Annotated in this window: 433 protein-coding genes, 7 tRNA genes and 8 pseudogenes (2 of these 448 running past the window's edge); 271 read left to right on the forward strand and 177 right to left on the reverse strand. The window is 63.0% G+C overall.

Going from position 1 to position 448,589, the window contains the following annotated elements; translation table 11 throughout:
- The 4 genes from BLR13_RS33275 to BLR13_RS33290 form a co-directional block, all read left to right on the forward strand.
- Positions 1-136 carry the final stretch of an NUDIX hydrolase gene (locus BLR13_RS33275; RefSeq protein ID WP_074814689.1) on the forward strand. The gene continues 665 nt to the left of window position 1, outside the view, so the window shows 136 of its 801 coding nt (coding positions 666-801); the start codon falls outside the window, past its left edge; it ends in the stop codon at positions 134-136.
- A gap of 55 nt (positions 137-191) precedes the next feature.
- Positions 192-1,112, forward strand: a complete 921-nt coding sequence (locus BLR13_RS33280) for a DMT family transporter (protein ID WP_074814687.1) — start codon at positions 192-194, stop codon at positions 1,110-1,112.
- Between the two features lie 176 nt (positions 1,113-1,288).
- Positions 1,289-2,266, forward strand: coding sequence for a Bug family tripartite tricarboxylate transporter substrate binding protein (locus BLR13_RS33285; protein ID WP_157793750.1), 978 nt, complete (start codon positions 1,289-1,291; stop codon positions 2,264-2,266).
- A gap of 220 nt (positions 2,267-2,486) precedes the next feature.
- A complete protein-coding gene (locus BLR13_RS33290; RefSeq protein ID WP_074830799.1) occupies positions 2,487-5,168 on the forward strand; it encodes a PAS domain S-box protein in 2,682 nt (893 codons plus the stop codon).
- A 76-nt stretch (positions 5,169-5,244) separates the two neighbouring features.
- On the opposite strand, the gene BLR13_RS33295 is transcribed toward BLR13_RS33290, so the two are convergent.
- Positions 5,245-5,595, reverse strand: a complete 351-nt coding sequence (locus tag BLR13_RS33295) for a GrlR family regulatory protein (RefSeq protein WP_074814682.1) — start codon at positions 5,593-5,595, stop codon at positions 5,245-5,247.
- 237 nt (positions 5,596-5,832) lie between these two features.
- On the opposite strand from BLR13_RS33295, the gene BLR13_RS33300 reads away from it, so the two are divergent.
- Complete coding sequence (locus BLR13_RS33300; RefSeq protein WP_433994241.1) at positions 5,833-6,282, forward strand: hypothetical protein; 450 nt, start codon at positions 5,833-5,835, stop codon at positions 6,280-6,282.
- Between the two features lie 96 nt (positions 6,283-6,378).
- Here the strand turns inward: BLR13_RS33300 and BLR13_RS33305 are convergent, their stop codons facing one another.
- Positions 6,379-6,774, reverse strand: a complete 396-nt coding sequence (locus BLR13_RS33305) for a VOC family protein (RefSeq protein WP_074814680.1) — start codon at positions 6,772-6,774, stop codon at positions 6,379-6,381.
- A gap of 318 nt (positions 6,775-7,092) precedes the next feature.
- Here BLR13_RS33305 and BLR13_RS42035 point away from each other — a divergent pair, with 318 nt between their 5' ends.
- Together BLR13_RS42035 and BLR13_RS33315 are read left to right on the forward strand one after the other, a co-directional pair.
- The gene (locus BLR13_RS42035) at positions 7,093-7,662 is read left to right on the forward strand and encodes a hypothetical protein (protein ID WP_244524985.1); all 570 of its coding nucleotides are present in this window, start codon (positions 7,093-7,095) and stop codon (positions 7,660-7,662) included.
- Between the two features lie 118 nt (positions 7,663-7,780).
- Complete coding sequence (locus BLR13_RS33315) at positions 7,781-8,230, forward strand: hypothetical protein (RefSeq protein WP_074814679.1); 450 nt, start codon at positions 7,781-7,783, stop codon at positions 8,228-8,230.
- 15 nt (positions 8,231-8,245) lie between these two features.
- On the opposite strand, the gene BLR13_RS33320 is transcribed toward BLR13_RS33315, so the two are convergent.
- The 3 genes from BLR13_RS33320 to BLR13_RS33330 form a co-directional block, all read right to left on the reverse strand.
- Positions 8,246-8,641, reverse strand: a complete 396-nt coding sequence (locus BLR13_RS33320; protein ID WP_074814677.1) for a hypothetical protein — start codon at positions 8,639-8,641, stop codon at positions 8,246-8,248.
- A gap of 49 nt (positions 8,642-8,690) precedes the next feature.
- A tRNA-Arg gene (locus tag BLR13_RS33325) sits at positions 8,691-8,767 on the reverse strand.
- A gap of 336 nt (positions 8,768-9,103) precedes the next feature.
- Entirely contained in the window at positions 9,104-9,838 is a 735-nt protein-coding gene (locus tag BLR13_RS33330) for a TetR/AcrR family transcriptional regulator (protein WP_079587410.1), read from the reverse strand.
- Between the two features lie 171 nt (positions 9,839-10,009).
- Between BLR13_RS33330 and BLR13_RS33335 the strand changes: the two genes are divergently transcribed.
- Both BLR13_RS33335 and BLR13_RS33340 read left to right on the forward strand, forming a co-directional pair.
- The gene (locus BLR13_RS33335) at positions 10,010-10,954 is read left to right on the forward strand and encodes an alpha/beta hydrolase (RefSeq protein ID WP_074814672.1); all 945 of its coding nucleotides are present in this window, start codon (positions 10,010-10,012) and stop codon (positions 10,952-10,954) included.
- A gap of 101 nt (positions 10,955-11,055) precedes the next feature.
- Positions 11,056-11,778 (forward strand): hypothetical protein, encoded by a 723-nt coding sequence (locus tag BLR13_RS33340; protein WP_143039575.1) that lies wholly within the window; start codon positions 11,056-11,058, stop codon positions 11,776-11,778.
- 106 nt (positions 11,779-11,884) lie between these two features.
- Here the strand turns inward: BLR13_RS33340 and BLR13_RS33345 are convergent, their stop codons facing one another.
- On the reverse strand, positions 11,885-12,808 hold the full coding sequence (locus tag BLR13_RS33345; protein WP_074814664.1) for a LysR family transcriptional regulator: 924 nt from the start codon (positions 12,806-12,808) through the stop codon (positions 11,885-11,887).
- A gap of 106 nt (positions 12,809-12,914) precedes the next feature.
- Here BLR13_RS33345 and BLR13_RS33350 point away from each other — a divergent pair, with 106 nt between their 5' ends.
- From BLR13_RS33350 to BLR13_RS33415, 14 genes are all read left to right on the forward strand, one after another.
- Positions 12,915-13,238, forward strand: coding sequence for a Dabb family protein (locus tag BLR13_RS33350; RefSeq protein WP_074814661.1), 324 nt, complete (start codon positions 12,915-12,917; stop codon positions 13,236-13,238).
- On the forward strand, positions 13,235-14,314 hold the full coding sequence (locus tag BLR13_RS33355; RefSeq protein WP_074814658.1) for a maleylacetate reductase: 1,080 nt from the start codon (positions 13,235-13,237) through the stop codon (positions 14,312-14,314). The genes BLR13_RS33350 and BLR13_RS33355 overlap by 4 nt, the downstream gene beginning before the upstream one ends.
- Before the next feature lie 5 nt (positions 14,315-14,319).
- Positions 14,320-15,693 carry an amidohydrolase family protein gene (locus BLR13_RS33360; protein WP_074830790.1) on the forward strand — a complete coding sequence of 458 codons (1,374 nt, stop codon included), beginning with the start codon at positions 14,320-14,322 and terminating at the stop codon, positions 15,691-15,693.
- A 20-nt stretch (positions 15,694-15,713) separates the two neighbouring features.
- Positions 15,714-16,616 (forward strand): NAD(P)-dependent oxidoreductase, encoded by a 903-nt coding sequence (locus BLR13_RS33365; RefSeq protein ID WP_074814654.1) that lies wholly within the window; start codon positions 15,714-15,716, stop codon positions 16,614-16,616.
- A 15-nt stretch (positions 16,617-16,631) separates the two neighbouring features.
- On the forward strand, positions 16,632-17,507 hold the full coding sequence (locus tag BLR13_RS33370) for an intradiol ring-cleavage dioxygenase (RefSeq protein WP_074814651.1): 876 nt from the start codon (positions 16,632-16,634) through the stop codon (positions 17,505-17,507).
- A 69-nt stretch (positions 17,508-17,576) separates the two neighbouring features.
- A complete protein-coding gene (locus tag BLR13_RS33375; RefSeq protein WP_074814648.1) occupies positions 17,577-18,968 on the forward strand; it encodes an FAD-linked oxidase C-terminal domain-containing protein in 1,392 nt (463 codons plus the stop codon).
- On the forward strand, positions 18,965-20,503 hold the full coding sequence (locus tag BLR13_RS33380; protein ID WP_074814644.1) for a sugar ABC transporter ATP-binding protein: 1,539 nt from the start codon (positions 18,965-18,967) through the stop codon (positions 20,501-20,503). Before BLR13_RS33375 ends, BLR13_RS33380 begins: the two co-directional genes overlap by 4 nt.
- Positions 20,496-21,446, forward strand: a complete 951-nt coding sequence (locus tag BLR13_RS33385; protein ID WP_074814642.1) for an ABC transporter permease — start codon at positions 20,496-20,498, stop codon at positions 21,444-21,446. The genes BLR13_RS33380 and BLR13_RS33385 overlap by 8 nt, the downstream gene beginning before the upstream one ends.
- Positions 21,443-22,420, forward strand: a complete 978-nt coding sequence (locus BLR13_RS33390) for an ABC transporter permease (protein ID WP_074814639.1) — start codon at positions 21,443-21,445, stop codon at positions 22,418-22,420. The genes BLR13_RS33385 and BLR13_RS33390 overlap by 4 nt, the downstream gene beginning before the upstream one ends.
- Before the next feature lie 43 nt (positions 22,421-22,463).
- Positions 22,464-23,438 carry a sugar ABC transporter substrate-binding protein gene (locus BLR13_RS33395; protein WP_074814636.1) on the forward strand — a complete coding sequence of 325 codons (975 nt, stop codon included), beginning with the start codon at positions 22,464-22,466 and terminating at the stop codon, positions 23,436-23,438.
- Positions 23,439-23,507: 69 nt separating this feature from the next.
- On the forward strand, positions 23,508-23,795 hold the full coding sequence (locus tag BLR13_RS33400; protein WP_074814633.1) for a YciI family protein: 288 nt from the start codon (positions 23,508-23,510) through the stop codon (positions 23,793-23,795).
- A 228-nt stretch (positions 23,796-24,023) separates the two neighbouring features.
- Positions 24,024-24,938, forward strand: coding sequence for a LysR family transcriptional regulator (locus tag BLR13_RS33405; RefSeq protein WP_074814628.1), 915 nt, complete (start codon positions 24,024-24,026; stop codon positions 24,936-24,938).
- Between the two features lie 374 nt (positions 24,939-25,312).
- Positions 25,313-27,064 (forward strand): CocE/NonD family hydrolase, encoded by a 1,752-nt coding sequence (locus BLR13_RS33410; RefSeq protein ID WP_244524986.1) that lies wholly within the window; start codon positions 25,313-25,315, stop codon positions 27,062-27,064.
- A gap of 138 nt (positions 27,065-27,202) precedes the next feature.
- Positions 27,203-28,426, forward strand: coding sequence for an ABC transporter substrate-binding protein (locus BLR13_RS33415; protein ID WP_074814626.1), 1,224 nt, complete (start codon positions 27,203-27,205; stop codon positions 28,424-28,426).
- Positions 28,427-28,817: 391 nt separating this feature from the next.
- Here BLR13_RS33415 and BLR13_RS33420 read toward each other — a convergent pair whose 3' ends face one another.
- From BLR13_RS33420 to BLR13_RS33435, 4 genes are all read right to left on the reverse strand, one after another.
- Positions 28,818-30,179, reverse strand: a complete 1,362-nt coding sequence (locus BLR13_RS33420; RefSeq protein ID WP_074814622.1) for an IS1182 family transposase — start codon at positions 30,177-30,179, stop codon at positions 28,818-28,820.
- 127 nt (positions 30,180-30,306) lie between these two features.
- Positions 30,307-33,414 (reverse strand): efflux RND transporter permease subunit, encoded by a 3,108-nt coding sequence (locus BLR13_RS33425; protein WP_074814619.1) that lies wholly within the window; start codon positions 33,412-33,414, stop codon positions 30,307-30,309.
- A 33-nt stretch (positions 33,415-33,447) separates the two neighbouring features.
- Positions 33,448-34,692: an efflux RND transporter periplasmic adaptor subunit gene (locus BLR13_RS33430; RefSeq protein ID WP_079587406.1), complete on the reverse strand. Its 1,245-nt coding sequence runs from the start codon at positions 34,690-34,692 to the stop codon at positions 33,448-33,450.
- A gap of 117 nt (positions 34,693-34,809) precedes the next feature.
- Entirely contained in the window at positions 34,810-35,520 is a 711-nt protein-coding gene (locus tag BLR13_RS33435) for a response regulator transcription factor (protein WP_074814616.1), read from the reverse strand.
- A gap of 93 nt (positions 35,521-35,613) precedes the next feature.
- Here BLR13_RS33435 and BLR13_RS33440 point away from each other — a divergent pair, with 93 nt between their 5' ends.
- On the forward strand, positions 35,614-36,297 hold the full coding sequence (locus BLR13_RS33440) for a response regulator transcription factor (protein ID WP_074814613.1): 684 nt from the start codon (positions 35,614-35,616) through the stop codon (positions 36,295-36,297).
- Positions 36,275-37,681 carry a sensor histidine kinase gene (locus tag BLR13_RS33445; protein ID WP_074814610.1) on the forward strand — a complete coding sequence of 469 codons (1,407 nt, stop codon included), beginning with the start codon at positions 36,275-36,277 and terminating at the stop codon, positions 37,679-37,681. The genes BLR13_RS33440 and BLR13_RS33445 overlap by 23 nt, the downstream gene beginning before the upstream one ends.
- A 512-nt stretch (positions 37,682-38,193) precedes the next feature.
- Here BLR13_RS33445 and BLR13_RS33450 read toward each other — a convergent pair.
- From BLR13_RS33450 to BLR13_RS33460, 4 genes are all read right to left on the reverse strand, one after another.
- The gene (locus BLR13_RS33450) at positions 38,194-39,411 is read right to left on the reverse strand and encodes an IS91 family transposase (protein ID WP_074814607.1); all 1,218 of its coding nucleotides are present in this window, start codon (positions 39,409-39,411) and stop codon (positions 38,194-38,196) included.
- Between the two features lie 10 nt (positions 39,412-39,421).
- Positions 39,422-40,006 carry a tyrosine-type recombinase/integrase gene (locus BLR13_RS33455; protein ID WP_433994242.1) on the reverse strand — a complete coding sequence of 195 codons (585 nt, stop codon included), beginning with the start codon at positions 40,004-40,006 and terminating at the stop codon, positions 39,422-39,424.
- Positions 39,979-40,212, reverse strand: a complete 234-nt coding sequence (locus BLR13_RS42765) for a hypothetical protein (RefSeq protein ID WP_433994243.1) — start codon at positions 40,210-40,212, stop codon at positions 39,979-39,981. Before BLR13_RS42765 ends, BLR13_RS33455 begins: the two co-directional genes overlap by 28 nt.
- A gap of 170 nt (positions 40,213-40,382) precedes the next feature.
- The gene (locus BLR13_RS33460; protein WP_074814602.1) at positions 40,383-40,982 is read right to left on the reverse strand and encodes a PepSY domain-containing protein; all 600 of its coding nucleotides are present in this window, start codon (positions 40,980-40,982) and stop codon (positions 40,383-40,385) included.
- A 1,329-nt stretch (positions 40,983-42,311) separates the two neighbouring features.
- On the opposite strand from BLR13_RS33460, the gene BLR13_RS33475 reads away from it, so the two are divergent.
- From BLR13_RS33475 to BLR13_RS33485, 3 genes are read left to right on the forward strand one after another with little or no spacing between them, the layout of a single operon-like run.
- Entirely contained in the window at positions 42,312-42,599 is a 288-nt protein-coding gene (locus BLR13_RS33475) for a hypothetical protein (RefSeq protein ID WP_074814594.1), read from the forward strand.
- A gap of 4 nt (positions 42,600-42,603) precedes the next feature.
- Positions 42,604-43,041 carry a hypothetical protein gene (locus BLR13_RS33480; protein WP_074814591.1) on the forward strand — a complete coding sequence of 146 codons (438 nt, stop codon included), beginning with the start codon at positions 42,604-42,606 and terminating at the stop codon, positions 43,039-43,041.
- An 11-nt stretch (positions 43,042-43,052) separates the two neighbouring features.
- Positions 43,053-43,706 (forward strand): TetR/AcrR family transcriptional regulator, encoded by a 654-nt coding sequence (locus BLR13_RS33485; RefSeq protein WP_074814587.1) that lies wholly within the window; start codon positions 43,053-43,055, stop codon positions 43,704-43,706.
- A 17-nt stretch (positions 43,707-43,723) separates the two neighbouring features.
- On the opposite strand, the gene BLR13_RS33490 is transcribed toward BLR13_RS33485, so the two are convergent.
- The gene (locus BLR13_RS33490; protein ID WP_074814584.1) at positions 43,724-44,386 is read right to left on the reverse strand and encodes a TetR/AcrR family transcriptional regulator; all 663 of its coding nucleotides are present in this window, start codon (positions 44,384-44,386) and stop codon (positions 43,724-43,726) included.
- Between the two features lie 170 nt (positions 44,387-44,556).
- Between BLR13_RS33490 and BLR13_RS33495 the strand changes: the two genes are divergently transcribed.
- The 8 genes from BLR13_RS33495 (at position 44,557) to BLR13_RS33530 (ending at position 54,419) form a co-directional block, all read left to right on the forward strand.
- A complete protein-coding gene (locus tag BLR13_RS33495) occupies positions 44,557-45,474 on the forward strand; it encodes a sensor histidine kinase (RefSeq protein WP_244524988.1) in 918 nt (305 codons plus the stop codon).
- On the forward strand, positions 45,471-46,604 hold the full coding sequence (locus BLR13_RS33500; protein ID WP_079587401.1) for an efflux RND transporter periplasmic adaptor subunit: 1,134 nt from the start codon (positions 45,471-45,473) through the stop codon (positions 46,602-46,604). Before BLR13_RS33495 ends, BLR13_RS33500 begins: the two co-directional genes overlap by 4 nt.
- A complete protein-coding gene (locus BLR13_RS33505) occupies positions 46,601-47,677 on the forward strand; it encodes an efflux RND transporter periplasmic adaptor subunit (protein WP_074814580.1) in 1,077 nt (358 codons plus the stop codon). The genes BLR13_RS33500 and BLR13_RS33505 overlap by 4 nt, the downstream gene beginning before the upstream one ends.
- Positions 47,674-50,826 carry an efflux RND transporter permease subunit gene (locus tag BLR13_RS33510; RefSeq protein ID WP_074814577.1) on the forward strand — a complete coding sequence of 1,051 codons (3,153 nt, stop codon included), beginning with the start codon at positions 47,674-47,676 and terminating at the stop codon, positions 50,824-50,826. The genes BLR13_RS33505 and BLR13_RS33510 overlap by 4 nt, the downstream gene beginning before the upstream one ends.
- Positions 50,827-50,839: 13 nt before the next feature.
- Positions 50,840-51,346 (forward strand): hypothetical protein, encoded by a 507-nt coding sequence (locus BLR13_RS33515; protein WP_074830778.1) that lies wholly within the window; start codon positions 50,840-50,842, stop codon positions 51,344-51,346.
- Between the two features lie 221 nt (positions 51,347-51,567).
- On the forward strand, positions 51,568-52,719 hold the full coding sequence (locus tag BLR13_RS33520) for a DUF3734 domain-containing protein (protein WP_074814574.1): 1,152 nt from the start codon (positions 51,568-51,570) through the stop codon (positions 52,717-52,719).
- A 34-nt stretch (positions 52,720-52,753) separates the two neighbouring features.
- Entirely contained in the window at positions 52,754-53,545 is a 792-nt protein-coding gene (locus tag BLR13_RS33525) for an acetoacetate decarboxylase (RefSeq protein WP_074814571.1), read from the forward strand.
- An 85-nt stretch (positions 53,546-53,630) separates the two neighbouring features.
- Positions 53,631-54,419, forward strand: coding sequence for a 3-hydroxybutyrate dehydrogenase (locus BLR13_RS33530; RefSeq protein WP_074814569.1), 789 nt, complete (start codon positions 53,631-53,633; stop codon positions 54,417-54,419).
- A gap of 613 nt (positions 54,420-55,032) precedes the next feature.
- On the opposite strand, the gene BLR13_RS33540 is transcribed toward BLR13_RS33530, so the two are convergent.
- Positions 55,033-55,335, reverse strand: a complete 303-nt coding sequence (locus tag BLR13_RS33540) for a hypothetical protein (protein ID WP_074814565.1) — start codon at positions 55,333-55,335, stop codon at positions 55,033-55,035.
- A gap of 695 nt (positions 55,336-56,030) precedes the next feature.
- Positions 56,031-57,151, reverse strand: a pseudogene (locus tag BLR13_RS33545) (MFS transporter).
- 461 nt (positions 57,152-57,612) lie between these two features.
- On the opposite strand from BLR13_RS33545, the gene BLR13_RS33550 reads away from it, so the two are divergent.
- Positions 57,613-58,248 carry a hypothetical protein gene (locus BLR13_RS33550; protein ID WP_074814557.1) on the forward strand — a complete coding sequence of 212 codons (636 nt, stop codon included), beginning with the start codon at positions 57,613-57,615 and terminating at the stop codon, positions 58,246-58,248.
- Positions 58,249-58,293: 45 nt separating this feature from the next.
- Here the strand turns inward: BLR13_RS33550 and BLR13_RS33555 are convergent, their stop codons facing one another.
- The 3 genes from BLR13_RS33555 to BLR13_RS33560 form a co-directional block, all read right to left on the reverse strand.
- The gene (locus BLR13_RS33555; protein WP_074814554.1) at positions 58,294-58,668 is read right to left on the reverse strand and encodes a hypothetical protein; all 375 of its coding nucleotides are present in this window, start codon (positions 58,666-58,668) and stop codon (positions 58,294-58,296) included.
- A 163-nt stretch (positions 58,669-58,831) separates the two neighbouring features.
- Positions 58,832-59,188 (reverse strand): hypothetical protein, encoded by a 357-nt coding sequence (locus tag BLR13_RS40760; RefSeq protein ID WP_143039574.1) that lies wholly within the window; start codon positions 59,186-59,188, stop codon positions 58,832-58,834.
- Complete coding sequence (locus BLR13_RS33560) at positions 59,178-59,405, reverse strand: hypothetical protein (protein ID WP_074814552.1); 228 nt, start codon at positions 59,403-59,405, stop codon at positions 59,178-59,180. Before BLR13_RS33560 ends, BLR13_RS40760 begins: the two co-directional genes overlap by 11 nt.
- Before the next feature lie 291 nt (positions 59,406-59,696).
- On the opposite strand from BLR13_RS33560, the gene BLR13_RS33565 reads away from it, so the two are divergent.
- Complete coding sequence (locus tag BLR13_RS33565; protein WP_143039573.1) at positions 59,697-60,056, forward strand: hypothetical protein; 360 nt, start codon at positions 59,697-59,699, stop codon at positions 60,054-60,056.
- A 38-nt stretch (positions 60,057-60,094) separates the two neighbouring features.
- Here the strand turns inward: BLR13_RS33565 and BLR13_RS33570 are convergent, their stop codons facing one another.
- The gene (locus tag BLR13_RS33570) at positions 60,095-60,550 is read right to left on the reverse strand and encodes a hypothetical protein (protein WP_074814543.1); all 456 of its coding nucleotides are present in this window, start codon (positions 60,548-60,550) and stop codon (positions 60,095-60,097) included.
- Between the two features lie 230 nt (positions 60,551-60,780).
- Between BLR13_RS33570 and BLR13_RS33575 the strand changes: the two genes are divergently transcribed.
- Positions 60,781-61,362, forward strand: coding sequence for a methylated-DNA--[protein]-cysteine S-methyltransferase (locus BLR13_RS33575; protein WP_074814540.1), 582 nt, complete (start codon positions 60,781-60,783; stop codon positions 61,360-61,362).
- A gap of 45 nt (positions 61,363-61,407) precedes the next feature.
- Here BLR13_RS33575 and BLR13_RS33580 read toward each other — a convergent pair whose 3' ends face one another.
- The 6 genes and pseudogenes from BLR13_RS33580 to ada all read right to left on the reverse strand — a co-directional run bounded on the left by BLR13_RS33580 (position 61,408) and on the right by ada (position 65,565).
- Positions 61,408-61,743 (reverse strand): VOC family protein, encoded by a 336-nt coding sequence (locus BLR13_RS33580; protein WP_074814537.1) that lies wholly within the window; start codon positions 61,741-61,743, stop codon positions 61,408-61,410.
- 204 nt (positions 61,744-61,947) lie between these two features.
- Positions 61,948-62,535, reverse strand: coding sequence for a hypothetical protein (locus BLR13_RS33585; RefSeq protein ID WP_074814534.1), 588 nt, complete (start codon positions 62,533-62,535; stop codon positions 61,948-61,950).
- Positions 62,536-62,639: 104 nt separating this feature from the next.
- Positions 62,640-62,891 (reverse strand): hypothetical protein, encoded by a 252-nt coding sequence (locus BLR13_RS33590; RefSeq protein ID WP_079587398.1) that lies wholly within the window; start codon positions 62,889-62,891, stop codon positions 62,640-62,642.
- Positions 62,892-63,032: 141 nt separating this feature from the next.
- Positions 63,033-63,706 (reverse strand): annotated as a pseudogene (gene alkB, locus BLR13_RS33595) (DNA oxidative demethylase AlkB).
- Between the two features lie 6 nt (positions 63,707-63,712).
- Positions 63,713-64,462, reverse strand: coding sequence for a DNA-3-methyladenine glycosylase family protein (locus BLR13_RS33600; RefSeq protein WP_197679498.1), 750 nt, complete (start codon positions 64,460-64,462; stop codon positions 63,713-63,715).
- Between the two features lie 8 nt (positions 64,463-64,470).
- A complete protein-coding gene (gene ada / locus BLR13_RS33605; RefSeq protein ID WP_074830772.1) occupies positions 64,471-65,565 on the reverse strand; it encodes a bifunctional DNA-binding transcriptional regulator/O6-methylguanine-DNA methyltransferase Ada in 1,095 nt (364 codons plus the stop codon).
- Between the two features lie 448 nt (positions 65,566-66,013).
- On the opposite strand from ada, the gene BLR13_RS33610 reads away from it, so the two are divergent.
- A complete protein-coding gene (locus BLR13_RS33610) occupies positions 66,014-66,646 on the forward strand; it encodes a gamma-glutamylcyclotransferase (protein WP_074830768.1) in 633 nt (210 codons plus the stop codon).
- A 203-nt stretch (positions 66,647-66,849) separates the two neighbouring features.
- Complete coding sequence (locus BLR13_RS33615; RefSeq protein ID WP_074814528.1) at positions 66,850-67,398, forward strand: methylated-DNA--[protein]-cysteine S-methyltransferase; 549 nt, start codon at positions 66,850-66,852, stop codon at positions 67,396-67,398.
- A gap of 23 nt (positions 67,399-67,421) precedes the next feature.
- Here BLR13_RS33615 and BLR13_RS33620 read toward each other — a convergent pair whose 3' ends face one another.
- Positions 67,422-67,790 carry a hypothetical protein gene (locus tag BLR13_RS33620; RefSeq protein WP_172805577.1) on the reverse strand — a complete coding sequence of 123 codons (369 nt, stop codon included), beginning with the start codon at positions 67,788-67,790 and terminating at the stop codon, positions 67,422-67,424.
- Between the two features lie 308 nt (positions 67,791-68,098).
- On the reverse strand, positions 68,099-68,569 hold the full coding sequence (locus BLR13_RS33625; RefSeq protein ID WP_074814523.1) for an adenylyltransferase/cytidyltransferase family protein: 471 nt from the start codon (positions 68,567-68,569) through the stop codon (positions 68,099-68,101).
- 239 nt (positions 68,570-68,808) lie between these two features.
- On the opposite strand from BLR13_RS33625, the gene BLR13_RS33630 reads away from it, so the two are divergent.
- The 4 genes from BLR13_RS33630 (at position 68,809) to BLR13_RS33645 (ending at position 71,915) form a co-directional block, all read left to right on the forward strand.
- Positions 68,809-69,258 (forward strand): ester cyclase, encoded by a 450-nt coding sequence (locus tag BLR13_RS33630; protein ID WP_074830762.1) that lies wholly within the window; start codon positions 68,809-68,811, stop codon positions 69,256-69,258.
- A gap of 281 nt (positions 69,259-69,539) precedes the next feature.
- Complete coding sequence (locus tag BLR13_RS33635; protein WP_074814520.1) at positions 69,540-70,073, forward strand: methylated-DNA--[protein]-cysteine S-methyltransferase; 534 nt, start codon at positions 69,540-69,542, stop codon at positions 70,071-70,073.
- A gap of 17 nt (positions 70,074-70,090) precedes the next feature.
- Positions 70,091-70,849: a 2OG-Fe(II) oxygenase gene (locus tag BLR13_RS33640; RefSeq protein WP_091977675.1), complete on the forward strand. Its 759-nt coding sequence runs from the start codon at positions 70,091-70,093 to the stop codon at positions 70,847-70,849.
- A 262-nt stretch (positions 70,850-71,111) separates the two neighbouring features.
- A complete protein-coding gene (locus tag BLR13_RS33645) occupies positions 71,112-71,915 on the forward strand; it encodes a tyrosine-type recombinase/integrase (RefSeq protein WP_074814518.1) in 804 nt (267 codons plus the stop codon).
- 157 nt (positions 71,916-72,072) lie between these two features.
- Here BLR13_RS33645 and BLR13_RS33650 read toward each other — a convergent pair whose 3' ends face one another.
- Complete coding sequence (locus tag BLR13_RS33650) at positions 72,073-72,336, reverse strand: hypothetical protein (protein WP_074814515.1); 264 nt, start codon at positions 72,334-72,336, stop codon at positions 72,073-72,075.
- A 231-nt stretch (positions 72,337-72,567) separates the two neighbouring features.
- Here BLR13_RS33650 and BLR13_RS33655 point away from each other — a divergent pair, with 231 nt between their 5' ends.
- Positions 72,568-73,014 (forward strand): hypothetical protein, encoded by a 447-nt coding sequence (locus BLR13_RS33655; RefSeq protein WP_074814513.1) that lies wholly within the window; start codon positions 72,568-72,570, stop codon positions 73,012-73,014.
- A gap of 175 nt (positions 73,015-73,189) precedes the next feature.
- Complete coding sequence (locus tag BLR13_RS33660; RefSeq protein ID WP_074814511.1) at positions 73,190-75,244, forward strand: NF038122 family metalloprotease; 2,055 nt, start codon at positions 73,190-73,192, stop codon at positions 75,242-75,244.
- Positions 75,245-75,259: 15 nt separating this feature from the next.
- Here the strand turns inward: BLR13_RS33660 and BLR13_RS33665 are convergent, their stop codons facing one another.
- Positions 75,260-76,387 carry an S-(hydroxymethyl)glutathione dehydrogenase/class III alcohol dehydrogenase gene (locus BLR13_RS33665; protein ID WP_074814508.1) on the reverse strand — a complete coding sequence of 376 codons (1,128 nt, stop codon included), beginning with the start codon at positions 76,385-76,387 and terminating at the stop codon, positions 75,260-75,262.
- A gap of 161 nt (positions 76,388-76,548) precedes the next feature.
- On the opposite strand from BLR13_RS33665, the gene BLR13_RS33670 reads away from it, so the two are divergent.
- Entirely contained in the window at positions 76,549-77,424 is an 876-nt protein-coding gene (locus tag BLR13_RS33670; protein ID WP_074814505.1) for a DMT family transporter, read from the forward strand.
- 131 nt (positions 77,425-77,555) lie between these two features.
- On the opposite strand, the gene BLR13_RS33675 is transcribed toward BLR13_RS33670, so the two are convergent.
- Complete coding sequence (locus BLR13_RS33675) at positions 77,556-79,031, reverse strand: cryptochrome/photolyase family protein (RefSeq protein ID WP_074814502.1); 1,476 nt, start codon at positions 79,029-79,031, stop codon at positions 77,556-77,558.
- A gap of 157 nt (positions 79,032-79,188) precedes the next feature.
- Positions 79,189-79,848, reverse strand: a complete 660-nt coding sequence (locus BLR13_RS33680; protein ID WP_074814498.1) for a peroxiredoxin — start codon at positions 79,846-79,848, stop codon at positions 79,189-79,191.
- 375 nt (positions 79,849-80,223) lie between these two features.
- Here BLR13_RS33680 and BLR13_RS33685 point away from each other — a divergent pair, with 375 nt between their 5' ends.
- Positions 80,224-80,811: a hypothetical protein gene (locus tag BLR13_RS33685; protein WP_074814495.1), complete on the forward strand. Its 588-nt coding sequence runs from the start codon at positions 80,224-80,226 to the stop codon at positions 80,809-80,811.
- Positions 80,812-81,669: 858 nt separating this feature from the next.
- Here the strand turns inward: BLR13_RS33685 and BLR13_RS33690 are convergent.
- From BLR13_RS33690 to BLR13_RS33710, 5 genes are all read right to left on the reverse strand, one after another.
- Complete coding sequence (locus tag BLR13_RS33690; protein ID WP_197679499.1) at positions 81,670-84,822, reverse strand: PAS domain S-box protein; 3,153 nt, start codon at positions 84,820-84,822, stop codon at positions 81,670-81,672.
- 477 nt (positions 84,823-85,299) lie between these two features.
- The gene (locus BLR13_RS33695; protein WP_074814492.1) at positions 85,300-87,135 is read right to left on the reverse strand and encodes an alkaline phosphatase family protein; all 1,836 of its coding nucleotides are present in this window, start codon (positions 87,133-87,135) and stop codon (positions 85,300-85,302) included.
- Positions 87,136-87,307: 172 nt separating this feature from the next.
- Positions 87,308-90,541 (reverse strand): efflux RND transporter permease subunit, encoded by a 3,234-nt coding sequence (locus BLR13_RS33700; RefSeq protein WP_074830756.1) that lies wholly within the window; start codon positions 90,539-90,541, stop codon positions 87,308-87,310.
- A complete protein-coding gene (locus tag BLR13_RS33705; protein ID WP_074814487.1) occupies positions 90,534-91,757 on the reverse strand; it encodes an efflux RND transporter periplasmic adaptor subunit in 1,224 nt (407 codons plus the stop codon). The genes BLR13_RS33700 and BLR13_RS33705 overlap by 8 nt, the downstream gene beginning before the upstream one ends.
- Positions 91,758-91,870: 113 nt before the next feature.
- Positions 91,871-92,236: a hypothetical protein gene (locus tag BLR13_RS33710; protein WP_074814482.1), complete on the reverse strand. Its 366-nt coding sequence runs from the start codon at positions 92,234-92,236 to the stop codon at positions 91,871-91,873.
- A gap of 100 nt (positions 92,237-92,336) precedes the next feature.
- On the opposite strand from BLR13_RS33710, the gene BLR13_RS33715 reads away from it, so the two are divergent.
- Positions 92,337-93,146, forward strand: coding sequence for a substrate-binding domain-containing protein (locus tag BLR13_RS33715; protein WP_074814480.1), 810 nt, complete (start codon positions 92,337-92,339; stop codon positions 93,144-93,146).
- On the opposite strand, the gene BLR13_RS33720 is transcribed toward BLR13_RS33715, so the two are convergent.
- Entirely contained in the window at positions 93,120-93,818 is a 699-nt protein-coding gene (locus tag BLR13_RS33720; RefSeq protein WP_074814477.1) for an ABC transporter permease, read from the reverse strand. The genes BLR13_RS33715 and BLR13_RS33720 overlap by 27 nt on opposite strands.
- A gap of 98 nt (positions 93,819-93,916) precedes the next feature.
- Complete coding sequence (locus BLR13_RS33725; protein WP_074814474.1) at positions 93,917-94,153, reverse strand: hypothetical protein; 237 nt, start codon at positions 94,151-94,153, stop codon at positions 93,917-93,919.
- A gap of 272 nt (positions 94,154-94,425) precedes the next feature.
- Here BLR13_RS33725 and BLR13_RS33730 point away from each other — a divergent pair, with 272 nt between their 5' ends.
- From BLR13_RS33730 to BLR13_RS33750, 4 genes are all read left to right on the forward strand, one after another.
- Positions 94,426-94,974, forward strand: coding sequence for a hypothetical protein (locus BLR13_RS33730; RefSeq protein ID WP_074814471.1), 549 nt, complete (start codon positions 94,426-94,428; stop codon positions 94,972-94,974).
- Between the two features lie 196 nt (positions 94,975-95,170).
- Positions 95,171-97,885: a bifunctional diguanylate cyclase/phosphodiesterase gene (locus BLR13_RS33735; RefSeq protein WP_244524989.1), complete on the forward strand. Its 2,715-nt coding sequence runs from the start codon at positions 95,171-95,173 to the stop codon at positions 97,883-97,885.
- A 213-nt stretch (positions 97,886-98,098) separates the two neighbouring features.
- A complete protein-coding gene (locus tag BLR13_RS33740; RefSeq protein ID WP_074830750.1) occupies positions 98,099-98,341 on the forward strand; it encodes a hypothetical protein in 243 nt (80 codons plus the stop codon).
- Positions 98,342-99,689: 1,348 nt separating this feature from the next.
- A complete protein-coding gene (locus BLR13_RS33750) occupies positions 99,690-99,986 on the forward strand; it encodes a septal ring lytic transglycosylase RlpA family protein (protein ID WP_074814468.1) in 297 nt (98 codons plus the stop codon).
- 24 nt (positions 99,987-100,010) lie between these two features.
- Here the strand turns inward: BLR13_RS33750 and BLR13_RS33755 are convergent, their stop codons facing one another.
- The 3 genes from BLR13_RS33755 to BLR13_RS33765 all read right to left on the reverse strand — a co-directional run bounded on the left by BLR13_RS33755 (position 100,011) and on the right by BLR13_RS33765 (position 103,554).
- On the reverse strand, positions 100,011-102,473 hold the full coding sequence (locus BLR13_RS33755) for a hybrid sensor histidine kinase/response regulator (RefSeq protein WP_074830744.1): 2,463 nt from the start codon (positions 102,471-102,473) through the stop codon (positions 100,011-100,013).
- A gap of 56 nt (positions 102,474-102,529) precedes the next feature.
- A complete protein-coding gene (locus BLR13_RS33760) occupies positions 102,530-103,294 on the reverse strand; it encodes a thermonuclease family protein (RefSeq protein ID WP_074830741.1) in 765 nt (254 codons plus the stop codon).
- An 80-nt stretch (positions 103,295-103,374) separates the two neighbouring features.
- On the reverse strand, positions 103,375-103,554 hold the full coding sequence (locus BLR13_RS33765) for an RNA polymerase sigma factor region1.1 domain-containing protein (RefSeq protein WP_074814465.1): 180 nt from the start codon (positions 103,552-103,554) through the stop codon (positions 103,375-103,377).
- 113 nt (positions 103,555-103,667) lie between these two features.
- On the opposite strand from BLR13_RS33765, the gene BLR13_RS33770 reads away from it, so the two are divergent.
- From BLR13_RS33770 to BLR13_RS41220, 5 genes are all read left to right on the forward strand, one after another.
- Complete coding sequence (locus BLR13_RS33770) at positions 103,668-103,877, forward strand: hypothetical protein (protein ID WP_074814458.1); 210 nt, start codon at positions 103,668-103,670, stop codon at positions 103,875-103,877.
- Positions 103,878-104,047: 170 nt separating this feature from the next.
- Complete coding sequence (locus BLR13_RS33775; RefSeq protein ID WP_074814452.1) at positions 104,048-106,063, forward strand: acetyl-CoA carboxylase biotin carboxylase subunit; 2,016 nt, start codon at positions 104,048-104,050, stop codon at positions 106,061-106,063.
- Between the two features lie 104 nt (positions 106,064-106,167).
- Entirely contained in the window at positions 106,168-107,031 is an 864-nt protein-coding gene (locus tag BLR13_RS33780; RefSeq protein WP_074814449.1) for an isocitrate lyase/PEP mutase family protein, read from the forward strand.
- A 1-nt stretch (position 107,032) separates the two neighbouring features.
- Positions 107,033-107,332 (forward strand): acylphosphatase, encoded by a 300-nt coding sequence (locus BLR13_RS33785; protein ID WP_074814447.1) that lies wholly within the window; start codon positions 107,033-107,035, stop codon positions 107,330-107,332.
- Between the two features lie 25 nt (positions 107,333-107,357).
- Entirely contained in the window at positions 107,358-107,498 is a 141-nt protein-coding gene (locus BLR13_RS41220) for a hypothetical protein (RefSeq protein WP_171944907.1), read from the forward strand.
- 63 nt (positions 107,499-107,561) lie between these two features.
- On the opposite strand, the gene BLR13_RS41225 is transcribed toward BLR13_RS41220, so the two are convergent.
- The 4 genes from BLR13_RS41225 to BLR13_RS33800 form a co-directional block, all read right to left on the reverse strand.
- Entirely contained in the window at positions 107,562-107,714 is a 153-nt protein-coding gene (locus BLR13_RS41225) for a hypothetical protein (protein ID WP_171944906.1), read from the reverse strand.
- A 114-nt stretch (positions 107,715-107,828) separates the two neighbouring features.
- Positions 107,829-109,805, reverse strand: a complete 1,977-nt coding sequence (locus tag BLR13_RS33790; protein ID WP_074814445.1) for a diguanylate cyclase — start codon at positions 109,803-109,805, stop codon at positions 107,829-107,831.
- A gap of 232 nt (positions 109,806-110,037) precedes the next feature.
- Positions 110,038-111,561: a PAS domain-containing sensor histidine kinase gene (locus BLR13_RS33795; protein ID WP_074814442.1), complete on the reverse strand. Its 1,524-nt coding sequence runs from the start codon at positions 111,559-111,561 to the stop codon at positions 110,038-110,040.
- A 79-nt stretch (positions 111,562-111,640) separates the two neighbouring features.
- A complete protein-coding gene (locus tag BLR13_RS33800; protein ID WP_074814437.1) occupies positions 111,641-112,495 on the reverse strand; it encodes a LysR family transcriptional regulator in 855 nt (284 codons plus the stop codon).
- Positions 112,496-112,616: 121 nt separating this feature from the next.
- Here BLR13_RS33800 and BLR13_RS33805 point away from each other — a divergent pair, with 121 nt between their 5' ends.
- The gene (locus tag BLR13_RS33805; protein WP_074814436.1) at positions 112,617-113,045 is read left to right on the forward strand and encodes a tautomerase family protein; all 429 of its coding nucleotides are present in this window, start codon (positions 112,617-112,619) and stop codon (positions 113,043-113,045) included.
- Between the two features lie 63 nt (positions 113,046-113,108).
- Positions 113,109-114,077 (forward strand): alpha/beta fold hydrolase, encoded by a 969-nt coding sequence (locus BLR13_RS33810; protein ID WP_074814433.1) that lies wholly within the window; start codon positions 113,109-113,111, stop codon positions 114,075-114,077.
- Here the strand turns inward: BLR13_RS33810 and lipB are convergent.
- Complete coding sequence (gene lipB / locus BLR13_RS33815; RefSeq protein ID WP_074814430.1) at positions 114,074-114,802, reverse strand: lipoyl(octanoyl) transferase LipB; 729 nt, start codon at positions 114,800-114,802, stop codon at positions 114,074-114,076. The two genes, BLR13_RS33810 and lipB, sit on opposite strands and share 4 nt — an antisense overlap.
- Before the next feature lie 64 nt (positions 114,803-114,866).
- Here lipB and BLR13_RS33820 point away from each other — a divergent pair, with 64 nt between their 5' ends.
- Both BLR13_RS33820 and BLR13_RS33825 read left to right on the forward strand, forming a co-directional pair.
- Entirely contained in the window at positions 114,867-115,109 is a 243-nt protein-coding gene (locus BLR13_RS33820; RefSeq protein ID WP_074814426.1) for a FliM/FliN family flagellar motor switch protein, read from the forward strand.
- Between the two features lie 97 nt (positions 115,110-115,206).
- Positions 115,207-115,291 (forward strand) — tRNA-Leu (locus BLR13_RS33825).
- Positions 115,292-115,633: 342 nt separating this feature from the next.
- Here the strand turns inward: BLR13_RS33825 and BLR13_RS33830 are convergent.
- The 3 genes from BLR13_RS33830 to BLR13_RS33840 all read right to left on the reverse strand — a co-directional run bounded on the left by BLR13_RS33830 (position 115,634) and on the right by BLR13_RS33840 (position 118,994).
- The gene (locus BLR13_RS33830) at positions 115,634-116,059 is read right to left on the reverse strand and encodes a hypothetical protein (RefSeq protein ID WP_074814423.1); all 426 of its coding nucleotides are present in this window, start codon (positions 116,057-116,059) and stop codon (positions 115,634-115,636) included.
- A gap of 53 nt (positions 116,060-116,112) precedes the next feature.
- The gene (locus BLR13_RS33835; protein ID WP_074830738.1) at positions 116,113-117,639 is read right to left on the reverse strand and encodes a DHA2 family efflux MFS transporter permease subunit; all 1,527 of its coding nucleotides are present in this window, start codon (positions 117,637-117,639) and stop codon (positions 116,113-116,115) included.
- 71 nt (positions 117,640-117,710) lie between these two features.
- Positions 117,711-118,994, reverse strand: a complete 1,284-nt coding sequence (locus BLR13_RS33840; RefSeq protein WP_079587389.1) for an HlyD family secretion protein — start codon at positions 118,992-118,994, stop codon at positions 117,711-117,713.
- Between the two features lie 207 nt (positions 118,995-119,201).
- On the opposite strand from BLR13_RS33840, the gene BLR13_RS33845 reads away from it, so the two are divergent.
- Positions 119,202-119,906 carry a TetR/AcrR family transcriptional regulator gene (locus BLR13_RS33845; RefSeq protein WP_074814419.1) on the forward strand — a complete coding sequence of 235 codons (705 nt, stop codon included), beginning with the start codon at positions 119,202-119,204 and terminating at the stop codon, positions 119,904-119,906.
- A gap of 798 nt (positions 119,907-120,704) precedes the next feature.
- Here the strand turns inward: BLR13_RS33845 and BLR13_RS33850 are convergent.
- Together BLR13_RS33850 and BLR13_RS33855 are read right to left on the reverse strand one after the other, a co-directional pair.
- Positions 120,705-123,743 (reverse strand): efflux RND transporter permease subunit, encoded by a 3,039-nt coding sequence (locus tag BLR13_RS33850; RefSeq protein WP_074814417.1) that lies wholly within the window; start codon positions 123,741-123,743, stop codon positions 120,705-120,707.
- Between the two features lie 5 nt (positions 123,744-123,748).
- Positions 123,749-124,855, reverse strand: coding sequence for an efflux RND transporter periplasmic adaptor subunit (locus tag BLR13_RS33855; RefSeq protein ID WP_157793752.1), 1,107 nt, complete (start codon positions 124,853-124,855; stop codon positions 123,749-123,751).
- A 358-nt stretch (positions 124,856-125,213) separates the two neighbouring features.
- On the opposite strand from BLR13_RS33855, the gene BLR13_RS33860 reads away from it, so the two are divergent.
- From BLR13_RS33860 to BLR13_RS33870, 3 genes are all read left to right on the forward strand, one after another.
- Positions 125,214-125,699, forward strand: coding sequence for a hypothetical protein (locus BLR13_RS33860; RefSeq protein WP_074814411.1), 486 nt, complete (start codon positions 125,214-125,216; stop codon positions 125,697-125,699).
- A 70-nt stretch (positions 125,700-125,769) separates the two neighbouring features.
- Positions 125,770-127,434: a SulP family inorganic anion transporter gene (locus BLR13_RS33865; protein ID WP_074814408.1), complete on the forward strand. Its 1,665-nt coding sequence runs from the start codon at positions 125,770-125,772 to the stop codon at positions 127,432-127,434.
- Between the two features lie 390 nt (positions 127,435-127,824).
- On the forward strand, positions 127,825-128,199 hold the full coding sequence (locus tag BLR13_RS33870; RefSeq protein WP_074814405.1) for a hypothetical protein: 375 nt from the start codon (positions 127,825-127,827) through the stop codon (positions 128,197-128,199).
- An 11-nt stretch (positions 128,200-128,210) separates the two neighbouring features.
- On the opposite strand, the gene BLR13_RS33875 is transcribed toward BLR13_RS33870, so the two are convergent.
- Entirely contained in the window at positions 128,211-129,566 is a 1,356-nt protein-coding gene (locus BLR13_RS33875; protein ID WP_433994244.1) for a polysaccharide deacetylase family protein, read from the reverse strand.
- 228 nt (positions 129,567-129,794) lie between these two features.
- Positions 129,795-130,589, reverse strand: coding sequence for a polysaccharide deacetylase family protein (locus BLR13_RS33880; RefSeq protein WP_074814400.1), 795 nt, complete (start codon positions 130,587-130,589; stop codon positions 129,795-129,797).
- Between the two features lie 107 nt (positions 130,590-130,696).
- On the opposite strand from BLR13_RS33880, the gene mgtE reads away from it, so the two are divergent.
- The 4 genes from mgtE to BLR13_RS33900 all read left to right on the forward strand — a co-directional run bounded on the left by mgtE (position 130,697) and on the right by BLR13_RS33900 (position 134,496).
- The gene (mgtE, locus tag BLR13_RS33885) at positions 130,697-132,133 is read left to right on the forward strand and encodes a magnesium transporter (RefSeq protein WP_074814397.1); all 1,437 of its coding nucleotides are present in this window, start codon (positions 130,697-130,699) and stop codon (positions 132,131-132,133) included.
- A 114-nt stretch (positions 132,134-132,247) separates the two neighbouring features.
- On the forward strand, positions 132,248-132,640 hold the full coding sequence (locus BLR13_RS33890) for a helix-turn-helix domain-containing protein (RefSeq protein WP_074814394.1): 393 nt from the start codon (positions 132,248-132,250) through the stop codon (positions 132,638-132,640).
- Between the two features lie 85 nt (positions 132,641-132,725).
- A complete protein-coding gene (locus tag BLR13_RS33895; RefSeq protein WP_074814390.1) occupies positions 132,726-133,544 on the forward strand; it encodes an aldo/keto reductase in 819 nt (272 codons plus the stop codon).
- Between the two features lie 94 nt (positions 133,545-133,638).
- Positions 133,639-134,496: a hypothetical protein gene (locus tag BLR13_RS33900; protein ID WP_074814388.1), complete on the forward strand. Its 858-nt coding sequence runs from the start codon at positions 133,639-133,641 to the stop codon at positions 134,494-134,496.
- Between the two features lie 17 nt (positions 134,497-134,513).
- Here the strand turns inward: BLR13_RS33900 and BLR13_RS33905 are convergent, their stop codons facing one another.
- The gene (locus BLR13_RS33905; protein WP_074814384.1) at positions 134,514-135,563 is read right to left on the reverse strand and encodes a malate/lactate/ureidoglycolate dehydrogenase; all 1,050 of its coding nucleotides are present in this window, start codon (positions 135,561-135,563) and stop codon (positions 134,514-134,516) included.
- Between the two features lie 45 nt (positions 135,564-135,608).
- Positions 135,609-136,286, reverse strand: coding sequence for a DUF599 domain-containing protein (locus tag BLR13_RS33910; protein ID WP_074830732.1), 678 nt, complete (start codon positions 136,284-136,286; stop codon positions 135,609-135,611).
- A 148-nt stretch (positions 136,287-136,434) separates the two neighbouring features.
- On the opposite strand from BLR13_RS33910, the gene BLR13_RS33915 reads away from it, so the two are divergent.
- From BLR13_RS33915 to BLR13_RS33935, 5 genes are all read left to right on the forward strand, one after another.
- The gene (locus BLR13_RS33915; RefSeq protein WP_074814381.1) at positions 136,435-137,088 is read left to right on the forward strand and encodes a glutathione S-transferase family protein; all 654 of its coding nucleotides are present in this window, start codon (positions 136,435-136,437) and stop codon (positions 137,086-137,088) included.
- Positions 137,089-137,138: 50 nt separating this feature from the next.
- Entirely contained in the window at positions 137,139-137,555 is a 417-nt protein-coding gene (locus BLR13_RS33920; protein ID WP_433994290.1) for a YidB family protein, read from the forward strand.
- Positions 137,556-137,764: 209 nt separating this feature from the next.
- The gene (locus BLR13_RS33925) at positions 137,765-137,968 is read left to right on the forward strand and encodes a hypothetical protein (protein WP_091976901.1); all 204 of its coding nucleotides are present in this window, start codon (positions 137,765-137,767) and stop codon (positions 137,966-137,968) included.
- Between the two features lie 152 nt (positions 137,969-138,120).
- Positions 138,121-139,074, forward strand: coding sequence for a hypothetical protein (locus BLR13_RS33930; protein ID WP_074814373.1), 954 nt, complete (start codon positions 138,121-138,123; stop codon positions 139,072-139,074).
- Between the two features lie 41 nt (positions 139,075-139,115).
- Positions 139,116-139,556 (forward strand): DUF1489 family protein, encoded by a 441-nt coding sequence (locus BLR13_RS33935; protein WP_074814370.1) that lies wholly within the window; start codon positions 139,116-139,118, stop codon positions 139,554-139,556.
- 13 nt (positions 139,557-139,569) lie between these two features.
- Here BLR13_RS33935 and BLR13_RS33940 read toward each other — a convergent pair whose 3' ends face one another.
- Both BLR13_RS33940 and panC read right to left on the reverse strand, forming a co-directional pair.
- Positions 139,570-140,331, reverse strand: a complete 762-nt coding sequence (locus tag BLR13_RS33940; RefSeq protein ID WP_074814367.1) for a hypothetical protein — start codon at positions 140,329-140,331, stop codon at positions 139,570-139,572.
- An 84-nt stretch (positions 140,332-140,415) separates the two neighbouring features.
- Positions 140,416-141,267, reverse strand: a complete 852-nt coding sequence (panC, locus tag BLR13_RS33945) for a pantoate--beta-alanine ligase (protein ID WP_074814364.1) — start codon at positions 141,265-141,267, stop codon at positions 140,416-140,418.
- Positions 141,268-141,615: 348 nt separating this feature from the next.
- On the opposite strand from panC, the gene BLR13_RS33950 reads away from it, so the two are divergent.
- Positions 141,616-142,539: a division plane positioning ATPase MipZ gene (locus tag BLR13_RS33950; protein ID WP_074814361.1), complete on the forward strand. Its 924-nt coding sequence runs from the start codon at positions 141,616-141,618 to the stop codon at positions 142,537-142,539.
- A 31-nt stretch (positions 142,540-142,570) separates the two neighbouring features.
- Here BLR13_RS33950 and BLR13_RS33955 read toward each other — a convergent pair whose 3' ends face one another.
- Positions 142,571-143,650 (reverse strand): alcohol dehydrogenase catalytic domain-containing protein, encoded by a 1,080-nt coding sequence (locus BLR13_RS33955; protein WP_074814359.1) that lies wholly within the window; start codon positions 143,648-143,650, stop codon positions 142,571-142,573.
- Between the two features lie 124 nt (positions 143,651-143,774).
- Between BLR13_RS33955 and BLR13_RS33960 the strand changes: the two genes are divergently transcribed.
- From BLR13_RS33960 to BLR13_RS33970, 3 genes are all read left to right on the forward strand, one after another.
- Entirely contained in the window at positions 143,775-144,548 is a 774-nt protein-coding gene (locus tag BLR13_RS33960) for a helix-turn-helix transcriptional regulator (RefSeq protein ID WP_074830726.1), read from the forward strand.
- Positions 144,549-144,852: 304 nt separating this feature from the next.
- Positions 144,853-145,737 carry an alpha/beta fold hydrolase gene (locus BLR13_RS33965; protein WP_074814356.1) on the forward strand — a complete coding sequence of 295 codons (885 nt, stop codon included), beginning with the start codon at positions 144,853-144,855 and terminating at the stop codon, positions 145,735-145,737.
- 111 nt (positions 145,738-145,848) lie between these two features.
- On the forward strand, positions 145,849-146,616 hold the full coding sequence (locus BLR13_RS33970; protein WP_074814352.1) for a hypothetical protein: 768 nt from the start codon (positions 145,849-145,851) through the stop codon (positions 146,614-146,616).
- Between the two features lie 17 nt (positions 146,617-146,633).
- On the opposite strand, the gene BLR13_RS33975 is transcribed toward BLR13_RS33970, so the two are convergent.
- Positions 146,634-147,035, reverse strand: a complete 402-nt coding sequence (locus BLR13_RS33975) for a DUF302 domain-containing protein (protein ID WP_074814349.1) — start codon at positions 147,033-147,035, stop codon at positions 146,634-146,636.
- Between the two features lie 134 nt (positions 147,036-147,169).
- Between BLR13_RS33975 and BLR13_RS33980 the strand changes: the two genes are divergently transcribed.
- Complete coding sequence (locus BLR13_RS33980; protein WP_074830723.1) at positions 147,170-147,898, forward strand: DnaJ domain-containing protein; 729 nt, start codon at positions 147,170-147,172, stop codon at positions 147,896-147,898.
- A gap of 251 nt (positions 147,899-148,149) precedes the next feature.
- Here BLR13_RS33980 and BLR13_RS33985 read toward each other — a convergent pair whose 3' ends face one another.
- Entirely contained in the window at positions 148,150-150,003 is a 1,854-nt protein-coding gene (locus tag BLR13_RS33985; protein ID WP_074814347.1) for a D-alanyl-D-alanine carboxypeptidase, read from the reverse strand.
- 395 nt (positions 150,004-150,398) lie between these two features.
- On the opposite strand from BLR13_RS33985, the gene BLR13_RS33990 reads away from it, so the two are divergent.
- A complete protein-coding gene (locus tag BLR13_RS33990) occupies positions 150,399-150,737 on the forward strand; it encodes a phasin family protein (RefSeq protein WP_074814344.1) in 339 nt (112 codons plus the stop codon).
- A gap of 87 nt (positions 150,738-150,824) precedes the next feature.
- On the opposite strand, the gene BLR13_RS33995 is transcribed toward BLR13_RS33990, so the two are convergent.
- Positions 150,825-152,234, reverse strand: a complete 1,410-nt coding sequence (locus BLR13_RS33995; RefSeq protein ID WP_074814342.1) for a TadE/TadG family type IV pilus assembly protein — start codon at positions 152,232-152,234, stop codon at positions 150,825-150,827.
- 518 nt (positions 152,235-152,752) lie between these two features.
- Here BLR13_RS33995 and clpS point away from each other — a divergent pair.
- On the forward strand, positions 152,753-153,085 hold the full coding sequence (gene clpS, locus BLR13_RS34000) for an ATP-dependent Clp protease adapter ClpS (protein ID WP_074814338.1): 333 nt from the start codon (positions 152,753-152,755) through the stop codon (positions 153,083-153,085).
- Between the two features lie 257 nt (positions 153,086-153,342).
- Positions 153,343-155,751: an ATP-dependent Clp protease ATP-binding subunit ClpA gene (clpA, locus tag BLR13_RS34005; RefSeq protein WP_074814335.1), complete on the forward strand. Its 2,409-nt coding sequence runs from the start codon at positions 153,343-153,345 to the stop codon at positions 155,749-155,751.
- A 92-nt stretch (positions 155,752-155,843) separates the two neighbouring features.
- Here clpA and BLR13_RS34010 read toward each other — a convergent pair whose 3' ends face one another.
- Both BLR13_RS34010 and BLR13_RS34015 read right to left on the reverse strand, forming a co-directional pair.
- Complete coding sequence (locus tag BLR13_RS34010) at positions 155,844-156,200, reverse strand: PilZ domain-containing protein (protein ID WP_074814333.1); 357 nt, start codon at positions 156,198-156,200, stop codon at positions 155,844-155,846.
- A 153-nt stretch (positions 156,201-156,353) separates the two neighbouring features.
- Positions 156,354-157,256, reverse strand: coding sequence for a dioxygenase (locus tag BLR13_RS34015; protein ID WP_074814330.1), 903 nt, complete (start codon positions 157,254-157,256; stop codon positions 156,354-156,356).
- A gap of 151 nt (positions 157,257-157,407) precedes the next feature.
- Between BLR13_RS34015 and BLR13_RS34020 the strand changes: the two genes are divergently transcribed.
- From BLR13_RS34020 to tsaA, 6 genes are all read left to right on the forward strand, one after another.
- On the forward strand, positions 157,408-158,331 hold the full coding sequence (locus BLR13_RS34020; protein WP_433994291.1) for a lytic transglycosylase domain-containing protein: 924 nt from the start codon (positions 157,408-157,410) through the stop codon (positions 158,329-158,331).
- Between the two features lie 157 nt (positions 158,332-158,488).
- Complete coding sequence (locus tag BLR13_RS34025; protein ID WP_157793753.1) at positions 158,489-159,373, forward strand: phosphotransferase; 885 nt, start codon at positions 158,489-158,491, stop codon at positions 159,371-159,373.
- Between the two features lie 103 nt (positions 159,374-159,476).
- Positions 159,477-160,214 carry an AzlC family ABC transporter permease gene (locus BLR13_RS34030; protein ID WP_074814323.1) on the forward strand — a complete coding sequence of 246 codons (738 nt, stop codon included), beginning with the start codon at positions 159,477-159,479 and terminating at the stop codon, positions 160,212-160,214.
- Complete coding sequence (locus tag BLR13_RS34035) at positions 160,211-160,555, forward strand: AzlD domain-containing protein (protein WP_074830720.1); 345 nt, start codon at positions 160,211-160,213, stop codon at positions 160,553-160,555. The genes BLR13_RS34030 and BLR13_RS34035 overlap by 4 nt, the downstream gene beginning before the upstream one ends.
- Positions 160,556-160,612: 57 nt before the next feature.
- Positions 160,613-161,584, forward strand: coding sequence for a Bug family tripartite tricarboxylate transporter substrate binding protein (locus BLR13_RS34040; RefSeq protein ID WP_074814320.1), 972 nt, complete (start codon positions 160,613-160,615; stop codon positions 161,582-161,584).
- A 60-nt stretch (positions 161,585-161,644) separates the two neighbouring features.
- Positions 161,645-162,136 carry a tRNA (N6-threonylcarbamoyladenosine(37)-N6)-methyltransferase TrmO gene (gene tsaA / locus BLR13_RS34045; RefSeq protein WP_074814317.1) on the forward strand — a complete coding sequence of 164 codons (492 nt, stop codon included), beginning with the start codon at positions 161,645-161,647 and terminating at the stop codon, positions 162,134-162,136.
- A gap of 97 nt (positions 162,137-162,233) precedes the next feature.
- On the opposite strand, the gene BLR13_RS34050 is transcribed toward tsaA, so the two are convergent.
- The 4 genes from BLR13_RS34050 to BLR13_RS34065 form a co-directional block, all read right to left on the reverse strand.
- Positions 162,234-162,656, reverse strand: coding sequence for an HIT domain-containing protein (locus BLR13_RS34050; protein ID WP_074814315.1), 423 nt, complete (start codon positions 162,654-162,656; stop codon positions 162,234-162,236).
- Positions 162,657-162,723: 67 nt separating this feature from the next.
- On the reverse strand, positions 162,724-163,971 hold the full coding sequence (locus BLR13_RS34055; RefSeq protein ID WP_074814310.1) for a GNAT family N-acetyltransferase: 1,248 nt from the start codon (positions 163,969-163,971) through the stop codon (positions 162,724-162,726).
- Between the two features lie 106 nt (positions 163,972-164,077).
- On the reverse strand, positions 164,078-164,830 hold the full coding sequence (locus tag BLR13_RS34060) for a glycerophosphodiester phosphodiesterase family protein (RefSeq protein ID WP_074814307.1): 753 nt from the start codon (positions 164,828-164,830) through the stop codon (positions 164,078-164,080).
- A 14-nt stretch (positions 164,831-164,844) separates the two neighbouring features.
- Positions 164,845-165,312: a RidA family protein gene (locus tag BLR13_RS34065; RefSeq protein WP_074814304.1), complete on the reverse strand. Its 468-nt coding sequence runs from the start codon at positions 165,310-165,312 to the stop codon at positions 164,845-164,847.
- A gap of 240 nt (positions 165,313-165,552) precedes the next feature.
- Here BLR13_RS34065 and BLR13_RS34070 point away from each other — a divergent pair, with 240 nt between their 5' ends.
- Positions 165,553-166,419 (forward strand): cell envelope integrity EipB family protein, encoded by an 867-nt coding sequence (locus tag BLR13_RS34070; protein WP_074814301.1) that lies wholly within the window; start codon positions 165,553-165,555, stop codon positions 166,417-166,419.
- A 127-nt stretch (positions 166,420-166,546) separates the two neighbouring features.
- On the opposite strand, the gene BLR13_RS34075 is transcribed toward BLR13_RS34070, so the two are convergent.
- Together BLR13_RS34075 and BLR13_RS34080 are read right to left on the reverse strand one after the other, a co-directional pair.
- A complete protein-coding gene (locus tag BLR13_RS34075; RefSeq protein ID WP_074814298.1) occupies positions 166,547-167,860 on the reverse strand; it encodes a DNA polymerase IV in 1,314 nt (437 codons plus the stop codon).
- Positions 167,857-168,156 carry a DUF3572 domain-containing protein gene (locus tag BLR13_RS34080; RefSeq protein ID WP_074814296.1) on the reverse strand — a complete coding sequence of 100 codons (300 nt, stop codon included), beginning with the start codon at positions 168,154-168,156 and terminating at the stop codon, positions 167,857-167,859. Before BLR13_RS34080 ends, BLR13_RS34075 begins: the two co-directional genes overlap by 4 nt.
- Positions 168,157-168,386: 230 nt before the next feature.
- Between BLR13_RS34080 and BLR13_RS34085 the strand changes: the two genes are divergently transcribed.
- The 3 genes from BLR13_RS34085 to BLR13_RS34095 are packed head-to-tail and all read left to right on the forward strand — an operon-like array spanning position 168,387 to position 170,448.
- Positions 168,387-168,752: a response regulator gene (locus tag BLR13_RS34085; protein ID WP_027538546.1), complete on the forward strand. Its 366-nt coding sequence runs from the start codon at positions 168,387-168,389 to the stop codon at positions 168,750-168,752.
- 12 nt (positions 168,753-168,764) lie between these two features.
- Positions 168,765-170,138 carry a PleD family two-component system response regulator gene (locus tag BLR13_RS34090; RefSeq protein WP_074814293.1) on the forward strand — a complete coding sequence of 458 codons (1,374 nt, stop codon included), beginning with the start codon at positions 168,765-168,767 and terminating at the stop codon, positions 170,136-170,138.
- Positions 170,139-170,157: 19 nt separating this feature from the next.
- A complete protein-coding gene (locus BLR13_RS34095; RefSeq protein WP_172805579.1) occupies positions 170,158-170,448 on the forward strand; it encodes a hypothetical protein in 291 nt (96 codons plus the stop codon).
- On the opposite strand, the gene BLR13_RS34100 is transcribed toward BLR13_RS34095, so the two are convergent.
- Complete coding sequence (locus BLR13_RS34100) at positions 170,426-171,673, reverse strand: serine hydrolase domain-containing protein (protein WP_091976904.1); 1,248 nt, start codon at positions 171,671-171,673, stop codon at positions 170,426-170,428. The genes BLR13_RS34095 and BLR13_RS34100 overlap by 23 nt on opposite strands.
- Before the next feature lie 172 nt (positions 171,674-171,845).
- On the reverse strand, positions 171,846-172,427 hold the full coding sequence (locus tag BLR13_RS34105; RefSeq protein ID WP_074814286.1) for a TetR/AcrR family transcriptional regulator: 582 nt from the start codon (positions 172,425-172,427) through the stop codon (positions 171,846-171,848).
- A 191-nt stretch (positions 172,428-172,618) separates the two neighbouring features.
- Here BLR13_RS34105 and BLR13_RS34110 point away from each other — a divergent pair, with 191 nt between their 5' ends.
- The 3 genes from BLR13_RS34110 (at position 172,619) to BLR13_RS42340 (ending at position 176,173) form a co-directional block, all read left to right on the forward strand.
- Positions 172,619-173,851: an MFS transporter gene (locus BLR13_RS34110; protein ID WP_074814279.1), complete on the forward strand. Its 1,233-nt coding sequence runs from the start codon at positions 172,619-172,621 to the stop codon at positions 173,849-173,851.
- Between the two features lie 626 nt (positions 173,852-174,477).
- Positions 174,478-175,869 (forward strand): ammonium transporter, encoded by a 1,392-nt coding sequence (locus BLR13_RS34120; protein WP_074814276.1) that lies wholly within the window; start codon positions 174,478-174,480, stop codon positions 175,867-175,869.
- A gap of 175 nt (positions 175,870-176,044) precedes the next feature.
- The gene (locus tag BLR13_RS42340; protein ID WP_256379186.1) at positions 176,045-176,173 is read left to right on the forward strand and encodes a hypothetical protein; all 129 of its coding nucleotides are present in this window, start codon (positions 176,045-176,047) and stop codon (positions 176,171-176,173) included.
- Between the two features lie 98 nt (positions 176,174-176,271).
- On the opposite strand, the gene BLR13_RS34125 is transcribed toward BLR13_RS42340, so the two are convergent.
- From BLR13_RS34125 to topA, 8 genes are all read right to left on the reverse strand, one after another.
- Positions 176,272-176,802, reverse strand: coding sequence for a hypothetical protein (locus BLR13_RS34125; RefSeq protein WP_074814273.1), 531 nt, complete (start codon positions 176,800-176,802; stop codon positions 176,272-176,274).
- Positions 176,803-176,997: 195 nt separating this feature from the next.
- Positions 176,998-177,165: a 50S ribosomal protein L33 gene (rpmG, locus tag BLR13_RS34130; RefSeq protein WP_027537094.1), complete on the reverse strand. Its 168-nt coding sequence runs from the start codon at positions 177,163-177,165 to the stop codon at positions 176,998-177,000.
- A gap of 124 nt (positions 177,166-177,289) precedes the next feature.
- On the reverse strand, positions 177,290-178,615 hold the full coding sequence (locus BLR13_RS34135; protein ID WP_074814270.1) for an LLM class flavin-dependent oxidoreductase: 1,326 nt from the start codon (positions 178,613-178,615) through the stop codon (positions 177,290-177,292).
- Between the two features lie 133 nt (positions 178,616-178,748).
- Positions 178,749-180,086 (reverse strand): amidohydrolase, encoded by a 1,338-nt coding sequence (locus BLR13_RS34140; protein WP_079587375.1) that lies wholly within the window; start codon positions 180,084-180,086, stop codon positions 178,749-178,751.
- A gap of 51 nt (positions 180,087-180,137) precedes the next feature.
- A complete protein-coding gene (locus BLR13_RS34145) occupies positions 180,138-180,875 on the reverse strand; it encodes an NUDIX hydrolase (RefSeq protein WP_074814264.1) in 738 nt (245 codons plus the stop codon).
- Positions 180,876-181,014: 139 nt separating this feature from the next.
- Positions 181,015-181,455 (reverse strand): DUF983 domain-containing protein, encoded by a 441-nt coding sequence (locus tag BLR13_RS34155; protein WP_074814259.1) that lies wholly within the window; start codon positions 181,453-181,455, stop codon positions 181,015-181,017.
- Positions 181,449-183,830, reverse strand: a complete 2,382-nt coding sequence (rnr, locus tag BLR13_RS34160) for a ribonuclease R (RefSeq protein WP_074814256.1) — start codon at positions 183,828-183,830, stop codon at positions 181,449-181,451. The genes BLR13_RS34155 and rnr overlap by 7 nt, the downstream gene beginning before the upstream one ends.
- Positions 183,831-186,596 carry a type I DNA topoisomerase gene (gene topA, locus BLR13_RS34165; protein WP_074814253.1) on the reverse strand — a complete coding sequence of 922 codons (2,766 nt, stop codon included), beginning with the start codon at positions 186,594-186,596 and terminating at the stop codon, positions 183,831-183,833.
- A gap of 230 nt (positions 186,597-186,826) precedes the next feature.
- On the opposite strand from topA, the gene BLR13_RS34170 reads away from it, so the two are divergent.
- The gene (locus BLR13_RS34170; protein ID WP_074830714.1) at positions 186,827-187,069 is read left to right on the forward strand and encodes a hypothetical protein; all 243 of its coding nucleotides are present in this window, start codon (positions 186,827-186,829) and stop codon (positions 187,067-187,069) included.
- Between the two features lie 6 nt (positions 187,070-187,075).
- Here the strand turns inward: BLR13_RS34170 and BLR13_RS34175 are convergent, their stop codons facing one another.
- On the reverse strand, positions 187,076-187,549 hold the full coding sequence (locus BLR13_RS34175; RefSeq protein ID WP_074830711.1) for a winged helix-turn-helix transcriptional regulator: 474 nt from the start codon (positions 187,547-187,549) through the stop codon (positions 187,076-187,078).
- 111 nt (positions 187,550-187,660) lie between these two features.
- Here BLR13_RS34175 and BLR13_RS34180 point away from each other — a divergent pair, with 111 nt between their 5' ends.
- Positions 187,661-188,434 (forward strand): SDR family NAD(P)-dependent oxidoreductase, encoded by a 774-nt coding sequence (locus BLR13_RS34180; RefSeq protein ID WP_074830708.1) that lies wholly within the window; start codon positions 187,661-187,663, stop codon positions 188,432-188,434.
- Positions 188,435-188,622: 188 nt separating this feature from the next.
- Positions 188,623-188,781 carry a hypothetical protein gene (locus BLR13_RS41230; RefSeq protein WP_091976912.1) on the forward strand — a complete coding sequence of 53 codons (159 nt, stop codon included), beginning with the start codon at positions 188,623-188,625 and terminating at the stop codon, positions 188,779-188,781.
- Positions 188,782-188,854: 73 nt separating this feature from the next.
- Here BLR13_RS41230 and BLR13_RS34190 read toward each other — a convergent pair whose 3' ends face one another.
- Positions 188,855-189,463 carry an FMN-dependent NADH-azoreductase gene (locus BLR13_RS34190; RefSeq protein ID WP_074814250.1) on the reverse strand — a complete coding sequence of 203 codons (609 nt, stop codon included), beginning with the start codon at positions 189,461-189,463 and terminating at the stop codon, positions 188,855-188,857.
- A 96-nt stretch (positions 189,464-189,559) separates the two neighbouring features.
- On the opposite strand from BLR13_RS34190, the gene BLR13_RS34195 reads away from it, so the two are divergent.
- The gene (locus tag BLR13_RS34195) at positions 189,560-189,961 is read left to right on the forward strand and encodes a winged helix-turn-helix transcriptional regulator (RefSeq protein WP_074814247.1); all 402 of its coding nucleotides are present in this window, start codon (positions 189,560-189,562) and stop codon (positions 189,959-189,961) included.
- A 2-nt stretch (positions 189,962-189,963) separates the two neighbouring features.
- Here BLR13_RS34195 and BLR13_RS42480 read toward each other — a convergent pair whose 3' ends face one another.
- Positions 189,964-190,221, reverse strand: a complete 258-nt coding sequence (locus tag BLR13_RS42480) for a hypothetical protein (RefSeq protein ID WP_197679500.1) — start codon at positions 190,219-190,221, stop codon at positions 189,964-189,966.
- A gap of 116 nt (positions 190,222-190,337) precedes the next feature.
- Between BLR13_RS42480 and BLR13_RS40770 the strand changes: the two genes are divergently transcribed.
- On the forward strand, positions 190,338-190,661 hold the full coding sequence (locus BLR13_RS40770; protein ID WP_083387517.1) for a hypothetical protein: 324 nt from the start codon (positions 190,338-190,340) through the stop codon (positions 190,659-190,661).
- A 495-nt stretch (positions 190,662-191,156) separates the two neighbouring features.
- Positions 191,157-192,488 (forward strand): group II intron reverse transcriptase/maturase, encoded by a 1,332-nt coding sequence (gene ltrA / locus BLR13_RS34205; RefSeq protein WP_143039567.1) that lies wholly within the window; start codon positions 191,157-191,159, stop codon positions 192,486-192,488.
- A gap of 202 nt (positions 192,489-192,690) precedes the next feature.
- On the opposite strand, the pseudogene dprA reads toward ltrA (BLR13_RS34205), so the two are convergent.
- A pseudogene (gene dprA, locus BLR13_RS34210) lies at positions 192,691-193,835 on the reverse strand (DNA-processing protein DprA).
- Between the two features lie 65 nt (positions 193,836-193,900).
- Positions 193,901-194,110, reverse strand: a complete 210-nt coding sequence (locus BLR13_RS42045) for a GDCCVxC domain-containing (seleno)protein (protein ID WP_079587372.1) — start codon at positions 194,108-194,110, stop codon at positions 193,901-193,903.
- A gap of 87 nt (positions 194,111-194,197) precedes the next feature.
- Between BLR13_RS42045 and BLR13_RS34220 the strand changes: the two genes are divergently transcribed.
- Entirely contained in the window at positions 194,198-195,433 is a 1,236-nt protein-coding gene (locus BLR13_RS34220) for an amidase (protein ID WP_074814240.1), read from the forward strand.
- 81 nt (positions 195,434-195,514) lie between these two features.
- Here the strand turns inward: BLR13_RS34220 and plsY are convergent, their stop codons facing one another.
- The 3 genes from plsY to BLR13_RS34235 all read right to left on the reverse strand — a co-directional run bounded on the left by plsY (position 195,515) and on the right by BLR13_RS34235 (position 198,469).
- Complete coding sequence (plsY, locus tag BLR13_RS34225; RefSeq protein ID WP_074814238.1) at positions 195,515-196,108, reverse strand: glycerol-3-phosphate 1-O-acyltransferase PlsY; 594 nt, start codon at positions 196,106-196,108, stop codon at positions 195,515-195,517.
- A gap of 101 nt (positions 196,109-196,209) precedes the next feature.
- Positions 196,210-197,511 (reverse strand): dihydroorotase, encoded by a 1,302-nt coding sequence (locus tag BLR13_RS34230; RefSeq protein WP_074814235.1) that lies wholly within the window; start codon positions 197,509-197,511, stop codon positions 196,210-196,212.
- 4 nt (positions 197,512-197,515) lie between these two features.
- Positions 197,516-198,469 carry an aspartate carbamoyltransferase catalytic subunit gene (locus BLR13_RS34235; protein WP_074814232.1) on the reverse strand — a complete coding sequence of 318 codons (954 nt, stop codon included), beginning with the start codon at positions 198,467-198,469 and terminating at the stop codon, positions 197,516-197,518.
- Between the two features lie 227 nt (positions 198,470-198,696).
- Here BLR13_RS34235 and BLR13_RS34240 point away from each other — a divergent pair, with 227 nt between their 5' ends.
- The 4 genes from BLR13_RS34240 (at position 198,697) to BLR13_RS34255 (ending at position 202,487) form a co-directional block, all read left to right on the forward strand.
- Positions 198,697-199,443: a M15 family metallopeptidase gene (locus BLR13_RS34240; RefSeq protein ID WP_074830705.1), complete on the forward strand. Its 747-nt coding sequence runs from the start codon at positions 198,697-198,699 to the stop codon at positions 199,441-199,443.
- Positions 199,444-199,463: 20 nt separating this feature from the next.
- Positions 199,464-201,107 carry an acyl-CoA dehydrogenase family protein gene (locus BLR13_RS34245; protein WP_074814229.1) on the forward strand — a complete coding sequence of 548 codons (1,644 nt, stop codon included), beginning with the start codon at positions 199,464-199,466 and terminating at the stop codon, positions 201,105-201,107.
- 28 nt (positions 201,108-201,135) lie between these two features.
- The gene (locus BLR13_RS34250) at positions 201,136-201,909 is read left to right on the forward strand and encodes a CPBP family intramembrane glutamic endopeptidase (RefSeq protein WP_074814226.1); all 774 of its coding nucleotides are present in this window, start codon (positions 201,136-201,138) and stop codon (positions 201,907-201,909) included.
- A 122-nt stretch (positions 201,910-202,031) separates the two neighbouring features.
- Positions 202,032-202,487, forward strand: coding sequence for a hypothetical protein (locus tag BLR13_RS34255; RefSeq protein ID WP_074814223.1), 456 nt, complete (start codon positions 202,032-202,034; stop codon positions 202,485-202,487).
- Between the two features lie 134 nt (positions 202,488-202,621).
- Here the strand turns inward: BLR13_RS34255 and BLR13_RS34260 are convergent, their stop codons facing one another.
- Entirely contained in the window at positions 202,622-203,551 is a 930-nt protein-coding gene (locus BLR13_RS34260) for an AEC family transporter (protein WP_074814219.1), read from the reverse strand.
- Between the two features lie 2 nt (positions 203,552-203,553).
- Positions 203,554-204,036 carry a Holliday junction resolvase RuvX gene (gene ruvX / locus BLR13_RS34265; RefSeq protein WP_074814216.1) on the reverse strand — a complete coding sequence of 161 codons (483 nt, stop codon included), beginning with the start codon at positions 204,034-204,036 and terminating at the stop codon, positions 203,554-203,556.
- Between the two features lie 58 nt (positions 204,037-204,094).
- Between ruvX and BLR13_RS34270 the strand changes: the two genes are divergently transcribed.
- A complete protein-coding gene (locus BLR13_RS34270) occupies positions 204,095-204,310 on the forward strand; it encodes a hypothetical protein (RefSeq protein ID WP_074814214.1) in 216 nt (71 codons plus the stop codon).
- Here the strand turns inward: BLR13_RS34270 and BLR13_RS34275 are convergent.
- A complete protein-coding gene (locus BLR13_RS34275) occupies positions 204,297-205,178 on the reverse strand; it encodes a LysR family transcriptional regulator (protein WP_074814211.1) in 882 nt (293 codons plus the stop codon). The two genes, BLR13_RS34270 and BLR13_RS34275, sit on opposite strands and share 14 nt — an antisense overlap.
- Positions 205,179-205,281: 103 nt before the next feature.
- On the opposite strand from BLR13_RS34275, the gene BLR13_RS34280 reads away from it, so the two are divergent.
- From BLR13_RS34280 to BLR13_RS34295, 4 genes and pseudogenes are all read left to right on the forward strand, one after another.
- Positions 205,282-206,256 (forward strand): NAD(P)H-dependent flavin oxidoreductase, encoded by a 975-nt coding sequence (locus BLR13_RS34280; protein WP_074814210.1) that lies wholly within the window; start codon positions 205,282-205,284, stop codon positions 206,254-206,256.
- 36 nt (positions 206,257-206,292) lie between these two features.
- Positions 206,293-207,369: an NAD(P)H-dependent flavin oxidoreductase gene (locus BLR13_RS34285; RefSeq protein WP_074814207.1), complete on the forward strand. Its 1,077-nt coding sequence runs from the start codon at positions 206,293-206,295 to the stop codon at positions 207,367-207,369.
- A gap of 130 nt (positions 207,370-207,499) precedes the next feature.
- Complete coding sequence (locus BLR13_RS34290) at positions 207,500-207,967, forward strand: DMT family transporter (protein ID WP_074814204.1); 468 nt, start codon at positions 207,500-207,502, stop codon at positions 207,965-207,967.
- Between the two features lie 97 nt (positions 207,968-208,064).
- Positions 208,065-209,371, forward strand: a pseudogene (locus BLR13_RS34295) (IS701 family transposase).
- Between the two features lie 320 nt (positions 209,372-209,691).
- Here the strand turns inward: BLR13_RS34295 and BLR13_RS34300 are convergent.
- The 3 genes from BLR13_RS34300 to BLR13_RS34310 form a co-directional block, all read right to left on the reverse strand.
- Positions 209,692-210,726: an IS110 family transposase gene (locus BLR13_RS34300; protein WP_074814200.1), complete on the reverse strand. Its 1,035-nt coding sequence runs from the start codon at positions 210,724-210,726 to the stop codon at positions 209,692-209,694.
- A gap of 199 nt (positions 210,727-210,925) precedes the next feature.
- Entirely contained in the window at positions 210,926-211,786 is an 861-nt protein-coding gene (locus BLR13_RS34305; protein ID WP_074814197.1) for a DMT family transporter, read from the reverse strand.
- Positions 211,787-211,857: 71 nt separating this feature from the next.
- Positions 211,858-212,472 (reverse strand): TetR/AcrR family transcriptional regulator, encoded by a 615-nt coding sequence (locus BLR13_RS34310; RefSeq protein WP_074814195.1) that lies wholly within the window; start codon positions 212,470-212,472, stop codon positions 211,858-211,860.
- A 568-nt stretch (positions 212,473-213,040) separates the two neighbouring features.
- Here BLR13_RS34310 and BLR13_RS34320 point away from each other — a divergent pair.
- Entirely contained in the window at positions 213,041-213,364 is a 324-nt protein-coding gene (locus BLR13_RS34320; RefSeq protein ID WP_074814190.1) for a DUF1127 domain-containing protein, read from the forward strand.
- A 422-nt stretch (positions 213,365-213,786) separates the two neighbouring features.
- Positions 213,787-214,569, forward strand: a complete 783-nt coding sequence (locus tag BLR13_RS34325) for a hypothetical protein (RefSeq protein ID WP_074814187.1) — start codon at positions 213,787-213,789, stop codon at positions 214,567-214,569.
- 131 nt (positions 214,570-214,700) lie between these two features.
- On the opposite strand, the gene BLR13_RS34330 is transcribed toward BLR13_RS34325, so the two are convergent.
- The 3 genes from BLR13_RS34330 to BLR13_RS34345 form a co-directional block, all read right to left on the reverse strand.
- On the reverse strand, positions 214,701-214,970 hold the full coding sequence (locus BLR13_RS34330; RefSeq protein ID WP_074814185.1) for a hypothetical protein: 270 nt from the start codon (positions 214,968-214,970) through the stop codon (positions 214,701-214,703).
- A gap of 677 nt (positions 214,971-215,647) precedes the next feature.
- Positions 215,648-216,547, reverse strand: coding sequence for an MBL fold metallo-hydrolase (locus tag BLR13_RS34340; RefSeq protein WP_074814179.1), 900 nt, complete (start codon positions 216,545-216,547; stop codon positions 215,648-215,650).
- Between the two features lie 749 nt (positions 216,548-217,296).
- A complete protein-coding gene (locus BLR13_RS34345; RefSeq protein WP_143039570.1) occupies positions 217,297-218,088 on the reverse strand; it encodes an alpha/beta fold hydrolase in 792 nt (263 codons plus the stop codon).
- A 224-nt stretch (positions 218,089-218,312) separates the two neighbouring features.
- On the opposite strand from BLR13_RS34345, the gene BLR13_RS34350 reads away from it, so the two are divergent.
- A complete protein-coding gene (locus BLR13_RS34350; RefSeq protein WP_157793754.1) occupies positions 218,313-219,209 on the forward strand; it encodes an ABC transporter substrate-binding protein in 897 nt (298 codons plus the stop codon).
- A 39-nt stretch (positions 219,210-219,248) separates the two neighbouring features.
- On the opposite strand, the gene BLR13_RS40775 is transcribed toward BLR13_RS34350, so the two are convergent.
- Positions 219,249-219,413, reverse strand: coding sequence for a hypothetical protein (locus BLR13_RS40775; protein ID WP_157793755.1), 165 nt, complete (start codon positions 219,411-219,413; stop codon positions 219,249-219,251).
- 411 nt (positions 219,414-219,824) lie between these two features.
- Between BLR13_RS40775 and gatC the strand changes: the two genes are divergently transcribed.
- The 8 genes from gatC to BLR13_RS34390 all read left to right on the forward strand — a co-directional run bounded on the left by gatC (position 219,825) and on the right by BLR13_RS34390 (position 229,428).
- Positions 219,825-220,112: an Asp-tRNA(Asn)/Glu-tRNA(Gln) amidotransferase subunit GatC gene (gatC, locus tag BLR13_RS34355; protein WP_074814172.1), complete on the forward strand. Its 288-nt coding sequence runs from the start codon at positions 219,825-219,827 to the stop codon at positions 220,110-220,112.
- Between the two features lie 50 nt (positions 220,113-220,162).
- Entirely contained in the window at positions 220,163-220,378 is a 216-nt protein-coding gene (locus tag BLR13_RS34360; RefSeq protein ID WP_074814169.1) for a hypothetical protein, read from the forward strand.
- Positions 220,375-221,850: an Asp-tRNA(Asn)/Glu-tRNA(Gln) amidotransferase subunit GatA gene (gene gatA, locus BLR13_RS34365; protein WP_074814166.1), complete on the forward strand. Its 1,476-nt coding sequence runs from the start codon at positions 220,375-220,377 to the stop codon at positions 221,848-221,850. Before BLR13_RS34360 ends, gatA begins: the two co-directional genes overlap by 4 nt.
- Before the next feature lie 2 nt (positions 221,851-221,852).
- Entirely contained in the window at positions 221,853-222,149 is a 297-nt protein-coding gene (locus tag BLR13_RS34370) for a hypothetical protein (RefSeq protein WP_074814165.1), read from the forward strand.
- Between the two features lie 102 nt (positions 222,150-222,251).
- On the forward strand, positions 222,252-223,640 hold the full coding sequence (locus tag BLR13_RS34375) for a patatin-like phospholipase family protein (RefSeq protein ID WP_244525305.1): 1,389 nt from the start codon (positions 222,252-222,254) through the stop codon (positions 223,638-223,640).
- Positions 223,641-223,728: 88 nt separating this feature from the next.
- Positions 223,729-225,213 (forward strand): Asp-tRNA(Asn)/Glu-tRNA(Gln) amidotransferase subunit GatB, encoded by a 1,485-nt coding sequence (gene gatB, locus BLR13_RS34380; protein ID WP_074814162.1) that lies wholly within the window; start codon positions 223,729-223,731, stop codon positions 225,211-225,213.
- 1,584 nt (positions 225,214-226,797) lie between these two features.
- Positions 226,798-227,064 (forward strand): hypothetical protein, encoded by a 267-nt coding sequence (locus BLR13_RS34385; RefSeq protein WP_074814160.1) that lies wholly within the window; start codon positions 226,798-226,800, stop codon positions 227,062-227,064.
- Between the two features lie 378 nt (positions 227,065-227,442).
- Complete coding sequence (locus BLR13_RS34390; protein WP_074814158.1) at positions 227,443-229,428, forward strand: tetratricopeptide repeat protein; 1,986 nt, start codon at positions 227,443-227,445, stop codon at positions 229,426-229,428.
- A 49-nt stretch (positions 229,429-229,477) separates the two neighbouring features.
- On the opposite strand, the gene BLR13_RS34395 is transcribed toward BLR13_RS34390, so the two are convergent.
- Positions 229,478-230,374, reverse strand: coding sequence for an FkbM family methyltransferase (locus tag BLR13_RS34395; protein WP_074814155.1), 897 nt, complete (start codon positions 230,372-230,374; stop codon positions 229,478-229,480).
- Between the two features lie 112 nt (positions 230,375-230,486).
- Between BLR13_RS34395 and BLR13_RS34400 the strand changes: the two genes are divergently transcribed.
- The 4 genes from BLR13_RS34400 (at position 230,487) to vapC (ending at position 232,900) form a co-directional block, all read left to right on the forward strand.
- Positions 230,487-230,726, forward strand: coding sequence for a hypothetical protein (locus BLR13_RS34400; RefSeq protein ID WP_074814152.1), 240 nt, complete (start codon positions 230,487-230,489; stop codon positions 230,724-230,726).
- Between the two features lie 76 nt (positions 230,727-230,802).
- Entirely contained in the window at positions 230,803-232,023 is a 1,221-nt protein-coding gene (locus BLR13_RS34405) for a class I SAM-dependent methyltransferase (RefSeq protein WP_074814149.1), read from the forward strand.
- A gap of 281 nt (positions 232,024-232,304) precedes the next feature.
- Positions 232,305-232,514 carry a type II toxin-antitoxin system VapB family antitoxin gene (locus BLR13_RS34410; protein WP_074814147.1) on the forward strand — a complete coding sequence of 70 codons (210 nt, stop codon included), beginning with the start codon at positions 232,305-232,307 and terminating at the stop codon, positions 232,512-232,514.
- On the forward strand, positions 232,511-232,900 hold the full coding sequence (vapC, locus tag BLR13_RS34415) for a type II toxin-antitoxin system VapC family toxin (protein WP_074814145.1): 390 nt from the start codon (positions 232,511-232,513) through the stop codon (positions 232,898-232,900). Before BLR13_RS34410 ends, vapC begins: the two co-directional genes overlap by 4 nt.
- Before the next feature lie 127 nt (positions 232,901-233,027).
- Here the strand turns inward: vapC and BLR13_RS34420 are convergent.
- Positions 233,028-233,121: transfer RNA gene (locus tag BLR13_RS34420), tRNA-Ser, on the reverse strand.
- A 1,032-nt stretch (positions 233,122-234,153) separates the two neighbouring features.
- Between BLR13_RS34420 and BLR13_RS34425 the strand changes: the two genes are divergently transcribed.
- Together BLR13_RS34425 and BLR13_RS34430 are read left to right on the forward strand one after the other, a co-directional pair.
- Positions 234,154-235,725, forward strand: coding sequence for a porin (locus tag BLR13_RS34425; RefSeq protein WP_074814142.1), 1,572 nt, complete (start codon positions 234,154-234,156; stop codon positions 235,723-235,725).
- Positions 235,726-235,944: 219 nt separating this feature from the next.
- On the forward strand, positions 235,945-236,481 hold the full coding sequence (locus BLR13_RS34430) for a tetratricopeptide repeat protein (RefSeq protein WP_074814139.1): 537 nt from the start codon (positions 235,945-235,947) through the stop codon (positions 236,479-236,481).
- Between the two features lie 238 nt (positions 236,482-236,719).
- Here BLR13_RS34430 and BLR13_RS34435 read toward each other — a convergent pair whose 3' ends face one another.
- Positions 236,720-238,972 carry a lytic transglycosylase domain-containing protein gene (locus BLR13_RS34435; RefSeq protein ID WP_433994245.1) on the reverse strand — a complete coding sequence of 751 codons (2,253 nt, stop codon included), beginning with the start codon at positions 238,970-238,972 and terminating at the stop codon, positions 236,720-236,722.
- Positions 238,973-239,266: 294 nt separating this feature from the next.
- Between BLR13_RS34435 and dapA the strand changes: the two genes are divergently transcribed.
- The 5 genes from dapA to BLR13_RS34460 are packed head-to-tail and all read left to right on the forward strand — an operon-like array spanning position 239,267 to position 242,343.
- Positions 239,267-240,157 (forward strand): 4-hydroxy-tetrahydrodipicolinate synthase, encoded by an 891-nt coding sequence (dapA, locus tag BLR13_RS34440; RefSeq protein WP_074814136.1) that lies wholly within the window; start codon positions 239,267-239,269, stop codon positions 240,155-240,157.
- A gap of 44 nt (positions 240,158-240,201) precedes the next feature.
- The gene (gene mscL, locus BLR13_RS34445; protein ID WP_074814133.1) at positions 240,202-240,618 is read left to right on the forward strand and encodes a large conductance mechanosensitive channel protein MscL; all 417 of its coding nucleotides are present in this window, start codon (positions 240,202-240,204) and stop codon (positions 240,616-240,618) included.
- A 1-nt stretch (position 240,619) separates the two neighbouring features.
- On the forward strand, positions 240,620-241,093 hold the full coding sequence (gene smpB / locus BLR13_RS34450; RefSeq protein WP_074814130.1) for an SsrA-binding protein SmpB: 474 nt from the start codon (positions 240,620-240,622) through the stop codon (positions 241,091-241,093).
- 44 nt (positions 241,094-241,137) lie between these two features.
- A complete protein-coding gene (locus BLR13_RS34455; protein WP_074814127.1) occupies positions 241,138-241,719 on the forward strand; it encodes a peroxiredoxin in 582 nt (193 codons plus the stop codon).
- 12 nt (positions 241,720-241,731) lie between these two features.
- A complete protein-coding gene (locus BLR13_RS34460; RefSeq protein ID WP_244524991.1) occupies positions 241,732-242,343 on the forward strand; it encodes an LpxA family transferase in 612 nt (203 codons plus the stop codon).
- A gap of 3 nt (positions 242,344-242,346) precedes the next feature.
- Here BLR13_RS34460 and BLR13_RS34465 read toward each other — a convergent pair whose 3' ends face one another.
- Both BLR13_RS34465 and BLR13_RS34470 read right to left on the reverse strand, forming a co-directional pair.
- A complete protein-coding gene (locus BLR13_RS34465; RefSeq protein ID WP_074814121.1) occupies positions 242,347-242,994 on the reverse strand; it encodes a uracil-DNA glycosylase in 648 nt (215 codons plus the stop codon).
- 57 nt (positions 242,995-243,051) lie between these two features.
- A complete protein-coding gene (locus BLR13_RS34470) occupies positions 243,052-243,684 on the reverse strand; it encodes an NYN domain-containing protein (protein ID WP_074814118.1) in 633 nt (210 codons plus the stop codon).
- A gap of 350 nt (positions 243,685-244,034) precedes the next feature.
- Here BLR13_RS34470 and rpoZ point away from each other — a divergent pair, with 350 nt between their 5' ends.
- From rpoZ to acpS, 4 genes are all read left to right on the forward strand, one after another.
- Positions 244,035-244,427, forward strand: a complete 393-nt coding sequence (gene rpoZ / locus BLR13_RS34475) for a DNA-directed RNA polymerase subunit omega (protein ID WP_024512695.1) — start codon at positions 244,035-244,037, stop codon at positions 244,425-244,427.
- Positions 244,428-244,717: 290 nt separating this feature from the next.
- Positions 244,718-247,009: a RelA/SpoT family protein gene (locus BLR13_RS34480; protein ID WP_074814115.1), complete on the forward strand. Its 2,292-nt coding sequence runs from the start codon at positions 244,718-244,720 to the stop codon at positions 247,007-247,009.
- A 104-nt stretch (positions 247,010-247,113) separates the two neighbouring features.
- On the forward strand, positions 247,114-247,893 hold the full coding sequence (locus BLR13_RS34485) for a pyridoxine 5'-phosphate synthase (RefSeq protein ID WP_074814112.1): 780 nt from the start codon (positions 247,114-247,116) through the stop codon (positions 247,891-247,893).
- Positions 247,890-248,309: a holo-ACP synthase gene (acpS, locus tag BLR13_RS34490; RefSeq protein WP_074814109.1), complete on the forward strand. Its 420-nt coding sequence runs from the start codon at positions 247,890-247,892 to the stop codon at positions 248,307-248,309. The genes BLR13_RS34485 and acpS overlap by 4 nt, the downstream gene beginning before the upstream one ends.
- A 150-nt stretch (positions 248,310-248,459) precedes the next feature.
- On the opposite strand, the gene BLR13_RS41235 is transcribed toward acpS, so the two are convergent.
- Positions 248,460-248,651, reverse strand: coding sequence for a hypothetical protein (locus BLR13_RS41235; RefSeq protein ID WP_171944898.1), 192 nt, complete (start codon positions 248,649-248,651; stop codon positions 248,460-248,462).
- Here BLR13_RS41235 and lepB point away from each other — a divergent pair.
- From lepB to parC, 6 genes are all read left to right on the forward strand, one after another.
- On the forward strand, positions 248,590-249,348 hold the full coding sequence (gene lepB, locus BLR13_RS34495; protein WP_074814106.1) for a signal peptidase I: 759 nt from the start codon (positions 248,590-248,592) through the stop codon (positions 249,346-249,348). The two genes, BLR13_RS41235 and lepB, sit on opposite strands and share 62 nt — an antisense overlap.
- Entirely contained in the window at positions 249,345-250,163 is an 819-nt protein-coding gene (rnc, locus tag BLR13_RS34500; RefSeq protein ID WP_074814104.1) for a ribonuclease III, read from the forward strand. The genes lepB and rnc overlap by 4 nt, the downstream gene beginning before the upstream one ends.
- A complete protein-coding gene (era, locus tag BLR13_RS34505; protein ID WP_074814101.1) occupies positions 250,153-251,082 on the forward strand; it encodes a GTPase Era in 930 nt (309 codons plus the stop codon). The genes rnc and era overlap by 11 nt, the downstream gene beginning before the upstream one ends.
- A gap of 41 nt (positions 251,083-251,123) precedes the next feature.
- Complete coding sequence (locus BLR13_RS34510; RefSeq protein ID WP_074814098.1) at positions 251,124-251,504, forward strand: hypothetical protein; 381 nt, start codon at positions 251,124-251,126, stop codon at positions 251,502-251,504.
- Positions 251,505-251,674: 170 nt separating this feature from the next.
- Positions 251,675-252,427 carry a DNA repair protein RecO gene (recO, locus tag BLR13_RS34515; RefSeq protein WP_074814096.1) on the forward strand — a complete coding sequence of 251 codons (753 nt, stop codon included), beginning with the start codon at positions 251,675-251,677 and terminating at the stop codon, positions 252,425-252,427.
- A gap of 188 nt (positions 252,428-252,615) precedes the next feature.
- The gene (gene parC, locus BLR13_RS34520; RefSeq protein ID WP_074814093.1) at positions 252,616-254,871 is read left to right on the forward strand and encodes a DNA topoisomerase IV subunit A; all 2,256 of its coding nucleotides are present in this window, start codon (positions 252,616-252,618) and stop codon (positions 254,869-254,871) included.
- 8 nt (positions 254,872-254,879) lie between these two features.
- Here the strand turns inward: parC and BLR13_RS42050 are convergent, their stop codons facing one another.
- Genes BLR13_RS42050 through BLR13_RS34530 form a run of 3 tightly spaced genes read right to left on the reverse strand, consistent with a single transcriptional unit; the run spans position 254,880 to position 255,927 of the window.
- Entirely contained in the window at positions 254,880-255,152 is a 273-nt protein-coding gene (locus tag BLR13_RS42050; protein ID WP_244524992.1) for a hypothetical protein, read from the reverse strand.
- Positions 255,149-255,541: an SPFH domain-containing protein gene (locus BLR13_RS42055; RefSeq protein WP_244524993.1), complete on the reverse strand. Its 393-nt coding sequence runs from the start codon at positions 255,539-255,541 to the stop codon at positions 255,149-255,151. Before BLR13_RS42055 ends, BLR13_RS42050 begins: the two co-directional genes overlap by 4 nt.
- Positions 255,542-255,546: 5 nt before the next feature.
- Positions 255,547-255,927: a GntR family transcriptional regulator gene (locus tag BLR13_RS34530; protein WP_157793756.1), complete on the reverse strand. Its 381-nt coding sequence runs from the start codon at positions 255,925-255,927 to the stop codon at positions 255,547-255,549.
- A gap of 89 nt (positions 255,928-256,016) precedes the next feature.
- On the opposite strand from BLR13_RS34530, the gene BLR13_RS34535 reads away from it, so the two are divergent.
- Both BLR13_RS34535 and BLR13_RS34540 read left to right on the forward strand, forming a co-directional pair.
- Positions 256,017-258,002, forward strand: a complete 1,986-nt coding sequence (locus BLR13_RS34535; protein WP_074814087.1) for a PQQ-binding-like beta-propeller repeat protein — start codon at positions 256,017-256,019, stop codon at positions 258,000-258,002.
- A gap of 34 nt (positions 258,003-258,036) precedes the next feature.
- Positions 258,037-258,996 carry a cation diffusion facilitator family transporter gene (locus BLR13_RS34540; protein ID WP_074814084.1) on the forward strand — a complete coding sequence of 320 codons (960 nt, stop codon included), beginning with the start codon at positions 258,037-258,039 and terminating at the stop codon, positions 258,994-258,996.
- Between the two features lie 48 nt (positions 258,997-259,044).
- Here BLR13_RS34540 and chrA read toward each other — a convergent pair whose 3' ends face one another.
- Both chrA and BLR13_RS34550 read right to left on the reverse strand, forming a co-directional pair.
- Complete coding sequence (gene chrA / locus BLR13_RS34545) at positions 259,045-260,436, reverse strand: chromate efflux transporter (protein ID WP_433994246.1); 1,392 nt, start codon at positions 260,434-260,436, stop codon at positions 259,045-259,047.
- 11 nt (positions 260,437-260,447) lie between these two features.
- Positions 260,448-261,266 carry a chromate resistance protein ChrB domain-containing protein gene (locus tag BLR13_RS34550; RefSeq protein ID WP_074814077.1) on the reverse strand — a complete coding sequence of 273 codons (819 nt, stop codon included), beginning with the start codon at positions 261,264-261,266 and terminating at the stop codon, positions 260,448-260,450.
- A 403-nt stretch (positions 261,267-261,669) separates the two neighbouring features.
- Here BLR13_RS34550 and BLR13_RS34555 point away from each other — a divergent pair, with 403 nt between their 5' ends.
- From BLR13_RS34555 to BLR13_RS34570, 4 genes are read left to right on the forward strand one after another with little or no spacing between them, the layout of a single operon-like run.
- Positions 261,670-262,242, forward strand: coding sequence for a hypothetical protein (locus BLR13_RS34555; RefSeq protein ID WP_244524994.1), 573 nt, complete (start codon positions 261,670-261,672; stop codon positions 262,240-262,242).
- A 13-nt stretch (positions 262,243-262,255) separates the two neighbouring features.
- Complete coding sequence (locus BLR13_RS34560; protein WP_074814074.1) at positions 262,256-263,482, forward strand: MFS transporter; 1,227 nt, start codon at positions 262,256-262,258, stop codon at positions 263,480-263,482.
- Positions 263,483-263,535: 53 nt separating this feature from the next.
- A complete protein-coding gene (locus BLR13_RS34565; RefSeq protein ID WP_197679501.1) occupies positions 263,536-264,042 on the forward strand; it encodes a hypothetical protein in 507 nt (168 codons plus the stop codon).
- A 29-nt stretch (positions 264,043-264,071) separates the two neighbouring features.
- The gene (locus BLR13_RS34570; RefSeq protein WP_244524995.1) at positions 264,072-264,647 is read left to right on the forward strand and encodes a DMT family transporter; all 576 of its coding nucleotides are present in this window, start codon (positions 264,072-264,074) and stop codon (positions 264,645-264,647) included.
- Positions 264,648-264,649: 2 nt separating this feature from the next.
- On the opposite strand, the gene BLR13_RS34575 is transcribed toward BLR13_RS34570, so the two are convergent.
- From BLR13_RS34575 to BLR13_RS34585, 3 genes are all read right to left on the reverse strand, one after another.
- On the reverse strand, positions 264,650-265,066 hold the full coding sequence (locus BLR13_RS34575; RefSeq protein WP_074814068.1) for a RidA family protein: 417 nt from the start codon (positions 265,064-265,066) through the stop codon (positions 264,650-264,652).
- A 16-nt stretch (positions 265,067-265,082) separates the two neighbouring features.
- Positions 265,083-265,274: a hypothetical protein gene (locus BLR13_RS34580; protein WP_074814066.1), complete on the reverse strand. Its 192-nt coding sequence runs from the start codon at positions 265,272-265,274 to the stop codon at positions 265,083-265,085.
- Positions 265,275-265,386: 112 nt separating this feature from the next.
- Entirely contained in the window at positions 265,387-266,550 is a 1,164-nt protein-coding gene (locus BLR13_RS34585) for an MFS transporter (protein ID WP_074814063.1), read from the reverse strand.
- Between the two features lie 142 nt (positions 266,551-266,692).
- On the opposite strand from BLR13_RS34585, the gene BLR13_RS34590 reads away from it, so the two are divergent.
- The 5 genes from BLR13_RS34590 to BLR13_RS34610 all read left to right on the forward strand — a co-directional run bounded on the left by BLR13_RS34590 (position 266,693) and on the right by BLR13_RS34610 (position 270,069).
- Complete coding sequence (locus BLR13_RS34590; protein WP_074830690.1) at positions 266,693-267,046, forward strand: ArsR/SmtB family transcription factor; 354 nt, start codon at positions 266,693-266,695, stop codon at positions 267,044-267,046.
- Positions 267,047-267,057: 11 nt separating this feature from the next.
- Entirely contained in the window at positions 267,058-267,537 is a 480-nt protein-coding gene (locus BLR13_RS34595) for an ArsI/CadI family heavy metal resistance metalloenzyme (RefSeq protein WP_074814061.1), read from the forward strand.
- A gap of 1 nt (position 267,538) precedes the next feature.
- Positions 267,539-268,231: an aquaporin gene (locus BLR13_RS34600; protein ID WP_074814059.1), complete on the forward strand. Its 693-nt coding sequence runs from the start codon at positions 267,539-267,541 to the stop codon at positions 268,229-268,231.
- Entirely contained in the window at positions 268,228-268,635 is a 408-nt protein-coding gene (gene arsC, locus BLR13_RS34605) for an arsenate reductase (glutaredoxin) (protein ID WP_074814057.1), read from the forward strand. The genes BLR13_RS34600 and arsC overlap by 4 nt, the downstream gene beginning before the upstream one ends.
- 174 nt (positions 268,636-268,809) lie before the next feature.
- Positions 268,810-270,069: an adenylate/guanylate cyclase domain-containing protein gene (locus tag BLR13_RS34610; RefSeq protein WP_074814054.1), complete on the forward strand. Its 1,260-nt coding sequence runs from the start codon at positions 268,810-268,812 to the stop codon at positions 270,067-270,069.
- Between the two features lie 4 nt (positions 270,070-270,073).
- Here the strand turns inward: BLR13_RS34610 and BLR13_RS34615 are convergent, their stop codons facing one another.
- Complete coding sequence (locus tag BLR13_RS34615) at positions 270,074-271,159, reverse strand: zinc-binding metallopeptidase family protein (RefSeq protein WP_433994292.1); 1,086 nt, start codon at positions 271,157-271,159, stop codon at positions 270,074-270,076.
- Between the two features lie 181 nt (positions 271,160-271,340).
- Positions 271,341-272,927: a winged helix-turn-helix domain-containing tetratricopeptide repeat protein gene (locus tag BLR13_RS34620; RefSeq protein ID WP_433994247.1), complete on the reverse strand. Its 1,587-nt coding sequence runs from the start codon at positions 272,925-272,927 to the stop codon at positions 271,341-271,343.
- Positions 272,928-273,153: 226 nt separating this feature from the next.
- Here BLR13_RS34620 and BLR13_RS34625 point away from each other — a divergent pair, with 226 nt between their 5' ends.
- The 3 genes from BLR13_RS34625 (at position 273,154) to BLR13_RS34635 (ending at position 276,461) form a co-directional block, all read left to right on the forward strand.
- Positions 273,154-274,008, forward strand: coding sequence for a class I SAM-dependent methyltransferase (locus BLR13_RS34625; protein ID WP_074814051.1), 855 nt, complete (start codon positions 273,154-273,156; stop codon positions 274,006-274,008).
- 127 nt (positions 274,009-274,135) lie between these two features.
- Positions 274,136-275,059 carry an alpha/beta fold hydrolase gene (locus BLR13_RS34630; protein ID WP_074814048.1) on the forward strand — a complete coding sequence of 308 codons (924 nt, stop codon included), beginning with the start codon at positions 274,136-274,138 and terminating at the stop codon, positions 275,057-275,059.
- An 88-nt stretch (positions 275,060-275,147) separates the two neighbouring features.
- Entirely contained in the window at positions 275,148-276,461 is a 1,314-nt protein-coding gene (locus BLR13_RS34635) for an O-acetylhomoserine aminocarboxypropyltransferase/cysteine synthase family protein (RefSeq protein ID WP_074814046.1), read from the forward strand.
- 119 nt (positions 276,462-276,580) lie between these two features.
- Here the strand turns inward: BLR13_RS34635 and BLR13_RS34640 are convergent, their stop codons facing one another.
- A complete protein-coding gene (locus tag BLR13_RS34640; protein WP_074814043.1) occupies positions 276,581-276,814 on the reverse strand; it encodes a DUF1127 domain-containing protein in 234 nt (77 codons plus the stop codon).
- A gap of 434 nt (positions 276,815-277,248) precedes the next feature.
- Here BLR13_RS34640 and BLR13_RS34645 point away from each other — a divergent pair, with 434 nt between their 5' ends.
- Genes BLR13_RS34645 through BLR13_RS34655 form a run of 3 tightly spaced genes read left to right on the forward strand, consistent with a single transcriptional unit; the run spans position 277,249 to position 279,861 of the window.
- Entirely contained in the window at positions 277,249-278,658 is a 1,410-nt protein-coding gene (locus BLR13_RS34645) for a serine hydrolase domain-containing protein (protein WP_244524996.1), read from the forward strand.
- 50 nt (positions 278,659-278,708) lie between these two features.
- Complete coding sequence (locus tag BLR13_RS34650; protein WP_074814038.1) at positions 278,709-279,173, forward strand: Rrf2 family transcriptional regulator; 465 nt, start codon at positions 278,709-278,711, stop codon at positions 279,171-279,173.
- A complete protein-coding gene (locus tag BLR13_RS34655) occupies positions 279,163-279,861 on the forward strand; it encodes a class I SAM-dependent methyltransferase (protein ID WP_244524997.1) in 699 nt (232 codons plus the stop codon). Before BLR13_RS34650 ends, BLR13_RS34655 begins: the two co-directional genes overlap by 11 nt.
- Positions 279,862-279,878: 17 nt before the next feature.
- Here the strand turns inward: BLR13_RS34655 and BLR13_RS34660 are convergent, their stop codons facing one another.
- Together BLR13_RS34660 and BLR13_RS34665 are read right to left on the reverse strand one after the other, a co-directional pair.
- A complete protein-coding gene (locus tag BLR13_RS34660) occupies positions 279,879-281,093 on the reverse strand; it encodes a multidrug effflux MFS transporter (RefSeq protein ID WP_074814033.1) in 1,215 nt (404 codons plus the stop codon).
- Positions 281,094-281,306: 213 nt separating this feature from the next.
- Complete coding sequence (locus BLR13_RS34665; protein WP_244524998.1) at positions 281,307-282,575, reverse strand: MFS transporter; 1,269 nt, start codon at positions 282,573-282,575, stop codon at positions 281,307-281,309.
- 187 nt (positions 282,576-282,762) lie between these two features.
- Between BLR13_RS34665 and BLR13_RS34670 the strand changes: the two genes are divergently transcribed.
- Entirely contained in the window at positions 282,763-284,139 is a 1,377-nt protein-coding gene (locus BLR13_RS34670; protein WP_074814026.1) for an Nramp family divalent metal transporter, read from the forward strand.
- A 165-nt stretch (positions 284,140-284,304) separates the two neighbouring features.
- Here BLR13_RS34670 and BLR13_RS34675 read toward each other — a convergent pair whose 3' ends face one another.
- Positions 284,305-285,084 (reverse strand): arginyltransferase, encoded by a 780-nt coding sequence (locus BLR13_RS34675; protein WP_074814023.1) that lies wholly within the window; start codon positions 285,082-285,084, stop codon positions 284,305-284,307.
- A 79-nt stretch (positions 285,085-285,163) separates the two neighbouring features.
- A complete protein-coding gene (locus BLR13_RS34680; RefSeq protein WP_074814022.1) occupies positions 285,164-285,709 on the reverse strand; it encodes an RDD family protein in 546 nt (181 codons plus the stop codon).
- A gap of 162 nt (positions 285,710-285,871) precedes the next feature.
- Between BLR13_RS34680 and BLR13_RS34685 the strand changes: the two genes are divergently transcribed.
- On the forward strand, positions 285,872-286,534 hold the full coding sequence (locus tag BLR13_RS34685; RefSeq protein ID WP_197679502.1) for a DUF6151 family protein: 663 nt from the start codon (positions 285,872-285,874) through the stop codon (positions 286,532-286,534).
- A gap of 6 nt (positions 286,535-286,540) precedes the next feature.
- Here the strand turns inward: BLR13_RS34685 and hemB are convergent, their stop codons facing one another.
- A complete protein-coding gene (gene hemB, locus BLR13_RS34690; RefSeq protein WP_074814016.1) occupies positions 286,541-287,602 on the reverse strand; it encodes a porphobilinogen synthase in 1,062 nt (353 codons plus the stop codon).
- 217 nt (positions 287,603-287,819) lie between these two features.
- Here hemB and BLR13_RS34695 point away from each other — a divergent pair, with 217 nt between their 5' ends.
- Positions 287,820-288,311, forward strand: a complete 492-nt coding sequence (locus tag BLR13_RS34695; protein ID WP_074814013.1) for a DUF6163 family protein — start codon at positions 287,820-287,822, stop codon at positions 288,309-288,311.
- Positions 288,312-288,522: 211 nt separating this feature from the next.
- On the opposite strand, the gene BLR13_RS34700 is transcribed toward BLR13_RS34695, so the two are convergent.
- On the reverse strand, positions 288,523-288,786 hold the full coding sequence (locus BLR13_RS34700; protein ID WP_074814011.1) for a hypothetical protein: 264 nt from the start codon (positions 288,784-288,786) through the stop codon (positions 288,523-288,525).
- A gap of 303 nt (positions 288,787-289,089) precedes the next feature.
- Between BLR13_RS34700 and BLR13_RS34705 the strand changes: the two genes are divergently transcribed.
- The 6 genes from BLR13_RS34705 to ldtR all read left to right on the forward strand — a co-directional run bounded on the left by BLR13_RS34705 (position 289,090) and on the right by ldtR (position 295,377).
- Positions 289,090-289,404, forward strand: a complete 315-nt coding sequence (locus BLR13_RS34705) for a hypothetical protein (RefSeq protein ID WP_074814008.1) — start codon at positions 289,090-289,092, stop codon at positions 289,402-289,404.
- Positions 289,405-289,578: 174 nt separating this feature from the next.
- Positions 289,579-289,911, forward strand: coding sequence for a GlsB/YeaQ/YmgE family stress response membrane protein (locus BLR13_RS34710; RefSeq protein WP_074814005.1), 333 nt, complete (start codon positions 289,579-289,581; stop codon positions 289,909-289,911).
- A 411-nt stretch (positions 289,912-290,322) separates the two neighbouring features.
- Positions 290,323-290,526, forward strand: a complete 204-nt coding sequence (locus tag BLR13_RS34715; RefSeq protein ID WP_143039568.1) for a hypothetical protein — start codon at positions 290,323-290,325, stop codon at positions 290,524-290,526.
- Positions 290,527-290,812: 286 nt separating this feature from the next.
- Entirely contained in the window at positions 290,813-291,490 is a 678-nt protein-coding gene (locus tag BLR13_RS34720; RefSeq protein ID WP_074830682.1) for a Crp/Fnr family transcriptional regulator, read from the forward strand.
- 1,460 nt (positions 291,491-292,950) lie between these two features.
- Positions 292,951-294,282: a group II intron reverse transcriptase/maturase gene (gene ltrA / locus BLR13_RS34725; protein ID WP_143039567.1), complete on the forward strand. Its 1,332-nt coding sequence runs from the start codon at positions 292,951-292,953 to the stop codon at positions 294,280-294,282.
- A 579-nt stretch (positions 294,283-294,861) separates the two neighbouring features.
- Positions 294,862-295,377 (forward strand): transcriptional regulator LdtR, encoded by a 516-nt coding sequence (ldtR, locus tag BLR13_RS34730; RefSeq protein WP_027537165.1) that lies wholly within the window; start codon positions 294,862-294,864, stop codon positions 295,375-295,377.
- A 173-nt stretch (positions 295,378-295,550) separates the two neighbouring features.
- Here the strand turns inward: ldtR and BLR13_RS34735 are convergent, their stop codons facing one another.
- A complete protein-coding gene (locus BLR13_RS34735; protein ID WP_074830680.1) occupies positions 295,551-295,925 on the reverse strand; it encodes a hypothetical protein in 375 nt (124 codons plus the stop codon).
- A 176-nt stretch (positions 295,926-296,101) separates the two neighbouring features.
- Between BLR13_RS34735 and BLR13_RS34740 the strand changes: the two genes are divergently transcribed.
- The 5 genes from BLR13_RS34740 (at position 296,102) to BLR13_RS34760 (ending at position 299,737) form a co-directional block, all read left to right on the forward strand.
- Positions 296,102-296,356: a hypothetical protein gene (locus BLR13_RS34740; protein ID WP_074813996.1), complete on the forward strand. Its 255-nt coding sequence runs from the start codon at positions 296,102-296,104 to the stop codon at positions 296,354-296,356.
- A gap of 24 nt (positions 296,357-296,380) precedes the next feature.
- Positions 296,381-296,602, forward strand: coding sequence for a hypothetical protein (locus BLR13_RS34745; protein ID WP_074813993.1), 222 nt, complete (start codon positions 296,381-296,383; stop codon positions 296,600-296,602).
- 311 nt (positions 296,603-296,913) lie between these two features.
- Positions 296,914-297,546, forward strand: a complete 633-nt coding sequence (locus tag BLR13_RS34750) for a DUF1326 domain-containing protein (protein WP_074813990.1) — start codon at positions 296,914-296,916, stop codon at positions 297,544-297,546.
- A 40-nt stretch (positions 297,547-297,586) separates the two neighbouring features.
- The gene (locus BLR13_RS34755; RefSeq protein WP_074813988.1) at positions 297,587-298,369 is read left to right on the forward strand and encodes a DUF2182 domain-containing protein; all 783 of its coding nucleotides are present in this window, start codon (positions 297,587-297,589) and stop codon (positions 298,367-298,369) included.
- 735 nt (positions 298,370-299,104) lie between these two features.
- On the forward strand, positions 299,105-299,737 hold the full coding sequence (locus BLR13_RS34760; RefSeq protein ID WP_074813982.1) for a glutathione S-transferase family protein: 633 nt from the start codon (positions 299,105-299,107) through the stop codon (positions 299,735-299,737).
- 13 nt (positions 299,738-299,750) lie between these two features.
- On the opposite strand, the gene BLR13_RS34765 is transcribed toward BLR13_RS34760, so the two are convergent.
- A complete protein-coding gene (locus tag BLR13_RS34765) occupies positions 299,751-301,424 on the reverse strand; it encodes an amidohydrolase (protein WP_283808274.1) in 1,674 nt (557 codons plus the stop codon).
- 119 nt (positions 301,425-301,543) lie between these two features.
- Here BLR13_RS34765 and BLR13_RS34770 point away from each other — a divergent pair, with 119 nt between their 5' ends.
- The 11 genes from BLR13_RS34770 to BLR13_RS41240 all read left to right on the forward strand — a co-directional run bounded on the left by BLR13_RS34770 (position 301,544) and on the right by BLR13_RS41240 (position 311,144).
- On the forward strand, positions 301,544-301,936 hold the full coding sequence (locus BLR13_RS34770) for a winged helix-turn-helix transcriptional regulator (protein ID WP_079588065.1): 393 nt from the start codon (positions 301,544-301,546) through the stop codon (positions 301,934-301,936).
- A gap of 290 nt (positions 301,937-302,226) precedes the next feature.
- Positions 302,227-303,537, forward strand: coding sequence for a serine hydroxymethyltransferase (gene glyA / locus BLR13_RS34775; RefSeq protein WP_079587323.1), 1,311 nt, complete (start codon positions 302,227-302,229; stop codon positions 303,535-303,537).
- A gap of 25 nt (positions 303,538-303,562) precedes the next feature.
- Complete coding sequence (gene nrdR, locus BLR13_RS34780; protein WP_074832415.1) at positions 303,563-304,045, forward strand: transcriptional regulator NrdR; 483 nt, start codon at positions 303,563-303,565, stop codon at positions 304,043-304,045.
- Positions 304,042-305,193 carry a bifunctional diaminohydroxyphosphoribosylaminopyrimidine deaminase/5-amino-6-(5-phosphoribosylamino)uracil reductase RibD gene (gene ribD, locus BLR13_RS34785; RefSeq protein WP_074832418.1) on the forward strand — a complete coding sequence of 384 codons (1,152 nt, stop codon included), beginning with the start codon at positions 304,042-304,044 and terminating at the stop codon, positions 305,191-305,193. The genes nrdR and ribD overlap by 4 nt, the downstream gene beginning before the upstream one ends.
- 57 nt (positions 305,194-305,250) lie before the next feature.
- Entirely contained in the window at positions 305,251-305,859 is a 609-nt protein-coding gene (locus tag BLR13_RS34790; protein WP_074832421.1) for a riboflavin synthase, read from the forward strand.
- 85 nt (positions 305,860-305,944) lie between these two features.
- The gene (ribH, locus tag BLR13_RS34795) at positions 305,945-306,436 is read left to right on the forward strand and encodes a 6,7-dimethyl-8-ribityllumazine synthase (protein WP_074832423.1); all 492 of its coding nucleotides are present in this window, start codon (positions 305,945-305,947) and stop codon (positions 306,434-306,436) included.
- 2 nt (positions 306,437-306,438) lie between these two features.
- A complete protein-coding gene (nusB, locus tag BLR13_RS34800) occupies positions 306,439-306,933 on the forward strand; it encodes a transcription antitermination factor NusB (RefSeq protein ID WP_074832793.1) in 495 nt (164 codons plus the stop codon).
- On the forward strand, positions 306,926-307,921 hold the full coding sequence (gene thiL, locus BLR13_RS34805; RefSeq protein ID WP_074832425.1) for a thiamine-phosphate kinase: 996 nt from the start codon (positions 306,926-306,928) through the stop codon (positions 307,919-307,921). The genes nusB and thiL overlap by 8 nt, the downstream gene beginning before the upstream one ends.
- Before the next feature lie 223 nt (positions 307,922-308,144).
- Positions 308,145-308,354, forward strand: a complete 210-nt coding sequence (locus BLR13_RS34810; RefSeq protein ID WP_074832427.1) for a cold-shock protein — start codon at positions 308,145-308,147, stop codon at positions 308,352-308,354.
- 322 nt (positions 308,355-308,676) lie between these two features.
- A complete protein-coding gene (locus BLR13_RS34815) occupies positions 308,677-310,797 on the forward strand; it encodes a sodium-translocating pyrophosphatase (protein WP_074832429.1) in 2,121 nt (706 codons plus the stop codon).
- Positions 310,798-310,988: 191 nt separating this feature from the next.
- On the forward strand, positions 310,989-311,144 hold the full coding sequence (locus BLR13_RS41240) for a hypothetical protein (RefSeq protein WP_008129438.1): 156 nt from the start codon (positions 310,989-310,991) through the stop codon (positions 311,142-311,144).
- 112 nt (positions 311,145-311,256) lie between these two features.
- Here the strand turns inward: BLR13_RS41240 and BLR13_RS34820 are convergent, their stop codons facing one another.
- Complete coding sequence (locus tag BLR13_RS34820; RefSeq protein ID WP_074832432.1) at positions 311,257-312,261, reverse strand: Bug family tripartite tricarboxylate transporter substrate binding protein; 1,005 nt, start codon at positions 312,259-312,261, stop codon at positions 311,257-311,259.
- Between the two features lie 251 nt (positions 312,262-312,512).
- Entirely contained in the window at positions 312,513-312,998 is a 486-nt protein-coding gene (locus BLR13_RS34825) for an outer membrane protein assembly factor BamE (RefSeq protein ID WP_074832434.1), read from the reverse strand.
- Positions 312,999-313,119: 121 nt separating this feature from the next.
- On the opposite strand from BLR13_RS34825, the gene BLR13_RS34830 reads away from it, so the two are divergent.
- The 8 genes and pseudogenes from BLR13_RS34830 to BLR13_RS34870 form a co-directional block, all read left to right on the forward strand.
- Positions 313,120-313,671 (forward strand): ubiquinol-cytochrome C chaperone family protein, encoded by a 552-nt coding sequence (locus BLR13_RS34830; protein ID WP_074832438.1) that lies wholly within the window; start codon positions 313,120-313,122, stop codon positions 313,669-313,671.
- Positions 313,668-314,285 carry a YceD family protein gene (locus BLR13_RS34835; RefSeq protein WP_079587319.1) on the forward strand — a complete coding sequence of 206 codons (618 nt, stop codon included), beginning with the start codon at positions 313,668-313,670 and terminating at the stop codon, positions 314,283-314,285. Before BLR13_RS34830 ends, BLR13_RS34835 begins: the two co-directional genes overlap by 4 nt.
- 302 nt (positions 314,286-314,587) lie before the next feature.
- Positions 314,588-315,649, forward strand: a complete 1,062-nt coding sequence (gene plsX, locus BLR13_RS34840; protein ID WP_074832443.1) for a phosphate acyltransferase PlsX — start codon at positions 314,588-314,590, stop codon at positions 315,647-315,649.
- Positions 315,646-316,635 (forward strand): beta-ketoacyl-ACP synthase III, encoded by a 990-nt coding sequence (locus BLR13_RS34845; RefSeq protein WP_091976925.1) that lies wholly within the window; start codon positions 315,646-315,648, stop codon positions 316,633-316,635. Before plsX ends, BLR13_RS34845 begins: the two co-directional genes overlap by 4 nt.
- A 129-nt stretch (positions 316,636-316,764) precedes the next feature.
- Positions 316,765-317,094 (forward strand): integration host factor subunit alpha, encoded by a 330-nt coding sequence (locus BLR13_RS34850; RefSeq protein WP_074832801.1) that lies wholly within the window; start codon positions 316,765-316,767, stop codon positions 317,092-317,094.
- A 40-nt stretch (positions 317,095-317,134) separates the two neighbouring features.
- Entirely contained in the window at positions 317,135-317,704 is a 570-nt protein-coding gene (locus BLR13_RS34855; RefSeq protein WP_074832446.1) for a MerR family transcriptional regulator, read from the forward strand.
- 88 nt (positions 317,705-317,792) lie between these two features.
- Positions 317,793-317,870 (forward strand) — tRNA-Pro (locus tag BLR13_RS34860).
- Positions 317,871-318,131: 261 nt separating this feature from the next.
- Positions 318,132-318,410: pseudogene (locus BLR13_RS34870) on the forward strand (SOS response-associated peptidase); the annotation flags it as partial.
- 157 nt (positions 318,411-318,567) lie between these two features.
- On the opposite strand, the gene BLR13_RS34875 reads toward BLR13_RS34870, so the two are convergent.
- Entirely contained in the window at positions 318,568-320,517 is a 1,950-nt protein-coding gene (locus BLR13_RS34875; protein WP_074832449.1) for an ice-binding family protein, read from the reverse strand.
- 578 nt (positions 320,518-321,095) lie between these two features.
- On the opposite strand from BLR13_RS34875, the gene BLR13_RS34880 reads away from it, so the two are divergent.
- A complete protein-coding gene (locus tag BLR13_RS34880; protein WP_074832452.1) occupies positions 321,096-321,413 on the forward strand; it encodes a hypothetical protein in 318 nt (105 codons plus the stop codon).
- A 138-nt stretch (positions 321,414-321,551) separates the two neighbouring features.
- Here the strand turns inward: BLR13_RS34880 and BLR13_RS42345 are convergent, their stop codons facing one another.
- The gene (locus tag BLR13_RS42345) at positions 321,552-321,680 is read right to left on the reverse strand and encodes a hypothetical protein (protein ID WP_256379189.1); all 129 of its coding nucleotides are present in this window, start codon (positions 321,678-321,680) and stop codon (positions 321,552-321,554) included.
- A 232-nt stretch (positions 321,681-321,912) separates the two neighbouring features.
- Between BLR13_RS42345 and BLR13_RS34885 the strand changes: the two genes are divergently transcribed.
- A complete protein-coding gene (locus BLR13_RS34885) occupies positions 321,913-322,881 on the forward strand; it encodes an SDR family oxidoreductase (protein ID WP_074832455.1) in 969 nt (322 codons plus the stop codon).
- A 134-nt stretch (positions 322,882-323,015) separates the two neighbouring features.
- Here BLR13_RS34885 and BLR13_RS34890 read toward each other — a convergent pair whose 3' ends face one another.
- Both BLR13_RS34890 and BLR13_RS34895 read right to left on the reverse strand, forming a co-directional pair.
- Complete coding sequence (locus BLR13_RS34890) at positions 323,016-323,480, reverse strand: GcrA family cell cycle regulator (protein ID WP_074832804.1); 465 nt, start codon at positions 323,478-323,480, stop codon at positions 323,016-323,018.
- A 48-nt stretch (positions 323,481-323,528) separates the two neighbouring features.
- Positions 323,529-323,729 (reverse strand): hypothetical protein, encoded by a 201-nt coding sequence (locus BLR13_RS34895; protein WP_027537191.1) that lies wholly within the window; start codon positions 323,727-323,729, stop codon positions 323,529-323,531.
- Between the two features lie 263 nt (positions 323,730-323,992).
- Between BLR13_RS34895 and BLR13_RS34900 the strand changes: the two genes are divergently transcribed.
- Positions 323,993-324,373 carry a hypothetical protein gene (locus tag BLR13_RS34900; RefSeq protein WP_074832806.1) on the forward strand — a complete coding sequence of 127 codons (381 nt, stop codon included), beginning with the start codon at positions 323,993-323,995 and terminating at the stop codon, positions 324,371-324,373.
- Between the two features lie 65 nt (positions 324,374-324,438).
- Here the strand turns inward: BLR13_RS34900 and BLR13_RS34905 are convergent, their stop codons facing one another.
- The gene (locus BLR13_RS34905) at positions 324,439-326,265 is read right to left on the reverse strand and encodes an AMP-binding protein (protein ID WP_074832457.1); all 1,827 of its coding nucleotides are present in this window, start codon (positions 326,263-326,265) and stop codon (positions 324,439-324,441) included.
- Positions 326,266-326,381: 116 nt separating this feature from the next.
- The gene (locus BLR13_RS34910) at positions 326,382-327,323 is read right to left on the reverse strand and encodes an acetamidase/formamidase family protein (RefSeq protein WP_074832460.1); all 942 of its coding nucleotides are present in this window, start codon (positions 327,321-327,323) and stop codon (positions 326,382-326,384) included.
- A gap of 225 nt (positions 327,324-327,548) precedes the next feature.
- On the opposite strand from BLR13_RS34910, the gene BLR13_RS34915 reads away from it, so the two are divergent.
- From BLR13_RS34915 to BLR13_RS34925, 3 genes are all read left to right on the forward strand, one after another.
- Positions 327,549-328,352 (forward strand): YdcF family protein, encoded by an 804-nt coding sequence (locus BLR13_RS34915; protein ID WP_091976930.1) that lies wholly within the window; start codon positions 327,549-327,551, stop codon positions 328,350-328,352.
- Between the two features lie 57 nt (positions 328,353-328,409).
- Entirely contained in the window at positions 328,410-329,195 is a 786-nt protein-coding gene (locus BLR13_RS34920) for a DUF169 domain-containing protein (protein WP_074832463.1), read from the forward strand.
- 160 nt (positions 329,196-329,355) lie between these two features.
- Positions 329,356-330,534 carry a saccharopine dehydrogenase family protein gene (locus BLR13_RS34925; protein ID WP_074832467.1) on the forward strand — a complete coding sequence of 393 codons (1,179 nt, stop codon included), beginning with the start codon at positions 329,356-329,358 and terminating at the stop codon, positions 330,532-330,534.
- A 64-nt stretch (positions 330,535-330,598) separates the two neighbouring features.
- Here BLR13_RS34925 and BLR13_RS34930 read toward each other — a convergent pair whose 3' ends face one another.
- The 3 genes from BLR13_RS34930 to BLR13_RS34940 form a co-directional block, all read right to left on the reverse strand.
- Positions 330,599-331,867 carry an O-antigen ligase family protein gene (locus BLR13_RS34930; RefSeq protein WP_074832470.1) on the reverse strand — a complete coding sequence of 423 codons (1,269 nt, stop codon included), beginning with the start codon at positions 331,865-331,867 and terminating at the stop codon, positions 330,599-330,601.
- A 171-nt stretch (positions 331,868-332,038) separates the two neighbouring features.
- A complete protein-coding gene (locus BLR13_RS34935) occupies positions 332,039-333,589 on the reverse strand; it encodes an undecaprenyl-phosphate glucose phosphotransferase (RefSeq protein WP_074832473.1) in 1,551 nt (516 codons plus the stop codon).
- Positions 333,590-333,703: 114 nt separating this feature from the next.
- Positions 333,704-334,837 carry a glycosyltransferase family 4 protein gene (locus tag BLR13_RS34940; protein ID WP_074832477.1) on the reverse strand — a complete coding sequence of 378 codons (1,134 nt, stop codon included), beginning with the start codon at positions 334,835-334,837 and terminating at the stop codon, positions 333,704-333,706.
- 260 nt (positions 334,838-335,097) lie between these two features.
- On the opposite strand from BLR13_RS34940, the gene BLR13_RS34945 reads away from it, so the two are divergent.
- Positions 335,098-337,317, forward strand: coding sequence for a GumC family protein (locus BLR13_RS34945; protein ID WP_074832479.1), 2,220 nt, complete (start codon positions 335,098-335,100; stop codon positions 337,315-337,317).
- A gap of 230 nt (positions 337,318-337,547) precedes the next feature.
- Here the strand turns inward: BLR13_RS34945 and BLR13_RS34950 are convergent, their stop codons facing one another.
- Positions 337,548-338,732 carry a GNAT family N-acetyltransferase gene (locus tag BLR13_RS34950; protein WP_074832482.1) on the reverse strand — a complete coding sequence of 395 codons (1,185 nt, stop codon included), beginning with the start codon at positions 338,730-338,732 and terminating at the stop codon, positions 337,548-337,550.
- A gap of 129 nt (positions 338,733-338,861) precedes the next feature.
- Here BLR13_RS34950 and BLR13_RS34955 point away from each other — a divergent pair, with 129 nt between their 5' ends.
- Positions 338,862-339,914, forward strand: a complete 1,053-nt coding sequence (locus tag BLR13_RS34955; RefSeq protein WP_171945063.1) for a polysaccharide deacetylase family protein — start codon at positions 338,862-338,864, stop codon at positions 339,912-339,914.
- 9 nt (positions 339,915-339,923) lie between these two features.
- Here the strand turns inward: BLR13_RS34955 and BLR13_RS34960 are convergent, their stop codons facing one another.
- Positions 339,924-340,136: a DUF2842 domain-containing protein gene (locus BLR13_RS34960; protein ID WP_074832488.1), complete on the reverse strand. Its 213-nt coding sequence runs from the start codon at positions 340,134-340,136 to the stop codon at positions 339,924-339,926.
- Positions 340,137-340,238: 102 nt separating this feature from the next.
- Between BLR13_RS34960 and BLR13_RS34965 the strand changes: the two genes are divergently transcribed.
- Positions 340,239-341,330 carry a COX15/CtaA family protein gene (locus BLR13_RS34965; protein WP_074832490.1) on the forward strand — a complete coding sequence of 364 codons (1,092 nt, stop codon included), beginning with the start codon at positions 340,239-340,241 and terminating at the stop codon, positions 341,328-341,330.
- Between the two features lie 2 nt (positions 341,331-341,332).
- Here BLR13_RS34965 and nadC read toward each other — a convergent pair whose 3' ends face one another.
- The 8 genes from nadC to BLR13_RS35005 form a co-directional block, all read right to left on the reverse strand.
- Positions 341,333-342,220: a carboxylating nicotinate-nucleotide diphosphorylase gene (gene nadC / locus BLR13_RS34970; RefSeq protein WP_074832494.1), complete on the reverse strand. Its 888-nt coding sequence runs from the start codon at positions 342,218-342,220 to the stop codon at positions 341,333-341,335.
- Positions 342,217-343,770: an L-aspartate oxidase gene (locus BLR13_RS34975; protein ID WP_074832495.1), complete on the reverse strand. Its 1,554-nt coding sequence runs from the start codon at positions 343,768-343,770 to the stop codon at positions 342,217-342,219. Before BLR13_RS34975 ends, nadC begins: the two co-directional genes overlap by 4 nt.
- Positions 343,767-344,753, reverse strand: coding sequence for a quinolinate synthase NadA (gene nadA, locus BLR13_RS34980; protein WP_074832497.1), 987 nt, complete (start codon positions 344,751-344,753; stop codon positions 343,767-343,769). The genes BLR13_RS34975 and nadA overlap by 4 nt, the downstream gene beginning before the upstream one ends.
- Before the next feature lie 54 nt (positions 344,754-344,807).
- Positions 344,808-345,764 (reverse strand): NUDIX hydrolase, encoded by a 957-nt coding sequence (locus BLR13_RS34985; protein WP_074832500.1) that lies wholly within the window; start codon positions 345,762-345,764, stop codon positions 344,808-344,810.
- Positions 345,765-345,793: 29 nt separating this feature from the next.
- Entirely contained in the window at positions 345,794-346,294 is a 501-nt protein-coding gene (locus tag BLR13_RS34990; RefSeq protein WP_143039878.1) for a hypothetical protein, read from the reverse strand.
- A 230-nt stretch (positions 346,295-346,524) separates the two neighbouring features.
- Positions 346,525-347,805, reverse strand: coding sequence for an O-acetylhomoserine aminocarboxypropyltransferase (locus BLR13_RS34995; protein WP_074832507.1), 1,281 nt, complete (start codon positions 347,803-347,805; stop codon positions 346,525-346,527).
- A 150-nt stretch (positions 347,806-347,955) separates the two neighbouring features.
- Positions 347,956-348,540: a CoA-binding protein gene (locus BLR13_RS35000; protein WP_074832509.1), complete on the reverse strand. Its 585-nt coding sequence runs from the start codon at positions 348,538-348,540 to the stop codon at positions 347,956-347,958.
- Positions 348,541-348,652: 112 nt separating this feature from the next.
- On the reverse strand, positions 348,653-349,477 hold the full coding sequence (locus BLR13_RS35005; protein WP_091976934.1) for an enoyl-CoA hydratase: 825 nt from the start codon (positions 349,475-349,477) through the stop codon (positions 348,653-348,655).
- 82 nt (positions 349,478-349,559) lie between these two features.
- On the opposite strand from BLR13_RS35005, the gene BLR13_RS35010 reads away from it, so the two are divergent.
- Positions 349,560-349,988, forward strand: coding sequence for a PaaI family thioesterase (locus BLR13_RS35010; protein ID WP_074832514.1), 429 nt, complete (start codon positions 349,560-349,562; stop codon positions 349,986-349,988).
- Here BLR13_RS35010 and BLR13_RS40785 read toward each other — a convergent pair.
- Complete coding sequence (locus BLR13_RS40785) at positions 349,967-350,125, reverse strand: hypothetical protein (RefSeq protein WP_154070941.1); 159 nt, start codon at positions 350,123-350,125, stop codon at positions 349,967-349,969. The two genes, BLR13_RS35010 and BLR13_RS40785, sit on opposite strands and share 22 nt — an antisense overlap.
- A gap of 18 nt (positions 350,126-350,143) precedes the next feature.
- Between BLR13_RS40785 and rplM the strand changes: the two genes are divergently transcribed.
- From rplM to BLR13_RS35030, 4 genes are all read left to right on the forward strand, one after another.
- Positions 350,144-350,608 carry a 50S ribosomal protein L13 gene (gene rplM, locus BLR13_RS35015; RefSeq protein ID WP_027537213.1) on the forward strand — a complete coding sequence of 155 codons (465 nt, stop codon included), beginning with the start codon at positions 350,144-350,146 and terminating at the stop codon, positions 350,606-350,608.
- 1 nt (position 350,609) lies between these two features.
- On the forward strand, positions 350,610-351,086 hold the full coding sequence (gene rpsI, locus BLR13_RS35020; protein WP_074832517.1) for a 30S ribosomal protein S9: 477 nt from the start codon (positions 350,610-350,612) through the stop codon (positions 351,084-351,086).
- Positions 351,087-351,321: 235 nt separating this feature from the next.
- Positions 351,322-352,539 carry a GGDEF domain-containing protein gene (locus tag BLR13_RS35025; RefSeq protein ID WP_074832520.1) on the forward strand — a complete coding sequence of 406 codons (1,218 nt, stop codon included), beginning with the start codon at positions 351,322-351,324 and terminating at the stop codon, positions 352,537-352,539.
- Positions 352,540-352,588: 49 nt separating this feature from the next.
- On the forward strand, positions 352,589-352,825 hold the full coding sequence (locus tag BLR13_RS35030) for a hypothetical protein (RefSeq protein WP_074832522.1): 237 nt from the start codon (positions 352,589-352,591) through the stop codon (positions 352,823-352,825).
- 54 nt (positions 352,826-352,879) lie between these two features.
- Here the strand turns inward: BLR13_RS35030 and BLR13_RS41425 are convergent, their stop codons facing one another.
- Positions 352,880-353,443 (reverse strand): MoaF-related domain-containing protein, encoded by a 564-nt coding sequence (locus BLR13_RS41425; RefSeq protein ID WP_197679503.1) that lies wholly within the window; start codon positions 353,441-353,443, stop codon positions 352,880-352,882.
- Positions 353,444-353,733: 290 nt separating this feature from the next.
- On the opposite strand from BLR13_RS41425, the gene BLR13_RS35040 reads away from it, so the two are divergent.
- Positions 353,734-354,036: an antibiotic biosynthesis monooxygenase family protein gene (locus BLR13_RS35040; RefSeq protein WP_074832528.1), complete on the forward strand. Its 303-nt coding sequence runs from the start codon at positions 353,734-353,736 to the stop codon at positions 354,034-354,036.
- A 6-nt stretch (positions 354,037-354,042) separates the two neighbouring features.
- On the opposite strand, the gene BLR13_RS35045 is transcribed toward BLR13_RS35040, so the two are convergent.
- Positions 354,043-355,176, reverse strand: a complete 1,134-nt coding sequence (locus tag BLR13_RS35045; protein WP_074832531.1) for an AI-2E family transporter — start codon at positions 355,174-355,176, stop codon at positions 354,043-354,045.
- A gap of 99 nt (positions 355,177-355,275) precedes the next feature.
- Between BLR13_RS35045 and BLR13_RS35050 the strand changes: the two genes are divergently transcribed.
- From BLR13_RS35050 to BLR13_RS35075, 6 genes are all read left to right on the forward strand, one after another.
- Positions 355,276-356,016, forward strand: a complete 741-nt coding sequence (locus tag BLR13_RS35050; RefSeq protein ID WP_244524999.1) for a hypothetical protein — start codon at positions 355,276-355,278, stop codon at positions 356,014-356,016.
- 159 nt (positions 356,017-356,175) lie between these two features.
- A complete protein-coding gene (locus BLR13_RS35055) occupies positions 356,176-356,946 on the forward strand; it encodes a gamma-glutamyl-gamma-aminobutyrate hydrolase family protein (protein WP_074832533.1) in 771 nt (256 codons plus the stop codon).
- 40 nt (positions 356,947-356,986) lie between these two features.
- Entirely contained in the window at positions 356,987-358,054 is a 1,068-nt protein-coding gene (locus BLR13_RS35060) for an extracellular solute-binding protein (protein ID WP_074832538.1), read from the forward strand.
- A 174-nt stretch (positions 358,055-358,228) separates the two neighbouring features.
- Complete coding sequence (locus BLR13_RS35065) at positions 358,229-360,547, forward strand: hybrid sensor histidine kinase/response regulator (RefSeq protein ID WP_074832541.1); 2,319 nt, start codon at positions 358,229-358,231, stop codon at positions 360,545-360,547.
- 153 nt (positions 360,548-360,700) lie between these two features.
- Complete coding sequence (locus BLR13_RS35070; protein ID WP_074832544.1) at positions 360,701-361,084, forward strand: hypothetical protein; 384 nt, start codon at positions 360,701-360,703, stop codon at positions 361,082-361,084.
- A 133-nt stretch (positions 361,085-361,217) separates the two neighbouring features.
- Positions 361,218-362,267: a DUF2066 domain-containing protein gene (locus tag BLR13_RS35075; RefSeq protein WP_244525000.1), complete on the forward strand. Its 1,050-nt coding sequence runs from the start codon at positions 361,218-361,220 to the stop codon at positions 362,265-362,267.
- Positions 362,268-362,532: 265 nt separating this feature from the next.
- Here the strand turns inward: BLR13_RS35075 and glnA are convergent, their stop codons facing one another.
- Positions 362,533-363,942: a type I glutamate--ammonia ligase gene (gene glnA / locus BLR13_RS35080; RefSeq protein ID WP_074832546.1), complete on the reverse strand. Its 1,410-nt coding sequence runs from the start codon at positions 363,940-363,942 to the stop codon at positions 362,533-362,535.
- Positions 363,943-364,101: 159 nt separating this feature from the next.
- A complete protein-coding gene (locus tag BLR13_RS35085; protein ID WP_074832548.1) occupies positions 364,102-364,440 on the reverse strand; it encodes a P-II family nitrogen regulator in 339 nt (112 codons plus the stop codon).
- A gap of 357 nt (positions 364,441-364,797) precedes the next feature.
- Here BLR13_RS35085 and BLR13_RS35090 point away from each other — a divergent pair, with 357 nt between their 5' ends.
- On the forward strand, positions 364,798-366,297 hold the full coding sequence (locus BLR13_RS35090) for an NAD(P)H-hydrate dehydratase (RefSeq protein ID WP_074832550.1): 1,500 nt from the start codon (positions 364,798-364,800) through the stop codon (positions 366,295-366,297).
- Positions 366,298-366,300: 3 nt separating this feature from the next.
- Here BLR13_RS35090 and BLR13_RS35095 read toward each other — a convergent pair whose 3' ends face one another.
- A complete protein-coding gene (locus BLR13_RS35095; protein WP_244525001.1) occupies positions 366,301-367,584 on the reverse strand; it encodes a multicopper oxidase family protein in 1,284 nt (427 codons plus the stop codon).
- A 204-nt stretch (positions 367,585-367,788) separates the two neighbouring features.
- Between BLR13_RS35095 and BLR13_RS35100 the strand changes: the two genes are divergently transcribed.
- The 7 genes from BLR13_RS35100 (at position 367,789) to BLR13_RS35130 (ending at position 375,994) form a co-directional block, all read left to right on the forward strand.
- Positions 367,789-367,873 (forward strand) — tRNA-Leu (locus BLR13_RS35100).
- A 162-nt stretch (positions 367,874-368,035) separates the two neighbouring features.
- Entirely contained in the window at positions 368,036-369,400 is a 1,365-nt protein-coding gene (gene tig, locus BLR13_RS35105) for a trigger factor (protein ID WP_074832553.1), read from the forward strand.
- Between the two features lie 313 nt (positions 369,401-369,713).
- Positions 369,714-370,349, forward strand: a complete 636-nt coding sequence (locus BLR13_RS35110) for an ATP-dependent Clp protease proteolytic subunit (protein WP_074832555.1) — start codon at positions 369,714-369,716, stop codon at positions 370,347-370,349.
- 427 nt (positions 370,350-370,776) lie between these two features.
- The gene (gene clpX, locus BLR13_RS35115) at positions 370,777-372,051 is read left to right on the forward strand and encodes an ATP-dependent Clp protease ATP-binding subunit ClpX (RefSeq protein ID WP_044542438.1); all 1,275 of its coding nucleotides are present in this window, start codon (positions 370,777-370,779) and stop codon (positions 372,049-372,051) included.
- A 327-nt stretch (positions 372,052-372,378) separates the two neighbouring features.
- On the forward strand, positions 372,379-374,805 hold the full coding sequence (gene lon / locus BLR13_RS35120) for an endopeptidase La (RefSeq protein WP_074832817.1): 2,427 nt from the start codon (positions 372,379-372,381) through the stop codon (positions 374,803-374,805).
- A gap of 105 nt (positions 374,806-374,910) precedes the next feature.
- Positions 374,911-374,987, forward strand: a tRNA-Val gene (locus tag BLR13_RS35125).
- A gap of 146 nt (positions 374,988-375,133) precedes the next feature.
- Positions 375,134-375,994 carry a class I SAM-dependent methyltransferase gene (locus BLR13_RS35130; protein WP_074832558.1) on the forward strand — a complete coding sequence of 287 codons (861 nt, stop codon included), beginning with the start codon at positions 375,134-375,136 and terminating at the stop codon, positions 375,992-375,994.
- A gap of 212 nt (positions 375,995-376,206) precedes the next feature.
- On the opposite strand, the gene pepT is transcribed toward BLR13_RS35130, so the two are convergent.
- Together pepT and BLR13_RS35140 are read right to left on the reverse strand one after the other, a co-directional pair.
- Complete coding sequence (gene pepT, locus BLR13_RS35135) at positions 376,207-377,463, reverse strand: peptidase T (protein WP_074832559.1); 1,257 nt, start codon at positions 377,461-377,463, stop codon at positions 376,207-376,209.
- A gap of 144 nt (positions 377,464-377,607) precedes the next feature.
- A complete protein-coding gene (locus tag BLR13_RS35140) occupies positions 377,608-377,907 on the reverse strand; it encodes an HU family DNA-binding protein (protein WP_074832562.1) in 300 nt (99 codons plus the stop codon).
- 356 nt (positions 377,908-378,263) lie between these two features.
- Here BLR13_RS35140 and BLR13_RS35145 point away from each other — a divergent pair.
- A tRNA-Asp gene (locus BLR13_RS35145) sits at positions 378,264-378,340 on the forward strand.
- An 80-nt stretch (positions 378,341-378,420) separates the two neighbouring features.
- On the opposite strand, the gene BLR13_RS35150 is transcribed toward BLR13_RS35145, so the two are convergent.
- The gene (locus BLR13_RS35150; protein ID WP_074832565.1) at positions 378,421-378,615 is read right to left on the reverse strand and encodes a hypothetical protein; all 195 of its coding nucleotides are present in this window, start codon (positions 378,613-378,615) and stop codon (positions 378,421-378,423) included.
- 211 nt (positions 378,616-378,826) lie between these two features.
- On the opposite strand from BLR13_RS35150, the gene BLR13_RS35155 reads away from it, so the two are divergent.
- Positions 378,827-379,852 carry a TRAP transporter substrate-binding protein gene (locus BLR13_RS35155; RefSeq protein ID WP_074832568.1) on the forward strand — a complete coding sequence of 342 codons (1,026 nt, stop codon included), beginning with the start codon at positions 378,827-378,829 and terminating at the stop codon, positions 379,850-379,852.
- A gap of 6 nt (positions 379,853-379,858) precedes the next feature.
- Entirely contained in the window at positions 379,859-380,953 is a 1,095-nt protein-coding gene (locus BLR13_RS35160) for a TRAP transporter substrate-binding protein (RefSeq protein WP_079587305.1), read from the forward strand.
- A gap of 24 nt (positions 380,954-380,977) precedes the next feature.
- Here the strand turns inward: BLR13_RS35160 and BLR13_RS35165 are convergent, their stop codons facing one another.
- A complete protein-coding gene (locus BLR13_RS35165) occupies positions 380,978-382,270 on the reverse strand; it encodes a spinster family MFS transporter (RefSeq protein WP_074832571.1) in 1,293 nt (430 codons plus the stop codon).
- Positions 382,271-382,309: 39 nt separating this feature from the next.
- Complete coding sequence (locus tag BLR13_RS35170) at positions 382,310-383,500, reverse strand: aromatic ring-hydroxylating dioxygenase subunit alpha (RefSeq protein WP_074832822.1); 1,191 nt, start codon at positions 383,498-383,500, stop codon at positions 382,310-382,312.
- Between the two features lie 160 nt (positions 383,501-383,660).
- Between BLR13_RS35170 and BLR13_RS35175 the strand changes: the two genes are divergently transcribed.
- The 22 genes from BLR13_RS35175 to BLR13_RS35280 all read left to right on the forward strand — a co-directional run bounded on the left by BLR13_RS35175 (position 383,661) and on the right by BLR13_RS35280 (position 403,645).
- Positions 383,661-384,173, forward strand: a complete 513-nt coding sequence (locus BLR13_RS35175; RefSeq protein ID WP_074832574.1) for a MarR family winged helix-turn-helix transcriptional regulator — start codon at positions 383,661-383,663, stop codon at positions 384,171-384,173.
- Positions 384,174-384,389: 216 nt separating this feature from the next.
- On the forward strand, positions 384,390-384,755 hold the full coding sequence (locus tag BLR13_RS35180) for an NADH-quinone oxidoreductase subunit A (protein ID WP_074832577.1): 366 nt from the start codon (positions 384,390-384,392) through the stop codon (positions 384,753-384,755).
- Positions 384,746-385,339 carry a NuoB/complex I 20 kDa subunit family protein gene (locus BLR13_RS35185; protein ID WP_074832581.1) on the forward strand — a complete coding sequence of 198 codons (594 nt, stop codon included), beginning with the start codon at positions 384,746-384,748 and terminating at the stop codon, positions 385,337-385,339. The genes BLR13_RS35180 and BLR13_RS35185 overlap by 10 nt, the downstream gene beginning before the upstream one ends.
- A gap of 12 nt (positions 385,340-385,351) precedes the next feature.
- On the forward strand, positions 385,352-385,963 hold the full coding sequence (locus tag BLR13_RS35190; protein WP_074832584.1) for an NADH-quinone oxidoreductase subunit C: 612 nt from the start codon (positions 385,352-385,354) through the stop codon (positions 385,961-385,963).
- 2 nt (positions 385,964-385,965) lie between these two features.
- Complete coding sequence (locus tag BLR13_RS35195; RefSeq protein WP_074832587.1) at positions 385,966-387,156, forward strand: NADH-quinone oxidoreductase subunit D; 1,191 nt, start codon at positions 385,966-385,968, stop codon at positions 387,154-387,156.
- Complete coding sequence (locus BLR13_RS35200; protein ID WP_074832590.1) at positions 387,153-388,115, forward strand: FkbM family methyltransferase; 963 nt, start codon at positions 387,153-387,155, stop codon at positions 388,113-388,115. Before BLR13_RS35195 ends, BLR13_RS35200 begins: the two co-directional genes overlap by 4 nt.
- Positions 388,116-388,126: 11 nt before the next feature.
- Positions 388,127-388,738, forward strand: coding sequence for an NADH-quinone oxidoreductase subunit NuoE (gene nuoE / locus BLR13_RS35205; RefSeq protein ID WP_074832593.1), 612 nt, complete (start codon positions 388,127-388,129; stop codon positions 388,736-388,738).
- A complete protein-coding gene (locus tag BLR13_RS35210) occupies positions 388,735-388,950 on the forward strand; it encodes a hypothetical protein (RefSeq protein ID WP_074832595.1) in 216 nt (71 codons plus the stop codon). Before nuoE ends, BLR13_RS35210 begins: the two co-directional genes overlap by 4 nt.
- A gap of 19 nt (positions 388,951-388,969) precedes the next feature.
- Positions 388,970-390,295 (forward strand): NADH-quinone oxidoreductase subunit NuoF, encoded by a 1,326-nt coding sequence (nuoF, locus tag BLR13_RS35215; RefSeq protein WP_074832598.1) that lies wholly within the window; start codon positions 388,970-388,972, stop codon positions 390,293-390,295.
- 5 nt (positions 390,296-390,300) lie between these two features.
- Entirely contained in the window at positions 390,301-390,789 is a 489-nt protein-coding gene (locus BLR13_RS35220) for a hypothetical protein (protein WP_143039880.1), read from the forward strand.
- Positions 390,790-390,796: 7 nt separating this feature from the next.
- Complete coding sequence (gene nuoG / locus BLR13_RS35225; RefSeq protein WP_074832606.1) at positions 390,797-392,872, forward strand: NADH-quinone oxidoreductase subunit NuoG; 2,076 nt, start codon at positions 390,797-390,799, stop codon at positions 392,870-392,872.
- 10 nt (positions 392,873-392,882) lie between these two features.
- The gene (gene nuoH, locus BLR13_RS35230) at positions 392,883-393,953 is read left to right on the forward strand and encodes an NADH-quinone oxidoreductase subunit NuoH (RefSeq protein WP_074832609.1); all 1,071 of its coding nucleotides are present in this window, start codon (positions 392,883-392,885) and stop codon (positions 393,951-393,953) included.
- Positions 393,954-393,960: 7 nt separating this feature from the next.
- Complete coding sequence (gene nuoI / locus BLR13_RS35235) at positions 393,961-394,455, forward strand: NADH-quinone oxidoreductase subunit NuoI (protein WP_074832611.1); 495 nt, start codon at positions 393,961-393,963, stop codon at positions 394,453-394,455.
- A 9-nt stretch (positions 394,456-394,464) separates the two neighbouring features.
- Entirely contained in the window at positions 394,465-395,106 is a 642-nt protein-coding gene (locus BLR13_RS35240; RefSeq protein ID WP_074832614.1) for an NADH-quinone oxidoreductase subunit J, read from the forward strand.
- On the forward strand, positions 395,103-395,411 hold the full coding sequence (nuoK, locus tag BLR13_RS35245; RefSeq protein ID WP_074832616.1) for an NADH-quinone oxidoreductase subunit NuoK: 309 nt from the start codon (positions 395,103-395,105) through the stop codon (positions 395,409-395,411). The genes BLR13_RS35240 and nuoK overlap by 4 nt, the downstream gene beginning before the upstream one ends.
- Positions 395,412-395,419: 8 nt before the next feature.
- Positions 395,420-397,492 (forward strand): NADH-quinone oxidoreductase subunit L, encoded by a 2,073-nt coding sequence (gene nuoL, locus BLR13_RS35250; RefSeq protein ID WP_074832619.1) that lies wholly within the window; start codon positions 395,420-395,422, stop codon positions 397,490-397,492.
- A complete protein-coding gene (locus BLR13_RS35255) occupies positions 397,492-399,003 on the forward strand; it encodes an NADH-quinone oxidoreductase subunit M (protein WP_074832622.1) in 1,512 nt (503 codons plus the stop codon). The genes nuoL and BLR13_RS35255 overlap by 1 nt, the downstream gene beginning before the upstream one ends.
- A gap of 12 nt (positions 399,004-399,015) precedes the next feature.
- Positions 399,016-400,452, forward strand: a complete 1,437-nt coding sequence (nuoN, locus tag BLR13_RS35260) for an NADH-quinone oxidoreductase subunit NuoN (protein ID WP_074832623.1) — start codon at positions 399,016-399,018, stop codon at positions 400,450-400,452.
- A complete protein-coding gene (locus BLR13_RS35265) occupies positions 400,452-401,264 on the forward strand; it encodes a biotin--[acetyl-CoA-carboxylase] ligase (RefSeq protein WP_074832626.1) in 813 nt (270 codons plus the stop codon). Before nuoN ends, BLR13_RS35265 begins: the two co-directional genes overlap by 1 nt.
- On the forward strand, positions 401,264-402,934 hold the full coding sequence (locus BLR13_RS35270) for a ribonuclease J (RefSeq protein ID WP_074832628.1): 1,671 nt from the start codon (positions 401,264-401,266) through the stop codon (positions 402,932-402,934). The genes BLR13_RS35265 and BLR13_RS35270 overlap by 1 nt, the downstream gene beginning before the upstream one ends.
- Before the next feature lie 25 nt (positions 402,935-402,959).
- Positions 402,960-403,364, forward strand: coding sequence for a methylmalonyl-CoA epimerase (mce, locus tag BLR13_RS35275; RefSeq protein ID WP_074832629.1), 405 nt, complete (start codon positions 402,960-402,962; stop codon positions 403,362-403,364).
- A gap of 5 nt (positions 403,365-403,369) precedes the next feature.
- Complete coding sequence (locus BLR13_RS35280; protein ID WP_074832632.1) at positions 403,370-403,645, forward strand: DUF1467 family protein; 276 nt, start codon at positions 403,370-403,372, stop codon at positions 403,643-403,645.
- A 12-nt stretch (positions 403,646-403,657) separates the two neighbouring features.
- Here the strand turns inward: BLR13_RS35280 and BLR13_RS35285 are convergent.
- A protein-coding gene (locus tag BLR13_RS35285) for an IS630 family transposase (RefSeq protein ID WP_143039769.1) occupies positions 403,658-404,603 on the reverse strand; the annotation gives its coding sequence in 2 pieces (ribosomal slippage) (positions 403,658-404,267 and positions 404,266-404,603; 948 coding nt in all).
- 143 nt (positions 404,604-404,746) lie between these two features.
- Between BLR13_RS35285 and BLR13_RS35290 the strand changes: the two genes are divergently transcribed.
- Positions 404,747-404,995 carry a hypothetical protein gene (locus tag BLR13_RS35290; protein WP_074832635.1) on the forward strand — a complete coding sequence of 83 codons (249 nt, stop codon included), beginning with the start codon at positions 404,747-404,749 and terminating at the stop codon, positions 404,993-404,995.
- A 188-nt stretch (positions 404,996-405,183) separates the two neighbouring features.
- Here the strand turns inward: BLR13_RS35290 and BLR13_RS35295 are convergent, their stop codons facing one another.
- The 5 genes and pseudogenes from BLR13_RS35295 to BLR13_RS42770 all read right to left on the reverse strand — a co-directional run bounded on the left by BLR13_RS35295 (position 405,184) and on the right by BLR13_RS42770 (position 410,151).
- Positions 405,184-406,005, reverse strand: coding sequence for a DUF4239 domain-containing protein (locus BLR13_RS35295; protein ID WP_143039881.1), 822 nt, complete (start codon positions 406,003-406,005; stop codon positions 405,184-405,186).
- 252 nt (positions 406,006-406,257) lie between these two features.
- On the reverse strand, positions 406,258-407,691 hold the full coding sequence (locus BLR13_RS35305; protein WP_074832644.1) for a DUF1254 domain-containing protein: 1,434 nt from the start codon (positions 407,689-407,691) through the stop codon (positions 406,258-406,260).
- 55 nt (positions 407,692-407,746) lie between these two features.
- On the reverse strand, positions 407,747-409,069 hold the full coding sequence (locus tag BLR13_RS35310) for a TAXI family TRAP transporter solute-binding subunit (protein WP_091976940.1): 1,323 nt from the start codon (positions 409,067-409,069) through the stop codon (positions 407,747-407,749).
- 99 nt (positions 409,070-409,168) lie between these two features.
- A pseudogene (locus BLR13_RS42060) lies at positions 409,169-409,264 on the reverse strand (SUMF1/EgtB/PvdO family nonheme iron enzyme); the annotation flags it as partial.
- A 293-nt stretch (positions 409,265-409,557) separates the two neighbouring features.
- Positions 409,558-410,151, reverse strand: a complete 594-nt coding sequence (locus tag BLR13_RS42770; protein ID WP_433994248.1) for a PilZ domain-containing protein — start codon at positions 410,149-410,151, stop codon at positions 409,558-409,560.
- Between the two features lie 424 nt (positions 410,152-410,575).
- Between BLR13_RS42770 and BLR13_RS42065 the strand changes: the two genes are divergently transcribed.
- The gene (locus BLR13_RS42065) at positions 410,576-410,716 is read left to right on the forward strand and encodes a hypothetical protein (protein ID WP_244525002.1); all 141 of its coding nucleotides are present in this window, start codon (positions 410,576-410,578) and stop codon (positions 410,714-410,716) included.
- A gap of 2 nt (positions 410,717-410,718) precedes the next feature.
- Here the strand turns inward: BLR13_RS42065 and BLR13_RS35330 are convergent, their stop codons facing one another.
- Together BLR13_RS35330 and BLR13_RS35335 are read right to left on the reverse strand one after the other, a co-directional pair.
- Positions 410,719-413,883 carry an efflux RND transporter permease subunit gene (locus BLR13_RS35330; protein WP_074832650.1) on the reverse strand — a complete coding sequence of 1,055 codons (3,165 nt, stop codon included), beginning with the start codon at positions 413,881-413,883 and terminating at the stop codon, positions 410,719-410,721.
- Between the two features lie 110 nt (positions 413,884-413,993).
- Complete coding sequence (locus BLR13_RS35335) at positions 413,994-415,241, reverse strand: efflux RND transporter periplasmic adaptor subunit (protein ID WP_074832652.1); 1,248 nt, start codon at positions 415,239-415,241, stop codon at positions 413,994-413,996.
- A gap of 226 nt (positions 415,242-415,467) precedes the next feature.
- Here BLR13_RS35335 and BLR13_RS35340 point away from each other — a divergent pair, with 226 nt between their 5' ends.
- On the forward strand, positions 415,468-416,088 hold the full coding sequence (locus BLR13_RS35340) for a TetR/AcrR family transcriptional regulator (protein WP_079588060.1): 621 nt from the start codon (positions 415,468-415,470) through the stop codon (positions 416,086-416,088).
- A 53-nt stretch (positions 416,089-416,141) separates the two neighbouring features.
- A complete protein-coding gene (locus BLR13_RS35345; RefSeq protein WP_074832658.1) occupies positions 416,142-416,750 on the forward strand; it encodes a class I SAM-dependent methyltransferase in 609 nt (202 codons plus the stop codon).
- 45 nt (positions 416,751-416,795) lie between these two features.
- Here the strand turns inward: BLR13_RS35345 and BLR13_RS35350 are convergent, their stop codons facing one another.
- Together BLR13_RS35350 and BLR13_RS35355 are read right to left on the reverse strand one after the other, a co-directional pair.
- Positions 416,796-417,986: a DUF1501 domain-containing protein gene (locus BLR13_RS35350; protein WP_074832829.1), complete on the reverse strand. Its 1,191-nt coding sequence runs from the start codon at positions 417,984-417,986 to the stop codon at positions 416,796-416,798.
- Positions 417,987-418,020: 34 nt separating this feature from the next.
- Positions 418,021-419,556 (reverse strand): DUF1800 domain-containing protein, encoded by a 1,536-nt coding sequence (locus tag BLR13_RS35355; RefSeq protein ID WP_074832661.1) that lies wholly within the window; start codon positions 419,554-419,556, stop codon positions 418,021-418,023.
- Positions 419,557-419,744: 188 nt separating this feature from the next.
- Here BLR13_RS35355 and BLR13_RS35360 point away from each other — a divergent pair, with 188 nt between their 5' ends.
- On the forward strand, positions 419,745-420,092 hold the full coding sequence (locus tag BLR13_RS35360; protein WP_074832664.1) for a hypothetical protein: 348 nt from the start codon (positions 419,745-419,747) through the stop codon (positions 420,090-420,092).
- Position 420,093: 1 nt separating this feature from the next.
- Here BLR13_RS35360 and BLR13_RS35365 read toward each other — a convergent pair whose 3' ends face one another.
- Positions 420,094-420,504 carry a globin gene (locus BLR13_RS35365; protein WP_074832666.1) on the reverse strand — a complete coding sequence of 137 codons (411 nt, stop codon included), beginning with the start codon at positions 420,502-420,504 and terminating at the stop codon, positions 420,094-420,096.
- Positions 420,505-421,003: 499 nt separating this feature from the next.
- Between BLR13_RS35365 and BLR13_RS35370 the strand changes: the two genes are divergently transcribed.
- From BLR13_RS35370 to BLR13_RS35415, 10 genes are all read left to right on the forward strand, one after another.
- Positions 421,004-421,378 (forward strand): DUF2946 family protein, encoded by a 375-nt coding sequence (locus BLR13_RS35370; protein ID WP_074832669.1) that lies wholly within the window; start codon positions 421,004-421,006, stop codon positions 421,376-421,378.
- A gap of 93 nt (positions 421,379-421,471) precedes the next feature.
- Positions 421,472-423,862 carry a TonB-dependent receptor family protein gene (locus tag BLR13_RS35375; RefSeq protein WP_091976942.1) on the forward strand — a complete coding sequence of 797 codons (2,391 nt, stop codon included), beginning with the start codon at positions 421,472-421,474 and terminating at the stop codon, positions 423,860-423,862.
- Positions 423,863-423,888: 26 nt separating this feature from the next.
- Positions 423,889-425,100 (forward strand): sialidase family protein, encoded by a 1,212-nt coding sequence (locus BLR13_RS35380; protein WP_074832832.1) that lies wholly within the window; start codon positions 423,889-423,891, stop codon positions 425,098-425,100.
- Complete coding sequence (locus tag BLR13_RS35385) at positions 425,097-425,624, forward strand: TlpA family protein disulfide reductase (RefSeq protein ID WP_074832676.1); 528 nt, start codon at positions 425,097-425,099, stop codon at positions 425,622-425,624. The genes BLR13_RS35380 and BLR13_RS35385 overlap by 4 nt, the downstream gene beginning before the upstream one ends.
- Positions 425,621-426,130, forward strand: a complete 510-nt coding sequence (locus BLR13_RS35390) for a copper chaperone PCu(A)C (protein ID WP_074832678.1) — start codon at positions 425,621-425,623, stop codon at positions 426,128-426,130. Before BLR13_RS35385 ends, BLR13_RS35390 begins: the two co-directional genes overlap by 4 nt.
- A 2-nt stretch (positions 426,131-426,132) precedes the next feature.
- Positions 426,133-426,648 (forward strand): YcnI family copper-binding membrane protein, encoded by a 516-nt coding sequence (locus BLR13_RS35395; protein ID WP_074832681.1) that lies wholly within the window; start codon positions 426,133-426,135, stop codon positions 426,646-426,648.
- Positions 426,649-426,656: 8 nt separating this feature from the next.
- Entirely contained in the window at positions 426,657-428,234 is a 1,578-nt protein-coding gene (locus tag BLR13_RS35400) for a copper resistance CopC/CopD family protein (protein ID WP_074832683.1), read from the forward strand.
- 304 nt (positions 428,235-428,538) lie between these two features.
- Positions 428,539-429,858, forward strand: a complete 1,320-nt coding sequence (gene proS, locus BLR13_RS35405; RefSeq protein ID WP_074832685.1) for a proline--tRNA ligase — start codon at positions 428,539-428,541, stop codon at positions 429,856-429,858.
- 74 nt (positions 429,859-429,932) lie between these two features.
- Positions 429,933-431,213, forward strand: a complete 1,281-nt coding sequence (locus tag BLR13_RS35410) for a lipoprotein-releasing ABC transporter permease subunit (RefSeq protein WP_074832688.1) — start codon at positions 429,933-429,935, stop codon at positions 431,211-431,213.
- A 7-nt stretch (positions 431,214-431,220) separates the two neighbouring features.
- Complete coding sequence (locus tag BLR13_RS35415; RefSeq protein ID WP_074832834.1) at positions 431,221-431,919, forward strand: ABC transporter ATP-binding protein; 699 nt, start codon at positions 431,221-431,223, stop codon at positions 431,917-431,919.
- Positions 431,920-431,921: 2 nt separating this feature from the next.
- Here BLR13_RS35415 and BLR13_RS35420 read toward each other — a convergent pair whose 3' ends face one another.
- The 3 genes from BLR13_RS35420 to BLR13_RS35430 form a co-directional block, all read right to left on the reverse strand.
- Positions 431,922-432,182, reverse strand: a complete 261-nt coding sequence (locus BLR13_RS35420; RefSeq protein WP_074832691.1) for a DUF3551 domain-containing protein — start codon at positions 432,180-432,182, stop codon at positions 431,922-431,924.
- A complete protein-coding gene (locus BLR13_RS35425; protein ID WP_074832694.1) occupies positions 432,182-432,457 on the reverse strand; it encodes a DUF3551 domain-containing protein in 276 nt (91 codons plus the stop codon). The genes BLR13_RS35420 and BLR13_RS35425 overlap by 1 nt, the downstream gene beginning before the upstream one ends.
- A 143-nt stretch (positions 432,458-432,600) precedes the next feature.
- Positions 432,601-432,894 (reverse strand): DUF3551 domain-containing protein, encoded by a 294-nt coding sequence (locus BLR13_RS35430; protein WP_074832697.1) that lies wholly within the window; start codon positions 432,892-432,894, stop codon positions 432,601-432,603.
- Positions 432,895-433,198: 304 nt separating this feature from the next.
- Between BLR13_RS35430 and BLR13_RS35435 the strand changes: the two genes are divergently transcribed.
- Positions 433,199-433,945, forward strand: a complete 747-nt coding sequence (locus BLR13_RS35435) for an outer membrane protein (RefSeq protein ID WP_074832700.1) — start codon at positions 433,199-433,201, stop codon at positions 433,943-433,945.
- Positions 433,946-434,418: 473 nt separating this feature from the next.
- A complete protein-coding gene (ltrA, locus tag BLR13_RS35440) occupies positions 434,419-435,804 on the forward strand; it encodes a group II intron reverse transcriptase/maturase (RefSeq protein WP_244525003.1) in 1,386 nt (461 codons plus the stop codon).
- Positions 435,805-435,977: 173 nt separating this feature from the next.
- Here the strand turns inward: ltrA (BLR13_RS35440) and BLR13_RS41245 are convergent, their stop codons facing one another.
- Complete coding sequence (locus BLR13_RS41245; RefSeq protein ID WP_172805581.1) at positions 435,978-436,286, reverse strand: hypothetical protein; 309 nt, start codon at positions 436,284-436,286, stop codon at positions 435,978-435,980.
- A gap of 28 nt (positions 436,287-436,314) precedes the next feature.
- Between BLR13_RS41245 and dnaE the strand changes: the two genes are divergently transcribed.
- Positions 436,315-439,824, forward strand: coding sequence for a DNA polymerase III subunit alpha (gene dnaE / locus BLR13_RS35445; RefSeq protein ID WP_074832703.1), 3,510 nt, complete (start codon positions 436,315-436,317; stop codon positions 439,822-439,824).
- A 126-nt stretch (positions 439,825-439,950) separates the two neighbouring features.
- The gene (locus tag BLR13_RS35450) at positions 439,951-442,311 is read left to right on the forward strand and encodes a caspase family protein (protein ID WP_074832707.1); all 2,361 of its coding nucleotides are present in this window, start codon (positions 439,951-439,953) and stop codon (positions 442,309-442,311) included.
- A gap of 233 nt (positions 442,312-442,544) precedes the next feature.
- Here BLR13_RS35450 and BLR13_RS35455 read toward each other — a convergent pair.
- Positions 442,545-442,892 (reverse strand): annotated as a pseudogene (locus tag BLR13_RS35455) (acyl-CoA dehydrogenase family protein); the annotation flags it as partial.
- 15 nt (positions 442,893-442,907) lie between these two features.
- Here BLR13_RS35455 and BLR13_RS35460 point away from each other — a divergent pair.
- Positions 442,908-443,853, forward strand: a protein-coding gene (locus BLR13_RS35460; protein WP_143039769.1) for an IS630 family transposase whose coding sequence is annotated in 2 segments (ribosomal slippage) — positions 442,908-443,245 and positions 443,244-443,853 — 948 coding nt in all. Because the reading frame shifts where the segments join, the coding sequence is not laid out codon by codon here.
- Between the two features lie 13 nt (positions 443,854-443,866).
- Here BLR13_RS35460 and BLR13_RS35465 read toward each other — a convergent pair.
- From BLR13_RS35465 to BLR13_RS35485, 5 genes and pseudogenes are all read right to left on the reverse strand, one after another.
- Positions 443,867-444,733: pseudogene (locus tag BLR13_RS35465) on the reverse strand (acyl-CoA dehydrogenase family protein); the annotation flags it as partial.
- A gap of 11 nt (positions 444,734-444,744) precedes the next feature.
- The gene (locus BLR13_RS35470; protein ID WP_074832709.1) at positions 444,745-445,572 is read right to left on the reverse strand and encodes an SDR family NAD(P)-dependent oxidoreductase; all 828 of its coding nucleotides are present in this window, start codon (positions 445,570-445,572) and stop codon (positions 444,745-444,747) included.
- A 10-nt stretch (positions 445,573-445,582) separates the two neighbouring features.
- Positions 445,583-445,999 carry a MaoC family dehydratase gene (locus BLR13_RS35475; protein ID WP_074832712.1) on the reverse strand — a complete coding sequence of 139 codons (417 nt, stop codon included), beginning with the start codon at positions 445,997-445,999 and terminating at the stop codon, positions 445,583-445,585.
- 9 nt (positions 446,000-446,008) lie between these two features.
- Positions 446,009-446,452 (reverse strand): MaoC family dehydratase N-terminal domain-containing protein, encoded by a 444-nt coding sequence (locus BLR13_RS35480; protein ID WP_074832714.1) that lies wholly within the window; start codon positions 446,450-446,452, stop codon positions 446,009-446,011.
- A gap of 9 nt (positions 446,453-446,461) precedes the next feature.
- On the reverse strand, positions 446,462-447,646 hold the full coding sequence (locus BLR13_RS35485; RefSeq protein WP_074832717.1) for a lipid-transfer protein: 1,185 nt from the start codon (positions 447,644-447,646) through the stop codon (positions 446,462-446,464).
- Between the two features lie 110 nt (positions 447,647-447,756).
- Here BLR13_RS35485 and BLR13_RS35490 point away from each other — a divergent pair, with 110 nt between their 5' ends.
- Together BLR13_RS35490 and BLR13_RS35495 are read left to right on the forward strand one after the other, a co-directional pair.
- Positions 447,757-448,449 carry a TetR/AcrR family transcriptional regulator gene (locus BLR13_RS35490; protein WP_074832720.1) on the forward strand — a complete coding sequence of 231 codons (693 nt, stop codon included), beginning with the start codon at positions 447,757-447,759 and terminating at the stop codon, positions 448,447-448,449.
- Positions 448,446-448,589, forward strand: the beginning of a protein-coding gene (locus BLR13_RS35495) for an acyl-CoA synthetase (protein WP_074832723.1). It continues 1,413 nt past the right edge of the window; 144 of the gene's 1,557 nt are visible here — the first part of the coding sequence; its start codon is at positions 448,446-448,448; its stop codon lies beyond the right edge, outside the window. The genes BLR13_RS35490 and BLR13_RS35495 overlap by 4 nt, the downstream gene beginning before the upstream one ends.

Below are 448,589 nucleotides of genomic sequence, written 5' to 3' on the forward strand. Positions count from 1 at the left end.
GCTGGATGACAGTCGCGGGAAGCCGGTCGTCACCGTGATGCCGGTCATGACCAGGAACGACGGCGGCCGCCAGCTCAGGATTCCGCTCGAGGCCGGCTACGACGGCGACGTGTTCGAGGTCGGCGCGCTGGGCTGACACACTTCGACACGCGGCGAAGTATTTTATCGTCTCGCCGTGTAAGTTCGAAAGCATGACAGAGACCCATCCCAAAACGCCCAACCTCGCCACCGAGCTCACGTTGCTCGTGGCGCTGGCGACGCTGTGGGGCGCGTCCTACACCTTTATCCGGATCGGGGTGGCGACGATCCCGCCGATCACCTTCATCGCGGGCCGCACCGCGATTGCCGGATTGCTGTTGCTTATCATCATGCGCGCACCTGGCGTGACGATGCCGACCGATTTGGCGACCTGGCGGCGTTTCCTGTTTCAGGCCTGCATGAACAGCGTCATCCCCTGGACCATGGTCGCCTGGGGCGAGCGCGCGCTGGATGCGGGGCTTGCCACCATCCTGAATTCGACGGCGCCGATCTTCACGTTTTTCCTGACGCTCGTCGTCACGCGCCACGAGGCGCTGACGTCGCGAAAGCTGATCGGCGTTCTCGCCGGGATGGCCGGCATCTGCCTGATCGTCGGCGTCCAGGCGCTGTCCGGATTCGGTGAGCAACTGACCGCGCAGATCGTCACGCTGCTGGCCGCGGTCTGCTACGCGGGCGCCGCGATCTTCGGCCGCGGCTTCAAGGGTCTCGACCCGATGGCGCCGGCGGCAGGCTCGCTGATCTCGGGTGCTGCGATCCTGATTCCGTTGAGCCTTGTGTTCGAGCAGCCCTGGACGCTGACGCCGTCGACCCATTCGTTGCTGGCGCTGCTGGCTCTCGCCGTGTTTTCGACCGCGCTCGCCTTCGTGATCTATTTCCGCCTGATCCAGACGCTGGGCTCGGTCGGGACCACGGCGCAGGCCTATTTGCGGGTGCCGATCGGCGTCGGGCTCGGCGTCGTGTTCCTCGGCGAGCGGCCGAGCGCGACTGCATGGATCGGGCTTGCCTGCGTCGTCGTCGGCGTTGCCGCGATGACGATCCCGCCACGGAAGGTGCCGGCCCGCGTTTCGCCTTGATGCGAATTAAGTCGCCTTCGCCGCCGTAGTTCTGCCTCCGAGCGCGCGGGCCGTGTCACGGTCGTTTCGCGTGACGAAAAACCCCTGGCCTTGCTGTGACAGGCGATTACCGGCATCTTGCCGGCAAATCCGGGCGCGCCTTTAGCGCCGCACAAGAGATGGGCAGGGAACTTGCGATGAGATTTCGACGTATCGGCGCCACGACGGCCGCGTTGCTCGGGTTGTTTGCCACCTCGGGCGTAGGACATGCGCAGGAGAATTTCCCGACCCGGCCGATCCGTATCGTCATTCCCTATTCGCCGGGCAGCGTCACCGACGTGTTCGCGCGGATCATCGCGCAGAACATGCAGGAGCAGTGGAAGGGCACGATCGTCGTCGAATCCAAGTCCGGGGCCAACGGCTCGATTGCGGCCGAGGAAGTCGCGCGCTCGGCGCCCGATGGCTATACGTGGCTATTGGTGACGACCTTCTTCACCGCGAGCCCGTCCTTGAATGCGACGCTGCGCTGGGATCCGGTGCGCGATTTCATTCCGGTCGGACAGGTGTGCGTTGCGCCCAACTTCTTCATCGTGCCGACGAGTTTGCCGGTGAAGACGGTCGCCGAATATGTCGCGCTTGCCAAGGAAAAGCCGGGTACGCTGAACTACAGCCATCCCGGCAAGGGTTCTACCGGACATCTCGGGTTTGAGCTGTTCAAGCGGCTGGCCGCGATCGACGTCACCGGGATCGGCTATCGCGGCTATCCGCAGATGGTACCGGATATTGCAAGCGGGCTGATCTCCTCGACCTTCCTGTCCGCCAACCAGGCGCTGGCGCAGGTGCAGTCCGGCTCGATTCGGATCATCGGCACCATCAATGACGGCCGCACCAAGTATTTCCCTGATGTCCCGACCATGGCCGAGCAGGGCTTTGCCGAGGCGCAGGTGACGCCGTGGTTCGGCATTGTGCTGCCGAAGGCAACGCCCGAGCCGATCGTGGAACGCATCAGCAAGGCACTGGAGGCCGCCCTGGCTGCGGCGGACGTGCGGCAGAGGCTGGATGTGGCCGGCTGCGAGGCCAAAAGCGCGCCGCGGCAGGCCTTTGCCGATATCATCAAGGCTGACGTCGCGGTATGGGCCAAAGTGGTCAAGGAGGCCGGCATCACCGTCGATTGAGCCGCTGTCCCGGCAGGCACGGCTGCCCTTTACGGGCAAGAATCCCCGGATTGAGGCAGCCGGCATCGACAATATGACGCCAGGGGTGATGACCTCACCCTTGGGGTGATGACCTCACACAACCCGGTGAATTTGGCAGGCACCCCACCTGTTCGGGCATGTTCCCCACAGCCCGAAATACATCGTATATTACGACCGATTGGAGCCCGGCCTCAATAACATGACTAATGAATCGCCGCCGAATTCGCCAACGACGCGATCGTTCTCGCTTTCGATCGGCCAGCTGACATTCGGCAGTTTCATGCTGGTGTTGGCCGTGATCATCATCACCTCCGCCGCCAGCGTCATCGCGATCCGCCACATCGATGCGACGTTTGCCGAGCTGCAGCGGCTGCAGAGCGTCGGCGATCTCGCCGAAGACATCGATCGGCGCATGAACGAATTGCGGCTCGCGGCGCGCGATTTCGTCACCGACCCCGGTACCCAGTCGGTCCAGGTTGGCGAAGCCGCGACCTCGCTGAGCGAGGTCCTGAAGAAAACCCGGCTGGAGCTTGCGCCCGAGCAGCAGGACATGATCGATGGCGTCACCGAGCGGCTTTCGACCTACCGCAGCGGGATCGAGCGTATTTCCGCGCTGATCAATCGCCGGGCCGAAATGATCGTGGCGCTGCCGCCCTTGCGCGACGCGTTCGATGCGGCGATCGCCGCGAGTCCGGACCCGGTGATCGCCTCGACGCTGTCGCAGACCCAGAGCCGGATCGCCTCGGCACTGCTGGCGCATAATCCGTCCGCCGCTGAAGCGGCGGCCCAGACCATGCGCACGATGACGATTCCGGATCCGAAGCTGCGCATGGCCGTCGCAGGCTATGCCGAGGCCATCATCGGCATATCGATCCGCGAACGGCAGATATCCGATATCGACAAGGAGGTGTTAGGCACGGAGGGGCGCCTGATCCAGCGCGTCACCGAACTGCTGCGCGAGGTCAGCGCGCGCCGCGGCCACATTCTCTCTCGCGATTTTGCCAGGACGCTGACGGAAGCGAAGTGGCAGAGCATCGTGCTCGGCACCGCCGGCGTGCTGATCGGATTGTTCGCGGCACTCTTGGTCGTTCGCCGCACCGTGCGCCCGCTGGCATCGATCGCAACCTCGATCCGCGCGGTGGCCGGCGGCGGGCAGAACACCGCGATCCCGGCGACCGACCTGGACAACGAGATCGGCGACATTGCCCGTGCCGCCGAGGTATTCCGGCAGACGCTGGTCGACGCCGATGCCGCGCGCGAGGCCGCGGTGCGGGCGCTTGCCGAACAGCGGCTTGCCGAGGAAAGCTACCGCAAGCTGTTCGAGGCGTCGGTGGACGGAATCTATGTCACCACGCCGGGCGGCGCGCTGCTCAACGCCAACCCGGCGCTGGCACGGATGATGGGTTACGCCACGCCACAGGATCTGATCGGCGGCATCGGTGACATTGCGGAAACGATCTACGTGCACCGCGAAGCGCGGGCGAAATATGAGCGGCTGATGCAACGCTACGGCATCGTCCGCGAGTTCGAATACCAGGTGCGCGCGCGCGACGGCACGGTGCTCTGGCTCTCCGACAGCGCCACCGCCGTGCGCAACGAGGCCGGCGAGATCGTTCGCTACGAAGGTACGGTGCGCGACATCACCGACCAGAAGCGCGCCGAAGACGCGATTGCCGAAGGCCGCCGTCTGCTGCAGATGGTGATCGACACCGTGCCCGCGGTGATCAACGTCAAGGACAAGCGGCTGCAATATGTCCTGATGAACCGCTATATGGCCGGCATTTTCGGCATCGAGCCCCAGGATGCGATCGGCCGCACCACGCAGGACCTGATGTCGCGCTACGGGGCGGCGAAGACCGACGAGAACGACAAGCGGGTGCTGGCAGGCGGCAGGGAGCTCGGCTTCTACGAGGAGGAATACAAGGATTCGTCCGGCAACATGCGGCAATGGCTGGTCAACAAGCTGCCGATCCTGGATACCTCGGGCGAAATCGAAAACATCGTCACCGTCGCGCTCGATATCGGCGATCGCAAGCGCGTCGAATTCGAGATGAGCAAGGCCAAGGACTCCGCCGAAGCGGCATTGCGCAATTTGCGGGAAACGCAGAATTCGCTGATCGAGGCTGAAAAGCTCGCCGCCCTCGGCCGGCTGGTAGCGGGCGTCGCCCACGAGGTCAACAATCCCGTCGGCATCAGCCTGACGGTGGCCTCCGCGCTGGAGCGCAAGACCGCGATGTTCACCGCCGAGGTCGCGCGCGGCGAATTGCGGCGCTCCAGCCTGACCGATTTTCTGGAAACCAGCCGCGATGCGTCGTCGCAGCTCGTGGCCAATCTCAACCGCGCCGCCGAACTGATCCAGTCGTTCAAGCAGGTCGCCGCCGATCGCAACTACTCCGACCAGCGCAGCTTCGACCTTGGCGATCTCACTGAGCAGGTGGTGATGTCGCTGCGGCCCGGCCTGCGCAAGCACAATCTCACGCTCAACGTCGATTGCCAGCCCAACCTGACGATGAACAGCTATCCCGGCCCCTACGGACAGGTGCTTACCAACCTGTTCCTCAACGCGGTGGCGCATGCGTTTCCGGACGGCAAGCCAGGCACGGTCGACATCCAGGTACGCGAGTCCGGCACGGACAATGTCGAGATCCTGTTTTCCGACAACGGCATCGGCATGAGCCTCGACGTCCGCCGCCGCGCGTTCGATCCGTTCTTCACCACGAGGCGCGATCAGGGCGGCACCGGGCTCGGGCTTCACATCGTCTACAGCATCGTCACCAACCGCCTCGGCGGCCGCCTCGATCTCGATTCCGAGCCGGGTGGCGGCACGCGGATCCGGATGATCCTGCCGCGCACAGCGCCGCTCGAACAGGCGGCGGAATAGACGATCGTGCCCGACGCGTGAATCGGGCAATCCGATCCGTCATCACGAATAGCACAACAGGCAATCGCGGCCGCGCCTAGTTGGTATCCGCCAGCCGGTGCAGCGTCGCGCCGAAGATCTGGCTGTTCTTGCCGACCAGCGCCGTCCCGTTCATGGTGCCGCGCGTGTCGGTGAAGGTGCCGGAGACGCCGATACCCACGGGAGCCGGTCCGCCGAACAGCGGGTTGTCGTTGTCGCGCGGAGAGGTGTGCCGTTGCACCAGCACCTCGCCCTTGAAGGTGTCACCCTTCACGGTGTAGGTGCCGGTGTAAAACAGATAGGCATCGCCGCCGAGGATCTGGCCGTCGCGGAACACAATCACGCCGCTGCCCTTGCCGGAGCGTCCATCCAGCAGGTTGACGTGGATCGAATACAGCCCGTTCTTCATGACGTCCCAATGCCGGCCGCCGCGCCACGGAAACCGGTAATCAGTTATGCCAAAGCGTAGCCCTCAACGTCAACGCGGCCGGTTACCTGGCGAGGCCCGATTCGCAGGCAAAGGGCCAGCGCGCCGCCGCCGTCGTGTGACACTGACATGACAGGCGATCGAGGCCGACTCAAGTTGGCCCGTGAAATGCATAGCTTTTCGCGGCACCGGCCGGTGGGTGCTGGAGCAAGAGAACAGGTGACCAACTGGATGAAATCCGGCGGCCACATGGCGCGCCGATGCACTGAAAACAACTTCCGTGAAACTACGGGCCGCGATCGCGCGGGCCGTTTCAAAAAGCCGCTGCTGATCGGTTTTGCGGTACTGATGTTGCCTCTGGCCACGTATCCCGGCCATGCCCGCGATCCCGACGGCCGCTACGCCAACTCGCCGCTGAAAGAATGGTTCGACAGTCTGAGAAGCGGGAAGGGGCCGTGTTGCTCCGACGCCGACGGCACAGCGGTCAGCGATGTCGATTGGGAGTCCGGCAACGGGCATTACCGCGTACGGCTCGAAGGCGTTTGGGTCGACGTGCCCGATGAAGCTGTCATCACCGAGCCCAACCGGGTCGGCCGCACGATGGTCTGGCCGATCCGCGGCTATGGCGGCCTGACGATCCGCTGCTTCATGCCGGGCAGCATGACGTAGCGGCGGCGATCACGGGAGCTGTCATGCTCCGCCACCGGCGGCACGTTGTGTTGACCGGTGGCGGCTGTAACGCGACACGGGCGGGCGCGTCACGCGTCACGCATACTTCTTGTCGCGCTCCAGCAGCTCGATCGAAATGCCCTGCGGCCCGCGGATGAAGCAGATGCGTACGCCCGGCCGGATCGTGGTCGGTTCACGCGTGAACTCGACGCCCTTGGCCTTGATCTCGGCGGCGACGGCGTCGATGTCCTTTACCGCCAGGCCGAAGTGGTCGAGCCCCTGATAGGGCGTTACCGGCGGTGAGTTGACGCCGTCGCCGGCGCCGACCGGAGCGATGAATATGTTGGCGCCGCCGAGCTTGACGTCGATGCGACCGGGGCCGCGAATGATTTCGCCGCCGAGAATATCGTGCAGCCAGGCCGCGGTCGCTTCGGGATCGGGACTGCGCAAATGGACATGGTCCCAGGTAACTATTGGCCCGACGGTCGGCATCTCAGTCTCCCCCCCTCGATGATTATTGTTGCCGTGCTGGAGCCCGGCCTTCGGCGTCAATCTAGCGGCGGGGCATCTGCAATTCCATCCCCAGAACCGCTGCATGGCCGCCGCAATATTGTCGGGGTGGCGTGGAACCTTCGTCACCCTGAGTGGTTAAAGAACGAGCGGCGGAACCGTATAGCGGCAGTCGTGAAAGAAGCCGTACGGTGTAACGCCCGTAGGGCTTTTTTTTCATGTGCGGCGCGGCAATCGCCGTCGCCGCCGGATGAGGGCGCGGCAATGCGAATCGCCAGACGGTCATTCGGAAGTGCCGAGGTGCGGCTCATTGTGCTGCCGGCGATTGCGATTGCCGGATGCGCTACCTGGATGATGCTTCCCTGGCCAAGCGATGCCGAGAGCCAATCCGAGGCGGCACCCACCGCGGTCTTCCGGCTCGCCCAGGATACCTCCGGGCCGAACGACGCAGTGACGCCGACCAACGCCACCCTTGCGGGCCCGGCGACATCCACCGTTCCCACCGACGCCGACCCCGCGGCAACGACCGAGGCAGCCCCGGAGATCACCGCTGCGGAAACGGTCGTGCCGGAGAAGCCGCCGGTCGATGGCCTGAAGATCTCCTCGCAGTCGTGGCGAAGGGGCGGGCTCGGCTCGAAGGCGCTGATGACGTTCACGCTCCGCAACGGCAATGACTATGCGGTGAAGGATATCGAGATCGCCTGCGCTTTTGCCCGCCACGATGGCAGCCACCTGACCGACCGCAAGCGGGTTATCCCCGATACCGTGAACATGAAGAGCCGGAAGCGGTATTCCGGCATGCTGGTCGGGTTCGTTAATGTTTACGCAAACAAGGCGAAATGTTCGCTGGTGACGGCGAGCCGAACCTGACCCTCCGCACCCGAAAATGTGATCGCTGCCGTTGAACCTTGCCGTTCCCTTCGGAACTAATCGCTATGTCGTCTGTTAAGCGACTGAACCGCGTAGTTGCGTGGGGGAGCGAGTAAAAATGCCCGTGGCGCGATATTTCATGTATGTCGGCGGCGCGCTGCTGGCGCTGCTGTTTCTGATCGACGTCTATGTGCCTTCGCAGGCGGTCGTCGCCAGCCATGCCGCCCCCTCGATCGACCGGAACGTGGTTCGCATTCATTCCGACCAGAAATTGCCGGAACGGGTGGTCTACGACACCAGCCTTCCGACCATCGTTCCGCCCGCCTCGAAAGTCCGGACTGCCGTCGCGCCGCAGCCGCCCGTTGCCGTTGACGTCACGGCGCAGGCCCGCGTCCGTAACACCTTTGCCCAGTTCGTACCGGCGGACGTGAAAAAGCCCGAGCCGCAGGCCCAGCGCAAGCGCAAGGTAGCCAGAACCCACGCCAACCCGCCGATCCGGCTGGCGCAGCAGTCGCATTTCGGCTTCTTCGGCGGCCCGAGCAGCACCTGGCCGAGCAGCACCTGGTAAGGTACGCCGCCTGAGCTAGCGCGGCAGCTTCGGGACCTTGTCGGCAAAACCATTATAGCAGGTCAGCCGCTCGTCTTCCTCTTTCTGGAAACGGCACTCATTGACGCCCTTGGCGGCCGGCGCCTTCGGCTTGGGCTGCGGCGTAAAGATGGCGTCGTAGCACTGCAGGCGTTCCTTGGTGGCGTCGTCGATATCCTGACAGGCCTGCAGCTTCTGGGCGATGGATTTGGGCGCCTCTTTCCTGCCGGCGGCCTCTTTCTTGGCAGCCGAAGGCTTCTTCGCCCCCACCTGTACCAGCGGCTTGTCGCCGACCGTCGGAGGCGGGCCGGCCGTTGTGGCCGGGGCGGTGGTGCCTTGGGCAAACGCCGCGGCCGGATACAGGATCGCCAGCGCCAGGATCATCTTTCTCATGTCAGTTCGCTCTCGAATGCGTGGTTCGCCGGATCGGTCCCCACCGAAATGGCGCGCTCGGAGAGATTCGAACTCCCGACCCTCGGAATCGAAATCCGATGCTCTATCCAGCTGAGCTACGAGCGCTTTTGTTTTAACTATTTGATATAGTTCAGTTTTTATCACAGTAAGGTCGGTGGATTGTGGTTTTCCATGTTGCGTGTGTTGCAAAGAATTCCCCTTTAGTTTCAAGGGCTGTCCCCGACTGCCGGTAACTCCACGCGACATGAACGCGACATTTCGGTGTGGGTGTTAGCATTCACTTGGCATGGGGAAAAGAGCACCGAACATCTTAGGCCTGCCGCCCGTAGATTGGATTGCAGGTGATTCGCGATGATCGACAAACGCCCCAGACCAGACAACCCATTTCCGACGCGCCCTGAAGACGTGCTCAATAAGGGCATCCGGGCCAGTGTCGGCGCGCTACCCGAGCGGTGGCGAGCCAATGTGTCGACCATCGGCAATTGCTAGGAAGCCGCCCTTCAGAAACGGGAGCATGTCATCGAACATCCGCTCCAGATCGCGGGAGCGCACGCTTCCCTTTGAAAGGCGTTCAATGCGTCCGCTTTCCGCACATGCGACCAGCATCGTCCCCACCGTGAAGTGGAAGCAGTTGTAGATGGCTACCGCGCTAGCATGGGGCAGGGTTCTGATCAGTTCGTTGATGTACTCTTCGGCTACGCTGTCGTAATTCTTGCTGATGATGGGGCCCCATCGCAAAGAGTTCGCCAGGCGCGCGACAAGTTGGGCATAGTTCTTCCAACCTTCGCCGTGCCGGCTCGATCTCTCGATGAACGGCCAAACGTATCCTTCGATCAAGAGTTCCAGCGGGATCGGTCCGCCGCGGGCGTCGTTCCGATAGCGCTCTAAAGCGTTGAGGCGCAGTTCGCCCATCACCGCCGCACGCCGTTCGATAACCTTCTCGAACAAGCTCTCTTTCGGTCCGAAATGATGCGCAATGTTGGCGAGCTGAACGTCGGCCTCGGCGGCGACGTCGCGGAGCGCGGTGCCATCATAGCCTTTGTAGGCGAACACCCGCTCGGCCGCGTCGAGTATCCGTTCCCGGGTCCCGTCGGCGCTTGGCCGCTGGATTGCGCCCGAAAGCGCGGGCTCCGGCGTGGATCGCTTGCGGGACGCGGCGCCGCCTGGCTTCTTCACGGCCTATTCCATTGAAATAATTGAACGATCGATCAAGTCGATTGCGGGTTCGATTTCTGCAGGTTGCTCCGGATAATACCCAAGCAGATTTGGATGTCCATCAGTCTTGACTCACTTATCAAGAAGAAATAATTGATCATATGTTCAAATAAATCCTAGGGAGGATCAGCCGTGAAAAGGGAAGTCGAGTTTCGAAGTGAAGGAACGCTGGTACGCGCAACGCTCGTTCTCCCGGATGCAGCGAGGGGCCCCGTACCGGCCGTGGTGATGGGTGGTGGCTGGTGTTACGTCAAAGAGATCGTGATGCCGCACTACGCCAAGGCGATCGTCGCCGCCGGCGCCGCCGTCTTGATGTTCGACTACCGGCACTCGGGCGCGAGCGAGGGTGAACCCCGTCAGTTGATCGACCCGGCCAGACAGATCGAAGATTTCAAGAACGCGGTCACGTTCGTGTCCGGCCTTCCCGAGATTGATGCAGACCGCATCGGCGTCTGGGGTATTTCGTACGCTGGCGGTCACGTGCTGGCGGTCGGTGCCACCGACCCTCGCGTCAAATGCGTCATCTCGAATATTCCGGTCGTCGACGGATATGAGAACATGCGTCGCGTCCATGGGTCGACGCGCTTCAACGACCTTCAGAAGCTGATCATGGAGGACCGGGTTGCTCGCGCGCGAGACGGCAACGCCGGAGGGCGCATGCCGATGTCGTCGCTCAAGCCGTCCGATGAGCTTTCGACTTGGCCGTTCGCGCTGATTCACGAAATCTTCCACGATATCAAGGAGCGGGAAGCGCCCCTCCATGAGCATTGGAGCACGATCTCGTCGACCGAGATGCTGATGTCCTACAACGTCTTCCCGTTCGCCGAACGGATCTACAACACACCGGTGATGATGGTCGTGGCAGAGGGCGACGAAATCACGCTGTGGGATCTGGAGATCAAGGCGTTCAATTCGATTCCGTCGTCGCAGAAAGAACTGGTCGTGATCCCGCATGTCTCGCACATGAGCCTTTACTCGCAACAGACTGATCTGCAGATCGCCGGTGCCGCGGCCGCCAGGTTCGTCCGCAAACACCTGGTCGAGAAATCGAAGGCCACAGCGGCGCGTGCCGCCTGACAGCGGACGGAGGAGCGCGCGCGTTCCGAAGGCAGCGCGGCGGTAATGCATGCTGAGTTCCAGGTCTGGTCGGGCAGTTGCGAAAGATGTCGGAGACGAACTTGGTTCCAAAGATCGACGCAATCATCGCCGGCAAGTCGCGCGCGCGCCAGGAAGTTCAGACTTGGGAAGATCGCCGCGCATCAGCGGTGATGCGTAAGCTTTCCGTAGACGGCTCCAATATGTCCCGTTTGGAGAGACGACGCGCGCTGCTCGCACGCAAGCTGGCGTTGGGCCATAGCGGCATTCGAGAAACCTTGCGACGGGAGCTGAGTTGGTCGGCGCGAATTGCGCGATTGACGGCTACACTGTCCGGCGGGCGGCGAAAACTCAGCGCTTGCGACCTCGTCGTTGGACGCGGTTCGGCCGACGCATTTTGCGAGTGGTTTCGAGAGCGAACGCGACAAGGCGATGAACCGCCGATGCTTGATGCCTGTCCGGATCACTACATCATCGCAACTGGTTCCGACGGGAAGCAGGTTGTCGTGGAGACGACGGGAGGCGCGCCCTTCGCCTCAGAATTCGTCATTGACTATTCCGATAGCCGCGGCATCCAAACTGCACTCGACCCGACGTGTCCTTTTCGAATCGTCGGCACGGCGAGACTCAAGGATGGCGTCAGTGTCGGTGGTGTTTGCCATCAGTTCAGACAAGAAGGAGAGGGATTCCGAGCGAAATTGAGCGTCGAATTCCCCGTGATGGTCCTCCCATATATGATTGCGGAACATCGCTGGCATTTGGCAGCTGAGTTTTCCAATTGGATCGAAACGGCTAGTGCCTCATGAGCGATGCAGTGCGAGGCCGGAGGCGTTGGAAAGCAAGCGCACGTCGCCGGCGCGCAATGGCAAAGGGATTTCCTCGTGGCCAATCGGCTCACTTCGTTTGCGCTATCTACTCCTTTGCCGCAATCCAAATTCCTGGATCCGAGTTCTTGCGAATATGATTGAACAAGAAATCCGTGAAGACCCTGATTTTGGCCGGCAGCCGGACGCGGTTCTGGTAGGCGATGTTCATCGCGAGCAGCGGCAGCTCCCAGTCCATCAGTACGGGCACGAGGTTGCCGGCCGAAATGTCGTTATGCACGATGTAGAGCGGCTGAATCAGGATGCCGAGGCCCCCGAGAGCGGCGCCGCGGATCACTTGGCCGTCATTGCTGTCGAGCGTCGGCGCGATACGGACAATCTGCGTCGCGCTGCCCTTGCTGAGCCGCAGCGAGTAGGGATCGTTTGCGAGGTTGTAGATAAGCATGTCGTGGCGCGCGAGGTCGGCTGGATGTTCCGGCCGGCCGTGGCTCGCAAGATAGGACGGGGCTGCCGCCAGCACGCGTCGCATCTGGCCGATGCGTCGGACGATGATGTTGGAGTCCGGCTCCTGCTCCCTCGTACGGATGGCGACGTCGATGCCAGCCTCGATGAAATCGGGATAGCGGTTGGCGGCGATGATCTGAACGCCGAGGTTTGGATAGAGCGCGCGAAACGCGGGCAGCATCGGCGCTATGTAGATCATCGCGAACGACAGCGAACTCGTGACGCGCAGCATACCCTTCGGCGACAGCGCGCGGTCGCTCACCGCGTCCTCGGCTTCCGCGAGTTCGTTCAGCAGCGTGCTGCAACGCTGCAGAAACTCCTGCCCTGCTTCCGTCAGCCATTGCCGGCGCGTGTTGCGCTCGATCAGGCGGACCGCAAGCCGCTCCTCCAAGGCACTGAGGTGACGGCTCGCTGCCGCGTTCGACATTCGCAATGTCTCGGCGGCCCTGGAGAGACTGCCGAGTTCGGCCGTCTTGGAGAAAACCTCAAGCTGCAGCAGTCGGTCCATTGTTGCTCAAATCGGAAAAGAGACTTACAAAGTTTGTTCTTTATTTCCGCGTGGCGCAAGACAAAATACGCCCAACAAGTAAGCGACAGGCGAGGAAATCAAGGAAATGTCGGGTCCGATCAAGCACATCGTGATGTGGAGGCTGCGCGGAGAAACGCCCGCAGAGCAAGCTGCGGCCCGGACAAAGGTCAAGACCCTCTTCGAGGGCCTCAGGGGGCGGATCGACGGTCTCACTTGCATGGAAGTCGGCGTCGACGTCAGCGATGTCGATTACGCCTGCGACGTGGTTCTGGTCTCGGAATTTACCGACAGCGCTGCCCTAAAGGCCTATGCGACCCATCCGGAACATCTGCGCGTGCGGGAGGAGCTTGGCGACTTGCGGATTGGCCGTTTTCAGGTCGATTATCCCATCAAAGAGACCGGCGCATGATCGGTTCGTTCACCTTTGAAAATCTGCCTTGCCGTGTCGTGTTCGGCAGCGGGACGCTTAGTGTGGCCAAGGCGGAAATCGAACGGTTCGGCGGTAAGCGCGCGCTGGTGCTGACGACGCCGCAGCAGGAGGCGCAAGGTAAGCACCTCGGCGCGGCACTCGGCCCGCTCTATGCGGGAATCTTCTCCGGAGCCACTATGCATACGCCGGTCGAGGTGACCGAGCAGGCGCTTACGGCGATGAAGTCATACGAGGCTGACTGCGTCGTATCGCTTGGCGGCGGATCCACAACGGGTCTCGGCAAGGCGTTGGCCTTACGCACTGGCATCAATCAGCTCTGCATTCCCACCACCTATGCCGGCTCGGAGATGACGCCGATCCTCGGCGAAACAAAGGCCGGGCTCAAGACCACGGTACGCGACCCGGCGGTGCTACCGGAGACGGTGATCTACGACGTCGACCTGACGCTGACGCTGCCCGCGGGATTAGCCGCCACCTCCGGCATCAACGCGATCGCGCATGCGGTGGAGGCGCTCTACGCCCGCGACACCAATCCCGTAATCTCGCTCATGGCCGAGGAAGGCATCCGGGCACTCGCCGGCGCACTGCCCGCGATTGCCGCCAAGCCTGAGGATCGGGCGGCCCGCAGCGAAGCGCTCTACGGCGCTTGGCTGTGCGGCGTGTGCCTTGGGACCGTCGGCATGGCGCTGCATCACAAGCTCTGCCACACGCTCGGCGGCACGTTTGATCTCCCGCATGCCGAGACGCACACCATCGTGCTGCCGCATGCGCTGACCTACAACGCGCCAACGGTGCCTGAAGCGATGGCGCGGATCTCGCGCGCGACCGGCACCGCGGATGCGGCGCAAGGTCTCTATGATCTCGCCAAGCGGCTCGGCGCAAAACTGGCGCTGCGCGACATCGGCATGCCCGAAGCAGGCATTGACAAGGCGGCCGACCTCGCCGTGACCAATGCCTACTGGAATCCGCGTCCGCTCGAGCGCAACGCCATCCGCGACCTGATCGCCCGCGCATGGGCCGGCGATCCGCCGGTCACGACAAAAGCGGCGGCCTGATCGACATGCGGCGAACCCTCATCAAATCCGCGACGATCATCAGCATGGATGATGGGCTCGGCGATTTCGTTGCCGGTGATCTGCTGGTGGAGGGTAATCGTATCGTCGATCTGCGCCCGGAAATTGACCTTGGCAGCGGCGCGATTGAGACCGAGATCCTGGACGGTGAGGGACGCATCGTCATACCCGGCTTGATCAACGCCCATATGCACACCTGGCAGACGGCGTTACGGGGCTTTGCCGCCAATTGGACGCTCCCGGAATATTTCCGCCGCATGCATGCGGGGCTCGCGACCGTTTTCCGGCCCGACGACATCTACATCGCGACGCTGGTCGGCGCGCTGAACCAGATCAATAGCGGCGTCACCACGCTGGTCGACTGGTGCCACAACAATCCGACACCTGATCATACCGACGCCGCGGTGCGCGGCCTGATCGAGAGCGGCATCCGCGCCGCCTTCTTCCACGGTTCGCCGAAGCCTGAGCCCAAGCCGGGCGAGCCGCACTTCTCAGAGATGCCGCACCCGCGCCGCGAGGTGGAGCGGTTGCTGGCAGGCCCCTTTGCCGACCAGAACGGTCTCGTCACGCTTGGGCTTGCCATTCTCGGCCCGCATTACTCGACGCTGGATGTCGCGATGCATGATTTCCGCCTGGCGCGGGAATTCAACCTGATCGCATCGATGCATCAGGGCGGCGGCCCCGCAAAGACACTCGGCGGTTGGGAGAAGCTGATCGAGGCCGGCCTCGTCGGCCCGGGCGTCAACATTGTCCATGGCAATGACCTGCCAGACGATCTCCTGCAGCGCCTCGTCGATCTCGGCGTGTCGTTCTCGGTGACGCCGGAGAACGAGATGATCCAGGGCCACGGCTTTCCGATCACCGGGCGGCTGCTCCAGCGCGGCGTTCGTCCCACGATCGGCATCGATCTCGAATCCGTGCTGGCCGGCGACCTCTTCTCGGCCGGACGCGTCGCGCTGTCGATGCAGCGCGCGCTCGACAATGCGGAGGCGCGCAAGACCGGCGGAACCATTCCGGCGACGACCACAATCCCCGTACGCGAGGCGCTGCGCTGGGTGACGACCGAGGGCGCGCGCATGCTCGGCCGCGAGGATCAGATCGGCTCGCTCACGCCGGGGAAGCTGGCCGATCTCGTCATCATCAATGCGTCCGACCTCAATCTCTTTCCGGTGCACGATCCCGTCGCCACCGTCGTGATGCAGACCAGCCTCGCCAATATCGAGGCTGTCATGATCGGCGGCAGCTGGAAGAAGCGGAACGGCCGGCTGCTGGTTGACGGGCTGGATCACAAGAAGGAGCTGCTGGCGCAATCCGGCCGGCGGCTGGTGCAGGACATCGAACGACAGGAACGCGCCGCCTGAGGCGCCAATGGACAACTTGAATGACAGAAGCTTCCAAAAACGTCGCCTTTATCGGAATCGGCAAGATGGGCCTGCCGATGGCAGTACTGGTTGCCAAGGCCGGCTTCGCCGTCACCGCCTTCGACCAGAGCGCCACGCGACTTGCTGAAGCGCGCGCGCAAGGCATTTCTAGTGCGGCCTCGCCTTTCGAAGCCGTGAGCGGCAAGGCCGCCGTGATGACGTCCTTGCCGGATGATGCGGCCTTGCGCGCAGTCATGCTGGGCCCGACCGGCCTAATTGATGCGATGGCGCCGAAGGCCGTCCTGATCGAGACCAGCACCGTCAGCGCGGAGGCCTCTGCCGAGGTCGCCACGGCCGCACAGGCGCGCGGTCTCGCTTACCTGCGTGCGCCAGTGTCCGGAAATGCCAGCATCGTCCATACGGGCGCGCTGTCCTGCTTCGTCTCCGGCCCGAAGGACGCCTTCGACAGCGCCAAGCCGCTATTCTCTGCCTTCACGCGCGCGCAGACCTATCTCGGGCCGAGCGAGGAAGCGCGCTACGCAAAACTCGCGGTCAATCTGATGATCGCGGTCTCGGCCGCGATGATGGCCGAAAGCCTCGCTCTGGCACGCAAGGGCGGCATCGGCTGGCAGGACATTTTGAAGGTGCTGGACGACAGCGCGATCGCTTCGCCCATGGTGAAGTACAAGACCGCGCCGCTTCGAACCCGCGATTTCGAGTCGTCGTTCTCCTGCAAACAGATGGCAAAGGACCTCGACCTCATCCTCGGTGCAGGCCATGCCGTCGGCGTGCCGCTGCAGCTTGCCGCGCAGGTGCGCGAAACCTACGGCGCGCTGGTCGCGCAGGGCGACGGCGAGACTGACTTCATCGCAACCGTCAAGCATCTTGAACGGCTGTCCGGCCTTGGCGAGCCCAAACTGTGATCGAGGGAGGCACAATTGCGTAACTTCAACGAAAACACGATTACCGATGCAGCGCTCGAACGCATCGCCGGCACAACCGATCCGCGCGTCAAGCAAGTCAGCGAGGCGCTGGTCCGGCACCTCCACGCCTTCGTGCGCGAGATCCGCCCGACCCAGACGGAATGGGAATACGGCATCGACTTCCTGACCCGCACCGGACACATGTGCGACGACAAGCGCCAGGAGTTCATCCTGCTGTCGGATACGCTCGGCGTGTCCATGCTGGTCGACGCGATCAATCATCCGGTGCCGGAAGGCGCGACCGAAACGACTGTGCTCGGTCCGTTTTTCGTCCAGGCCGCTCCCGAGAAACAGAACGGCGACGACATCTCCGGCTCGATGGAGGGCGATCCCATGATCGTCACCGGCTCGGTTTCGACCGTCGATGGGCGACCGCTCGCGGGCGCCGTGGTCGACGTCTGGCATTCCGACAATGATGGCTATTACGACGTGCAGCAGCTCGACGACATCGGCGATCTGGCGATGCGCGCGCGGTTTCGCACCGACACCAATGGCCGTTTCCATTTCTGGTCGATTAAGCCGGCGGCCTACCCGATTCCGCATGACGGGCCGGTCGGCGACATGCTGGAAGCGCAGGGGCGTCATCCCTGGCGACCTGCACACGTGCACTTCATGATCTCGGCTCCCGGTTTCGAGCAGCTCGTGACGCACGTGTTCGTAGCCGGCGATGAATATCTCGACTCCGACGTGGTTTTCGGCGTCAAGGACAGCCTGATCCGAGATTTCGCGCGCTGCCCGCCCGGTCGCGCGCCGGATGGACGCGTGATGGACGCAAAGTATTTCCATCTCAACTATGATTTTGGTCTGAAGCAAGTAGCGAGCAGCGCGTAGGCAGCCTGAGCCGAAGATGGCGAAACGGACCGACAAGAGTCCGCACAAGAACATAGACGGAGAGAAACCATGGGACCGCGGGTCAGCACAGCCGAATTGGCTGAACGCCTTGCAAACTTGATCGGCCCGCGCGCGAGCGTGGCGCGGGGCGTGCTGGATCAGCACGGCCAGAGCGAATCCTATTACCGCGCGCTGCCGCCGGACATCGTTGTCTTTCCGGAGACGACGCAGGAGGTCGCAGAGATCGTCAAGCTCTGCGCCAACGCGGGCATGCCGATCGTGCCGTTCGGCGCCGGTACCTCGCTGGAAGGCAATGCGGCCTCGGTCGAGGGCGGCGTCTGCTTCGACTTCGCACGCATGAACAAGGTTCTGGCGGTGCATGACAGCGACATGAATGTCGTAGTTCAGCCCGGCATTACACGAAAACAGCTCAACGCAGAGCTCCGCGGCACCGGCCTGTTCTTCCCGATCGATCCCGGTGCGGATGCGTCGATCGGCGGCATGAGCTCGACGCGAGCGTCCGGCACCATGGCAGTACGCTACGGCACGATGAAGGATAACGTCATGGCGCTTGAAGTGGTGTTGGCGGACGGGCGGGTGATCCGCACCGGCAAGCGCGCCCGCAAATCCTCCGCCGGCTATGACCTGACGCGGCTGTTCGTCGGCGCGGAAGGCACGCTCGGCCTCATCACCGAAATCACCCTGAAACTGCATCCACTGCCCCAGGCGATCTCGGCCGCGGTCTGCAGCTTCGACACCTTGCACAACGCGGTGGATACGGCTATCGCCGTGATCCAGGCGGCCATTCCTGTGGCACGCGTCGAGCTCCTCGACGACGTCATGATGCGCGGCATCAATGCCTACTCCAAGCTCGGTTATCGCGAGGCGCCGACGCTGTTCTTTGAATTCCACGGCTCGGAGACGTCTGTTGCGGAACAGGCCGAGCTGGCACAGGCGATTGCCACCGAATTTGGCGGCCGCGGCTTTGAGTGGGCCAAGGCGCCGGAAGACCGCAGCCGGCTCTGGCATGCCCGTGATAACACGCTCTATGCGGGTCTCGGCCTGCGGCCCGGCGCGCGCGCCGTCATCACCGATATCTGCGTCCCGATCTCGCGGCTCGCCAAATGCCTGACGGACACGCGCCGCGATGCGGATGAACACGGTTTTACAGCGCCAATTGTAGGCCATGTCGGCGACGGTAATTTTCATATGTTGATCCTTGTCGATCCGGCAAAGCCCGGGGAGATCGACAGCGCCAAAGCGCTCCAGGCCCGCATGGTTGCCCGCGCCATCGCGATGGACGGTACCTGCACCGGCGAGCATGGCATCGGGCTCGGCAAGATCGACTTTCTCGCCGACGAACTGGGTGAGGCTGTCGACGTGATGCGGTCGATCAAGACGGCGCTCGATCCGAACGGATTGATGAATCCCGGCAAGATCTTTGCGGGGGTACGCCCATGAGCACGGCATTGAAGATGGCCGTTCAGAGTTCCGACGAGCAATCCGCAACGCCGCTGCTCGAGCTACGCGGCATCAGCAAGGAGTTTCCAGGCGTCAAGGCGCTGGATGACGTGTCCTTTGCCCTCTACCCCGGCGAAGTGCACATGCTCCTAGGCGAGAATGGCGCGGGCAAGTCGAGCCTTATGAAGGTTCTGTGCGGCGCCTACAGGGCTGACGACGGCGAGTTCTTCTACAAGGGCGAGAAGGTCGCGATCGCCTCGACTGCGGATGCGCAGAAGCTCGGCATCGCCGTGATCTTCCAGGAATTCTCGTTAGTTCCGTATCTGGATATTGCGCAGAACATTTTCCTAGGCCGCGAGCCGAAAGGCCTCATTCCCGGTACCATCGACCGCCGCAAGATCCTGGCCGACGCGAAGCGCGTACTGGATTCGATCGGCTTCGCCATCGATCCCTCCGTCACGGTAAATACCCTCGGAGTGGCGCAGCAACAGATGGTCGAGATCGCGAAAGCGATCAGCCAGAACGCGCGCATCCTGGTCATGGATGAACCCACCGCAGCGCTCTCCGATCGCGAGACCGAGCTGCTGTTTGCGCTGATCACGCGGCTGAAGGCCGATGGCGTGTCCATCGTCTATATCTCGCACCGCATGGCCGAGGTGTTCGCGCTCGGCGACCGCATCACGGTTCTGCGCGACGGCCGCCGCATCGATGGCGTTCGCCCGGCCGACGTCACGCCAGACCAGCTGGTCCGCATGATGGTCGGCCGCACCGTCGATATGACCTATCCGCGCAATTTTGCCGAACGGCCTGGCGAGGTGCTGCTCCAGGTGAAGGGCGTAACCTCGCCGACCGGAATTTTCGACATCAACATCGAGGTGCGTCGGGGCGAGATCGTCGGCCTCTGCGGCCTGGTCGGGTCGGGCCGCAGCGAGGTCGCACGCGCCATCTTCGGCGCTGATCCGACGACATCTGGCGAGATCATCTTTGACGGTAAGCCGATCTCCGGCGAGCCCGACGTCGCCGCCCGGCACGGCATTGCCTTGATCCCTGAAAGCCGAAAGAGCGAGGGCCTCGCGCTGCTTCGCTCCGTCGGCGACAATCTCGTGGTCTCGGCGCTTCGAAAGCTGTTTCCGAGAGGTCTATTCGATCCGCGAAGCAGCCAGCGCACGGCCGACGGTTTGATCCGGCAGCTCCGCATCGCGACCCCAAGTGCGCGTCAAGCCGTCGGTCTGCTGTCCGGCGGCAACCAGCAGAAGGTTGTGATCGGCAAGTGGCTTGCGGCCGGGGCAAAGCTCTTCATCTTCGACGAACCGACACGCGGCGTTGACGTCGGTGCCAAATCGGAAATCTTCGCGCTGATCGACCGCCTTGTCGGCGAAGGTGCTGCCGCGCTGATGATCTCATCGGAGCAAGTAGAGATCTGCCACGTCTGCGACCGCGCCTATGTGATGCGTGAAGGTCGAATCGCCGGCCACCTGTCACGAACCGAATTGACCGAGGAGAACATCGTGCGAATGGGGATGCATCATGCGTGAAGCCGCGGTCGTTTCACAATCCAATCCGTTACAGCGCATTCCTGGTGTCGCTTTCGTGCTGGTCGCGCTGATTGCCGTGTTCGGTGCTGTCGCGCCGGGCTTCCTCTCGGTCGCCAATCTTTCCAACGTGCTGGTGCAGTCGACCATCCTGACCATGCTCGCGCTGCCGATGACGCTGATCATCATGACCGAAGGACTCGACCTCTCAATGGGCGCAGTCCTGACGCTCACCTCGCTCTGCGTCGCCATCGTATCAGTGGCGACCAAGTCAATGCTGCTCGGCCTTGGCGCCGGCGTCCTCGTGGGCGTCGCCTTCGGCGCGGTCAATGGCTCGCTGGTCGCGATCCTCGGCATTCCGCCGTTCGTGGCAACGCTGGGCACCCTCGGCGTGGCACAAGGCCTGTCACTCATTGTCTCCGACGGCCAAAGCGTGGTCGGCATCCCCCACAGTGTGCGTGATATCTACTCGTCGAAACTCCTTAGCGTGCCAGTACCGATCGTGATGGCGCTGGTAACCTACGCTGCATTTCACGCTCTGCTCTACCACACACGCTTTGGTACCTACATTTTCGCGCTCGGCGGAAATCGTGAAGCGCTGAGATTTGCCGGCCTTTCGCCCAACAAGCTTCTGATCGCGGTCTATGCGCTCGGCGGCATGATGGCCGGTATCGCAGGGCTTCTCATGACCGCGCGCATGAACTCGGGGCACCCGACCGCAGGCCTTGGGCTGGAATTCGACGCGATCGCGGCAGTCGCGGTCGGCGGCACCTCGTTCGAGCGCGGCAATGGCTGGCTGCTCGGCACCGTGCTTGGCGTTATCGCCGTCGGGGTACTGCGCAACGGGCTCAACCTCATCTCGCTGCCGTCCTCGGTGCAGGTCGCGAGTGTCGGCATCCTCGTCATTGTCGCGCTGTTCCTGGATGGTCTACGGAGCCGGTCATGACCAACATCACCAAAGAGGCCATTGCGCCGCCGCGATCTTTCCTGTCGCAGGACGCAATCCAGCTGTTCTATCGACTCCTCGCGGCACTCCTGATCTGCGCCGTGCTCGCCGCCGTCAGCGACTCCTTCCTGAGCCTTGGCAACATCCTCAACGTCCTCAGGCAGGCGAGTTTGACCTTTTTCATCGCCTCGGGCCTGACGCTGGTCGTGCTCACCGCCGGCCTCGACCTCTCGGTAGGCGCCAATGTCGCGCTCTCCGCCTGCATTGCCGGCACGGTGATCCACAAGACCGGCTCACCGGCCCTCGGCATTCTCACCGGACTTGCCTGCGGCGGCATCGTCGGGCTCCTCAATGGCGTCATGGTCACGGCGCTGCGTATCCCCTCGTTCATCGCCACCTACGGCATGCTCTGGGTGCTGAACGGACTAACGTACTGGTACATGGCCGGCGAAACCATCCATGGCTTCCCCGCAGGATTCCGCCAGATCGGCAGCGGCTACCTATTCGGCCTACCCATTCCGGTCTATCTGCTGCTGGTGTTCCTTGCGATCGGCACGCTATTCGCACAGCGGACGATATGGGGACAGCAAATTTACGCGATCGGCGCCAATCCCGTCGCCGCGCGTCTCTCTGGCATTCCGGTCGCACGGCGGCTGCTGCTTGTCTATGCTGTCTCCGGCACGATGGCGGGACTCGCCTCGATCATCTTCCTGTCGCGGTTGAATTCGGCCGAGGCCGATATCGGTGAGAGCCTGACTCTGCCGGCGATTGCGGCCGTGCTGATCGGCGGCACCTCGCTGTTTGGCGGCGTCGGCACCATGTTCGGCACCTTCATCGGCGCGCTGATCCTGACGCTGGTGCTGAACGGCATGAACCTCCTGTCGGTGAGTGCCAATTGGCAGCCGCTCGTTACAGGTATCATCGTCGTTGTCGCCGTTTGGCTGGACATGAAGACCGGCCGCCGGACGCAATGAGTTCTCGAGCAATCCAACAAACCAGACGAGGGATGGAGATAACATGAAACAGAAACTGAGCTACCTGGCACTGCCGCTGATCTTGGCGGCTGCATTCACGACGCAGGCGCGCGCCGACGGCGAGACCATCGCCGTCTTCACCAAGAACCAAACCAACCCGTTTTTCCAGACTGTACGCGTTGGCGCCGACAACATGGCGAAATCACTGAACGCCAAGACGCTGCAATACATCCCCACCAAGCCGGACTCGATCCCCGAGCAGCTCAGCCAGATCGAGGACGTCGTGGTGAAGAAACCGAGCGCCATCGTCTTCACGCCGGTCGACTACAAGGCGATGGTTCCTGGGGTCGAGAAGATCAACGACGCCAAGATCCCGGTCGTCAACATCACCGACCGTTCGGCCGGCGGCAACTTCGTCTCGTTCGTCGGCGCTGATGACTACAGCCTCGGGTTGGAGACGGCGCGCTATCTACTGAAGACGCTCGGCGGCAAGGGCAACATCGTTATCATTGAAGGCGTCAAGGGCTCGCTGACCAATATCGATCGCGTGCGCGGCTTCAACGACGCGCTGAAGGAAAATCCGGGCGCAAAGCTCTTGGCGTCACAGCCTGGCAATTACCAGCGGCTGCAGGCGCTCCAGGTGATGGAGAACCTGACGCAGTCCAATTCACAGATCGACGGCGTGCTTGCCGCCAACGACGCCATGGCAATCGGTGCGATCGAGGCGCTCGATGGCGCCAATCGCAAGGCGCAGGTGATTGGTATCAACGGTACAAAGGAAGCGATCGACGCCATCAAGACCGGCAAGCTGCTCGCAAGCGGTGACTATAATGGCTTCACGCAAGGTTGCCTCGGCACGATGATGGCAATCCGAAACCTGCGCGACCAGCCCGTCGTCAAGGAGATCGTGTTGAAACCGACCGTCATCACCAAGGACAATTTCCAGCCCTTCGATGTGCCGCTGGAACAGCGGTCCTGCCCGACCTTCGAGGAAGCCGGCAAGCTCGGCAGCAACTAAGCCCCACATGCTCATCAAACCCCGGACGGCCGTTCGCGGCGGCCGTCTCATTTTCAGATTGGAGTTCTCATGCTGTTTGCCATTCACGCCCTCGATCGCGAGGGCGCGCTCCCGACTAGGCTCGCCAACTACGACGCGCATAAGGCCTTCCTCGGCGACACTTCGCGCTTCGGCGTCAAGATCGTAATGTCCGGTCCGCTCGTCTCCGACGACGGCGAGGGGATGATCGGCAGCCTGTTCCTGATCGAGGCTCCCGGCCGTGCCGAAGTTGAAACGTTCAACCGCGCGGATCCCTTTGCCGCTGCAGGAATCTGGGAGAAGGTAACGATAACTGGGTTTATACGTCGGCAGGGCTGAGGAGCTTTGAATGCACGGGCGAGGGTACTCAGGATCGTCAGGGCGCCGAGTCGGCGTGGCACGCAGACAAGGTTACGCTGAACTCTGACCGTGCTGATTGACCGCATGTCGATACCACGGCTGACAGCCGGCAAGTCCCACCAATCATGCCTTGGCGATTAGCGGCCATCTTGAATGACTGTGTCGTGGGGGCCTCGCCGGGGGTGTTGTCCTAGGAATAGGGACGCAATGAATCAGAAGCAGCTCGATTATTTCATTCGCATCGCCGAGCTTGGCAGCTTTCGCAGGGCCTCTGAGGCGCTGAGGATCGCCCAGCCCGCGCTGACGCGCCAAATCCAGCGGCTTGAGCAAGATCTGGGCGTGCAGCTCTTCTTCCGGGGAGGGCGCGGGATCATCCTTACCAACGCCGGTGAGCTGTTGCTGGAGCGTGCCCAATTTATCCAGCGACAGACAGAGCAGGCCATGGCTGATGTCCGCTCCGAGGGCAGCGTTCCGCGTGGCTCGGTATCGCTGGGTGTTCCCGGATCGATCGCGAACGTTTTGTTCAAGCCGCTCGTTGAGACGTATCTGCGACTTTATCCTGGTGTGCGTCTGCGGCTTTACGATGGTGTCGCCCACCTTCGTGACCAACTCTTGTCCGGGGTGCTTGATCTCGCAATTCTGCCGACAGGCCGCGTGCTGACCGAGGCGGGCATCGGCAGCGTCACACTGGTGCGCGAGCAGGTCTATCTTGCGGGTCCCCCTGGTGAGTTCGCCGTTGGGTCGAATTGCATGCTGGCTGACGTGGTGCGGCTGCCACTGGTTGCGGCGGGCGGTGCAAGTTCGATGACCGCCAGGCTTGAGGCTAGTGCGCTCAGCGTTGGACAGGAGCTCGAGTTCAGAGTTGAAACTGAGAATCTCCCCGTCCTAAAAGAATTGATCCGCGCAGGCATCGGCTATTCGGTGTTACCCTATTGCGCCGTTTGCGGAGACGACGAGCGGGGTTACCTCTCTTTGTGCCGAGTCGAGGACTGTAGTCTGGATCGTGTACTCGGATGGCGAACCGACCGTCCGTTAACGCCGGCTGTTCGAGCCATGGTGACGCTGATCCGTGAGCAAGTCGAGAAGCTGAAGCAACAGGGCGCCTTCGGCCGGTGCGACTGAGCACTCTTGGCGATGCTCGCCATCAGCCTCTGATCCAAGGCGATGCCAAAGAGGCATCGGTCAAATAGTCATTAAGTATTGGATTACGACATCAGACACCCATAGCGTCTCCTCGACAAGGCAAAGGGACTGCCTGGACCTTCTGAGGCAAGTCTAGAGCTGAAACCGCCAGAAATCTCCGTGCATGTAGATGGGAAATGGCGAGCACAGGGCAGGAAAATGCTTGAAATCGCCGCGTCCAATGGCGTAGCCGGACTGCTTCACTAAAACTCTGATCCTGCGTCGGTACGCTGACAAAGCCAACTCCAACAAATCGAGATCATCATCGTGCTTCCGCGGGAGTGCGACCGTAGAGATGCGGATGGGAGGCTGAAATGACGACGAAGAGCGAAGTCCGCGACGGCATGCGGGTCGAATGGGATGTCGAAATTGAGATGCCCGACGGCGTCATCCTGCGTTGCGACATCTTCAGGCCGCTCGGTGAGGAGCTTGTTCCGGCGCTAATGACCTATGGTCCATATGGCAAGGGTCTTGCCTGGCAGGACGGTTACCAGACGGCGTGGGAAATCCTCGAGAGAGACAATCCTGACGCGGTCGCTAATACGTCGAACGTTTATCAGTGTTGGGAGGTACCCGATCCGGAGAAATGGGTTCCCGATGGTTACGCGCTCGTCCGTGTCGATTCCCGCGGAGCGGGGCGATCTGAAGGTTTCCTCGCTGTCAGCAGTCCGCAGGAGACGCAAGACATGTACGACTGCGTCGGGTGGCTCGCGCGCCAGCCCTGGTGCAGCGGCAAGATTGGAATGAACGGCATCTCGTACTACGGCGCTAACCAGTGGAGGGTTGCCGCCAAGCGCCCACCCCATCTTGCGGCAATCTGCATCTGGGAAGGTTATTCCGACAGCTATCGAGAAGCATCCCGTCACGGCGGTATATTCTGCACGTTCGGAAAGAACTGGTTCAATATCCAGGTTCTGACGCTCCAGCACGGGCTGGGCGATCGCGGCCGGCGCAGCCGCGTGACGGGTGAAACGGTTTGCGGGCCTGAAACTTTCACCGACGAAGAATTGGCACGCAATCGCGTTGTCAGTCGCGGCCTCCTCGCTCATCCACTAGAGGATGCCTCTCATCGCGCGGCAAACGGGGATCTATCGGCTGTAGAAGTTCCGCTGCTTTCAGCTGCGAACTGGGGAGGTCAGGGCCTGCATCTGCGCGGCAATGTCGAAGGTTATCTCGGGGCAGCCTCAAAGAAGAAGTGGCTTGCGTTTCACGGCGGCGCGCATTGGGCAGAGTTCTATACCGACTATGGCGTCGCCATGCAGAAGCGTTTTTTCGGCCACTTCCTCAAAGGGGAACGCACAGGCTGGGAGGATCAGCCTCCGATCCAGATGCAGATCAGGCGCCCCGGTGAAACAAAATTCGCCGTGCGGCATGAAAACGAGTGGCCGCTGGGCCGTACCCAATGGACGAAGTTTTACCTCGATTTCGAACGCATGGCGCTGACGATCGAACCGTCAAAAGTGGCGAGCAAGCTCGACTACCAGGCGATGGGCGAAGGATTGACTTTCAAGACGGCGCCATTCGAGACCGAAACCGAGATCACGGGACCGGTTGCGAACCGCCTGCTGCTCTCCTCGAAAACCGTCGACGCCGATGTCTTCCTTGTCCTGCGGCTGTTCGATACCGACGATCGCGAGGTCACGTTCTTCGGCGCGGTCGAGCCGCATGCACCGATAGGACAGGGCTGGCTGCGCGCGTCGCATCGGAAACTCGATCAAGCGAAGACGACGCCTTATCGTCCATACCATAGCCATGACGAGCTGCAGCCGCTCATACCTGACGTTCCGGTTCAACTCGATGTCGAAATTTGGCCAACCTGCATCGTAGTTCCGAAAGGCTATCGCATCGGCCTGACTGTTTTGGGGCGCGACTATGAATGGGACGGGGCTGCCGCGTTCCTGTCAACCGCGAAAAACATGCTGAAAGGCTCGGGCCCCTTCCTTCACGATGATCCGGAAGATCGTCCGTCAGACATTTTTGGAGGAACCAATACGCTTCACTTCGATCCCGGAAATCCGGCATTCGTGCTGCTGCCGGTTATTCCTTCGTCCGATGCCGCTCGCTGATCTTGTTGGCGGTCTCCGGACGAGGATTCACTGAAAACTCTGAAGCAAACGCGTGATCGACGATCCGAACAAGACATCTAGTCAGACGACGTATGGTCGCTCCGCCGCGCCACCCGTATTGAATGGGAGAATAATTCGATGATCCGTTTTACGTCCAAACTCGCCGCAATTGCGGCCGCCATCGTGTTGCTTGCGGAAAGTAGTGCGCTTGCCCAGACAAAGTACGATACCGGTGCGAACGACACCGAGATTAAGATTGGCAATACCGGCCCATACAGCGGCCCGGCTTCGGCTTATGGCATCGTCGGCAAGACCGAGGAAGCCTATTTCAGGATGATCAATGATCGGGGTGGCGTCAAAGGCCGCAAGATCAACTTCATTTCTTATGACGACACTTACAGCCCGCCCAAGACGGTGGAGCAGACCCGCAAGCTCGTAGAGAGCGATGAGGTGCTGTTGATCTTCAATCCGCTCGGCACGCCGACCCAGTCGGCGGTGCAGAAGTACATGAACGCGAAGAAGGTCCCGCAACTTTTCATCGCGTCCGGCGCCAGCAAGTGGGACGATGCCGGGCAATTTCCTTGGACTATGGGCTTTCAGCCGAGCTATCGCGCGGAGGCGCGAATTTTTGCCAAGTATATCCTGGCCAACAAGCCTGATGGCAAGGTCGCGGTGTTCTACGCGAATGACGATTTCGGCAAGGATTATGTCGCCGGGCTGAAGGATATCCTCGGCGACAACTCCTCAAGGATTATCATCGCCGAGGAAAGTTACGAGAACAGCGAGCCCAGCATCGACTCTCACATCGTCAAGCTGAAGGGCACCGGCGCCGACGTACTGGTCAACATCTCCACGCCGAAGTTCGCCGCGCAGGCCATCAAGAAGATGCATGAGATCGGCTGGAGGCCAATCCATTTGATGACCGACGCGTCAATTTCGATCGGTACGGTGATGCAGCCGGCCGGCCTCGATGCCTCTGAGGGTATCCTCTCGGCAGGCTTCCTGAAGGATGCGTCTGACCCGCAATGGAAAGATGATGCCGGCATGAAGAAGTTCATGTCTTTCGTTGAAAAGTACATGCCGGGCGCCAATGTCGCCGACTCAAATCTGGCTTACGGTTACACTGCCGCACAGACCATGGTGTATGTGCTCGAACAGTGCGGAGACGACCTTACCCGAGTCAACATCATGAAACAGGCGACCAGCATCAAGAACTTTGTTCCGGATATGCTGATCACAGGCATTCACGTCAAGACTAGTGCGGCGGACTTCGCGCCAATCGAACAACTCAAGATTATGAAGTTTTCGAACGGAAAATGGGATCTTTTCGGGGACGTGATCAGCGTCGAGACGGAACGCTAGAGGACGATCGAACAGGAGAACCTTCGCTACGCCAATATTACGTCGCATATACTGCCGCTCTGGGGTCTCTGATGATGGCGGGTTGAATGGATCGGATATGCCCGACGAACCTCTGCTTATGTAGCCCTCGGTGAAATGCGGGTGGCCTTCAGGCATGCTTTCGATGCTCAATTCGCGGTATCACCCCCGCATCGACCGGCCGATTAGGGCCGCCCCAAGGTCACACCGCCTATGCGCTATTGAGAACCCATGATCAGTTTGAAGACGTTGGCCGCTTTAGGTCAAAGACTTCGTGCCAATGACCGCTCTTGGCGGATTGTGTTGAGGAAGTCGGCGAACTAATCGTTCGGGATAGATCGAAGAGACAGGCGCGCGCGGGTTCTCTGGTGCTTTAAGCGGGTTTCAAAGCGGGCGGCAGGATCAGCTTTGCCAGCTTTCGGAGGTTCTGGGCGGTGGCCGCCAGGAGGAACTCGTCCCGAGCACCAAAGGGGCCTCTCAGCCTGAGGCGATCGAGGCGCAGGATACGCTTCAGGTGGGCGAACAGCATCTCGATCTTCTTCCGTTCACGCCGCGACGTCACGTAGGCCTCAGTCTTGGCGATATCGCGCGCGACGTCTCGGGCGTTCTCGTAAATTGAACGCGGGACCTTGCGAGCAGGCATTTTCGGACAACACCGTGGCTTCAGCTCGCAGCCGTCGCAGTCATACTTGCTGGCGCGATAGAGCAGTGTTGCTCCGTCGTTCACCAGAGTGCCGGTAGAGGTCAGCACCGTGCCGGCTGGACAGAGGTAGATATCGGCTTGCTGATCATAGTTGAAGTCTCCGCGCGAGAACGTCCCATCGTCGCGGGCCGACTTGTCGAACACTGGAATGTGCGGCTCGATCGCGCGCTCGTTGACCAGCCATCCCAGCATCTCGGCTGACCCGTAGGCACTGTCGGCGGCCAGGCGCTCGGGACAGAGCCCGAGGCGCTCTTCGGTGCGCTCAATCATTGTGCGTGCCGCACCGGCCTCGGCCTGCCGGATAGCTCGCGTCGCCTCGACATCGACGATGATCGCCGCCTTCAGGTCGATCAGATAGTTGTCGGCGTAGGCAAAGAAGGCATGTCCTTTGTGAGCGCCGGTCCATTGTGCGGCCGGATCCGACCTGGAGATGAACTTCGGTACCGTCTCGCTGGCTGCGCCCCAGGCAGCCTCATCCAGGGTATCGAGATATTCCCGGACGGATCGGCGCGTCCTGGCGATGGCCTTCCAGTCGACATCATCAGACCCGGCGGCAGAGCGCTGCTTGTTGGCATCGGCAGCAATCAGGCTGGCATCGACCGCAAAGGCAGCCCCGTCGACCAGCCCCTCGGCCATGCAGCGCCGGACCACGGTCTCGAACAGCTTTCGCAGCAGATCGCAATCGCGGAAGCGGCCATGCCTATTCTTGGAGAAGGTCGAGTGGTCCGGCACCTCGCCATCGAGCCCGAGCCGGCAGAACCAGCGGTAGGCGAGGTTCAGGTGCACCTCTTCGCACAGCCGCCGTTCGGAGCGAATGCCGTAGCAGTAGCCAACCAGCAACATCCGGACGAGCAGTTCGGGATCAATCGAAGGCCGGCCGGTCGAGCTATAAAATGGCGCCAGATGGCCTCGAACCTCTGACAAATCGACAAAGCGATCAATCGACCTCAGCAAATGGCCGGCCGGAACATGTCGCTCAAGTGAGAACTCGTAAAACAGTGCCGCCTGATCGACCTGCCGAGGACCCATCATCGACTCAAATCTCCACCCACTAAGGGGAAATGAATCAGCGATCTTCTTCGACTTCAACAGTCGAGTTTTTCAACACAATCGGCGCAAAGCGGACATCGGCCAAAGCTAATGTTAAGCGCTGTCATTCTTACGGCATTTGTCGAGTTGCAGCTTTCATCTGGAACGCCTTGGCCCTGATCGTAGTCATGAAGCTGACGAGCCGTTCCATGTAGAGATAGATCACCGGCGTTGTGTACAGCGTCAACAATTGTGAGACGCAGAGACCGCCGACGATCGCGATGCCGAGTGGACGCCGCAGTTCCGATCCGACACCGGTGCCGAGTGCCAGAGGCAGCGCGCCGAGCAACGCACAGAGCGTTGTCATGGTGATGGGCCTGAACCGCAGGATGCAGGCCTGGATGATGGCTTGCCTCGGCGACACCCCACCTCGCTCCGCCGTGAGCGCGAAATCGATCATCATGATGGCATTCTTCTTGACGATGCCGATCAGGAGAATGATGCCGACCAGGCCCATGACATCGAGCTGCCCACCCGCCAGCATGAGCGCTGCGAGGGCGCCGACGCCGGCCGACGGGAGCGTCGACAAGATCGTGAGTGGGTGCACCACGCTCTCGTAGAGAACGCCGAGCACGATGTAGACTGCTACCAAGGCGGCTAAGATCAGCAGGGGCTGAGTGGCCAACGAGGCTTGAAACGCCTGGGCTGTGCCCTGGAAGCCGGTTTTAATGGTAGGGGGCATGCCGATCCTTGTCTTCATCGTGTTCACGGCCGTTACCGCCTCTCCAAGCGCTACATTGGGCGCGAGATTGAAGCTGAGCGTGACCGAGGGGAACAGGCTCTGATGATTGATCGCCAGCGGCGCAACGGACGTGCCGACCTTTGCGAATGTGCTGAGCGGGATCTGCTTGCCGGCGTTGTTTCCGACATAGATGTTATCAAGCGCGCCGGTATCGACCCTGAACCTGGGATCGACCTCCATCACGATCTTGTGCTGGTCGAGCTGGGTGAAGATGGTCGCGACTTGCCGCTGACCAAATGCATCGTACAGCGTATCGTCGATCGCCTGGGGGGTGACGCCGAGACGGCTGGCCGTGTCGCGGTCGATCACGATGCTGGCGTGGGGGGCGGCTGACTGAAGATCGCTCGCGACATCGCGGATCTCAGGCAGCTTGCGCAGTTCGCCAGCCATGGTGTCGGCCCATTGATACAATTCGGGAAGATTGGGATCCTGCAGCGTGTACTGAAACTGAGTCTGCGTCATCCGTCCGCCCACGTTGATGCCCTGCACGGCCTGCATGGCGAGACTCACCCCGGTCATTCCGGACATCTGCTTGCGGATCCGCGCGATCACCTGGTCGGCCGTTGCCGAACGGTCCGACTGTGGCTTCAGGACGATCTGCAGATTGCCGGTGTTCATGAGCCCCGAGCCGCCGAGGTTGGAACGGACGGTGGCGACCGCCGGGTCTTTCATGATGAGGTCGACCACGCCCTCCTGTTTGGCGGCCATGGCCTCGAACGAGATATCCTGCGCAGCCTGTGTGGAGCCCGAGATCAGCCCGAGATCCTGCTGCGGGAAAAAACCTTTCGGGATGACGACAAAGAGATAGGCCGTCAACGTCAGCGTCGCCGCGAAGGACAGCATCACCAGGACCGGACGGGCGATGATGCTGAGCAAGGACCGCTTGTATCCGGCTTCGAACAGAGCGAACCCCCGTTCCAGAGCACGAGATACCAGGCCGCGGCGGGCTTCGGGCAGGTGGCCTCGAATCATCAGAGCGCACATCATGGGCGTCAGGGTCAGCGAGACGATGGCCGAGATGATCAGCGCCACCGACACCGTGATCGAGAACTCCCGGAAAAGCCGACCAACCATTCCGCTCATCAAGAGAAGCGGGATGAATACTGCGATGAGCGACACCGTCATGGACACGACCGTGAAGCCGATTTCGCTTGCACCCTTGAGTGTCGCCGCCATGGGTGAAGCGCCCTCCTCGACATGGCGCATAATGTTCTCGATCACGACGATGGCGTCGTCGACCACGAAGCCAACGGCGATGGTCAGCCCCATGAGCGAGATGTTGTCGAGGCTGTAGCCAAGCACATACATAATTCCGAACGTGCCGATCAGGGACACCGGAATGGTCACGGCTGGGATAATCGTCGCGCTGAGGCTCTTCAGGAACAGATAGATGGTCAGCACCACGAGGCCGATCGTGATCAACAGCGTTCTCTGCACGTCGTTGACCGCGGCCTGCACCGCGACGGTCGAATCACCTACCGTGGTCACCTGGACGGAGGGTGGAAGCCGTAGCCGCAGCGCTGGCAGCGCCGCTCTCACGCCCTTGACCACATCGACCGCGTTGGCGCCGGGTTGGAGGTGCACGTCGATCGTGACGGCCTTCCGGCTATTGTACCAGGCGCCCATCGTGATGTTCTCGACGCTGTCGATAGCGCGTCCGATGTCGCTGATCCGCACCGGCGAGCCGTTGCGGTAAGCGATGATGGCTGTGTTTGCATTCGTCGAGGTGAGGAGTTGATCGTTGGCGTCCAGCGTGACGGAACGCTGGCTGCCATTAAGGGTGCCTTTCGGGCCGTTGGTGGTGGCGACCCCGAGAGCCGCGCGGATGTCTTCAAGGCTCAGGCCCATGGATGCGATCTTCATCGGATCAAGTTGGATCCGAATCGCCGATTTCGATGATCCGGGCATGTCCACAAAACCGGCGCCCGGGATCTGGGACAGGGTTTGCGCCACGAGATTGGTGGCGTCATCCATCACTTTCGGCAGCGGGATGGTGTCCGACTGCATCACGATGGAGATTGCGGTGAACTGGGCAGGATTGACTTTATGATAGGTCGGCGGATTGGGCATCGTCTTCGGCAAAAGCCCGCTTGCCGCATTGATGGCGGTCTGGACATCCTGAGCAGCGCCATCGATATTCCGGTTGAGGTCGAACTGCAGCGTCAGGTTCGACGTGCCGAGCGTGCTCGTGGACGTCATCTGCGCAACGCCCGGGATGTTGGCGAACTGCTGCTCGAGCGGACTCGCAACCGTGGCCGCCATGGTTTCGGCATCGGCACCTGGCAGGGTCGCCTGAATCGCGATGGTCGGAAAATCGACCTGCGGCAGCGAAGATACCGGTAACAGCAGATAGGCGACAGCGCCCACCAGAATTACGCCGAGGGTCAGAAGCGCAGTGGCAACGGGACGCTCGACGAATCGCTTCGAGATGTTCACAGGAGCTTACCTTCAATAGGCGGGATGTCGGATCTACTGTGCCGCGCTGGTCCGATCGGCGATCTTCTGGGGACCGGCATCGTTCGGCAAAATGGACACTTTCAGGCCCGGCTTCAGGCTGTATTGGCCATCTGTGACCACCGTCTCGCCTGCACTCAACCCGGAAGCGATGATTGTCGTGTCTCCGGCCACGCGCGCAACCGTGACCGGGCGTTGGGCCAAAGTCATGTCCGGCTGCACGAGGTAGACGTATGAACCGCTCGTCGACTGCTGCACGGTGCTGGACGGGACGGTGACGACGTCCGACAGCAGCAAGCTCTGGATCGACGCGTTGACGAATTGACCGGGCTTGAGCACGTGGTCGTTGTTCGGAAACGTCGCCTTGAGTTTAATGGTCGCGGTAGTCGGATCGATGTGATTGTCAACGAGGCTCAGATCACCGGTGGCGAGCAGCCGAACATTGTCGGGCGATCGCGCCGTTACCGGGACGATAGATGTCGGCCGGCCCACTGCCCAATGACCGATGGCTTCGGAGGGCACCGTAAAAACCACCGAAATCGGCTCGAGCTGATTGATGACCACCAGGCCGGGATCGGACGGAGTGATCATGTTGCCCGCATCGATCATCCGGATTCCGGCGATGCCGCTGATCGGCGAGGTGATCGTGGCAAAGTCGAACTGGGTCCTGGCGGTTTCGATCGCTGCCTGATCGGCCAGGATCGTGGCCTGCAATCCAGCGAGCTGGAATTTTTGCGTGTCGAGAGACTGGCCCGTCGCAAAGCCCTTTTGCGCGAGGCTGGTGATGCGCTGGAGATCGGCGTTCGTGTTGTTGAGTTGCGCCTGGTCCTTGGCCAGGTTGGCCTCGGCCTGATGCAGCGGCGACAGGAATGGCCGGGGGTCGATGTGCGCCAGCTCGTCGCCGGCGTGGACAAGCTGCCCCTCCGTGAAGACGATGTCGCTGATCTGGCCGCTCACGCGCGGTTTGACAGTCACGCTGTTGAAAGGCTGAACCGTGCCGAGCCCGGTCACATAGATCGGTACGTTCTGCGTTTTGGCTTGTGCGGCCTTTACGCCGAGAATTGTAGCGGAGATCGAAGGCGGCGGCGCGCCGGTGGCAGTTGCCTTGTTATGGATGGTGGCGTAAGCGCCATAGCCGGTGCCGCCAAGAAGCGCCAGGATCACGATGGTCCGCAACCGATGACGTTGTGGTCGCGGCAACGCGATGGCGGGGCTGCCTGCCTCGTCGCCAATGTCCTTTGCAAAAGATCGGTCGGTCATCGTTCTCCAATCCACCGGATGGGTCTGATAGCGTCGCTCTCAGGCAAAGTAGGCCGGAGCAAGTCCAACCTGACGGATCGGGGGTAGAACGCGCGTCGCCCAAGGATGAAATCGGTTTTAATCAGCCCCCTGGTCCGGTTGTTCCGCGGTGTCGTCAGGCTCCCGGATCATGTAGCCGGCGCCTGGGACCGTTCGGATCAACGGATAAGAGAAACCCTCATCGATTTTTTTTCGCAGCCGGTGGATATGCATGTCGACGATGTTGCCACGTGCCTCGAAATCATAATCCCAGGCGGCTTCCAGCAGCATGGAGCGCGTAACGACCTGGCCGGCGTGGCGGACCAACTGTTCCAGCAGCAGGAATTCGCGACGTTGGAGCGTTACCGGCCGTCCCGCCCGTAATACGGTCCGGCTGACTGTGTCGAGTTCCAGGTCGCCAACCCGCAGCACCGCAAGGCGTCGCGAGCGATCGGCCCGGCGGCCAAGCGCCTCGAGGCGCGCCAGGAGTTCCACGAAGACGTAGGGCTTGGTGAGATAGTCGTCGCACCCGGCGCGCATTCCCTCCACGCGATCGGCCGTGCTCGCGACGGCGCTCAGCATCAGTACCGGAAGGCGGGGGTCATGCTCGCGCAGGCGCCGGACCAGGGTCAGGCCATCCATCGCCGGCAGCATGCGGTCGAGGACGAGTGCTTCGTAGATGCCTTCGAGCGCCATCGCCAGCGCGGTTTCGCCATCGGCGACGCGATCCACGATATGACCACTCTCGATGAGGCCCCGCACCAGGTAATTCGCGGTGCGATCATCGTCTTCGGCAACCAGGATCCGCACCCGCGTGCCTTTCTTAAACTGGATTTCATGTGTGGTAGATGGGCGCTTTGCTCTCTATATGGCAAACAGGTCCAGGTCCTTTGGAGAAGAAGCATGGCCAGGGTGCTGGTAGTTGAAGATGATGTCCAGACCGCCGCGGAGATTGCGGCGGCACTGGGCGATTCCGGCTTCGACGTCGATTGCGCCCATACCGGCCGCGAGGGATTGCTCAAAGCGGGCGCGGACACGTATGAGGCCATCGTGCTGGACCGCATGCTGCCCGGCGGCGTGGACGGCCTTGCGGTTCTCTCGACGCTTCGCACGGTCGGGATCGAGGCGCCGGTTCTCATCCTCAGCGCTTTGTCTGCGGTGGACGAGCGGGTGCGAGGACTCCGCGCCGGTGGCGACGACTACCTGACCAAGCCCTTCGAATTTCTAGAGCTGACTGCCCGGATCGAGGTTCTGGTACGGCGCCAGGCGATCCCGCAGCGGGAGACGATGCTCCGGGTCGGCGACCTGGAGCTCGACCTTCTGAGCCGCGAAGTGCGCCGCGCCGGTCGGCCCGTCGAGCTGTTGCCGCGAGAGTACCATCTGCTCGAGTATCTCATGCGGCAACCGAAACAGGTTGTGACGCGGACGATGCTGTTCGAAGAGGTCTGGGGATATCATTACGACGAGCGCACGAACGTCATCGACGTGCATATTGGCAAGCTCCGCCGGAAGCTCGACGAAGGCGGGTTGCCGTCCCTGATCCATACCGTGCGCAGCTCCGGGTATGTTCTCCGTGCGGCTGAATGATCTCCGGCGCACGACGAGCTTTCGGCTCGCGCTGCTGTTTCTTGCGCTGTTCGGAGCGGCGTCCCTGACTCTGTTCGGTTTCCTCTACTGGCAAACCGCCGGTTACTTGAAAAGCGGGACGGACGAATGGCTCGCCAGGGAGATCAGGAGCCTGGTCGCAGCAAGCCCCTCGCAGCTCATCGAACATCTGCAGGAGCACGCCGCGCACGATCCCGGGGCGAACCGTCCGTTCGCTTTGTTCGATGCCGCCGGGAACAAGGTCGAGGGCAATCTGGCAAACCTGCCGACATCCTCGCTGCCGTCGGACCGTCCCTTCGAGTTCAGCCTGAACCGAGGCGGCGAGGCGGTGCCGTTCCGGGGCCTGGCGCGCCGGCTGCCGTCGGGGAACATTGTCCTCGTCAGTCAGAATGTGTGGGAGATGCACGAATTCCGTGAACTGCTGCTCGGTGCCATGACTTGGGGCGGCCTGCTGGTTCTCATCATGGGGCTGGCGGGCGCGGCTGCGATCGGCGCCGGGTCGGTGCGCCGCATCGATGAGGTCACCGGTGCCATCGAGCGCATCGTCAAGGGCAATTTAGCCGGGCGCCTCCCGACCCGGGGGACCGCCGGCGATCTCGACCGGCTGGTCGAAGTCGTCAATGGAATGCTGGACGACATCGAGCGGCTGATGCACGAAGTGAAGGGCGTGAGCGATGCAGTCGCGCACGATTTGCGCACGCCGCTGACGCGGCTGCTCGCCGGCCTTGAGCGGGCGGGCCGGCGCGCCGCCTCGGTCGACGAATACGCGGCCGCCGTCGATGAGGCGATTGGCGAGACCAAGGCCGTTCTTTCGACATTTGGCGCAATGCTGCGCATCTCCGAAGTCGAGGACGGCGCGCGGCGCGCTGGCTTCAAGACGTTGGATCTTGCCGCCATCGCGGCCGATGTAACGGAGTTCTATCAGCCGCTGGCTGAGGCCAAGCGCGTGTCGTTCTCGCTGAAAGACGAGAACACCGGGTCGGGTAGGATCGCTGGCGATCCAAGTCTGCTGTTCGAGGCAATCGGCAACCTGGTGGACAATGCGATCAAGTTTACGCCTTCGGGGGGCCGAGTTACGGTGCGCGTCTTTTGCGAGAATGAAAGGCTCGGCATCATCGTGGCCGATACCGGACCCGGCATCCCCGCAGAGGAACGCGAGGCTGTGCTGCGGCGCTTCTATCGCGCAGAGAGGAGCCGCCACACCCCTGGGAGTGGACTGGGGCTCAGCCTCGTGGCGGCCGTGGCCAGGCTGCACGGCCTCGATCTCGTCATCGAAGATGCCAAGCCGGGCTGCCGCGTGACACTGCGGCGAGAGAGTAACTCGACTTGGCCGAGCCTCGCTGTGGCAGCAACGCAGTGGGACTAGCGGCAGCGGCAGGTGAGCGTGCTTTCCGGCGCGGCTCACCGGTGGGCCGTGGACCGTGATCTAGTCGAGATGGCGGCCGGCTTCTGATCGAAGCGTTATCAATCCAGGCCGTGTCTATTTATGCCCGTGCTAGTGAAGTTGTGAACGGCTGCTTTTGTGAAGGTTTGCGGATGGCGGCCCATGAAGGTGGCGCGGTGGTCACGGGGGCCGGCGTACGCAAACCTCCAGGGGAGGAAACCGCGGGAGGCGTGGCGAGGTGGTGCGTCAGGCGCTATGGGGATTTAGCTGCTGCCGGTCTTTTGCCGAGGTGGGTTGGGAGCTTTCTCGGCAGGCGATCGCGGGCGCTACGAAGCGGGTCGGCCGGTTGCAAGGAGCAGAATCGGAGTTGCGCGGCGGTGATGGAATGAGACGGCGACTATCGTGAGCAGCGCGACGGCGAGCATGGTCATTGCCGACCGATAGCCGGCGCAGCGGAACTGCAGCACTGGGATGTTGCATCGAACGTGATCTGATCATGATGTGTCGATTCTGATCGTGGCAGGGGCTGCGGCGGGACGGGTGCGCGGTGAGCATCCGCGCTGGAACCTCTCGATGATAATCATGCGACCGCCGCAGCACGGGCACGGCTGCGATAGCGGCTTGGGTTCCTCAGTCTCGGCGCGCCTTGTATCCGCGGCCTCGGGCTGTGCCGTTGATGGGTCGAGCAATCGGCGCGCTCGGACGATGTTACCGGCGCGGGTGCCGCTGGCGAGCAGGCCGTAGTGGCGGATGCGGTGGAAGCCGTGCGGCAGGACGTGGGTCAGGAATCTGCGGATGAACTCGGCGGTACCGAGTGTCATGACCTTCTGGCGATCACGACCTTCGGTGCGATAGTCCTTCCATCGGAAGGTGACGCCGTTGCGGTCGCAGGCAATCAATCTGCTGTTGGCGATGGCGACACGGTGGGTATAGCGCGACAGATAGGCCAAAACGGCCTGTGGCCCGCCGAACGGGCGCTTGGCATAGACCACCCATTCGACACGGCGCAATGGGGCGAGATACGCGACGAACGCCTGTGCGTCAGCGAGGGCGGCGTGGCCGCCGAAGAACTTCAGGTGGCCGGCTTTGTGGGCCGCGATCAGCTTCTCCAGGAACAGTCGGCGGAACAGGCGAGAGAGCACGCGCACCGGCAGGAAAAAGCCGGGCCGGCACGCCACCCAGCGCTCGCCGTCGAATGAGATTCCGCCGCCCGGCACGATCATGTGCACGTGCGGATGATGGGTCATGGCGGAGCCCCAGGTATGGAGGACCGAGGTGATGCCGACGCGGGCGCCGAGGTGCTTGGGGTCGGCTGCGATGGTGATCAGGGTCTCGGCGGATGCCTTGAACAGCAAATCATAAATGACAGCCTTGTTCTGGTAGGCGATGTCGGCGACGGCCGCCGGCAGTGTGAACACGACATGATAGTACGGCACCGGCAGCAGGTCGGTCTCGCGCGCGGCCAGCCAGTCCTTTGCTGCCGCGCCCTGGCACTTCGGGCAGTGCCGGTTGCGGCAACTATTGTACGAGATCTGGCTGTGCGCGCACTGCTCGCAGCGCGCGACATGCCCACCGAGGGCCGCCGTGCGGCAGTTCTCGATCGCCGACATCACCTTGAGTTGGCCGAGGCTCACATGGCCGGCATTGGCCCGGCGCCATGCCGGGCCGTGGCCGCGGAAGATATCCGCGACCTCCAGCGATGGACGCGACACGCGCCGCGCTTCAGGCGGGCGGTTCGGCGCCCTCCCTGAGCTTGGTTGTAATGCGATCGAACGGGCTCACGATCTCCCGGATGGTCTTGGTGGCGACACGCGTATAGAGCGCGGTGGTGTCGAGCTTGGCATGTCCCAACAAGACCTGGATGACCCTGATATCGGTGTTCTGCTCCAGAAGATGCGTCGCAAAGCTGTGTCGCAGGGTGTGCGGGGACACCTGCTTGCCGATCTCGGCCATCTGGGCCGCGGTATCGCAGGCGCGCCTGAGCTGGCGCGCTGACATCGGGTTGACCGGGTTCATTCCGGGAAACAGCCACCCCTGTGGACGTGCCGCGTTGTACCAGGCGCGCAACAGCTCGAGCAGATGCGGCGAAAGCATAACGTAGCGGTCTTTGTGGCCCTTGCCCTGTTCGATCCGGATCACCATGCGCTTGCTGTCGATGTCGGATACCTTCAGCGCGACCACCTCGGACACGCGCAATCCGGCTCCATAGGCTACACTCAATGCCGCCTTGTATTTGAGCTCCGGTGCCGCATCGAGAAAGCGGGCGACTTCTTCCGGGCTCAGGACCACCGGCAGCTTGCGGGGCAACGTGGATAAACTGGGTGTGGTTCACGATGTCGGCGCGCCCGAGCGTGATCTTGAAAAAGAACCGCAGTGTCGAGACGCTTTGGTTTGAGGGTCGGAACGCCGGCACCGCTCGTCGCCAGATGGAGCTGATAGCGGCGTACGTCTTCGAAGCTCGCCGTGTCGGGCGAGCGGCCGAGGAAGGCAGCGAAGTGCTTGACCCTCTGCACGTAGTCATGTTGGGTCTTCGGCGCGAACAGGACGCCCCGCCGCGCTATCGTGTTGGCTGTGCTGCCAGCCGCAGGCGCCCTACCGCGCGAGCGGTTTAGTCCTGTGGCGCAAAGCGGACGTTCGCCAAATCAGAATCTGGTGCGATTTGTCGGAAGACTCGGTCGAACGTTCAGTTGCGATTTGCCCCTTGCCTACCGACGGGCGGTTCGAGCGTGACCTCCTTCAAGCGATCGCCACTGGCGATGACGACCACGAAGTTTAGTTTGCCATCCTGGCTCATTAGACCTCCGGCAAGAGCGCTTCCCGCCGCAGCTTTCTCGGCGATGCGTACGGCGTCAGACAGCTCTTGTTCAACTGACCTCAGGGCAATGATGTTGCCCAGATCCTCTAGGTCGAGCTCCGTCAGCGATGACGAAATTTCCTTTTCCGTAACGCCTCCCGTGTTCGCATCTATGACATTCTCCCAGATTCGCTCATTTTTTACCGTCCGCACTCGATAAACCGGCGGACCGGATATCTCCAAGCTAATGTCGGCGGCCCTTGAACCGTCATGTAAATGCTCGGCGATCGCTACCGCCTGACTCAGTGGAATTTTTATGGTGCGAAGTTGCTTGAGCAAGCGACGGTTCATTGCCTCCTCGGCCTCGCGTTGAGCGGCTACGCCCGAATTTGCGGCGTTCAAAATTGCATGGGTGACATCGGCTATCGCGCCCGTAGGAGCAAGCGTGGCGAACCAGATGATAATCGCTAATAATCGCTTCTTGGACATGAGGTAGATCCTGAGACGCTTGGTCAAGATTGACCGGTGGCTTTACTGGTGTGTGTCGAAACTCCGATGCCGATCAGATCGCCGCCGCTTCTCGGACCGAGTCTGAGCGAAATTGCGCTGTGATTCCAACGCGAGGCCTAACCGCCTCCTGCTTGAGCCCGCTGGATCGGAAGCTCCCGGACCTAATTGCGCCAACGTTTCACGGACACGGGGCGAGATTGCGGAGTTCCCGTCACTCGCATCGGCTTGCTCGGACAATGACGTGGGCGGCTGTCGTACAGCATCGGCGACATCAGAGCTGAGCGGCGGCGAGGGGGCAGTGGCAATCTCCTTGCCCGGAAGCATAGACGGGAATGTGGGCTGGCTGGTATCGATGATAACTGTTTCCGGTCGCTTCAGGTCGGAGGTGATCCGGATCGGCGGTCGCGTAAAATGCGATTCGATGAGCTTGCTTGGCGGCGGCGGGGATAGCAGGGAATCAGCTGCAAAAAGCAGCACGAGCAACGTCCCGCCGACCCAGAGAAAATAATCCCGCAGCGGAATTTGAGAATCGACTGTGCCGCGCGCACGCGTCGATAAGACGGATCTCGTGCTCACGGCGCCCGGCTCCCGCGCTGAAGTTTCTTCGGCGCGATCCAGGATCGCTCGTCGGCTGTTCGGCCTGATGTAGATGGCATGTGTTGTTTCCGTTTTGATTTCGGATGGTTCATGGCCGCGGTTGCAGGTGCGTAAGTTTGGCTTCGAGATGGCCACGCGTGCCGTGCCAGTCGTTCCTGGATCCGGGTCAATCATGAGGGGTCCACACCGCGCGCTCCTCGGCCGGGTAAAGCTGGGCACCTCTGCGCACGAGCTCCGCCTCAATTATGTTGAATGCGAATTCAACGGGTACGAGCCAGACGTTGACCGAATAGATGATGCAATCGCGAGCGAGGAGGAGGGCTGACGTCACGAAGCGACCCTCCGCCACCGGGCTTGCCGCTTGATAGGCGCCGCCTTTCGATCGACGAACGCGTGCAGCCCGGCCAGCAACGATATAGTAACGCCCAGCAGCAAGCTCAGGCCTACGAGAGCCAGAGCCACGATCAGGTTCAGGGATGCGACTGCAAGCCCCGGCCACGGATTTTCCTTTGCGAGCGACCACAAAAGTGTTGACATTCTTCGCCTCCGAAATAAACTAAACCGTATAGTTCATATAAATCCCGAGCCGCCGGATGTGTCAAGAGCGAAGACTCACAAGCTCGTGTTCAGGCAGGTCGACGGGCGGGAAATCGGAGCGAGACGCTGCGTTCGCGTTCGAACGCGCGATGCCCAGCAGAAGAAAGGATTCTAATGTTCAAGTACACCTTAGTCGTCATGCTGGCGGCGTTGTTTGGCAATGGGACTGCCATTGCGCAGGAGAACCGCGGCACGGCCGAGCAGAGGGCCGCCTGCGCGCCTGACGCCTTCCGGCTGTGCCTTAGCTACATCCCCGACGCCACCAATGTGGAGGCCTGTCTCAGGCAAAGAAAGTCAGACCTGAGTGATGCTTGCAGAGCCGTCTTCGATCGCGCTGCGGAAGCGGCTTCAGTCAGGACAATAGGATCGCCCCGCTATCGCGGCGCGAGAGATGAGGAATGATCGCATGAACACGATCTATGCTCCCGCATTCGCCGCGTTCGGAGGCTCGGCCTTCGGAGCGATCTCCACGATTCTAACTGGATGGGTGACTCGGCGCCGCAGGCTTCGCGAGCGTCACTATGCCCGGTCGATTTCCAAGCGCGAGCGGCTCTATCGAAGCTTCATCGAGGAGGCCTCCCGGGTCTACGCCGACGCGCTCGTCAGCGACAAATCCGAGATTCCGCAGCTGGTCAATCTGTATGCGCTCATAGGGCGGATGAGGGTTCTGTCCAGCGATCAAGTGGTTCGAGCCGCGGAGCGGGCAGGTCGCCTGATCATCGAAACCTACCTGTCACCGAATCGCGAATTTGGCGATCTGCCTGAGTTTCTGGAGGAAATGGATCCCTTGCGTGGCTTCGGGGAAGCCTGCCGACGCGAATTGCATTCGATCCCATCTCATTGAGGTCCCAAGCGATGCAGGAACGCATATCTCAGGCCGGATCGCTGTGCATTCGTCAGCGAATCGTACAAGCAGCGATCCGATTGCACCGTCAAATCGGGTTCAAGAAGACTACCGTCGCCGATATCGCTCGCGGTGCGGCGATGTCGCCCGCCAACGTCTACCGCTTCTTCCCTTCGAAGCAGGCGATCGAAGAGGCGGTCGTGACGGATTTGTTCGAACAGGTCACCGCGGCCGCAACGCTTGCGGCTCTCTTGAGCGGTTCGGCTCTGGAGCGTCTAACGGCCACTTTGAGCGCAATCTCGCAGCTGCACGAACATCGGCTGGAGAACGACAGCAAACTACACGAATTGGTCGCTACGGCGGCACGCGAGAACTGGGCAGTCGCGCTGTCTTACGCAGACCGGATCCGGGGGCTTGTGCGCACGATCATTACTGGCGGACAGGCGAGCGGCGAACTGCGACCGGGAAGTCCGATGGCGATGACGTGTTGCCTGCTTGAAGCAATGGACGGATATCTCAATCCGTCGCGGATCAACAAGGCTACCGTTCGGCCCACGTTTGACGAGATGATGGATTTCTGCGCAAGCGCCCTGCATCACGTACCGTGGGTTCAGTCGATCGACCTGGCCGCCGACTTAAGTCCCCAAGCCGTGGCGCAAGGATAGCGAGCGGGGTGGCTGATTCACGGCCTCCAGTCTGCCTCGCAAGCCGCAAGAAAGAAATTGACCCGTTCGTGCAGGAACGTCGGCAGCTCTTTTTTGAGATCCTTCAGGTCCTCACCCATCAGAGATCTCATAAGCATCGGAAGCAGGATGAGATCCATGAACATCTGAGCGGTCGCTACGCTCCGCTTTGCGCTGAACGGTCCTTTAGGTGAGCGCGCGACCTTCTGCGTTGCGTCGTTCAAGAGCTGCGATACTGCCCCAGCCGCACGGTCGCGCGCCGCGTCGTGAACATTTCGGCTCAATTCGGGAAATCGCCGCGCCTCGGCGATCGTCGCGCGCGTGAGGTCCAACGTGTCCTCGACGAATCTCCCCACGATCTCGATGCCGAGATTGGTGAGCTTTTCCTGGATGGTGCGGCCTGCCGGCGTGAACCCCTCGAAATCTGTCAATCCGCTGATGGTCCGGGCCACCACAGCCACGAACAGCGCCTCCTTACCCGGGAAATGCGCATAGATGGTCGGTTTGCTCGCGGGGGCCAATTCGGAGATGTCGTCGATGCTGGCGCTCCGAAAACCTTTCTCGAGAAAAAGCTGCTGGGCCGCATCGAGAATCCGCGCCTGGACGTCGCCGGCCAGGTCCTTGGGCGGTCTGCCGCGTTTCGGGCTTTTGTTCTTTGCCATCACCGTTTCCTAATCACGAGTTTGTGCGCGTCTAGATCCCACTTGACACGCCTGGGAGAGAAATGCAATGAAAAGAAAATATACGGTATAGTTTAATTTGACTTCGACGCAGACGGGCCCTGTTCGCTCGGTCTGCGCCAGCTCATCCGGATAACCGGCTGACCGCCAACATGCGGGTTCGGCCGGCCACCCATCCGGCTCAACCTGAGGAGATTGTCGTGACTGTGTGCAGCCCGGATTCGCCAATTGTGGAGCAGGGCCTTCTGCTGCGCGAATTGAATCACCGGATCAATAGCGGGCTCGCCTCGGCGATCAACCTTGTTGCGGCCGCGGCGGTCCGGGTCGACGGGGCCGAGGCCAAGCACGCCCTAAGCGACGTGGTCGAACTGTTGCATGGTTATGCCGATGTGCAACAGGCGCTCGCAATGCCCAAGGGCAAGGCGCTGATCGACGCCGCGATATATGTCCGCATGATGGGCTCCGCCCTGCGCCGTTCGTTGCTGGACCCGATGAATATCCGGCTTTCGGTCGCAACCGAATCGCTTCCGCTCGAACCGGAGCGATGCCGGCGGCTCGGATTGATCGTCCACGGGCTGGTAACCGAGGCCGCGAAGCATGCGTGTTTCGAGGCGCGGACCGGAGAAATCAGGGTCAAGCTGACACGAATCGGGGCGGTGGCAAATTGCGTCGTCCTGGACAACGGGTCGCGGCCGGCATGGGGCGCCACGGGGCGGGGACTGAGGATCAGCAAGGATCTTGCCAAGGGCCTCGGCGGCCGCGTCGAGCACGGCTCCGGCAATGAATTCACGTCCGTCGTTCTCTCGTTTCCGCTGTCAGAGCGTGAGCGACCGGTGAACGGTGCGATGGCGAAGCGTCGCATCATACGGTCGCCTCGCCGGCCGCGTGTCAGCCCATCCGATGCCGCGGCACGCTTCACAGGTGCAAGCTCCCCGGATCGGGACAGCCGCCCCGTTGCAACACGATCGGATCCGATTCCGGCTCGCGGGGCCCAGCCGGTCTCTGCCCGTCCAGCGGCGGACGCGCTGCGCGAGTTGTTGTCACCTGCTAACCCGATGGACTTGCTATGAAACATCATGCTGCGTACCACACCGAAATCGATCAAGCGGCCCGCAAACGCAGGCTGAGGGGTGCTGGTGGCCTGGCGGCCGCGTTTGTCGCAATCGCGCTGAGTGGCTGTAATGATCATGCCGCTGCTCCCGTCACGCGCGCTGCGATCGTGCACACGGAGATCGTGCAGCCCCGTGACCGACAAGCCTCCGTCACCCTGACCGGCGAAATCCAGGCCCGTTTTCGCGCAGAGCTCTCGTTCCGCGTCAGCGGACGTGTGCTCGCACGCTATGTCGATGTCGGCGCGCACGTCGAGGCCGGCGAAGTCCTGGCTCTGCTCGATCCAGCAGAGCAGCAGGCCGACGTTGATGCCGCGTCCGCGGCGGTGCTGGCCGCAGAATCCCAGCTGCGCGTGGCCAAGGTAACCTTCGAACGGCAGAAGGCGCTGATCGCCAGCGGTTTTACCACGCGGACGGTCTACGATCAGGCGCAGGAAGGTTTGCGAACCGCAGAAGGTGCGCTTGAGGCAGCAAAAGCGGAGCTCGGAACGTCGAAAGACGCTCTCGGCCATACCGCGCTGCGCGCCGAAGCGGCAGGCGTGGTCACCGCGCGCAATCTGGAAGTCGGCCAGGTCGTACAGGCCGCGCAGCCCGTTTTCTCCCTGGCGCAGGACGGGGAACGCGATGCCGTGTTTGACATCTACGAATCCCTCTTGTTTGGCGATCTCGATGACAGCCGCGTATCGCTGGCGCTTGTCTCCGACACAGGCGTGACGGCGAGGGGGCATGTCAGGGAAGTCTCGCCCGCGATTGACGCGAAGAGCGCGACCATCCGCGTCAAGGTTGCCATCCATGATCCATCGGCGGCGATGACGCTTGGAAGCGCCGTTGCAGGAACCGTCAAAGCGAAAGCCCAGCAGCAGATCGCATTGCCCTGGAGTGCATTGGCGGCGGCGGGATCGAAGCCTGCGGTTTGGATCGTCGATCCGGCGACCAAAACGGCTGCGCTCAAGCCGGTGACGATCGGCGGTTATGAAGCCCGTGAAGTGCTGATCAAGGCGGGCCTCGAGCCAGGTGAGCGCGTCGTTATCGATGGCGGCAAGCTGCTGAGCGTTGGCCAGGCTGTGACAGATGAGGGAGACCCGTCATGAAGAGACGCGCCATGATTGCAACCGGCACGTTCGTATCCGCGCTGGTGCTGGCTGGATGTCAGCAGGACGCGAAAGCGCCCGAGCCTGTGCGACCCGTGCTGTCGATGGTCCTTGAGCCGAGCCGCACGGACGGCATCGTCGCCGTTGGCGTGGTTGAGCCGCAGTACAGGACCAATCTCGCATTCCGCGTCTTGGGACGTCTGACCGGGCGTCCTGTCTCCGTTGGTGACCTCGTCAGCGAAGGACAAACTGTCGGTGTGATCGATTCCACGGCCCTGGAGCTTGCGGTACGCTCGGCTAAGGCTGAGCTCTCGAAGGCGGAAGCGCTGCTGGCGACTGCGAGGGCGACGGAGGATCGGCAGCGAGCCCTGATCACAACCGACGCCACCACAAAGCAGACACTGGACAATGCCGAGCAGGCGCGGGCCGGTGCCGCCGCGTCGGTGGCGCACGCACAGGCGAACTTGATCAAGGCCACGGAGCAACGGGGCTATGCCCAGCTCAAGGCCGATTTCGCCGGCGTCGTCACTGCGGTGGGCGCAGAAGTCGGACAGGTAGTCTCCCCTGGCCAAAATGTCGTAACTGTCGCAAGGCCCGACATCAGGGAGGCGGTGGTCGATATCGGGGAAGATTTCCCGGTGCCGCTTGAAATTGGCTTGCCATTCACAGTCGGCTTGCAGCTGCTCCCCGCCGTGCAGGTCGACGGCAAGGTTCGCGAGATCGCCCCCCAGGCAGACCCCGTGACGCGCCTGCGGCGAGTCCGCATCGCCCTGAACAATCCCCCTGAAAGCTTCCGCCTCGGCACGACCGTTACGGCGCAGCTCGGCGAAGCGAAAAGTCCGACATTGCGCGTCCCCGCCTCGGCGGTGCTCGCCAAGGATGGCGCGAATTTCGTCTGGGTCGTCGAACAGCCCGCGAACACCGTCTCGCTGCGCAAGGTCGATCTCGCCGGCGACCCCGCAGGTGCCCGCGTCGCCGGCGGGCTCGCCCCCGGCGCGCGCATCGTGACCGCCGGAATCCATAGCCTCAAGCCAGGACAACAAGTCCGTATCGAACAGGATCAGAAGCCATGAAGTCGTTCAACCTTTCCGACTGGGCGCTCCGCCATCGTTCGCTCGTCTGGTATTTCATGTTCGCCTTCATGGCGGCCGGCCTCTTTGCCTATCTTCAGCTGGGCCGTCAGGAGGATCCCGACTTCACCATCAAGACCATGGTGATCCAGGCACAGTGGCCGGGCGCATCGCCCGAAGAGATGACGCGCCAGGTCACCGACAGGATCGAAAAGAAGCTCGAGGAACTGGAATCGCTGTACTACACCAAGAGCGTGACGGTCGCGGGCCAGACCACCGTATTCGTCTATCTGCGAGACACCACAAAGGCTGCTGACGTCAAGCCGACCTGGGTCCGCGTCCGCAACATGATTGCGGATATCAAGGGCGAATTCCCGCAAGGGGTGATCGGGCCGGGCTTCAACGATCGCTTCGGCGACGTGTTCGGCAACATCTATGCCTTCACCAGCGACGGCTTGACCCAGCGTCAGCTGCGCGACGAGGTCGAAGGTATCCGCGCCAAGGTCTTGACCGTGCCTGACGTGGGCAAGGTCGACATTCTCGGCGCGCAGGACGAAGTGATCTATCTCGAATTCTCCACCCGGAAGATCGCGGCCCTTGGCCTCGACGTCCACTCGATCATGGCCTCCCTGCAGGGACAAAACGCGGTCGCGCCGTCCGGCGTGTTCCAGGAGGGGCTCGAGCGGATCAGCGTGCGGGTGAACGGCCGGTTCACGTCGGAGGCAAGCCTGAACGCGGTCAATCTCCGGATCAACGACCGCTTCTTTCCGCTGACTGACGTCGCGACTATCACGCGCGGTTATGCCGACCCGGCCAAGACCTTGTTCAGGTACAACGGACAGCCCGCGATCGGGCTTGCCATCGGCATGAAGTCCGGCGCAAACCTGCTTCACTTCGGCGAGGCGCTGAAGGAGGAAATGTCAAAGGTCATTGCCGACCTGCCGATCGGCGTCGGCGTTCATCTGGTCGCCGATCAGCCGGTCGTCGTCGAGCATGCCGTCTCGAGCTTCACCGAAGCGCTGTTCGAGGCCGTGGTCATCGTTCTCGCTATCAGCTTTCTCAGCTTGGGCATGCGCGCCGGGCTCGTCGTCGCAATTGCAATCCCGCTGGTTCTCGCCATTACCTTCGTGGTGATGAACTATGCCGGCATTTCATTGCAGAGAATTTCGCTGGGCGCATTGATCATCGCGCTCGGCCTTCTGGTCGATGACGCCATGATTGCCGTCGAAATGATGGTGGCCCGGCTGGAGGTCGGCGATCCCCTCGAAAAGGCGGCGACTCACGTCTATGCGTCGACCGCATTTCCGATGCTTACGGGCACGCTCGTCACCGTCGCGGGCTTCATCCCGATTGGGCTGAACAGCAGTAATGCCGGCGAATTTACCTTCACCCTGTTCGTGGTGATTGCGGTCTCCCTGATCGTGTCGTGGATCGTCGCGGTGCTGTTCACGCCGCTGCTCGGCGTCACCATCCTGCCCGCAAAGATGAAGGGCCGCCATGAGGAGAAGGGCCGGCTGGCGCAGATGTTCGCTCGCCTGCTGCTCGTCTGCATGCATCACCGTTGGATCACCGTCGGCGTGACGGTTGCAGCCTTCTTCGTCGCGTTGTTCGGCATGACTTTCGTGCAGCAGCAGTTCTTTCCCTCGTCGGACCGTGACGAGCTGGTGATCGACTGGAATCTCCCACAGAACGCTTCAATTGCGGAAACCAATGCGCAGATGGCGCGCTTCGAGCGCGAACAGCTGCAGGGCAATGGCTCCGTGGAGCATTGGTCGACTTATGTCGGCACCGGCGCGCCGCGGTTTGTGCTGTCGTTCGACGTGCAGACGGCCAATGCATGGTTTGGCCAGCAAGTGGTTGTGACCAAGGGCGGCATAAAGGCGCGCGACCTCGTCAAGGCGCAATTCGAGGAATATCTGCGTAAGACGTTTCCAGGCACCGACACCTACGTCAAGTTGCTCGAGGTCGGCCCGCCCGTGGGGCGTCCCGTGCAGTATCGCGTCAGCGGGCCAGACATCGCGAAGGTAAGGGATCTCTCGCAGGCACTCGCCGGCATCGTCCGGAGCAATCCCGATCTCGGCAACGTCGTGTTCGACTGGATGGAGCCTGCGCGCGTCGTCAAGGTCGACGTTCTCCAGGACAAGGCCCGCCAGCTCGGCGTGACGTCGGAAGACATCGCCACGGCTGTGAACTCGGTGCTCGAGGGTACCCCGATCACACAGGTTCGCGACAGCATCTATCTCGTCAATGTCACGGGACGGGCGACCGCGGTCGAGCGCGACTCGATCGATACGCTCCGGGATCTGCAGTTGGCCGGGCAGGGCGGGCAGTCGGTGCCCCTCGGGGCCGTGGCCAATCTGCGCTATGAGATCGAGCAGCCGACGATCTGGCGCCGCGCCCGCATTCCCACGATCACGCTGAAGGCTGGCATCGTCACCAACGTCCAGCCGAAGACAATCATGGATCAGTTGGCGCCGAGGGTGGCGGAGTTCGGCAAAGCACTGCCGGCGGGTTATTCGGTGGCGATCGGCGGCGCCGTGGAGGAAAGCGCCAAGAGCCAGTCGCCGATCGTGGCCGTCGTTCCGCTGATGCTGTTCGTCATGGCCACGGTCCTGATGATTCAGCTGCAGAGCTTCCATCGCCTGTTCCTGGTGTTTGCGGTCGCGCCGCTTGCCGTGATCGGCGTCGTCATGGCCATGCTGCCGAGCGGCGCGCCGCTTGGGTTCGTCGCCATCCTCGGCGTGTTGGCACTGATCGGCATCCTGGTCCGAAACTCGGTGATCCTCATCGTGCAAATCGAGGATCTGAGGAAGGACGGGCGCCCGGCCTGGGATGCCGTTGCGGAAGCGACCGAGCATCGCATGCGGCCAATCCTGCTGACGGCGGCCGCCGCAAGTCTCGCGCTGATTCCGATCGCGCGCGAGATCTTCTGGGGCCCGATGGCCTACGCGATGATGGGCGGCATCATTGTCGGCACGCTGCTGACGCTGTTGTTCCTGCCGGCGCTCTATGTGGCGTGGTTCCGGATCCACCCTGTTCACGACGATTGCGGGCCAGTGCAAGAGGCCGTTGAACCGACGCACGACACCCATTCGTCGAACCCGACTCTCGCGCCGGCCGCGCCGGTGCCAGTCCTTGAAACGCAAATCTAAAACGGAGACTATGATGTCCAGGAAGACACTCTTGACGCTGTCCGTCAGCGTGACGCTCGCAACGATTTCGTTGGCGCCGACCGCGGTGTTTGCGCAATTTCCCGGTCCGCCTCCAATGGGGCCGGGCGGTCCTCCGCCGATCGCGGCCGGCGGTCCTCCCGCATTCGCAAGTCCACCTCCCATGGGGCCCGGCGGTGCGGGCCATGCCGGCCTTGGCGGTCCGGCTCCTCGGTTGGGTCCTCGCGGCGATCTAAGGGCGCTTGGCGGCGTCCGCGCCGGCGGTCGTGACGGACCCACGGTTGCACGCTCGGTCCAGGCTCGCTCTGCATTGGTCAGCGACAGCCGTTCCGGAAGCTTCAGCCATGGCTATGGCGGGCGGCGTTACGGCTATGGTGCAGCAGCCTATGCCGCTGGAGCGTATGCCGGCTATGCCTATGGCAACTCGAGCGGTGACAATTATTCCGATAGCGACTGCTACTACGCCTACCGCCACCACCAACGCGTTCTGGTTTGCAACTAACAATCACGGACCTTGGCGTTGCGTCTGTCCAGTTGGTTGGGACAACAACGTCTGGCGAACGTAGGACTTAATCAGTTCCAGCACGAGCTTGTGAACGCGCTCGTTTGACAAAGTCATTTATAAACTATACCGTATAGTTTATTAAATCAAAGACCGCTACGACCGCGCTCTGGACAGAACGAGTGCGGGTTTGAGCAATCGCAAATCAAGGGCACCGAACCATGAACTTTCAGCCTCGACCCCACCTCACGACCGCCGACCGGCGCCCGCCGTTCGATTGCATAGCGCTGCTGTTACAGGGCGGCGGCGCTCTGGGGGCTTACCAGGGAGGCGTCTACGAGGCCCTGGCCGAAGCCAACATCCATCCCGATTGGATTGCCGGCATTTCGATTGGAGCGATTAACGCTGCAATTATCGCTGGCAATCCTCCCAATTCCCGAGTTGACCGGCTTCGCGAGTTTTGGACGCAGGTGACGTTGGACGCGCCGTTCACCGATTTGATGAATAGCGATCACACCCGCAATTTTCTCAATCAGGTGAATGCGAGCTTTGCGGCGGTGTTTGGCGCAAACGGATTTTTTTCTGCGCGGCCACTGGCGCCGTGGCTGCAAGCGGGTGGAACGCTTGCCGCCACGAGCATCTACGACACGAGGGCGTTGAAGACGACACTGGAGCGCCTCGTCGATTTCGATCGTATCAACGCCGGTATGACGCGGTTCAGCGCAGGTGCCGTCAATGTGAGGACCGGCAATCTGGTCTATTTCGACACGGCCACGCACACGATTCGGCCCGAGCACATCCTGGCGAGTGGGGCGCTGCCGCCGGGCTTTCCGGCGGTCGAAATCGATGGCGAACATTATTGGGATGGCGGCCTCGTATCCAACACTCCATTGCAGTGGGTGATCGAGTGTGGCGCCCGTCAGGACACGCTTGTGTTTCAGGTCGATCTCTGGAGCGCGCGCGGCCAGATTCCGCGCAATATGGCCGACGTCGTCACGCGTCAAAAGGAGATTCAATACTCGAGCCGCACGCGAGCGAGCACAGACCAGTTCAAAAGCCTGCACCGGTTACAGCGAGAGTTGGCGGCTCTCTTGAGCAGGCTGCCAGAAGATCTGCGCGAGCAAGAGGACGTCAGGCTGCTCAGGACGGCTGCCTCTCACAACGTGCACAGCCTCGTCCACCTGATCTATCGCGCGCGGGACTACGAAGGCCACTCCAAGGACTACGAGTTCTCCCGCCTCTCGATGCAGGATCATTGGCGCGCCGGTTATCACGATGCGTTGCGCACCCTTCGTCATCCCGAGGTGCTGGCCCGCCCGACCAGCGCGGACGGCGTCTCCACATTCGATCTTGAGCAGGATGGGCGCGAGTAGGCCAGGCCGGTCATTCCAGTCACAGGAGAATTCAATGCACGAGAATGAAGTGGTGAGGCGGGCGTTCGCGATGCCGCTCACCAATCCGGCCTATCCGCCGGGACCGTATCGCTTCGTCAACCGTGAATACCTGATCATCACCTATCGCACCGACCCGGCGAAGCTGCGATCGGTTGTTCCGGCTCCGCTCGAACTTGATGAACGCGAAGCGCTGGTCAAATACGAATTCATCCGCATGCCGGATTCCAATGGTTTTGGCGACTACACCGAGAGCGGCCAAGTCATCCCGGTGTCGTTCCGCGGTCGCAGGGGCGGCTATACCCACTGCATGTTCCTGAACGATGAGGGACCGATCGCGGGCGGCCGGGAACTCTGGGGCTTTCCGAAAAAGCTCGGCCAGCCGACGTTGCGGACCGAGATCGATACGCTCATCGGCACTCTGGATTACGGTCCGTTGCGGGTAGCAACCGGCACGATGGGATACAAGCACCGCGAAGCCGACCTGGCGCAAGTCAAGGCCGCTCTCGAGGAGCCGAACTTCCTTCTCAAAATTATTCCGCACGTCGACGGCACTCCGCGGATCTGCGAGCTTGTCGAATATCACCTTGAGCAGCTTGTCTTGAAAGGGGCGTGGACCGGACCCGCGGCTCTCGCCTTGACGCCTCACGCCCTGGCGTCCGTGGCCGATTTGCCGGTTCTCGAGATCGTGTCCGCGATCCACATCCGCGCAGACCTTACCTTGGGGCTGGGCAAGGTCGTTCACGACTACCTGCAACAGCCGGTTCGACGCCCGGTCCGGAGCTACGAGAGAAGTCTGGTCACATGATGGGCGACCTCGATCGGCTGCGCGAGCCAGGAAGCAGCTCGGCGTCGAGCCGCAAGACCGTCACAGATCAACAAGGAAAGGCGAAATGGATATTTTGAAAGGTAAAGTCGCAGTTGTGACCGGCTCGACCAGCGGCATCGGTCTCGCGTATGCGCGGGCGTTCGCGGGTGCTGGCGCCAACATCGTGCTCAACGGGATTGGAGCACCGGCCGATGTCGAAAAAACGCGGACTACAATCGAGAACGATTTCGGGGTGAAGGCCATCTATTCGCCCGCGAATATGGCTGAGCCAGTGGAAATCGCCAACATGATCTCGTTTGCCGAGAGGACGTTTGGTCGCGTGGACGTGCTCGTCAACAATGCCGGCATCCAGCATGTCTCGCCAATCGAGGATTTTCCGGTCGAAAAGTGGGACGCGGTCATCGCAATCAACCTTTCCTCCGCGTTCCATGCGATCCATGCCGTCACTCCTGGCATGAAGCATCGAGGGTGGGGCCGTATCATCACCACGGCCTCGGCGCATTCGCTGGTCGCGTCTCCCTTCAAGTCGGCTTACGTCGCCGCGAAGCATGGCATCGTGGGACTCACCAAGACGGTGGCGCTGGAGCTCGCCCGGTCGAAGATCACCTGCAACTGCATCAGCCCCGGCTACGTCTGGACGCCGCTGGTAGAGAAGCAGATCCCGAACACGATGAGGGCGCGCAACATGGATAGGGATCAGGTGATCAACGACGTCCTGCTCGCGGCGCAGCCAACGAGGGAATTCGTCACGGTCGAGCAGGTAGCGTCGCTCGCGCTTTTTCTGTGTGGCGAAAGCGCCGCGCAAATCACCGGCGCCAACCTCTCTATCGACGGCGGCTGGACGGCCGCGTAGGGCCCGCCGAAATGCACACTGGCTCTCAAAACGCACGGTGAAAGAAGATGGCCGACGAACAGCTGCGATAGACCAAGAGAAGACAACAATACCCAACACCTGCGACTGCCTTACTGAACATCAACCAATTCCTCTGGAGAGAAGATCATGAACAAGCGACTGATCGCGTATGTCATTGGCTGTACCTGCCTTACCCTGGCGACTGCTGCCGAAGCCCGAACCTCTTACGACGGTCCCTGGAATCTCGTCTTCGTTACGCAACGCGGAAGCTGCGATCCGACCTATAATTTCTCAGTGAACATAAGCGACGGCGTTGTGACGCATCCCAATCTGGTGAAGTTTAGCGGGTATGTCGGAAGATCGGGCGCGGTTCGCGCGTCGGTGACGGTCCACGACAAATACGCATCAGGGGCGGGGAGGCTGGCGCGAGACGCCGGCCGCGGGACCTGGAGCGGCCACGCAGGAGGTGGGCGCTGCTCGGGATATTGGACCGCGCAACGAAACAACTAGCACGCAATCACCCCGAAGCCTCAAGGGCAGGCCGGGCCGAACGTGCTGTTCGAGGCTGGGCTGGCGATGGGCCGGCGTCCCGCTAAGACGGTGCCGGTCAGGCCTATCGGCCATATCTCTCGGTTATCGCAGCCGCGACGAACTTTCTGCGTCCGGCACTGCCCGGTCTTGTGCCATGGGCGGCGCACCAGTCTGGGAATGTGGCGGGGTCGATATAAACACGCAGCACGACGTGTCCATAGGCCTTGAGCCCCTGCTCCATTTCCTCGGCCATCTTCAGCCATTCTTTCCAGCTCGGTGGCATCTTGTCACCATCGTCGAAAAGTTGCAGCAACGCTGGATAATCTTCCTCCTTGATCCAATAGGCCCCGACTGCGGGAGGCAGATTATCCTCGGAATTCGTCATACGTGTTCTCCCTGCAGATGCTGCCTGTCACTGACACGATCGAGGCGGGTCGTCCGCCTCGAACTGCCGTAATCAGTGATTCGATCATTGATGAAAGTATCTCCGAATTGAAACGCTTCCCCTTGCAAAGTCGAGACCGCTGAACTTCCGCCGCATTCCCGGGATGCCGATGGCGGCGTAGGCATGTCAGTTCCTCCGCCATCCCACCCTCCGCGTCGCTCCATAACGAGCCGAAGACCATCGCGTCAAAACTTGACCTTTGTTCTCGCCCAAGCGGCCGTTTCTGATCGGCCGCTTATGGCGCAAAGCTGCCGCCCGGTGAATGTTGGATTTGGAATGCCGATCTGCCGACAGATGCAGTCGTCCTCATAGTCCTTCGATCAGCGCCTAACTTTGGGCGTCGTTTGCGCGAAACACCGCCCCGCACCTGGGGGGATTCAATGAGACGTGTGTCCCGATCGGCCGCTTACGGCGGCGGGTTCAACCGATCGCTGCAACACATTCTGTAAGGTTTTCAGCTGGGGTCTGATAGAGCAAGGAAGCACTATCTCCTAACCGAGCGGCCCGGGGTCTCGGAGATAGTTGCTTTGCCAGTGCCTTAAACCAGGGATCGGTCAGCGGGGTATAGGTCGGCTCTGGCACAATACCGTTAGGCCGCGCGCCGGCCAGTGCCGGTCCCCGAATAGCGGACAGCCTCAGGCTTTGATGTCATTTGCGCTTTCGGCGGCAATAAGATGCGTGACTATCACCTCGGCCTTGAGGAAACGCCGCACGTGTTCCTGCAGCACGCGATCTGCATTTGTCACCCGCTTGTGCTGACGGAGGTGCTCCAGCCACGAATCGAGCAAGAAGGTTTCTAAAAACCGGCCCTCGTCGGCGGTATCTTGGAAGATGGCCCACGCATAGGCGCCATCACGTTTGCGCTCGCGCGAAAGCGCTTCGAGCGCTGTAAGAAAAGCTTCGCGGCTGGCAGGGTCGATACGGTACTCGACGGTTACCATGACTGGGCCTGCGTCGTTTTCGACTGCGTTCGTTACGATAGGTTCTGGCCAGTGCATGGACGGCGATAGATCGATGCCCGCGCCGGTCTGCAATTTCCAGCGTCGCGTCAGCGGTATCGCCAGAAGTGCGCCTGCGGCTGCGATGAAATGCGTAGGGGGTAGTCCCGTCAGGCCGGCCAGTTCCCCCCACAGCAAACTGCCCGCGGTCATCGTTCCGAAAAAGGCCGTCACATACGTTGCAAGTCCACGACCGCGAACCCAGTCCGGCAGACCTGGGCCGACATATTAAGATTTGCGACAACCACAATCCATGACATCCCCGCGATCAGGCTTGCGCAAACGGCCACGACTGGTTCACGGGCAACTCCAAGCAGAACCAGCGTGATTGCGGTGCCAACTTCGCCCAACGTCACCAGCCCGTTGGTACCGATTTTTGTCTTCAGACGCGGCAACATGAATGCGCAACCGACCGCGCCACACCCGATTGCGGCCAACAGGCCGCCGTAAAGTTCGGGACCGCCGCCGATCTGGTTGCGCGCCACGAGTGGAAGCAGCGCCCAGTACGCGCTGGCGAACAGGAAAAAGCTCACGGCACGCGGGAGAGTGGCCCGCAGACGCTGGTTGTTCAGGGAATAACGGATGCCAGTCCGGATGGCACTCTTGAAGCGTTCCACAGGAAGCGTGCGTAGATGCCCATGAGAAGTCCGCCACCACAGAAACACGACGATCACACCGACGTTGCTGAATGCATCGACCCAGAACGGCGCGGCGATACCAAATCCTGCGATGATTACGCCCGCCAGCGCCGGACCCACGGCACGGCTAATATTAACGCCTACGCTATTGGCAGCCTGGAGCGTTGCAGCGATCGAGACGCCTAAGAATCAACTTTCGCGAGATTTTCGGTGCGGTTCGAGTTTCGACTTTTTCAACAGTATCGGCGCAAAGCGGACATTCAACCAACCCGCGAGGTCGGCTAAGTGCCCCATTTGCAGACTTTCAGCGTCGCGGGCGATAAGGCCGATGGGGGAGGCATCCGAACTGGATTTCAGTTCTGAGATCAACGTGCGATCGGCGGCATCCAGTACAGTCCCCGATCCTCTGGAATTCAAGCCGCTCCGACGGCTGCGCTCGGCAAACCGATTTGGAAGGCAAGAACCGGAGTGCGACGAGCCACGATTTCAGACCAAGTCGCTTCGCCCGCAGCGGCTCTTCTGGTCTGACGCCATCCGGCGCAGCCAAGGTGCCAGGCTGATGATGCCGGAGAACAGGAGAGATGGCGCCCAACCGATCCGAAGATTTCCCATCGTTGCTGTTCGTGCACAACGACCATGAATTCATCATCACCGCGGTGCCCGATGGTGCCGACGTCTTGCTCCACATCGCCGATCAATATGGCCGGATGCTGTTACCTGTTTCGACGAGAGTGCCGGGCACAAATGCGTGGCCAAGTGGCCGCCCGAACCATCGACTCATCGGTGTCGCAATGGCTGAACTGCGGAGATCGGTCGAGCGCCTCGCCGGTGAGAAATTCCTGAATTTCCTGGAGACGCCGCGAGCGGCGAGCGACTTTCGATGGACCTCGGCCGAACTGGAAGCAGCAAAAACAATTGACTGGTCGAAACCCGCTGCGACGCTTGTTCACCAAGGATATTATTTCCTCATCGGCGCCTTCGTCACGCCGGAGCGGATGGTGATTCTGCTGAGAGATCCGGATGGGCCTTTCGATGCGCCGATGTCCATTCCGAAGGAGTCGATGATGCGCTCGGAAGCGAAGGGCGGGGATCCGCTCGACTTCGGCGTCAATATCATGGTCGACCGAATCCGCGGTTGGAATGCGCCGCGTACCGAAGCGTTCGTCAGGGACACGCCTCGGCTCGTCGTGGACACGCCTTTCCACCGGCAAAATTGATTCTACGTCAAGCGGACTGTTCTGAACCGATCGCCGATACTGCGATCAATGCCTTCGAGGGCGTTGACCGAAGCCTGACAGGTGGGCCTCACCGAGTTCGTAGGACAATTCCTCGGTGAGAGAGAAGGATACGTTGAACCCCTCCGGCGTGCCGATCGTTAGGATGCGGAGGTTGTCCGGCCCTTCCTCGATCTGAAACTCTTCCGCCGGATAGGTGATGCGCGTCCGCGGGTCGCCGTGCGCCCGTTTCACGGCCGACGACGCTATCGTCGGCATCGTCATCAACAGCGATGACAGCGTGTCGATGTTCATTATGGTGCCCACGGTCTGACCGGCGGAATCCTTGATGATCAATCTGACCGCCGTACCGTCGGCCGCCGTCTCGAAATTGATCAATCTGTCGATCTGAATGTCGGTCATTGTGACGTCTTCTCTTTAAGCTACGGGGCGCCGTTCCGGCCATTGGCGCCAGCGTCGCCTGGCGCACTTGTGCGACCGATCTGCATTACGGCCTCGCAGCCTGCGCGCGCCCGGCCGATCTCGGCGCTGCGGATGTCAGTTTCGACCGCGCACCTCCCACAGTTCAGCGCGACCGCCGACATGGGCGTTTCACTTCGCGCTCGCACAAGCGGCCTTGCAGGCGGATGCTGTCGCATTGCATTGCGCCACGCAGGCGCCGGACAATCCGCAGTTCTGTGAACATGAGAAATTCGCGGAATCGCAGTTCGTCACGCATTCCTTCGGAGCCTGAGCCTGCGCCAGGTTGAAGCGCGTCGCCCCATTCCCGGCATGGCAAGCAGTGACCGTCAAGAAGATCGTGCAGATGAGAGCGACGTACTTCATCGAGCTTTTCCATGGCTAAACGCACGTTCGAGTACCCAGAGTGGCGCGAAACTTTATTCGGAACCGACTTGTGCTGCTGGTCTTTCCTATTTTTCATCGTCGCTCGCCGGCAGCGGTCCGCGCTGCGGCAACGCCGCGTTTCGCGCGTGCTCGAACCCCTTGGGATGGGGGCCGGACTGAATCATGCCGTCAATTCGCGTCACCGTATCGCATTGCGGTGCGGATGCCGTTCCCTCGCACAGCGCGAGCAGCTTGGGATGTAGTCCGTCACCGCGCGCAGCGGCGATCTCGAGCAGATCGAGGAATGACGTCATGTTCCGATGTCTCCAATGCGGGCCACGATTCTCGGCGCGGCGTTCGCGGACCGCACTCCGATTCGTGACGTCGAACTCGGAAGAGCCGCACAGGGCGATCGGTTGTCGACACTTGTCGCGCTGTGGCATGCTCCCGCGATTTGAAAGCAAGAAACGGAGCGTGGCGCGGGAATCCCGGCCTGTATTCTGACCATGAACAACGAGCGGTGGCCGCGAGCGCATCATCTGGGCTGCCTAAGGCCCGACTGCGGCCGGCCGTGCTGCCAGGCTCGCAACATCGGAATAATCGTCATGCGAGGAAATGTGGAGGTTCGCAGGTTGGTGGGCTTCGAAACCGCCAACGACGGGACAGCCGTCAAGTTGTTCGCCGAGGACGTCGCCGGCCGCGAGATGGCCATCAACATGAAGATCGAGACGTTGACCGCGTTGCTCGTCACGTTACCGAAGATGGCGTCCAAGGTCATCAAGCGATGGCAGGGCGATCCCAGAACGCGGATAGCCTATCCGCTGACCGACTTCCGCATGGAGCTGAGCCAGGACGGCCGCCGAATCCTCACGTTCGGGACGCAGGAAGGCTTCACGATCTCGTTCAGCCTTGGCGAACAGTTGTCGGAAAAAATGGGCCACGCCCATCTGAAGAGTGACGGCTAGGGAGCGAAAACCGACCAGCCGGCGATCGCTTTCCCGTCTTAGGATTTGGTAGTCTTGTAGGCATCGAGCGCAACGACCCGATCATCGACGGCGGGCGATGCGACGGAGAACTGGTGGGCCATTGCCTCGCGACCCGTAGGATCGAGCCTAGTTCTGTTCGAGACCGTGATGTCGATCGCAACGATGGCATTCGGGTCTTCCGCCGGATCCGCGATCCGGGCCTCATCGGCGCTACGGATGACCAGCCGCTCACCCTTAGGATCGGCTAGAGCCAGCAGACTGAGGCGCCGAAGCCCGACGCGCGCCAACGGCCAGTGTTCGATCAGAGCGGACCACTTTCCGTTGTCCTTCAAGATGCCGTTAAGAACGCCTTGGGAAATCGGATCGTCGGGAGCCAGGGCTCCGAGGCTGCCGATCACGTCCAACACATGTGGTCCGGACGGCAGCTCGACCATCAGACCCGTCTTGCCCCCATCGAATCGCACCAGCTTCATGTTTCCCTCCGCAACGGACCGTGACGGTCAGACCATAGTCGGCGGCGGGAGATCAGAACTTCGGTTCTTATCTTCAAACCGAAATCGGCGCGACCGCATGTCGCCGCCGGACGGTTTGAGGACATCAAACGGAGTGCGTATCGGGGCCGCGAGTCTAGCTTGCGCGACCATGTGTCTACCGTTTCCGACAGTGGGACCGGAGGATGTTTCGAAATGCGAGGAACAGGGTCATGGACAGCCGGATCGGTCTCGAAGCGAGCTCGAGCTACGAAAACGAATATTTCCAGTTCATTTCGATGAAGGGAAAGCTCGGCATGGTTCTCGCCGCTGTCAGTCCGCGCGGCCTCTCGGCGTTGCTGCTCGGTGACGATCGAGAAGAGCTCGAGCGGGATCTTCGGCGCGAGTTCCCCGATGAGCAGCCGGTCAGCGGCGGTTACGGGCTTGAAGGCATCGGTTCGAGCATCGTCAGCTTTACCGAAGATCCCCGCATCGGCGTTAGTCTGCCGCTGGACATGAGGGGCACGGCCTTTCAGAAGCGCGTCTGGGAAGAACTTCGATCCATCCCTCCCGGCGAACAGCGCACCTATTCCGAAGTCGCGGGGCGGATAGGCATACCCGGCGATTCGTTCGCCATCGCTCAGACGTGCCTCGCCAATCGAATTGCGATTGCAATTCCATGTCATCGGGTCATCGCGGACGACGGCGAAATCGGCGTCTACCGGTGGGGGCGCGAGCGCAAGCGCGCCCTTCTACGCGCCGAGGCCAACGCGCAGTTCGGCTCGAAATGCCCTCACTACGCGTTTCGGGACTGAACGCGCGACGAGCGCGCGCACCGAGTTGAAGTTTCGGCGTGACCGCTAGTTGACGCGCGAAGCTGGAAACGACGGCAGCTCGATCGACGTTCCGTCAGGATCGGTCAGGAAGAGTGGCGGCGAGCCGGACGACGGCGCTGGCGGACCTTCGAACACGAAACATACCCGCTGCGGATCGGGCAGCTTTATGGGTCGTCCGGAGGCGAGCAACATCACTCCGATCCCATTTCGACCCATCACGACGACCTGGCTGTCCGATCTTGCGACGGCATTCCAATTCTCTTCGACGGCAAGGCCGATATTCCTGTGGTACCAATGAATGGATTTCTCCATGTCGGATACGAACACCACCACGTTGGGTGTCGTTGGAGCAGCCGTCATGCACGGACCCAATTCGGCCTCGACACTTTGGACCGATAGGCACCCGAGCACGACGATCACAGCGCCCCAGATAGGCCGCAACGCACGTCGGCTCATGTTTCATTCTCTTTCATATGGATCGGTGCGCCAGCGTCGATCCGATGTCCGACGGGATCACTCCGTTTTTTGCCTTTGAATTGATCGTCGGCGCAGCGCGCCCTCCATTCACCATCCGGGATAGAGCAGCAGCCGCCCCCAACTCGCGAGCGCGCCTCGTCGACGCATTTCCTCGATCGCGTCGGCCGCATGCCACGTGCATGGAACGCGGCGAAGCCAGCAGTTGTCCTTCTTCCCCCGATAGAGCCAGATTATCGAAGCCGCGAGCATCTGCTGGGCCGGCGTCATCGCGCGGTAGTCGGCTCGCCAGCGTTCCATGCCGGTCGGATCGACCGCGTCGGCGTAGTAGTCGTACCCGCGAGGGCGAATGGTGTGATGATGTCTTCCGGGGCCATCGCTTGCGAACAGCGGCGCAAGCGCAAACCGCTCTATCGAAGCGCGAAGATGATCGTAGAACGGTGCCAGGCCGAAGAAGTTGGGCCTCCACGGCATCGCGTCCGTAAAGTCCGCGAAAACCGCAGCTTCCGCGTCGGTCATATCGAGCCGGGCTAGAACCAGTTGCGTCAGCCGATAGTCGGGGAATCGCTCCTTGGCGCGAGCGCTATCGAACGCGGAAAGTGCGAGCAGTGGCAGAACGATGCGATCGTTCGGTCGGTTGAAATTGTCCAGCTCCATCGAGCTCGGCTTGTCGCACATCGGTTCGTCTTGTCGTTCGTGGAGAGACTAGGTGGGGTCCGGACTAGACGGGCTGCCCGACGCCCTCACTCCGATTTCTGCCGTCGAATCGCGAAATCGTCGCATCAGGCGAGGCGCGTCATCGTGGTGTCGGCCATAAGAAAGACTTCGCCGGTAACGAACCGCAGCTCGAGGTCGCCGTCATCGCGCGCGTGCCATTCCGCGTATCCGTCGTTCACGAACTGGCTCAAGTACATCATGACCAGCGATTTCGCCGGATCGTCGCTGAAGCGCGCCACGACATCATCCACGCTCGCCAGGGTGCCGCAGGCCTCATTTCGCCCTATCTTGCCGTTGACCCCGCCGATACGGAACATCGTCTGGAACTTCCTTGAGATGGGCCCCTGATGTGGGGATTACCCGGCAATTTGTGCGAGAGCATCCATTATGCGGCCGAATTGCCGACTTCACCCTATGTCAAGCATGCATACCTGTTTGCGGCACTCCGGATATCATCTTCAAATTCCTGAAGTCGCAACCGGATTATAAAGCTTGCGGAAGGTTAGATTGATGCGCATTCGGCCCAAGGTCGGATGCAAGCTCTCCTTCAGTTCCACTACGCCATGGTAGCAAAGACGCGCGGGCCCGCCCCACACCGCGACGTCGCCATGGCGCAGTGCATACCTTCGGACGGGATCTTTTCGCCTCAGGCCACCGAACTGGAACGTCGCTGGAAGCCGAGGGAAACGGATACGATCGGTCTTTCGAAGTCCCTCTCGTTCTTGTCCTGGTGCAACGACAGGCGGGCGCCCGGTTCGTATCGGTTGATCAAACAGGCGTCGGGCATAAAGCCACGGTAGCCCGCGGCTTCCGCCGCTGCGGTGGCCAGCCTACGGAAGCTTTCGGGCATGGGCGGCCACCGCTCGCCGCTTTCGGGATCCAGAGCGTCGTAACGATATCCGCTGCGGTCGGTGACCCAACCGGCCGCGCCGCAGTTGGTCATCGCAACTGACATCACGAACCCGCCGGGCGTCACCATATGCCGAAACGGCGAGCGGGCCGTGATGGCATCGAGGCCGATCAGAACGTTGCGTTCGAAAGCAAGGGCGGCGCCGCGCAACAGATACGCTCCCTCGGCGATGGTTGCCTGCGGCCGCTCTGAAGGGTCTATGGCATCGAACGGGTCATTCATCGGGTGTCATCGACGCTTTGGTCCGACTTGCTTCGATTCTGCCGGCCGTTTCGAATCCGCGTCTCGATCGCGTGGGATGCGCCAGAGATACCAGGCCGCAACGGTGCGGTGCGGCGCCCACTCCTTGCCGATTTCGCGGAGCTTGTTGGGTTTCGGAAGTTCGGCCAGGTTCTTGAGTTTGCGGTAGCCGTCGCGTACGCCGAAATCGTCGACAGGCAGGATGTCCATGCGCTCCAGCGAGTACATGAGCAGCATTTCGACGGTCCACCTCCCGATTCCCTTGATCTTCGTGATGCGCTCGACGAGCTCCTCGTCCTCCATTCCGACGGCGTCGCCTCGCGTCGGCACCAGTCCCGACAGCGCGCCGTGGGCGATCGCCTTGATCGTGGCGATCTTGGCCGCCGAGAAGCCGCAGGCGCGCAGCGCGTCGAAGTCGCTACGGAGGATGTTCTCCGGGGTCGGGAACGCGACGTCCGGATGCAGCGCCTTGAGCCGACCGATCATCGCGTCGCCCGCTTTGGCGGTGAGTTGCTGATATCCGATCGCCCGGACCAGCGCCTCATAGGGTTCGCGCGCGGCCTTGGGATCGTGGCGACACGGGCCGACCCGGGCGACCAGGTCGGCCCAGTCGGGATCGATCTTCCGGAGAAAGGCGACCGATTTGCTGTAGCGCGCGAAGGTGGCCATTGGTGCAGGGACGAGTGCTTTCGGGCGGTAGATAGTATTCTCGCCGATTTCGACGAGGTAGCGGGCCATCGAAACGATCAGCCCGCTGCGGCCGCGGTCTTGCGGGATTCTCGATCAAGCAGGACGCGCTTCCGCTCGACCCCCCAAGCGTATCCGGAGAGCGAGCCGTCGTCCCTTACGACCCGATGGCAGGGAATCGCCACGGCAAGCTTGTTGGCCGCGCATGCGCTGGCGATGGCACGGGCCGCTTTGGGTGCCCCGATCCGCCTGGCGACTTCCGCATAGGACACGGTCTGGCCAACGGGAATCTCCTGCAATGCCTGCCACACACGCTGCTGAAAGGCCGTTCCCCGGATATCCAAAGGAAGGCCGAGCCCGATCGCCGGCGCTTCGATGAAACCCACGACGCGCGCCACCAGCGCCTCATAGTTGGGATCGGCGCCGGCCAGCTCAGCCTTCGGGAAGCGATCTTGGAGATCGTGAACGAGTTTGTTCGGATCGTCGCCCAACAGGATGGCAGCGACGCCTTTTTCGCTCGAGGCGACCAGGATCGAGCCGAGCGACGTCTCGCCGACCGCGAAGCGAATTCTCTCGTTGACGCCACCCTCGCGATAACGGCTCGGCGTCATTCCCAGCATGTCGGTCGACTTGGCGTAGAAGCGGCCACTCGAATTGAAGCCGGCGTCGTACATGGCCCCGGTCACGCTGCTTCCCGTCTCAAGACACTGACGCACTTTTGCGGCCTGATGCGCCGCCGCGTAGTCCTTCGGCGTTAGTCCGGTGACGGCCTTGAAAACGCGGTGGAAATAGCTGGAGCTTCGCCCGACCTTGCCCGCAAGCTCGTCGAGCGAGGGTGGCTCCTCGTTCTCCTCGATGAGACGGCAGGCCTTGGCGACGAGCTTCGCGTTTTCGTCGTCGAGCGAAAGTCCGTCGGGATGGCACCGCTTGCATGAACGGAAGCCAGTGGCCTTGGCCGACGCCAGCGTGTCGTGTAGCGCGACGTTCTTGGGATTTGCGGTGCGAGAGGGGCACGACGGGCGGCAATAGACCCCCGTCGTCGTCACGGAATACCAGAATTGACCGTCGGCGGTCTTGTCTCGCGCCAAGACGCGCGCCCAGCGCGGGTCGTCGGCAACGCCAATCAATTTCAATTTGCTTTTGTCTGCGGTCATCACGGTTTCTCTCGGCTTCATCGGGTCGGTGGTGTGGGTCAATTTGCGGAATGGCGCCGAGATCGCTCTCCGATCCTTGCTTTCAAATCCGGACCCGCCGCCAGCTCCGGGACATTGGCGCTCAACGAGAGCGCCTAGCCACCCGATTTCCGAACAATCGAAGACAGGCCCGCCAAGGGTCGTCGCCCTGCATTTCCGGAGCGAGCTCATGCGATCTCAGTTTCCCAAAATCTGGAAGCAGGAATCGGAGTGTGCGCGGCCGACCTCGAATGTAGGTCGACGCTGTCTCCGTCACGGGCGGTCGGAGCGGATTTAATGGGGACGCCCGACGAGCATCGATATGAAAGCGGCAACCGCGGACACGACCACGGCGAATCGGAGATCGTTCGCATTCTCAACCGACGTCAAGCCTCCGGTAGTTACCCGGTCTCTGCTGCAGGTCGGCGGCATGGCGGAGATCTACCTGAGGGACGCGCCGTACCTGCGGCTTCTGAGCGAGGAAGAACGCGAAGCCTCCCTCGACGCGATGTTGAGGGCGAAGCCCGAAGGCAGCGTATGGATCTTCGGCTACGGTTCGTTGATCTGGAATCCGGCGGTCAAATTCGTCGAACGACGCCTCGCAAAGGTCGAGGGATGGCATCGCTCGTTCTGCATGTCGATCGTCGCGGGTCGAGCTTCCCCCGCCTCACCGGGATTGATGTTGGGCCTGGACGGCGGCGGGGAATGCCTTGGAAGTGCTTTCCGGCTCGACGACGCCGACGTCCGTTCGGAATTGAGCCTGCTTTGGCGACGAGAAATGTTGTGTCGCGGAGCTTATGTCCCAAGGTGGTTGGAGCTCCGTGATGAAGACGGGGTGGGCTTCGGCCATGCCGTCGCCTTCACGATCGATCCGGAGGGCGAAAAGTACGCCGGCAACGTGCCCGCTGAGGTCGCGGTGCGACGCCTGGCCTCTGCGTCGGGCGGGTTGGGATCTTGTGCGGACTATCTCTTTCAGACGCGAGACGGACTGCGCGCCCACGGCATTCCCGATCTTGCCCTCGAACACCTTGCCAACCGCGTCGAGATCGCCCTCGCGGCGTAAGGAGGCGCGGGCCGCTGCGGCAGCGGCAGGTCGGGCCCAGAGCCGCAGCTCGAGTACGTCGTATCCAGACGGACAGCGGACGTGGTTGTGGGGCAGTCGTTTTCCGCGATGCGAGCTTCCATGATTTGAGAACAAGGACCGGAGTGTCCGTGGATCCGGAACGTCTAGCGTGAACGTCATGCTCAGCTAACGGGAGAAGGGCCATGAACTTCGCGACACGCCTCGCCGACGGGGAAACGGCCAACGCGGCCGACATGATCGAATACGGAATCGACGGTTGCGATCTCGGAAATGTGCTGGTCGCACGCAGCAAGATTGGTGTCTGCGCGATCTTGCTGGGGGCGAACCAGGACGAGATGGAGCGGAGCCTCGCTGCGATCTTTCCGATGAGCCTATTGGTCCCGAACAAGCCTCACGTTCGTGACGAGTTGGCTAAGGCGGTGCAGTTCATCGCGTCGCCGAAGGACGATCTTGATCTCGAGCTCGACGTGCGCGGGACACCTTTTCAGCATCGCGTCTGGGACGCATTGCGCACCGTGAAATCCGGCCGGCCGGTTACTTACGCGCAGCTTGCCTGTCGGGTACACGGACCGAAGTCTTTGCGCGCTATCGCGCAAGCCTGCTCGGAGAACCCAATCGCCCTCGCAATACCGTGCCATCGTGTCATGGGAAACAGCGGATCTACCTCTGGCTATCGCTGGGGCGTCGAGCGGAAGCGGGCGCTGGTGAATCGCGAAGTCGCCGCGGCGTAGTCGCTAGGCAGTCCCACGGCGCCCTAGTTTTTGACGACCATGCACAGCCGATTCCAGCCGGTGAGCGCGGCTCCGATGCAGAGAGCGAGCGAGGCCGGCCAGGTCGGGTTTGGTAAAAACCCCAGGAAGGCGGCGGCGCCGCCGATCGAAAGCACGAACGAGCGATCGGCCTTACCCAAGGGACCTTCAACGCGGCGCCGGTCGCCGAACGCGAGGCCGGCCAGGCCGGCGAATTCGCTCAGCACAACGAGCGCGATCACGATCGAGCCTTTTGCGACGGTGCAAGACGAGATGAACATCAATGGAAGAAATAAAGCGATCTCGGAAAGGATGTCGCCAGTCTCGTTCAGCACGCCACCCAAGCGGCTCTTTTGTCCGAACTCGACCGCCAACGTGCCGTCGAGCGAGGCGCAGGCGGTCCGGACGAGGACCCACGTCGGAAGAATCCCGAAAAGCGCGGGCCTGTCGGGAAACGCACAGAGGACGGAGCCGACCGCGATCGATCCGGCCAACGACGCCAACGTCACTTGATTCGCTGTGACCCCGGTCCGCGCCAGCAGCGCCGCGACAGGATACAGCAGTCTTTTCAGCCTGGGTTTGAGGAAAGTCAGCGTCGTTCCCGTCAGAAACGTAGGTAGTTCGCGATCTCGGCGCCCGCGACGAGAATCGTCGTTGCCGCAGGATTGTCCCATCGCTGAAATCAGGCGGCGATCGCGGCTTCGAGCGCCGCGACGTTGCGGGTCCGGGTCGCGATAGCGTCGATATTCTGCAAAGTCCGGCGGAGAGCGCTGCTCGAGGTGGCTTGTGTGTAGTGAAAATAGATCACGTCGACACCTACTCTGGCGAAATCGCGCTCCAGCCTGTTGCCGTTTTCAGTTCCACGCCAGTCGTCGCCCTTGAACAACAGGTTGAAACGCAATTCCTTCCAGATCTCTATCTTGTCGTTCGTCATCGCGGCGTGCGCCATGTTCACGTACCGGACATTGCGAACGATCTCGAGTCGCTCGAGCAGCGGTATCACGGGCGTCACGCCTTTGTGTCGGATCAGCACGTCGTCCGCGACCACGCCGGCGATGAGATAGTCGCAGTTCTCCTTCGCCTGCCGTAGAATATTCAGGTGCCCGATATGGAAAAGATCGAAGGCGCCCGGCACGTACCCGATACGGATCATTGTAGTCGTCTCCCGATTTTCGCGTGATCTTGATGATGTCGGTCGACGGGCGTCGCAGCGCTCCGCTTCCTGCTCCCCAATTGAATTACTCCAATCGATCTGCGCCTCGTCGAAGCGGCGACGAGTCGGCGACATCGATATGGGGGCAAGAAACGGAGTTCGGGCGCACCCGCGCACGAATAGGCACGGGCGGCGTGATCACCTCTTCGGTGATCGCGGACAACCCGAAAGGCATTTACATGAGCTTGCAAGATGACAACAAGGCGATCGTCGGTCAGTGGTTCGATCGATTCTGGGGAAAGACCTTCGATGCGAGCGTGATCGAGCAGATCGCAGCGCCGGACATGCTGCTGAAGTATTCTCTGCACGAACCTCGCCGAGGGCGGGCGGATATCAAGAACTTCATCACCGATTTCCGCGCCGCATTCCCCGACCTGAACTTCTGGGGTACGGCCGATCTTCTCGCCGAGGGCGACTACGTCATCGGACAATGGGAAGGCGGCGGCACCCACACCGGACCGGCGTTCAAGGATTTCCTGGCTGGCAGCCTGTCTGCCAACACGGGCAAGACGATGCGCTTCACCGGCGTGACCATTCTCAAGCTGAAGGATGGCAAGATCGTCGAGGAAATCGGCCTCGATGACGGCGTCGCGTGTTTGACCCAGCTCGGCATCCTGAAGGCTGCCTAACTGCGTGAGGCCGTCGTTCGAAAGAACGGCGGCCTTTTGGCAAGCGTACGCTTGCCGACGATGAAATTCCGACCGAAATAGCTCGCCCCCTCGGATCCTGGTCGTTCGCTTCGGCGCCCGCGTCGCGCGCCTGGAGGTGAGATCGCGCTCAGCGTCGCGAAGCGACGGATATCCGGAGTGACCGTCGGGGCCATCGCAAAAAGCCAATTTGAAAGCAAGGCACGGAGTGGGGACGGGAGCAAAAGGGCAGATGCTCCGGATTGATACGGAGGAATACTGTCATGAATACGCCGGCCCCCAACACGACCGAGCCCGAGATCCTTCTTTTCGGCTATGGAGAAACCGAGCTCGGGCAGATCGTCGTGGCCGAAACCAGGCGCGGCGTTGCGGCGCTGTTCCTCGGCGAGGATCGAGCCAAGCTGTTCCGCGACCTGGAGCAGGCGTTTCCGTGCACGCGGCTCGTTCTCGATCAGGCCGCCCTTGAGACTACGATCAGCCGTGCCATCTCGATGATCGATACGCCGCGCGCCGCAGTCGAGTTGCCGCTCGATCTGCGTGGATCGCCCATCGAAATGGCGGTCTGGAAGGCGTTGATGTCCATCCCGATCGGGGAAACACGGACATATGGCCAAATCGCAAAGAATTTGCCGATCGCGGCGACGGCTCAAGAGGTCGGTGCGGCTTGCGCCGCAAATCGCATTGCCGTCGCCGTGCCGTGCCACCGCGTCGTGAAGGCCGACGGATCGGTTGCCGGTTATCGTTGGGGCGTGAAGCGCAAGCTTCGATTGATCAATAGAGAGGGTATCGACCTATGACCGCGAATGTGAGCCAAATGAAAAACGGGACTGAGAAGACCACCAAGGGAAACGGAGCCACGGTGACGGCGGCGATTCAGGCGCGCGTGGAGCGCGTCGACTGGGAACGGATCTACGCCGATCTCGACGCCCAAGGTTGGGCCATCGCGCCGAAGCTTCTGACCCACGCGGAAGCCGATGCGGTCGTCGGCCTCTACCATCGGGGTGACGGCTTCCGGAGCCACGTCATCATGGGCCGGCACGGTTTCGGTCGCGGTGAGTACAAATACTTCAGCTATCCGCTGCCGCCGATCATCCAGGCGCTGCGGGCGGCGGCCTATCCCCATCTGGTGCCGGTCGCAAACAAATGGCACGAGCGCATGAGCAAGGACGTGCGGTTCCCCGCGAATCATGCCGCATTCCTCGATCGCTGCCACAAGGCGGGCCAGGTCCGTCCTACGCCCCTTCTGCTGGAGTACGCGCCTGAAGACTACAACTGTCTTCACCGTGATCTGTATGGCGAGCACGTCTTTCCGATTCAGATCGCGATTCTGCTGGACCAGCCGGGCGAGGACTTTGAAGGGGGCGAGTTCGTCATGACCGAGCAACGCCCTCGGATGCAAACGCGCGCAATGGTCTTGCCCCTCAAGAAGGGGGACGCTGCCATCTTTGCCGTGAACAGTCGACCGATGAAGGGTGTTCGTGGCGACTACCAGGTGAAGCTCAATCACGGCGTCAGCAAACTCTACTCGGGGAAACGCCATACGGTCGGCGTGATCTTCCACGACGCGACCTGAGTCGCATCAGAACGCCCGAATTATGATCGGGCTAAAATTCGATCTTAATGACGTGCGCTGATCGAAGGTATCCGGACTAGCCATCTTGGGTTTGGGTCAACGCTGACCTGGTCGGAGCGTCCGCTTCTGGCGCGCAAAGCGGTCGTTGAGGTGTGGATAGATCTCGCATTAGCCGAAAGACCGAGGTCAGCTATGTGCCACACGGAAACTGCACCGACGGTACTCCTAGGCCCACAACTGAAATCGGAAATTGTCCCGGCCGATGGCTCGCAAGGTGCTGACCAGCCTGAAATCGATTCTGAAGGATGCCCAGCGTCGCGGCAATGTTGCGCAGAACGTCGCCCGCGCTGTGGTGATCAAGAAGCGGACGGAGAACGTCAAGCTGAAGGTCGGCGTCGATATTCCGACGACGCAAGAGGTCGGGGTCATCATCGGCGCCGCGAAGGGACGCTGGAGGCCGGTCCTGATGACGGCGGCATTCGTCGGGCTCCGCGCTAGTGAGCTACGCGGGTTGCGCTGGAAAGATGTAGACTTGAAAGGGGAGAAGATTCACGTCCGGCAGCGCGCCGATCGTCTCAATCAGATCGGCCGACCAAAGTCGGCCGCCGGCGATCGAGAGATCCCGCTGCGGCCCATCGTGCTCCAGACGTTGCGGGAATGGAAATTGGTCTGCCCCAAAGGTGACCTCGGTCTAGTTTTCCCCAATGGCGATGGTGGGATTGAGAACCTGTCGAACATCCTGCAGCGAGGTTTTCAGCCGGCGCAGGTTACCGCGGGCGTCATGGTCCCGGCCAAGGATGAGCACGGCAAGCCGCTTCGCGACGGGAATGGCAAGCCGGTCTTCGTGGCGAAATATTACGGAATACACTCGCTGAGGCACTTCCACGCCAGCTGGCTAATCAACCGAAAGGCCGACGGGGGGCTGGAGCTTCCGCCGAAGGAGGTTCAGACGCGACTGGGTCACAGCAGCATAACCATGACGTTGGACGTTTACGGTCATCTGTTTCCACGGGGCCGCGAGGATGTGGAAATTACCGACCTAGAGCGATCGCTGTCGCTTGCTTGAGTATAGGCGCGACATGAGTGCGACATAACGGCAAAAAATATAGCAAAATCAATGTAGTGCATCGGAATCGAAATCCGATGCTCTATCCAGCTGAGCTACGAGCGCTTGTGGTTCGGTCGATTATCAGACTTGGCCGGACAGGGCCAGCAGCGGGCGGTCAAAAGCAGGGGTGCCGCCGGCGGTCCTGACCGATATAGGCGGCCGCGCCCCGGTCGCAGTGGTTGGTCGAGGGGCCGTCATAATAGGCAAATGTGCCGGGCTGCGGGCCGGGACCGTAATTATGGAGGTAGCTGATCGGGTAAGGCAGCGGCCAGTAGTGGCGGTAATGATGGTGCCGGTAATGCCGCGCCTCGGCGAGGCTGGGCGCCAGGGCCGACACGGAAAGCAGGGCGGCGGCAATCAGAAACTTGGCTTTTGTCATCGCGATTCTCCGGAAGTCCTGCTGGAAACTACATTTTCGGCCGGTCTGGGTTCCATTTAGCGCGGAATGGGACGAAAAGCTGCGGGAAAACCGCCACAGCGCGTCAATTTTTAGCCGCAACGGATGCTTAACGAATTACCAACACAGTCCGGCCAGAGTCCTGCGGTCAGGTCCGTTCCTTGAGGCCTGACCGCCCCGCGTCCGACAAGGCACCCCGGTTCCGATCGATCCATGCGCATCACGTCCCTCATCCTTCTGGTCCTGACTGTCCTGGTCGCTGCGCCCGCGCGCGCCGAGCTGCACATCACACGCGACCACGGCGGCTACGTCGAGGAATACAAGGCCAAATATGCGCGCATCCGCGACCGCAAGGAACGCGTCATCATCGATGGCATCTGCAATTCGGCCTGCACGCTGGTGTTCGGCATCGTGCCGATGAACAAGATCTGCGTGACGCCGAAGGCCAGCCTCGGCTTCCACCAGGCCTATTACGACAAGGCCTTCACCTTCGGCATCAAGGTCACGAGCTTGGACGGGACGTCGGACCTGATGTCCTATTATCCCGACACCGTGAAGGACTGGATCCGCCGCAACGGCGGGCTCACCACCGAGATGAAGAAGATCAAGAACGGCAACGACCTCTGGAAGATCGTCGATCCCTGCCCGGAAGAGTGGTAGCCGGGATTCACCGGCGCGATCCCGTGACATGGTCTGGTGCCTCGCGTGGTTAAGCGAACCTGCCTGATCTCGGGAACATTGTGACCTGATCTTAACCCTTTCCCGCTAGTTTCGGGTCTCGTGGCGCGACCGCACAGCTTCGCGGTGGTCGCGCGCGGCGTAGCAAGGGCGTTTCATGACTTCGACTGTCAATGGTTTCACGGCAAGCCAGATCGCCGTGCTGCCGACCTCCACTGTGTCGCAATGGACCAGTGCCGACGTCGCGTCATTGAGCACGGCGCAGGTTGCGGGCATCACGGGCGATCAACTGAATTCGCTGTCGTCGTCCGCGGTCGCGGCGTTCAGCCCGTCGCAGATCAGCGCCATTTCCTACGACACCTTCCTCGCGCTGTCGGGCGGGCAGACCGCAAATCTCACCGCCACGGAAGTAGGCGCGCTCTCTAATGTCCAGGTCAAGGCGCTGACGCCAACGCAGCTCAACAGCCTGACGAGCGCGGATCTGAATGCCTTGAACGTCGTCAGCCTGACCGCGGTGCAGGTCCGCAGCCTGAACACCACTGCGATCGGCAACCTCTCCACCGCCCAGGCCGATGCGCTGATATCAGCGCATCCGGGTGCGCTGTCGCCGACCCAGATCGGCGCGCTGACGACGGGCCAGCTCAACGGCATCTCGCAGTCGTCGCTGCAGTCCCTCGACATCAGCGCGCTGTCGACCGCGCAGCTTCAAAGCCTGACGACCGCGACCGTCGGCAACCTCGCATTCTATCAGCCGAGGTGGCTGTCCACGACTCAGGTCGCGGGTTTGACCGCGACGCAAACCAGCGGCCTGTCGCGCGCCGCGGTCGCGCAGATGACCGATGAGCAGGTTGGGAAGCTTTCAGCGGCCGCCGTCGCCGGCCTGTCGCAGGCGGGGATCGCAGGGCTGGGCAAAGGCCAGATCCGCGCGCTTTCGGTCGCCGCGCTCAACAGCCTGTCGGCGACGCAGATCGGCGGCTTCTCGTCGGAGCAGACAAAGGCGCTGACGGCGAGCCAGCTCAACGGCCTCAACCAGGCGAACCTCAACGCGCTCGATGTCGGCGATTTCACCACCGCCCAGTTGCAGGGACTGAGCGGACTGACCAACCTGAGCACCGCGCAGGTGAGCCATCTGTCGCAGGTCCAGCTCGTCGCCCTCGATCCATCGCAGCTCGGCAGTCTCGGCGGCGGCAGCGTCAGCGCGCTGTCCACGCAACACCTTGCGCAATTGTCGGCGCAGCAGACCGCGTCGCTGCTTGCCAATCAGGCCGACAGCCTGTCGGTCGCCCAGATTTCCTCCTTCACGGACAAGCAGCTCTCGACCACGACGGTGGTCGGCGCCACGAACGGCCTGCAGTTCAACCTGTCCTGGGGCTCGAGCACGGCGAATGCGCCGGCCGGCTTCCGCAATGCGGTTGTCGCCGCCGCGGCCGGCCTTTCGAACCAATTCGGCAACAACACGGTGGTGAACATCCAGGTCGGGTATGGCGAAGTGGCCGGCTCGCCGGTTTCGCCGGGCGCCGCCGCGCAGAGCGTCAGCTATGCGCGCGGTGTCAGCTATTCCGCGCTGGCGACTGCGATCCAGGGATATGCCGGCAATTCGGCGGTGCAGGGCACCGCGGCCGCGAGCCTCGGCGGCAGCGACCCGACCAGCGGCGGCAGTTTCGCGATCACGACGGCGGAAGCCAAGGCGCTTGGCATCAGCGGCGCAAGCGCCAACCTCGACGGCTATATCGGCCTTTCGAGCGCGATCCCCTTCGAGTTCAACCAGAACGCGGTCGCGGGCAAGTATGACGCGATCGGCGCCATCCAGCACGAATTCAGCGAGATCATGGGCCGGCTCTCTTCGGTCGGCGCCGGCCTCGGCCCGAACGTCTATACCCCGCTCGACCTGTTCCGCTACACCTCGACCAACAACGCCGATCCCTCGGCCGGAACGCCGATCCGCGCCTTGACGCAGCAGAGCGGCAACGTCCAGTACTTCTCGATCAACAACGGCAATCCGAATCTGGGCGGCTTCAATTCCTCGACCGGCGCCGCCGACTATGGCGACTGGAACGCCACGATGGGCACCGATCCGTTCGGCTTCAGCTTCTCCGGCGTCACGGAGCCCTTGAGCGGCAACGACGTCGTGGTCATGGCCGCGCTCGGCTGGAATCCGACGGCGCTGGGCGTGACCCACGCCCAGGCCGCCGCGACTTACGCGCTGGTCTGATTTCTCACCGGTTGTCTAGAACGTCACCACGCCGCGGATCGATTCGCCGCGCTTCATCAGTTCGAACGCGTTGTTGATGTCGGCAAGCGGCATCACATGCGTGATCATCGGGTCGATCTGGATCTTGCCCTGCATGTACCAGTCGACGATCTTCGGGACGTCGGTGCGACCCCTGGCGCCGCCGAACGCCGATCCTTTCCAGACCCGGCCGGTGACCAGCTGAAATGGCCGCGTTGCAATCTCAGCGCCCGCGGGCGCGACGCCGATCACGATCGACTGGCCCCAGCCGCGGTGACAGGCTTCCAGCGCCTGACGCATCACGGTGACGTTGCCGGTGCAGTCGAACGTGTAGTCGGCGCCGCCGATCTGGTCCGCTCCCGATTTCGTCATGTCGACGAGGTGAGGGACGAGGTCCTTGCCGAGCTCCTTCGGATTGACGAAATGCGTCATGCCGAAACGCTCGCCCCACGCCTTGCGGTCGTTGTTGATGTCGACACCGATGATCATGTCGGCGCCGGCCAGCCGCAGGCCCTGCAGCACGTTGAGGCCGATGCCGCCGAGCCCGAACACGATCGCCTTGGCGCCTTGCTCGACCTTGGCGGTGTTGATCACGGCGCCGATGCCGGTGGTGACGCCGCAGCCGATGTAGCAGACCTTGTCGAACGGCGCGTCCTCGCGGATTTTCGCCACCGCGATCTCCGGCAGCACGGTGTAGTTCGCGAACGTCGAGGTGCCCATGTAATGATGGACGGATTTGCCGTGAAGCGAGAAGCGCGAGGTGCCGTCGGGCATCAGGCCCTGGCCCTGCGTGGCGCGGATCGCGGTGCAGAGGTTGGTCTTGCGCGACAGGCAGGACGGGCATTGCCGGCATTCCGGCGTGTACAGGGGAATGACGTGGTCGCCCTTTTTGACGCCGGTGACGCCCTTGCCGATGTCAACCACGACGCCCGCGCCTTCATGGCCGAGAATGGCGGGAAACAGCCCCTCCGGGTCGGCGCCTGACAGCGTGAACTCGTCGGTATGACAGACGCCGGTGGCCTTGATCTCGACCAGCACTTCGCCCTCGCGCGGCCCGTCAAGCTGGACGGTGGTGACTTCCAGCGGTTTTCCGGCAGCGACGGCAACGGCGGCGCGAACGTCCATGGCATTTCCTCATTGCAGATGATTGGATTGCAGGTCTTTGAATTTCAGGTCTTTGAATTTCAGGTCTCTGAATTTCAGGCTTCGGTATGTGCCGGCGCGCGGGCGGCCCCGCATGCTTCGGCCTTGCCGCATAGCATATGATCGGGCAACACGGGCCGTAAATGAATCAGCAATTTGAGCAATTCGCCGCACGCACGGCGCCGGCGATCTTCGTGGTGCTCTGGAGCACCGGCTTCGTCGCGACCAAGTACGTGCTCAACAGCGCCGAGCCGTTGACCTACCTCTCGATCCGCATGGCGTGCGTGGTCGGATTGATGGCGATCATTGCTGCCATCGCGCGGCCGAAATGGCCGGATCGCGCCGGCATCGGGCACAGCATCGTCGCCGGCCTGCTGGTGCACGGATTTTATCTCGGCGGCACGGCGGTAGCGATCTCGCATTCGATTCCGGCCGGGCTCTCGGCGCTGATTCCGGGCCTGCAGCCGATCCTGACCTCGACGCTCGCCAACCGCTGGCTCGGCGAACGCGTCACGCCGCTGCAATGGACCGGGTTGCTGCTGGGCCTCGCCGGCGTCGTGCTGATCCTGCACAACCGGCCGATGAGCGGGGAAGCCGGCTGGGGCTGGTTCGCCTCCGGTGTCTCGCTGGTCAGCATCACGCTCGGCACGCTCTATCAGCGACGCTACTGCAACGCGATCGACTGGCGCGCCGGCAATCTCGTGCAGTACATCGCGGTGACGATTTTCTTCGGCCTCGGCGCGTGGCTGTTCGAGAACAACGAGGTGCACTGGACCGCCGAATTCGTCCTGGCGCTGAGCTGGCTCGCGGTGGTGCTGTCGATCGGATCGATCGGGCTGTTGTACTGGTTGATCCGCCGCTCGGCCGCGACCTCGGTGGCAAGCCTGTTCTATCTGGTGCCGGCGGTGACCTCGCTGATGGCCTATGTGCTGTTCGGCGAAAAGCTCGATGCCGTCGCGATAACCGGCATGACGGCCTGCGCAGCGGCCGTGTTTCTGGTCAACCGGCGGTCGGCTTGACGCTTCTCTCTCGTCATTGCGAGCCAACGGGTCGGGCGAACGCCCGCCCGATGACAGGCTCCGCGAAGCAATCCAGTCTTTTTTCCATCGAAGCATGGATTGCTTCGTCGCTTCGCTCCTCGCAATGACGGCTATGTTGTCGATGCATTGCGCACCTTCGCGTAAGCCGCCAGCGCGCGTTCGCGGCCGACCTTGTGATCGACGATCGGCTCGGGATAGTTGTTGCCGAGTTCAACGCCGGCGCTTGCGAGTTCGAGCGGCGTCGCGGTCCAGGGTTGATGGATCAGATTGTCGGGAAGCGCCTTCAGCTCCGGTACCCAGTGCCTGACATAGACGCCATCGGGATCGAATTTCTCGCCCTGCAGGATCGGATTGAACACCCGGAAGTAGGGCGCGGCGTCGGCGCCGGAGCCCGCCACCCATTGCCAGTTGGCGGGATTGCTGGCGGCATCGGCATCGACCAGCGTATCCCAGAACCATTGCTCGCCATGACGCCAGTCGATCAGGAGATGTTTTACCAGGAACGACGCCACCACCATCCGCACCCGGTTGTGCATCACGCCGGTGTGCCAGAGCTCGCGCATGCCGGCATCGACGATCGGATAACCGGTCCGGCCGCGCTGCCACGCGCGCAACGCCTTGGCATCACTCTTCCACGGGAACGCATCGAACGACGGCTGCAGGTTGCGCATCGCCAGATCGGGCACGTCGAACAACAGGTGACGGCAGAACTCGCGCCAGCCGAGTTCGCTCAGGAGTTTCTCGATATCGCCTGCCAGGCGAGGGTGCTCGGCCGCGGCAAAGCGCGCGGCGTGCCAGAGCTGGCGCGGGCTGATCTCGCCGAAACGAAGATGCGGCGAAAGCCGTGAAGTGCCGTCGCGGTCGGGCCGGTCGCGTTCGCCGGTGTAGCCGGCGACGCCGCTTTTAAGGAATGACTTGAGTTGCGCCTGGGCCTGCGCCTCGCCCGGCTTCCAGCTTTCGCGCAAGCCGCCGGCCCAATCGGGTTTGGCAGGTTCGAGCTTCCAGTCTTCCAGCCGGTCGCTGGCAAGATCTTTCACGCCGCTCAGCTTCTTCGGCGCCGGCAGCGGCGTTGGCGGATTGCCCAGCGATTGCACGCGCCGCCAGAACGGCGTGAACACGCGCAGGCCCCGGTTCTCCTTGTTGCGGATCGCGCGCGGCTCGACCAAGAGATCGCCGGCGAAGCTTTGGCGGCCGACGCCGATCTCGTCGAGCGCTTTTGCCACCTGACCGGCGACCGCAAGGTGCGGCGCTTGCGCGATCTCGTTCCAGAACACGGTCCCGGCGTCGATCTCGCGCGCCAGATCGGCGATCACCTTGGCGGCTGGTCCCTTGCGCAGCACCAGCGTGGCGCCGAGCCCGGTCAGGCTCGCCTGCAAGGCGCGCAGCGACTGCGCCAGCCACCAGCGCGCGGCGCCGCCGAGCGGTCGCGCTTCCGGCGTCTTCAGCGTGGGGCTGTGCTCGTCGAGCACGTAAAGGCAGACCACCGGCGCGCCGGTTCTGGATGCGGCATGCAACGCGGGGTGATCGGAGAGACGCAGGTCGTCGCGGAACCAGACGATGCAGGGACGGGTGGTTTGGCTCGGCATTAGTTGTTCAACTCGGCAGGCAGGGCTTGGGTCCCTGCTTCAGCCTTCGTAGGGTGGGCAAAGCGCAGCGTGCCCACCATCCCAGTCCAGCATTTCGAAGTATTGGTGGGCACGGCGCAAGTGCGCCTTTGCCCACCCTACGAGCGCGCGGCTGCCGTCACTTCGGCTGCGGGACAATCCGCAAATACGGCTTCGGCGATTTCCAGCCGGCCGGATAGATCGTCTTGGCCTCGTCGTCGCTGACGGAGCCGGCGATGATGACGTCCTCGCCCTGTTTCCAGTCGGCGGGCGTCGCCACGCGATGCTTGGCGGTCATCTGCAGGGAATCGATCACGCGCAGGATTTCCTGGAAATTGCGGCCGGTCGTCATCGGATAGACCAGCACCAGCTTGATCTTCTTGTCGGGCCCGATGATGAAGACGTTGCGGACGGTCATGTTGTCGGCGGCGGTGCGCGTCGCCGGGTCGCCCGAGGTGGAGGCGGGCAGCATGTCGTAGAGCTTCGACACGTTGTAATCGGTATCGCCGATCATCGGATAGTTCGGCGCAGCACCCTGCGTCTCCTTGATGTCCTCGGACCATTTCGAGTGCTTGTCGACGGGATCGACGCTCAATCCCATCAGCTTGACGCCGCGCTTGTCGAATTCCGGCTTCAACTTCGCGAGAGCGCCGAGTTCGGTGGTGCAGACCGGGGTGAAGTCCTTCGGATGCGAGAACAACAGCGCCCAGCTATTGCCGATCCAGTCGTGGAATTTGATTTTGCCCTCGGTGGTCTGGGCTTCGAAATCAGGGGCGGTGGCGCCAATTTGGAGTGCCATGGTTTGACCTCATCTCATTCAGTTTACAGGGGAATTCGTCCTGGAAAGTATACGGGCTAGTAGAGGTTATGGGAACCCGTTCACGTAAAAGGTGAAATCCTTCTCCGTGGGTGGGAACTCTTAGCATCTTCTTGTCGTCGGCGCCCCTGCGACGAAAACAACACATCGGGAATAAAAGCACTGTCCGCCCCGATATTGCCTTTTATAACCCGCATCACGGCCCGGCCGGATTGCCGGCTCGAACCGTGACCGAGTTCAAAGCGACTAATTGGCAACCATCTAAAAATCTCGGAATGCAAGTTTCGAATCGTTAACCACTCGTTTACGCCCGCATGGAAATGCTGGGTCTGAAAATGAAATTGAGAAGTGCAAACTATGTCCGCCTTTAGTGCCAAGGCCACCGAAAAGTCCGCTGAAGCGTCCGGTGTGCTTCAACCGTCCTGCCGCAAGACCGCTGCCCACGCTCTGACCATCGTGCGCGATGGCGTGATCACCGGCGAGGGGCCCACCACCAGGGGCCGCATCCATTTTTCCCGCACGCTCGATGCCGACGACGCCGCCTGGTGCGCGCGCATCCTGACCGTGACCGAGGTCGAGCATCAGCCGGTGAGCCGCGCCGAAGTCGAGGCGCTGTTTGAAATTTCCGACGCTGCCGCCGAGCGCAACGACGACGGCCGTTTCGACGATCTGCTCGCCAAGGCGGTCGCCCATCACACGGCGTCCGAGTCCGGCCTGCCGGTGCCGCCGCGCACGGTCGCGCTGTCGCCCGACACTGACATCGAGAGCTGGGCGCCCGCACAGGCCAACAAGATCGATACCAAGGTGCTGGAATGGCTCGCCGGCCAGATGCGCGGCAAGCGCCGCAGCCACCACACGCTGGCCGCGATGGTCGCGACCGTGGTCGGCGCCGCGGCCCTGCCGCTGGCGCAGTTGCCGCGCGTGCTCGATATGGGATTGATGTAAGTCTGGCATCCCCATTTTCCGGATTTCGAAACGGCGGGGCATTCCCCGCCGTTTTTGTTTTTGGTCTCAACTGTCTTCCCCCGCGCATGCGGGGGATCCAGTACGCCTCGGCCTATCGTTCAAATTATCAGCGTCTCTGGAATACTGGATCATCCGCTTTCGCGGATGATGACAACTGAGCGTGTGTTCGCGTTCTCGCGGCGCTGATCGCCCGGAGTTTTGCATTTCGTTTGCCCTCTGGAAGAGAAGAGGGCGCAGGGAAGACCGGATGCGCGCTGCACCCGCGGTCTCGCGTGCGATTTGCATCAAAAAGTTTGCACACGAGCATACAGGTTCAGCGGAGAACACCCGGCCTTCCCTGCGCAATGGCTTTACGGCTTATACGTAATCGTCCTGGTGACCGGCTTTCTTGCCACCATCGTCCGCTTCAGCTTTCGCTTCCGCCAACTTGACGCCAGCACCGGGGCGTCGGACCCAAACGATTTCACCGTACGCAAGGCCGCGCTCGTCAGTCGCGACCCTGCGTCCACCGCATCCCACCGCACGTCGTGACGATCGCGATCGCCCCTCTCGTCGGGTGAGACGGGCGGAGTTAGACGTCTGATTTGCCCGACGGGGCAACGGAAATATTTTTACGCGAGGGGCTGGACAGACTTTTGGTGATTTGCCCGTCGGGTTGATTTGTCGCAGGTGCCGCGCGAAATTTTTCTTGCGCGGGAAGCGAAGCAGGGCGCCGTGCAAGTGGTCAGAGATCGTTTCCTATATCAGCTGAGCGATAGGTGGGCCGCTTCAGTCCAGGCCGTCGGTATCTCTCAATTTTTTGGATAGGCCAGATTGAGCTTTGGGATTGAGTGCAGGTTAGTTGGAAATGGTCTCGACACCATCGAGATAGATGGACAATGCACCCACCCACTTGCGCGACGCATCCGAATCGGCGCTCTCGGCTGCCTGTTCAATGGATCTGCCGATGTCGGTAATGGTCTGGAATCCAAACATGCCCCCGGAACCCATCATCTGGTGTCCCAGACTCGTCACTGTCTCGAAGTCAACGCGATCCAGGGCATCCAGCATCACGATGACATTCTGCTTGCAGTTCCGCAGATAGGCGGGGATCCGGATTGCGGATCGGGATTTGGCGCTCAACCGGATCAGGTCCATCGGGTTGCTGTCCTCGTTCGCTAACGAAGGAGCGACCAGTGAGTTCTCCCTGATCGCCTGCAGCAGCACTTCCTGTTTGATGGGCTTGGTCAGGAAAGCCGTGCATCCCGCCGCCAAACACATTTCCCGGTCGCCCTTCAGGGCAGAGGCCGTCAGTGCAATGATCGGCGTGGGCGGCCGATGGTTCGCCTGCTCCCACGCTCGAATCGTTCGCGTCGCGGTCAGGCCATCCATGACAGGCATTTGACGGTCCATCAGGACGAGGTCGTAGCGTCCGGCTTCAAACATTTTACAGGCGATGGCCCCGGTCTCGGCGATTTGCACCTGGTACGGCGTGCCCTCCAGATAGGCGATCGTGATGATGCAATTGTCGGGAGAATCTTCCGCCAGCAGAATTCGTAGCGCCGGCAGCGGCAGTTCGGGATCCGCTCCGACCGGATCGGCCGCCGGACGATTGACCGAAGTGGATATTTCGAAGGGCGCCGCGAACGCAAAGACGCTGCCTTTCCCGACTTCGCTTTCGACCCAAATGCGCCCGCCCATCAGTTCCACCAGGCGCCGCGAAATCGTCAGCCCCAGTCCCGAGCCACCGAACCTGCGCGTGGTGGATGAGTCGGCCTGTGTGAAGCGTTCAAACACCTGGCCCAATTTCTCGCGGGCGATGCCGATGCCGGTGTCCGAGACCGTGAACCGCAATGCGGTCGGGACGGAAGGATCCGCATCCGGTGTAACCCGCAGGGTTACCTCGCCCGCTTGGGTGAACTTGATCGCGTTGCCGAGCAAATTAAGCAGCACCTGGCGCAGCCGTGTCGGGTCGCCGACCAGGTCGTTGGGCACGCCAGGCGCTATCTCGTACACCATGGCCAATCCCTTTTCGCTGGCCCGGAGCGCCACCATCTCCGTCACCTTCTCCAGGAGATCGTTCAGGGAGAAGCCGGTCCGCTCCAGCTCGAGCTGGGAGGATTCGACCTTGGAGAGATCGAGGATGTCGTTGATGAGATTGAGCAGGTTGTCGCCGGCGCGGCGAAAGATTTGTACATATTTGTCCTGCTCCGGCGAGAGCGGGGTCTTCGCCAGCAGGTCCGCGATACCCATGATCGCATTCATCGGCGTCCGGATCTCATGACTCATGCTCGCCAGGAAATCCGATTTGGTCCGGCTCGCGCTCTCGGCGGCGGCCTTGGCCTGCTGCAATTCCGCCTCCACCCGCTTGCGTTCGGTGACGTCGCGCGCCGCGGCGAAGACGCCCTGCAGGGTACGGTTCCGGTCGTAAAAGGTGGTCGCATTGTAGGACACCACCGTCTGCTTGCCGTCGCGGGCGCGCGCCGTCAACTCGTAGTCGGTGACCGACTTTTCGCTCAGCACGCGCTTGATCGCGGCCTCGGCGCGTTCCGGATCGGTGAAATAGCCCTTGAACGGCGCACCGATCAACTCGTCGCGCGTACAGCCGGTCAGCGCCTCCATCTGCTTGTTGACGTCGGTGATAATGCCGGACGGATCGGTGGTCATGATCGCGTCGATGTTGGATTCGATCAGCGAGCGGGTGTAAAATTGCTGATCGCGCAGCCGTTGATCGGACTTCTTTTGCTCTTCTTCGACCAGCTTGCGCGCGGTGTTGTCGGTGCCAATGAGCAGGTAGCCGATGATCACGTCCTGCGCGTCGCGCAGCGCCGTGACCGACACCACGGCCGGGAATCGGCTGCCGTCCTTGCGGATATAGGTCAATTCGTAGATGTCCTCGATCCCGCGCGAGGCCTTGAACACCAGGGCCTCGAAGCCCGGCGTGATCGGGGTTGCCAGCTCGACGCTGAGCGCCTTGGCGCGCGCGATCAGTTCCTGCGGATCGGAAATGTCGGCCGGCGTGATCCTGTTCATCACGTCGGCTGCCGCGAAGCCCAGCATCCGCTCGGCGCCGACGTTGAAGATCTGAATGACGCCCTTGGCGTCGGTGGCGATGCTGGAGAAGTTGGCGCTGTTGAAGATGGCGCTCTGCAGGGCTCCCGCCTTGAGTTCGGTGCCGATCAGGAGGTAACCGATGATGACGTCCTTGGCGTCGCGCAGCGCTGTGACGGACACCACCGCCGGGAACCGACTGCCATCCTTGCGGATGTAGGTCAGTTCGTAGATGTCCTCGATCCCGCGCGAGGCCTTGAACACCAGGGCCTCGAAGCCCGGCGTGATCGGGGTTCCGAGTTCGACGCTGAGCGCCTTGGCGCGGGCGATCAGTTCCCGCGGATCGGAAATGTCGGCGGGCGTGATCTTGTTCATCACCTCGGCGGCGGCATAGCCGAGCATCCGCTCGGCGCCGACGTTGAAGATCTGAATGACGCCCTTGGCGTCGGTGGCGATGCTGGAGAAGTTGGCGCTGTTGAAAATCGCGCTCTGCAGGGCCCCCGCCTGGAGCAGGGCTTCTTCCGCAAGTTTGCGCGCGGTGTTGTCGGTGCCGATCAGGAGATAGCCGATGATGACGTCCTGCGCATCGCGCAGCGCCGTGACCGACACCACCGCCGGAAACCGGCTGCCATCCTTGCGGATGTAGGTCAGTTCGTAGATGTCCTCGATCCCGCGCGAGGCCTTGAACACCAGAGCTTCGAAGCCTGGCGTGATCGGGGTTCCGAGTTCCACGCTCAGCGCCTCGGCGCGCGCGATCATCTCCTGCGGATCGGATATATCGGCCGGCGTGATCTTGTTCATGACCTCGACGGCGGCATAGCCGAGCATGCGCTCGGCGCCGACGTTGAAGATCTGGATGACGCCTTTGGCGTCGGTGGCAATGCTGGAGAAGTTGGCACTGTTGAAGATCGCGCTCTGCAGCGCGCCAATCCGCGCCGTCTCGTCGTTTTTATTGAACACGGCGTCTCCCCAGTGCTCCCGCACTTAGCTGATCGATTGCGCGAGGACCGCGGCTATCGAAGCTCTTCTTCCCGAGCATTACGGCCAAGGGAGCCGCTCCGAGTACTATCCGGGCTGATGCAAATTCGCGCCGGGGCGAAAAGTTCCGGCAGTTTTGCAATTTAGAAATAGGGTCAATCGCGACCGGGGGCTAACCGGAGGCAAATCCCGCCATATCGGTTGTTCCGCCGAAAGCGGAAGCGAGTTCAACGGGTTCGCGGCATCCCGGCCAGCCTTCGCGGCGCAATGGTATCGCCGCCGCGCGGCCTGTTTGGCGCAGATGGCGCAAATACGGTGCGTAGGGTGAGCAAAACGCGCGCTTGCACCGTGCCGACCATCTATCGATCAATGTCTTCGAATGGTGGGCACGCTACGCTTTGCCCACCCTACGATGTGTTGGTGAAGCCGAGCCGCGTCGCGGCCTGATCGCGACCGCGGTTACTTCCCCGCGGTTTTCTTGTTTTCTTCCGCTTCTAGCCCGAGGGTGCGGCCCGGGAATCCTGCGGTGTCGAAATAGCGCTGGGTGCCGACGCGCTGGAAATTCAGCACGGTACGCAGCCCGTTCGCCGCGGGCTTCGACTTCACGGTGCCGGCATAGGCCTGCGGCGTCGCGCCGTTCGGCATCGCTTCGGTCATGACGCGGCCGACCAGCGGGCCCTTCGGCTTTTGCGTCAGGCCCATGACTTTTGCGGCGGTGGCGCCGACATCCGCATTGCTGACGGGGAGGGCATCGACATAACCCGACTTGAAGTCGGGCCCGATCGCGGCGGTGAAGTTCAGCGTGTCGCCGCGGCTGAAGCTGCCATGCATGCCCTGGCCCTGGCGCAGCACGGTATCCGCCACCTGCACCGAGCAGTTGGTCGGCTCCTCGCAGCCCGACGACCACGAGCGGAAATTGACCACGATCGACGGCTGCGGCGTCACCGCCTTGCCGATCAGGCCGAGTTGCGACATCGGCAACGTGCCGGGGAAACGCCCGAGATCGTCGTTGACGAAAATGCCGCTGACATAGTCCTGCTCCAGCAGCGCCTTGATGGTGCGGTCCACCAGCTTGCGGTCCTTGCCGGGAATGTAGACGAGGTCCGATCCGCCGTTGGTGGCGATCACGACCTCGGGCTTTGTCGGATCCTTGCCGAGCACGCCGTTGCCGGCCTTGGGGTGGGCGTCAGCGGCGACCGCCGCATTCTTGTCGTTGGGGTCGAACAGCGGAAGGTTCAGCGCCTTCGCCAGATCGATGGCGAGGAAGCCCATGGGCAGGAAATCCTTTGGCGTATCGGCGTAGGAAATCTTCGCCGACGGGCTGGTCTTGCTCTCCTTCGAAATCGTCGAGAAGCCGTGATCGGAGGAGATCATGATATTGGTCGAGGCACTGAGCCCGAGTTCGTCCAGCGCCTTGCGCAATTGCGCGAGGTTGTCGTCGGCATTCTTGATGCCGGCCATCGAGGTCGGGCCGTTGATCCCGGGCGTCGTACTGTTGAGGCTGTCGCCGGTATTGTGCTGGCTGCCGTCGGGATCGCGCGACCAGAACACCAGCACGAACGGCTTGCTGCGCGCCTTGAACATCGGCAGCACGACCTTGGCCGCGACGTCGGCCATGTAGGCCTGCTGCGCGACATTGGCTGACGTGGTGCCCGGCGTCTTGGCGTCGCCGGCCTTGCCGTTGTCGCCGCGCCCGGGCGTCGCCACCGGCAGGTTGGCCTTGGTCAGGGCGTCCTTCATTTCGTCGGACAGCGGCACGCCGTTCTTGCCGCCGGTGGAATCGTCGATCACGATGGTGGTCTTGCCACGGTCAGCGTGGTCGAACTGCAGGGTAGGGCCGAGCTTGCCGATCGCGGCGGTGGAGAAGCCTTGCGCCCGCGCCATCTTCAGCAGGGTTTCCTCGTTCAGATAGTCGCCGCTGAAATGCTCGTCGATGTCGCCGAGCACGGCGTCATTCTCGATGAAGGGAACGACGGTGTCGCCGGCGGGCACCGACGTGTAGCCGGTAAAGATGGTGTTTGAGAACACGCCGGTATCGCCGAGGTAATGGCCGGTCGCCATCGCCGAGCCGTTCGCCATGGTGAAGGTCGGAAACAGCGAGTGCGAATTCTTGAAGTGGACGCCCTTGTCGCGAACCTCGGCCATCGCGGGTGCGGTCTGCGGCGTCACGATCCGTCCGCGCAAGCCGTCCGGCACGAACAGGATCAGGTTACGCGGTGCGGCATTTTGCGCCGACGCGGCAGTTGCGGTGAGCGCGATCAGGCTGGCGGACAGCAACACGGTTGTGCGGCGCATCAGGTTCTCCCCATCAGAAGCAATTGCGGCGATCTGCCGTTGCCTCCGTTTAGTTTTGCTCTGCGACAGATTTGTTACAGGTAAGCCGTCGCGGTCAACGGGCTTTTGACGTCCAGATGCGTTTCGGCGCAGGACCGCCGGTTTAGAGCCATTTCGTCGCCAGTCTTCGCGTTCACGGCGAAGGCTGGGGCGATACCGTCGGCGTCGCGCGGGATGACGGCTGGACGGCCGCACGGCCGTAGCGCGCGTAGAGTGCAGGAAGGATGGCCAGCGTCAGCAGCGTCGCGCTGATCAGGCCGCCGATCACGACGGTGGCGAGCGGCTTTTGCACCTCGGCCCCCGTTCCCGTGGCAAATGCCATCGGCACGAAGCCCAACGCGGCGACCAGCGCGGTCATCACGACCGGACGAAACCGGGTGAGGGCGCCATTCTCGATCGCCAAGGCAAGCGGCATCCCGCTCTGGCGGAGCTGTCGGATGTAGCTCAGCATCACCAGCCCGTTCAGGACGGCGACGCCTGACAGCGCGATGAAGCCGACCGCCGCCGAAATCGAAAACGGCATGCCACGAAGCCAAAGCGCAAAAATGCCGCCCGTGAGTGCCAGCGGCACCACGCTGAACACCAGGAGCGCGTCGCGCGCCGAACCCATCGCTGCCAGCAACAGCAGAAAAATCATCGCAAAGCAGGCGGGAACGACGATCGCCAGTTTTTGCGGGGCGGCCGCCAGGTTCTCGGACTGTCCGCCCCAGGTCATCCAGTATCCAGGCGGCAGGCGAACGCCCTGTTTGACGCGCGTTTGCGCCTCCTCGACCACCGAGCCGAGGTCGCGCCCGCGCACATTGGCGGATACGACGATGCGGCGCTTGCCGTTCTCGCGGCTGATCTGGTTCGGGCCTTCGCTGAACGAAAACCGGGCGACGCGGTTGAGCGAAAGGCTTTGCACCGGCGAATTCGGCGTTGCCCGGGGAAGCGCCACGGGCAGGTTGCCGAGCGCCTCGAGGTCGGAGCGCACGCTTTCCGGCAACCGCACGACAATGTCGAAGCTGCGGTCGCCCTCGAACACCACGCCGGCCTCCTCGCCGCCGACCGCGGCGCCGATCACCTCCTGCACCGTCGATACGCTGAGGCCGCGCCGCGCAATCGCCGACTTGTCGACCTTGATCTCCAGCACCGGGAGGCCGCCCGCCTGTTCGACCTTGACGTCGGTGGCTCCGCGCACGTCGCGAAGCGCCGCCGCGACCTCGTTAGCTGCTTTCAGCATCGGCTCGAATTCGTCGCCAAACACCTTGACGGCGATGTCGCCGCGCACCCCGGCCAGCAGCTCGTTGAAGCGCATCTGGATCGGCTGGGTGAATTCATAGACATTGCCGGGGAGCCGGTTGACGGCCGCGGCGATCCGCTCGATCAGCGCGTCCTTGGTGAGCGATGGATCGGGCCACTGATCGCGCGGCCTTGGGATAATGAAGGTGTCGGACGCGTTCGGCGGCATCGGATCGCTTGCCATCTCCGCCGTGCCGGTCTTGGAGAACACGAAGGCGACCTCGGGAAAGCGACTGACGGTTTTCTCGACGGCGAGTTGCATGGCCTGCGACTGCGACAGCGCGGTGCTCGGAATCCGCAGCGCGTGCATCGCGATGTTCTTCTCGTCGAGCGTCGGGATGAATTCCTGGCCGAGGCGCGTGAAGCCGAACAGGGCGGTGGCAAACAACACGACCGCGGTGGCAAGGACCGGCGCGGGCGAGACGATCGCATGATGCAGCAGCGGCCGGTACAGCCCCTTCAGCCGCGCAACGATCCGGTTCTCGCCTTCCTGGACGCGGCCGCCGATGGCGAGCGCGATCAGCGCGGGAACGTAGGTCAGCGACAGCACGAACGCCGAGGCCAGCGCCAGGATCACGGTCAGCGCCATCGGTTCGAACATTTTTCCTTCGACGCCGGTAAAGGTCAGGAGCGGCACGTAGACCAGCAGGATGATGGCTTGCCCGTAAAGGCTCGGCCGGATCATCTCGACGGTCGAAGCCCGCACCGTGGCGAGGCGTTCCTCGCGCGTCAGGATACGGCCGAGCTCGTGCTGCCGTTCGGCGAGATGGCGCAGGCTGTTTTCGGTGATGATCACGGCGCCGTCGACGATCAGGCCGAAATCGAGCGCGCCGAGGCTCATCAGATTGGCGCTGATGTGACCGCGCCACATCCCGATCGCGGTCATCAGCATCGCGAGCGGAATCACCAGGGCCGTGATCAGCGCTGCGCGGAAATTTCCGAGCAAAGCGAACAGCACGGCGATCACCAGCAGGGCGCCTTCGGCCAGATTGCGCGTCACCGTGCCGATGGTGGCGTCGACCAGCTGGGTGCGGTCGAGGACCGGCTTGACCTCGATCCCCGGCGGCAATGACGGCGCGATCGCGCGCAGGCGGGCGTCGACATCAGAGGAAACCGTACGGCTGTTGGCGCCGATCAGCATCAGCGCGGTGCCGACGACGACCTCGCGCCCGTTCTCGCTGGCGCTGCCGGTGCGGGTCTCGCCGCCGATCGAAACGGTGGCGAGGTCCCGGATCCGGACCGGTACGCCGCCGCGGGTGGAGACGACGACGGCGCCGAGTTCCTCGATGCTCTCGATGCGGCCGCCGGAGCGCACCACGATGCCTTCGCCGTTGCGCTCGATATAGCGCGCGCCGCGGCTGACATTGTTGCCTTCGATGGCTTTTGCCACGTCCGCAAAGGTCAAGCCCAGCGCAATCAGCTTCGCCGCATCGGGATTGACCTGGTACTGCTTGAGATAGCCGCCGATCGAATCGACGCCGGCAACGCCCGGCACCATCCTGATTTGCGGTTTCAGGATCCAGTCCTGCACGGTGCGCAGATAGGCGTTCTTTTCGATGTCGCTTGCGAGCAGCGCGCCCTCGGGCGTCAGAAAACGGCCGTCGCCTTGCAGGCCCGGCGCACCGTCCGATGCGGCCCCGGTGCCGGAGAAATGCACCGTCCACATGTAGATTTCGCCAAGACCGGTCGAGGTCGGGCCGACGCGCGGCTCGATGCCCTGCGGCAGACGGCCGCGAACCTCGGTCAGCCGCTCGGCAACCTGCTGGCGCGCGAAATAGATGTCGGTGGCTTCGCTGAACACCGCCGTAACCTGCGAAAATCCGTTGCGCGACAGCGAGCGGGTGCTTTCCAGACCGGGGGCGCCGGCCAGCGCCGTTTCGATCGGAAAGGTGATCTGCTTCTCGATCTCCGCAGGCGACAGGGCGGGCGCGGTGGTGTTGATCTGCACCTGCTTGTTGGTGATGTCGGGCACCGCGTCGATCGGCAGCATGGTGAGCGCCCAGCCGCCGAGCATCATGACGACGGCGCCGAGGGCTATGACGGCCCAGCGGCGCCGGATCGAAAGGTCGACGATCCATTCAATCATGACCGTGCTCCGCATCGGCTTTTTCAAGCTCGGCCTTCAGCGTGAAACTGTTGGCGACTGCGATGGTCTCGCCGGCCGCGAGGCCGCCAAGGATTTCGACGTCATCGTCGTCCTCGCGGCCGGTCCGCACCGATCGGGCCTCGAAGCCGGCGGCGTCGCGCACGAACAGCGTGGGCTTTCCCTTGACGATCTGCAGCGCGGTCCGGGGAACCAGCAGTTTCGAAGGTTCGCTTGCGAGCGGGACTTCGGCGGTAATGAAAGTGCCCGGCTTCCAGCGATGGTCGGTGTTGGGCATGGTCGCGATGACGCGGGCGTTGCGGGTTTCGCGGTCGAGCAGGGGGCTGACAAAGATCACCTGCGCACGCGCCTCATCGCCGGTGCCGATGGCGCGCACCGTGATCGGCCCGCCTTCGCGCACCGCGGCGATGTCCTCGGGCGAAACCGCAAGATCGACCCAGACGTCGTCGAGATTGACAATGACGAACAGCTCGCTCTCCTGGCCTTCGCGCCCAATCAGCCCGCCGAGATCGACCCGGCGCTCCGAGACGCGGCCCGAGATCGGCGCGCGCAGGAATTGCTTGTGCAGGGTTTCCTGCGGCTGGTTCGGCAGGTCGGCGATTTCGCTTTCCGACAGGCCGAGTGCGAACAGCTTCTGCCTGGAGCCGTCGAGCTTGATCTGCGCGTCATTGGCGGTGAGACGGGTGCGGAGAAAGTCGTTTTCCGAAACCGTCCGGGTTTCGGCAAGCGTCTTCTGCCGGCCATAGAGGGTTTGCTGCAGGTCGTTGGTCAGCCGTGCGGCGAGATACTCGCTCTTGGCATCGGCGACTTCGCGGCTCTCGATCACGGCGACGATCTCGCCTTTCTCGACGCTGTCGCCGAGGCGCTTGCGCAACTCGGCCACCGTTGCCAGCACGCGCACCGATACCCGGCCGATATGGTCGGCATCGGGAACCAGCGAACCCGGCGCCAGGAAGTGACGCTTGAGCGCCCCGCCGGCGACGCGCGCCAGCGCAATGCCAGCATCCCGGATCTGGTCGTCGCCAAGATCGACCCGCTCGGGGCCGTGATGCGCGCTCTCGGCTTTTGACGGAGCCGCGATTGCGGCGTCCGGTGGCTTGAGTTCGAACGACAACGGCCATCCGCTCCAAAAGGCGGCGGCGACAATGAGGGTGATGCCGACAAAAATGCCGGCGAGGAAGACGATAATCCGTTTCATGTGCGCTTTCCCGCAAGCCGCCGGCAAACGCCCGCGACTGCTGCGACATCGATATGTGCGAGGGAGGTCCGCCGCCCGCGGGCAGCGTGACCGAGGCGGTCAGTTCGACCGGATCAGGCGCGGGGCGGTTCGAACGGAGAGCGCGGACAGGCGCCGTCCGGCGACGGCAGGCTGACGATGCGGTAGCCATGCGCGACATATTCGATCGCGATGGCGGTTTCCTGCGGGGTCACCGATGACAGATGCGTCAGGCAATGATCGCCATGGAGCGGGGCAGGATGGGCCGGAGTCTTGCCGGTCGTATCGCCCGAGCCTTGCGCGATCGAGATCGCCGGCGCGCCGTCGTCGTGATCGAAGCTCAGGCCGTGGAAGAACGACAGCGCGAACGCAACCGAGACCAGCGCGGCGAACAGCCGGCGCCAATGGCGCGGCGTCGGCTGACGCTGAACGGAATGCGTTGCGGTGAATCGGACTTCCATGCTGCGCTAGTTAGCGCCCGCGGCCTTCAGGTTCAAGGCGTGGCTTTCGACCAGGTGGCGAATGTTATAATGTTCGCGGTCGCCAAGCAGGGAAAATGCAATGAAACGCCTTATCGCCGCGGTCGCCAGCCTCGCACTCGTCTGCGGCGCATCCGCGCAGGAACGAACGATCACCGTCGCCTCGACGACGTCGACGGAGCAATCGGGATTGTTCGACTATCTGCTGCCGCGCTTTACGTCGGTGAGCGGTATCGGCGTCAAGGTGGTTGCCGTCGGTACCGGGCAGGCGCTCGACATCGGCCGCCGCGGCGACGCCGACGTGGTGTTCGTCCACGACAAGGTGGCGGAGGCCAAGTTCCTCGCGGACGGGTTCGGCGTGAAGCGCTACGAGGTCATGTACAATGACTTCGTGGTGATCGGGCCAAAGGCCGATCCGGCGCACATTGAAGGCGGCAAGGACGTCGCCGAGGCCCTGCGAAAGATTGCCGCGGCAAAATCCGTGTTCGTCTCGCGCGGCGACCGTTCCGGCACCCATGAAGCGGAGCTGCGGCTCTGGAAGGAAGCGGGCGTCGATCTCGCCGCGGTCAAGGGCGACTGGTATCGCGAAATCGGGCAGGGCATGGGCGCGGCGCTGAACATGGCGTCGTCGTCGAACGCCTATCTGCTGGCGGATCGCGGCACCTGGCTGTCCTTCAAGAACCGTGGCGAACTTGCGGTCCTGACCGAAGGCGACCGGCGGTTGTTCAACCAGTATGGCGTGATGCTGGTCAATCCGGTCAAACATGCCGGCGTCAAAGCCCGGGATGGCCAGGCCTTCATCGACTGGCTGGTCTCTGCCGAGGGACAAAAAAACATCGCCGACTACAAGGTCGGCGGTGAACAGCTATTTTTCCCCAACGCGTCCGAGTAGCAGGAACGCCACCGTACTCACCGTTACGCTCAGCGACACCAGGACGAGCCCGAGCCCGAGCGCGAGCGACAATTCGCCCTTGCTGGTTTCCAGCGCAATCGCCGTCGTCATGGTGCGGGTGTAGCCGCGAATATTGCCGCCGACGATGAGGATGGCGCCGACCTCGGCGATCGCGCGCCCGAAGGCGGCGAGAAAGGCGGTGAGCAGGGAAACCCGTCCTAGCGACATCATCAACGCGATGCTGCGCAGATGCGACAGGCCATCGGTGCGGGCGAGGTCGGCATATTCGGCCCACAGCAGCGACACCGGGCGGTGCACCAGCGAAACGACGATCGGCGTCGCCAGCATCACCTGCGCGATGATCATGGCCGGTGGCGTGAACAGCAACCCGGCAAAGCCGAAGACACCCGTCCGGGAGAGCAGCAGATAGAGCACGAGCCCGGCCACGACCGGCGGCAGGCCGAGCAGGGCGTTGGCAAGCACGATCAGGACCTGTCGCCCGCGAAACCGGCTGATCGCAAGCCAGATGCCGAGCGGCGCGCCGATCGCCAGCGCGATCAGGCTGGCCGAAAGGCTGACGCGCAGCGACAGCCAGACGATCGTGACCAGTTCGGAATCGAGGCGGCCGATCAGCGCCAGCGCCGCGGCGACGGATTGGGTGAAATCGTTCATCCGGCTCAATGAAGCAGAGATTCGGGCCTGAAGCGTTAAGTTTTGACGCGTCTTCTTGACGCGAACCGGTATCCACTTCGCTTGAAAACGCTATGCAGCTATTTCCCCGCGTCGGATTCAAGGCACTGAATCAGGAAGGCGGTGCGTTCGCGCGGTGCCACCTTTTCCGCATCCGCCCTGTGCGCGCATTCCTGCTGCCTGATCTGTTCGGCGCGGCGCTTCTCCGCCGCCTCCCGGTATTCCGGAGCCACCTTGGTCGGATCAACCAATTTCTGCGCCGATAGTGGCGAGGCGATCGCGATCGAAACCAGCACTGCTGCCACAATATGCTTCATGAAAAATCTCCAACGATGAAATATGGAAAATCGGATTGCTAAAGCGCAAAGCATAGCAAAAAGCCGGTCTCCCCGATACCGCGCCGGCCGCATCCGGGTGGTTGTTTTACCGACGACACCGTCAGGGTGTGATGTGGGTTGAAATATCGCGCAGATAGAAAACGTGCCTGTCCGCACAAATACCGGCTTCTCCCGGTACCCGCGTAAGCAAACGTTTAGGGGCAGCCTGTAGGATACCTGTCGTCACCTCCTGCATTAACCCCCGGTTAGTCATGCGCTTGCTGCCGATGAAAGAGCCCGATAAGGCCTGGCGCGCGATCAAAAGCCAGTGGAAGAAGGACGCCGAAGCCGTCGGGGAGGACTATTCCACCCTCGCGATGGGCAGCTACGCCGTCATCGACGGCCTGGCCAAGGACGACAAAAACCCGAGCCTGTTCTGCCTTTCCGAAGGTGACCGGTCGCATGCGGTGTGTCAGGTCAGCCGCATCATGATGAGCAAGTATCCCGCGCCGACCCTGCGCGCGCGCTTCACCACCCTGTCGCCGGTCTACGAACTCGGGATTGCCGACCTCGCTCAATACGCCCAGATCATGGTCGCGCTGTTCTCCGGCATCGTATGGCTGTCTCGGGATACGCTTTCGGGGAGCCACATCCGGTTCTTCCTGAAGAGCCCGGGCGACGCCCAGTTTTTTGCAGCCCTGCGGGTCGAATCACTGCTGTCGCCGTTCTCGAAGTTCACGATCGACGGGTCCCTGATCGAATGCAGCATGAGGGAAACGGAGACCGCCGAAGCGGACGAGATGGCGAAGGCGATGGCCTGATTGCGCAAAGCCTTGTTTTTCGACGCGTTTTCTACCGCAGATAAGTCTACGCAATCTGCGTAAACTTGATTGCTATGCGAACCGGTGCCCACTTCGCTCGAAGACGCTATAGTCTCTTTAACCTCGCAATAACTCACTTTGCTAACGCCCCCTTGGGTAGTGCTCCCCTAAAAAAACATCTGTGGGGGCAGCGATAATGCTGGACAGTTCATCTCGGGGCGTCATGACGGAGAGCTTGCGCGGATCGATCGGCGGCATGCTGTTCCGGTCCAGATTCGGCGCGATTCAATGGCTCGTCGTGTGCGGCGCAGCCCTCGTGATCGCGATCGCGCTCGGCACCGCCTACTTCGCCATGCAATTCCGCCAGCGCGCCCTCGAGGTCGCCGAGCGCGAGCAGAACAACACGGCGCTGCTGCTGTCGCGCCATTTCGACCAGCAGCTCGGCGATCTCCAGCACGTCCACAACGAGGTCATCGCCTACATGCAGGCGAGCGCCGGCGAGACCGCTGCCGACTTCGAGAACTCGATGTCGACGTTATCAGCGCATGAAATGCTGCGCACAAAGCTGGAGGCGCTGCCGCAACCCAACGGCCTGCATCTCTACAATGCGGCGGGAAAACTGATCAACGCGACCGAGGTCTGGCCGGTGCCCGATGTTTCGATCGCGGACCGGCGCTACTTCAAGGACTTTGCGTCCGGGAAACCAACGCCGGATGTGCTCGTCGAGCCCGTCAAGAGCAAGGTGACGGGGCTTTGGACCACGGTGTTCGCGCGCAAGATCGTCAACCGCCGCGGCGAGATCGTCGGTTTCGCCAGCCGGGCCCTGCGGCCTTCGCACTTTGAGAACTTCGTCGCGTCACTGGCGCTGGGCCGCGACACCGGAATTTCGGTGATCCACCACGACGGCACCATCATCGCGCGCTATCCGCAGAACGACAAATATGTCGGCCGCAACGTGTCGGGGATGGCGCAGTTTCGCCGCGCTATGGAGCTCGACGGCAACATTTCGGGGCGGTTCAGGAGCAGCCTCGGCGAAGACCTGATCGGCTCCGTCAGGCCGCTGATCCATTTCCCGATCGTCGTCGTCGCAACAGCCGACACGTCGGTCGCGCTGGCCGATTGGCGGGCGCAGACCAAGCTGCAGTTTTTCGCCGCGGTACTGGCCGTCGTCGTCGTCGTCTTCATGATCTTCCTGATCGTGCGCCAGATGCAGCGCCAGCATGCGGCCGCGCAGCACAAGCTGTCGGAAAAGAGCCAGCATCTCGACATCGCCATCAACAACATGACGCAGGGGTTGCTGCTGTTCGACAACACGGGTTGTCTCGTGTTCTGCAACCAGCAATATATCGACATGTTCGGCGTCTCGCCGGACGTCGTCAAACCCGGCTGCCACCTACGCGAGCTCATCCTGCACCGCCAGCAGCTCGGTTCATTTGTCGGCGATGTCGACAGCTATTGCGCCAAGTTCCTCGATCCCAAGGGCGGCATCAACGAAACCGTGATCTCGACGCCCGACGGGCGCACGATCCGGCTGATCTACAAGCGGTCGGCGGACGGCGGCTGGGCCACGACGCTGGAAGACGTCACCGAAAACCGGCGCGTCCAGGCCCAGATCGAGCATCTCGCCCACTACGATCCCCTGACCAACCTGCCGAACCGGACGCTGTTCCAGCGCCACGCGGAAGGATTGCTGCTGCAGACCGCAAGCGTCCAGTTCGCGATCCTCTATATCGACATCGACGAGTTCAAGGCGATCAACGACTCACTGGGCCATTTGATCGGCGACGAATTCCTCAAGGGCGTCGCGGAACGGCTGCGCCAGTCGGTCGGGCCGAGCGACTTCATCGCTCGCCTCGGCGGGGACGAGTTCGCGATCCTTCAGCACGATGTGGAAAACGACGACGATGTCAGCGCCCTGGTCGAGCGGATCTATCGGGCGTTGCGGACGTCGTTCGACTGCAACGGCCACCAGCTCGCCAGCGATGCCTCGATCGGCATCGCGATTGCCCCGCGCCACGGCACCGACCTGTTCGATCTGCTGAAGAGCGCCGACCTGGCGATGTATGCCGCGAAAGCGGCCGGCCGAAGGACCTATCGTTTCTTCGACCCGGCGATGGAAGCCGAAGCCAACCATCGCCGCGAGATCGAATGCGATTTGCGCAACGCGCCGGCGGAAGGCCAATTCGAGATCCACTACCAGCCGCTGGTCGATCTGCTGAGCGACGAGGTCACCGGCTGCGAGGCGCTGTTGCGCTGGCGGCATCCGGTGCGCGGCATGGTCTCGCCCGCCGACTTCATTCCGGTCGCCGAGGAGACCGGCCTGATCGAGGAGATCGGGCAGTGGGTGTTGCGTACCGCCTGCGCCGAAGCGGCCACCTGGCCGGCCCATGTCCGGATCGCCGTCAACGTCTCGCCGATCCAGTTCAAGTCGGAAACGCTGTCGCTGAAAGTCGCCGCCGCACTCGCCGAGACCGGGCTCGACCCGCGCCGGCTCGAACTCGAGATCACCGAAGCCGTGCTGATCGCTGACGACGACGCGGCGCTGGCCGCGCTGAATCAGCTTCGCGTGCTCGGGGTCAGGATTGCGCTCGACGATTTCGGAACCGGCTATTCCTCGCTGCAATATCTGCAGCGTTTCCCGTTCGACAAGATCAAGATCGACCGCAGCTTCGTCAAGGAAGTGGTCCGCAATTCCTCGTCGGCCTCGATCATTCGGGCGGTGGTCTCAATCGCCGCCGACCGCGACATGGTCACGACGGCCGAAGGCGTCGAAACCTTGCAGCAGCGCGAAACCGTACAAAATCTCGGCTGCACGCAGATGCAGGGATACCTGTTCAGCGCCGCGCGTCCGGCGCATGAAATCCGCGGGCTGCTGGCGGCGAGCGCTGCGGCGGTCGAAAACCCGGCTTAGATCTCGATCGGTTCTGATCAGGGCGTGAACCGCAAATTGTGAGGGTCAGCGGGCGTCGGCCTTGGCGCGCATGGCAGACCCACGTCGGACATCGCTCCATGTCCGAAAAGTGCCAAAGGTGGAAGTAACAATTGACCTGACATCGCCGATCCCTGGTTGCCATCTCAGCCCGGCGGGAGGATGCTGTCGCTTGCGACCACCAGGGAGAGCAGCATGAGCAAGGCAGGTCTGGACAATCGTCATCGCAACCACGACGGCGAAATCAGCCACAAGCACGGCAACACCCTCGTCGGCACGTTGCGCAAGATTTACGGACGGGGCTTCGCGGCCGGCTATCCTGAAACCGAGAAGCTGAGCGAGGTCCTGGTTCAGCTAAACGAGACGTCGCTGAGCCAGCTCCGCCGCGATCATGAAACCGGCCACCTGGAGCACAAGATCGCCAACGCTTCGAAGTAAGGCCGCCAATCGCGAAGACTCTATTTTCGATACACGCTTTGCGGTCACGGGGGCATTAGAATTCGGAGCTCGACCTCCGCAACCGCAAAGTCCGCTTTATCCCGCATTGCAGGCATCGCGCACCACAAACGCTCTGTCCGAAAGTGCCAAAACCGGAAAAGCTCAATACGAGCAAATGTTTTCCGCTCTGCTCCCAGAAGCACACATCGCAACGGCTTCAAGCGAGCGGTCAGCGTTCTCTCCGGGTTGACATGTCGACGGCGGGACGCCGGGCAAATATTGCGAGCCTCAGTGGCCCAATTCGGAAATTCGGGCTAGTTTGAGTGGTGTCGTGCACACATGGGCAAGGGAAAGTCCGACTTCTCGGGAGGATATGATCATGAGATTGTCATCCCGCTTTGTCGCGCCCTCGGCCGTCGCTATCCTGTCAACCGCATTGCTGTGCGCCCTCGGCGGCCCGGCAGCGCCGCAAACCGCCAGCACGCTTCCCAGCATCACGGTCGACGCGCCGAGGCAAGTGGCAAGGCCGCAACGGCCGGAGGTAACGCCACAAGGGTCCGGTCGGGTGGCACACCGAGCGGGCCGCACATCGCGATCCACTCAAACGGCGACTGGGACGCCGACGACTGGGACGCCGTCGGCTGCGCGGGGTCCTATCATGGCAAAGCTTGCACGGCTCGAGAGAGAGGCCAGCAGTTGCAACGATGGTTGCGAATCAAGCTTCAAACGCGGCAAGGACCCTTGGGTTGGATGCAGCGAATCGGCGGGTTATTACTCAGTTTTCTCAGCAACCTGCAAAGACACCCTCACTCACAGGGACTACGCGCAATGCGTAGAAACCAAAATGTTCCTGGGCTGGGACCGACAACGATCCTGGTGGTATTGCACCGGCATGCTGGCTGGGGGAAAATTTCGGGTCACCGCAGAGAATCGAAACAGGTAGCGCATGCGTATCGAGGCTCGATAGCGGACAGCTGAACCTCGGGTGTCATTTGTCTTCGGACAGCTCGATCGAAATGTAGTCGCTGCAAATACAATATCGATTCCAGGGTTCCATCCCCCTGACCAGAGCTCAACCTAAGTCCGTTCCGGGTCAAAACGGAAGTTGAGCTGGCCGACACCGACTTCCGCTTTACCTCTCAAGGCGGACATTCGGCGGGCAGGCTGACATCACGTAGAACGTCTAAGTTGGGCCATCCATGTCGATTTTGGCATGTCTGCGGCATGTCCGGTCAGCGGGAGCTCTCCGAAATGCCGGTTCTCCGGTTTGTTGAAGCCATTGGCCTGGACTGGAACTCTCGCCATGGCAACGCGTTCTCCTGCCGGGGCCGACCGGTGCAGGATTTAAATGCGAATTTCGATCGTCTTGGCGGCCCTGCTGCTGCTTGGCAGTTCGGTCGCGCGTGCGGAGACCGGGAAGGCCTCCTACTATCCCGGTGTCGGCAGAAGCGGTGAAATGACCTGCGCGCATCGCAGCCGGCCGTTCGGCAGCATGGTCCGGGTCTCCTTCGGCAATCACAGCATTCAATGCCGCGTCAACGATCGCGGGCCGTTCATTCGCGGCCGCATTATCGATGTCTCGACTGCCGCGGCGCGGGCGCTGGGGATGATGAAGGCCGGCGTCGTCAGGGTCTCGATCGAATAGCGTGCAATGGTCGCCGGCCGGTCGCTACGCGCTTTCCGGCTTTTGCGCCGAAATCGCTTTCCGCAGAATCCGCGACAGCACCTCCACCGAATAGGGCTTTTGGATCAGCTCGAAGCCGCGATGGGCATTTTCCGCCAGCACGTTGCTGTAGCCAGAGGTCAGCACCACCGGCAGGCCGGGGTACCGTTCGCGGATGATGCCGGCGAGTTCGACGCCGTTCATGCCGGGCATGATGACGTCGGAGAACACCAGATCGGCGGAGAACTCGTCCGCGGCCAGCATGGCGAGCGCAGCGCTGGCGTTGGCGACGCGGCGGACCGTATAACCGAGATCCTCCAATAGCTCGGTGGAGAAGCGCCCGACGTCGTCATTGTCTTCGACGACAAGCACGCGATAGCCGCGTCCGCGAATGGCGGGCTCGCTGCCGGTGGCCGCGGCTTCGGCCGCATCCGCCGGCATCTCGGCCTGCGGCAGATAGATGGTGAAGGTCGCGCCCTGGCCGGGCGGGCTCGTCACCTCGATGTCGCCGCCGGATTGTTTGGCGAAGCCGAAGGCCTGGCTGAGGCCGAGACCCGTACCTTTACCGACTTCCTTGGTGGTGAAGAACGGCTCGAAGATCGCTTCGAGCTGGTCGGCGGCGATGCCGGTGCCGGTGTCGGCCATCGCGATGGCGACGAAGTCGCCGCGGCGCGTGGACTGGGCGCGGAGCGGCGGGATGGCGCGCACCTTCCGGACGCAGATGGTGAGCTGACCTTCGCCGTCCATGGCGTCGCGGCCGTTGACGGCGAGGTTGATCAGGGCGGTCTCGAACTGCGCGATGTCGGCGATCGCAAAACAGTTGCAGTCGGATAGCTCGACGTCGATCCTGATCCGGCTGCCGACGAGGGGACGAATGAGCTGCGCCACGGCGTCGACCTGGTTGCCGACATTGAAGACCTGCGGCTTCAGCGGCTGGCGGCGGGCGAACGCCAGCAGCTGCGCGGTCAGCTTGGAAGCCCGTTCCACGGTCTCGGAAATCGCGTCGACGTAGCGGCGGCGGCGCTCCTCCGGCAATTCGCGGCGGCGCAGGAAGTCGGTCGCCGAGCGAATAATGGTCAGCAGATTGTTGAAATCGTGCGCCACGCCGCCGGTCAACTGGCCGACCGCTTCCATCTTCTGCGACTGACGCAGCACTTCCTCGGCCTTGCGGCGCTCGGTAATATCAACGGCCTCCGGCACCGCGCCGATGATGGCGCCGTGCCGGTCGCGCATCGGGCGCATCGCGAAATCGAAATAGCGCTCGCCGATCGGCAGCTGAAGCCGCATCTCGGTCCGGATCTCTTCACCCTTCATCACGGCGAAGAAGGCATCGCGGACAATGTCGCGCATGCCTTCGGTCGCTGAAAACCAGGGGGTCGTCCAGTACGGCGTACCGATCACGTCGATGGGCTTGGCGCCGATGCCGTTGAGCGACGTCCGGTTGGCGTAAAGCAGGTCGCCATCCGGATTGAGCAGCCCCTGATACTGATGGCTGGTCTCGAAGATCGCGCGCATTTGCGCTTCGTTGGATTCGAGCTGTGCGGTTCGCTCGGTGATCCGCTGCTCGAGGGTCTCATTGAGCCGGCGCAGGTCGCTTTCGGCCTGTTTCGACGCGGTGATGTCGTGGGCGACACCGATGAAGCCGATATGGTTGCCGGTCGGATCCCAACGCGGCTGCGATTCCGATCGCAGCCAGCGCCATTCGCCGTCGGCGCGCCGGTAGCGGGCTTCGAGGACGAATGGCTTGAGCGAGGCCTCGCCCGCAACCGATTCCTGCAGGACGCGCTGCAAATCGTCCGGATGCAGTACCTTGCGCCAGTCGAACGCGATGGCTTCCTCGAACGGCAATCCAAGGAAATCGACGTAGGCCTGGTTGGCAAAAGACCGCGTGCGATCGAGCTTGGTGACCCAGATCGGCACCGGCGCGCTGTCGGCGATCAGGCGGAAGCGTTGTTCGCTTTCGCGCAGCTTTTCCTGCGCCAGCATCCGCTCGGTGACGTCGATATGGGCGCCGACCAGCCGCAGCGCGCGGCCGCCGGCGTCGCGCTCGATCTTCGCGATGACATCGATCCACCGCGTCTCGCCGTCGTTCGGCCGCACGATCCGGTAGGTCGCGAAATAATCCTCGTCGCGGCCTTTGAGGGCATCGAGGAATTGCTTGACGGTGCGCTCGCGGTCGTCGGGATGAATCCGGTTGACCCAATCCTCATGGGTCTCGTTGGCCGCGTCCGGCGGCAGCCCGTGAATGATGAGATATTCCGGCGAGCGGCGGTTCTTGAAACCGTCGTGGAAGTCGACCTCGACGCCGCCGACGCGGCCGATGCGCTGGATCCGCGCCAGTTCCGCTTCGCGTTCCTGCAGCGCGCGATGCGCCCGGTCGCGTTCGCGCGCGATCTCCTCCAGATGCTGCCGCAACCGTTCGGCGGCTTCAACTTCGGGCAGGACGTTCGATGGTTCGGAAGGGGGCATACGCGACGGCAACCTCTGCCGGCACTCTCACACACCAGGCGGTAATTTTGCCAGCGTCATTTGCCCTTGCTGGGCGACCGGCAATTGTAGGCCTTGCGGAACCCGGCGCCCTGCGCGTCCTCCTCTGAACAAAACCAGCGGTCCGGCCGGGTGGTGCCGGGATAACTCCGGCAGGCCTGCAGGTGATAGATGCCGAGATTGCCGGTCACGCGGGCGCGCACGGCGTATTTGCCCTTGATGTTGCAGCCGGACGGCTGGACCAGTTCGTCGGGGAACAAGGCTTCGCGGATTTCGCGGTCGCGGTCGGCGCGGCATGAACCGCCGAGCAGGGCGCCATCCTTGCGTCCAAGGCGGAACTCGCGCGGCGCGATGAAGCAGCCTTTCCACAGGCCTTGCTTGTCGTCTTTGGCGCGGGCCTCGTCGTCCTTGAAACGTCCCTTGACCGATGGTTCCAGGTTCAGGGCCAGGCCCAGTCTGACCATCGCCTGGTTGAGGCTGGTCTTCTCGCCATCGACCGAGCAGATGCCGATGTGCCGTTTCTTGTAGAGGGGATCTGCGCCCAGATCGTCGCAGTGCACCGATCGGCCGCCGATCAGTTTGGACAGTTGATCGCGGGCCTCGACGCCGCAGGTCCAGCTATCGGCATGGTCGTCGATGCAGAGCTGGTCGAAGGCGGGGGCTTCGACGCCGTCGAGGCGGTAGGTCACGCTGCCGAGTTGCAGCGTGCTGCCGTCGCGGACGGTGGGGGAGGCGGCCCAAGTCGAGTTCGAGGAGAGGGCTGCTAAAAAGAGAGCCGCAACCAGGGAAACGCGCAACTGCATTTGTTTCATTTCAAAATGTCTTGTGTACCTGCGCGACCGTTCTAGCACATGCCGCCATCGGGGAAACCAAGCGCAGGGGTCTATGTATCCGTCACGTTTATGCCGTGGGCATTTAAAGCTTCAAGGAGAGCTTCGATAAGCTCGGGTTCAACAAGCCTGTGGGCAGATGGCGGTATGAGCTCGTTGATCTGGTCAAATGTCATGAAGCCGTTTTGGCTACCGATTTCGACGGCTCGTCGCACGATCGCTTGCCAGTCCATTCATCCGCTCCCGAAATTTGCACCTCTATAAGAGGCAAGACGAAGCGAGCCATTGACTTCACAAGAACAAAAGAAGAACTTATCTTCCCTCAGCGCACCATGGAAATTCCGCCATGCCCTCATCGTCGCAGCCGTCGCCCGAGCCAGATGACGGGCTGGAAGCCGCTGCGGATCAGGCCATTTCGGCCTGCGGCGGCAATGTGCGGGCGACCATCCGGGCGCTGATCGTGGCCAACGACTATCTGGAGACCGAGGTCGGCGAACTGATGAAGGCGGTCAGCCACGCCTATGCGCGCGGCCGGTTCAACAGCTATTCCGGCTGAAATGGCGCCTTGACGCGAGCGGGCGGCCCTGAGTCCCGTTGGCCCGGCCCGGCGGGTCGGCAGGAGAGAGTTGCCTCGGTCGATTTTTGCTGTACGACGGGTTTGTTACCCGCATCCCCGCATGCCACAGTGCGGGTGAGGATCCTGCCCAAAGCTCAAGCAAGAAGAACATGTTCAAACGAATTCTGATCGCAAATCGCGGCGAGATCGCCTGCCGGGTCATCAAGACTGCGCGCCGTATGGGGATCGAGACGGTAGCCGTGTATTCCGAGGCCGACCGCGACGCGCTCCATGTCGAAATGGCCGATGAGGCCGTGCTGATCGGCCCGCCGGCGGCGTCCGAGAGCTATCTGGTGATCGACAAGATCGTCGAGGCCTGCCGCAAGACCGGCGCCCAGGCGGTGCATCCCGGCTACGGCTTCCTGTCCGAGCGCGAAGCCTTTCCGCGCGCGCTGGAAGCGGCCGGCGTCGTCTTCATCGGTCCCAATCCCGGCGCCATCGCCGCGATGGGCGACAAGATCGAATCCAAGAAGGCCGCCGCCAAAGCCAACGTCTCGACCGTGCCCGGGCATCTCGGGGTGATCGAGGACGAAAAGCATGCGGTGAAGATCGCCGACGAGATCGGCTATCCCGTGATGATCAAGGCTTCCGCCGGCGGCGGCGGCAAGGGCATGCGGATCGCGCATTCGACCTCCGAAGTCGCCGAAGGCTTCAACCTCGCCAAGGCCGAGGCCAAGTCGTCGTTCGGCGACGACCGCGTCTTCATCGAAAAGTTCATCGTCGATCCCCGTCACATCGAAATCCAGGTGCTCGGCGACAAGCATGGCAACGTGATCTATCTCGGCGAGCGCGAATGTTCGATCCAGCGCCGCAACCAGAAGGTCATCGAGGAAGCGCCGTCGCCGCTGCTGGACGAGACCACCCGCCGCAAGATGGGCGAGCAGGCGGTGTCGCTGGCGAAAGCCGTCAATTACGATTCCGCCGGCACCGTCGAATTCGTCGCCGGGCAAGACAAGAGCTTCTACTTCCTGGAGATGAACACCCGCCTGCAGGTCGAGCATCCCGTCACCGAACTGATCACCGGCATCGACCTCGTCGAGCAGATGATCCGTTCCGCCGCCGGCGAGAAGCTGCAGCTTTCGCAGAAGGACGTCACGCTGACCGGCTGGGCGGTGGAATCCCGCGTCTATGCCGAGGATCCGTTCCGCAACTTCCTGCCCTCGATCGGGCGCCTCGTGAAATACCGTCCGCCCGCCGAATCGCGCCACGACGGCATCACCGTCCGCAACGACACCGGCGTGCAGGAGGGCGGCGAAATCTCGATCCATTACGATCCGATGATTGCCAAGCTGGTGACGCATGCGCCGTCGCGGGCGGCGGCGATCGAGGCGCAGTCGACCGCGCTGGATTCCTTTTATATCGACGGCATCCGCCACAACATTCCGTTCCTGTCGGCGCTGATGAGCCATCCGCGCTGGCGCGAGGGCAAGCTCTCGACCGGATTCATCGCGGAAGAATTCCCGAAGGGATTTGCCGCGCGTGCGCCGGAGGGCGAGATTGCGCGGCGGCTGGCCGCCGTCGGTGCGGCGATCGATCATGTGCTCGGCGAGCGCAAGCGGCAGATTTCCGGTCAGCTGACCGGCCGGCTGGTGCAGCGCGAGCGCCGTCGCGCGGTGTGGCTCGGCCGCGAGGAAATCGCGCTCGACGTCGCGCGCGAGGCCGACGGCATCGCGGTGCGCTTCATTGGCGCCGATGGTCTGCCCGGCAACCCGCATCAACTGGTCTCGACCTGGACGCCGGGCGAGCCGGTCTGGCAGGGCCGGATCGACGGCAACCTGATCGCGATGCAGGTGCGCGCGATTCCGAACGGCATCCGGCTCGCGCATCAGGGGTTTGAAGTCCCGGTCAACGTCTTCACCGAAAGCGAGGCGGCAGCCGCCCGGCTGATGCCGGTGACGTCGGCGGCCGATACCGGCAAGAAGCTGTTGTGTCCGATGCCGGGCCTCGTGGTTTCGATCGCCGTCAACGAAGGCCAGGAGGTCAAGGCCGGCGAGACGCTTGCCGTGGTCGAGGCCATGAAGATGCAGAACGTGCTGCGCGCCGAACGCGACGGCACGGTCAAGAAGATTCACGCCGCCGCCGGCGCCACGCTGGCGGTCGACGCGCTGATCCTGGAATTCGCGTAGAACATCATCCCGTCATTGCGAGCGAAGCAATCCATAGCCAAAAAGAAGAAAGCTGGATTGCTTCGTCGCTTCGCTTCTCGCAATGACGAACAGGGAGTTTCGCCATGGCCTTCCGGAAACGCCGCGAGGCGCTGCGTTCGATCCTCAACGGTTCCGGCTGCATCCGGCCGGGCTCGGTCTATGACGCCACCTCGATCCGCATTGCCGAAGACCTCGGCTTCGAGGTCGGCATGTTCGGCGGCTCGGTGGCCTCCTTGGCGGTGCTTGGCGATCCCGACATTGCGCTGATCACGCTGACCGAACTTTGCGAGCAGATGCGCCGGATGTCGCGCGCAGCAGCCCTGCCGGTGCTGGTCGATGCCGACCACGGCTATGGCAACGCGCTCAATGTCCGTCGGACCGTGCAGGAACTCGAGGCCGCGGGTGCTGCCGGGCTGACCATCGAGGATACGCTGCTGCCGCAGCCGTTTGGGCAGGCGAAGACGCAGTTGATTTCGCGCGAGGAAGGCGTCGGTAAGATGAAGGCCGGGCTCGACGGGCGCGGCGATCCCTCGCTTGTGATCATCGGGCGTACCGGCGCGGTATCGATCACCGGCCTTGACGACGCGATCGCGCGGGCAAAGGCCTATGAGGCGGTCGGCGTCGATGCGCTGTTCTTCACCGGCATCAAGGATCGCGGCGAGTTGGAGGCGATCTCGGCGGCAACGAAGCTGCCGATCGTGCTCGGCGGCGCGCCCGAGGAGATGACCGGGCTCGATTATCTCGCAAACCTGCGGGTGCGGATCGCGCTGCAGGGCCACGCGCCGTTCGCCGCAGCCACGCAGGCCGTCTACGAAACGCTGAAAGCGCTGCGCGACGGCGCCTCGCCGAAGAATTTGAAGGGTTTGGCGTCGGCGGAATTGACCGCAAACGCGATGCGCGAAGCCGACACCAAGGCGCGCGCGAACGAATTTCTCGGTCTGAAGTGACATGAGTGCCGTGGTTCGCCACGTCACGGTTCGCGGCCGCGTGCAGGGCGTCGGTTACCGCGCATGGGTCGACCATGAGGCGAGGGCACGCGGTCTCGAAGGCTGGGTGCGTAACCTCAGGGACGGCAGCGTCGAGGCGGTGTTCGCAGGCGCAGAGGACGTGGTTGCGGCCATGATCGCTGCGTGCCGGCGCGGGCCGTCGCTGGCGCGGGTCGAGGCGGTGCAGGAAGAGGCCGGCCATTCCGACGCGCTAAACCTGCGACGGCCGGGAGAGCGCTTTTCGGTGTTACCGACAATCTAGACTTCAAAACAGACAGGGTGATTCCATGAAGCCGACGGCCCCTCGACGCGACTGGAGGCGAATCCATCACTCACCGATCTTCTGGGTCGGGGTGGTGATGTGCCTGGCGGCGATCACGATCTACGTGCTGTCGGATGACCTGTCGTGGCGGCCGGGCGCGCGCTAGCCGCTATAGCGTTTTCGAGCACAGTGGACGCCGGTTCGCGTAAAGAAAACGCGTCAAAAGGCGCTAGAAAAATCCCGGGCTGAGATCGACACCGTAGGTCATCAGCAGTACGGAGACGAACAGCCCCGCGAGGCAAAACAGCAGCAGCTGCTTGAGGGTGTCGGCTTCGTTGACGCTGACAAAAGCGCGTGACAGCGCGCGTGCGATAGCAGTCATTTGCGACCTCCATGCTCCTGCTACCCGGCAGTGCTGGATTCGAAGCTAGCGCAGATCGCGGCGGCCGAATGTGAGCTGGCTCACCTGTCGAAAAAATTCAGGCGGTTGAAGCGGTTACTTTGCCGTGAGGTCGATCGGTTGGCGCATCGGCTCCTGCTGGCCGGCCGGGCCTGGCGGATCGGGCTGGATCGATGCGGCATCGACATAGCGCAGGTCGATCGCGGAATAGACCACGCTGCGGTTGCGGCCGAGCCGCTTGGCCTCGTAGAGCGCAGTGTCAGCTTCCCCGACCAGCGCGGTTTCGTCGAGCGTAGCGGGGGTTCTCGCGGCAACGCCGGCGCTGATGGTGACATAGCCGCGGCTGGCGGCGACGTTGAGAATTCCCAGCGCCCGGACGGTCAGCCGGATCGATTCGGCGGCCTTCAACGCGGCGTCTTCCGAGGTGTTCGGCAGCACCACCGCGAATTCCTCGCCGCCGTAACGTGCCGACAGGCCCGAAATGTCCGAGGTCGCGTCGCCGATCACCCGGGCGACGGCCTGCAGGCAGCGGTCGCCGGCCTGGTGTCCGTAGCTGTCGTTGTAGCCCTTGAAATTATCGATATCGAACAACAGCACCGAAATCCGCTCGCAGGCCTCGTATTCCCGGCGCAGGAAGCTGTCGAAGGATCGCCGGTTGGTCAGTCCGGTCAGTCCGTCGGTCGCGGCGAGCTGGGTGAGGCGGCGGTTGAGCAGGTTGAGCTTATCCTCCATGCGCTTGCGTTCGGTGACGTCGCGCAGCACGCCGACGAATTCCGTCCGGGCGGCGTCATCGTTATCGGACGCCCGCTTGAAGTTGACTTCGACCCACGCCAGCGAGCCGTCGACGCGGGGGATCCTGAACGCGACGGTGCTGACGGCCCCGGGGTCGCCGAGCCGCGCGCTTGCCGCCTGGACAGCTGCCACGTCGTCGGGGTGAACGAGGTTGAAGCACGATGTGCCGATCAGATCCTGCGCGCGCAGTCCGAGCACGGGTTCGACCGAATGCGAGACGAAGCGAAGGATGCCGCGGGCATCGATCAGGATGATGATGTCGGCGATGTTGTTGGCGAGCAGGCGATAGCGGGACTCGCTGTCCCGAAGCCTGCGCTCGGTCCGGATGCGAAAGCGGAACTGCGACGACAACACCGCGGCGAGCAGGACGATGACGCACAACAGCACGCCGGCGACCAGCGCGTCGGTGCGCAATGTCGTCATCCAGCCGGCCAGCAGCCAGTCCTCGGACATCGCTACCGTGACGACCACGGGATATTTCGGCGTTTCCTCGTAGCCGAAATATTTCGCGATGCCGTCGAACGGCGAGACGATCTTGTAGGCGCCGACGGAGCTCAGCTTGAGGTGTTTTGTGAACAGGTCGGTTTTTGACAGATCGGCGGTCGCATCCGAGAGCGGCCAGCGGATCAGAACGGTGCCGTCGCTCCGGATCAGGGTGATGCCGCCGTCGGGCCCGAGCTGGAACATCCGGTAGAAGCCGTTGAAATAGTCGCTGTCAACAGCGGCGACGAGCACGCCGGCAAAGTTGCCGTCCTGATGCTCGATGCGTTTGGTAAGCAGGATCGTCGGCCGTCCGGTCAGGCGCGACTGAAACGACTCGCTGATGCGCAGCGCCTTGCCGGGCGTGTCGCGATGGAAGATGAAGTATTTGCGGTCGGCATTGTTGTGATGCGGCGTCTCTGGCAGCGATGAATATTGCCACTCGCCATCGACGTCGAGCACGCCGATCTCGCGCAGTTGCGGCAGCGTGGCGACCGCCTCCGCCAGATATTTGTTGAACCGTTCCGGCAACGGGTCCCGATATGCGAGCAGGCTGACCATGCCTGTTAACGTGATGTCGGCCGCCTGAATGGTGTGCGCGGCGTGCTCGGCCAGCGAGTGGGCGAGGTTCTGAATGTCGGTATTGCCGCGTGCCAGCGTCGACGTCTTGGCTTCGAGCGCCTTCCAGACCACGATGCCGACGATGCAAGCCGTCATGACCAACGCGAAAATGATGACGACGGCGCCCGGTGTAAACAGCCGCAACGGCCCGCCGGAACTGGACTGCCTTCGATCGCTCATTTCTCGCCTTGTCGGGCCGCAGCCGGCCACTGCCACCGGCGGGTAAATGCGAGCCGGAATCTAGCGGCCGATAGGTGCCGATGAGGTTAACAAACTGGTCGAAAACCAACCGGGGAGGGCCTTTGTCGTGGTTCCCCGGAGAGATCCGGATGCATCGAGACGACCATTTTTTCAGCCATCAGCCGTCATCGACCGCGCCGGACTGTCATCAGGCCGGGCGTCCTTGCTCGCGCTACTTCGGCAATTTCGCGATCGCCTGGCTGAGCTGGTGGATTTCATACGGCTTGCGGAGAATCGGAAAATCCCCGCGCACGTTTGCGGCGGCATCGCTGTAGCCGGTCGCCAGCAGGATCGGCAATCCGGGCCGATGGGCCTTCAGATGACGGGCGAGGGCGAGACCGTCCATCTTGCCGGGCATCACGATGTCGGAGAACACAAGGTCGATCCCGTCGCGTTCGATTTCGGTCAACGCAGCTTCGGCATCCGCCACCCGGCGGACGGTATAGCCGAGTTGCTCGAGCAGGCTGGCGCTGACAGTCGCGACATCCGGATTGTCGTCGACCAGCAGCACCGTGCCACTGCCGCCAGTTGCGGCAGCCCGAGTTTCTTCAGCCGGTAGTGTGACATCCTTGCGCGGCAGCAGGATCGTGATCTTGGTGCCCTTGCCGATTTCGCTGGCGACCCTGATCGTTCCGCCGGCCTGGTGCGCAAAGCCATGGACCTGCGAAAGCCCCAATCCGGTACCCTTGCCGACCGGCTTGGTCGTAAAGAAGGGGTCGAATATCCGGCTCATCAGATCGGGCGCGATGCCGACGCCGGTATCCTCGACCGAGATCGCGACGCAGTCGCCGGCATGGACAGCCTCGTTCAGCGTATCGTTCCGCACCGATACCGTAATGACGCCGCCGCTCGGCATCGCGTCACGCGCGTTGATGACGAGATTGACCAGCGCGGTTTCGAACTCCGTGACATCGACGATAATCGGCCACGCGCCGCGGTCGATGTCGAATTGCAGCGTCACCGCGCCGCCGACGCCGGTGCCGAGCACCTCGCGTATTGCATCGATCCGTTCGGCGACACTGATCGGCTCCGGATTGACGCTTTGACGCCGCGCAAACGTCAGCAACTGGCTGGTGAGGGCTGCGCCACGTTTGGCGGCCACTTCGATCGCCGCCAGCGCGCGCAGGCGCCTCGGATCGTTGTCGAGGCCCTTCCTCAGCGTGTGAAGACTGCCGCTGATGATCATGAGAAGATTATTGAAATCATGCGCTACGCCGCCGGTGAGCTGGCCCAGCGCGTCGAGCTTCTGCGATTCCGCCAGTTGCGCCTGCATGTGCTCGAATTTGAGCTGGGCCTCGCGCCGCTCGGTGATGTCGCGGGTGATCTTGGCGAAGCCGACAATCCTGTCGCCTTCCCGGATCGGATCGATGACGACGCTGGCCCAGAAGAACGTTCCGTTCTTGCGGACGCGCCAGCCTTCCTCCTCATAGCGGCCCTGTTCCTCGGCCGTGCGCAGGGCTCGGGCCGGCTTGCCGTTGGCGCGGTCGGCTTCTGTGTAGAAGCAGGAGAAGTGCCGGCCGATGATCTCCTCGGGCGAATAGCCCTTGATGCGCTGGCCGCCAATGTTCCAACTGGTGACGATGCCAGACGGGTCCAGCATGTACAACGCGTAGTCGACAACACCCTCGACCAGAAGCCGGAAACTACGTTCGCTCTCGAACAGATCCCGCTGTTGTTGCTTGTCTTTTCCGAACATCCGCGTCCTGCCTAATGGGCCCAAACGCACGACGGGTACATTCGTTCCATGGCGCCGGAATGTTTCCTCAAACGGACCGTTACACCGCGGCCGCGACGCTTCGAAACGTCGCCGCCAGTGTCCGCAGCGCCGCCCGTTTGGCGGGGTCGCTGACCCTGGAATGCAGCATCACTTTCGACGTGCCGAGGCCAGGCAGTTTCTCGGACGGTCCGATATCGATCAGGCCCACAGGCGCGATCCGGCGGGCGAGCGGGGCGACCGCCAGCCCCGCCAGGGCCGCGGCGGCGACGGCCGTGACGCCGCCGCCGACAAATGTCTCGTTCCAGCCGATACCGGCCTTGTCGAGCGCGCGGACCGCGATCGCGCGCACGCCGCAGGGCGGCGCCAGCGTCGCCAGCCGCAACGGCTCGCCCCGGCGCCAGGCGAAGCGTTTGGCGGCAAACCAGCCGAATTCATCCACCGTCAGTTTCTCGCCGCCGCGTCGGCTGCCTTCCTGCCGCACCACGATCGCATCGAGTTCGCCGCCATCGTAGGCATCGGCGATCTCGCGGGAAAAGCCGATCGTGACGTTGAGCGCCAGTTGCGATGACATCGCGTGCAGCCGCTCCAGCAGCGGCACCAGTTCCGGCCCGCCGGCGTGATCGCTGATCCCGAGCGACAGGGTCTGCCGCACCGGCAGCCCGCCGGACAGCGCGCGGTCATGCGCCTCCATCAGCGTCCGCGCGTGATGCAGGAATGCCGCGCCGTCGGCAGTCAGTCCCACCGACCGCGGCGAACGTTCGACCAGCCGCTCGCCGACCACGGCCTCCAGCCGCTGCAGCTTCAGGCTGACCGAGGCCTGCGTCGTGCCGAGGGCTTCGGCGGTGCGGGTAAAGCTCTGCAGTTCGGCGACCAGCAGGAAGGCCTGCACGGTATCGATGTCGAGGGTACTCATTTCATCATCAACAATCATTATCACTGTTATGAACATAGATAAGATACCAAAATGATGCGGGCAGGTCTAGTTACAGGTGGCGCGGTCGATACGCGCAAAGCGAACCCAAAGGAGAACGATCATGCCGCTCATCACCGTCACCTATTCGAGCTTTCGCAAGGCGCCGTCGCTGAAGGCTGAGATTGCGTCCGCCGTCAGCGGTCTGACCGCTGAAATCCTGCACAAGGATCCCCGGGTCACGGCTGTCATCGTCAAGTCGGTCGACGCCGCCGACTGGTTCGCCGGCGGCAGGTCGCTCGGGGAACAGAGCCTCGCCAGCTTCTGGCTCGACGTCCATGTCAGCGAAGGCACCAACACCAAGGACGAGAAGGCGGCCTATCTTGCCGCGGTCTTCAAGCGCATGGGCGAACTGCTCGGGCCGCTGCATGAAGAGAGCTACGCGCATGTCGACGAGGTCAGGGGCGATGCCTACGGCTTCGGCGGGCTGACGCAGGAGCGCCGCTACATCGCCGGCAAGCTCGAAGTCGCGCCGCAGCGGGCTGCGGCGTGACGCGCGCGCTGGACACGGCGAAGGGGCAACTTATAGTTGGACCATTCGCCGGGAGCCGTGTGCATGCCAATCGACTTGCAGATGATTGACACCGGCGCCGCGCGGCTTCGCGTGGCGGTCGCCGGCGAGGGGCCCTTGATCGTTCTGATCCATGGCTTTCCCGAGAGCTGGTACTCCTGGCGCCATCAGATTCCGGTGCTGGCGGAGGCCGGGTTCCGCGTGGCGGCGCCGGATGTGCGTGGCTATGGCGGCAGCGACAAGCCGCACGCGATCGAAGCCTACGCGATCAAGGAGCTGTGCGGCGACATCGCCGGCCTGATTGCCGCGCTTGGTGCACAGCAGGCCGTCGTTGTCGGCCATGACTGGGGCGCCCCGATCGCCTATGCGACCGCGCTACTTCATCCCGCGCGCGTTCGCGCGGTAGCCGGATTGAGCGCGCCTTATGCCGGCCGCGGGCCGGCGCCGAGCATCGAGTTGTTTCGCAAGATCTATCAGGACCGCTTCTTCTATCAGCTCTATTTTCAGGAACCCGGCGTTGCCGAAGCCGAACTGGAAACCTCGATCCGCGCCAGCCTGCGCAAGTTCTATTACGGGAGCAGCGGAGAAGCGCGAAAGGCAAACGACAGGGTCGCAAATCCGACAGGGCCGGGATTGCTGGATCGCCTGGTCGATCCCGCGCAGTTTCCATCCTGGCTGACCGATGCCGATCTCGATTATTACGCGAGTCAATTCCGTGACAGCGGATTTCGCGGCCCGCTCAATCGCTATCGCAACTCCGAGCGCGATTTTTCCGACATGGCCGGGTTCGACGGCCGGCAAATAACGCAACCGGCGGCATTTCTGGCCGGCAGCCTTGAACCGATCCTGGGCATGATCCCCGGCGTCGACATGGTCGAGCGGATGCGGGCCCAATGCGCCGACCTTCGCCAGGTCAAGATCATGGAAGGCGCCGGCCACTGGCTGCAACAGGAGCGGCCCGCCGAGGTCAACGCGGCGTTGCTCGAGTTTCTGGGCACGCTGCCGGGAGTCTAGCTCGCCACTTCCGGCAGGCGCATGGCAGTGGCGCCGAACACCTCGCCAAAAGCCTGCCGGAGCGCGACGTCGACATCTTCCATGGTCACGGGAAGGCCGAGATCGACCAGCGAGGTGACGCCGTAGCGCGGGTCGACGACGCCGCAGGGCACGATCGCCTGGAAATGCGACAGTTCCGGCTCGACATTGATGGCGATGCCGTGGAACGACACCCAGCGCCGCAGGCGCACGCCGATCGCTGCGATCTTGTCTTCGTGTCCGGCGCCCTTGTCGGGCCGCTTCACCCAGACGCCGACGCGATCCTCGCGGCGTTCGCCACGAACGTTGAAGGCATCGAGCGTACGGATGATCCATTCTTCCAGGCCTGCCACATAGGCGCGCACGTCCGGCCGCCGCCGCTTCAGGTCGAGCATCACATAGGCCACCCGCTGGCCGGGGCCGTGATAGGTGAGCTGGCCGCCGCGTCCGGTGGTGAACAGGGGGAATCGCGGATCGAGCAGGTCGTCCTGCCTGCCGCTGGTTCCGGAGGTGTAGAGCGGCGGATGCTCCAGCAGCCACACCAGTTCGGACGCCTTTTGATCGGCGACACCGGCCGCGCGCGCTTCCATGGCGGCGACGGCCTCGGGGTAGGGCACGGGGGCGGCCGCAATCCGCCATTCGACGTCCGCGCCGCCCTGGGGCCGCGCGAAGGTCGTCAAGTCAAGGCTTTGGCGGTCATTAACCATTGGCTAACCATAACGTGGTCAGTTGGGACCCAACAGATTTAGTTCTCAGTTTGGTGGTTCAGAAGTGGCGACCCTCGATAAAGTCAGCGTCGATCTCATGGTGGTGCTCGGTACCACCACAATGCCGGTCCACCAGGTCATGCGGCTCTCCCGAGGCGCCATCATCGAGCTGGATGCCACCGAGGCGGACGAGGTCAAGATCCTCGCCAACAACCTGCCGGTGGCTTCCGGCGTGGTGTTGGTGGATCGCAACCGGATCGCGGTCGAAGTCAAGCAAATGCTGCCGAAATTGCCGGGTGTTAGGTAGTTAATTCGGTCGCAAAACTGCCTTGTCCCCCCATCTCTGATTTGTTACATCGGCGCCGTTGATCCGGCAGGCCGCATCCATCCAGCCGGTATCCCAAGCGCTCGTGGCGGAATTGGTAGACGCGCTGCCTTGAGGTGGCAGTGAGTAAAATCGTGGGGGTTCGAGTCCCTCCGAGCGCACCACAGGCAATAAGACATTGATACGAAAGATATTTTCGCGGTTTCTCCGCATTGATACTCACAGCGAGCGCTAGTTTTTGTTCCGCGTAATCTTCCCAGTTTGATCTCGCGCGTCTTGGTGCAGTGCTCGCTCTTGCGGTCGTCGCATCTTTTTTCTTGAACCAACGCCGCGCAAAGGAAAACCACCATTTGCTCACGAGTGGGCACTGGCGTAGCCCCGCGCAGAAGTCGGCCGGTTCGTACTCTCATCCGTGGGCGCTACGCGGTATCCCGGACTGCGTGTCCATCAAAAAAATGCGGGCAGGGTGCGGTCCGCAGATTTCCTGTCAACGTCCTTGAGCAGGCCTACCGCCTCATGCCGATGATCTGCCAGGCGCTGGCGCCGCTCGCCTTCGCTGAGGCGTTTCGCTCGCCGCGACGTGAGGGCCGCGTCGACCGTGACCCAGACTTCGCACGCAGGTTTTCGGGATCAGCGCTCGCGCCGACAACGTCGCGTGCCATTTCCAGGCAGGTTAGCAGCTCGACATAGCTTGCGAAGCCGCCGATCTGCGTCGTCGCCATGCAGGACCGCTTGTCGGCACCGACAAACTGCACCCATTCCGTCTTGAGCTGTCCCAGTGCCGCCGTTTCGTCTTGCGAACACCACTCGACATTAGCGGCCGACCCGCCCTCATAGCGGCACTCTCTCACAATGTCGTACGTCGGTACCGTGTCGGAGACGTGGATTGGCGAAAGCGTTGCCAGGATTGCGATTGGTAGGTGAAGCAACATGTCAAACTCCCTTGGTTGGAGGTTAGGCAGAGAATGAAGCGATGCGTTCGATCTCAATGGCCCATGTGGGCAGGACCGCCGAGCTTGACCTTGCGCAGGCTTAGGGCGAGCGGCACGGCTGAAAGCGAGATCAACATCAGGACCCAGAACGCATCCATGTAAGCAAGGAATGACGCCTGCGCCTGCACCTGCGCGCCAATCCATTGAATGGCCTGGTCATGCGCCTGCATCAGCGAGCTCCCATGGGCCGTGAAGTAGTTCGTGATCTGTTGCAGTGTGTCCTGGTACGTTGTGCTTGACGGGATCACCTGCTCGACCAACCGGCTCTGGTGAAACTGCGCGCGATGCGTCAACACGTTGGAGACGATGGAGACGCCGATCGAACTTCCGGTGTTGCGGGCTGCGTTGATTAAGGCAGAGGCCTGGTCGGTCTTGGACGGCTCAATGCCGTCGTAGGATGCGGCCATGATCGGCACAAAGATCAGCGGCAGTCCAACGCCGAGCAGGATGCGCGAGCGGGCCATGAACCAGAAGTCGAGATCGGCGTACACGTTGGTCATGCCGTACATGGAAAGCGCGATGAGCACCGCGCCCGCGACGATGAGATATTTGGGCTGCACCTTGGCCGCCACACGGCCCACCACGAACATCATCGCCATGGTGACCACGCCGCCCGGCGAGAGCAGGAGACCGGCCAAGGTGGCGGTATAGCCGAAATCCTGTTGCACCAGTTGCGGCAGGAATTGTGTGGTCGCGAGCAGGATTGCGCCGGTCGTCAGCATCACCAGGAAGCAGGCGCCGAACTGGCGCGTCGCCACCATGCGCAGATCGATGATCGGATTGCCGCGGGTCAATCCCCACGGAATCATCAGCACGAACGCCAGACCCGAGATGACCGCGAACGTGACGATGAAAGGTGAACCAAACCAATCGTCCTCCAGACCGCGGTCCAGTACGACCTCCAGCGCGCCGAGGAACGTCGCAATCAGGATGAAGCCGAGGACGTCGAATCCGTTGCCTTGCTGCGAGTGGCTTTCCGCATGCGCGGTTCGGGGCTCACGCAGGACCAGCGAGATCAGCGCCATTGCGATCACGCCGACCGGCACGTTGATCAGAAAGCACCACTGCCAGGAGACATTGTCGGACAACCAGCCGCCAAGCGTCGGGCCCACTACCGGCGCTACGACAACGGCGACGCCGAACAGCGCAAAGGCCTGGCCGCGCTTTGCCGGTGGGAACAAATCCGCCAGGATCGACTGGGCGACCGGTACCATGCCGCCGCCACCAACGCCCTGCATAATACGGAACAGCAACAGCGCGTTCAGATTCGGGGCAAAGCCGCTCAGCAGCGAGCTTAAGGTGAACAATCCAAGACAGATCAGGAAGAAGGTCTTGCGGCCAAGCATTCGCGCCAGATAGCTGCTGGCCGTCAGGATGATGGCATTGGCGACCAGATAGGTGGTGACCACCCAGGAGGCTTCGTCCTCGCTCACCCCCATGCCGCCCGCAATGTAGGGCAACGCCACGTTGGCGATCGTGGTGTCGAGCACCTCCATAAAGCTCGCGAGCGCGACCAGCATGGCGATCAGCCAGGGATTGACGCCGGTGCCGCCTGCCGCGGCGGGAGCATCGGTTTCGATGACGGCAGTGCTCACAGGTCCCTCCTCAACTTCTCAATCAGCGACGAGGTGGATTCGACGCGCACCGTCGGGACGACCGACAGGCCTGGGCCCAGCGCGACATCGACTGGCGGATTGTCCATGATGATCTTCACGGGCACGCGCTGGACGATCTTGACGTAGTTGCCAGTGGCATTCTGAGCCGGGAGCAGCGAGAACGCGGTGCCGGACCCAGGCTGCACGCTCTCAACATGACCGTGGATTTTGCGGTCCGGATAGGCGTCGATCGCGAGCGTTGCCGGATCGCCGGGCCGCATGTGGTCGAGTTGAATCTCCTTGAAGTTTGCCGTGACCCAGATCTGATCCGGCACAAACATCGTCAGGCTCGTGCCTGGTTGGGCGAATTGACCGACCGCGGCGGTCAGATTAACGACGCGTCCCGGCTGCGCCGCCGTCACCGTCGTGTAGGACAGATTGAGTTCAGCCTGGTCACGCTGCGCTTCGGCTTGCCGCAGACTTGCAACAGCGCTGTTGCGCTGAGCCTTGAGCGCCTCGACCTGCCGCTGCGCCAGCTTCAGGGTCGCCTGCGCACTCGCGAGCGCGGCCTGCTGCTGGTGGAGCTGCGAGGTATATTGCTGTTCGTTCTGAACGGTGCCGTAGCCGGTTTGCCCGAGGTGCTCGTACCGCGCTGCCTGCTGCTCGGCAAACACCAGTGCGGCCTGCGCCTGATCCACCTGTGCCTGGTTGGCGCTGATCTGTGCCTGCTGCACATCGAGCTGCGCGTCGATGTTCTCAATGCTGGCGTGCGCGGCCGCGACTTGCGCCTCCGCTTGATCGAGTGCCGTGCGATAGTCACGGTCATCGATACGGGCGATCACGTCGCCAGCCTTGACATGTTGGTTGTCGGTGACGGGGACGGCGGTCAGGTAGCCGGACACTTTGGGGGCGAGCGAGGATTGCCGCGCGGCGATGAATGCATCATCGGTGGACTGAAAGTGTCTGGCGTAGTCCAGGTAAAGATAGCCGCCGCCCAACGCAGAGGCGAGGAGCATCGCACCGATGGCGGAGACAATAGGGCGGCGACGCAGGAAGCCGGCTCTGTGCCCTTTGCCGGTGGCCTGCGTCTGAGCTGGTTCCGCCTGAACGGGTGAGGCTGGCGCTTTGGCAACCGGGCTTTCGTGCGGGGAGGGAGCCCGCGCCGTGACGACGAGTTTTTCGGACGCAGCGCTGGGCTCGTGGGAGGCCGTGACAGATTGGGGGATTTCGACGCCCTCGAGCACCCGTCCGTCCCGTTCCAAAAAATTGTCTTCGAACATGATTGCCGCTCCTGCTGTCAGGCGAGGTCCGCGAAAGGCTATCGCCAAAAGAAACGAAACCGTTCCGTTTCTATAAGCCAAATAGTTCGCCCAGATCGGCTCGTCAATAGGAACGAAACGGTTTCGTTCTATTTACAAGCAGACGTGATCTGCATAAATTGAGCTGCGCCGCCGACCATCAGCGGTGCGGAACCCGGATCAATCGCGATGAAAACCAGCAGTTTGAAGAAGACACCGGCGGCGAAGGCAAAGCGCGCCGCGGTGCGCTTTGGTCGCCCGCCGAAGGAACTTGCCGGGGAGGTTGACACACGCATCCTCGATGCGGCGCGCAAGGTCTTTCTGGAGCGCGGCTTTGAAGGCGCGAGTATCGACGAGATCGCCGAGGTAGCGCGCTCGGGAAAGCCGACGATCTACGCCCGCTTCCGCGACAAGCGGGCGCTGTTCACCGAAGTGGTGACACGGGACATCCTTTCTCGCATTACAGAGTTCAAGAGTGAGGCGCCGACCGGCGCAACAATCGAGGAGCGCCTCACGAGTGCCGCGATCACCCTGGTGCACTGGGGTTTCGACAGCGACAGGATCGCACTGATGCGGCTGGCGGTTGCGGAAGCGCGCCGATTCCCCGATCTGGCAAGCACCGTCAGCCGGACCGCGCGTGATCTCAGCACTGAACTCGGGGTCCGGCTGCTGGGCGAACTGGCGCAATCGGACGAGCTTTCGTCGCTGCCGGCCTTCGCCCCGGAGCGCCTCGCGACGACGGCCCGGCTCTTGCTCGATCTCGTTGCCGTGCCCATGCTGCTTCGGGCGCTGTTCGAGGTAAACCTCAAGGTGCTGGATGCAGAGATCGACGCGCACGTGGCGCGCAGCGTTGCGTTCTTCCTTGCAGCGTGCAAAAACGGCGGCGTGAGTTGAATCTCGAAAAGTCATGCGAGCTCTAGCTCGGCACCTTTAAGCGGTACGCGACCGCTCCAGCGACTCGCCCCACGCCTCGATCTGCCAGCGGTGACGCGCGCTCATAGTTGGACTTGTCGCTGTAAGCCGTTGATGTCCAATGCTCGGATTCTGGCGCAGTTGGAAAAAATCGCTCGAGATATCAATCTGAGACCATGTCTCTTAATCAGCGGCCCTGTCCGAATCCGTTCACGCAATAACCTCGGGAATCTCCCGTTCAACACTTCAGATAAGTGCTACACCGTCCGCTCCTCGCTCAAAGCAAGGCGCTCCCCACAACGCCCGCGCGCGGGGAGGCAGCTCTTCGAGTGATCTCAAGACAACGACCGGCCGCGACACTAATCGCGCCGTGGGAACGGGGCGCTCCGTGGAAAAGGCGACTGGACGAGCCGCTCCTTGGGCGCTGCTTTTGAAAGGTACTTTGGGTTTGAAATGCACCTTATGGTTTGATAGATCTTTCTAACCTATTGATACCGCAACAAATGCGACCGCCCTCCGAGCGGACCAAGGGCGTAAATCATTGATGCGAAAAGTGTTTTCGCGATTTATACTCCAACATTGTTACTCACAGCGAGCGCTGGTTTTTGTTCCGCGCTATCTTCCCTGTTTGATCTCGCGCATCTTGGTGCAGTGCTTGCTCTTTCGGTCGTCGCATCTTTATTTGAACCAACGCCCCGCGAAACCACCATCTCCACGCGAGAGTGTAGTGGCGTAGCCCAGCGTAGAAATCGGCGGGCCTCCTGCTTCATGATGGTGTCCCTAAAGCTTCTTGTCGAACCGGAAGAGCAGCAAATATCCGGCCGGCACAAAGAACAGTGTCAACAGCGAAGCGATGGCAAGCCCGGACATCATGAGCACGGCCATGGGCTGCCATAATGCGCCGCCGGCGATCGCCATCGGCGCCAGTCCGAGAACGGTCGTTGCCGATGTCAGCAGGATCGGTCGCAATCGCTTTTCAGAGGCGACAACAATCGCGTCGCGCAGGTCAAGCTCCCTTCGCTCGATGTCGATCTGATCGATCAGCACGATGGCGTTGTTGATGATGATTCCCGACAGGCTGATGATGCCGAGCGTTCCAAAGAACGAAAGCGGCTGTCCGGTCAGCAGCAGGCCGAATGGGATGCCGATCACGATCAGCGGAATGGTGATGAATGTCAGCAGTGTGCGCCGAAAGGAGTTGAATTGCAGAATGATCGCCAGCACCATGATGCCAAGGGCGACAGGAAATCCTGCGGCAAGCTTCTGGTTGGTCTCCGCACTCTTCTCGATCTCGCCCCCGATCGTGTAGTGATAGCCGCCGGCCAGGTCGAGCGCCTGCAGGCCGGGGCGAATGGACTCCAGGAGCTGCCCGGCCGTCAGCGAAGCGCTCCGGGCGGTGACGGTGATCGTTCGTTCCTGGTTTTTCCGCCTGATGCGAGCAAAATCGAACCGCGGCCTTAGCCTGGCCACCTGTGCGAGTGAGATCAATCCGCCGTTCTTCGCGAAGGTCGCGCTGGTGAGCGCTTCCAGATTCTCGAAGGTGTATGCTCCCGCGCGGAGCACGATGGGAATGAGATTGTCGCCTTCGCGGTAGATCGACACGGCGGCGCCGCTGAAATAGGTATTTAGGAGCTGCGTAATCTCTTCGGATGTTATTCCAAGCTGCCGCGCGCGATCCTGATCGATCTCGACAACCACCTTGATGAGCTTGTTGCCCCAATCGTCTTCGTTGTCGTGAACGTCCGGCGCCGCCCGAAACAGCGCTTGTACGCTTTCGCTGAGCGCCAGCAGCCGGTCGGCGTCGGGGCCGGAGATTTCTACGTCGACGATGCCGGATTCCACCGCGCCCATCGCCAGGCGCTTGATCTTGAACCTCGCTTCCGGGTGATTCGCGTAAAGATATTTCCAGGCGCGATCCGCAGCCCGCACTGCACCGGTGTAGTCGTTGGTGTTGATCAGGAAGAAGGCCGACGCGGGATCGGACGCCACGGGAGTCAGCGTCAGATAGAATCTCGGGCCGCCATCCCCGATGTAGCCGATGTTGCTCGCGATCTCGGGGTTTTGGGTCTTGTCGCCGAGCCATCCGGAGATTTCGAGCGCTTTGGTCTCGGTGCGGGAGACGTCGGTTCCATCAGGCATGTTCATGTAAATGAGGAACTGGTTGCGCTCGCTCAGCGGGAACATCTGTTTTGGCACGCGGCCGAACAGCGAGAGCGACAGCACGACCAGGACGATGCAGGCGGCCAGCACGATCGGCGAAAAGCGGAGCGCGGCCCGCAAGGCGATCGCGTAGAACCCTTGCAACCGTGAAGGAGAGGCAGCCTGGTTTTCCGCAACCTGGCCGCGGTCGAACAACCAGACCGTCAACGCCGGAAGGATGTAGACGGCCGAGATCCACGAGCCGGTCAGCGTCAAGGCGACGACCGCGGCGAGCGAGTAGCCATATTCGCCCGACGATCCCGGAAGCAGAAACAGCGGCAGAAAAGCCGCAACCGTCGTGACCGACGATATCAGCAGGGGAAGCGCGTATTGCTCGCCGGAGGCGAGACCCGCAGCCTGGGCCGGCACGCCGCGGCCCATCCGGCTGACAATATCCTCGACGATCACCACGCCGTTGTCGACCAGGAGACCCAGGGCTATGATGATGGCAGCAATCGATACCTGCTCGAGCGCAATGCCGAGCCAACGCATGCCGATGAGCGAAAACATCACGGCGAAGGGAACAATCATCGCCGCGACCAATCCCGCGCGCAGGCCCAGAAACAGCACGACCAGAGCGGCCACGACGACAAAGGTCTGCGCCACGTTTGACAGCGCAGAGTTGACGGAGGCACGGACCTGTTCCGCCTGGTAAGTCGCGAAATGGATCGCATATCCGATCGGGAGCTGCTGCTCATAGGCGCGTGCCGTCGCGCGCAGCTTTTGCCCGAGCTGAGTTACATCCTGATCGGGCTGCATGATCACGCTGAGCACGACTGCGGATCGCCTGTCGAAGTAAACCGGCTTGATTTTGGGGGAGACGTAACCGCGGTGAACGGTGACGAGATCGGCAAGTCTTACCAGGTTGTCCGTCGCACCCACGCGGGTCAGCATGGTTTCGACGGCACGCACATCCGGAAAGTCACCTGATGTTTCCAGCAGCAGGCGCGTGCCCTCGACATTGATGGATCCCGACGGCAGCACGACGTTCTGCGCCTGAAGGTCCTTGACCAGGGCGTTGAGCTGGACGCCGACGGCCGCGAGTTTTCGCGTGTCCAGTTCCAGCCAAACCCGTTCGTCCTGAACCCCGAAGAGATCAATCTTGGAGATTCCCGTCAGCTGGTAGAGTTTCTTGCGGAAATCGTCCGCGACATCCTTCAGTTCGCGCGGTGAAAAACCTTCGCCGGTTATCGCGATCGTTGCAATGGCGACATCGCCGAAGTCGCTGTTGACGAACGGGCCGACGACGCCGTCGGGCAGTTCGATCTTGACGTCGCCAACCTTGTCGCGCAGCCGTTGCCAGGTCGCGTTGACATTGCCGACCTCATCGTTGAGGTCGACGTAGATCGTCAGCGATCCTTCGCTCGCAAGCGTCCTGATATCCTTGACTTCGGCAAGCTCGCGGATTTTCCGTTCGATCGGAACTGCAATCAGGTTTTCGACGCGCTCGGGCGCCATTCCCGGGAACAGCGCCGATACCACCGCCGTGCGAATGACGATGATCGGGTCCTCGCGCTTGGGAAAATTCGGATAGAGGACCACGCCGGCAACAAGCAGCCCAATCATGGCCGCAATGGTGAATCGCGATCGCACGAGACCAAATCGCGTGAGGAGATTCACGATACCTACTCCACGACGGGTAGAAGCTTGACTTTTTGTCCGTCAAGCAAATAGGAGACGCCGGCCGCGGCAACGATGTCGCCCGCGGCAAGGCCTTCCGTGACGATCAGGCGATTGTCACGGACTCCTCCAACTGTGACCTTGCGCTTGTTCACCGTCGAGCTGGCGCCATTATAGACAAAGACGGTCGCAACGCCCTCCAGTTCCCTGCCGGCCTCGGGCGCAATGACACTGAGCGGAAGCAGAAAACCGCTGGCTACACCGATCAGTGGCTCCTGGATCGCGACTTCGACCGACATCCCGGCATTCAGCCCCGCAACCCTGTCTTCCAGCCGCACAACGACCGGGAACGCGGAGACCTGCTCTGCCTTGGACCCGAGCTCCTTGATCTCTCCCTTGAGCGAGAGATCAGGCATGTCGGCGACCTTGACGGTGACCGGTTGCCCGACCCTCAGGGTTTGAAAGGTCGGGGAGGGAATGAGGAAAGACATCTCGAAACGGTCGTCACTGTACAAGGTGACAATCGGTTGCCCGGCTGAAACCTGTGCGAACGACTTGACCTCGACGCGGGCGATGGTGCCGGAGAACGGCGCGACGAGCTTGCTGCGGTCCATGTTGTGTTCTGCCAGTTCGAGCTGGCGCTTCGCCTGGTCTAATTGCGCTCTCGCAGTGAGCAAGGTCGCTTTCGACTGATCGAATATTGCTTGGGTTGTGACCCCTTTTCCGAGCAGGTCTTCCTTGCGCCGGAAATCGCTTTCTGCGTTATCGAGCTGGGCCTGCGCCTGCTGCACGCCGGCACTGGCCTGGTCGACCTGCGATTGCAGCGAGCGCGAGTCGATTTCCGCCAGAAGGTCTCCCAACTGCACCTTTTGGCCGACAGCAAGCGATACTGCTTTCAATTGTCCGGCAATTTCGAAGGATAAGCTGCTGACGTCTGCCGGCTGCAGGACTGTGGGAAAGCGGCGAACCCGGCTCTCGGCTTTTGCGTTTACCTTGAAGGCGCGAAGCCCCCGCACGGGTTGCTCGGTGACTTCCTGATCCTTTCTGCTGCAGGATTGCAAGCCGAACACGACTATCGCGCAGATCACAAACCGCAACGGTCGTCGACTCATTGTCGGCTCCATCTGAGGCAATTTGAGGCTGCGTCAGCGTGTTGCATTCTTCCCCAAACAATGCCGCCTGCCAAGAGCGACCGATCTCATGAATGCGATCTTTGCGCGATAGCGTCCGGCGGGAAGCTTCCCTTCCGGCGTTGTTCCCGCCATTCTCTGGTTGCATCGCAATGCGAACACCGTGCACGCCACCAAACCCATGATGTCGCTCTTCCAGGTCATAAGATCGTTACCCGGCGAAGCACGGTAAGCGGGGCTTTCCACTTCCGCTTCAACGCAATCTAAACTTGAAAACATCCGACTTAAAGCGCAAACATGCTTGCGCTGCTTCTCGTGCCGCCCTCACTGGAGTGATCGTATGACTATCACCGAGAGGCAAGTGAATGCGGCTCAACAGGCATGGTGCGATGGTTTAGTGAGGATCGGAACGGTCTATAAGGCGTCTGGAGATTTTCGGGCGGCTGCAACGGTCGTGATCGATGAACTCTACGATTACCAGGACGGAGTGGTGTTTTTCAAACCCACGCAGGCTCACGGCCGTCAGACGTTTCGCAATACGGCGCGAGGAGCACTGTCATACTTTGTCGGTGGCGATCCCGAATTTCCCGATGACAAGGGCTTTGCCTTAAAGCCCTGGGCGCGCGTCTGGTACGACAACAATGCCGCTGAAAATGGAATTCAGATTCACGGAATAATTGCCATTACCATGGGCAACGTATATCTCGCCGATTATGAGGGGAACGAAATCATGGTCGACAAGACCTTCGTCTTTCGCCTCTGCAAGGATGGCAAGCTTCGGCTTTGCGCCCACAAATCGGCGCTCCCTTACGTTCCAGATGCCTGATTGTTTCCATACCGTTCACGAGGGTGAACTTGCCGGTTCTGTCCGGGGAGTTGGAAAAAGGGGGGGAATTTTGTCAGGGTTCGCGATCACGCGTGGCGACATTTTTGGCGGCATAACTGCCGGCATCGTAGCGTTGCCGCTTTGCCTCGCGTTCGGCGTTGCGTCGGGATTGGGGCCGGGCGCCGGATTGTACGGTGGAATTGTCCTGGGCATCGTTGCCGCACTGTTGGGAGGCACGCCAGTCCAGATCTCCGGTCCGACGGCACCCATGACGCTCATTGCGGCCAGCGTCGTTGCGGCAAACACATCATCCAGCGGAGAAGTGCAGCTCGCGCCGGTTGTTGGAATTTTTTGCCTCGCGGGTGCCTTGCAGGTGCTCTTCGGGATCGCAAGGCTTGGAAACTATATTCGGTTCCTGCCATATCCGGCGATCTCGGGCCTGATGACAGGCATCGGGATTATCATCATCATTCAGCAGATTTTCCCAATAGTCGGTCTGCCTTCGCCATCATCCAATCCGGTCGAAATCCTGAAGTCTTTCGGCGCCCTCGCGCAGGGCGCCCGCCTTGATGCGTTCCTGCTTGCGGCGGCGACCGTCGCGATATCATTTCTGCTCCCGCGCTTTCTTTCGGCCGTGCCTCCGTCTCTCGTCGCATTGATCCTGCTGACGGGCATAGCCGTAGCTTTCGGGCTTTCGGCGCCGACCATCGGCGACATTCCCAGGGGGCTGCCGGACTTTGTCCTGCCCGGGCTCAACATTGCCGACTTCAAGTTTTCCTTCATTGCTGCATTTCAACTGGCATTCTTGGGCGCGATCGACGCTTTAACGACATCGCTCGTCACGGATAACATGACGAAGACGCATCACGACAGCAATCGAGAGCTGATCGGCCAGGGTACCGGCAATATAGGTGCGGCGCTGTTCGGCGGTATCCCGGGCGCCGGCGCGTTCGTGCGAACCGCCATCAATGTTCGGGCCGGTGGACGGCATCGCTCCTCGGGAGTGATACATGGTCTCTTCCTGCTGGCGGTTCTTCTCGGTCTATCCAGCGTAGTGCGGTACATTCCTCATGCCGTCTTGTCAGGAATTCTGGTCAGCGCCGGGTTGAGCATCATCGACTATCGCAGCCTTGCTCATCTGTTTCGTGCGCCGCGCGGCGACACGTGGGTGATGCTGATCGTTGTTGTATTGACGATATTCACTGATCTGATCACCGCGGTGGGCACCGGCGCCGTGCTTGCTTCCCTGATTTTCATGACCAAGATTGCGCGCACGATGGAACAGAACACGACTCTGACGCTGGTCGAAGATGAGTTGTGGCAGGATGAACTCGAGCTTCCGGACGAACTAAAGCAGCGGCTTCTGATCAAGCATGTCAACGGGCCGCTGTTCTTTGGATTTGTTTATGCTTTCCGCCGAATTGCGGAGCGAGCGATGGATGGAAAAATGCTCGTGCTGCGGATGGAGCGCGTCACCTATATGGATCAATCCGGAATTTATGCACTGCAGGACGTATTGGTCGATCTGGAAGGCGCTGGACTAAAGGTATTTGTTATCGGACTTCCTCAAGACCAGATCGATCAGCTTGAGGCAATGCATATTGTTCCGACGGTTTTGTCTGAAGAGGACTTCTTCCAGAATTTCGATGAGTTCAAGCAACGGCTCCCCGAAATCGTTGAAGAGCTCAGCCGCACGAGCGGCGCGGGCCGGCCAATCAAGACGATCGAGAGTTAACCAACGTCTTTTCAATGTTCCGCAGGGTCGGCCGCGGAGCTACTGAAACGGCGCCGCGCCCCCGACTTGGTGCAGCCTGGGTATTCCGCTCGAAGGGCACTTATAGGAGGGAAATGCACCGTACGGCTTGACAAGTCTTGGCAACCCATTGATATCGCGGCAAACGCGACCGCTCTCCGAGCGCACCACAAAATCATGCAGTTTGGGTTCAACCCAATCGATTCGGCGAGCTCACGCGCTTGTCCGCGGCATCGCGATTCCTTGAGGGCAAGGGAATGTCGATACCTTACTGTAACGCCGTTGGCGTAAGCTGACCGGACCCGCCTGCTGGCGATCTCAGCCCGCTCGCCGCAGTTCGGCGCTTCCAAGATCACTCCCCGGAGCACTGTCATGCTGTTTCTGAGCTACGCCTACCGATTCCTGTCCAATTTCGTGTTCCTGGCGCTGGTTTATTTCGCTCTGAATTTTCTGGAAAAGTACCAGCACCGCGTGGTCGTCGCGGTTCTGGTGCTGGTCTATGCCGGCATGCATGCGGCATCGGCGCTGCGTTCGTTCCATTTCTTTCAACGCATCGAGCGGCTGGAGATCGAGGCGCGCCGGCTGGTGGCTGCATTGGGCGAGGGGCCCAATTCGAGCTCTGCGCGCAAGCAGATCGTCACGGACGTCAGCGCGCTCCGCCATGCCGGCGAGATGAAGTCGTATATCGACCTGCTGTTTCTCGCCCTCGTCATCCTGCTCTGCGTCACCAAGATCCTGACGAACTGAGCCGGGATCTTTTAGCGCTTCTTGAGGCCGGCAACCCGGACCGAGCGCGGCTTCTTCTTTCCCTGCACCGCCTGCTGCGGCACGCCGCGGCCGGCATGTGCGGCGTGCCGGCTCTGGTGCGCGGCAGGCTTGGCGGTGGTTTGCCCGCCATGCGCCTGCTGGGTCAGAGCGCCGCGCGCCGGTCGCCGGGATTTGCCGGGCTGTACCGGGGCCAGCCTGGCTGAGGCCTCTGCTTCAAGCGCCGCCTGGGCTGCTTGTTCGGTGCGGCGCAGGGTGCCCAGCATCGTGACCCCGGTCGATTCCGGCATATTGAAGAGGCTCGCGGCCGGAACCGGCAATACGGTCGCGGCGCCGTTCTCCGCCACGACCAGTTCGCGGGGCCACTGAGTCCGCTGCGCCAGCGGCACGCCACGCATGCGGCGCGTCAATATGCCGAGCTCGGCGTCGCGCCAGTCGAAATCGAACCAGGCCGGCGCAGGAAGCGCGGACGTGGCGGCATACGCGAAATTCGGAACTTTCGGCCAGCGCGAAATCGCCACCGTCTCCGAGGTCGGATGCAACTGCCATTGCTGCGGCTCGGTCGGCGTCGCCGGCCGTTCCGGCGTCGCCGGCACCACATGCACGATGCGATAGCCGCGCGCTTTCAGGGTTTGCAGGATCTTCGGCAGGGCAGCCACCGTGCGCGCCTGAATGTCGTGCAGCAGCAGAATGCCTTTTCCCTTGGCCTCCAGCCGCTGGATCGCAAGATCGTAGACGCGCTGCGGGGAGACACGGCGCCAATCGTCGGCCGGAAAATCCGCGCTCCAGACCTGGATGCCCTTGGATTCCGCATAGGTCTCGATGGCGTCGTTGCGGCCGAGGCCGGGAATGCGGAAGAATGGCGCAGGTCCCGTGCCGTCGGCGAGTGCTGCCGTTACCGAGGCGATGCCGTCGTCGATCTCCTTTTGCGCGCGGTCGATCGGCATGCGCTGCATGTTCGACGGATGGTTTTGGGTGTGGGTGGCGACGGTGTGGCCGGCATCGCGGACCTTGCGCACGCCTCCCGGATTGGCCCTGGCCTGCGCTCCGACCAGGAAGAAGGTCGCCTTCACGCATTGGTCGGCGAGGATTTGCAGGACTTGATAGCTGTTCTTCGGGATCGGGCCGTCGTCGAACGTCAGAACTACCTCATGGTCCTGAAGCGGCAGCGTCTTGGCGTATTGCATGGTGCCGATGATGGGATATTCGCGCGGATCGACCACCAGCGTGCGCGACGTGCCGAGCGCGTCGGGATGGCCGGGGCAATCGGCAGCCGAAGCACGTTGTGCCGGGATCAGAGCCAGCACGCTCAGGCAGAGCGCGGCCGATATCCGGCCCCGGTGCCTCACACCTACGCTCGCAATCATAACACCCCGGCTTCATTCCAAAGAGGACGCAACTATCTACCTGTGGCGCCATGAATGACGCCTTAATCGTCCGAATTCCACCCCTAATTTGGCCGCAGGCGACGATCCGGACCGGAACGGGCGCGGCGGCAACAGGAGCCATTCGAATCATCGAAAAGATGGTGCCCAAACAATGAGATCAGATCATGATCCGATCCATTGCCTGATGATCTACCGCGCCTTGTCGGCGACGGTTTTCGGCGGGGGTGGGACCACATGGACCACGCGATAGTGATTGTCGCGGAGGTAGCGCAGGAAGGCCGGCAGCATCGCCGCGGTCTGCGCCTTGGGATCGTGCAGCAGGATGATGCCCTTGCGGGCGATCGTGAGCCGTTCGGTGAGCAGTTTCAGCTCCTGCTGCGGCGTCATCTTGTTCCAGTCGCTGGCCCACAGGTCGGCGCCGAACACCGCAATGCCGCGCTTTTCCAGATCGTCGAGCGTCCGGGGCGTCGTGTCGAAGTAGGGAAAGCGAAAGAACGGCGTCGTCGGGTTCGTGGTCGCGGCGCTGTGAAGGGCCGTCTCCACCGCCGCGATGCCCTTGTCGATCTCGACGGCGGCATTTTCAGGCTTGGAGTATTTGAGATTGCGATGGGTCCAGGTGTGGTGGGCGATGGTATGGCCTTGGGCGGCCATCGTCCGCACCAGTTCGGGGTGTTCCGAGGCCGATTTTCCAATCAGGAAGAACGTCGCACGCACGCATTCGTCCGCCAGCGCCTTTAAAACCTTCGAGGTCGTGGCCGGCCACGGCCCGTCGTCGAAGGTCAGCACCACCTCGTGATCTCCAAGCGGCAACGTCTGCGGAAAGCTCTTCAGGCCGACGCGCGGAGAGGTTGTGGGGTCGACGACGAGAACGCGTGACGTGCCGAGCGCGTCCTTGCGGGCGCATTCGGTTGCCTGTGCTGCCATGTTCGTGGCGAACAGGGCGACGGCGGCCGCGCACAGCGTCTTGATCGGGTTTCCGGTCATTCCAAGTTCTACATATTTGTCATTGCGCTGGGCATTGCCGATTGGGTAATGCGTGCTGCGATAGCTCAGACGAGTTCTCTCATTCTGTCAAACCGGCGAGGCGCGGCATGGCCGAGAAAATCGACGTGGCCCAACCCGCCGAAGCGCACGCCGGCGACAGCGCCGTGCTCGATCATCTCCAGATGCGGGATGAAGACGGCCAAATCCGCCAGGAATTTGTCGAAGAGATCACGCGCGCCATCCGGGCCGCCGAAGCGCCGCGGCTTCGCGAAGTCGTAGCGGAACTGCACGAGGCCGATCTCGGCGATTTGATCGGCGCGCTTGAACCCGATGACCGCGTCAGCCTGGTTGAATTGACCGGCACGGATTTCGACTTCTCGGCGCTGAACGAGGTCGATGACGCCGTCCGCGAGGAAATCCTCGAGGAACTCGAGCCGGCAACGGTCGCCGAAGGCGTTCGCGAACTGGAATCCGACGATGCCGTCGAACTGCTCGAAGGCCTCGACGAGGAGGACCAGGAAGAGATCCTGGAAAAGCTGCCGCCGTCCGAGCGCGACGCGCTGGAGCGCAGCCTGCTGTATCCGGAAAACTCCGCCGGCCGCCGCATGCAGTCCGAATTCATCGCGGTGCCGCCGGACTGGACCGTGGGGCAGGCGATCGACTACATGCGCGACACGCCCGATCTGCCCGCGCGCTTTTATGAGATCTACGTGGTCGATTCCGAAAAGCACTGGCAGGGCGCGGTGTCGCTTGACGCATTGTTGCGCGCGCGCCGCCCGGTCAAGATGAGCGATCTCATTGACGAGGACCGCCGCCGCGTTTCCGTGCTGGACGACCAGGAAGAGGTCGCGCGGATGTTCGGCAAATACAATCTTGTCGCAGCCCCCGTGGTCGATACCACCAACCGTCTGGTCGGCGTCATCACCATCGACGACGTCGTCGACGTCATCGAGGAAGAAGCCGACGAGGACCTGAAGGCGCTCGGCGGCGTCACCAGCGACGAAGAACTGTCCGACAGCGTCTGGACCATCGCGCGGGCACGGTTCAACTGGCTGCTGGTCAATCTTGCGACCGCCTTTCTGGCATCCTCCGTGCTCGGCCTGTTCGAGGGCCAGCTCGAGAAGATGGTGGCGCTCGCGGTGCTGGCGCCGATCGTGGCGAGCCAGGGCGGCAACGCCGCGACCCAGACCATGACGGTGGCGGTGCGGGCGCTGGCGACCCGCGAACTCGGTTCCAAGAACGCCATGCGGGTGGTGATGCGCGAGGCGATGGTCGGCCTCGTCAACGGGCTCGCCTTTGCGGTCATCACGGGCGTTGCCGCGGTGGCCTGGTTCAAGATCCCCGGCCTTGGTATCGTGATCGGCCTTGCCATCATCTGCAACCTGGTCGCCGGCGCGCTCGGCGGCATCCTGATCCCGATGGTGCTGGAGCGGGTCCGCGCCGACCCGGCGGTGGCATCGGGTACCTTCGTCACGACCATCACCGACGTGGTCGGCTTCTTCTCGTTTCTCGGCATCGCCACGCTGTGGTTCGGGCTGCAATAGTTCGAGCGACAGCCTGCCCCGATCCGGGGTGGATCCCGGTTCGCTTGCAGCCTCATCATCGTTAAGCGGACCTTAACGCGCATCGCCGATCATGTTGGGCCTACGAGGTCGAACATGCAGCGCCTGCGATTGAAAGCGGACGGACGGATCGTTGAATTGCGGGACGGGCAGGAATTTCCGCTTGCGCCCGGAGTCGCACTTGCGATCCCGGCGATGCCCGGACTCGCTTCAGCGATGCCCGGGCTTGCGTCAGCGATGCCCGCTGAGGCTTTGACCGCCGGGCCCTGCGAGGCCGCGGCGTTGCCTGCGGTGCGCGACTTGCGCCGCCGCGCGCGTTTGACCCAAACCGAATTTGCCAGCCGGCTCGGCGTCCCCGTCGAAACCATCCGGAACTGGGAGCAGGGCAAGCGCGCCCCGCGTGGACCGGCTCGGGCGTTGCTCGCCGTGATCGCCCATTCGCCCGACACCGTATTTGCCGCCCTGGCCTCGGAGCCGACGCCCGCCTAATTCTTCCGCTGCGTTCGAAGACGCCGTGAGTTGGCACCGCTGCCGCGGCGGCTCATAATGGGCGCTCGATGTGAGAGTACCCGTAATGCATTTTGTCGAGGCCAATGGCGCGAAAATCCCGGCGATCGGGCTGGGCACCTGGGAATTGCGCGACCGGACCTGCGCGCGCATCGTCGAGCAGGCGCTGCGGCTCGGCTATCGCCACATCGATACCGCGCAGGTCTACGACAACGAGCGCGAGGTGGGCGAGGGCGTGCGCGCCTCCGGCGTGAAACGCGACGAGATATTTCTCACCACCAAGATCTGGACCACCCATTTCAAGCCGAACGATCTCGAGCGATCCGCCAAGGAGAGCCTGGCGCGCCTGCGCATGACCGAGGTCGACCTGCTGCTGCTGCATTGGCCGAACCCGCAGGTGCCGCTCGCGGACACACTGGGTGCGCTGGCACGGGTCAAGAGCCAGGGGCTGGCCCGCCATATCGGCGTGTCCAATTTCACCGTGGCCCTGATCGACGAAGCCGTGGCGGCATGCCCGGAGCCTCTGGTGTGCGACCAGGTCGAGTACCATCCTTATCTCGACCAGACCAAGGTTCGCGAGGCCTGCGCACGGCACGGTATGGCGGTCGTGGCCTACAGCCCGGTCGCCAAGGGCCGCATCAAGAACGACCGCGCGCTGCTGCGGATCGGCGATCGCTACCGCAAGACGGCGGCGCAGGTTTGCCTGCGCTGGCTGGTGCAGCAGAATGTCGTGGCGATCCCGCGCACCTCGAAGCTGGAACGGCTGTCGGAGAACATCGAGATCTTCGATTTCGAATTGTTCGAGGACGACATGAAGGCGATTTCCGCCATGGGCAGTGCCGGCGGCCGGCTCACCAATTATGGTTTCGCGCCGAATTGGGATTGAGCCAAAAGGGCAAAAAGGCAAAAAAGATTGAGGAACGGCTGCGTCGGGCGTTATGCTGGCCGTCAGGGGAAACTTCGAAACTTGTTCGGGTACGATGAACCTGCGGCGGATCATACCCACCGACATCACGGTATCGGCGATCGTTCATCTGTCGCTGCTGACCTTGCTGTTGCTGTTTTCCGAGGTCCATCAATTCGGTTCGGTGACGGCCGAGACGATGGCGGTCGAGATCGTCGCGCCGCAGGATATTCCGCAAGAGCCGACGACAGAGAAACAGCCGGAGCCGGTTCCAACGCCAACGCCAACGCCGCTGCCGGATTTTTCGCTGTTCGACAACAAGTCCGCGCCGCCGAGTGCGGCTCAGCCGGCGGCGAAGTCACAGCCGGCCGCGCGGCAGCAGAAGCAGGCAGCACTTGCTGCGCCACCCGCCGCCCAGCCACAGCCGGCGGCTCCACTGCAACCGGCGGCCCCGCCGCAGCAACCGGCCGCGCCGGCTTACAAGCAGCCCGAGCCTGATCTGACGCTCAAATATCAGGTGATGCTGGGCTTGCCGCCGGATCTCTCGCCGACCCTGCCTGCGGCGCCACAAGGTCTTGCCAAGAGCGATGACAATTTCGACGCGCCGGCGACGCAGGACGCCGACGTCGCTTCCAGCGTCGTCACCGCCTTCCGGCGTCATCTCAGGACCTGCCTGAAATTGCCGCCCTCGCTGGCGGCGTCCGACGACGTCAGGGTCAAGCTGCGCGTGATGATGACGCAGCGGGGAACGCTGGCCGGCGATCCGATCCTGATCGAGGCCAGCGCTTCGATGAAAGGGCCGCTCCTGATGCAGGGCGCGGTCCAAGCGCTGCAGGCCTGCCAGCCTTATGCGATGCTGCCGGCGGACCGTTACGGCGAATGGAAAGTGCTCGATCTCAGCTTCACGCCGCGGGATTTCGGCGGCGCGTCATAGAGCAAGATGCCACTTCTCTATCGATCAAGCGAAATCTGGTAGCGTTCGGCGATCGCCGTTAGCTGGTTCCAGGTCTCTTCCTCAACGTCGATGCCGTTTTTGATGCGCTCGGCCCGCGCGATCTGCTCGGGCTCGCCCGCCACCAGGACCGGGAGATCAGGGTCGGAAGGTTTGGCCGATTTCACCCAGCCGATCATGGCATCGATTTCGGCCAGCATGCTGTCGCGGGTGGACAGCCGGCCAGGGTCGATGACAATGCTCAGCATGCCGTTGATAATGCCGCGCTCCGGCGGCGTGTTGGTCGACACGCTTGCCGAGCCCACGATCGCGCCGGCCAGCAGTTCGCATACCAGCGCCAGGCCGGAGCCCTTGTGATCGCCGAACGGCAACACCACGCCGCGTGGCTCGGTGTACATGACGGATGGATCGGTCGTCGGCTGTCCGGCATGGTCGAGCAATGCGCCGTCAAGCATCGGCTTGCCGGCATTGTGCGCCACGCGCACCTTTCCCAGCGCAACACGGCTGGTGGCGAAATCGAGCAGGATCGGCTCGTTGCTGGCTGTTCCGGGAATAGCGATACAGACCGGATTGGTCAGGAAACGCCCCTCACGTCCGCGAAAGGGTGCCACCGGTGGCGGGCCTGAAGCGACGTTGACGAAGTGCAGCGCCACCATGCCCGCGCGCGCGGCAATCTCGCCATAGGTGCCGACGCGACCGATGTGGTGCGCGTTGCGCAATCCATTGACCGCGACGCCATGTTTCTTGGCTGCTTCGATCGCCCATTCGACCGCCTGACGGGCGACCACCTGGCCATAGCCGGCATGCGCATCCCACACCGAGATCGTACCGGTGTCCGAAATGATTTCCGGCTTCTGGTTGACCTTGAGCGTACCGGCCTCGAAGTCTCTGACATAGGCGACCAGCATCCCGACGCCATGGCTGTCATGGCCGCGCAGGTTTGCCTCGACCAAATGTTCGGCAACGATGGCGGCTTCCGCAGGTGTACTGCCGCCGGCGGCGACGATGCGGTTGGCAAACGTGCGCAGCCGGGCGTGGTCGATAATCATGTTCTCTCCCTTTTTCTTCTTGATTGGGTCAGTCTGGGTGATTGGTTAGCGTTCCATCGCCTTCCAGGCGTTCGACGCAAACTGCCTGCGCCAGGTCACGATGACAACCATCGCCGTGGTCACGAACAGCACCCACGGACTGACGAACCAGCCGAGATAACCGAGCGCGAAGAAGAATGAGCGCTGGCCGCGGTTGAAGTGCTGGCCCGCGGATTCGAACATCCGGGTGGTGCGCATCACATGCGCTTCCGCCTCCGGCGTGTCGCGTTGCGAGGCCGGCGGCATCGCGCCGAGCAGGATCGCGACATAGTTGAACAGGCGATAGGCCCAGGAGAATTTGAAGAAGGCGTAGGTGAAGATCAGGATCAACCCGATGCATTTGACTTCCCACAGCGCAGGCGAGGGGCTGAGATCGATCGGCAGCGCGCCGAACACGGCCAGGGCGTCGTTGGTGGCGCGCAGCAGCGCCAATCCGCCGCCGATCGCGATCAGGCTCGAGGACGCGAAGAAGGCGGTGCCGTTCTGCAGCGAGGCCATGATCTGCATGTCGACCATGCGCGTTTCGCGGTCGAGCAGGTTCCGGATCCAGACCTCGCGATAGATGTGCATGCGGGCGGACAGGCTGTCGCGCCCGTAGGCGGTCCGCTCCAGCGTGAAGGCATACACCGTCCACTCCAGGGCGAAGAATCCAACAGCGGCGATATCGACCCAGTATCCGCGCATGATGCCTTCCTTATCGATCGCCAAGTCTTATGGATCACCAAGTCTTATCGGTCACCAAGTCTTGCCGATTTCAAGCCATGCCGATGTACAGGTTGAACGTCGGCAGCGCACTATGGCAAGATGGCGTCCCAACAGGATTTCCCTTGAAATGTTGAAACTCGTCATCGGCAACAAGAACTATTCGTCATGGTCGATGCGGCCATGGCTGGCGCTGCGCGCCAATAACATCCCGTTCGAGGAAATTTTCATCCCGCTTTACACCGATCAGGCCGACAAGGACCGGATCCTGAACGTTTCGCGTGCGGGCAAGGTGCCGGCGCTGATCGACGGCGACGTCACGGTGTGGGATTCGCTGGCGATCATCGAGTACCTCGCCGAGAAATTCCCGCAAGCGAAACTGTGGCCGGAAGACCGCGCCCGGCGTGCGCACGCGCGGTCGATCTCGGCGGAGATGCATTCGGGCTTCATGCCGCTGCGCAACGAATGCGGCATGAACCTGCACCGGCCGGTCGGCGCCATCAAGCTGTCGGAAGATGCGCTGGCCAATGTGGCGCGGGTTCAGGAGATCTGGGCGGATTGCCATCGGCGTTACGGCAACGAAGGCCCGTTCCTGTTTGGCGCCTTCGGCGGCGCGGACGCCATGTTCGCCCCCGTCGTGCACCGGTTTCGCACCTATGCGATCGAGGTGAAGGGTGATGCGCGACACTATTTCGAGGCGATGACTGATAACGCGGCCTTTCAGCAATGGACCCGCGAGGGGCTGGCCGAGACGATCCGGATCGAGCGATTCGAGACGGTCTGACGCCCTGTTCGTGATGTCATCGCCGCTTGACGGATCGCCGGTAAAGCAGTCTGAATCCGCCACCGGCGGTTGCCGCCGAACGAAAGGACGCGACCATGGGAATTCTCGATTCACTGGAAAATTCGGATGCGTTCAAGGGCGTGCTCGGTCAGCTCGAATCTGCCGTAATTCCGGTGGTGCTGAGCGAGGTGCTCGGCAATGGCGGTCAGGGCGGCGGATTGTCGGCGATCGTGGCCAAGCTCCAGCAGGCCGGCCTTGGCGATCAGGTCAAATCCTGGATCGGCAACGGCCAGAACCTGCCGATTACCGCCGAGCAACTGCAGCAGGTGCTCGGCAGCGACACCGTCAAGCAGCTCGCGGCGCGCTTCAACATCCCGGTCGACCAGCTCTCCAAGGTGCTGGCGCAGCAGCTCCCGGCCGTCGTCGATCATGCCAGCCCGGACGGCAGGCTGCCGCACACCGCCTGACCGCGAATTCGCGGTTTGGATGGGGGCCATGCGGATTCCTGCGAAACCCCGGGATTGCCTTCTATCATACTGAGAACACTTGGAAATCCATGTGGTTCCCATGCCCCGATGTTGCTGGCTTTTGGCGCCTTCGGTGTGCTAGGTTGACACAGGGTTCTCAAGTCGGCCGAAAGCTAGTGGGACCATGAGCGCGGCCGACGTTCTTGCGTATGGAGAGGGCGTTGAAGCACAAGTACTCCGTTGGAGAGACTGTCTATTTTACTGCCAGCAACGTTGCCCGTCCGGCCGCCACCGGCACCTATGAGGTGATCCGGCTGCTTCCGACCGACGGCGACGATTGTCAGTATCGCATCAAGAGTTCGGCTGAAACGTTCGAACGGGTCGCCAAGGAAAGCCAGCTCGCGGTTTCCTGAATTTGTTGTGCGCTGACAGCCGGCTGACGGTTCCGGTTTCGACCGCCGTCAAAAGGCCCCGTTCGCAGAACAATTCTGGCGAAGGTTGAATGCCGCCAATGCGCATTCGCCTTCGACGATCGTGTTTTATGCAGCGTTGAGGGACACCGCGCATGAACTGGGCCTGGGCTTCGTCGCTGGATGACATCTGGCGCTCTCCGACCTTTCCGATGTGGCTGACGCTGGCCGCGGCGGGATTTTTCGGCATTATCGTTCTGATCACGCTGTTGCGCGCAGAGAAATCCGTGGCCAACGGGGCGCTCACCGTCATCACGCTGCTGGCGATCGCCGTTGCGGTGGCCGCGACCATCCGTGGCTTCGGGCCGGTCGGGCAGCCCGCTTCCGCCCAGGCCCGCAACGTGCAGCCGGTGCGCGCGGGGTTGCCACAGCTTTCCTGCATCGACGACCTCGCCGGCGATGCCGTGCTGAACGCCTGCGAGAAGGCATTGTTCGGTTCCGCCGAGTCCTCCGCCGCGGCGGTTGCCTATGCGGCCTCCCTGATTACGCAACTGGCCGAGGCCGGCGATACCGCCACCGTCGGCAAGAATCCCAGTTCCGAATTTCTGGCGCTGCGCCGCGCGATCGAGCGCGACCGGTACGGGTTGATGGCCTATGTGCTGATGGCGCGCGACCATTGCACGCCGCAGGCCTGTCCGGTGTTTCGCTCGCTGGCCGATAGCCGTCAGCTCGCGGGTAACATGGACGATCGCGTCTATGAAAACCTGATCACGCGTTACGCGCCGTCGTGGAACGCGCCGATCCAGGCGGGTGCGGGGGTCGTCGCGGCGCTGCCGCCGTCGATGCCCACGGGCAAGCCTACCAACGCAGAATTTCCGACCGCAGCCTCGACCCCGGCGGTCAGCATCATGGCGCCGGAGCCCGGGCCCGGCGCGGCCAAGCCAGCAGCGGCGGCTGCCACGGGAGCGACCGCCCCGCGTCCGGCGGCGTCTCCCGCGCCCGCAGCTCCCAAGAAGCAGGCGGCGGCAAAGCGAGTGCCGCCCGCGGCACCACCGGTCCAGATCGCACCGGCCGCGCCAGCGCCTGCCGCGGCGCCCGCGAATGAATGATCGTTTGCAAAGTTAACGCAGGCCGCTAAACCGTTAGCGAAATGGCGCTTCATATTCTCAAGCTTGCGGTCGGGTGCGAGTCGGTCAAGGAACTCCGCGGCTGGGTCGCCGAACGTATGGCGACGGCCAAGAAAAAGGGCCTGCCGCTTCGGCACGTCCACGTCACGCGGATGACGCCGAAGCGCGACGGGGAAATCCTGGCCGGAGGCTCGCTCTACTGGGTGATCAAGGGCGAAATCGCCGCGCGCGAAAAGATCATCGCGATCGAACCTTTCCGCGACAAGGACGGCATCGGGCGCTGCCGCCTCGTGATGCAGCCGAAGGTGATCGCGGTCTCGCCGCGGCCGATGCGGCCGTTCCAGGGCTGGCGCTATCTGACCGAGGACGCCGCACCTGCCGACCTGACCAAATCCTCCGCCGCCAGCGTCGCTGCGATGCCGGAACCGATGCGACGGGAATTGCGCGATCTCGGACTGCTGTAGCCAGGTTTACGCGCTACAGCGACGCCGACGTGACGATCCGCAGCCGAAGCCAATCGGGCGCCGGCAGTTCGGTCTGGCGGTGGGATTCCGAGTTCCGGTCGACGATGTCGAGCAGCCCGGTGTCGACGCCCATGTCGCGCAGGTAGGTGCGATAGAGTTCGCCAAATCGCACGGTCAGGCCCTGTCGCCGTTCCTCGCTGACATTGGGCGCCAGCCGGTTGCGAATCGACATGCCGCTCAGGATCACCCTTGCGCCGGGCGGCAGGCTGCGATGGACCCCGCCGACCAGTGTCAGCACGCAGGCGAGGTCGCAGGGCGCGTCCGACGCCTTCAGTTTTGCGTCGAGCGGTCCGCCCGGACGCTTCAGCGCAAAGCAATCCTCCTCGTTTTTTCCATGGCAGTCGTCGACATCGGTTGTACCCGCCGTGGTGTCGATGCCGCGGGCGCGCAAAATGCGGCCAAGGCTGGTCGCGACGTTGAGATTGGACTCGCCCCAGCTATGGATGATCACTGGAAGCTTGCGCCCGGCCTGCCGGTCGAGGATCGCGATCAGCCGCTTGTGGGTATCCCACTGAACCGTGCCTTCAGCGGCGATCCATTCAGAGCAGCCCGGCCCGCAGGCGCCCTCAGCTCCATGCGCGACATAAAAGATCATCGCATCAAGCGGCGAACCGATACCGCCGACCGCGGGCCGGTGCGGGTCCTGTGCCTGGGCGATGCCGGCGAAGCCCAACAATCCGCCGAAGACGATCGCAGTTAAGGACCACGCGCCCATGCTCGCCGCTCCACCCCTGACAAATCCTTATCCGGGGATATTCCACCCAAGGGTTGCGCCAGGCAAGCCGAGCACCCGCAAATTCTAGATCCCGATATTGTCGATCAGCCGGGTCTTGCCGAGCTTGGCCGCGACCAGGATCCGCACCGGTCCATCCTTCACCGAGGCGATCGGCGCCAGCGTCGCGGCATGCCGGGCCTCGAAATAATCCAGCACGAAGCCCGCACCCGTGATCAGTTCCCGGCCGGCGGCGACAGCGCTTTCAAATCCCTCGCCGGACTTCAGCCGCTTGGCGGTTTCCTTCATGGCGCGATGGAGCACAGGCGCGGTCTGCCGTTCCTCCGGCGACAGGTAGACGTTGCGCGACGACATCGCGAGCCCGTCGCATTCTCGCACGGTGCGCGAGCCGACCACCCGGACGCCGAGGTCGAGATCCCCGGCCATTTGCGTCACGACCCGCAATTGCTGAAAGTCCTTCTCGCCGAAGATCGCCACATCCGGCCGGCATTGGGTGAACAGCTTGCCGACCACGGTGGCGACGCCGCCGAAGAAATGCGGCCGGAAACGGTCCTCGAGGCCGGCGATGGCCGGCCCCTCCGGTACGACCCGGGTCGCGAAGCCCTCCGGATACATCGCCTTGACGTCCGGGTTCCAGATCAGGTCGACCTTCTCGGCGGCGAGTTTTGCAACATCGGCCTTCCAGGTGCGTGGGTAGGAACCGAAATCCTCTGTCGGCGCGAACTGGGTCGGGTTCACGAAGATCGAGACGACGACTTTCTGGGCACGACGTTTGGCGAGGCGCACCAGCGACACATGGCCTTCATGGAGCGCTCCCATGGTTGGCACCAGCGCGACTGTGGCCTTTCTGGCGCGCAAGGCTTCGAGCGCGCGGCGCAATGCGGGAACGGTGCGGACGACCATGGGACTTCGCGGCATCTGGGCTCGATCTCTTTGGAGTGTTCTTTGGAACGTTCTTGGTGTTTCAGACGGGGCGGGGCCCTCGGCGGGCCGGCCGACCATATAAGGCAAGGCCATTGCCGCCAAGATAACTCGCAACATAACTCGAATGGCGTTCAGGGGTGGCAGGTCTGAGGCCGGTTGCCGCCCCTGCGGCTGGCCGTCTCGGTCGGCGTGCGCCAACAGTTCCGTTGCGAGCGGATGCGCGACCTGCACGCCTCGCGGATTCATCATTAAGGCGTGCCGAGCGCGATTTAGAAGCGTCACCGCGCATTTCACTTGACCGCAGCCGCCCGTGATTTGAAGATATCGGACGGGGGACGGGTGATGTTGGTACAGGCGAGTCAGAGTCAATCCGGTTCGGCACACGTTGTGGTGCTGGGCAACGAGAAGGGCGGTTCGGGGAAGTCAACCACCGCCCTGCACATTGCTGTCGCGCTGATGAAGGCCGGACAACGCGTCGCCACCATCGATCTCGACTGCCGCCAGCAGAGTTTCACCCGCTATATCGGCAACCGCAGCGCCTGGGCGCGTCGCACCGGCCTCGATCTCGAAATTCCCGTGCACTATTGCATCAAGCTCGGCGAGACGATGCAGATCGCCGACAATGAAAATTCCGAGTTCCAGCAATTCATGGAAGCGGTGAGCACGGTCGAGCGCTCCTTCGATTTCATCGTCATCGATACGCCGGGATCGGACTCCTACCTGATGCGGCTCGCGCATTCGATGGCCGACACACTGGTGACGCCGATCAACGACAGCTTTCTCGACTTCGATGTGCTCGGCACCGTCGATCCCGCCACCTATTCCGTGACCGGCGAGAGCCATTACGCCGAGATGGTGCGCGACGTCAGGCGCAAGCGTCGTCAGCTGGACGGCGCCACGACGGACTGGATCGTGGTGCGCAACCGTCTCTCGATGATCGGCTCGCGCAACAAGCAGCTCGTCGCCGACAGTCTGAAGGATCTTTCGCTGCGGCTCGGCTTCCGTTCGATCGACGGCTTCGCCGAACGTGTGGTCTACCGCGAATTCTTTCCGCGCGGGCTCACCGCCCTCGACGACATCGACGAGGCGACGCTCGGCACGCGGCCGAGCCTCGGCCACGTCACGGCGCGCGAGGAAGTCACGAGCCTCTTGCGCCAGCTCAAGCTGCCGCTTGACGAGCGTGGCCGCCGCCGCGCCGCCAACCGCGCCGAATGGTTCACCCAGGTCGACAAGCCGCTCGAAATGCACGACATCATCAGCGCGTAGCGTTTTCTCGGAAAACGCGTCTCTCACGCGGTCACGGTTCGATGACCGTCATGCTGAACGGTCCGCTCTTGGCTGCGGCATGCGCCACCGCTTCGTTGGCGTGGTCCAGATCGAACGCGGTGACCTCAAAATGATCCAGCGTCACCTGGCCTGAACGAATCAGGCCGGCCATCAGCGTCACCGCAAGCGGCGGATACATCCATTGCCCGTGCAGCGTGATGCAGTTTCGCATCATCCAGGGGTAGGGCAGTTCGAGGCCAGCGCCGCCCTGCATGCCGACGCCGCCCATCAGCACCACGCGCCCGTAAGGGCGCACCGCCAGGACCGCGGTCCGTACCTGCACGGCAGAGGCTGCGGGCGGCAGGATGTCGAGCACGCAGTCGATCGGGCCGGGCGCGGCCTGAACGATCCGCGCGCGATCGTCGGCCTCGCTGCCCAGCATTTTGACGGTTCGAACGCGGGCGCCGAAACGTTGTGCGAGATCGGCAAGCGCCGTCTCATTACGGCCGGTGGCGATGACGCACTGCGCGCCCATCCCGAGCGCGACGGCCACAGCCCCCGAGCCGAAACTTCCGGTGGCGCCGTTGACGAGCACGATCTCTCCCGCTTGCAGTTTGGCGGCGAGGAAGCCCCCAAAGGGCACCAGAAATTTGCCGAGCGCACACCAGCGGCCGGCATCCTTGGCATCGATGGCGCCGATCGGAATCGCGTTCTCCGTCGGCAGCCGCAGCCGTTCTGCCCAGGAGCCGTCGTGGAAGTATTTCTGCAGCTTGAGCCCGCCTTCGCTGCCGCCGGTCAATCCCTGCAACATGACATCGGGCGCCAGCGCATTGTCGCGCGAGCGCACGGTCGGATCGCAAAAGACCCAGTCGCCGGGACGAAGCCGCGTCGCATCGGGGCCGGTGGCGCGGACGCGGCCGACACAGCCGGCGCCGAACACGATGGGCAGTTCCAGCAGATAGTTCCTGGCGCCGCTGAGAACTTCGTTGGCGTAAGCCAGAACCCCGCTCGCCACGACGTCGACGATCACTTCGCCGGTGCCGAGCACGGGGGCGGGCACGGTTTCGATGGCGAGCGGCGATCCGAATGATTTCAAGACGGCAGCTTTCATGGGGCGCTCCTGCTTTGCGTTTTCCGACAGAAGCCCATTTTCGCAGGCTTCACCCGGACAACAAGACCTGGTATTATCCTAGGATTACGAGACCCTGCCGGAGAGGCCACCCATGACGGACCTGCTGACGAATTCCAGGCAAGGCGAACTCGGCGACTTCCTGCGGTCGCGGCGGGACAAGCTGACGCCGAAGGCGGTCGGCCTGCCGGACGGGCGGCGGCGGCGGACGCCGGGCCTGCGTCGGGAGGAGGTGGCCGAACTCGCCGGCATCGGCGTCGACTGGTACATCCGGCTCGAGCAGGGACGGTCCGTCAGTCCTTCCACAGCGACGATCGATGCGCTGGCCCGCGCGCTGCGGCTTTCCAGGGCCGAGCACCGGCACCTGAAGGAGTTGACTGCCAATACCGACCGGCGCGCCTTCGTCCGCGAAACCGTTCCGCCGGCGGTGCGGCGCACCGTCGAGCGGCTGAACCTGCCGGCCTACATCACCGGCCGGCGCTGGGACGTGCTGGCCTGGAACGAGGCCGCCGACGAGATCTTCGGCTTCAGCCAGATCGCCGATGCCGACCGCAACAGTCTGGTGACCGTGCTGACCAAGCCTGCGTCACGGCGGCTGTTCGGCACGTCATGGAACGACGTGGCAAGGCGCATGGTCGCCCAGTTCCGGGCTACCCATGATCTGTGGGCCGGCGATCCGGCGTTTCGCGACCTGCTGGCGCGCCTGCGGGACGGCTGCCCGGAATTTGCGGGCTGGTGGGAGGCGCACGACATCAGCGGTGTGGCGGCCGGCCACAAATCCATCAGCCATCCCAAGAAGGGGCGGCTCAAGCTGGAATATGTCAGTTTTCAGGCCAACGACGATCCGGCGTTGAAACTGGTGATCTACACCCCGGTCTGAATCTCCGTATTCTTACGGGGCTGACGGCAACGGACCGCGAACAGCGGCGGAACATGCCGCCCGGAATCCCGTTATCATTAAAGTTTTATGGAAGGACCGAACCGGGCATTGGTTGGGGCCGTCATAAGAGAGAGACGTTGGGAACTGAGCAGATGCACAATGGATAGGTGCATCGCACAACGATCAGGCGGTTAAGTCACAACATTTGGACTTTATGTCACGCGGCTGTGACATATATCATCTCCAAGAGACCGAAGAGTTTCAAAGGTAAAGTGGCCCTTTTGGTGGAACACCGAGGACGAATATGAAACGTGGAATTACCGTTCTGCTTTCACTCTCCGTGCTGCTCACGCTCGCGTATTTTACCGCGAGCAAGTGGGCTATCCGGCACGAGACGATTTCGTTCCATGACCCGGCGCGCGACAACCGGCTGGTCGCGGTCGATATCGCCGTCCGCTGGGACAAGGAAATGCAGGCCGATGCCGGCATGATCACCTTGCCGGTGACGATCATCAACCATGGCAACACGGTCAAGCACACCGAGTACTCGTTCCTGGCCAACGTCTTTGCGGCACGCGGTTACCTCGTGATCAGCCCGCAGCATGACCTGCCGACCGATCCGCCGATGGTGACCAAGGTCGGTGAAATCTATGTCGGCCGCCTGCCGCAGATTCAGCGCGGCGTCGCCAACATCCATTTCGCCATCTCGGAAATGAAGAAGATCCAGCCCAACGCCGACTACAACAGGGTGACGATGGTCGGACATTCGATGGGCGGCGACATCACGATGTATTTCGCCAAGCAGTATCCCGACGAAATCAAGAAGGTCGTGACGCTGGATAACCTCCGCGTGCCGTTCCTGACCGAGGGCAAGTTCAAGATCCTCTCGTTCCGCTCGCACGATACCGAGTTCAAGCCGGATCCGGGCGTCGTTCCCGACGAGGATGAGTGCGAGAAGGCCGGCATCACCGTCGTGAATACCGGCTTCCAGCACAACGATATGCGCGACACCGGACCGGACGCGGCCAAGACCTCGATCCAGAGCATGCTCGACAAGTTCCTGGAAGATACCGACTCCAGTTCGCTGAAACCGGTGCCGACCAAAGTGCCTGATCTGCTGACCAGCAGCCCGGGACCGGTGCCGCTGGCAAGCAATCCGACGCCGGCCAACAGACCGGTCGCCAACTAAGGTCCGGAACCAACGTCCGGAGCTGGTTGATCCCTTCTGGATCCTGGCCGGATGCATTGACCGCTGTCTGGCGCCGTCCCACATAATGGGGGACTGCGATAGCGAGAGTCCATGGCGGGCGAACCCATCAAACCGAAATCGGCAGGCGACGTCGCGTCGGCGAAGACCGAGCACGCGCGCAAAGCCAATCCGCTGCCGGAGGCGAGGCCGTCGGCGGCCGAGGATATCGCCGCCTTCGTCGCCAAGGCGCGCGCGATGTCGCCGCACCGACCCGGCGCCAGGGGACGGCTGGTGTTTGCGCTCGACGCCACCATGAGCCGGCAGCCGACCTGGGACATGGCCTGCGCGCTGCAGGCCGACATGTTCCGCGAGGCGGCTTCGCTCGGCAGCCTCGACATCCGCCTCGTCTATTACCGCGGCCTCAACGAATGCCGCGCCACGGGGTGGATTTCCGATTCCGCGCAGCTTGCGAAATTGATGAGCAAGATCGATTGCCAGGGCGGCAATACCCAGATCGGCAAGGTGCTGTCGGAAGCGCGGCGTGAGGCGGTCGCATCCGCCGTGCGCGCGGTGGTGTTTGTCGGCGACGCCATGGAGGAACAGGTCGACGATCTCTGTACCAAGGCCGGCGAGCTCGGCCTGCTCAAGGTGCCGGTATTCATGTTCCAGGAAGGTCACGACACCGCCGCCGAACATGCGTTCCGCGAGATCGCGCGGCTCACCGGTGGTGCGTGGTGCAGGTTCGATCCCGGCGCCGCGGCGCAATTGCGCGAATTGTTGCGCGCGGCCGCAGCCTACGCCGCCGGCGGGCGCGAGGCGCTGCTGGCGTTGTCGAAAACCGCAAGCGGTGCGGCAAAGCTGATCGGCCAGATCAAGTAGCGCGGCCGCCAGCCCACCTAAGCCGAAGCGGCCTCGTTCGCGACCGCCTCAAGCGCCGTCGCCATATTGCCGATGACGGCCGCGATGTCGCTCGCCAGTGCGTGGCGGTTCGCAAGCCAAGACGGATCGTTATACGAAATCCAGGTGTCGCCGGACGCATCCAGCCAGACCAGGGCTCTCAGCGGCAGGTCGATGCCGATGCTCTGGGCCGCCTGCATCAGCGGCGTGCCCGCTTTGGCGTTGCCGAAGATCAGGAGTTCGGTCGGCCGTAGTGAAAGTCCGGCGCTGCTCGCGCCGGCCGCGTGGTCGATCCGGGCAAATATCGTCATGCCGCGCGTCTTCACCGCGGCCTCCAACCGGTCCACGGTGTCTTTCGGCCCGTGGTTGCTCCGAAGGGTCGTCAGTCCGTCGATGGCCATCGCGCGCTCGTGGTTGCAGGCGGACGGAGACTATAAATCCGTCCGGCCGACGCCAAGGGCGGTTTCGCCGTGTCACGCTGCGTTGAATGGCGGGCGGTTATGCATTTTGCCGCCAATGCGACTATATTGCGTGGATGCCAACCCTGATTGCCGGCGTCGTCGCCGTTGTCGTTATTTATTCGCTGCTGCAGATGTTTCGTGCGGCCAATCCGGTCGTGCTTGCGCGCGTCATCAAGATCGTGGGCGGCGTCGTGGCGCTGGCCGTCGCGGCCTTCACCGGGCTGCGAGGCGAACTGGCGGTGGCGATCCCGCTCGGCATTTTCGGCGCCGGGCTGCTCGGCTGGTCGCCGTTCGGTCCCGGCGGGTTCCGCAGTATCGCCGGCATGTTCGGCGGTGGAGCGCAGCGTTCGTCGGGGCAGGCCTCGCGCGTGCGCTCGCAATTTCTCGACATGAGCCTCGATCACGACAGCGGCGAACTGTCGGGCCGGATCGTGGACGGGCCGGATGCCGGCCGCGCGCTCGACGAGTTCGACCTCGCCGGCCTGATCGCGATGATGCCGGGCTTCGACGCCGAGAGCGTCGCCTTACTTGAAAGCTATCTGGACCGCCGGTTTCCCGCCTGGCGTCAGAACGCGCAGGGCGACGCGGCAGGGGGGCAGCGCCGCGCGGCGTCGAGCGGCAAAATGACGGACGAGGAGGCTTATCAGATCCTTGGCCTGCAGCCGGGGGCGGGGCGTGACGACATCAGCCGCGCGCATCGCGCCCTGATGAAGAAACTGCATCCCGACCAGGGGGGCTCTACGTACCTCGCCGCCCGTGTAAACGAGGCCAAGGATACTCTGTTTCGCACGCATCTCAGCTAACTCCGGCTTACGCTATCAACGCAACAAACCGAGAATTGCTTCCGTCTTGTTCTCTGATCGAGGCCCCATATCGCCCGCCTTGCCCGGCGTGGTCGATCGCTGTTCTTCAAAACTTAACCGTAAAGTCTTGACGAGAAGTTTTCGCGGAGCCGAATTGCCGTCGCAAATTGATTGGGCCTCAGACCGTGCCCGGAAAACAACAAAGCCGGCGCTTGCGGCGCCGGCTTTGCAATTTCAAACGAAGCTACCGGTCAGTTGCGGACGGTGATGCAGGAGATGTCGGCGCGCTTCAGCGTCTTGCAGACCGCTTCCGCCTGATCGCGCTCGAGGCCGGCGAAACGGGCGCGGTACAGTTTGCGGTTGTCCTTGGCGACGACAGGCTCTGTGAACGGATCGGCCTTGCTCAACAGGCTTGACGCCTTGCTGCGGGCGAGGTCGATGCGCTGCTTGGCTTCGCCTTCGCTTTCGAGTGCGCCGACCTGGATGATCCAGCCGCTACGGGCTACGGCCGGCTTGATTGCGCCGTTTTCCTGCACCGTGCGCGGCGCCGGATCGGCATAGGCCAGAGCTTGGGAAGAACTGGCCTGCGAAGAACCGGCCTTCGAAGAAGCGGCCTGCGATGGGGCGGCGGCCATGCTGGAGGCGGGCAGGACGCCGAGCAAGCCTTGTCCGGTGCCGTGATTGGCGGGCTGCGGCGGCATCTCGACCCGGGCCATGTCGGTCTTGTTGGTCTCCGTCGCCTTCGCCACCACCGCGCTGGAGGTCTCGGCGACTTCGGGGCGGGTCGGAATGGTGCTGGTGATCGGCGTCGGCTGCGACGAGCCGGCGGATGCGAGCCGCATCGATCCTGCCTTGACCTGGACCGTCTTGACCTTGACCGGCTTCATCGGCTCGGCCGAGCCGGGGATCGCCGCGATCTGCTGGGTCTGGATCACGCCGCTGGTAAACTGGGCGGGCTCGGGCTTGGCTTGCGGCTCGGCCCTGGCCGGCGGCGGGGGCAGGGCAGCGGCGGCGGCCGCCATCAGCGAGGGCTTTGCGGGAGCAACCGGGCGCATCGCGGCTTGCGCGGCCATTCCGGGCTCGGCGGCAGCGACGGCGCTGTTGACCTGAACCGTCTCGGTCGACCGGGACGCGGATTCGGCTTCGGCCACATCGGCATTGGCGTCGGCGGGGTTGCGCTCGGTGATCGCGGCAACGGTCCGCCTGGTCGCACCCTTTTCGAGGTTTTCAGCGAGCAGATTGCGCATGATGGCGTCGCGCGAACCGCCGCTGCGGCCGCCCAGCACCACGCCGACCAGATGGCGGTTGCCGCGGCGCATCGAGGTCACGAGATTGAAGCCGGAAGCGCGGGTGTAACCGGTCTTGATGCCGTCGACGCCTTCGACGTTGCCAAGCAGGTGATTGTGGTTGCGAATGGACTGGCCGCGATAGTTGAACACCGACGTCGAGAAGTAACGGTAGTATGTCGGGAAGCGATCCTGGATCGCACGGCCGAGGGTGGCCTGGTCGCGCGCCGTCGTCACCTGTTCGTCGTTGGGAAGGCCCGAGGCGTTGCGATAGGTCGTTTTGGTCATGCCAAGCGCGCGCGCCTTGCGCGTCATCATCTTGGCGAAGTCGTCCTCGTCGCCGCCGATGGCCTCGGCGATTACGACAGCGGCGTCGTTGGCCGAACGCGTGACGAGGCCCTTGATGGCGTCCTCGACCCTGATGGTCTGGCCCGGGCGCAGGCCGAGCTTGGTCGGCGCCTGGTCGGAAGCGTGCTCGGACACGTCCATTTCGGTGTCGAGGTTCATCTTTTTGGATTCGAGACGCTCGAACAGCAAATAGAGCGTCATGATCTTGGTCAGCGAGGCGGGGTGGCGGCTGCCGTCGGGGTTGTTCGAGGTCAGCACCGCACCGGAATTGCCGTCGACGATGATCGACGAAAATTGCGGGCTGTAGCTCTCGCTCGCAACATGGGTCCGGTGATGGCTGGCGACGTGGCGATGCCGGTAGCGGCGCGCTTCGGCGCTGTCGCTGGTGATGAGGATCGCTGTCGTGAAGGTAGCCAGCCCCAGAACGCAAACTCGCAACGTGCGCGAGGAAGCCAAGGTTGTACGAAGCATTTACTTCCCCGTCCCAATTTCTATCTTGATCACCGGTTCGTGAGGCAAAATTGTGCCCAAAGACCCCCGGCGTTTTCCTGCTCGCAGCGCCAATCCGGACAAAACGCGCGGCCCGGTTGGCCGATCAGGTCGCTGTTCTAGCTAAGGTGCTGTTCACAAACAGCTTTCGGGCTGTCTGTCGGAAGGCGAACAAGTCCAGGAATCAGGTTAGGCGGAGCGAGTTTCCAAAACATTAACGAACCGTTGCGTAACACCCCGGGGTTCTCTGCAAATGCCACTCATTTGTGCGTCGCACAAGATTCCTTGACTTAATTGTGCAGTGCACTATATTGGCAGTGTGTCTAGGGAGCCGGGACCTCCCGGTTGCACGTTCAATCTGGGAAAAGGATTCCATCATGGTCAAAGTTGAAGACATTCAGAGCTACGGAAAAGAACATCTCGAATCGGTTGCTGCTTCCGCGAGCAACCTGCAGAGCGGCGTTCAGGCGATCGCGACCGCCTACGGCGATTACGCCAAGAAGTCGTTCGAAGACACCAAGTCGTATGTGGAAAAGCTCTCCGGCGTGAAGTCGGTGGAGAAGGTGCTCGAAGTGCAGACCGAGTTCGCACGCTCGGCCTATGAGACCTTCGTCGCCGAGTCGCAGAAGATTGCCGGCCTCTACACCGATCTCGCCAAGCAGACCTTCAAGCCCTACGAGGGCCTGGTCGCGAAGTTCGTTCCGGCTTCGCACTAATCGCGCCACGCACTTTCTTCGACGCCCAATCAAAAAGCCCGGCCGCAATGGCCGGGCTTTTTTCTTGGTCGATATTGTCCCTGGCGGTTATTTCGCGACGCGCAGCTTGGCGAGCGACGTGCCGATCGAGTTGAACACCGAAAGCGTCTGGCTCGCGCTCTTGACGAGGTAGAACTTGTCCGGACTGCTGGCGCAATTTTGCAGGGCGGTCGAGGTCGGATCGCCGGGGGTGCCGGTGTTGAGCTGGATCGAGTAGATGACGACGCCCGAATCCCTGATGGCTTTGCACAGAGTCCCCTGAATGGTGTCGATCGCACCGCCAAACTGTGTACTGCCGTCGCCGTGAGCCGGCCAGCGGTCTTCGGTATTAAGACCGTCTGACAGCACGATCAGCGCCTTCTTGTAGGTGTAGTTGGGGTCCTCGGCCGGCGCGCTCAGCGGCAAGGTCTGCTGCAGCGACTGCCAGGCCCAGGAGATGCCGATCGGCTGGTTGGTGCCGCCGGTCGGCTGCATCGCGTTGATGGTCGCCTTGATCGCGGTCCAGTCGTAGCTCAGCGGCATCAGCTGCTGCAACGGCGGGTTGTTGCCCGGTTTGCAGTAATATTGGCTGTTCTCATAATACTCGTCGGCGGGGAACAGCGTCGGTGCGTTGCCCGCCGTCGGCGCGGTATTCTGGGTGTTGTAAGGGGGAGTACGGTCGGTGACGCAACCGGTCCACTTGGTGCGATCAGGGGTCCATACCTTGCCGGCACTCTGGCAGGAGCTTCTGGTCGTCTTGCTTGCCTGGCTGCAGGTTCCCCAGCCATTGGTGAGGGAGTTGCTGTCCCAGAGGCTCCAGTCGATCCAGCTCTGGGTGTGGTAGCTGCTGCCGACGTTGACTTCCTTGGCGAAGGGAACCACGGAAATGTAGACGTCGCCGGGATTCTTGGCGAGCGCGCTGAGCTGGTCGACGAGGCTGGCTGCGGACGTCCGCAGCGCGGCAATCTTGCCGTTCTGAGACATCGATCCCGTGTTGTCGAGCGCCATCGCCACGCGCATGCGCACGTTGCCCCAGGCCGCGGTCGAATTGGTATTGAAGTTGAGGTTCGGGAAGCCCGCCACCTTCATGAAGTCCGTAGTCACGGTGCCGGAGCCGCTCAACAGGATGGTCGAACCGTTACCGGCCGCGGCCGTATAGGTCGCGGTGACCGTGGCCGACGACTTGGCGTCGGCGTTGGTGTAGAGCGCGTTGAAATAGGCCGTCGCCTTCGCGCTGATCTGCGAGGTCGTGATGGTGCCGTCGGTCAGGTCCTTACCCAGCATCAGGGCGGTGGAGTCGAGCGCCGCCTGCATCGCCGAGCGGGCGGCGTTGGCGCGGGTATAGTCGATCGCTGCGCCGACGAAGCTGATGATCGGCACCGCGGCGATCGCAAACAGCACCGCGATATTACCCTGGTTGGCACCTGCGAACCGGCAGGCGGCAGCGCGAACGCGACTGAAAATGGTAGTATCGAGCATAGCTTTCACCGCAATGTGGTTTCTGCGGTCATTTCCGCCTGGGCGGCTAAACAGCTGGTAAACCGGTTCCGATAAAAGCGGGTCAAAGCCCGCGTATGGGCGAATCGGCTGCCGATAGCGCCGGCTATCCTCAATGGAGGCTAAACGGACAGCTGCCTTCCTTTGTCAAACCCGACAGAAACGATTAACCTTGGGCAGATCGCCGGACCGGGAATCGGGCCGGTCGCGGGTCGCGCCAGGGCTGTCGTTTAGGCGCTTGCGGGGACCCGGTGCCGGACCCATATTCCAGAAGCCGATCCGGTCGCCGATCCGGTCAACGGGTCGGACCGGGAGCGGCGATCCGGAACGCTGCCGGGTACCTCGCGATGGCTGTTTGGGCCTGTGGCGGGGTGCCGGGATACGCTGACTGGTTTCCCGACTCGTTTCTCCTGGGGATTTCGAACGCCTGAGCCATGTTGAAGTTAACTTTCAAAGCCCGTTCGTCCGCGCCGGCGATGCCAACCGCTTTTGCTCCGCGAATGAGCAATGACGAGAACCGCAATCCCGGCACCAATGGGCCGTCGACGTCGGTTATCACCAAGGTCAAGCCGAAGACCAAGCGTCCGAACCTGTATCGCGTGCTGATTCTGAACGACGACTACACGCCGATGGAGTTCGTGGTTCACGTGCTGGAGAAATTCTTCCAGAAGGACGCCGAAGCGGCCACCAAGATCATGCTGCACGTCCATCACCACGGTATCGGCGAGTGCGGCGTGTTTACCTACGAGATTGCCGAGACCAAGGTCACGCAGGTGATGGATTTCGCGCGCAAGCACCAGCATCCCCTGCAATGCGTGATGGAAAAGAAATAGCCGCGCGTGCCCGCCGACCCGGCCGAAAAAAGGAACGGGTCTTGCATTGCTTTTGCCGACGGAAGCCGATCGTATTCCCGATAGCTTTTCGGGGGGTGGTTGCGTCTGCGTGGTGCGTGAATTTAGAGGAAAACCACGTTTTCGGAACCGGCCTTTCGCCACGATCGTGTGTAACTATATGACAGGGGATGACGAAGGTTGTTGTTGCCCAACCGGGTAATGGCGATCATGATGACCGGGGGCCATAGAGGACGCGAATGCCAACTTTTTCCCAAAGCCTTGAACAATCCCTGCATCGTGCGCTGGCGATTGCAAACGAGCGTCATCATCAATATGCGACGCTCGAACACCTTCTGCTGTCGCTGATCGATGACTCGGATGCGGCGGCGGTGATGCGCGCCTGCAGCGTCGATCTCGACAAGCTGCGCACCAGTCTCGTCAACTATCTCGAGACCGAATTCGAAAATCTGGTGACTGACGGAGCCGACGACGCCAAGCCAACCGCCGGCTTCCAGCGCGTGATCCAGCGCGCCGTGATTCACGTTCAGTCCTCCGGTCGCGAAGAAGTGACCGGCGCCAACGTGCTGATCGCAATCTTCGCGGAGCGCGAAAGTCATGCCGCCTATTTCCTGCAGGAGCAGGACATGACGCGGTACGACGCGGTCAACTACATCAGCCACGGCATTGCCAAGCGGCCCGGCGTCTCCGAGGCGCGGCCGGTGCGCGGCGTCGACGAAGAGACCGAAACCAAGGGCAACGACGACTCCAAGAAAAAGGGCGAGGCGCTCGATACCTATTGCGTCAACCTCAACAAGAAGGCGCGCGACGGCAAGATCGATCCGGTGATCGGGCGCAATGCCGAGATCAACCGCGCCATCCAGGTGCTGTGCCGGCGGCAGAAGAACAATCCGTTGTTCGTGGGTGAGGCCGGCGTCGGCAAGACCGCGATCGCGGAAGGGCTTGCCAAGCGCATCGTCGATTCCGAAGTGCCGGAAGTGCTGGCGGCGGCCACCGTGTTCTCGCTCGACATGGGCACGCTGCTCGCGGGCACGCGCTATCGCGGCGACTTCGAGGAACGGCTGAAACAGGTTTTGAAGGAACTGGAGGCGCATCCGAACGCCATCCTGTTCATCGACGAGATCCACACCGTGATCGGCGCCGGCGCCACGTCCGGCGGCGCGATGGACGCATCGAACCTGCTGAAGCCGGCGCTGGCTTCGGGCACGATCCGCTGCATGGGCTCGACCACCTACAAGGAATACCGTCAGCACTTCGAGAAGGATCGCGCGCTGGTGCGCCGGTTCCAGAAGATCGACGTCAACGAACCGACGGTGGAAGACGCGATCGCGATCCTCAAGGGCCTGAAACCCTATTTCGAGGATTACCACCGGCTGAAATACACCAACGAGGCGATCGAAGCCGCGGTGCAACTGTCGTCGCGCTACATCCATGACCGCAAGCTGCCCGACAAGGCGATCGATGTGATCGACGAGTCCGGCGCGGCGCAGATGCTGGTGGCCGAGAACAAGCGCAAGAAGACCATCGGCATCAAGGAAATCGAGACCACGATCGCGACCATGGCGCGGATTCCGCCCAAGAGCGTGTCGAAGGACGATGCCGAGGTGCTGAAGCACCTGGAAACGACCCTGAAGCGTGTGGTGTTCGGCCAAGACAAGGCGATCGAAGCGCTCTCGGCATCGATCAAGCTGTCGCGGGCCGGCCTGCGCGAACCGGAAAAGCCGATCGGCTCCTATCTGTTCTCGGGCCCGACCGGCGTCGGCAAGACCGAGGTGGCCAAGCAGCTCGCGGCGTCGCTCGGCGTCGAGCTGATCCGCTTCGATATGTCCGAATATATGGAGCGGCACACCGTATCGCGCCTGATCGGCGCGCCGCCCGGCTATGTCGGCTTCGATCAGGGCGGCCTGTTGACCGACGGCGTGGATCAGCATCCACATTGCGTGGTGCTGCTCGACGAGATCGAGAAGGCGCATCCGGATCTCTACAACGTGCTGCTGCAGATCATGGATCACGGCCGGCTCACCGATCACAACGGCAAGCAGGTCAATTTCCGCAACGTGATCCTGATCATGACCACGAACGCCGGCGCGGCCGACCTCGCGCGTCAGGCCTTCGGCTTCACGCGCAGCAGGCGGGAAGGCGACGACCACGAGGCGATCAACCGGCAGTTCGCGCCGGAGTTCCGCAACCGTCTGGATGCGGTCGTGTCGTTCGCCCATCTCAATGTCGATGTCATCGGCATGGTGGTCGAGAAGTTCGTCCTCCAGCTCGAGGCCCAACTGGCCGACCGCGACGTCACCATCGAACTGTCGGAGCCTGCCAAGGCCTGGCTGATCGAGCGCGGCTATGACGAGCAGATGGGCGCACGGCCGATGGCCCGTGTGATCCAGGAGCACATCAAGAAGCCGCTGGCGGATGAAGTGCTGTTCGGTCATCTCAAGGGCGGCGGCCATGTCCGGGTCATCCTGGTCAAGGACGAGGCGAGCGCCGAGGGCAAGGACAAGATCGGCTTCGAGTTCGTCGAGGGCCCGGTCACGCCGAAGCCGGAAAAGCTGCCCGGTGCGCGCAAGCGCAAGCCGAAGTCGGGCGGACCGAATGGCGGCGGCTCCAAGGGCCCGGCCTCCCGAGGCCCGCTGGTCAAGGTCTGAGAACGTTCAAGTCTGATGCGAAAAGGCCGGCTCATGAGAGCCGGCCTTTTTGTTTTTGGCGATGATTTGCCGTCGAAGGTTCGGGCAGGGCCCTAGCGATCGCCCAGCAGTTCCTGGATGCGGCGCTGCAACTGGCGCTTCTTGATTTCGCTTTTGCGCAGCCGCTCCTCGAGATCGGAGATCGGCTCGGCAGGGCTTTCCGCCCGGAACGCAACGCCGACGAAATTGTCTCGCCACCAGACCACTTTGGCGAGGAACGAGCGGCCCTTGCGCGCGATGCGCAGCGACATCTGCTCCTTCGGCAGCGTGACGGCACTGCTGAATTCGATGGTCGCGCCGCGGTCGGAGATGTTGCGGACGATGCAGTCGCGCGTTGCGCCGCGCTCGCCGATCTCGGCGACGCCGCCATACATCACTTTGTCGCGCACGCTCTCGCGTCGGTCCAGCATTGATCGATCTCCCAGCAGTAGGGGAGACTTTTACGCGGCTTTGTTCGCCGCGTAAGGCCAGGCTGGGCAAAATGCGCCGTTAACGTAAATTAACGGCAGATGCGACCCGGCGGATTTCGGGACGTGGGGCGCTTGCACCCCGGTCGGACCGGCTTATACGGCTGCCTTGGCGCGAATCGGCGCCACCGGACGCCGCGCCTCGCCGGGTTCCAGGACAAAGCGCTGGTCGAGCGAATACCAGGGGGCCGCGAAGCCTTCCGCCGACGGCGCGTCGTGACGCCGATAGTCGCCGATCAGCGCGCGGGTGACGCCGAACTGCACGTCGGAATCGAGATGCTCGTCGTCAGGCGAATAGACTTGCGAGATCATCGTCTTGAATCCGGGCTTGTAGATCATGAAGTGCAGGTGGGCCGGCCGGTAATGGTGGCGGCGGGTGGCGCGGACCAGATCGCCGACCGGTCCGTCGATCGGGATCGGATATCCGGCCGGCTTCACGCTCCGGAAATGAAAGCGACCGGCCGCGTCGGTCGTGAAGCGTCCGCGCAGGTTCATCTCGGCCTGCGCCGGGTCCTGGTTCTCGTACAGCCCTTCCGGCGACGAATGCCAGACGTCGACCTTGGCGCCCGCCACCGGACGGCCATCCCGGTCAGTGACGGCGACATTCACGGCGAGCCCGGGTCCCGGTGTTGGTGAACGCACCAGTGTATCGCCGCTGGCGCACATCGGCTGGTCGTCGCGCCAGAATGGCCCCAGCAGGTTCGCCTGGGTCTCGGTCTGGCCGTTATCGCCGTTGTTGAGCAGGCAAACCAGCGCGGACACCCCGAGCGAGCCCGCCATCAGCACGACCTCGTTGTGCGAAGGGGGCGTCTTCTGGCCCATCGCCGCGACGATCCGCACCGCCTCCTGAAACTCGCGTTCGCTGAGACGGACCTCGCGCACGAAGCCGTGCAAGTGCCGCACCAGCGCCAGCAGGATTTCGCGCAGGCGCGGATCCTCGGTGCGGCCAAACGCTTCAACGACGGCGTCGGTGACGGCGGCCTGATTTTCGATGATCATGGTTCCAACCCGTGGCCTCGCCCCTCATCTGTGCGCCATTATTGACGTCAATAGTTGGGCGGTGCCTTCTGGTGTCAAGCAAAGCCCGGTACCCTAGATAAATTGCATGCGATCAGTCCATCCCATCCGCGTCATCCTGTGCCTCGCCGCGATGGTGTTGTGGCAGTCGCCGGCGACGGCGGAGGATACGCCTGCCGCAATGACCGGCTTCGCCCGGCCGAGCGTCGAGGAACTGGCGATCCCCCTGCAAAAGCCGACGGAGGCGGCGCGCGAAAGCGATGCGCGCGAGGCGATGTGCCTGATGATCGAATCGGCGACGAGGGCGGCCAGCCTGCCGCTGGAATTTTTCGCGCGGGTGATCTGGCAGGAGAGCCGCTTTCAGCCTGATGCGGTAGGCCCGGTGACGCGAAGTGGCGCGCGCGCCCAGGGCATCGCGCAGTTCATGCCGGGAACCGCCAGCGAGCGGCGGCTGCTCGATCCCTTCGATCCCGTGCAGGCGCTGCCGAAATCGGCCGAATTTCTCGGCGAGTTGCGCGACCAGTTCGGCAATCTCGGACTGGCGGCGGCGGCCTACAATGCCGGACCCCGGCGGGTGCAGGAATGGCTCGCAGGTTCTGGCCCGATGCCGCAGGAAACCCGCAACTACGTCTCAGCCATCACCGGCTCCACGGTCGAGGACTGGAGGGATGCAGGCCGCAACGGCAAGATGCCCGCGCGCGCGGGGACCTCGAGCTGCCGCGAATTGATGGCCTTGCTCAGGCGTGCGCCCAATCCGTTCGTAGCCGAGCTCGAACAGCATATCACGCTTGCCGCCGCCAAGCTGTGGGGCGTGCAGCTCGCAGCCGGCTTCAGCCGCGACAAGGCGCTGGCGATGTATGCGCGTGCGATGAAGCGGCTGAGTGCCGTGATCGGCGATCAGGACCCGAGCCTGCTGAGTTCCGTGATGCGTAACCGCGGCACGCGCGCCTTCTATCAGGTCAGGATCGGCGCCGACACGCGGCCGGCTGCGGACGATCTCTGCAACCGTATCCGTCGCGCGGGCGGGGCATGCTTCGTGCTGCGCAACAGGGCGTGACGGGTGACCGGTCGCCTCAACCTGTAGTAGGGGAGGTGGCATGATCGCAGATCGATTCGATGCGTTTCCCGCCGCCCATCGTGATATCGCGCGCGAAGCGCTGATCGCAGCTTTTGGAGCGGCGCCGATCGGTGCAATCGCAACGATGACGGGTGGAATGACGACGGCCTCGGTCTATCGTGTCGAGGTCGGCGCACGAAACTATCTGTTGCGCGTTGAGGGAGAACCAAGCCCGCTTCGCAATCCACATCAATACAGGTCCATGGCGATTGCCGCAGAGGCGCGGATCGCTCCGGCGATCCACTATGTGGACGAGGCGGCCCGTGTCGTGGTGATGGATTTCGTCGAGCAGGTGCCGCTGAAGGCCTATTCGGGTGGGCCGACAGCTCTGGCACGGGCGCTGGGCGACTTGTTTTCGCGCGTTCAGGCGACGCCGGTCTTTCCTTATTACGTCAACTATCCCGATATCGTTACCCGCTTGTTTGCGCATGTCCGCCGGACGGGCCTTTTCGCCGACGGCGTGCTTGATCCGCATGTGGCGCGGCTCGAACTGCTCAGCAAGGCATACGAGGCAGGTGCGACAAAGCCTGTCTCCAGCCACAACGATCCCACGCCCGGCAATATCCTGTTCGATGGCGAGCGACTTTGGCTGATCGATTGGGAGTCGGCTTGCCGCAACGATCCTCTGATCGATGTCGCCATTGTGCTGGATGGTCTCGTGCGTACGCCGGTACTCGAAGAAGTCTTTCTGAATGCCTGGCTCGGTCGCGCTCCGGACGATGACATTCGTGTTCGTCTCGAGGTGACACGGGCCCTGACGCGGCTCTATTACGCGGGTTTTTTCTTCAGCTCTTGCGCCGCAGCCCCGTGGAAGGGCGATACCGATCTGTCGGTTCCTTCTCTCGCTGATTTTCAGCAGGCGATTCAGGCGGGCCGGTTGAAGCCCGGTACGCCGGAAATTCGCTATATGCGGGGCAAGATGTTTCTTGCGTCATTTCTATCTGGAGCCTCCACGCCGGGATTTGGCGGCGCCGTCTTGTAAAGAGGGCTTCGTTGCTGGATGGCAGGTCTGACTGATGTCGGCTTGACGCAGCCTGCTTTCGCCAGCCCTATGCCATCGACGACTCACATTTCATTCGGTCCCCGTGACGCTACCTCCGCTCGATTCTCAGAGATGGCAAAGTTCGCTCCGCGCGTTCGGCTGGGGCGTGCGATGCACCGGTTCGACGGTGCTCGCGCTGGTGCTGTTCGTCACCTATATCGGCATCGGCGCGCTGTCCCATGATACCCATTTCAGTCTGGCCTGGGCGCTGACCGCCACGCTTCTGGTATGGGCAGGGCCCGCGCAGATCATTCTGATCTCGACGCTCGGATCGGGTGCCACCATCGTGCAGGCCGCCATCGCGGTGACCGTCACCGCGATCCGGCTGTTTCCGATGGTGGTGTCGGTGCTGCCGATGACGCGGACGCCCACCACCAAGCGGCGCCATCTTATTCTGGTCGCGCATTTCATCGCCGTCACGATGTGGGTCGAGTGTTATCGTTTCCTGCCGCAGGTGCCGCGCGAACGGCGAATTGCTTTCGTGCATGGGCTTGGCAGCGGCCTGGTGTGCATCGGCCTGACGGCGACGACGATCGGCTATCTCCTGGCCGCCAACCTGTCGCAACTGTTCGCCGCCGCGATCCTGTTGCTGACGCCGCTGGCATTTCTGTTTTCCACCGCGCGCAACTCCCGGGAAGTGGCCGACGTCGTCGCATTGGTGCTCGGACTGGTGCTGTATCCGGTGGCGTCGATGATGCACAGCGGCGTCGATATCCTCGTCAGCGGCGTGGTGGCGGGCACCATCGCCTACGGCGTTCACCGATGGAAGGCGCGGGCATGAGCGACTTCATCGGTGATTGGCACGCGCTGCTGGTCCTGCTGGTCGCAGGCGTACTTCCCAACCAGATCTGGCGGATGCTCGGGCTCTGGTTCGGTGGCGGAATCGACGAGGGGTCGGAACTGCTGGTGTGGGTGAGGGCGGTCGCGACCGCCGTACTGGCCGGTGTCATCGCGCAGATCGTGGTGCAGCCGCCCGGCGCGCTGGCGAGCGTTCCCGACTGGCTGCGCTATAGCGCGGTCGTGGCGGGTTTTGCGGCGTTCATGCTGTCGCGAAAATCGATCTTTGCCGGCGTGGTTGCCGGCGAGATCGTCATGCTGGCGGGCAAATACTGGCTCGGTTGATTGCAGCCGGGGCATAATGCGGTACTCTCGGATATAAGAAAAATCAGGGGGAACGGCATGAATTGGCGCACTTTATCGGCTCTGGCTTGCGGCCTCGTTCTGGCCGTGCCGCAAGGCCACGCGGCGGAATATCCGACGCGCGCAATCAAGCTGATCGTGCCCTATGCCGCGGGCGGACCGACCGACGTGCTCGGCCGCATGGTCGGCGATTATCTCGGCCGCGACCTCAAGCAGACCGTGGTGGTCGAGAACAAGGCCGGCGCGCAGGGCGCGATCGGCGCCGAGGCCGCGGCGCGCTCCGAACCCGACGGCTACACGCTGTTCTTCACGGCGGCCTCGCTGTTCGTGCTCAACCCGCAGCTCTACAAGAAGCTGCCCTATGATCCCGACAAGGATTTCCGGATGCTGGCCGTCATCACCGACCTGCCGGTTCTGATGGAGGTTCACCCTTCCGTGCCGGCCAAGACGGTTGCGGAGTTCGTGGCCTATGCCAGGCAAAATCCCGGCAAACTCAATTTCGGGTCGGCCGGCACCGGCGGCACCACCCATCTCGCCGGCGAGATGTTCAAGCAGATGGCCGGCGTCGACATGGTTCATGTCGCCTATAAGGGCGCGGGTCCCGCGCTGACCGATTTGCTGTCCGGCAATATCCAGTTGATGTTCGACACGCTCGGCACCGCGCTGCCGCCGGTCAAGGGTGGATTGCTGCGGCCGCTGGCGGTCAGTTCGGCGCAGCGCATCGCCGAACTGCCCGACGTGCCGACCATGGCCGAGAGCGGCTATCCCGACTATGCCGTCAGCGTCTGGTACGGCGTCGCCGCGCCGTCTAAAGTGCCCGATGACGTCGTGCAAAAACTGAAAGCCAGTCTCGACCGCGCCTTGAGCGATGACACGTTCCGCGCCTCGCTCGACAAGGTCGGGTTCACGCCGCTGCGCCCGAAGAGCCAGGCCGAGATCGACAAATTCGTCACGACCGATCGCGCGCGGTGGGCCGCCGTGATCAAGGCCCTCAACATCTCACTGGATTAGTATTTTCAGGCGAAGTAGGCACTGGTTCGAAGAAAACGCGTCAAAACGCAAGAGCAGGCAATGGTACGTCAAAGTGAAGTCCGCGACGGTGAACTCACCGTCGATATGCCGCCGGCGCGCGATGCCGGCCTCGTCTTCATCGGCCGGATCCGCACGCCGTGGACCTCGCGCCTGGAGACCCCGCGGCAGGGCCGCCACGACGGTCCGGTCTGTCGCCTCGAGATTTTCGAGCCCTGGGTGCCCGCGATCAAGGGCGTCGATTTCTATTCGAATCTCGAAGTGATCTACTGGCTGCATCTGTCGCGGCGCGACCTAGTGCTGCAGAGCCCGAAGAACAACGGCAAAACGCGCGGCGCGTTCTCGCTGCGCTCGCCGGTGCGGCCCAATCCGATCGCCACCTCGATCGTCAAGCTGGTCGGGATCGAGGGCAATGTGATCCTGGTGCGCGGCCTCGATTGCCTCGACGAGACGCCGCTGCTGGACGTCAAGCCCGACCGCTGTGAGTTCACGCCGCTGGCGCCGCCGCAGGCCGGAGATTTCGAGACGGAGTAGTTAGCTTGTAGCCCGGATGAGCGAAGCGAAATCCGGGGACCACTGTGAGACGGGTCCCGGATTTCGCTCCGCTCATCCGGGCTACGAAGTCTCGAATTTAACCCAGCGCCGCGATCAGCTTGGTCGCGTTGTCTTCCAGCACCTTGACGTCTTCCTTGCGGCTGGCCGGCGGCAACAGCGCGACGCCGTCATGGCGCGGCATCACGTGCATGTGCAGGTGGAACACGACCTGTCCGCCGGCAACTTCGTTGAACTGCTGCACGGTGATGCCGTCGGCCTTGAAGGCTTTCATCGCGGCGGCAGCGATCTTGTGGGCGCCGCGCGCGACATGGGCATAGTCGTCCGGCTTGATGTCGAGGATGTTGCGGGCAGGGGCCTTGGGGATCACCAGCGTGTGGCCGGGCGCGCGCGGCATGATGTCGAGGAAGGCCAGCACGTGCTCGTCCTCATAGACCTTGTGGCAGGGAAACTCGCCGCGCAGGATTTTTGCGAAGATGTTGTTGGTGTCATAGGCGGGCATGGCGTCTTCCCTTCACGTTTCGTCTCGTTATCGTTTCGTCTTGGTGTCGTTTCGGTAGCAGAGCAGGTCAGGCCTCGTCGACAGCCTTGCGGAACGGCCCGGCCTCGCTCAGTTCGCGTCCGACCTCGGCCACATAGGCGCGTTCGCGCTTCAGGTAATCCGCGATCGCCCGCCGCAGGCCGGGGTCGGCGATGTAATGCGCGGAGTAGGTGGTTTGCGGCAGGTAGCCGCGCGCCAGCTTGTGCTCGCCTTGCGCGCCGGCTTCCACCGTTTTCAGGCCGCGTTCAATCGCGAACTCGATGGCCTGGTAATAGCAGACCTCGAAATGCAGGAACGGGTGGTGCTCGACCGCGCCCCAGTTGCGGCCGAACAGCGTATCCGAGCCGATGAAGTTGATGGCGCCGGCGATCCAGCGGCCGTTTCGCTTGGCCATCACCAGCAGCACGTCCCGGCTCATGCTCTCGCCGATCAGCGAGAAGAAGTTTCGGGTGAGATACGGCCGGCCCCATTTGCGCGAACCGGTCTCCATATAGAATTCGAAGAACGCGTCCCACGCATCCTCCGTGATATCGGCCCCGGTCAGCCGGTGGATCGTGATGTCGGAGGCCAGCGCCTCGCGCCGTTCGCGCTTGATTGCCTTGCGGTGGCGTGAATTCAACGAGCCCAGGAAATCGTCGAACGTCTTGTAGCCTTCGTTGCGCCAGTGGAACTGCTGGTCGTGGCGCCGCAGGAAACCGTGCTCGCCCAAAAACTTCGCTTCGGCTTCGGGCGCAAAGGTCACGTGGACAGAGGAGGCGTTGGTCGCGTTGCACAGCGCCATCAATCCGCTCGCCAGCGCCGTGCCGATCCGCTCGCGGTCGACGTCGCCGCGGATCAGCAGTCGCGGCCCGGTGGCGGGCGTGAACGGCACCGAAGCCTGCAGTTTCGGGTAATAGCGGCCGCCGGCGCGCTCATAGGCATCGGCCCAGCCGCGGTCGAAGACATATTCGCCCTGGGAGTGCGATTTCAGATAGCAGGGCACGACACCGACGATGGCGCCATCAAGCCTTGCCAGAAGATGCCGCGGACCCCAGCCGGTGCGCGCGCAGGCCGAACCGGACGCCTCGGCGGCCGCGAAAAAAGCATGGGAAACAAATGGGTTATAGCCAGGCTTTGAGTCGGCGGACGAGCAGCCTAGCGCGCCGGGTGAGGCCAGGGTGTCGAGATTTTCGATTCTGTCGGGATCGGGCCGCGGGTTGGCGCAGGCGTCCCAATCCGCAGCCTTGATGTCGCTGACGGCGGGGACGGCTTCGAGGGTGATTTCGGATGACGCCATCAAGAATTCAGACCGGTCCCATCGTGCAATCAGCCGGCGCGTATGACGACCAACCCTCTGAAAGATCGTGCATTGCAGCGACGACTTCAAGCCCGCCGCCAGCGCATCAGGTTCCCGGCAGAAAGCCTTCAAAAATCATCTGGTCGGCGTAACGCGCGGCGCGGGCGCGCTGTTCCGGCGTACGGACCGTCCAGCTCAACAGCGGCAGGCCGAAGACGTTGCGGGCGATCCAGGGGGCTACCGACGGCAGTTCGTTGACCCAATAGGCCACGAAATGCGGCCGGGTGCGGAACGCATGGCGCAAATGCGTCATGCCCAGGCGCTGTTCGGCTGACGCTTCCGGCCAGTCGGTTTCGGTATATTCGCGCTCGGCGACGATTCCGCGGACAAGGTTTGGCATGAGCTCTCGAAGCGCCAGCACCTGGTCGGGATCAAAGGACATTCCGGCCGCGGGTCCCGCATAGCCGGCGAGCACCTCGGCCATTCGCTTCACCAGTTTGCGGTCGCCGTCAAAATGGCTCTTCACCTCGATCACCAGCGGCACGCGGCCGGCGACCAGCGCGCAGAGATCGCCGAGCGTCATCATCCGCTCGTCGGTATTCTTGAACCTGACTGCCTTGAGTTCGGCCGCGGTCTTGCCGAGCAACGCGCCGGAACCTTCGGTGAGGCGTCCGAGCGCGTCGTCGTGATGCACCATCGCTTCGCCATCCGCGGTGAGCTGGATGTCGCATTCGATGGCGAAATGCGCTTGCGCTGCGGCCTCGGCCGCCGCCGGCATGTTCTCGATGATGCCGCGCGCGAAATCATGCAGGCCGCGGTGAGCGACCGGCCGCGCCGTCAGCCAATCCGGGGCGCGCACCGCTACGGCTCCGCTCAGGACACCTCGAAGACGGCCTCGACCTCGACGGCGGCATCCGAGGGCAGGGAGGCTACGCCGACGGTGGTGCGGGCGTGGCGGCCCTTGTCGCCGAACGCTGCGACCATCAGGTCGGAGGCGCCGTTGAGCACCTTCGGCCCATCGAGGAAATCCGGGGCCGAGTTGACGAAGCCGCCGAGCCGGACCACGCGCACCACCTTGTCGAGATCGCCCATCGCCGCCTTGACCTGCGCCAGCAGGTTGACGCCGCAACCCTTTGCCGCTTCGTACCCTTGTTCGACGGTGACGCCGGCGCCGAGCTTGCCCTTGGCGATCAGCTTGCCCTCGGCATTGGCGCAGACCTGGCCCGAGACGAACAGCAGATTGCCGGTGCGGACGAAGCCGACATAGTTGGCCATGGCGGCGCGGGGCTCCGGCAAGGTGATGCCTTGTGCCGTCAGCTTCTGTTCGACCGTACCCGCCATGTTTCCGTCCCCGCTTGATTTGCCTGTTTCTGAATTCAGATCAGGCGCATTGTTTCGCGCATCGCGCCTTCTGTTGCAAGCGAGGGTGAAAGCTCGTGATGTGCCGAAAATCGCGCCAGAATCGCCGAAAAACGTGGCAGGGCGGCGTCAAAATACTACGTTTTCGTGAAGCCGCCCTAGTTGCGACGCAATAGAGCCGTCACTAATGTGACGAATCTCCCATCGAGGAAAAAACAGAACATGGCCAGCTCGCTCCCGATTCCGGTCCGCGCTTTGATGTTCTCGGTTGCGGCCAGCTTCGGAGCCGCGCTCACCCATGTGCCGGCGGTGGCCGCCGCCAGCGGGCCGTTTCTCTCGCACCAGGCGCTATACGAATTGAGCCTCATCAAGTCGCGCGGCTCCAATGCCATCAGCAACGCGCGCGGGCGGATCCTCTACAATTTCTCCGGTAGTTCCTGCGAGGGCTATACCTCAGAATTCCGCCAGGTGTCGGAACTCGACAGCGGCGAGGGCAAGCTGACGCTGAGCGATCTGCGCTCGTCCTCCTGGGAGGACGCCGCCGGCAAGAGCTATCGCTTCAAGATCGATACAAGGATGAACGACAGCGATTCCGCGCCGGTCGATGGCATGGCCGAGCGCGTTGGCGATCATATCACGGTCAAGCTGAAGCAGCCGGTGGCGAAGACGTTCAACCTCGACGGCAATGTCGTGTTCCCGACGGAGCAGATCCAGCACATCATCGCTGCGGCCCGCGCAGGCAAATCGGTGCTGGAACTGACGGTCTATGACGGCTCCGACAACGGCGAGAAGGTCTACAACACGCTGTCGGTCATCGGACAGCCGATTCCGGGCACCCGCAACATCGCATCGCCCGATCCTTCCACCGCCAACGACCAGATGAAGACGCTGACGCGCTGGCCGGTCACCGTCAGCTATTACGACCGCGAAGCCAAGTCCAAGGACGGCGAGCAGACGCCGGTGTACGCGATGTCGTTCGAGCTGTTCGAAAACGGCGTCTCCCGCGCGCTGGTGCTCGACTACAACGATTTTGTGATTTCGGGCGCGATGGGCAAGTTCGACGTCAAGGATTCCAAGCCGTGTAAGTGACGCGCGAAAGCCCGTCATCCCCCGATGCGCAATTGCGCATCTGAGGGCGCGCATTAGCGCGAACCCGGGATCTCGAGATTCCGGGTTCGATGCTTCGCATCGCCCCGGAATGACGGGAGTAGGGGAGTCACTCCTCCTCCTCTTCCTCATCTTCTTCCTTCTCCGGTCCCTCATACGCAATGCCCCGGATCACGGCGGCATTGCCGAACTTCTTGCGCAGATTGTCGATCGCGCGTTCGGCGTGGGCCGAGCGGCGGTCGAGCATGTCGGAATCCTCGGCCTGGTCGCCGGGGCGCAGCGCGCTGACGCCGGTGCCGATCAGGCGAAACGCCGTGCCGTCGATTTCCTTGGCCAGCAGCTCGCGCGACACCGCGAATATCCGAGCTGCGAGCTGCGTCGGGGTCTGGATCGATTGCGAACGGGTGCGCTGCCGGAAATCGGCGGTCTTCAGTTTCAACGTGATGGTGAGGCCTGAAAGTTCGCTATTTTTCAGCCGCGACGACACTTTTTCCGACAGCCGCCACAGCACCTTTTCGAGAGTCGCAAAATCCTTGATGTCGTTCTCGAAGGTGGTCTCATTCGAAATCGTCTTGGCGCCGCGATCGGCCACGACCAGGCGGTCGTCGATGCCGCGCGCCAGCCGCCACAGCCGTCGGCCTTCGGTGCCGAACTGTTTCATCAGTTCGACCTCGTCGGCGCGCTGCAGGTCGGCGATGGTGCGAAAACCCCGTTGCAGCAGTTTTTCCTGGGTGGCGGGTCCGACGCCGTAGATGAAGCCGACCGGTCGGTCGGCCAGCATCTCGCGCGCCTCGTCCTGATCGAGCGCCGCAAAGCCTCTGGGCTTGTCGAGGTCGGAGGCAATCTTGGCGAGAAATTTGTTGCAGGACAGGCCGACCGATACCGTGATGCCGATGTCGCGCTCGACGTCGCGGGCGAAGCGCGCCAGCACCTTCGCCGGAATCATGCCGTGGACGCGCTGGGTGCCGGAAAGGTCGAGAAACGCCTCGTCGATCGACAACGGCTCGACCAGCGGCGTCAGCGTCTGCATGGCGTGGCGCACCTCGCGGCCAACCCGGACGTATTTTGCCATGTCGGGCCGGATCACGACCGCCTGGGGGCAGAGCGCCAGCGCCTTGAACATCGGCATCGCCGAGCGCACGCCAAAGGTCCGCGAGATGTAGCAGGCCGCCGACACCACGCCACGCTTGCCGCCGCCGATGATGACGGGCTTGTCGGCGATCTCGGGGTTGTCGCGCTTTTCGACCGTGGCGTAGAATGCGTCGCAATCGATATGGGCCAGCGTCAGCGAGGGCAGGGCCCGGTGGCGGACCAGCCGGGGCGAGCCGCATTTGCCGCATCTCGTGGCCTTGATGTCGAGGTCACCGAGGCAATCCCGGCAAAAGCAGCGCGGACCGTCAAGCGCCGGCGCCGACGCGCTCACGGCACGTCGCGCTCCCAGTCCGGGTCATCAAGCGCCTGGCGGGCGGCGGCGACGTTGGTCGGGTGGAGTTGCGAGGCGTCGGCAAAGGCCTTCACGGTTGCGTCATCGCGCAGGACGAAATCGAGCACGGACGCCAGAAATTGCGGATTGGCCGCCGCCGTCCGCAGCGTCTCCGGGCCCAAACCGCTTTCGGCCAGGAACAGCCCTAACCGCTCAGGGTCGCCGGCGACGAAGGTCAGCGCCTGAATCGCAACGATTTCAGCTACTTCGCGGGGGTTGTGAACAGGCTTTTTCAACAGGCGGTTTGCCTTTCCGTTAACTTATGGGCTCTACTTTGAAACCATCATGCCCGAGTCTGCGGAACGTGTTCAAGCAAGTGGAAACCGCTTCGCAAAAAGTTGGCACATGGATTTAACGGCTTAGAGCGAATCTGTCGCTAGTTTGAATTCACTTTTCGACAAGGGGCGGCGGCGGTGCGGGACGCACCGCAAGGCCGGATGGGTTTCTGGGACAAGGGAGGGACGGGATGGCCAAAACCGTCCTGATCGTCGAAGACAACGAGCTCAACATGAAGCTCTTTCGCGATCTGTTGGAAGCGCACGGCTATCAGACCTCGGGCACCAGCAACGGTTTCGAGGCGCTCGATCTCGTCCGCAAGCTTCGCCCTGACCTGATCCTGATGGATATCCAGCTTCCGCAGGTATCCGGCCTCGAAGTGACGCGCTGGATCAAGGACGATCCGGAACTGCGCGCCATTCCGGTGGTCGCAGTCACCGCGTTTGCGATGAAGGGCGACGAGGAACGCATCCGCGAGGGCGGCTGCGAGGCGTATTTGTCCAAACCAATTTCAGTCGGCAAGTTTATTGAAACGGTACGGCGTTTTATCGGGTAGGAGTGAGTTTCGATGTCTGCGCGTATCCTGGTCGTCGATGATGTTCCCGCCAACGTCAAGCTGCTGGAAGCCCGTCTGTCCGCCGAATATTTCGACGTGCTGACCGCGTCCAACGGCGCCCAGGCGCTGGACATCTGCTCGCGCGCCGAATGCGACATCATCCTGCTCGACGTCATGATGCCCGACATGGACGGTTTCGAGGTCTGCCGCCGGCTGAAGTCCAATCCGGCGACGCATTACATTCCGGTGGTGATCATCACGGCGCTGGACAGCGCGGCCGATCGCGTCCGCGGGCTCGAGGCCGGGGCCGACGACTTTCTGACCAAGCCGGTGTCCGACGTCGTGCTGATCGCGCGCGTCCGCTCGTTGACGCGACTGAAGATGATGACCGACGAGCTGCGCATGCGCGCCATCACCTCGCTGGAAATCGGCATGGAGGCGCCGGAGCGCAGCGCCGTCGCCGACAAGGGCGTCGGCGGACGCATCCTCTTGGTCGACGACCGGCCGTCGTCCTACGAGCGGCTGGCGCCGATCCTTGCTACCGAGCATACCGTCGATGTCGAGACCAATCCGGCGGAAGCCCTGTTTCACGCCGCCGACGGCAACTACGACCTGCTGATCGTCTCGCTCAGCCTGGAGAACTATGACGGCCTGCGGCTGTGCAGCCAGGCGCGTTCGCTGGAGCGCACCCGCCAGATGCCGATCCTGGCGATTTCCGACGCCGACAACAATGCGCGGCTGCTGCGCGGGCTTGAAATCGGCGTCAACGATTACCTGCTGCGCCCGGTCGACAAGAACGAGTTGCTGGCGCGGGCGCGCACCCAGATCCGCAAGCGGCGCTACACCGACCATCTGCGCGACAATGTGCAGAACTCGATCGAAATGGCGATCACCGACGCGCTGACCGGGCTGCACAATCGCCGCTACATGGAAAGCCATCTGCAGACGCTGGCCGAGCAGGCCTCGAGCCGCGGCAAGCCTCTGGCGCTGATGATCATCGACATCGATTTCTTCAAGGCCATTAACGACAATTACGGTCACGACGCCGGCGACGACGTGCTGCGCGAATTTGCGGTGCGGATCCGCAAGTCGATTCGCGGCATCGATCTGGCTTGCCGCTACGGCGGCGAGGAATTCGTCATCGTGATGCCGGAAACCGACCTTCACGTCGCCGGCATGGTGGCGGAACGGCTGCGCCGCTCGATCGCCGGCGAAACCTTCGCGGTCAACAAGGGCATCAGGCGCATCGAGGTCACGATCTCGATCGGGCTGACGACGCTGGAGCGCAAGGGCGAACCGGTCGCCGACGTACTGAAGCGCGCCGACACCGCGCTGTACCGCGCCAAGCACGACGGCCGCAACCGTGTGGTTTCCGCGGCGGCGTGAAATGATACGTCGGGCGAACGTGCTGCTCCACTGGCTGGTAGTCGACCAGTCGGATCCGTTACCTCGTGGTCCGCATTTCTCGATGCCAGCTCGCTTCGATCATCAAGGCGAAGACTGGATAGACAATGCGTGGAGCCTTGTCGTGGACCTCGACGGAATTCCCGACCCCGATCGCAATCAGATCGGGACGGTGAGATTCCTGATGCCTGATGCGCCCAACGATTGGCTGCGCGAAGGCAAGCGGTTCATCTTGATGGAAGGACCGCTCGCGCTCGCCGAGGGCGAGATTAGGCTAGTGCGGACGGACTAGTTGATCGCTCGGATTGCCCTTCGCGCCCTTGCTTGATGGCCTCATACGCCAGCCGCTTGAACTCGAACGAGAACGGGTGGACGAACGCCATCTGGCGCTGCGCCATCATCACGCCAGCCATGTTGCGCTTCGGCGAGATCCACCATTGCGTGCCGGCCACGCCACCCCAATAGAATTCGCCCGACGCATCGGGATGATCGAATGCCGAGGGCTTCAGGATCAGCCCGCCGGCCAGGCCGTGCGCCTTGCCGGGCTGTTCGCCCATCATGGCAAAGCGGATCCACTGGCCATCCGGCAACTGGTTGGTCATCATCTGGGCGATCGTCTCCGGCTTGAGCAGGGTTTTGCCGCCGGGCAGCAGGCTGCGGATCAACGCGACCATGTCGGGCATCGTCGAAACCAGACCGCCGCCGCCATTGAGGCGCGCGACAGGGCGCAGATAGGCGCCGGGGAAGGGCGCGTTGTCGGTGCGGGTCAGGCCCGGCTTCATCGGATCCATCAGGTCGGCGCCGGCGTAATACGCCACCAGCCGTCCCTGATCCTTTTCCGGCACGACGAAGCCGGTATCGACCATGCCGAGCGGATCGAGAATCCGCGCCTTGATGAACGTGTCGAAGCTCTGGCCGCTGATGACTTCGACCAACCGTGCCACCACGTCGATCGCGAGCGAGTATTCCCAGGACGTCCCCGGCTGATAGATCAGCGGCAGGTCGGCCAGCACGTCGACCATCTGCGCCAGCGTGGTCATGGGATTGTGGACGCCGCGCTCGTTGAGCGCCTTGAAGATGACGGTGCCGGGATCGAAGAAGCCGTAGCTCAGACCGGAGCTGTGGCTCAGGAGCTGACGGATCGTGATCGAGCTCTTGGCCGGCTCGGTATCGTCAAGCGAGGTCGCGCCTGATCGTAACACCTTCCGATTTCCGAGCTGCGGAATAAACTTCTCAATGGGATCGTCGAGCCCAAGTTTGCCCTCCTCGAACAGCAGCAGCGCGGCGCAGGAGGTGATCAGCTTGGTGTTGGAAAAAACCCGGAAAATATGATCGGTGCGGAGAGCCGTCTGCGCTTCCTTGTCGGCCCATCCGACGCAGTTCACGTCCACCAGATCCCGGCCGACCATGACAGCCCAGGAAATGCCGGACAGCAGGTTGCCGTCGATATAGCGCTGCATGGCCGCGCGGGCCGGCTTGAAATCGTAGCCGCTGGCGGTCACTTTCAGGTCTTCCATTTTCGCTCCTCTTTGCCGCCAATTCTGGCGTCGTCCCTGCGAAAGCAGGGACCCATAACCACCGGTTCTGATTTTTGCAGAAGGTAACTACCACATCGCCATACCGATACGCCACGGCGTATGGGTCCCTGCTTTCGCAGGGACGACCGGGGATTCAATCGATCGATGCAGGCTAGTGCTTCTTGGCGGGGGATTGCGGCTTCGGCGCGGCCGCACCGCTGCCAACCTTCACCCCCGCATTCCTGAGCAACACCGTTGCGGCCTGCCTGGCTGCGCGCGCCATCGCGGGGTCGTTGCGGACCAGATCCTGGGCGATCGAGCCGTCGACCAGCAGCGTCAGCTGCGTCGCCAGTCCCTCGGCATCGGCGATGCCAAGCTGCAGCAGCAGATCGCGAAACCAGAGTCTTCGGCTTTCCTTGAAGGCGATCGCGATCTTGCGCACCGGCTGGTCCTCGCTGCCGAGTTCGGCAACCGCGTTGACGAAGGGGCAGCCGCGAAAATCCTTGGCCGAGAACCGCCGTTCCAGCGAATCGAAGGTGCCGAGAATCTGTTCGGCGGGTGGTTTCTCCGATGGCCGCGGCGCCACGAAGCGGCGCTCGAGATAGGCCGAGATCAGCGCGTCCTTTGACGGAAAATGATTATAGAGCGTGCGCTTGCTGATGCCGATTTCGGCCGCGATGGTGTCGACGCCAACCGCGCGAATCCCCTGCAAATAGAACAGCCTGTCCGCGGTTTCGAGGATGCGGTCCTTCATTGCAGGCTTCTGCATTGATGGCTCTGACGCGGAAGCTTTGGCGGGCTGGGGTGGCATGCGATTGCGTGGGGTCCATTCGCCTTGACAGCAGGACCACTCTATAGCCTAGTTACACAGGTCTGTGTACCTAAATCAGGCGCCAAACGCAGGACACGGATTTCGTGCCGCGGCCCCGAGGGAGAATAAGAACAATGCCCCTGCTGCAAGTCCTGCGCCCCACGCTGCCCATCCTGATCGGCGCTTCGCTGATGCTGACGCTCAGCATGGGCCTGCGGCAGTCGCTCGGCATCTTCATGCAGCCGCTGACGCATGACATCGGCATATCGGTCTCCGACTTCACGCTGGCGATTGCCGTGCAAAACCTCGCCTGGGGTTTCTTGCAACCGCTCGCCGGCGCGCTGACGGTGCGTTACGGCTTTCGCAGCATCATGGTGATCGGCTCGTTGTTCTACATTGCGGGCCTGACGTTGATGGCGAGCGCGCACGGCTTTCTCAGCGTCATGATCGGTGGCGGCGTGCTGATCGGCATGTCGCTGGCCTGCACCGCGGCGGCGATTGCGATGTCGGTCGCGGCGCGCGCGGTGCCGGCGACGGTGCGCAGCACGGTCATGGGCCTGGTGTCGGGGGCGGGATCGCTCGGCGCCCTGCTGTCGGCGCCGCTCGGGCAGATTCTCAACGAAGGCTATGGCTGGCGCGTCGGTCTCGCCGGATTCGTGGTGCTGGCGCTGGCGATGATTCCCGCGGCCTGGTTTGCCGGCGGCGTCGACAGGATTGCGCTGCCGAAGCCGGCGTCGGACGAGATCGGCAACACCTCGGCCAGCGTCGCGGTCAAGGTGGCGTTCTCCAACCCGTCCTTCGTGGTGATGACCTGCGCCTATTTCGTCTGCGGCATGCAGCTCGTATTCCTCACCACCCATCTGCCGTCCTATCTGGCGATCTGCGGCCTGGATCCGATGCTGAGCGCGCAGACGCTCGGCATGATCGGCGGCTTCAACGTGATCGGCAGCATCTTCTTCGGCTGGGCAGGCCAGCGCTGGAACAAGCTGGTGCTGCTCGGCGGCATCTACATCGTCCGCTCCATCGCGCTCGCCTGGTACTTCACCCTGCCGGCGACGCCGGCGACCACGCTATTGTTCGGCGCCATCATGGGTTTCCTGTGGATGGGCGTTGGGCCGCTGGTGGCCGGTGCGGTCGCCGAAATGTTCGGCCTGAAATGGCAGGCGATGATCCAGGGGCTCGCCTTCATGAGCCATCAGCTCGGCAGCTTCCTCGGCGCCTTCGGCGGCGGGGTGCTGTACGACCAGCTCGGCTCCTACACCATGGCGTGGCGAATCGGCGTTGCGCTGGGTCTCGCCGGAGGCATCATCCAGGTCGCCTTCGCGCTGATCCGGCCGAGCGGGCCGCCGGTGTTGCGAACGGCGTAAGGCTGACCGGGAGGTGGCTTAAAACGAGGCAGTGGAAAGTGCCGCCTGCGTTTTAAGCGCTTGTGCCCTTAAAAGCGGCAGAAAACTAGAATGCCTTCGCACGGGAAGCCAGAAATCGATGACAATTCATTAGGTTAACCGAATGCCTTCGATGGCATGAATCTTGTCTGAGGTTAAGCATCGGTTTTGGGAAACGTCATCGACATCGTCCGCCCTTGGTTGAACGTCAGGGGAAGGCAGGTAGTTCATGAGGCTGGCAGCCGCCAATCCCCAGCCATTTCAACTCGACGTTGCCGCGACGTCGAGCATCCCGAGTTTTTTGCCCAAAATCGGCGTTGATCCTGCCGTCGCCGCTCGAGAGCGTTTTCGAGCGAAGTGGATGCCGGTTCGCGTAAAGAAAACGCGTCAAAACAAAAGACTAGAGCCCGGTTCTGATTCAATCAGAACCGAACGGGCTCTAGGCACGGGACGGTTCATGCGCGCCATTCAAGACAGTCTCAGAAACAAACTAAAGGGCACACCAATTTTCGCATCGTGCTGATGGCGCGCCGTTCGCATTCGCATGGGAGAGATCGACAAAGTGGCTGGGTAAACCTTCACCGACATCTGCGACGAGGAGAAAGACGATGGGACTCTGGAAATACGCGCGCCAAAGACTCGGGCCTTTCGTGGTTGCACTCTTGGGGATCGCGCTTCTCTGCATGCTGTTCGGTGACATCGCGCTCGCGGAAGACGCGGGGCCGCCGGCCTGCGGTGGCAAGATTCTCGAGAAGTGCACACCCAACTCCGGCGATACCGCATGGATGCTGACGTCGGTCGCGCTCGTCTTGATGATGACCGTTCCGGGTCTCGGCCTGTTCTATGGTGGCATGGTGCGCAAGAAGAACGTGGGCGACACGGTGATGACCAGCTTTGCCGTCACCTGCCTCGTCACCATTCTGTTCGCGCTCTTTACCTACAGCATGGCGTTTCGCGCCGGCTCGCCGTTCATCGGGGGCCTGGATCGGATGTTCCTGAAGGACATCCTGAGCGACATCGGCAAGGGAGGCATCGGCAATCCCAATCCGCTCGCCGCGACCATTCCTGAGAGCGTGTATATCTGCTTTCAGATGACGTTCGCTATCATTACGCCAGCGTTGATCGCTGGCGCGTTTGCCGAGCGGATGAAGTTCTCGGCCATGCTCTTGTTCATCGGCCTGTGGGCGATTTTCGTCTATGCGCCGATTGCGCACTGGGTCTGGGGACCCGACGGCATCTTCTCCGCCGGCAACGACGCCGCGTGGGTGAAAGTGCTGGATTTCGCCGGCGGCACCGTCGTGCATATCAACGCCGGTGTTGCTGGGCTGATGTGCGCGATCATGCTTGGCAAACGGAAAGAAACCGGGCCGGCGCACAACATGGTGCTCACCTTCATCGGCGCCTCCCTGCTGTGGGTTGGCTGGTTCGGATTCAACGCCGGCTCCGCCGTGACCGCGGGCATGCAGGCCGGAATGGCGATGCTGGTAACCCAGATTGCTACCGCAGTTGCCGGCTTTACCTGGATGCTGGTGGAATGGGCGCTGAAGGGCAAGCCGACCGTCGTCGGCATCTGCTCGGGCGCGGTCGCCGGCCTTGTCGCGATTACGCCGGCTTCCGGCTTCGTCGGACCGGTCGGCGCCTTCGCCATCGGAATCGCGGCAGGCGTCTTCTGCTACTGGGGGTGCACCGGCTTGAAGCGCTTGTTCAGCTATGACGACGCGCTGGATTGTTTCGGCGTTCATGCGATCGGCGGCATCGTCGGGGCGCTTTTGACCGGGGTGTTCGCGGTCGAGCAATACGGTGGAACCCCAGGCGCTCTGGAGGGCAACGTTGGACAGTTCTTCAACCAATGCATCGGCGTGGCCACCGTTTTCGTTTATGACGCCGTCGTCAGCCTGATCATCCTTTTCGTGGTCAAGATGTTCGTCGGTCTTCGCGTGACGCAAGACATCGAGCGGGAAGGGTTGGACCTCGCGCTGCACGGAGAAATCGTGCAATAATGTAGAGTAAAGGCAGCGTCCTGCAGCGCCGGCGTTCATCGCCGGCCGTTGCGGAAAAAAGCTGCCCCTGAACAGGGCTGGAAACGATCGAGGCGGCCAAACCTCGATGGGGGTGTTGGGTCCAGCCAGTTCTAACTACTTTACTGCTCGCGGTGATCCTCGGTGAGGAGATCACATGAACTGGTTCTATTGGAACACAGCGTGGTCGCTGTTCTTCAGCCTCGTTTGGTTCATGACCATCACGCATAATCCCGAAGCGCGGATCTCGGATGCGCATTTGCGCGATGAGGCCTTCGGCGGCTGAATGAAGACCTACGTTACAAAGCGGATCGGGCCGATACCACGGACGCCCGAGCGCTCTTCGTCGTGCCAACCTGTCCCGAGACCTCGCGACGGGCTAGTCTAGCTCCGATAGAAGCGCCACATCCTGAGGAATGTTCGGTGGATCACATCCGGCGGCTGATCGAACGGCTCCAGACTGATCCGCAAGGTGCCATTGTGGTCCATGCGCCAAGGTAGGCGCATCAGCAGGCGATAGATCGGCTGCTTGCGCCAATCGACGACGAGAGCGCTGCGGAGCGGTGCGTTGAGCACAATCTGCAGCTCATGGACCGTCATCGCCCGCTCGGCGATCTGAACGACATCGATGCGCTCGATGGCCCGCCAGCGTATCAATCCGAAGGCCTGGATGAAGATGCCATATTGATTGGCGCCGATGGTCGGCCGCCCGGTCTCCAGCAGGGGGATGTTGTAGTAGGTGAAGCTGGCCGCTGCCACGGCAGGGAACGACCAATAGATGGCGCCGGTGATCCAGGCGGCCGTGCAGAATATCGCAGCCAGCGCAGCACTGATGTAGACGGGAAAGTAGATGTCTTCGCGCACATAGGCGACCGAGTAGCCACCGGCATTTCGCTCGTCCAGGGTTGCGCTCATGTGAACCCGATGCCCAGGGCCTACCAGAGAGGCACAAGTCGGCGCGGCGGAATCGCTTAACTCAACACGGTGTTCGGAAACTGGTTCCCGAGCGAGGATAACAGTGCGCGGGTCCTGGTGCCACCTTGCGGGTGGCGGGCCGCAAAATGAAAACGGGGCCGCAAGGCCCCGTTGAACTCAGTACCATCCCAGGTCTTACTTGATCTTCGATTCCTTGAACTCGACGTGCTTGCGCGCGACCGGGTCGTACTTCTTCTTGACCAGCTTGTCGGTCATGGTGCGCGAATTCTTCTTGGCGACGTAATAGAAGCCGGTATCCGCCGTGGAAACGAGCTTGACCTTGATGGTGACCGCTTTGGCCATGTTCGGAACCTCAAAAATGGGGGTGTAGGGGCCGGCCAAATCGGCCTGCATTTGCCGCGCAACCTAGCTTCGATCCGCCCAAAGTCAAGGTTTGCAGGGCAGAATTGGACGGGAATCGGGGAGATTAACCCTCAAAGAACCGGTTTTTCGGCCGCGGTAGCCCCAGATTCTCCCGCAACGTGCTGCCTTCATACTCGGTCCGGAAAATCCCGCGCTTCTGCAGTTCCGGGACGACCTTGTCGACGAAATCGTCGAGACCCGCGGGCAGGAACGGGAACATGATGTTGAATCCGTCGCTGCCGCGGCTGGTCAGCCATTCCTCCATCTGGTCGGCGATCGTCACGGGCGTGCCGACAAACGAGAGCCCGCCATAACCGCCGACGCGCTGGGCTAGCTGGCGCACCGTGAGCTTGTCGCGGGCGGCGACGTCGACGAGGCGCTGGCGACCGCTTTTGGACGCATTGGTCTCGGGGATCGGCGGCAACTGGCCATCGGGATCGAAGCCGGAGGCGTCGGTGCCGAGCTGGACCGACAGCGAGGCGATGGCGCTGTCGTAATGCACCATGCTGTCGAGCTTTGCGCGCTTCTCCTTGGCCTCTTCGACGCTGTCGCCGACCACGACGAAGGCGCCGGGCAGGATCTTCAGATGCTCGGGGTCACGGCCGATCTTTTCCATCCGGCCCTTGATGTCGGCATAGAGTTTTTGGCTGTCGGCAAGGCTGCCGCCGCCGGTGAACACGGCCTCGGCGGTCTCGGCCGCAAGCTGTTTGCCGTCCTCGGACGCGCCGGCCTGCACAATCAACGGCCAGCCCTGGACGGGGCGGGCGATGTTGAGCGGTCCGCGCACGCTCAGATATTTTCCCTTGTGGTTGAGCACGTGCATCTTGGCGGGATCGAAATACAGCCCTTGCTCGACGTCGCGCACGAACGCGTCGTCGGCAAAGGAATCCCACAGGCCCGTGACGACGTCATAGAACTCACGCGCCCGCTTGTAGCGCTCGGCGTGCTCCATATGGTCGTCGAGCCCGAAATTCAGCGCGGCGTCCGGATTGGAGGTGGTGACGATATTCCACCCCGCACGGCCGCCGGAGATGTGATCGAGCGAAGCAAAGCGGCGGGCGACATGATAGGGCTCGTCGAACGTGGTCGACCCCGTCGCGATCAGGCCGATATGTTCGGTGGCGCCGGCCAGCGCCGACAGCAGCGTGAACGGTTCGAACGAGGTCACGGTGTGGCTGCGCTTGAGCGCATTGACCGGCATGTTCAGCACGGCCAGATGGTCGGCCATGAAGAAGGCGTCGAACTTTCCGGCCTCCAGCTTCTGGATCAGTTTCTTGATATGCGGGAAATTGAAATTGGCATCGGGCCAGGCGCCCGGATAGCGCCACGCGCCGGTGTGGATAGAGACCGGCCGCATGAATGCGCCGAGCTTGAGTTGCCGCTTCGCCATTTGCCCCATTCCGTACGGTTATTGTTGGGGAACAGATAGGGACGGCAGGCGGCTGCGCCATCGGGAGACGTGAGAAGAATTTTGCAATTTCGCCGCCGTCTGGAGGATGGGACCGTTCGGCGGCACCGCTTTCTCATTGGCTGCGGGCGCGCTCGTCGAAGGCGCTGAGAACGGCCAGCGTCATGGCCTGGATGCCGAGGGTGATCGTTGGCTGGGGCACCGGCGCAAACAGGGGCGAATGGTTGGGCGGCAATTGCGGGCCGGTGCCGTTGCGTGCGGCGGCGACCCGTTCCGGCTCGTAGACGCCGATGTTGAACATCATCGACGGCACGCCGGCGGCGGCGTATTCCGAAAAATCCTCGCTGGCGCTGACCGGCGGCGTTGCCCGCACCTTGTCGCCGAACGCCGTTTGCAGCACTTTTACGGCCGATGCGACTACGCCGGGATCGTTCATCACAGGCTTGGTGCCCGCCGTGATCTTGAAGTCGGGCGGCGGCGCATCCGCCATCGCGGCCACAGCCTTGGCTGTTCGTTCGATCCCCGCATGTAATTTGGCGCGGACTTCCGGCTTGTAGGATCGGATGGTGCCGGCGATGTACACGCCATCCGGAATGATGTTGGCGGCGGTGCCGCCATGGATCGCGCCGATGCTGAGCACGCCGAATTCGTTGGGGTCCTTTTCGCGGCTGATCACGCTTTGCACGTCGGTGACGAAGCGCGCCGCGATCGTGACCGGATCGATGGTCCGGTGCGGTTCGGCGCCATGCCCGCCGCGGCCGGAGAACCTGATCTCGAGAAGGTCGGCATAGGACGAGCCGATGCCGCTGCGATAGGCGACAGTGTCGTAGCCGTTGGGGCCGTCGTGCAAGGCAAACGCGACGTCGGGCTTTGGAAAGCGCGTGAACAGGCCGTCGGCCAGCATGGCCAGGGCGCCCGTCACTTCTTCTTCGGCCGGCTGGGCGATGAACATCAACGTGCCGTGCCATCGGTCTTTCATGCCAAGCAGCGTCTTCGCCGTTCCGACCCAGCTCGCCATATGGATGTCGTGACCGCAGCTATGGGCGACGAAAACCTCGCGACCGTTCCAGCTGGCCTTTTCATGGCTTGCGTAGGGCAGGCCGGTTTTCTCTTCCATCGGCAGCGCGTCGAGTTCGGTTCGCACCAGGACGGTAGGGCCGTCGCCGTTCTTGTAGATCGCGACGAGGCCAGTCTTGCCCACCTTTTCGGTGACGTCGAAGCCGAGCGCGCGCATTTCGGCGGCGAGCCGGGCTGCGGTCTTCACCTCCTGAAACGCAAGCTCGGGATGGGCGTGAATGTCTTTGTAGAGCGCATCGAGCGCGGCATAGTTGCCGGCGACCGTGGTTTGGATCGCAGCTTTTAGGTCGATGACGTCAAGCTCGGCACGGGCTTGCATCGGCAGCATGGCGCACAAGGCGACGGATGCGAGCAGGGGTTTGACAAACCGCATCATGGAAGGCGCTCCCGCATACAACTCGGTCGATCGGGCCGCAATCTAGCACGCCTACGCGCCCAACACATCCTTCTGCATCTTGCCGCCGTAGAAATGGAAGAACGGCACCGGGGCGTCGTGGTGCAACGGGCCGGTGGCGAGGCGGCGGTCGAGTTCGTTGAGGACGTTCTTGGTCATGGGATGCAGGTCGGCCAGCGGCTTGGAGCCGATCTCGACCCAGACCAACTCCACCAGTTCGGCATCGGGATGGATCACGCCCTCGACGCGATGGGCGATCGCGGAGGCATCCGCGGTGAAGAAGCGGGTGTCGAAACGGCGGACGCGGCCCGGCGGGGTAATCGCGCGCGCAATCAGGAACAGGCTCGACGGATCGGGCAGCAGGCCGGCGTCGCTGAACGGCGCCCAGGGACCCTCGAGCTTCACCGGCTTGTCGACCTTGCGGCCGAGGCAGAGGCCGGTTTCCTCGCAAGCTTCGCGGATCGCGGCGACCGCAAGCGCGCGCGCGCGCGAAGCCGCGATCTTGGGGCTACCCTTGAGCAGGTTGGCTTCAAGTTCCTTGGTGATGGAAGCGGCGACGGGAACGCGATTGTCGGATTTGTCGACGCGGCCGCCGGGAAACACGAATTTGCCCGGCATGAACACCACATTGTCGTGGCGCTTGCCGACCAGCACCTTGGGCTTTTCGCCGGAGCGATCGATCAGGATCAGCGTCGCCGCGTCTTTCGGCCGGAAATAAGGATGGTGATCGGCTTCTTTTTCTTCCTTGGGCGCGGTCGCAGCTTCGGTCATTCCATCCCCATTCATGCTTTTATTATTGTTGGTTTAGCCAGAGCGGTTTCCAGCGAAGTGGAAACCGGTTCGCGTCAAGAAAACGCGTCAACTCAAAAATCTGGAGCCCCGTTCCGATTCCATCGGAACGGAAAAGGCTCTAGACGGGCGGAACGTCGCTAGGGGCGTTTTCGTCAAACCCGTGCATGCGCAGCGCCCATTGGAAGCCGACCACGGCGCCCTTGACCGGTTGCAGCAACGCCAGCGATGCAATCAAGGTGACCGGCAGGTAGATCGAAAGCTGCAGCCAGACCGGCGGCGCATAATCGGTTTCGATCCACAGAATGACCGGTACCAGGATGTGGCCGACGATGATGATCACGAGATAGGCCGGCAGATCGTCGGCGCGGTGTGGCGTGTAGTCGAGCCCGCATACCGAACAGTTGTTGTCGACCTTCAGGAAAGCGCGAAACAGCTTGCCTTCGCCGCAGCGCGGGCAGCGGCAGCGAAAGCCGCGCTTCATGGCGGTCCAAAGGTCGCGCTTTTCGCCCTTCACGGAATCCTGGCTCCAGACGGCCGTTGCGGTGCTCACTGTTACCATGATTTGCCTTTCTTGGATTTGCCGGATTTCGATTTACCCGGCTTGAACTTTGCGGACTTTCCTTTGCCAGACTTGCCCTTGCCGAACTTACTCTGGCCGGGCGCGCCGGCCTTGTCGTTCGGGCTGCGGCCTGGACGCGCTTTCGACGGCTTTGTCGACGCTCGCGATCCGTCACGTTTTCTGCCGCGCGGAATGGACTGGCCTTCCGACAACAGCTCGAACCGCAACGCGCCTGCTACCGGTGCTGCTTCTACCAGACGCACGTCAACAACGTCACCCAGCCGGTGCATGGCACCGCTGCGTGTGCCGATGAGCGCATGGCGCGCCTCGTCGTAGTTGAAATATTCCGTGCCGAGCGTGCGGATCGGGATCAGCCCGTCGGCGCCGGTTTCGCTGAGTTTGACGAACAGGCCGGCGCGGGTGACGCCGGAAATACGGCCCTGGAAACTGGCGCCGATGCGATCGGCAAGGAAATGCGCGATCAGGCGGTCGGCCGTCTCGCGTTCCGCCTTCATGGCGCGGCGTTCTGTCACGGAGATCTGGGCTGCGACTTCGCCAAGCGTTTCCAGCGTCTCGGTTTCCGGCAGCGCGCCTTCGCCGAGACCGAGCGCCCGGATCAACGCGCGATGCACGATCAGATCCGCGTATCGCCTGATAGGCGAAGTGAAATGCGCGTAGCGGCGCAGGTTGAGGCCGAAATGGCCGTAATTCTCCGACGAATATTCCGCCTGCGCCTGCGAGCGCAACACTACTTCGTTCACCAGCGGTTCGTAGTCCTCGCCGCGGACCTGGCCCAGCACGCGATTGAACAGCGCCGGGCGCAGCGCGCCGGCTTTCGCGAACGGCAGATCGAGCGTCTTGAGGAATTCCGCGAGGTTGTGAACCTTCTCCTGCGAAGGTTCGTCGTGCACGCGGTAGATCAGCGGCAGCGCCTTCTTCTCGAGCATCTCCGCCGCGGCGACGTTGGCGAGGATCATGAATTCCTCGATCAACTTGTGCGCATCCAGCCGCTCCGGCACGACGACGCGATCGACGGTGCCGTCGGATTTCAGCAGGATCTTGCGCTCGGGCAGATCGAGATCAAGTGGGTCGCGTTCGTCGCGTGCCAGTTTGACCAGCGCATAGGCCGCATACAGCGGCTGCAGGATCGGCTCGACCAGGGGACCGGTGGTGTCGTCGGGCCGGCCGTCGATCGCGGCCTGCGCCTGCGCGTAGTTGAGTTTTGCCGCCGAGCGCATCAGCACGCGATGAAAACTGTGCGAGCGCTTGCGGCCGTCATGGCCGATCACCATCCGCACCGCGAGCGCGCCGCGCGGCTCGCCCGGCACGAGCGAACAGAGATCGTTGGAGATGCGCTCGGGCAGCATCGGCACCACGCGATCGGGGAAATACACCGAATTGCCGCGCATCAGCGCATCGCGATCCAGCGCCGAACCCGGCCGCACACAAAAGGCAACGTCGGCAATGGCGACGTGAACGATAAAGCCGCCCTTGTTGTTCGGATCGGGATCGGGCGCGGCATGCACCGCGTCGTCGTGATCCTTGGCGTCGGGCGGATCGATCGTCACAAGCGGCAGCTCGCGCCAGTCCTCGCGGCCCTTCAGGGTCGCGGTCTGCGCATCCTCGGCCTCGCGCAACGCGGCCGGCGAAAACACCTGCGGAATGTCATGGGCGTGGATCGCGATCAGGCTGACCGCTTTCTCGGTCGCGAGCGAGCCGAGCCGCTCCTTCACCTTGCCCGACGCCAGGCCGTAGCCGCGCGTGCGCACGAGATCGACGCTGACGAGGTCGTCATCCTCGGCGCCGCCGGTGTCGTCTTTGGCGATGTTCAGTTCGCGGCCGGCCTGTTTCTTGTCGACCGGAATGAGGCGGCCGCCGCCTGCGGGCAAAGCGCGGAAGATACCAAGCAGGCGGGTGCGGGCGTGATCGACGACCTTGATGACCCGCCCGCGATACGGCGTGCCGTCGCCGTCGGGGCTCTTTTCGACGCGCAGCAGCGCGCGGTCGCCGACGCCGGCTGCGGTGCCGGGCTGCGGGCGGCGCGGAACGTGAATGCGGATTTTCGGCGCGGGTCCGTCCTGCTCGGTGTCCCACTCGGTGGGTGCCGCGAGCAGTTCGCCGTCGGTATCGCGCCCGGTGATGTCGGCCATCACGGTCGGGGGCAGGGCGGCCGGCTCCAGAATCTTGCGGCCGCGTTTGGCGACCGTGCCGTCGTCTGCGAGCTCGCGCAGGATCTGCTTCAGCTCGACGCGGTCGGCGTTCTTCAGGCCGAACTCGCGCGCGATCTCGCGCGTGCCGATATTGCCGGGATTCGCGCGGATAAAGGCGACGATGGCGTCCCGGCTCGGAAAACCACTGTCGTGCTTCTTGTTCACTTATCCCCGGGCCTTGCCCGCGCTCTTCTTCGCAGGCGGTTTGGATGCGGCCGGCTTTGCCGCCGATGTCTTGGCGGCCGAGGCGACCGGCGCGCGCGCCTTGCTCACGGCATCCGCCTTCGGTTTCGCCGCCGCCTTCTTCACCGCGGCCTTCTTGGCAGGCTTTGGCGCATCGGGATCGACGACCTTGTCGGTAGTCTTGGCGGCTGCCTTCTTCGGTGCGGCTTTCTTGGCGCCGCGCTTGGGCTTGCCGCCGCCCTTGGCGGCGCGTTCATCGATCAGGGCGATGGCTTCCGCGAGCGTGATCGTCTCCGGCGTCTTGTCGCTCGGGATCGTGGCGTTGACGCCACCGGACGTGACATACGCCCCATAGCGGCCGTTCTTGACCGCCACGCCGCCGAGGCTCGGATGCTCGCCGAGCGGCTTGCCGGGATCGGCGCCGAAACGACGTCCGCTCGGGCCTTTTGCAATTTTTTCGGCGATCAGTGTCACCGCGCGGTTGAGGCCGATGTCGAACACCTCGTCGCCGGCTTCCAGGCTGGCGTAGGTTTTTTCGTGACGCACGAATGGACCGAAGCGGCCGATACCGGCGGTGATCGGCTCGCCGGTTTCCGGATGCTTGCCGATCTCGCGCGGCAGCGACAGCAGTTTCAACGCCAGTTCGAGTTCCATGTCGCCGGGCGACGTGTTCTTCGGAATGCCGGCGCGCCGCGGCTTCTCGCCCTCGGCATAATCTTTCTGCTCGCCGAGCTGAATGTAGGGGCCGAAGCGTCCGGCCTTCACCGTGACGTCGAGGTCGGTCTCCGGGTCCTTGCCGAGCACGCGGTCGGCGCTGGCTTCGCCGTCGGCAGCCAACGGACGCGTGTGCCGGCATTCCGGATAGTTCGAGCAGCCGACAAAGGCGCCGAACTTGCCGGCTTTCAGGTTGAGCTTGCCGGTGCCGCAGGTCGGGCACTGCCTGACGTCGCCGCCATCGGCGCGCGGCGGATAAATATGCGGCCCCAGCATGACGTCGAGCACGTCGAGCACTTCGGAGACGCGAATGTCCTTGATGTCGGCGACCGCGCCGGCAAAGCCGACCCAGAACTCCTTCAGCACCTGCTGCCAGGAGATCTCGTTGTTGGAAATGCGGTCAAGCTGCTCTTCCAGATTGGCGGTGAAATCGTATTCGACATAACGCGCGAAGAAGTTTTCCAGGAACGCGACCACGACGCGGCCCTTGTCCTCGCCGTGCAGCCGCTTCTTCTCGAGCTTGACGTAACCGCGGTCCTTCAGCACCTGCAGGATCGAGGCATAGGTCGAGGGACGGCCGATGCCGAGTTCTTCCATCCGCTTCACCAGCGAGGCTTCCGAGAAGCGCGGCGGCGGTTCGGTGAAATGTTGCGTGACGGCGAGGTCCTGCCGCTTCAGCGCCTCGCCCTCGCTCATGGCGGGGAGGCGGCGGCTGTCGTCATCCTCGGCGTCGTCGTCGCGGCCTTCCTGGTAGAGCGCGAGGAAACCGTCGAACTTCACGACCTGACCGCTGGCGCGCAGGTCCAGCACGCGGGAGCCGGCCTTCGCCGCGATATCCACCGTGGTGCGTTCGAGTTCGGCCGATTCCATCTGGCTCGCGATGGTGCGGATCCAGATCAGCTCATAGAGCTTGGCCTGGTCGGTATCGAGGCGGCGGCGCATTTCGGCGGGGCGGCGCGACAGGTCGGTCGGGCGGATCGCTTCATGCGCTTCCTGCGCGTTCTTGGCCTTGGTCTGGTACTGGCGCGGCGCGTCCGGCACGTAGGCGTTGCCGTAGTCCTCGCCGATCACCTTGCGGGCCTGCGTGATCGCCGAGCCGTCGATCTGCACGCCGTCGGTTCGCATATAGGTAATGAGACCGGTGGTCTCGCCGCCGATGTCGATGCCCTCATAGAGCCGCTGCGCGACCCGCATGGTATGGGCGGGCGCAAAGCCGAGCTTGCGGCTGGCTTCCTGCTGCAGCGTCGAGGTGGTGAAGGGCGCCTGCGGATTGCGGCGCGCCGGTTTCGCTTCCACGGTCGAGACCGTGAAGTTGGCGGCCTCGATCGCCTTCTTGAGTTCTTCGGCTTCCGCGCCGGAGCCGATGTCGAGCCGCTGGATCTTCTTGCCGTCGGCGCCGACGAGGCGGGCCTCGAAGGCGTCGCCGCGCGGCGTCGTCAGGGTGGCCACCAGCGACCAGTATTCGCGGGCGACGAATTTTTCGATCTCGAGCTCGCGGTCGCACACCAGCCGCAGCGCCACCGACTGCACGCGGCCGGCCGAGCGTGCGCCCGGCAACTTGCGCCACAACACCGGCGAGAGCGTGAAGCCGACCAGATAGTCGAGCGCGCGGCGCGCCATATAGGCGTCGACCAGCGCGCCGTCGATCTGGCGCGGCGACTTCATGGCATCCGTCACCGCCTGTTTGGTGATGGCGTTGAAAACCACGCGTTCGATCTTGTGGTCCTTGATCGCGCGCTTCTCTTTCAGCACTTCGAGCACGTGCCAGGAGATCGCCTCGCCCTCGCGGTCAGGGTCGGTTGCGAGGATCAGGCGGTCGGCGCCCTTCAGGGCCTTGGCGATGTCGTTGAGCCGGCCGGCCGCCTTGGGGTCGATCTCCCAGATCATCTGGAAATTGGCTTCCGGATCGACCGATCCGTTCTTGGCCGGCAAGTCGCGGACATGGCCGAACGAGGCCAGAACCTCGTAGGAGGCGCCCAAATATTTGTTGATCGTCTTGGCTTTCGCCGGCGACTCCACAATGACGATATTCATGTCATTCCAATAGCTTACGGGAAAAGATAAAGGCCGGTATCGCGAGACTCGCGCCAGCCGTTTCGTCCCGAACATGGGGTGGTGAGGCCCCCCTGTCAAATCGACAGATATTGAGCAGGCAGGTCCGGGATGCGACTTTGTGGGTATGGTGTTGCAGAATACGTCCTAGAGTTGTGGGAATAAACCGGCTATTTCTGGACCATATTGTGTTGGATTGGGATGCCGGTTTTTTGAACAAGGCACGGGGCGGCCGGAAGCGCACGACTTCGGGTGGATCGAGGCGATCTTCAACGGACGACCGCGACGGCGAGGGCGGCCCTGACGAGGCCGTGGCCTTCATCGCCGAAACCGTTGCCGAATTGGTCAAGCTGGCGAAGAACCATCGGCTTGAGGTTCTCAGCCATCTGCTCGGCATGGCACAACTCGAGGCGGAAGAGCGGATGCGGACCCGCAGCAAGCACAAGCTGTCGTGAGCGACGCTACGCCGTAACCTGCCTGGCTTGCTTCCCCGGCCGTGGCTTCAGCGTCGTATCCGCCTGTGTCAGCAGCCTTCCGTCCTCGGCATGGAGTTCGAGCCTGCGCACCGCCCGGCCGTTTTCCCTGTCGACCAGGATGGTGGCGATTTCCTCTGGCCGCTCGTCGAATTCCTCGCTCCATTGCCGTAGCGCCACCAGAACCGGAAACACGCCGCGGCCCTTCGGTGTCAGCAGATATTCCTGATAGGCGCTGCCGTCGGAGGCGGGCGCCGTTTTCAGGATGCCCTGATCGACCAGTGCGCGCAGCCGAACGGTCAGAATGTTCTTGGCGAGCCCCAGCTTCTTCTGGAATTCGCCGAAGCGGCGGCTGCCAAACAATGCCTCGCGAATGATCAGGATCGACCACCAGTCGCCGATCGCATCCAGCGATCGTGCGATCGGGCAGTCGTCGCGCTCAAAGCTCGTCCGTTTCACCATGGCCATCTCCGAGGGATCGCAGGACCGATCACGGCCTTGTGTGGTTGCATTATAGAACCAGATGCCCTAGGTAGGCAATCTAGTTTAATAATGCAACCGATGGAGGCTATCATGAGGCTGGCAAACAAGACGGCGTGGATTACCGGGGGCAACGCCGGCATCGGCCTTGCCACCGCGCGGTTGTTCGTGGCGGAGGGCGCGAAAGTGCTGATCACGGGACGAAACAAGGCGACGCTGGAGGCCGCGGCAAAAGAGCTCGGACCCAGCGCGCTCGCGATCGTCGCGGACGCGACTGATATTGCCGCGAACGACGCCGCGCTGAAGCAGGCAGTGGCCAAGTTCGGCAAGCTGGATGTCGTGTTTGCCAATGCAGGCATCGCCGGACCGTCGCCGGTTGGCGGCACCACGCTTGAGGCGTTCGAGAATGTCATTCGGACCAATCTCACCTCGGTGTTCTTCACCGTGCAGTCGGCGCTGCCGCATCTCAACGACAACGCCTCCATCATTCTCAATGGTTCTGTGATTTCCGTGCTCGGCATTCCCGGCCAATCGGCCTATGCCGCGGCCAAGGCCGGCGTGCGCGCGATGGCGCGATCCATGGCGTCGGAACTGTCGCCGCGCGGCATTCGCATCAACGTCGTATCGCCTGGCGCGATCCGCACCGCGATCTGGGGTCCTGCGGTCGCGACACCGGAAGCTGAAAAGGCGTTTGAAAAGAGGATTGCATTGTCGACGCCGCTCGGACGGCTCGGCGAGCCCGATCAGGTAGCCAGGACGGTGCTGTTCCTTGCTTCCGACGACGCCTCGCACGTCCAGGCCCAGGAACTGTTCGTCGATGGAGGTGCTACGGCATCACCGAGCGGCGCGCCGATCTACCGCGGATAAGTCCCTGCCAAATTATTGAAACCGGTCGGTGCCATCGGTGAAAAATCTTTCACCGGTTGCGCTGTCCGGTTCCCTCGTCTTGTGGACGTATTTTTGCGGTGCGCTCAAAAACATTGAACCTTCGTAGCCGGTGCCGAGACCTTCCGAAGTGCCGGGATTTTTGACTACGAAATCATTGGAGTGCAACCATGCCGAAAGCCGCCCGCATTTCTAAACCGATCGCCGCTTCGTCGGCATCAGCGAATTCAGATAGCGCTCAATTCGTTTCAATCGCATTGTTTTCAGGTATCGGTCTTTTGATCTCGCTGGTTGCCGTCATCTTCGGTGTACAGGGTGCATGGCTCTGAGAATCCCCTTGTGACACCCGCCTGCCGCTGTCGTCAGGCAGCAGCAGGCGGTGACGACACGATGCGCGTCCTGCTACGCGGCGTTGAGGCTGCCCGCAGCCCTCAAGGCATCCGCCACCGCTTTCTCGCGATGCTCGGGACCGACCCCAATTCCGTCGGCGGAAATGAATTCGGGATTGGTCACGCCGATAAAGCCGAACACCCAGCGCAGGTAGGTTTCCAGATGTTCGCCGACGGCGGCCGGCGTACCCGCGCCATAAAATCCGCCGCGCGAGATCGCAACGATCACGCGCTTGTTGCCGGCGAGACCTTCAACGCCCTGGGCGCCGTATTTGAATGTCTTGCCCGCTACCAGAATGCGGTCGATCCAGGCCTTGAGTTGGCTCGGAATCGTAAAGTTGTACATCGGCGCGCCGAGCACGACGATGTCGGCGGCCAGAAATTCTTCCAGCACAGCATGGCCGGCGGCAAGGTCCTGCTGCAGCGCGGCTTCGGGCTCAGCGCCCTGACCGGCGGCCAGATGAGATCCTGAGAGATGCGCCAGTGGCGTCAGCGTCAGATCGCGGTAGCTGACGTCGAGGTGAGGGGTCGCCTTGCGCAGGCGATCGACGATGGCGGCGGAAACCTGGCGGCTGACGGAGTGGGGGCCCAGCACGCTGGAGTCGATGTGGAGTAGTTTCATAAGTGTCACCCTTGGTATATGTTTGTAACTGGCGCTATATGAGTGACCACCTATATTTCCCGCAAGAACGCACATTTTTGAAACCCGAGCACAGTCTTGAAACCCGAGCACACCCATGTGCCTGTCCCGCCGCCCAGTCCGCACCAGGACAGCGACTGCCGCGGCGTCGCTTCGATCCTGGGCAGGGTCGGCGACAAATGGAGCGTGTTCGTCATCATGAGGCTCGGCGACGGTCCAAGGCGCTTCAACGAGATCAAGCGCATGATCAGCGGCATCTCGCAGCGGATGCTGACGCTGACGCTGCGCGGCCTCGAACGGGATGGGCTGGTGACGCGAACGGTATTCCCGACCATTCCACCCCGCGTCGATTACGAACTCACCGATCTCGGCCGCGGTCTGTCGAAGCCGGTCGAGGCACTCGGCAAATGGGCCTTTGATCACCGGGTCGAGATCGAAAGCGCGCGGACGAAATTCGACGGGCGTAACGACGATCACTGACTTCAGCGCTTTCGAGCGAAGTTGGTAATGCGGGCAGTTTTCAATGCCTGATTAAACATGGCGTTCAACGCGCTCGTAATGTCTGCGGGCGCGTTCGCCGTAAAAAAGAAACTTGGCGAGGTGCAGTTCTGCAAAACTGGCGGGATATACGGGATATTGGCGTTCGCGTCGAAATCTTCGGAATTGGCAAAGGTCGTTGGATTTTGGATCGGTTGGTAAGGGATATAGAGCACCGAAATGATGATACCACGGTTCTTCAACGTCGTGCACAGCGAGGGGGCTAAGGTCGTCGGGCTGTTGCTTCCCGACCAGCCGAGTTTCCACTGGGGTCTGATAGTTTTGTGCGCCGTCGGTCACGAGGAAAACGTACGGCAGAGTGTTGTTCCAGCTGCTGCCGTTGCCGACGCTGCTGATCAGCCTGGAAAGTTTCAGATTCAGCTTACACGAAACTTACAGGTGCCTTCCTGCTGCAAAGCTTGAGCCAAGCAATAATTCTGAATGGGCGATTCGTCGGCTACCTAGTAATGAAATCTTGATTATTCTGCCTCAGACGATGGCCATCATCGTCATGGCTGGCGATGACCTCAGTTGGAAAAACCGCCCTTTTCTCGGAGGGGCGGTTTTTCTTTTTGCCGCCGCAGTTAGCTGCCGTCATGTCGCGTGTTGGCACTTTTCGGACATGGAGCGATGTCCGACTTGAGTGTGCGCCGTGGAAAGGCGGCGCTTTCCAGTGGGTGTAAGTCCCACCCGGCAACCGCTCCAGCCGGAAGCAACCGGAGCAGTCATGGAGGTAACAAAGTGGCTGAAGCCTTCGGTATGCGTGTCACGAATTGGTGACAGCGCGAGTGTGCAGGCCGTAACGCGAGTAAACGCCGAGCAAACCTCGAAAAGGACGATGCGCAGGCCGACCCGACCACTCTTTCGGGGAAGGCTGATACGGTTGGGTGCAAGAGCGAATTAATACTCCCAGCCGCTGCGCCGGGGTAGTGGCGACGGCATGTACACAAGGAAAGCGTACGCAACACGGGAAGCCCCATGGCGTGGCCAGCGATGACCAACCGAACGCCCGCGAGGGACAGGTCGGGCGCCTTGGGGTGGCGGAGAGGTTCGCAGTACCGCTGAAGCCGGGTAACGCCGGTGGAGGGAAGGGACCTCAGTTCAAGACAGACGCAACAAGTAGTGAGGGATTTGGAGATTGGGTAACCTATCAACTCCGAAAACTGTTCAGAAACTGCAGAAGGCGTTGCACGCGAAAGCGAAGGCAGAAGCCGGCTATCGGTTCTATGCCCTGTACGACAAGATCAGCCGCGAGGACATTCTGGCCCATGCCTATGCCCAGTGCCGCTCCAACAAGGGCGCACCGGGTGTGGACGGTCAAGACTTTGCGGATATCGATGCGTATGGCGTAGGGCGATGGCTTGGCGAACTGGCGCTTGCGCTCCGGGAGGAAAGCTACCGACCGGATCCTATCAGAAGAGTGTTCATCCCGAAGGCCAACGGCAAGCTCAGGCCGCTGGGCATCTCGACCGTGCGGGATCGGGTCTGCATGACGGCAGCGATGCTGGTGCTGGAACCGATCTTCGAAGCCGACCTTCCACCCGAACAGTACGCGTACCGTCCTGGGCGAAATGCCCAGCAGGCGGTAATTGAGGTGGACCGGCTGCTGTTCCGAGGCCATCCGGAAGTCGTTGACGCCGACCTCGCGGACTACTTCGGGAGCATCCCCCATGCCGAACTACTAAAGTCGGTAGCGCGCCGGATTGTTGATCGGCGCGTGCTGCATCTGATCAAGATGTGGCTGGAATGCCCCGTAGAAGAAACCGATGATCGAGGAAGGAAGACACGCACGACCGAAGCCCGGGACAACCGGCGAGGCATCCCGCAAGGGTCACCCATCTCCCCACTACTGGCGAATATTTACATGCGCCGGTTTGTGCTGGGATGGAATATGCTCGGGTTGGAGCAAAGCCTCGGCTCTCGTATCGTGACCTACGCCGACGATCTCGTGATCCTGTGTCGGAGAGGCAAAGCCGAAGAAGCCTTGCAGCAACTGCGCAAGATCATGAGCAAGCTGAAGCTCACGGTCAACGAGGAGAAGACACGAATCTGCAGGGTTCCGGAAGGTGAGTTCGACTTCTTGGGCTACACGTTCGGACGGATGTTCTCAGAGAGAACCGGCCAGGCGCGCCTGGGATACCGGCCATCGAAGAAGAGCATCAAGCGCATGGTTGAGAAAATCCACGCACTGACAGACCGAACGGGGACATGGCAAGAAACCACAAAGCTGGTGGGCAAGGTGAACCGCACGCTGCGCGGATGGTCGAACTACTTCCAAGTAGGCACTGTCAGCAAGGCGTATCGGGCACTCGATAGCTACACCGCGATGCGGTTGCGCCGGTGGTTGCGCATCAAGCACAAGGTCAGGCGACGCAAGGGCGGGACCTATCCACTCCCGCATCTCTACGGGCACTTCGGGCTCGTACGGCTGAGCATGCTTGGGCACGACGTGCCGTGGGTGAAGGCGTGACGTTTTGTCCGAGAGCCGGATGCGGGAAATCCGCCTGTCCGGTTCGATGAGCGGAGTGTGAAAACGGGGCCATGGTCGAACCAGTAAGGCACCGCCAAACGAAAGGGGCGGAAACAGATATGTTCGAACCTAAAACTACCGCGTCACACTTCGACTCTACCCGTTGTGTGCACCAAAGCGGGCTCCGCCGATCACTGCAGATTTATGATGAGTCCACGCCCTGGATCAGCGACACCATCCCGCCGCCGTGACGCTCCAGCCGACCGGCCAGCTCGAGTTCGAGCAGCACGGTGCGCACGATCGTGGGCGAGGCGCCCGACATCCGGATCAGATCGTCGAGGCTGACCGGGCTCGGCCCGAGCAGATCGGTGATGCGTGCGCGTTCGCCGGCGCCGGCGTCGAAATCGAGCGGCTCGTTGTCCGGTTCGTTTGCGCCAAACGTGATCGGCCGCTCCATGATCGGCGCTACCGCGTTGATGACGTCGGCGGCTTCCGTGGTCAGCGTCGCACCCTGCTTGATCAGGTCGTTGGTGCCGGCGGCGCGCGGATCGAGCGGCGAGCCCGGTACGGCAAAAACCTCGCGGCCCTGTTCGGCAGCCATCCGCGCCGTGATCAGCGAACCCGAGCGATGGGCAGCCTCGACCACGACGACGCCGAGGGCGGCGCCCGAAATCAGCCGGTTGCGGCGTGGAAAATCGCGGGCGCGCGGTACGTGGCCGAGCGGCATTTCGGAGAGATTGCGCCGCCGTGATCGAGCAGTGCGGCCAGCAGATCCTCGTGCTCGGGCGGATAGATCCGGTCATGGCCGCCGGCCAGTACCGCAACCGTGCCGCACTGGATTGTTGAGCGATGCGCGGCCTGATCGATGCCGCGCGCCAGTCCGGAAATGACGACAAAGCCGGCGTCGCCGAGATCGTGCGCCAGTTGGCTGGCGAATTTCAGTCCGGCGCCGGAGGCGTTGCGGGAGCCGACGATCGCGATCATCGGCCTTATGAGGACGTCGGGCGAACCGCGCACGCGCACGCCGAGCAGGGGAGGCGCGTCGTCGAGTGTCGCCAGCCGTGGCGGATAGGCGGCTTCGCCGGGGGCGACCAGCGAGACGCCAATTCTCTTCGCCGCCGCAAGTTCAGCGCGCGCATCCTCTTCGCTGCAGATGCGCCCGCTACGCGCTGCCCCTCCGCGTCGCGCCAGATCGGGCAGGCGTTCCAGCGCGGTACGCGCGTCGCCGAAATGGTTCAGCAGCGAGCGAAATGTCCGCGGGCCGACATTGTCGGACCGGATCAGCCGCAGCCGGTCGATCCGGTCGGCTTCGGTGAGGTAGCAGGGGCCTAGTGTGCGGTCGTGCATGCAGGTCCAGCTTTGCCCAACCGGAGATTGCGATCAACCTGTTTGAGGCGAAGCGTCTCGGCGTCTCAGCTGCAACAGGCGCTTTTTCCGCTTTCCTGGACAGGGGGACACGGCACGGAGCCGAATGAACAGAACACGCAGCAATCACCCGCGAGTGGCTTCAGTTTCTCGCCGCAGCCCTTGCAGACATAGAAGAACTGGCAGGCGTTTGTTGGCATTTGCTCAACGGCCTGATGGCTGCATTGCGGACAGGTCAGGGTGGATTCAAGCTGCATCACGGGCTCGCGCGGACGATTTTGACAGCGGCGAGGCAATCATATTGCATCCAGCCGCTGCGATCAAAAGTAAAAGGAACGCCATCCATGATCTCGCTCGCCGATCTTCAACGCCGCATCGCCGCCGGCGAACTCTCCGCCGACGCGGCGATTGCTCAATCTCTGGCAGCGATCGGCGCGCAGGACAAGACCATCGGCGCCTTCGTCTGCCGTGCCGATAGCGTGCGCGCGGCGAGCGCCGGCCCGCTGCGCGGCATCGCGGTCGGCATCAAGGACATCATGGACACCGCGGATTTCCCGACCGAGATGGGCTCGCCGATCTACCGCGGACACCGGCCGCGCGGCGATGCGGCCGTGGTGATGATGCTGAAGCAGGCCGGCGCCAGCATCGTCGGCAAGACCACGACCACGGCATTCGCCTCAACCGATCCGACCGCGACGCTCAATCCGCATAACCACGGCCACACGCCCGGAGGATCCTCATCGGGCTCGGCGGCGGCGGTTGCGGCCGGCATGATCCCGCTGGCGCTGGGAACGCAGACCGGCGGCTCGGTGATCCGCCCGGCGTCGTTCTGCGGCGTGGCTGCGATCAAGCCATCCTATCGCCTGCTGCCGACGGTCGGCGTCAAATGCTATTCGTGGACGCTGGATACGGTTGGCCTGTTTGCCGCCGGTGTGAGCGACGTCGCGCACGGGCTTGCCGCCATGACCGGGCGGCCCGAATTGCTACCGCAGGCGTCCGTGCCGACGCCGCGCATCGGCATCGTGACGCAGGATTTCGCCGGCGCGCCGGAAGCATCCGGCGGCGAGGCGCTGCGGATCGCAACCAGGGCCACTGAGCGCGCCGGAGCGACGGCGCGTGCGCTGGAACTGCCCGAGATCGTTGCCGAAGCGTGGCGCGTGCACCCGGTGCTACAGGAATTCGAGGCGCATCAGGCGCTGGCCTGGGAGTACCGCGAAAATTACGACGCGATGGCGCCGCTCATTCGCGGGCGGCTCGACGAAAGCAAGGGCACGCTGCCGGCTGCCTATGACGAGGCCTTGCGAATTGCGCGCCGCGCGCGACACGCGCTGGCACAGGTGTTCGAGGACGTCGACGTGCTGCTGACCCTGTCCGCGCCGGGTGCTGCACCAAAGGGATTGGGCTCGACGGGCGACGCCCGCTACAACCGGCTGTGGACGCTGATGGGCGTGCCCTGCGTCAACATTCCCGCGCATGTTGCGGATGGCGGACTGCCGGTCGGCGTGCAGGTCATCGCACGATACAGCGCAGATGCCGAAGCATTGGCGGCGGCGCGGTTTGTCGAGCAGGCGCTGAAGTAGCCCGGATGAGCGAAGCGACATCCGGGACTAATTTGACGGCGGCCCCGGATATCGCTGCGCTCATCCGGGCTACGAAAACTTCTACTTCGCCCCGATCTTGCTTTCCGTGCCCGCCTGCAACCGCTTGATGTTTTCGCGGTGCTTGTAGAACAACAGCAAGGTCATCACGACACACAGGGACGCCAGCACCGGTTGACCAAACCACCACAGGAACAGCGGCGTCACGAAGGCCGCAACCAGCCCTGCCAGCGACGAGTAGCGGGCGGCGAAAGCGACGGCGAGCCACATCAGGCAGAACACGACGGCGGCCGGCCAGAACAGCCCGATCAGCACGCCGATATAGGTCGCGACACCTTTGCCGCCGTTGAATTTGAGCCAGACCGGAAACAGATGGCCGAGAAAGGCGCCGAGCGCTGCCAGTATCGCGGCATCGGGGCCGGCGTAATAGCCCATGATGACCACCGCGATCGTACCCTTCAGCGCATCGCCGATCAGGGTTGCGGCGGCGAGGCCCTTGCTGCCGGTGCGCAGCACGTTGGTGGCGCCGATACTGCCGGAGCCGATCGAGCGCAGATCCTGCGTGCCGGCGAGTTTGGTCAGCACCAGCCCGAACGGGATCGAGCCGAGCAGATAGCCGAACCCGAACGCGACGACGAGAAACGCGTCAGACGTCATTGCCGTTGCTCCCGTCGCTACAAATTTCCCGCGCATCGAAGACTCTGTTTGACGCGTTTTCTTGACGCGAACCGGTGCCCACTTCGCTTGAAAACGCTTTGCTAGACATGCTCATAGACCGTCCGTCCGCCCACGATAGTACGCACGACGCGGCCGGAGAAGCGGGCTTCGTCGAATGGGGTATTTTTGCATTGCGATTTGAGGTCGGCGGGATCGAGCACCCAGGGCGTATCGGGGTCGATCACGATGAGGTCGGCCGGCGATCCCGCGCGCAGCGTGCCGCCGGGCAGGCCGAGCAGTTCGGCCGGCCGGGTCGACATCGCCCGGATCAGCGTCTTGAAATCCATCTCGCCGTTGTGAATGAGCCGCAACGCTGCCGGCAGCATGGTCTGCAGGCCGACCGCGCCGCTGGCTGCTTCCGCGAACGGCAGCCGCTTCACCTCGACGTCCTGCGGGTTGTGATCGGACATCACGACGTCGATCAGTCCGGAGGCAACCGCTGCGACCAGCGCCAGGCGGTCGTCCTCGCTGCGCAGCGGCGGCGACAGTTTCAGGAACGTCCGGTAGGGGCCGATGTCGTTTTCGTTCAGCGTCACATGGTTGATCGACGCCGACGCGCTGACGTCGAGGCCGGCATCGCGGGCCCGTTTGAGGATTTCCAGCGACTCGACGCAGCTCAGCGAGGCCGCATGATAGCGCCCGCCGGTCAGTGCCACGAGCCGCATGTCGCGCTCCAGCATGACGGCTTCGGCGGCATTGGGAATGCCGACCAGTCCCAGTCGCGTGGCGAATTCGCCCTCGTTCATCACGCCTTCGCCGACCAGGTCAGGGTCTTCGGTGTGGTGCACGATCAGCGCGTCGAAATCGCGCGCATAGGTCAGCGCCCGGCGCATCACCTGCGCGTTGGTGACGCTGCGGTCGCCATCGGTGAAGGCCACGGCGCCGGCGGCCTTCAGCAGGCCGATCTCGGTCATTTCCTCGCCGCGCATGCCCTTGGTGAGTGCCGCCATCGGGTGAATGTTGACGATCGCGGTGTCGCGGGCGCGGCGCAGCACGAAATCGACGGTGGCCGAATTGTCGATGACGGGCGAGGTGTCGGGCTGGCAGATGATGGTGGTGATGCCGCCCGCGGCCGCCGCCAGGCTCGCCGAAGCAAAGGTCTCACGGTGGCTGGCGCCGGGCTCGCCGACAAAGGCGCGCATGTCGACCAGGCCGGGGGCCACGATCTTACCGGCGCAATTGATGATGTCGGTACCCTCAGGCACCCCGGCGGCGCCGATGCCGCGCCTGGAGTCGCGGATGATGCCATCGGCAATGAGGACGTCGCCGGGACCGTCGAAATCCCTGGAGGGATCGACGACGCGGGCATTGGCGAGCAGGATCGGGCGGCGGTCTGTCAGCATGATCTTAAGCGTTCGGCAGGTTGCGGGCGAGCGCTTCGAGCACCGCCATCCGCACCGCCACTCCCATTTCCACCTGTTCGCGGATCAGCGATTGCGCGCCGTCCGCCACGATCGAGTCGATCTCCACGCCGCGGTTCATCGGCCCGGGGTGCATCACCAGCGCATCGGGCTTGGCGTAAGCGAGCTTCTTCTGGTCGAGACCGAAATAATGGAAATACTCGCCGGTGGAGGGCACGAACGAGCCGTTCATGCGTTCGCGCTGCAGCCGCAGCATCATGACGATGTCGGCGCCGTTGAGGCCCTCGCGCATGTCGCGCGCCACCTCGACGCCCATCCGCTCGATGCCGCGCGGCAGCAGCGTGGAGGGCGCCACAACGCGGACGCGGGCGCCCATGGTGTTGAGCAGCAGGATATTGGAGCGGGCGACGCGGGAATGCATCACGTCGCCGCAGATCGCGATGACAAGGCCTTCCAGCCGGCCCTTGTTGCGGCGGATGGTCAGCGCGTCCAGCAGCGCCTGGGTCGGATGCTCGTGGCTGCCGTCGCCGGCGTTGATCACGGAACCGTCAACCTTGCGCGCCAGCAGTTCCACCGCGCCGGAGGCGTGGTGACGCACCACCAGGATGTCGGGGTGCATGGCGTTGAGCGTCACCGCCGTGTCCATCAGCGTCTCGCCCTTGCGGATCGAGGACGATGACACCGACATGTTCATGACGTCGGCGCCGAGCCGTTTGCCGGCCAGCTCGAACGAGGACTGGGTACGGGTCGAGGCCTCGAAGAACAGGTTCACCTGGGTGCGACCGCGCAGGGATGTGCGCTTTTTGTCCACCTGGCGGTTGAGCTCGACATATTCCTCGGAAAGGTCGAGCAGGCCGGTAATATCGGCAGCGGAAAGCCCCTCGATTCCCAGCAGATGCCGGTGACCGAGGACGAAGGTCGATTTCGATACAGGGGTCATTAAAGCGAGAGCTATAGGCAGAGATGCCATGCGGGGCAAGCGCGAATAAAGCGGTTCCGAGTTATCCCCCGGTCTGTCCAACCCTCGTCATGCCCGCGCTTGTCGCGGGCATCCACGTCTTCGCTACAATTAACCTCAAAAAAGACGTGGATGGCCGGGACATAGGCGAGCGGAAGCGACGCCGTCCTTCGGACGGCTATGCCGGCCATGACGGCGGGGGACGTATCTTGAAGGCAATTGTTTTCGCGCTTGTGGTCGTTGCCTCGGTCTCTCAGGCCGCCGCGCAAAGCCTGCCGGGCGGCTTCTTGTACCTCCGGGATATCGATCCGACCATCATCCAGGACATCCGCTACGCCGGCGCGAACAATTTCATGGGCCGGCCGCTGGCGGGCTACGGGGCCGGCGAATGCGTGGTGAAGCGCGAGGTCGGACTGGCCCTCAAGGCGATCCAGCAGGACCTTGCCAGGCAGAAGCTGTCGCTAAAAATGTTCGACTGCTACCGGCCGGCGCGCGCCTCCCACGACATGGTGCTGTGGGCGCAGAACGGCCGGGAGACGCCGGCCGAGCGGCGCTATAACCCCGCCTTCAGCAAGCAGGAACTGTTCCGGCTCGGCTATATCGCCGAGCGTTCCGGTCATTCCACCGGCGCCGCGCTGGATCTCACGCTGGTCGACCTTGCCGCCGACAATTCGGCCCGGCTCGATCCAGCCAGAGCCTATGCCGACTGCACGGCGCCTGCAGAGGCGCGCGCCCCCGAGGGCAGCGTCGACATGGGCACCGGCTACGACTGTTCCGACGCGAAGGCGCACACGTCGGCATCGCAAATCACGCCGGCGCAGCGCAAATGGCGCAACCTGCTGGTCGCTGCGATGATGAAGCAAGGCTTTGTGAACTATTCGAAAGAGTGGTGGCACTTTTCGCTGCCGGGGGCGGGCGGGCAGGCCTATGATTTCCCGATTCCGCGACACAATTGATTCCGGATCGTCAGGACCCCATGAGCCAGGCATCTTTCGCGACCCACGAGGTCTTCAACCAGTCGCCGCCGTTCGAAGACGTCGACCTGTATGCCGTGGACCGGCCGCTGGTGGACGCGGTAGCCGCCAATGGCGGCGCGTCGGCGCGGGACGAACTGTCCGATTTCGGCCGGCATTGGGGTTCGGCCGCGATGGCCGAGCGGGGCCGCATCGCCAACGAGAACACGCCGAAACTGCGGACCTTCGATGCCAGGGGCAACCGTCGCGACGAGGTCGAGTTTCATCCGGCCTATCACGAGTTGATGGCGCATTCGGCGCATGCCGGCGTGCACAATTCAACCTGGAACGCGGAGGGCCAGCCCGCCGGTGGTGCGTCGGAAGTGATCCGCGCCGCCAGGTTCTACATGGCCGCCCAGGTCGAGACCGGGCATCTCTGTCCGATCACGATGACGCGCGCCGCGGTCGCGGCGCTGGCGGAGCAGCCGGATCTGCTCGCGAGGGTGATGCCGGTATTGGCAACGCGGGCCTACGATCCTGCTTTCGCACCGTGGTGGACCAAGCGCGGCATGACGCTCGGCATGGGCATGACCGAGAAGCAGGGCGGCACCGACGTTCGTTCCAACATGACGCGGGCGGTGCGCGACGGCAGCGCCTACCGGATCACCGGGCACAAATGGTTCATGTCGGCGCCGATGTGCGACGCCTTTCTGGTGCTGGCGCAGGCCGACGATGGACTGAGCTGTTTCCTGATGCCGCGCTTTGCGCCTGACGGGTCGATCAACGCGATCCGGTTTCAGCGGTTGAAGGACAAGCTCGGCAACCGCTCCAATGCCTCCTCCGAAGTCGAATTCACCGGCGCCTATGCCGAGCGCGTCGGCGCCGAGGGCAAGGGCATCCGCACCATCATCCAGATGGTGCAGCTGACGCGGCAGGATTGCGCGATCGCCTCCGCCGGCCTGATGCGGTCCGGACTGGCGCATGCGCTGCATCATGCGCGCCACCGCAGCGTGTTCCAGAAGCATCTGGCCGATCAGCCGTTGATGCAGGCGGTGCTGTCGGACATGGCGCTGCATGTCGAGGCCTCGATTGCGCTCGTGATGCGGCTGTGCCGCGCCTTCGACCGGGCGCCCGCTGACGCCGCGGAGGCCGCCTATATGCGGCTGCTGACGCCGGCGATCAAATACTGGGTCTGCAAGAGCGCGCCGGGCTTTCTCTACGAGGCGATGGAGTGCCTCGGCGGCAATGGCTATGTCGAGGAGGGCATTCTGGCGCGGCATTACCGGGAGTCACCGGTCAACGCGATCTGGGAAGGCTCGGGCAATGTGATGTGCCTCGACGTGCTCCGCGCGCTGTCGCGCGAGGCCGACGCGGCGCTGACGGTGCTGCGCGATCTGGCCGAACAAACGCAGGGTCTGTCCGGTGCGGCCGAAGCGGTCGCCTTCATCGGCAAGGCGTTTCGTCGCGCCGACGGCGAGCGCGTGGCGCGGCTCGCCGTCGAGAAGCTGGCGCTGCTTGCCGCCTGCGCCGCGCTCAACGCCGTGTCGCCTCGTCAAGCGGAACTGTTTGCGGTGACGCGTCTTGCCGGGAATCACGCCAGCATGTACGGCGCCGTCGACCTGGCAGGCGGCGATGTCAGCGCCTTGCTGGAACGGGCGTTGCCGTGACGCCACCGACTGAAATGGAAGTCATTTGATGGATTCCCTCAATCCCGAAAGCCCGCCCCTCATCGTTATATCCGCCGAGCGCCCGCCGCGGATCTGGAAATTCTGGGGAACGGCGCTGTGGGGCCTGTTCATCTTTGCCGGGATGTTCGTCGGCCAGCTCGCTGTGATCGTGTATTTCTGGGCGCGGCAGGGTGGCACGATGGATGTTGCGTCCGCGATCCATGTGGTCGGCGGGGGACTGACGATCTCGCTGTCGGTCATCATGGGATTGCCGGCGGTGATGATCGCGGCCTGGATCGCGATCCGTCCGAGCCGCACGCCGTTTGCCGATTATCTCGGGTTGCGCTGGACCTCGTGGGGCAATTTCCTGCTCGGCGTTATCGCGCTCGCCGTGCTGGTCGGCGGCTGGGATATGGTGTCGCGCGCGCTCGGTCGCGAGGTAACGCCGGGCTTCATGGGCGACGTACTGAAATCGGCGCAAGCCGACGGCGCGCTATGGCTGCTCGCGATCGCGTTCTGCGTCGCGGCGCCGATGTCGGAGGAGATTTTCGCGCGCGGCTTTCTCTATCGCGGCTGGGCGGAATCGCGGCTCGGCGTTCCCGGCGCCATCGTGCTGTCGTCGCTGGCCTGGACGTCGCTGCATCTGCAGTACGACTGGTTCTTCTTCGGCGAGGTGTTTTGCATCGGCCTGCTGCTCGGCTACCTGCGCTACCGCAGCGGATCGACCTGGCTGACCATCGTCATTCACGGCCTCAACAACTTTGCGGCGACCGTGCAGACGTTCTGGCTTGCCGGCAACTAGGGCGCGGACTCGCTGGCACGCGGCCAAATGCAAGTTGGACTGTGTCAGATGATTCGCTGCGAGCGTGTCATAACGGGTCGCGAGCCGCTTGAAGATCGCGATGAGGTTGCTACGATGACGCCATGCCACCATTGCTGATTTCAATTTTCCTGCGGACGCTTATGGGGTTCTTGCAAAATGAAATTTCCGAGTCCCTGTCGCGGAGATCATCGTATCTCAGCACCTTCAAAAAAATCGACTTGGCGCAAGGAGTATACTTCCTTGTGTCAGTCCCAGAGGCGGAAGTGAAGTTGATGTCTGTGGGGGCCGGGGGCTCCGAAGTCATGATGTCGATGACGCTCTCAATCGATGATACCAAGCAAATCTTCCGATCAATCGAGCGCGCGTATGATCATCGAGAATTGGTAGAAATTAAGCTCGACGATTTATCGTGGAAGACGGACTGTCGTGCTCGATCAAATCCGGACAAAGTGACGATCTCCTTCAAACGACTGTGGGAACGAACGCGCATAGATGTCAGGCGGCAAGACATAGCGACGGCAACAGCCAGCTTTAGCAGTCTGTTCGAAACCAAATAGACGTCGTAGCCGGTAGGTCAGCTTGTGGCGCATCGCCTCATTCCGCTGCGGTACGGACTGTGGTCGCTACCGGGTCATAGCGGAAATTGACCGACACCAATCAACTCGGCCTATGCGCCTTGGTGCATCGGCCCCTAGAACCATGCCGCCAGCGCAATCGCGACCGGCATGGTGATCGCCGCCAAAATGGTCTGCAGCGTGATGATCTGCGCCAGCAGCGGCGCATCGCCGCCCATCTGGCGGGCCAGCACATAGGCGCTCGACGAGGCCGGCACGGCCGAACAGGCGGTCACGATCGCGAGGTTGGACCCGGTCAACCCAAATTGCAGCGCCAGCGCCACCCCGATCACGGGCATCAGCACCAGTTTCAGGAACACCGCGACGGAAGCGGCAAGGCTCGGGCGAAACATGCCTTCGAGATGCAGCCCGGCGCCGGTGACGAGGAGGCCGATGGCGAGCGACGAGCGGCCGAGCGCGTCGGCGACCTCATGCCAGAGTTTGGGCAGCGGGATGTGGGTGACGTTGAGCACGAGGCCGATCACGCAGGCCCAGATCAGGGGATTGCGCACCACGGTCATTGCGATCGAGCCAACCGAGCGTTTTTCGGGCGAGGCGTAATGCGCCAGCACCGCGACGCTGAACACGTTGACCAGCGGAATGATCGCCACCATCGCCACCGACGCCAGCGCCAGTCCGACATCGCCGAACAGATTGCCGGAGACGGCCAGCGCCACATAGGTCTGCCAGCGCGTGGCACCCTGGAAGATCGAGGTGAAGGCCGGGCCGTCAACGGCGAAACGCGCGAGCAGGGGCCGCAGCGCCAGGCACAACAGCGACATCGCGAGCGCCGACAGCAACAGCGCGCCGCCGACACCGGCGACCGGCACCTTGGTCAGGTCGGCCTTCACCAGCGTCTGCACCAGCAGCACCGGAAACAGCACGTAATAGGTCAGCCGTTCCAGCCCGTGCCACTGCGTCTCCAGCCGCATCAGGCTGCGCTTCAGGATGAAGCCGAGTACGATCAGCAAGAATACCGGCAGCAGCGCCGCGATCACCACCGCCATCGTCAGCGATCCCCGCGCAACGTGGCCAGCCGGTCCAGCGCGCCCTGCAGGATGAAGATCGCGGCGTGCTCGTCGATCACCTCGGCGCGGCGGGCGCGGCTCATGTCCATGCCGATCAGTTCGCGCTCGACCGCGACGGTGGAAAGCCGCTCGTCCCACAGCGCCAGCGCAAGGTCGGTGAGTTTGGAAAAATTCCGCGCAAAGGCGCGGGTCGATTGCGCGCGCGGCCCTTCGCTGCCGTCCATATTGATGGGCAGGCCGAGCACGAAGCCGACCGCATTGCGCTCGCCGGCGATGGCGAGTAACCGCGCCGCATCGGCCTTGAAGGCCTTGCGCTGGATGGTCTCGACGCCGGTGGCGAGCCTGCGGTCAGGATTGGACACCGCAACGCCGATGGTCTTGGTGCCGAGATCGAGACCGACAAGCGCGCCGCGCTCGGGCCAGTGCGTCGCGGCTTCGATCAGGGGTAGGATGAGGGCAGGCATGGCCCCGCTTAACACGCGGCGCCGAGTCTACAAAAGAGCAAGGCTAAGAAAGAGTGCAATGGATGCGCTGACACTATTTGGATTGTTCGCGGTCACGGCGATGCTGGTGGCCTACGCGCTGGAGGACCGCAGCCACTGGTTTATCCTCGGCTTTGCGGTTTCGTGCGGGCTTGGCTCGATTTACGGATTTTGGCAGGGCGCCTGGCCGTTCGGGCTGGTCGAGGCGATCTGGGCCGGTGTCGCGTTGCGGCGCTGGTTCATCAGGCGGCGATGACGGCGCCGTTGTTGTCCAGGCAGGCGACAAAACCCTGCAACGCGCTGTACTGGTGCGCGGCGCGGCGCGTGATGAACAGCGTATCGACCCGCGATTGAACCGGGCTCAGCGTGTGGACGGTGACGGTTTCGTTTCGCCCGACCACGGCGCGCGGTAGCATGGTGACGCCCATGTCGGCGGCGACGCAGCCGATCATGCCGTCGAGGGTGCCGAGCTCGAAGCGCGCCGCCGACGGCCAGCCGAATTCCGTAAACACCTGCTCGAGCCGTTGCCGGTAGGTGCAGCCGGTGCGGAACACCAATGCGGTGGGGCCGGATTCCGGCGTGCCGGCGCGCAGCGCCTTGAGATTTTGCCAACGCCGCGCCGAAACCAGCACCAGTTCTTCCCGGAACGCGATCTGGGAAGTGAGTTCGGCATGCTCGATCGGACCGGCGACGAAGGCGCCGTCGAGGCTGCCGTCGAGCACACCGGCGACGAGGTCTGCGGTCGTCGACGTCCGCAGGCTCAGGCGAACCGCCGGGAAGCGGCGGTGGAATTCGGCCAGCAGGGCAGGCAGCCGCACGGCCGCCGTCGTCTCCATCGAGCCGATCGAGAGCGGCCCCTTCGGTTCGCCATCGTCGCGCGCGGCCAGCATCGCTTCGCGCGAGAGTGCGGCCATCCGCTGCGCATAGGGCAGCAAGCGGCGGCCGGCGCCGGTCAAGGTCATGCCGCGGCTGTGCCGCTCGAACAGAGCGGTGCCGATCTCGGCTTCCAGCGCTTTCACCCGTTGCGTGACGTTGGATTGCACCGTGTTGAGTTCGTTGGCGGCGCGGGTGATGCCACCGAGCCGCGCCACGACTGAGAAGGTCAGGAGATCGCTCAGTTCCATGGCGAGTTCCGTTTCATTTTAGAGATGGCAGCATTCGCTAGTATTCACTATTCCAGAATGTTAGTTCGGTCTACGGTCGGTGTCCAGACGAGGGCGCGAACGCATGCCGATCACCAATGATTTGACGGCACTTCTGGGCATCCGGCATCCGCTGATGCTGGCGCCGATGGACACGATTTCCGGCAGCCGGCTGACTCGGGCGGTAGGTGAAGCCGGTGGCTTTGGCATCCTTGGCGGCGGCTATGGGGATCGCGCCCGGCTCGAAGCGGAGACCGCGAAGCTGAAAGATTTCGCCGGGCCGTTCGGCGTCGGCTTCATCACCTGGAGTCTGGCGAAGAAACCCGAACTTCTCGACATCGCGCTCAAGGCCAATCCGCGCGCCATCATGTTATCGTTCGGCGATCCCAAACCGTTTGCGCCGCGCATCAAGTCATCGGGCGCGCTCTTGATCTGCCAGGTCCAGGACGAGGCAATGGCGCGGCAAGCGCTGGAGGCCGGCGCCGACGTCTTGATTGCGCAGGGAACCGAAGCGGGTGGACACGGCGCCTCGCGGACCACCATCGACATCGTGCCCGCGATCGTGGATCTGGCGGCCGGGCGCGTGCCGGTTGTCGCGGCCGGCGGCCTCGCCGACGGGCGCGGGTTGGCTGCGATGCTGATGCTGGGGGCGTCCGGCGTGCTGATGGGCACGCGCTTCTATGCCAGCATCGAGGCAGACGGCGCTGACGAAGCGAAGCGGTTGATATGCGCAGCCAACAGCGGTGAGACTGTACGCGGCGTGGTGTTCGACTGGTCGCGAAAACTGCTGTGGCCGGCACCATTCACCGCGCGCTCGCTGATCAACGCGCATGTGCGGACCTGGACGGGCCGCGAGATTGAGTTGATGCAGCGGGCGGATCAGGTTGCAGTGGACTATGCTGCGGCGAAAGCCGCTGGCAATTTCGATGTCGCAGCCGTCTTTGCCGGTGAGTCCGCAGGGCTGATCCACGATATTCCACCGGCGGCTGAAATCGTTGACAGGATCGTCACCGAGGCCGACCAGATCCTGAGCGGAAAGCGTAATTCGTCGGCGGCGTAAACCGCATCAACTTCATTCCATCAAGCGAGCAGAACCATGTGGCCAGATCGCCGGATTATCGACCTCTTCAAGACCGAGTTTCCGATCCTGTTGGCGCCGATGGCCGGTATCATGGACCATGAGTTGGCTATCGCGGTGGCGCAAGGCGGGGGATTGGCTTCGCTTCCGTGTGCAATGATCACGGCCGAGAAGGCGCGCGAACAGTTGAGCATTCTGCGCCAGCGTGTCTCGGCGCCGGTCAACCTGAACTTCTTCTGCCACACGCCTGTTGACGCCGATCCCGCGCGCGAAGCCGGATGGAAGCGGCGGCTCGCGTCTTATTATGCTGAACTGGGCCTCGATCCCGCAGCACCCATCAATGCCGCCAACCGCGCGCCATTCGACGAGGCGATGTGCGCACTGGTGGAGGAGTTGAAGCCGGAGGTCGTCAGTTTCCATTTCGGTCTGCCTGATGCTGCCATGGTGAAGCGCGTCAAGGCGGCCGGCGCTCTCGTAGTGGCGTCGGCGACCATCGTGAAGGAAGCGATCTGGCTGGAAGCGCATGGCGCCGACGTCATCATTGCGCAGGGCGCCGAAGCCGGCGGTCATCGCGGCATGTTCCTGACCGAAAACATCCACGAGCAGCCCGGGACGTTCGCACTGGTGCCGCAGGTGGTCGACGCCGTGAAGGTGCCTGTCATCGCTGCCGGCGGCATCGCCGACGGGCGCGGCATCGCGGCGGCGTTTGCGCTCGGTGCATCCGGCGTGCAGATCGGCAGCGCCTATCTCCGCTGCCCGGAATCCAAAGTGAGTGCGCCGGCGCGCGCGCTGTTTGCGCAGTCGGGCGACGATTCCACTGTTATCACCAACGTGATGACCGGGCGGCCCGCGCGCGGCGTCGCCAACCGCGTCATGCGCGAAGTCGGCCCGATCTCGGCGGATGCGCCGGCGTTTCCGCACGCAGCGACCGCGCTCGGACCGCTCAAGGCCGCCGCGGAAAAGCTCGGCAAGGTCGATTTCACCAATGTCTGGGCGGGCCAGGCGATCGGGATGGGCACCGACATGCCGGCGGCCGAACTCACGCGTTCGCTGGCGAAGAGCGCGCTGGCGCGGCTGAGCGCGCTCGGCGGCTAGGGCGTGAATTCATAAGCGCATGGCAGGTCCGGGATGGGCCGGGTTGCGGACGTGACAGCGGACGCGTTGGTTCACGCTGGATCGTCGATTGTAGTGACGCGATTGAAATTCGCGAGCAGGAGAAACCCCAATGCGTTCATATCTGATCTTTGCAGCATGGTCTCTCCTGGCAGGCGCAGGCATCCCATTGATCGGGGTGTTAAATAGCGGTGTTGCTCGCAGCGTCGGTAACCCGTACGCGGCAACGGCAATCATGTTCGCTATTGCAGCGTTAGTTGCCCTTGGACTCGCTCTCCCGGTCTACGGTCATCCGACGATTGCGCAATTGGGATCAGCACCTCCAATAAGTTATGGCGCGGGCTTGCTCATCGGGTTTTATGGATTGTCCGCCACAATCATTATCCCGCGTCTTGGCGCGGCCAGTTTCATCGCATTCATTTTGGTTGCGCAGCTTCTAACCTCTGCCGCGGTTGACCAGTTCGGTCTGTTCGGCATGGCAAGAAGACCAACCGATATCACCAAGATGGTCGGTTTGATCGTGATCGTGGCTGGCATCACGGTCATGGAAATCGGAAATTTGATAAAGGCGCGTCCCTAGCACTACTTTGGCAGATTATTGCAATTGATCGGCGAAACTGGATTCCCGAATCAGATTTTCAATGATTCATGGGTGGTCGGCTTTTGGAGGGCCGACCATGGTGAACACGACACCGAAGTGGGAAGACGAGCTTGGACGCTGGCTCAAGCCATTCCTGGATCGCTTGGGTCACAAGGCCCGGCGACGGATGTGTCCGCTTTATATCTCGGGACTGATTGGACCAGGCGATCGCAAGAGCGTCCAGCCGATGGCGGCGCGGCTGGCACCGGGCGACTATGACCAGTTGCATCATTTCATCGCTGATGGTGTCTGGGATGCGGCGCCATTGGAGTCGGAATTGCTGGTTCAGGCCGATCGCCTCGTTGGCGGCAGTGATGCGGTGCTGGTCATTGACGACACCGCGATGCCGAAGAAGGGCGATCGTTCGGTTGGTGTGGCTCCTCAATATGCCTCATCTCTCGGCAAGACGGCCAATTGCCAAACGTTGGTGTCGCTGACGCTTGCGCGGGGTGAAGTGCCGGTCATGGTGGCGTTACGTCTCTTCGTTCCCGAGAGTTGGACGAGCAATCCGGTGCGTTTGAAGCGTGCGGGCGTTCCAGTCGAGCACCGCGCAGCGCGGACCAAGCCAGAGATCTCCTTGGCGGAGATTGACCGCGTCATCGCCTCCGGTGTGCGCTTTGGCTGTGTGCTGGCGGATGCCGGTTACGGCCTCAGCGCGCCGTTCCGTCAGGGGCTCACGACACGCGGCCTGGTTTGGGCCGTCGGTATCCCTCGTCACCAGAAGGTTTATCCGGTGGAGGTTAAATTGATCTGGCCGGTCGCCGGTCGAGGTCGTCCCCGCAAGCGGCACATTCCCGATGTATTGTCGACGGCGGCCGAAGACATGCTGGCCAATGCCAAGTGGCAAAATGTGAGTTGGCGAAACGGGACCAAGGGCCGGCTGGAAGCTCGCTTCGCCGCGGTTCGCGTGCGGACCGCCGATGGACCTCCGCAGCGGATCAAGGACATGGGCCAGCAGCATCTTCCGGGGGACGAAGCCTGGCTTATCGGCGAACACAGGACGTCGGGAGAGAAGAAATATTATCTCGCCAATCTGCCGGCCAAGACGAAGCTGCGCACGTTAGCTGCCACGATCAAAGCACGATGGATTTGCGAACAGGCCCACCAGCAGTTGAAGAGGAGCTCGGGCTTGATCACTTCGAGGGACGATCCTGGCAGGGCCTTCATCGTCATGCGCTCATGACCATGATCGCTTACGCATTCCTCCAGCATCGCCGTCTCGCACAAGCGGGGCGGAAAAAAAAGAATCAACGGTCCACCGCCTCAGCCGAGCCTGCCGGCCGTACGCCAAGCCATCGTCGATCTCATCGTTCAACCACGACCTCTGCGATGCCCGTACTGTAGAAGACAAATCGGCGGAAAGCAGCAGCGTGAATAAATCTGCCAAAGTAGTGCTAGGCCGTGAACCCATCTGTGGACGCCCCGCGAGATGCAAGCGGTTTTTGAAGAATATCGCCACGTAGTCGGATGCTGCCATCTGTCCGGCCTCTGATGCAGCGATGGAGCTGCGGGCCCGTATGGGAGTTCGCGGACCGGAACCAAATCATAAATGCGTGCTCCAGGCACGATGGGTTCATCTGGTTCTTCCGACCCCGTCTCGCCGACAGTTGCGCCATACCCTCCTTCGACCGACTACATCTGCGACGACCTCAGGTCTGCCAGGCTCACGCCTTGGCTGCGACCGGAGCTTTGTAGTTTTCCTGCTTTACGAGTAGCGCCCAGATGATCCGCGCCATCTTGTTGGCGAGCGCGACGGTTACCAGCATGCGCGGCTTGCGAGCCAGCATCTGCTCGAGCCGCGAGCCCTTTGGTGCGCCGCGCTTGCTCGCCTGACGCACGACGGCGCTGCTGCCGATGATGAGGAGACGCCTGAGCGTGCGTTCGCCCATTTTGGATGTCACGCCGAGCTTTTGCTTGCCACCTGTGGATTTTTGAAGCGGCGTGAGACCGAGCCAAGCGGCGAAGTCGCGGCCCTTGGCAAAGATCTCGGCTGACGGCGCCAGGGCAGCGATCGCGGTGGCAGAGATCGGGCCGACGCCTGGAACGGTCATCAGCCTGCGCGATACTTCATCCTCGCGAGCACGGCGCGCGATCTCCTTGTCGAGGTCCGCTATCTTTCCCTCGAGACCGGCGAGCAGGTCCAACATCAATCGGAACATGGCGCGGGCCGCCTTGGGAAGCGAGCTGGCCATCTCATCTTCCTCGATCAGGTCGGCAAGCATCGCCACATGCGACGGCCCCTTGGGTGCGATCCAACCATATTCAGTGAGGTGTCCCCGGATCGCGTTGATGAGCTGGGTTCGCTGCCGCACCAACAGGTCACGGGTCCGGAACACCAGACCCGCCGCCTGTTGCTGTTCGCTCTTCACGGCCACGAACCGCATGCTCGGCCGCTGCGCTGCTTCGCATATCGCTTCGGCATCGATCGCGTCGTTTTTTTGCCGCTTCACAAATGGTTTTACATAGGCGGGCGGGATCAGCCGGACTTCATGGCCAAGCTGGGTGAGCTGACGGGCCCAGTGATGGGCTCCGCCACATGCCTCCAGCGCTACCGTGCAACTCGGCTGGGCTGCGAAGAAATCCAGCAGTTTTCCTCGGCTGATCCTCTTGCTGAATACTGCTCGACCCCGCTCATCCGCTCCGTGAGCGTGGAAAACATGCTTCGCGATATCGAGACCGACTGTGATAATCTCTGACACGGACGCCTCCCTTAAGTGGTGCTCAACACCTCCACTTTGGCACATTGATGCCGTCGGCGGGGCGTCCACCCCATCATAAATCTGCCGGTCGGTCGGCTTGCTAGAGTCCGCTATGCCCCGATAGCGACCAAATTCCGCAGCACAGCGAAATGACGCGAAGGGGCCAAACTTAGAAGTCGCCCCGACGCGACTTCTAAGTTCAAATTGGTCGAGCGCTCGGTCTTACCTGTGTAATGGCGACGCCGGAGATCGCGAGCAGCCCACCGACAATCAACTTTGGGGTCATGCGGTCGCCAAGGAACAACACGCTCGAAATCAAGGCGAATACCGGAAGCAGGAGACCGAAGGGGGCGACGCGGCCCATGGAGCAACGGGCGATCAGCCAGAACCAAAGGCCAAACCCGATGATTCCTCCGATGAAAATTGTGTAGGCGAGTGCCAGCCAACCACGTTCATCCGCCGTGACAAGGCTCGCCAGTTGTCCATATTCAAGGAGCAACGACATCAACATGACCTGCGGCACCGTGAGCAGCGACGACCACCCCATCAACATCAAAGGATCAAAAGGGCCGTAGCGTTTCGTCAAGACGTTGGATACCGCGAATGCGAAGGCTGCCCCGACGACAAGCAGCAGCGGAAGCGCGTTTGCCGACAGGCCAGGCTCCGCTGCCAACACCACCACGCCGACGAATGCAAGCACCACTCCAGCGGACGTGGTGAGAGACGGCCTCTCCGCGAGCAGCGGCCACGCTAACAAGACGGTGAAGGGCGTGGCGAGTTGATATGCGACGGCCGACATGCTTCCCGAGCCGAGCCCAAGGCCAACATAGAAGAGCCCGAAGTTCAGTCCACCAAGGAAAAGCGAAATAGCTGCGATAGGGCCGAACTGCTGGCGCGTGGGCTTTTTGACGAACGGAACAAGCAGCAGCGCGATGGCCAGGAAGCGAAGTGCGAGGAAGAAGAGAGGCGGAAACTCCGTAACGCCCACTTTGATGGCCACGAACTGATAACCCCAGAGCAAGGGGACGGCCACCGCGCAGACGATCTGGATCGCAGACATGGCATCTTTCCTTTCAAGACCGTTTGGTCCAGATATAGGCGCGCGAACAGCGGAGGCGTCCATGGGTTTGTCTACCGAATGAAGCGGTCGAGAAGAGCGTCAACGGTGGCTTGCGACGTGATCCGTGTCGGTGCCGTTTTACCGACCACTCGCAGCCCCTCGACGAAGCAGACGAGAATTCGAGCGGCACTTGAAGGCTCGACGCCATCGGCCAACTTGCCCGCCGCCTTCGCACGGGAAAGTGCATCAGCCACCCTGGCCTCCATGGCTTTGAAAAAGCTCCCGATGCGACGATCAACTTCAGCATCATGGCCAGCCAGTTCCATGGCTGTGGCCACCAGCAGGCATCCGCGCCGACCATTAGCACCGCTCGTTCGGTCAACGTAGCCGGCAAGGTAGGCCCGCAGGCCGTCAACCGGCTCTCTGCGGGGGTCGAGTTCTGTATCCATCCGTGTCAGGGCATTGGCAACGTAGCGATCAAGCGCACGCAAGAAGAGCGAGTGCTTGTCACCGAAAGCGGCGTAAAGGCTGCCACGCGAGAGCTTCGTCGCACGAAGAAGGTCCGGTAGCGCCGTGGCGTGATAGCCACGCGACCAGAACACACCCATCGCGCGTTCGACAGCGGCTTCCGTGTCGAAACTTCGGGGACGGCCACGGGACAACTGCGCCGGGATTTGATGGCTCATTCCTGGTATATAGACCAAATGGTCGCGAATTCCAAGTGGCCGCCTCGGGTCATTCGCGACTGGGTCGAACCAGTTGCAAGTCCGGCCATGTCCGCTATGCCGCCGAAAGCAGAAGTGGATTCAGAGCATTAGCGGCCCCTCAAAGCGCCAATGCAGCTTGAGGGTATTGCCGCGGACGTGATTCAAGCTCCGAAACTGGAGCCTCGAATCATGCGCTACGAACTCAGCGACTATGAATGGACCGCCATCAAGCCGATGCTGCCCAACAAGCCGCGCAGCGCGCCACGGGTGAATGACCGTCGCGTCCTCGAGCCGACGTGCTTGCCTTCAGGATGCCGCCGACCTCCGCACATTCCTTGATTTTGCACGATTGCTGTGGTATTCGCCGCCTATGAAGAAATCAGTGCGCATCGTCAACCGCAAACACATGACCCGCTTCGGCTGGGCCGTGGAAGGAGTCGCGCGCTAGAAATTCGACGACGACATCTTTTCGCAAGGCCCCGCCGGCATCGGACGGGGCCTTTTTGTTTGGCCACGCTCCCTGCCGGCACGACAGCAGGAGCATCCGATGCCACCCCAACAGACGGACCCCGGATTCGAGGTCGAGGGCGATGCCGCAGTGCGCGGCCTCGACCTCACCATCGGTTTGATGAAAGAGGCCGCGGACGACACGCGCAACGTCTTGAGCTTGCTCAAGCGGTATTGGCGTGCGTTTGGGGAGTGGCGGCAACGCCAGCGCTCACGAACCACCTTGCACGAGCTGAGTGACAGGGAGCTGATGGACATCGGCGTGACGCGCGATGCGATCGACTACATCGCCCGTCACCGAGCTGTCGATAACCTTAGAGATGGCACAGCGTATTTTTGGATCCAGTCCCGCGGAGTAATGTAACGGATGGCGAGTCACCGCCAATCTTGCACGGCAATCCGACCACACGCCCTGGAGCATTTCAGCGGCGGGATCGTATCCCGCGCGCTGGCGCAGCTCAGCGCGCTCGGCGGCTAGGGCGTGAATTCATAAGCGCATAGCAGGTCCGAGATGGGCCGGATTGCGGACGTGCCTGGCTGTCGGGCCGAGGTCTCAGTTTGACTCAAAACAGACAAGCCTCAAATGTCCGCTATTCGGGGGCAAAGGGGGTATGCGCCGGACGTCGCGGTGCCGAATTCCCGACGGCCTGTCGCCGCAAGCAGCCCGTAATTTCCATCGTACGGCCATGCTTTGGTCAAAACTGCAAGGAGTGTTTAGCGGATCGCCGAGCTGGTGGAAATCCGACCGCCTCCTTTGCGTGACATTGGATGGGAAAGGGCACACCAATGAGTTCCACGCCGAACCCGAAAGCAATTGAACCCGACGGTGTCTTGATCGCGCGCGCGGATGAGCGGCTCGCGCACGCTTATGGACAGATCGCGCGCGCGGATGAACAGCTCGCGCGTGTAACTGAACAGCTCTCGAAGCTGGAGCATGACGCCGCGCGCCATCCTTCAGCTGTCCTGGGCGGCAAGCATTCGCGCGGCTGGCCGGCGCTGCGTGGCCTCATCGGCTCGCTGTTGGCCGCGAGCATATTTATCGCGGCTTTCGTTTCGCAGTCCTCTTACGGCGATGCGGCCAAGCTGACTGTCGCCCGGTGGGTGCCGCAGCTCAATCCGGCTTCATTGCTGCCGCTGGAAAAAGGGCTTCCCGCGCAGCCGAGCCCATCTACCGTTCTGGCGGCCGCGGCGGAGCCAGTACTTCCGGCTCAGACCGCACGGCAAGACGTCGTGCCGACAGCCGGCCCGGTGTCTCCTGAACTGGCGCAGTTGCTCGAGACGATGGCACGCGATCTGACAAACGTGAAGCAAGGGATCGAGCAACTCAAGACGAGCCAGGAACAAATGGCCATCGACAATACAAAAGCTGTTGAGCAGCTCAAAGCGGGCCAGGAACAAATGACACGCCTTATGGCCAAGGCTTCCGAGCAGAACCTGTCGCCCAAGACATCGGCAGCTCTGCCTCGGCCCACTGCCACCCCGGCGCGCAAGCCAATGCCGACACTCCCGTCGCCGCAAGCCAGAGCGCGGGCGCAGGCCCCAAAGCAGTTGCAGCCCGAAGAACAGTAGTTGTCATCGGCGGCGGTGCCCGCTCGCTTGGCATCGTTCACAGAACTGGGAAAATTCGTTCGCGTCCATGCAGCACACGGTCATTTAATCCTCATGACTCCAGGCGCGCCGCAAAGGGAATTGTGCCCGTATCAGAGAAATTCCCGAAGCCGCGCGAGTTCGACAGCGACCTCTCCAGACAAGACGGCACTTACCAACGGCGGCTGTGGTGAAGTGTGAATCTCATACAAATGCCGCATGGAGGCAGGCTTGGCCATGAACTCCCGTATGCACCCATCGAGCGTGCCATCCACGAGCAGATAGGGGCCAGTGCCGTTAGCGTAACGTTGGTTGTTGCGCGAAGGCCACTTGCGAAGAATCGCCGGTGCATCGAAATTGACGTGAGCCTTGGTTGCGCCCATCCGTGCGCCTCCAGCGAGGGCGGACCCTTGGTGGTGTCCAAAACTGACGCGATTGACCTGATGCGGAAATCCGACCCATCGCGACAGTTCGGCATGCTTTGATGCGGTAGTCTGAATTTCCGGCCTTTTTTTGACTGGAGAATGACGGCTGTCGGGCGTCGGTATGAGCCTGATGGAGCGCCTCGGGGTCGACGGCGTATTCTACCTTATGGGCACCACGGCGTTCCTCTTGGCTCTCCTCGCTGGCGGAAGGAGCTTGATCTCAGCGCCCCCAATGCACCTTGAACGGCCTTTCGAGATGCTCGCTGCGCAAGCGGCACTCCTCGCGCACGACCAGTTCCACTCTTCCGACGAGCTTTCACCGCCGGACCCGAGTACGCATTTCCCCTTGACGGCCAGTGTCGAAGCTCCGGATGAGTCGATCCGGCGTGGCGCGCCCCGCGCTTAGGGTTAGCGCGCCGACAGAAATGGTATTGCGTTTATTGGGTCTCAAGCAACGGGCTGATAAGTTCCGCCGAAGGCAAGCGCTGATGCGATGCAACGACTTCCGAGTTTGGCACGAAACGGATCAACCGAGTCGGTCGGCTGATGTCCGTTGATCGGGGTGGACCGGAACTGGCAGTTCCGGGCCGTCGGAACCGTTGCGTTGGCGCAGCTAAGTGGGCTCGGCGGCTAGATCATTTCACCGGCGGGACCGCGTCGATGTTGTGAATCCACTGCTCGGGGTAGAGCGCATAGGCGTCGCCGCGCCGGGCGAGCCGCGCGAAAGCCGGGAAATGCAGGTGCATCCCGGCGATCAACACACCATCGGCGGAAACGCGATCGAACATGCGCTTGCGCGAGGCCGCCGCTGCCGCCAGATCGGTATCGAAGGCCATGCCGGCCTCGGGATACGCGGTTTGCACTTCCGGCACATGCACGGTGTCGCCCCAGATCATCAGCTGATCGTCGCCCGACGCGATCAGATAGGCCGTGTGGCCCGGCGTGTGCCCGTGGCTCGGCACCGCGGTGACGCCGGGGAAGACTTCGCCCTGCTTGAACAGCCGCGTTTGCTTCTTGTAGGGCTCGACCTGTTCGCGGCCGGCCTGGAAGAAGAGCTTCTTGTCGCGCTCGTTTGCCTTTGCCATCGCGCCGTCGTCGAACCAATGCGGCAATTCGTTCTGGTGCATCACGAGTTCGGCGTTCGGAAACAGCAGTTTGCCGCTCGTCATGTCGGTCAGTCCGGCGGAATGATCCGGATGCATATGCGTCAGCAGCACCGTGTCGATCGACTTCGGATCGATCCCGGCGCCGGCGAGGTTCTGCTGCACCAGACCGGCGCTGGGCTGCATATAGTTCCCCGAGCCGGTATCGACGATCGCGGTGCGGCCTTTCGAATGGATCACGAAGGTGTTGACGCTGGTTCGCCGCGCCGGCCGGAAGGCGTCGTTGAGGATCTGCCGCGCTCTGTCGAGATCGACGTTGCGCATCACCTCTAACGTGCTGTCGAGATAGCCGTCGCTGATCGCGGTGACGACGATGTCGCCGATCTTGCGATGATAGACGCCGGGAATTTGCTGGACCGGTTGGGCGTTCATGCGGGGGGACCTCGGTTGGCGGGGGAGGGCAATCGGATACGGTGTCCACGAGGCTCATCGGCGGGCTCGCTTCGCCTCTCCCGCTTGCGGGGGAGGCCGACGCGCCCGAAGGGCGGGGCGGGTGGGGGCTCTCTCCACGCGGGGAATCCCGATGTGGAAGCACCCCCACCCCAACCCTCCCCCGCAAGCGGGAGAGGGAGCGCAGTGCCGATGTCGCTGTACCTTGGACCTTATAGGCGATTGCTCTCGGTTGGCGGGGAGGGGGACGATAGCCGCCGCCCGCGCCCTCCGCTACCGCTCCCCGCGATCACTGGTTCTGCGCAAAACGCGCAGCACCCGCGATCGGCGCCAGCCATTCCATTGCATGATCGGTGTAGATCTCGGCTTTGGGTTGTAGCTCCGCGGGATTGTCGAGGGTGCCGGCCTTCAGCAGCTCATCAGCAAGGCGATCGGCGCGGCTGCCGGCAAGGCCCTTGCGATCGATGCCAATCGTCTGGCGCGTGTCGTCGTGACATTCACGCGCGGATTGGCTGTCATGGAGCGCGCTGGATACAGCCGCAAGCAGTTGAAAGAATCAGCCGCGACCTTCGTCGATGCGCTGTTCGGCCCGGCGATCCCTGTATCCAGATGAAGCAGAACATGCCGTGGCTGGCGCGGCGGTAAAGCACCCATGCCAGCGGCGGTCGGCTACTTTGGGCTACTTTGCATGGGGTTGTTTTCGATATTTTAGTCGGGAGCGCGGGGCGGCCTCAGGCCGCGACCGATCGCAGGAAGTCGTCGATGCAGTCGAAGACCAGGTCCGGCGTCTGCACCGACATGTAATGCCCGGTGCGGAGTTCGATGTAGCGCGCGCCGGGAATGCTCTTGGCCGTGCCTTCGGCCATCGCCGCTGGTCGGACGCGGTCGAGGCTGCCGCCGATCACGAGCACCGGCACGCTCAGCCTGGCCAGTTCGCTCTGCATCTCGGCCGCCGCCAGCATGCGCCAGATCGTGGCGTAGCTCGAGGGATCGTTGCCGAGCCAGCGCGTCCGGAACCGCTCGAATCGCTTGAGGTCGGAGCGTAGCTCCGGGGCGTAGCCGTTCTGCATGGAATCCTCGACCGCGAAGGCCATGCCGGCGGCTTCGATTTTCGCGAGGCGCTCGAGGGCAGGGACGCGGCGTTCCGCAGCGATCCCGGTGGCGGGGCTGCCGACCACGACCGCGCTGGTGCGCTTGGGGTGCCGGGCCGCAAAATGCAGCGCGATCGCGCCGCCGACGGCGATCCCCGCCAGCGCCACTTTGCCGGCAATGCCGTAGGCATCCAGCAGCGCCGCGATATCGTCGACCATGGCGTCGAGCGTGAGCTCGCCACGCACTTTCTGCGACAGGCCGGCGCCGCGGGTGTCATAGCGCAGGACGCGGCGGGATTTGGCGAACCGCGGCGTGACATCGTCCCAGCTTTCGAGCGAGCCGCCCATCTCGTGAACCAGCACCAGCGTGCGCTCACCCGCGCCGGTCAATTCGCAGCGCAGCCCGACGCCATTGGCCTCAACGAAATCCATCTTGCGCTCCCCGGTTTCTTCCCGTTTGATCTTGTTGTTGTGCGTGACATGCCGGTCGGCGAGGTAGTCGGCGGCCCACGATAGCGGAGACGATCGGAATCGCAAATTCCGGAAGTCCGGGAGATGAGGTCTGGTCGTTGCCACCGATAAAACGGCGTGAATTCATAACGATTGTCGGCGGCAGTCTGGCATGGCCGCTCGCGGCTTATGGCCAGAAGAAGCCGATGCCGGTGGTCGGCTATCTTCACTTCGCCGAACCGAATTACGTTCCAACGGCGGCAGATTTCCTCCAGGGGTTGAATGAGGCCGGTTTTGTTGCCGGACAGAACGTCGCGGTCGAGTACCGCTGGGCTGAGGGGCGCTACGATCGTTTGTCGGCGATGGCGGCTGACCTCGTCGGACTTAAAGTCGATTTGATCGCCGCTTTCGGTCCGCCGCCTGCAAAAGCGGCGAAAACTGCGACTTCAGCCATCCCGATCGTTTTCGAGGTCGGCAATGACGCTGTGGAAGCGGGGCTTGTGGACAGTCTGGCCCGGCCCGGAGGTAACGCCACCGGCTTGAGCATCCTGTTCGTCCAACTCACCCCAAAGCGGCTCGAATTGCTTTGCGAGTTGATTCCCGGGGCGAGGACGATTGCGCTGCTGGTGAATCCGAATAGTCCGACCGCCGAACCCTCGCTTCGCGGGGCCCCTGAAGCGGCGCAAGCCAAGGGGGCGCAGCTTTTGGTCCTCAAGGCGGTCAACGAAAAAGAGATCGACGCGGCGTTTGACACCGCCGTCGCGTCAAAGGCCGACGGATTGATCGTGGCCGCCGATCCATTCTTTGACACACGTCGCGTGCAACTGGTCGCGGCGGCGGCTCGTGCCAAAGTACCCACCGTCTATTTTGAGCATGAGTTTTCCAACGCTGGAGGGCTGATGAGCTATGGGCCCAGCCTCGCCAGCGTCTATCGCCGAATGGGCATTTATGCGGGGAAGATTCTGAGAGGTGAAAGGCCGGCCGAATTGCCCGTGGAACAGCCGACTACCTTCCAAATGGTCATCAACCTCAAGACTGCCAGAGAATTGGGAATCACCGTGCCGCCGAAGCTGCTGTTCACCGCCGATGTGGTGATCGAATAGGGCTCTGGCATCGAGCTAGCCCAACGTCAGCCTTCGGGACTAGTGCGCCGGTTCGTCGCGTTTGACGTCGAGATGCTCGACCGCAAGCGATCGATAATGCGCGGCCATCTCTTTGTAATGATGCTTCGAGATCGGATCGGCCGCGGCTTCGGCGCGACGCTCGAACATCTCGGCCTTTTCCTGGAGCAATTTGGCTTGCGTCATGATGCTCTCCCGTCAGGCCAGGCAGGCGACGTAGAGGATGGCGGCGCCGATCACGGTGCCGATGGTCCAGAGGGCGGGATCCCAGCCTTCTGAATGGGCGCTGTCGTTTTCGAGGGGCGACATGACATGGCCTCCAATTTGGTTGGGGCGAGTACAGTCTGACTCTGTTTCCGAACGACTACGCCCGGGGGCCAAAATGGTTTCGTCCGCCGGCTATCGCTCGACATCTTGTGATCGGCCTTTGGGGGGCCAATTGAACGCCCCGGGGGCGGGCGGTGGCACCTCCGAATGGCCTTGTTTGCAAAAAGCCTTGTTCGGAAAAGGCCTTGGACGGCATTCCCAGGCTGTTGCGGCGCAAAAGCGGCGTCTGCTATACGGCGGGTGCGATTTCCCCGTTTGAGGCCTATATTTATGTCCGTAGATGCCGCCACCGTTCGCCGCATCGCGCATCTGGCGCGGATTGCGGTCACCGAGGCCGAAGTTCCCCATCTGCAGGGCGAGCTGAACGCGATGCTCGCCTTCGTGGAGCAGCTTTCCGAGGTGAATGTCGACGGCGTCGAACCGATGACCTCGGTGACGCCGATGGAAATGAAAAAGCGCCCCGACGTGGTCAATGACGGCGAGATTGCCGACGCCGTGGTGGGAAATGCGCCTGATACCGTGAACCACTTCTTCGTGGTGCCGAAGGTCGTTGAGTAAGTTCCATAGCGTTTTCAAGCGAAGTCTTCTGTTTCGAGATCGGAAATCCGATGTGTATGCTCTGCGACGATGAAAAGGCCTATCAAGCCTACATGAATTATGTCGACGCGATGGAGCGGCAGGGAAAGGTCGCGGATCCCGACAAGGCGATGGACGCCGTGCTCGATCAGCTCGAAGCCGCCGACAAGGCCCGCGCCCAGGAATCGAATAATCCCGCCAACGACAAGACGCTTTCCCCGTTCTTCTGCAGCCCGATCAATAAATGACCGATTTAACGTCGATGACGATCGCCGAGGCCAGGTCTGGCCTCGCGAGCAAGTCTTTCACCGCGCTTGAACTGACCGACGCCCATCTGGCCGCGATCGAGGCGGCGCGGGTGCTCAATGCCTACATATTGGAGACGCCGGATCAGGCCCGCGCCATGGCGCGCGCGGTCGACGCCAGGATCGCCAAAGGCGAGGGCGGTCCGCTGGCCGGTATTCCGCTCGGCATCAAGGACCTGTTTGCGACCAAGGACGTGCGAACCACCGCCTGCTCGAAAATCCTTGGCAATTTCGTGCCGCCCTACGAGTCGACCGTGACCTCGCAACTCTGGCGCGATGGCGCCGTCATGTTGGGCAAGCTCAACAATGACGAATTCGCCATGGGCTCATCGAACGAGACCTCGTGCTTCGGCCCGGTGGTCAATCCGTGGCGGCGCGACGGCTCCAACACCATGCTGGTGCCGGGCGGCTCGTCCGGCGGATCGGCGTCCGCGGTGGCAGCCCAGCTGTGCATGGGTGCGACCGCGACCGACACCGGCGGCTCGATCCGCCAGCCGGCGGCGTTTACGGCGACTGTCGGCGTCAAGCCGACCTACGGCCGCTGTTCGCGCTGGGGCATCGTGGCGTTCGCGTCCTCGCTCGACCAGGCCGGTCCGATCGCCCGCACCACGCGTGACGCCGCGATCCTGATGCGCTCGATGGCCGGCCACGATCCCAAGGACACCACCTCGGTCGATCGCGCGGTGCCGGACTACGAGGCCGCGATCGGCAAATCCGTGAAGGGCATGAAGATCGGCATCCCCAAGGAATATCGCCTCGACGGCATGCCGGCCGAAATCGAAAAGCTCTGGAGCGAAGGCGCAGCCTGGCTGAAGGCGGCCGGCGCCGAACTGGTCGAGGTGTCGCTGCCGCACACCAAATACGCACTGCCGGCCTATTACATCGTGGCGCCGGCGGAAGCCTCGTCGAATCTCGCGCGCTACGACGGCGTGCGTTACGGGCTTCGCGTACCCGGCCGCTCGATCGGCGAAATGTACGAGGACACAAGGGCCGACGGTTTTGGGGCGGAAGTGCGCCGCCGCGTCATGATCGGCACCTATGTGCTGTCGGCCGGCTATTACGACGCCTATTATTTGCGCGCGCAAAAAGTCCGCACGCTGATCAAGAAGGATTTTGAGGATTGCTTCGCCAAGGGCGTCAACGCGATCCTGACGCCGGCGACGCCGTCGGCGGCTTTCGGCATCGGCGAGAAGGGCGGCGCCGATCCGGTCGAAATGTATCTCAACGACATTTTTACGGTGACCGTGAACATGGCCGGATTGCCGGGCATCGCCGTTCCCGCGGGCAAGGACGCACAGGGCCTGCCGCTAGGCCTGCAACTGATCGGGCGTCCGTTCGACGAGGAGACGCTGTTCTCGCTCGGCGAGGTGATCGAAAAGGAAGCCGGCCGGTTCACGCCGGAGCGTTGGTGGTAGGCATGGCGGCGAACGCAGCGGATTTCAGTGCCAGCCTGTCGGCCTCTGTGCCGGCATCTGGGCTGGAGCCCCCGCTGACGGCGCTGTGGTGGGCCGCCAAGGGCCAATGGGACCAGGCGCACAAGATCGTGCAGGACGAAACGACCGCGGATGCTGCCTGGGTGCATGCCTATCTGCATCGGGTCGAGGGCGATCTCGGCAATGCCGGCTACTGGTATCGCCAGGCCGGCCAGCCGGTGGCCAAGGATTCGCTGGAAGCCGAATGGCAGCGGATCGTATCCGCAATGCTGGCGCATTAACCCTGTTTCAGCGGGGTCCGCCGGGCCACGCCGCCGCCACCTTTGATCATGATAGGTTAGTCGACGGGCGGGGGCCTGGGGCGGGAAGTCTGCGTGCGAGCGTTGAATTTACGGGCGTGGGTTCTGGGTGGTGTGGCCGTAGCGTTCGCTGCCTTCGCCGCAGGATGCGCGTCGGTCTACAATCTGCCCGGCAATGCGCCGCTGGGTACGGCGCTGGCGGACAACAATTTCGGCCGGGAACTTCCAGTCTACGACGATGACGTGCTGCTCGCGCTGTCGTTCTCCGGCGGCGGAACGCGGGCCGCGGCTTTCTCGTTCGGGGTGCTGAGCGAACTCGACCGCTCTCGGGCCGGCTCCGGCCAGTCCAAATCGCTGCTCGATCGGGTCGACTTCGTCTCCGGCGTGTCCGGCGGATCGGTGACGGCGGCGTATTTCGGCCTGAAGAAACGCGCGGCACTCGATGACTTCCGCGAACGTTTCCTGCTGCGAAACGCCGAAGAGGCACTCAATACCCAGTTGTCGCTCGGCAATATCGGCCGTGCGCTCGGCGGCGGCGTCAATGACAGCCAGTTCACCAACTGGCTCGATCGCAACCTGTTCGATGGCGCGCGGTTCGAAAGCTTCCGCGAGGACCGCCGGCCGCGGGTCTGGATCAACGCGTCCGATATCTACAACCGCACGCCATTCGTGTTCGGAAAGACCGCGTTCGACGCGCTGTGCAGCGACATCAGGCCCTATCGGGTTGCCGAGGCGGTTGCGGCGTCCGCCGCGGTGCCGCTGGCCTTCGCACCGATCGTGCTGGAAACCTATCCGGGCGGCTGCGCAGCGCCGTTGCCGGCCTGGCTCGAACGCGCCCGCAGCGATCCGAACGGGCAGCCATTGCTGAAATCATACGCGGAAGCCCATGCGCGTTACCGCGATGGCTCGATGCGTTATGTAAAGCTGCTCGATGGCGGCCTGGTCGACAATTACGGCCTGTCCGGTTTCAGCATCGGGCTCCTGGCGGCACAGCGCCCGTTCGAGCCGATTACCGAGCAGCAGGCCGTGAAGGTGCGGCGGATCATGTTCCTTGTCGTCGATGCGGGTCGCGGGATCTCCGGCGATTTCGCCCAGCGCATCGAAGGACCGAACGGCGTCGAACTGGTCGCGGCCGCCGCCGATACCGCTATCGATGCCAGCGTTCGGGCGAGCTATGCGGCGTTCTCGGCCCTGGCCACCGACTGGTCCGGCAAGGTGAGGCGCTGGCGCTGCGGTCTGTCGGCGGCCGAGCGCTCGCGCCTGGGCGTCGGCAAGAACTGGCGTTGCGGCGATATCAGCTTTGCCATCGACCGGGTGAGTTTCGACCAGCTTGGCCCGGCGCGCGCCGGTATTCTCAACGCCATCCCGACGCGGTTTGCGCTGCCGGCGGAGCAGGTCGATCTCCTGATCGAAAGCGGTGCCGACGCGCTGCGCCAGAGCAAGTCCTATCAGGCGTTTCGCCGCGGGCTTTGATCATCGGAATGCCAATTTCTCCGGCTTGACTGGCGCGGTCCATTGCGCGAAGCCCAAGCTAGGGAACCAGGTTCGGAAGCAGAATCCCATGAACGTATCGGTCAAACCGGCAAAGCTGATCAAGGGCGCCACGGGCGATTGGGAAATGGTGATCGGGCTGGAAGTCCATGCCCAGGTCACTTCCAATTCAAAGCTGTTCTCCGGCGCCTCGACCGAATTCGGCGGCGAGCCGAACACGCACGTCTCGCTGGTCGATGCGGCGATGCCGGGCATGCTGCCCGTGATCAACGAGGAATGCGTCCGCCAGGCCGTGCTCACCGGGCTCGGCCTCAACGCGCAGATCAACCTGCGCTCGGTGTTCGACCGCAAGAACTACTTCTATCCGGATTCGCCGCAGGGCTATCAGATCAGCCAGTACAAGTCGCCAGTCGTTGGCGAGGGCGTGGTCGAGGTCGAACTCGACGGCGGCCGCACCGTCAATATCGGCATCGAGCGGCTGCATTTGGAACAGGATGCCGGCAAATTGCTGCACGACCAGTCGCCGACCATGTCCTATGTCGACCTCAACCGGTGCGGCGTGGCGCTGATGGAAATCGTCTCCAAGCCGGACATCCGCGATGCCGAGCAGGCCAAGGCCTATGTGACCAAGCTGCGCTCGATCCTGCGCTATCTCGGCACCTGCGACGGCGACATGGAGAAGGGCAGTCTGCGCGCCGACGTCAACGTCTCCGTGCGCAAGCCCGGCGGGCCGCTCGGCACCCGCTGCGAGATCAAGAACATGAACTCGATCACCTTCATCGGCCAGGCGATCGAGTCTGAAGCGCGGCGCCAGATCGAAATCATCGAGGACGGCGGCACGATCGACCAGGAAACCCGGCTGTACGACCCCAACAAGAACGAAACCCGGTCGATGCGCTCCAAGGAAGAGGCGCACGACTACCGCTATTTCCCCGATCCCGACCTGCTGCCGCTCGAATTCAGCCAGGCCTATGTCGACGAACTCAAGGCCGGCCTGCCGGAATTGCCGGACCAGAAGAAGGCGCGCTTCATCGAAGCCTTCGGACTGTCGCCCTATGACGCCGGCGTGCTGGTGGCCGAGCGCGAGAGCGCCGACTTCTATGAAACCGTGCTGGCCGCGCTCGCCGACAAGGCCCGCGACGGCAAGCTCGCCGCCAACTGGGTGATCAACGAACTGTTCGGGCGTCTCAACAAGGAAGGCCGGGATATTACGGGCTCGCCGGTCTCCGCGGAGCAGCTCGGGGCGATCGTCGACCTGATCGGCGAAGGCACGATCTCCGGGAAGATCGCAAAAGACCTGTTCGAGATCGTCTGGCAGGAAGGCGGCGACCCGCGCGAGCTGGTCGCGACGCGCGGCATGAAGCAGGTCACCGACCTCGGCGCGATCGAAAAGGTGGTCGACGACATCATCGCGGCCAATCCGGACAAGGTCGCCCAGGCGAAAGCCAAGCCGCAGCTCGCCGGCTGGTTCGTCGGCCAGGTGATGAAGTCGTCCGGCGGCAAGGCCAATCCGCAGGCCGTGAACGATCTTCTGAAAGCGAAGCTCGGCATCTGAGCGTCCCGTAACGGGACGACTTCGTCGTCATTCGGTGCTACCGTGTCGTCACCTCGGGTGCGACGGCGTCATCACCCGGGATGAATTCGTCGTCGCAGCGGGACGAGCTTGTCGTCGCCGTATGTCGCGATCGATACGCGCGAGCATGCGCCGATGGTCCGTCACGATCCAAAACCCGGCGTCGCGACCGCCAGCGCCCGTCCGAATCGGTTGTCGCGATTCGTCCAAAAATTCGATTTTGGCGAGCGCCGATGAGACGCCAACGCTGTGACCATGAAAATTTTTTTATTGCCAAATAGTGCGACTCAGAGTCCGTGCCGGCGGCTTTTTCGCGGCATCAACGAGTCGCGATGACACCCAATACGCATCGATCGCTGTCGGTGCGAATTAAAGAAACATCTGCGGCACAGGCGCTTCCTTCAATATTGACAAATGCCGATGTCGGCGGCTGCGGCACTTTTTGCATCGACATGCGAACGTGTTGTGGTGTCGCCGGTGGTGATGCTTCGCACGCTCCCACATTGCTGCGTCAACACTTCCTTAAGCGGGACGCTGTTTTTTTGAATGTGTTGGTGTATTCGGGAGGTAGTGCATTTCGATTCCCGAGTGCACGCAGCGATTAAGCCATCTCACTAACATCAGGAGGGCAACATGGCCAAGAAAGCTAAGAAGGCGAAGAAGGCGAAGAAGGCGAAGAGCGCAGTGAAGAAGACTGCGAAGAAGACCAAGAAGGTCTCCAAGAAGAAGTAACTTCGCTTCTGACAAAATTGCCGGCGGCTTGATGCCGGCACGTCACACGAGCTCCAGGGCGAAATCGCAAGATTGAAATCCGGAAGCTCTGGTCGACGAAAGAGGGTGTCGGCGAGACATCAGGTCAAACGGCTGGATCGTATTTCGAAAGAGTTCGCTCTCTCAAAGACGGTCCGGCAGAAGAAACAGGTTTTCTTCGTTCGGTGCGGATCGGACGATCCGCAATTTCGCCGGGCCCAAAGCCCGGACTGAAATCTGGTCCTGACGTGTTCGCCGACGCCCTCGTTCCCCGGAATGTCCCGTTCCCGGGAACGCTTCGCTTCCGAGGCAGGCCTCGTTTCCCGGAACGGCTCGTTTCCCGGAACGCCTCCCGCGCTGCTGGCGCCAGGCTTCATCCCTTCCAGACTCGCTCCCGATCATTCGCAACACGCAGCCCGTTGGCTCCGCCGGTCAGTGGCGGCGCGCCCGTCACGGCCCGATTGTGTTGCCTTTCAACTTGCGGCCCGTGCCGGCAGGTAACCGCAGGACGTTGGCGCAATGGTTATCGTTGTGCCAAGCGGCAGGGTAAACCGAACTTCACGATCTCTGACTTATCGCTGCGAGACAGGCACTTCTACGATTTCGCGATCGGCCGCGCGGCACGCGCGTTTACATCCCGTTCATCGCGATACTTAAACTGCCCTTCAAATTTGATCGGTCATGATCCATCCCAACAAGCCGGCAAACGGCAAGCGCACGACGACAAGATCATGCGCCGGAATAACGGGACGTTTTGACAGTGGACAGGGGCCGCGCTCGGGGGAGGGCGGCCAACAACAAAAACAGGAGACAGGGATGTTTCAGGGGCACTTTGATCTGGATACCGCAACGCCGGTGGAAGCCACCGCTATTCCGGACGTGCTGTTCGAGCGCGGCCTTTACTGGGCGAGCGGCCGTTCCGGTGTCGTCAATCTGGTCGCCGCTCATAAATGGTTCAATCTCGCAGCCTTGAAGGGGCGCCCTGACGCGATCTCCATGCGCCGCGAGGTCGCCGAGATGATGTCGGACGCCGAGATCGCCGCCGCCCAGCGCGAAGCGCGGGCCTGGATGACCGCGCACTAGGGTCTTCAGTGCTGCGGTGAATATTCCGCCGTTCCGATTTGTCGATCGCCGTTCGAGGGCAAGAGTGCACGGGCTGCCTCGTCTTCGGGAAGCTGGCTCGCTTAACGCGGGGTTAATGTGCGACGCTGATCGGCCCGGGCGGATCACGATCACCTTCAAGGGGCCCACCTCGACACCGTCGCCTCTGCGCGGTCCAATTTTTTAGATGACCCTGAACCTGGACGGCGATAGGTTGTTGGCGGCCTGAAGACGCCGATCGATACCGAGCGCAGGCTGGCCGCGGTTTAGGCGGGCTGGTCGTCGCCATCGCCACCGCCGTGAACGGCATCGTCCGGTGCAAATCGTCAGCGGTCACGCGCATTTGGTAGGAAGTCGAATTTGACGGCTGCGAGCGAAAAGGCCTTCCGACGCGGATTGGCGGCTTTTCAGTCCGGTAGTCTGGACGAGGCGGAGAAAGTCTTCAGGAGACTGCTGCGCGAGCATCCGGGACATCCGCACATCGTCGGGATTCTGGGAACAGTTCTGGCCGCCGCGAAGAAGTATGGCGACGCGGAGCCGCTCCTCCGCGCTGCGCTCGCCATCAACCCGAATTCGCATACGATCCTGTACAATTATGGCCTCGTCCTGAAAGGCCTGCAACGGCCGAACGACGCGCTCGGCTGCTTTAGCCGATGCATCGCCATCAGCCCCAACGATGCCGAAACGTTCAATAATCGCGGAACGGTTCGCAACGACCTGCGAGATTACGCCGGCGCAATCGTCGATTTCGACCGGGCCATTGCCTTGCAGCCGGGCTATTCAGCCGCCCTCGGCAACAAGGGCAAATCGCTGATGGAACTCGGCCGCCATGAAGATGCGCTGGCGGCCTATGACGCGGCCATCAAGCTCAAGCCGGACGTCCTCGAAAGCTGGCTTGGCCGCGGCGATGTGCTGCACAAGCTCAAGCTTCACCGGGAGGCCGCCAATGCCTTCGCACGCGCCATGGAGTTGCAGCCGCGATATCCCTTTATAAAAGGAATTCTGCTGCATCAAAAATTGCTCGGTTGCGACTGGAAAGACGTCGGCGAATCCATCGCAGATATCGAACGTGACATGCTGGCGGGCAGGCTGGCCGCCGAGCCGTTCGGATGGCAAGGGATCGCGAGCACGGCACGCAGCAATCTGCTGTGTGCCAGGCTTTACAACAGGGAAAAATATCCCGCCAAACCGGGGCGCGCTCCCGTTGCCGCCGCAAGCGCCGATGGAAAGATACGCGTCGGCTATCTGGCGGGAGAATTCCGCGATCAGGCGACCTCACACCTTCTCGCGGGAGTCCTGGAGCATCACGACCGGTCGCGCTTCGAGATTCACGCGTTCGACAATGGCTGGGATGATTCCAGTGAGACCCGAAGACGGATCGAAGCTGCGGTTCACGCCATCGTCGGCATCCGGCAGCTTGATGATGAGCGGGCGGCCGCCGCCGTCCGCGAGCGGCAGATCGATATTCTCGTCAATCTGAACGGTTATTTCGGCGAAGACCGGACCAATGTCTTTGCGCAACGCCCGGCGCCGATCCAGGTCAACTATCTCGGATTTCCAGGCACCATGGGCGCAAGCTACATGGACTACATCGTCGCCGACCGTCGGGTGATCCCGGAAGCAGACAGATCCTGCTACGAGGAGAAGGTGGTCTATCTGCCGAATTGCTACCAGGCCAATGACCGCAAGCGGCGTATCGCCGACACCGTGTTCAGCCGGGAGGCGCTCGGACTGCCAAAGGACGGTTTCGTCTTTTGCTGCTTCAACAACAACTACAAGATCATGCCGGCTATGTTCGATTGCTGGATGCGAATCCTCAAGCGCGTTCCCGACAGCGTGCTCTGGCTGCTCGCCGACAATGCGGAGGCCAAGGCCAACCTCTGCAAGGAGGCCGCCGCGCGCGGTCTCGATCAGGCGCGGATCGTGTTTGCGGACCGCATGCAAGTCGCCGACCACCTGGCGCGGCACAGTTGCGCCGACCTTTTCCTGGATACGCTGCCTTACAACGCCCACACGACGGGTAGCGACGCGCTCTGGGCCGGGCTGCCGATTCTGACATGCGTCGGCGAAAGTTTCGCCGGCCGGGTCGCGGCCAGCCTGCTCGACAACGTCGGCCTGCCGGAACTCATCACGACTTCCTACCTCGATTACGAAGAGCGCGCGGTCGAGTTTGCCACGCATCCGGAACGGCTGGCCGGCTTGCGGCAGCGATTGATCGCCAATCGTCTAACGGCAACGCTGTTCGATACCGAGCTCTTCACGAAGCATCTCGAACAGGCCTACGTCATGATGCACGCGCGCCGTCAGGCAGCCCAGGCGCCGGACCATATTGCTGTCCCCGGGTGACACGGGCAGGGAGCCAGCTGCGCGCTTGCCGCATGCAACCGGTCGGGCGTCAGTTCGGGCGATCCATGATGTTGAGGAACTTCACGGGCGACATTCGCGATCTCAGCGCCTCGATATACGACTGACGCAATTTGGTCTGACGCCGCCGGTCATACTCGCCCAGCAACAGCACCGGCAAATCGTAGGACGCGTAAACGAGATCCAGGATCGCGACAGCCCGCAGCAAGGCGTCGTCGCTGTAGCTGTCCAGACGGGTGAAATCCCGGACAAAGATCGCGTCAGCCCACAACAACTGGCTCATGGGCAAGAATGGATTGGTCGGAGCGAAAGGCCTGAACGGCCGGCCGCCGACATCGATCATTTTATGGAGCACGAAACCCTGGTCGCGGAGAAAGCACTGGACGTCGCCGAACAGCGGCTGTTCCCGATACATCGGCAGGAATTCGACCTCGCACTCGATGACGACGGTGTCGGCGAGAGTCTTGGTGCCGTGACGCATGATTTCGAGTTCATAGCCCTGAACATCGATCTTGAGAAAATCCACGCCAGGGCGGGGCTCGAGGTCATCCAGGCGGACGGTTTCGACGCTTTCGGTGGCCTGGACATGAAAATTTCCGGCGGGATCCGCGCATCCGATAGTCGTGAACAGGTCGATGACACCGGGGTCGGGGGCCAGCAGCGACGAACATCCGGGATAGCGGGTGCGGTGGAATGTTGCCGGCTTGCCGTCTCCGAGGAAGACGGGAAGGTAACGGTAGGGGCCTTTCCGGTCTTTCAGGCGGGCGTATTCCGCTGGATTCGGCTCGAACCCGGTGACTTCAGCGAGCCCCGCCTTCAACAGCGCGTGGTATCGCTCCTGGCCGACATCCATGGCCCCGACATCCAGTATGCGTATGGTCGGAATCGCACGCTTGAAAATTGTATCGAGGCCCAAATTCGCTGTCATTTTCGTCATCTCTCCGGGCGGTAAGGGTAGGTGGCCTGTCGACTTTAGACAAGCTTGCGTTCGGCGCTCGGCAAACCGGTCCGCGAACAATTCCAATGTTCCGGCGGCTGCGTTGCGCGGTGAATTTTATATCCATCGCGTGCGCGATCAGGGAACGGGGAAGTTGACGTTGCTGGGGGCGATGGGGACGGACAGAAACCACGCATCAACAGTCAGTCAAGAGGACGTTCAGTCACCGAACGAGCTTATTCTCTTCGACGAGTTGCTCGGCATGCTCAAAAAGGACGATGTGTTCCCCAAGAAATTTCTCGGCGACCTGTTCCGCTCGGCCGGGCAGCAGGTGAACGTTTGAAAATGACGGCCATCTGATCTTGCTTTCGTCGATTTGGGATATTGCTGGGCTGATCGGTCCGATCTAGAGTTTTGTCATGGAAGACACAGTTACAGAGGCGGTCAGGAAGCAGTACGAGGCGTATAGCTATCCACCCCCGATTGAGGACGCCGAGAAATTCCTGAGGAAATGGGGACCGCTTACTTGTGATCCCAAATTTGCGGGCATTCAGTTGTGGCCCGAGGGCCGACCTCGGCAAGACCTGCGCATATTGTGCGCCGGTTGCGGCTCCTCCCAGGCGCCTCTGATCGCCCTTAATAACCCGGACTGTTCTGTCCTTGGTATCGATCTTTCCGAGACCAGCCTCGCTCATTCGAACCGTCTTCGCGATCGACACGGCCTCGCCAACCTTGAACTTCGGCAAATGAGCCTGCTCGATGTCGGCGAGTTGAATCGCTCCTTTGACCTGATCATTTGCACCGGCGTTCTTCATCACCTTCCCAATCCGGACGCCGGATTGAAGGCTCTCGCAGAGGTACTCGATCCATCGGGAAGCATGGCAATCATGCTTTACGGGAAGACCGGGCGCGCTGGAGTATATCTACTCCAGGATATCTTGCGGCGACTTGGGGCCGGTCAAAATGCCGAGGGCCTCGCGATGGCCCGTGAACTTTTGAAGTTTGTCCCATCGCACCATTATCTGATCTCGACGACCGGCAAACTACCCAATGACCTCGCAGAGGATGCGGGGATCGTAGACATGCTGCTTCACCCGCAGGACAGAGCGTACTCGGTGCCGGAGATCATGGAGTTTGTTGAAACGGCTGGGCTGATTTTCTTCGGTTGGAGCGACAATGCCCTCTACTGCGCCGATCGGTTTCTGAGCGGAGAGATGCTGGAAAGGGTTTTGGCGCTCCCGGCCGCGGAGCAGTGGGCCGTCATCGATAATCTTACCGTGCTGAACTCAAGGCACGATTTTTTCGTCAGGAAGCCCCACAACATGCGCTTCCTTACCCGTTTTGATACCGATGATTTTCTGTCGTATGTCCCGCTCGTTCGATCCGGCGTTAGACTTGCCGGTGACGTCAACTCATTGATCTTGACGCGCGCTTCGCTTGAAGGGGAAGTTGTTACCCCAATATCGAAATCGGATGCCCTCCTGCTGGAGCAGGCAGACGGAAAGAAGAGCATAGCGCAAATTCTGTCCCACTCCTTGTCCACGGGGGGTGAGCCCGAACAAAGGACGAATTTCGCCCGCGCCGTCTTCGAGCGCATGTGGCGATCGGGGCATCTCCTGTTTGGCAGATCCAACTCCTAGCCCAGGTCGAGGAACCGGACGGCGCGGCGGTGTTGAACGCGCTGGCGCCGCCGTAGCAGGGGAATCTGTCGACTATGATCGTCCGAAGGACTGGCTGACGAATTGGGGTGGCGGGCCACGCCCGATGAAGATGGGTCCTATGTCTACGCCATAGCCCTCCATTGATCCGCAGGCTGGCCGGAGTCTCTCATCCCTGAGCTAGACTAGTCTAGCGTTGCACTGGGGCTCGAGTGTGTATATAGTGATGAATCTATACACAATGATCGATCGGGCGAGCTGCGATGCGGACCAACATCGAAATCGATGATGAGTTGTTATCCCAGGCCATGACGGCGACGGGCTTGGCGACCAAACGCGCCACGGTTGAGGAGGGTTTGCGTCTGCTTGTCCGGCTACGCAAGCAGACGAAGGCGCTGACGGAACTCAAGGGATTGGGTTGGGAGGGCGATCTCGGGGAGATGCGTCAGGGCCGCCCTCCACGTCGGTCATGATTCTCGTCGACAGCTCCGTCTGGATTGCGCACCTGCGCGGGCATCGCACGTCGGCGACCGACAAACTGGAGGAAGCCGTTGCACGGGAACCGCTCCTGGTTGGTGATCTCATCCTGCTCGAAATTCTTCAGGGCGCTCGGAACGACGCCCATGCCATGCGCATTGAACGCGGATTGCGCCAGTACGCGATTGTGCCTCTCCTGGATGCCTATCTAGCCCCTCGTGCCGCCCGAAATTACCGCAAGCTGAGAGAACTGGGCATCACGATCCGGAAAACAGCCGACATTATCATCGGCACCTTTTGCATCGAACATCGCCACGCGTTGCTGCACGATGACCGCGATTTTGCGCCTATGGAGGAGCATCTTGGTCTCAAGGTCGTGTAAAACGCCTCCTCCCGCTTCTCGTCGTTCCGAGTAACGGCGAGCATGGGACCGGGGCTCGTCGGTTAGTAATCGTGGCCTGGCTGGACAGACCTGTTACCTATGTCTCCGGGCTGGACAGACATTGGGGTGGCGGAGCCGGAGGGATTCGAACCCTCGATAGGCCTTTACAAGCCTATAACGGTTTAGCAAACCGCCGCCTTCAGCCACTCGGCCACAGCTCCATGATGGCGGATATGCCTGACACGAGGGCAAGCCGCAAGCGGCAGATTTGGGTTAGGCCGTGTCCATTTGGTGGCGCCGCCGCCTCGGGCGCGGCTTGCGCGCCGGGGCCATGGCAGCGGAGCTGCTTTTGGCTGCCTCTTTCGGGGTTTTGGCTTTGCGCGCGCTTGGCCAGCGAAACACGCCTGATGCGAGCACGATTCGAACGTGACTCTCGAACGTGTCTTGGGATGCTGGCAATATCTGGCTTCGAGGCCGTTGGCAGAACAACGTCGCCTTCGAAGCGTTCTGCTCGATCGTTCGGACTTGCGAGCACGCCTCGATTCCGCGACCGCATGGTCCATGACGCAAGTACATCGCGTCAGCAGGATTGCGCCGCAGGTTTCATTTCGAGCCCGAAAAATAAGAGCTTTTGCGATTTCACAAGCGGTGGCGTCGGCGAACCGTCGTCGCCGCCACGGTCGCAAGCAGCCGTTTTGGGGCCGCTAGCCCTTCATCTTGGCCATGCTTTGTCGTGCATTCCGCGTCCGAAGCGCTGCTGCTCGCTCATCAGCCGTCTTTTACAGTGATCGTGTGACGCGCGTGTAGGGATTCGGCGGTCTCAGCCGTTCGATTCGATCGGAAAGGTGGTTTGGAGGGGAGGAGGAGGGCGCGGGCTGCTTGCGGCAACCTTTCAGGCGGCAAATGGAACAAGTATAAAATATTGAACAAAAACAATAGTTTGCATGGAGGCCTCGATCGCGGATGCGTGTTATTTGTGCAACACCGTTTGGAAAAGGCGCGGAGTCGGGCTGTTCGAAGCGGTTCCTTTGTTGCGTGTGCAGAAGTCCTCGGTAATTGTGATCGGGCGACGGAGGGGGGCATCCCGAGGTCGTCCCGTTAGGTGGTTCGCTTAAGTCCCTCGCGTTCATGCGGGAGTGTCCGAAGGCGCGAAGCGACTAAGCGGGTTTCAAGGGATTAAGGGAACCAACCTGAGGGTGTCTGACACCCGGCGGATCCGGAACCTTCCCTACAGAGCAACTTGGAGGTTTAACATGAAGATGGTTAAGAGCCTTATTCTCGGCTCAGCGGCGGGTCTCATCGCCATGAGTGGAGCTCAGGCTGCCGATCTTCCCGTCAAGGCCAAAGCGGTCGAGTACGTGAGGATCTGCTCCCTGTACGGTGCTGGTTTCTTCTACATTCCCGGCACTGACACCTGCATCAAGCTGGGTGGTTACGTCCGTATCGACACCACGTTCAACGGTTCGACCTACGGTCAGGCCGCGTGGAACGGCGATCTCGGTCAGCAGAACCGCTACCGCGATTACTTCGCTTCCCGTTCGCGTATGGCGCTCACGGTCGATACCCGCACCGCCACCGAATACGGCGTTGTCCGTACCTTCGGTCAGGCCGACTTCCAGTTCAACAACCTCGGCGGCAGCACTGCCAATCCGGCCGTGTTGGGCGCTCCTGGCGTCAACTCGAACCTGCTCAGCACCCCCGGCGGCGGCTACGTCGCGGTTGAAATGGTGTTCATCCAGTTCGCTGGTTTCACCTTCGGTAAGTCGGCTTCGGCCTACGCGACCCCGTGGCATGGTTATCCAGGCAACAACAATTCGTACCTGCTGGGCGGTCATGACACCGTCACGGGTGTGAACAACATCCAGTACACCGCGCAGTTCGGCAACGGCGTGTCGGCCACCATCGGTCTCGATGATCCGACCGTGTTCAACCGCACTGTTGTCGGCAATCTTTCGGTTGGCCTCCCGGTCGCCGGATCTGGCGTACCCGTCAACGCCTACGGCGGCACGCATGCTCCGGACATCGTCGGTAACATCCGCGTTGACCAGGCTTGGGGTCTGTTCCAGGTTTCGGGTGCGGCTCATCTCGTGAACGCTTCCTACAACGTGCTGGGCGCTGGTGCCGCTCCGACCGCCCTGTCGGAAATCAACGGACATCCCGACGACAAGTGGGGCGGTTCGGTGATGGCTGCGTTGCAGATCAAGAACATCCCGACCGGTGCTGGCGACGATCTGAAGATCGACGTGAGCTATGCCAAGGGTGACACGAAGAACGTGATCTCCACCTCCGCTGGTTCGCCGCAGTTTGCGATGTTCGGCGGCACTGGTGTTGCCGGCGCATACCAGAGCGTCGGCTACGGTGTAACAACCGACGCGATCTACTCGGGCGGCGTCGGAGGCGGTGCCACGCAGGGTCTGAAGCTGACCACGGCTTGGGGCATCCGTGGTGCGTTCAACCACAACTGGGATCCCTACTGGTCGAGCAGCCTTTTTGGTAGCTACTCTCAGGTTATGTATGATGGCAACGTCCTCGATCCGACCTCGGCCAAGGGCGCTTTTTGCAACGCCTATAACGCTGCAACCGGGGTAAAATCGGCCGACTACAGCTGCAATCCGAACTTCAACGTGGCTCAGATCGGCGTGGTCACCCGCTGGACTCCCGTCAAGAACCTGACGTTCTCGGCTGAAGTCGGCGCGTTCTTCCTCGACCAGAAGTTTACCGGTACGAACACTTTGGTTGCTGCGCCTCCGAAGCCGATCGCGGTCTACGAGTACAAGGACCAGAGCACGGTTTACCTGAACGTTCGCGCTCAGCGTAACTTCTGATCCCGAAAGACTTGAAACACTCGGAGAACCCCCGGCAGGCAACTGCCGGGGGTTTTCCTTTGTCCGGACGAGGAGAGGTCGCCGCCGCGCCGGCCTGATGCCAGCAACGGCATCACGTTTCCGGGAAGGGATGCCCGCAGCCTGAATAAACCCGAAGCGATGGTGTTAGCTTCTCGAGTTCCGGCGGGAGCTTTTCGTGATCAAAATCGGGAGAAAAGCATGAGCAAATACGCAATCCGGCTGACGGTATTCGCGCTCTTTTCGGTCTTGCTGGCGACGACGCCGGCGGTTCGCCAGGCTTATGCGGGTGGCGATCCGCCAGCGTCCGATCCGCCGTCATCGTCCAAGAAAAAGAACGGCGGGACGTCCTATAGGGAAGAGCCGGCGTTCGTGAACGGCTACCGCGCAGCCTACACCACGATCTACGACCGCAACGACTACACGGCGGCGATCGGCCAGCTCAGGGCGCTCGATCACGACGACAACGCCGCCGTCGCCAACCTGATCGGCTACTCCTATCGCAAGCTCGGCGACTACAAGGTGTCGCAGGTCTGGTACGAGCGCGCGCTCAAGGCCGACCCCAACCACGTCAAGACCTGGCAGTATTATGGTCTCTGGCAAGTCGAGCAGGGCAACCGCGACCAGGCGCAGTATCACCTCAACCGCCTGGCCCAGCTCACCGGCACTTCAAGCGAGGAATATCGCTCGTTGGCGGCAGCGCTCGACAAGCAGCCGGGGACCGGTCTGGTCTACTAATACGGATATGAAAGATAAATGGGTCGCTTGCTGCCCATGCTTCGAGACGCTCGCTTCGCTCGCTCCTCAGCATGAGGTTGTGGTGTTTCAACACAGGTTGGACCTCATCCTGAGGAGGCGCGAAGCGAGCGTCTCGAAGGATGGGCTGCAGTCCCGATTAGCGATTCCAGGTACTAGCTAGGTCGTTTCGATCGGCCGCGTCGCGCAACCTGATGCGGGGCGGGTAGAAGCGGACGCGCTATTCGACGCTGCCGCGGTGCAGGTCGGCTTCGATCTGGAGCCGCGAGCCGCCGCCGAACCGCGCACGGTAGACCTGCAGGTTCTCCATGATCCGCTGCACGTAGTTCCGCGTCTCGGAGAACGGGATCTGCTCGACCCAGTCGACCGCGTCGACCTTGGGATCGCGCGGATCGCCATAGCGCTCGACCCATTTTCTAACGCTGCCACGGCCGGCATTGTAGCCGGCGAAGGTCATGATGTAGGAGCCGCGATAGTCCTCGAGCAGGCCGCCGAGTTCGGCGGCACCGAGCGTGGCATTATAGACCGGATCGGTCTTCATCCGGCTGAGGTCGAAGCTGACACCGGCCCGCTTGCAGACGTAGCGTCCGGCGTCGGGTGTCACCTGCATCAGTCCGTAGGCCTGGGCCGGCGATACCACTGCCTGATTGAAGGCGCTTTCCTGCCGGGCGATCGAGTAGACGACGCTTGGCTCGACTTCCGGACCGATCTGCCGGAACGCCGGGATGCCGTTGACGGGATAGGCGTAGTGGTCGAACGGCAGCCCGCGATTGAGCGCGGCCTTGCCGAGCAGCAGCATCCCGCGCGCGTCGTTGTTGCGTGCGGTGAGTTCGGCTAGGCCGACCAGGGCGTCGGGATCGCCGTTCTCGCCCATGTCGGCGAAAATCGGAATCGCGATTTCGCGCTCGTCGAGCTCATAGAGCAGTTGCACGGCGCGGACGATCTCCAGCCGTTCGACACCGCGGCCGCGGCCGGTCGGGGCGCCGTTCAATTCGAGCTGCGGCAGGCCGAGCTTGGCGCGCGCCAACTGGCCATAATAGCTGGTCGACTGTTCGGCGGCGCGGGCATAGGCGGCGCGGGCTTCCTGCGCGCGGCCTGCGGCTTCCGCCGCGCGGCCTTGCCAGTAGCCGGCGCGCGCCAGCGCCGTCGGGTTGACGCTGCCGACGCCGATGCGGGCGAAATGCTGCGCGGCCAACGCCGGATCGTTCAGGAAGCGCAGTGCGATCCAGCCGGCGGTGAATTCCTGCTCGGTCTTGTAGATATCGCGCGACGGCAGCGCCGCGTCCCGCGCGATCAGGTAGGCGGTGCGGTGTTCGCCGACATCGAGCATCTTGCGCGACAGCAGCCGTCGTTCGATCCACCATTCGTCGAGATTGTGCAGGCGGCTCGGGTCCTTCGGCGCGCTTAGCATCAGTTGCGCGGCCTCGGCGAATTTCTCCTCGCGGCGCAGCAGCTGGATTTTCGCGAACAGATAGCCGGCATCGCCGCGCAGTTCGCTCGGCACCGCCTCGAGCAGTGCCCTGGCGTTGGAGGCCTTCCGGTTCGAGGCGATGCGGGCCTTGGCAAGCGCGACATGGCCGGAGCCCAGCCGCTTCGCGGCACGCATGCCGCCGGCTTCCTGCTCGGTGCCGTAGAGCAGGTTGTCCATCCGTGCCTTGTGATCGCCCGCCGTCAGCAGCGCGCCGAACAGGTCGAGCGCCGTGGTCTCGGTATCTTCCGACATGCCGTCGCCGCGCCAGGCCTCGCGCACCAGGCGTTCGGCATTGCCGCGATCGCCGCGCCCGATCATCACCCGCGCCAGCGCGAAGCGGCCCTTGGCCGAGATCGGGGATTCGTTTTCAAACGAGGACCAGACCGTGGCGTCGTCGCGATGGTCGTCCCAAAGCGCGGCCTCGATGCGCCGTCGCAGGAGTGTCTGTGACGGCCAGCTCGGATTGGCCGAAACGAAGGCGCGATAGCGCTCGACGGAAGCGCCGTTGTCGTCGCTGCGCAGGATCAGCCATTCCGCGAGCTTGCGGGCGACCGGATCGGAGATCACGGCTTGCGACTGCGTGGCATCGGAAGGTTTGTGCTTGCGCACGAGCTCGATGACGTTCTCCAGCGCATCCTTGTCGGATTGCGGCGTCGACGACGTCGTGGCGACCGCTGCCGGCGTCACCTGTCTGCGCGGCGGCGGCAGGGCGGCATGCTGCCGCGTCGCGGGTGCCAAAGAAGGCGTGGCTGCAAGAGAGGCTGAAGGTGCGGCCAGCCGCGCGGGTGCCGTCGCGGCAGGGCCGGCGGCGGTATTGGTGGCGGCCGGCTGCCTGGGAACGGCACTGCGCGCGATCGGCCGCGGCTTCGGCAATGGAACTTTCGGCTTGGCCCACGCCTCGACCGAGAGCGCGGACAGGCCCAACGTCAACCCAAGGACCAGCGCCAGACTTGTCGCCAGTGCGGTCGATCGCAATGCGGCTGCGCGGGCGGAAGGGATCACGGCTTTCCTTTGCGGCGGCGAATCATTCAATCGCTCAAGCGTTAGGTCTATTTGATTGAATATGTGGACAGAATGAGAAAAAAGTCGCAGCGGCGCCTGTTTGCGCCATCACCACGGCAAAATCGCGGCTATAGCTTTGGGGCCTGAAGCGGGTCCCGGGTTGACGGCGAGAACGACGTGAAAACAAGGCGCTAGACGACTATACCGAACGGCCTTTCGCCTGATGGCCAGACCCGGTATGAATTGAAATCCCACGATCGGTCGCGCCGTATCTGAAGCGTTTGGAGGAAGTCCATGGCAGCCAAGACAAATTTACAGGGGTCTTTCACTGCCTTGGTTACGCCATTCAAGAACGGCTCGCTCGACGAAGCGGCCTTCCGCGGCCTCGTGAGCTGGCAGATCGAGCAGGGGTCGCATGGTCTCGTTCCCGTTGGCACCACCGGAGAGAGCCCGACGCTCAGCCATGATGAGCATCACCGGGTGGTCGAGTTGTGCATCGAAGAGGCGAAGGGTCGCGTGCCGGTCATCGCCGGTGCCGGCTCGAACTCTACGCGCGAAGCCGTCGATCTGGCGGTCCATGCGGAGAAAGCCGGCGCCGATGCCGTGCTGGTGGTGACGCCGTATTACAACAAGCCGACCCAGGAAGGGATGTATCAGCACTTCAAGGCGGTAAATGACGCGATCGGAATCCCGATCATCATCTACAACATCCCGCCGCGCTCCGTTGTCGACATGTCCGTGGAAACCATGACCCGGCTGTTCGAACTGAAGAACATCGCCGGCGTCAAGGACGCCACCGCCAATCTGGCCCGCGTCTCGCAGCAGCGCCACGCGATGGGACCGGATTTCATCCAGCTTTCCGGCGAGGACATGACGGCGCTGGCCTATATGGCCGCGGGCGGACATGGTTGCATCTCGGTTGTCGCCAATGTGGCGCCAAAGCTGTGCGCCGATCTGATGTCCGCGGTCCTCAAGGGCGATTATGCCACCGGACTGAAAATTCAGGACCGGCTGATCCCGCTGCATGACGCCATCTTCAAAGAGCCGGGCCTCGCCGGAGCCAAGCATGGGCTGAAGCTGCTGGGGCGGCTGGACGAAGAAGTGCGTCTGCCGCTGATGACGGTGACGCCGCCAACCGGCGCGGTGATCCGCGACGCCATGGTGCATGCCGGCCTGATCAATTAAGCTGGCCGCTCGCTTCGCCTGTTGAACGAAGAAGGGAATCTATCATGCTGAAGGAATTCCGCGACTTCGCCATGAAGGGCAACGTGGTTGACCTCGCGGTCGGCGTCATCATCGGCGTGGCCTTCGGCGCGATCGTGACCTCGCTGGTCGGCGATATCATCATGCCGGTGATCGGTGCGATCACCGGCGGGCTCGATTTCTCGAACTATTTCACCGGGCTTTCGAAGGCGGTTTCAGCGACCAATCTTGCTGACGCCAAGAAGCAGGGCGCCGTGCTGGCCTGGGGCAATTTCCTCACGCTGACGATCAATTTTCTGATCATCGCCTTCGTGCTGTTCATGGTCATTCGCGCCATGAACAAGCTGAAGCGCAAGGATGAAGCCGCTCCCGCCGCGCCGCCGAAGCCGACGGCCGAGGTGGTGCTGCTGACCGAGATCCGCGATCTCCTCAAGAAGGCTTGATGTGGCCGAGAAGAACGAACGCCCGATCAAGATCGTCGCCGAAAACCGCAAGGCGCGGTTCAACTACGCGATCGAGGACACGATCGAGACCGGCATTGCGCTGACCGGCACCGAAGTGAAGTCGATCCGCAACGGCAAGACCACGATTGCGGAGTCCTATGCCGATACCAAGGACGGCGAGATCTGGCTGATCAACGCCAATATTCCCGAATATCTGCAGGCCAACCGCTTCAACCACGAGCCGAAGCGGCCGCGCAAACTGCTGTTGCATCGAAAGCAGATCAACAAGCTGATGGGCGCGGTCGATCGCGACGGCATGACGCTGATTCCGCTAAAGCTCTATTTCAACGAGCGCGGGCGCGCCAAGCTGTTGCTGGCGGTCGCGAAGGGCAAGAAGCTGCACGACAAGCGCGAGAGCGAAAAGAAGCGCGACTGGGGCCGGGAAAAGGGCCGCTTGTTGCGGGCGCGCGGATAACCGGCGCGGGGAAGCATCGCAACATCGATAGGGCCAACGCAGCCATGAACCAGAAGAACCTGCTCGAAGTCGACTGGAGCAAGATCCCGGCGCCAACAGACGATGGCGCGGCGAAGCATCTGGTCGGGATGGTGATCCCGCCGCTCGGCCTGCTGGCCACCGACGATACGTCGGTGATGTTGTCGGAATTGCCCGGCCGTACCGTCGTGTTCGCCTATCCCCGAACCGGCGAGCCCGGCAAGATCAGCCTGGTCGATGACTGGGACATGATCCCGGGCGCGCGAGGCTGTACCCCGCAGACCTGTTCGTTCCGCGATCTGTTCGCGGAGCTCAAGGCCGCCGGCGCCGGACAGGTGTTCGGCCTGTCGACGCAGGACAACGTTTATCAGACCGAGATGGCGTCCCGGCTGCATCTGCCGTTTCCAGTGCTGTCGGATGAAAAACTGGCGCTGACCCGCGCCTTGAACCTGCCGACGATGGAAGTGGCGGGACTGACGCTGATCAAGCGGCTGGCGCTTATTTTCGACGACGGCGTCATCACCCACGTGTTCTACCCGGTGTTTCCGCCGGATCGAAATGCCGGCGACGTGCTGGCGTGGCTGAAGAAAAACCGGGTCCAGTCGTAATCAGGAGTGCCCGTGATCGAGGCGCACATCGCCGGATTTCGTTCATCCGCGCTGGGAGAGTTCTCTGGCAGCATGCCATGGGAGCTGACGCTCGGCTCGATCGGAATCGTCGAGCGGCTTCTGAGCGGATTGCGTGAGGGGTACGACGTCAGGGATAGCGTTGCCACACACCGCACGTCAGCCATAGAGAACGGGGCGATCATCAAGGGCCCGGCCGTCATTGGACCGGATTGCTTCATCGCGGCAGGCGCTTACGTACGTGGCGGCTGCTGGTTGGAGGCTAACTGCATTCTGGGACCCGGAGTCGAGCTGAAGTCTTCGTTTGTATTTAATGGGTCAAAGCTTGCTCATTTCAATTTCGTCGGAGACAGTCTTCTCGGTTGCGGCGTCAATCTTGAGGCAGGGTCGATCATCGCAAATTACCGAAACGAACGGGCCGGTCCGGCGATTTCGTTCTTCTACAATGGCAAACGGTTTGACACCGGCGTGGAAAAATTTGGCGCCTTGGTTGGCGACCATACAAGGATCGGCGCTAACGCGGTCGTCGCCCCAGGCGCAGTTCTGGCACCGGCAACGATCGTGAAACGCCTGTCGCTGATCGATCAGGGAATCGCTGAGGCCTGATTCTCACCCCAGGTCCGCGCGCACTTTCGCAAACACGTTGCGAAACATCTCCGGCGTCAGCACCCGCGTGTTGGTGTTGTAGCGCGAGCAATGATAGGTGTCGTAGAGCCGGAGACGACCGGCCTCGTGCACCGCGCCGTGCGCGAACGGCGCCGCTGCATTGCGCAGGCCCAGCGCCTTCAACGTCGAGTCATGGGCGATCCGGCCGAGTGCGACGATGGCCTGAAGTTTCGGCATCTCGGCCATCCTGGCGATCAGGAATTGCCGGCAGGTGTTGATCTCGATCGGCATCGGCTTGTTCTGTGGCGGCACGCAGTGCACGGCGTTGCCGATCCGGCAGTCGACCAGCTTGAGCCCGTCGTCAGGCCGCGCCTGATAGACGCCCTTGGCAAAGCCATATTCCAGCAAGGTTGCATAGAGCAGGTCGCCGGCGTAGTCGCCGGTGAAGGGTCGTCCGGTGCGATTGGCGCCCTGCATGCCCGGCGCAAGGCCGACGATCAGCAGCCGGGCTTTGGCGTCGCCGAATGCCGGCACCGGGGAATTGAACCAGTCGGGATGGAGCGCCCTGGCTTGCGCGCGAAAGTCGACGAGCCGCGGACACAGCGGGCAATTGCGGTCCGGTTGTGCGGGAGTGTTGATCGCGTTAGCCAAAACAAAAAGGCCTCGGTTCTAAGGAGAACCGAGGCCTAGCAGTTGATGGCGTGACGCTCAATCGTCGAATTCTTCGTCCTCGGTGCCGCGGGGCGCCATGGTGGTCGCACGCTGCAGGAATTGCGGGGCGTGATGACGCGGCTCGCGCGGGGCGGGGCGTTCGGAAGGATCGCGGCCGAGCTTGGACTGCAGTTCGACGAGATCGGTGAAGACGTCGGCCTGGCGCCGCAGTTCGTCGGCGATCATCGGCGGCTGGCTTGAAATCGTCGAAACCACGGTGACGCGAACGCCGCGCCGCTGCACGGCTTCGACCAGCGAGCGGAAATCGCCGTCACCCGAGAACAGCACGATCTGGTCGACATGTTCGGCGAGCTCCATGGCATCGACCGCGAGTTCGATGTCCATATTGCCCTTCACCTTGCGGCGGCCGCTTGCGTCGATGAATTCCTTGGTCGCCTTGGTGACGACGGTGTAGCCGTTGTAGTCGAGCCAGTCGATCAGGGGACGGATCGACGAATATTCCTGATCCTCGATGATCGCGGTGTAGTAGAATGCGCGCACCAGCGTGCCGCGGCTCTGGAATTCCTTGAGAAGGCGCTTGTAATCGATGTCGAAGCCGAGCGTCTTGGCGGTTGCATAGAGGTTGGCGCCATCGATGAAGAGCGCGATCTTGTTGGAAACTGATGACATCAAGTGGTTCTCGCGTGGTTGTTACGTTTTTAGCGCAGCGGCAATCAACCGCGCGCACTTTTCCGTTCTGCTGCCTAAAGTTCGGTGAATCGTGCCCACCACAGTCACCACTGCAATTATGGTGAGGGGAGGGCGAAAAACCTAGTCTTTTGACGCTGCAATGAAGAGATTTACTTGTCCTGTACGGCAACCCCGCCGCGTCTGGACGCTCCGGCCTTCTGGCCCCGGGGTGGGTTAGCAGAGCCCATTAGGAACGCAAATCACAAATTTAGTCTTGCGAAACCCCACCTATCGCTATAACTAGCCCCCATAACCAACATATTGGGCCCCATTTAACGGAGCGACAGTCTATGGCGCGCGTCACCGTGGAAGATTGCATTGATAAGGTCGACAACCGGTTCGACCTCGTGCTGCTGGCAGCTCACCGTGCCCGCATGATTTCGTCGGGTTCGCAACTCACGGTTGATCGCGACAATGATAAGAACCCCGTGGTTTCGCTGCGGGAAATCGCCGATTCCACCATCTCGCCGGAAGACCTGCGGGAAGAACTGGTTCATTCCCTGCAGAAGTTCGTTGAGGTCGACGAGCCGGAGCCCGACACCGTGCCCTTGATCGGCTCGGCCGGCGCCAGCGTCGATGCCGACGACACCGAAGTCGCGGTCGAGCGGATGACCGAGGAAGAGCTCCTGAAGGGTCTCGAGGGCCTGGCTCCGCCGGAAGAGCAGCCCGAAGAGGACGAATAATCCCGCCAAGCGGACGTCCCGAACTCCCCGATCTGCCAAAAGGCCCGGACCTCTGTCCGGGCCTTTGCTTTTGTTGACATTTTCGCGGTTACCGTGCGTCCTTGGCGGAGCAGCCGAAATCGCCGGAATCGATTTTTCGCCGCATGCTGGCCACGGGTTGGGCGTTGGATGACCCGAAGCCATGCGAAAGTGAACGTTTCTGGGCCCGGAACGGGTGCAGCTTCGTTCGAAAGCGCATTAGATATCCAAAAGCGGGCCAATCCGGCCCGCGGAAAAAAGGCAGTGATTCGATGGCGTTTTGGCGCCGCAGCCCCCGGCAGATGCAGGCCGCGACCGAGCAGGTTGCGGTGGCGCCGACGTCGCCTGTGGCGGAGAAGCCGAAGACGCCCCGCGCACGCATGATGCGGCAATACGATCTCGTCGATCGCGTCAGGTCGTATAATCCCGACACCAATGAAGACCTGCTGAACCGCGCCTATGTCTACGCCATGAAGGCGCATGGCACGCAAACGCGCGCGTCCGGCGATCCCTATTTCTCGCATCCGCTCGAGGTCGCGGCGATCCTGACCGGGCTGAAGCTCGATGACGCCACCATCGTGGCCGCGCTGCTGCACGACACCATCGAGGATACCGAGGCGACGCGGGCCGAGATCGACCATATCTTTGGCCATGAGATCGGCAAGCTGGTGGAGGGGCTCACCAAGCTGAAGCGGCTGGAGCTGGTTTCGCGCGAGGCCAAGCAGGCCGAGAACCTGCGCAAGCTTCTGCTCGCCATCGCCGACGACGTTCGCGTGCTGCTGGTCAAGCTTGCCGATCGCCTGCACAACATGCGCACGCTGGAATTTGTGCCGCACGCCTCGCGCCGCCGCATCGCCGAGGAAACGCTCGATATCTATGCCCCGCTCGCCGGCCGCATGGGTATGCAGGAGATGCGGGAAGAACTCGAGGATCTCTCGTTCCACACGCTGGATCCGGAAGCCTATGCCGTGGTGATGCAGCGGCTCGACGCGCTGGCCGACCGCAACCGCAACCTGATCGGCGAGATCGAAAGCAGCCTGTCCAAGAACCTGCAGAAGAACGGCGTCGCCGCAAGGGTCTATGGCCGCCGCAAGCAGCCGTTTTCGATCTGGACCAAGATGGAGCGCAAGTCGGTCGGCTTCGAACAGTTGTCCGATATCTATGGCTTCCGCGTCGTGATGCCGGATGTCGAGGCCTGCTATCGCGCGCTCGGCGTCGTGCACACCACCTGGCCGGTGGTGCCAGGCCGCTTCAAGGACTACATCTCGACGCCGAAGCAGAACGACTACCGCTCGATCCACACCACCGTGATCGGTCCGGGCAACCAACGCGTCGAACTGCAGATCCGCACCGAGGAAATGAACCAGATCGCGGAATTCGGCATCGCGGCGCACGCGTTCTACAAGGAAGGCATGGGGTCGCCGACCGAGCGGCTCAAGCACGAATCCTCGGCCTTTGCCTGGCTGCGCCACACCGTCGGCATCCTCTCGGAAAGCTCCAATCCGGAAGAGTTTCTCGAACATACCAAGCTCGAGCTGTTCCACGACCAGGTGTTCTGCTTCACGCCGAAGGGCAAGCTGATCGCGCTGCCGCGTCAGGCGAACGTGATCGACTTCGCCTATGCCGTGCACACCGATGTCGGCAACAGCGCGGTCGGCTGCAAGATCAACGGCAAGTTCGCGCCGCTGTCGTCGGAATTGCAGAACGGCGACGAGGTCGAGGTTTTGACCTCGCAGGCGCAGGCGGCGCCGCCGTCGGCCTGGGAATCGCTGGCGGTCACCGGCAAGGCGCGGGCGGCGATCCGACGCGCGACGCGCACCGCGGTGCGCGATCAATATGCCGGCCTCGGCCGCCGCATCGTCGACCGCCTGTTTGCCCGCGCCAAGATCGAATATGCCGACGACAAGCTGAAGGGGGCCTTACCCCGGCTGGCGCGGACCTCGATCGAGGACGTGATGGCGTCCGTCGGCCGCGGTGAACTGAAGGCCTCTGACGTCGCCCGGGCGATGTATCCCGACTACAAGGAAGAACGGCTGGTGCGCTACGGGGCCAAGAAAGGCCTCGCCGCCAAGCTGAAGCTGCAATCGACGCCGCATCCGGCGCGCAGCGCCTCGGTGATCCCGGTGCGCGGCCTCAATTCCGACCTGCCGGTCAAGTTCGCGCCGAACGGCGGCGCGGTGCCGGGCGACCGCATCGTCGGCATCGTTTCGCCGGGCGAGGGCATCACGATCTATCCGATCCAGTCGCCCGACCTGAAGGATTTCGAGGAAGAGCCGGAGCGCTGGCTCGACGTGCGCTGGGACATCGACGAAACCATGCCGCAGCGTTTTCCGGCGCGCATCCGCGTCGACAACGTCAACGAGCCCGGCAGCCTCGCCCAGGTCGCCACCGTGATCGCCGAGCACGACGGCAATATCGACAATATCAGCATGTCGCGCCGCTCGCCCGACTTCACCGAACTGACCATCGATCTCGAGGTCTATGACCTGAAGCATCTCAGCGCTATCATCGCCCAGTTGCGCGCCAAGGCCGTCGTCGCACGGGTCGATCGCGTCAATGGGTAACTAATGCTTGTCATTGCCGGGCTTGACCCGGCAATCCATCCTTTCCAGTAAGATGGATGCGCGGGTCAAGCCCGCGCATGACGGCTCGGAACAATGAGTGCAATATGCCTGCTCCTCCGCTGCGCCTTGGAGTCAATGTCGACCACGTCGCCACCTTGCGCAATGCGCGGGGCGGCGCGCGGCCGGATCCGGTGCGCGCCGCACTTGCCGCCATCGAGGCCGGCGCCGACGGCATCACCGCGCATCTGCGCGAGGACCGCCGCCATATCCGCGACAGCGACATGGCGCGCCTCAAGGCCGAAATCTCCAAGCCGCTGAATTTCGAGATGGCGGCGACCGATGACATGCTGCGGATATCGCTGGCGACCAAGCCGCATGCGGTATGCCTGGTGCCCGAGCGCCGCGAGGAGCTGACCACCGAAGGCGGGCTCGACGTTGTCGGCCAGCACAATGCGCTGGCGCCCTTCATCGCAAAACTCAACGATGCCGGCATCCGGGTGTCGCTGTTCATCTCGGCCGATCCCGCCCAGATCGAAATGGCGGCGAAGCTGCGCGCGCCCGTGATCGAGATCCACACCGGCGGCTGGTGCGACGCCGTGGTCGACGGCCACGCTGCGAAGGCCGAGGCGGAGTGGCAGCGCATCGTCACGGGGGCCGCGCTGGCGCGCGCCGAGGGGCTGGAGGTTCATGCCGGCCACGGCCTCGACTACGACACCGCCGAAACGATTTCGGCGCTGCCCGAGATCGCCGAACTCAACATCGGCTACTTCATGATGGGGGAGGCGCTGTTCATCGGCCTCGGCGAAACCGTCCGCGCGATGCGGGCCGCGATGGACCGCGGGCGTGCCAAGATCTTAAGCGCCAAGATCGGAAGCCGCGCATGATCCTCGGCATCGGCTCCGACCTGATCGACATTACCCGCGTCGCCAAGGTGATCGAGCGCCACGGCGACCGCTTTCTCGATCGCATCTTCACCGACGCCGAGCGCGCCCGGGCGGCGCGCCGGTCCAAGAGCGAGAAAATGGTGGTGGCGACCTATGCCAAGCGATTCGCCGCCAAGGAGGCCTGTTCCAAGGCGCTCGGCACCGGCATCCGGCAGGGCGTCTGGTGGAAGGACATGGGGGTGGTCAACCTGCCCGGGGGCCGTCCAACCATGAAACTGACCGGGGGCGCGCTGACCCGGCTGCAGGCGCTGACCCCTGAAGGGTTCGAGGCGCGGATCGATCTGTCGATTACCGACGACTGGCCGCTGGCGCAGGCTTTCGTCATAATTTCGGCGGTCGTTCCCGGCAAACCGTGAGGGCTGCAGGCGTTCACGCCGGAGAATCGGGTTAAAACTAAAAATCGTTGACTTATCAATGGATTGGCAAGTTTTTATCAGGCGCTTGATTGCGCCGCCACGAACAACCGTCTAAAACGCCGCTAGCTTCACTATCGAACCAGGGCCGATTCAGGTTTTGCCGGAAATGGCCCTCAACATCAGTATCGAGACCATTTTCTTGACGCGAACGGACTTGCGATTCGCGTGAGGAAAACGTTCTGCCACCGTGCGGGCAAGGCCTGCTGGAATTGGGAAAGCGATGAGCGTGACATCCGGCACAAAAACTGAAAGCGGCTTGGGTGAAACCATCCGCGTCGTCATCCATGCTCTCCTGATCGCGCTCGTGATCCGCACCTTCCTGTTCCAGCCGTTCAATATCCCCTCGGGATCGATGAAGGCGACGCTGCTGGTCGGCGACTACCTGTTCGTGTCGAAATATTCCTACGGCTATAGCCACTATTCGATCCCGCTGTCGCCGCCGCTGTTTTCGGGCCGCATCTTCGGTTCGGAGCCTGCCCGCGGCGATATCGTCGTGTTCCGCCTGCCGAAGGACGATACCACCGACTACATCAAACGCGTGATCGGCCTGCCGGGCGACCGCATCCAGATGAAGGAGGGGCTGCTCCACATCAACGACGTCCCGGTCAAGCGCGAGCGTCTCTCCGACTTCATCGGCGAGGATCCCTGCGGCTCCGACGCCACCGCCCGGGTCAAGCGCTGGAAGGAAACGCTGCCGAACGGCGTGACCTATGAATCACTCGATTGCGTCGACAACGGTTTCTACGACAACACCAACGTCTACACCGTGCCGGCCGGCCACTTCTTCATGATGGGAGACAACCGGGACAATTCGACCGACAGCCGGGTGCTGTCGGCGGTGGGTTATGTGCCGTTCGAGAACATCGTCGGCCGTGCCCAGATGATCTTCTTCTCGATTGCCGAGGGCGAACATGCCTGGATGTTCTGGCGCTGGCCGACCGCCGTGCGCTGGAATCGCATATTCTCAATCGTGCGATGAACGACGAAACATCAGTCATCCAGGATTCCGACACCTCAGGCGAGCCGAGCCCAAAGCCCGCTGCCGGCGGCGAAGCCGTGCTCAAGAAGAAGCGCGGCAAGGCCGGCGCCAAGGCGGCGGCCGCGGCGATCGAGGCGCGGATCGGCTACAAGTTCACCGATAGCGCGCTGCTGACCACCGCCTTCACGCATGTCTCCGCGCTGAAGCCCGCGACCCGCCACCGCGCCGACAGCTATCAGCGCCTCGAATTCCTCGGCGACCACGTGTTGGGGCTGATCATCTCCGACATGCTGTATCGCGCCTATCCGCGGGCCGACGAGGGCGAATTGTCCAAGCGTCTCGCCGATCTCGTGCGCAAGGAGAGCTGCGCCGACGTCGCCAAATCGCTCGGCCTGCTCGAGGACATCAAGCTCGGCGCGGTCGGCGCCGGTGCGGGCGCGCGCTTACGCAAATCCGTGCTCGGCGACATCTGCGAAGCGGTGATCGGCGCGATCTATCTCGACGGCGGTTATGCGGCGGCGTCGCAATTCGTCGAGCGCAACTGGCTGGAGCGGATGCGCAAGCCGCGGCGGCCGCTGCGCGACCCGAAGACGGTGCTGCAGGAGTGGGCCCAGAGCAAGGGACTGCCGACACCGGTCTATCGCGAGATCGAGCGCACCGGACCGCATCACGATCCGCAATTCCGCGTCGCCGTCGACCTGCCGGGCCTTGAGCCCGCCGAAGGTCTCGGCGGCTCCAAGCGCGCGGCCGAAAAGGTCGCGGCATCCGTGATGATCGAACGAGAAGGCGTCAGCGGCGCAAGCAATGACAACTGAATCTTCAACCGAACCCGCGCCCGCCGCCACCCGCTGCGGCTTCGTCGCGCTGATCGGTGCGCCGAATGTCGGCAAATCCACGCTGGTCAACGCGCTGGTCGGCTCCAAGGTCACGATCGTCTCGCGCAAGGTGCAGACCACGCGGGCGCTGATCCGCGGCATCGTAATCGAGGACAACGCCCAGATCATCCTGGTCGACACGCCCGGTATCTTCTCGCCCAAGCGGCGCCTCGACCGCGCCATGGTGTCGACGGCCTGGAGCGGGGCGCATGACGCCGACCTGGTCTGCGTGCTGCTCGATGCCAAGGCCGGCATCGACGAAGAGGCCGAGGCGATCCTGAGCAAGCTCGCCACGGTCAAGCATCCCAAAATCCTGGTGCTGAACAAGATCGATCTGATCCCGCGCGAGAAGTTGCTGGCGCTGGCGCAGGCCGCCAACGATCGAATGAAATTCGAAAGCACCTTCATGATCTCGGCGCTGTCGGGCGACGGCGTCGAAGACTTGCGCAAGACGCTGGCGATGATGGTGCCGGCGGGGCCGTTCCATTATCCCGAAGACCAGATGTCGGACGCGCCGATGCGGCATCTGGCGGCGGAAATCACCCGCGAAAAGATCTTTCGCCAGTTGCATCAGGAGCTGCCGTACCAATCCACCGTCGAGACCGATAGCTGGACCGAGCGCAAGGACAAGTCGATCCGCATCGAGCAGACGATCTTTGTCGAGCGCGAAAGCCAACGCAAGATCGTGCTCGGCAAGGGTGGCGCCACCATCAAGTCGATCGGCGCGGATTCGCGCAAGGAGATCGCGGAGATCGTCGGCGTCCCCGTGCATCTATTCCTGTTCGTCAAGGTGCGCGAGAACTGGGGCGACGACCCCGACCGCTACAGGGAAATGGGCCTGGATTTTCCCAAAGAATGATCCGGGAATCATCAGGAAAAGAAAGAAAAACCGGCGCCCCGATGAACGTACCCAGGAACGTGCTGTGGTTTGAGGTTCTGCTGTATCTGTCGCTGACTCTGGATGCGGTGTCGGTGGCGTTCCAGGACCGTACGCCGACCGCTGCCATGACCGAGCAGATGATCAATGTGGCGACGGTGATGGCGGCCGGCCTGATTATACTGCTGGTTTATTTCGTCTGGCTCGCCGCGCAGCATCGCAAGAACTGGCCGCGCTGGGCGCTGGCCGCGGCATTGGTGCTGTCGGTGATCTCGCTGATCCAGGTGATCGGCGAAAGCGGCGTGCAGCTCGACAGCGCCATCGAGGTCATCTCCTGCGCGCTGACGGCGGCCGGGCTTTACTTCTCCTTCACCGGCGATGCCGTGGGCTGGTTCAACACGTGAGGCGCCCTCGTGTCCCGGACGCGGTGCAGCGCGCTTGCGATGCACCGCAGAGCCGGGACCCAGTAGATGGACCCCGGACCAGCAGCGCACCGCTGACGCGCTGCGCAGCATCCGGGGAACGCGGACTGCGATAGCTGCGCCTCCCACCGGAATCCTGTAAGCTCCGCCCCATGGAATGGACCGACGAGGGCATCGTGCTGGGGGTGCGCAGGCATGGCGAATCCTCGGCCATTGTCGAGCTCCTAACGCGCAGCCACGGCCGGCACCTCGGCCTCGTCCGCGGCGGCGCGGGCAAGCGGATGCGGCCGTTGCTGCAACCCGGCAACAGCGTCACGACAGTGTGGCGGGCGCGGCTCGATGAGCATCTCGGCTATTACGTCGTTGAAGGCACGCGGTTGCGCGCGGCGACCTTGCTGGCGTCGGCGCACGCGACCTATGGCGTCACCCATCTGGCCTCGCTGGTGCGGTTGTTGCCGGAGCGCGATCCGCACGAGGACATTTACGAGATGCTCGAGCGCACGCTGGACGATTTCGACGACGTCGGCGAAGCCGCGGTGCATCTGGTCCGGTTCGAGCTCGCGATGCTCGCCGAGCTCGGCTTCGGGCTCGATCTGGAAAATTGCGCCGCCACCGGCGCTACCGCCGACCTGATCTACGTCTCGCCGAAATCCGGCGGCGCGGTGTCGCGGGGCGCCGGCGAGCCGTACCGTGATCGCCTGCTGCGGCTGCCGCCGTTCCTGCGCGAAGGCGAAGCCGGGTCGAACGGCTGGTCCGACCAGGACCTTCAGGACGGCTTTCGGCTGACCGGGATGTTTCTGCTCCGCCACGTGCTGGAGCCGCGCGGGCAGGGCCATTCGGATGCACGGGACGGGTTCATCAACGCCGTGACCCGGCACAGGCTACGAATCAGTTCGGCGGGGTGACCCCGCTATCCCGACATGTCGCCGCTGCGAACGCGGGGACCCCTGCCACGGCACCGTTCAATCGGGGCTGTGGCGCCAGCCATTTTTCGCCACAAACACCTGTGGTTATGGGTTCCCACGAACGCAGGGGCTGCGGATGCCCCGATTCGCGTCTTGCCCGATTCACCGCAAAAGTTTAACGCCTGCCCATGGGAAAACGACAGCTACCGCCGGAAGAGCCGGCGGAAATCCACGAGGTCATGCTGCGCGATGCGCTGGAAGAGCGCTATCTCGCTTATGCGCTCTCGACCATCATGCATCGCGCGCTGCCGGACGCGCGCGACGGGTTGAAGCCGGTGCACCGGCGCATCCTCTATGGCATGCGCCTGCTGCGGCTCGACCCCGGCACGCCGTTCAAGAAATCCGCAAAAATCGTCGGCGACGTGATGGGCTCGTTCCATCCGCATGGCGACCAGGCGATCTACGACGCCATGGTGCGCCTCGCCCAGGATTTCGCCTCGCGTTATCCGCTGGTCGACGGCCAGGGCAATTTCGGCAATATCGACGGCGATAATCCCGCCGCCTACCGCTACACCGAAGCGCGCATGACCGCGGTCGCGCAGCTCTTGATCGAGGGCATCGACGAGGACGGCGTCGAATTCCGTCCCAACTACGACGGCCAGAGCAAAGAGCCGGTGGTGATGCCCGGCGGGTTTCCGAACCTGCTCGCCAACGGCGCGCAGGGCATCGCCGTCGGCATGGCGACCTCGATCCCGCCGCACAACGTGGCCGAGCTGTGCGACGCCGCGCTGCATCTGATCGACAAGCCCGAGGCGAAGTCGAAAGCGCTGCTGAAATGGGTCAAGGGTCCGGATTTTCCGACCGGCGGCATCATCGTCGATTCCAAGGAAAGCATCGCCGAAGCCTATGTCACCGGGCGCGGCTCGTTCCGCACCCGCGCCAAATGGGAACAGGAAGAAGGCGCGCGCGGCACCTGGGTCGTGGTCATCACCGAGATCCCGTGGCTGGTGCAGAAGTCGCGGCTGGTCGAGAAGATCGCCGAACTGCTCAACGAGAAGAAATTGCCGCTGGTCGGCGATGTCCGCGACGAGTCCGCCGAAGACGTGCGCCTGGTGATCGAGCCGAAATCCCGCGCGGTCGATCCCGCGCTGATGATGGAATCGCTGTTCCGGCTCACCGAGCTCGAGAGCAAGATTTCGCTGAACCTCAACGTGCTGGTGAAGGGCCGTATCCCCCGGGTGATCGGCCTGGCCGAGTGCCTGCGCGAATGGCTCGACCATCTGCGCGACGTGCTGCTGCGCCGCTCGAACTACCGCAAGACCCAGATCGAGAACCGGCTCGAAGTGCTCGCTGGCTATCTGATCGCCTATCTGAACATCGACAAGGTGATCAAGATCATCCGCACCGAGGACGAGCCGAAGCCGGCGCTGATCAAGGCGTTCAAGCTGACGGAAGTCCAGGCCGACGCCATCCTCAACATGCGGCTGCGTTCGTTGCGCAAGCTCGAGGAATTCGAGATCCGCACCGAGGACAAGAACCTCCGCAACGAGTTGAAGGGCATCAAGTCGCTGCTCGGCTCCGAGGCCGAGCAATGGTCCAGGGTCGCCGATCAGGTCCGCAAGGTCCGCGACATGTTCGGGCCGAAGACGCCGCTCGGCAAGCGCCGCACCGTGTTCGCCGACGCGCCCGAGCACGATCTTGCCGCGATCGAGGAAGCCTTTGTCGAGCGCGAGCCGTGCACGGTGGTGATTTCCGAGAAGGGCTGGGTCCGCACGTTGAAGGGCCACGTTGCCGACCTGTCGTCGCTCACCTTCAAGACCGACGACAAGCTCGACCACGCCTTCTTCGCCGAGACGACGTCGAAGCTCTTGGTGTTCGCCACCAACGGGCGGTTCTATTCGCTCGATGTGGCAAAGCTGCCGGGCGGGCGCGGCCATGGCGAGCCGATCCGCATGTTCATCGACATGGAGCAGGACGCGGCGATCGTTTCGCTGTTCGTCAACACCGGCGGCCGCAAATTCCTGATCGCAAGCCTTGAAGGGCAGGGCTTTGTGGTCAACGAGGACGATTGCGTCGGCAACACCCGCAAGGGCAAGCAGGTGCTCAATGTCGAGATGCCGAACGAGGCCTGTGCGATTTGTACGGTCTCGGGCGACACGGTCGCCGTGATCGGCACCAACCACAAGATGGTGCTGTTCCCGCTCGACCAGGTGCCGGAGATGGCGCGCGGTCGCGGCGTGCGCTTGCAGAAATACTCCGGCGCCAAACTGTCCGACGTCGCCGTGTTCGAATCCAAGGCGGGATTGACCTGGAAGGATTCGGCCGGACGCGACCAGAGCATGAGCTGGAAGGACCTCGCCGACTGGCGCGGCAACCGCGCCGACGCCGGCCGCCTTGCGGGCGGCCTGCCGAAGTCGAACAAGTTCCTCCGCGGCGTGGAGTAGGGCGCCGGTCAGGCGCCCTTCGGCAACACGCCAGCGGCGGCGACCAGGCCAAGCGCGCCGGCCGGATTCATGCTGTCGACCATGCTGGTCGGGATCAGGATCGTGGCGCCGCGCTCCTTGGTGGTCTCATAGATGATGTTCATGGCGCGGAGCTGCAGCGCGGCCGGGCTGCGGGCATAGAGATCAGCGGCTTCCACGAATTTCTGCGCGATCTCCTGTTCGGCCTGGCCGAGCAGCACACGGGCCAGTTTTTCGCGCTCGGCCTGCGCCTGCCGGCTCATGGCGTCCTGCAGAGCCGGCGGCACGCCGATTTCACCGGCACCGTGTCCTTGCTCAGCGCCTTCTCGGCATTGATTTCGGTGGTCTGGATGCGCTGGTCGAGCCAGGAGGCGACACTGTCGATGAATGGCAGAATCGCGAACACGCCCGGGCCGCGAATGGCCGTGAGCTTGCCGAGCCGCAGCACCACGGCGCGTTCCCATTGATCCGCGACCATGAGGGATTGCGGGATCAGCGCCGCGATCACGGCGAGGATTCCGGTCGCCCAGTAGTAGCTGCGCACGCCCGTGCTTTCACCAAACCACGCGCAGAGCGCGGCGGCAGCCGCGAACAAGGCAGCCAGTACGATCGCCGGCTGGTTGGCGCCGTTAGCCTTAAAATAGTTGTTCATGACGACTATTCCTTCTGCTTCGCGAGGGCCTTTATTCGGTCGGCCAGTGCGAGGGGGTCGATCCCCATCGTGGCCGCCGTAGCGAGAACCTGCTTTGCCAGACCATCGGTCTGTGCCTGCTGCGCGCGCGCGCCCATGGCGGGCGGCGGCTTGGCGACGAAGCTGCCGCGGCCGCGCACCAGCGTGATGGCGCCGATCCGCTCCAGCTCGTCATAGGTGTGCCGCACCGTATTGAGGTCGATCTTCAGCGCGACTGCCACCTCGCGCATGGTCGGCATCTGGTCGCCGGCCGTTAGCACGCCGGCGCCAAGCTGCCGCAAAATCTGCTCCCTGAGCTGGACGTAGATCGGGACGCCCGAGCTTTCGAGCCGGAGGGTTTTCAGCAAGTCTGTATGCATTAACTAGTACACTAGACAATACCGGCTTTATGGTCAATACTTTTCGTGTAGGGTAGGCTGGAAGCAGGGAGGAAAACATGATCCCTCGCACTCTGACGATCTGCATCGCCGCCGCGTTGCTGGGCGTTTCTTGCGCGGCCAATGCGCAAACCATTCCCGGAGCGCTTCCCGAATCCGCGCACGCGCTCACGCAGGGCGAATGGCCGGCCTATGCCGGGACCTATGCGGCTTCGCGCTATTCGCCGTTGATGCAGATCGATGCGAGCAACGCCAAGAGCCTTCATGTTGCCTGGCGCTGGAAATCGCCCGACATGTCGGTCAGGGCCGCCAATCCCACGATCGGGCCAAGCTTCGCCAATGAATCGACGCCGCTGATGGTGGGCGGGGTGCTCTATACCCCGACCTCGCTGTCGCAGGTCGCGGCGATCGATGCCGTGACCGGCGAGACCAAATGGGTGTACGACCCCAAGATCTACGAAAACGGTCTCGGTATGCCCGCCAATCTCGGCTGGCTGCACCGTGGCGTGGCTTATTGGCGCAATGGCGACGACGAACGCATCGTGATGCTGACCGCGTTCGCGCAGTTGATCGTGCTCGATGCCAAGACCGGAAAACCGGCGGCGTCATTCGGCAGGGACGGCCGGATCGATCTTGTCGAGGGGCTGGGCCGCCCTGTCGACCGCAACTACTACACCATGACCTCGCCGCCGGTGATCGTGCGCGGTGTCATCGTGGTCGGCTCCTCGGTGTTCGACTGGTGGGCCAAGCGGCCGTCACCGCCCGGCGACGTCAGGGGCTTTGATATCAACAGCGGGCGGCTGCTCTGGACTTTCCATACGGTCGCCCAGGGTGAGGAGGCGGGCACCGAGACCTGGGAGAACGATTCCTGGAAAGAGATGGGCAACGCCAATGTCTGGGCGCCGATGAGCGCCGACGAAGAGCTCGGCTATGTCTATCTGCCGGTGAGCACGCCGACCAACGACTATTTTGGCGGGCAGCGTCCCGGCGACGGGCTGTTCGGCGAAAGCCTGGTCTGTCTGGACGTCGCGACCGGCAAGAAAGTCTGGCACTACCAGCTCGTCCATCACGGCCTCTGGGATTACGACCCGCCGGCGGCGCCGAACCTGATCGACATCACGGTCGACGGCAAGCGCATCAAGGCGGTCGCGCAGGTCACCAAGCAGGCCTACGTCTACGCCTTCGATCGCGTCACCGGCAAGCCGATCTGGCCAATCGAGGAGCAGGCGGTGCCGGCCTCCAGTGTTCCCGGCGAGCGCGCCTCGAAGACGCAGCCGGTGCCGAGCAAGCCGGCGCCGTTCGACCTGCAGGGAGCACGCGACGAGGATCTGATCGCGCTGACGCCGCAGATCCACAAGGAAGCCATCGAGATCGCCTCGGCCTACGATCGCGGCGGGCTGTTCACGCCGCCATCGGAGCGTGGCACCATTCAGGTGCCCGGCAATGCCGGCGGCGCCAGTTGGTCCGGCGCTGCGATCGATCCGGAAACGAGTACGCTCTATGTCGGCACCTATCGCCTCCCGACGGTCGTGAAGATCCAGAAGCCGGAGTCATGGCAGGGAACCTACGATTTCATCGGGCTGCCGAGTTATCCGGCCGGGCCGCGCGGGTTGCCGCTGCTCAAGCCGCCGTTCGGCAGCATCGTCGCCATCGACATGAACACCGGCGAGCATCGCTGGCGGATTCCGGTGGGACGCAGCATCGCGATACCCCCGGTTCTGGCGCTGGGTATTCGCGAACAACTGGGATTGCCGTTCCGGAATTGGGCGCTGCTGACCAAGACGGTCATGATCGTCGTGCAGACGGGCTACTATAGCGCGCCGCGCTTTGTGCCGGGCCTGAACCTGCCGGTCAGGGTTCTGCACGATCTCGATCCGCATCTGTGGGTCTACGACAAGGCGAGCGGCGAAATGCTTGCCGAGATGGAATTGCCGGCCAACGCGACCGGCGCGCCGATGACTTACCTGGCCGGCGGCCGGCAGTTCATCGTGTTTCCGGTCGGTGGCGGTACGCTGGCGGAGGAGTTGATCGCGGTTTCGCTGTAATAGTATTCGAATTTTCGCGCGCTATAACCGCGGAATGGCGCACGATCACGACCATCACGATTCCTTGCACGATCATTCCCACACGCATGGCCACGCTCACGGCCATGCCGGGCACAGCCACGCGCCGGACAGTTTTGGCGCGGCATTTGCGATCGGCGCCGCGCTCAATACCGCGTTCGTCATCGCCGAGCTGAACTTTGGCTATGCCGCCAATTCGCTGGCGCTGATCTCGGACGCCGTCCACAATCTCTCCGACGTGGTGGCGCTGTTGCTGGCGTGGGGCGCGGCCTGGCTGGCCGCGAGGAAGCCGACCGAGCGCCACACCTACGGTTATCGGCGAGCCTCGATCCTGGCGGCGCTGTTCAATGCCGGGTTGTTGCTGGTGGCAGTCGGCGGCATCGTCGTCGAGGCGGTCAATCGCCTGTACGCGCCCGCGCCCGTGGCCGGCTGGACGGTCGTGGCCGTCGCGGCACTGGGCGTCGCCATCAATGGTGGCACGGCTCTGCTGTTCATGCGCGGCCGTCACGGCGACCTCAATGTTCGCGGCGCCTATCTGCACATGGCGGCCGATGCCGGCGTCTCGCTCGGGGTCGTGGTCGCAGCGCTCGTGATCATGTGGACGGGATGGCTGTGGCTCGATCCCGCGACCAGCCTCGTCATATCAGCCGTGGTGTTCTGGAGCGGGTGGGGACTCGCGCGCGACAGCGTCAACCTCGCGCTCGACGGCGTGCCGCGCGGCATCGAGCTGGCGGACGTCAGGATCTATCTCGGCGGGCTCGAAGGCGTCACGGAAGTGCACGATCTGCACATCTGGGCCATGAGCACCAACGAGACCGCGTTGACCGCGCATCTGGTGCGGCCGGGCGGGCACGATGATTCATTCCTGCATCACGTCTGCGAGGAACTCGCGCATCGTTTCAGCATCCACCACGCCACGCTGCAGGTGGAGATCAGCGCCGAGGTCTGCCGGCTGGCGCCGGAACACGTGGTGTAAATTGTAGGGTGGGTTACGCTGCGCTAACCCACCCTACGATTCCCGCGTTCATGCCATACCCACCAACCGCAATGCCACGCCGGCCGCGCAGGAGCCCGCCAGCACCCAGAGCATGCCGATATTGAGCCGGAAGATCGCGGTCGCCGCGGCTGCCGCCAGCACGAACGCTGCAAGGTCGAGGCTCGACCAGTCGGGCATGTCGAACGACAGCCCGAACGAGCGAAACGGCGTCGTCTTACGGAACAGCGTGTGCAGCGCGAACCAGATCGACAGGTTGAGGATCACACCGACCACGGCAGCGGTGATCGCGGTTAGTGCGCCTGCCAGCCCCTTGTTGCCGCGCAGCGTCTCGATGTAGGGCGCGCCGAGGAAGATCCAGAGGAAGCAGGGGATGAAGGTGACCCAGGTCGCGAGCAATCCGCCGAGCGTGGCGGCGAGCATTGGCGACAGCGTGCCGGGATCGCGGAAGGCGGCCATGAAGCCCACGAACTGCAGCACCATGATCAGCGGGCCCGGCGTGGTCTCGGCCATGCCGAGTCCGTCAAGCATCTCGCGCGGCCCGAGCCAGTGATAATGCTCGACCGCCTGCTGGGCGACATAGGCCAGCACCGCATAGGCGCCGCCGAACGTCACCAGCGCCATCTTGCTGAAGAACAGCGCGATCTGGCTGAACACATTGGCCTGACCAAGCCCGATCAATAGGGCTGCCACCGGAACCACCCATAGCACTAGCCATACCGTGCTTACTCTTAGCGACCGCCCGACATTGGGCCGAACATGGTCAGGCAATTCCTCGCCGAGCATGCTGTCGACCGCCGCGGTCTCTTTCCCCCCGCCACCATGCTCGACCGCGGCGAATTCCGGCCGACCGCTGCGCGCGCCGAAATAGCCGATCACGCCGGCCGCGATGATGATGATCGGGAAGGGGATGTTGAAGAAGAAGATCCCGACAAAGGCGATCGCGGCGAGCGCGATCATCACCCGGTTACGCAGCGCGCGCTTGCCGACCCGCACCACCGCCTGCACCACGATCGCGAGCACCGCGGCCTTCAGCCCGAAGAACACCGCCTCGACGAACCCGACATTGCCATAGGCCGCATAAATATAGCTCAACCCCATGATGGAGATGATGCCGGGCAGGATGAACAGGCCGCCGGCCATGATGCCGCCGGCGGTTCGGTGCAGCAGCCAGCCGATATAGGTCGCGAGCTGCTGCGCCTCCGGCCCCGGCAGCAGCATGCAGTAGTTCAGCGCATGCAGGAACCGGCTCTCCGAGATCCAGTTCTTCTCCTCGACCAGGATGCGATGCATCACCGCGATCTGGCCGGCCGGGCCGCCGAAACTCAGCACGGCGACCCGCAGCCAGACCCGGAAGGCTTCACCGAAGCTGATGCCGTGATCGTACGGCTTGCCGGCATCGGCTTCGGCGGTCGTTTTCATCGTCGAGTCCATTACGTTTTTGCCTTGTTCGTCGGCCAGTTGTGCGTTTCACCCGTCGCGTCGCGACACCAGCGATAGAACGCATCATAGAGCGTCATGCCGGCCTCGAGCTGCTCGAGATCGTCGTCGTACATCCGCGACAGGCCGAGCGAGGCCGCCATCAGCCCCGGTGCCTCCGGCGACAGATCGAGGCGCCCGGTGTCGGCGGCGCGCACCATGGTCGCGAGCCGCAGCAGAGGCGGTGTCGCGAGGCCGAATTCCTCGATCATGACGTCGAAGGTGCAGCGTTCGCCGCGGTGGCTCCAGAATACGTTCTCGATATCGAACGGCGTGGCGTTGAAGCGTTCGCCGACCGCGATCACTTCGGAGGGCGCCACGAACAGAAACACCGCGTTCGGATCGACGAACCGGCGGATCAGCCAGGGGCAGGCGATGCGGTCGATCTTTGGCCGTGCGCGCGTGACCCAGACCGTGCGCCCCTTGGCGTCGCGGGGCGGCAGTCTGGACGCGTTTACCAGCGGCAGGTTGGCCTCCTTCCAGCCCTCAAACCCGCCTTCCAGCGTTTCTGTCGATACATCGGCGTTACGCAGCCAGGCCGCCGTGCCCTGCGCCAGTTTCTCGCCGCGCAGGCAGACGACGATCGCTGAGTTGCCGGCAAATTCGCCGCCCCAGTCGGCGGCGTCCTGATGGCTGCGCCTGACCGCGCCGGGAATCAGCCGCGGGTCGGCGGCAAAATCTTCTTCGGTCCGGACATCGATCAGGACGGGAGTCTTCGCCGTCCCGACCAGGCGGGAAAGCTTATCCAGGGATATCGAAGTGTGGGATGACATAGCTGCGCCCTCGTAAGAAATAACGGGACGCGATGCTTGGGCTTGTCGCCTCGTGGGGAGATCGCAAAGTCCCCATGGCGCGAATTAACCGCTCGGCGGTTCGGCTGTCAACTGGCGAGCGGAACTTGTTGGCCGGCGAACGCCGGGCCTCGAACGGACCACTTGCAGAACGCGACGTTCGGACCTAGCTTTGCAACATTCGGGGATAAAGCAGGCTCCCCGTCAGGCGGGCCGCCGTCCAAGCTCTGCGCACCACTCGACGTGTCGAGGATTGCGCATGGACGGGAACCGGCCGGTGTCTCCCTATCTCATTGGAAGTCGAATTAGGCCAAATCTCCGCGCCGCTCTCGTCGCGTGCACGCTCGCGTTCGCGCCAGCCGCGTCCGCACAGACAGGAGCCGCCATGATTGCCATCGATCGTATGACGCTCGGATCGCCTCCGGCCGGATTTTCGTTTGCGCGGACCGGCCGGGGCAAGGAGGGCGAATGGTCCGTCACTGCCGATCGCACGGCCGCCGCCGGACATGCGATCGAGCAAACCAGCACCGATCGCACCGATTACCGATTTCCGCTCGCGATCCACGAGAGCCTGTCGGCGGCCAATGTCGACGTTGAGATCCGTTTCAAGGCGGTGGCCGGCAAGACCGATCAGGCTGCAGGCATTGCGGTGCGACTGATGAACGCCGACAATTATTACGTCGCCCGCGCCAATGCGCTGGAGGATAACGTCCGCTTCTATCGCGTCGTCGATGGCCGCCGCGAACAACTCGAGGGCGTTAATCTCAAGGTCACCGCGAATGAGTGGCATCGGCTCGGCCTGCGCGCAGAAGGAAAACGCTTCACGGTCTCCTATGATGGCAAGCCGTTGTTCACGGCGGCGGACGCTACTTTTGCGGAGGCTGGCGGCATCGCGCTGTGGACCAAGTCCGACAGCGTGACGCGCTTCGATCAGATCTCCATCAGCGTGCTACCTTAGGGAAATGGCTGGGATGACCGATCTCCTGACTGAACCCAGAACATCATCTGCAAGCACGCTGATCCCACTGCTCTATACGGCGAGGGGGCTGCGCGGATTTGGCGACGGCTTCGCCATCATCATCCTCCCAGCTTATATGACGGCGCTGGGTTACGACGCCGTCGCTGTCGGCATTGTTGCAACCGCCTCGCTGCTTGGAACCGCGCTGTTGACGCTGATCGTGGGCTGGATCGCGCCACGCCATGATTTGCGCCCGCTCCTGATGTTCGGTGCAGGTCTAATGGCGACGACCGGGATCGCCTTTCCCGGCGTCGAGCATTTTGTGCTGATTGTACTGGTCGCCTTTGTCGGTACCATCAACCCCTCCGGCGGCGATCTCGGCGTGCTGGTGCCGCTGGAACACGCGGTGCTGGCGCACAGCACCACGGACGCGCGCCGCACCCAGGTGTTTGCGCGCTACAGCCTGATCGGCGCGCTCTGCACCGCGGCAGGCTCGCTGGCGGCGGCGTTGCCCGACGTGCTGATGGCAAACGGAAGCACGAAGCTCGGCGCGTTCCGCCTGATGTTCTTCGCCTATGCGGCGCTCGGCGTCGCCTGCGCGGCGCTCTATCGCTACGTCCCGCATGAGCGCGGCGAGGCAAAGGCCCCGCAGGCGCCGCTCGGGCCTTCGCGCGGCACCGTCTACAGACTGGCGGCGCTGTTCAGCATCGATGCCTTCGCCGGCGGCTTCGTCGCCCAGTCCCTGCTGGTGCTCTGGCTGTTCGAACGCTTTGACCTGTCGCTGTCCGCGGCCGGATTGTTTTTCTTCTGGTCGAGCACGCTGAGCGCCTTTTCCTATCCGGTCGCGGCCTGGATCGCCAAACGTGTCGGCCTCGTCAACACCATGGTGTTCACGCATATACCCTCCAGCCTGTTCCTGATCGGGGCTGCGTTTTCGCCCAACCTCTATTTGGCGCTCGGGCTATTGCTGCTGCGCTCGGCGCTGTCGCAAATGGACGTGCCGACCCGCACCTCTTATGTCATGGCCGTGGTCACTCCCGCCGAACGTCCCGCCGCCGCCAGCGTCACCGCGGTACCGCGAAGCCTTGCATCCGCGATCAGCCCGGCGATCTCGGGCGTGCTGTTGATGACGGCGTTTTCCGGCCTGCCGCTGGTGGTCTGCGGCACGCTCAAGATCGCCTACGACATCGCCCTGCTGTTCTCGTTCCGCCACATCAAGCCGCCGGAGGAGCAGGGCTGAAGGCCCGTGGGCCGGGGGATCGCGCCCTTGGCGCCGATGCCCGGGACATCGCCATGTCCGATCGCGCCCGCAATGGTTTAGACTGGCGCGCAAACCAAGGGGGGATCGTCATGCATAGCTTCGCAGCCGCGGGGGCGGGATTTCTGCTCGCAGTGTTGTGGTTCGACCTGATGTTCGACGTACAAACGCGCAAGCACACCGGCGACGTGCTGCCGCCGGAAATATTGACCTCGATCTCGAACTATTACCGGCGCGTCACCACGGACGCCTATCCGATGAACCGCCTGATTGCCTTGGTCATGCTGCTGACACTTGCCGCCATCTGCGCAGAGGTCGTGCAAGGCGAATACGCATGGTGGATCGGCTGGGGCTCGCTGCTCTTGGCGGGCTTTGGTTTCGTGCCTACGATGACCCGCACCGTCCCGAACGCCCGCCGGTTGGGAAGCGCTCAGGACCCGGCGGAAGAGCAATCGCGGCTGGCGCGCGCGATCTGCCGAGATCACATGTTCAGCTTCGCGCGGATGAGCTGCGTTCTGGTTCTGCAACTGATCGCACGGTAGTTGCGCGGCGCGACAGAGGGGGAGCGGCCTTGGGCGAGTGGGTCGGGGTCGCGATCGCGCTGCTCGGCATCGAGCCGCTGACGAAACGGAAATCGATCGGCGTCGGTGTCGCCGTGCTCGGCGTCATCGCAGCACTCGCCGCGGGACTGTCGAGCGCGCCCGATGGCGCGTGGCGCGGCGAACTGATCATGACCGGCGCCGTGCTGTGCATGGCCTTCTACAATGTCTGGTCCCGGCCGTTCATCAGGCGCTCCAGCGCGCTCGGCTTCCTTGCCGTCGGAATGGGGACGGGCGCCGCGGCCCTGATCGTGGTCGGATCGCTCACCGGCAGCTTTGCGGCACTGAGCCACTTCACGACGCCGCAATGGATCGCCGGTCTCTATCTCGGTATTGCCGGCGGTGCGCTGGCATTCATCCTCTGGGTGCTGGCGCTGGAGCGGGCGTCGCCGACCCGCGTCGCGGCCACCATGACCGTCAACCCGCTCGCAGCGGGACTGCTGGCGACCCAGTTGGTCGGTGAGCCGATCACGCCCAATCTCGTGCTCGGCCTGGTCGCGGTCTTTGCGGGGATATGGATCGCGACCACCGACGCCAAAAAGCCGTAAGCTCACGCCGCCGCGATGGCCTCGATCTCGATCAGGAAGTCGGGGCCGTACAATTTCGATACCTCGACCAGCGTGACCGCGGGCGCGGCCGGCGGTGTCGCCGAGTTGAAGAAGCGGTTTCGCGCCTCGCGATAGCGGGCGAGGTTGTCCATGTCGGTGAGAAACACCGTAAGCTTCACCAGATTGGCGGCCGTGCATCCGCTGGCCCGCAGCGCGACCGCGAGATTTTCAAACACTTGGCCGGCTTGTGCGGTGAAATCGTTCTTGCCGATCAGATGGCCGTCGGCATCGAGCGCGGTCTGGCCGGCGATGAAGATCATGCGGCGTGCGGTAACCTCGACGATCTGCGAATAGCCGGGTGGCGTACCGAGCTCGGGCTTGTTGAGGCGGGTGATCGCAGGCGTCGTATCGCCGGTCATGCTGTTTGTGCCCGGCTCAATTGCGCGGTACGAAGACCGGCGGCGGCGTCAGGCCGACGGCGTTCTTCGGTTTCATGGTGCCGATGTAGAACGACGACACGAAGATCAGGATCAGGGCGGCAAGGTAGAGCGCATAGGATTGCGGCGGCGTGATCGCCCATTGCAGGAAGTTTTTGTCGTCGGATGGCTTTTTGCTGTCGTTGTTCATGAGGTGTTTTTGCGCGAAACTGTCGCGAATGGAAGCGCAATTTCGAGCCATAGCGCTTTCGAGCGAAGTGGGCACCGGTTCGCGTAAAGAAAGCGCGTCAAACAAAGCCTATTCACGCTTCCGGGCGGGGCGGGGTGGTAGGCACCAGGAACAGGGCCAGCAGTGCTGCGAGACTGAGTGCGGACGACACCATCAGGACGCGGCTGCCCATCGTGTCGATCAAAAGACCGAACAGCAGGGGTGCTGCCGCCTGCGCCATCCGTGCCGGCGCGCCGATGATGCCGAGGCGATAGCCGTAATCCTTCGGCCCGAAGATCGCGAGCGGCAGCGTGCCGCGCGCAATGGTCAGGATGCCGTTGCCGGTGCCGTGAAAGATCGCAAACAGGCTGGCCGCGCCGCCGCCGGCCAGCGCCAGCACGGCGGCGCCGATCGGATGCGTGATGCAGGCAATACGGGTCGAGACCAGCGGATGAAAACGGCTGAGAAAGCTCGCCTCGAAAATACGCGCCAGAACCTGCGCCGGGCCGATCAGGGCGCCAGCGAACACCGCCTGGCTCGCGGTCGCGCCCGCGGCTTCCAGAATGCGTGGCAGGTGTGCGGCCATGGCGCCGGTGACGGTCCAGGCCGCCGCAAACACGAACGCCAGCACGACCATGGTGCGATCGATCGCGATCTGCGGCTTGACGGCTATGGCTGCCGCCGCCTTCGCGCCCGTCACCGCCGGCAGCATCAGCCAGTTGAGCGGCAGGCCGATCAGGATATGTGCGGCGGCCCAGGCAAAGCAGGTATTGCGCCAGCCGATGGTCTCCAGCCCCCAGGCGGACAGCGGCCACCCGACCGTCGAGGCAAACCCCGCGATCAGGGTGATGCCGGTGATCGAGCGCCGCGCCGCGTCGCCATAGATGCGCCCCAGCGCGGCGAACGCCGCATCGTACAGGCCGGCGCCCATGCCGACGCCGAGCACCAGCCAGGCCATCACGAGCACGGAGACCGACGTCGCGAAGCCGAGCAGCACCAGTCCTGCCGCCAGCACCAGATTGGAGATCGACAGCACGGAGCGGCCGCCGACCAGATCAATCTGACGCCCGATGCGCGGGCCGAGCAGGGCCGACAGCACCAGCGACGCCGAGAAGGCGGCGAATACCCAGTTCGGGGACACCCCGAGATCGCGTGCAATCGGATCGGCCAGGATCGCCGGCAGGTACATGCTCGAGGCCCAGGCCAGCGTCTGCGTGGTGCCGAGTGCGAGAATGATGGGAACGGGGCGCGTGCTCATGGCTTAGTCGCCATCTTGATTCCTTGCCGGCGTCGATCGCATCCGGATGGGTGCTCGTGTTTCCAGTGATATCGAATAGGGGGGATTCGGACATCGAGCAATTTGCTTGACCGGAGGCCTATATATCGATATATCCGGATATATGGAATCAGAGCAAGCCATTCTTGCACTCGCCGCCCTCGCTCAATCCACGCGGATGAGCGTGTTCAAGCTGCTGGTGAAATACGAGCCGGAAGGACTGGCGGCCGGCGACATCGCGCGGCTGCTCGCGGTGCCGCAGAATACCATGTCGGCGCACCTTGCGGTGCTGGCGCGTGCGGAACTTGTCATGAGCGAGCGGAAGAGCCGTTCCATCATTTACCGGGCCAATCTGGCGGCGTTTCAGCGCCTGACATCGTTCATGGTGGAGGATTGTTGTGGCGGTCGCGCCGATCTCTGCGCGCCCGTCGCGTCGTGCAAGCCCGCGCGCGGCAAGCGCGCCAAGGCTGCGGCCTGAGGGAGAATGTCATGAAGCGCCTTCACATTCACATGGCGGTCGAAGACCTGCCGCGATCGATCGGATTCTATTCGGCGCTGTTCGCAGCCGAGCCTGCCGTGGTCAAAGCCGATTACGCCAAGTGGATGCTCGAAGATCCCCGGGTCAATTTCGCCATCTCGACGCGAGGCCGGCAGCCGGGCCTCGATCATCTCGGCATTCAGGTCGAGAATTCCGGCGAACTGCAGGAAGTCTATGCGCGCCTTCACAAGGCCGGCGGCGAGGTCATCGAGCAGGGCGCCACCGCTTGCTGCTATGCCAAATCCGAGAAGTCCTGGATCGACGATCCGGCGGGGATCGCGTGGGAGACCTTTCTGACGACCGGCGAAAGCGTCGATTACGGCGATGGCACCGGCGAGCGCGCGGTGCGGGTGGCCCACGAAAAGCAGAGCGCATGTTGCGTTCCGCAAGCCGCACCCGTCGCGACCGCGTCAGCCTGCTGCGATTCTTGAGGTGCCGAATTTCGATCTACCACGCCGCCTCGCGGCCGAAGCGCTCGGAACGGCACTCCTGGTGGCGACCGTGGTCGGCTCCGGCATCATGGCCGAAAGCCTGACCAAGGATGTCGCGCTGGCGCTGCTCGGCAATACCTTGCCGACCGGTGCGATCCTGGTGGTGCTGATCACCATTCTCGGTCCGATTTCGGGGGCGCATTTCAATCCGGTCGTGTCGCTGGTATTTGCGCTGAGGCGGGAGCTGGCGCCGCGGGACGCACTGCTTTATGTCGCAGCGCAAGTCGCCGGCGGCATCGCGGGAACGGTGATGGCGCACGCGATGTTCGCGCTGCCGCTGGTCGATGCTTCGCTGAAGGTGCGGACTGGCGGCGCGCAATGGCTGGCGGAAGCCGTCGCTGCGTTCGGGCTGGTGGCGACCATCCTGGCCGGCATCCGATTCAACCGGTCAGCGGTACCGTGGCTGGTGGGCCTTTACATCACGGCGGCCTATTGGTTTACCGCGTCGACCTCGTTTGCCAATCCGGCCGTTGCCATCGCGCGATCGATGACCAATACGTTTTCCGGCATTCGGCCTGCGGATCTGCCCGGCTTCATCGCAGCCGAGACCTGCGGCGCCATCGTCGCCATGATCTTCATGGGCTGGCTGCTGCATGGAGGCGGCAAGGCAATCACGAAGGAGGCTCACCCATGAGCGTCACGATCTATCACAATCCTGCCTGCGGCACCTCGCGCAATACGCTGGCGATGATCCGGCAGAGCGGCGAGGAGCCCGAGATCATCGAGTACCTGAAGACCCCGCCGAGCCGCGCCCGGCTGGTGGAATTGATCCAGGCGATGGGCATCTCGCCCCGCGAGCTGTTGCGCGAAAAGGGCACGCCCTATACGGAGCTCGGGCTTTCCGATCCGAAATGGAGCGACGACGAGCTGATCGATTTCATGCTCGCGCATCCGATCCTGATCAACCGGCCCGTTGTCGTGACCGCGAAGGGCGTGCGGCTTTGCCGGCCGTCGGAACGGGTGCTCGATCTGCTCGACCGGCCTGTGGCGAACTTCGTCAAGGAGGACGGCGAGGCCGTCGTGCGCGCGAAACCCTAGCGTGTCCCGGACGCGGTGCAGCGCTGCTTCAGCGGTGCACCGCAGAGCCGGGACCCATGGTGGACCCCGGATCAGCAGCGCATCACGCCGCCAACGCGGCGTGATGCGCTGCGTCCGGGGAAGGCGGAACAGTGGCAGACTTCCGTCCGCAGCGATTGCGCGGCATAATGGCGTATGGAACTCACGCCCCGCCTGCAACTGATGAACTGGCTGGTCAGCCAGGGCCTTGAAGGTCTGCCCGAAAACGATCTGATCCGCGGCTTTTGCGAGCGCTGTCGCACCGAGGGGCTCGACCTGTCGCGCGCGATGGTCTTCATCGACACGCTGCACCCGATCTTCGAAGGCCGCGGCTTTCGCTGGAACGACACCGCGACCAACGAGAGCGACGTGTTCGAATACGGATCGACCGAGCAGGGCGTCAATGCACAGAACTGGCGGCGCTCGGTGTTCTACCACATGCTCGAAAGCGGCCAGCAGGAAATGGCGCTCGATCTCGCCAAAGGTGCTGCGCAGGATTTCGGCATGATCGACGATCTCGCCGCCAAGGGACACAAGCATTTCGTGTCCTATGTGCACCAGTTCGGCGAGGCCGGCGCCATGGGGCAGATGGACTGCGTCTATTCCTACTGGACGACGCGGCGCGACGACGGTTTTGGCGAGCTGGGCATGGCGGCGCTGCGCGACCTGGTGCCGGTACTGGGGCTGGCGATCAAATCCGCCGCCCAGGCCGACATCGCCAAGACGCTGGGCCGGGTCTATCTCGGCCGCGACGCCTCCGAACAGGTGCTGGGCGGGCGGATCATGCGCGGCGTCACCGAGCGCATCAATGCGGTGTTGTGGTTTTCCGACCTCCGCGGCTCGACCGCGATCAGCGAGGGCATGGAGCCGTCCGAGATCATCCCGTTCCTCAACGATTACGCGCAGGCCTCGATCGACGCCATTCACGAGGCCGGCGGCGAGGTGCTGAAGCTGATCGGCGACGGCGTGCTCGGAATGTTCACCCATGACAATTCAGCGGTCGCCAAACGCGCGGCGCTGCGCGCCGAACATCGCTTTCGCCGCAACATGCACACCCTCAACACCCGCCGCGCGGCGGACCAGCGGCCGGTGACGACAGCCCATGTCGGCCTGCATGTCGGCGAGGTGTTTTACGGCAATATCGGCAGCGAGGACCGGCTCGACTTCACCGTGGTCGGCCCCGCCGTCAACGAGGTCAGCCGCATCGCCTCGATGTGCCGTTCGGTCGAGCGGGAATTGCTGATGTCGTCGGCCTTCCGCAGCGGGCTCGATGCCGCGGGGCGCAACTACCTGGTTTCGACCGGCCGCTTTGCACTGCGCGGTATCAGCCGCGCCCAAGAGCTTTACACGCTCGATCCGGATATTGCCGCCGACGAGGTCGTGGCCGGGAAATACGAGCGCTACCTGGCGGGCTAGATCGTCATTCTTCTGCGGTCTGCGGCGCTTCGGTTGCATCTGGACCGGGCTCCGTCGGCTGCCTGAAATGCAGAATCGCCATATGGACGAAGTGAAGCTTGCCCCTGACGGCCGGGGTCAACCGGAACGGATAGGCGTCGTTCAGGCCCATGGAGCGGTTGAGTTCATTGATGCTGTAGGCAACCGGACTCCATGACGCCAGCAACGCCTCGAAATCGGCTTCCATGTAGGGATCTTCCAGCGTCCGGCGGGAACGTTCGTCGAGCGACAAAGGAAGCGCGGCGGCGGAATCCAGCGTCGCCACGATGTGCAGAAAATGCGCGAACGTCTCCGCCCAGTCTTCCCAGGGATGGGATGTGGCGTATTCGCTGATGAACGCCTCCCGGTCGTAGGATCGTTCGGTTCGCTGGTGATAGTCGTTCAAGGCGGCTTCGTAGCTGCGCGATTCATAACCGAAAATCAGCTGAAAGGCGCTTTTGAGGCTGGTCTGGCCGACCAGTACCTCCCAATAGAAATGTCCGACCTCGTGGCGAAAATGGCCGAGCAGTGTTCGATAGGGTTCTCGAAACGCGACACGACGGGATTCACGTTCAGCGTCGTCGGCCTCCGCCAAGTTGAGCGTGATGAGGCCGGCGAGATGTCCGGTCATGATCGGAAATCCCGCGGTCTCGTCCGACAGGATGTCGAAAGAAATCTGCGGACCGGAAGGGATAGCAAGGGGAAGATCGAGCCGGGTCAGGTCATAGACCAGGCGCCGCTTCGCCGTCTCGACGCGCTTCCACAGCATCACGTTGCGGTTCGATCCCAGATTGGGAATCGTTCGCGTCAGACGGCAGGAATGGCAGAACGGATGGCCGTCATCGACCGACCAGTTGCAGCCGATCAACGTGCGGTTTGCGCACGGCACCGCAGATTTCAGCGCTTCGAATGCGAACAGCTTCCAATTGAAGGCCAGCAGGGTCTCGCAAGTCGAGCACTGCCCAAGTTCAAAGAACGTTGCGGTTCGACATTTGGGGCAATGGAGCTGCCTCATGCTCATCCTTGTCTTGCGATCGACAACGACCATAGACGCTTTTGTCCGGGCCTTCATGAAATATGGAAGAGGCATCGCCTTGCCTGGCAAAGTGGCATGGCGAGGAGAGCCGTAGGGTGGGCAACGGCGCACTTGCGCCGTGTCCACCATCGATCTCCGCGTCTTCCCGGATGGTGGGCACGCTGCGCTTCGCCCACCCTACGCTTTTTATCGACTGCGCCGGGGCAGCGGACGCCGGCTAAGTGAGGCCGGCGCGCCGAAACCCCTCGATATAATGCTTGCGTTCGGCGTCGTGTTCGAACGGCATCTGGCTTGCGAGCCAGGCCAGCGAAATATTGGGCTGCGCGCGGCGAAGTTCCTGCAACGCCGCTGTCGCGACGTCGCGCTGACCCGCCATTCCCGCCGCCGCGGTCAGCACCCGGTGAGCGCCGGAGAAATCGCTTCGCTGCCGCATCGCTTCGCGCGCCAGCCGGATCGCCTCCGCGTAATTGCGGCCGACATACTGGCAGTAGGCGGCGACGCCGCAATAAATCGCGGCGAACGGATCGCGCGGGCTGAATCTGAGCGCCTCGCGCGCGGCGCGATCGCCGTCCTCCCAGCGCCCGCGATAGGACAGCGCGACGCCGTAAAGGCCGCGGGCGGGCGAGAAATTGGGATTGAGCCGCAGCGCCAGTTCGAACTCGGCGATGGAGTCGTCGAAGCGTCGCGTGAACAGATAGACGCTGGCCAGCGCATAATGCGCCCAGGCGTCCTCGCTGTCGGCGCGGATCGCCGCCAGTGCCGCGCGTTCCGCCACCGGGACCGCATTCGGCATCTCTTCCCAGCCCATATGGGCCGAGAACGTGTGGCAGGACGCCAGCAGGCTGAGCGCCTGGCCGTAGCCGGGATCGACCGTGATGGCCTTTTCGAGCAGCGCCTGCGCCACCAGATTGTCCTGCCGCGTCACGCGCCAGTAATGCGACAGCGCGCGCATCACCAGATCCCAGGCGTCCATGTTGTCGGGCGTCTTGCGGCGGGCGTGAAATTCCTCGGCGGCATAGAGTTGCGGTTCGATCGCCGCCACCACGGCCTGGGTGATTTCGTCCTGCACGGCGAAGACGTCGGCGAGATCGCGGTCGTAGCGTTCCGCCCACAGGTGGCTGCCGGTGACGACGTCGACGAGTTGGGCGGTGATACGCACCTGGTCGCCGTCCTTGCGCACGCTGCCTTCCACGACGTAACCGACGCCGAGTTCCTCGCCGATCTGCCGGTGATGGACCGACTTGCCCTTGTAGATGAAGGACGAGTTGCGGGCGATCACGTAGAACCAGCGCAGCTTCGACAGCGCGGTGATGATGTCCTCGGAGATGCCTTCCGAGAAATATTCCTGTTCGGGTTCGCCGCTGATGTTGACGAACGGCAGCACGGCAATGGCGGTCCGGTCCAGCGCCGGGACTTGATGGCGCGGCGGTTCGCTCGCCTGCTCGGGCGGCTGCAGCCGGTCGACCGAGGCTTCCGCACCGCCCTGTTGCACCTGGACGTCGCCGACGAAGCGAAAGCCCTTGCGCGCGATGGTGCGGATCACGGCCTGGTCCTTGCCGCTGTCGCCGACCGCCTTGCGGGCGGCGTTGATCCGGCTGGTCAGGGTGGATTCGGAGACGATACGGCCGTCCCAGATCCGCTCGATCAGATCGTCCTTGCTGACGACCCGCTCGCGGTTCTCGACCAGATAGATCAGCAGGTCGAACACCTGCGGCTCGACAGCTATCCCTTCGCCGGCGCGGGTCAATTCGCGCAGGTCGACATCAAGCACATGTTCGGCAAAGCAGAATCGCACGTGTTTCATCCTGAATCCCGGTGTGACGGGTCCTCGGAGGCCTCCATCGGCATTTACGCCGCCTGTTAAGCCCGGCCAGTGCGAAATCTCACACAAGGCGGCATCTCATTGAAAAATCACGGTGCCCTCAAGGCAAAATCAGCCCGCCGTCAGAGTCTTTAGGTCTGCGGAAGGCCATGTTCGGTTCATCGCGGTTGCCTGCGTAGCCGCTGTGCGATCTCGAAAGGAGACCCCGATGGCCCGCCCGGCGTCCGCAGCAACCAATTCGCCCCAATCTTCCGGTCTTGCCCCCGATCTGGTCGCGCTCAAGACGCGACAACAGGCCGCATGGTCGTCGGGCAATTACGCCGTCGTCGGCTCGACCCTGCAGATCGTCGGCGAGCAGCTCTGCGAAGCCCTCGATCTCAAGTCCGGCTCGAAGGTGCTCGATGTCGCCGCCGGCAACGGCATGATGAGTCTGGCTGCGGCGCGGCGCTGGTGCGACGTCACCTCGACCGACTACGTGCCGGCCTTGCTCGATCGCGGCCGCGCGCGTGCCGCGGCGGAAGGCATGACGATTGCCTTCGAGGAAGCCGACGCCGAGAACCTGCCGTTCGACGACAACAGCTTCGATACGGTGGTCTCCACCTTCGGCGTCATATTCACGCCGAACCAGGACCGGGCCGCCGCCGAGCTGATGCGCGTGTGCAGGCCGAAAGGGCAGATCGGCCTCGCAAACTGGACGCCTGAAGGTTTCATCGGGCAGGTCTTCAAGATACTGGGCAAATATTTGCCGCCGCCAGCCGGCGCCAGGTCGCCGGCCCTGTGGGGCACGCACGCACGCATGACCGAAATGTTCGACGCCGGCGCGCGCTCGATCAAGGTGGAATCACGTTTGTACAATTTTCGCTACCGTTCGCCGACGCACTTCCTCGACATATTCAAGACCTTTTATGGCCCGGTGCTGAAAGCGTTCGCCGCCCTCGAACCGGCAAGACAGGAAGAACTGCACAACGACCTGCACGCGCTGATCGTGCGCATGAACCGGTCCGGCGACGCCACCATGGTGGTGCCGAGCGAATATCTCGAGGTCGTCATCACCAAACGTTGAGCCTGGGAATAGCGACCAACGTTTCCCGATCCAGACCGTGATGCGGTCCGGGTCGGGAACCGCGTCGTGCCGCAAAGCCCAACCGCAAAGCTCAAGTCAACGCCGATCTACAATCAGGAACACTTCGATGACATCAGTGATTCACGCCTCATTCGCCAAGCCCGCCAAAACCACCGTGCTGGCGCTGCATTGCTCGCTCGGTTCGGGACGGCAGTGGACCAAGCTTGCCGACGAACTCGGGCGCAGCCACCATTTCGTCGCCCCGGATATTTCCGGTTACGGCACCAACACCTGCGCGCTGGACCTGCCGCTGACGCTGGCGGAAGAGGTCAGATGCATGAGCGGTCATCTCAATGATGCGACCGGGCCGATCCATCTCGTGGGCCATTCCTATGGCGGCGCCATCGCCTTCAAGATCGCGACCGACTCAGCCTTCGCGCACCGGGTGCGCAGCCTGACCCTGATCGAGCCGGTGCTGCCGACGCTGCTGCTCGAGACTGATTCCGACCGGCGGCTTCATGCGCGTTTCGCGCAGCTCGCGCGGGACGTTTCCGAAGATCTCTGGAACGGATCGGTGCTGGAAGCGATCGACCAGTTCATCGAGTTCTGGAACGGGTCCGGGCCGCAGGACCCGCTGCCGGCGACCACGCGCCTGCGCATGATCGAACGCGCCGACAAGCTGGCCTTCGATTTCACGGCGGCGCTGGCGGAAGAAAACGTCACCATCGCGGCGGCCTCGCTTCGGGTCCCGACGCTGCTGTTTTCGGGTGGGACGTCGCCGTATTTCACCCAGCGCATCGTCCGGCGTCTGGCCGCGGTCGTCGAGGGCGCCGAGAGCAGGCATTTGCCCGACGCGGGCCACATGCTGGCGCTATCCCATGCATCCACGATCAATCCGGAGATTGCGAAGCATATTGCACGGGCGGATGCACTTGCCGGGCTCTCGCTTGGACGCAATCAGATTGACGATCCGCAGATCGACGTCCCGGAACCGCCGCTTCGGCTTGCGCGACGCGCGGTATCCGGCCGGGTCGGGGAAGAAAAGTCCTGACGCGCCAACGGGTGCCGGCCTCCCTGGCGATGGCCTGCGGCACCCGCAACGACATTGGATGAAGTTCGTAACAACGGAGAGAACAAACATGCCGGCCAACAGCAAGCATCCGGAAACGCTCGTCCTGCATTCCGGCTACCGCAGCGATCCCACGACGACGGCGGTGGCGGTTCCGATCTACCAGACCTCCAGCTTCGAATTCCGGGATACCACGCATGCCTCCAACCTGTTCGCCTTGGCGGAACTCGGCAATATCTACAGTCGGATCGGCAATCCGACCTGCGACGCGCTGGAGACGCGGCTGGCCGCGCTCGAAGGCGGCGTCGCGGGCCTGGCGCTTGGATCCGGGCAGGCCGCCTCGCTATTTGCGGTGCAGAACATCTGCCATGCCGGAGACAATTTCGTCGCTTCCACCGACCTTTATGGCGGCACCTGGAACCTGTTCGCCAACACGCTGAAGACGATGGGGATCGAATGCCGCTTTGTCGATCCCGCCGACCCCGAGAATTTCCGCCGGGCGACCGACGCGCGCACGCGTTGCTACTACGCCGAGACGCTTCCCAATCCCAAACTCATGGTGTTTCCGATCGCCGAAGTGGCGAAGATCGGCCGCGAGCTCGGCGTGCCCCTGATCATGGACAACACGGCTGCGCCGGTGCTGTGCCGGCCGCTCGATCATGGCGCGGCGATCGTCGTGCACTCGACCACGAAATATATCGGCGGCCACGGCACCTCGATCGGGGGCGTCATTATCGACGGCGGCAATTTCGACTGGGAGAGGCACAAGGATCGTTTCCCGATGCTGAATACGCCTGATGCGAGCTATCACGGCGCGGTGTGGACCGAGGCCGTGAAACCGATGGGGCCGATTGCCTACATCATCAAGGCCCGCGTCACCCTGCTGCGCGATGTCGGCGCGCCGATGTCGCCGTTCAACGCCTTCATGTTCATCCAGGGACTGGAGACGCTGCCGCTGCGGATGCGGGTTCATTGCGCGAATGCCAATGCCGTGGCGAAGCATCTCGCCAAGCACCCGGGAATCACCAAGGTCATTCATCCCTCGCTGGTGACCGGGGAGGCGAGGCGGCGCGCCGATGCGGTGTTGTCGCGCGGTTATGGCGCGCTGCTCGGCTTTGAACTGAAGGGCGGCATGGAAGCCGGCCGCCGGTTCATCGACGGGCTGAAGATGTTCTATCATGTCGCCAATATCGGCGACGCCCGCAGCCTCGCGATCCACCCGGCCTCGACGACGCATTCCCAGCTCTCGCCCGAGGAGCAGGCCATGACCGGGGTGACGCCGGGCTATGTCCGGCTCTCGATCGGCATCGAACATATCGACGACATCCTGGCCGACCTCGACCAGGCGCTGGCGGATGTGGAGGGGCTTTCAAAGGCCGCCTGACAGCGCGGCAACAGACGGCGCGGAAATGTTACCCTGAACGCGAAGGGCCTGCCTTGCGGCAGGCCCTTTTGCTTCTGATTCAATCAGAACCGAAAAGGCTCTGACCGGCGGGCATGCGCTCAGTCGCGCTTCTGCGGGTTGTTCAGGATGTACTCGATCTGCGAACGGAAAATTCCGATGTCACGGAGTTGCCGGTCGCTGAAGCTGAGCAGCACCTTGCGCGCCGCCTCGCGCTCCTGACGGGCGATCCACGCCGCCAGCCAGTTGTTGATGCAGTCGCCGAGATAGGCTGCGATCTTTCGGCCTATGGGGACGGTATCCGCGGAGTTGGGGATATTGGTAGTCATGGTCATGGCTGTCATCCTGTTTAAAGACTCGCCGGAGCGAGAATGCTGACAACATGACCGCAGTGCGGGAAAAAGACTTTCAGGAAGCTTTGATTTGTCGTCCACCCGGGTTTGAGATACCCCCGATATTGTTGCGGACTTGTAATTTTACTTCCCCTCGGCCCTACGATGTACTGGGTGGATTGCGCCAAATACCTTGACTGAGCATCACTTGCGGACCGGCCGGTGGTCCATCGGACCGTGTACGTAACCTCTCGACGAGGCCGTCAATGAAAAGTCCACGCGTTTCCGGTTTGAGGATGGTCCTCGCCATGGTCATGCTGACAGCGTCGATTTGTGGCGCTGCCGCTCAGGAAAATTCTCAAGCCAAATCGCAAGGCGGCACAGAGCCGGTCTGGCCGACCAGGGGATGGCAGACATCCTCGCCGGAAGAGCAGGGCATGGATTCGGCTGATCTGGCCAAGCTGGTCGCCTACGGGACCGGCCGCAGTTTTGACAGCCTGCTGATCGCACGGCGCGGCAAGATCGTGCTGGATACGTATTATGCGCCGTACAGCGCCGAGATCCCGCACATCATCAATTCGTCCACCAAGGCCGTCATCGGCACCCTGGCGGCGATGGCGATGAAAGACGGGCTGCTCGACAGCACGGACCACCCGATGCTCGACTTCTTTGCGGACCGCAGTCTCGCCAACGTCGATGATCGCAGGCAGGCGATCACGGTGCAGCACCTCTTGGACATGACGTCGGGAATAGATTGGCGCGAACCGACGGACGGGCGGCCGGTCACGTTTTTCGAAATGGAGCGCAGTCGGGACTGGACCAGGTTCATTCTCGATCGACCGATGTCGAACACACCAGGGGATATCTTCAACTACAACAGCGGCAATCCGCAGCTTCTGTCAGCCATTCTCACCAAGCTGACGGGAATGAGCGCCGAGGATTACGCCAAGGCCAAGCTGTTCGGTCCGCTCGGGATCACCAACTGGAAATGGCGGAAAGACCCGCAAGGCATCTCGACCGGCGGCAACGGCCTGGCGCTGCTGCCGCGCGACATGGCCAAGATCGGCTACCTCTACCTGCGCAACGGCCAATGGGAAGGCAAGACGCTGGTGCCGCCGGCTTTTGTCGAAAGATCGAGCCGCGCCACGATCAACATGAACCTGAAGTTCGAGCCGGCGTTCAGGTATTCCAACTACTTCTGGGCGCTTCCGAACCGGAACGTCTATATGGCGGTCGGATATCACTGCCAGGTCATCATGGTGTTTCCGGCGCTGGACATTGTGGCGGTGACGACGACCAGGGACTTTTATCCGTTCGGCGTCGTGACCGACTATATTGCCGGCGCTGTGAAATCGGACACCGCATTGCCGCCGTCGCCGGAAGGCGCAACGCTGCTGGCCAGCGCGGTCCGCGAAGTCTCTACGGAAAAGCCCAGCGACGTCGGTGTCGCGCCAGAGACCGCGGCGGCGATCTCGGGAAAGGTCTACACATTTCCCGGCAACGGCCTCGGTCTGAAATCGCTTTCGCTGACGCTGACCGGTTCGCAGCCGCGCATCGATGTGGAATTTTTTGATCGCGACCCAACGGCGCCGTCGCGCAAGGTGGGCGGTCCGATCGGACTCGATGGGCGATATCAAAAGGGCGATACGACCCCCGCCGGCGTTTCGGCGGCGAAGGGAAGCTGGTCGAACGACCACACCTTCGTGCTCAACCGCATGATCTTGGGTGCGGGATTCTCCGAGCAAAAGTACACGTTGTCGTTCGACGACGAGAAGCTGAACGTCCGCGGGCTCGACTGGAATGGCCGCGAGGTTTCGGTCGACGGCGGATCGTGGCGCAAGTCCTGACCGGCGCCAACGTCTTGACTTCGTCCGTATCATGTAACATATGCAGTGACATGAGACGAGACAGCAGATTGTCGGGTGTGCTCCACGTCCTGCTGCACATGGCAGAGCAGAGCGGCCCCGTGACTTCCGAAATTCTGGCGAAGGCGATTGACACCAATCCGGTGGTGATACGCCGGATCATGGCCGGCCTGCGCGACCAGGGATATGTCCGGTCGGAAAAAGGCCATGGTGGCGGATGGACGCTGGCCTGCGACCTGTCGAAAGTGACCATGCGCGACATCTATACCGCGCTCGGCAGCCCGGCGCTTCTCGCCATGAGCAACCGGGCGGAGGCGCCCGGCTGCCTCGTCGAACAGGCGGTCAATGCCGCCCTCAATCAGGCATTTTGGGATGCGGAGGCGCACCTGCTCGCGCGTCTTGGGCAAGTGACGCTGGCCATGCTGAGCACCGATCTTCACCAGCGCGTCATCGCCCGTGGCGGATCTCATCGTCTGGAGAATGGCCATGCGTCGTGACGCAGTCGCAGCGCGGATCACCGCATTCTCCGATCCCGAGGCGGTGGCTCGCTACGCCGATGGACCACCGCGTTTCGTGCCCGGCTACAGCGTCATGCAAAGCATGACGACGCTGCTGCTGGCCGAGCGCGTCCCGGAAGATGCCCGCGTGCTGGTTGTTGGCGCCGGAGGCGGGCTGGAGTTGAAGGTATTTGCGCAGGCCCATGCGCGCTGGACTTTTGATGGTATCGACCCTTCTGCCGAGATGCTGAAGCTGGCCGAACAGACTCTAGGGCCGCTCGCGACGCGCGCGCGTCTGCACCAGGGTTATATCGATGGTGCGCCGCAGGGACCGTTCGATGCCGCCACCTGTCTGTTGACGTTGCACTTCATGGATATCGAGGAGCGGCGGCGTACGGCTATCGAAGTCCGCCGCCGCCTCAAGCGAGGCTCGCCCTTCGTGGTTGCCCACCTCAGCTTCCCGCAGGGGGAAGACGAGCGCGCGCTGTGGCTGTCGCGACACGCCGCATTCCTGATCGCCTCCGGCCTCGAGCCCGAGAAGGCGGCGAACGCCCGTGTGGCGATCGACACGCAAACGCACATTCTTGACCCGGAGCAGGACGAAGCGATCCTCCGTGAGGCCGGCTTCTCGAATGTCAGTCTGTTCTACGCCGCCTTCAGCTTCCGCGGTTGGGTGGCCTACGCCTGAAGCGTGCGGTCTGCTTTTTAGCCAGTCTTGGCCCGCAGCGTGTACAGGCCGAACGCGACCAATGAAAACACCGTCAGCACCACGCCGAGCGCAAACAGCGCCTGATGCGAAATCGTCGCCGCCAGCCAGACGCCGATCGCCGCCGACATCATCTGGAAGAAGCCGACCAGCGCCGAGGCCGCGCCGGCCCGGTCGCCGAACGGCGAGAGCGCCTGCGCGGTCCCTAACGGATTGACGATGCCCATGCCGAGCAGGAACACGCACATTGCGCCGAGGAACGGTAGGAACGAGGGCCAGTACAGCGACACCAGCAGGATCGCGATGCCGCCGGCGGCGGCGGCCCACAATCCGCCGCGGATCGAGCGGTCGAGCCCATAGCGCGGGGCGAGCTTGGTCGCGAGCATGCCGGCGGCGAACACGATCATCACGGTGCCGGCGAAAAACAAACCAAGCTGGATCGGCGTGAACTGCATCGCCTCGATCAGCACCCGGGGTGCTGCCGAGAACATTGCGAACAGGCCGCCCATGATCAGGCTGACGGTGGTGGCTGGCACCACGAAGCGCCGGTCGGTGATCAGGCCAAGATAGTTTTTCGCGATCGCCAGCGGATCGAGCGGGGTTCGCGTCGCATGATGCGTTTCGCCGAACACGCTGCCATAGGCCAGCGCCCCGAGGCCGGCAAAGCCGGCCACCAATGCGAATTCGGAACGCCACCCAAAATAATGATCGAGCGCGCCGCCGAGCAGCGGCGAGAAGCCGGGCGCTGCCGCCATCGCGATCATGATCAGCGCCATCGCGCGCGCCAGCGCCGCGCCCGAAAACATGTCGCGCGCAATGGCGCGCGACAGCACCGAGGTGGCGCAGGCGCCGGCCGCCTGGATGATGCGGCCGGTCAAGAGGCCCGGCAGGTCGGTGGCGAGCCCGCACCAGACGCTGCCGGCAAAGAAGACGGCAAATCCGATCAGCACCGGCCAGCGCCGGCCGTAACGGTCCGAGATCGGCCCGACCACGAGTTGGCCCAGCGCGAATACCGCCAGGAAGATGGTGATGGCCGAGGTGACCGCCGCACTCGTCACATTCAGCGATGCCGCCATCTGCGGCAGCGACGGCAGCAGGATGTTGGTGGCGAGCGTCCCGGTCGCGGCAAGGCCTGCCAGCACCGCGATCTGCACGAACGTCGAGGAAGTCTCCGGGCGAGGGCCGGCGTCGATTGCGATGGTCTGGTCGGCCATTCAGGGTTCCCGCTTTCTGATATTAAATTATGTGTATCATATAAAGCGGGTGAGGGAAGCGGCAAAGACCTCTAATTTGTCATGGCCGGGCTTGACCCGGCCATCCACGTCTTTCGTTGTCGATAGCAAGAACGTGGATGCCCGGGTCAAGCCCGGGCATGACGGAGAGCTATTTCGCGACAGGGTCGGAAAGCAGGCGGAATCTTCTCCTGCTCAACACGCCCGCAGGGCGGCCGGGCCGTCGCCGACCATGTCCGGCTGCCGCGCCAGCGACACCGCCGGCGAGGCGAGGATCACCAGCGCCTGGACGGCGAAGATGGCAGCGGCCAGATAGAGGCAGGCCTCGGCGCCGTAAAAGCCACCGACGACGGCGCCAAGCATGGAGCCGAGCGGGCGGGCGCCGTAGCTCATGATGTTGATCGCGGAGACGCGCCCGAGCAGCGACGGCGGCGTCACCGATTGCCGCAGGGTCGTGGTCGAGATCACCCACAGGATCGGGCCGACGCCGAGCAGGAAGAAGCTCACGCCCGCCAGCAGCGCCATCGGCGCGACCGTGGTCAGCGCCATCACGCAGGCCGCAACGAAGCCGGTGACCGGTCCGAGGCCAATCACGGTGCCGAAGGCCAAACGCTTCATCACCCGCGTCGCGGAGAGCGCGCCGACCACCATGCCGACGCCGTACATGGCAAGCGTGGTGCCGACGCCGGTCGCCGAAAGCCCAAGATGGCGCACTGCATAGGGCACGAATACGGCGAGCAACAGGAACGAGGCGGTGTTGAAGATGAACTGGGTGATGAACACCGGCCGCAGCAGCGGGTGATGCAGCACGAAGGCCGCGCCCTCCTTGATATCCTGCAGCGGATGACGCCGCGGCGCCGGAGAACGCGCGGGCTCGTAGATGCCGGACAGCAGCACGACGGCGATCACGGACAGAGCCGTCGCAAAACCGAACGCGGGCGCAGCCCCGACCCATCCGACCAGTACGCCGCCAAGCGCGGGACCGCTGGCAAAAGCGACAGTACGCGCCAGCTCGATCCGCGCATTCGCCGCTGGCAATTGTTGCGCATTCACCAGAGACGGCACCAGCGCGGGTGCAGCGACACTGTAGGCAACCGTGCCGCAAACTGCGACGAAGCCGAGCAGGGCCAGCAGCGGCAGCGTCATCAGGTTGAGCCAGAGCAGCAGAAGAATTCCGGCAAGCGCGGCCGCGCGCAACGCTTCCGAACCCGCCATCACGGCACGTCGCGAAATGCGGTCGGCGAGCAGGCCGGCCGGGATCGCGAACAGGATGAAGGGCAGCGTCAGCGCGGTCTGCAGCAGTCCGGTCTGGCCTTCGCCGACCCCGAGCAGCAGCACCGCGACGATGGGGGCCGCGGCCAGCGCGATCTGCTCGGCCGATTGGGCGGCGAGGTTGGACCAGGCCAGGCGGTTGAAGGTCGGGGGCAGGCGGGGTGTCTCGGCGGCGGACATAGTGAGGTTCATTGGGCGTGATTCCCTGAAAATTCGATCTGTCCCCATTGTCCGGGCTCAGCTCCGCCAAACCCACCCGCTTCCCGACAAGGGGGCCCGATGATTAAGAGTCATCCGGTCCGGCAACCCGGCTATGCGGGGGGCTAGATGCAGTTGCAAATGAGTTGCAATAAAATCGAAGTTCGGTCATCCTGTTGAAATGGATGCACGAACCCCCGAATTGCACCCTCTGACCGTGCCTGCGAGCGCCGCCGGCTGGCGCGCGGATGCGGCGGCGGATGTCCAGCGCAGCCTGCCGGAGGTCAATGCGACCGTCCCGGTCCCCATCTTTGGCGGCCATTGGGTGCGGCGGCTGCTGGCCTTCGTCGGCCCCGGCTATCTGGTCTCGGTCGGCTACATGGACCCCGGCAACTGGGCGACCGATCTCGCGGGCGGCTCGAAGTTTGGCTACACGCTGCTGTCGGTGATCCTGCTGTCGAACCTGATGGCGATCCTGCTGCAGGCGCTGGCGGCCCGGCTCGGCATCGCCACCGACCGCGACCTGGCGCAGGCCTGCCGCGCCAGCTTTTCGAAGCCGGTGAACCTGCTGCTGTGGTTCGCCTGCGAAGCCGCCATCATTGCCTGCGACCTCGCCGAGGTGATCGGCACGGCGATCGCGCTGAAACTGCTGTTCGGCATTCCCCTGATCGGCGGCGCGCTGATCACAGCCCTCGACGCCTTCCTGCTGCTGCTGTTGATGAACAAGGGCTTTCGTTTTCTCGAAGCCTTCGTCATTGCGCTGCTGGTCGTGATCGCGGTCTGCTTCGGTATTCAGATTGCCGCTGCCGCACCACCAGTCGCTGCGATGCTGCGCGGCTTTGTGCCGTCGCCGGAGATCGTCACCAATCCCGAGATGCTCTACATCGCGATCGGCATCATCGGCGCCACCGTGATGCCGCATAATCTCTATCTGCATTCCTCGATCGTGCAGACCCGCGCCTATGAACGATCAGAGGAAGGCCGCCGCGACGCCATCAAATGGGCGACGACGGACTCCACCATCGCGCTGATGCTGGCGCTGTTCATCAACGCCGCGATCCTGATCGTCGCCGCCGCGACCTTCCATTCCAGCGGCCATTCCGATGTCGCCGAAATCGGTCAGGCGTTCGAGCTGCTGTCGCCGCTGCTCGGCCTCGGCATCGCCTCGACGCTGTTTGCCGTCGCGCTCTTGGCCTCGGGCCTCAACTCGACCGTGACCGCGACGCTGGCGGGCCAGATCGTGATGGAAGGCTTTCTGCACCTGCGGCTGCCGAACTGGGCGCGACGGCTGGTCACCCGCGGCATCGCCATCGTGCCGGTGGTGATCATCACCGCGCTCTATGGCGAGCGCGGCACCGCAGATCTTCTGGTGTTCAGCCAGGTCGTGCTGTCGATGCAATTGCCGTTCGCCGTGATCCCGCTGGTGCGGTTCGTGTCCGATCCGAACAAGATGGGGCAATTCGCGATCTCGCGCTCCGTCGCGATACTGGCCTGGATCGTCGCAGGCATTATCGTCGCGCTCAACCTGAAGCTGCTGTTCGATGCGCTCTTTGGCTGAGCCCAACTGTCATCGCCCGGCAAAAGCGCGAAGCGCGTCTTCAAAAGAGATGACCGGGCGACCCAGTATTCCAGAGACGTTTGTGATTGATCGATAAGCCGCGGCGTACTGGGGCACCCGCCTTCGCGGGTGATGACAAGCGGTGATTGTCGCTAGTACAGAGAACTAATCCTGCGGCTCGGCCAACCCTTCGCCGCCGGTCGCATCGACGCGCAGCCAGCCGGAGGGCGCCAGCCGCTGCTGCGGCAGGAAGCGGCCCTTGTAGTCCATCTTCTTGGAGCCTTCGATCCAGTAGCCGAGATAGACGTAAGGCAGACCGAGCCTTCGGGCGCGGGTGATGTGGTCGAGGATCATGAAGGTGCCGAGCGAGCGGTTCTGCTCCGACGGCTCGAAGAACGAATACACCATCGACAGCCCGTCGCTGAGCACGTCGGTCAGCGCCACCGCGACCAGCTCGTCGCCGCGGCCGGTAATGCCGGAGTCGATGCCGCGCTTGCGGTATTCGATGATGCGGGTTTCGACATGGCTGTCTTCCACCATCATCGCGTAGTCGAGCACGGTCATGTCGGCCATGCCGCCATGGCGATGGCGCCTGTCGAGATAGGCGCGGAACACCGAATACTGCTCCGACGTCGGCACCGCGCTGCGCTGCTCGCCGATGACGTCGGCATTGCGCGCCAGGATCTTGCGGAAATTGCGCGACGGGCGGAACTCGTTGGCGATGACCCGGATCGACACGCAGGCGCGGCACTGGTCGCAGGCCGGGCGGTAGGCGATCGACTGGCTGCGGCGGAAGCCGCCATGGGTCAAGAGGTCGTTGAGGTCGCCGGCCTTGTCGCCGACCAGATGCGTGAACACCTTGCGCTCGTGCCGGCCCGGCAAATATGGGCACGGCGAGGGCGCCGTCAGGTAGAATTGCGGGGTGTCACGGGAGTGCTGGGTCACGTCAGGTTGTCAGACCTCCGAAGCAGATCAAGATAACATCGCGCTCCGGAGGCTAACGGTCAATTAATTTGCATCTTAATCAATAAGAGCGCGCGGCAGGTGCGACCTGGGTGCGGATCGAACTGTTGATAACCACGGTTCCCAGGATGATGTCGTGCAGCAGCCGGCGGCGGCCGTTGAACAGGCCGACCAGCAGCACCAGCGGCGACAGGAACGAGACCGAGACCCAGAACAGCACGGCGTGGGTGGCTCCGAGCACGAAATAGCCGGGCTGCCCGTACCAGGTGCGCAGCTCCAGATCCATCACGCGCATGCCCATGGTGGCCGAATGCGGCCCGCCGATCGAGGCGCCGTAATAGACGATGGCCCAGACCACGGTAGCCGGCCACGCCAGCCAGAACAGCGCCCAGCCGAGCCCGAGCGTGATCAGGCCGAACACGGCGATGAAGAGGTAGCCGAGGATGACCGGGATCGACAGCACCACGAGGTCGATCAGGAACGCAAACACCCGCCGCGTTAGCACGCCGCGAAACAGTTCCGGCTGCAAATAAGGATCGAACGCATGCGCAGGGGCGCCGCCAGCATTTGAGGCGCCGCCGTCGTTACCCGAACCGCCATAAGACATCGTCAGTCCTCCAGACCGCATATTCCCGCAACGTCACATGGGAACCGGCCGGGCGCGTGCCAAGGGCCGTCGAACATTAACACGCCGCAATATTCGGGCGATTTGGCGGCCGGCCGGACTTGCGCGGCGGGTGATTTAAACCATGCTGGCGCGCGATATCGGTTGAGTACTTACCGAAAGGGCAGTTCGATGGGCGATCAGGTGGAATTGCGTTGCCGCTGCGGCGAAGTCCGGGCGCTGGTCTCGGGTGCCTCGCCACGGACGGTCAGTCGCGTGGTTTGCTATTGCGACGACTGCCAGGCCTTTGCCCACCAGCTCGACCGCGCCGATCTGCTCAATTCGCAAGGCGGCAGCGACATTGTCCAGCTCGCGCCGGCTTCCCTCGCGTTCCTGCAGGGGCAGCACCGCATCGTCGGACTGCGGCTGGCGCCGAAGGGCCTGTTCCGGTGGTACGCAAGCTGCTGCAATACCCCCGTCGGCAACACGCTCACGCCGGCTATTCCCTTCGTCGGAATCGTCGCGCAGGCTTTCGACCATGCGACGCACCGGGCCGACGACGTCTTCGGGCCGCCGACCGGCGCAATTCTCGGGAAGTACGCGATCGGCACGCCGCCGCCGGGCTCGACCGGCCTCAACCTTCCGCTGCTGTTGCGTGCCATCGGCAAGGTGCTCGGCTGGCGCCTGCGCGGAAAAGCCTGGCCGCACCCGTTCTTCAAGAAAGGCAAGGGCGAGCCGGCCTATCCCGTCACCGTGTTGTCGCGGGAAGAGCGCGAGGCGCTCCGCCCGTTATGCGGACCGAATCCCGCCGCCGGGGCGGCACGTTGAACGGGGTTACCTCTCCGCCTTGAGCTTCTCCGCCGCGACAGGCGCAAAATACGTCAAGATCCCGTCGGCGCCGGCGCGCTTGAAGCCGACGAGGCTTTCCATCATCGCGCGCTCGCCGTCAATCCAGCCGTTGTTGGCGGCGCCCGCGATCATCGCGTATTCGCCGGACACCTGGTAGACGAAGGTCGGCACCGCGAACGTGTCCTTCACGCGGCGGACGATGTCGAGATAGGGCATCCCCGGCTTCACCATCACCATGTCGGCGCCCTCGGCGAGGTCGAGCTCGACCTCGCGCAGCGCTTCGTCGGAATTGGCGCTGTCCATCTGATAGGTGCGCTTGTCGCCGGTCAGCGTTTTCGCAGAACCGATGGCGTCGCGGAACGGCCCGTAGAAGGCTGACGCGTATTTGGCCGCATAGGCCATGATCTGCACGTCGAGGAAGCCGGCCTCGTCCAGCGCGTCGCGGATGGCGCCGACGCGGCCGTCCATCATGTCTGACGGAGCGATGATGTCGCAGCCGGCCTCGGCCTGCACCAGCGCCTGCCGCACCAGCACCGCGACCGTCTCGTCGTTGAGGATCCTGCCGTCCTCGATCAGCCCGTCATGGCCGTGGCTGGTGAAGGGATCCAGCGCCACGTCGCAGAGTATGCCGATGTCGGGGAATTCCTTCTTGATCGCGCGCACCGACTGGCAGACCAGATTGTCGGGGTTGAGCGCCTCGGAGCCGTGCTCGTCGCGCAAGGACGCTTCGGTATAGGGAAACAGCGCGATGCAGGGGATGTTGAGCTTCGCCGCGCGCTCGGCATCGCGCACCGCCTGGTCGACGGTGATGCGGTCGACGCCGGGCATGGAAGCGACGGGGGTACGGGTATTGTGGCCGTCGACCACGAACAGCGGCCAGATCAGGTCGTCGGTGGTCAGCACGTTTTCGCGCACCAGCCGCCTGGCCCATTCGGCCTTGCGGTTGCGGCGGGGACGCGTGACCAGGTCGAGCGGCTGCGAGGAGAGGGCGGTCGGCCGCCGGGGCGTGTCGCGCATTTCGATCGGACGCCCGAATTTGATCGCCATCTCTGAGGTACTCCCGCACGGCTGATTTGGAGGCTGATTTGGACTTGTTCCGGTTCTAGCATCTTGCGGCTGCCCCGTCACCGCGGCCTTGATCCCGATCATAAGCAATTGATTTTGCCGCCCCGGCGGGCCAAGACTCGCCTTATGAGATCATTCCTGCCGCCCATGCGCCCTGATTCCGACACCAGCTCGCCAAGGCGCCGCCGGACAAACCGTCATGTCTGACACGTCAGCACGCGACACCCTGCGCGACCAGGCCCGCGACAATGCCAGGGACCGCGACAACGCGATGTCGGTGGCGGCGATCTCCTCCGAGCGGATCGAGCCCGACGACAACGGATGGACGCGCCGGCTGGTGCTGTTCCTGCGCGTGATGGCGATCATCTCGATCGTCAAGGGCCTCTACCACTGGGCGCAGGTCACCGGCTTCATCGGCGGCGAGGAAGAGGCGTTCGAAAACCAGTCGATGGCCTGGCAGACCGCGACGATCTATTTCGCGGTGATCGAACTGGTCGCCGCCGTCGGCCTTTGGCTGGCGACGCCGTGGGGCGCGGTGGTGTGGCTCACGACCGTGGTGTCGATGGCGGTGATCGAACTGATGTTCCCCGGCATCTATGGCGGCAGCCTCACGGTGGTGGCGTTCGAAGCCGTGATGCTCGCCGCTTATCTCGCGCTCGCCTGGATGGCCGCGCGCGAACGGCCGCCATAGGCTAGGCGAGGTGGACCACTTCTCTCTCGCCCCGCAAGCGCGGCGAGGTGAACCAGTGCCGGCGCCGATTCAACGTAAAGCCATTGCGCACCAGTGAGCCCGCGTACTCACGCCAGATCGCCTCGTCATGGTCGGCAACAGGGCTGGGCGGGGCGGGTCTCAGTTTCTTCAGACCAATTGACCCACCCGCCGTACTCACGCCGTTACTTCCTTACCTGGCGCAAGTCTTATCAGCTGCCAAAGCCGTCTGTGCCGATGCCTGTGTCGGATGAGCCGCACCGACAACTTTCATGCTGCCACCAGCGGCCGGCTGGGCATTGACGATCTGACACTTCATCGTCGCGGTATCTTGAGCCAGGTAGAACGAGGAAGCAGCAGCTGGCGGTGCTTGACCGACAGTTTTTTCCGGCTCAGCCGCAAATGATGCTGTAGCGAATGCGAGAATGGCGACGGTCGCTAAAAGAATTGTCTTCATGGTGTCTACCGGTTGTCGTGCGTCCAGTATTGAACACGGAGCAAATGGAGCCAGCTGACAAAGGTTCCGGCGATAATGGATTTGTTTTTCTACCTCAACCGAAGATTGCAGCCCCTCCTCCGAGTGGATTATTTCTCGTACCGCTGCGATCCAATCCGCGCTCGCCGCGAGATCGCGGATGAGCTCTTTTGCTCGGTCAGCTGTGCTTCCGTATCAAGCGAGCCAGCGGAATTCGCGTGTCGGCCGGAACCATTGGCTCGCGAGTCTATTGGCTTCCTGACAAATCACTTTTGGAGAAATGCCATGAACAAGCTCGTGATCTCTCTGGCAGTCGGCGCAAGTGCGCTTTTCGTGACTGCTGCGTCCGCTGCGCCGCTTTCCGCCGATGTGTCAGTCACACCGGAGAGCAACATTCAAAACGTTCGCATGGTCTGCGACGAAAGCGGCCGTTGCTGGCGCCAACGCAGTGAACGCCGCGTCATCATCCGTGACCCCGACGATTCATACGGATACGCTCCTCGTGAGCGTTATATCGAGCGCCGTGGTTATGAAGAACGTGGCGGTATCGGCTTCAGTGCTCCCGGCGTGAGCGTGGGCATCGGCACCGGCCGCTACTGAAGGTCATATCCAAAAGGCCGCGGAGAAATTCGCGGCCTCTCTCAATGACGTAGATTGATTGCGTCAGCCGCACTTGGCGCCGAACGCGAACCGCAGCAAACCGATCGAATTTGGACAGACGGCAGCGGATCAGGTGGCGACGCTGCGTCTGAACCAAAATGTTGAGGTGGCACCATGAATATGTCGAGCGAAAGCCTTTTAGTCATATTGTTTGTGGGTCTCGTTGCAGGCTGGTTGGCCGGCCAAATCGTGCGAGGGACCGGTTTTGGGATCATTGGTGACCTCATCGTCGGGATTTTGGGCGCCTTTGTCGGAAGCTGGCTACTGCCTCAGCTAGGCGTCCATCTCGGCACGGGAGTGATCAGTGCAATCGTCAACGCTACCGTTGGTGCGATATTGCTGCTCCTCGTCGTGCGACTCGTTCGAGGTGGCGGCGGTTGGGGAAGTAGGTGGGGCGGCGGCTGGGGAAGTAGGTGGAGCGGCGGCTGGGGTCGGCGCTGGTGGTAACGCATTCTACGCGCGGCAAACGACCCAGCGGCTGGAATCGGTTCGGCAGGGACGAGTGCTGACCAATCCATTAATTTTTTTTGAAGTGAGCGATATTGCGACTCCGGAGCTCGGAAGAGCATCCCGATTCCATCACCGCACCCATCGGTGATGCTCCGCTTGATGCGGGAGGGCCACCATGCTTGATCCGCAGACGCCCACCCTATCGCCGCGTGCGGCGGCGAAACGCTGTCCCAGATGCCGGTCGGGCATGGAGGTTCAGCGCATTGCCGCAGCCCCGTACCGGATTCGCGCACTGGACCCTGCGGTGCACTGAGTGCGGCCCTATTCAGATAAGCGCTGACCCGCCGAAGTCCGATGCTGTCGGCTGGGAGCACAGCGACCTGTGAGGGTCGCAGCAAGGACGATGACATGACAGAATTGACGCGCAACGATCTCAACATTCACGATTGGGCTGCCCGGGCATCCGAGGCTCTGATCCAGGCAAAAAAGCTGCCGCCCGGATCGCGGCGATCCCAGGCCATCAGAAAAGCCGAGCTACTTCGCGTGGCTGCAGACATGAAAACTTTGCTGATGTCGAAAGAGCCCAACGGCGTGCCGAAAGTAACTGGCTGACGGCAACCCAAGACCACGCGTCCCAAACTCGGAAATCGCCCCCATGCCGATCTCACGCCGGCATTAGATCAGCGATGTCGCCCGGCGCGCAGCGAAACGACGCGCTGAAAAAAGCAGGCCTTTCCCGTAGAACTGCCGACAATCAGGGGGTAATCTCTGCGAAACGGCGCAGACCCGTAAGTGATGACCTGGTTGGAGCAGTAGCCCGCCGCTCAGCGCGAAAGTTGGCTTGGCGTCTGCCAGCCAACCAAAGTCGAGCAGTTCGTTGCGCCAAAAGGAGGCTCCGGTGGATAAGGCAACCAAGGACATATTTGACCCCAAAATATTTCTCGCCAAGGTAGGCGCGGGGAAAACAATCCTCGAATTTCGCAAGAACGAGCACGTGTTCGAGCAAGGCGATGTCGCGGACACGATCTTTTACATTCAAAGGGGCAAGGTCAAACTTACTGTCGTGTCTGAGCAGGGCAAGGAAGCGGTCGTCGCAATCCTCGAGCCCGGCCAGTTCTTTGGCGAAGGATGCATGAACGGCCATCCGTTGCGCATCGCGACGACAACAGCGATGGATGATTGCGTCATCACGTCGATCACCAAGGACGCGATGATCGTGGCTATTCATGATGAGCCGAAATTTTCGGAGCTATTCATGGCGTATCTCCTGACCCGGAACAGCCGGATTGAGGAAGATCTGATCGACCAGCTATTCAATTCGAGTGAGCGGCGGCTTGCGCGGCTGCTGTTGTTGCTTGCGAATTTCGGCAAGGAAGGCAACCCGCAGGCGATCAGTCCGAATATCAGTCAGGAAACATTGGCGGAGATGATTGGCACTACCCGATCCCGCGTCAGCCATTTCATGAACAAATTTCGCAAGCTGGGCTTCATCAGCTACAACGGGCATATCGAGGTTCACAATTCGCTGTTGAGCGCGGTTTTGCATGAGAAGCCGCAGCTAACAGAGGATGACTAGAAGCAATCCCGTCCCCCGAAAAAACGGCCCCGGCTTTGGGGGGACATGCCAGGGCCGTCATTTCATCGGATGCCTCGGGGGCGCATTGGCATCCGGTAGCTCGTCACTAAGTTACCCCGGCGGCATTGGTTCCCGGGCGTGTCCTAATTAGGGAGCCGCATCCGAACGTGTTCGGAACGAAACGATGTCAGCTCCGAAAAAAGTGCAGCCCGACGACAGAGAGCAATCTAAACGGAAACTCCGGGGCTGTCCGAATTCAAAGCGTGTCCTAATTTGGATCCGGCGTTGTCCTAACTATCAATTTTTGAATGTGAGCAATACTGACCAGTAAATGGCAGCGCGTTCCAGCATGATAGTTCCATCGCCGTCCCGCCATCGGTATCCATCGGCGACAGAGAGCCGGCAATGCTCTCGCCCAACGCAGGGAAGCATCGTGCCTTCATCCCGACAATTCTTGACCGCTATTGAGCGCCCTCGCTGTTTTCGTTGCCAAACGCGGATGATGCTGGAACGCGTTTCATCGGGGCCAATTGGTTTCGAGCACCGGTTGTTCGAATGCGCCAGGTGCAATCACGTTGAGACAAGCGTCATTGCATCGGACCCACTCGAATCGAATGCGGCCGGCTGGCTCGCTGGCGAACTCAGGACGCCGAACTGAGGGCTGACCTCAGAGGAGCAAGCATGCTCGACACACAAAACCAGGGTCCCGAGTGCACGGCTTGCGATTCTCCAATGAAGTTGACGGCGATTGAGCCGAGCACGTTGGGCCAGGACTTGCGAACGTTTACTTGCCCTCAATGCCAACAAGTTCAGCGGCACATCATCGAAAGCAATGTGACTGAGATTTGGTTGGCACCAAAGAGGTAGCCGCCTCAGTTGGCGGCCTCTTTGCATCCAGCTAACCAGCTAATGGCTCCATGTCCGGCTGTTGGCGCTTTTCGGACCTCGCCAGATGTCCGACTTGAGTGTGCGCCGTGGAAAGGCGGCGCTTTCCAGTGGGTGTAAGTCCCACCCGGCAACCGCTCCAGCCGGAAGCAACCGGAGCAGTCATGGAGGTAACAAAGTGGCTGAAGCCTTCGGTATGCGTGTCACGAATTGGTGACAGCGCGAGTGTGCAGGCCGTAACGCGAGTAAACGCCGAGCAAACCTCGAAAAGGACGATGCGCAGGCCGACCCGACCACTCTTTCGGGGAAGGCTGATACGGTTGGGTGCAAGAGCGAATTAATACTCCCAGCCGCTGCGCCGGGGTAGTGGCGACGGCATGTACACAAGGAAAGCGTACGCAACACGGGAAGCCCCATGGCGTGGCCAGCGATGACCAACCGAACGCCCGCGAGGGACAGGTCGGGCGCCTTGGGGTGGCGGAGAGGTTCGCAGTACCGCTGAAGCCGGGTAACGCCGGTGGAGGGAAGGGACCTCAGTTCAAGACAGACGCAACAAGTAGTGAGGGATTTGGAGATTGGGTAACCTATCAACTCCGAAAACTGTTCAGAAACTGCAGAAGGCGTTGCACGCGAAAGCGAAGGCAGAAGCCGGCTATCGGTTCTATGCCCTGTACGACAAGATCAGCCGCGAGGACATTCTGGCCCATGCCTATGCCCAGTGCCGCTCCAACAAGGGCGCACCGGGTGTGGACGGTCAAGACTTTGCGGATATCGATGCGTATGGCGTAGGGCGATGGCTTGGCGAACTGGCGCTTGCGCTCCGGGAGGAAAGCTACCGACCGGATCCTATCAGAAGAGTGTTCATCCCGAAGGCCAACGGCAAGCTCAGGCCGCTGGGCATCTCGACCGTGCGGGATCGGGTCTGCATGACGGCAGCGATGCTGGTGCTGGAACCGATCTTCGAAGCCGACCTTCCACCCGAACAGTACGCGTACCGTCCTGGGCGAAATGCCCAGCAGGCGGTAATTGAGGTGGACCGGCTGCTGTTCCGAGGCCATCCGGAAGTCGTTGACGCCGACCTCGCGGACTACTTCGGGAGCATCCCCCATGCCGAACTACTAAAGTCGGTAGCGCGCCGGATTGTTGATCGGCGCGTGCTGCATCTGATCAAGATGTGGCTGGAATGCCCCGTAGAAGAAACCGATGATCGAGGAAGGAAGACACGCACGACCGAAGCCCGGGACAACCGGCGAGGCATCCCGCAAGGGTCACCCATCTCCCCACTACTGGCGAATATTTACATGCGCCGGTTTGTGCTGGGATGGAATATGCTCGGGTTGGAGCAAAGCCTCGGCTCTCGTATCGTGACCTACGCCGACGATCTCGTGATCCTGTGTCGGAGAGGCAAAGCCGAAGAAGCCTTGCAGCAACTGCGCAAGATCATGAGCAAGCTGAAGCTCACGGTCAACGAGGAGAAGACACGAATCTGCAGGGTTCCGGAAGGTGAGTTCGACTTCTTGGGCTACACGTTCGGACGGATGTTCTCAGAGAGAACCGGCCAGGCGCGCCTGGGATACCGGCCATCGAAGAAGAGCATCAAGCGCATGGTTGAGAAAATCCACGCACTGACAGACCGAACGGGGACATGGCAAGAAACCACAAAGCTGGTGGGCAAGGTGAACCGCACGCTGCGCGGATGGTCGAACTACTTCCAAGTAGGCACTGTCAGCAAGGCGTATCGGGCACTCGATAGCTACACCGCGATGCGGTTGCGCCGGTGGTTGCGCATCAAGCACAAGGTCAGGCGACGCAAGGGCGGGACCTATCCACTCCCGCATCTCTACGGGCACTTCGGGCTCGTACGGCTGAGCATGCTTGGGCACGACGTGCCGTGGGTGAAGGCGTGACGTTTTGTCCGAGAGCCGGATGCGGGAAATCCGCCTGTCCGGTTCGATGAGCGGAGTGTGAAAACGGGGCCATGGTCGAACCAGTAAGGCACCGCCAAACGAAAGGGGCGGAAACAGATATGTTCGAACCTAAAACTACCGCGTCACACTTCGACTCTACCCGTAATGCCCACCAAAACGAACGTCTGCCAATGCCCCATGGATTTATGAGTTCACCCCCAATTTACGCGCGTGCCTCGCCGTTCCGAACAATTTTCGATAATTTTCGCGGTAACCTTTCAGTCACCGTAAAGGGTTCCATCACACTTGTTACGCGGGCGTTTCGAATTCAGACGCACCTGTTTTGGAATGCGACAGGGGGTGCAGACGAAGCGTGAACAGCGGTCGTTCACCGTCAATGAAAGATTGCGAAAAGCCCTTTATCCGTGGGCTTAATGCACGATTCACTGTCTTAAATTCATGATCTCTTTATTGTCTTATTTAAGCGGATCTTCAAACGCTCCCCTTAAGTTGTGGCTATCAGGCGGGACAAAAGTTTCGTCGAAATAAGTCGATAAAAACGACAACAGGGGAAGTGTCATGATCAAAGCCGTTGCAACGGCGGTGGAAACCGCTGAACGCTCTGCCGGTCAAGCTCCGGTGCAGCCGCTCTACCTCGAAGCATTGACTCTGGTGGAGCGTCTGCATCGCCGCCTGCTCGACGTCATCAAGGACGAGTTCGATCGCCGCGGTCGCGCCGACATCAATTCGGTGCAGGCGCTGCTGCTCTATAACATCGGTGACAAGGAGCTGACCGCGGGCGAACTGCGCACGCGCGGTTACTACCTCGGCTCCAACGTCTCCTACAACCTCAAGAAGCTCGTCGAGCTCGGCTTCCTCGATCATCAGCGCAGCCGCGTTGATCGTCGCTCGGTCCGCATCCGCCTCACCGCGCAGGGCCAGGAAATCCGCAAGATCGTCGACGCGCTGTATCAGAAGCACGTCAAGACCGTTGAACAGGTCGGCGGCATCTCGAACGACGAGTTTGCGACCCTGAACAAGTCGCTGCATCGGCTCGAGCGCTTCTGGACCGACCAGATCCTGTATCGGCTCTGAGAATACACAGAGCTCGACAAGAAACTTTCGACCGCCTCACGGCCAAGCCGGCCGCTTAGAAGACCGGCAGCCAACAGAAGCGGTCAAACAAACTGGCAAGGCAGCAAGCCCTGCCCAGGGCGCATCGGCTCCGGTTCTTCCGGGACCGGTGCGTTTTTGTATTTTAGGGGGCCTTAATTCCGCGGCGTCAGGCGGTCGGTGCCATTGCCGCTCTCGCCGCGGATCGACCAGTTGCCGGTCAGGACGCCACCTTCGCCGACCGTGTAGATGATCAATCCGGGCTGGCCGTTGACCTGGTAGGTCGCCGCCAGCGTGTCGCCGCGGCGCATGCCGAACCCGCTGTAGAGCGTGCTGCCGATCTTCCATTTGATCGAGAACGTCGTGTCCGAGATGACATCGACGGTCGCGGTGCCGGTGTATTTGGAGCCGTCGGCATTGGTGCCGACCTCGTCGTAGGTCGAGGCCAGCTTGAGCGTATCGGCAAATGCCGGCGTCAAGGCCGGCGTCGCCAGGCCCAGAACGAGGACGGCGCAGATGGTCCGGATCATGATATTGCCCCTCAAGTTGATCTTGGAAATTGATTTCAGCCCGCAATAATCCGCCATAAACCGCTTCCATGACCGGCGCAACTGGCCGCGCTTCGGCACTGCAAAATAAGTTGCCCCCGACATGGAACCGGTTGCGGGGTCTGCGCTTTATCAGTCCGTGCTGGAGGACTGAAGCGATGCTGGTCGAGCGCGGATTGCAGGTCATGAATGTCGAAGTGGTCGGCGATGCCTATGCCATCGCGTCGAACTATCTCCGCAAGGCCGGCACCATTTCGGACACCTTCGCCACCGACGAGCAATTGCTCGAAATCATCGTCAATCTGTTCCAGCGCGGCGAGTTCAACCGGATCCGGCTCGCCAACAAGGCGATCGCCAAATTCGAAGCCGACAGATTCTATGAGACCCGACCCATCACCATCCTTTCAGCCTGATCGCATCACCTTCAGGAGAACACCATGGAAGCCGCCATCGACCGCATCATGCAGACCTACGATCTGCTGTTGAATCGCACGACCGCGGCCAGCGAAGAGGCGCGCGCCAAGGTAACGGACTATGTGAAGACGCTGTTCGAGGCGGGCGAAAAGGACACGCACCGCCTGACGGTGTGCGGGCTGACCTACCTGCGTCAGCTCGACGGCTCGACCGATCCGGTGAAGGCCGGATTTACCGGGCTGTAGGCACAGCCCGAGCCTCTCGCATCGCGGGCAGCGGTCCGGGCAGAGCATCGCAACACCTGTACGCCCGGGTGTACCACCTGTACGCCCGGGTGTACCACCTGTACGCCCGGGACGCCGGCTGATATGCTTGCCTGATTGGGATAGCAGGTCGCCGGTCCGCTTAGCCGTCGCACGGCTTCCCGGAACGATGCAGGTCGTTCACATCAAGTCCCGATCCGCATCGATCCGGATTTTTCGACGCCGGATTTTTCGACGCAAGGCATTTTCAGGCGGCTGCATGGTCCCGCGGGCAACGCGATGGGAGGTGCGTCATGGCTGCATCCGACTGGCGTCTCGAAGGCGAATGGATCAAGAACTGCAATTGCGCATTCGGCTGTCCCTGCGATTTCAATGCACTGCCGACTCACGGCTCCTGCAAGGGCATGGTGGCCATGAGGATCACCAAGGGGCACTTCAAAGGCACCAGGCTCGATGGCCTGGTTTTCGCGGCCACCGTTGATTTTCCCGGAGCGCTGCACGAGGGCAATGGGCAGATGCAGCCGATCATCGATGAGCGCGCCACGCCGGAACAGCGCCAGGCCCTTTTCGAGATCATGTCGGGCAAGAATTCGGCCGAAGGCACCCTGTTCCAGATCTTCAGCCTGATCGTCAGCAAGATCCATGATCCACTGTTCGTGCCCTTTGAGTTCTCGTTCGACAGGAACGGACGCGTCGCGCGGCTCGTCGCCAAGGGCGTGCTGGAGACCGATGTCGAGCCGATCAAGAACCCGGTGACCGGCGCGCCGCATCGAATCCAGGTTGTGATGCCCGAAGGCTTCGAGCACAGGTCCGCCGAGGTTGCCTCTTCCAACATCCACTCGACCGGGGCGATCAAATTCGACACCAAGGGCAGGCACAGCTCGCTCGCCAACGTCGTCCAGACGCCTGACGGGGTTGCGGCGTGATGCGGTGCAGAGGCTGTCCTTGACGCTAGGGTGAAGCCTGATGGCTGAGCTGTTGGCGCTTGAATACCTGTTGCGGCGCGACCGCCTGGTCGTTGCCGCGGGGCTCGCCGTCGTGGTGGCGCTGGCGTGGGTCTATCTGGCCGCCGGGGCAGGCATGGACACCGACATGGCCGACATGGCGATGGACATGCCGATGCCGTGGTCGCCGTTCTACGCCGCGCTCGTGTTCGTCATGTGGTGGGTCATGATGATCGCGATGATGGTGCCGAGCGCCGCCCCGACGATCCTGCTGTTTGCGGCCATCCGGCGCAAGCAGGGGCCGGCGGATCATCCCTCCGCGCAAGCCTGGATCTTTTGCGGCGGCTATCTGCTGATGTGGGCGGGGTTCAGCCTTCTCGCGGTGCTGGCGCAGTGGGCGCTGGGACATGCCGGGCTGTTGTCCATGGCCATGGCAAGCACCAGCGCCGTGCTCGGCGGTGTCGTTCTGCTTGCCGCAGGGCTTTATCAGCTCACGCCGCTCAAGACCGCCTGCCTGCACTATTGCCAGAACCCGGTCCTGTTCTTGAGCCGGTACTGGCAACCCGGTGCGGCGGGTGCGTTGCGCATGGGCCTCCGGCATGGAGGTTACTGCCTCGGCTGTTGCTGGTTCCTGATGGCGCTGTTGTTCGTCGGCGGGGTCATGAACCTTGCCTGGATTGCTGGCATCGCTCTCTATGTCGCCGTCGAGAAGTTGCTGCCGATCGGCCGTGCGCTCAGCCGCCTCGCCGGCGTGGCGTTGTGCGCGGCGGGTGGGTTTTTGCTGGTGCGGGCACTCGTTTCGTAGCGCCTGATTTCTCTACTGCGCCAGCGGCCCGGGTCCGCAGTGCAAGCGGAATCTTCAGCAGCAACTGCGACAAATCAACCCGACGGGCAAATCACCAAAAGTCTGTCCAGCCCCTCGGATAAAAATATTCCGCTAGGGCCGTCGGGCAAATCAGATTTACGACTCCCGCCATCCTGTCCCGCCAGAGGGGCGTAGGCCATCGTCGCAAACGAGGGGCAGGGAGCGGTGGACGCGAAGGCTGCGACTGACGAGCGCGGCAGATGCGTACGGCGAAATCGTTTGGGTCCGACGCCCCGGTGCTGGCGTCAAGTTGGCGGAAGCGAAAGCCTACGTTGATGATGGTGGCAAGAAAGCCGGTCACCAGGACGAAATCGTATAAGCCGTAAAGCCATTGCGCAGGGAAGGCCGGGTGTTCTCCGCTGAACCTGTATGCTCATGTGCAGCATTTTTTGATGCACATCGCACATGAGACCGCGGGTGCAGCGCGCACCCGGTCTTCCCTGCGCCCTCTGTTTTTCGAGGGTGAGGTTTCCAGCAAAACTCCGGGCGCATCGCGCCGCGAGAATGCGAAGTCGTATTCGGGATTCGTAGGATGGGTGGAGCGAAGCGACACCCATCGCCTCACGGGCAGTGTTGATGGGTATCGCTTCGCTCCACCCATCCTACAGACTACAAACTGGATTGTGTCGCTTCGCTCGCAATGACAGTCTCACACAACAATAACCCCCCGAGGAAATTCCCACGCTCACGCTTCATCATCTCAACGACTCCCGTTCGCAGCGGATTCTGTGGCTGCTGGAAGAGCTGGGCACCCCCTATGAGATGAAGCGCTATCAGCGTGACGCCACGACGCGGCTGGCGCCGCCGGAGCTTTCGAAAATTCATCCGCTCGGCAAGTCGCCCGTCATCACCGACGGCGATGTCAGAATCGCGGAATCGGCCGCGATCGTCGATTACATCATTCGCCGTTATGGAAAGGGCGCGATGATGCCGGCCACCGGCAGTGCCGACTATGAGGCCTATAACGAGTGGCTGCATTATTCCGAAGGTTCGGCGATGCTGCCGCTGATGCTGAACCTCTATGTCGGCCGGTTGAAGGAAGCCGGCGCGCCATTGCATCCGCGCATCGACAGCGAGATGGCCAACCATCTCGGCTATGTCGACGCCGCGCTGAAGGGCCGTGACTTCTTCGTCGGCCCGTCGCTGACGGGCGCCGATATCCAGATGAGCTTTGTCGGCGAGATGGCAAAAGTGTTCGACAAGCTCGGACCGTATCCGAACCTCGCGGCCTGGCTGACGCGGATGCACGCGCGACCGGCCTTCAAACGTTCGGTCGAGAAGGGCGGGGCGTACCGGTTTGCGACCTGACGTAGCCGCCGCCTCAGCGCGCGTGCACCTGGCGGCCTTCGAACCAGGTCTCCAGCACCTTGGTGTCGGCGAGATCGAAGGAATCGCATTCGAACAGATTGCGATCCAGCACGATCAGGTCGGCCGACTTGCCGCGCTCGATCGATCCCGTGATCGCGCCGAGCCCCATCGCCTGCGCCGGATTGCGGGTGTAGATCTCGAACACGGTCGCCAGATCCAGCGCCTGTTCGGGCCACAGCGCGCCGTCATAGGTCCCCTTGGGATTGCGGCGGGTCACCATGCCCTCGAGGCCGAACCAGGGATCGGGCAGGCCGACCACGGGCCAGTCCGAGCCCGCCGCCAGCAACGCCCCGGACTCCTGCAGATCGCGGTTCGGCCAATAGCGGTTGGCGCGCGCTTCGGGCATCACGGCGTTGTTGGCGACCGTGATCGCGCAGGGAAACCAGATCGCGGGACAGAGGTCGGCCACGACATTGAGCTGCTTGAACCGAGGGATATCCGCCGGATCGACATAGCTGGCATGGGCGATGTGGTGCGCCGGCCCGGGCCCGCGAAAGTCGCGCACGATCTCGACCGCGTCGAGGATGTCGCGGACGGCGGCATCGCCCGCGCAATGCACCTTGACCGCCATTCCCAGTTCCTCGGCCCGCGCAATCCAGCGCACGACTTCCGGCACCGGGAGCAGCGAATGGCAGACCACGGCATGTCCCGACGCATCCGCCTTGTAGGCATCGAGCATCGCCGCCGCTCGTGTCATCGGCACGCCGTCCATGAACAGCTTGACGAAATCCGGCCGCAGATGGGCGGTGCGGTACTGCTTGCGGCGCGCGATCAGCGCTTCGCCAAAGACTTCGGTTCCCGTCAGCGTGTCGAACGCCGGCAGCGAGCCGACGCACCAGGCGTTGAGCTGGCCCTTGCTGTCGAGTGCCTTCAACGCCTTGAGCATCGGCAGCGTCGTATTGGCGTCCTGATAGGCGGTGACGCCGTAGGAGTTCAGCATCTCCACCGCGCGGCGGGTCGAGGCGATGTCGCGCTTGGCCGTATTGCCGAGGGATTTGAGCAGCGCGCGTTCGGCGAGCGCGGACGCCTTCTCGACCAGCAGGCCGACCGCTTCGCCGCCGGCGCCGTCGCGCACAATCTCGCCGTCGGCCGGATCGGGTGTCGCCTTGGTGACGCCCATGATCCTGAGGGCCTCGCTGTTGACCCAGCGGTTGTGCAGGCTGTCGTCCCTGAGCATCACGGCGTGGCCAAGGCTGGCGGCGTCCAGTTCGGCCTTCGCGGCTGGTGTGGCGAGGCGGCCGATCAGTTCGCTGCTCCAGATGCCGCCGGAAATCCATTCGCCCGGTGCGATGGTTTCGGCCCGCGCCCGGACCCGCGTGAGAATGTCGTCGAACGACAGGCTGGCGGGAAACGACACCTCGAAGAGGTCGAGCTGGCCGCCGCGGGTGTGATGGTTGTGGACGTCCACGAGGCCCGGCATCGCCATGCGGCCGGCGAGATCGACAACATGGGTGCGGCTGCCGCGCAGCCGCTGGATGGACCGGTCGCTGCCGACCGCAACGATCTTGCCGCCTTTGACCGCCACCGCCTCCGCCCAGCGCCGCTGCCTGTCGACCGTGTAGATCTTGCCGGAATGAAAGATCAGGTCGGCTCCGGCGTCGCGCGCGCTGCGCCGGTCGATCTTCACGGACTTGCGGACCGGTTTGCGCGGCACGATGCACTCCCTGATACTTGTCTGGCGTCGGCATTCTACAAATCGGGCCCGGCCCGGCCAGCCACATAAATTTCTGACTGAGAGCCGGCAACATGACCTATCAGCGCAAGAAGCCTCCGCTCGATCCATGTCCGGTCGAAACCGTGGTCGCGATGATCTCCGGCAAATGGAAGGTGCGCGTGCTCTATCTGCTGTCGCGGCAGGACCTTGCCTTCAGCGAGATCAAGGCTGCGACCGGCGCCGTCAGCCAACAGGTGCTGTCGAGCCTGTTACGCGAACTGGAGACGGATGCACTCATCGCGCGCGCTGGCGCGGCAGCGTTGCGCGTTTCGCGCTACCGGCTGACGCCGAAGGGGCACGCGCTGGTTCGTCTGCTGGCGCCTGTCGCGGCGTGGGGCACCGATTTGCTGTCCGAGCAGGGCCTGACCTGGCAACCGCCGCCGACGGTGCAGGGGGCAGAGAAGGGCGGGGGCCGGTTTGTGTAATTCTCCGTCGTTCCGGCGAAAGCCGGAACCCATACGCCGCGGCCGTCGGAAGGCGCACCTTGGCAGACGCCGCCCAATTCCCGACGGTGGTTATGGCCCCCGGGCTCAAGGCCGGGGCGACGGGCTTGGAACCCGCCCCATCCACCATATCTTGCATAAATATCAGGCCCATACCGCAAGTGCTTGGCCAATTCCGGGCGATGTGGTATCTCGCAAATGCTTCTTTCGACCGCCACACGTGACCGACCGCTTTGCCCCTAAGGGCTTGCGGCGGTGGAGATATTTGGCCCATGACCTCCTCATCCTCCAGCGCAAAAACCGCTTCCGCGCCCGACTCGTTCTTCCAGGCCACGCTGGCCGAGGCTGACCCGGAAATCGCCGCCGCCATCAAGGGCGAACTCGGCCGCCAGCGCCACGAGATCGAGCTGATCGCCTCCGAGAACATCGTCAGCCGCGCGGTCCTGGAAGCCCAGGGCTCGGTGATGACGAACAAGTACGCGGAAGGGTATCCGGGCGCGCGCTATTACGGCGGCTGTGAGTGGGTCGACGTCGCCGAGACGCTGGCGATCGAGCGCGCCAAAAAACTGTTCGGCGCCGGCTTTGCCAACGTCCAGCCCAATTCGGGCAGCCAGATGAACCAGGCGGTGTTCCTGGCGCTGCTGCAGCCCGGCGACACCTTTATGGGCCTCGATCTCGCCGCCGGCGGCCATCTCACCCACGGTTCGCCCGTCAACATGTCCGGCAAGTGGTTCAAGGCCGCGCACTACACGGTGCGCCGCGAGGACCAGATCATCGACATGGACGAGGTCGCCAAGCTGGCCGAGCAGGTGCGGCCGAAACTGATCATCGCCGGCGGTTCGGCCTATTCGCGTGCCTGGGACTTCAAGCGCTTTCGCGAGATCGCCGATAGCGTCGGCGCCTATCTGCTGGTCGACATGGCGCATTTCGCCGGCCTCGTCGCCGGCGGCGTCCACGCTTCGCCGGTGCCGCATGCGCATGTCACCACCACCACCACGCACAAGTCGCTGCGTGGTCCGCGCGGCGGCCTGATCCTGACCAATGACGAGGCGCTCGCCAAGAAGCTGAACTCGGCGATCTTCCCCGGCCTGCAGGGCGGCCCGCTGATGCATGTGATCGCCGCGAAGGCGGTCGCGTTCGGCGAGGCGCTGCGTCCGGACTTCAAGATCTACGCCAAGAACGTGGTCGAGAACGCCAAGGCGCTGGCGGAGACGCTGCGGGGCCACGGCCTCGATATCGTGTCCGGCGGCACCGACAATCATCTGATGCTGGTTGACCTCAGGCCGAAGGGCCTCAAGGGCAACGTCTCGGAAAAGGCGCTGGTGCGCGCCGCGATCACCTGCAACAAGAACGGCATTCCCTACGATCCGGAAAAGCCGTTCGTCACCTCGGGGCTTCGTCTCGGCACCCCGGCCGCGACCACGCGCGGTTTCGGCGTCGCCGAATTCAAGCAGGTCGGCGGCATGATCGCCGAAGTGCTCACTGCGCTGGCGCAATCGCCGGATGGCAAGGCGCCGCTGGTCGAAGCCGCCATCAAGGAACGGGTCAAGGCGCTCACCGACAAGTTTCCGATCTATCAATAAGGTCTCGCGGTAAAGGTCGTTTGGAATGCGCTGTCCGAGTTGCAACAGTCTCGATACCCAGGTGAAGGACTCGCGTCCGACCGAGGATTCGGCTGTGATCCGGCGGCGGCGGGTGTGCATCGCCTGCAATTTCCGCTTCACCACCTTCGAGCGCGTGCAGTTGCGCGAACTCACCGTGATCAAGCGCAACGGCCGAAGGGTGCCGTTCGACCGCGACAAGCTGGTCCGCTCGCTGCAGATCAGCCTGCGCAAGCGGCCGGTCGACCCTGAACGGGTCGAGAAGATGGTCTCGGCGATCGTGCGCGAACTCGAAAGCGGCGGCGAGGCGGAAGTCTCCTCAGAGGCGATCGGCGAGATCGTGATGGAGCATCTGCGCGGGCTCGACGACGTCGCCTATGTCCGCTTCGCCTCGGTCTATCGCAATTTTCGCGAGGCCAAGGACTTTGAAGCCGTGCTGGGCGAACTCTCCGCCGAAGACGACGCGCGGGTCGCCATGTTGCGCAAATGATCTTCCGCATTCTGGAAGACCAGTACGCCCAGAAATCCAAGGAAGCGAAAGCCGCCGACCAGCGCTTCATGCAGCTGGCGCTGGCGCTCGGCCGCCGCGGGCAGGGCCGCACCTGGCCCAATCCTGCCGTCGGCGCCGTCGTGGTGAAGGACGGCGTCATCGTCGGCCGCGGCTGGACCCAACCCGGCGGACGGCCGCATGCCGAACCCGAGGCCTTGAAGCGCGCCGGTGAAGCTGCGCGCGGCGCCACGCTCTACGTGACGCTGGAGCCCTGTTCGCATTTCGGCAAATCGCCGCCCTGCGTCGATGCCGTGATCGCGTCAGGCATTGCGCGGGTGGTGTCGGCGATCGAGGATCCCAACCCGGAAGTGGCGGGGCAAGGCCATGCCAAATTGCGCGCCGCCGGCATCGTGGTCGATGTCGGGCTTGGCGCTGCCGAAGCCGCGCGCGACCATGCCGGGCACTTCCGGCGCATCCGCAACAAACGTCCGCATGTGATCCTGAAGCTCGCGGTCTCCGCCGACGATAAAATCGCCGCCGCCGGCCACAAGCCGGTAGCGATCACCGGCGAGGTAGCCAGGACCCGCGTGCACCTGCTGCGCGCGCAATGCGATGCCATCCTGGTCGGCATCGGTACCGTGCGGGCCGACGATCCCTTGCTGAACTGCCGGCTGCCGGGCATGGAAGCGCGCTCGCCGGTGCGGGTGGTGCTGGACCGCGCCTTGCGCATACCCGGCACCAGCAAGCTCGTTCATTCCGCGCGCCAGACGCCGCTGTGGGTGATGGCGTTAGACCTTGCCGAAGCTCCGGCCGCCGCCAAACTCGGCGCGGCGGGCGCGCAGGTGATCCACGTCGCCGCCACGGCCAACCCGCCGGAACTCGATCTGGCGGCCGTGTTGCATGCGTTGTCGGAGAAGGGCATTTCGCGGCTGCTGGTTGAAGGCGGCGCGCGGGTAGCGTCGTCCTTCGTTGCCGCTGACCTCGTTGACGAAATCTGGCTGCTGCGCGGACCGGGGAGCATCGGCGCCGACGGCATTCCCGCGCTGGACGCATTGCCCCTGTCGGCCATTACCGGGTCGCCCGCGTTCAAGACACGTGCTAGCGAAATGCTGCAAAACGACACTCTGACCATCTACGAGAGACCATGATCCGGAAAAGTGGGAACCGGTTTTCCGATAAGATCATGGTCCAATAAAGAGACTCTAATGTTCACTGGAATTGTCACCGATATCGGCGAGATCGCCAAGCTCACGCCAACCGCGCAGGGGCAGTTGCACCGCATGCGGATCGCCTGCGTCTACGATCAGAAGACGATTGCCGATGGCGCCTCGATCGCCTGCAACGGCGTCTGCCTGACGGTGGTCGGTTCCGGCGTCGATGGGGATAAGACCTGGTTCGAGGTCGATGCCGCCGCCGAGACGCTCGGCATGACCACGGCAAAATATTGGTCCAAGGGTACAAAACTCAATCTCGAGCGGGCGCTGAAGATCGGCGACGAACTCGGCGGCCACATCGTGGCGGGACATGCCGATGGGATCGCCACCATCGTCAAGCGGGACGATCTGCCCGATATGGCGCGGTTCGAACTGCGCACCACCCGCGAACTCGCGCGTTTCATCGCCACCAAAGGCTCGATCACGCTGGATGGGGTGTCGCTCACCGTGAATACGGTCGAGGACGTCGTGTTTTCGGTGCTGATCATCCCGCATACGCTCAGCGTCACCACGCTGGGCGGCTGGCGCGAGGGCAGCGAGGTCAATATCGAGGTCGACCTGATGGCCCGCTACGCGGCGCGGCTGTCGGAAATGAAGTGACATGCGGTCATACGGCGCTTAAAACGCGCCGATGTTGACAATCAGCACCGACATAAATTGTCAACGCACGGAGATGGATTGAACTATGGCAGACGCACGGCGCGCACCGCTGAAAGACCAGACCGACATCAAAGGCGCGCGCGCGCTGATCGTCGAGGCGCGGTTCTATGACGATATTCAGGACGCGTTGCTGGAAGGCGCCGTCGCCGAGCTGAAGGCGGCCGGCGTGACGCATGACGTCATCACCGTTCCCGGCGCGCTGGAGGTTCCGGCCGCGATCGCAATTGCGATCGACGCTGCCGAAAATAACGGCAAGCCTTATGATGCGGCGATCGCGCTCGGCTGCGTGGTGCGCGGCGATACCATCCATTTCGAGATCGTCTCGATGGAATCCTCGCGCGCGCTGATGGACCTTGCGGTGTTGCGAAAATTCCCGCTCGGCAACGGCATCATCACCGTCAACACCGAGGCGCAGGCCTGGGCGCGGGCGCGGGCCAGCGAACTCAACAAGGGCGGCGACGCCGCGCGTGCGGCGCTGGCGATGCTGCGTATCAAGCGACGGCTGGCAAGGGCCTGATGATGGCAGACAACAAAAAGCCGGCCAAGAACCCCGACAAGAAAGCCAACCGCCGTGGCGCGGCGCGGCTCGCTGCCGTGCAGGCGCTGTACCAGATGGATATCGGCGGCGCCGGCATCAACGACATCTTTGCCGAATTCGAAAGCCATTGGCTCGGCAACGAGGTCGAGGGCGACACCTATCTGCCGGCGGAAGCCGCGTTCTTCCGCGACGTCGTATCCGGCGTGGTCCGCGATCAGGCCAAGCTCGATCCCCTGATCGACGACGCCTTGTCGAGGGGCTGGCCCTTGAAGCGGATCGACGCGATTCTGCGCGCGGTGCTGCGGGCAGGCTCTTACGAACTGGAGCACCGCAAGGACGTACCCGGCCGCGTTGTCGTTTCCGAGTATGTCGACGTCGCGCACGCCTTTGTCGATCCCGAAGAGACCGGCATGGTCAACGCGGTGCTCGACCAGATCGCGCGGCAATTCCGCGCCGACGAGTTCGCGCGTGGCTAGCGGCAAGCCCGCGTCCGGCGAGGATTCGCTGATCGCGCGCTATTTCAGGCCGATCGCGACCGACCCGGGCGCATTTCAGTTGGACGACGATGCCGCGGCGTTGAGGGCCAACGGCGACGACATCGTGGTGACGACCGATGCCATCGTCGAGGGCGTGCATTTTCTGCCCGACGATCCGCCCGACACCATCGCGCGCAAGGCGCTGCGGGTGAACCTCAGCGATCTCGCGGCCAAGGGCGCAACGCCGGCCGGTTTCGTGCTGACGCTGGCGCTGCGCAGCGCCGACGAAGGCTGGCTGCAGCCATTTGCCACCGCGCTCGGCGAGGACGCTGTGCAGTTCGGCTGTCCGCTGCTCGGCGGCGACACGGTTTCGACGCCGGGGCCGGCGATGATTTCGGTGACGGCCTTCGGTCGCGTGCCGGCGGGCAAAATGGTTCGCCGCAGCGGGGCCAGGCCCGGCGAGCGTGTGATGGTGACGGGCACCATCGGCGATGCCGCGCTGGGGCTTGCCGTACTGAAGGGCGGCAAGGTTCACGCTGCCGCGAGTGACGCAGCCGCGCGCGCGATGCTGGTCGGGCGCTACCGCGTGCCGCAGCCGCGCGTGAGGCTCGCCGAAATCGTCCGCGCGCATGCCAGTGCCGCGATGGACGTGTCCGACGGGTTGGCGGGTGATCTCGCCAAGCTCTGTGGCGTGTCCGGTGTTTCCGCCGTGATCGATCTGGCGTCGATTCCGCTGTCCGATGCCGCGCGGGATCTGGTATCGCGCGGCGTTGCCGGGGTGGAAGCGCTGATCGCCGGTGGCGACGATTACGAGATTCTGTGCACGATCCCGGAGGATCGCGTTGAGGCGTTTGCTGTCGCCGCGGAAAGCGTCGGCATCGCGGTGAGTTCGATCGGAACGGTGGTCGGGGGAACCTCGGCGCCGAAATTCATCGACCAGCAGGGCAGGGAAGTCGCGCTGGAACGGCTGTCCTACAGTCATTTCTGATGTTTGTGGCGGTAACCACCCTGGCGCGTGCGCGCCCTTTATTTTCCCGCAGCCATTGCAAATTTCGGCTGAAACCTTTAGCTATGCGGGCATTCGATTACCGCCGAGCTTTTTTGAACGCGCCTGTTAGGGCATCTTCCAGAGACATCGTCGTGAGATTGGATTTTGAATCCGTGCGATCGCCGTGCGGAATAAAAAGCCTATGTGCTTTGGAGAAGAGAAAATGGCTACGGGAACAGTGAAGTGGTTCAACGGTCAAAAGGGTTTCGGTTTCATTGAGCCGAGCGATGGCAGCAAGGATGTGTTCGTTCACATCTCCGCCGTCGAGCGCGCCGGTCTCGGCGGTCTGGCCGAAGGCCAGAAGGTTCAGTTCGAACTGAAGACCGACAAGATGCGTGGCAAGGTAAGCGCGGAAAACCTGTCGCTGGCCTAACGCCAACGGTCGTTTCACGGATGTACTGAAACGGCCAGTGAGCCCGCCCGTCCCGAGAAGGGGTTGGGCGGGTTTTTGCGTTTTGCAGCTATCGAAGCGCCCGGCCTCGGTCAGCGCGGCAATTCGACGGGGTTTTACCCCTGATTCCTTTCGAAAATCGACGTTTTTTGCGGCTCCCGGCGTTGCGCCGGGGAGACGATTTTGGCATGGTCCCGCCAAATTTGAGGCCGCCCTTTTGGGCAGGGTGGGCCTCCTTTTTATGCGCCTGCCGCGTTCGCGGAGAAGGCGTGGGGGTAGTTCAAGAAAATCTGAGGCAACGTCAATGACAGCATTATGGGTGATTGTGCTCTGCGGAGCGCTTTCGATCGTTTACGCCATCTGGGCGACGGCTTCCGTGTTGAAAGCGGACGCCGGCAATCCGCGCATGCAGGAGATCGCAGCCGCGGTCGCCGAAGGCGCGCAGGCTTATCTGAAGCGCCAGTACATGACGATCGCCTTGGTCGGCGTCGTGATCTTCGCGCTGCTCGCCTACTTCCTCGGCATGCTCGTCGCGGTCGGCTTCCTGATCGGCGCGGTGCTGTCGGGCGCTGCCGGCTTCATCGGCATGAACGTCTCGGTTCGCGCCAACGTGCGCACCGCGCAGGCGGCGACGATCTCGCTGGCCGGCGGACTTGAACTGGCCTTCAAGGCGGGTGCGATCACCGGCATGCTGGTGGCTGGTCTGGCGCTGCTCGGCGTCACCATCTATTTCGCCTATCTGACGCAGATGCTGGGCCTTGCTGCCAACAGCCGCACCGTGATCGACGCGATGGTCGCGCTCGGCTTCGGCGCTTCCCTGATTTCGATCTTCGCCCGTCTCGGCGGCGGTATCTTCACCAAGGGCGCTGACGTCGGCGGCGATCTCGTCGGCAAGGTCGAAGCCGGCATTCCCGAGGATGATCCGCGCAACCCGGCCACCATCGCCGACAACGTCGGCGACAACGTCGGCGATTGCGCCGGCATGGCCGCCGACCTGTTCGAGACCTATGCGGTGACTGCGGTCGCCACCATGGTGCTCGCCGCGATCTTCTTCGCGACCTCGCCGCTGCTGGTGAACATGATGACGCTGCCGCTCGCCATCGGCGGCGCCTGCATCATCACCTCGATCATCGGCACCTTCTTCGTCAAGCTCGGCGCCAGCCAGTCCATCATGGGCGCGCTGTACAAGGGCCTGATCGTGACCGGCGTCCTGTCGCTGCTGGCCGTTGGCGGCGTCATCAACTGGCTGATCGGTTTCGGTCCGCTGGCGGGCGTGAAATACACCGGCATGGCGCTGTTTGAATGCGGCATCGTCGGTCTCGTCGTCACCGGCCTGATCATCTGGATCACCGAATACTACACCGGCACCGACTATCGTCCGGTGAAGTCGATCGCGGCGTCGTCGGTCACCGGTCACGGCACCAACGTGATCCAGGGTCTGGCGATCTCGATGGAATCGACCGCCGGTCCGGCCATCGTCATCATCGCCGGCATCCTCGTCACCTACAGCCTTGCCGGCCTGTTCGGCATCGCGATTGCGACCACGACGATGCTGGCGCTGGCCGGCATGATCGTCGCCCTCGACGCCTTCGGCCCGGTCACGGACAACGCCGGCGGCATTGCCGAAATGGCCGGTCTGCCGAAGGAGGTCCGCAAGGCCACCGACGCGCTCGACGCTGTCGGCAACACCACCAAGGCGGTCACCAAGGGCTACGCGATCGGTTCCGCCGGTCTCGGCGCGCTGGTGCTGTTCGCGGCCTACAATGAAGACCTCAAGTTCTTCATCGCCAACGCGGCGAAGTATCCCTACTTCCAGGGCGTGCTGCCCGACTTCTCGCTGAACAATCCCTACGTCGTGGTCGGCCTGCTGTTCGGAGGCCTGCTGCCGTATCTGTTCGGCGCGATGGGTATGACCGCGGTCGGCCGTGCGGCCGGCGCGATCGTCGAGGAAGTGCGGCGTCAGTTCCGTGAGAAGCCCGGCATCATGCAGGGTACCGACAAGCCCGATTACGGCCGGGCCGTCGACATCCTGACCAAGGCGGCGATCAAGGAAATGATCATCCCGTCGCTGTTGCCAGTGTTGTCGCCGATCTTCGTCTACTTCGTGATCTTCGCGATCGCGGGCGGCGGTGCGGCCGGCAAGTCGGCGGCGTTCTCGGCCGTCGGCGCCATGCTGCTCGGCGTGATCGTGACCGGTCTGTTCGTCGCGATCTCGATGACCTCGGGCGGCGGCGCCTGGGACAACGCCAAGAAGTACATCGAGGACGGTCACTACGGCGGCAAGGGCTCCGACGCCCACAAGGCAGCCGTGACCGGCGACACCGTCGGCGATCCCTACAAGGATACGGCGGGCCCCGCCGTCAACCCGATGATCAAGATCACCAACATCGTGGCACTGCTGCTGCTGGCGATCCTGGCGCACTAAGCTTCGGACGGTCGATCAAAATGAAAACCCCGCGGTGCAAGCCGCGGGGTTTTTGCTTTTCCTGCGTAGGGTGAATTAGCCGAAGGCGTAACCCACCAAAGTGTTCAAGAGGTGGGTTACGGCTTCGCCTAACCCACCCTACAAATCAGCACTCGCTGCGAACCCGACACTGACAACACGGAGATCAACCGATGTCGCTCTCATCCGCCCGGAATTACGCGCTCCGCGCCGCCAAGTCGCAGGATCAGAAGGAAGCCGCCGAACTGCTGTCGAAGGCGATCCTGGAACTGGCGTTGGCGATCGAAGCCACCGACGCCAAGGTCAAGAAGATCAACAAGTCGTCGTAGCCATAGCGTTTTCGAGCGAAGTGGACGCCGGTTCGCGTCAAGAAAACGCGTCAAAAAAAGACCAGAGACCGGTTCTGATTCAATCAGAACCGAACAGGCTCAAGCCGCGACCTCAGTTGACGTCCATCTGCAAGCCTTCGCGCTTGATGATCTCGGCGAATTTCACCGTCTCCGCCTGGACGAAATCAGAATACTGCTGCGGCGTGCCCCAGTCCGGGCGCGCGCCCATAGCCGCGATGGTCTTCTTGACATCCTCTCGCTCGAGCATCGTCTTGATTTCCTTGTTGAGGGCATCGACGACAGGGGCAGACGCGGCCTTCGGCAGGAAGACGCCGAACCACGACGAGACATCGAATTTCGCCAGCTCGGGCCCACCCTCGCGCATGGTCGGAATGTTCGGCGCCGCGGCGCTGCGCTCGGGCGTGGTGACGGCGAGTGCGGTGAGCTTGCCTTCCTGCGTCTGCGGAAGCGACGGGAACAGGTTGTCGAACAGGATCTGGATGTCGCCGGCAAGGGCTGCCTGCAGCGCCGGACCCGCGCCGCGGAACGGCACGTGCACCATCTTGAGGCCGGTCAGTTGCAGGAACCAGGCGCCGGTGAGGTGAGGGCTCTGGCCTACGCCCGAGGAAGCGTAGTTCAGCTTGTCCGGGTTGGCCTTGATGTAGGCGATCAGTTCGGCGATCGACTTGATGCCGGTCGAGGGATGCGCCGACACGATGTTCGGTGTCCGGATCAGGTTGGACACGGCCTGCAACTGGTCCGCCTTGTAGTTCAGGTTGCGGAAGATGCTGTAGGCGATGGCGTTGGGGCCGGGATTGCCGATCAGGATGGTGTGACCGTCGCCCTTTTGGCGGATCACCTCGACGGTGCCGATGGTGCCGCCGCCGCCCGAGCGGTTTTCCACCACCGCGGACTGGCCCCACGCGGTCTGCAGATGCGCCGCCAGCAGCCGTCCCATCACGTCGGTGGTGCCGCCGGCCGCGGCCGGTACGATGACGCGGACGGTTTCGGTCGGCCGCCAGTCGGCGCCAAGGCTCGTGCGCGGCAAGATCGCCGCGGCCGAAATGGCCGTAGCCCCGGTCAAGACGCGGCGGCGAGAAAAAACTTTGCTGGTCACCCGTTCGCTCCCTGCTGAATCGTTATTTTGCAGGGAGCGTAGGGACCTCACGCCAACGGGGCAAGCGGACGACTTGGCGCAGGTCCGGCGCCTACGGCATGGAAGATGCGGTCAGGCGCTTCGTTCGATGGGCGTCAGCGGAGCGGGCGCCTATAGCGTTTTCGAGCGAAGTGGGACCGGTTCGCGTAAAGAAAACGCGTCAGAACAAAAGACTAGAGCGCGGTTCTGATGCAATCAGAACCGATAAGGCTCTAGTTGAAGCTGAGCAGCTTGAACAGCGGCGTCAGATAGCTGAGCTCCTGGCCGGAAGTCGGCGTGGTGCGGCTGATGAAGTCGAAGATCCTGCCGTCCTGCAGCCCGTAATTGGCGAGCCGCTGCACCTGACGATTCTTGTCGAAATAGATCGCGATCACCCGCTGGTCGACGACCTGCTGGTTCATGAAGGCGACTTTGCGCTCGGAGCGTTGCGAGATGTAATAGAACACCTCGCCGTTCAGGGTGGCGACGGTGGAGGGCGTTCCCATCACGATCAGCACCTGATCCTGGCTGGCGCCCATCGGAATCTGCTCGAGCGCGCCGGGCGGCAGGATGTAGCCCTTCTGGAACTGTTCGCCGGTGCAGGCGCCGAGCGCCGCGCACATCAGGGCGACAGCGGCGACCGCGCGGAAACCGCGCCAGCGCGCGGTCAGGCGGCGCGGCGAGGGCGCGCATCGGCTTCTGTGGCTCGTTTCAGTCATATCAGGAACTTGCCCGTCCTCTTGCATCGCGCGAGGCGTTGACGTACCGGGCAGCACGCAGGATTGCAACATGCGCGGCTCTCAACAAGGAAACCTTGGGGGTTCGCGTCCGGAACCCACAATGCTTTGGCCGTTCAATCACTTCAGGAAACCCCGCTCGCCCCTGCGCGGCACCATTGAAGCCATCTATGGCATGATCGTGACGCAGGCGCGAGAACCGTCGTTTTATCGGGCAATGGCGGTGCCGGATACGGTTAACGGCCGTTTTGACCTGCTGCTGCTGCATTTGTGGCTGGTTCTGCGGCGGTTGAAGTCGGCTGCCGGTGGCGCGGCCCTGTCGCAGGCGCTGTTCGACCATTTTTGCAACGATATGGACGATAATCTGCGCGAAATGGGGGTCGGCGACCTCACCGTACCGAAGAAGATGCAGGCCTTCGGGGAAGCCTTTTACGGCCGGACCGCGGCCTATGATCTCGCTTTGACCGGAGGCCGTGAGGCGCTGGCGCAGGCGCTGTGCAAGAATATCCTGAACGGCGAACACATCGAGAAGGCCGGCCGCCTCGCAGCCTATGCCGAGGCGGCCATCGCCGCCCTGGACGGCCTCGACGATGCGGCGCTGTTGGGCGGTTCGGCGAAGTTTCCTGTGCCCGACCGCGTGGACTCGGGGCAATGAGCAAGAGTGACATGACAGAGAAGCCTGATCCTCGGAAACCAGACCCTCAGAAACCAGACCCCTGGCGCGTCCCTTTGGCGGTCGCGCAAATCCCGGACACGGGACTGCATCGCGACCTCCGGGCCGACGAGGCCGTCCGCCATGCGATCGCCGATATCGGCGATTTGCGCGAGGTGCTGTCGGCGCAGGCCTCCTTCGATGTGACGCCGAAGAGCGGCGGCCGCTACCACGTCGCCGGCCGCGTGCGGGCGCGGATCGGACAGACCTGCGTGGTGACGCTCGAACCGATGGAAAGCGACATCGACGAGCCGATCGATCTGACCTTCGCGCCGCCGGACCAGATCCCGGAAATGGCCGCGCTGATCGACGAGGCGGAGCATAGCGATGGGGATACGCCGGACCCGCTGGAGGCGATCGAGAACGGCATCATCGATCTCGGCAGGATCGCCACCGATGCGCTGTATCTCGCGGTGAATCCGTATCCGCGCAAACCCGACGCGGTTTTCGAACCTCTGGTTGAGGCCCCCGATCCCGAGGATCATCCGTTTGCGGCCCTGAAGGCGCTGAAGGTCGAGCCGAAAAAAACCGGCAAAAAGAAGCCCAAAGGAAACTGACTGGCTGTTTCAGCCGGCGGTTGGGCCACATTCCGGTTGAGGTGGTTGCCTTATTTGACGAGGAATGGCACATAAACTATTGAATTATATTGGTTTAAGTGCCAATTTCGGGTCCGGGTCGCGCCGGTTCCGACTGCCAAAAGACGGTGGTCAAGAGGTTGTGTCGGGACGGGGACACGCTATTGTCGCGGCCCGGCGGAGGCGCTGTGTAGCGCCTTGCCGAGCATCGCTGCGGCGGTGCCTCTTCCAGTTCGCGGCCGGGCTCGACGAGGGCCGCAAGAGATCAGGTTTCCGGGACGTTCATGCCTCAAAAGGTTCGAATCGCGCTTGACGCCATGGGTGGCGATGTCGGCGCATCGGTCGTCATTCCCGGCGCCGCGATCGCATTGAGGCGGCATCCCGACGCCGAATTTCTGCTTTATGGCAACAGCAAGCTGATCGACGAGCAACTCGCGAAATATCCGGCGCTCAAAGCCGCCTCGCGCGTGGTCCATACCGACGTGACCGTCGCCATGCACGACAAGCCGAGCCAGGCGCTGCGCCGCGGGCGCAAGAGTTCGTCGATGTGGCTTGCGATCGACGCAGTGAAGAAAGGCGAAGCCCATGTCGCGGTTTCCGCGGGCAATACCGGCGCGCTGATGGCGATGGCGCGCTTCCACCTGCACACCATGCCGGGGATCGATCGTCCGGCCATTGCCGGCGTGTGGCCTACGGCACGCGGCGAATCCGTCGTGCTTGATCTCGGCGCCAGCATCGGTGGCGACCATCATCACCTGGTGGCGCTGGCTGTCATGGGCGGCGCGATGGCGAGCGTGCTGTTCGGTAAGCCGCGCCCAACCGTCGGCCTGCTCAATATCGGGGTCGAGGAGGTCAAGGGCGGCGAGGAGATTCGCAAGGCTTCCGAACAGTTGCGCGCGATGAACCTGCCGGAGCTTGAATATATCGGCTTCGTCGAGGGCGACGGGATCGGCATGGGCGCCGCCGACGTGATCGTGTCGGAAGGTTTTAGCGGCAACATCGCGCTGAAGGCCGCCGAAGGCACCGCACGTCAGATGGCGGATTTCTTGCGTCAGGCGATGGCGGCGAGCTGGATGTCCCGGATCGGCTATCTGTTCGCCCGCAAGGCCTTCAAGGCACTGCGCGATAAGCTCGACCCCAACAAGTCCAATGGCGGCGTGCTGCTCGGCCTCAAGGGCGTCGTGGTCAAAAGCCACGGCGGAACCAACGCCGAAGGCTTTGCCTACGCCGTCGATGTTGGCTATGAGATGGTGCGCTGCGATCTCCTCACCAAGATCAATCAGATGCTTAATCGCGACGGCAGTGCGCTGGCTCAAGCGCAGACCGCGCAGGAGGCTGTCTCGTGATTTCCAAACGTTCGGTCGTGCTGGGCTGCGGCTCTTACCTGCCGCAGAAAGTACTGACCAATGCCGAGCTGGCGGCTCGCGTCGATACCTCCGACGAGTGGATCGTACAGCGTACCGGCATCCATCAGCGCCACATCGCCGCCGACGGCGAGTTCACCTCGCATCTGGCGATCAACGCGGCGCGCGCCGCGCTCGAGCATGCCGGGATCGATGCGCAGGCGATCGACCTGATCGTGCTGGCGACCTCGACGCCTGACAACACCTTTCCGGCCACCGCGGTCGCGGTGCAGCACGGGCTCGGCATCAACCATGGCGCGGCCTTCGACCTGCAGGCGGTGTGCTCCGGCTTCGTGTTTGCGCTCGCCACCGCCGACAACTTCCTGCGCTGCGGCGCCTACAAGCGTGCGCTGGTGATCGGCGCCGAGACGTTTTCGCGCATCCTCGACTGGAGCGATCGCGGCACCTGCGTGCTGTTCGGCGACGGCGCCGGAGCGGTCGTGCTCGAGGCCCAAGATCTGCCTCAAGGCCAGCCGGGCCTGACCTCCGACCGCGGCATATTGACCACGCATCTGCGCTCCGACGGCCGGCACAAGGCGAAGCTGTTTGTCGATGGCGGTCCGTCCTCGACCCAGACCGTGGGTCACCTTCGGATGGAAGGCCGCGAGGTGTTCAAGCACGCCGTCGGCATGATTACCGACGTGATTGTGGACGCCTTCAAGGCCACCGGCGTCACCGCCGACGACATCGACTGGTTCGTGCCGCACCAGGCCAACAAGCGAATCATCGATGCTTCAGCGCACAAGCTTCATATTGCGCCGCAGAAGGTGGTGCTGACGGTCGACCTGCACGGCAACACGTCGGCGGCCTCGATCCCGCTCGCGCTGTCGGTTGCCGTGAAGGACGGACGCGTAAAGAAAGGCGATCTGGTGCTGTTCGAAGCGATGGGCGGCGGCTTCACCTGGGGTTCGGCGCTCGTCCGCTGGTGAGTCAGCGCAAGATATCGATCAAATTTGCTGCGTGTTTTCATGCGCAAGCATGATGGTCGCTGTTGACCATTGCGTGCTAACCTCATAATTTCAGGGAATAAATTGTTCGCCGAGAGTGCGGGGCAGGCGATGACCGGGACCGGAAAAACAGTCACACGCGTCGATTTGTGCGAGGCGGTCTACCAGAAGGTAGGCTTGTCGCGAACGGAATCCTCTGCGTTTGTCGAGCTTGTTTTGAAAGAGATCACCGATTGCCTCGAGAAGGGCGAGACGGTGAAGCTGTCGTCCTTCGGCTCCTTCATGGTGCGCAAGAAGGGTCAGCGTATCGGACGTAACCCGAAGACCGGCACGGAAGTGCCGATCTCGCCACGTCGCGTGATGGTGTTCAAGCCGTCGGCAATACTGAAGCAGCGGATCAATGGTCACGCGGTCGCCAATGGCGACGGCAAGGACGACTAGAACTTCACCCTGAAAAAAGTGAGCTGAGAGGAGCGAGCATTTGGACAAGGCGCCGGATGCGTTCCGTACCATCAGCGAGGTCGCTGAAGAGCTCGACATTCCCCAGCATGTGCTGCGGTTTTGGGAGACGCGGTTCGCCCAGATCAAGCCGATGAAGCGCAGCGGCGGCCGGCGTTATTACCGGCCCGACGATGTCGATCTGCTCAAGGGCATCCGTCGCCTGCTCTACGGCGAGGGCTATACGATCCGCGGCGTGCAGCGGATCCTGAAAGAGCACGGCATCAAATCGGTGCAGGGCCTCGCCGACCAGACCTCCGCGGTTTCGTTCGGCGCGGTCGAGGAGGCGATCGGCCTCAGCCTGCAGGAGCCCGACGAAAACGAGATCCCGCTCGTCGGTACCGACGACGACGATTACGAGACCGAAGAATCCAAGGAGATCGACTATCGCTTCGCCGACACCGACGAGGACGGCATCCTGGTGCCGTCGTTCGTCAAGAGCAAACCCGTCCCCCGGCCGGTTGAGGGCATCGACCGCGAGCGCCTCGAACGCGTGCTGCAGGACCTGCTGGCCTGCCGGCAATTGCTGGATAACGCGCTGAAGGACGGCTGAGGGGCCGGGGAACTGGCCTGCCGTGGGGCCGAAAGAGGCCGTTCGCGCGCCTTGCGCCGGACCCTGATCGCAGCTAATGGAACGGCATCGGAGCGTGGCGCAGCCCGGTTAGCGCACTAGTCTGGGAGACTAGGGGTCGGAGGTTCAAATCCTCTCGCTCCGACCAATAAAAGCCCCGGTAATACGGGGCTTTTTGCATTCTTGGCACTCGGGCTTGGGGTACGAAATCAGAACGATTTTGGGAAAATACCGGGTGATGCCGGCAAATAGTCCCCGCCAAAGTCCCTCCATTTCCAAGCAGTTCACCCTCCCAGGCAGCGCACCGGCGCCTGTCATGTGGGATCGCGGCGAGCGTCTGCCGTCGCAACAGGTGATCCGATGAAATACTCGACCGAGCGACCATATGCCGATCCCGAGAAGGCAGCGCTCCGGTATCTGGACCGAGTTCAAGGGCGACCGGGGCACCAAGTCCAAGCCGATCCCAGGCCCGCATCTGGTCTATGGATTCCTTACAACGGTCCCGAACGCTGTCGTTGAGCCGATCCACCCCAAGGCGATGCCGGTGATCCTCACGACAGAAGAAGAACGCGACGTTTGGATGCGCGCGCCGTGGGACGAAGCGAAGGCTCTACAGCGGCCGTTGCCAGACGATGCGCTCAAGATTGTCTCGCGCGGGCCGGACAAGGAAGATCGTGTCGCCGCGTGACTCGCTCTTTTTATCGACAGTGTGTTTAAAGCGCGAACCTATAAATTTGGAGCGGTCAACCGACATCCGCTCTAGCACGAGTAACGGACGTGGGGCGGACATCGCGGCATGTCCGAAAAGTGCCCCAGCAACGGACTCATGCACCGCAGAGATTGATTCACCAAGTATAACGCAGCCGGCCCATACCGGAGTATTTCGTTGAGTTCTCGGCGAATTCACCGTCGAACCGCGCGCCGAGCGAAAATCCGTTCCTGAACCCGATCTCCACGCCAGCCGACACAAGTGCCAAGTCGGTGGCCGGCGCTGCGCCCGTCACGACGAAGATTGATCCGGGCAGCGCCTGGAACCCGGCGGTGATGTTCGGCGCGGACCAATTGTCGTGAGCCCAGGCGGCACGGCCAAGCAGGGTCAGTCTGGTGCCGTAGTCAATCGGAATGCTCCAGTCGAGCCAGGTGCCAAGCTCCGTGCGGGTGGTGGTGATCGTCCTGGCGTCGTAGGAAAGTGCGAAAACCGACGCGCCGGAGAGCGCAGTTTCGCTGTAGGACGGCGTTCGGAAGGCCTGCACCTGCACGGCGGCGTAGGGAGTGAGCCCGGACTGACCCGGCCAACCCACGTTCGGAATAGCGAAGCGATATCCGCCTTCGAGCCGACCAGCAATGTCATTGGCGGAAAAATCGGCGGCGAGATGGTCGGCACCCGCCACGGTCACGAACCGGTCGGTGTTAAACTGATGAAAGCCGTAGGCGATTGCGGCGGAGACATAGGCCGCATCTACACGCGTCGTGCTGTAGATGGCCGCCTGAAACATGTCGCTGCGGCCGCTGCCTAGACCTTCCGACAAGCCATAGCGGGTAGCCCCACCCGAAAGCGCGAAGCCGGCCACGGTGTAGGGCGTGACCCGATAGTCGAGGCCAGTGGCAAAGCCGACGTCGCTCACTGACCGGTCGTGGCTTCCAACACCCAACGCGTCACCGTTTGCATTGGTTTGCCCACCATAGGCCGCAGCCCAAACGCCCCAAGGGCGCGGATCAGGGGTCGACGCGACAGCGCCCGGAACAGCCTTGACGTACATCGGAGATACGGGGCGGGTCGGGGCGAACGGGCGGTTTTCGGCGAACGGGTTGGTCACCAGCGACAGGAATGAGTTCATCGCCTGGGTTCCTGCCTGCGCCGGGCCGGTACCGGCTTCTCCCGAAAGCTGCGTGAATGAGCTTTGCAGTTGGCTGGGTGACAGGAACGAGAGCAGGCTGGCGAATGCCGGCGGCAGCGTGCCGCCGTTTCTGACAAAGGTATCAATGGAATTTGCGACCGCGCGTTGATTGCCGGTGGCCGAGGATGGCAGCACAGACGAAGCCGAGGCCGTGGTGGTGGTGCATGTTGTGATGGTGTTGGTATCCAACGTGACCGCACCGTTTTGTGCCAAAGCATCACCGCATTTGATGGTGGCGTTGGTATTCAGCGTGATGCTCGTCAGTGCGAGAATGTCCCCAACGAACGATGTGCTCGTGCCAAGCGTCGCCGAACTGCCAACCCTGAAAAATACATTGCCACCCTGAGCACCGTTGATCAGCGAAATGCTCGAACCGCTGGCAGTGGTCAGCGTGCTTCCGGTGTTGATGATGAAGACTGAGTTCGGGTTGCCTTGCCCATTAAGTGTGAGAGTGCCAGTCAATTGAGCTGACGTATTGAAACCGTAGACGCCCGCTATCAGCGTTTTGCCTCCCAGGTCCTGACCTGTCAGATTAGTCGTAATAGGCCTGCCTGCCAAAACGTTGTAGGCGGTAATGTTATCAATTTGAGCTTGAGCGGCAACGGCATCGGCCGCACTTATCACGCCGTTTACAATGCCCGGGGGAAACCCAGTGACCGCGGAGCCGGGGCTGACGCCGACGTTTCCATTGATCACAGTCGAGCCTGTGTTGGTAACCGTTGAGCCGGCCAGAACTGCGAAGCTCGCGGCCGTCCCCAGGGACGGCGCCTGCGCATGGCTGGGAGAAGTTAGGGTCGTTGCTCCCATCAGGCCCAGCACCGCCGCAGCGCCCCGAACTCCGGCCCGCTTTTGCGACGATGTCCGCACCGACGCGGGGGCGAACGAAAACCTGCTCATATGACCGTTGCCACCTGGATCGGCCTCGGCACGGTCAGACTCGGTGCATCGCGAATGCGACCTTAATCGACGGAGCATCTTCATCAGTGCCTCACTCAACGCGGCTTATGACTCACCAACCGGGTGCTCAGAGACAGCGTAGTCGAAGGCATGGAAGCCAATGAATAAAAACGCCTGTTCCAATCGAGGAACAAAAAAAATGTTGCGGGTCAGATACAGAAATGCACGTCAGACCACTTATAATCGTCAACGCAGCGCTTGCCGCCGATCACGGGGACGAGGAGAGCGATGGTTTCGTCGTGGTCATCGGCCCTATTAAACTCCGGTCGCTGAGCAATATTGCTTCTGCCCCGGAACTCGAAAGCGCAAGCTGGTTCCATCACCGCCCGTAACAGGCATCCATCGGTGACAGAGAGTGGTGCACGCTCCCGCCCGTTAATTGTTAATCAGGAGAGCCAGCCATGTTGCGCGTCTGAGTGGCCTGTTTTGAAAACGCGAGTCGGGGGCGGGGCCACCGGTGGAACCCCTAGCGTTCGTTCCCGTTACACTTCTAACTCAAGAGCAAGGAGGACTCTCACATGATGAAGATCACTCTTGCCGTGGCGGCAGCGGCAGTTGTGCTGACAACTGCCCCGCTCGCCACTCCGGCCATGGCCCAAGGCGTCAAGATGGCCCAAGGCGTCGATGTCCAGGTCGGGCGGGACCGCGACGACCGCTACAACCGCGACGATCGCTACGATAGGGACCGTCGCCGGGGGTACGACTCCGACACCACCGTCGGCGTCGGCCCAGGTGGTGTCACCATCAGCCCACGACAGCGCTGCCACATGGAGACAACGACGATTGAACGGGAAGACGGCCGCAGGATCACGCGCAGGGAGCGTCGCTGCGACTAAACAGCGTGCAACAAAGAAATGATTTCTTTAGGTCGTCAATGATTGGGGCGGCGGAATAGGTCGTGCGCCGGATACCGGACGCGTGACTGCGACGCCGTTACGCTCGCTTTTCAGTGGCGTGACGCGCCGAGGGGAAGGCTAGATTCCGAGAACCCAGATGCCGAGGATGACGCCGAGTACCGCCAGTCCGCTGATGGTCCAGCCAGCGGCATAGGCCGGGCCGGCGGTCTCGGGTTGATCGACCATCGAGTCATGCCAGTGGGTCATTCCAACCTCCTGGAAGAGAGTGCTCCCTGTGGATTAGGTCTCGGTCGCACCGATTAGGTTCAAACAACGGCGCGCGATGAAAGTTCCCCGGTTCGGGGCTAATGGCTGGCCGCGTTGAACTCCCTGAGGATCGATCGTAGATTGCCCGCGTTCCCGCCCCGGGAATGGGGCTGCGGGACGGTTGCGCCACTCGCGGCTCCCCAAAAATCTCAAGAAAATTGTAGGAAACTCCATGAAGGATTTTGCCGGAAAATTCGCCGTGATCACCGGAGGCGGCACGGGCATGGGCCGCGAGCTGGCGCGCCAGCTCGTTGCCGAGGGCTGCAACGTCGCGATGTGCGACATCTCCCTGGAGGCGATGGCCGAGACCAAGCGGCTGTGCGAGGCGGAAAAGCTGCCGCAGGGGCTGCGCGTCACCACCCATGTCGCCGACGTCTCGATCGAGGACCATCTGACGCGTTTTCGCGACGAACTGATCGAGCAGCAGGCGACCGACAAGATCCATTTGCTGTTCAACAATGCCGGCATCGGCGGCGGCGGCAGCCTGTTCACCAACACCCGCGAACAATGGGAACGCACCTTCAACATCTGCTGGGGCGGCGTCTATCTCGGCGTCCGCACCTTCCTGCCGCTGATGCTGAAGGCCGACGAGGGCCACATCGTCAACACGTCAAGCGTCAACGGCTTCTGGGCCTCGGTCGGCCAGGGCGTGTCGCACACCGCCTACAGCTCCGCCAAGTTTGCGGTGAAGGGATTCACCGAATCGCTGATGAACGACCTGCGGCTCAACGCCCCGCACATCAAATGCTCGGTGGTGATGCCCGGCCATATCGGCACCTCGATCGTTTCCAACTCGCGCAAGATCATCAGCGGGACCGAGTCCGATCAATTGAGCCCGAACGAGCTCCTGTCGGCGCGCCAGCGCCTGAAGGGCATGGGCCTCGATACCGCTGCGATGTCGGACGATGATATCCAGAAGATCGCGCTCGACCGCGCCCGCAGCTTCCGCGACGAGGCGCCGACCACGGCGGCGGCCGCGGCAAAAATCATTCTCGACGGGGTCAAGACCGGGCAATGGCGCATCCTGGTCGGCGACGACGCCCACAAGCTCGACGAGCGCGTGCGCCAGACGCCGGAGAAGGCCTACACGCCGGAGTTTTATCAGAGCTTTGCCGAGGAAGTCGGCTGGCGGCTGGGCTAAACCTTTATGTTTTGACGCGTTTTCTACCGTCTACGCAATCTGCGCAAGCTTGATTGCTACGCGAACCGGCGTCCACCCTCGGATCAAGTCCGAGGGCATGCTTCGCTCGAAAACGCTATCGCCAGCCGCGCGCGTTATCCCCGCGCGACGCGCTGGCGTGAGCCGGAGCGGTAGGCGAGGCGGGTGTGTCCTGGGCAATAGGGCGCGCCTTCGAGCGGCGTGTTGCCGCAGAAGCAGAAATCCTCGGCGCCGGGCGTGCTGATAGGCCAGCGGCAGCGTTGCTTGTTAAGTTCGAGCAGCGAGCAACGCTGCTCGCTGATGACGGGCGCAGCGAGGACGGGCTCGCCGTCCTCGTAGACCGTGCGCAGCATCTGATACTGCAGCCGGGGAATGGATCTGGAGGCGCGCTCCTTTTTGGCCGGGCGCGCTTCGGCGTTGAACTCGCCGCGCGTCAGTCCGAGGCGGGAGAGTTTGCCGATCACGGCGTTGCGGCTGACGCCGATATGGACGGCAATCTCGCGGCAGGAGAGGCCGGCTTCAAAATGGCTTTTCAGAAGTTCGATGCGCTCGGTGGTCCAGGTAGGTCCAATGGCAAACATGTTGGCGATTCCAAATTGCGTTGAACCGCCGCTTTCCAATGTTCCTCGTCAGGAAGGCCTGCCGTTGTCGCGGATCGCAAGCAGCCCGTCCTTGATGGCGAGCCGAATGCCTTCCTCGATCAGGGTCTTCGCGACGCCGGGAACGCTGGTACCGTGGGTGCCCTGTCTCACCAGTTTTTCGAGATAGGTGATGGTCGAGAGCGCCAAGGTGACTGGAACGCGGTCGGTTTCGGCTTTTTCCGTAGCCATGGGGAACGCTAACTTTTAATCGGTGTACTGAAAAGTATCTATTTAGACTCTATTAAGTTATGGCCGGTCGAGTCAATCGGGTTGTGATTGTCTTTCTATCCAATTGGACGGATTGGAGAATCCAGTAGAGCGCGGTATCGCATCGGCGCGGGGCGGGCGGAGATCGGCCGGCAGGACCATGCGCGCACGCGGCGAAACGCTGCAGCTGCGGCTCGATTTCCCGATTGCCTCGCGTCGTTGGCAACGACGATGATGCCTTGACGATGAATGCCTTGGCGAAGGCGGTGCAGGGCGCGATGACGGTAACGAACGGTCTCTACTCAATTCAAATCGACATGCGCGACGGCGGGCATGGCCATGCCACCGGCATCCTCGTCTTGATCGACGGCAAGATCGCCGGCGGCGACTCGCATTTTTATTACACCGGCACCTACACCGCCGATGGCGGCAAATGGCGCGGCGAATTGACCACCAACGAGCACACCAGGTCCGTTGGCGTGCTGCCGCTGTTTGGCGGGCGCGAAGTCACTTGCGGCTTTACCGGTGGCTACACCGGTGATGGCGCCGAAGTGGAGGGAACCGCGCTGGTCGGCAAGACCAGCGTGTCGTTTCACGCCAAGCTCGCGCTGCATTCGGTGCTGTGAGGAGCTTTATTTTTTGAGCGTTTTCTTTACGCGAACCGGCTTCCACTTCGCTTGAAAACGCTATGCTAAGCTTCCAGCTCGATCTTGACCGGAAACTTTTGCAGCAGCCGTTGCGCGGCGACCGCCTTGTCCGGCGGCGCCTTGATGCGCAGGAACAGTCCGCGTGAGGGATCGGTGATCGCCTCGACACTGACGTCGTTCGCCAGGCCTTCCGCGGCCAGCAATTCGCGGGCGGCTTCGCCGGCCGCGATCTCGCGCAGTTTCGGCTTGAAGATCTTGCCGATCGGCGTGACCGGCATTTCGGCGATCACCGATACCGCGCGTGGCCGTGCCGGCGGCTCGAGAATCTTCTCCAGCACGAAGGCGGAAAGCGCCTGCGGATCGACATGGACGCCGGGCTGCGTCGAGACGAACAGCATCGGCACCTCGCCGGCATAGGCATCTGGCCGTCCGACGGCGGCCGCAAGCGCGACGCCGGGGAATCCAAGGGCGGCGTCCTCGATCGCGCGCGGATCGATATTGTGTCCGCCGCGGATGATGACGTCCTTGGCGCGGCCCATGATGTAGACAAAGCCGTCGGCGTCGATGCGGCAGATATCGCCGGTGCGCAGCCAGCCCTGATGGAAGGCGTCTTCGGTCTGCTTCTTGTCGGCATAGCCCGGAAACACCTGCGGTCCCCGCGTCAGCAGTTCGCCGACCGGTGACGGCCACGGTCCGGTATGCAGTTGGCTGCCGGTGAGGATCGCGAGTTCGACCAGCGGGTTCTTGGTGCCGACGCTTTCCGGCCGCGGCTTTAAGCCGGCGAAGTCGTGCGTGATGGCGCCGGAGAGTTCGGTCATGCCATAGACCTGCTGCACGCAGGGGCCGCCCCACGTCGCCAGATAGCGCCGCTCGATTTCCGGCGGGCAGATCGAGGCGCCGGTCGGCGTGACGCGCAGGCTGGAAATGTCGCAATCGCCGACCGGAATGTCGGCCAGCGCGCCGAGCGTGGTCGGCACGTTGCCGGCATGGGTCAGGCGATACTTTTCAATAATGCGCCAGAAGTTGGTGATCAGCGCCGGGTCGCGCGCACCGGCGGGGCCCGGAATGACGATCGTGGTGCCGGCGGACAGGCAGGCGCCGACGCCGACAAAGAGACCGCCGACATGAAACAGCGGCAGCGAGATCATGGCGCGATCGCCCTTGCGGTAGTCCAGCGCCATCCGTGACGAAACCGCGGAGGCGACCATCGCCCGGTTGGTCAGGCGCGCGACCTTGGGGTGCCCGGTGGTGCCGCCGGTCGGCAGCATCACGGCCACCCGATCGGCCTCCGACGCATCGGTGGATTTGCCGTAATCGTCGCGCCAGGCCGGATCGGGCTTCAGCACCTCGCCGTCAAATGAAATCGACCCATCGAGCGGAACGATCACGATCCGCTTGAGTGAGGGGACTTGCTTCTGCAGCCCCTCGATCTTCTCGGAGAGCCCGCCCGGCATGCCCGGTGGCGGCGCCAGCAGCAGTTTTGCCTTGACGGCGTTGAGCTGGGCGATGATCGCCGCGCGCGTGAACAGCAGGTTGAGCGGCTCGGCAATGCCACAGGCGGCAGCCCCCCAGATCGCGGCAATCGCCGCGGGGCAGATTGGCAGCAGGATCGCAACGGCGTCATCCTTGCCGACACCCTGCGCGCGGAAGAACGTCTCGGCCGCCTTGATGCAGCCCATCAGGTGATCGTTGGAGACGACAACGGGACTGGGATCGAGCGGGCTGCGCAGATAGACCACGGCATCCGCGGCGGGATCGGCGAGCGGTCCGCGCGCCACCAGATCGAGAATGCGCGGGCAGGCCGCAAGCTGCTCCCGCATATCCTTTTCGCGCGCCGCCTCGTCGGCCGGCGACAGCCTGTCCTTGAGCATATTTCGTCCCCGATTTTTTGTTCGTTGGCAGGCTTATTGTATCGATGGCAGGTCGGGCAGCACAAGGGTGCGCCCGGGCAGCACAAGGGCGCGCCGGGGCAGCACAAGGGCGCGCTTCACCCGTGCACGACCGCTTTCGCGATCATGCAGTGAATGCCCTTGGAGCCGTTGACGGTTTGCGTCACGCGCAAGTCTGCCGCGAGGCTGCAGAGCGTGTAGGCGTCCTCGCGCGACAGATTGCGCTTTTCGCCCAGCAGCACGATCATGTCGCGCAGCGCGCGCACCACGCATTGATCGAGATCCGGATCCATCGCCATCGTCATGTAATGCGTTGGCGTCTCGGCGCGGGGATAGTCCAGCCGCAGATCCTTGCGCAGCGTCAGCCGGAAGCGCCCCTGCAACGCGGTCTCGATCGCGGTGACGCAGACTTCGCCGTCGCCCTGCACGCCATGGCCGTCGCCGCAGGAAAACAGCGCGCCCGGCACGAACACCGGCAAGAAGAGTTTGGCGCCGGCGCCGAGCTCCTTGTTGTCGAGATTGCCGCCCATCGCGCGCGGGATCAGCGAGGTGATGCGGCCCCAGGCCGGCGGCGGCGATACGCCCATCACGCCGAAGAACGGCGCCAGCGGCAGATCGAGCCCCCATGGCATGCGGCCGACCATTTTCTCGCGGTCGAGCGGAATGTTGAGCAGGCGCGTCTCGTGGAAATCGTCGGGCAGCGTGCCGGCCAGCGGGCGGATCAAATTGTAGCCCCAGTCCTGCCGGAGCTGGACGTCGAGAATGTCGACTTCCAGAACGTCGCCGGGCGCGGCGCCCTCGACCGCGATCGGGCCGGTCAGGATATGGCCCGGCACCATCCGCTCATTGTGGGCGTGAATATCGGCAAGCTCCGGGGGAACGTGGAATTTGCCGCGGTCCGGCACCACGTCGGGGCCGCCGGTGACGGTGTCGACGGTCACTTCGTCGCCGCTGGCGATGGTCAGCACCGGCTTCAACTTCGCTTCGAAAAAACCCCAATGGCAGGTTTTGGGGCTGGACTGCAGATGATGATGGGGCATGAGAAGGCTTTAGGTTGCGGCGGGGCACGCGAGTGTGCCTCGTACCGGGTGATATGTCGATGTTGTCTCGGTCCTGTCATTGCCGGGCATAGGCGTCCGGAGGACGGCGTCGCTTCCGCTCGCCGATGCCCGGCAATCCATCTTCCTGAGAAAATTTTCGCTAAGAAAGGTGGATACGCGGGGCAAGCCCGCGTATGACGAGTTCGATCATATGCGAGGCTTCCCTTGTTTTTTGTGCTCTCCAAGACGATCGGCTCCCTGCTGACGCCGACGAATTTCCTGATCGGCCTCGGTTTCATCGGCGCCACTCTGCTGCTGACGCGCTTTGCGTCACTCGGCCGCAGGCTCGTCATGACGACGGTGTTGCTGCTTGTGATCTGCGGGCTGTCGCCGCTCGGCAACATGTTGCTCTATCCCCTGGAATCGCGCTTTCCGTCGTGGGATCCCGCGCGCGGCGCACCTGACGGCATCATCGTGCTCGGGGCATCGATCGAGGCAGATATTTCCGCCGCCCACGGCACGCCGGTGGTGCGCACCGCGCCTGATCGCATCATTGCCGCGGCGGCGTTGGCCCTCCGCTATCCGAATGCACGCGTGGTGTTCACGGGTGGCAGCGCAAATCTGCTGTCGAACGATGCGAGAGAGGCCGATTTTGCCGGTGAAGTGTTCGAGGGTCTCGGCATCGCCAAATCGCGGCTGACCATGGAACGGCGTTCGCGCAACACGCAGGAAAATGCCGAGTTCTCGAAAGCGCTGGTCAACCCCAAGCCCGGCGAGCGATGGCTGCTGGTGACCTCGGGGTATCACATGCCGCGATCGGTCGGCCTGTTTAGAAAGGCCGGATTTCCGATCGAGGCCTATCCGGTCGACTGGCGCGTCGGCGGGCGCGACGGCCTGTTCGCGTTTTCGAACCGGGCGCTCGAAGGATTGTGGCGAACCGACGCCGGGGTGCGCGAATGGATGGGCCTGATCGCGTACCGGGCCACTGGCAAGATCGACGAGTTGCTTCCCGGGCCGGTCCCGAACTAAAAGCACCTGTATAACCGCGACAAGCGCGCGTTCAGCGCCGATTTGGGAGTCTACGCCATGCAACAGCAATCGCAGCCGGAAGCGCTGGATTTGGCCGCCATGGTCGCCGATCTCAACAGCCTGCTTCGGCTGAAGACGACTGTGATCGGCATCAAGATGTTCGCCACCAAAGAGGAAATGGAAGCGATCCCGAAGATCCGGCGGCCGTTGGCGGTGCACACCACCGATCAGATCGTCAGCATGGCCTCGCGGCTCGGCTGGACTGTCGGCATCACCGGCGAAGATCTGGTTGGCGCGCAGTGCCGCGCCGTCATCGGCCTCGCGCCGCAGGACGACAAATGGCTCGCCGGGGAAAATTATGTCGGCGTCTGGCATGGTACCGCCGAAGACGCGCGCAAGCGCCAGGAAGCGCTCGATGTGGTGCCATACGGGAAGTATCAGGCCATGGCGGTGAGCCCGCTCACCAGCGGCCGGCTCGATCCGCCGGATATCTGCCTAGTCTATGCCACGCCTGGCCAGATGATCATCCTGATCAACGGGCTGCAATATACCGGCTACAAGAAGTTCGAATGGGGCGTGGTCGGCGAGACCGCCTGCGCCGATTCATGGGGCAGGGCGCTGAAGACCGGCGAGCCCTCGCTGTCGCTGCCGTGCTTTGCCGAACGCCGCTACGGCGGCGTGCCTGACGAGGAGATGCTGATGGCGCTGTCGCCTTCGCATCTCAATAAAGCCATCGTCGGCATGAAACAGCTTGCCAAGAACGGCCTGCGCTATCCGATCGCGCCCTATGGCATTCAGGCCGACGTGCGCGCCGGGATGGGCGTTTCCTACGCGAAGAAATAGCTCCGGCCGTCATTGCGAGGAGCCAACGGGTCGCGCGAATGCGCGCCCGATGATAAACTCCGCGACGAAGCAATCCATTCTTTCTTTTTGTGGTGAGATGGATTGCTTCGCTTCGCTCGCAATGACAGAAGAATTAGCGGTGACTTCAGGGAACTAGCTTATGTCTTCGTCGAAATTCGACATCGTCGTCTATGGCGCTACCGGGTTCACCGGACAGCTCGTCGCCGAATATCTGGCCGCGCGGTACAAGGGTGATGCCGGTCTGACATGGGCGATGGCCGGGCGCAGCAAGGAGAAGCTCGTCGCCGTCCGCGATGCGATCGGCGCGCCGGCTAACACACCGCTGATCGTGGCCGACGCCAGCGATCCGGCGTCGTTGAAGGCGATGGTGGCGCAGACGAAATCCGTGATCACGACCGTCGGCCCGTATCAGTTTTATGGCAACGATGTGCTGGCGGCCTGCGTCGAAGCCGGGGTCGATTATTTCGATCTCTGCGGCGAGCCGCTGTGGATGCGGCAGATGATCGACAAGCATGAGGCCGCGGCCAAGGCCAGCGGCGCGCGCATCGTATTCTCCTGCGGCTTCGACTCGGTCCCGTTCGAGCTTGGGGCCTTCTTCGTGCAGGAGGAGGCGAAGCGGGCGTTCGGCGCACCGGCTTTGCGCGTCAAGGGCCGTGTGCGCGACATGCGCGGCACGCTGTCCGGCGGCACGGCGGCGAGCGCCAAGGCGACGTTTGACGCGGTCGCCAAGGATCTCAGCCTCGTAGCCTTGCTGAAGAGCCCGTTTGCGTTGACCCCGGGATTTGAAGGCCCGAAGCAGCCCGCCGGCAGCAAGCCCTTTCTGGAGGACGACCTGCAATCCTGGGCCGCACCCTTCATGATGGCGCTCATCAATACCCGCAACGTGCACCGCTCCAACATGCTGATGGGCTTTCCGTACGGCAAGGACTTCGTCTACGACGAAATGGTCCTGACCGGGCCCGGCGAAAAAGGTGAGGCCAATGCCAGGCTGGTGATGGCCGCCAACGCCGGAAAGACCGGTCCCGCCGCACCGAAGCCCGGCGAGGGGCCGTCGAAGGAGGAGCGGGAGAACGGCGGATATGACCTCCTGTACATTGCGATTGCGCCTGACGGCCGCCAGGTGCGCGCCGCCGTGAAGGGCGACCGCGATCCCGGCTATGGCTCGACGTCGAAGATGATCTCGGAATGCGCGATCTGTCTGCTGCGCGACACGCCGGACGTTGCCGCAGGCATCTGGACGCCGGGTGCTGCGATGGGGCATCCCCTGATCAAGCGCCTGGTCGATCACGCCGGCCTGACGTTCACGGTCGAGAAATAGCGCGCGCCATGGAGCCGAGTTGCCGCGGCGTACTGGATGCCCCGCCTAAAGCGCATCACAGGGGCTAGGAGGCCTTCGCGGTCGCCGTGGAGGCAGGATCGAGGTTGGCCTTCCAGCGCTCGGCGGCGACATACATGCCCCACATCGTGCCCAGCATCATCCAGAAATGCCGCCAGTGGTCGGTATCGATGATGAAGCTCTCGCCAACCGTGCCGAGATAGGCCGAGAAGATCGCGAGATAAGTCCGCTGCCAGGGCGCAGCCACGAAGACGTAGCGGAAACCGGTGAGCGCCGTCACGAACACCAGCGCCGGATAGCAGATGCCGGAGATCCAGCCACCCGACATGAAGGCGTTCAGGTAGGAATTGTGGGTGTCTTCGGGGAAGTATTTGTGGAACTGCAGCGGCCCGATGCCGAACGGCAGATCGAGCGCCATGTCGGCGCCGAGGATATGGCGGCCGAACCGGCCGAAGCGGCCCTCGTCATAGCTCTGGTCGAAGCTGGCGCGCTGCTTGAACATCTCGGCGATCGAATCGAACGACAGCAGCACCGCGACCAGCGCCGCCGCCAGAATGACAGCTACCAGGGCCATCACGATGATGCGCGAGCGCTGCGCCTGCGAGCGGCTGGTCAGCACCATCAGCGCCAGCATGAAGGCGGAGGTGAGAATCAGCCCGCCCCAGGCCGCGCGCGAAAACGCCAGCAGGATCGCCAGCGACATGATGCCGAAGGCGATGGTGTTGCGGAATGATTTTCCCAGTTTGTCCGAGACGACGCTTTGCAGGCAGAACAGCGCCGGCAGGATCAGGAACGCGCCGAGCACGTTGGGGTCCTTGAAGGTGCCGCGGGCGCGTTCGTACAGCGTCAGCAGGTCATGCCCGCCGGGGACGAGATTGAAATAGCCGCCGAGTGCTGCCACTGCGGCGATCATCGCGCCCACGACCAGGCCACGCCTGAGCATGTTGAGCCGGGCTTCGGTGTCCTCGGAGATGACCATCGCGAAAAACATCACGGTGACGGCCATGTACCAGGACGTCGCGATCCAATTCGCCACTTCGCTCTTGTCGAGGAAAGGGATGGCGCCGATGGTGTAGCCGACATTGAGCAGGAACAGGGCCAGCAGCAGCGGGATGAACACCAGCCGCATCCGCAAGCCGGTTGCAAAGAAGATCAGCAAAGCAGCGAGGGTGGCGAGTTCATAGGGGCTTGGTTCAATGAAGACAATGGCGCCGGACGCACCGACCAGCCACACCAGCGCGCGCTGAAGGGCGAGCACGCCGGGCGCCGCCGTCATCGCTGGTAGGGAGCCCCCGGCCGTCGCCGCATACGCCATTACACACCCACAAACACACGCAACTCAACGCCACAACAAACCACTACTCATCATTGCGAGGAGCGATAGCGACGACCTGTCCGCCGTAGCTTCTTGAGCGAAGGCGGAAGCAATCCATTCTTTCTTTATGCGTCGAGATGGATTGCTTCGCTTCCGCTCGCAATGACGGCTTCAGTACGCGTTCTCGTTCTTCGTCATCAGCGCCAGCGGCGTCTTGAGCAGAATGAAGAGGTCGAACAGCACCGACCAGTTCTCGATGTAATAGAGATCGAACTCGACGCGCTTCTGGATCTTCTCGTCGGTATCGACTTCCCCGCGCCAGCCGTTGATCTGCGCCCAGCCGGTGATGCCGGGCTTGACGCGGTGGCGCGCAAAGTAGCCGTCGACGGCCTCGTCGAACAGCCGGCTCTGCAACTTGCCCTGCACCGCGTGCGGGCGCGGGCCGACCAGCGAGAGGTTGCTCTTGAACACCACGTTGAACAGTTGCGGCAATTCGTCGAGGCTGGTCTTGCGGATGAAGCGTCCGACGCGGGTGACGCGCGGGTCGTTCTTGGTCACGACCTTGGTGGCGGTCGGATCGGCCTGATGGTGATAGAGCGAGCGGAACTTGAAGACATCGATGCGCTCGTTGTTGAAACCGAACCGCTTCTGACGGAACAGCACCGGGCCCGGGCTGTCGAGCTTGATCGCGAGCGCGACCAGTCCCATGACAGGCAGTGCCGCGAGCAGGATCAGGAAGCCGACGACGTGGTCGAACAGCCACTTCATCACCAGGTCCCAGTCGGTGATCGGCGCCTCGAACACGTCGAGCGTCGGCACCTCGCCGAGGTAGGAATAGGAGCGGGGACGGAAGCGCAGCTTGTTGGTATGGACCGAAAGGCGGATGTCGACCGGCAGCACCCACAGCTTCTTCAGCATCTCCAGGATCCGCGTCTCCGCCGAGATCGGCAGCGCGAACAGCACGAGATCGACGCGGGTGCGGCGGGCGAATTCGACGATGTCGTCGACCTTGCCGAGCTTCGGGCTGCCGCCGCAGGTGTCCATCGCGCGGTCGTCGTTGCGGTCATCGAACACGCCGAGCATGTGGATGTCGGAATCTTCCTGGATATTCAGCGCCTCGACGAGCTTTGCACCGTTCTCGTCGGCGCCCACCACGATGGTGCGGCGATCGAGCCGGCCCTGGCGCGCCCAGTTGCGCACCAGCGAGCGCAGGACCAGCCGCTCGGTCACCAGCGCCGCGAGGCCGACGAAGAAAAACGTCGTCAGCCAGAGTCGCGAAATCTCGCTGCCGAGCTTGACGAGGAAGGAGGCACCGATGAACAGCAGGAATACGAACGCCCAGGATGAAACCATCCGGGTCATCTGCCGGAGCTGGCCGCGGAACACGTCGACGTCGTAGATGTCGGCGGCCTGGAAGCAGATCACGGCGGTTGCCGTCATGGCGACGATCGCGGAGGCATATTCCCAGTGGAAGCCGCCGAGGCGGACGACATAGCCGAAATAGAGTGCGATGCCGATCAGGCTCAGCATGACGAAATCGACCAGGCGTACTGCGCCCGCGATCACGATCGGCGAGTAGGCGCCTCCGACCTTTTGATTGGCGACGGCAAGGGCTGCCGGAGTCAGTCTTCGGCGCCGCTCGACCGGTGGGCGATCGGCAGTGCCGTCCATCGCGGCCGTCGCCGCGGCATTGATCATCGAGCGAGCGTTAATCGGTTCCACTGGTCCACGTCCGTTCTTGAGCAGGCAGATCGGAATGCGCCTGCCGATGCGGAATTCCCCGCATCACGGCATAAGGGACAAATCGGAAGAAACAGTTACGTTGGTAAATAACAGTTAACGTTTGGCAAACGCGTCGCGGTAGCCGGCCAGCACGCCCTCGACCATTGCCTTTTGCGAGAAGTGCACGAAGATTCGTTCGCGCAGCGACCTGGCGCGCTCCCGCGCCGCATCCAGATTATCGAGTGCGCTCTCGACGGCATCGGCCATCGCCGAAGCGAGCCCGGGCGCAAACAATGCGTCGGCATGGTCGGGTCCGAAGATCTCGGGAATGCCGCCGACATTTGAGGCCACCATCGGAATGCCGGCCGCCGCAGCCTCGATCACCACATAGGGCATGGAATCGCCGCGGGAGGGAACCACCAGCAGCGAGCCCTTGGAAAAGCCGTAGCGCGCCTTGACGTGACCGATGAACCGCACGGCCTCGCCGAGACCGAGCTGCTGCACCTGCGCCTTCAGGTTTGCCGTTTCCTCGCCATCGCCGGCAAGCGTCAGCGTCACTGGCCGGCCGTCGGCGCGCAGTCGCGCCACCGCATCGATCAGCAGGTCGGCGCCCTTGATGTGCCGGAACTCGCCGACATAGACCAGGTCGCTGGCATCCTCCGCCTTGACGACCGGATCGAACTCATTGGCGGTGACGCCGTTGAACACGCAGCGTACCAGCCCCTTCGGGGTGCCGATGGTGCGCTGATAGGTGTCGCGGGCGAACGCGCTTTCGAACAGGAACAGGTCGGTCTTGTCCATCAGCGCGCGTTCGACGCGGGCGTACAGATTTCCCTTCAGCGTCGTCAACGGAAAATGCAGCGAGCCGCCATGCGGCGTGTAGACCCTGATGGTATGGTTCGAACCGGTCCAGCGAATAAAGGCGCCGGCCTTGGCGCCGTGGCCATGCAGGATGTCCGGCTTCAATTGCCGGATCAGGCGCTGGAAGCGTAGCCATACCAGGAAGTCGGTCGGGAGCGGTTCGCGGCGAATGGGGAGGCGGTGAACACCGAGCTTGAGGCGAGGGGCGATTTCCGCGAACGCCTGCTCGGCGCGCTCGCCGCCGGTCAGGTTGTCGGCGACGATGCCGACGTGATGACCGCGGTCGGCCTGGCCGTTGGCCAGATCCAGGATATGGCGAAAAATCCCTCCCACCGGGGCACGCGTTGCGTGCAGGATACGAAGCGGCTGGCCTTCGACGACAGCCATGATCAGAGCCAGCGTTCCATGCGGCCCGTGAGAGCGGGCGCAGCAACCGGGAATGGGTTTGGGGCGAGCGCGCCGCGCATCACGAGAATCCTGAAAAAGCGATATGCCCGATTAAGGGCGTCCATGGTTAACAAAACATGACCGGGCGCCCGCGGCCAGCCCTTATCTGGCCCGCAAACGAGCGGATTAACCCCGCAGCAACCTTAATGGAGTGTAATCGGCCCCGTTCAAGTGAGCAGTTGCGTTCGCGGGAGTGTGCGATGCGTTTAGCGTTCTGGCGTGCGGGCAAGGACAAGACGGTGGTGCAGCGAGTGGTCTCGAAGCCCGCACCGGCGGTCCCGATGCCGGTCGCAGCCTCCGAAACCGGCGATCTCGACCTGCATGCGCTGGGGCAGGCGCTGGTGCGCAAGCGGGGCTGGATCGTCGTGCCGACCGTGCTGGCCGCGATCCTGTCGATCACCGCCGTCAACATGATCACGCCGCGGTACAAATCCGAAGCCCGCATCCTGGTGGACGGACGCGAGAATGTCTTCCTGCGGCCGAATGGCGAGCGCAACGATGATCAACGTAACGGACTCGACGCCGAGGCCGTGACCAGCCAGGTCCAGTTGCTGCAATCGCGCGATCTGGCCCGCGAGATCATCCGCAAGAACAAGCTTGCCGAGCGCCCGGAATTCGATCCGGTGCTGCAGGGATTTTCGCCGCTGAAATCGGTGCTGGCCCTGTTCGGCATCGGCCGCGATCCGTTCTCGTTGGGCCCGGAAGAGCGCGTGCTCGACGCCTATTACGAGCGCTTCACCGCCTATGCGGTCGACAAGTCTCGCGTCATCGTCGTCGAATTCCAGTCGCGCGATCCGGAGCTTGCGGCGCGCGTCGCCAACTCCATCGCCGAAGGCTATCTGGTGCTGCAGCAGAACGCACGGCAGGAGCAGGCGAAGTCCGCCGGCCAGTGGCTGTCGGGTGAAATCGAAAATCTGCGCAAGAAGGTGGCCGACGCCGAATCTCGCGTCGAGGATTTTCGCTCGAAGTCGAGCCTGTTCGTCGGCACCAACAACACCACGCTGTCTAACCAGCAGATGGGCGAGATCAATACGCAGTTGAACAACGCCCGCGCGCTGAAGTCGGACGCCGAGTCCAAGGCGCGGCTGATCAAGGAGATGCTGCAGAGCGGCAAGCCGATCGAGGCTTCCGAGGTGCTCAATTCCGAACTGATCCGTCGGCTGTCCGAACAGCGGGTGACGCTGCGTGCGCAGCTCGCCGAACAGTCTTCGACGCTGCTCGATCAGCATCCGCGCATCAAGGAATTGAAGGCGCAGCTCGCCGATCTCGACCGGCAGTTGCGCGAGGAGGCCGGCAAGGTCTCCCGCTCGCTGGAAAATGACTCCCGGATCGCCAATGGCAGGGTCGAGGGCCTGATCGCCAGCCTCGATCAATTGAAGAAGCAGGCCTCCTCGAACAACGGCCAGGATGTCCAGCTCCGCGCGTTGGAGCGTGAAGCCAAGGCCCAGCGCGATCTTCTCGAATCCTATCTCGCCAAATATCGGGAGGCGACCACCCGGGAGAACATCGAGGCGGCGCCTGCCGACGGCCGCATCATTTCCCGCGCCAGCGTTTCCAACGTTCCGGCCTATCCGAAGAAGCTGCCGATCGTGCTGATCGCGACCCTGGCGACGCTGCTGCTCACCAGTGGTGCGATCGTGACCGGCGAATTGCTGCGCACGACCGCGCCGCGGGCTTCCGCTGCGTTCGCCGCCTGGCCGGCATCGATACGCGCGCCTTCGCTGGTTCCGGATTTGCCTGTCGAAGACCTCGAGGTTCCTGCGGCGATGCCGATCGCCCCCAATGCGGATGCCTCCCTTACGGATGCCGCGGCGGGCCGCGGCGAAATCGAACAGTTGGCCGACGATCTCGCCGGAAAGGCCGGTACGGCGCGAAAGCTGACCGTGCTCGGCACGGCGCCGGGCGAGAGCATCACGCTGACCACACTGACGCTCGCACGGTTGATGGCGCGGCAGGCGAAAGTCGTCGTCGTCGATCTCGCAGGCGCAATGCCGACGATAGCTGCGGCATCGACAGACCCGGCAGCGGCCGGGCTCGCGGAGTTGATGCAGGGTCAGACATCGTTTGCGCAGATCATCACCAAGGACCGGCAGTCGCGGGTCCATCTGGTCAGTGCCGGGCGTCCGGGCTTCGACCGCGCGCAGCTTCAGTCGCCGCGGCTGACCTTGACGATCGATGCGCTGCTGCGGGTTTACGATCACGTGCTGCTGGACGTCGGCGCGGGCTCCGATCTGCCGGCGGAACTCCTGACGTCGCAGGCGCGTGCGGTGGTGGTGCCTGAGCCCTCGATGGCGCCGGATGCCCGTGCCGCGATGTGCGACCAGCTCCGGGCGGTCGGTTTCGCCGAGGTGACGATGCTGAACGAGCCGTATCGGTCCTCGGACGCCATCGAACCCGGCCCGCGCATGGTGGCGGCGTAAGGTTTGCTTCGTAGGTGGGTTAGCGAAGCGTAACCCACCGATGTCCGCAAAGATGGTGGGTAACGGCTTCGCCTAACCCACCCGGTTCCCTGTCAGACCTCATCCTGAGGAGTCGCGCAGCGGCGTCTCGAAGGATGAATGGCACCAGTTTGGCCGCATGGTTCGAGGCGGCGCCAACGGGGCGCGCGTTCGCGCGACCCGTTGGCGCCTCCTCACCATGAGGGTTATGATTAGCTGAACGCGTTGCGCAGCTTTTGCGCCATCCCGAGCAGCGCCGGATTGTGCTTCACCAGACGCTTGGTGCGGTTGAGGCCCGACATGACGCCGGCCGCGAGCTTGCCGCGCTGGCTGAGCGCAATGAAGCTGTCGAAGATCGGTTCGTCGTCCTTGCAGAACAGCCGCTTGTAATCGTCCGATCCGATCCCGAGATCGAGGGCGCGATAATCCTGTGCGGCATAGTGGTCGATGATGTCGCGCATCAGGATCAGGCCAGGGCTGTATTTCGCGCTGGCCGACATCGTGTAGGTGTTGAACATCATCGAAAACCGATAATCGTCGGCCACTCCGGCGAAGATCGCGATCACTTCCTCGTCGCATTCCAGCGCGTGAATATCGATGACGTGGTGGCCGTTGGGAAGCGGCGTCGTGCAGGCCAGGCGAATGAAATCCTCGATGCCGGGATCGGCAAAGACGTTCGGCAGTTTCTGTTCGGCCATCCGCAGCGGCTTGACGCGGAAGAACCAGTCGAGCAGCCGGGTGGCGTCGGCCTCGGTCGACGCGACATGGTAGCGGTAGCCGGGCAGGGACTGCAGCTTGCGCTCCTTGCCCTTGAGGCGGCGCCGGAATGAATTGCTGACCAGCGTCGCGGGAGCCGCACCCGGCTCCATCGTCAGCACTGGACAGTCATTGGCCGACGGCTGATGCGGCAACAGCGCCAGCGGATTGGGTAGATCGCGCCAGCGCAGCGGCTGCTGGTGCAGCGCGAACACGTCGGCTTCGGCGCGCTGCGCTATCGCCGATATCAGGCCTTCGAGATCGGCCTGCGTCGCGCTCGCGGCAAAATCCCGGTCCCACAGCGCCATGTTGAAGGTCGAATGCTTGCCGCCCATGAAGCCTGCGCAGCGCGCGCCGTAAGCGTGCCTGAGTGCGAGCGGCAGCAGCAACAGCGGGCGGCGTTCCGCATCGTGGCCAATGACGATGAAGGGAACGAGGCCTTCGCGCTCGCCGACCTGCCGCTGCCAGGCGGCAACGAAATCGAAGCGCTGATAGGGCGTGAAGGAGGCTTGCTGGTTTTCGAGGCCGCGCCAGACCGCTTCAGCAGACGCGAGGTCGTGAACGATATCGATGCCGGCGATGCGGCCGGACTTCGGCCATGTATCCGCCGTACCGTTGTCAATCGCGGCAGCCATGGTCATCGCGGAACCCGTGTTATATGAAATTGTTTACAATTTGCGGCTTTGCCCGACCTTCGCAGGGAAATGTCAACAAAGCGTAATAACATTGCGGTCGCGGCGCGCACGCTCGGCCGTGGTTGGGGGCGGACGTTGGCGTCGGACACAGGGATTTTGCAGCGGGCCCGGATGGAGCTCGCTTATTTCAGCGGCTACGCGCGATGGAAGCAGCGGCAGACCGGCGGCGCCGGCGTCATCCTGCGGTTCGAGCGCGTGCGTCCGCGGCAGTCCCAGCGATTTCAGCCGCATCGGGCAGGCGAGATCACGCCGCAATTTCTCGACCGGACGATCCGGGCGCTGAAGCGCTGGAAATTCGACCTGGTGACGATCGACGAGGTGTGCCGGCGGGCGGTCACGCTGCCGAAGCCAAGGCCGTTTGTCTGCCTGACCTTCGACGGCGGCTACAAGGACGTCATCACCGCGGCCTATCCGGTGCTGGCGAGGCACGGCGTTCCCTTCGTCGTCTACCTGCCGACCGCCTTTCCCGACGGGCTCGGCGAAATGTGGTGGCTGGCGCTGGAAGAGCTGATCGCGCGCGAAAGCCGCATCAGCCTGGTGATCGACCGCAAGGAGCGGCACTTCGCCACCCGCCATGTTTCGGAGAAGCATGACGCGTTCGAATTTCTCGTGAGCTGGATGCGGACGCTGCCGCCATCGGATCTGTCATTCGCCATCAACGACCTCTGCAAACGCTATTCGCTCGATCTCGCAGCGCTGTCGCGCAGTGCGTCGATGGACTGGGACGATCTGGCAAGGCTCGCGGCCGATCCGCTGGTGACGATCGGCAGTGCGACGGTGAATTGCCCCGTGCTGTCGAATCTCCGGGATGCCGACGCCAGGCGCGAAATCGCGATGGGCAAGGCGGTTGCGGAGACCGCCTTTCGCCGCGACGTCAGGCATTTCGCCTATCCGTTCGGCGACCGCGAATCCTGGCGGCGGCAGCATCTGGAGATGGCGCAGGAGATAGGCTTTGCCAGCGCGGTGTCGGCCATTCCCGGTGTCGTCGAGCCGAAGGGATACACCAACCTCCACGCGCTGCCGCGCGTCGGCTGGGACGGGCGACAGCGCTCGCTGCGCATGATGCGCGTCATCCTGTCCGGAATGATGTTCCCACCGGTCAAACCGACCAGGGACAATCTGGCTTAGAAAGACAACTTAGACTTGGCGATCCGGCCGCGACATCCAGCTAATGATCGGCATGGCCGGCAATACCCATCCAAGCCCGGCTACGACGTAGAAGATCGCCTGCAGCAGCCCGGAATTGGCCAGCCACGGCGTCTGCGCGATCGTCATTCCCATCAGCGACCACACCACGACCAGCACCAGCAAGGCGATGGTTCCGAACAGTTTGCGGGTGCGTATCGTCATGGCGGATATGTGAAGCTCGCTGCTGTTGGCGCGGCTTGCGCGCCGGAAGGGGCGGACTATAAGGGGCGCGGCAATTCAATCAAGCACGGTTCTTCGAATTCCATGACCGGTAATTCCGCACAGCAGGCCCCGCAACTTGGCGCCGTCAAATGGTGGCTGATTTCGGTCGCCGCCCTGATCGCGATCATGGTGCTGGTCGGCGGCGCCACGCGGCTCACGGAATCCGGATTGTCGATCGTGGAGTGGAAACCGGTCACCGGCACGCTGCCGCCGCTCGACGACGCGCAATGGGCGCAGGCCTTCGAGGGCTACAAGGCGATCCCGCAATACCGCGAGCTCAATGCCGGCATGAATCTCTCCGAGTTCAAGACCATCTTCTGGTGGGAATGGAGCCATCGGCTGCTCGGCCGCGTCATCGGCGCGGTCTACCTGCTGCCGTTCCTGTTCTTTCTCTGGCGCGGCGTTCTCGGCGCCGAATTGAAGCGGCGGTTGTGGCTGATCTTCGGGCTTGGCGCGCTGCAGGGCGCGGTTGGCTGGTGGATGGTGGCCTCGGGGCTGTCGCAGCGGGTCGAGGTCTCGCAATATCGCCTGGCGACGCATCTGGTGCTGGCGCTGCTGATCTTTGCCGCTGTCGTCTGGACGCTGCGGCGATTGTCGGATCGGCCGCGGCCCGTCGCACCGGCGCGGCTGAAGATCACGGCGATGGCGCTGCTGGCGCTGACCTTCGTGCAGCTCTATTTCGGGGCGCTGGTCGCCGGTCTCCGCGCCGGCAGGGTCTACAACACCTGGCCCGACATCGACGGCAGCTTCATCCCATCCGCCGCGCGGCTGTGGTTCGAGGAGCCGTGGTGGCGCAACCTGTTCGACAATACGCTGACCGTGCAGTTCGAGCATCGCATGACCGCCTATGCGCTGCTGGCGCTGGCGATCCTGCACGCGATCGATGCCGTGCGGTCGCGGGCGGGGGCTGCCGTTGTCGGCGGCGCCGGGTGGCTGGTCGCGGCGATCCTGCTGCAGGCCACGCTCGGCATCCTCACGCTGCTGCGCCAGGTCCCGATCGATCTGGCTTTGACGCACCAGGCAGTCGCGATCGTAGTGTTGACGCTGGCGGTCGTTCAGGCAGAGCGGCTGGCTGCGCGCGGCGTCGCGCAGGGCAGCGGGAATCTGACCTTGCCGGTCGGGCAGCCCGGCTGATCCTACGCCGCCGCGCTGCGCGCGTTCCCCGCTGAACCGGCTTCCAGGTAATCCAGCCCGATATCGAGCGCGGCGGAACTGTGCGTCAGCCAGCCCGCGGAAATCAGGTCGACGCCGGTGGCGGCGATGGCGCCGGCGGTGGCTGCCGTGATGCGGCCGGAGGCTTCGGTGATCGCCCGGCCATCGGTCATGGCGACCGCCTGTCGCAGCTCGTCGGTCGTCATGTTGTCGAGCAGGACCGCGTCGACGCCGAGCGCCAGTACCTGTTCAAGTTGCGCGAGCGTATCGACCTCGACCTCGATCTTGACGAGGTGGCCGGCGTGCGCTTTGGCGCGCTCGATCGCGGTGCGGATGCTGCCGGCGAGCGCAATATGGTTGTCCTTGATCAGCATGGCGTCGTCGAGGCCGAAGCGGTGATTGCTGCCGCCGCCGGCGCGGACCGCGTATTTTTCCAGCGCGCGTAGTCCGGGCGTGGTCTTGCGGGTGCAAACGATGCGCGCCTTGGTGCCCTGTGCGGCCGATACCAGCGAAGCCGTCGCGGTGGCGACGCCGCTCAGATGGCAGAGAAAATTCAGCGCCGTCCGTTCGCCGGTCAGGAGGCCGCGCGCGGGCCCGTCGATTTCAGCGATGACATCTCCGGGCGTGACGACGCTGCCGTCCGGCCGCGCGGCGGTGAGCCTGATCTCGGGGGAAGCGAGTTGAAACGCCGTGCGGGCGATGTCGAGCCCGGCCACGATGCCGGGCTGGCGCGCGCGCAGCACCAATGAGGCCCGCCGGTCGGCCGGCACGATCGCATCCGCGGTGATGTCGCCGGCGCGGCCGAGATCTTCGAGCAGCGCGGTCCGAACCAGCGGTTCGTACATGAGGGGCAGAAGAGGCGTAAGCGTCATGGCTGGGCACTCCCGACAGACAGAGATGGCGTTTCGACGATCTCGCGGGCCGCGGCGAACGCGTCCGAAAGGGTGAGGGATGACGGCAGGGCCGAAGGCAGGGTGTCCGGAAAATCGGTGCGAAAATGCCCGCCGCGGCTTTCCTCGCGCCGGAACGCCGCCACCGCCATCATCAATCCGACCAGCGCCGGATCGGAAGCCGCGCCGGTGCCGCTGGCGATCGGATAGAGACCGCGGATGGTGCGTTCGATACCATGCCGGTCGCGCAGCACGCCAAGGCCTAGCGACAGGATCGGCCGCACCCCCGAGGCGTCGGATGAGGGCAGGGCCGCAAGGGTTGCGCGCGTCTTCAATGGTCCACGGCCCGCGCCATTGACGCTTTCCGCAACCCACGACGCACACACGATGGCTTCCATCAGCGAATTGCTGGCGAGCCGGTTGGCGCCGTGCAATCCAGTGCGGCTGACTTCGCCGCAGGCCCAGAGGCCATCCACGGTGCTGCGGCCTTCGGCGTCCACGGCGATGCCGCCCATGTGATAGTGCACCGCCGGCCGCACCGGAATCGGATCGGTCGCGGGATCGATCCCGGCCATTTTGCAGAACGCCGAAATGACCGGATAGCGTTTGGCGAAATCCGCACCCGGATGCGTTCGCGCGTCGAGGAAGACGCGGTGTCCCTGAGCGCGGCGGTGCCAGACCGCGCGCGCGACGATGTCGCGGGGCGCCAGTTCGGCGCCGGGCTGGTCCGCCATGAAGCGCAATCCAGTGTCGTCGATCAGGGTAGCGCCATCGCCGCGCACGGCCTCGGTCACCAGCGGCATCGGCCGCGACGGTCCGTCGAACGCGGTCGGATGGAACTGGACGAATTCGAGATCGGAAAGTCTTGCGCCGGCGCGCGCCGCCAGTGCGAGACCCTGCCCGAAACAGCCGGCCGGGTTGGTGCTGTCGAGAAACAGCCCACCGATACCGCCGGTCGCGAGCACGACGCGGCCGCTGTCGATCACCAGGGGCCCCTCCGCGTTGGCGGCGAGCACGCCCTTGATGGCGTTGTCCTCGACGATCAGGCGTCGGGCTTCGACGCCCTCCAGCAAACTGATCGACGGACAACGGCGGACGGCTGCGATCAGCGCGCGCATGATCTCGCGGCCGGTGCCGTCGCCGGTGGCATGCACGATCCGGTTGCGGCCGTGTGCGGCCTCCAGCCCAAGCCGCCAGCCGCCATCGCCCCGGCGGTCGAAGGCGACGCCAAGCCTGGCGAGATGTTCGACGGCCGCAGGCGCCGCATCGACGATCCGCCGCGCGACGGCTTCGTCGCAAAGGCCTGCGCCCGCGGCCAGAGTGTCGGCCAGATGGAGGGCAGGCGCGTCGTCGTCGCCCATCGCCGCCGCCAGTCCGCCTTGCGCCCAAAGGCTGGAGGCTTCCGCTCCGAGCGGCGCTTTCGAAAGCAGCAGCACCGGCTCAGGCGCAAGCTGCAGCGCCGTCATCAATCCGGCGGCGCCGCCGCCGATGATCACCGGCCGGTTGTTGAGGGCTGAAGTGTCGGTGCTCATAGCGCCAGCATCCTCTCGACGGCGCGCCGGGCGGGCGCAGCGATGGCAGGATCGATCGTCACCGCGTGCTGACCGGTCTCCAGCGCGTGCCGGATGTTCTTCAGCGTGATCCGCTTCATGTGCGGGCACAGATTGCAGGGCCGGATGAACTCGATATCGGGGTGCGCTACCGCGACGTTGTCGCTCATCGAGCACTCCGTCAGCAGCACGACGCGAGGCGGTCGCCGTTGGGCGACAAAATCGGACATCGCTGCCGTCGAGCCGGAGAAGTCGGCCTCCGCCACCACTTCGGGCGGGCATTCCGGATGGGCGAGAATGGTGACGCCGGGATGGTTCTCGCGCAGTTGCCTGACGTCGTCAGGCGTAAACAGCTCGTGCACCTCGCAATGGCCCTTCCACGCGATGATCTTCACGCTGGTTTGGGCCGCAATATTCTGTGCCAGATACTCGTCCGGCAGCATGATGACGCGCTCGGCGCCGAACGACTCCACGACCCTGAGCGCATTGCCGGACGTGCAGCAGATGTCGGATTCCGCCTTCACCGCGGCCGAGGTGTTGACATAGGTGACGATGGGCACGCCGGGATAGCGCTGACGCATCAGCCGCACATCCTGCGCCGTGATTGAATCCGCGAGCGAACAACCGGCGGCCAGGTCCGGAACCAGCACGGTCTTTTTGGGGTTCAGCAGCTTGGCCGTCTCGGCCATGAAGTGCACGCCGGCGAGCACGATGACGTCGGCGTCGACCTTGGTGGCCTCGCGGGCGAGCAACAGGCTGTCGCCGACGATATCGGCGACGCCGTGGAAGATTTCCGGCGTCTGGTAGTTGTGCGCCAGGATGACGGCGTTGTGCTTTTTCTTGAGTTCGAGGATGGCATCGACATCCTCGGCAAAGGTCGCCCATTCGGGCGGCGGGATCACCCGTTTGACCCGCTCATAGAGCTGATCGGTGCGGGCTAACGCTGCGGCGTGAAGATCGGCCATTTATACTCTCCATGAGCATATTCTGACTTATACTTAGCCTGAGCATAATCGAAGTCAAGTGCGCGAAAGAGGAAGTTTGGTGCCGGCGACGGCGCGTTCGGCCAGTACGGCGTGGCGGAACCGGAACAGCTTGGCCGGCCGTCCAACCGTCTCAGTGGCGATTGCGCCAGTTTCCTCAACGAGTTGCTGCTGCTCCATCAGGCGGCGGAAGTTCTGCTTGTGCACCAGCCGACCTGCAAGCGCTTCAACACTGCGTTGCAGTTGCAGCAGGGTGAATTCAGCCGGCATCAGCTCGAATACGACGGGGCGGTATTTGATCTTGGCGCGCAGCCTCGCGATTCCGGTCGCGAGAATCCGGCGGTGATCGCCGGTCATGGCCCGGCCGGGGACGACCGCTGCCGCGCTGCCGCCGTCGCGTACGGCTTCCGGGATCAGCGAGGCCTCGTACAGCAGCTCATAGCGCTGCAGCACCAGTTCCTCGTTCCATTCGCGGTCGTCGAGGCCGAAGGTGATGGCGACGCGCTGCCAGCGGTCGCGCTGCAGGTTGGCGGATGGCGCCGACTTCGCCCATGCCCGCAGCCGGGGTGTCAGTAGTTTCGCGATCAAAGCGGGGGCGCCGGCCCGGTGGTCTTCCCAGGGGAAATAATCGTACCAGCCGGACCAGTGGGCCTCAAAGCCCGCGCCGACCTGGTCTTCGCGGGTCAGGCCGAGATAGCTGATCGAGATCGTATGCGGCGACTTGGCGTCGCCGGTCCGCCCGCGATCGGCGAAAGTATAGAGCTGTTCGACATAGCCGAGCGGATGGCCGGTCTGCGCCTCGACCCATGCCCGCAAACCCGATTGCAGCGAGCGGTGCGCAAACTCAAACGGACCGCTCGGCAGCGCGTCCGCCTTGGCGATCGTCATGATCTTCGGCTCGCCCTCGGTCACGGCGGCGAGAACGGCGACGAGATCGGCGGTGATGACGTTCGCTGTCACCGATCCCCTGGGTTTTCGCAGTGCCGTTGCCACGTCCGTCTCCGTTGTTGGCGGTTACGCGACTAGCAATATCCGAACACGCCGCAGGCGTAAGGCAGCCGGGCCCAATACGGACCGTATTGCGGGCCGCCGTAATAGGCGCCGTCATAGCTGTAGGAATGCCCGGTGCCGTAGTAGCCGGGCAGGGTCGACGAGCCCGGCAGAACCGGCGTCCCGAAGACGCGCGGCGCATAGGGCACCACGCCGACCGGCGTGAACAGCACGTCGGGATCCTCTTCCTCGACGACCACCAGCTGGCGGCCGCGCCGCACATACTGGGGCGAGGCCACCGTGGTCCGGCGGGTGTAATGGGCGCGGGGAAGTCCCGGCGGCAAGTTGCTGGCGGCGCGAACGGCGGCGCGCTTGGTGGCGACGGGACCGTCAGGGTGCTTGGTGGCGACGGGCGAGTTGGCCGGCTTGGTCGCGACGGGCACGTCAGCCGGCTTGGTGGTGGCAGGCTCGTCGGCGGCAGCGGTTCCGACCGCGAACACCGCGACGAGAAGTGGCATTATCCAGCGCAGCATCATTCACCTCCCGAATCATACGGAGCTATTCCATGTCACTGTATGCTGGAATGACCGTTAACGAGAGGCTTGTGGTGTCGGGCCAGATGGCCGCCTGGGTCGCTAATATTAATATTCGCTGTCATGGCCGGGCTTCCCGGCCATCCACGTCCCCCTTCAGCACGTTCCAAAGACGTGGATGCCCGGCACGAGGCCGGGCATGACGACATTGGGGACGTGGGTCGTAACGTTTACGCCGTCAGCGCCTGCTCCAGATCCGCGATCAGATCTTCCTTGTCCTCGATGCCGATCGACAGGCGGACCACGTCGGGGGCGGCGCCCGACTTCACCTTGGCGGCATCGTCGAGCTGGCTGTGCGTGGTGGAAGCCGGGTGGATCACCAGCGAACGGGTGTCGCCGACATTGGCCAGATGCGAGAACAGCTTCAGGTTCGACACCAGGTTGACGCCGGCGTCGTAGCCGCCCTTGAGGCTGAAGGTGAACACCGCGCCGGCACCCTTGGGCGCGTATTTGCGCGCGAGGTTGTTGTACTTGTCGGTGGCGAGGCCGGAGTAGTTGACCGCCGCCACCGCCGGGTGGCCGGTGAGAAACTCCGCGACCGCCCTGGCGTTCTCGCAATGCTTCTGCATCCGCAGCGGCAGCGTCTCGATGCCGGTCAGGATCATGAAGGCGTTGAACGGCGAAATCGCCGGTCCAAGGTCGCGCAGCCCGAGCACGCGGCAGGCGATGGCGAAGGCAAAATTGCCGAACGTCTCATGGATCTTGATGCCGTGATATTCCGGGCGCGGCTCGCTCAGCATCGGATATTTGTTGTCCTTCGACCAGTCGAAGGTGCCGGCATCGACGATGATGCCGCCGAGCGAGTTGCCGTGGCCGCCGAGAAACTTCGTCAGCGAATGCACGACGACGTCGGCGCCGTGATCGATCGGGCGGATCAGGTAGGGCGTCGCCAGCGTGTTGTCGACGATCAGCGGCACGCCGGCCTTGCGGGCGACTTCGGCGATCGCCTCGATATCGGTGATGCTGCCGGCCGGATTGGCGATCGACTCGATGAAGATCGCCTTGGTGTGCGGCGTGACCGCGCGCTCGAAGCTCGCGATGTCATCCGGATCGGCCCATGCCACGTTCCAGCCGAAACTCTTGAACGCATGGGTGAACTGGTTGATCGAGCCGCCATAGAGCTTTCGCGCGGCGATGAACTCGTCGCCGGGCCGCAGCAATTGCTGCAGCACCACCACCTGGGCGGCGTGTCCGGACGCCACCGCGAGCGCCGCAGTGCCGCCCTCCAGTGCCGCGACGCGCTCTTCCAGCACGGCGGTGGTCGGATTGCCGATCCGCGTATAGATGTTGCCGAACGCCTGCAACCCGAACAGCGACGCGGCATGGTCGGCGTCGTTGAATACGAACGACGTGGTCTGATAGATCGGCGTCACCCGCGCGCCGGTGGTGGGATCGGGCTGCGCGCCGGCATGCACGGCGAGGGTCGAAAATCCCGGGAGACGATCGGTCATTCTTGGTATCCTGTTTTGGCCAGTTCGAAAACGCGCGGCATGCTGATCGCAGCCGGGTCCGCCGTCAAGGCGAGGCGTTCACATATCGCCGATTAGAAACGGGCCTGCTTCGTCATGGCGCGTTCTCGAAACGATTATGTCGCCTTCGCGTCAGGTCAGGTCGTTCCTGTTCTTCGCGGCGCGGTCGGAGGCCGCGGTCGCGCCGCCACCGACGCTCGTCCGGTTCAGCGACAGCCGCATGCCCTGCGTCGGGACCGGCGCGCGCTTCGAGCTCAGCGTGCGCGAATTGACGCCCATCCACGAGATCTCCGACGACAGCCTGCCGTATTCGATCTTCGGGCAGCGGTTCATCACGACCTTGAGGCCGGCGGCTTCGGCTTTCGCCGCCGCCGCATCGTCGCGCGCGCCGAGTTGCATCCAGATCACCTTCGGCAACGGCGACAGTTTCAGCGCTTCCTCGACCACCGGCATGATGTGGCTGGAGTTGCGGAAGATGTCGATCATGTCGATGGGGCGGCCGATATCGGCCAACGAAGCGACGAAGGGCTTGTCGAGCAGGCTCTTGCCGACATGGCCGGGATTGACGGGGATCATGTCGTAGCCGCGCTGCGCCAGATACTTGAAGGCGAAATAGCTCGGCCGCACATTGACCGGCGACGCGCCGACCATCGCGATCGACTTCACGCCGTTGAGGATGCCGCGAATGTAATTGTCGTCATAGGCGTCGTGGTTCATTTCGTTCTTTCACCGTCATTCCGGGGCGATGCGAAGCATCGAACCCGGAATCTCGAGATTCCGGGTCTGGTCCTTCGGACCATCCCGGAATGACGACGCTGAGGTAGCGTCGTCACTTATCCTGCCATTTCGGCTCGCGCTTCTCGATGAAGGCGCCGATGCCTTCCTCGGCGTCGCGCGCCATCATGTTTTCCGTCATCACCTCTGCCGCATAGCGATAGGCGTTGGCAAGGCTCATTTCGGCCTGGCGGTAGAACGCCTCCTTGCCGAGCTTGACGGTGTAGGCGGATTTCAGCGCGACTTGTTGCGCCAGCGCGATCGCGGCATCGCGCTCGGTGCCGGCTTTGACAACGCGATTGACGAGGCCGATGTCTTTTGCGGTTGCCGCCGAAACCGGCTCGCCGGTCAGCAGCATCTCCATCGCCTGCTTGCGCGGAATGTTGCGCGACAGCGCCACCATCGGCGTCGAACAGAACAGGCCGATGTCGACGCCGGGTGTGGCGAAGCCTGCCGTCTCAGAAGCAATAGCCAGATCGCAGCTTGCCACCAACTGGCAGCCGGCCGCCGTCGCAATGCCCTGGACCGCGGCGACCACGGGCTTTGGCAGATGCACGACCGCCTGCATCATCGCGCTGCAGGCGTTCATGATCTCGGCGAAGTAGGCCCGGCCACGGTCGGCATCGCTGCGGCGCGCGGTCAATTCCTTCATGTCGTGGCCGGCGGAAAACGCAGGCCCATTGGCCGCGATGACGACCGCGCGCACGCTGGTGTCGTCGTGAATATCCCTGAGCGCGCCATGCAGCGCCGCGATCAGGCCTTCCGACAGGCTGTTGCGCGCCGCTGGCCGATTGAGAGTCAGCACCGCGATGCTGCCGACCTTCTCACGCAGGAGGATCGGCGGTTGCGGCGCGACTGCGCGGGCGGGCTGGGCGGTCATCTCGGAGTTTCCAAAGGTTTTCAATTGGGCTTTTGTGACAACCTAATGTAACAGGCGATCTGAAGCGAGGGCAGGGGACGGCATGGCGGCAGCTAAAATGAGCGTGGCTGAACTGGAGAAGTTCCTCCGCGAGGAATTCCCCCAGGCCTTCAGCGACGGCGATATCACCATCGAGAGCGCCGACGGCGAGACCTGCCTGCTGCGCCGGCGCTTCAATGACCGCATGCTGCGGCCGGGCGGCACGGTATCGGGGCCGACGCTGATGGCGATGGCCGATTTTGCGATGTATGTGGTGCTGTTGTCGGCGATAGGCCCGGTCGGCCTCGCGGTGACGACCAATCTCAACATCAATTTCCTGCGCAAGGGCCAGCCCGGCCAGGACGTGCTGGCGGCGGCGAAGCTGTTGAAACTGGGCAAGCGGCTCGCGGTCGGTGAGGTCAATCTGCTGTCGGGGTCATCGCCCGATCCGATCGCGCACGTAACGGCGACCTATTCCATTCCAACTACATAGGCTTTTGTACGGTAATATAACACCATATTTATAAGCCGCTGTTTTTGCTGGTCTAATTTGTACGTTTCGACATTGACGCGCGCTGCCTGGTTCTCTAGAAATCCGCGCAGTTCGGCGCGCTTGGCGCCGATTTCCATTTTTACGGATTCCCTCACATGAAAACCTTTTCGGCAAAGCCGGCCGAGGTGACGAAGAAGTGGGTGCTGATCGACGCCAAGGGTTTGGTCGTCGGTCGTCTCGCCACGCTCGTCGCGATGCGCCTGCGCGGTAAACATCTCCCGACCTACACGCCCCACGTCGATTGCGGCGACCACGTCGTCATCATCAACGCGGCGCATGTCGTGCTGACCGGTCGCAAGCGCGACAACAAGGTCTACTACAAGCACACCGGTTTCATCGGTGGCATCAAGGAACGCACCGCGAAGTCGATCCTCGAGGGTCGTTTCCCCGAGCGCGTGGTCGAGAAAGCCATCGAGCGCATGATCCCGCGCGGTCCGCTCGGCCGCGTGCAGATGGGCAATCTGCGCGTTTACCCCGGCGCCGAACATCCGCATGAAGCCCAGCAGCCCGAGACGGTTGATATCGCTTCGATGAATCGCAAGAACATGAGGGCCGCATAAGATGTCCGATACCATGCAGTCTCTCGAACAGCTCGGTTCGCTGAAGGTCGCCGCACCCGACGCGCCGAAGTACATCAAGAAGGTCGACAAGTACGGCCGCGCCTATGCCACCGGCAAGCGCAAGGACGCGGTCGCCCGCGTCTGGATCAAGCCGGGCGCCGGCAAGATCGTGGTCAACACCCGTGAAGTCGAAGTCTATTTCGCCCGTCCGGTGCTGCGGATGCTGATCCAGCAGCCGCTGGTCGCAGCGGCCCGCGCCGGCCAGTACGACGTCATCTGCACGGTCGCCGGCGGCGGTCTGTCGGGCCAGGCGGGTGCCGTGCGTCACGGCATCTCCAAGGCTCTGACGAACTTCGAGCCCGATCTGCGCGGCGTGTTGAAGAAGGGCGGCTTCCTGACCCGCGACTCCCGTACCGTCGAGCGCAAGAAGTACGGCCGCGCCAAAGCGCGCAAGTCGTTCCAGTTCTCGAAGCGCTAATCGCGTCGCTAAAATTTGCAGCGAATACTGCATTCATGAAACGAAGAAAAGGGCGCCGTTCGGCGCCCTTTTTGCTTTCGATTTACTTATCAATTACCGCGGTTTTTCGTGAAAACTTGGTCACCCGCGCAAACCGGATTCGAACCCGGCACGCCGTAGGGTGCGCGAGACGATGGCGCAAAACCGCATTTTTTCGTGCGCCGGACAAGTTGCATCACAAGCGTTCGGAGTGCCCATGTCGCTCGATACCTCCACGCTCTATCTCGTCGCCACGATGATCGCGGCCATGCTGGGTGGCATGTTGCTGATTTTCGGCAAGCAGGAGAATATTTCGGCGCTGGAATGGTGGGGCGCCGCCTATCTGCTCGGGGCTGCGTCGGTTGGTTTATGTACGATCGCCGGCGATTCGCTCGGTGTGACACTTTCGCTGGCGCTCAATGCCGTCGGGTTCATCGCCTGCGGCATGGTCTGGAACGCTTCGCGGCTGTTCCATGGCCGCAAACCCAATCTTCCGGGAATGGTTTTCGGCGCGATCGCCTGGATCCCCATCGCCCTGGCGTTTCCGCCCGGGGCCCTCGCCATCCGCATCACCATCGGTGCCGGCATCGTCGCGTTTTATGCGGCGCTGACCGCGGGCGAATTGTGGACTGAGCGCCGCAAGCCGTTGCAGAAGCGCTGGGTGGCGATCCTGGTGCCGGTGATGCACGGTTTCGTGCTGATGCTGCCGATTCTGCTGGGCCACCTGATGCGGCCGTATAACGCGAAGCTGTCCGGGAACATCTGGATCACCGGTTTTGCGATCGAGCTCGTGCTCTATGCGGTCGGCACCGTCTTCATCATCTTCATGCTGGTCTCCGAACGCGCGGTGACCCTGCACAAGACCGCGGCTTCGATGGACCCGCTGACCCGCTTGTTGAACCGGCGTGGATTCGTCGAGGCGACGTCGCGTGTGATCGAACGCGAGGCCCGTGCCGGCCGGCCCGTGGCCGTGCTGATCTTCGACATAGACCATTTCAAGTCGATCAACGATCGCTTCGGGCATCCTGCGGGCGACGAGGTCTTGATATTGTTCGCGACCGTCGTGGTCAGCACGCTTCGGATCAGCGACCTGTCGGGGCGAATCGGCGGCGAGGAGTTCGCGGCTTTGTTGCCCTGCTCGCTGGAGGAGGCCGTGGTCGTGGCCGAGCGCGTGCGCTCGGCGTTTGCGGCTTCGGGAATCGTGATCGAGAGCGGTCCGGTCGATACTACCGTCAGCGTCGGTGTGGCCGGCGGACCGGCGGGCACCGAACTTGAAGTGCTGCTGGCGTCGGCTGACACCGCGCTCTATCAGGCCAAGCGCAGCGGCCGCAATCGCGTCGAGGCCGCGGAGGAATTGCCGCTGTCGCTGGAGAGCTGGCGGCGCAAGACCGCCGGGCTTTCGGCACCGGTACGGCAGGCGCCGGCAACCACCTGATGGAACCGCGGTAACCCCGCGTTTACCATTCCGTCCTTATTATTCCGATATGGACTCACGACGCACACGAAACCCGCAGGCTGCCCTGATGTCGCTCGAAGCGGCGGCGGTGATTGCCCGGGGCGGATTCGCTTGCATGTTCTCGACCTCGGAAGAATACGAGATGGCGCTGATCACCGAGCGCCGTGCGCAGGGGCGTTACGATCAGCGCAGAACGCGCTGGCCTGCCATCATGTTCGCCGGCTGTGCGATGATGGTCGTGGGTACGGTGCTGCTGTTTCGCTAGCACGTACGGGCGTGCCGAACGCACCTTTTCCATCTTCATCGGGGTGACGCGACATCAGGGCTTCAAGCCCTGATCCATCCATTGCTTGAAAAGCGCTATTCGTTCCGGCGGCCATGCGGTGTCCGGGGGTATTCGATGGGCCGACACGGCGTCGAACAGGCTCTGGGCGTTGGCGGGTGTGCACATCCACGCCACGTCATCGAGGTGCTTGCCTCGGAGGCCCATGCACGTGACGTCCATATCGCGGAACAGCGGCCGAATGTCATGGCTGTACGTCAAAGTCGCCGGTGCGTCGCCTTCGGCTGGCGGGAAGGTGCCGTGAAACTGGTCGAACCCGAAATTCGGCGGCGACGAAGTGATGTTGGCGATGATCGTGTTGCGGCGGGAGTTCTCGATATGCACCTCGGTCGCGTTGTCGCTCTCCACCCAGGTCACCAAATAGACGTCGGGCGCGATGTTCTCCGTTTTGATGACGACGGTTTCGGTCTCGCCTGCCGAGCCGTCAGAATTCAAGACGACGTAGGTCAGTGATGTGTCCGAGGTAAGGGCCGGGGTGACCTTGAACGCCCGGAAGTCGACCAAGTACCTGTGTCCGGTTCCGGGAAACGCATTGGGCATTTTGCAACTCCCAATCAGGACGCCACTCGGTCAAGCCGACCATCGAGGCGCACCAGCGGTGCGCGCGTCGAAATCGCAAGACACTGGCGTGATGCTCAGGGGGGATCGGACCATATTTGAAATTTAAGGTTGCTAAGGAGTATAGCTATCACCGCAGAGCGTCAATATCATTCGTCGAACCTCCCAAGGTGATGCCGTTCACGAGGCCATGGCCGCGTGGTTTCGCCGCGCTTTTTCTTTTTGGCCGGCCGGGTTAGACACGCCCATTGTCAAAACAAGGCGTAACCCAGATGATCCTCGAAATCGCACAAATCGACGTCAAGCCCGGCACCGAAAAGGACTTCGAAGCCGCCGTCGCCAAGGCGCGCCCGCTGTTCCTGCGCGCCAAGGGCGGCAAGGGGTTTGAACTGCACAAGTCGATCGAGAAACCGTCGCGCTACCGGCTGATGGCGAAGTGGGAAACGCTGGAAAACCACACGGTGGACTTTCGCGGTTCGGAAGATTTCACCGCCTGGCGTGGCCTGGTCGGGCAGTATTTCGCCGCGCCGCCCGAAGTCGAACACACCGAAATCGCGCTGACCAGCGCCGGCTAAGGTCAGTCAGGCCGCCGCTGCCTGCGGCGCGGCGCCTTCCGCCTTGAAATGGTCGATCATGACCTTGGCGATCGCCATCAGGGGCAGGGCCAGCGCCAGCCCCCAGATGCCGAACACGACGCCGAGCAGGATCTGGAACGCAAACAGCGTGGCCGGCGGAATATCGAGCGCCTGGCGCTGGATGATCGGCGTCAACACGTAGCTTTCCATGGCATGCACGCCAAGGAACAGGATGAAGGCGCTCAACGCGGCGACCCATCCCGAGGCGAGGCTCGCGAGCACCACGATCAGCCCGGCCATGATGGCGCCGACGGTCGGAATGAACGCGAGCAGGCCGGCCTGGATGCCCAGGATGAACGAGCTCTGGATGCCGATGACGGCAAGGCCGATCCAGGTCACGAGGAACACCGCGGCCATGGTGACGATCTGTGCGATCAGCCAGCGCTCCAGCGTCTCGCCGATGCGGTCGATGATCACGGTGGCGCGCGCGCGATGTTTGGCGGGCGCCATGAACAATAATCCGGCGCGATAGACGCCGGGCTGCGCTGCGAAGGCCAGCCCCAGGAACAGCACGATAAAGAAGTTGCCGACCGCGCTGACGGTGCCGAGCAGCACCTTGAGGGTCTGGCTGACGATGGCGCCGCCGCTGGAGGCGAGCGTGCCGGCGCTTGGCAGGTTATGGGTCGGGGCCGGGGCCGGCGTCGTCGTTGTCGTCGAATCCGATGCCGGTGCTGCCGCCGCGTTGCCGAAATCGAGGTAGCTGGTGTCGATGCCGTTCTTTTCGAGGAACGCCTTGACGGTCACCAATTGCGATTTGATCGTATTGCTCAACACCTTCGCCTGCTGGGCGATGGTGGCGCCGCCGAGGAAGACGACGCCCGACAGCATCCCGGCGAGGACCAGGCAGACGATCGCGAGCCGCAGCGAATGCGCCAGCCCGACGACGCGCCCGAGCAGGTTGGTCATGGCGTTCAGGGCGACGCCGAGCAGCATGCCGGCAAAAATCAGGAACAGGGTCGCGGCGAAAGTCCAGGTGAACAGCAGCAACGCGGCGAACAGCACGACGCCGATGCCGCCGACCGATATTGCCCACGCCAGATCGCTGCGGGCCTGAAGGCGATCGTCAGCCGGTCCTGTCACGTTGATTCCTTTGCAGAATGATCGTGCGCCAGTCTTTCGACAAACGTGGCCGGGATCAAGCCAGTGCGAGCGCGCCGGTTTGACGCTGGTGGGTCCGGTATGTCAATCGATGCATCCATCCGATGCGGCGGGCTCGAGGACACGATGAATTTCAAATGGGTCGGGCCGATCGTGCTGTTGGCGGCACTCTTTATTGGCGACCAGATCAGGATCAACCGTCCCAGCCATAAATATCGCCTGACCGTCGAGGTCGAGACCCCCCAGGGCCGCAAATCGGCATCCGGCGTGCTGGCGGTCCATCCCGACCGCGGCTACAGCCGCGGCGGCCATACGCGCACCGTGGGCGACGCCGTTTTCGTCGACCTCGGCGGCGGCAAGAATCTCGTTGCCCTGCTGGCGCATCTCGACGGCAAGCTCGATCTCGACGGCACCAACTACGTGGCGCTCCGCGCCTATGGCGCTGGCGGCGGCAAGCGTGTGTCGTTCAACGAGATGAACCGGCTGACCGGTACGGTTCCCGTGAAGGGCGCGCTGATTCCGGTGCTGGTGAGTTTCGCCGATCCGGCCAATCCCGGCACTGCACGGGCGGTGTTGCCCGATGATTTGGCGGCTGTGCTCGGAAACGGCTATCGCCTCGGGGAAATCACCGCCGAAGTGGTTCCGAACGGATTCTGGCCGCTCGACTTCGGCGGCGCGCTCGGCGAGCCGGTCACGCGCGGTATTGCGGCGAAGCTGCCGTGGCTGAATGGACCCGACAATCCCGCCGCCACGGCGCTGCGCGCGGCGGGTTTGCCCGGCGTCGAGGCGATTGACGCCAAAGAGGCCTTCACGCGCAAGTAGCCGAACGGGCCGCGGAGGGCCGGCATTCTCGCGCACCTGTGAAGCGTGGGTAGCGGCCATAACATGTTGATCCGGCACGATCTCGCAGGCATGATCGGCTGGAATCTTGGCCCAACGTAGAAGATCCTTGCACAGGACGATGACAGCGGAATTTTGGCGATGAGACGGCCCGTGGTCGGGGTGATCGGGAACGCGCATCGCGTCGAAAATCGTTTCGCGACGCAGATGGTCGGAGAACGCAACCTGCGCGCGGTCGCCGACGTGTCGGGCGCGCTGCCGCTGATGTTTGCCGGTTCGCCCGAAATTACCGATGTCGGCGCCTTGCTCGACGTGGTCGACGGCATCGTACTGACCGGCGCCCGCGCCAACGTCCATCCGACGCGCTTCAAGACCGAACCGCACGAGAAGCACGAACCCTACGACGAGCACCGTGACGACGTCGCGCTGGCGCTGGCGGAAGCCTGCGTCGCCCGCGGGGTGCCGATCTTCGGAATCTGCCGCGGCCTGCAGGAAATGAATGTCGCCTTCGGCGGCTCGCTGCATCCGGAAATTCGCGAGATCCCCGGCCGCATGAACCATCGCATGCCGAGACTCGAAAACGGCGAAATTCATCCCGATCAGGCGGTGGTGTTCGCCGACCGCCATGACGTCAGGCTGACGCCGGGCGGCGCCTTTGCCGCTATCCTCGGCTGCGAGACCATTCGCGTGAATTCGCTGCACGGGCAGGGCATTCTCGATCCCGGCAAGCGCGTCGTGATCGAAGGCGTCGCCGAAGACGGCACCATCGAAGCGATCCGGATCGCCGATGCGCCGGGCTTTGCGCTCGGCGTGCAGTGGCATGCGGAGTACGACCCGCAGCGCAATCCGATCAACCGCGCGCTGTTCGAGGCGTTCGGCGACGCGCTCAAGGCGCATCGGCGGGCGAGCTAGGCGGCCGGAGCAACCGGTCGCGTCATAACGGGAGGATGCGATGCGGGACCGCAAATGGTCGAGGCGCGATTTGCTCGTGGCGGGGACCGCGTCGGCGGCCGGCATGATGTTCGCCGCGCCATCGAAGGCCGCAGCGCCGCCGCCGACCGCGGTGACATCAGCCATGGTCGAGGCGGCGAAGAAGGAGGGCAAGCTGTCGTTCTACAGCGCGCTCGAACTCAACACCGCCGAGCGTCTGGCGCGGACTTTCGAGGCGAAATATCCGGGCATCACCGTGCGCGTGGAACGTTCCGGCGCCGAACGGATTTTCCAGCGCATCGCACAGGAACAGGGCAGCGGGATCAACGCCGTCGACGTCGCCAACTCGACCGACCCCGCGCATTATCTCGAATGGAAGAAGAACGGCTGGCTGGCGCCTTATCTCCCCGATGATGTCGCGAAACATTTTCCGGCGGATCAGGTCGATCCCGACGGCATGTATGCGACCTCCTGCGCCTGGCTGGAAGCGATCGGTTACAACACCAACCTTGTTAAGCGCGAGGATGCGCCGAAGAGCTATGCCGATCTGCTCGATCCGAAATGGCAGGGCAAGATCGTCAAGGCGCATCCCGGCTACAGCGGCGCCATCCTGACCACGACCTTCGTGCTGGCGCGCGACCTCGGCTGGCCCTATCTGGAGAAGCTGGCGCGCCAGAAGGTCATGCAGGTGCAGTCGGCCGCCGATCCGCCGAAGAAGATCCTGCTCGGCGAGCGCGCGGTGATGGCCGACGGCAACGACTACAATTTGGTGCTGCTGAAGGACCAGGGCAAGCCGGTCGAAGTGGTCTATCCGACCGAGGGATCGCCGCTGATCATCGTTCCCTCCGGCGTCTTCCGCGGTGCGCCCAATCCGAACGCCGCAAGGCTGTTCCAGAGCTTCTTCTTCAGCGCCGAGACCCAGCAGATGCTGGTGGACGTCTTTGCGCATCGCTCGTTCCACGCCCACGTGAAGGAGAAGGGCGAGCATGTCCCGCTGGCCAACCTGAAACTGCTCAAGGCCGATCCGGCCGCGGTGCAGGCGCAGAGCGAGGAGATCAAGGCGCGCTACAGCAAGATCTTCGGCGTTTAGGTCGGCGGATCAGGAGGCCGGCAGGCGCCGGGACCAAGGCTCCCCGTAATTCTACGGGATGTAAATCACGGGATCATAGCCCGGAACTCGGCTAAGCAACGGGAGACGCGCTTGCGGCGCCGAGATCGGCCGCAAACCGCGTGCTCATCCATCATGTTGTGTCGGGTGGAGGCTATGACGTTATCAAGCCGCCTCGCGCTCGCGATGGTATTGCTGGCCGTGGTAACGGCCTGCATCGTGGGTGCGTTCACCTATTATTTTCTCGCAGCGGCCGCGGCCCCGCACGGCGTGGCGGCTGCCATCGGCCACGCGGTGCTGACCGGCGGCGCGGCCGCCGTGCTGCTGGCGTTGGTGCTGGCCGCAGGCCTCGCGCAATCCCTGTCCGGACCGCTGCTTCGGATAACCGGCGCAGCAACAGCGCTCGCGCGCGGCGAATTGATGCCGATGCAGGGCGTCAGCGAGATCGCGGTTCTCGCCGACGTGTTCACGCAGCTCAGGGCGCGCCAGGCGCTGCTCGAACATACCGTGCAGAGCATCAGCGACGCCGTGTTGGTGATCGATGCGGATGGAAGGATCGTGATCGCCAACGCCGCCGCCAAACGGCTGCTCGGGGTCGATCTTTCGATCGATATTCAATCGACGCCGTTCAGATATCTCCTGTCTGACGGTGTGACGCGCGCGCCGGCATCGAGCTCGCCGCTGATGCGCGCGCTGCGCGGCGAGGACATCGACGATATGGAATTCGTCGTCGAGGCCAGGGCGACCGGTGTCAGGGAGAATGTCGCGGCGTCGGCGCGTCCGTTGCGGGACGAGGCCGGTGTGCTGTGCGGGGCGGTCGCCGTTGTCCGCAACGTGACAGAGCAGAAGCGGGCTTACCAGGCGCTGATCGACAGCGAGCAGATGGCGCAATCCATCGTCGATAGCGCGCTCGATGCCTTTGTCCAGACCGATGATTCCTGCGTGATCCTCGACTGGAGCCCGCACGCCGAGGCGTTGATGGGATGGACACGCGCCGAGGCGATCGGCGTCGGCGTGGAAGAACTGATCTTTCCGGAACCGCAGCGCGCGGTGCACCGGCAATGGGTCGACCGGTTCCTGAGCGAGGCTTCGGCCGACGCCACCGGCGGCCGGTACGAAACGGCCCTGCGGCACAAGGACGGCCACGAATTCTTTGCCGAGGTGTCGCTGACTGCGTTGCGTCGCGGCGATCGTTTCATCGTCAACGCGTTCGTGCGGGACATTACCGCTAAGCGCGCGGCGGAGGAACAGCTTTTCCAGGCGCAGAAGATGGACTCCGTTGGGCAATTGACCGGCGGCATCGCCCACGACTTCAACAACATGCTGACCGTGATCACAGGCACGATCGAGATCCTTGCCGAGGGCGTCCAGGACAATCCCGCGCTTGCCGGGATCGTCAAGATGATCGACGACGCGGCCAACCGCGCCGCCCAGCTCACCGCCAATTTGCTGGCGTTCGCCAGGAAGCAGCCGCTGCGACCGCTCAAGACCGACGTCAACGCGCTGGTCGAGGAAGTCGTGAAGTTGCTGTTGCCGACGCTCGGCCGGCAGATCGAGATCGAGACGGTATTCGGTGAGCCGGGATGGCCGGCTTTGGTCGATCGCAGCCAGTTGAGTTCGGCGCTGGTCAATCTCGCGATCAACGGGCGGGACGCCATGCCTGACGGAGGCAGGCTGGTGTTGCGGACCAACAATGTCAGCTTCGACCCACACGAGGCGGCGGCGAACGGGCTCGGCGCCGGCGACTACGTCGTCATCGAGGTTGCCGATACCGGCGCCGGCATTCCGGCCGCGATCCGCGGCAGGATTTTCGAGCCGTTCTTTTCCACCAAGCAGTTCGGGACCGGCTCCGGGCTCGGGCTGAGCATGGTGTTTGGATTCGCCAAGCAATCCGCCGGCAACATCGTGGTCTTCAGCGAGGAGGGGAAGGGCGCTACCTTCCGGATCTATCTTCCGAAGGCCCACAACGGTCCTTCGCCGCAGATGGCGGCAGCCGGCGATGAAGAGATGCACGGCGGCAACGAGACGATCCTGTGCGTCGAGGACGACGATTTCGTGAGGGACCTCGTGACGGTTCGCCTCCGGAGTCTCGGTTATACCGTGATATCGGCGCCGAACGCGGCCGAAGCCCTCGCACTCGTCAACGCCGGAACCGCGTTCGATCTTCTGTTCACCGACATCGTAATGCCCGGCAACATGAACGGCCGGCAGTTGGCGGAGAAAGTCGCCGGATTGCGGCGGCCGCTCCGGGTGCTCTACACCTCCGGCAACACGTTTGGGGTTCTCAGTTCGAACGGCGGCGTCGGCGAGGGTGTGCTGCTGCTCGCCAAGCCGTATCGCAAGGCGGATCTGGCGCGGATGGTGCGCCTCAGCCTCGATCGGCCGATCGACCATGTCGGCGATCCGATCCCGATGCCGTATTCCGTGCTGGCCGATGTCGAGGGTTTCCTGAAGGAGAATCCGCCGAAGGGGTGACCGGTGCGAGGAGTCCGAAGCAATCACGTTGCCTTTCTTCGTCATTGCGAGGAGCGATAGCGACGAAGCAATCCATGTTCGTTGTAGCCATGGATTGCTTCGCTTCGCTCGCAATGACGGAGGATAGATACGATTTCGCATTCTCGCGGCGCGATGCGCCCGAAGTTTTGCAAGAATGCACACGAGCATACAGGTGCAGCGGAAACACTCCGGCCTTCCCCGCGTAATGGCTTTACGGCTTACTTCGTGCTCGCCCCGGTGATCGGCTTTCTTGCCACCGTCATCTGCGAAAACTTTCGCTTCCACTCACTTGACGCCAGCACCGGGGCGTCAGGCCCACACCACTTCACCGTACGCAGCAGTGCGCTCGTCTCTCGCGCTGCCGCGTCCACCGCATCCCACCGCACGTTCGTGACGATCGCGCTCGCCCCTCATTTGGATGAGACGGGCGAAGTTAAACGACTGATTTGGCCGACGGCGGAAGCGAAATTTTGCCCGTCGTGCCAATTTGTCGCAGCCAAGCACGGCGGGAGCTGACGACTCCATTTCCTGCGGGAGCCGCGTCGATGGGGCGACAGCGGCCATCCGCCAGTTGCAAGCCCGGACTTCTCACTTTGACCCGCAAAAGAAGTCAATTTCTGTTGCCGCTATCGGCGTGCCTTCATTTAAGATGGCGATCGAGGAACTGGTGCAGGCGGTGATGGAAGTCGCGGCGCGAACGTCTTGCCTGGACCTTTCGCGATGTTCGTCGTCGCGCCGCTATGAGAGTGCTCTGATGAGTACACTGTCTGGGCTTGATCCTGCTGCCGGAACGGCCGTTTCGTTGAGACCGGGGAATCGGGACGTGATTGTGCTTACTCGGCGGTTGGCAAAGCGCCTGCGGCACTTGATCGGCCCAGTTGTGGCCACCCTCATCATCACGATATCGCTGATTGCTGCGCTGGCGTGCCGGGCCGGCACGCTTCCCGTCGCGGCGGGCAACCTCTATCGCGCGCAGGCAATCGTGACGGGCCAGGGCGAGGCCAACCGCATCATCGGCTTCGCCGCTTGTCTCGAGGACGTTCTCATCAAGGTGTCCGGCGCGCTGAAGCTCGCAGGCGATCCTCGATTGGGCGTGTACAAATCGCGCTCGGCTGATTTCGTAAGCGGCTTTAGCTACCACGACCAGATGTCCGGCACACCGAAGCGCGATGAGCAGGGCACCCGCGATCGGCCGTACGATTTGGTTGTCGACTTCGAAGACAGGAAGATCGACGACATTCTTAAGTCACTCGGCCTCAAGCCCTGGCATTCGCGCCGCCCGGTCCTTGCCGTTTTTGTCGAGATGGAGCAGGGCTCAAGGCAATACATCGCCACGTCAGATGCAAAACAGTCCGACCTGCAACGTGACTCCCTGCTCGCCGCGGCCTTAAAGTGGGGTATGACGATCATGCTGCCTGATGTCGCAGCATTGGCGAAAGCAAACATCAATGCTGTGGAGCTCTTGACGACGCCACCCCGCAGATTGGCGTCCTTGGCGGCCGAGCAGGGTGGCGAAGTCATCCTGGTCGGGCGGCTAAAGTGGGACGACTCAGAGCTCGGATGGGCCACGGAGTGGCGGATGGACCGGCATGGCCGGACGCACCGATGGCAGCTTCGCCGCGTTACGTTTGATGAGGCCTTCCGACGCGGCATCGGCGGCGCGGCCCAAATCCTCTCAGGCAACGGCGATCCAGGATAGGCGGACAGACTGCCGGGGCGCGCTGACGAGGTCATCGAATAAAGATGCAGTTTGCTGCGGTGCATAAGTCCGGAGCTGGCTCTTCGCTGACATAGTCAGTGTGCCGAATGTCCGCTCCGCGCCAGAAGCGACCGCTCGCCTGGATTTGGTCGCTTCATCTCGGCCTGTCGGCAACCATGTGACGAGGCATACGGTAGCTTGCCACAACGAGAAAGGCGCCCCGCGAGGGGCGCCTTTGGCAGTTTCCGCAGGACGGGTTTCGCCGCTACAGCGAATAGTACATGTCGAATTCGACCGGGTGCGGGGTCATCTCGTAGCGCTCGACTTCGGTCATCTTCAGCTCGATGTAAGCGTCGATGAAGTCGTCGTCGAACACGCCGCCGTTCTTGAGGAAGCCGCGGTCCTTGTCGAGATTTTCCAGCGCTTCGCGCAAGCTGCCGCACACGGTCGGGATCTGCTTCAGTTCTTCCTTCGGCAGATCGTAGAGATCCTTGTCCATCGCCGGACCCGGATCGATCTTGTTCTTGATGCCGTCGAGGCCGGCCATCAGCATCGCGGCGAAGCCGAGATAGGGATTGGCCATCGGATCGGGGAAGCGGACTTCGACGCGCTTGGCCTTCGGATTCGAGGTGTAGGGAATGCGGCAGGAAGCCGAACGGTTGCGCGCGGAGTAGGCGAGCAGCACCGGGGCTTCATAGCCGGGGACCAGACGCTTGTAGGAGTTGGTCGACGGGTTGGTGAAGGCGTTGATCGCCTTGGCGTGCTTGATGATGCCGCCGATGTAGTGGAGGCAGGTTTCCGACAGGTCGGCATACTTGTTGCCGGCGAATACCGGCTTGCCGTCCTTCCAGATCGACTGGTGAACATGCATGCCCGAACCGTTGTCGCCATAGACCGGCTTCGGCATGAAGGTGGCGGTCTTGCCGTAGATGTGCGCGACCTGATGGATGCAGTACTTGTAGATCTGCATATGGTCGGCCATCAGCGTCAGAGTGTCGAACTTCATGCCGAGCTCGTGCTGGGCGGAAGCGACTTCATGGTGATGCTTTTCGACCTTGACGCCCATCTTGGCCATGGCGCCGAGCATTTCCGAGCGCATGTCCTGCACCGAGTCCTGCGGCGGGACCGGGAAGTAGCCGCTCTTGGTGCGGATGCGGTGGCCGAGATTGCCGCCTTCATATTCGGTGTCCGAATTGGTCGGCAGTTCCGAGGAGTCGAGCTTGAAGCCGGTGTTGTAGGGCGTGGCGGAGAAGCGCACGTCGTCGAATACGAAGAATTCGGCTTCCGGTCCGACGAACACGGTGTCGCCGACGCCCATCGACTTGACCATCGCCTCGGCCTTCTTGGCCATGCCGCGCGGGTCGCGGTTGTAGGGCTCGCCGGTGGTCGGCTCCAGCACGTCGCAGGTGATGACCATGGTGGTTTCGGCGAAGAACGGATCGATCGTCGCGGTGACCGGGTCGGGCATCAGGCACATGTCGGATTCGTTGATCGCCTTCCAGCCGGCAATCGACGAGCCGTCGAACATCGTGCCTTCGGCAAAGATTTCCTCGTCGATCATGCCGATGTCGAAAGTCACGTGCTGCCACTTGCCGCGCGGATCGGTGAAGCGCAGGTCGACGTATTTTACGTCATTGTCCTTGATCGATTTGAGGACGTCTTTGGCGGTCTTCATGAATACCTCGTTTGGATGCGGTTTCCAGAATTCAGCGACATCAGACTGCGCGAGTGAAACGGGCTAGATTTTGAAACGCCTGGATCTCACAAACGAAATCAGGCTGCCGAAGCAGCCTTTTTCTCTTTTTAAGTCGCAAAATGCGGGATAGCACCCGGCTTAGATAGCGTCCAGCCCGGATTCTCCGGTTCTGATCCGGATCGCTTCTTCGATGTTGGAGACGAAGATTTTGCCGTCGCCGATGCGGCCGGTCTGGGCGGCGCGCCGGATCGCGTCGATGGCTTTCTCGACCAGATCGTCCGAAATCACGATCTCGATTTTTACCTTCGGCAGGAAGTCCACGATGTATTCCGCACCGCGATACAGTTCAGCGTGGCCCTTCTGCCGGCCGAAACCCTTGGCTTCGGTGACGGTGATGCCCTGGAGTCCGACTTCCTGAAGCGCCTCTTTAACCTCGTCGAGCTTGAATGGCTTGATGATGGCTTCGATTTTCTTCACTGAGCGCCTCCCGGGCATTTCAAAATAACAGAGTGCAGATAGTTTCGATGTCGCGCGAGGCGCCGTCTGGCAAGGACCGGAAACAGTTCACAATTGTCATGAACTCCGACAATTCTGAGCCGGCCCGGTCGCCGGCTTCCTCAAAAGCAGGGTCTATGCCAAGTTTGTTAAGGCGCCTGATTTTGGAACGTTATCAGACTTTTAACAGGCAAATGGAAGAGCCCAGGCCGAGCGGTGCATGATAGCGAAGCTCAGCAAATAGGCAAAGCGGTCAATTCGTATGCAACTGCGATAAAACTGGCTGTTTTTAGCTGACTCGTGTGCCTCCGGAAAAGGCGATCGGATTGAGGATTCGGCATGGAAGTTTTGACCACGACGGAAATGGAGCGCGCCGACCGGCTGACGATAGCCGCCGGCACGCCCGGCTTCGCGCTGATGATGAGCGCAGGCCAGGCCGTCGCCGAAGCCGCGATGGATCTGGTCGCAGAGGGGCCGATCGTGGTGGTCGCCGGTCGCGGCAACAATGGCGGCGACGGGTTTGTCGCGGCGGCTGAACTCGCGGCGCGCGGCCGGGACGTTTCGGTCATTCTGCTATGCGAACGCGACAGCCTCTCGGGCGATGCGGCCCTGGCCGCGCGCGGCTGGAAATATCCGGTGCTGCCGTTCAACCCGCAGGCGATCGGCAAGCCGGCGCTGATCATCGATGCGCTGTTCGGCGCCGGACTTAATCGTCCCGTGAAGGGCGATCCACTCGAGATGATCGAGGCGGTTAACGCCAACGGCGCGCCGGTGCTCGCGGTCGACCTGCCGAGCGGAATCAACGGCACGTCGGGCGCGGTGATGGGCGCCGCGATCGATGCCGTGGAGACCGTGACCTTCTTCCGCCGCAAGCCGGCGCATCTGTTGATGCCGGGACGGAAACATTGCGGCCATGTGCGCGTCGCCGATATCGGGATCGATGCCGTCGTGCTCGACGAAATCCGGCCGCAGACCTTCGAGAACGTTCCGGAAGCCTGGCAAGCATTCTTTCCTGTGCCACGGATCGACGGCCACAAATATGCCCGTGGCCATGCCGTCGCGGTGTCCGGCGATCTCACGTCGACCGGTGCGGCGCGGCTTGCCGCACGCGGCGCGTTGCGGGCAGGCGCCGGGCTGGTCACGGTGGCGTCGCCGCGCGAGGCGCTGGCCGTCAATGCCGCGGCCCTGACCGCGGTGATGGTGCGCGCGGTCGATACGTCAATCGAATTCGCCGACATGCTGAACGACAAGCGGCTCAATGCCATCGTGATCGGGCCGGGCGCCGGCGTCGGTGCGCGAACGCGCGATCTCGTCCATACCGCGCTGTCGGCGAAGCGCGGCCTGGTGCTCGATGCCGACGCGCTGACGAGTTTTGCCGAAGCGCCGGATCGTCTGTTTGAATCGATCAAAGCGAGCGAAGACCCGCAGGTGGTTTTGACCCCGCATGAGGGCGAGTTTCCGCGGCTGTTCAGCGACAGCAGCAACAAGCATCCCAACCGCTCAAAACTCGAACGGGTGCGGGCCGCCGCGGAGCGTTGCGGCGCGGTAGTGCTGTTGAAGGGACCGGATACCGTGGTGGCCTCGCCGGATGGACGCGCCAGCATCGCGGCCAACGCGCCGCCCTGGCTTGCCACCGCCGGCGCCGGCGACGTGCTGGCCGGCATGATCGCGGGGTTATTGGCGCAAAGCGTGCCGGCCTATGAGGCCGCCTGCATCGGTGTGTGGATGCACGGCGAGGGCGCGCGCGAAGCGGGACCCGGCCTGATCGCGGAGGATCTTACGGAGGTGCTGCCGGCGGTATTGCGGCGGCTCTACGACGCGTTCGGGATCGACTACTGAACTTCACGCGACATCGCACCACCGCACCAGCCGTGGCGCTGCCCAGTCGGTCGCGACCTGCTCGATCAGCCAGCGTCCGGCGTATTCGGCAGAGAAGGCGATGCGCTGGGTCTGGCCGGGCTCGACCGCCAGCGTATCCAGCCAGAACGGTTTCCAGCCGTCGTCGAGCCGGTCCAGCAGCCGGAAATGATGGCCGCGCAGATGAAACACGGTGGCGATCGCGGCGCGGTTGGTCAGCGCCAGCACCACGGTGCGTCCGGCCTTGGCCCGGAAGGCGGGCGGGGAGTTTTTCGAGAAGCTGGCCGGCGGTCCCCATTCGGCGGGTGGCCCGCCGAGCGCCAGATCGACCCGCGCGGCGCCCTTGAGGTCGAGCTGCGCCGGCAGGCCGTTGGAGGGCAGCGGCGGGGCCGCCGGCAGCGGGGCGGCGCGGAACGGCGGTTTGTTCGAGACGGTCAGTTTGCCGATCGGACGGGCGCTGCGGCCGTCGTGGAGCAGAATCGGGCAAACCGTGCCCGCCGCCGCCGTGACGTCGACGAAAACGTCGACCCTGCCGCCCGGCGCAATCACCAGCGCGCCGTTCCGGGCCTGGAACGGCTCCGCCGGCTGGCTATCGAGGGCCATGACGCGAACCTCGATGCCGTCCAGTTTGACCGCAATAACAGACCGTTGGCAGGCATTGAGCAGGCGAAGCCTGAGCCGTTCGTTGATTCGGGCTGAGAGATCGAGCGAAGCCCGGCCGTTAACGGTCTGCACCGGCATCGAATCCGCGGGATCCGTGCCCGGCGCGACCGCGGTTCCATCGGCGCGGATGCGCCAGTCCTCAATCAAGACCACCTCGTCGCGGTCGACCGCGACCGGCTGGCTCTCGCGGACCACCAGCGCCCGCGCCTGGAAAGGCCGGGTCTGGCCATCGCCGAGCAGCCCGAGGCCGCACAGCAAGGTTCCGGCATGCCGCAGAGGCAGTTGCAGGGTTTCCCTCGCCCCGGCTGCGAGCGGTGCGCGGCCGGTCAGCGGCTCGGCCGCGGGAACGCCGTCCAGGCCGCGGATGTCGAGCAAGGCGGGCATCGGCAGTTCGTTGGCAAAGGCGATATCGGCCGTTTCGCCGCGCCCGAATCCGAGCTCTGGCCCTTGCAGGGTCCAGACTGGCGTTGCCGTGGCGTCCGGGCGCAGCGCGAGGCTGCCGGGCTTGGCCTGTAGCGCCAGCGCCGGCCGGCCTTGAGCTAGCCCTTGGGCGAGGCCTGCCATGGGCGAGAGCGGGGCCAGCGCTACGGCACCCAACCCGGCCATCAGCGCGCGTCGGTCCAAACAAGGTTTTGGGCGGGATTCGGGGCTTGCCATCGGACCGATGCGGACCATTTTTGGGAACGTCTGTCCAGCCTGTGGCGCCTTGCCCCGGCGGTGACAAAACAACCCATTTTTTTGCTGCGGACCGGTGGGCGCATGTTATAAGCCCGCCGCTCGCGGCATCGCGGCCGGATTGGATGCTATCACGCGGGCGTGGCGGAATTGGTAGACGCGCTGGATTTAGGTTCCAGTGACGAAAGTTGTGGGGGTTCGAGTCCCTCCGCCCGCACCAAGCGCTCTATGCAAGCGTTTGCATGACGAATACTGGAGGGCTTGTTTCCCGGTTGGGGAAGGGTCAGCCGAACCACCGGCGCAGGCCATCAGGCTGCGCGTCGACCAGATTGAACACTGTCAGGGCCATCTGGCCCGGCGCAAGCGGAAGAAGATTGACACCATGCAGGTCACCGAAACCCTCGCCGAGGGATTGAAGCACGAGTTCAAGATCAGCGTTCCCGCATCGGATCTCGATGCCAAGGCGGGCGCCAAGCTGGTCGACCTCAAGGACAAGGTTAAGCTCAACGGCTTCCGCCCCGGCAAGGTGCCGGTGAGCCACCTGAAGAAGGTGTATGGCCGCTCGGTCATGGCCGAAACCATCGACCAGACCATTCGCGACACCAACACGCAGATCTTTACCGATCGCGGCTTCAAGCTTGCGACCGAACCCAAGATCACGATGCCGACCGAGCAAAAAGAGGTCGAGGAGCTTCTCGCCGGCAAGACCGACCTGACCTACACGGTCGCGATCGAGGTCGTGCCGACGATCCAGCTTGCCGACTTCAAGTCCTTCTCCGTCGAGAAGCCGGTGGTCGACGTGACCGACGCCGAGGTCGACGAGGCGATCAAGCGCATCGCCGAACAGAACCGTCCCTATGCCGCGAAGACCGAGGGTGCCAAAGCCGCGAACGGCGACCGCGTCACCATCAGCTTCAAGGGCTCGATCGACGGCGTGCCGTTCGATGGCGGCACCGGTGAGGGCATCGCGGTCGTGATCGGCGCCGGCCAGTTCATTCCGGGTTTTGAGGAGCAGCTTGTTGGCATCGGCTCCGGCGAGACCCGCACCCTCAAGGTTACGTTCCCCAAGAACTACGCCAGCGAGAAGCTTGCCGGCCAGCCCGCCGAGTTCGAAACCACGGCAACCCTGATCGAGGCGCCCGGCGAGACCGAGGTCAACGACGAGTTCGCCAAGACGCTTGGCCTGGAATCGCTCGACAAGCTGAAGGAAGCCGCGCGCGAGCGTCTGGTCGCAGAATTCGCCGGCGCGACCCGCCAGCGCGTCAAGCGGGCGTTGCTCGACCGGCTCGACGACAGCCACAAGTTCGAGGCGCCGCCGTCGCTGGTCGGCGAAGAGTTCAACCTGATGTGGAACTCGATCAAGGCCGAGATGGAATCCAGCGGCAAGACCTTTGCCGACGAGAACACCACCGAAGAGGCGGCCAAGGAAGAGTACCAGAAGATCGCCGACCGCAGGGTCCGGCTCGGCCTCGTGCTGTCGGAGATCGGCGAGAAGAACAAGATCACCGTGACCGACGACGAAGTCAGCCGCGCGGTGATCGAGCGGGCACGCCAGATGCCCGGCCGCGAGAAGGAAGTCTGGGACTACTATCGCAGCAATGCCAACGCGCTGGCCCAGCTTCGTGCGCCGATTTATGAAGACAAGGTGGTCGATTTCATCCTCGAACTCGCCAACGTGACCGAAAAGAAGGTCTCGCGCGAAGAGCTGTTCAAGGACGACGACGACGCCGAGAAGAGCGCCGCCTGATCGGTTCAATCAGGCGCGTTCCGGGCACGTCAGGTTGCAGGTTCGCATTAAGGATGAACCGCGAAAGCGGCATGGCGGCGAGCTGCGTCGCTATGCCTTCGCCTGCGAATCAGCTTGAACTTGTCCAATTCAGCTCGCAATTGCCCGGTCTTGTCGCCGGGAAATTGGCCCTTATCTGTGAGCTCTGAATTCGAAGAAGTCCTGCATCACGGGACGTTCGTCCGAGCCCGGCAAACCGCGCCAGCCCTGTTGGCTTTCCTTGCCGGTGGATGTTCGATCCCGCCAAATCTCTTGCCAACCCTTGGGGTGACTAATGCGCGATCCCGTTGAAACCTACATGAACCTCGTGCCGATGGTCGTCGAGCAGACCAACCGCGGCGAACGCGCCTACGACATTTTCTCGCGCCTGCTGAAAGAGCGCATCATCTTCTTGACCGGTCCGGTCGAGGACGGCATGTCGACGCTGGTTGTCGCGCAGCTTCTGTTCCTGGAAGCAGAGAATCCGAAGAAGGAAATCTCGATGTACATCAACTCGCCGGGCGGCGTGGTGACGTCGGGCCTGGCGATCTACGACACCATACAGTTCATTCGCCCGCCGGTATCGACGCTGTGCACGGGGCAGGCGGCTTCGATGGGCTCGCTGCTGCTCGCGGCCGGCGCGAAGGACATGCGCTTCTCGCTGCCGAACTCGCGGATCATGGTGCACCAGCCCTCCGGCGGCTTCCAGGGCCAGGCCACCGACATCATGCTGCACGCGCAGGAAATCCTGAATCTCAAGAAGCGGCTCAACGAGATCTACGTGAAGCATACCGGCCAGACCTACAAGGCGATCGAGGATGCGCTGGAGCGCGACAAGTTCCTGACCGCCGACATGGCCCGCGACTTCGGCATTGTCGACAAGGTGATCGACAAGCGGCCCGAGGAAGCGGCTGGCACCAAAGCCCCGTAAGGTTGCGGGGGACGGCGTTCGCATTGACCGCGACGCAGTCGCATCCGGCAAATCCGGCCGCTCGCGGCCTGCCTATGCCCAGGCACAGGCAGAAAGTTCCGCTTTCGTGCTGGTTTGGCGGCGTGGCAATCGCGCAACGCTTTGACGAATTTGTCGGTTTTCACCCGTGCGCAAGCCGAAAATCACGGTATTGTCACGGTGTCCGATCCGCGCCCGGTTAGCGAATTCTTGATAGTCGGGTGTCAGCATGGTTGGCTGTGGGGGATCAGATAAGATCGCGGGAGATTCGAGTAAGCCGTGATTCTCACGGGTGTAATGAGTAAGGGTCTTTTCTGGTACGGAATTTGCTCTATCTACCCATTAGGTCCGGTCACGTACCGGAATGGGTCGATCGAGCAACGGGATCGAACGGCGGACGGAGATAAGAATGAGTAAGGTCGGCACGAGCGACTCCAAGAACACGCTGTATTGCTCGTTCTGTGGCAAGAGCCAGCACGAAGTCCGCAAACTGATCGCGGGTCCCACCGTATTCATCTGCGACGAATGCGTTGAACTCTGCATGGACATCATCCGTGAGGAGAACAAGTCCTCGCTGGTGAAGTCGCGCGACGGCATCCCGACGCCGAAGGAAATCTGCAAGGTTCTGGACGACTACGTGATCGGCCAGAGCCATGCCAAGAAGGTGCTGTCGGTCGCCGTTCACAATCACTACAAGCGGCTCAATCACCAGACCAAGCACAACGATGTCGAACTGGCGAAGTCGAACATCCTGCTGATCGGTCCGACCGGTTCGGGCAAGACGCTGCTGGCGCAGACGCTGGCGCGCATTCTCGATGTGCCGTTCACGATGGCGGATGCGACGACGCTGACCGAAGCCGGTTACGTCGGCGAGGACGTCGAGAACATCATCCTGAAGCTGCTGCAGTCGGCCGACTACAATGTCGAGCGCGCGCAGCGCGGCATCGTCTATATCGACGAAATCGACAAGATCAGCCGCAAGTCGGACAATCCGTCGATCACCCGCGACGTGTCGGGCGAGGGCGTGCAGCAGGCGCTGCTGAAGATCATGGAAGGCACCGTTGCCTCCGTGCCTCCGCAGGGCGGCCGCAAGCATCCGCAGCAGGAGTTCCTGCAGGTCGACACCACGAACATTCTCTTCATCTGCGGCGGCGCCTTCTCCGGCCTGGAGAAGATCATCTCCGCGCGCGGCCGTTCGACCTCGATCGGTTTCGCAGCGCAGGTTCTGGCGCCGGAAGACCGCCGCACCGGCGAGATCTTCCGTCACGTCGAGCCGGAAGATCTGTTGAAGTACGGCCTGATCCCTGAATTCGTCGGCCGCCTGCCGGTGGTCGCGACGCTGGAAGATCTGGACGAGGCTTCGCTGAAGAAGATCCTGACCGATCCGAAGAACGCGCTGGTCAAGCAGTACCAACGGCTGTTCGAGATGGAGAACATCGAGCTCACCTTCGCCGACGAGGCGCTTGGCGCGGTTGCCCGCAGGGCGATCGAGCGCAAGACCGGCGCGCGCGGACTGCGTTCGATCCTCGAGAGCATCCTGCTGGAGACCATGTTCGATCTTCCGGGTCTGGAAGGCGTCGAGGAAGTGGTGATCTCGCGCGAAGTCGTCGAGGGAACCGCTCGTCCGCTCTACATCTACGCGGACCGTTCCGACCGTGCGGTCGAGAGCAGCGCCAGCGCCTGATCGCGCTAGCGCCTGACGCGAATGGGTACCCCCCAATTGACGCGGCTGCCGGACGTTCCGGCGGCCGGTGTGGCGCAGGTATTTTCGCGCGTTTCGCCCCGTTTGATGGGCATTTTTCCGTGACTTGACACCCCCGTACCCGATAGCCACCTAATGCTGTCGGTGGCGTGAATCGTGCTTTAGATTCGAAGCAGGATTCATCACCGAAACGATCCGGGGAAGCTGGCGGCGCAAGCTGCCAAATCATCCGGAACCTCCCGGCACCTTGTGGCGGTTGCGCAAGCGAAGCGGACCGCGTCCAAGGGGGCACAACAAAAGGAACAGGCCATGACGACCCCGAAAATCCGGCCAACCATCGTTCACGGCGAAAGCCACTCCTATCCGGTGTTGCCGCTCCGCGACATCGTCGTTTTTCCGCACATGATCGTGCCCCTGTTCGTCGGCCGCGAGAAATCGATCCGCGCGCTCGAAGAGGTGATGAAGAACGACGCGCTGATCCTGCTGGCGACCCAGAAGAACGCTTCCGACGACGATCCAAATCCGGATTCGATCTACGAAGTCGGTACCCTCGCAAGCGTGCTGCAGCTGCTCAAGTTGCCCGACGGCACCGTCAAGGTGCTGGTCGAAGGCCTCGAGCGCGCGCGCGTCGAGAAATATTCCGACCGCACCGAATATTATGAAGCGACCGCGGTTGCGCTCGCCGACACCGACGCCACTTCGGTCGAGGCCGAAGCGCTGTCGCGCTCGGTCGTGTCCGACTTCGAAAGCTATGTGAAGCTGAACAAGAAGATCTCCGCCGAAGTCGTCGGCGTGGTTCAGGCGATCACCGACTTCGCCAAGCTGAGCGATCAGGTCGCCCAGCATCTCGCCGTCAAGATCGCCGATCGCCAGGGCATCCTGGAAACGTTGTCCGTGACGCAGCGCCTGGAGAAGGTGCTGGGCCTGATGGAGAGCGAGATCTCGGTGCTGCAGGTCGAGAAGCGCATCCGCTCGCGCGTCAAGCGCCAGATGGAGAAGACCCAGCGCGAGTATTACCTGAACGAGCAGATGAAGGCGATCCAGAAGGAGCTCGGCGACGACGAAGGTCGCGACGAGCTGGCCGATCTGGAAGAGAAGATTGCCAAGACCAAGCTTTCCAAGGAAGCGCGGGACAAGGCGCAGCATGAATTGAAGAAGCTGCGCCAGATGTCGCCGATGTCCGCGGAAGCGACCGTCGTGCGCAACTATCTCGACTGGCTGCTGTCGATCCCGTGGAACAAGAAGTCCAAGGTCAAGAAGGACCTCGAGGCGGCTCAGGCCGTGCTGGACAACGACCACTACGGGCTCGAGAAGGTCAAGGACCGCATCGTCGAGTATCTGGCGGTGCAGACCCGCGCCAACAAGCTGACCGGACCGATCCTGTGCCTGGTCGGGCCTCCCGGCGTCGGCAAGACCTCGCTCGGCAAGTCGATCGCGAAGGCGACCGGCCGTGAGTTCGTGCGCGTCTCGCTCGGCGGCGTGCGCGACGAGGCCGAGATCCGCGGTCACCGCCGCACCTATATCGGTTCGATGCCCGGCAAGATCATCCAGTCGATGCGCAAGGCCAAGACCTCGAACCCGCTGTTCCTGCTGGACGAGATCGACAAGATGGGCGCCGATTTCCGCGGCGATCCGTCCTCGGCGCTGCTCGAGGTTCTCGACCCCGAGCAGAACTCGACCTTCAACGATCACTATCTGGAGGTCGACTACGATCTGTCGAACGTCATGTTCATCACGACCGCGAATACGCTGAATATTCCCGGGCCCTTGATGGACCGCATGGAGATCATCCGGATCGCCGGCTATACCGAGAACGAGAAGGTCGAGATCGCGCGCAAGCACCTGATCCCGAACGCCATCTCCAAGCATGGCCTCGATTCCAAGGAATGGTCGATCGACGACGATGCCTTGTTGCTGATGATCCGCCGCTACACCCGCGAAGCGGGTGTGCGTAACCTGGAGCGTGAGCTGTCGACACTCGCCCGCAAGGCGGTGAAGGAGCTGATGATCTCCAAGAAGAAGTCGGTCAAGGTCACCGAGAAGACTCTGGAAGAGTTCCTCGGCGTGCCGAAGTACCGCTATGGCGAGATCGAGAGCGAGCCTCAGGTCGGCATCGTGACCGGCCTAGCCTGGACCGATGTCGGCGGCGAGCTGTTGACCATCGAAGGCGTCATGATGCCCGGCAAGGGCAAGATGACGGTGACGGGCAACCTGCGCGACGTGATGAAGGAGTCGATCTCGGCGGCGGCGTCCTACGTCCGCTCGCGGGCGATCAACTACGGCATCGAGCCGCCGCTGTTCGACCGCCGCGACATCCACGTTCACGTCCCCGAGGGTGCGACCCCGAAGGACGGACCGTCGGCGGGTGTTGCGATGGCGACCGCCATCATCTCGGTCATGACCGGCATTCCGGTCCGGCACGATGTCGCCATGACCGGCGAGATCACGCTGCGCGGCAGGGTTCTGCCGATCGGCGGCCTGAAGGAGAAGCTGTTGGCTGCGGCCCGCGGCGGCATCAAGACGGTGTTCATCCCCGAGGACAACGCCAAGGATCTCACGGAGATTTCCGATGCGATCAAGGGCGGCATGGACATCATCCCGGTCGCCCGGCTCGACGACGTCGTCAACAAGGCGCTGGTGCGCCCTCCGGTGGCGATCGTCTGGGAAGAGGACACCAAGGTGCCGGTCAAGACGGAAGGCGGCGACGAAGCCGCAGGCGGCTTGACGGCCCACTGAGTGATGCAAAACTGACGAAAGCGGCGTCCCCCCGGGGCGCCGCTTTTTTGTTGAGGTGGCCCATCTTGCGCCGAAGGGTGGGGCGGGGCTAAACAGTCGGCACAAGGGCGGCTAGCTCAGCTGGTTAGAGCATCTCGTTTACACCGAGAGGGTCGGCGGTTCGAATCCGTCGCCGCCTACCAGCCTTCGCGCTGTGCGCTTCGGCTGGGCATGCCAGCCAGACGCACAGCGCGAAGGCTGTCTCGCCGACCTGTCCGCCGTAGCTCAACGAGCGAAGGCGGAAGCTCGAAGAGCGAAGGCGGACTGTCACCTAGCTGGATTTCTTGACATGGACACCCCTCAAGGCCACGAAGAGAACGCCGACCAGATCGCTTACTGGAACGGGCCGGGCGGACAGCGCTGGGCGGATCGGCAGGCGGCGCAGGATATCCTGCTGAAGCCGATCGCCGATCTTCTGATCGACCGCGCCAAGCCGAAGACAGGCGAGCGCGTCATCGACGTCGGCTGCGGCAGCGGCGCCACCACGATCGCGTTCGGGCACAAGGTCGCGCCATCAGGTCATGTGTTCGGCATCGATGTCTCCGGTCCGATGCTGGAACGGGCGCGGCAGAGTGCGCCGAAGGATTTGCCGGTCGATTTCGCGCTGGCGGATGCCACGGTCTATCCGTTCGATCCCGAAAGCTTCGATCTGCTGGCCTCGCGGTTCGGCGTGATGTTCTTCGCCGATCCAGCGCTGTCATTTACCAACTTGCGCAAGGCGCTGCGGCCGTCGGGACGGCTGGCGTTCGCCTGCTGGCGCGAGCCGCGCGAAAACCCGTTCTTCATGGCGCCGCTGCAGGCGGTCTACAAGCACGTCCCGAAACTGCCGCCGCAGGGGCCGGAAGATCCCGGACCGTTTGCGTTCGCCTCCGAGGCGCGTGTCAATCGTATCCTCGGCGCGGCCGGTTTTGCCGGCATTGCGATGGAGCCGTGCAATCTCACGCTCGACGTCGCGCTCGGACGTGGTCTCGAAGCGGCGGTACAGAGCGCGTTCGAAATCGGACCTGCCAGCCGCGCGCTGGAGGGCCATCCGCCGGAGACCCGCGCTGCCGCCACCAATTCGGTTCGGGAGGTGCTGGCGACCTTCGCCAAGGGCGACACGGTGCCGCTGCCGGCGTCGATCTGGATCGTGACCGCGCGGGCGGGATAAACCCGGTGCGACGCCTTGCGAGCCGGAGTTCTACTTTGCATGGGGTTGTTTTCGCAATTTTGCGTCCGCGTAGCATGTAGCCCGGATGAGCGAAGCGATATCCGGGACCACTCTAACGCCATCCCGGATGTCGTTTCGCTCATCCGGGCTACGAACTGGATCGTGCCCGCGAATCCGGGGTTAATCCCCGGCGCGTCAACGGCGGCGAAGACTTAAGCCCGCTCTTCCCAGATCATCGCCAGATGCACGATGGTCTCGGCCGCCTTTTCCATGTCCTGGCGGCTGACCCACTCCAGCCGCGAATGGAAGGCGTGCTCGCCGGCGAAGATGTTGGGGCAGGGCAGGCCCATGAACGACAGCCGTGAGCCGTCGGTGCCGCCGCGGATCGAACTGCGCACCGGTGTGAGGCCGGCGCGGTGGATCGCCTCGATCGCGTAGTCGACGGTCTCGGGGTGGCGGTCGATCACCTGCTTCATGTTGCGGTATTGCGGCTTGACCTCCATCCGGTAGGTCGAGCGCGGATAGTCCTTCATCACGGTCTTGACGATGTCCTCCAGCAGAGTTTCCTTTTGCTTGAGGCCCTCGTCGTTGAAATCGCGCACGATGAAGCCGATCGTTGCCTGCTCCAGCGCGCCGGAAATACCAACCGGATGCAGAAAACCCTCCTTGCCCTCGGTGGTCTCGGGCGAGCAGGTGTCTTTTGGCAGACGATCGACGATCGCCGCCGCGATCTTGATCGCGTGCTCCATCTTGCCTTTGGCGAAGCCTGGATGGGTCGAGACGCCCTCGATGATGATGGTGGCGCCGTCGGCCGAAAAAGTCTCGTCCTCGATATTCCCCGCGGTTTCGCCGTCCATCGTGTAGGCGAAATCGGCGCCGAGCTTCTTCAGGTTGACCTTGTCGACGCCGCGGCCGATCTCTTCATCGGGGGTGAAGAGTATCTTGATGGCGCCATGCTTCACTTGCGGATTCGCAATCAGGAACTGCGCCGCGTCCATGATCTCGGCGAGGCCGGCCTTGTTGTCGGCGCCGAGCAGCGTGGTGCCGTCGGTCGTGATGATGTCGTTGCCGATCTGGTCGGCAAGGGCGGGATGATCCGATGATCGTATCACTTGGGCCGGATCGCCCGGCAGCACGATATCGCCGCCGCGATAGTTCTTTACGATCTGCGGCTTGACGTTCGCACCGGTACAATCGGGCGAAGTGTCCATATGCGAGCAGAAGCAGATTGTGGCGACTCGCTTGTCGGTGTTGGCCGGAATGGTCGCGTAGACATAGCCGTGCTCATCGAGATGGGCGTCGGCGAGCCCGATCGCCTGCAGCTCGGCCGCGAGCAGGCGGCCCAGGTTCTTCTGCTTCTCGGTGGAAGGGCAGGTCGGCGAGTCCGGATCGGACTGGGTGTCGATCACGACATAGCGCAGGAAGCGTTCGGTCACGGTGTGGGTAAAGGCGAGGGGAGAAGCCAGCATGACAATCCGGATGAAGAGAACGGGCCAAGCCCGACAACTGAGACGTTAGAGACGGGCGCTATGAGTATGGCTCTATAACAGAAAAGCGCCATTCCGGGTCCCCGCCGGAATGGCGCTTTAGGTCCGATCAGAAGGGACGCCGTATCAGACGGCTTCCTTGAGTTCCTTGGCGGCACGGAAGGCGACCTTCTTGCTGGCCTTGATCTGGATCGCTTCGCCGGTGGCGGGGTTGCGGCCCATGCGGGCGGCGCGCTTGCGGACCTGGAGGATGCCGAGGCCGACGATGCGGATGCGCTCGCCCTTCTTCAGGTGTTTTGTGATCCTGCCGACCATGTCGGTCAGAATCGCCTCGGCGGCCTTCTTCGACAGTTCGTGCTCTTCCGCGATATCCGCGGCCAGATGCTTGAGCGTCACGGTGGCTGGAGTCGCTGCTTTCTTCGCCATATTTGGCCCTCCTCGTTGGTTAATGGCTTAAGCTCGGGTTTTCGGGCGAAGCCTGCCTCGCCTCGATAGCGGGGCTGGATCGTGATCCACGCCGGAAAACCGCGTCCGTCAGAGACCTGAACCTCCGGATTCCGACGCGAGCGGAACGGCGAAGATTTCAAGAAACTTAGACGTATCAGGCCTTAAATGATTCGGGTGGTGGCTGCCTACGCTGATTTGCCTGAAAACAAGCCGTTTTTTGCATCGGCGTCGCAGAAATGCCCATCTGGCAAGGGGATTCGCAACGTCCTTGACTAACGTAAGGCAGGCCTTTATGCCCTCGGTCCTGCGCGGATCACGAGTTGATTACGGCATCCGCGGGAGTAGCTCAGTTGGTTAGAGCGCCGCCCTGTCACGGCGGAGGCCGCGGGTTCGAGTCCCGTCTCTCGCGCCATTATTTCAATGGCTTAACAGCGCAAACGGAAAAGGCCGCCCATCGGGCGGCCGTTTTTATTCCGGTCAAATCATTATCGTTTAGCGGACCAACGACACGTCCGAGCTGGTGACAACCACCGGCTTGCCCGCCTTCGTGACATGGGCGGTCTGTGTGAAATCCGAACCGGTGCGTGCCGAGATACCGAAAGCCGCCACCGCGATGCCTGCGACGAGCGCGACGACCACAATCTTCAGGTGCGTGCTGCGGTCTGCAGAGTGAATTGAGTGGTTCATGAGAGCCTCCCCGGGGCGCCAATGCCGCCCTCTGTTGGGAAGAGACGTACGCCCACACTGTTTCAGGATGGTTTCGCGCCTTCCTCAAAATGGTTTCATCTGTGGCTTTTTGGCCAGATTTCTTGCCCGTTTCTTGCCCGGCTTGCGCAAGGTCGCAGATCGGCCGAAAATGTTCTCAGGCGCGGTAACGGCGCTCGGGAGAAAAACAATAATGAAAACAACGAAACTCACCCGCCGGGGCCTGCTCGGCGCGGCTTCCGCCACTTGGGCCACCGCGATCCTCGGCCAACCCGCCAAAGCTGCCGCCGCCGAGTTCGACTTCAAGCTCGGCGTCAATACGCCGGAAACCCATCCGCTGACGATCAGGCTGACCGAGGCGGCCAGGGCGATCGGCGCGCAATCGTCGGGCCGGCTCAATGTCACCGTGTTTTCCAACAGCCAGCTCGGCGGCGATCCCGAGATGCTGTCGCAGGTCCGCTCCGGCGGTATCGAACTGCTGGCGGTGCCTAGTCTCACGCTGTCAATCCTGGTGCCGATGTCAGGCCTGCCGAGCATCGGCTTCGCGTTCCAGTCCTATGACCAGGTATGGGCGGCGATGGACGGCGGCGTCGGTGAGGTCGTGCGCGAGGCCATCGGCAAGGCCGGGATCGTTCCGATGAAGAAGATCTGGGACAACGGTTTTCGGCAGATCACCTCGTCGTCGAGCCGGCAGCTCAACAGCGTCGACGATCTCAGGGGATTCAAGATTCGCGTGCCCGTCACGGCATTGCTGACATCGCTGTTCTCCGGGCTCGGCGCGCTGCCGTCGAGCATCAGCTACAACGAACTCTACTCGGCGCTGCAGACCCACATCGTCGAGGGGCAGGAGAACCCGCTGGCGCAGGTGTCGACCGGCAAGCTGTACGAGGTGCAGAAATACTGCGCGCTGTCGAACCATTGCTGGAGCGGCTACTGGATCGTCGCCAACCGCCGCGCGCTGGCGGCGTTGCCCGCGGATCTGCAGGAAATCGTCAGCAGCAATTTCGATGCGGCTGCGGTCAAGGAGCGCGCCGATCTCGTCGAGATGGACCGCTCGCTGCAGGCCGAACTGACGGCCAAGGGCATGACCTTCAACACGCCCGATCCGGTGCAGTTCAGGGCGGCGCTGGTGAAGGCTGGCTTCTACACGCAGTGGCAGAAGACCTATGGCGAGCAGGCCTGGACGCAGCTCGAGAAATATACGGGCAAGCTGACCTGAGGGCGCGTGCGCGCGAAGCCCACGGTCCTGCCGGATCTCGTCATCAAGAATGGCCTGCAACTTTGGCTAAAGGGAGAAAATGCCATGCCGACAATGTCGAGCCGCCGTGCGGTGATAGGGGGAGCCGCCGCGCTGGGCTCACTCACGATCTTTAGCCGGTCCGGTCTTGCCGCGGACTTCAAGTTCCGCCAATTCCATAATCAGGCCCTCTCAAGCCCGCTGCACAAGCGGCTGGTCGAGATGTGGGCGGCGGTGAAGACGGAGACCAATGGCCGAGTCGACACCGAGGTATTTGCGGAGAATGCGGGCATTCAGGGCTCGGACCCGGCTGCTCTCAAGATGGTGATCTCCGGCGAGCTCGACTTCTTCACGCTGATGGGCGGCATTCTCGGCCAGTCGGTGCCAGTCGCTGAAGTGCAGCAGGTGCCGTTCGCTTTCAAGACGGCGAGCGACGCTCACGCCGCCGCGGACGGTGCGCTCGGCGTCTATCTGCGCGAAGAAATGGCGGCAAAGGGTTTGCACGGCTTCCCGGTGATGGCCTTCGACAATGGCATGCGCCAGACGTCGACCACCAGTCGGCCGATTCTGGTTCCAAAGGATTTCGACGGCATCCGCATCCGCTTGCCTGCCGGGCAGATGTTCACCGACACGTTCAAGGCGCTCGGTGCCGAGCCTGTGACAATCAACGTCAACCAGATCTATGGCGGGCTCAAGGACGGCAAGGTCGACGCCCAGGAAAATCCCCTGGCCGTTACGGAGGTGTTCAAGCTCTACGAAGTGCAGAAGTACATGGCCATGACCAACCACATGTGGTCGGGCTTCAACCTGATGGCCAACCTCGCTCTCTGGCGGAAGCTGCCGGCCGATATCCAGGCTGTGATTGAGCGCAACGCCACCAAGTACGTGCGCCTGCAGCGCGAAGAACAGGGGGCATTCAACGGCGGCCTGCGCAAGACGCTGACCGAGCGTGGCATGGTGTTCAACGACGTGGACCAGGAGCTGTTCCGCGCCCGCATGGCCCCTGTGTATGCCGTCTGGAAAGAGAAACTCGGCGCCAAGTGCTGGTCCCTGCTCGAAGGGCATGTCGGCAAGCTCGGCTGAGCACGTCTTGGAAAATGCGCTGCCTCAACTCGCCCGCTTGATATCTTCGCGGATCGTCCGCACCGCCAAGATGAACAACAGCGCGCCGACCGAGGTGGTGACCGCGGCCGACAGCAGCGAATAGCGCACGGCGTTGGCGCCATAATCGTTCTTCAGCGCGTCGTTGATCATGCCGACGGCGAGCGGACCGACGCCCTGGCCGAAGCAGGTCGCGGTCAGGGCGATGATGGCGGACGCCAGCGCTCGCATGCTGGGGCGCGCCACGGTCTGCGCGATCGCAAAGATCGGCCCAAGATGAAAGCCGACCAGGAACGAGGTCAGCGACAACGCCGCGACCATGGTCGTAAAATCCTGCGTCAGCATGCAGACGGCAAACACCGGGCCGGCAAGGAATGACGTGATCGCCGGCGCCCATAATTTCCAGCGATCGTCGCGTTGGCTGATCCGCGCCACCACGAGCCCGCCGACCAGCGTGCCGGCCATCCCGAACAGCCCCTTGAAGGTGCCGGCATAGGTGCCGATCTCGGCGCTGGACAGATGATGCACCCGCGCCAGGAACGGCGGGATCCAGGCCGCGGTGGCGTAGTTGGTGTAGGTGGTGAGGCAAAAGCCGATCAGCACGATGACGAAGCTCTGTTGCGAGGCGAGGAACCGAAGCGTCGGCCCGAGCGGCTCCGGCGTGAACGTCTCCGCCATGGCGCCGCGCTTCGGCTCGGAGATCGTCAGCCACAGCACGGCGGCGAGCGCGATGCCGGGCAGGCCGGCGGTGAAGAAGGCCATGCGCCAGCCGTAGTGCTGGTTGACATAGCCGCCGATGAAATAGCCGAGGAAGATGCCGAGATAGGTGCCGATCGCGAAGATGCCGAGCGCCCGCGGCCGCTCGTTCTTGGCGAAGAGATCGGCGATCAACGACTGCGAAGCCGGACTGCTGGCGGATTCGCCGATGCCGACGCCCATTCTGGCGAGCGCCAGGCTGGTGACGCTGGTTGCCATGCCGCACAGGAACGTCATCGCGCTCCAGAACGCGAACGCTGCGGCCACGATGTTGCGACGGTTGATCCGGTCGGCGACGCGCGCAATCGGAATCCCGACCAGTGAATAGAACAGCACGAAGCCGAAGCCCGCGAGCAGGCCCATCATGGTGTCGCTGAGCGCAAACTCCTTTTTGATCGGCTCGATCAGGACGTTGAAGATGGTGCGGTCGAGGAAGTTCAGCGCGTAGACGACGGTCAGGACGCCAAGGACGTAATACCGGCGCATCGAGGGTTTGGCAGCGGCATTCACCTCTGCCGCTACCCGCGGCGCAAAATCGACCATGGTTTCCCCCTCGGACTATCTTTGGCTGATTCGATCCCGTCACGCCTCGCGAATGAAATTCCCCGCCTCGAATTCGACCGGGGGAGCCTCGTGATCGAACGTGACCCCTGCGGGATCGCGCCCCTCTTCCATGGCCGCGAGCTGGTCGCCCAGCAGGCGGCGGATCATCAGGATGCCGCGGTCGCTCTGACCAAAGTGCTCTTCCGAATGCAGCGTCACCGGCCCCTGGCCTGTCTGCGCCTCGTAATCGCCGGGGAATTGCTGGTGTTCCTGTTCGGTCATGTCCCACCAGAACTTGCCGTTGAATTTCGAGCGCATCCGGCCGATGTCGCCCGACTGCTTGACCCGGCCGGCGACATAGATGCGGAACGAGGTGTCGTCGATCGGCAGCGTCCAGCCGATCGACTCGACGCGGGCGAACTGCGCCACGCGCGGGTTCGGCACCACGCGCAGCGTGGGGAGGGCGGCTTCCGTCACCCGGTAGAAAACCTTGCCGTCGTCCTGCTGCCGGATCGACCGCACGGTGACGCCGCGCGGCGAGGTCTCGAATTTCACCTCCGGCATCGAGGCCATCATGTTGGTGAACTGGGGGCCCGAGAAGGATCCGTGCAGAACCGGCACGTGGTAGGGATCGACCACATTTTCAAAATGCTGCAGCCAGTTGCAGGGAATGACGGCCGGGCCGCCGCCGCCAATGGAGGAATCGTCGGCCTCGACGAACTCGCCGTCGTCCATGTTCTCCAGGCATTCGTAGCGCGGCAGCACCGGCTTTTTCTCGGATGGCCCGAGATAGGCGAAGATCAGGCCGTAGCGCTCCTGCACCGGGTACCAGGGCTGGCGCACCTTGTCCTTGAATTGGCCGCCGTCGGGTTCGCAGGGCTGTTCGAGGCAATGGCCTTCGGTGTCGAACTTCCAGCCATGGTAGCAGCAGCGGATGCCGTCTTCCTCGACCTTGCCGTAATAGAGCGTGGTGCCGCGGTGGCAGCAGCGGGCGTGCAGCAGGCCGACCCGGGCGTGCTTGTCGCGGAAAAGCACCAGATCCTCAGCCAGCACGCGCACTTTTCTGGGGATATCGGTGGCGTCGGTGACGAGGCCGATCGGGTGCCAGTAGCGCCGCAGCAGTTCGCCCATCGGTGTGCCGCGGCCGACCGACGTCAGTTCGGTCCGGGTGGTGGACGGCTTCATGGCGTAGCCGGTCCCGCGATCGCGATCCCGCTGGGTAATGTTCATGCCGGTTCCTCCCGCCACGGCTTTGGCGCCGCGGTCGCTTGACGATTGATCCAAGTCAAATCTGATCAAAGTCAAATCGAGATCGATGACATTGTCAACGATCTCGTGGTAGGCTTCGGTTTCCTTGGCAGGGGCGCGCTTTGTTGGCAGAGATTTGGTGATGAGCCAGAAAGCGAAGAAACAGACGCCTCCGCCCGCGGCCGGGAACGCCGAGGAGTTGGCGCCGATTACCGCGATGATGTCGTCGCGGCTGATGGTGCTGGCCAACCTGCTCAAGCGCGGCGCGATCCTGCGCTACAAGCGGCTGGCCGGGCTGTCTTCGGTCGAGTTCGGCCTGGTGGCCTCGCTCGGACGGCATCCGCCGATGAGCGTTGCCCGGTTGGCCGAGGCAGTCGGCATGGACAAGGGCCAGATCAGCCGGGCCTTGGCCGAACTGGTGTCGCGCAAGCTGGTCGCCAAGGCCGACAACCCCCGGGATAACCGGGAGACGCTGGTTTGCCTGACCAAGGCCGGGCTCGCCGCTCATGATGTTATTGTGGCGGGCGCACAGGAGCGAAACCGGCGGCTGCTGGAACTGCTCAGCAAGGAAGATCTGGAGGCGCTGCTGCGGCAAATCGATCGCCTGACCGCGACCGCTGCCCAAATGCTCGCCGCCGAGAAGGATTTGAGCTGACGTCAGGCCCGAATTTCGGGCAGCGGACAATGCCCCTCGCGCTGGTTGGTGACGGCAGGAACACGCCACTTTTTCGGGTTGTCCCGGCGCCGGATCGGCCGATGAAAGCGTCAAGATAGCTTGTCTTGCGCCCTCTGTTGCGCTGCGCTAAGCCTCAAGAATAATTCCAATCAGCGAATCTGCGGCTGTCCGAAACCGCAGGAAAAGGCACCGCCGATGAACGGCATCCTGCAGAATTACCTTCCACTTGTGGTGTTTATCGGGGTGGCGGCCCTCATCGGTCTGGTACTGCTGATTGCCCCGTTCATCGTCGCGTTCCAGCAGCCGGATCCGGAAAAGCTCTCCGCCTATGAATGCGGATTCAACGCTTTTGACGACGCCCGCATGAAGTTCGACGTCCGCTTCTATCTGGTCGCGATCCTTTTCATCATCTTCGACCTCGAAGTGGCGTTCCTGTTCCCGTGGGCGGTGGCATTCGGCAAGCTCGGCGCCACCGGATTCTGGTCGATGATGGTGTTCCTGGCCGTGCTGACGGTCGGCTTTGCCTATGAATGGAAGAAAGGCGCGCTCGAATGGGATTGAGCCCCACAGTCACTGCAGCGTCTTCGCCGGCGATCGCGCCGGCGCCGAAGGGCATTCTCGATCCCGCCACCGGCCGGCCGGTCGGCGCTAACGATCCGTATTTCCTCGAGGTCAACCACGAGCTCTCGGACAAGGGCTTCTTCGTCGCGGCCACCGACGACCTGATCACCTGGGCGCGCACCGGCTCGCTGATGTGGATGACCTTCGGTCTGGCCTGCTGCGCGGTCGAGATGATGCAGGTGTCGATGCCGCGCTACGACGTCGAGCGTTTCGGCTTCGCGCCGCGCGCTTCGCCGCGGCAGTCCGACGTCATGATCGTCGCGGGCACGCTGACCAACAAGATGGCGCCGGCGTTGCGCAAGGTCTACGACCAGATGCCCGAGCCGCGCTACGTGATCTCGATGGGGTCGTGCGCCAATGGCGGCGGCTACTATCACTATTCCTACTCGGTCGTGCGCGGCTGCGACCGTATCGTGCCGATCGACATCTACGTGCCCGGCTGCCCGCCGACGGCGGAAGCGCTGCTGTACGGCGTGCTGCTGCTGCAGAAGAAGATCCGGCGCATCGGGACCATCGAACGCTAAGGTTTTAAGCTAATGGACGACGGCAAGCTCGACGCCTTGGGGCAGACGATTGTTAGCGCGCTTCCGGGTGCCGCCAGCGCCCATTCGGTCGCGTTCAACCAGCTCACCGTCACGGTGGAAGCGGGCAAGATCGTCGACGTCGTGAAATTCCTGCGCGACGATCCGAACTGCCGCTTCGTCAACTTCACCGACGTCACCGCGGTCGATTATCCCGGCCGCGAGAAGCGCTTCGACGTGGTCTACCACCTGCTGTCGCCGACGCTGAACGCGCGCATCCGCCTGCGGGCCGAAGCCGACGAGACCACGCAGGTGCCGTCGATCATCGACGTGTTTCCCGGCGCCGACTGGTTCGAGCGCGAGTGCTACGACCTCTACGGCGTGATCTTCACCGGCCATCCCGACATGCGGCGGCTCCTGACCGATTACGGCTTCGACGGCCATCCGCTGCGCAAGGACTTTCCGCTCACCGGTTTCGTCGAGGTCCGCTACGACGACCAGGAGAAGCGGGTGCTCTACGAGCCGGTCCGCCTCAACCAGGAATTCCGCAAATTCGATTTCCTCTCGCCTTGGGAAGGCGCGGACTATCTGCTGCCGGGCGATGAGAAGGCTGAGCCGAAGGCCTGACCATGAACGAACAGAACCTGCGTAATTTCACCATCAACTTTGGGCCGCAGCATCCGGCGGCCCATGGCGTGCTGCGTCTCGTCCTTGAACTGGACGGCGAAGTGGTCGAGCGCGTCGATCCGCATATCGGCTTGCTTCACCGCGGCACCGAAAAGCTGATCGAACAGAAGACCTATCTGCAGGCGATCCCATATTTCGACCGGCTCGATTATGTCGCGCCGATGAACCAGGAGCACGCGTTCTGTCTCGCGGCGGAAAAGCTGCTCGGCATCACGGTGCCGCGCCGCGGCCAGTTGATCCGCGTCTTGTATTGCGAGATCGGCCGCATTCTCTCTCACTTGCTCAACGTCACCACGCAGGCGATGGACGTCGGCGCGCTGACCCCGCCGCTGTGGGGTTTTGAAGAGCGCGAAAAGCTGATGGTGTTCTACGAGCGCGCCTCGGGCTCGCGCATGCATGCGGCCTATTTCCGCCTCGGCGGCGTGCATCAGGACCTGCCGACGAAGCTGATCGACGATATCGATGCTTGGTGCGATCCGTTCCTGCAGGTCGTCGCCGACCTCGAAACGCTCCTGACCGGCAACCGCATCTTCAAGCAGCGCAACGTCGACATCGGCGTGGTGTCGCTGAAGCAGGCGTGGGAGTGGGGCTTCTCAGGCGTGATGGTGCGCGGCTCGGGCGCCGCCTGGGACCTGCGCAAGTCGCAGCCTTACGAATGCTACGCCGAAATGGATTTCGACATTCCGATCGGCAAGAACGGCGATTGCTACGACCGCTACTGCATCCGCATGGAAGAGATGCGGCAGTCGGTGCGGATCATGAAGCAATGCATCCAGAAGCTGCGCGCGCCGGACGGGCAGGGAGCGGTCGTCGTCGACGACAACAAGATCGCGCCGCCGCGCCGTAGCGAGATGAAGCGCTCGATGGAAGCGCTGATCCATCACTTCAAGCTCTACACCGAAGGCGTTCACGTACCGGCCGGCGAAGTCTATGTCGCGGTCGAGGCGCCGAAGGGCGAGTTCGGCGTCTATCTGGTCGCCGACGGCAGCAACAAGCCCTACAAGTGCAAGATCCGCGCGCCGGGCTTTGCCCATCTGCAGGCGATGGATTTCATCTGCAAGGGCCATCTGCTGGCCGACGTTTCAGCCATCCTCGGTTCGCTCGATATCGTGTTCGGAGAGGTCGATCGGTGACGGCGCAGGCGCCCATCCAGTTTGACCGGGTGTCGGGCGTGCTCGAAGGCGCGAACGCATGGGAGCGTTTGGCCGCGGTCGCGCTGACGCTGGGCTCCAAGGTGGGCGCGAACTTCTCGCATCGCGGCTACAATCTCTGCGCCAATCTGCTGCGCAAGGCGCTGACCGAGCGCGGCATCCAGGTCAGGCTCAACCCCGATGCGGTCTTCGAGTTTCCCTACGGCGACGGCTACTGGAGCAAGTTGCTCAACCGCAACTTCAGCTACGAGAATGAACTCGAACTGTTGTTCAGGGATTCCGCCGATATCGATTACACGCTGCTCGATTGCGGCGCCAACTACGGCTACTGGTCGGTGCTGGTCTCGAGCAAGCCGTTCGGTTCGCACAAGGCGATCGCGATCGAACCGTCGGGGCAGAATTACCCGAAGCTCGCCAACAACGCCAAAATCAACGGCAATCGCTTCGAAGTCTTGAAGTGCGCGATCGGGTCCGCGCGCGGCACCGCGCGCCTTTCCGGCACCAAGCATGAGGCGTTCAGCATCGCCGGCGACCAGTCCGGCGGCGAGGAAGTGCCGGTCCTCGCGCTCGACAATCTGCTGGATGACGGCAAGATCGCCGCAAACGGCAAATACCTGATCAAGCTCGACGTCGAGGGCGTCGAGATCGAGGCCATGAAGGGGGGCGCCCGCCTGATGCAGGGCGACAGCGTCCTGTTGTGCGAGGAGCATGGCAACGATGCCCGGCATACCGTGTCGCGCTACATCCTCGAACAGACCCCGCTGACGCTGATCGTCTTCGATCCGCGCAGCAATCGCCTTGAAACCGTGACCGAGCTTTCGATCCTCGATCGCATCAAGGTTTCAACCCACGTCGGCTACAACGTGTTCGGCACCGCAAGCGCATTCTGGCTCGACCGGATCAATGCGCTCAATGCGAAAGCCGCGCGCCGCGCGCAATGAGAGACTGAACGATGTCCGTCCGCCGCCTCGCACCGAAGGAATTGCAGCCCGCGAATTTCACGTTCTCGGACGAGAATCTCGCCTGGGCGAAAGCGCAGATCGCCAAATATCCGCCCGGTCGTCAGGCGTCGGCGGTGATCGCGATCCTGTGGCGCGTGCAGGAACAGCACGAGGGCTGGGTTTCGGAAGCGGCGATCCGCGCCGTCGCCGACCTGCTCGACATGCCCCATATCCGCGTGCTGGAAGTGGCGACCTTCTACACCATGTTCCAGCTGCAGCCGGTCGGCAAGAAAGCCCACGTCCAGGTCTGCGGCACCACGCCGTGCCGCCTGCGCGGCGCGGCTGATATCATCGAGGTGTGCCAGAGCCGGATCCACCACGATCCCTTCCATCTGTCGAAGGACGGCAATTTCAGCTGGGAAGAGGTCGAGTGCCTCGGTGCCTGCGTGAACGCGCCGATGGTGCTGATCTGGAAGGACACCTACGAGGACCTGACCAAGGAAAACTTCGGCAAGGTGCTTGATGGTTTCGCTTCCGGCAATCCGCCGAAGCCGGGCCCGCAGATCGACCGTCAGTTCTCCGCGCCGGTGGGTGGCCCGACGACGCTGAAGGAATCCACATGACGCGCGACGGCATATTGTCCGCAAACCGGCCGGGGAAGGGCAGCGCGATGAAGAACTGGCGCTATATCGGCCTGCACGCCGTGGCGGCGGCGACGTTCATTTTTCTGCTGCAGCGTTACGCGTTGAGCGCGACGCTGGAATCCAGCCTGTTGTGGGCGGTGACCTTCGGCGGCTGCGCCGCGGGTCTCGCTTACGCCCAATCCAATCGTTGATCCCAGGAAGTTCCCAGTCATGCTCGACGACAAGGATCGCATCTTCAAAAACCTCTACGGCCTCCACGACTGGGGCCTCGAGGGCGCGCGCCGGCGTGGCGCCTGGGACGGCACCAAGGGGATCATCGACAAGGGCCGCGACTGGATCATCAGCGAGATGAAGGCCTCCGGCCTGCGCGGGCGCGGCGGAGCGGGCTTTCCGACCGGGCTGAAATGGTCGTTCATGCCGAAGGAGTCCACCGACGGGCGGCCGAGCTATCTGGTGGTCAATGCCGACGAGTCCGAGCCCGGCACCTGCAAGGACCGCGAGATCATGCGGCACGATCCGCATCTCCTGGTCGAAGGCTGCCTGATCGCAAGCTTCGCGATGGGCGCGCATGCCTGCTACATCTATGTCCGCGGCGAATTCATTCGCGAGCGGGAACATCTGCAGGCCGCGATCGACCAGGCCTATGAGGCCAGGCTGGTCGGCAAGGACAACATCAACGGCTGGCCGTTCGACATCTACGTCGCGCATGGCGCCGGCGCCTATATCTGCGGCGAAGAGACTGCACTTCTGGAGAGCCTCGAGGGCAAGAAGGGCCAGCCGCGCCTGAAGCCGCCATTCCCGGCCAATGTCGGCCTTTACGGCTGCCCGACCACCGTCAACAACGTCGAATCCATCGCGGTGGCACCGGACATCCTGCGGCGCGGCGCGGCGTGGTTTGCCGCCATCGGCCGGCCCAACAATGTCGGCACCAAGCTGTTTTGTATTTCCGGCCATGTCGAGCGGCCCTGCAACGTCGAAGAGGCGATGGGGATTCCGTTCCGCGAATTGATCGAGCGCCATTGCGGCGGCATTCGCGGCGGCTGGGACAATCTCAAGGCGGTGATCCCCGGTGGTTCGTCGGTGCGCATGGTGCCCGCCGAGCAGATCATCGACACGCCGATGGATTTCGACAGCCTGAGCAAGCTGCGCTCCGGCCTCGGTACCGCCGCCGTCATCGTGATGGACAAGTCGACCGACCTGATCCGGGCGATCGCGCGCATCTCCTATTTCTACAAGCACGAGAGCTGCGGCCAGTGCACGCCGTGCCGCGAAGGCACCGGCTGGATGTGGCGGGTTTTGACCCGCATGGCCGACGGCCGCGCCCACAAGCGCGAGATCGACATGCTGCTGGAAGTAACCAAGCAGGTCGAAGGCCACACCATCTGCGCGCTCGGCGATGCGGCGGCCTGGCCGATCCAGGGCCTGATCGCGCATTTCCGTCACGAGATCGAAGAGCGTATCGACCAGTATTCGCACAAGGCCGACATTGACGATGCCGGCATACTCGACCCCGTCAACATGGTGGCGGCGGAGTGATGGTGATGTCGCAACCGAGCTTCTGGTGGCAGAAATACGGGACGCTGGCGCAGATGGCGCAGGCGACCGTGGCGCTGCTCGGCTTTGTTGCGATCCTGATCCAGATCAACGAGATCCGGACCAACAACCGCGCCGCCAGCGCGCGGGCGGCGTTTCTGGGCTACACCGATCTGGCGTTCAAGAATCCGAAGTTCTCCTATCCTGACTACGACAGGATCAGGGCGGCCGGTCGCGACGAGCAGGTCCAGTACGAGAGTTTCGTCACGTATTTCCTCTACGCCTGCGAGGAGACGATTGCCGCATTCGCCGACAAGCGCGAATGGCAGGCCTCCTGCGATTACGATTTGAAACCGCATCTGCCGTTCCTGTGCGAGAAGAACGCGGCGCAGCCGGCCTATCTCGCCACCTACGGCACCGAGACCCAGCAATGGGTCAAGACGTCCATGAAGACCGCCAGCGTTACACCGCCAGACTGCAAGCTGGGAAAGACCTGAGATCGCAATGACCAAACTCATCGTCGATGGCAAAGAGATCGATGTCCCCGCGGAATACACGCTGCTGCAGGCGTGCGAGGCCGCAGGCGCCGAAATTCCGCGCTTCTGCTACCACGAACGGCTGTCGATCGCCGGCAATTGCCGGATGTGCCTCGTCGAGGTGAAGGGCGGCCCGAAGCCGGTCGCGAGCTGCGCCTGGGCCGTGCGTGATTGCCGTCCGGGTCCGAAGGGCGAGCCGCCGGAAATCTCGACGCGTTCGCCGATGGTCAAGAAGGCCCGCGAAGGCGTGATGGAGTTCCTGCTGATCAACCACCCGCTGGATTGCCCGATCTGCGACCAGGGCGGCGAGTGCGACCTGCAGGACCAGGCGATGGGCTACGGCGTCGATACCTCGCGCTTCGCCGAGAACAAGCGCGCAGTCGAGGACAAGTATCTCGGCGCGCTGGTCAAGACCTCGATGAACCGCTGCATCCAGTGCACGCGTTGCGTCCGCTTCTCCGCCGAAGTCTGCGGCGCGCCGGAAATGGGCGCGACCGGCCGCGGCGAGGACATGGAGATCACGACTTATCTGGAATCGGCGCTGACCTCCGAATTGCAGGGCAATCTGGTCGACATCTGCCCGGTCGGTGCGCTGACCTCGAAGCCGTATGCGTTCGCGGCGCGCCCGTGGGAGCTTGGCAAGACCCAGTCGGTCGACGTCATGGACGGCGTCGGTTCGGCCATTCGCGTCGATACCCGCGGCCGCGAAGTGATGCGGATCCTGCCGCGCATCAACGAGGCCGTGAACGAGGAATGGATTTCCGACAAGACCCGCCACATCGTCGATGGCCTGCGCACCCAGCGGCTCGACCGGCCCTATATCCGTGAGAACGGCCAGCTCCGCGCCGCCTCCTGGCCGGAAGCCTTTGCCGCGATTGCCGCCAAGGCCGGCCGGATCGACGGCAAGCGCATCGGCGCGGTTGCCGGCGACGTCGCCGCGGTCGAAGAGATGTTCGCGCTGAAGGAACTGCTGGCGAAATGCGGCTCGTCCAATCTGGCGGTGCAGGGCGGCGACGCCTTCGATACGAAGTTGGGCCGTGGTTCCTACATCTTCAACCCGACCATCGCCGGCATCGAGCAGGCCGACGCGCTCCTGATCATCGGTTCCAACCCGCGCAAGGAAGCCGCCGTTCTCAACGCCCGGATCCGCAAGCGCTGGCGCTCGGGCCAGCTCAAGGTCGGCGTGATCGGCGCCAAGGCCGACATGACCTACGATTACGACTATCTCGGCGCGGGCACGGATTCTCTCAGCGAACTCGCCGCCGGCAAGAATGCCTTTGCCGACGTGCTGAAGGGCGCCAAGAAGCCGATCGTGCTGGTCGGCGCCGGTTCGCTGGCGCGCCATGACGGGGCTGCGGTGCTGGCGCTGGCGGCGAAGATCGCGGCCGATTTCGGCGCGCTCAAGGACGGCTGGAACGGTTTTGCCGTGCTGCAGGACACCGCGTCCCGCACCGGCGCGCTCGATATCGGCTTTGCGGCCGGCAGCGGCAGCCTCAGCCTGGCGCAGATGACCACCTTCGGCACGCTCGACGTGCTGTTTTTGCTCGGCGCCGATGAGGTCAAGGTGCCCGACGGCACTTTCGTGGTCTATATTGGCACCCATGGCGACCGCGGCGCGCATCGCGCCGACGTCATCCTGCCGGGTGCGGCTTATACCGAAAAGTCCGGCATCTATGTCAACACCGAGGGCAGGGCGCAGATCGCCAACCGCGCGGCGTTCCCGCCCGGCGAGGCGCGTGAGGACTGGGCGGTGATCCGCGCGCTGTCCGACGTGCTGGGCAAGAAGCTGCCCTACGACTCGTTGCAGGCGCTGCGCCAGGCCATCTTCAAGGTCGCGCCGCATTTGATGCGGCTCGACCAGATCGAGCCCGGCAAGGCCGACGACGTCAAGGCGCTGGCGGGCAAGGGCGGCAGCGTGGACAAGACCCCGTTCAAGACCGCGGTCGAGGACTTTTACCTGACCAACCCGATCGCACGGGCGTCGGCGGTGATGGCGGAATGTTCCCGGCTGGCGTCCGGGCAAATGCTGACGGCAGCGGAGTGAGCGTGACCTGATGGCTGAATTCTTCGCAAGCGCGTTCTGGACCGGCTTCCTCTGGCCGCTGATCATCATGATCGCGGAGAGCGTGTTGCTGCTGGTCGTGCTCCTGATCGCGATCGCCTACATCCTGCTCGCCGACCGCAAGATCTGGGCGGCGGTGCAGATCCGCCGCGGGCCCAACGTGGTGGGCCCGTTCGGCCTGCTGCAATCCTTCGCCGACTTGCTCAAGTTCGTGCTGAAGGAGCCGATCATCCCGTCGGGTTCCAACAAGGGCGTGTTCCTGCTGGCGCCGCTGGTGTCCTGCGTGCTGGCGCTGGCCGCCTGGGCCGTGATCCCGATGAATCTCGGCTGGGTGATCTCCGACATCAATGTCGGCGTGCTCTACATCTTCGCGATCTCATCGCTGTCGATCTACGGCATCATCATGGCCGGCTGGTCGTCTAACTCGAAATATCCGTTCCTGGCCGCGCTTCGCTCCGCGGCGCAGATGGTGTCCTACGAAGTCTCGATCGGCTTCGTCATCATCACGGTGCTGCTCTGCGCCGGCTCGCTCAATCTCTCGGCCGTGGTCGAGGCCCAGAACACCCGCGGGTTCGCCAGCCTGATCGGCCTGCCGCAGCTCACTATCCTGAACTGGTATGTGTGGCCGTTGTTCCCGATGTTCGTGGTGTTCTACGTGTCGGCGCTGGCCGAAACCAACCGCCCGCCGTTCGACCTGGTCGAAGCGGAATCGGAACTAGTGGCCGGCTTCATGGTCGAATACGGCTCGACGCCGTATCTGCTGTTCATGCTCGGCGAATACGTCGCGATCACCACGATGTGCGCGATGGCGACGATCCTGTTCCTCGGCGGCTGGCTGCCGCCGATCGCGCTGCCGCCGTTTACCTGGGTGCCCGGCGTGATCTGGTTCGCGCTGAAAGTCTTCTTCATGTTCTTCATGTTTGCGATGGCTAAGGCGATCGTGCCGCGCTACCGCTACGATCAACTGATGCGGCTCGGCTGGAAGGTGTTCCTGCCGCTGTCGCTGGCGATGGTGGTGATCGTCGCCGGTGTCCTGCAGTTCGCCGGGATCGCACCGAAATGAGGTCGCTATGAGTGTCAATATCAACGCAACCGCCCGCTCGCTTCTGCTGACCGAGTTCGTATCGGCGTTCTTCCTCGCCATGCGCTATTTCTTCAAGCCGAAGCCGACGCTGAACTATCCGTTCGAGAAGGGGCCGATCTCGCCGCGCTTCCGTGGCGAGCATGCGCTGCGCCGCTATCCGAACGGCGAGGAACGCTGCATCGCCTGCAAGCTGTGCGAGGCGATCTGCCCGGCGCAGGCGATCACGATCGAGGCCGGCCCGCGCCGCAACGACGGCACCCGCCGCACCGTGCGCTATGACATCGACATGGTGAAATGCATCTATTGCGGCCTGTGCCAGGAGGCCTGTCCGGTCGATGCCATCGTCGAGGGACCGAATTTCGAATTCGCGACCGAGACCCGCGAGGAACTTTATTATGACAAGGCGAAACTGCTCGCCAACGGCGACCGATGGGAGCGCGAGCTTGCGAAATCAATCGAACTCGACGCGCCGTACCGGTGAGGTGAGGGCATGATCCTTCCCGCGCTGTTCTTCTATCTGTTTGCCGGCATCTGCGTGGCGTCGGCGGTGATGGTGATTGTCTCGCGCAATCCCGTGCACTCCGTGCTGTTTTTGATCCTGGCCTTCGTCAACGCCTCCGGCCTGTTCATCCTGATGGGCGCCGAGTTCCTGGCGATGATCCTGGTCGTCGTCTATGTCGGCGCGGTCGCGGTGCTGTTCCTGTTCGTGATCATGATGCTCGACGTCGACTTCGTCGAACTGCGCGAGGGCTTTCTGGAATACCTGCCGATTGGTCTGGTGATCGGCGCGATCTTCCTCGTCGAGTTGCTGCTGGTCGGCGGCGGCTGGGTCATCAATCCCGCTACCACCAAGACGATCACGGCGGCGATCCCGGCCAATGTCAGCAACACCGAGGCGCTCGGGCTGGTGCTCTATACCAAGTACATCCACTACTTCCAGCTCTCGGGCATGGTGCTGCTGGTCGCGATGATCGGCGCCATCGTGCTGACGCTGCGCCACAAGGCCAACATCAAGCGGCAGGACATCAACGTGCAGAACGCGCGGACGCCGGAGCTGGCGATGGCGTTGCGCAAGAACGTGGCGTCGGGGCAGGGGCTGCAGGACGCGGACGCGGCGGAGTGGGTGCAATGACGATCGGTCTTGGACACTATCTCGCGGTCGGCGCCATCCTGTTCACGCTCGGGATCCTCGGCATCTTCCTCAACCGCAAGAACATCATCGTGATCCTGATGTCGATCGAGCTGATCCTGCTCGCCGTCAACATCAACCTGGTGGCGTTCTCGACCTTCCTCGGCGACATCGTCGGCCAGGTGTTCGCGCTTCTGGTGCTGACGGTGGCGGCGGCCGAAGCCGCGATCGGTCTTGCGGTACTGGTGGTCTATTACCGCAACCGCGGTTCGATCGCGGTTGAAGACGTCAATCTGATGAAGGGCTAAGGGCAATTATGATTCAAGCAATTGTCTTTCTGCCGCTGCTGGGCGCCATCCTGGCCGGCCTGATCGCCATTTTCGGGGCGCATGCGCGCAACCCGAGCGGCGATGTGGTCGAGCATCACGACGACGGGCATGGCGCCGACGCGCATGCCGCGGCCGCCCATGACGACGATGGCCATGATGACCATGGCCACGACGACCATCACGTCTCCGAGCCGCCGGCGCAGGGTTCGCGCGCGGCGGAGCTGATCACGACCTGCCTGTTGATGATTTCGGCGGCACTGTCCTGGGTAACGCTGGTCGATGTCGGCTTCATGCACCACGACGCGCGGATCGCGCTGTTCCCCTGGATCAGTTCCGGCGACCTGCAGATCTCCTGGGCGCTGCGCGTCGATACCCTGACCGCCGTGATGCTGGTGGTGGTCAACACCATCTCCTCGCTCGTTCACCTCTATTCCATCGGCTACATGGACGAGGATCCGTACCGGCCGCGGTTCTTCGGTTATCTCAGCCTGTTCACCTTCGCGATGCTGATGCTGGTAACCGCGGACAATCTGGTCCAGCTGTTCTTCGGCTGGGAGGGCGTCGGTCTGGCGAGCTATCTGCTAATCGGGTTCTGGTACCAGAAGCCGTCGGCGAATGCGGCGGCGATCAAGGCCTTCGTGGTCAACCGCGTCGGCGACTTCGGCTTCGCGCTCGGCATTTTCGCGATCTTCGCGCTGATCGGCTCGACCGACTTCGAGACCATCTTCGCGGGTGCGCAGGGACTATCAGGCAAGACCATCGATTTCTTCGGCTGGCACGCCGATGCGCTGACCCTGATCTGCCTGCTGCTGTTCATGGGCGCGATGGGCAAATCCGCCCAGTTCCTGCTGCACACCTGGTTGCCGGACGCGATGGAAGGCCCAACCCCGGTCTCGGCGCTGATCCATGCCGCGACCATGGTCACCGCCGGCGTCTTCATGGTGGCGCGGCTGTCGCCGCTGTTTGAACTCGCACCGAATGCGCAGGCCGTGGTGATGTTCTTCGGCGCCACCACCGCGTTCTTTGCGGCCACCGTCGGCCTCGTGCAGAACGACATCAAGCGCATCGTCGCCTACTCGACCTGTTCGCAGCTCGGCTACATGTTCGTGGCGATGGGAGCAGGGGCCTATTCGGTCGGCATGTTCCATTTGTTCACCCACGCCTTCTTCAAGGCGCTGCTGTTCCTGGGCTCAGGCTCGGTGATCTACGCGATGCACCACGAGCAGGACATCCGCAACATGGGCGGGCTGAAGGACCGGATTCCCTTCACCTATATCGTGATGGTGATCGGCACGCTGGCGCTGACCGGCTTCCCGCTCACCGCCGGCTATTTCTCCAAGGACGCGATCATCGAGTCCGCATACGCCTCGCATAATCCGCTCGCGTTCTACGGCTTCCTGATGACGGTGATCGCGGCCGGCCTGACCTCGTTCTATTCGTGGCGCCTGATCTTCAAGACGTTCCACGGCGAACCGCACGATCAGGAGCATTACGAGGCCGCGCACGAAGCGCCGCTGTGGATGCTGATCCCGATCGGCATCCTCGCCGCCGGATCGATCCTGGCCGGCTTCCCGTTCAAGGAACTGTTCGCCGGCCACGGCGTGGAGGAATTCTTCCGCGAGTCGCTGAAGATGAGCCCGCACATCATCGAGGAGATGCACCACATCCCCGAGAGCATCGCCTTCCTGCCGACCGTCATGATGGCGGTGGGCTTCGTGGTGTCGTGGCTGTTCTACATTCGCCGGCCCTACCTCCCGGTCGAACTCGCCAATCAGCACCAGATGCTCTACCAGTTCCTGCTCAACAAATGGTATTTCGACGAGCTGTACGAGTTCATCTTCGTCCGCCCGACCAAGTGGCTCGGTCGCTTTCTCTGGAAAAAGGGCGACGGCTCCCTCATCGACGGCTTCGGGCCCGATGGCGTGTCGGCGGGCGTGCTCGACATCACCCGCAACGTCGTCAAAATCCAGACCGGCTATCTCTATCACTACGCCTTTGCGATGCTGATTGGCGTGGCCGGCCTGATCACCTGGTTCATGTTCGGCTTGGGAGGCCAGTAATGACAACCTGGCCTATCCTTTCCGTCGTCACCTTCCTGCCGATCGTCGGCGTGGTCCTGGTTTACCTGCTCGCGCGGGGCGGGGACGAGGCGGCGAACCGCACGGCGCGCTGGATTGCGCTGTGGACCACGCTGATCACCTTCGTGGTCTCGCTGATACTGGTCTTGCGCTTCGATCCGGCGCAGCCGGACTTCCAGTTCGTCGAGAAGGCGAGCTGGCTGGCCTCCGGCATCACCTACCACATGGGTGTCGACGGCATTTCGCTGCCGTTCGTGATCCTGACCACCGCCTTGATGCCGTTCTGCATCCTCGCGAGCTGGAAGTCGGTCACGCTGCGGGTGCGCGAATACATGATGGCGTTCCTGCTGCTGGAAACGCTGATGATCGGCACCTTCTCGGCGCTCGATCTGATGCTGTTCTATCTGTTCTTCGAAGGCGGCCTGATCCCGATGTTCCTGATCATCGGCGTCTGGGGCGGCCCGCGCCGGGTCTACGCCTCGTTCAAGTTCTTCCTCTACACGCTGCTCGGCTCGGTGCTGATGCTGCTCGCCATCATGGCGCTGTACTGGAACGCCGGGACGACGGACATTCCGACGCTGATGCACACCGCGGTGCCGCGTAGCTTGCAGACCTGGGCATGGCTGGCGTTCTTTGCCTCGTTTGCGGTGAAGATGCCGATGTGGCCGGTGCACACCTGGTTGCCCGATGCCCACGTCGAGGCGCCGACCGCGGGCTCGGTGGTACTGGCCGCGATCCTGCTGAAGATGGGCGGCTACGGCTTTCTGCGCTTCTCGCTGCCGATGTTCCCCTTGGCGTCGCATGATTTCGCGCCGCTGATTTTCTCGCTATCGGCGATCGCCATCATCTACACCTCGCTGGTGGCGCTGATGCAGGAAGACATCAAGAAGCTGATTGCCTATTCGTCGGTGGCCCATATGGGCTTCGTCACCATGGGCATCTTCGCCGCCACCACGCAGGGCGTAGCCGGCGGCGTGTTCCAGATGATCTCGCACGGCATCGTCTCCGGCGCGCTGTTCCTGTGTGTGGGAATCGTCTACGACCGCATGCACACCCGCGAAATCGCGGCCTATGGCGGCCTCGTCAACCGGATGCCACTCTACGCGCTGGTGTTCATGGTGTTCACCATGGCCAATGTCGGGCTGCCCGGCACATCCGGCTTCGTCGGCGAATTCATGACGCTGATCGGCACCTTCAAGGTCTCGATCCCGACCGCGACGTTCGCGACGCTGGGCGTGATCCTGTCGGCGGCCTATGCGCTGTGGGTCTACCGGAAAGTCGTGTTCGGGGCGCTGACCAAGCCGTCGCTGGCCAGCATCAAGGACCTGACCTTCCGCGAGAGCCTTTTGCTGTTCCCGCTGGTCGCGCTCACCATCCTGTTCGGCGTCTATCCGAAGCCGGTACTCGACATGTCGGCGGCCTCGGTTCAGCAACTCGTCAATAATTACAACACCGCCGTGACTGCCGTGAAGGCAGCCGCGTTGATCAACTAAGGCCTCCGCCCCATGAGCTTTTCGAGTGCAGGATATCAGTTGCAGCCGGTGCTGCCGGAGCTCGTGCTGGCGTTCGGCGCGATGGTACTGCTGATGGTAGGCGCCTATCGCGGGCAGGGGACGACCCGGCTCGTCACCACGCTCGCGGTGTGCCTGCTCGTGCTCGTTGGCGCACTGGAACTGATGCTGCCGGCCGGCAAGCTCGTGACCTTCGGCGGCAGCTTCATCGTCGACGATTTCGCCCGCTTCCTGAAGATCCTCGCTTTGATTGGCTCGGGCGTGACCCTGATCCTGGCGACGGAGTTCCTGTCGGATCCGTCGCGGCGGATCTTCGAATTTTCGATCCTGGTGCTGCTCTCGACGCTCGGCATGATGGTGCTGATCTCGGCCGCCGACCTGATCATGCTCTATCTCGGGCTCGAGCTGATGAGCCTTGCGCTCTACGTGGTCGCCGCCAGCAACCGCGACAACGCCAAGTCGACCGAAGCCGGCCTGAAATATTTCGTCCTCGGCGCGCTGTCCTCGGGCATGCTGCTGTACGGCGCCTCGCTGATCTACGGCTTCACCGGCACCGTCAGCTTTGCCGGCATCGCCGCGGCGGCGACCACCGGCAGCATCGGTATCGTTTTCGGCATCGTGTTCCTGCTGGCGGGTCTCTGCTTCAAGGTCTCCGCCGTGCCGTTCCACATGTGGACGCCCGACGTCTATGAGGGCGCGCCGACACCGGTGACGGCGTTCTTTGCCTCGGCGCCGAAGGTGGCGGCGCTAGCGGTGTTCACCCGTGTAGCGCTGACCGCGTTTCCCGGTATCGTCTCGCAATGGCAGCAGATCATCGTGTTCGTGGCGATCGCCTCGATGGTGCTGGGCTCGTTCGCCGCCATCGGGCAGAAGAACATCAAGCGCCTGATGGCCTATTCGTCGATCGGCCACATGGGATTCGCGCTGGTCGGCCTCGCCTCCGGCACCGTCGAGGGCGCGCAGGGCGTGCTGGTCTATATAGCGATCTATGTCGCGATGACGCTCGGCACCTTTGCGGTGATCCTGACCATGAAGCGCAACGGCCAGGCGGTGGAGCAGATCAGCGATTTTGCTGGGCTGTCGCGCACCAACCCGCTGCTTGCCTTCTTCTTCATGATGCTGCTGTTCTCGCTGGCCGGCGTGCCGCCGCTCGCGGGCTTCTTTGCCAAATGGTACGTGTTCGTTGCCGCGATCAACGCGCATTTGTTCACGCTCGCTGTCATCGGCGTGCTCTCCAGCGTGGTCGGCGCGTTTTACTATCTCACCATCATCAAGGTGATGTATTTCGACGAGCCGCTGCCGGCGCTCGACCCGATGCGGGTCGAGCTTGGCACCGTGCTGGCGGTTGCCGGTCTCTTCAACATCTTCTTCTTCGTCTATCCGGGGCCGCTGGTCAGTGTCGCCACGGTCGCGGCGAAGTCGCTTTTTTGATGCCGTTCGCGCTCGGTCCCCGAGCCACATCGGCGGGCTACCGCCTCTTTGCCTTCGACAAGGCCGGTTCGACCAATGCGGAAGCCATGTCGCGCGCGCGCGACGGCGAGCGCGGCCCGGCCTGGTTCGTCACCTCGGAACAGACGGCGGGACGGGGACGCCGGCAGCGCGCCTGGATCGCGCCGCGTGGTAACCTCGCCAGCAGCGTGCTTGAAATCATCGACGTATCGCCATCGGTTGCGGCCACGCTGGGCTTTGCAGCGGGCCTTTCGCTCGAAAGCGCGCTACAGAAGCTCAGCATAGAGGCCAACCTGCGGTTGGCCGGATCGGATCGATTGAAATACTCCCTGAAGTGGCCCAACGACGTGCTGGCCGGGCAGAAAAAGCTCTCCGGTATCCTGCTGGAGGCCGAAGCCGTGCCCGGCGACCGCCTCGCGGTCGTGGTCGGCATCGGCACCAATGTGGTGGGGGCGCCCGAGGGCACGCCGACGCCGGCGACCTCGCTATCCGCGCTCGGCGTCCATGTCGGCGCGGAGGAGCTGTTTTCGGCGTTGTCGGACGCCTGGGTCGAATTCCGTGGCATCTGGGACAATGGCCGAGGGTTTTCCGAGATCCGCAAGTTGTGGCTGGAACGCGCCGCCGGGCTTGGCGAGCGGGTCGCCATCAATACCGGAACCATGTCGATCGAGGGTACATTCGATACCATCGACGAGACCGGCTGCCTGATCGTCCGCACGGCGGAGGGCAAGCGCATGCCGATCGCCGCGGGCGAGGTTTATTTCGGCGCGGCAGCTTCCGTGGGAGCAGCGTGATGGCGCGGCCGGATGAACTGACCTTTGCGCCGCTCGGCGGCGTCGGCGAGATCGGCATGAACCTGTCGATCTACGGGCTCGGCAACCGCCACCAGCGGTCCTGGCTCGCGGTCGATCTCGGCGTCTCCTTTGGCGACGAGGAGCATCTGCCGGGCATCGACCTGATCATGCCCGACATCCGCTTCCTGGAGAAGGAGCGCAAGAACCTGATGGGCCTGGTGCTGACGCACGCCCATGAGGACCATTTCGGCGCCATCATCGATCTCTGGCCGAAGCTGCAATGTCCGATCTACGCGACCAAGTTCAGCGCCGCCTTGTTCGAGGCCAAATGCGCCGCCGAGCGCAATGCGCCCAAAATCCCGGTCACGGTGGTGCCGTCGGGCGGCCGCATCGATCTCGGGCCGTTCAATGTCGAATTCATCCCCGTGGCGCATTCAATTCCGGAATCGCATGCGCTGGCGATCCACACCTCGGTCGGCACCGTGCTGCATACCGGCGACTGGAAGATCGACCCGACGCCGATCATTGGCCTGCCGACCGACGAGCGGCGCCTGCGCGAGCTCGGCGATGCCGGCGTGCTGGCGCTGATCGGCGATTCCACCAACGCGGTGCGGGAAGGGCGCTCGCCTTCGGAAACCGAGGTCGCCGCCACCATTACCAAGCTGGTGAAAGCCGCCAAGGGCCGCGTCGCCGTCACCACCTTTGCCTCCAACGTCGCCCGCCTCAAGGCCGTGGCGGATGCCGCCAAGGCCGCCGATCGCGAGGTGGTGGTGGTTGGCCGTGCCATGGAGCGGGTGGTGCAAGTCGCCCGTGAGACCGGTTATCTCGACGGCGTGCAGAATTTTCGCGGCGCCGATCTCTACGGCCATTTCCCGCCCGACAAGGTGCTGGCGCTGTGCACCGGCAGCCAGGGCGAGGCCCGCGCGGCGCTGGCGCGGATCGCCAATGACGACCATCCGCAGGTGACCCTGAACAAGGGTGATTGCGTGATTTTCTCCTCGCGCACCATCCCTGGCAACGAGAAGGCGGTGGGGGCGATCATCAATGGTCTGGTCACCCAGGGCATCGAGGTCATCACCGACCGCACTGACCTCGTTCATGTCTCCGGCCATCCGCGCCGCGACGAGCTGCGTGACATGATCTCGTGGGTGCGGCCGCAGCTCCTGATCCCCGTCCATGGCGAGCCCCTGCATCTGCACGAGCATGCCAAGTTGGCGCGCACCGCCGGCGTTCCAAAAGTGCTGATCTGCCGCAACGGCGACCTGGTCAAGCTCGGGCCCGGCGACCCCGGCATCATCGACCAGATACCGTCGGGCCGGCTCTACAAGGACGGCACCATTCTGGAGGATTCCAAGTCGCGCGCCGTGGTCGAACGGCGGCGGCTGGCATTTGCCGGCTGCGCCTTTGTGGCGATCGTGGTGACCGAAAAAGGCGAGCTGTCCGACGATCCCGAGGTTGATCTCGTCGGCATCCCCGAGAAGAATGCGGCCGGCGAGGTTATCGACGAGATCGTGTTCGACGTTGTGGTCTCGACGGTCGAAAGCCTGCCGAAGGCGCGCCGGCGCGATCCGGACGCGATGGCGGAGTCGGTGCGCCGTGCGGTACGATCCGTCATCAACGAGCACTGGGGCAAGAAGCCGATCTGCCTCGTTCATGTTTTGACAGTCTGAGAAAACAGTTAAGCGGAGGAGTAACATGCTGGGCCGGCTCAATCACGTCGCGATCGCGGTCAAGGATGCGGAAAAGGCCGCCAAGATCTATGGCGGCGCGTTCGGCGCCGAGATCTCCGGCGCGGTGCCGTTGCCGGAGCACGGCGTCATCACCGTGTTCGTGACGCTGCCCAACACCAAGATCGAGTTCATCCAGCCGCTCGGCGAGGCCTCGCCGATTGCCAAATTCGTCGAGCGCAACGCCGACGGCGGCATCCATCACATCTGTTATGACGTGCCTGACATCATTGCGGCGCGCGACCGGATGATCAAGGAAGGCGCGCGGGTGCTCGGCGACGGCGTGCCGAAGATCGGCGCCCACGGCAAGCCCGTGCTGTTCTTTCATCCGAAGGATTTTTCCGGCGCGCTCGTCGAAATCGAACAGGCCTAGAGCCCATGGTCTACAGCATCTCCACCGCGTTTGCGATCTACTTCGTGCTCTGGTGGCTGGTGCTGTTCGTCACGCTGCCGTTCGGCATTCGCAGCCAGCACGAGGACGGCGAGGGCGCGCCCGGCACCGATCCCGGCGCGCCGGTGCTGGCGCGGATGGGACGCAAGCTGATCTGGACCACGCTGATCTCGGCCGTGATTTTCGCGGTTGCGATGTGGGCCTATTACCAGGGCTATTTCAACATCGAACGGCTGTCGAAGCTGATGGGAACGCCGTTCTAGAGCATTTTCCACCTAGCATGCGGCATATCCGGAGTTGCGGAAGTAGTTGGCGCATTCGTCCGGCAGGAAGGCGTCGAGCAGGCAGGCGATGCGGTTCCAGAGGCTCTCCACGGAGCGCTCGGCAGCCTTTCGTAACAAGGCTTTGAGTTTTGCGAAGAGCTGCTCGATCGGATTGAAGTCCGGCGAATAGGGAGGCAGGTAAAGCAGCTTTGCGCCTGCAGCTTCGATCGCTTCACGTATCCCCGGCACCTTATGGGCACTGAGATTGTCCAGCACGACAATGTCGTTTGGCTTGAGGGTCGGTACCAGGACCTGTTCGACATAGGCGAGGAAGGCATTGCCGTTCATCGGGCCGTCGATGACGCATGGTGCGGTAAGGGCTGTGGAGCGCAGGCCCGCAACAAAGGTGCTGGTTTTCCAGTGACCATGCGGGATTTTGCCGACCAGCCGCTCGCCGCGCGGAGCCCGGCCGTACAGCCGTGCCATCTTGGTCGAGGTGCCGGTTTCGTCGATGAAGACCAGTCGGTCGGGATCGAGCTTGGGTTGATTGTCCGCCCATGCCGTCCGCGCCGCGGCGACGTCAGGCCGATCTTGCTCGGCCGCCCGAACGCTTTTTTTTGAAGCTGATGCCGTGGCGGTCGAAGAACCGCCAGACCGACCCGATTCCCGCCTTTTGTTGATGCTCATCGAGCAGACGGCGCTGGATCTCTTCCAGAGTCAGGTCCGGTTCCTGCCGAACCAACCCAAGCAACCATTCCTCATGCTTCTTCAACGGCGACCGGCTCTGACCCTTGTTGGATTTGGCCTCAAAGCTACCGGTCTCCCGCCAGCGCTGTGCCCAGCGGATCGCCGTCGAATCCCCAATCACAAACTGTCTTGCCGCAGCCCGCGCCGCCGCGCCACCCTCAACAACCTGGATCACTCGAATTCGTAAGTCGTTCGAATACCCCATTGCCAGCCTCCTCAGTCCGAGAAGGCCACAGAATCTTATTCGCAGCTCAATGGGAATCCCTTCGATTCACAGAAAATGGAAAATGCTCTAGGCCCGGAACAAACCAATTGGTTTGTTCCGTGGTCATGCGCAGACAAGAGGAGAGGCACATGCACGTTGCACTGCGCGGTCTCGGCCTGGGTTTTCTGCTGCTGTGCGCATCGTCCGGCGCGGCGTCCGCGATGGATCCATCCGCCACGGAAGAGACCAATTGCCTGATGGCCTGCGACGCCAATCAGGAACATTGCGCATCGACCCCGCACGTTGCGGTGCCAAAGAACTATTCAGTGGCCGCGCATGCGCCGTCCGTGAAGATCAAGCCGCTTGCGAGCTCGCGTCGGCCGATCGAGGGACGCTGAAAAGCGTCGTCGACAGGGATCGCCTCCCGGCGGCAGGCGGCCCTCACGTGAACGCCACGTCGCTTCGGCCGCATCCCTTGCATTGCGCAATTCCCGTTCGCTTGCTTGCAGCGCGGCTTCGGCTGCTTGCGCTCGGTTCGCGGCCAACGAGCGCCTCCTTTCGTTGCGTATGTCTCGACCGCCGGAGCTCACGAGCTCAGCGGCAACAGCGCATCCCGCAGTGTCGCGCTTGAGATCCCCATGAGTCCCGTGAAGGGATCATCCAGCTCCAGGACCAGAAAGATCGCGCCGGCAAACGACAGCGCGCATACAAACAGAGAGATCGTGACAACCGTGTTCGCCCGCGCAAACAGGGTGACGCTTACAAAGATCGCGCTCAGCCAAAATACCACAATTATCAGAAAGGGCGTCGGAATTGAGCTGCCGGCCTGCGTAAACAACTGCAGTCGCATCTGCGCGCCTTCGGTGAAAGCCGCAATGGCGCGAGACTGCAGGGAACGTTGCGTATCGTTGTTCGGCGATAGCCGCTGGAGTTCATTGTCGAATGCGCGCGCCTCCACGCTGGACTCGAACCGAGCGGGTTGGCCGGCCGGATTCACCTGCTCGTGCCAAATACGATCTGCCAACGGTGGTATGCTCAGCCGCAGGAGCTTTCGGAGAGAGGTTGCTTCCGGACCGTACTGTGCAAGCAGATCGTCCAGAACGATGACCGCTGAGGTCATCTGCCGGACCTGGTTGGTTTTCTGGTCGAACGTATTTTTGGCGGATGCGATCAACAGACCCAGCACGAGTGCGGTCAGAGTGCCAATCAGGCCCGCGGTCAGCTTGACGACGTCCTTGGAATCCGCGTGCAGGTGGTGTTCCGACAATAACGGTCGAACCACCATCCCAGCCAGCGCGCCACCAAATATCACCACGAACACTAGGAGCGAGATCAGTAGGTCCGTCATACCCGCGAATTCTCCGCCATCTTGGTGGCTATGCCGATCCGAGCCGTCGCCAGCGCCCATCCTGGCTGTCCAGGCAAAGCCGCGAGACTACCAAACTGGCCGGGAGGCCAGAAGCTGACGCCGCTTTCGTCGGCGCGCGAAATGGACGTTGTCGCGAAAAGAAGGCCAACGCAAAGGAGCGCGGCGACTGCGGGTGCTCGAAGCGTTGCACCTGTCTTGCCTGATTTAACGATGCTCACTTGATCCTCCAGGATGCAAACTGACATGTTGCCGTTCTTGATCTGGTGAATTCCCGCGCCCGTGTTGATCTCGTCATTGAGCGGTTAAACCAGGTAGTCCCTCGACTTTCGCGATTTGCGGCGGGTTCCATTTGCCAGTGAGCGCTTCGGACTTCGGGCCGTAAAGGCGCATGGTCAGGTTGAATGCACCCTTCGGTGCGGGCAGCCAGTTGGCTTCCTTGTCTTTACCGGGACTTTCGTTCTGAAAGTAAAGGTCGAGCGATCCATCAGCATTGGTCTTGAAGGGAAAGTAACTGCTGACCGCGAAACGATTGAGCACGTTCGCGACCTGAAAGCCTTCGCTATCGTAGAGCGTAATGGACCAGAAGGCGTTTACGGGCGGTGTGGCTCCCTTATCGAAGTGGAGGATGTATTTGTTCGCGCCGTCGAGCGGTTTGCCGGTGTTGTCGAAGAGGTTCAGCGGATAGATGGCGTCCTCGGGCAGATTGGCGCCGAGGCCGACCTGTGCGACAATGGCGCGCTTCAGGTAATAATTGCCGTAGACGCCCATGGTATCCGTGTTCATCGACCATCCGTTCGCTGTTCGGGCCAGCGACGGGATTTTCCACTGCATGAGTTGCTGGGCGTCCTCCGGCGCAGTTTCCAGCGCCTTCTTTACAACCGGGTCGAGTTTATCGAAGTCGAAGCTTTTGCCTGGCTCGATCCCGATCCTCTTCATCTGCGCGATGATCGGCTCGTCCGTGACGTGGGGCGGGTGCAATTTGAGGAGTTCGGCCGCGTAGGCGAAATATTTGGCGGTCGTCATGGTATCGACCTGAACTTTCGGCGGCGTCTTCATATCGACGCTTGGGTCGATCTTCACAGTCACCGGCTCCGGCGGCTTGCCCCAGCGCGAGAGCGGCGTGACATTATAGCCAGCCTGTACCTTGTGTACCGCGTCGTAGTCGGCCGGACCGTCCGTCTTGGTGCGGCCGATGATCCATACATAGGGTGTTGGCGCATTGATGCGCGAAAACCCCTCCGGAGCCGTTCCACTCCAGCCGGGCGGCGTGACGAGGAAATTCCCCGCTTGAGTACCTGTCGTCCGCCAGCCCGGCGAAGCGAAAACGTCACTCCACATGTCGAGCATCGGCATCAGGTAAAAACGCCCGTTCGTATCCGGCACGGAGACGATTTGCGGCTCCTTGGTGAGATCGAGCCAGGCAATCGAATAGAGCGTATCGAAGTTGATCCGCACCACCAGCTTTAGATCGGCTGGAGGGAAAGCAGGCACGTTCACGAACATATTCATCGGACCCTTGCCGAACTCTTTCCCTGCCTCGATGTTGGTGGATTGCTTCCGCGTGATGTCGACCGAGATGAGCGGATAGAAATAAATGTAGGCGTCGACGCCAATGGCATGCGCAGCCTGCTCGGTGATCGCCGGAGTAGTCTGCGCCATCGCCGCCGGCGTGAGTGCCGGGCCGACAAGAAGAGTCAGAGTGAGAGCCATCACATGTCTACTCATCTTGCTGTCCTCCCATGGCTTTGTGTAGCACGTAGTCCGATCAAGCTTGCGGCGCTCAGGCGGCGGACACGATCCCCGGTTTCGCCGCAAGGATCATTCGCCGATCGTGAATCAAGTTCTCCAGCCGATGAGCTGCGACATTCAATGTGGAAGCATCGATCGCGTTTTCGTCGCCGCTCGCCGCTAACGCACGTTGCGCTCTCAGAATGCCGTCGATTTCATCCTCGATCGCTTCGAGTTCGGCATCGGTAGTGGCATTACGTATCCGCCGTGCCAGGGCGTAGAGTGAATCGAGCGGGCCTTGAATGGTTTCCGGATTCCCGATCCCCAGGAATTTCCAGGCCGCCGCGAGCACCGAGGCGATGCCGCCCAACATCATTGGCGCCAGAAATATCTCGTTTGAGTATTGATCCATGAAGCCCTGTTGCGTGCCGTTGTAGAACGCCGCTGCTCCGGGATGGACAGGAATAAAGGCATCGGAGTCGGTGCTGGCGGCGGCGATTTGCGCAAAGATAGGCTGTTCGCCGAGCAGCTCTCTCCGCACGCCCATAATGGTCTGCGTCAGTGTCGCGATCGTATTGGAGTTGAGCTTCTTGTGCGCGACCAGATAGAGCGACGTTCGAAGCGTGGTTAGATCATCCTCGGGCACGGGCGGGACTCCGCGCAGTGTTCCCTTGGGCACGTCGAAGCTTTCATAGGCCCGTTCGGTTTCGGCGATGGCGCCCGCGGAATCGATCGAAATCAGCACCGGCGACGTTTTGGGACCTTGCTGGAAAAATCCCTTGACCAGCGACAAATACTTCTCGGTCAGAGGGATCGCGACCAGCAAGGCGCCGATGTCTTTTGATTGAAACGCCGCCCTGACATCCGCTATCGCGATGTCCTTGAAGACCTTTGCCTTCGACAGGCCATAGGTCTTGCTCAAGACATCGACCAGTCTGGCGTTCGCCTCGCCACCTATCACGCCAACCCGGCGCGTTTTCAGCGCGTCGATGCTGTCCAGGGATGAACCCGGCGGCGCGACGACCAGCGCGGTCAAATGGGCCAGGATAACGACGGCTTGCGCTTGCGACAAATCGCCGACGTCACCCCGCACCGCGGCGAGATCGACTTTGCCGGCCGAAAACGCGTTGGCGGCCTCGACCACAGTGCCGGTGTCGACAATCGTCAACCGCACCGGAGCGTTATCCGAAACGAGCCGGTTCGCAATGACGGTCATCGCTTTGGCGGCTTCACCATCGATTGAACCGACAGCGACGGTCAGGGCTGCGGGATGCTTGTAGTAGTGATAGGCTAGCACACCTGCACCCGTCCCGAGAACGGTGACAATCACGAGCAGCACAATGCGAAGCCACATGGGGAGTTTGATTGATTTCAAGCGCGTCGCTCCACTCGCAATACCCTTTCGCTTTTTTACCAAGCCTTCTCTTTTGCAAGGTCTTCAGACCGGTCCTCGGATAACGTCTGGGGGCGCGTGGGGCTTCATCCAGAAGCCGTCGACCGTGACGCGATGAACGGGTGCTTCCTCTGGGTAGTGGTTGCCCGATCCCATGCGGAATGTGCCGCCGGGCATACGACGCGTGTTGGCATACTGCGACTGCCGCTTGCTCGCCGACGAAGTGCTCGCTTCGGCAATACGCATCGAAAACTCGTCCTCTTGAGAACGCGCAAACTGCTTTCCGGCGCCGGTACGCAAGCAGAAGTTTGCATCCAATTCAACGCGAGGGCAAGCGCGATCGTTGCTGCAACCGCAAGGGGTGTTCGCGCGCCTGTCACGGACCGATCATGCAACTATGCATCTCAGTCGTTGGGACGCGCGGCCACTGGAAGACCGCAACCTTCTTCGCCGCATTGCGCCGGCGGCTTTTACGTGAAGGCAACGCCGATCCGCTTGTCCCTGCGCCAGGCGATCTGACATCGGCGGCTGGAGTCGCCGGAGATCACCAGATTGAATGTTTCGGGGATGCCGAGCGGGCTTGCGACCTCAAGGGCTGCACCGGTCTCCGAGATATTCCGGACAAGGCAATCGATGACGCCGCCATTGAATTCGATGGAGCCCGATTTCAGCACCCGATGGCGCTGCGCGGCGCGGTTGTTCTCCAGCACCTGGAGCCGCTCCTGGGCAGCTTGCTCCGTTGCGCCGGGTTGCGTGGGCTGCAGCGTTTCAGCGTGCTGCATGGCGATCGCGATCGCTTCTTCCGTCAGTGTCGGCCTGATCCTGGCCCAGGCGAGCTTGAACCGGACCTGGCAGTCCTTGAAATTGATGGCCGGCCCCCGGTCGCCCGGGGTCGCCGGCTGGCCATAGACATTGCAGCCCCACCACCAGTGCGCATTGTCGGGCTGCTTTAAAATTCGTCCGATCGGGAGGCCGCGCCAGAGCACCTCGAAATCGTCATCCCGCCGCACGCCGTCGACGACGGCGGGGCGCAACCCGATGGTTTCGAGATCGTCGTCAGTCATCGATCAGGCGCACCTTTCTCCGATCAAAAGATGGATGAATCGCAATTCCTTGCGGCTGCGGGCAGGAAATCCGGTTCGGACAAACTCCGCAAGATGCGATAATCATATTCCGGGTTTCCACGGGGATATTTGTTTCCGGTCGGCTGGGTTTTCTCGCGGTTTTCTTGCAGCTTTCTCGCAGTTTTCTTGGGAATTGCGTGGTTTTTGGAGAACAGGAAATGACGTGTCAAAGATGCGTTGCCGGACTTTTGGTCCTGCTCATCGCCGGCCTTGCCGGATCGTTCTACATGAACTGGAAGACGCTCGGTCAGCTTCGCACGGTCAAGGCCTTCGTCGAGGGCGCGGTGTTTCCGACGCGGTCGCGGCCTGCGAGAAGGCGCCGAGCACGACCCCGTTCAAATGGAATGGCGGCAAGCAGACCGCCGTGGTCGGCCTGAATTCGGTCCGGCCCGACAAGTACACCGTCATCGCAAGCTATACGCTGGTCGCCGACAGCGTCTATTGCGACTACGACCCGATCAGGAAGAAAGCCGACATCGGATCGAACTTCCTGGAGCGGGAGTAGTTCTAAGCCACATGCACCGCTTCGGTCGCTGCCAGCTTCGGCTTGCGGCGCAGCTTGCGAACCACCGTGTAGAACGCGGGCGTGAACAGCAGGCCGAACCCGGTGACGCCGAGCATCCCCGAGAAGACGGCGGTGCCGAGCGATTGCCGCATCTCGGAGCCTGCGCCGGTTGCAACCACCAGCGGGGCGACGCCGAGAATAAACGCCAGCGACGTCATTAGAATCGGCCGCAGCCGGGTCCGCGCCGCACTGACCGCGGCCTCGGCCGGGCTGGCGCCATGGTCTTCAGCCTGGCGTGCGAATTCCACGATCAGGATGGCGTTCTTGGCCGCCAGCCCGACCAGAACCACGAACCCGATCTGTGCCAGAACGTCGATCGACATACCCCGCATCAACAGGCCAGTCACCGACGCCAGCAGGCACATCGGCACGATCATGACGACCGCGAGCGGCAGCTTCCAGCTTTCATACTGCGCCGCTAGCACCAGGAACACGAACAAGGCGGCGGCGCCGAACACCAGCAGTGACGACGTCCCCGGCTGTTGTTGCTGGTAGGCCAGTTCGGTCCACTCGAAGCCGATGCCGGGCGGCAGCACCTGCTGCGCAAGTTCCTCCATCCGGTGCAGCGCGGTGCCGGTCGCAACCCCGGGTGCGGCGACGCCCATGATCTCCGCCGCGGGGAACAGATTGAACCGGGGCACGCGATACGGCGCGTTTTCGTATTTGAGCCGGGCCACCGTGCCGATCGGCACCATCTCGCCCGCGGTATTGCGTGCCTTGAGCCGGGCGATATCCTGCGGGTCGCGCCGATAGCTGCCGTCGGCCTGCGCAATTACCTGATAAGTGCGTCCGAGATAATTGAAGTCGTTGACGTATTGCGAGCCGAGATAGACCTGCAGCGTCGAGAATACGTCCGTCGGCGTCAGCCCGACCTTCTCGGCTTTTTCCCGGTCGATATCGGCATAGACCGACGGCGCGCGGGTACCGAACAGGGTGAATACGCCTGCAAAACTCGGGTCCTTGTTGGCGGCGCCGACCAGCGTCTGTGCGGCGCGCGCCAGCGCGTCGGAGCCGAGCCCGGCGCGATCCTGCAGCATCATCTTGAAGCCGCCGGCGCTGCCGAGGCCCTGAACCGGCGGTGGCGGAATCGTCAGCACATAAGCATCCTGGATCACCGACAGGCGCTTGCGCAGGTCGGCGAGCACGGTTGCCGCCGTCAGGCCGTCGATGTGATGGCTGTAGAGCGACGGCAACCCGGAAAAGATCGTCCCCGAATTCGATGCGACGGTGAAGGTCGTGGCGTCGAGCCCTGCGAAGGGCGCGACATGCTCGACGCCTTGCGTCGACATGATGATTTCGACCGCCTTCTTCACGACCGCTTCGGTCCGCTCCAGCGTCGCGCCCGGCGGAAGCTGCACCACGGAAATCAGGTAGCCCTGATCCTGTTCCGGAATGAAGCCGGTGGGGGTGCGGGCAAACTGAACGCCGGTGACGCCGATCAGCACCGCGTAAGCCAGCAGCACCAGGCCGGTGAATTGCACGAAACGGCGGGTCATGCGGCCATAGCCGTTCGACAGCCATTCGAAGCCGAGGTTGAAGCGGTCAAATCCCGCCCGTACCAGGCGGACGATGAGCGAGGACTGCGGCTTGTGGCCGGGCTCGTGCGCCTTGAAGAGCACCGCGCAGAGGGCAGGGCTGAGCGTCAGCGATACGAAGCAGGAGATCAGGGTCGACGCCGCGATCGTCACCGCGAACTGGCGGAAGAACAAGCCGGTGATCCCGGACAGGAAGGCGGACGGCACGAACACGGCGCACAGCGTCAGTGCGATCGAGACCAGGGCGCCGCCGACTTCGTCCATCGTCGTATGTGCCGCTTTTGCCGGCGTCATGCCGCGCTCGAGATTGCGCTCGACGTTTTCCACCACGACGATGGCGTCGTCGACCACAATGCCGACCGCCAGCACCAGTCCGAACAGCGAGAGATTGTTGAGGGATATTCCGACCGCCCACAGCACGGTAAAGGTGCCGACCAGCGATACCGGGATCGCGATGACGGGAATAATCGCGGCCCGCCAGCTCTGCAGAAACAGGAACACCACGCCCACCACCAGCAGGATCGCGATAAAGATCGTGGTGATGACTTCATCGACGGATTTGCCGACGAAGATGGTGGGATCGTAGATCACCTTGTAGGCGACGCCGGGCGGAAACTGTTTTGCCAGCGGCTCCATGCTTGTCAGCACCGCCTTTTCCACGGCGAGCGAGTTGGCGCCGGGCTGGGCGAAGATCAGCAGGGGAATGCCGGGCCCGCGGTCCATGTAGGCGGTCGAGCCGTAGTCGGCGGCGCCGACCTCGACGCGGCCGACGTCGCGCAGGCGCGTCACGCGTCCCTCGGAATCGGATTTGAGTACGATGGCTGCAAACTGTTCCGGCGAGGACAACCTGCCGAGCGTCTGCACGTTGAGCTGATAGGCCTGCTGCGAGGCGATCGGCGGCTGATTGAGGACGCCGGCCGAAACCTGGACGTTCTGCGCCCGTAGGGCGGCAAGGACTTCGCTGGCGTTCAGGTTATGGGCCGCCACCTTGTCGGGGTCGAGCCAGATCCGCATCGCGTATTCGCGGGCGCCCTGGAAGGTGACGTCGCCGACTCCCGGCAAACGCGCCAGCACGTCCTTGACGTGCAGCGTGGCGTAGTTCGACAGATACAGCGTGTCGCGCGAACTGTCCGGCGAATACAGATGCACCGCCAGCAGGATGTTGGGCGTCGACTTCCGCACCTGGACACCGAGGCGCTGGACGTCTTCCGGCAACCGCGGGATCGCGTCCTGCACCCGGTTTTGCGTCAGCATCTGCGCGACGTTGAGGTCGGTGCCGATCCGGAACGACACGGTGATGGTGAGTTTGCCGTCGCCGGTGGACTGGCTGCTCATGTACAGCATGTTCTCGACGCCGTTGATCTGCTGCTCCAGCGGTGTCGCCACGGTTCGTGAAACGGTCTCGGCCGATGCGCCGGGATAGGCGGTCGTGACCTGCACGGTCGGCGGCACGATTTCCGGATATTGAGCCACCGGCAGGATTGCGAGCGCGCCGAGTCCGATCAGGGTCACGAAGACGCTGAGCACGGTGGCGAAGATCGGCCGGTCGATAAAGGTATGGGTGAGGCGCACGGGGAGCACTCCTTCGTAGCGTTTTCGAGCGAAGCGGACACCGGTTCGCGGGAAGAAAACGCGTCAAAACAAAAAGCTGGAGCCCGGTTCTGATCAGAACCGAAATGGCTCTAGCCTCGGCCGTCGATGGCCGCGTCGTAATGGATTGCACCGTCCTGCGGTGCGACTTTCATGCCGGGCACCGCGCGTACCAGCCCGTCGATCACGACGCGGTCGCCCGGCTCGAGGCCGGAGCGGACCACGCGCAGCCCGCCGCGCAGATCGCCGGTTTCGACGATCTTGGGCGCCACGGTGCCGTCGGCTGCAACCGTCATGACCAGGTGCTGCGACTGATCGAGCACGACGGCAGCGTCCGGCAGCAGCAACACCGGCGAGGGTGGTGCGACGCTGACGCGCAGCCGCGCGAACTGGCCTGGCGCCAGAAACAGGTCGTGATTGGGTACCGTGGCGCGGGCGTGGATCGTTCCGCTCGATCGGTCGATCGCGTTGTCGACGAAGTCGAGCGTTCCCTCGCGCGCAAAGGCATTCTCGTCGCTCAACCCGATCGAGACCTTGTTGGCGAGCGGACCGGGAAGCCGGGCGCGTTCGCGCGAGAAGGTCAGATAATCGGACTCGCTCATGTCGAAGTCGAGATAGAGCGGATCAAGCGACACCAGCGTCGCCAGCAACGTCGTCGGACTGGCGGCCGCACGGCTTCCCGCCACTAGGCTGCCGATCGATATTTGTCTGGCCCCGATACGCCCCGCGAACGGCGCCGTGACGCGGCAATATTCGAGATCGAGCTGGGCATCGCGCACCCGCGCCTTGGCGTCTTCGACGGTGGCCTGCGCCGAATCCTGATCTGACGTGCGCTGGTCGACCGTCTCCTGGGTGGCGAATTCGTTGCGGCGGAGCGAGCTCGCGCGCGAGAGCTGATTATTGGCGAGGGCGACGCGCGCTTGTGCCGTCTGCAGCGCCGCGTTGGCTTGCGCCAGCCTGATTTCATAGGGACGCGGGTCGATGACGAAGAGCAAGTCGCCCTTGCGCACCATCTGGCCGTCCTTGAAGTGGATCTCGGTCAGCGTGCCGCCGACCTGCGCGCGGAGTTCGACGCGGTCGATCGCGGAAAACTGGCCCAGCGATCCCATTCTGGTGTCGACATCGTGCTGCAGCGGCGTGCTGACGGTCACCACGGGGGCTGCGGCCGGCGGTATGGCGGCCTTGACGTCGTGGCGTTCTGAGAGACCGAAATAGGCGCCCGATGCGATGGCTGCGGCGGCAATGACGGCCGTCGCGGCCCGAATCCCCCAGCTCTTCCGCGGTGCCGGTGGGTTTGCTGCCTCACGCTCAATACTCGAAGGATCGGTGATCTGGTCCATTCGTGCGCCCCTAAACCTTTGTTATTCCGCAGTCTTTTGTCCCAACCACAAAGGGGTTGATATTTGGAGGGTCTGCTCCAATATGCCGGATATAAAATCGGGGAGGCGTCGTTCAAGGATTATTGGAGCGATGACACCAAAAATAGTTACAAGTGTTGCTGAAACCAGCAAGCGCCGGCGCGGAAGGCCGGTGGTCTTCGATCGCGACCAGGCCCTCGGAGAAGCGATGAAGCTTTTCTGGGAGCGCGGCTATGAAGGCACATCGTTCGACGATCTGATCGCGGCGATGGGGATCAGCGCGTCGAGCTTCTACAATTCCTTCGGCAGCAAGGAAGACCTCTATTGCGAGGCGTCCAGATCCTATCTGGATTCGGCGGGCCGCTGGTTCTTCGGCATCCTCAACGACGAAACCACCGATACGAAGACGGCGTTTGCGCGCCTGTTCGCCACCACCGCCGAAGAATTCACCCGCGGCGATCATCCGCTCGGCTGCATGATCTCGCTGGCCGGCACCCACACGCCGCCGGCGATGAAGAACATCCGCGAACTGATGGCCGAGCATCGCGCATTTTCCGAAGGCGCGATGGCGGCGCGGATCGAGCAGGGCGTTGCGCACGGCGACGTGCCCGGGGATACCGATATCGGTGCGTTGGCCGCCTATTACAGCACCGTTGCCCGCGGCCTTGCGGTGCAGGCCCGCGACGGCGCGTCGCGTGAAAGGCTGGCCGAGATCGGCCGTCTGGCGATGAACGCCTGGCCGAGCGGCGATACCGGGGTCAAGAAAACCGCCGTGAGAAAGACCAAGGCACGCGCCCGGACAAAATCCGTGAAGGCCGGATCGTGCTGAGTGCGGACGGCGAGGGCACACGGAACCGCCAGGGCTTGTGATCAGGGCTTGTGATGTCGTCAGAGGCCACGCGGATCATCGATCTGTATCAGCGCAGGGCGCTGGAATGGGCCCGGGATCGGGAACGTGGCGGCGGCTTGGTGGAAAAATCCTGGCTCGAGCAGTTTCGCGCGCTGGTGCCGTCCGCGGCGTCCATCCTGGATATCGGATACGGATCCGGCGTGCCGATTTCCCGCTATCTGATCGAAGCCGGGCACCACGTCACCGGGGTGGACTCGTCTGCTACCCTGATCGATCTCTGCCGCGATCGTTTTCCCGCGCACGAATGGATTGCGGCCGACATGCGCACACTCGCGCTTGGACAGACATTCGACGGGATCATTGCATGGGACAGCTCCTTCCACTTATGTCCGGACGACCAACGGCAGATGTTTCCGGTTTTTCGGCAGCACGCCGCGCCCGGCGCGGCTCTGATGTTTACAAGCGGACCCGCGCACGGAGAGGCGGTCGGGAGCTTTGAGGGCGAGCTTTTGTATCACGCGAGCCTCGACCCGGCTGAGTATCGTTCGCTGCTGGATCAACACGGATTTCAAGTCATCTCGCATGTCGCCGAAGATCCGGACTGCGGACGCCATACCGTCTGGCTCGCGCAACGCGTCTAGGCGCCCCGCTTCGCATTAGCCGCGAGCGGGGCTTTTGCGGTGGGTCTAGACGATGCCGAGATCGGCCGGCCGCGTCGATGCGAATATCCGCTCCAGGCTCGCTGTCTGTAGCCCATACATGCGCTGCAGCAGGCCGGCGAACAGGCTCCGGTAATCCGTCAGCACGGGGTAATCGCGGTTCTGGAACAGGTTGGCCTGTTCGACCTTGACCTGCGCGCCTAAAATCCGTCCGCCGTTGATGCCGCCGCCGAGCACCCAGTAGGCGCTGCCATGGCCATGGTCGGTGCCGCGGTCGCCGTTTTCCCGGAACGTCCGCCCGAACTCGGAGATCGTGACGACGACGGTGTCGCGCCAGGCCGGGCCGACTTCCTCGGCAAATCCCGCCAGTGCCCGACCGAGCTCGCCGAGCCGGTCGGCGAGGTAGCCTTGCGCCGCGCCCTGGTTGACATGGGTGTCCCAGCCGCCGACGTCGACGAAGCCGAGATTATATTGCTCGCGCATCAGCCGGCCGATGCGGCGGGCGGAAAGCTCAAAACCGCGCGGCGATACCGCGCCGCGGTTGGCCGCAGTCATTTCCTCCGAGATCGAGCGGTAGACGTCGTCCCGTACCTTAAAGCCTTCCTCGACCGCGGATGCGAGATCGCTGTGCGCATACATCTGCTTGATGAGTTTGGCCTGGCGGTCGTCGATCGCCGGTTTGCCGACCGCGTTGATGCCGACATTGGGGATCTGCGCCTTGCCGCGGAACGTCAGCGGCAACTGGTCGGTAAAGGCAATCGGCTTGACCCGCGTCAGCTCCGCGGCCAGCCGGCTCATGAAGCCGGAGCGGTAGTCGCGCGAGCCGCCGACGGCCTGGCCGAGTTCGATCGTGTCCTGGGTTTCGAAATGGCTGCGGCTCGTGTCATCCGACGGCCCCGCAAACGGAATGAACGCGATCTCGCGCTTGGCCCATAGCGGATAGAGGCTGTCGCGCAGCGCCGGGTGCAGTCCCCAGTCGGAATTCAGCGCCAGCGCCGCATTGGGGTTGCCGGCGTCCGGCCGGGCGATCGCCAGCGTCGGCCGCGAGGCATAATAGAAATCGCTGCCCGTCGGCACCACGACATTGGCGGCGTCATAGGCGCCGCGCAGGAACACCACCAGCAGCCGCGCATCGGTGGACGGCGCCGCCCAGACTCTTCCGGCGACAGTCAGCGAGGCGGTGGCGGCAAAGGCCTTGATCAGTTCGCGACGGTTCATCGGCAGGCTCCTTTTCGCAAACGCGGCGTACAAGTCAGTCCATGAATTCCGGCGACGACAGAAACAGCGTGTTCCAGTCCTGTGGCGACACCGCCTGATCCAGCGCGGCCTGCGTCGTGGCGCTCAACGTCTGCCGCAGGCTGCCGAAGAACAGCGCGTTCTGAATCAGCGGAAACGCCGGCTGGTCTGTCGCATTGGGAACATCCGGCTTGAACAGGCCTGATGAGCCCGAGCCGATCTGGCGGGCGATCTCGAACCGCACCATCATCTGGCCCGGGCCGTTCCAGGTCGCCGAAGTCAGTGGATAGCCGTCCGGCGTCGGACGGTTGAACAGGCCTTCGGCCAAACGATTGAGCCAGTTCTGGATCGGGTTGGTGTTGAGGATGACCTTGTCGTCATAGGCCATGCGCACGGCCGACAACACGTACTGAACGCTGTCCTTGAACTTGGTGCCTGACTTCAGCGAAGCGGTGAATTCGGGGGCGTGGACCATGGTCGCCAGCACGGCCGCGATGTCGCCGTCGGTCTGCTGAAAGGTCTGCGCCATGCGCTGGACCAGGGCTGCGGGCGGCGTGTCGCTGACGAAATAGGTCGCGAGCTTCTGCGCGATCCGGGTTGCGGTGGCCGGCTGCCGGCACAGGATGTCGAGCGCTTCGTCGACCTCGGCGAGGCCACGGCCCTTGATCGGGTGCCCCAGAAACATCTTGTCGCCGTAGTCGTGCCGCGCCGGGTTGAACTCGAACGCGCCTTCGCGGAACAACTGCGGCTGCAGCTCCGGCTTGAGTTTCGGATCTTCGTTCTTCAGGTCGATGCCGACGCCGGTCAGAATCCGCGCCAGTTCCTCGACGTCGGCCTGCGTGTAGCCGGAGCCGACGCCCATGGTGTGCAGTTCCATGATCTCGCGCGCATAGTTCTCGTTGAGATGGCCGGCCGCGTTGTCAGCATTGTCGAGATAGCGCAGCATCGCCGGATGACGCAGCGTCGCCGACAAGAGGTCGCGGAAGCGTCCCATCGCAAACGGCCGGATCGCGCGATCCTCGTAGTCGCCGATCATGACGCGGATGTTCGCCTTGTAGAGGTGCACATTGAAATGGTTGAACCAGAACCAGACCATCCGTTCCCGCAACTGGTCCGGTGCGTACAGCGCCCGCAGAATGCTGCGCGCCGCCGCCTGCCGGCCGCGATCGTTCATCGCCTGCTGAAAGGCCTGCTGCGCCGCTTTCTTCTGTTCGGGGTCGGGGAGCTGATTGGCTGCGCGGCTTTGCTGGTCGAAGGCATTGGCGACATCGAACGGCAACCGGTGCACGTCGGGCATCGCCTCGATCTGCGACCGCACCGATGCCGGCAACGCCGGCTGCTCCTTCGGGTGCAGTTGCTCGTCGAGCCAGCGATCGGTTCCAACCGCCTTGAGATGTTCCGCAGCCGATGGGGTGACGCCCCATGTCAGCCGGTCCATCAAGGCAAAATCGACAGGCTTCAATTCGCCGGCGGCAGCGGATGCCGCCGACAGCGCCAGCGCGACACCGCATCCGCAAACGGCAATCCGGAATGATCGTTCGGCTCGGCGCATGTCACTGTCCCGGTAACGGCAGGGCGGCAGTAAAGAGAGTTCCTTCTGAACAAACTCTGAATGGGCGCATCGCCAATGAAACGCATGAGCTATCGGAAAAATATGGCGGCACGGGCCGCATTCCATTCACAACGCGTTCAGGACGAAGATTTTAAGAAAACGCCGCTCAACATCCGGGGATACCGACCATGAGAGTTTTTGCCGCCGCCATCGTCGCCGGTTCGCTGGCGCTCGCAACCGTCGCCGCAACGGTAGCCTTGGCCCAATCCACCAGCGCACCGGCGCCCACAGGCTCCTCCGCGGCAACGCCGCCGGCCGCGGCAGCGCCTGCTGGCCCGGCGACCACCGCGGCGCCAGCGCCGAGCGGAAAAAAGCTGGCCTGCCAGGCCGCGTCTGAAGCGGTGAAGGGGCAGGCACGGAAGGACCAGATGCAGCTCTGCATGATGCAGGCGCGGCTCGACTGCCTCAAACAGGCGATCGATCAGAATATCGTCGGGCCGCAGCGCAAGGATTTCGTGAAGAGCTGCGCAGGGTAGATCATGCCGGCGCGGTTTGGGCGACGAGCGCCTCGATCTCGCCGAGCAGGTTGCGCCATGCCTTGTCGATCTCGGGCGACCAATCCTCACCCAGGATATCGCGCAGGGTGCGGGCGATGATGCCGAAGAAGGCGATGAACAGATCGCGCGGCGTGCCGTAGGCGTCGTGCGAGGAGATCTCGCATTCGATCATGCGGAAATGCCCGGTGCGGGGGCCGACAAAATCCAGGATCGCGTCGATCGTCAGCGCCAGCATCGAACCCTTGACGGGTTCACTTCCCTCGGTGCGGAACATGGTCAGCGTTTCCGGGTGCTCGCTGTGCAGGCGGCGATAGACCAGCGGCGTGATGTCCTCGCAGCGCTCGGCGGCAATCTCGAAGCTTCGCTCGATCGGATTCGATTCGGACATCATGCTTCTTCCGAGCATCTCTCGATTCTTCTGACGCGATTTCTTCGTGCGAAAACGTTATCGAAAAAAAAGAGCAGGGCGCTAGCCCTGCTCAAAAATTGTGTCGACCCTTAATTTCCTCGAAGATTTGGATTTGATCTTGATGACCGAGGCGACGCTGCTTGTGCGCGTCAGGGCTCCTCCCGAGACTTGGACCACCAGACTGAGACCTCTCGGCCCGCCTGAGCCCGCACTGTTAGACCATCTCGTTCGTCTTGTCACCATTTTCAGCAACGATTGTTCAAAATTCCAGCAATCTGCGAAATGATTGAGATTACACCACTATCGGTTGCAGATATCAGCTCATGCTTCAGAAAAGGCGGTAATTCGGTAGGCCGTTTTCGTGCGGGCCGCCGACACCGGCGCGGGCGGGTTAATCCCGCGGAGGGGAATTAAAAATCCGGGAACCTGATCTCGACTTCGGACTCCCTAGGTGATTAGTTCTCCCTCGGATGGAATAGCGATGCGCGCACGGCTGAAGAATTTTCTGCCAATCGTTCTGTTGGCGCTGGTGGTGCAGATTTTCGCACCGATCGGCGCTTGCTGGGCTGCCAGCATTGCCGCGTCCGATCCGCTTGCCGCCGCCGTGATCTGTCACGGCAATGGCGCTTCCCCGAACGGGCCATCCGACCAGACCGGCCATCGCGCCCATGACGGATGCTGTTCGGTTTGCAGCGTGCTGCAGACCGGGGCGCCGGTCGATGTGCCGCAAATTGCGGCAGCAATCACCTTCGTTTCCCCCGCCGCGCGCGTGGTCTGGACCGAATTCACGCCCGCGCGATTCGCGTCCCGCGCCGGCTCGCATGCGCAGGCGCGCGCACCCCCGACCGTTTCCTGACGACCCGAATACCCGATGGATCGGTGCGGCCCCGGCCGCGCCGCTCGGTTCAATTCAGCTAACCGGCCGCAGAGCCGGTGTCAGGACCATTCCATGTTTCGTTATCATGCCGTTGGAGGCGCGAGTCTGCTTGTAATTGGCAGCGCGCTTTTCGCTTTGCCCACCATGGTGGTGGCGCAGACCGCCAACCAGACGTTGCCTCCGGTCAACGTCGATGCGCCTCGGCCGGCTGCGGCGAGGCCCGCCGTCCGGCGTCCCAGTGTCCGCGCGACGGCCCGGACGCAGGCGAAGCCGGCGGCGCCCAACGCCACAACGGCGGTAACGCAGGTTGCGCGCGTCACTCCGACGGCGGCGCGCGATACGCTGAACCAGGCACCGGCGGGACAGACCGCGACCACGGTCGATCGAAGCCAGTTCGACAACAGGCCTTCGTTCTCCGTCAGCGACGTGCTGCGCGACAGTCCCGGCATCTCCGTCAAGCAGGGCAACGGCCCGCGCGATATCGGTATCTCGATTCGCGGCTCCAACGCCCGCAACGGCTTCGGCATCCGCAACCTCGTGATTTTCGAGGATGGCTTCCCGGTGACGCAGCCGGACGGGCTTTCCCGTAGCGACCTGATCGACCCGCGCGCCTATGCCGCGATCGATGTGATCCGGGGGCCGTCATCGGCGCTCTATGGCAACTACGCGACCGGCGGCGCGCTCAACTTCCGCACCCGTCCGGGCGGCACCATTGACGGCGTGGAATACGGCGTCGATGGCGGCAGCTTCGGTTACGTCAACAACTATCTGGCGGCCGGCAAGAAGGTCGGGAACTTCGAAGGCTCGCTGTTTGCAAGCGACGCGCGGGGTAACGGCTATATCGGCAATAGCTGGTTCAATACCCAGACGGTGAATTTTCTGGGCACGCTGCAAGCCACGCCGGATGATCGCTTCACGGTCAAATTCATCAACAACGATTTGAGCACGCGGCTACCGATCCGCTCCTCGCTCAATCAGTTCTACCAAAATCCGTTCCAGCAGGGTTGCGCGAACGGCGCGACGGCAGCGCCCGGCTGCGGCACGGTGACGCTCTTCAACAACGGCTTTAACGCTGTCGCCGGTACCGACAAGGAAACGGCAGTGCAGGCGGGGCTCGGCCGCAACGATCGCCGCACCATCGTTGGCGGGCGATGGGAGCACGATTTCGACAACACCACGACCTGGCGCAACCAGTTCGTCTTTGATGATCGCAACATCAACCAACCGACCGGTTCCACCAGCGCGATCGGTGATTTTCCGTCCTACAATTACATGAGCGACGTCACCAAGCGTGGTGAGCTGTTCGGCATGGACAGCACCACTTACCTCGGCGGCTTCTACAACACGCTGGTCGCATCGAGCGATACCCGCAACGTGATGCCGGGCGGTAACGCCACGTTGGGCAGGCTGTCGGCCAATACCTACAGCGACACCTCGAACTACGGCATGCGCGCGCGCGAGGAACTCAAGCTGGCGCCGTCGCTGACGGCGATAGCCGGCATCGGATGGGAAACCACCAATCTGAAGGGGATCAACACCGCATACACCTACACCGGACCCACCGGCGTTACGACGGCAACGCCCATTACGGCCGACCGGCAGTTTCAGAACACCGCGCCCGAACTGGCGTTGCTGTACAAGCTGAACAGCGAGTGGCTGTTCCGCGCGCGCGCCGCCACCGGGTACGGGACGCCCCAGGTCTCGAACCTGTTCGTGTTGCCGAGCGGCGCGTTCGGCAACAATACCCAGCTCGAGACGCAGAAGAATCTCGGTTACGACCTCGGCTTCGACTGGACGCCGAACAAGGCGTTGAAACTCAGCGTGACCGGCTTCTATGAATTCTTCAGGAACGAACTTGTGACCCAGGCGACCCAACCGAACCAGCCCAACGCGAGTTACACTTTCAACGCGCCGCGCTCGGAGCATCGCGGTGTGGAGATTGCCGCCGATTGGAAGTTTTACCCCGGCTGGCGGTTCACGGCGGCCTACACCTATCTGGACGAAGTCTACACCGAATACACCGAAAACCTCCTCAATGGCGCGGTGTTCAGCTTCAACCGCGCCGGCAACAAGATTCCGGGCATATCGCCGAACGAGCTGACGACGCGGTTGGGTTATGACGAGACGTCTGGTCGGCTGGCGGGCGTTGGAGCCTTTGTCGAGGTGCAGTGGAAGGACTCGTTCTATATGGACAACGCCAACCTGCTCAAGGCGCCTGGTTACGAACTGGTCAACCTCAACGTCCACTACAAGACGGATCTGCTGTCCGACTATTTCAGGTCCTTGAGCCTGTACCTCGAGGTCCGAAACGTGTTCGATCGGACCTATGTGGCTTCAGCGAACAACATCTCCAACTCGGTTACGTCCAAGGGCATCTATCTGGATCCCGCGAATACCACCGGTTCGATCTATGCCGGATCGCCGCGCGCGTTTGTGGCCGGTATGAAGGTGGCGTTCCGATGACCGGTGAAACCAACAGGGGCATGACGATGCCGAAAGCAAAGTGGATAGGCGCGATTGCCTTCGCGCTCTGGCAAACCGCCGCCGCCGCGCAGATGAGCCATCAGCATGCCTCGGAAGCGGCGTGCGATGAACCTGCCTTGCGCTGCGCCACCAGGGTCACGCCGACCTTCGCCGCCGATGGAACGTTGTGGCTGGCCTGGATGGCGGGAGGCCAGATATCCGTCGCAAGCTCGAAGGATGGCGGAAAGAACCTCTCGACGCCGGTTCAGGTGACGAAGGAGAAGCTGAATCTGGACTGGGGTCCTGATGCGCGTCCCAAGATCGTGGTCGATCGCAAGGGCGACATCGTCCTGGCGTTTTCGACCTTCCGGGACAAGGCTTTCAACGGTCAGGTGCTGACGACCCGGTCCGGCGACGGCGGCCGGAGCTTTGCCGAGGTGAAGCCGATCACGTCAAACAACGAGAGCCAGCGCTTCGAGGCGTTGGGCCTCGATGCGGATGGGACGGTTTTCGCGGTGTGGCTCGACAAGCGCAACCGCGTACCAGCGCAGCAGGCCGGGAAAAAATACGATGGGGCAGGGCTGTTCTTCGCGTCTTCAAAGGACGGCGGCGCAACCTATGCCGAAGCGCGGCTCGCGACCGACAATACCTGCGAGTGCTGCCGGCTCGGTCTGGCATTTGCCGGGCCCGGCCGTCCGGTCGTCATGTTCAGGAACATCTTCGAAGGCGGCGTGCGGGATCACGCGGTGATGGCTTTCCCTGATTTGGCGACACCGGGCGAAGTGCGCCGCGTCAGTACGGATGACTGGCAGATTGCTGCCTGCCCGCATCACGGCCCAAGTCTCTCGATCTCGTCGGCGGGCACCTATCACGCAACCTGGTACACCAATGGCAAAGCACGTAAGGGGCTGTTCTACGCCCGCTCGCAGGACGAGGGGCGAACGTTCTCCGATCCGATTGCGGTCGGCCGGGCGGATCGCAATCCGACGCGGCCTTACGTGCTGGCGGGTCCGCACGGCACCGCGATGGTCTGGAAGGAATTCGACGGCGAGAAGACGACCGTCAACCTGATGACCTCCCACGACGACGGCAAGAACTGGTCGAAGCCTGTGGCGATTTCCTCCACGAGCGACACCTCGGATCATCCGCTGCTCGTCAGTGACGGACAGCGAACCTTTCTTTCCTGGATGACGAAGGCGGACGGGTATCGCTTTCAGCCGATCGGGGATGAGTCATGAGACGCCTGTTGCTGGCCGCCACCTTGCTGGTGGCCTTTCTCGCGCCGGCGCCCGGTTCGGAGACGCCGCCCCAACTCAAGCCGTTCGTGCGGGGAAGCTGGCAGGACGTGCTGCGTTCGCATGCCGGCCGGCCGACGCTGGTGCATTTCTGGGGCGTGACCTGCGGCCCCTGCAAGGTCGAGCTGCCGCTGCTTGGAAAGTTCATGAAAGACCATGGCGACATCGACGTGGTCACAATCAGTGCCGATCTCGTTCCCGATTTGCCCGGCGCTACCCGTTCGATGCTGGAAAAGGCCGGACTGGGGCCGGCCGAAAACTGGATATTCAACGACGGCTTTGTCGAACGCCTGCGATTCGAAATCGATCCGGCATGGCAAGGCGACATCCCCCGCACCATCCTGATTGCGCGTGACGGCGCCGCCACCACCATCGAAGGCTCGGCCGAAATGCAGGATCTGGAAAACTGGACGGCTCAGCAGACCTCGGCGGCCGCAACATCTCCCAAATCGAAAGAAACAAAATGAAGTCTGCTCTGAAATTTCTCGCTTCCGCCGCGCTCGCCGCCGGCCTGTTCACCGCTTCGGCACGCGCTGAAGACATCAAGGCCGGTGACCTCGTGATCTCGCAGGCCTGGAGCCGTGCCACGCCAAACGGCGCCAAGATCGCCGGCGGCTATCTCACCATCGAAAACAAGGGCGCTGCGCCAGACCGGCTGATCGGCGGCAGCGGCGATATCGCGGGGAAGGTCGAGGTCCACGAGATGTCGATGAACAACGGCGTCATGACCATGCGTCCGCTCGACAAGGGACTGGCGATTGAGCCGGGCAAGACCGTGAAGCTGGCGCCGGGCGGCTACCATCTGATGATGTTCGACCTGAAAGGCCCGCTCAAGCAGGGCGAGAAGGTGCCGGTGACGCTTGAGTTCGAAAAGGCCGGCAAGGTGAATTTGTCGCTGGACGTGCAGGGCGTCGGCGCCCAGGCGCCCGCCGGCATGGATCATTCCGGCGGTCACATGGAGATGAAAAAGTGAGGATGGGAGCAGCCGCTGTATGCGTCGCCGCCGCGCTGGTCGCGTCGCCGGCGATTGCGCATGTCTCGCTGGAAACCAAACAGGCGACGATCGGATCGTCGTACAAGGCGGTGTTCGCGGTGCCGCACGGCTGTGCGGGATCGGCCACGACGAGGATCCGCGTCCAGATTCCGGAAGGGGTGATCGCCGCGAAGCCGATGCCGAAGGCCGGCTGGAACGTCGAGGCGATCAACGGCAAATATGCCGCCGAATACGACTTTCACGGCAGCAAGCTGTCCGAGGGCGTCAAGGAAGTGGTGTGGAGCGGCGGCAAACTGCCGGATCACCAATACGATGAGTTCGTCGTCTCGACGTTTATCACCGACGGGATGAAGCCGAACAGCACTCTGTATTTTCCGGTGGTGCAGGAATGCGAGCAGGGCGTGAGCCGCTGGATCGACATCCCCAAGGAAGGTGAGGCCCACGGCCACGGCAGCAAGTCGCCGGCGCCCGGCGTCATGCTGATGCCAAAACCGTAACGGCGCCAATGACGCGCTTGATCGCCGGCCTCGCGGCGCTGCTGGTGGCGCTCTGCTTTGCGACCGGCGCCTGGGCGCACGCGTCACTGGTCTCCGCGGAGCCGGCCGACGGCAGCGTGCTGTCCGAGGCGCCCACTACAGTACAATTGCGCTTCAACGAGAACGTGGCGCCGGCGGTGGCGAGCCTGATCGATGCCGCAGGCAAAGCGCACGACGTCACCATGCGTGCCGTCGATCAATCGGTCGTCATCGCGTTGCCCGAGAAGCTGCCGCGCGGCACCCAGGTCCTGAGCTATCGCGTGGTGTCGCAGGACGGCCACCCGGTGGCGGGATCGCTGGTGTTTTCGATCGGCGCGGTGACCGGCACTGCTATGCCGACCAACGCCGGTGCGATCTCCGTCACCACAGTTAGCCTGATCTGGCTGGCGCGGATCGGGGTCTATCTCGGATTGTTTGTCGGCGTCGGCGGCGTGTTCTTCGCCGCCTGGATCGGGTACGGGCCTTACGGCGCGACGACGATCCTTGGTTCGCTCGCGCTCGGCGTAGCCGGCGCGGTGGCTTCGCTCGGCCTGCAAGGTATCGACCTGCTCAACCTTCCACTCACAGCGCTTGCGACGTTGGCGCCCTGGAAGGCGGCGCTCGGCACCAGCCTTGGACCGTCGATGCTGATCGCGATCGCCGCGATGGCCGTCGCGCGGTTCGCCTGGCAAAGCCCGACCATGACGGTCGCCTGGGGGCTGACGTCGCTGGCGATGATCGGCGTCGGGTTTTCGCTGGCCACCAGCGGTCACGCCGCCACTGCGCCGCCGCAGTGGCTGACGCCGACGCTGGTGTTCGTTCACGGCATTGCGGTTGCTTATTGGGTCGGCGCATTGGCGCCGCTGGTGGTGATGGCTCGGCGGCGGCACAACGCCTTGCCGCGGGCGCTCCGGCAATTCTCGGCTGCGGCGGTGCCATTGGTGGGCCTGCTGGTGTTGACCGGCCTCGTGCTCGCGATCATTCAACTGGAGAGTTTTCGCGCGCTGATCGACACCTGGTACGGCATTATTCTGTTGGTGAAGCTCGTGCTGGTGGTCCTGCTGCTCGCGTTGGCGGTGCTGAACCGGTTCTTCCTCACGCCGGCGGTCGTGCTGGATGGTGAGAACACGCGGACATTGGGCGGATCGGTATTTCTGGAATTCCTGCTGGTGGTGGGCATTCTCATCGCGGTTGCCGGCTGGCGTTTCACGACGCCGCCGCGCGCGCTGGCCGATTCCGCCGCCACGCCGCTTGCGGTTCATATCCACACCGAGACCGCGATGTTCCAGGTGCTGATATCGCCGGGCAAAGTAGGCTCCGACGATTTCGTACTGCAACTGATGACGGGCGACGGCAGCAAGCTCCCGGCCAAGGAGGCGACGTTGACGCTGAGCCTGCCGGAGCGCGGCATCGAACCGATCGAACGCAACGCCGTGCTCGGGCCGGACGGTTACTGGCACGTCCGCGGCGTGCCGCTGCCGCAGCCAGGCCGCTGGCACATGCAGATCGATGCGCTGGTGACCGATTTCGAGAAGGTCACGCTGGAAGACGATTTCGAGGTGCGGTGATTGCTATCACCCATTATTGAGTAGCCCGGATGAGCGAAGCGACATCCGGGACAACTCTCGCACCGCCCCGGATATCGCTGCGCTCATCCGGGCTACAAGAAGGATTGCGTCGGACAAGTCGCTTCGCTCGCAATGACGGAGAAGTCGCGGATCACCTCACGCCGCTGCCGCAATTCACCGGCAAAACCAGCCGGAAATCGGCGTTTCCTGCGGCCTTTTCATAGCCTTCGGCCTTGTCTTTTCACACCCGATCCGGTTTCACTGCTCCTCCTTCGTGTCCCCAACTGATTCCCAGAGTTTGTCCATGCGATTGTCGCGGTTTTTCCTGCCTATCCTCAAAGAGAATCCGAAAGAAGCGGAAATCGTCTCGCACCGGCTGATGCTGCGTGCCGGCATGATGCGGCAGGAAGCGGCCGGCATCTATGCCTGGCTGCCGCTGGGATTCCGGGTGCTGAAGAAGATCGAGCAGATCGTCCGCGAGGAACAGGACCGCGCCGGCGCGCTGGAACTTCTGATGCCGACCTTGCAGCTTGCCGATCTCTGGCGCGAGAGCGGCCGTTACGACGCCTACGGTCCGGAGATGCTGCGCATCACCGACCGTCACAAGCGCGAATTGCTGTACGGGCCGACCAACGAGGAAATGATCACCGAGATCTTCCGCGCCTATGTCAAATCCTACAAGAGCCTGCCGCTCAACCTCTACCACATCCAGTGGAAGTTCCGCGACGAGCAGCGTCCGCGCTTCGGCGTGATGCGCGGCCGCGAATTCCTGATGAAGGACGCCTACTCATTCGACATCGACGAAGCGGGGGCGCGGCGTTCCTATAACCGGATGTTCGTCGCTTACCTCAGAACCTTCGCGCGGATGGGGTTGAAGGCGATCCCGATGCGCGCCGAGACCGGCCCGATCGGCGGCGATCTCAGCCACGAGTTCATCGTGCTCGCCGAGACCGGCGAGTCCGGCGTCTATTGCGACAGCGACGTGCTCAACCTGCCGGTCCCCGGCGACGACGTCGATTACGACGGCGATCTCACCGATATCATCAAGCAGTGGACCTCGGTCTATGCCGCGACCGAGGACGTTCATGACGCCGCCAGATTCGACGCCGAGGTGCCGGCGGAAAAGAAGGTCCACACCCGCGGTATCGAGGTCGGCCAGATCTTCTACTTCGGCACCAAATATTCCGACGTCATGAAGGCCATGGTCGCCGGCCCTGATGGCGTCGACGTGCCGATCCATGGCGGCTCCTACGGCGTCGGCGTATCGCGCCTGGTCGGCGCCATTATCGAGGCCTGCCACGACGATGCCGGCATCAAGTGGCCGGAAGCGGTGGCGCCGTTCACCGCCGTGATCCTGAATCTGAAGCAGGGCTCGGAAGATACCGATGCGGCCTGCGAGAAGCTTTATCGCGAACTCGAGGCCAAGGGCGTCGATGTGCTCTACGACGACACCGACCAGCGTGCCGGCGCGAAGTTCGCCGCCGCCGACCTGATCGGCATTCCCTGGCAGATTCTGGTGGGCCCCAAGGGGCTTGCCGAGGGCAAGCTCGAGATCAAGCGACGCAGCGACGGGTCGCGCGAGAATCTCAGCCCGGCGGAAGTGGTGGCGCGGATAACCGGATAAGTTTATCCACGGAGTGGCCGTTAATGTTGGCCAGTCCGGCCACATTTGGCCCCGAATCATGGGATTATCGAGCGATGGATGAGACCATGAACGAAACACTCCGAACCCCGCCTTTTGCGGCCTTCGAATGGCTGCTGTCCGGGCGTTACCTGCGGGCGCGGCGCAAGGAAGGCTTCATCTCCGTCATCGCCGGCTTTTCGTTCCTCGGCATCATGCTCGGCGTTGCCACGCTGATCATCGTGATGGCCGTGATGAACGGCTTCCGCAAGGAACTCTTGGACAAGATCCTCGGGCTGAACGGGCATTTGCTGGTGCAGCCGCTGGAATCGCCGCTGACCGACTGGAAGGACGTCGCCGAGCGGATCAGCGGGGTTCAGGGCATCCGGCTGGCGGCGCCGGTCGTCGACGGTCAGGCGCTGGCGTCCTCGGCCTTCAACGCCTCCGGCGTCCTGGTCCGCGGCATGCGCGCCGATGACCTCAACAACCTCACCTCGATCGCCTCGAACATCAAGCAGGGCACGCTGGAAGGCTTCGATGACGGGCAGGGCGTCGCCATCGGGCGGCGGCTCGCCGATCAGTTGTCGCTGCATGCCGGCGACAGCATCACGCTGGTGGCGCCGAAGGGGGCCGTGACCCCGATGGGCACGACGCCGCGGATCAAGCCCTACCGGATCGCGGCGGTGTTCGAGATCGGCATGTCCGAATACGATTCGAGCTTCGTGTTCATGCCGCTGCCGGAGTCGCAGGCCTATTTCAACCGCAAGGACGACGTTACCGCGATCGAGGTGTTCACCGACAACCCCGACAAGATCGACGCCTACCGCAAGGCGGTGACGGAGGCCGCGGGACGGCCGGTATTCCTGGTCGACTGGCGGCAGCGCAATTCGACCTTCTTCAACGCGCTGCAGGTCGAGCGCAACGTGATGTTCCTGATCCTGACCATGATCGTGCTGGTCGCGGCCCTCAATATCGTCTCCGGCCTGATCATGCTGGTGAAGGACAAGGGCCAGGACATCGCGATCCTGCGCACCATGGGCGCCTCGCAGGGCTCGATCATGCGGATATTCCTGATCACCGGCGCCTCGATCGGCGTCGTCGGGACCTTCGTCGGCTTCATGGTCGGACTGCTGATCTGCCTCAATATCGAATCGATCCGGCAGTTCCTGTCGTGGCTCACCAACACGCCGTTGTTCGATCCGACGCTGTATTTTCTGTCCCGCCTGCCGGCCGAGATCGATTTCGGCGAGACCGCCGCGGTCGTGATCATGGCGCTGACGCTGTCGTTCCTGGCAACGCTCTATCCTGCCTGGCGCGCGGCGCGGCTCGATCCCGTCGACGCGCTTCGGTATGAGTGAGGACGAGATGGCCGAGGGGGCGGAAGACGTACCGGTTATCTATCTCCACGAGATAAAACGCGAGTACAGGCAGGGCGAGGCGACGCTGACCATTCTCAACGGCGCCAAGCTGGCGCTGTGGGCGGGGCAATCGGTAGCGCTGGTGGCGCCGTCGGGGTCGGGCAAATCGACGCTGCTGCATATTGCGGGCCTGCTGGAGACCCCCGACGACGGCGAGGTCTATATCGGGGGCGCGCCGACGTCGCAACTATCCGACATCGACCGCACCCATATCCGGCGCACCGACATCGGCTTCGTCTATCAGTCGCACCGGCTGCTGCCGGAATTCACCGCGCTGGAAAACGTGATGCTGCCGCAGATGATTCGCGGCCTCAAGCGCGCCGAGACCGTGGCGCGCGCGACGGAAATCCTGGCCTATCTCGGCCTCGGCGACCGCATCACGCACCGGCCGGCCGAACTTTCCGGCGGCGAACAGCAGCGGGTGGCGATCGCGCGCGCGGTCGCCAATGCGCCGCGGGCGCTGTTGGCGGACGAGCCGACCGGCAACCTCGACCCGCACACGGCCGATTATGTCTTCAACGCGCTGATGCAGCTGGTGAAGGCGACGCGGGTCGCGATGTTGATCGCAACCCACAATATGGAACTCGCCGGCCGGATGGACCGCCGGGTGTCGCTGGTCGACGGTCAGGTCGTCGAACTCGATTAGCGTCAGTAGACGCCGCGATGCCGCCTGCGCACCGGCCCGTATTCGGAAGCGTTTGCGAAATAGGGGTTGACGACGCATTGCGCCGAACGCCCCGAGGCTGACATGTTGCATTGAGGCAGCGAGGTATAGTTGCACTCATAATAGCTGATCGGGCCATAAACATGGAGACAGACCGGGTAGTTCGAACCGTAGGTCTGGGCATGCGCCGGCGCGGCGAGCGATATGGCTCCGAGGGCGAGAACGGCCAAAGCTGTAATGCGCATCAAAAGTTCCTTCGTGACAGGCGGTTGTGATTGGTTGGCGGTTCGGCCTTTGACAGTTCGGCCTTGGCGCCGAAATAGGGATTCGAGGCGCAGGTCGCATCGCGCCCGGAGGCGGTCGCCTGACATTGCGCGAGCGACGAGAAGCTGCAATCGCCGGCGCCTCCGCCGAAATCGCAGCCCTTGATGCAGAAGGCCATCTCGCGCGCCGCCGCCGGCGTCGCAACTGCCGCCGCGACAGCGAGGCCCGCCATCAGCGCCCGCAATGCTCTCGGCATGCTTTCCTCCGTCACGGCTTGTCGAATTCTGACGGACAGCAGACAATCCGGCCGCGTCCGCGTCAAATCACGTTCACGCGCAGGCATTTCGTCACGCGCGCTGCGAAATTTGATGGCGTTCGGAGGAATAAATTTCGAGACGCTCAGTAGCGCGGATAGCCGTAGGCGGGCGGCAACGTGCGGCCGGGCAGGGGCCGATAGCCGGCCGGCGGCGCGTCGTTGGTGCCGACATAATAGGGATTGGCGATGCAGGACAGAAGCCGCCCCGACGCCGTCGCCTGGCACTGCTCGTAACTCGTGAAGGTGCAGTTGCTGAGACCCGGCTGGTCGTTGCCCTGGATGCAGAACGGATAGCGGGTGCCGACGGCTGCGGCGGGGGCCGTGCCGAGTGCGGCCAGCGCGCTCGCGGCCAGCAACACAAGAATCGCTCTACGCATTTTCGTATCTCCTCGAGTCCATCGGCGCATCTTCGGTTCCATGGCACCGACAGAACTGCGACGCTTGCCTTCTCATCAACACAATCTCTGCCGCAATACCGCGGTGAAATTCAAATGTGAAATTTTTGCGGCAAGTTCGGCGCACAATGTGTCGAAAAATGCCTGTAACGCATCATTAACTTACGCCTTCACCAAAGTCGTTTCGCATTCGCTGTTGCTGTGAGGTTACAGCAATTTGGTTAGAGAATGCTATCAGACTGTGCACGGCCTTGGGGGCTGTACAACTTGGAACGGGAATAAACTAATGAAGAAGATTTTGCTTGTTACGGCCAGCCTGATCGCGCTCGGCGCGGCGGCGCCGGCAGTCGCTGCGGATCTCGCTGCGCGTCCTTACACCAAGGCGCCCGCGATGATCGCCGCTGTGTATGACTGGAGCGGTTTCTACATCGGCGCCAACGGTGGTTGGGGTTCGAGCCGCAATAGCTGGGATTCGGTCGCACTGGGCGCGGTGGGCCCCGAGGGTTCCCACACTGCAAACGGCGGCACCGTCGGTGGTCAGGTCGGCTATCGCTGGCAGGCCGGCACCTGGGTGTTCGGTTTGGAAGCGCAGGGCAACTGGGCTGACTTCAAGGGCAGCAACGCCAGCACGCTGTTTGGCCCCGGTTTCGTGAACAACTCGAAGACCAACGCGTTTGGCCTGTTCACCGGTCAGGTCGGCTACGCCGCCAACAACTTCCTGCTCTACGTCAAGGGCGGTGCAGCTGTGACCTCGAACAGCTACCGCATCAATACGGCTCCGGGCGCACTCTTCGGAACCACTGCCGATGACACCCGCTGGGGTGGCGCGATCGGCGTCGGCGCCGAGTATGCCTTCGCTCCGAATTGGTCGGTTGGTCTCGAATACGACCATCTGTTCATGCAGGACAAGACCTACAGCTTCACCAATGGAGCTGGCTTGGTGGTTGGCAGCGATCGCATCCGTCAGGACATCGATCTGGTCACCGCTCGCCTGAACTACAAGTTCGGTGGCCCGGTCGTCGCAAGGTACTGATTTCGCGCGCTTCGGCGCACGATCAAGACAGAAAGCCCCGGGCATTGCCCGGGGCTTTTTTGTGTGTGCCGAGTATGAACGACAGCTTGGAGGTGGAAGTCCTCTATCCAGCCTGATGACGGCGAAGGATTAGTGAAGCGCAAGGGCGTCACCGCGAGGTGGGGTCTGAAGAAAGCGTGGAGCAAAACCGCGGCTCGATGGACAAGTACCGGATAACGAGGCCTACCCGGGCGGACGAGCGAGCACATGATCGCGAAGTCCATGGTCATCAAGGGCCGGGGTGGTAAATCCGGCGGGCGTGCGGCGAAGGCGGTCGGTCTTACCTCGGGAGGTCTGCGCGGTGTCCCGGCAACGGGACTGAGGCTGTCGTAAGGCGGCCTGATCGCCGCGCAGAAGTCAGCAGAGGGCATAGTAGGCGGTCGCGCGCCGCCGAAGGCCTGAACGGTGGAAGAGGTCAGTAGAGCGGCAATCTCGTGCAGACCGTGCAGCAGAAGACACAGCAAACACTGGACTTGGGCCGCGACGCGTCGGGTGAAGCCCGAAGCGCCCCCTCCCAAGGGACTGAAGCCGGCACGGCGAAAGCCTGTCTCGAACGCCCGGCGGTCGCGGGACCGTCGATGGAAGTAGTGATCGAGCGTGAGAACCTGAAGAAAGCGTTGGCGCGAGTAACGCGCAACAAGGGTGCGGCGGGCGTCGACGGGATCACCGCCGGCGAACTGCCGGCCTACCTGAAGGAGCACTGGCTCGCGATCCGAGCCCAACTGCTTGAGGACACCTACCAGCCACAGCCGGTGCGGCGGGTGGAGATACCGAAGGCGTCGGGCGGCCTGCGGCCGCTCGGCATTCCGACGGTGCTCGACCGGTTCATCCAGCAGGCGGTGATGCAGGTGCTGCAAGCGGACTGGGACGGAACGTTCTCCGAGACAAGCTTCGGCTTTAGGCCGGGCCGCTCGGCGCATCAGGTGGTGGAACGGGCGCAGGCGTATATCGCGTCCGGGCATGCCGTCGTCGTGGATATCGATCTGGAAAAGTTCTTCGACCGGGTCAACCACGACATCCTGATGGGGCTGGTTGCCAAGCGGGTCGCTGACAAGCGCCTCCTGAAGCTCATCCGCGCATTCTTGAATGCGGGGGTGATGGAGGGAGGACTGGTCAGTCCGACGGAGGAGGGTACGCCGCAAGGCGGACCGCTCTCGCCGCTGTTGTCGAACCTGATGCTGGATGTGCTGGACAAGGAATTGGAGAAGCGCGGTCACCGCTTCGTGCGCTATGCTGATGACTGCAACATTTATGTGCGCAGTCAGAAGGCGGGCGAGCGGGTACTGGCCGGCATCGAGAAGTTCCTGGAAAAGCGTCTCAAGCTCAAGATCAACAAAGCCAAGAGCGCGGTCGCCAAACCGAGTGTCCGCAAGTTCCTGGGCTTCAGCTTCACCGGCGGGAAAGAGCCACGGCGGCGCATCGCGCCGCAGGCGATCGCCCGCTTCAAAGCAAAAGTCCGGGAGCTGACGCGGCGCACGTGCGGGCAAAGCCTCGCGCAGATCGTCAAGAAGCTGTCGGTCTACCTGATCGGGTGGCGCGGCTACTTCGGCTTCTGCCAAACACCGTCAGTGTTGCGCGCGCTTAATGAGTGGCTCAGGCGGCGGTTGCGCGCCATCGCCTGGAAACAATGGAAACGGGGTGACACTCGCTTTGCCGAGTTGCGACGTTGCGGCGTCGGCCGGGATCTGGCGGCACAAACCGCCGGCAGCCCACATGGCCCTTGGCGGCTCGCAAACAGCCCCGCGCTCACCATCGCCATGCCAATCGCGTTCTTCAGTGCACTCGGCCTAACTTCCGTCGCGGCACCACAGACCGCATGATCCACCGAACCGCCGGATACGGACCCGTATGTCCGGTGGTGTGGGAGGGGCGGAGCTGTGAGGCTCCCCCCTATCCCGATTGGGCGGACCGGCCAATTAACCATCGGAAATTGTCGCCCCGCGACCACTGAACGGGGCCCTTGACTCCTGGAACAAAAAAGGAACAATGTTCCTCATATGTTCTCATACGGAGTCGGGTTCATGTTGAGGTTGTTCGTGGAAGAAGCGGCGGCGCTGGCATCGATTTCACTGTTTATCGGCATGATTGCGGTCTGGGCGCAGGTGATTCCCCAGCTCTGAAATGGCGGGCCGGAACCGGCCTTTTGCGGGTCTGGAAATGCCTGCTGGGGAAAAGCCGGATGGCGGGCGCGCCGGTCGCGTTCCGCGTGGACTCTGCAAGGCCAAGGCATCACCATTGCGGCGCGCGAGTCGGCATTCGCGGAGGGCTTCTGCTTTCCCGAGAGCGTGACGAGCGCACCCATCCACTTTGCCAGAGCCCGTTAAACAGCCATGTCCAGTGCCGGATTCGTCCATCTCCACGTTCATTCGGCCTATTCGCTGCTGAAGGGTTCGATCAAGATCGCCAAGCTCGGCGAACTGGCCAAGGCGGACCGTCAGCCGGCGCTGGCGCTGACCGACACCGACAACATGTTCGGGGCGCTGGAATTCTCCGACAAGATGGCGGGCTACGGCATCCAGCCGATCGTCGGCCTCGAGCTCGCGATCGATTTCGGCGACCAGGACCCCAATGCGCGCAACGTGCTTTCGGCAGCGCCGTCGCGCATCGTGTTGCTGGCGGCGCGCGAGCGCGGCTATCGCAGCCTGATGCGGCTGAACTCCCGGGCGTTCCTGGAAACGCCGATCCATCAAGCGCCGCATATCAAGCTCGAATGGCTCGAGGGCGATGCGGAAGACCTGATCGCCCTGACCGGCGGCCCCGAGGGGCCGATTTCGCTGGCGCTGCACGCCGATCAAGCCGCGCTTGCCGCAACGCGCTGCGACCGGCTCGCGGACCTGTTCGGCGATCGGCTCTATGTCGAATTGCAGCGTCACGGCATCGACCGGGAACGCCGCGTCGAGAGCAGCCTGATCGATCTCGCTTATGCCAAAGGCCTGCCGCTGGTTGCGACCAACGAGCCTTACTTCGCCGCCAGTGACGACTACGAAGCCCACGACGCGCTGCTCTGCATCGCCGGCGGAAAACTGATCGCCGAAACCGATCGCGACCAGCTCACGCCCGACCATCGTTTCAAGACCCGCGCCGAGATGGCGGTGCTGTTCGCCGATATTCCGGAGGCGCTGGCGTCCACCGTCGAGATCGCCGAACGCTGCTCGTTCCGGCCGATGACGCGCAAGCCGATCTTGCCGCGCTTCACCGTCGGCGCCAGCTCCGGATCCGATGCCGTGGGCGAGGAAGCCACTGAGCTGAAGCGCCAGGCGGAGGAGGGGCTCGCGCGGCGGCTTGCGGTCCATGGCCTGTCGCAGGGCACGACGGAAGAGGATTATCAGAAGCGTCTCGCCTTCGAGATCGACGTCATCAACCGCATGAACTATGCGGGCTACTTCCTGATCGTTTCCGACTTTATCAAATGGGCCAAGGCCCATGACATTCCGGTCGGTCCGGGCCGCGGCTCCGGCGCGGGATCGCTGGTCGCCTATGCGCTGACCATTACCGACCTCGATCCGATCCAGTTCGGCCTGCTGTTCGAGCGCTTCCTCAATCCGGAACGCGTTTCGATGCCCGACTTCGACATCGACTTCTGCCAGGACCGCCGCGGCGAGGTCATCGACTACGTGCAGCAACGCTACGGCCGCGACCAGGTGGCCCAGATCATCACGTTCGGTACGCTGCAGGCGCGCGGCGTGCTGCGCGACGTCGGCCGCGTCTTGCAGATGCCCTACGGGCAGGTCGATAAACTCACCAAACTCGTCCCGCAGAATCCCGCGGCGCCGGTGACCCTGGCGGCCGCGATCGAGAGCGAACCGAAGTTGCAGGCCTTCCGCGACGAGGATGCCGTGGTGGCGCGCGCCTTCGACATCGCCCAGCGCCTCGAAGGCCTGACGCGGCACGCTTCGACCCACGCCGCCGGCATCGTGATCGGCGACCGGCCTTTGAGCGAACTGGTGCCGCTCTATCGTGATCCCAAATCCGACATGCCGGTGACCCAGTTCAACATGAAGTGGGTCGAGCCGGCGGGTCTCGTCAAATTCGACTTCCTCGGCCTGAAGACGCTGACCGTGCTCGACGTCGCGGTCAAGCTGCTCAAGCAGCGCAACATCCATATCGATCTGCCGACGCTACCGATCACCGATGCCGCAAGTTACCAGATGCTGGCCAAGGGCGACGTGGTCGGCGTGTTCCAGGTGGAAAGCCAGGGCATGCGGCGGGCGCTGGTCGACATGCGGCCCGACCGCTTCGAGGACATCATCGCGCTGGTGGCGCTCTATCGTCCCGGCCCGATGGCGAACATTCCGACCTATTGCGCGCGCAAGCATGGCGACGAGGAGCCGGAATATCTGCATCCGATGCTCGAGCCGATCCTGAAGGAAACCTTCGGCGTCATCATCTACCAGGAACAGGTGATGCAGATCGCCCAGGTGATGGCCGGCTATTCGCTCGGCGACGCCGACCTGTTGCGCCGCGCGATGGGCAAGAAGATCCGCGCCGAGATGGAAAAGCAGCGTGCGATCTTCATCGCCGGCGCGGTGAAGAACGGCGTGCCCAAGGGGCAGGCCGATACGATCTTCGAACTGCTGGCCAAGTTCGCCGACTACGGCTTCAACAAGAGCCATGCCGCAGCCTATGCGCTGGTGTCCTATCACACCGCCTATATGAAGGCGCATTACCCGGTCGAGTTCCTGGCGGCGTCGATGACGCTCGAACTCAACAACACCGACAAGCTCTCGGAATTTCGCGCCGAGGCGCAGCGGCTCGGCATCAAGGTCGAATCGCCCAACATCAATCGTTCGGGCGCGACCTTCGAGGTCGGCGACAACACGATCTACTACGCGCTGGCGGCGCTGAAGGGCGTTGGTCCTGCGGCGGTCGAACTCATTGTCGAGACGCGGCGCGAAGGGCTGTTCACGTCGCTGGCCGATTTCGCCGCGCGCGCCAACCCGCGTGCCATCAACAAGCGGGTGATCGAAAGCCTCGCCGCAGCCGGCGCCTTCGATACGCTGGATGCCAATCGCGCGCGGGTATTTGGCGGCGCGGAAGCGATCCTGGCCGCCTGCCAGCGCAGCCACTCGGCCGCAACGCTCGGCCAGAACGACATGTTCGGCGGCGCGTCCGACGCGCCGACCATCATGCTGCCGCAGCTCGAGCCCTGGCTGCCGGCCGAAAAACTCCGTCGCGAATACGATGCCGTCGGCTTCTTCCTGTCCGGCCATCCGCTCGACGACTACGCGACCGTCCTGAAGCGGCTGCGGGTGCAATCCTGGGCGGAATTCTCGCGCGCTGTCAAAACCGGCGCCACCGCTGGCAAGGTCGCAGCGACCGTGGTCTCGCGCATGGAACGGCGCACCAAGACCGGCAACAAGATGGGCATCATGGGCCTGTCCGACCCGACCGGCCATTTCGAAGCCGTGCTGTTTTCCGAAGGCCTCGCGCAGTACCGCGACGTGCTGGAGCCGGGTGCTGCGGTGTTGCTGCAGCTCGGCGCCGAACTGCAGGGCGAGGATGTGCGGGCGAGGGTGCTGCATGCCGAGCCGCTCGATGCCGCCGCGGCCAAGACGCAAAAAGGCCTGCGGATTTTCGTTCGCGACACCAAGCCGCTGGATTCGATCGCGCGGCGGCTGAACATGCCGGAAGCGGCGCCGCCCGGCGGCCAGGCCAGGGGCGCGCCGGCGAAGCCTGCGCCCGCGCCGGCGGGCGGAGCCGACGGCGATGTCTCGCTCGTCATCATGCTCGACCTCGAAACCGAGGTGGAGATGAAGCTGCCGGGCCGCTTCAAGGTCTCCCCGCAGATCGCCGGTGCGATCAAGGCGGTGTCGGGCGTGGTGGACGTCCAGACGCTTTGATGGAACTTGGCGGGCCCCTGCACGCGGTCCGGAGACGTTGCTGAACCGGATTTCATTCAAGTAATGTTCAGACAGGCAGGCGCTCCATGTGCGCGTGCGTTTGAATCGCGGTGGGGACACAGGATCATGCGACTGACAGCAAGGGTGTCGATCTTTACGGTATGTCTGCTTGTCGTGTCCGGGTTTCCGGCGCTCCTGAGTTCTGCCTTCGCCCAGCAGCAGCCGGAAAAGCGCATCGCACTGGTGGTCGGCAACGGCGCGTATGCGAAGTCGCCGCTGGCGACCGCGGCCAATGACGCCGGCCTGATCGCGCAAACCTTGCAGGCAGCGGGGTTCGATGTGATCGGCGCCCGCGACCTCGATGGCGACACCCTGCGCAAGAGTTTCCGCGATTTCGTCCAGAAGGCTCAAGCCGCCGGGCCGGGCACCGTGGCGATGGTTTATCTCGCCGGCTACGGGCTGCAGCTTGCCGGTGAGAACTATTTCGTGCCGGTCGACTCCGCGATCAACCGCGAGACCGACATTCCGATCGAATCCTTGCGGATCAGCGACTATATCCGGCAGCTCGCATCGCTTCCGCTCAAGGCCAGCATCGTCGTGCTGGATGCGGCGCGGCAGCAACCCTTCGTCGAGGGGCAGATCGCAAGCGGCCTGGCGCTGGTGGAGGCGGATCCGCATATGCTGATCGCCTATAACGCGGCGCCGGGCACGGTCGCACCGCCGGAGCAGGGGCCGTACGGCGCCTACGCCCAGTCGCTCGCCGAGATGATCCGCGCCGGCGGATTGCCGCTGCAGGAAGTTTTCAACCGCGTGCGGCTGCGCGTCAACGAAGCAACCAAGGGCGCGCAGGTGCCGTGGGATTCGCAGAAGCTCGACGCCCAGTTCGTGTTCTTCGACCGTGCGCCGGATGCGCCGGCGCAGGCGCCGCCGGATCAGGTCGCCGCTCTCCGCAACAAGCCGATCCGCGATCTCGGCGTGCAGGATGCCTACACCGCGGCGGTCGAGCGCGACACGCTGCAAGGCTATGAGGATTTCCTGATCGCCTATCCCGGCGATCCACTGGCCCGGCGCGTGCGCGCCATCGTCGCCGCGCGGCGCGAAGCGATCACGTGGGGTCGGACCTACCGGGCCGACACGCCCAACGCCTATTGGTCCTATCTGCGGCGCTATCCGCGCGGGCCACACGCCGGCGACGCGCGCCGCCGCCTTGCCATCCTCACCGCACCGCTGGAGCCGCCGCCGGCATTCGCGGTCATGGACTACGATGTACCGCCGCCGCCGCCCGAAGAGATCGTCTACGTCGATCGCCCGGTGCTGGTTTTCAGCGATCCCGAGTTTGATTTTGCGCCGCCGCCGCCGCCGCCGTTCTATTACCTGCCGCCGCCGCCGCCGGATTTCATCGTATTGGAGCCGCCGCCACCACCGATCGGGCTTTTCATCCTGCCGCAGCCGCTGTTCGTGCCGATTCCAGTCTACGTTCAAGCGCCGGTCTATGTGGCGCCACCGCCGAACAACATCATCTACGCCAACATTCACAATACGACCGTCATCAACACCGTCATCAACCAGCGGCCTCTGCCGGCGCCGACAGGGCCGGGTGGTACCGCGCTCCCCTCCGCCAAAGGCGCCGCGCCGTCACCGGCCGTACCTGCACCCGGGCCCGCCGGCGCTACGGCCGCGCTGCCACCCGCGGTCGCGCAAAAGGCCTCGCTGATCCAGCAAGGCAAACTGCCAATGCCTCCGAGCGCATCGATAAACCCTGCCGCGAAGGCCGGTACAGCGGGCGCGCCGGTTGGCCGGATTGCCCCGGCGAATGCGCCGCAGCCTGCGAATGTGGCCCCGAACGCGCTGCCGCAAGGCCAGGCGTTGCCGAAGGCCAATTCGTTGCCGGTGCCCGGCGTCAAAGGTGCGCCGCCGCTACCGCCGGCTGCAGGGACCCCGCCCGCGAATGCGACCAATCCCAGTGTGAAGCTGGCGCCGCAGCAACCGGGAGCAGCACCTCCGGCAGCGGTTTCGAATGCACCTGCCGCCGCCGGCACACCGAGGGTACCGGCAGGGGTGGCAGCCCCGCCGAAGCCGAACAGCCTGGCGCCTGTCCAGGGGGCAAACGCAAAGCCAACGGTGGCGCCGCAAGCCGTGAGCAGGCCGGCGGCCGTTCAACCGCCACCCAAGCCCTTGGCAGCTCTTCCTCCGAAGCGGACAACCATTCAGCCGGATGTGCGCCGGGCGACGCCGCCTCCGCCGCGTCCGGCTCCCCAGATGGCGAGGCCCGCCCCGCCGCCGCCTCGGGTCGCTTCACCGCCGCCGCCGCGGATTGTCGCGCCGCCGCCCCGGATGGCCGCGCCGCCGCCTCCGCGGCCGGCTCCGGCACCTCAGATCGCCCGGCCGGCGCCACCCCCACCGCCGCCACGTCCGGCGCCGCCACCACCGCGTCCGGCGCCGCCAGCCGCAGCCAAGAAATGCCCGCCGAACGTTCCGCGGTGCTGAGGCAAAGCGCTGCCGGTCAGGGCTGGATCTGACCGGAGCTGCGCAGGGTCGCCGGGGAAAAGGGCGGCCCACCGACCGATCGAAATGAATATGCGGCGTGAATCGCCGCGGCGTTGTTGCGCCTCGCCAGGTTCAGGTGAGTTCGCACCGGCCGTTTGACGTGGTCGACGTTCGGACGCTGCAGCGCAGCTTCAACTGGCCGAATAGATCGGGACAGGCTCGCACGCGCCGGGCTACAGCGACCGCGCGATCAGGAGCTTCATGATCTCGTTGGTGCCGCCGTAGATCTTCTGGATGCGCGCATCCACGAACATCCGTGCGATCGGGTATTCCTCCATGTAGCCGTAGCCGCCGTGAAGCTGCAGGCACTCGTCGGCGGTCTCCACCTGCTTCTGCGAACACCAGTATTTCGCCATCGACGCGGTAACGGTATCGAGCTGGCCGGCGACGAGCTGTTCCACGCACCAGTCGACGAAGACGCGCGCGATCATGGCCTCGGTCTTGCGCTCGGCTAGAGCATTTTCCATTTTCTGTGAATCGAAGGGATTCCCATTGAGCTGCGAATAAGATTCTGTGGCCTTCTCGGACTGAGGAGGCTGGCAATGGGGTATTCGAACGACTTACGAATTCGAGTGATCCAGGTTGTTGAGGGTGGCGCGGCGGCGCGGGCTGCGGCAAGACAGTTTGTGATTGGGGATTCGACGGCGATCCGCTGGGCACAGCGCTGGCGGGAGACCGGTAGCTTTGAGGCCAAATCCAACAAGGGTCAGAGCCGGTCGCCGTTGAAGAAGCATGAGGAATGGTTGCTTGGGTTGGTTCGGCAGGAACCGGACCTGACTCTGGAAGAGATCCAGCGCCGTCTGCTCGATGAGCATCAACAAAAGGCGGGAATCGGGTCGGTCTGGCGGTTCTTCGACCGCCACGGCATCAGCTTCAAAAAAAAGCGTTCGGGCGGCCGAGCAAGATCGGCCTGACGTCGCCGCGGCGCGGACGGCATGGGCGGACAATCAACCCAAGCTCGATCCCGACCGACTGGTCTTCATCGACGAAACCGGCACCTCGACCAAGATGGCACGGCTGTACGGCCGGGCTCCGCGCGGCGAGCGGCTGGTCGGCAAAATCCCGCATGGTCACTGGAAAACCAGCACCTTTGTTGCGGGCCTGCGCTCCACAGCCCTTACCGCACCATGCGTCATCGACGGCCCGATGAACGGCAATGCCTTCCTCGCCTATGTCGAACAGGTCCTGGTACCGACCCTCAAGCCAAACGACATTGTCGTGCTGGACAATCTCAGTGCCCATAAGGTGCCGGGGATACGTGAAGCGATCGAAGCTGCAGGCGCAAAGCTGCTTTACCTGCCTCCCTATTCGCCGGACTTCAATCCGATCGAGCAGCTCTTCGCAAAACTCAAAGCCTTGTTACGAAAGGCTGCCGAGCGCTCCGTGGAGAGCCTCTGGAACCGCATCGCCTGCCTGCTCGACGCCTTCCTGCCGGACGAATGCGCCAACTACTTCCGCAACTCCGGATATGCCGCATGCTAGGTGGAAAATGCTCTAGCGTGAAGGCGGTATTCTGAAATTCGATGATCGGTTGACCGAACGCCTTGCGCTCCTTGGTGTAATCGACCGTCAGCTTGACCGCGCGTTCCATCGAAGCCACGGCGCCGACGGCCAGTGAGAGCCGCTCCTGCGGCAGTTGCTGCATCAACTGGACGAAGCCGTTGCCTTCCTCGGTTCCGAGGAGGTTTTCCGGCGGCACCACCGCGTCGTCGAAGAACAATTCCGAAGTGTCCGACGCGTGCAAGCCGATCTTGTCGAGGTTGCGGCCGCGCCGAAAACCTTCATTGCCCTCGGTCTCGAGCACGATCAGCGATAATCCCTTGGCGCCGGGCCCGCCGGTGCGCGCGACCACGACAATCAGGTCGGCGGCCTGACCATTGGTGATGAACGTCTTCTGACCGTTGATGACGTAATTGTTGCCCTGCTTGCGCGCCGTGGTCCGCACGCCCTGCAGGTCGGAGCCGGTACCGGGTTCGGTCATGGCGATGGCGCCGACGAATTCACCGCTTGCCATCTTCGGCAGCCAGCGGCGTTTCTGCTCCTCGGATCCGTAGTTCAGGATGTAGTGCGCGACGATGGCACTATGCACCGAAACCCCGGTCGTGACTTCCGGCACCACGGTTTCGATGTCCTCGATCACGGCGGCATCGTAGGCGAAACTGGCGCCGAGGCCGCCGTAGACTTCCGGCACGCTCGGCAGCAGCGCGCCCATTTCGCCGAGCGCGCGCCACGCGGAGCGGTCGACCATCTTCTGGTCGCGCCATTTCTGGGCATGCGGCGCCAGGTCCTTGGCGAGAAATTTTCGGAATTGCTCGCGAAAGACGTCGAGTTCTTCGGTCATCCACGATGAGCGATAGGGCATAAGTCCTCGCTTTAGATGATGAGACCGCCGCCGGCGACGATCACTTGTCCGCTGATATAGTTCGATTCCGGGCTGCAGAACAGATAAACGGCATCGGCGGCTTCTTCCGCTGTGCCGCCGCGTCCGAGCGGAATCATTTTGGCCATCGCATCGAGCATCTGCGGCTGGACCCCGACCTTGATGTCGCGGCCGGCGACGTCGATGGTCTTCTGCTGGGCTTCGATCGGCTGGGTCAGGCGGGTATTGATCAGGCCAAAAGCCACGCAATTGACGTTGACCTTGTAACGTCCCCATTCCTTGCACAGCGTTCGCGTCAGCCCAATCAGGGACGCTTTGGCCGACGAATAGCTCGCTTGGCCGGCGTTGCCGTAGAGCCCGGCGATCGAGGAGATGTTGACGACCTTGCGGAACACCTCGCGGCCGGCCTCGGCTTCCTTCTTCGCCATGATGCGGATCGGCTCGGACGCGGCGCGCAGCAGGCGGAACGGCGCCACCAGATGCACGTCGAGCATGGCCTGGAACTGCTCGTCGGTCATCTTCTGGATGGTCGAATCCCAAGTGTAGCCGGCGTTGTTGACGATGATATCGAGCCCGCCAAAAGTTTCCATGGCGGTGCCGACGAAGCGATCGGCGAAGCCGGTCTCCGAGACGCTGCCATTGACGGCGATCGCTTCGCCGCCTGCGGCGACGATTTCGGCGGCGACGGCGTCGCCCGGCGCCGCATCGAGATCGTTGACCACGACCTTCGCGCCTTCATTCGCGAGTTTCAGCGCGATGGCGCGGCCGATGCCGCGCCCCGATCCGGTGATGAGCGCGACCTTGCCCTTGAGCTTCGACATCTGTTTTCCTTCAGAGCGTGATGATGGCTTCACCGGCGAGCTTGACCTCGCCGGTTTCATCCTTGGTCGTCAGCGCCAGCCTGATCCGGCTTTCGCCGTTGTCCGCGAACAATTCGGTCACGTGACCTTCGCAGGTCAGGCGCGCGCCAAGCTGGGTGATGGCGGCAAAACGCGTGGCGAACGAGCGGATGCGGTGGGGCGCGATCGCGTCGGTCAGCGCCTGGCCGAGATAGGCCATGACCAGCATGCCGTGCGAAAATACGTCCGGGAAGCCGGCGGCCTTGGCGAAATCGATGTCGACATGGATCGGATTGTGGTCACCCGATGCGCCGCAATACAGGGCAAGCGTATGGCGCGTGATCGGCGGGAAGGTCTTGTGGACGATACGGTCGCCGACCGACGGTGGCCTGGTTGCTGTCTCGTTCATGACCCCGTCCTAGTTCCGCACGACAATGGTGCGCGCGGTATCGGCGACGTGCGCGCCGTGCTGGTTGGTAACAGCGGTTTCCACCACCACCATGGTCATCGCGCCGCCCTTCTTGTCGGTGACGTCGGCGACGCGCGATTGGAAGGTCAGGGTATCGCCCACGACCACGGGGGCGTGGTAGCTGAAGCGCTGTTCGCCATGCAGGACGCGGGCTAGATCGATGTTCAATTCGGTCAGGAATTCGAACGGACGTTCGGCATCCATCAGTTCGAGACAGAACAGATAGGTCGGCGGCGCCGGCATCGCCGAATAGCCCGCGGCGCGCGCGGCGGTCTCATCGCGATACACCGGATTCTGTTCCCCGAGCGTGTTGAGGAAATACCGAAGGCGCCCGGGTTCGACGCGCGCGGTGACCGGCGTAAAGCTGCGCCCGATGGCTGATCGATCGACCATGTCGCTGTCTCACGCCCGCTCGTACAAGGTGACCACGCAGGCACCGCCGAGGCCGAGATTGTGCTGCAGCCCCAGCCGCGCGCCGTCGACCTGGGTCGCGGCGGCATTGCCACGCAATTGACGCGTCAGTTCGTAGCATTGCGCGAGGCCGGTGGCCCCAAGCGGGTGGCCCTTCGACAGCAGGCCGCCGGAGGGATTGGTCACGGTCTTGCCGCCATAGGTGTTGTCGCCGTCGTCAATGAAGCGTGCCGCGCCGCCCTCGGGACAGAGGCCGAGCGCCTCATAGGTGATCAGTTCGTTGTGCGCGAAGCAGTCGTGCAGTTCGACGACATCGATATCTTCGGGGCCGACGCCGGCAGTCTCGTAAACGCGCCTGGCGGCCGCCTGCGTCATGTCGAAGCCGACCACCTGCATCATGTCGCCTGCCTTGAAGGTCGAGGCGGTGTCGGTGGTCATGGCCTGGGCGGCGATCCGGACATCCTTGCGCAAGCCATGCTGGCTCGCGAATTTCTCCGAGACCAATACGGCGGCTGCACCGCCGCAGGTCGGCGGACACGCCATCAGCCGTGTCATCACGCCCGGCCAGATCACCTGATCGTTCAAGACGTCATCGGCGGTGAGCTCCTTGCGGAACAGTGCCAGCGGATTGTTCTTCGCATGCCGGCTCGCCTTGGCGCGGATCTTGGCGAACGAGGCCAGCGGCGTTCCATACTTCTTCATGTGGCTGAGACCGGCGCCGCCGAAATACCGCAGCGCCAGCGGGATATTGCGGGCGTCGACCAGTTCATCGGTCACGGCGTCGAAATCCTCAAACGCACTCGGCCGGTCGGTGAAGACGGCGCCGAGCGCGCCGGGCTTCATCTGCTCGAAGCCGAGCGCCAGCACGCAATCGAGCGCGCCGGATTCGATCGCCTGCCGCGCCAGGAACAGCGCCGTCGAGCCGGTGGAGCAGTTGTTGTTGACGTTGATGATGGGAATTCCGGTCATGCCGACCTGATACAGCGCGCGCTGGCCGCAGGTTGAATCGCCGTAAACGTAGCCCGCATAGGCCTGCTGGATCATGTCGTAGCCGACCCCGGCATCGGCCAGCGCCAGCGCAGTCGCTTCCGCGCCCATCACGGGGTAGGGCGCGTTGGCGCCGGGTTTGACAAAGGGGATCATGCCGACGCCGGCAACATAGACGCGAGAGGTCATGGCGCGCTCCGTAAATTACCGATTGGACTTTTTGTTACCCGTGGGTAATATATCGATCAGCCCGGCCCGTCAATGCGACGCAGGCGACAATCGAACAGGCGATAATCGACATGGATGCACCGTCACCTTCCGCCGATCCGTCGCCATGGATGCCGTTCGAGAGCCGGCGCCGCGCGCGCGACGAGAAGCGCGAGGCGGTGCTGAGAACCGCCGTGCAACTGTTCCTCGAGCAGGGCTATCACCGCGTCACACTGAACGATGTCGCCGAACGGCTGAACATCACCAAACCCGCGCTGTACAATTACTTCCGCAGCAAGGACGAGATATTGTTCGAATGCTGGGCGCTCGGACAGGAAAGCGTCGATAAATTGATCGCCGAGATCAACAAAGGCGGCGGCACGGCGCTCGCCAAGCTGCGCAAGCTGATCCATGCCTATGCCGAGGTCATGACGACGGACTACGGCGCAAGCCTGGTGCGGTTCGATCCGCGCGACCTGACCGAGGCAAACCGCAAGACCGTCCGCGCCGCAAAGAAGCGGATCGACCGCACGTTTCGCAGATACCTCGCCGACGGAGTCACCGACGGCTCGATCAAGCCCTGCGATCCCAAGCTTGCGGCGTTTGCGATTGCAGGTTCGCTGAACTGGATCGGTCACTGGTACCAGCGGGACCGGGCCTGGTCGGGAGAAGCCGTTGCCGGCCAATTCGCGGTTCAACTGACCGAAGGGCTCGCCGCATCGCCGGCGCGGAAGCGAAGCCCCGTGACATCAAAAAGCCGGCCGGCGAAGGGAGGGCGGAAATGAACATTACCCATGGGCTGCGGCAGGCGTTGCAGGTCAACCCCGACGGGCTGGCGACGGTTTTCGGCAGCCGGCGTCGGAGCTGGCGGGAGATCGGCGAACGCGTGGCGCGGCTGGCGTCAGGCTTTCACGCGCTCGGCGTC

Source organism: Bradyrhizobium ottawaense (assembly GCF_900099825.1).
GTDB classification, from domain to species: Bacteria; Pseudomonadota; Alphaproteobacteria; order Rhizobiales; family Xanthobacteraceae; genus Bradyrhizobium; species Bradyrhizobium ottawaense_A.

Excerpts from the sequence above, each read along its gene's own strand:
- BLR13_RS33280 (WP_074814687.1), top strand. The coding sequence starts at position 192 with ATGACAGAGACCCATCCCAAAACGCCCAACCTCGCCACCGAGCTCACG.
- BLR13_RS33285 (WP_157793750.1), top strand. The coding sequence starts at position 1,289 with ATGAGATTTCGACGTATCGGCGCCACGACGGCCGCGTTGCTCGGGTTG.
- BLR13_RS33290 (WP_074830799.1), top strand. The coding sequence starts at position 2,487 with ATGACTAATGAATCGCCGCCGAATTCGCCAACGACGCGATCGTTCTCG.
- BLR13_RS33295 (WP_074814682.1), bottom strand. The coding sequence starts at position 5,595 with ATGAAGAACGGGCTGTATTCGATCCACGTCAACCTGCTGGATGGACGC.
- BLR13_RS33305 (WP_074814680.1), bottom strand. The coding sequence starts at position 6,774 with ATGCCGACCGTCGGGCCAATAGTTACCTGGGACCATGTCCATTTGCGC.
- BLR13_RS33315 (WP_074814679.1), top strand. The coding sequence starts at position 7,781 with ATGCCCGTGGCGCGATATTTCATGTATGTCGGCGGCGCGCTGCTGGCG.
- BLR13_RS33320 (WP_074814677.1), bottom strand. The coding sequence starts at position 8,641 with ATGAGAAAGATGATCCTGGCGCTGGCGATCCTGTATCCGGCCGCGGCG.
- BLR13_RS33345 (WP_074814664.1), bottom strand. The coding sequence starts at position 12,808 with ATGGACCGACTGCTGCAGCTTGAGGTTTTCTCCAAGACGGCCGAACTC.
- BLR13_RS33350 (WP_074814661.1), top strand. The coding sequence starts at position 12,915 with ATGTCGGGTCCGATCAAGCACATCGTGATGTGGAGGCTGCGCGGAGAA.
- BLR13_RS33355 (WP_074814658.1), top strand. The coding sequence starts at position 13,235 with ATGATCGGTTCGTTCACCTTTGAAAATCTGCCTTGCCGTGTCGTGTTC.
- BLR13_RS33360 (WP_074830790.1), top strand. The coding sequence starts at position 14,320 with ATGCGGCGAACCCTCATCAAATCCGCGACGATCATCAGCATGGATGAT.
- BLR13_RS33365 (WP_074814654.1), top strand. The coding sequence starts at position 15,714 with ATGACAGAAGCTTCCAAAAACGTCGCCTTTATCGGAATCGGCAAGATG.
- BLR13_RS33375 (WP_074814648.1), top strand. The coding sequence starts at position 17,577 with ATGGGACCGCGGGTCAGCACAGCCGAATTGGCTGAACGCCTTGCAAAC.
- BLR13_RS33380 (WP_074814644.1), top strand. The coding sequence starts at position 18,965 with ATGAGCACGGCATTGAAGATGGCCGTTCAGAGTTCCGACGAGCAATCC.
- BLR13_RS33385 (WP_074814642.1), top strand. The coding sequence starts at position 20,496 with ATGCGTGAAGCCGCGGTCGTTTCACAATCCAATCCGTTACAGCGCATT.
- BLR13_RS33390 (WP_074814639.1), top strand. The coding sequence starts at position 21,443 with ATGACCAACATCACCAAAGAGGCCATTGCGCCGCCGCGATCTTTCCTG.
- BLR13_RS33395 (WP_074814636.1), top strand. The coding sequence starts at position 22,464 with ATGAAACAGAAACTGAGCTACCTGGCACTGCCGCTGATCTTGGCGGCT.
- BLR13_RS33400 (WP_074814633.1), top strand. The coding sequence starts at position 23,508 with ATGCTGTTTGCCATTCACGCCCTCGATCGCGAGGGCGCGCTCCCGACT.
- BLR13_RS33405 (WP_074814628.1), top strand. The coding sequence starts at position 24,024 with ATGAATCAGAAGCAGCTCGATTATTTCATTCGCATCGCCGAGCTTGGC.
- BLR13_RS33410 (WP_244524986.1), top strand. The coding sequence starts at position 25,313 with ATGACGACGAAGAGCGAAGTCCGCGACGGCATGCGGGTCGAATGGGAT.
- BLR13_RS33415 (WP_074814626.1), top strand. The coding sequence starts at position 27,203 with ATGATCCGTTTTACGTCCAAACTCGCCGCAATTGCGGCCGCCATCGTG.
- BLR13_RS33420 (WP_074814622.1), bottom strand. The coding sequence starts at position 30,179 with ATGATGGGTCCTCGGCAGGTCGATCAGGCGGCACTGTTTTACGAGTTC.
- BLR13_RS33430 (WP_079587406.1), bottom strand. The coding sequence starts at position 34,692 with ATGACCGACCGATCTTTTGCAAAGGACATTGGCGACGAGGCAGGCAGC.
- BLR13_RS33440 (WP_074814613.1), top strand. The coding sequence starts at position 35,614 with ATGGCCAGGGTGCTGGTAGTTGAAGATGATGTCCAGACCGCCGCGGAG.
- BLR13_RS33445 (WP_074814610.1), top strand. The coding sequence starts at position 36,275 with ATGTTCTCCGTGCGGCTGAATGATCTCCGGCGCACGACGAGCTTTCGG.
- BLR13_RS33460 (WP_074814602.1), bottom strand. The coding sequence starts at position 40,982 with ATGTCCAAGAAGCGATTATTAGCGATTATCATCTGGTTCGCCACGCTT.
- BLR13_RS33475 (WP_074814594.1), top strand. The coding sequence starts at position 42,312 with ATGTTCAAGTACACCTTAGTCGTCATGCTGGCGGCGTTGTTTGGCAAT.
- BLR13_RS33480 (WP_074814591.1), top strand. The coding sequence starts at position 42,604 with ATGAACACGATCTATGCTCCCGCATTCGCCGCGTTCGGAGGCTCGGCC.
- BLR13_RS33485 (WP_074814587.1), top strand. The coding sequence starts at position 43,053 with ATGCAGGAACGCATATCTCAGGCCGGATCGCTGTGCATTCGTCAGCGA.
- BLR13_RS33490 (WP_074814584.1), bottom strand. The coding sequence starts at position 44,386 with ATGGCAAAGAACAAAAGCCCGAAACGCGGCAGACCGCCCAAGGACCTG.
- BLR13_RS33495 (WP_244524988.1), top strand. The coding sequence starts at position 44,557 with ATGCGGGTTCGGCCGGCCACCCATCCGGCTCAACCTGAGGAGATTGTC.
- BLR13_RS33500 (WP_079587401.1), top strand. The coding sequence starts at position 45,471 with ATGAAACATCATGCTGCGTACCACACCGAAATCGATCAAGCGGCCCGC.
- BLR13_RS33505 (WP_074814580.1), top strand. The coding sequence starts at position 46,601 with ATGAAGAGACGCGCCATGATTGCAACCGGCACGTTCGTATCCGCGCTG.
- BLR13_RS33510 (WP_074814577.1), top strand. The coding sequence starts at position 47,674 with ATGAAGTCGTTCAACCTTTCCGACTGGGCGCTCCGCCATCGTTCGCTC.
- BLR13_RS33515 (WP_074830778.1), top strand. The coding sequence starts at position 50,840 with ATGTCCAGGAAGACACTCTTGACGCTGTCCGTCAGCGTGACGCTCGCA.
- BLR13_RS33520 (WP_074814574.1), top strand. The coding sequence starts at position 51,568 with ATGAACTTTCAGCCTCGACCCCACCTCACGACCGCCGACCGGCGCCCG.
- BLR13_RS33525 (WP_074814571.1), top strand. The coding sequence starts at position 52,754 with ATGCACGAGAATGAAGTGGTGAGGCGGGCGTTCGCGATGCCGCTCACC.
- BLR13_RS33530 (WP_074814569.1), top strand. The coding sequence starts at position 53,631 with ATGGATATTTTGAAAGGTAAAGTCGCAGTTGTGACCGGCTCGACCAGC.
- BLR13_RS33540 (WP_074814565.1), bottom strand. The coding sequence starts at position 55,335 with ATGACGAATTCCGAGGATAATCTGCCTCCCGCAGTCGGGGCCTATTGG.
- BLR13_RS33550 (WP_074814557.1), top strand. The coding sequence starts at position 57,613 with ATGGCGCCCAACCGATCCGAAGATTTCCCATCGTTGCTGTTCGTGCAC.
- BLR13_RS33555 (WP_074814554.1), bottom strand. The coding sequence starts at position 58,668 with ATGACCGACATTCAGATCGACAGATTGATCAATTTCGAGACGGCGGCC.
- BLR13_RS40760 (WP_143039574.1), bottom strand. The coding sequence starts at position 59,188 with ATGAAAAATAGGAAAGACCAGCAGCACAAGTCGGTTCCGAATAAAGTT.
- BLR13_RS33560 (WP_074814552.1), bottom strand. The coding sequence starts at position 59,405 with ATGACGTCATTCCTCGATCTGCTCGAGATCGCCGCTGCGCGCGGTGAC.
- BLR13_RS33565 (WP_143039573.1), top strand. The coding sequence starts at position 59,697 with ATGCGAGGAAATGTGGAGGTTCGCAGGTTGGTGGGCTTCGAAACCGCC.
- BLR13_RS33570 (WP_074814543.1), bottom strand. The coding sequence starts at position 60,550 with ATGAAGCTGGTGCGATTCGATGGGGGCAAGACGGGTCTGATGGTCGAG.
- BLR13_RS33575 (WP_074814540.1), top strand. The coding sequence starts at position 60,781 with ATGGACAGCCGGATCGGTCTCGAAGCGAGCTCGAGCTACGAAAACGAA.
- BLR13_RS33580 (WP_074814537.1), bottom strand. The coding sequence starts at position 61,743 with ATGACGGCTGCTCCAACGACACCCAACGTGGTGGTGTTCGTATCCGAC.
- BLR13_RS33585 (WP_074814534.1), bottom strand. The coding sequence starts at position 62,535 with ATGTGCGACAAGCCGAGCTCGATGGAGCTGGACAATTTCAACCGACCG.
- BLR13_RS33590 (WP_079587398.1), bottom strand. The coding sequence starts at position 62,891 with ATGTTCCGTATCGGCGGGGTCAACGGCAAGATAGGGCGAAATGAGGCC.
- BLR13_RS33600 (WP_197679498.1), bottom strand. The coding sequence starts at position 64,462 with ATGGCCCGCTACCTCGTCGAAATCGGCGAGAATACTATCTACCGCCCG.
- ada (WP_074830772.1), bottom strand. The coding sequence starts at position 65,565 with ATGACCGCAGACAAAAGCAAATTGAAATTGATTGGCGTTGCCGACGAC.
- BLR13_RS33610 (WP_074830768.1), top strand. The coding sequence starts at position 66,014 with ATGGCGGAGATCTACCTGAGGGACGCGCCGTACCTGCGGCTTCTGAGC.
- BLR13_RS33615 (WP_074814528.1), top strand. The coding sequence starts at position 66,850 with ATGAACTTCGCGACACGCCTCGCCGACGGGGAAACGGCCAACGCGGCC.
- BLR13_RS33625 (WP_074814523.1), bottom strand. The coding sequence starts at position 68,569 with ATGATCCGTATCGGGTACGTGCCGGGCGCCTTCGATCTTTTCCATATC.
- BLR13_RS33630 (WP_074830762.1), top strand. The coding sequence starts at position 68,809 with ATGAGCTTGCAAGATGACAACAAGGCGATCGTCGGTCAGTGGTTCGAT.
- BLR13_RS33635 (WP_074814520.1), top strand. The coding sequence starts at position 69,540 with ATGAATACGCCGGCCCCCAACACGACCGAGCCCGAGATCCTTCTTTTC.
- BLR13_RS33640 (WP_091977675.1), top strand. The coding sequence starts at position 70,091 with ATGAAAAACGGGACTGAGAAGACCACCAAGGGAAACGGAGCCACGGTG.
- BLR13_RS33645 (WP_074814518.1), top strand. The coding sequence starts at position 71,112 with ATGGCTCGCAAGGTGCTGACCAGCCTGAAATCGATTCTGAAGGATGCC.
- BLR13_RS33650 (WP_074814515.1), bottom strand. The coding sequence starts at position 72,336 with ATGACAAAAGCCAAGTTTCTGATTGCCGCCGCCCTGCTTTCCGTGTCG.
- BLR13_RS33655 (WP_074814513.1), top strand. The coding sequence starts at position 72,568 with ATGCGCATCACGTCCCTCATCCTTCTGGTCCTGACTGTCCTGGTCGCT.
- BLR13_RS33660 (WP_074814511.1), top strand. The coding sequence starts at position 73,190 with ATGACTTCGACTGTCAATGGTTTCACGGCAAGCCAGATCGCCGTGCTG.
- BLR13_RS33665 (WP_074814508.1), bottom strand. The coding sequence starts at position 76,387 with ATGGACGTTCGCGCCGCCGTTGCCGTCGCTGCCGGAAAACCGCTGGAA.
- BLR13_RS33670 (WP_074814505.1), top strand. The coding sequence starts at position 76,549 with ATGAATCAGCAATTTGAGCAATTCGCCGCACGCACGGCGCCGGCGATC.
- BLR13_RS33675 (WP_074814502.1), bottom strand. The coding sequence starts at position 79,031 with ATGCCGAGCCAAACCACCCGTCCCTGCATCGTCTGGTTCCGCGACGAC.
- BLR13_RS33680 (WP_074814498.1), bottom strand. The coding sequence starts at position 79,848 with ATGGCACTCCAAATTGGCGCCACCGCCCCTGATTTCGAAGCCCAGACC.
- BLR13_RS33685 (WP_074814495.1), top strand. The coding sequence starts at position 80,224 with ATGTCCGCCTTTAGTGCCAAGGCCACCGAAAAGTCCGCTGAAGCGTCC.
- BLR13_RS33695 (WP_074814492.1), bottom strand. The coding sequence starts at position 87,135 with ATGCGCCGCACAACCGTGTTGCTGTCCGCCAGCCTGATCGCGCTCACC.
- BLR13_RS33700 (WP_074830756.1), bottom strand. The coding sequence starts at position 90,541 with ATGATTGAATGGATCGTCGACCTTTCGATCCGGCGCCGCTGGGCCGTC.
- BLR13_RS33705 (WP_074814487.1), bottom strand. The coding sequence starts at position 91,757 with ATGAAACGGATTATCGTCTTCCTCGCCGGCATTTTTGTCGGCATCACC.
- BLR13_RS33710 (WP_074814482.1), bottom strand. The coding sequence starts at position 92,236 with ATGGAAGTCCGATTCACCGCAACGCATTCCGTTCAGCGTCAGCCGACG.
- BLR13_RS33715 (WP_074814480.1), top strand. The coding sequence starts at position 92,337 with ATGAAACGCCTTATCGCCGCGGTCGCCAGCCTCGCACTCGTCTGCGGC.
- BLR13_RS33720 (WP_074814477.1), bottom strand. The coding sequence starts at position 93,818 with ATGAACGATTTCACCCAATCCGTCGCCGCGGCGCTGGCGCTGATCGGC.
- BLR13_RS33725 (WP_074814474.1), bottom strand. The coding sequence starts at position 94,153 with ATGAAGCATATTGTGGCAGCAGTGCTGGTTTCGATCGCGATCGCCTCG.
- BLR13_RS33730 (WP_074814471.1), top strand. The coding sequence starts at position 94,426 with ATGCGCTTGCTGCCGATGAAAGAGCCCGATAAGGCCTGGCGCGCGATC.
- BLR13_RS33735 (WP_244524989.1), top strand. The coding sequence starts at position 95,171 with ATGCTGGACAGTTCATCTCGGGGCGTCATGACGGAGAGCTTGCGCGGA.
- BLR13_RS33740 (WP_074830750.1), top strand. The coding sequence starts at position 98,099 with ATGAGCAAGGCAGGTCTGGACAATCGTCATCGCAACCACGACGGCGAA.
- BLR13_RS33750 (WP_074814468.1), top strand. The coding sequence starts at position 99,690 with ATGCGAATTTCGATCGTCTTGGCGGCCCTGCTGCTGCTTGGCAGTTCG.
- BLR13_RS33755 (WP_074830744.1), bottom strand. The coding sequence starts at position 102,473 with ATGCCCCCTTCCGAACCATCGAACGTCCTGCCCGAAGTTGAAGCCGCC.
- BLR13_RS33760 (WP_074830741.1), bottom strand. The coding sequence starts at position 103,294 with ATGCAGTTGCGCGTTTCCCTGGTTGCGGCTCTCTTTTTAGCAGCCCTC.
- BLR13_RS33765 (WP_074814465.1), bottom strand. The coding sequence starts at position 103,554 with ATGGACTGGCAAGCGATCGTGCGACGAGCCGTCGAAATCGGTAGCCAA.
- BLR13_RS33770 (WP_074814458.1), top strand. The coding sequence starts at position 103,668 with ATGCCCTCATCGTCGCAGCCGTCGCCCGAGCCAGATGACGGGCTGGAA.
- BLR13_RS33775 (WP_074814452.1), top strand. The coding sequence starts at position 104,048 with ATGTTCAAACGAATTCTGATCGCAAATCGCGGCGAGATCGCCTGCCGG.
- BLR13_RS33780 (WP_074814449.1), top strand. The coding sequence starts at position 106,168 with ATGGCCTTCCGGAAACGCCGCGAGGCGCTGCGTTCGATCCTCAACGGT.
- BLR13_RS33785 (WP_074814447.1), top strand. The coding sequence starts at position 107,033 with ATGAGTGCCGTGGTTCGCCACGTCACGGTTCGCGGCCGCGTGCAGGGC.
- BLR13_RS41220 (WP_171944907.1), top strand. The coding sequence starts at position 107,358 with ATGAAGCCGACGGCCCCTCGACGCGACTGGAGGCGAATCCATCACTCA.
- BLR13_RS41225 (WP_171944906.1), bottom strand. The coding sequence starts at position 107,714 with ATGACTGCTATCGCACGCGCGCTGTCACGCGCTTTTGTCAGCGTCAAC.
- BLR13_RS33790 (WP_074814445.1), bottom strand. The coding sequence starts at position 109,805 with ATGAGCGATCGAAGGCAGTCCAGTTCCGGCGGGCCGTTGCGGCTGTTT.
- BLR13_RS33795 (WP_074814442.1), bottom strand. The coding sequence starts at position 111,561 with ATGTTCGGAAAAGACAAGCAACAACAGCGGGATCTGTTCGAGAGCGAA.
- BLR13_RS33800 (WP_074814437.1), bottom strand. The coding sequence starts at position 112,495 with ATGAGTACCCTCGACATCGATACCGTGCAGGCCTTCCTGCTGGTCGCC.
- BLR13_RS33805 (WP_074814436.1), top strand. The coding sequence starts at position 112,617 with ATGCCGCTCATCACCGTCACCTATTCGAGCTTTCGCAAGGCGCCGTCG.
- BLR13_RS33810 (WP_074814433.1), top strand. The coding sequence starts at position 113,109 with ATGCCAATCGACTTGCAGATGATTGACACCGGCGCCGCGCGGCTTCGC.
- lipB (WP_074814430.1), bottom strand. The coding sequence starts at position 114,802 with ATGGTTAATGACCGCCAAAGCCTTGACTTGACGACCTTCGCGCGGCCC.
- BLR13_RS33830 (WP_074814423.1), bottom strand. The coding sequence starts at position 116,059 with ATGTTGCTTCACCTACCAATCGCAATCCTGGCAACGCTTTCGCCAATC.
- BLR13_RS33835 (WP_074830738.1), bottom strand. The coding sequence starts at position 117,639 with ATGCTGGTCGCGCTCGCGAGCTTTATGGAGGTGCTCGACACCACGATC.
- BLR13_RS33840 (WP_079587389.1), bottom strand. The coding sequence starts at position 118,994 with ATGTTCGAAGACAATTTTTTGGAACGGGACGGACGGGTGCTCGAGGGC.
- BLR13_RS33845 (WP_074814419.1), top strand. The coding sequence starts at position 119,202 with ATGAAAACCAGCAGTTTGAAGAAGACACCGGCGGCGAAGGCAAAGCGC.
- BLR13_RS33855 (WP_157793752.1), bottom strand. The coding sequence starts at position 124,855 with ATGAGTCGACGACCGTTGCGGTTTGTGATCTGCGCGATAGTCGTGTTC.
- BLR13_RS33860 (WP_074814411.1), top strand. The coding sequence starts at position 125,214 with ATGACTATCACCGAGAGGCAAGTGAATGCGGCTCAACAGGCATGGTGC.
- BLR13_RS33870 (WP_074814405.1), top strand. The coding sequence starts at position 127,825 with ATGCTGTTTCTGAGCTACGCCTACCGATTCCTGTCCAATTTCGTGTTC.
- BLR13_RS33880 (WP_074814400.1), bottom strand. The coding sequence starts at position 130,589 with ATGACCGGAAACCCGATCAAGACGCTGTGCGCGGCCGCCGTCGCCCTG.
- mgtE (WP_074814397.1), top strand. The coding sequence starts at position 130,697 with ATGGCCGAGAAAATCGACGTGGCCCAACCCGCCGAAGCGCACGCCGGC.
- BLR13_RS33890 (WP_074814394.1), top strand. The coding sequence starts at position 132,248 with ATGCAGCGCCTGCGATTGAAAGCGGACGGACGGATCGTTGAATTGCGG.
- BLR13_RS33895 (WP_074814390.1), top strand. The coding sequence starts at position 132,726 with ATGCATTTTGTCGAGGCCAATGGCGCGAAAATCCCGGCGATCGGGCTG.
- BLR13_RS33900 (WP_074814388.1), top strand. The coding sequence starts at position 133,639 with ATGAACCTGCGGCGGATCATACCCACCGACATCACGGTATCGGCGATC.
- BLR13_RS33905 (WP_074814384.1), bottom strand. The coding sequence starts at position 135,563 with ATGATTATCGACCACGCCCGGCTGCGCACGTTTGCCAACCGCATCGTC.
- BLR13_RS33910 (WP_074830732.1), bottom strand. The coding sequence starts at position 136,286 with ATGCGCGGATACTGGGTCGATATCGCCGCTGTTGGATTCTTCGCCCTG.
- BLR13_RS33915 (WP_074814381.1), top strand. The coding sequence starts at position 136,435 with ATGTTGAAACTCGTCATCGGCAACAAGAACTATTCGTCATGGTCGATG.
- BLR13_RS33925 (WP_091976901.1), top strand. The coding sequence starts at position 137,765 with ATGGAGAGGGCGTTGAAGCACAAGTACTCCGTTGGAGAGACTGTCTAT.
- BLR13_RS33930 (WP_074814373.1), top strand. The coding sequence starts at position 138,121 with ATGAACTGGGCCTGGGCTTCGTCGCTGGATGACATCTGGCGCTCTCCG.
- BLR13_RS33935 (WP_074814370.1), top strand. The coding sequence starts at position 139,116 with ATGGCGCTTCATATTCTCAAGCTTGCGGTCGGGTGCGAGTCGGTCAAG.
- BLR13_RS33940 (WP_074814367.1), bottom strand. The coding sequence starts at position 140,331 with ATGGGCGCGTGGTCCTTAACTGCGATCGTCTTCGGCGGATTGTTGGGC.
- panC (WP_074814364.1), bottom strand. The coding sequence starts at position 141,267 with ATGCCGCGAAGTCCCATGGTCGTCCGCACCGTTCCCGCATTGCGCCGC.
- BLR13_RS33950 (WP_074814361.1), top strand. The coding sequence starts at position 141,616 with ATGTTGGTACAGGCGAGTCAGAGTCAATCCGGTTCGGCACACGTTGTG.
- BLR13_RS33955 (WP_074814359.1), bottom strand. The coding sequence starts at position 143,650 with ATGAAAGCTGCCGTCTTGAAATCATTCGGATCGCCGCTCGCCATCGAA.
- BLR13_RS33965 (WP_074814356.1), top strand. The coding sequence starts at position 144,853 with ATGAAACGTGGAATTACCGTTCTGCTTTCACTCTCCGTGCTGCTCACG.
- BLR13_RS33970 (WP_074814352.1), top strand. The coding sequence starts at position 145,849 with ATGGCGGGCGAACCCATCAAACCGAAATCGGCAGGCGACGTCGCGTCG.
- BLR13_RS33975 (WP_074814349.1), bottom strand. The coding sequence starts at position 147,035 with ATGGCCATCGACGGACTGACGACCCTTCGGAGCAACCACGGGCCGAAA.
- BLR13_RS33980 (WP_074830723.1), top strand. The coding sequence starts at position 147,170 with ATGCCAACCCTGATTGCCGGCGTCGTCGCCGTTGTCGTTATTTATTCG.
- BLR13_RS33985 (WP_074814347.1), bottom strand. The coding sequence starts at position 150,003 with ATGCTTCGTACAACCTTGGCTTCCTCGCGCACGTTGCGAGTTTGCGTT.
- BLR13_RS33990 (WP_074814344.1), top strand. The coding sequence starts at position 150,399 with ATGGTCAAAGTTGAAGACATTCAGAGCTACGGAAAAGAACATCTCGAA.
- BLR13_RS33995 (WP_074814342.1), bottom strand. The coding sequence starts at position 152,234 with ATGCTCGATACTACCATTTTCAGTCGCGTTCGCGCTGCCGCCTGCCGG.
- clpS (WP_074814338.1), top strand. The coding sequence starts at position 152,753 with ATGAGCAATGACGAGAACCGCAATCCCGGCACCAATGGGCCGTCGACG.
- clpA (WP_074814335.1), top strand. The coding sequence starts at position 153,343 with ATGCCAACTTTTTCCCAAAGCCTTGAACAATCCCTGCATCGTGCGCTG.
- BLR13_RS34010 (WP_074814333.1), bottom strand. The coding sequence starts at position 156,200 with ATGCTGGACCGACGCGAGAGCGTGCGCGACAAAGTGATGTATGGCGGC.
- BLR13_RS34015 (WP_074814330.1), bottom strand. The coding sequence starts at position 157,256 with ATGATCATCGAAAATCAGGCCGCCGTCACCGACGCCGTCGTTGAAGCG.
- BLR13_RS34020 (WP_433994291.1), top strand. The coding sequence starts at position 157,408 with ATGGTGTTGTGGCAGTCGCCGGCGACGGCGGAGGATACGCCTGCCGCA.
- BLR13_RS34025 (WP_157793753.1), top strand. The coding sequence starts at position 158,489 with ATGACGACGGCCTCGGTCTATCGTGTCGAGGTCGGCGCACGAAACTAT.
- BLR13_RS34035 (WP_074830720.1), top strand. The coding sequence starts at position 160,211 with ATGAGCGACTTCATCGGTGATTGGCACGCGCTGCTGGTCCTGCTGGTC.
- BLR13_RS34040 (WP_074814320.1), top strand. The coding sequence starts at position 160,613 with ATGAATTGGCGCACTTTATCGGCTCTGGCTTGCGGCCTCGTTCTGGCC.
- tsaA (WP_074814317.1), top strand. The coding sequence starts at position 161,645 with ATGGTACGTCAAAGTGAAGTCCGCGACGGTGAACTCACCGTCGATATG.
- BLR13_RS34050 (WP_074814315.1), bottom strand. The coding sequence starts at position 162,656 with ATGCCCGCCTATGACACCAACAACATCTTCGCAAAAATCCTGCGCGGC.
- BLR13_RS34055 (WP_074814310.1), bottom strand. The coding sequence starts at position 163,971 with ATGGCGTCATCCGAAATCACCCTCGAAGCCGTCCCCGCCGTCAGCGAC.
- BLR13_RS34065 (WP_074814304.1), bottom strand. The coding sequence starts at position 165,312 with ATGGCGGGTACGGTCGAACAGAAGCTGACGGCACAAGGCATCACCTTG.
- BLR13_RS34070 (WP_074814301.1), top strand. The coding sequence starts at position 165,553 with ATGGCCAGCTCGCTCCCGATTCCGGTCCGCGCTTTGATGTTCTCGGTT.
- BLR13_RS34085 (WP_027538546.1), top strand. The coding sequence starts at position 168,387 with ATGGCCAAAACCGTCCTGATCGTCGAAGACAACGAGCTCAACATGAAG.
- BLR13_RS34090 (WP_074814293.1), top strand. The coding sequence starts at position 168,765 with ATGTCTGCGCGTATCCTGGTCGTCGATGATGTTCCCGCCAACGTCAAG.
- BLR13_RS34100 (WP_091976904.1), bottom strand. The coding sequence starts at position 171,673 with ATGGAAGACCTGAAAGTGACCGCCAGCGGCTACGATTTCAAGCCGGCC.
- BLR13_RS34105 (WP_074814286.1), bottom strand. The coding sequence starts at position 172,427 with ATGAAGGACCGCATCCTCGAAACCGCGGACAGGCTGTTCTATTTGCAG.
- BLR13_RS34110 (WP_074814279.1), top strand. The coding sequence starts at position 172,619 with ATGCCCCTGCTGCAAGTCCTGCGCCCCACGCTGCCCATCCTGATCGGC.
- BLR13_RS34120 (WP_074814276.1), top strand. The coding sequence starts at position 174,478 with ATGGGACTCTGGAAATACGCGCGCCAAAGACTCGGGCCTTTCGTGGTT.
- BLR13_RS42340 (WP_256379186.1), top strand. The coding sequence starts at position 176,045 with ATGAACTGGTTCTATTGGAACACAGCGTGGTCGCTGTTCTTCAGCCTC.
- BLR13_RS34125 (WP_074814273.1), bottom strand. The coding sequence starts at position 176,802 with ATGAGCGCAACCCTGGACGAGCGAAATGCCGGTGGCTACTCGGTCGCC.
- rpmG (WP_027537094.1), bottom strand. The coding sequence starts at position 177,165 with ATGGCCAAAGCGGTCACCATCAAGGTCAAGCTCGTTTCCACGGCGGAT.
- BLR13_RS34135 (WP_074814270.1), bottom strand. The coding sequence starts at position 178,615 with ATGGCGAAGCGGCAACTCAAGCTCGGCGCATTCATGCGGCCGGTCTCT.
- BLR13_RS34140 (WP_079587375.1), bottom strand. The coding sequence starts at position 180,086 with ATGATGCGGTTTGTCAAACCCCTGCTCGCATCCGTCGCCTTGTGCGCC.
- BLR13_RS34145 (WP_074814264.1), bottom strand. The coding sequence starts at position 180,875 with ATGACCGAAGCTGCGACCGCGCCCAAGGAAGAAAAAGAAGCCGATCAC.
- BLR13_RS34155 (WP_074814259.1), bottom strand. The coding sequence starts at position 181,455 with ATGGTAACAGTGAGCACCGCAACGGCCGTCTGGAGCCAGGATTCCGTG.
- topA (WP_074814253.1), bottom strand. The coding sequence starts at position 186,596 with ATGAATATCGTCATTGTGGAGTCGCCGGCGAAAGCCAAGACGATCAAC.
- BLR13_RS34175 (WP_074830711.1), bottom strand. The coding sequence starts at position 187,549 with ATGGTGAAACGGACGAGCTTTGAGCGCGACGACTGCCCGATCGCACGA.
- BLR13_RS34180 (WP_074830708.1), top strand. The coding sequence starts at position 187,661 with ATGAGGCTGGCAAACAAGACGGCGTGGATTACCGGGGGCAACGCCGGC.
- BLR13_RS41230 (WP_091976912.1), top strand. The coding sequence starts at position 188,623 with ATGCCGAAAGCCGCCCGCATTTCTAAACCGATCGCCGCTTCGTCGGCA.
- BLR13_RS34190 (WP_074814250.1), bottom strand. The coding sequence starts at position 189,463 with ATGAAACTACTCCACATCGACTCCAGCGTGCTGGGCCCCCACTCCGTC.
- BLR13_RS42045 (WP_079587372.1), bottom strand. The coding sequence starts at position 194,110 with ATGCAGCTTGAATCCACCCTGACCTGTCCGCAATGCAGCCATCAGGCC.
- BLR13_RS34220 (WP_074814240.1), top strand. The coding sequence starts at position 194,198 with ATGATCTCGCTCGCCGATCTTCAACGCCGCATCGCCGCCGGCGAACTC.
- plsY (WP_074814238.1), bottom strand. The coding sequence starts at position 196,108 with ATGACGTCTGACGCGTTTCTCGTCGTCGCGTTCGGGTTCGGCTATCTG.
- BLR13_RS34230 (WP_074814235.1), bottom strand. The coding sequence starts at position 197,511 with ATGCTGACAGACCGCCGCCCGATCCTGCTCGCCAATGCCCGCGTCGTC.
- BLR13_RS34235 (WP_074814232.1), bottom strand. The coding sequence starts at position 198,469 with ATGACCCCTGTATCGAAATCGACCTTCGTCCTCGGTCACCGGCATCTG.
- BLR13_RS34245 (WP_074814229.1), top strand. The coding sequence starts at position 199,464 with ATGAGCCAGGCATCTTTCGCGACCCACGAGGTCTTCAACCAGTCGCCG.
- BLR13_RS34250 (WP_074814226.1), top strand. The coding sequence starts at position 201,136 with ATGGATTCCCTCAATCCCGAAAGCCCGCCCCTCATCGTTATATCCGCC.
- BLR13_RS34255 (WP_074814223.1), top strand. The coding sequence starts at position 202,032 with ATGCCACCATTGCTGATTTCAATTTTCCTGCGGACGCTTATGGGGTTC.
- BLR13_RS34260 (WP_074814219.1), bottom strand. The coding sequence starts at position 203,551 with ATGGCGGTGGTGATCGCGGCGCTGCTGCCGGTATTCTTGCTGATCGTA.
- ruvX (WP_074814216.1), bottom strand. The coding sequence starts at position 204,036 with ATGCCTGCCCTCATCCTACCCCTGATCGAAGCCGCGACGCACTGGCCC.
- BLR13_RS34270 (WP_074814214.1), top strand. The coding sequence starts at position 204,095 with ATGGATGCGCTGACACTATTTGGATTGTTCGCGGTCACGGCGATGCTG.
- BLR13_RS34275 (WP_074814211.1), bottom strand. The coding sequence starts at position 205,178 with ATGGAACTGAGCGATCTCCTGACCTTCTCAGTCGTGGCGCGGCTCGGT.
- BLR13_RS34280 (WP_074814210.1), top strand. The coding sequence starts at position 205,282 with ATGCCGATCACCAATGATTTGACGGCACTTCTGGGCATCCGGCATCCG.
- BLR13_RS34285 (WP_074814207.1), top strand. The coding sequence starts at position 206,293 with ATGTGGCCAGATCGCCGGATTATCGACCTCTTCAAGACCGAGTTTCCG.
- BLR13_RS34290 (WP_074814204.1), top strand. The coding sequence starts at position 207,500 with ATGCGTTCATATCTGATCTTTGCAGCATGGTCTCTCCTGGCAGGCGCA.
- BLR13_RS34305 (WP_074814197.1), bottom strand. The coding sequence starts at position 211,786 with ATGTCTGCGATCCAGATCGTCTGCGCGGTGGCCGTCCCCTTGCTCTGG.
- BLR13_RS34310 (WP_074814195.1), bottom strand. The coding sequence starts at position 212,472 with ATGAGCCATCAAATCCCGGCGCAGTTGTCCCGTGGCCGTCCCCGAAGT.
- BLR13_RS34320 (WP_074814190.1), top strand. The coding sequence starts at position 213,041 with ATGCCACCCCAACAGACGGACCCCGGATTCGAGGTCGAGGGCGATGCC.
- BLR13_RS34325 (WP_074814187.1), top strand. The coding sequence starts at position 213,787 with ATGAGTTCCACGCCGAACCCGAAAGCAATTGAACCCGACGGTGTCTTG.
- BLR13_RS34330 (WP_074814185.1), bottom strand. The coding sequence starts at position 214,970 with ATGGGCGCAACCAAGGCTCACGTCAATTTCGATGCACCGGCGATTCTT.
- BLR13_RS34340 (WP_074814179.1), bottom strand. The coding sequence starts at position 216,547 with ATGAACGCCCAACCGGTCCAGCAAATTCCCGGCGTCTATCATCGCAAG.
- BLR13_RS34345 (WP_143039570.1), bottom strand. The coding sequence starts at position 218,088 with ATGGATTTCGTTGAGGCCAATGGCGTCGGGCTGCGCTGCGAATTGACC.
- BLR13_RS34350 (WP_157793754.1), top strand. The coding sequence starts at position 218,313 with ATGCCGGTGGTCGGCTATCTTCACTTCGCCGAACCGAATTACGTTCCA.
- BLR13_RS40775 (WP_157793755.1), bottom strand. The coding sequence starts at position 219,413 with ATGACGCAAGCCAAATTGCTCCAGGAAAAGGCCGAGATGTTCGAGCGT.
- gatC (WP_074814172.1), top strand. The coding sequence starts at position 219,825 with ATGTCCGTAGATGCCGCCACCGTTCGCCGCATCGCGCATCTGGCGCGG.
- BLR13_RS34360 (WP_074814169.1), top strand. The coding sequence starts at position 220,163 with ATGTGTATGCTCTGCGACGATGAAAAGGCCTATCAAGCCTACATGAAT.
- gatA (WP_074814166.1), top strand. The coding sequence starts at position 220,375 with ATGACCGATTTAACGTCGATGACGATCGCCGAGGCCAGGTCTGGCCTC.
- BLR13_RS34370 (WP_074814165.1), top strand. The coding sequence starts at position 221,853 with ATGGCGGCGAACGCAGCGGATTTCAGTGCCAGCCTGTCGGCCTCTGTG.
- gatB (WP_074814162.1), top strand. The coding sequence starts at position 223,729 with ATGAACGTATCGGTCAAACCGGCAAAGCTGATCAAGGGCGCCACGGGC.
- BLR13_RS34385 (WP_074814160.1), top strand. The coding sequence starts at position 226,798 with ATGTTTCAGGGGCACTTTGATCTGGATACCGCAACGCCGGTGGAAGCC.
- BLR13_RS34395 (WP_074814155.1), bottom strand. The coding sequence starts at position 230,374 with ATGACAGCGAATTTGGGCCTCGATACAATTTTCAAGCGTGCGATTCCG.
- BLR13_RS34405 (WP_074814149.1), top strand. The coding sequence starts at position 230,803 with ATGGAAGACACAGTTACAGAGGCGGTCAGGAAGCAGTACGAGGCGTAT.
- BLR13_RS34410 (WP_074814147.1), top strand. The coding sequence starts at position 232,305 with ATGCGGACCAACATCGAAATCGATGATGAGTTGTTATCCCAGGCCATG.
- vapC (WP_074814145.1), top strand. The coding sequence starts at position 232,511 with ATGATTCTCGTCGACAGCTCCGTCTGGATTGCGCACCTGCGCGGGCAT.
- BLR13_RS34425 (WP_074814142.1), top strand. The coding sequence starts at position 234,154 with ATGAAGATGGTTAAGAGCCTTATTCTCGGCTCAGCGGCGGGTCTCATC.
- BLR13_RS34430 (WP_074814139.1), top strand. The coding sequence starts at position 235,945 with ATGAGCAAATACGCAATCCGGCTGACGGTATTCGCGCTCTTTTCGGTC.
- dapA (WP_074814136.1), top strand. The coding sequence starts at position 239,267 with ATGGCAGCCAAGACAAATTTACAGGGGTCTTTCACTGCCTTGGTTACG.
- mscL (WP_074814133.1), top strand. The coding sequence starts at position 240,202 with ATGCTGAAGGAATTCCGCGACTTCGCCATGAAGGGCAACGTGGTTGAC.
- BLR13_RS34455 (WP_074814127.1), top strand. The coding sequence starts at position 241,138 with ATGAACCAGAAGAACCTGCTCGAAGTCGACTGGAGCAAGATCCCGGCG.
- BLR13_RS34470 (WP_074814118.1), bottom strand. The coding sequence starts at position 243,684 with ATGTCATCAGTTTCCAACAAGATCGCGCTCTTCATCGATGGCGCCAAC.
- rpoZ (WP_024512695.1), top strand. The coding sequence starts at position 244,035 with ATGGCGCGCGTCACCGTGGAAGATTGCATTGATAAGGTCGACAACCGG.
- BLR13_RS34480 (WP_074814115.1), top strand. The coding sequence starts at position 244,718 with ATGGCGTTTTGGCGCCGCAGCCCCCGGCAGATGCAGGCCGCGACCGAG.
- BLR13_RS34485 (WP_074814112.1), top strand. The coding sequence starts at position 247,114 with ATGCCTGCTCCTCCGCTGCGCCTTGGAGTCAATGTCGACCACGTCGCC.
- acpS (WP_074814109.1), top strand. The coding sequence starts at position 247,890 with ATGATCCTCGGCATCGGCTCCGACCTGATCGACATTACCCGCGTCGCC.
- lepB (WP_074814106.1), top strand. The coding sequence starts at position 248,590 with ATGAGCGTGACATCCGGCACAAAAACTGAAAGCGGCTTGGGTGAAACC.
- BLR13_RS41235 (WP_171944898.1), bottom strand. The coding sequence starts at position 248,651 with ATGACGACGCGGATGGTTTCACCCAAGCCGCTTTCAGTTTTTGTGCCG.
- rnc (WP_074814104.1), top strand. The coding sequence starts at position 249,345 with ATGAACGACGAAACATCAGTCATCCAGGATTCCGACACCTCAGGCGAG.
- era (WP_074814101.1), top strand. The coding sequence starts at position 250,153 with ATGACAACTGAATCTTCAACCGAACCCGCGCCCGCCGCCACCCGCTGC.
- BLR13_RS34510 (WP_074814098.1), top strand. The coding sequence starts at position 251,124 with ATGAACGTACCCAGGAACGTGCTGTGGTTTGAGGTTCTGCTGTATCTG.
- recO (WP_074814096.1), top strand. The coding sequence starts at position 251,675 with ATGGAATGGACCGACGAGGGCATCGTGCTGGGGGTGCGCAGGCATGGC.
- parC (WP_074814093.1), top strand. The coding sequence starts at position 252,616 with ATGGGAAAACGACAGCTACCGCCGGAAGAGCCGGCGGAAATCCACGAG.
- BLR13_RS42050 (WP_244524992.1), bottom strand. The coding sequence starts at position 255,152 with ATGAGCCGGCAGGCGCAGGCCGAGCGCGAAAAACTGGCCCGTGTGCTG.
- BLR13_RS42055 (WP_244524993.1), bottom strand. The coding sequence starts at position 255,541 with ATGAACAACTATTTTAAGGCTAACGGCGCCAACCAGCCGGCGATCGTA.
- BLR13_RS34535 (WP_074814087.1), top strand. The coding sequence starts at position 256,017 with ATGATCCCTCGCACTCTGACGATCTGCATCGCCGCCGCGTTGCTGGGC.
- BLR13_RS34540 (WP_074814084.1), top strand. The coding sequence starts at position 258,037 with ATGGCGCACGATCACGACCATCACGATTCCTTGCACGATCATTCCCAC.
- chrA (WP_433994246.1), bottom strand. The coding sequence starts at position 260,436 with ATGAAAACGACCGCCGAAGCCGATGCCGGCAAGCCGTACGATCACGGC.
- BLR13_RS34550 (WP_074814077.1), bottom strand. The coding sequence starts at position 261,266 with ATGTCATCCCACACTTCGATATCCCTGGATAAGCTTTCCCGCCTGGTC.
- BLR13_RS34555 (WP_244524994.1), top strand. The coding sequence starts at position 261,670 with ATGATTGCCATCGATCGTATGACGCTCGGATCGCCTCCGGCCGGATTT.
- BLR13_RS34560 (WP_074814074.1), top strand. The coding sequence starts at position 262,256 with ATGACCGATCTCCTGACTGAACCCAGAACATCATCTGCAAGCACGCTG.
- BLR13_RS34565 (WP_197679501.1), top strand. The coding sequence starts at position 263,536 with ATGTCCGATCGCGCCCGCAATGGTTTAGACTGGCGCGCAAACCAAGGG.
- BLR13_RS34575 (WP_074814068.1), bottom strand. The coding sequence starts at position 265,066 with ATGACCGGCGATACGACGCCTGCGATCACCCGCCTCAACAAGCCCGAG.
- BLR13_RS34580 (WP_074814066.1), bottom strand. The coding sequence starts at position 265,274 with ATGAACAACGACAGCAAAAAGCCATCCGACGACAAAAACTTCCTGCAA.
- BLR13_RS34585 (WP_074814063.1), bottom strand. The coding sequence starts at position 266,550 with ATGAGCACGCGCCCCGTTCCCATCATTCTCGCACTCGGCACCACGCAG.
- BLR13_RS34590 (WP_074830690.1), top strand. The coding sequence starts at position 266,693 with ATGGAATCAGAGCAAGCCATTCTTGCACTCGCCGCCCTCGCTCAATCC.
- BLR13_RS34595 (WP_074814061.1), top strand. The coding sequence starts at position 267,058 with ATGAAGCGCCTTCACATTCACATGGCGGTCGAAGACCTGCCGCGATCG.
- arsC (WP_074814057.1), top strand. The coding sequence starts at position 268,228 with ATGAGCGTCACGATCTATCACAATCCTGCCTGCGGCACCTCGCGCAAT.
- BLR13_RS34610 (WP_074814054.1), top strand. The coding sequence starts at position 268,810 with ATGGAACTCACGCCCCGCCTGCAACTGATGAACTGGCTGGTCAGCCAG.
- BLR13_RS34615 (WP_433994292.1), bottom strand. The coding sequence starts at position 271,159 with ATGAAGGCCCGGACAAAAGCGTCTATGGTCGTTGTCGATCGCAAGACA.
- BLR13_RS34620 (WP_433994247.1), bottom strand. The coding sequence starts at position 272,927 with ATGAAACACGTGCGATTCTGCTTTGCCGAACATGTGCTTGATGTCGAC.
- BLR13_RS34625 (WP_074814051.1), top strand. The coding sequence starts at position 273,154 with ATGGCCCGCCCGGCGTCCGCAGCAACCAATTCGCCCCAATCTTCCGGT.
- BLR13_RS34630 (WP_074814048.1), top strand. The coding sequence starts at position 274,136 with ATGACATCAGTGATTCACGCCTCATTCGCCAAGCCCGCCAAAACCACC.
- BLR13_RS34635 (WP_074814046.1), top strand. The coding sequence starts at position 275,148 with ATGCCGGCCAACAGCAAGCATCCGGAAACGCTCGTCCTGCATTCCGGC.
- BLR13_RS34640 (WP_074814043.1), bottom strand. The coding sequence starts at position 276,814 with ATGACCATGACTACCAATATCCCCAACTCCGCGGATACCGTCCCCATA.
- BLR13_RS34645 (WP_244524996.1), top strand. The coding sequence starts at position 277,249 with ATGGATTCGGCTGATCTGGCCAAGCTGGTCGCCTACGGGACCGGCCGC.
- BLR13_RS34650 (WP_074814038.1), top strand. The coding sequence starts at position 278,709 with ATGAGACGAGACAGCAGATTGTCGGGTGTGCTCCACGTCCTGCTGCAC.
- BLR13_RS34655 (WP_244524997.1), top strand. The coding sequence starts at position 279,163 with ATGCGTCGTGACGCAGTCGCAGCGCGGATCACCGCATTCTCCGATCCC.
- BLR13_RS34660 (WP_074814033.1), bottom strand. The coding sequence starts at position 281,093 with ATGGCCGACCAGACCATCGCAATCGACGCCGGCCCTCGCCCGGAGACT.
- BLR13_RS34665 (WP_244524998.1), bottom strand. The coding sequence starts at position 282,575 with ATGAACCTCACTATGTCCGCCGCCGAGACACCCCGCCTGCCCCCGACC.
- BLR13_RS34670 (WP_074814026.1), top strand. The coding sequence starts at position 282,763 with ATGGATGCACGAACCCCCGAATTGCACCCTCTGACCGTGCCTGCGAGC.
- BLR13_RS34680 (WP_074814022.1), bottom strand. The coding sequence starts at position 285,709 with ATGTCTTATGGCGGTTCGGGTAACGACGGCGGCGCCTCAAATGCTGGC.
- hemB (WP_074814016.1), bottom strand. The coding sequence starts at position 287,602 with ATGGCGATCAAATTCGGGCGTCCGATCGAAATGCGCGACACGCCCCGG.
- BLR13_RS34695 (WP_074814013.1), top strand. The coding sequence starts at position 287,820 with ATGTCTGACACGTCAGCACGCGACACCCTGCGCGACCAGGCCCGCGAC.
- BLR13_RS34700 (WP_074814011.1), bottom strand. The coding sequence starts at position 288,786 with ATGAAGACAATTCTTTTAGCGACCGTCGCCATTCTCGCATTCGCTACA.
- BLR13_RS34705 (WP_074814008.1), top strand. The coding sequence starts at position 289,090 with ATGAACAAGCTCGTGATCTCTCTGGCAGTCGGCGCAAGTGCGCTTTTC.
- BLR13_RS34710 (WP_074814005.1), top strand. The coding sequence starts at position 289,579 with ATGAATATGTCGAGCGAAAGCCTTTTAGTCATATTGTTTGTGGGTCTC.
- BLR13_RS34715 (WP_143039568.1), top strand. The coding sequence starts at position 290,323 with ATGACAGAATTGACGCGCAACGATCTCAACATTCACGATTGGGCTGCC.
- ldtR (WP_027537165.1), top strand. The coding sequence starts at position 294,862 with ATGATCAAAGCCGTTGCAACGGCGGTGGAAACCGCTGAACGCTCTGCC.
- BLR13_RS34735 (WP_074830680.1), bottom strand. The coding sequence starts at position 295,925 with ATGATCCGGACCATCTGCGCCGTCCTCGTTCTGGGCCTGGCGACGCCG.
- BLR13_RS34740 (WP_074813996.1), top strand. The coding sequence starts at position 296,102 with ATGCTGGTCGAGCGCGGATTGCAGGTCATGAATGTCGAAGTGGTCGGC.
- BLR13_RS34745 (WP_074813993.1), top strand. The coding sequence starts at position 296,381 with ATGGAAGCCGCCATCGACCGCATCATGCAGACCTACGATCTGCTGTTG.
- BLR13_RS34750 (WP_074813990.1), top strand. The coding sequence starts at position 296,914 with ATGGCTGCATCCGACTGGCGTCTCGAAGGCGAATGGATCAAGAACTGC.
- BLR13_RS34755 (WP_074813988.1), top strand. The coding sequence starts at position 297,587 with ATGGCTGAGCTGTTGGCGCTTGAATACCTGTTGCGGCGCGACCGCCTG.
- BLR13_RS34770 (WP_079588065.1), top strand. The coding sequence starts at position 301,544 with ATGACCTATCAGCGCAAGAAGCCTCCGCTCGATCCATGTCCGGTCGAA.
- glyA (WP_079587323.1), top strand. The coding sequence starts at position 302,227 with ATGACCTCCTCATCCTCCAGCGCAAAAACCGCTTCCGCGCCCGACTCG.
- nrdR (WP_074832415.1), top strand. The coding sequence starts at position 303,563 with ATGCGCTGTCCGAGTTGCAACAGTCTCGATACCCAGGTGAAGGACTCG.
- ribD (WP_074832418.1), top strand. The coding sequence starts at position 304,042 with ATGATCTTCCGCATTCTGGAAGACCAGTACGCCCAGAAATCCAAGGAA.
- BLR13_RS34790 (WP_074832421.1), top strand. The coding sequence starts at position 305,251 with ATGTTCACTGGAATTGTCACCGATATCGGCGAGATCGCCAAGCTCACG.
- ribH (WP_074832423.1), top strand. The coding sequence starts at position 305,945 with ATGGCAGACGCACGGCGCGCACCGCTGAAAGACCAGACCGACATCAAA.
- nusB (WP_074832793.1), top strand. The coding sequence starts at position 306,439 with ATGGCAGACAACAAAAAGCCGGCCAAGAACCCCGACAAGAAAGCCAAC.
- BLR13_RS34810 (WP_074832427.1), top strand. The coding sequence starts at position 308,145 with ATGGCTACGGGAACAGTGAAGTGGTTCAACGGTCAAAAGGGTTTCGGT.
- BLR13_RS34815 (WP_074832429.1), top strand. The coding sequence starts at position 308,677 with ATGACAGCATTATGGGTGATTGTGCTCTGCGGAGCGCTTTCGATCGTT.
- BLR13_RS41240 (WP_008129438.1), top strand. The coding sequence starts at position 310,989 with ATGTCGCTCTCATCCGCCCGGAATTACGCGCTCCGCGCCGCCAAGTCG.
- BLR13_RS34825 (WP_074832434.1), bottom strand. The coding sequence starts at position 312,998 with ATGACTGAAACGAGCCACAGAAGCCGATGCGCGCCCTCGCCGCGCCGC.
- BLR13_RS34830 (WP_074832438.1), top strand. The coding sequence starts at position 313,120 with ATGCTTTGGCCGTTCAATCACTTCAGGAAACCCCGCTCGCCCCTGCGC.
- BLR13_RS34835 (WP_079587319.1), top strand. The coding sequence starts at position 313,668 with ATGAGCAAGAGTGACATGACAGAGAAGCCTGATCCTCGGAAACCAGAC.
- plsX (WP_074832443.1), top strand. The coding sequence starts at position 314,588 with ATGCCTCAAAAGGTTCGAATCGCGCTTGACGCCATGGGTGGCGATGTC.
- BLR13_RS34850 (WP_074832801.1), top strand. The coding sequence starts at position 316,765 with ATGACCGGGACCGGAAAAACAGTCACACGCGTCGATTTGTGCGAGGCG.
- BLR13_RS34875 (WP_074832449.1), bottom strand. The coding sequence starts at position 320,517 with ATGAGCAGGTTTTCGTTCGCCCCCGCGTCGGTGCGGACATCGTCGCAA.
- BLR13_RS34880 (WP_074832452.1), top strand. The coding sequence starts at position 321,096 with ATGATGAAGATCACTCTTGCCGTGGCGGCAGCGGCAGTTGTGCTGACA.
- BLR13_RS42345 (WP_256379189.1), bottom strand. The coding sequence starts at position 321,680 with ATGACCCACTGGCATGACTCGATGGTCGATCAACCCGAGACCGCCGGC.
- BLR13_RS34885 (WP_074832455.1), top strand. The coding sequence starts at position 321,913 with ATGAAGGATTTTGCCGGAAAATTCGCCGTGATCACCGGAGGCGGCACG.
- BLR13_RS34890 (WP_074832804.1), bottom strand. The coding sequence starts at position 323,480 with ATGTTTGCCATTGGACCTACCTGGACCACCGAGCGCATCGAACTTCTG.
- BLR13_RS34895 (WP_027537191.1), bottom strand. The coding sequence starts at position 323,729 with ATGGCTACGGAAAAAGCCGAAACCGACCGCGTTCCAGTCACCTTGGCG.
- BLR13_RS34900 (WP_074832806.1), top strand. The coding sequence starts at position 323,993 with ATGAATGCCTTGGCGAAGGCGGTGCAGGGCGCGATGACGGTAACGAAC.
- BLR13_RS34905 (WP_074832457.1), bottom strand. The coding sequence starts at position 326,265 with ATGCTCAAGGACAGGCTGTCGCCGGCCGACGAGGCGGCGCGCGAAAAG.
- BLR13_RS34910 (WP_074832460.1), bottom strand. The coding sequence starts at position 327,323 with ATGCCCCATCATCATCTGCAGTCCAGCCCCAAAACCTGCCATTGGGGT.
- BLR13_RS34920 (WP_074832463.1), top strand. The coding sequence starts at position 328,410 with ATGCAACAGCAATCGCAGCCGGAAGCGCTGGATTTGGCCGCCATGGTC.
- BLR13_RS34925 (WP_074832467.1), top strand. The coding sequence starts at position 329,356 with ATGTCTTCGTCGAAATTCGACATCGTCGTCTATGGCGCTACCGGGTTC.
- BLR13_RS34930 (WP_074832470.1), bottom strand. The coding sequence starts at position 331,867 with ATGGCGTATGCGGCGACGGCCGGGGGCTCCCTACCAGCGATGACGGCG.
- BLR13_RS34940 (WP_074832477.1), bottom strand. The coding sequence starts at position 334,837 with ATGGCTGTCGTCGAAGGCCAGCCGCTTCGTATCCTGCACGCAACGCGT.
- BLR13_RS34945 (WP_074832479.1), top strand. The coding sequence starts at position 335,098 with ATGCGTTTAGCGTTCTGGCGTGCGGGCAAGGACAAGACGGTGGTGCAG.
- BLR13_RS34950 (WP_074832482.1), bottom strand. The coding sequence starts at position 338,732 with ATGACCATGGCTGCCGCGATTGACAACGGTACGGCGGATACATGGCCG.
- BLR13_RS34960 (WP_074832488.1), bottom strand. The coding sequence starts at position 340,136 with ATGACGATACGCACCCGCAAACTGTTCGGAACCATCGCCTTGCTGGTG.
- BLR13_RS34965 (WP_074832490.1), top strand. The coding sequence starts at position 340,239 with ATGACCGGTAATTCCGCACAGCAGGCCCCGCAACTTGGCGCCGTCAAA.
- nadC (WP_074832494.1), bottom strand. The coding sequence starts at position 342,220 with ATGACGCTTACGCCTCTTCTGCCCCTCATGTACGAACCGCTGGTTCGG.
- BLR13_RS34975 (WP_074832495.1), bottom strand. The coding sequence starts at position 343,770 with ATGAGCACCGACACTTCAGCCCTCAACAACCGGCCGGTGATCATCGGC.
- nadA (WP_074832497.1), bottom strand. The coding sequence starts at position 344,753 with ATGGCCGATCTTCACGCCGCAGCGTTAGCCCGCACCGATCAGCTCTAT.
- BLR13_RS34990 (WP_143039878.1), bottom strand. The coding sequence starts at position 346,294 with ATGCTGCGCTGGATAATGCCACTTCTCGTCGCGGTGTTCGCGGTCGGA.
- BLR13_RS34995 (WP_074832507.1), bottom strand. The coding sequence starts at position 347,805 with ATGACCGATCGTCTCCCGGGATTTTCGACCCTCGCCGTGCATGCCGGC.
- BLR13_RS35000 (WP_074832509.1), bottom strand. The coding sequence starts at position 348,540 with ATGAACCACGACGCCTATGACGACAATTACATTCGCGGCATCCTCAAC.
- BLR13_RS35005 (WP_091976934.1), bottom strand. The coding sequence starts at position 349,477 with ATGACCGCCCAGCCCGCCCGCGCAGTCGCGCCGCAACCGCCGATCCTC.
- BLR13_RS35010 (WP_074832514.1), top strand. The coding sequence starts at position 349,560 with ATGGCGGCAGCTAAAATGAGCGTGGCTGAACTGGAGAAGTTCCTCCGC.
- BLR13_RS40785 (WP_154070941.1), bottom strand. The coding sequence starts at position 350,125 with ATGGAAATCGGCGCCAAGCGCGCCGAACTGCGCGGATTTCTAGAGAAC.
- rplM (WP_027537213.1), top strand. The coding sequence starts at position 350,144 with ATGAAAACCTTTTCGGCAAAGCCGGCCGAGGTGACGAAGAAGTGGGTG.
- rpsI (WP_074832517.1), top strand. The coding sequence starts at position 350,610 with ATGTCCGATACCATGCAGTCTCTCGAACAGCTCGGTTCGCTGAAGGTC.
- BLR13_RS35025 (WP_074832520.1), top strand. The coding sequence starts at position 351,322 with ATGTCGCTCGATACCTCCACGCTCTATCTCGTCGCCACGATGATCGCG.
- BLR13_RS35030 (WP_074832522.1), top strand. The coding sequence starts at position 352,589 with ATGGACTCACGACGCACACGAAACCCGCAGGCTGCCCTGATGTCGCTC.
- BLR13_RS41425 (WP_197679503.1), bottom strand. The coding sequence starts at position 353,443 with ATGCCCAATGCGTTTCCCGGAACCGGACACAGGTACTTGGTCGACTTC.
- BLR13_RS35040 (WP_074832528.1), top strand. The coding sequence starts at position 353,734 with ATGATCCTCGAAATCGCACAAATCGACGTCAAGCCCGGCACCGAAAAG.
- BLR13_RS35050 (WP_244524999.1), top strand. The coding sequence starts at position 355,276 with ATGTCAATCGATGCATCCATCCGATGCGGCGGGCTCGAGGACACGATG.
- BLR13_RS35055 (WP_074832533.1), top strand. The coding sequence starts at position 356,176 with ATGAGACGGCCCGTGGTCGGGGTGATCGGGAACGCGCATCGCGTCGAA.
- BLR13_RS35060 (WP_074832538.1), top strand. The coding sequence starts at position 356,987 with ATGCGGGACCGCAAATGGTCGAGGCGCGATTTGCTCGTGGCGGGGACC.
- BLR13_RS35065 (WP_074832541.1), top strand. The coding sequence starts at position 358,229 with ATGACGTTATCAAGCCGCCTCGCGCTCGCGATGGTATTGCTGGCCGTG.
- BLR13_RS35070 (WP_074832544.1), top strand. The coding sequence starts at position 360,701 with ATGCGCCCGAAGTTTTGCAAGAATGCACACGAGCATACAGGTGCAGCG.
- BLR13_RS35075 (WP_244525000.1), top strand. The coding sequence starts at position 361,218 with ATGGCGATCGAGGAACTGGTGCAGGCGGTGATGGAAGTCGCGGCGCGA.
- glnA (WP_074832546.1), bottom strand. The coding sequence starts at position 363,942 with ATGAAGACCGCCAAAGACGTCCTCAAATCGATCAAGGACAATGACGTA.
- BLR13_RS35090 (WP_074832550.1), top strand. The coding sequence starts at position 364,798 with ATGGAAGTTTTGACCACGACGGAAATGGAGCGCGCCGACCGGCTGACG.
- BLR13_RS35095 (WP_244525001.1), bottom strand. The coding sequence starts at position 367,584 with ATGGCCGGGTTGGGTGCCGTAGCGCTGGCCCCGCTCTCGCCCATGGCA.
- tig (WP_074832553.1), top strand. The coding sequence starts at position 368,036 with ATGCAGGTCACCGAAACCCTCGCCGAGGGATTGAAGCACGAGTTCAAG.
- BLR13_RS35110 (WP_074832555.1), top strand. The coding sequence starts at position 369,714 with ATGCGCGATCCCGTTGAAACCTACATGAACCTCGTGCCGATGGTCGTC.
- clpX (WP_044542438.1), top strand. The coding sequence starts at position 370,777 with ATGAGTAAGGTCGGCACGAGCGACTCCAAGAACACGCTGTATTGCTCG.
- lon (WP_074832817.1), top strand. The coding sequence starts at position 372,379 with ATGACGACCCCGAAAATCCGGCCAACCATCGTTCACGGCGAAAGCCAC.
- BLR13_RS35130 (WP_074832558.1), top strand. The coding sequence starts at position 375,134 with ATGGACACCCCTCAAGGCCACGAAGAGAACGCCGACCAGATCGCTTAC.
- pepT (WP_074832559.1), bottom strand. The coding sequence starts at position 377,463 with ATGCTGGCTTCTCCCCTCGCCTTTACCCACACCGTGACCGAACGCTTC.
- BLR13_RS35140 (WP_074832562.1), bottom strand. The coding sequence starts at position 377,907 with ATGGCGAAGAAAGCAGCGACTCCAGCCACCGTGACGCTCAAGCATCTG.
- BLR13_RS35150 (WP_074832565.1), bottom strand. The coding sequence starts at position 378,615 with ATGAACCACTCAATTCACTCTGCAGACCGCAGCACGCACCTGAAGATT.
- BLR13_RS35155 (WP_074832568.1), top strand. The coding sequence starts at position 378,827 with ATGAAAACAACGAAACTCACCCGCCGGGGCCTGCTCGGCGCGGCTTCC.
- BLR13_RS35165 (WP_074832571.1), bottom strand. The coding sequence starts at position 382,270 with ATGGTCGATTTTGCGCCGCGGGTAGCGGCAGAGGTGAATGCCGCTGCC.
- BLR13_RS35170 (WP_074832822.1), bottom strand. The coding sequence starts at position 383,500 with ATGAACATTACCCAGCGGGATCGCGATCGCGGGACCGGCTACGCCATG.
- BLR13_RS35175 (WP_074832574.1), top strand. The coding sequence starts at position 383,661 with ATGAGCCAGAAAGCGAAGAAACAGACGCCTCCGCCCGCGGCCGGGAAC.
- BLR13_RS35180 (WP_074832577.1), top strand. The coding sequence starts at position 384,390 with ATGAACGGCATCCTGCAGAATTACCTTCCACTTGTGGTGTTTATCGGG.
- BLR13_RS35185 (WP_074832581.1), top strand. The coding sequence starts at position 384,746 with ATGGGATTGAGCCCCACAGTCACTGCAGCGTCTTCGCCGGCGATCGCG.
- BLR13_RS35190 (WP_074832584.1), top strand. The coding sequence starts at position 385,352 with ATGGACGACGGCAAGCTCGACGCCTTGGGGCAGACGATTGTTAGCGCG.
- BLR13_RS35195 (WP_074832587.1), top strand. The coding sequence starts at position 385,966 with ATGAACGAACAGAACCTGCGTAATTTCACCATCAACTTTGGGCCGCAG.
- nuoE (WP_074832593.1), top strand. The coding sequence starts at position 388,127 with ATGTCCGTCCGCCGCCTCGCACCGAAGGAATTGCAGCCCGCGAATTTC.
- BLR13_RS35210 (WP_074832595.1), top strand. The coding sequence starts at position 388,735 with ATGACGCGCGACGGCATATTGTCCGCAAACCGGCCGGGGAAGGGCAGC.
- nuoF (WP_074832598.1), top strand. The coding sequence starts at position 388,970 with ATGCTCGACGACAAGGATCGCATCTTCAAAAACCTCTACGGCCTCCAC.
- BLR13_RS35220 (WP_143039880.1), top strand. The coding sequence starts at position 390,301 with ATGTCGCAACCGAGCTTCTGGTGGCAGAAATACGGGACGCTGGCGCAG.
- nuoG (WP_074832606.1), top strand. The coding sequence starts at position 390,797 with ATGACCAAACTCATCGTCGATGGCAAAGAGATCGATGTCCCCGCGGAA.
- nuoH (WP_074832609.1), top strand. The coding sequence starts at position 392,883 with ATGGCTGAATTCTTCGCAAGCGCGTTCTGGACCGGCTTCCTCTGGCCG.
- nuoI (WP_074832611.1), top strand. The coding sequence starts at position 393,961 with ATGAGTGTCAATATCAACGCAACCGCCCGCTCGCTTCTGCTGACCGAG.
- BLR13_RS35240 (WP_074832614.1), top strand. The coding sequence starts at position 394,465 with ATGATCCTTCCCGCGCTGTTCTTCTATCTGTTTGCCGGCATCTGCGTG.
- nuoK (WP_074832616.1), top strand. The coding sequence starts at position 395,103 with ATGACGATCGGTCTTGGACACTATCTCGCGGTCGGCGCCATCCTGTTC.
- nuoL (WP_074832619.1), top strand. The coding sequence starts at position 395,420 with ATGATTCAAGCAATTGTCTTTCTGCCGCTGCTGGGCGCCATCCTGGCC.
- BLR13_RS35255 (WP_074832622.1), top strand. The coding sequence starts at position 397,492 with ATGACAACCTGGCCTATCCTTTCCGTCGTCACCTTCCTGCCGATCGTC.
- nuoN (WP_074832623.1), top strand. The coding sequence starts at position 399,016 with ATGAGCTTTTCGAGTGCAGGATATCAGTTGCAGCCGGTGCTGCCGGAG.
- BLR13_RS35265 (WP_074832626.1), top strand. The coding sequence starts at position 400,452 with ATGCCGTTCGCGCTCGGTCCCCGAGCCACATCGGCGGGCTACCGCCTC.
- BLR13_RS35270 (WP_074832628.1), top strand. The coding sequence starts at position 401,264 with ATGGCGCGGCCGGATGAACTGACCTTTGCGCCGCTCGGCGGCGTCGGC.
- mce (WP_074832629.1), top strand. The coding sequence starts at position 402,960 with ATGCTGGGCCGGCTCAATCACGTCGCGATCGCGGTCAAGGATGCGGAA.
- BLR13_RS35280 (WP_074832632.1), top strand. The coding sequence starts at position 403,370 with ATGGTCTACAGCATCTCCACCGCGTTTGCGATCTACTTCGTGCTCTGG.
- BLR13_RS35290 (WP_074832635.1), top strand. The coding sequence starts at position 404,747 with ATGCACGTTGCACTGCGCGGTCTCGGCCTGGGTTTTCTGCTGCTGTGC.
- BLR13_RS35295 (WP_143039881.1), bottom strand. The coding sequence starts at position 406,005 with ATGGGCGCTGGCGACGGCTCGGATCGGCATAGCCACCAAGATGGCGGA.
- BLR13_RS35305 (WP_074832644.1), bottom strand. The coding sequence starts at position 407,691 with ATGAGTAGACATGTGATGGCTCTCACTCTGACTCTTCTTGTCGGCCCG.
- BLR13_RS42770 (WP_433994248.1), bottom strand. The coding sequence starts at position 410,151 with ATGACTGACGACGATCTCGAAACCATCGGGTTGCGCCCCGCCGTCGTC.
- BLR13_RS35335 (WP_074832652.1), bottom strand. The coding sequence starts at position 415,241 with ATGGACCAGATCACCGATCCTTCGAGTATTGAGCGTGAGGCAGCAAAC.
- BLR13_RS35340 (WP_079588060.1), top strand. The coding sequence starts at position 415,468 with ATGAAGCTTTTCTGGGAGCGCGGCTATGAAGGCACATCGTTCGACGAT.
- BLR13_RS35345 (WP_074832658.1), top strand. The coding sequence starts at position 416,142 with ATGTCGTCAGAGGCCACGCGGATCATCGATCTGTATCAGCGCAGGGCG.
- BLR13_RS35350 (WP_074832829.1), bottom strand. The coding sequence starts at position 417,986 with ATGAACCGTCGCGAACTGATCAAGGCCTTTGCCGCCACCGCCTCGCTG.
- BLR13_RS35355 (WP_074832661.1), bottom strand. The coding sequence starts at position 419,556 with ATGCGCCGAGCCGAACGATCATTCCGGATTGCCGTTTGCGGATGCGGT.
- BLR13_RS35360 (WP_074832664.1), top strand. The coding sequence starts at position 419,745 with ATGAGAGTTTTTGCCGCCGCCATCGTCGCCGGTTCGCTGGCGCTCGCA.
- BLR13_RS35365 (WP_074832666.1), bottom strand. The coding sequence starts at position 420,504 with ATGATGTCCGAATCGAATCCGATCGAGCGAAGCTTCGAGATTGCCGCC.
- BLR13_RS35370 (WP_074832669.1), top strand. The coding sequence starts at position 421,004 with ATGCGCGCACGGCTGAAGAATTTTCTGCCAATCGTTCTGTTGGCGCTG.
- BLR13_RS35375 (WP_091976942.1), top strand. The coding sequence starts at position 421,472 with ATGTTTCGTTATCATGCCGTTGGAGGCGCGAGTCTGCTTGTAATTGGC.
- BLR13_RS35380 (WP_074832832.1), top strand. The coding sequence starts at position 423,889 with ATGCCGAAAGCAAAGTGGATAGGCGCGATTGCCTTCGCGCTCTGGCAA.
- BLR13_RS35385 (WP_074832676.1), top strand. The coding sequence starts at position 425,097 with ATGAGACGCCTGTTGCTGGCCGCCACCTTGCTGGTGGCCTTTCTCGCG.
- BLR13_RS35390 (WP_074832678.1), top strand. The coding sequence starts at position 425,621 with ATGAAGTCTGCTCTGAAATTTCTCGCTTCCGCCGCGCTCGCCGCCGGC.
- BLR13_RS35395 (WP_074832681.1), top strand. The coding sequence starts at position 426,133 with ATGGGAGCAGCCGCTGTATGCGTCGCCGCCGCGCTGGTCGCGTCGCCG.
- BLR13_RS35400 (WP_074832683.1), top strand. The coding sequence starts at position 426,657 with ATGACGCGCTTGATCGCCGGCCTCGCGGCGCTGCTGGTGGCGCTCTGC.
- proS (WP_074832685.1), top strand. The coding sequence starts at position 428,539 with ATGCGATTGTCGCGGTTTTTCCTGCCTATCCTCAAAGAGAATCCGAAA.
- BLR13_RS35410 (WP_074832688.1), top strand. The coding sequence starts at position 429,933 with ATGGATGAGACCATGAACGAAACACTCCGAACCCCGCCTTTTGCGGCC.
- BLR13_RS35415 (WP_074832834.1), top strand. The coding sequence starts at position 431,221 with ATGGCCGAGGGGGCGGAAGACGTACCGGTTATCTATCTCCACGAGATA.
- BLR13_RS35420 (WP_074832691.1), bottom strand. The coding sequence starts at position 432,182 with ATGCGCATTACAGCTTTGGCCGTTCTCGCCCTCGGAGCCATATCGCTC.
- BLR13_RS35425 (WP_074832694.1), bottom strand. The coding sequence starts at position 432,457 with ATGCCGAGAGCATTGCGGGCGCTGATGGCGGGCCTCGCTGTCGCGGCG.
- BLR13_RS35430 (WP_074832697.1), bottom strand. The coding sequence starts at position 432,894 with ATGCGTAGAGCGATTCTTGTGTTGCTGGCCGCGAGCGCGCTGGCCGCA.
- BLR13_RS35435 (WP_074832700.1), top strand. The coding sequence starts at position 433,199 with ATGAAGAAGATTTTGCTTGTTACGGCCAGCCTGATCGCGCTCGGCGCG.
- BLR13_RS41245 (WP_172805581.1), bottom strand. The coding sequence starts at position 436,286 with ATGGGTGCGCTCGTCACGCTCTCGGGAAAGCAGAAGCCCTCCGCGAAT.
- dnaE (WP_074832703.1), top strand. The coding sequence starts at position 436,315 with ATGTCCAGTGCCGGATTCGTCCATCTCCACGTTCATTCGGCCTATTCG.
- BLR13_RS35450 (WP_074832707.1), top strand. The coding sequence starts at position 439,951 with ATGCGACTGACAGCAAGGGTGTCGATCTTTACGGTATGTCTGCTTGTC.
- BLR13_RS35470 (WP_074832709.1), bottom strand. The coding sequence starts at position 445,572 with ATGTCGAAGCTCAAGGGCAAGGTCGCGCTCATCACCGGATCGGGGCGC.
- BLR13_RS35475 (WP_074832712.1), bottom strand. The coding sequence starts at position 445,999 with ATGAACGAGACAGCAACCAGGCCACCGTCGGTCGGCGACCGTATCGTC.
- BLR13_RS35480 (WP_074832714.1), bottom strand. The coding sequence starts at position 446,452 with ATGGTCGATCGATCAGCCATCGGGCGCAGCTTTACGCCGGTCACCGCG.
- BLR13_RS35485 (WP_074832717.1), bottom strand. The coding sequence starts at position 447,646 with ATGACCTCTCGCGTCTATGTTGCCGGCGTCGGCATGATCCCCTTTGTC.
- BLR13_RS35490 (WP_074832720.1), top strand. The coding sequence starts at position 447,757 with ATGGATGCACCGTCACCTTCCGCCGATCCGTCGCCATGGATGCCGTTC.